The sequence below is a fragment of the Lysinibacillus sp. FSL K6-0075 genome (assembly GCF_038592945.1).
GTDB classification, from domain to species: Bacteria; Bacillota; Bacilli; order Bacillales_A; family Planococcaceae; genus Lysinibacillus; species Lysinibacillus fusiformis_F.
This window is the reverse complement of record NZ_CP151947.1, coordinates 2,938,560-3,399,932: the sequence shown is the minus strand read 5'-3', so window position 1 is coordinate 3,399,932 and position 461,373 is coordinate 2,938,560. Positions and strand designations below refer to the sequence as shown.

Here is a 461,373-nt window from a genome sequence, read left to right as displayed (position 1 = left end):
TCAATATCGGGTAAGCTTTTTCATAATTGCTAAAATAGCCATCATCAAAGGTAATTAATACAGGCTTTTGAGGTAACGGTGTTTGGCCGTTTAAGTAATCATATAATTGCTGGGCAGAAATGGCATGATATCCTTCCATTTTAAGTAATTTCATTTGATTTTCGAAGTTTTCGGGTGAAATAACTGTATTATTGTTTATATTTTCCTCTAAATGATGGTACATAAGAATAGGTATTTCCTGTTCGTGGTACCCATAAATAGAATAAGGCTTAATAAGAAAAAGAATATAAACAAAAACGAAAACAATTATTTTCCTTGTCATGTTCTCACCTTGTTTGCATGTTTATAGTGGTAAGCATCTAGCTCTTTGTTAGTGTGTACGAACAAGTAGGAACTATTCCTTGAATACTGTATAAAAAACAATAAGTAAGGTCACCTTGATAGTATGGGGGTGTGTTTCTATGGAAGAATATTACCATATTATTTTTAGAACTTGTTTTTTATATGTGTTTATCATCATCGTTTTCCGTTTAATGGGCAAACGAGAAGTAGGTGAATTATCAGTCATCGATTTGGTCGTATTTGTATTAATTGCGGAAGTGGCAGCCTTCGCGCTAGACGATTATAAAAATCCTCTCTTTAATGCGATACTACCTATCATTATTTTGCTCTTTATTCAAATATTAAGTGCCTTTTTGTCATTAAAGTTCAAAAAAATACGTGACTTAGTGGATGGTGACCCTGCTTTATTAGTAAAAAACGGTGTTATTTTAGAGAGTGAGATGAGAAAACACCGCTATAATTTAGATGATTTATGTCAGCAATTACGAGAAAACGGAATCGCATCGGTGACAGATGTAGCCTTTGCGTATTTAGAGCCTTCAGGCAATCTTTCTGTCTATAAAAAAGATGAAAAAGCCTTTGTGTACCCATTGATTATCGACGGTGATATCCAAGAAAGACATTTATTTACCATGCATAAAGATGTGGAATGGCTAATGGGTGAGCTAGCAAAAAATAATATTACTGACAGTGAAACGGTATTTTTTTGTATTTGGGAAGACAATAAGTTGCATATCCAATTAAAGGAATCCTAAACTTTCTTCGCCAATTTTTTGATGTAGCGGAAATCCGTAATACGCAACTGATTGGTAAATAATAGAAAAGTAAATAGTAAAAATAATGTGACACCACTATTTAAAATAAATGGTAGTGACAGTATTGGGATGAGGAAATACTGTACGACGCAAACGGCGATAAAGCAACTATAAGGTACGACAAACATTCTAAAGCCTGCACGCAGGTTTTTTCGTTGTCTCACTGTTGCAATATGCAAGAAGGACGTCAGTAAAACACCAAAGCCAATGGCTACAACAGCACCTTTTTCCTGGATACCTGGTTGAGAGGCAAGTACAAACATCACAAATAGTTTACCTAGCCCACCATAGATGGAGTTCATCATGGCTGCTCTTGCCTCACCAATCGCCTGTAAGATGGAATGTAGAGGGCTTTGAATATAATAAAAATAAAAAATAGGTGCTAAAATTTTAACGTACCCACGATTTTCTTCTAAATGGAAAAGCTTCATGGCTAATTCATCTCCGTGCACAAAGAAATACGTAGCAGCAAAGCAACCTACTAAAGAAGATAATCTTAGGGACACTGAAATTCGTTCCTGTAGTAGCGGGATGTGCTGACGAGCGACGGCATCACTCACAGCTGGAATGAGCACAATCGATAAGGCTGTTGATACAAACGCAGGAAATAACAGTAATGGCACCAAAACACCTGAAATGACACCATATAAAATAGTGGCAGCAGATGCAGTTAAACCAGCAACAGTCAAAGCTTTTAAAAAGATAATCGGCTCTAAAAACCAAGTGAAAGAACCAAAAAGCTTACTACCTGCAGAGGGAAGGGCAATACGCAACATTGGTGATGCTGGATACCCTTCAATTTTAGTTTTTCGTGTCAGTAATTTCTTTTTCGAGACGATATAGTGCAGCCATAAATACAGGAATGCTACAACTTCAGCAAGAAGCGTAATGCCCATTGCCGCAGCAGCCGTAACAGCAGCATTATTGTAATTAGCTACATAAGGTAGCATTAAAGTAATGAAGCTAATACGTACAATTTGTTCAATCATTTGTGCCCATGCAGTCGGTGTAATTTTAGCGACACCTTGTAAATAAGCACGTAATAAGCCAGATCCAACTGATACTGGTACAGCAAAGAGTGCAATCCATAGTGTAAATGTTGTCTGTTCATTATGTAATAGCGTTGTAGAAATATATGGTATTGTTAGTGCAATGAGTGGCATAAAAATGATCATGCCAATGAATGACCAAAGAATGGCTGTACGCATGACACCAAAGATGTTCTCACGTTTATTTTTTGCTAGTAATTCAGCCACTATTTTAGCCACAGCGATAGGTAGTCCTAGTTGAATGAGTGAGATGAAGAAAATAAATGCTGGATAGACGGTCATATAAATGCCGACAGCTTCTTCACCAGCAATCCGCATAAATTGCATTCTATAAAAGAAGCCAAAAAGTTTAGATAAAAAAATCACAAACATTAAAAATAATGTACCTCGTACAAAAGAACTCATGCCATCCGTCCCTTCTCAAGCCGCAAAAATTCATTTACACTATTTGTATGCAAGCATGTCTTACGTTACGACTTTGATTGGAGATGATTCAAAATGAGTATGCAGTATGAGCAACTATTTGAAAAGATTCGTCCGGCAATTGATAGTAAGATAGCAGAGTTCCAGCATTATCAATACAATGCTATTACGGCAGAAGAACTTTGGCGCTACTGTATTGAAAAAAAATGGCGTAAAAAGAAAGTTGAACAGCTACGTTTACATGAAGTCATTTCTACCATTTTTTCGGTATCGCCATCTGATATCGTCTCATTTAATCAAGTAGAGTTTTTACAAAGTAATAATTGGTTTGGAGAAGTCAATACAGAAGAGTTACAATTACTGCTTGGTCCAGTCAGAACGTAATCAATGCTGTGTCAAATTTTACAATAATTCAAAGAATCCTATATGTGTTGAATTGACACCAAGCGCAACCTGTTTCATAATAAGTGTGTTGCGCTTTTTTTATTTTGAATAAGTTCTTACTTACATAAGTCTCCTATGCTTTGATTGACATTTGGAAGACTAGTACCTAATAATACAAAGATAAACTTGCGCGTTATGAACGATTGAAATAAGTAAAGCAACCTTTTTGAAGCACAGGTAACACGATTCTAGATGCAAAGGAGGATTAAACGTTTCAAAAGGTATTGCTAGTTACTTGTTTGGCGTGTAAGGACAGCCCTTACACCAATTCGAGGAGGATTTATTGATGAAACTAAAAAGTCGTATAGTTGCATTCTTATTAATTCTAGTGCTCTTTGCAGCAGGAATTAGTACGACTGTAAACGGCGTCTTAAAGGACATCAAGCTTGGTCTTGACTTACAGGGCGGGTTTGAAGTGCTTTACGAGGTAAATGAATTAAAAGAAGGACAAAAAATTACACCAGAAATTGTCACAGCGACATCCACTGCACTTGGTGAACGTGTAAATACGATGGGGGTTAGTGAACCGAGTATTCAGGTTGAGGACAAAAATCGTATTCGCGTGCAATTAGCTGGTGTTGAGGATCAGGAATCGGCACGTAAGTTATTGTCCACTTCTGCGAATTTAACATTCCGTGATGTTGATGATAATTTATTATTGGATGGAGACGATTTGAAAGCAAACGGTGCTAAAGGCTCTTTTGACCAACAAAATCGTCCGATTGTATCCTTAACTTTAAAAGATGCGAAAAAATTTGCTGATATAACAAGTAAAATTGCGGCGAAACCTGCAGGCCAAAATTTACTGGTTGTATGGTTAGACTTTGAAGAGGGTGTTGATTCCTATAAAGCGGAATCACAAAAAGCAAAGCCTCGCTATGCATCTGCAGCAACAGTTAGTCAAACATTAAATACAACAGATGTTATGATTAGCGGTAATTTCTCTGTTGAAGAAACTAAAAATTTAGCTGATATTTTAAATGCTGGGGCATTACCTGTAAAGCTTGATGAAATTTATTCAACTTCTGTTGGTGCTCAATTCGGTGACGCAGCATTGAAAAGCACTATTTTTGCTGGGATAGTCGGCGTAGTCATCATATTCATATTTATGCTATTCTACTATCGTTTACCAGGCTTTATTTCCATCATTACACTGGCTGTGTTCACATTCCTAGTATTGGTGGTCTTTGACTGGATTAATGCGGTATTAACGCTTCCAGGTATTGCGGCCATTGTGCTTGGTATTGGGATGGCTGTAGATGCCAATATTTTAGCGGCAGAACGTATTCGTGAAGAGCTTCGAGTAGGCTATTCTGCTAAACAAGCTTTCCAAATTGGTTCTAAACAATCTTTATCAGCCATTATCGATGCACAGTTGACAACTTTATTAGCTGCAGCAGTATTGTTTCAATGGGGAACAAGCTCTGTTAAAGGATTTGCTACAACATTAATTATTAGTATTTTATTGAGCTTCTTAACAGCAGTTTGGGGTTCACGTGTCCTATTAGGGCTACTTGTTAACAGTGGCTATTTCAATAATCCAGCATGGTATGGTATTGCAAAATCAAAACAACATAGTCTGGATGAAAATATTGGTGCATTAGATTTATCAACGAAATTTGATCGATTTGATTTTGTTCACAACCGTAAGAAATTCTATACATTCTCATTAGCCATTTTAGTGGCTGGTTTAGTAGTTATTGGTATTTTCCGTCTAAACCTAGGAATTGATTTCTCAAGCGGTACTCGTGTCCAAATTGAATCTGACCAAACATTAACGAAAGAAGAAGTATCCAAATATCTAGATAGCATTGATTTTTCATCAGAAGATATCATACTCTCCGGTGAGAAAAGTAATACAGCAGTCATTCGCTATAAAGATGACCTTACACAAGCAGAAATTTTAGAATTTAAAAAAGTAGCTGGCGAAAAATATGGTCATGAACCAGCTGTAAGTACCGTATCGCCTACAGTTGGTAAGGAACTTGTAAAAAATGCGATTAAGGCTTTATCTCTTGCAGCAATAGGGATCATCATTTATGTGGCAATTCGCTTTGAATGGCGCATGGGTATTGGTGCAATTGTTTCATTATTGCATGATGTATTCTTAATCGTGGCTGTCTTTAGCTTCATGCGTTTAGAAGTAGATATTACATTTATTGCGGCTGTGTTAACAATTGTTGGTTATTCCATCAATGATACGATCGTTACCTTTGACCGTATGCGTGAAAACTTAGATCGTTATAATACAATTAACGATCGTGAAGTATTGGCGAATATCGTGAATAAATCGCTACGCCAAACAATGGGACGTTCGGTTAATACAGTATTAACTGTTATTATCGTTGTAATAGCCCTATTAATTTTTGGTGCGCCATCTATTCAAAACTTCTCTATCGCGTTATTGATTGGTTTAATTACAGGTATGTATTCTTCAATCTGTATCGCAGCTCAAATCTGGTATTCATTAAAAATTCGTGAGATGAATAAATCAGATGGACAGCTACGCAAAAAAGAGAAAAAACAATGGGGTACAGACGAACCTACTGTATAATATAGTGAGCAGAGAATGGAAAACGAATGGTTTTCTATTCCCTGCTTTTTTTGCATGCAAAAAATCTGCTAACTTTTATAAAAAGCAGCAGATTTTTCGTATAGTATTTATAATTTAAATTGCTGAATGAAGCCTTGTAGCTGTTGCGCATTTTCACTTAATTCTTCTGCAACAGCATTTACTTGCTGCATTGTTGCAACTTGCTCGTCAACAGATTCTGCAATCATTTGAGAATTAGTTGCTGATTGATTAGAGACATTGGCAATTTCCGTGACAGAGGCTGCAACCTGCTCAGCACTGGCAGAGATTTCTTCAGATGTAGCAGAAATTTCTTCAATTTGCTCTGTGAATGCTGCAACCGCAGAGGTGATGGAGTAGAAAGCATCTCCAGCCTCATGAATTTTGGCTACGCCATCCTGTACAGAAGCTAAACCATTGTCGACAGAGGCTGCAACATTTCGTGTATCTGTTAGGATTTCTTTCGTAATAGCAACGATTTGATTGGCAGATTGATTCGATTCCTCAGCAAGTTTACGTACCTCATCTGCTACTACTGCAAAGCCTTTACCATGTTCTCCAGCTCTCGCTGCTTCAATGGCAGCATTCAGTGCCAGTAAATTTGTTTGCTCTGAGATAGCTGTAATCACTGTTGTAATTTGTCCGATTTCTTCTGATTGCTTACTTAGTTTTTGCGTTAAGGTTGCAATATCAGAAGTTGCTCGTGCAATCATATCCATCTGTTCTTTTGCTGTTGTAATGGTTGCTCCGCCTGTGTGGGCAAGCTGAGTCAGATTTTCTGCATTGTGGTGAAGACTTTGGGTCGCCTCCGCAATACGTTGAACTCCTGATGCTGTTTCATCCATTGCCACAGCACTTTGCTGAGAGGCACTAGCAGAAGAAGTGACATGTGTTACGTTTTCTTGAAGTCTTTGAGCAATATCATCAGAGGTTGTGGTTACTTCTTCTGTACTAGCAGAAAGCTCTTCTGAGACAGCTGATAAATGGGATGCGCTATCTTGAATGTTAGTCATTAGGCAAGTTAGATTTTGTTTTAATGTATTGACTGCAATTGCAAGTGTGCCGATTTCATCTTTTGATTGATGGTCAAGCTCAGTGATCGTTAAATCACCTTGTGCTAATGTATCTGCTGCTCCAATGGCTTTCCGTAGCGGCAGGACAATGGAGTTTTTGACAAAATACATAAAATATAAACCGATTATGATACTAGCAATTAGAAGGCTCATAGCAATGACAATAGCACGAGAAACGGTATGATTAATAGATTGATCCACCTTTTGAAGCTGTTCATCGTGATAAGCTAATAAATCGGTTGTTAACTTGAATATATCCTTATTGTATTTTGTGACATCATGGTTAACGATAGAGAGCGCTAAATCTGTATCGCCACTATTAAACGCTTGCAAAGCTTTCTGTGAATTTGATAGTAACTCTTTTTGCAATTCTGTGATTTGCTGCATAATATTTTTTGTATAATCTGATCGAACAATAGTAGAAAGTTCATTCACTGTTTCAGGTAACAACTTTTCATAGCGCTCTAAATTGGCCTTAGCTGTTTCATCCTGATTATTTAAAATATAGGAGCGTAAAAATAAGCCTTGAGATGCAAGTTGTTGTTGTATTTTATCCGTTAATTGGATTTGCACCATACGATGCTTCAATACTTCTTCTAAATCATTCTGTGTTGTTTTAAATTGAATAAATGATACGATGCTTGAGATAAGAAGTAAACAGGTTAAGGAAATGAATCCTAGATTTAATTTTTTGCGAACGGACATAAACTTCCTACTTTCTTTTATTATATGGAAAAAATTGATGCTCTGAAATTACTATAACTTGATATATTTACATGGTCAATACTCAAGGGATTTTCAATAGTAGGAAATCTTCTTCTCTAATAAATTTTTATAGAAGGATAATATACCTACTTTTGATTGTTCTGATAAAATAGGTATTTAAATTTTTTTCGTCAGAATTGATTGACAATAGTATTGGATTGGCATAGAATTAAGGCTAACTTTTTGTTCGGTCAAGGTAGAAGGTCTCGGGAGCGAGGTCAGCCAAAGAACAGATGAGCTGAGTTTAGATGAGAATAGCTGAGAAATTGTTGAATAAGAGTAGTAGCATAAGTGTGTAATAAAGAGAGTCAGTGGATGGTGTAAACTGATTTACAGTTTATGTGAATGGACTTATGAGAGTCGCTTATAAAAAGCGAACGTGATTCCCCACGTTATAGGGGTGCTTTCAAGGTGTGGTTTAACATACCTATGATGAAAAGCACAAAAGTGAGAGCATATGCTCTAATATGAGGTGGCAACGCGGTCATAATCGTCCTCTGCAATTAGGAATAATCCTTTTTGCAGAGGGCTTTTTTATTTTCATTCAGCATTCGTCTAAACATTAGCTAAAGGAATCTTTGAAAAAAGGAGCAAAATAGCTATGCAAACAACGAGTTCAAGAACAAAAATGAAAACCATCAATGGCGATTCCTTAACACCTATTTTAATTTTCAGGCGTTTACAGGGAAAACATAAATTTTTATTGGAAAGTTCCGCTCAACATGAAGGAGCAGGAAGGTATTCATTTATTGGTGCCAATCCACGAAAAACATATAAAGGAGTGGGCGAAGAAATCCAAGAGGTTTCCTATAAAACAGGGAAAACATATGTGCATAAAGGTGAGCTCTTTGTCCTTCTTAAACGACTCATGCCACGTATCTCCAATACGACACAATTTCCATTTTCAGGTGGTGCCGTTGGATATATAGGTTTTGGCGGCACAACGATGTTCGTAGACAAGAAAATAGAATTGCCTGATGCTCATTTTCATGTGTATGAAACAATCATTGTATTCGATCATCAAACAGATGAAGTGACATTGATTCATACAAATATTGATGCAGAAAAACAACAACCTGATTTGGAAGAATTAGCTCAACAAATAGTAAATGGGCAGATCAGTGACGAAGCATCTTATCGTTATCAACCGCTTGATGCTACAACAAATGAGTCATTTGCAACGGTTTTACAGACAATGCAAGCCAATTTACATGATGACATAACAAGGATAGTTCTGCCGAAGCGTGATGTAGCCAACTTTCAAGGTGATACGTTGGCTTTGTATAGACAGCTGCGCAAAAAAAAGCCTGCAGCTTATCTGTATTATGTAGAATTTGAGGATCATGTTGTGTTAGGTACTTCTCCTGAAAGTCTAATCCGAGTAAAAGGTGAAAGAGTTATTGCGACGCCTACAGAGGGAACATGCCCACGAGGGGAAACAAAAAATGAAGATTTAGAAAATGAACGCCAATTATACAACCATGCGAGCATTAGACAATCGCATGCACTTCTTGTTAGTGCTGTTCAGCAAGAATTACAGTCGGTTTGTTTCCCGGATTCTGTTCAGGTCATGGAGGCTATGCGTATCCAGAGGTCAAAAAAGGCACTGCATATGACATCTAGGATTGAAGGAAAGCTTTTACCAATGCTGCATGCCCTTGATGTTTTAGCAGCAACTATATCACCAAGTTCAGCAACGGATTTTTCGCATACAGCTGGTAATTTTGGTGCTCTTGGCTTTATTGGGTTTAATGGTCATTTGGATTTTGCCTTAACAGGGCAATCTATCGTGATTAATCAGGATACTATGCATATGCAATCAACAATAACTATGACGAAGTATACAAATGTGGAAAACGTTTTACAAAAAGTGCAAGCGGAAGAACAGGCATTTTTACAGTTATTGGTGAACAATGGAGGGCGAAACTAATGGAGCAATTACAACAGAAAGTACTGCAGGGAACACATCTCATATACGAAGAAATGTTGCAGGCAGCCCAATGGTTGTTTCAGGATGACACACCTAAAGAAGAAATGGCCAGCTTTTTAACAGCTTTATCTGCGAAGGGAGAAACTGCACATGAAGTAGCCGCATTAGCAACCATTATGCGATCTTTTGCTCTCGATGTAGCCGTAAAGGAAGATCACTATATGGATAATTGCGGTACAGGGGGAGATGGTCTTCATACCTTTAACATTAGTACAGCTTCTGCTTTCGTGTTAGCTGGAGCAGGTGTCAAAATTGCCAAACATGGGAACCGTAAAATCTCTTCCTCCTCTGGTAGCTCAGATGTGTTAGAAGCACTAGGTATTCATACAGCAATTACCATCCCACAAACAGTCGATTTGCTAGAGAGAGAGGGAATCGCTTTTATTTATGCACCGAATGTCCATCCGAAATTAAAAAGAATTGGTGAAGTTCGCCGTTCATTAGGTAAACCAACGATCTTTAATCTTGTTGGCCCTTTAACAAATCCAGTCCCATTGTCCACACAATTTACGGGCATTAATCGACCGAATTTTGTCATGGAATATGCCTCAGTCTTACAAATGCTTGGACGTGAGCGGGCCATTGTCGTTTCCGGACCACAAGGCTTAGATGAGGCTTCATTAGCAGGGCAAAATACATTGGTTTTAGTAGATAAAGGGGATCTAATTCCCTTTTCCCTAACTGCCGAAGATATCGGTCTTCAAACGGCACCTTTAGAGGCCATCCGTGGTGGCAATGCAGATGAAAATGCAGTGATTATGCAAAAAATATTGGCTGGGGAGCAGAGTCCTTATTTAGATACGGTAGTATTAAATGCTGGTATCGGCTTATTTGGGTATGGTCAAGCAGAAACCATTAAAGAAGGTGTAGCCATGGCAAAGGAAAGTATTTTTAGTGGGCGAGCACGACAAAAATTAGAAGCGGTTGTTACCTATAGCAAGCAAATTAAAGAAGTGGAGGTAGGGTAATGAATATACTCAATAAAATTTTACAGCAAAAGAAGATCGAGGTAGGCGCTTTATTAGAGCAGCCAGATCCTTTAGCAAATTTTACTGAAACGCCACGTCCATCATTAGTTGAGACATTGCGTCAAGCCCATACACTACAAGTCATTGCTGAAATGAAGCGTGCCTCGCCTTCCAAGGGATTAATTGCTGGTGGGGCAGACCCAGTTGCTCAAGCACAAGTCTATGCACAAGCAGGAGCAGCAGCTATTTCAGTCTTAACAGACAAGGAGTTTTTTAAAGGCTCCTTTGAAGATTTAGCAGCAGTTGCTCGTGCAGTCGATACGCCTCTTCTTTGTAAGGATTTTATGATTGATCGGGTGCAAATTCGATTTGCGAAGGCAGCAGGTGCATCCATTATTTTATTAATTGTAGCGGCTTTAACAGACGATGCCTTACGTGATTTATATAGCTATGCAACGGGCTTAGGCCTAGAAGTTTTAGTGGAAGTGCACGATCGTGTGGAGCTTGAACGTGCACTTGCAGTAGATGCAAAGTTAATTGGCGTGAATAATCGAGATTTACGTACCTTTGAAGTAAGCCTAGAGCGCACAAGAGAAATTGCCGATGTGTTTCCATTTGATGAGGAGCGAGTATTAATTAGTGAAAGCGGTATTTGGTCAGAAGAAGATGCGAATCAAGTAGCCTTAATGGGGGCTAGTGGTGTCCTTGTAGGTGAAGCATTAATGCGGAGTGGGGATGCGGGGCAAGCACTACGCCAATTGCAGGTAAGTAAGGAGGGGGCATCAGTATGACAAAGGTCAAAATTTGCGGATTACAGGAACAAGCACATGTTAAAACAGCGATTCATGCTGGTGCAGATGCTGTAGGTTTTGTTTTTGCACCGAGTAAACGTCGTGTATCCATTGAGCAAGCCCAACAGTTAGCGAAACATGTACCACAAGGCGTTTTGAAAATAGGTGTCTTTGTCAATCCAACGCCAGCTGAATTAAAGGAAGCGGTAGAGCGAGTGCCTTTAGATTATGTGCAATATCATGGGGAGGAAACGCCAGCATTTATTCAGGAGCAAGGCTATCCTGCCATCAAGGCATTGTCGATACGAGGACAAGAGGATGTTCAAGCGGCTGCTAACTATCAGGTAGATTATTATTTATTCGACGCGCCTGGTACAGAGTTTAAAGGCGGGAGTGGTCACACTTTTGATTGGACACTGCTTGAGCAAGTAGGTATTCCGAAAGAAAAGTTACTATTAGCGGGTGGTCTCAATGTAGACAATATTGAAGCAGCTATTTCAGATGTAGGTCCTTTTATGGTGGATGTATCGAGTGGTGTGGAAACAGATGGAATCAAGGATTCTACCAAAATACAAGCATTTTTACAGGCAGTAAAGAGGGGGAGCAGATGATGGGAATATCAATAGCAAATAGTGTACCGACAAAGGAAGGACGTTTTGGGCAATTTGGCGGACGGTTTGTGCCAGAAACATTAATGACAGCTCTGCTAGAATTAGAAACTGCCTATGACGAAGCATTAAAAGATCCAGTATTTACAGAGGAGCTGTCCTATTATTTAGAGGAGTATGTTGGACGTGAAACACCGCTCTATTACGCAGAAAATTTAACAAAGGCACTAGATGGAGCAAAGATTTATTTAAAGCGTGAAGATTTAAATCATACAGGTGCACATAAAATTAATAATGCGATTGGGCAAGCACTTCTAGCCAAACGCATGGGCAAAAAGAAAATTGTTGCTGAAACAGGTGCTGGTCAGCATGGTGTAGCAACGGCCACTGCATGTGCATTATTAAATCTTGAATGTGTTGTTTTTATGGGTGCAGAAGATATCAAACGTCAGCAGTTAAATGTCTTTCGTATGGAGCTGCTTGGCACAAAAGTTCAATCGGTGGAAAGTGGTTCTAAAACATTAAAGGATGCTGTGAATGCTGCACTACGCTATTGGGTGACAAATGTTGAGGACACCCATTATATTTTAGGCTCTGCCTTAGGTCCACATCCATTCCCGAAAATTGTCCGAGAATTTCAGCGTGTCATCGGGGTAGAAACAAGAAAGCAAATCATGCAAAAAGAGGGTCGTTTACCAGATGCAGTTGTTGCCTGTATTGGAGGCGGCAGTAATGCAATCGGTATGTTTCATCCATTTGTTGATGATGAATCAGTTGCCTTATACGGTGTGGAGGCGGCAGGAAGTGGTCTTGACACTGGGAAGCATGCAGCGGCCATCGCAGGTGGACAATTAGGTGTATTGCATGGCGCCTACATGTATTTATTACAGGACGAAAACGGCTTTGTCCAAGAAGCTCATTCTATTTCGGCTGGGTTAGATTATCCAGGGAAAGGGCCAGAGCATTGTTACTTACATGATATTGGTCGAGCACAATTTGACTCCATCACAGATGCTGAAGCACTGGAAGCCTTACAATTATTAAGCCGAACTGAGGGGATACTGCCTGCGCTTGAAAGTTCTCATGCCATTGCTTACACAGCAAAACTTGCAAAGACTATGTCAAAAGATCAGATCATTGTGGTGTGCTTATCTGGTCGAGGAGATAAAGATGTCCACACAGTTCGAGCAGCACTAGGAGGGGATGTTAAATGACGACTTTACAGCAAGCGATTGAACAAGCAAAGGTTGCAGGACATAAAGCTTTTATACCTTATATCATGGCAGGTGATGGAGGGCTAGAGACCATTAAGCCGACTATTTTAAAACTGCAGCAATTAGAGGTAACAGCTATTGAAGTAGGGATTCCTTTTACAGATCCTGTCGCAGATGGTCCAACGATTGAACGAGCAGGGGAACGGGCACTAGCAGCCGGTGTGACATTAAGAAACGTATTACAAACACTTGCGTCATTTAAAGATGAAATAACAGTGCCTCTTGTAGTCATGACTTATTTCAATCCAGTGTTAGCGTATGACTTAGAGGCCTTTGCGCAAGCCTGTGTAGCTGGGGGAGTGAAGGGATTAATTGTACCAGATGTCCCATTGGAAGAAAGTGAGTTGTTACGTGAGGCATTAAATCCATATGGCATCGATGTTGTGCAACTCGTCTCATTAACAAGCCCACCTGAGCGAATCGCTCGTATTGCTTCAGCAAGTCAGGGCTTTGTTTATGCAGTGACCGTCAATGGCATTACAGGCGCAAGGTCGCGTTTTGCCGATAATTTAGAACAGCATTTTGCAAGCCTACGTCAAGCAAGTCCAATTCCAGTGCTTGCAGGCTTTGGCATTTCAACACCCGAGCAAGTGAAAAAGATGGGGGCTTTGGGAGATGGCGTGATTGTCGGTAGTGCCATTGTCACAGCATTGCATGAAGGGGATTTGGCAACAGTGGAAGCATTGGTAGCCGCTTCAAAAGGTATGTTAGAGAAGTCTACTCTTTAGAAAGAGTAGGCTTTTTTGTAATGATGTGGATAGAATGCTGTAATTGGCGGATAGATATGGAAAAGGGACGGATAGAAATTAAAAAGTAATGGATAAAACTATCAATCTGACGGATAGTGCGTAACCTATAGAAATTCGGTATAATAGCTTTCGTAAGGAAGTGAGAAGATGATTCTATCGAAAAAAAGATGGCAGGTGGAGCGTCCAGACGCAACACTTGTACAAGCATTACAAAATGACTTACAACTTTCTGCGATTGCAGCAAAAATTTTAGCAGCACGAGGCTGCGAAACAACAGCTGACGCAGAAAGCTTATTAAATATGACTGAGGCAAATATCCATGATCCATTTCTTATGCATGGTATGGCTGAAGCAGTGGCACGAATTGAACAAGCACTAGATAATGGTGAGAAAATTTTAGTGTATGGTGATTATGATGCAGATGGTGTGACAAGCACAACCGTTATGTTACATGTTTTACTAGATCTAGGAGCGGACGTCTCCTTTAAAATTCCGAATCGTTTTATCCATGGTTATGGTCCGCATGAAGCCCTATTTCGGGAGGCCTATGAAGAGGGTGTACAGTTAATCATTACAGTGGATAATGGGATATCTGGTATCGAGCCTATTCGAGTAGCGAAGGAGCTTGGCATGGATGTCATTGTGACAGATCACCATGAGCCAGGTGAGGAGCTACCGCCAGCAGATATTATTCTTCATCCTCGAATACCAGAAGGACAATATCCGTTCGGCGAGTTAGCGGGAGTAGGGGTTGCCTTTAAGCTGGCACATGCTCTATATGGTGAACTACCAAGCCATTTAATTGAATTTGTGGCGATTGGCACTGTAGCAGATTTAGTCCCTTTGGTGGACGAAAATCGTTATCTCGTGAAGCGAGGTATACAGGAAATGCGCCGTTCTCTTAGCCCGTGGGTACAAGCGATGTGTGACATAGCCAGTACAGAGCAGACAAAAATTACGGAAGAAACGATTGGCTTTTATTTTGGGCCGCGATTAAATGCCGTTGGTCGACTTGGTGAAGCGGCTCCTGGCGTGGAATTATTAATGGCAGAGGATAATGCTAAAGCAACCGCATTGGCAAAACTGTTAAATGCCTGCAATACCGAGCGCAAAGATATTGTGAAAAGTATTACGGATGAAGCCATTGCACTGATTGAAGCAGATGAAAAAGTCGGCAATTCCTTAGTTCTTGTTGTTGCTGGCGAGGGCTGGAATGCAGGTGTTGTGGGAATTGTAGCCTCACGTCTCGTTGAACTGTATTATCGTCCAACGATTGTGCTGTCACTCGATCCCGAAAAGGGCACAGCAAAAGGCTCTGCTCGAAGCATTGAAGGATTCCATCTATATAACGAACTAGCTAAAAATCGAGATATTTTACCGCATTTTGGTGGACATCCTATGGCTGCAGGTATGACCTTATCATTAGAGCATGTGGATGAACTACGTACGCGCTTGGATGCGCAGGCCAGAGCCTGCTTAACAGAGGAGCAATTAACACCGATTGTGCATATTGATATTCCGCTCAGCATTGACGAAATTTCAGCAGATGCTATTGAGGAAATTTCAACGTTAGGCCCGTTTGGCACAGATTTCCCGAAGCCTGTTTATGTGCTTGAGGATGTAGAAATCGCCTCCATGCGTAAAATTGGAGCGGCCGAGAATCATATTAAAATGGAAATAACAAACGGCTATGACAAATTGGATAGTGTTGGTTTTAATAAAGGGCATTTACATGATGAATTAACGTATGGCATCAAAGTTTCCTTTATAGGCGATTTGCAAATTAACGAATGGCAGGGCCGTAAAAAAGCCCAATTTATGATCGAGGATGTCCAAACAACAGAATGGCAACTATTTGATATTCGTGGTATCCGCCAAACAGCTCGATGGCTGAATACGGTACCGAAGGACGAGGCACAGTTTATCGCCTTTCGTCCAGAAACGATGACCTATTATCAATCATTAATTGGTGCACCTATTACATTGGTTGACCCAACCCTTTCAAATATTGAACAAAGTGATTACATCGTGCTCTTAGACTTGCCACACCATGTTCAAAAGCTAGAAGACATTTTACAGAAGACAACACCTTCACGTATTTATGCACATTTTTATATGCCTGATTCGCAATACTTTAGTGGTTTACCTACTCGTGAACAATTTGCTTGGTATTATAAATTCTTGAAAAATCGACCAGCCTTTCCGCTTGATATGCATATTGCAGATTTAGCGAAGCATACGGGCTGGCCATTAGAAACATTAAAATTTATGACACAGGTGTTTTTTGAGCTTGATTTTGTTAAAATGGAGAGTGGACTGACGACTGTCAACGTGAATGCCCCAAAACAAGCACTAACAGAGGCACCGTCTTACAAACAACGTTCAGAACAGATTGAAATGGAGCAAAAGCTTGTCTATGCTCCTTATATAGAATTAAAACAATGGTTTGATGAACGATTAACATAAACGGACGTATAACGTTTCGTAGGAGGAGCAAGAACATGGATTTAAAGCAATACGTTACAACGGTTGAAAACTGGCCAAAAGAAGGCATTACTTTTAGAGATATTACGACAATTATGGATAATGGATCTGCTTACAAATATGCAACAGATCAAATTGTAGAATATGCAAAAGAAGTGGGAGCTGAAATTGTGGTTGGCCCTGAAGCTCGTGGGTTTATTATCGGTTGCCCAGTTGCCTATGCACTTGAAATTGGCTTTGCACCTGTTCGTAAACCAGGTAAATTACCACGTGAGGTGATTAGTGCGGACTATGGTCTAGAGTATGGAAAAGATACATTAACAATGCATCACGATGCGATTAAGCCTGGTCAAAAGGTGTTAATCTGTGATGATTTACTAGCTACTGGGGGAACAGTTGAAGCAACAGTACGTTTAGTGGAACAATTAGGTGGTCAAGTAGTCGGCTGCGCATTCCTAATCGAACTTTTAGAATTAAATGGTCGCGAGAAGCTTGGCGATTTAAATATTAAAACACTTATTCAATATTAAGAGCATTGAAAAAGCGCCCTACACTGTGGGCGCTTTTTTTATACTTCGTCATATGCTTGAATAATTTTTTGCATTGTTCGCAAGGTATCGTAGAAATCTGCGTATTTTTCGGTTCCAATATCCTCGATGATTCTATCTTGAATTCCTTGCCAAATAGGTGCGGCTTCATGTAGCTTTTCTAAGCCTTCCTCAGTGAGCGTAATTTTTTTTGTGCGAGCATCATTTGTATCTCGCTTTAATTCAACATAGCCATGTTGCTTTAATAGATTAATATTACGTGTTACAGTGGTTTGATCGAGTTGTAATATTTCACCTAAACGGCTGATTGACACAGCTTGTTGAAGGTCGATATGTGCAAGCATCGAATATTGTGTAACTTTTAAACCAGTAGGCTGTAGTAGCTTATCATATAATTGCGTGACAACCCTTGTTTTCTTTCTAAGGTTTGCACAAACACATATTTGTGTATAATCAATATTTTTAAGTTGATTCTTCATCGACAGTACTCCTTTGAAGGGATTCTACTTATTGTTAGTATACACCCAAAAACTAGAAATTACTTCTTGACAGCTTTATGAACGATTACTATCATTATACATGTATATACATATAAATGAAATGAATAGACTTAAACATGTATATACATGTTTTGCGGTCTATCATAAGAAAAGAAGGTGTTAGGGTGAAGCGTGTTCATTATAGTTGGTTTATTTTGATCGTCACATTTTTCTCGATTATTGTCGCAGGGATTACGATGTCATCATCTGGTGTGTTTATCGATCCCCTTGAAAAAGAATTTCACTGGGATCGTTCAACCATTGCTTTAGCTTTCGCTGTAAGTTTGTTTTTATATGGCATATCTGGACCATTTATGGCTGCACTACTTGAAGTCATTGGCTTAAAGAAAATGATGCTCAGCGCCATGGCCACTTTAGTAGTAGGAATGACTTTAACATTTTTGATGAGTCAATCTTGGCAGTTAATCGTTATTTGGGGAGGCATTATTGGTCTTGGGGCGAGTCTTTTTTTAACGGTGCTTAGTCCATATGTTGCGAATCATTGGTTTGTAAAACGCAGAGGGTTAGCAGTTGGTATTTTAACGGCAAGTACAGCCACAGGTCAGTTAATTTTACTGCCAGTGCTAGCTATCATCATCGAACACTATTCTTGGCGATGGGCTATCGCATTAATGCTACTCCTTAGTACAATAATGTTCTTCATGATTGCTATTTTTATTAAAAATAAGCCCCAGGATATTGGTTTGACACCTTATGGACAAGAAGAGACTATAGAAGAACATCCAATACAGCAAAAAAAGAATCCAATAAGCATGGCTTTTTATGGTTTATTAGAGGCGATTAAGGTTAAAGCGTTTTGGTTACTAGCAGGCAGCTTTTTTATTTGTGGTCTATCGACAAGCGGATTAATTGGTACTCATTTTGTCTCTTATTGTATTAGCTTTGGTGTTCCTTTAGTTACCGCTGCATCACTTCTTTCCTTTATGGGCGTTTTTAATTTATTAGGCACGACTGCCTCTGGCTGGTTATCTGATCGCTTCGATAATCGTTGGTTATTGTTTTGGTATTACATGTTAAGAGGCGCTTCTCTTTTATTACTTCCTTATGCACTCGCGCAAGGGTCTTTTGTTTTACTAACGATTTTCACCATCTTTTATGGACTAGATTGGATTGCTACTGTGCCACCAACCATCAGTATGACACGACAAATTTTTGGTATGCATAAAAGTAGTATTATCTACGGCTGGATATTCGCCTCCCATCAAGCAGGAGCGGCGGTTGCTGCGTATGGTGGAGGGTTGATTTATAAATTTTTTAATTCCTATACGTGGGCTTTTTTCCTTGCAGGGATGTTTTGTGCAATGGCCAGTTTATTCGTCATCATTGTTAAAAAGCAAACACCCCAGCAAGCATAAACAAATAAAAGTTGAACCTCGGTATGATGAGGTTCAACTTTTTTAATAAAGAATCTTTTGACATAATACAAACAAAAGTTTATAATATAAACAAATATAATAAAAGGTGATGCTATGAATGAAAGAGAACAGGCGGTGCTTGCTTTAATTCGCCAGAATCCGTTTATGTCTCAGCAAGAAATGGCAGATACAATGAATCTGTCACGTCCCGTGCTTGCTAATTTAGTGTCTAGTTTAACGAAGCAAGGAAAAATTGTAGGTCGTGCTTATATTTTACCCGAGGAAAATGAAATTATTTGCATCGGTGGAGCTAATTTAGACCGCAAATTCCATGTAAAGGGCAATGTTCAATTTGGAACATCTAACCCTGCCAGTTCTTCCTTTAGTGTAGGTGGCGTTGGTCGAAATATTGCTGAAAACTTAGGCAGATTAAACCACCAAGTGACGTTACTAACAACGGCAGGGAAAGATGCTGATTGGCAAGTGATCCAAGAAGCTTCGGAATCCTTTATGAATCTACGTTATGTAGAGCAGCTAGCAGAGGCTTCTACGGGTTCTTATACTGCCATAATGGATGAACAAGGTGAGCTAGCACTAGCTGTAGCGAATATGGAGGTTTATGACCTTCTGTTACCTAGCTTGTTGAAAAAACATGAAACAATGCTAGTGAACGCGGGATGTTTTATTTTGGATTTAAACTGTCCAAAAGAAACAGTGGCATATATCCAGCAAGTAGCCATTGCTCGTGCTATTCCACTTGTTATTGTGCCGGTATCTTCGCCAAAAATGAATCGACTACCTGAAACATTACAAGGCGTAACTTGGTTTATTTGTAACACAGATGAAGCGGAAACGATTGTTGGACATAAAATTGAAAACGCTACCCATTATGAAAAAGCATTACAACAGCTTCTACAACTAGGTGCTGAACATGTCATTATCACGGCTGGCAGTAAGGGCGTTTATGCAGCATCTACAACGATTGCGCCTCATCAATTTGCTGCCAAAGTGATTGACAAAATTGAAGATGTAACAGGAGCAGGAGATGCCTTTGTCAGCGCTGTCATTCACAGTTGGTTGACTGGACAATCTTTTGAGACATGTATTGATGCTGGATTAACCAATGCAAAAAATACATTGGCATCTCCTTATACAGTAAGACCTGAATTATCAGTAGATTTGTTGAAAAATGAAATGGAGGAATAACAACATGAAAGAATTCATCGTATTATCAGAAGAAGTAAAAGCAGGACAAGCAAAAGGTCTACCAATCGTTGCATTAGAATCAACAATTATTTCACACGGTATGCCATACCCACAAAACGTGCAAACTGCGCGTGAAGTTGAGCAAATTATTCGCGATAATGGTGCAGTCCCTGCAACCATTGCATTAATTGATGGAAAAATTAAAATTGGTCTATCAGATGAAGAACTAGAAATGTTCGGTAATGCTCAAGGTGTTGCGAAAGCTTCACGTCGTGACTTAGGTTACTTACTAGCAACGAAAAAATTAGGTGCTACAACAGTTGCAGCGACAATGATCTGTGCAGAGCTTGCAGGTATTGAAATCTTTGTAACAGGCGGAATTGGTGGTGTACACCGTGGTGCTGAAACAACAATGGATATCTCTGCTGACTTAGAAGAATTAGCACAAACAAATGTTGCCGTTATCTGTGCGGGCGCAAAATCAATTTTAGATATCGGTCTTACACTAGAATATCTTGAAACAAAAGGTGTGCCAGTGGTTGGTTATGGTACGGATGAATTACCAGCATTCTACACACGTCAAAGTGGTTTCGATGTAAACTTCCAATTGGATACACCTGAGGAAATTGCAGCAATGCTATCTGCGAAATGGCAATTAGGCTTGAAAGGCGGCGCAGTCATTGCAAATCCAATTCCTGAGGCGGAAGCATTAGAGCATACATTTATTACAAACATTATTGAAAAAGCTTTAGTTGAAGCGGAAGAGAATGGCATTCAAGGTAAAAACGTTACACCATTCTTACTTGGCAAAGTTAAAGAATTAACTGAAGGTAAAAGTCTTGATGCCAATATTGCATTAGTGAAAAACAATGCAGTAGTCGGCGCGAAAATTGCTGTAGCTTACAATCAATTACATTAATCCATTTGTCGAAACAAGGACTCTTTGTGACGTGAAGTCGCAGAGGGTCTTTTTTATTAAAAAGAAGAATATTTTTTCCATTTTTCGAACTGTTCACGAGATTAACTAAACTAAATGATACAGTCTCTTTACAATAGGCCACAATATTTTATACAATTAAGTTTATATCTAATCTGAAAAATTTGACGAGCAAGGTGGACATGTTATGGCGAAAGAGCAAATTTTGACTCCTGAGGACGTTTTTGAGTTAGTCAAATCCTACATGAATGATGAAAATGTCGCATTCGTGAAAAAAGCATATGAATTAGCAAGGGATGCCCATATTGAGCAATTCCGTAGCTCTGGTGAACCGTATATTATTCACCCAGTACAAGTAGCAGGTATTTTAGCTGAATTACAAATGGACCCAGAAACTGTAGCGGCAGGTTTTTTACATGATGTTGTCGAAGATACGGATTTTACGCGGGATGATTTGGTACGTGAATTTGGCGAAGAGGTAGCTGTGCTTGTTGATGGTGTTACCAAACTAGGGAAAATTAAATATTTATCAAAAGAGGCGCAGCAGGCTGAAAATCATCGGAAAATGTTTGTGGCTATGGCACAGGATATCCGTGTCATCCTCATTAAGCTAGCAGACCGTCTTCATAATATGCGTACGTTAAAGCATTTACCTGCTGAAAAGCAACGACGTATTTCAAAAGAGACGCTAGAGATTTTTGCACCACTTGCACATCGTCTTGGAATATCGACTGTAAAATGGGAGCTTGAAGATACAGCACTGCGCTATTTAAACCCACAGCAATATTATCGTATTGTCAGTCTGATGAAGAAAAAACGTGATGAACGTGAAGCTTATTTAGAAAATGTGATGGCTGAGATGAAATCACAACTGAATGAGGTTGAAATTGACGCAGATGTCTATGGTCGACCAAAACATATTTACAGTATCTATCGAAAAATGGTGCTACAAAAGAAACAGTTTAATGAAATTTATGATTTATTAGCCATTCGTGTTCTTGTCGATAGTATTAAAGATTGCTATGCCGTATTAGGGATTGTGCATACACTCTGGAAACCAATGCCAGGGCGCTTTAAAGACTACATTGCTATGCCAAAACAAAACCTGTACCAGTCCCTGCACACGACCGTTATTGGACCTTATGGTGACCCATTGGAGGTACAGATTCGCACGAAGGAAATGCACAAAATTGCAGAGTACGGGATTGCAGCACACTGGGCGTATAAAGAAGGCAAAAACGTCGATCATCAAAAGCAGAATGTCGATCAAAAATTAACATGGTTCCGCGAAATTTTAGAGTTCCAAAATGAATCTTCCAACGCAGAAGAATTTATGGAATCCTTAAAATTTGATTTATTTTCTGATATGGTTTATGTATTTACACCTGAAGGCGATGTCATTGAATTACCAGCAGGTTCTGTTCCTATTGATTTTGCTTATCGTGTCCATTCAGAAGTCGGAAATCGTACGATTGGGGCGAAAATCAATGGGAAAATGGTACCGCTTGATACACCATTAAAAACAGGTGATATCATTGAAATTTTAACTTCTAAACAATCCTTTGGTCCGAGTCGCGATTGGCTAAAAATAGCACAATCCTCTCAGGCGAAAAATAAGATTAAGCAATTCTTTAAGCGACATCTACGTGAAGAAAATATTATCAAAGGTAAAGAAATGATTGAAAAAGAAATCCGTGCGCAGGATTTCGATTTAAAGGAAACAATGTCTTCTGAAAACCTCAAACGTGTATGCGATAAATTTAACTATACAAATGAAGAAGATTTGTATGCGGCAGTTGGCGTGAGTGGCATTACTGCGCAGCAGATAGTAAATCGTTTAGCAGAAAAACGTCGTAAAGAGCGTGAGCAGGAAGAAGCTTTAGAGAAAATTGAACAAAAAATGAAAAATCCAATTCCACAAAAACGAACGGAATCCGGTGTTATTGTAAAGGGCATTGACAATATGCTTATTCGACTTTCTCGTTGCTGTACACCTGTTCCTGGTGATGATATTGTAGGCTTTATTACGAAGGGTAGAGGTGTTTCTGTCCATCGTGAGGACTGTCCAAATATTCAAATAGAGGATGAGCAGGAGCGCTTAATTGAAGTGGAATGGGAGCATGGTGTCATTCCTGAGAAAAAAGAATATCCAGTCGATATCGAAGTATCAGCCTTTGATCGACCTGGTATATTAAATGAAATTATGCAAATTGTTAGTGAGACAAAAACAAATATTTTGGCAGTCAGTGGTCGTGCTGACCGTGATAAAATGGCAACAATTCATTTAACAATTTCTATTTCAAATATCTCACATTTGCATAAGGTTGTTGAGCGAATTAAACAAACACCTGATATTTATTCAGTGCAGCGTGTCATTAACTAATTGATAGGCAATATAGAATTGGGGTTTTAATACATGAAAGTAGTATTACAGCGCAGTAAAGCTGCCTCTGTAACAGTGGACGGAACTGTTACAGGAGCGATTGATCATGGCTATGTTCTTTTAGTGGGGATTACACATGAAGATACACATGAGGATGTTGCCTATTTAGCAAAAAAAGTAGCCAATTTACGTCTTTGGGAAGATGCAGATGGAAAAATGAATCATTCGATCTTAGAGCATGGAGGCGCTATTTTGTCCGTCTCACAATTTACGTTGTATGGGGATGCAAAAAAAGGGAATCGTCCAAGTTTTATAAATGCAGCTAGACCAGAAGCAGCTGAGCCACTGTGGGAGGCCTTTAATCAAGCATTACGCGAGCAAGGCTTACATGTGGAAACAGGTATTTTTGGTGCAATGATGGATGTAGCACTAATTAACGATGGTCCAGTCACAATTCTTCTAGAGTCAAAATAATGGAACGTTTCCTATAATTCCTTCATATACTAAAGAGTATGGTTAGTTTTATAGGAAGGGGTGTCTATGAACATGACGCAGACGAGAAGTATAACCAACCCATATTTATACGAAACGCTTAACATGATGATTGGTCAGGCAGTAGTTGTGCAAACAGAAAAAAATATTCAAAAAGGTATTTTATTATCCATACTACCTGACCATATGATCCTTGAGATGAATCGTACGCCTTTCTTCATTCGAATGGAGGAAATTGTATGGGTTACATTGGAAACTACAAAAAAATGAGAAAGTATGAACCTTCCAATCATAATAGATGATAGAAGGTTCTTTTTTTATCTGTTTATGGCAAATGAAAATGTCTGAATGACAAATAGTAGTGATCCTGCAAATGTTTTTTTGGAATAATATAAAAGGTGTTTCTACCTCTCCTCCTCATTCATTACCCTCAGCAAACGTATTATTAGCAGTTCAATCCCTTCATTATGAATGCAATGAAAATAAAAGCATTCCATATACAATCGACTTATATTTGCCCGCTAATTGGACAGTTAACATGCTTATTTTAAATTGGGAATTATGGTTAAAAGCGACAACAAACCATCCATATTCAAAATGCTTATCAAACACATTGCTGTCTTCACCACAGACTATACCCATCTCTTGATTGAACAATGTGAAACGAACATCATGTGTATGTTAGATGACAACAATTAGAGTGATAATTTTATTTTAGAAAAATAATGAATTTAACATTAATAATCTGTGGGATGTACATTATTATCCGATTACTCGTGTTTGTGGGGAAGGAGAATCTTTATAGCCAAGGTCAGCCAAGAAGCTTAATAATAAGGTAACTATAAAGTATGCTTGCTAAAATAATAGAAAATTAATACTTTACAATAAATTTAAACTCATGTATATTTATTTTCAATTAGCGACAAATAGCGACAATGTTGTGAAAATGTCTAAATAGAGAAAAAGGAGCGTGGTTTAATGGAAAATGGACAGGGGATAAAGAAGAAAAGCTGGTTGAAAGTACCTCATACATATACGATTATTTTTGCCATTATTTTTTTAGCAGGTATTGCAAGCTACATCATACCAGCAGGTGAGTTTGAACGTGTAGAGGATGAGGAAGGGCGAATGCTCGTTGTAGATGGAAGCTATCATCATATTGAGAGTGAGCCGGTTTCCTTTTTCGAAATGTTTACAGCCGTTCCAATGGGTCTTGAAAAAGGGGCTCAAATCATTTTCTATATTTTTTTAGTCAGTGGTGTGTTTGGCATTATTCGTTCTACAGGTGCGATTGAGGCTGGTGTCTATAAAGGAGTAAAAGCTTTAGAGGGAAGAGAAAAATTACTTATTCCTTTATCGATGATTTTATTCTCTGTTGGTGGTTTTACAATGGGGATGGCGGAAGAAACAATTATTTTCGTGCCGATTGGTGTGGCCATTGCACGTGCAATGGGCTTTGATGCTGTAACAGGAACTGCCATGATCACTCTTGGTGCTGCCAGTGGATTTTTTGGAGGAATGCTTAATCCCTTTACAGTAGGTGTTGCGCAATCATTAGCAGATGTACCATTATTCTCAGGAATTGGCTTCCGTGCAGTAGTCTATGTTTTTGTTTTAGCTTTTGCGATTTTCTATGTATCTCGTTATGCTTTTAAGGTGAAAAAGAATCCACAGGCAAGCGTTATTTATGAGATTGAGCAAAAAGCTAAATCCAATGTATCTGCGATTGACATCCCAACATTAACAGGTAAGCATAAATTTGTATTTATTGTCATGGCTTGTGGGATTGGCTTTAATATTTATGGTGTCTTTAATTGGGGCTGGTTCTTGACGCAGCTAACTGCATCCTTTTTAATTATGGGGTTAATTGCAGGACTAATTGGTGGTTTAAAACCTGCCACTATTTTTGATTCCTTTATTGAAGGAGCGAAGGCTGTAACGTTTGGAGCTTTAATTGTAGGTTTTGCTCGTGCTATTACGGTTGTTTTAGAGCAGGGGAAAATTATCGATACGATCGTTTATGCGGCATCTGAAACAATTGGACATTTGCCACATGCTATCAGTGCAATCGGCATGTTACTTATCCAAGCCCTTTTGAATTTATTTATTTCATCTGGTAGTGGACAGGCAGCTGCAACAATGCCAATTATGATTCCGATTACGGATTTATTAGGATTAGAACGACAAGTGGCTGTTTTAGCCTTCCAATATGGAGATTCCTTAACGAACTCTATTATCCCTACTTCGTCTGCGTTAATGGCGTATTTAGCCGTTGCAGGTATCCCATATGAAAAGTGGATTAAGTTTATCTGGAAGATGATTCTTGGATGGGCAGTGATTGCGTGTCTAGCGTTGATTGCTGCGGTAGCATTAGGAATATCTTAAAATATGAGAAAAGATCAGGACACTAGCAGAAAAAGACCTTTTAGCAAGGCGAGGGGTTGATTTCTGCAAAGTGTCCTTACTTTTTTCATAGTTGCATAGCCCCAATATCTGTATTCTTAGGGGATGGGATTTTTATTTTCAATGTGGAGAAGTGATGCGTGACAATACCCATCTATAAAAAGTAGTGAACACCTTCACTTTATTTGAAAACCTTTGCTAAAAAGTCAGTGGGTTGAAGTGGAAGGCTACTTGACTCCCGTGGGATAGCGAGACAGGCGAAGCCCTGCACGGAGCGGTAGCGGAGGAAGCGATTCGGCGCTCGCCCACAGGAAAGCAAGTAGCCTGCAACGGAAATCCATTTCTACCTTTCAATTGACAGTTTTGTTTTTCAACATTAAGAAAAAGCTGTGGATGCTCATCCACAGCTTTTTGCTTTATTCATCTTGTTCATTAAAGTAGTTGAGAATCCCTTGATAAATACCAAGAGTCGCTTGTTCACGGAATTTCGCCGTTGTGATGACGCGCTCCTCACTTGAATTGCTCAAGAAGCCTAACTCAATGAGGACTGCCTTTTGACGATTTTCTCTTAGGACTAAATAATTCCCTTGTTGTGCACCACGATCTCTCAAATCTATTTTACTTGATAGTCCATCATGAATCGCCTCAGCAAGCCCTTTTTGATTGCTATTCATATAGTAAGACGTGAAGCCGTTAATGGAGCTATCGTCTGTTGCATCGTAATGAAGGCTAATAAAGGCATCTGCCTCATATTGATGGGCAATCGATACACGTTTACGCAATGCCACATATTCATCTGATTCTCTCGTCATGACCACATTTGCGCCAGCAGCACTTAGCTTGGAAGCAAGCAGCGTGGCCGTTTTCAAAGTAATGCCCTTTTCCTCTGTACCACGTTGACCAGTTGTACCATGGTCATTCCCACCATGACCAGCATCAACAACTATCGTTAACCCGCTTAATGTCCCTTTTTTACGGGGCTCTTCTTTTTCTTTCTGTGAATTTGTCGCTTTATTGGAACTTGTTGTGACCACCCAGTTCGCGACAAAAGCTGTTTTTTCGTCGTCTAATTGTATTTCATAAAAATCATTTTTAACGCCTACAATCGGGTAATTTACACCAGCATCTACACGTTCGACCACTTCAGCTGCTGTTGAGGCATCCGTTCGTAGGTTTGTCCCATTATAGATAATGGTAACAGACTCCAGCTCTTTGGAAGTTGACGTTTTTGATGTGCTCTTTACTTTATTGGAAAATGTACCGTAAAAACTATAAACCCAACCCGTTTTTTTATCATTGTACTGAATTTGTACCCAATTATGCTCATGCGCCAGTACTTTAAAGGCTTGACCTTTTGTTGCTGTGCCGATTTTTTTAGCGTTCAAGTCTGGTTTTTTTCGGATATTTAGGACGTCCACTAAAATGGTAAAGGTTGTATCCTTGTTGGCAGGTGTTGCGGTTGTAGTAGTTACTTCAACAGCATCTTCTTTGGGTTCTGTTTCTTTTTTAGGATTATCGTTGATCGTGACATAATCCTTCGAAACCCATCCTGTTAATCCATTCCAATCAATTTTTGCCCATTCTCCATTTTCTTCAATGAGGTTAGCTTGGTTACCCGTAGAAAGTTGACCAAGAACAGCTGAAGAGATGTCTGGTTCTGTTCGAATATTTAAACGGTCAACTTGTGAAATGACGGTTTTATCGATGGCTTGTTTAGCATTTGTAGGTGCTGTCAGCCAAGAGGCAACCCATCCTTCGTAGTTACCTGCTTTGACTTGATACCAATCACCTTCTCGACCGATTGAAGTTAAAGGGTCACCTTCTTCTAAAGTCGTAATAATGGGATAAGACAATCCAGGACCCTCACGCAAATGAAGAATCGTTCCCGCGACTTTTAGATCACTGGTATCAGCGGAAGCTTTTTGAACAAAGTTCTTATTGGGAATCGCCATCGTTACCATTAGTACGAAGATGATTATACTATGTAAAATTTTTGTCCTCATCAGATTCCTCCTATTCCTTGTGCTATTTTACCATGCTTTTATCATAAAATTCGTGGTAAAATGGTAACAGAATTGGTTATTTTCAATATAGACTGATGAAAAATACAAAAATAGTTGACATTGCCTTAGCTAGTGACTAACATAAAGGGTAATCGAAAAATGATTAATCGCTTATGACCAAGCAAGTAGCGTATACCACTATTGGAAAAGAGAGGGAAAGACTTAGGCTGCAATCTTTCCTACAAAAATGTATCACGCGAATAACACTTGAGAGGCTTTTTTCTGAAAGGCAGTGCCTAGTAGGAAAAAACGGAATCGGCCGTTATCCGATTACGAGGAGGACACATGTAATGATTTGTGTCAACTAGGGTGGAACCGCGGAAGCTTATACAGCTCTCGTCCCTTGCAATAGCAAGGTGACGGGGGCTTTTTTTGTTGTCCAAAAAGTAATGCGTTCATTCGAGGATGGTTGTTTTTGCTCAGAGAAGAGGGGAAGGCGCTCCTAAAAAGAGAGAAAGTGCTCCAACTAGAGTGAAAAGTGCTCATCAAAGGTTGCTACCCGCTCCAACCGGACAGAAAACCGCTCAATCGAAGCATGCCTTCGCTCAAAGTGGGACGACAGCTGCTCTAACATAAGCAATCTATATAGGAGGGAATTACATGAGTTTTAAAGTGCCACGAGGGACACAAGATATTTTGCCGGGTCAATCTGAGAAATGGCAAAAGGTTGAAGCGATTATTCGTGATATTTGTCGTGTTTATCGCTATAACGAAATTCGCACACCAATTTTCGAGCAAACGGATCTATTTGCACGTGGTGTTGGGGAAACAACAGATGTTGTGCAAAAGGAAATGTATACATTTGAAGATCGTGGGGGGCGTTCATTAACACTACGTCCAGAAAATACGGCTGGTGTCGTACGTGCCTATGTGGAGCATAAAATGTTTGGTGCTCCAGATCAGCCAGTTAAGCTTTCTTACTTAGGACCAATGTTCCGCTATGAGCGTCAACAAGCTGGTCGTTATCGTCAATTTGTACAGTTTGGAGTAGAAGCAATTGGTTCAGCAGATCCTGCCATTGATGCAGAAGTCATTGCTCTTGCAATGGACGTCTACGAATCAGCGGGTTTAAAGGATTTAAAATTAGTAATTAATTCACTTGGTGATAAAGAAACGCGTGATACGCATCGTACAGCGTTATTACAGCATTTTGAGCCACATATTCATGAGTTTTGCTCAGATTGTCAAAGTCGTTTACAAAAAAATCCATTACGAATTTTAGATTGTAAGGTAGATCGTGAGCACCCATTAATGCAAACGGCTCCTGCGTTAACTGATTTCTTAACAGAAGAATCAGCTGCTTATTTCGCTCAAGTGAAAACATACTTAGATACATTGGGTATTTCTTACGAAGTTGACCCAAATCTTGTGCGAGGACTTGATTATTACAATCACACAACATTTGAAATTATGTCCACAGCATCTGGCTTTGGGGCCATTACAACATTGTGTGGTGGTGGACGCTACAATGGATTAGTGCAAGAAATTGGCGGTCCAGATGTACCAGGTATTGGTTTCGCACTAAGTATTGAGCGTTTGTTGCTGGCACTTGAAGCGGAGGGCGTTGAATTAGATACAGCTTCAGGGCTAGATGTTTACATTATTGCAATGGGCGATGAAGCGAAGCAAAAGGCCGTTGAGCTGACAAGTACTTTCCGCGCGAAGGGCCTTGCGACAGAGATGGATTATTTAGACCGTAAAATGAAAGCCCAAATGAAATCAGCGGATCGTCTAGGTGCAAAATATACCCTTGTTCTAGGTGAAACAGAACTTGAAGAGCAGGCAGCTGCTGTGAAACATATGGAATCTGGTGAACAGCACAAAGTGACATTCTCAGAGCTAGTGAACTATTTAACACAACAAGCATAAAAACAGACAGAGGGCATTTGTAGTGAAATGCTACATAAATTGAAGATATTTTGGAGGAATTTAACAATGGCTACAAGAACACATGCTAGTAACGAGCTTTCAGAAGTGTTACAAGGCGAAAAAGTCGTATTAAAAGGTTGGGTACAGCGCCGTCGTGACCTTGGTGGTTTAATTTTCATTGATTTACGTGATCGTACTGGTATTACGCAAGTCGTTTTTAGTCCAGATGTGGCAGAAGCACATGCATTAGCGGATAAAGTGCGTAGTGAATATGTGATCGAGGTGGAAGGAACAGTCATTCTTCGTACAGAGGATCAAATCAATCCAAATGTGCCAAACGGTAAAATCGAAGTGGAAGCAACAAAATTAGTCGTCATTAATACGGCAAAAACTACGCCATTCCAGATTGAAGATCGCACAGACGTATCAGAAGATTTACGTTTGAAATATCGCTATCTTGACTTACGTCGTCCCGTAATGTTCGATACATTCAAAATGCGTTCTGATGTGACACGTACAATTCGTAACTTCCTACAAAACGAAGGTTTCTTAGAAGTAGAAACACCAATTTTAACAAAATCAACGCCAGAGGGTGCTCGTGACTATTTAGTACCTTCACGTGTTCATGAAGGTGAATTTTACGCATTACCACAATCACCTCAATTATTTAAACAATTATTAATGGTTGCTGGCTTTGAAAAGTATTTCCAAATTGCGCGTTGCTTCCGCGATGAAGACTTACGTGCTGACCGTCAACCAGAGTTTACACAGGTGGACATTGAAACGAGCTTCTTAACACAAGAAGAAGTATTAGAAATGAATGAACGCTTAATCCAAGCGGTAATGAAAGAAGTAAAAGGAATCGACATTCCTGCACCATTCCAACGTATGAAATACCAAGAAGCAATGGATCGCTATGGTTCAGATAAGCCAGATGTACGTTTTGGATTAGAGCTAGTAGCGTTAAATGATATTTTTGAAGGCTGTAATTTCAAAGTATTTGCCGATACTGTTGCACAAGGTAAACAAGTAAAAAGTATCAATATTAAAGGTGCAGCTGACAACTATTCTCGTAAAGACATGGACGAGTTAACGAAATTCGTTGGTATTTACGGAGCAAAAGGTCTTGCTTGGTTAAAGGTTACAGAAGAAGGCCTAAACGGTCCAATCGCGAAATTCTTTGACGAAGCGTTAGCAGCAGCATTAATCGAGCGTATGGGGGCAGAAGTTGGCGATATTCTAGTATTTGTCGCTGATAAAGCAGCTATTGTAGCAGCTTCTTTAGGTGCTCTACGTACGAAATTAGGACAAGATTTAAACCTAATCGATGAATCACAATTTGCTTTCCTTTGGATTACTGACTGGCCATTATTCGAATACTCTGAGGAAGATGGACGTTACTATGCTGCACACCATCCATTCACACGTCCGTTTGATGAAGATATAGCGTTAATGGACACAGACCCTGCAGCAGTACGGGCACAAGCATATGATATCGTTTTAAACGGCTACGAACTTGGTGGTGGTTCATTACGTATTTATGAACGTGAGCTACAAGAAAAAATGTTTGAATTACTTGGCTTCTCAGAAGAAGAAGCACAAGCACAATTCGGCTTCTTATTAGAAGCGTTTGAATATGGCGTACCACCACATGCTGGTCTTGCCTTTGGTCTTGATCGCTTCGTGATGCTATTAGCAGGTCGTACGAATTTACGTGATACAATCGCATTCCCGAAAACAGCTAGTGCTAGTTGCTTGATGACAGAGGCACCAAGCGAAGTATCTCCTGAACAACTAAGTGAATTAAGCCTGGCCATCAAACCTTTTAGAAAATAATAGATAATACAAAATACCTGGATTTTCTAGCAAATACTGTTGGAAATCTAGGTATTTTTTGCGTTTTCTTAAAAAATTATAGATTATTAGAGAAAATCGTTTGAATTATCAGAAAAGTGGTGTTATGATAACTGTAATACGAATCCTGATGTGTTTGTCTAACTGCTAACTCTACTTCACAGTTTTGACCGAACACTATAGAATCGGGAGCCTTCATTTTGTAGTCGCAAACATGCCCCATGCAAAGCGGGACGTTTAAAGCTGCAAAGCGGGCACCCACCTGCAAATTGCGGGTTCAAAACGAATGTTTCTTGGCATTACGGCACAATTGGGATTCGTCCTATACATAGGATTGAAAGGAGCTTAACAATAGCTCCTTTTTTTATGCGTTAAATTAAACAGGAGCAGAATGATGGATTAGGAAAGTAAATACAGTTCAGGGCATAGCTATTTTAAAAAAGAGCTAGTATAGCATTTTAAATAAATAAAAATTTAGAAAATACGAAAGATTACTTTTTATTTCTGTTAGAGAAGCATATAATTGGTATAGACAACTATACCTTCTTTGGAAGAGGCAATGTTATATAAAGGGAGACGACGATTACACAATCCATAACCAAAATTGAAAGCGCTTAAGTCCATGAGGCTAAATTTAAACAGAGCAATATAATGACTGGGTATTTAATGTAGAATATCCAATTGTTTAGAAAATGTGAGCTAATGCTTAGCCAATAGAGAACAGAATGAGTCCATCGATTAAACAATTTGCTAATTAGCAAAAGATGACTATTCATGCTATCTAACAAAAGGCGTTGCTTCAGAAAATGAAGATGAGTTTACGTTACTCGAAGCATTTTTCGTCTATTGGTCACTCAGATGCTACAATAATAGAGGAAAGTCCATTAGGCATAAATCAAGGGACCATTTATATAATCAAATGCGTCCTTTTCATCACTATGATACACATGTCAATAGTGGACATAATTTAGCTTTGCTTAATCAATGCGACATACAAAAAACAATCTGACGAGGTAAAGTTGTATTGAGAAATCATAAAGGCGATAAGGAAGGTGCAAGAATTGTTAGAGAAAAATTCTCATATACCTATTTATATACAAATAGAAGAGATTATTAAACAACGAATTTATTTAGAAGAATACAGAATTGGTGAGACCATCCCATCAGAACGAGAGCTTTCTGCACAATTTGATGTAAGTAGAATGACTGTACGTCAATCCATTACCAATCTAGTAAATAGTGGTCTATTATATCGAGAAAAAGGGAGAGGTACGTACGTTGCGAATCCCAAATTAGAGCAACCGTTACAGGGATTAACGAGTTTTACGGAAGATATGCGAGCAAGAGGGATGGAACCAAGCAGTAAAGTGTTACGATTTGAGAAAATCATACCACCCGTGGATATTGCAAGGGATTTAATGATAGAGCCTGGTGAAGAAGTATTTTTTGTAGTGCGTATTCGAAATGCTGATGCTCAGCCAATGGCAATTGAAAGAACGTACATCCCAGTTAAGATTTATCCGGAGTTGGATGAGAAGCAAATAATGGGCTCACTTTATGCCCTAATCGAAGCAAAGTTCCATCAAAAGATTGGGAATGCCGTACAGCAAATGGAGGCAGCCATCGTATCAAAAGAGGATAGTAAATTTCTACAGATTAATCAAACAGCACCTGTTTTAATTATCAAACGTACAAGTTACTTATCAGATGGTAAACCATTTGAGCTTGTACGTAGTACGTATCGAGCTGATCGTTATAAATTTATAAGTGAAATTAAAAGGTGATTTTATGCATGCATATTTTTCTGAAATCGAAAAGCTCATCCAGGTTGTAAAGGAAAAGGAGACAGCACATATAAGTGAAGCGGCACAAATCATTGTCCAACGCCTCCAAAAAGGTGGGATTATTCAATTATTTGGTTGTGGTCATTCTCAGCTGCTGGCACAGGAGGCATTTTATCGAGCGGGTGGATTAGTACCCGTACGTCCAATATTTATTGAACCTTTAGCCTTACATGCTGGCGCATTAGCTTCTTCAATCAATGAGAAAGATCCGAACATTATTGAACAGCATAAAGAACAGTTTGACTTTCGTGAGAATGATGTTTGCATCGTTATTTCAACCTCAGGGAGAAATGCAGCACCTATTGATGCTGCTTTGCTAGCAAAGGATTCAGATGTATTTGTGGTATCCCTCCAATCGCTCCTCTATCAGGAACAGGCTACACGTCATCACAGTGGGAAACGGCTAGAAGATGTGGTAGATTTTGTGATCAATACACATATCCCTATTGGTGATGGTGTACTGAATATACATGAAATGCAGTATGCACCAGCGTCCACTGTTATTGGTTCATTACTATTAAATGCTTTGTTCAGTGAAATCATTGAAACACTAGCAAAGTCCTCAGTAGAGTTACCGATTTTTGTCAGCAATAATGTGGATTCAGATTGGTCGCATAATGAGAAAATGATTGCCAAATATCAACATCGGATTGATTTTACGTGAAAGAATGGAGGGATTGTGGATAAAAAAATGTATAAAATTTCATCTCCTGAAGGTATTCATGCCAGACCTGCTGCATTACATAGCACTTATCATTGCATTTTTCATATTTGCTAGGAAGAATAAACAATATAATACAGTTGGAAAATTATCAGCAGCACCTGGGATTTTCAATATTAATGAGCCATTACTTTTTGGGTTACCAATTGTATTAAATCCGGTTTTATTCGTACCGTTCATTTTGACACCAATGCTCAATGTAACCATTGCATTCTTTGCAACGAAATGGGGCTGGGTGCCAGCTGCTACCGTTGCACCGCCATGGACAACACCACCGATTATTAATGGATTCTTAGCAACTCAATCTTGGCGTGGTGCTATTTTGAGTATGGCCTTAATTGTCATCGCTGTTTGTATTTATCTTCCATTTATCTCGATGGCGAACCGTAATTGGCTATTTAAAAGAACATTATTATTTGGCAGCCTTACGTTTAGATATGGGATTTTCAGGCCAGGAAGAAGCGTTGATGTCACTTGATGCAAGTAATCTAAAAATAGAATTAAACATTAGTAATGGTACGAAGTATGTAGATAATATTCTCTCTTATCAGCCCAATAAGGAGAACATTATCGGCTGTCATAATTTTTATCCAAGACGCTTTACTGGGCTATCTCGTCAGCATTTTTTACAAACGTCTCAACACTTTAAAACGCACAATGTGAGGACTGCAGCGATGATTTCCTCACAGCATGGTCAATTTGGACCTTGGGAACAAACAGAGCACGGTTTACCTACCTTAGAGGAGCACCGTCATCTCCCAATCACTGTACAGGCGAAAGTTTTATGGTATACAGGGTTAATTGACGATTGTATTATTGGCAATATGTTTGCTTCTGAGGAAGAACTACGTGCATTAGGACAATTAAATCGCAATAAGCTTGAGTTAAGGGTTGACCAGTCTGAAGACACGAGCATTTTAGAGGAGACGATTCTTTATAAAGAGCCTCATTTTAATCGAGGTGATGTGTCTGAATACGTGATTCGGAGCACCCAATCCCGTGTGAAATATAAAAATGGAGATTTTCCTGTGCATGATATACGACCATTAAAAACAGGAGATGTCACGATTGATAATAATTTAGATGTTCGTTATAAGGGAGAGCTACAGATTGTGCTAAAGGACATTCCGAATACGGGATCGAGTAATGTTGTCGCAAGCATTGTGGAGGAAGAACAATTTTTATTAGCACATATTCAACCATGGTCATCATTTGGTTTTACTAAGTAAAGAAGAGTGAGAAAGGGATTGAGTCATCAATCTCTTTTTCATGTTGTTGAAAAAAGATGATGTCAATGGTAGAAAAAGCAACTTTGCAAGGTGAGGGCTTGATTTCCGTTGGGGCGTCCAAAGAGCCGCTAATTGACGCTGGCTAACGAGGTAGAAATTGATTAATTCTACATATTGATGTAGGCAATTTTGATTTTTTCTTTATATTTTTCTCTTGAACAATAACGTGATAAAATGTAAGATAGGTTTTGATTTTATCTTAGTATATAACTAGGTTTACTAATAAAATTTCATAGATGGAGAGTGTCAGGATGTTACATCAATTTTCACGTAACGAGCTCGCTATAGGAACAGAGGGTCTCGAGAAATTAAAAAATACAACGGTCGCTATACTTGGTGTAGGGGGCGTTGGGTCATTTGCTGCTGAGGCGTGTGCAAGAAGCGGAATCGGTCGTATTATTTTAGTCGATAAGGATAATGTAGATATTACAAATGTCAACAGACAACTTGTCGCATACCTATCGACAGTTGGTCAATCAAAATCAGCAATTATGAAAGAGCGTATTGCAGATATTAATCCAGCATGTGAAGTGATTGACATGCATATGTTTTACACGGAAGAAACCTATGAAGAATTTTTCACGCAAGGCATTGATTATGTGATCGATGCAAGCGATACAGTGATGTATAAAATTCATATAATGAAGGAATGTTTGAAACGTAATATTCCTATTATTTCAAGTATGGGTGCAGCAAATAAAATGGACCCTACTCGCTTCCAAATCGCAGATATTTCAAAAACACATACAGACCCATTGGCGAAAATCATTCGTACAAAGCTACGTAAAGAGGGCATTCATAAGGGTGTTACGGTTGTATTTTCAGATGAAAGTCCAATTGTCGTTCGTCCAGATGTTGTCGAACATGTAGGTAAGCCTGATGCAGCAATTCGCAAAGCAAAGATGCCGCCTTCATCCAATGCCTTTGTACCGTCCGTAGCGGGTTTAATTGCTGCCAGCTGGGTAGTCAATACCATCCTAAAAGATGTAAAAATTACGCGCGTACAAGGTTAGTACCATATACAGGTTTGGGTAATTTTCAATAAACAGCATAAATGTTCATTTTCGTAGAAGTAGCTGCCTTAATTGTATTTAGAGGTAGCTACTTTTTCTATGTTACAATTAGACCGTTGTAAAAAAGGAGGCGTATACAAATGGAAAAAATTTATCAAATGGAGTATAGAGGTTTAAATCTTTTGGATGAAATTAGCACAGTAGAGTTAGCTATAGATGAAGAAAAGCAAACTATACATATTTTTGATGTTGGACAAGTTGTCAGCCCCATTTTTAATTTTGATGTATCAGCCTACGAATTGTCAGATGGTTTTTATAAAATGGCTGATGTTCTGCGACATAAAAAAATCTTAACGAAGCAACAAACAGGTAGTGATTTAACATTAAGTGAATGGTTAATTATGAACAATGCTTATTTTTATATACCTCAAAAGCGCATTAAAAAATATGTAAATGGAAGTATTATCGAAATTGTTGATCGAGCAAAGGAACCATGGTTATTTGATGATTATGTACAAAGGTTATAATTTTACCAAAATAGTTCCTCTTATGTACATAAAATGCTATTAATTCACGAAATTGTCTTATTTTTTTCATGTCCACACTACTTCATATGGTTTATTGCTATAATTTGAATCATCCATTAGATAATCGATCAGTTTGTTTGGGATGCTTGGTGCTACGCAGTGAATAGCCAAGAAGTTAAACAGCAAATGACATATGGGAGAGTGGGAAAATGGAAATTCAAGTAATTCGTGATCATTTAGATATTGTTAAACTTCAAGAGAAAATGAATGCCATTGTATTTGACTATTTGGATACATCCAACAATTATCCAAAAGCCATGAGAGAATTAAATCCTTTATATATACAAGTCACAACCTATTATAAGGAATACGTTAATCAGCGAGCAGGGGAATTACCAAAAGCAAATACGTATTGGCATTTATTTATCGATTGTTGTGCAAAATTATGCTACTTTTTAGCTGCATCAACCTATTATTCTTCGAATGCTTTACAAGAGACACCTGAAAAAGTAGAGCGTTTATTAAAAATAGCAGCCTATTCCTTACCGAGTATTGAGCAGGAAGAGAATGAGCTATTATTAACAGATATCTTTGCTCTTTTAACTGAAGTGCTAGATGATGAAGAAAAAGCAACCATCATACGCAACGAAGTGCTGTCACAAAAGGGTGATGTGAAGCAGTGTCTTCAACAGTTTAAATTATTTGTTGATCAAGAACTTTCGGTTTAGACAATAGTAGACTATCTATTTTCAGAAAATAGCCAATACGACAAGAATCTACGCAACTAATTGTAATTAAATCAGCTTTTTCTACAATGTTCGATGTTGAAAAAGACTGATTTACTTGCCTAATTTAGTATCGTGGATTCTTTTTTTATTGTAGGGAAAGTAAAAAGACATATTATCTAGAAAGGTATTTATGTTTTTTTGTCGAATTATAGTTAAAAAATTGGTAATAGATGTGCTCACTCTGCTTAACGCTGTAAGAACTTATTGGAAGGGGGCTAGGCAATGATTGTAAATGGAATAGAAATAGATTTGGCAAATTTGGAAAAACCACTTTTACTAGTTAGTGAGGAAGATGAACTTTTATTTCAACAGCTTATCCAACCGACGATTGAACAGGAGCTTATTCAATGTCAATTAGCGCTCTCAACGAGGAAATCCATTTCATTGATCAAAGATATTTGGTTGGCTATGTATAGAGATCGAGAAAAGCTATACATCAATAGCGGCCATGCCATGCTTTACCCAATTCGTTTACTTCTTTTTGAATTAGTCACACAAGCAGAATATTTCCAACGCTTAGCAAAAAAATCGCGTGGCGATGAATGTCTTTCCCTTATCTATGCAGTCATTCTTTTACAATTTGTCTTGCAGTGGTTAAAAGATCGATTTAGTGGAAATCAAGAGGTGTATGGTGCATTAAAACGGTTATACAGAGTGTCAGATGATGAATTAAGTAAGGAACCTTCCTGTGAGACGAGAGAACAAAAAATTGCACAAGCAATTGCTGTAAAAGCAATTCGCTTTGAGGTAAGAGAAAACAATCAAGAGTTTGCGAGCTTATTGTATCAGTCTTATAATTTGATTGTTTTTTTGCATAGTAAGGTAAATGAAGGAGATGTGAAAGAATCCATTTTGCCATCACTTCGACATGTAGCAGAACCTTTAAATTTGTTTTACCAAGAACGATACACAACAAATAACCCGAGCTTTACAGGATGATTGCTAGAGCAGTCTATCCTGTTGTTTATAAAAAAAGCAAAGTCATGTCAATTACTTGAGATAGTGACTTTGCTTTTATATGATTATTTCTTATCTTGATGGAATGATTTGAGTTTTTCGTAAATGCCTGCCATACGTTTTTCCTCACCAGCAATTACAGGTTTATAGAATTCTGTCCCTACAAGTTCATCTGGTAAGTATTGCTGGTCTACCCAACCACCAAAAGTACCAATCGGTGTGTTATGTGGGTATTGATAGCCAACATGTCCTAAATCTTTTGCCCCCTCGTAATGAGCATCTCGCAGATGATGGGGGATATCGCCTGTTTTACCTTCATGTATAGCCGTAATGGCAGCGTCGATTGCCACAATGGCAGAATTGGATTTTGAGGCAAGGCACATTTCAATGACAGCACTTGCAAGTGGGATACGTGCCTCTGGTAGTCCCAGTCGTTCCGCAGCTTGTATGGCGGCTAACATATGAGGGCCAACTTCGGGATTTGCTAGACCAACATCCTCATAGGCCATAACAAGTAGGCGTCTGCTGACAGCCACTAAATCGCCTGTTTCCAATAAATGTGCTAAATAATACAGAGCGGCATTGGTATCACTGCCACGCACAGATTTTTGCAGGGCAGAGAGTAGATTATAAAAATGTGAACCTTTTTTATCGCCATACACACCAATTCGGCTAATGAGATGCTCAATGACATGATTGGCAGCAATTGTTTGTCCATCCACCTCGTCACTGGCATAATAAATGGATTCTAGCAAAGTTAATGCCTTTCGCGCATCTCCATTCGCTGCGGCTGCAATTTGTTCAATTTGTGATGGTGTTAATGCAAAATGATATTTACCTAGTCCTCGTCTTTCATCAGCCAGTGCTTTTTCAACTAGTTCGATTAAATTTTCCTTAGTTAACCGTTTTAGCTGATAAATTTCACCACAGCGTGAACGAATCGCTGGATTTACATCATGATAAGGATTTTCTGTTGTGGCACCAATTAATACAATCGAGCCATTTTCTACATGTGGTAACAATGTATCCTGCTGTAATTTATTGAAACGATGAATTTCATCCAAAAAAAGTAGTACTTTTCCAGAAATTCTGGCTTCTTGTACAATATCTTCAACATCTTTTTTACCAGCTCGTGTGGCATTAAGTGCAAAGAAAGGGAGCTTGGAACTTCCTGCAATGGCATTGGCAATGGATGTTTTACCGATTCCAGGTTCTCCATATAGCAACATGGAGGGTACATGTTCATTTTGAATCATTTTATAAAGGGCTGTATTGGGACCAATGAAATCCTGATGACCAACAATCTCATCAAGGGTTAAAGGGCGCATTCGAAAAGCGAGTGGTTCATTATGCAACATAATTCCCCCTTTCAGTCGTTGTCATTTTTTGCTTCGTGCATGTTTTTACGCTAAAATAAAGCGCTGATATAGCTTTTGAACGATTTTGAATCGCTTTAATTAGTATATCATATCCTTCTAGGTGTATTTCCGAGTTCATCAAGAGGAGATTATGATATACTGTTGGTAGTATTTTGACTAGACTAATTGAGGGTGATAAAATGAAAATTTCAACAAAGGGCCGATACGGGCTTACGATTATGATTGAATTAGCAAAGCATTATGGGGAAGGACCCATTCCTTTGCGTAAAATTGCTGCGGAAAAGGAGCTTTCTGAAGCATATTTAGAGCAATTAGTATCTCCGCTTCGTAATTCAGGCTTAGTAAAAAGTGTACGTGGTGCTTATGGTGGGTATATGCTAGCCAATCCACCTAGCGAAATTTCAGCAGCCCATGTTATTAGTGTGCTAGAAGGACCTATTCAACCAGTAGAGGGTATTGAAAATGAAGAAGCACCTCAACGAGAGTTATGGCTACGTATTCGCGATGCAGTAAAAAATGTGTTAGATACAACAACAATTGAAGATTTAGCACAATATACAGAAGAGAATGTAGTAGAAGGCTACATGTTCTATATTTAAAAATGTTCAAGCTAAAGCGCTACTCCTACATTCACCTCATTCTTTAGGGCGGTTGTGAGCTATTCACATCTCAATGGCTATTTTTACGATGAGTGATGTGGGTTTTGCGCTTTTGTCTCGATTCAGCGAATGTTTTTTTGTACCGAAAATGAAGCACCAAGTACGGAAGACTCCCTTCTCATAGAGGAGCGAAGAACGCTTGTATTGATTTTGCAAGCATTAACTGAATCAAGCTAAAGCCTCTGGCGGATGTTACAAAGTTTTAAAAGGAGCTTTTCGAGCGAGCTCGAAAAAATCCTGACTCAATTAGGCCGAGGCGTAATTGATGAAAAAAAGGAGTTTTCAACATGAGTTCATATATCTATCTCGATCATGCGGCCACATCTCCGATGAATGGCCAAGTAATAGAAGCGATGACGACTGCTATGCAACAGGTATTTGGCAATGCATCCAGTATTCATAGAGCAGGTCGAGAAGCAAGAAAATATCTAGATGATGCACGTGAGCTATTAGCCAAATCTATTGGTGCCCAAGCTGGGGAAATTATTTTCACAAGTGGTGGCACAGAAGCGGACAATATGGCGATTTTAGGAACTGTCTATGCCCGTGCAAACGAAGGAAAACATATCATTACAACGCAAGTAGAGCATCATGCAGTATTACATACTTGTGAAAAACTTGAACGCGATGGCTTTGAGGTGACTTATTTACCAGTAGATCAAATGGGGCGAGTAGCGGTTGAGGATGTCCAAAAAGCTCTGCGCGAAGATACCATTTTAGTGACAATCATGTACGGAAATAATGAAGTTGGTACGATTCAACCAATTGCTGAAATTGGTGAGCTATTACGTGAGCATCGTGCCGTATTCCATACAGATGCGGTTCAGGCTTATGGTTTAGAGCGCATTGATGTAAAGCAATTACAGGTGGATTTATTGAGTGTATCTGCTCATAAAATCAATGGTCCAAAAGGTGTTGGATTCCTTTATCAAAAGTCGGGCACACCGTTAGCGAGCTATGCTCTTGGGGGCGCACAAGAGAAAAAACGTCGTGCAGGTACTGAAAATATACCTGCCATTATTGGTTTTGCAACTGCAGTGCAAGTTGCAAATGAGTTGCGTGAAGAAAAGCGTTCACTATACAATCACTTTAAGCAAATTATGCTTGATGTTTTTTCGCAAGAAAAGCTAGCATTCCATGTAAATGGTGATGAGGTGCATTCATTGCCACATGTTTTAAATATTAGCTTTGAGGGCATGGAAGTAGAATCATTTTTAGTGAACCTTGATATGGCAGGAATTTATGCATCGAGTGGTTCGGCATGTACTGCTGGGTCGATTGATCCATCGCATGTGTTAGTAGCAATGTTTGGACAAAGTGCAGAAGAGCTACGAAACTCCATCCGATTCAGCTTTGGGCAGGATTTAACGGAAAAGGATATCCGACATGCAGCGGAAAAAACGGCTCAAATTGTGAAAAAACTAGCTAAAAAATAATTTGCGCAATACCAATGTTATGTTTCTATAAATATTGAAGCATGCACTGTAATTAGATAAAAGAAAAGGTGACCACAATGAAAGAAACACGTGACCCCTCACAAATTCGAGTTGTTGTCGGCATGTCAGGTGGGGTAGATTCGTCGGTGGCTGCATACTTGTTAAAACAACAAGGATATGAAGTAATCGGGATCTTTATGAAAAACTGGGATGATACGGACGAAAACGGTGTTTGTACAGCAACAGAAGATTATGACGATGTGATTAAAGTATGTAATCAAATTGGTATCCCATATTATGCTGTCAATTTCGAGAAACAATATTGGGATAAAGTTTTCACATACTTTTTAGAAGAATATAAGGCAGGGCGTACACCAAACCCTGATGTGATGTGCAATAAAGAAATTAAATTTAAAGCATTTTTAGAGCATGCCATGAACCTTGGTGCTGATTACTTAGCGACGGGTCACTATGCACGAATTGATCGTAGTGGTGATGGCGAGGTAAAAATGTTACGTGGTGTTGATGATAACAAAGATCAAACATACTTTTTAAACCAATTATCACAAGAGCAATTGGCGCATGTGATGTTCCCGATTGGCGATATTGAGAAAAAAGAAGTGCGTAAAATTGCAGAGGAAGCTGGTCTTGCTACGGCCAAGAAAAAAGATTCAACGGGCATTTGCTTTATTGGAGAACGTAATTTCAAAGAGTTTTTGAGTCAATATTTACCAGCTCAACCGGGCAAGATGGAAACAATGGATGGCGTTGTAATGGGTCAACACGATGGCTTAATGTACTATACACTTGGGCAACGACATGGTCTTGGTATTGGTGGAGACGGCGAGCCTTGGTTTGTGCTAGGAAAAGATTTAGAACGTAATGTTCTGCTTGTCGGACAAGGCTTTGACAATGAATATTCGTATTCTACATCATTAACAGCTGTGAAAATGAACTATACTTCGACAAAAAAATTGCCTGGGAAATTTTCTTGTACAGCAAAATTCCGTTATCGCCAAACCGATACACCAGTGGAAGTTGAAATTTTACCAGACGGCCGTACACATATTACATTCGCAGAACCTGTACGTGCAATTACACCAGGACAGGCTGTAGTACTATACAATGGAGAAGAATGTATGGGTGGCGGAACGATTGATGAAGTCTTTAAAAGTAATGAAAAACTAACATATGTTGGATAAATTGCGTTAAGACTGCTTTTATGGCCTCTTGGCTCCCTAAAAGCAGTCTTTCGCTACATAGAGGTGAAAAACGAATGAATTATAATGAACAGGGCATCCAAGCATTTCAAGAAAAACGTTATGAGGATGCTGCTCAACTATTTACAAAAGCAATCGAAGCAGAGCCTGAAAATGCTATTGGTTATGTAAATTTCGGCAATTTATTAGCCGTGTTAGAGGATACCGAACGTGCAGAACGTTTCTTCCAAAAGGCCATTACTGTGGATGAAACAGTAGCTACAGCCTATTACGGTCTAGCCAATTTATATTACAATGCTGAACGCTATGCCGAGGCTGTGAAGCTGTATGAACAAGCGCTAAAGCATCATATTGAAGGTGCAGATGTCTATTATATGATGGGGAAATGCTTTGAGCGTATGGATAACTCAAAATTGGCCTTACCTTATTTACAACGTGCGGTAGAACTTGCTCCAGATGATACACAAATTCGTTTAGCCTATGCGATCGTACTATGTGCGTTAGAAATGTTTGATGAAGGGAAGAAGGAACTGGATCTCTTGATTGAACAGGATTGGAATAATGCAGATGCACATTATAATTTAGGTGTACTATATGCTGTATCCACTGAACAAACGGAAGATGCGATGTATCATTTGAAACAAGCCTTTACCTTACAACCGGAATACGACCAAGCCCGTTATCTTTACGATATGATTGCCCAACGATTTAACTGATAGATAATAAGCAGCGAGTTAATCTACTTGCTGCTTTTTTTATTGAAATTGTCTAGTAAAACTGCAAATCAATCGTTTATTTTTTCATAGAATGAACCCGTTTCTCTTTTATTTTTAGTTCAAACTTGGTAATGTATGTCATGCAGGAAAGGAAAAGGTGACAGGATGAATAAAGTATTTATTGCACTATTACTTGTAACAGCACTCGCTGCAATTGAAGGAACAATTGTTAGTACAGCTATTCCAAGTATTACGGCTGATTTATTAGGCGTAGACTTAATAAGCTGGATTTATTCCGCTTATTTACTAGCTTCAGCCATTGCGGCAATTATTTTTGGTAAGCTAGCTGATTTATTTGGGCGCAAACGGATGATTATTACAGGTATTATTATTTTTTTAGTAGGTTCTATGTTATGTGGTTTAGCGCAATCCATGGAGCAATTAATAGTCTTCCGAGCAATTCAAGGTATTGGCGCAGGTTCAATTTTACCCATCACATTAACAATGGTTGGTGAATTGTTTAAGACTGAAAAAGAGCGTGCTAAAGGACAAAGTTATTTAAGTATGGTATGGGGCGTGTCTGGCGTAGTAGGTCCATTATTTGGAGGCTTTATTGTTGACCAAGTATCTTGGCATTTCATTTTCTTCATTAATGTACCATTTGGTTTAGCCTCAATCTATTTAATTGCTAAACATTATAAAGAACAACTAGAAGCAGTGAAGCGTAAAATTGACTATTTAGGTGCAGCATTTTTTACAATTGGCATGGTGGCACTGCTATTTGTTATTATCGAAAACAGCAAAACACAGACTTGGTTATCAGGTCAATCGCTGCTAATGTATGGGGTTGCTCTTGTATTCTTAAGTATTTTTATCTGGGTGGAGTTGCGAGCAGAGGAGCCAATTATTCCGTTAACTCTGTTTAAAAATGGACGACTAATGGTCATTAATGCATTAACTTTAAGTGGCATGTCTATTGTCATTGGTGTGACGGTTTATATTCCGATATTTGCCCAAAGTGTTTTAGGTAAAAATGCAACACAAGCTGGGTTATTATTAACACCGATGTCTATTTTTTGGACGGTGAACTCGATTATGGCAGGTTATTTAATCGGACGTTTAACAAATAAACGCATTATCCAAATGGGTACGATTTTACTTGTTACGGGTACGCTATTGTTGGCAAGATTATCTTCAGGTTCTAGTGATTTCAGCGTTTATTTCGCTTCATCATTAATTGGACTAGGGATGGGCTTTATTATGCCGATGTTGATGATTTCCATACAAAAGGTGGCAGATCCGAAGCAGCTTGGTATATCAATTGGTTTGAACTCCTTTACGAATACATTTAGCCAAGCGATTGGGGCAGCACTATTTGGTATGATTTTCAACCTAGCAACGAGTGAAAAAATGGCTTCATTAGGAAAAGGTGAAATTCAATTAAATGGTGAATTTGCAAAAGGTGGCTTTAATATAGAAGAAGTAAGCTTTTTAAAGGACACCATTGCGAATGGCGTCAGTTTCGTATATGTCGCTACCTTTATTTTTGCCATTTGTGCTCTTATTTTCTCCTTCTTTGTAGCAACGAAATCCAAGGCGCAATAGTGAATAAACAGTAAAATCCACCTCATATTCTGTAAGCATGCAGAGTGTGAGGTGGATTTTTCATTTGATGAACATATCTAAGAATGAATTTATTTTTTGAATAGAGCATTATCAATTATCTTACTGCCAGGAAGATCCGTTAAGTATTTAGCTAGATGGGTTATCGGGGTACTGTCTAGCAATGAAGGCTCTGCTTCATTTTCCTTTAAAATATTGATTTCTTTATTCAGTCGCTCCATTTTTCGATCTAACTCAGCTGCTTGTAGAGCGGCTTCCTTTAATTCAAGTCGAATATGCTCAGGTACTTCTTTGTTATATTTATAATAAATTTTGTGTTCTAAGCTTGCCCAGAAATCCATTGCAATTGTACGAATTTGGATCTCTGTATAGACCTTTTCCATATGGTCTGACATAAAGATAGGGATTTTAATGATGAGATGTAAGCTTTGGTAGCCATTTTCTTTTGGATTGGCTATATAATCTTTCACCTCAACAACTTCTATGTCATGCTGTGCTTGTAACATGGCGCTTACCTTGTAAATATCCTCCACGAAGGAACAGGTGATGCGAGCACCTGCTATATCACGAATATTTCCACGAACAGCCTCCATTGATGGAGGTAGCTCTTTTTTCATCATCTTTGTTAAAATACTTTTCGGTGATTTGACACGTGTAGAAATATGCTCAATTGGATTATATTCATGTATCAACTTAAATTCTTCTTGTAAGATATTAATTTTCGTTTCCACTTCTTGGAGAGCAAATTTGTAGGCTAAAAAGAAGCGTGTTAATTCAGTTTGGAATGATTTTAAAGTGTTTACTTCTAGTTCAGTTTTCATCGTTTGTAAATCCTTTCTTTCTTTGTTCGATTTTTATTTTTTGTAGGGCAGTGATTGCAATGAGATAGCCGATAATTGGTGAAATTCCATAGCCCATAATAGGCATTGGAAAATTACCAAGGAAAGTAACAAGGATTGTCATTAGAAAATATAGGCCTAAAGCCATTGCCAATGTATCTTTTTTCCATGGGATAAAAAATGGATATACTAACAATAGGAGTGCTACCACACCTAATAAAAGGAAAATTCTTCCCATATCAGCCACTAAAAAAATAATTTGCTCTACATATGGGACTGGAGCTAAATGATCAAGAAACATCCATGATGCTAGGACAAATATGGCTAATATAATTAGGGTAATATACTTCCCTTTCGAATTTTCTCTAGCTCGCCATAAAATAATGGTGGATGCACAAGCAAACGCAGTGAGTTGCCCTGCATCTGGTTGCATAATTAATATACCTTCTATGAGGATTATGAATCCTATAGAAAATAATAAATTTTTATTTTTTGAAAGCTTCCATAAATAAATAATTAACATAGGTAAAATAATACTAGCCATATAAAAATGAAATGGACCAAAAGTTATCCATCGATGGACACCCTCTATACCATTAAACCAAAAGGGCATAATGAGTAATATAATTAATACAGATGTGATAGAAAGAGGGCTTTTATCTAAAAGTTTAAGGCTAGTTTTAGTTAAAACAACATAGCAAAAACGAACGCCTACAATCCAGATGAATAGGTTTTGTATCCAAATAGAGAAGCCTACGCCGTAAGAGATCATGGTGATCATCCCTATGAGAAGGGCGGGAAGCATAAAAAAATAAGGTAGGAAATTTTGAGTATGAAGTTTAGCCATGTGAACCCCCTATAGTTCATGCTATACAATATATAACTCACATGACAATGAAAAGGTTTCAGAAATACGAGAAAGGAATAATGCAGAAGAGGTGTGGGGTTAAAACAAAGGGAAGCTAGTTACCCCTTGTTTTAACTAATAATTTCAGCATTTAAGTTATAACGCTTATTAAACTCATCAACGAAAACTTGTAAATCAATATAGGTTCCGATATAAGGTTCTGTTTCTTGATCGCGTAAAAAGCCACATGTTGCCTTTAATGATTTTGAAAATTCCAGTAACATTTGCTCGTTGTCAAGTTGCACTTGAATCGCAAGAGAATCATCTTTTTTATTCACTTTAAAATATTTACCATCTATGATTCTCTCTAAATTTGTTTCTTGAAATGGAAAAACATAATCTTTATAAATAAGCTTCACAAGATCCCGCCTTTTTTACAATATTCTACTACATCTGTATAAGGTAAATCGCCACCAAAAATAGAGAGCGCACTCCCAATGGTTACATGAAGCTTTCCATTGGCTAATTGGTTAAATCTTTCTAAGTCTTCAATTGATCGGACGCCGCCTGCATAGGTAGTAGGGATAGATGTCCAAGCAGCTAAATCCCGTACCAAACTTTCCTGCATGCCACCCTTCTTTCCTTCAACATCGACAGCATGAATTAACAGTTCATCACAAAAACCTTCAATATAAGCAATGGATGTTGCATTGACTTCGAAATGACTAAATGTAGTCCATTTATCTGTCATGACAAACCACTTCCCGTCACGCATCTTACAACTGAGATCGATGACAAGGTGTTCTTTACCAATTAATTGATTTAAATGCTTTAAACGTGCTAAATCTAGCTGACCATCATGAAAAATATAGGATGTGACAATGACATGTGAAGCGCCTGCATCAATATACTTTTGAGCATTGTCAGCTGTGATGCCACCACCAATTTGTAAGCCTTGAGGATAAGCTGTTAAAGCGGATAAGGCAGCATCTTCATTACCTGAACCGAGCATGATAACGTGTCCACCTGTTAAACGATCTTGGGCAAACATTTGTGCATAGTAGCTAGCGTCATGATGAGAAATAAAATTTTCTACAACTGCTTGATTCGTATACCCCAAAGTGCTCCCTACAATTTGTTTTACTTTGCCATCGTGTAAATCGATGCAAGGTCTAAATTCCAATAATTTCACAATCCTTCCGTGCAACTAATTCTTATTTATCATAGCATGGAACGGAGAATAAAGGCAGAGAATTGTCATTTGTCAAAATAATGTAAAATATTGAAGCGATTATATTTTTGGCTGCTATATTTTCATGAGGCTATGGTAAAATAAAAAGATTGAAAACTATAAGAAAGGACGGACCGAAAATGACAGATCACCTAGATTTATTTGAACTTAATAAATTTTTTATACTCGGACGTCCGATCGTCTCTATCTTTCATAATGCACAAAATATGTATTCGATTGTACGAGTGAAAATTCAAGAGACGAATTTGCAATATGAAGATAAAGAAATTATCGTTGTAGGTTATTTTCCACCATTACAAATGGATGAACAATATCGTTTTACTGGGATCTTAAAACAGCATCCTAAATACGGTGCTCAATTTCAAATTGAGACATTTACGAAAGAGGTTCCTGCAACTGAGCAAGGGATTATTCATTATTTATCTAGTGACTTATTCGTAGGGATTGGGAAAAAAACGGCTGAAACGATTGTTGAAAAACTAGGTGCTAATGCACTCCGTGTTATTTTAGAAGATCCTAGTGCACTCGATTCTGTTCCACGTCTATCCGCTGAAAAAAAAGAAGTCATTCATCGCACTATTGAGCAAAACTTAGGCTTAGAACGGGTCATGATTCAACTGAATGAGTGGGGATTTGGTCCCCAGCTTGGCATGAAAATCTATCAAACCTATCGAACAGAAGCCATTGAATTACTGACAGAAAATCCATACCGCTTGATTGAAGATGTTGAAGGGGTTGGTTTCTTTCGAGCTGACGAGCTAGGTGCAAAATTAGGTATAACCGGCAAACATCCTGATCGTGTCAAAGCAGCGATTTTCCATATTTTAAATACAGCTGCTTTATCGGATGGACATGTCTATCTAGATGCCGAACATGTTTTACCCCTCGTCAAGGAAATGCTTGAACAAAGCCAACGACAGGAGATACCATTCGAGGACATTTCTCAAGCCTGTATCGAACTGCGTGAAGAAGGCAAAATTTGTGGTGAAGAGACGAGGTTATATTTACCATCACTTTATTTTTCAGAGGTTGGAATTGCATCGAAAATCGTATCGCTAATTGAGCGAAATAACAAGGCTGAACATTTTAGTAAAGATGAAATTCGAAAAGCCATTGGGGAAACAGAGGAGCTACTCCATGTTACCTATGCAGAAACACAAGCAAATGCCATTGAACAGGCTTTAAATTCAGCTGTGATGATTTTAACGGGTGGCCCTGGTACGGGGAAAACGACTGTTGTACGTGGAGTCGTGGAAGTTTATGCAAAGCTTCATGGTTTATCCTTAAATCCAAAAGAGTATGCTCAAAAAGAAGAGCCTTTTCCGATCATCCTTTGTGCGCCAACTGGGCGTGCTGCTAAACGATTAGCCGAATCAACAGAGCTTCCTGCGATGACCATTCATCGACTGCTTGGCTTTACAGGGCAAGAAAAAGAGGAAGAAACAGAGCGGGAAGTGACAGGGAAGCTGATTATCGTGGATGAAATGTCCATGGTGGATACATGGCTCGCCCATCAATTATTAAAAGCTTTACATGAGGATGTACAGGTTGTCTTTGTAGGAGATCAGGATCAGCTCCCACCAGTGGGTCCAGGACAGGTATTAAAGGATTTATTAGCATCCAAACAGCTGCCAACTGTTGAGCTAACAGATGTTTACCGACAAGCAGAAGGCTCTACGATTATTGAACTAGCCCATCAAATAAAAAAAGGAACGATTCCAAAAGAGTTAACAGTTAAAACGTCTGATCGTTCGTTTATTAAAGCTTCAGCCGATCAAGTTGCCAATGTGGTCACACAGGTTGTCAAAAGTGCTGTCACAAAAGGTCAGGAAATCCGCAATATTCAAGTGCTAGCGCCCATGTATAAAGGACCGGCTGGCATAGATAATTTAAATAAAATGATTCAAGAGCTTATTAATCCAAATGATACAGGAACACGAAAAGAGCTAGTCTTTGGAGATGTCACCTATCGGATAAAAGATAAAGTCCTTCAGTTAGTCAATCAACCTGAAAGCAATGTCTTTAATGGAGATATGGGAGAGGTCATTAGTATTATTAAGGCAAAAGAGACGGTAGAAAAACAAGATTTACTGATCGTATCCTTTGATGGCATTGAAGTGACCTATCAACGAAGTGATCTCAATCAATTGACACTAGCTTATTGTTGTTCTATCCATAAATCGCAAGGCTCTGAGTTTCAAACGGTTATTATGCCTGTTGTTAGAGGGTATTCCAAAATGCTGCGGCGGAATCTTTTATACACAGGGATTACACGAGCTAAAAACTTTTTGATTTTATGTGGTGAACCTGATGTGCTTGCAGATGGCTTACAACGTACAGATGACCTACAGCGTTTCACCTCGTTACGTGCAAGACTTAATCCAATGGAAATCGATGAAGAGCTTGTGAAAGTAGAGGCAGTGCCGGTAGAAGATGAAGGAATGAACGAGCCTGTTTCCATTGAACAAAAGCTAACAGTAGAAACAGCCCCTTATATTCATCCAATGATTGGTATGAATGATGTCTCTCCATATGATTTTTTGGATGATTAAAATAAATACCATCAGCTATATGTACCCGATTAGACTGTCTAATCGGGTTTTTCTAATTGATCGTATCGTCACCTAATATTTGGACATTTCATATACTAGATGAGTACAAAAACATAGGAAATGTATAGGGGTGACAGCATGCCAATAATGACAGGGCAGCAGTATATTGAACGAATTGATGCTTTAAAAACGTATATTTCGATAGATGGGGAAGTCGTGACAGGAAAGGTGTCAGAACATCCTGCCTTTAAAGGAATTATGCAAAGTCAAGCGAAACTTTTTGATTTACAACATCAAGCGGCATTTCTTGAAAAAATGACCTATGAATCGCCAACTAGCAAACAGAGAGTTGGCATGTCCTTTCTTCAAGTATTGACGCCAGAAGATCTTGTGAAAAGGCGCCATGCGGCAAGGGAGTGGGCATTATCTTCTCATGGTTTTATGGGGAGAAGCCCTGATTATATGAATACAACATTAATGGCCTTGGCATCGGCGTCAGACTTTTTAAAAGATAAGCCAAATTGTTTTCCAGAGCATTTGCTGAAGTTTTATGAGTATGCTCGTGAAAATGATATTACGATGACACATACCTTTATCGAACCACAGGTAAATCGCAAGCGCTATTACTATGAGGATGAAGAAGTGACCATTGCTGCTAAAATTATTGGAAAGACAAGTGAAGGCTTAGTCATCAAAGGAGCAAGATTACTCGCAACACAAGGTGGCATAACGGATGAGCTCCTTGTTTTATCAACAAATGGCTATGATGAGGGAAAAGGTTTTGGCTTTTCTATACCGAGTAACACCAAAGGACTAAAGTTTTTATGTCGGCAATCATTTGTAGGAGGAGATTCTACCTTTGATTATCCGTTAAGTGCGCGTTTTGAAGAAATGGATGCAATCGTTGTGTTTGATGATGTAGTTGTCCCATGGGAACGCGTTTTTTACTACGAAAATGTGGAAGTAGCCAATCAATTTATGAATGTCAGCGGCTTCCAAGCTTACAGTTTACATCAAGTGCTTTCTCGTCAAATTGCGAAGACCGAATTTGTACTAGGCGTTGTGCAGTCGATTGTGGACACCATTAATATCGGTGACTACCAACATGTACAACAAAAAGTGGTGGATGTGATTGTGACATTAGAAACGATGAAGGCAATGCTAGTAAAATCAGAAATAGATGCACACAGAGATATGTTTGGCTTTCTTCGACCAGATCTCTCAACATTGCAAGTAGCCATTCAAATTTTCCCGAAAGTTTATCCAACTTTTACGGAAATTATCCAGCAACTTGGGGCAAGTGGATTGATGTCCATACCGACTGAAAAAGCTTTTGCAGCAGATGAGGGTGACCTAGAACATTATTTACAATCATTCCAAGATAAAGGCGAGGAGCGAGTAAAGAAATTCCGTTTAGCATGGGATTTAACGATGAGTAGTTTTGGCACAAGGCAAACATTGTACGAACGCTTTTTCTTTGGTGATCCTGTGCGTTTATCTAGCCTGCTCTATCAATCTTATCAACGGGAGCATTTAGTGCAAAGAGTGGAAGACTTTTTGAAAAATGATTGATTGACAGTCATGAGGCAATCCGCTATGATGTGGAGGAACAAAAAATTAATATCCCTTCGTTAGGTGAGGCTCCTATGCTGGAGATACGCTACTACCCAAAAATGTCGAGAGACGCCAATGGGTCAACAGAAATCATCGAAATAAGGTGTTTTTTAACGTAGCTGGACATATTCCTATGCCGCATAGTGCTAAAACTCAACGTTTGAAGGTAACAAGCATGCAATGTTTTTAATTGCTATTTTTTGATATGTGTATTCAACACGCCTTCATTCGTAGAAGGCGTGTTTTTGTTATGAAAGGAAGGTGATGAGAAATGGATAGTAGTCCTGAACCGAATAAGTTTCATTTAGGCAAACGGAAACAATTAAAAAGTCATCGATTTCTGATCACCGATGCAGACAAAAGGTGATAAAGGATGACCTTTTGTTTCCCTCAATAACAAAACACGAGGTGAAATGCAATGATTAAAATCCACTATTATAATAACAGCAGCAAGACAGTCCAACATGATTTCAATATGATTGATTTACAACTTCCTATCCCTAACGAAGACTTATTATGGGTAGATTTATATGCGTATAGTTATAATGAATTGAATAATATTGCAGATATATTTGGCTTTCATCCACTAGCAGTGGAAGATTGCTTACATGAGGGCTCACGTCCGAAAATGGATAGTTATGGTGATTATAAATTTTTTGTGCTCCATGCACCAATCTATAATGAGAAAAGTAATAATGAAATTACAACAGTGGAGTTAAATATTTTTATGGGACCAAACTATATTGTAACTGTGCATAAACAAAAGTTGCAATGGCTAGGCAACATGGAGAATGTTTGTATCAATAGTCCAAAATATTTGGAAAAGGGTACTGATTTTTTATTGCATACCATTATTGACGGGATTACAGACGAATACTTCCCGGTATTAGAACGAATTCGAGCACGTATAGATGAACTGGAAGAAGAAATTTATGATTATCAACCAAAAGTGGTGACAGAGGAATTTCTTGCACTGAAGCGGACAATTATTTTAATTCGTCAGGCCATTATGCCACAAAGAAGAATTTTTTCAACAATCAATGGCCAGTGGAAATTTGATATTCAAGAAGAAAATATTCCATTCTATAAAGATTTGAATGACCATCTAGAACGAATTGTCGACTCCACAGAGACTTATCGTGATTTAGTTAACAGCACGCTTGATACGTATTTTTCAATAATCAGTGGTAAATCTATTGAAAAGCTGAATTTATTAACGGTCATTTCGACAATTATGTTGCCGCTATCTGTAATTACTAGCTTTTTTGGTATGAATGTACCTTTACCTTATCAAGATTCACCCTATACAACTATTGCGATCAGTGCCTTTTTAGTTATTTTTACGTGGGGTATGTGGGTATATTTCAAAAAAATGATTGCTTAGTTCGTGTTAGTCATACTAGTACTAATTGACAGCGCAATAGATTTTTTTTATAATTTTTGATAGAAAAAGTAAAAACGATGATGGAAAAAGTACGTATTTGTCTGTGTACAAGAAAGGGATTTCTAGGCTGAAAAAATCCTCACAGCAGCAAATGCCGAAAGCTACTCCAGAGTGCAGCTAATCCCTGCCGTTCACTGACGTTACAAGTGCTAAAGAGGTAAGTAAGAATTTTTACTTACAACTAGGGTGGTACCGCGAGACTAATGACAAGTCCTCGTCCCTTTTTTGGGGATGAGGGCTTTTTTTATTTTCTTCGGTAAATCGCAGGATTCGTATCGTGATTTTACAATATTAAATAGGAGGAATTTATCCAATGAAAGCAGTAGATATTCGCCGTATGTATTTGGAATTTTTTAAAGAAAAGGGGCACCATCATGAGCCATCAGCACCACTTGTGCCGATAAATGACCCATCACTCCTTTGGATCAACTCAGGTGTTGCAACATTGAAACCATATTTCGATGGGCGTATCATTCCTGATAATCCACGTATTACAAATGCACAAAAATCAATCCGTACCAACGATATTGAGAATGTTGGGAAAACAGCTCGTCACCATACGTTCTTTGAAATGTTAGGAAACTTCTCTATTGGTGACTACTTCAAAAAAGAAGCGATTCATTACGCTTGGGAGTTTTTAACGGATAAAAAATGGATGGGCTTTGATCCAGCGTTATTATCCATTACGATTCACCCAGAAGATCAGGAAGCATATGATGTTTGGCATCAGGAAATTGGTATTCCAGAAGAACGTTTAATTCGTTTAGAAGGAAATTTCTGGGATATCGGAGAAGGTCCATCTGGTCCTAACTCAGAGATTTTTTATGATCGTGGTGTAGAATACGGCTCAGATGATAATGATCCTGAAATGTATCCAGGTGGGGAAAACGAGCGTTATCTTGAAATTTGGAACCTTGTGTTCTCTCAATTCAACCATAATCCTGATGGCACTTACACGCCACTACCAAAGCAAAATATTGATACAGGTATGGGCTTAGAGCGTATTGTATCAGTCGTTCAAAATGTACCAACGAACTTTGATACAGATTTATTTATGCCAATCATTGAAAAAATCGAGGAATTTGCCAACCGTAAATATAAGCGTCCTGGTGAAGTAGATTTAAATGAAATCTTTGGCTCAGAAGAAGATATTAATACACCATTTAAAGTGATTGCAGACCATATCCGTACAGTAGCATTTGCTATAGGCGATGGTGCCCTGCCATCCAACGAAGGCCGTGGCTATGTATTACGTCGCTTACTACGTCGTGCTGTTCGTTATGCTAAGCAAATTGGTATTGAAAAACCATTTATGTTTGAACTTGTACCAACTGTGGGTAAAATTATGGAAGACTTCTATCCAGAAGTTACGGAGAAATGCGAATTTATTCAACGTGTCATTAAAAATGAAGAAATTCGTTTCCATGAAACATTAGACGGTGGTTTGGCTATCTTTAATGAAGTAGTGGAATCTCAAAAAGCAGCTGGTCATGATTATATTCCAGGAGCAGATGCTTTCCGTTTATATGATACTTATGGATTCCCAATCGAGTTAACGGAAGAATATGCAGAAGAAGTCGGCATGAAAGTAGATCATGAAGGTTTTGAAGCAGCGATGGAAGAACAACGTGAACGTGCGCGTGCTGCTCGTCAAGATGTTGACTCGATGCAAGTACAGAATGAAGTATTAGCAAACTTAACGGTTGCAAGTGAATTTGTTGGCTATGATACGTTAACAGCTAGTACTGAAATCGCTGCAATGATCGTCAATGGTCAAGTAGCAAAAGTCGCTTCAGAAGGTCAAGAAGCATTGGTTATTTTAGCGAAGACACCATTCTACACTGAAATGGGTGGCCAAATTGCCGATAGTGGTACGATTTCAAATGATAGCTTTACGGCTATTGTAAAAGATGTTCAAAAAGCACCGAATGGTCAACCGCTTCATACAGTAGTAGTTGAATCTGGTGAAATGCATGTGGAAGATGCAGTGCAAGCAGTGGTCAATCGTGATGATCGTAATTTAATCATTAAAAACCATACAGCGACACATATTATGCAACGTGCATTAAAAGATGTGCTAGGCGATCATGTGAACCAAGCTGGATCATATGTTGGCCCTGACCGTTTACGCTTTGACTTCTCTCACTTTGGTCAAGTTACAAAAGAAGAATTACAACAAATTGAACGTATTGTAAATGAAAAAGTGTGGGATGATATAGAGGTCGTTATTGAAGAAAAAGGCATTGATGAAGCAAAAGCAATGGGTGCCATGGCCTTGTTCGGTGAAAAATATGGAGATGTTGTACGTGTAGTATCAATTGGAGATTATTCTATTGAGCTATGTGGTGGTATCCATGTTAAACGCTCTTCTGAAATTGGCTTCTTCAAAATTGTTTCAGAAGGTGGTATCGGTGCAGGTACTCGTCGTATTGAAGCTGTTACAGGTAGAGTTGCTTATGAAGCAGTAAAAGAAGAAGAAGCATTATTAAATGATGCAGCAGCATTATTAAAAGCGAATGCTAAAGATATTGTCACAAAAGTACAGGCATTACAAGCCGACTATAAAGAATTGCAACGTGAAAACGAAGCATTATCTCAAAAAATCGCCAATGCACAAGCAGGAGCAATTGTAGATGCCGCTCAAATAATTGGAGATGTGACAGTTCTTTCTACAAAAGTGGAAGCGAAGGATAACAATCAACTTCGTCAAATGATGGATGACTTGAAAGTGAAAATGCCAAAAGCAGTCATTGTTCTTGGAGCAGTTGATGGCGAAAAAGTCATGTTATGTGCTGGTGTTTCAAAAGAATTAGTTGGTGGCAATTACCATGCGGGGAATATTGTGAAAATGGTTGCAGAAGCATGCGGTGGTAAAGGTGGCGGTCGTCCAGATATGGCGATGGCAGGTGCAAAAGATGCATCAAAACTTGATGACGCACTACTTTCTGTGTATGATTATATTAAATCCATTTAATTAATTCACCAAAACATGTTATAATAAAGAGAAATTGGAGATGAGCGTGTTTGCACATCTCCTTATTTCTGAAAGCGAGGTGCTGGTCATGAGTTCATTTGATCAAACGATGAAATTTAATTTTCCAGAAGAATCAATGGAACAGGAAGTCAAGCAGGTAATGTTGAAAGTACATTCTTCATTAGAGGAAAAGGGATATAATCCTATCAATCAGATTGTTGGTTACTTACTTTCTGGTGATCCGGCGTATATTCCTCGCCATCAGGATGCTCGTAATTTAATTCGCAAGCTTGAGCGTGACGAAATTCTAGAGGAGCTTGTTAAATTTTATATCAAAAAGAATAACGAGGACTAGAAATGAGAATTATGGGATTAGACGTTGGGTCGAAAACTGTTGGTGTGGCAGTAAGTGATGCACTGGGGTGGACTGCTCAAGGTATTGAAACCGTAAAAATTGATGAGGCTAACGGAGAGTTCGGCATTGACCGCATCGCCGAGCTAGTAAAGGAATATACTATAACAGAATTTGTTGTAGGATACCCAAAAAACATGAATAATACGGTAGGACCGCGTGGTGAAGCATCCGAGAACTATAAAAAGTTGTTGGAAGAAACATTTTCACTACCGGTTAAGTTATGGGATGAACGTTTAACGACGATGGCTGCAGAACGCATGCTGATTGAAGCGGACGTGAGTCGCAAAAAGCGCAAGCAGGTCATTGATAAAATGGCAGCTGTGATGATTTTACAAGGCTACTTAGATAGCAAAAATTAATTGATGAGGTGACTTAGGCATGACACACGAGCATAACCATGAAGAAGAACTACATGTTCAACACATTACAGTGATTGACGAAAACGGAAACGAGCAGCTTTGTGAAGTGATTCACGTTCATGAATCTCCAGAGTTTGGCAAATCATATGTGTTTTACTCAATGGTAGGTGCAGAGGAAGATGAAGATGGTTCAGTTGAAATCTTTGTATCTTCATTCGTACCATCTGAAAATGGTGAAGATGGTGAATTAACACCAATCGAAACTGAAGCAGAGTGGGATATGGTAGAGGACGTTTTAAATGCATTAGAGGATGAAAACGAAGAATAATCTTCTAACTTCAAAGCTAGGAACAAGGATCGCAGCTTGCAGTCCTTGTTCCTTTTTTATTGACACTCTTCTTTGTACAAGGATTGTTAAATTAAGGAGTGAATGCTCGAAGATATGTGAATTTTGATCCACAAATGATGAGGATTGCTCTTAAAATGAGGCGACCCGCTCAGAAGTAGAGAAGAAGTGCTCCTAAAATGTGAGAATCCGTTCAAAAGTAGGTAAGAAGTGCTCCTAAGGAGGGTGGACCCGCTCAGAAGTAGGGAAGAAGTGCTCCAAAAATAGGAGAACCCGCTCAGAAGTAGGGAAGAAGTGCTCCTAAAATGAGTGGACCCACTCAGAAGTAGAGAAGAAGTGCTCCTAAGGAGGGTGGACCCGCTCAAAAGTAGGTAAGAAGCGCTCCTAAGGTGGGGCGACCCGCTCAAAAGTAGGGAAGAAGCGCTCCTAAGGAGGGTGGACCCGCTCAAAAGTAGGTAAGAAGCGCTCCTAAGATGAGGCGACCCGCTCAAAAATAGAGAAGAAGCGTTCCTAAGATGGGGTGATCCGCTCAAAAATAGAGAAGAAGCGCTCCTAAAATGTGAGAACCCGCTCAGAAGTAGAGAAGAAGCGCTCTTAAGGAGGGTGGACCCGCTCAAAAGAAGAGAAGAAGCGCTCCTAAGATGGGGCGACCCGCTCAAAAGTAAAGAAGAAGCGCTCCTAAGATGGGGCGACCCGCTCAAAAGTAAGTAAGAAGCGCTCCTAAGGTGGGGCGACCCGCTCAGAAGTAGGGAAGAAGTGCTCCTAAGATGGGGCGACCCGCTCAAAAATAGGGAAGAAGTGCTCCTAAAATGAGGGGACCCGCTCAAAAGTAGAGAAGAAGCGCTCCTAAGGAGGGTGGACCCGCTCAAAAGTAGAGAAGAAGCGCTCCTAAGATGGGGCGACCCGCTCAGAAGTAGGTAAGAAGTGCTCCTAAGATGGGGCGACCCGCTCAAAAGTAGGGAAGAAGCGCTCCTAAGGAGGGTGGACCCGCTCAGAAGTAGAGAAGAAGCGCTCCTAAGGAGGGTGGACCCGCTCAAAAGTAAGGAAGAAGCGCTCCTAAGATGGGGCGACCCGCTCAAAAGTAGGTAAGAAGCGCTCCTAAGGAGGGTGGACCCGCTCAAAAGTAGAGAAGCTCCGCTCGAAAATAGAAGAACCTAATCAAAAAGTGCCTTAACCCCACTAAATAAAAAACTTTTTAATAATTGACATCAAATTGTCAAAAAGGAGGAAACCGTATGAATGAAGAAACGCAAGAATTTATGATTATCGGAAAAGATGGAAAGGAACAGCAGTGTCGTGTGGTCTTTACATTTGATGCAGAGGACAAGTCTTATGTGTTATTTTCTCTTGTAGATGAAAAAGGTCAAGAAATCCCAGGGGACCTTTCAGCGATGACTTTTGATTACGATGATAATACAGGTGAGATGACCAATTTACAGCCTGTTGAAACAGATACAGAATGGGAAATGATTAATGAAGTGGTGTTAACACTACTTGATGAATTTGAGGAAGAGCCACAGCTAATTACGGTGACGGACGAAGAAGGGAAAGATCAAGTTTGTGAAGTCATTCATACGTTTTCATCTGAGCAATTCGGTAAATCGTATGTTTTGTATGTACCAGCGACGGATGAACCTATGGGGGAACGAGATATTTTTGCGGCTCAATATCTGTCTGGAAATGACGGTTCTATAGAAGAATTATTACCAATTGAAACTGATGAAGAATGGGCATTTGTTGAAGATGTATTAAACGAATTGTAAAAACTCTGAGTGGCTAACAACCACTCAGAGTTTTTTGTTTATTAATAGAAATTTTCTATCAATGGTCTAAAAATATTCTATCTGTAAATGGAATTTTTGTATTTTTAAATGAATTTAAGGGATTTTCGAGAAAAAACATGTATTTCTCCTCTTCGTTTTCTGAATTTTTTAATAAATAGAATAAAAGAGGCATTGACCAATTCTGAGTAAATAGATAAGATTTGTTTTAAATTAAACCAAGTAAATTTATTTACTAAGGAGGAAATGTGATGAGATTAGGTTTGAAATTGCTTATCGGTGCATTGGTAATAGGCTTGTTGGCTGGTTGCACAAACAAAGGAGAGGCTAGTAAAGAGGACATTGTAACATTAAAAGTAGGAGCTGCCAGTGTTCCTCATGCGGAAGTATTGGAGTATTTAGCAAAAGATCTTGAAACGGATGGAGTGAAACTAGACATTACCATAATAAAAGATGCTGTTCAAACGAACCAACAAACGGCAGATGGCGAGCTGGATTTTAACTATTTTCAACATGTTCCGTTTTTAGAACAGACGAATAAAGAAAGTCATTTAGATTTAGTCAGTGTAAAAGGAATTCATATTGAACCATTTGGTGTGTATTCGAAGAAAATAAAAAAAATTAATGATTTGCCACAAAATGCAAAGGTTGCTGTACCTAATGATGTTGTCAATTTTTCACGAGCGTTATTACTTTTTCAAAATAATGGCTTGATTGAATTAGATAAAACCAAGAAAAGTGATTATACAGTCGAAGATATTACGAAAAATGAGAAGAGTATTCAATTTATAGGTGTTGATTCTCCATTACTTGTTCGTTCATTAGATGATGTCGAAGCATCTGCTATTAATACAAATTATGCCTTAGAAGGGGGCTATAATCCTGTGAAGGATGCCCTCATTATAGAAGATTCTGAATCACCCTATGTCAATATAATAGCATCGACAAATGAAAAAAAGGATGATCCAGCTATACAGACAGTTGTTAAGTGGTTAACAAGTGAAAAGGCGCGTTCTTTCTTTGAAGATCAGTATAAGGGTGCTGTTGTCCCAGCATTTTAAAGCTTTGCAATCAACATAAATGCTAAGGAGGTAGACGTGCATGATTGAGTTTATTGAAACGACAAAAGAATTCCAGGTCGGTACTTCGACTGTAACGGCCCTAAATCATATCAATTTAACGATTCAGAAGGGGGATATTTTTGGTGTTATCGGCTTTAGTGGTGCTGGTAAGAGTACACTGATTCGCACAGTAAATTTACTGGAAGAGCCAACTTCTGGACGAGTACTTGTGAATGGCAAAGAATTAACTACGCTCACTAAAAAGCAGCTTCGAGAGGAGAAGAAAAAAATCGGTATGATTTTTCAACACTTTAATCTCCTTCATTCTAAAACTGTATTTGAAAATGTGGCAATGCCTTTAATCATAAGTGGCGTAAAAAAATCGAATTTGGAAGGTCAAGTTAAAGAGGCTTTAACATTTGTTGGCTTAGCGGACAAAACTGATCGTTATATTGACGAGCTATCAGGCGGGCAAAAACAAAGAGTCGGCATTGCTAGAGCACTAGTGACAAAACCAACTATCCTTTTATGTGATGAAGCAACTTCGGCTCTCGACCCACAAACGACCAAATCGATTTTAGCTTTACTAAAGAAGGTCAATATAGAGTATGGTATTACGATTTTGATGATTACGCATGAAATGGAAGTTATCCGGGATATTTGTAATCGTGTAGCTGTCATGGAAAATGGAAGAATCATTGAAACAGGTAATGTACTTGAAATTTTTTCTACACCAAGAGAAGAGACAACTAAAAATTTTGTCCAATCAGTTGTTCGTGACGAAATCCCATCTTCTGTTTATGAACAGTTAAAAAGTATAGATACCTCTAAAAAAATTTACAATTTAAAATTCATTGGAGTAGACGTCGGACAGCCGATTGTCTCACAGGTAGCTAAGAAATTTGCTGTAGATGTCAATGTTTTATTTGGCAATATCACTGAGTTACAAGGAATTCCATTCGGCCATTTAATCGTGGAGCTCGTTGGTTCTGAAAAAGATATACAAAAAGCATTTCTATTTATTCAGGCTAAAAATATTCAAATAGAGGAGGTTGTTGCACGTGAAAGTGAGCACACAAATTATTATCAACGCGGTTCTAGATACGCTGTACATGGTTAGCCTTTCTTTATTTTTTGGTGCCATTTTAGGCTTTATTTTAGGGATCATCTTAGTTGTGACGAGAAAAGGACATATTCTTGAAAATAAATTAATCTTCTCGATTGTCAATCCGATCGTCAATACATTGCGTTCCATTCCATTCATTATTTTACTTGTTGCAATCATTCCATTCACAAGATTACTCGTTGGCACCGCCATTGGTACAACTGCTGCTATTGTGCCGTTAGTCTTGCATATTGGACCATATATTTCAAGATTAATAGAAAATTCATTATTAGAGGTGGATGAGGGCATTATTGAAGCAGCCAAAGCAATGGGAGCTTCTCCATTTCAAATTATTCGAAAGTTTTTGTTGCCTGAAGCCTTTCCATCCTTAATTTTAAGCGTCACGACTGCAACGATTGGACTTATTGGTGCGACGGCTATGGCAGGAGCTGTTGGAGGCGGTGGTTTAGGTGATGTTGCTATTACTTACGGATATCAACGTTTTGATAATACGACGATATTAGTTACAGTGGTCATTTTAGTTGTACTTGTACAGATTATTCAAAGCATTGGTAATAGTCTTGAACGAAAAATACGTAGGGTGTCTTAAGGGAGAATGTGAACATGAAAAAGCTGAAATATGTAATAGGACTTTTTACATTATTATTTTTACTAGCAGCATGTGCAGAAGCAGATGAAAAAGATACTGTGAAGGTCGGTATCCGTAGCTCAGAATTGAAAACATGGGAGTATGTAAAGGAACAGGCTAGTAAGGAAGGCATTAACCTGGAATTAGTAACATTCTCTGCGCAATATGACCCGAATCAGGCATTGACGGAGGGAGAAGTCGATATTAATGCTTTTCAACATGTTGCGTATTTAAATTTATTTAATACGAACAATAACTCGGATTTACAGGCAATTGGCACAACGATAATGGCACCAATTGGCTTATATTCAAACAAATATAAATCGCTAGATGCTATAAAAGAAGGCGCAAAAATCGCTGTGCCAAATGATCCTTCCAACTGGGGTAGAGCTTTGCTGCTGCTTCAGGAGCATGGACTACTAACCGTAACGGACAATTTTGATGGTAACGGTGGAGAAGATCGAATTAAAGGTAATCCCAAAAACTTAACAATTTTGCCTGTTGATGGTGCAACAACGCCACGTGTGATGGAGGATGCTGATTTTGCCATTATTAATAATGGTGTTGCTGTAGAAGCTGGTCTTTTATTGAAAGATGCCATCATTCATGAGAGTAAAACAGCTAAACCATTTATTAATGTTATCGTGGCAAAGGCAGAAGATAAAAATAATGACACATTGAAGAAAATAGTGGAAATTTATCAGGGCGATGAAACGGGGAAATTTATTAAAGAAGTATCGAATGGCAATTATATTCCAGTGGAGATGCCGCTGGATGAATTAGCAACATGGAAGGATTTCTATTCATATTAGGGAGGAGAAACATAATGACTAAGAAAAAAGAAATAAAACTGGCCTTATATTTAATTGGAGCAGGTATGCATGTGGCTGCATGGAGGCACCCATCTGCCCAAGCCAATGCAAGCATCGATATTCAAGCATTACAAAAAGTAGCGCAGATTGCGGAAAAAGGAAAATTTGATATAGCTTTTGTTGCTGACAGTTTAGCCATTAATCATGAGTCACACCCACATATTTTAAATCGCTTTGATCCATTAATTCAAATTACGGCTTTAGCAGCGGCAACAACTAAAATTGGACTGGGTGCAACTGCTTCAACGACATACAGTGAGCCATATGTGCTAGCAAGACAGTTAATGTCCATCGATCATATAAGCAATGGGAGGGTTGCTTGGAATTTAGTAACCACAGCAGATGCCACAGGAGAAACGGCTTTAAATTTTAGTCGCGATAAGCATTGGGAGCATGACCATCGCTATGAACGTGCAGAGGAATTTATCGATGTTGTTCAATCATTATGGGATTCATGGGAAGACGACGCTTTTCTTTATGACCGAGATAATAATCGATTTTATGATCGTCATAAAGTGCATGAAACATCATTTAAGGGCAACTATTTATCTGTCAAAGGTCCATTAAATATTGCTCGTTCTGTACAGGGGCAGCCTGTAATTGTAGAGGCTGGTGCATCTCGACCAGGCCAACAATTAGCTGCACGTACAGCGGAAGTTGTATTTGTCCATTGGGATGATATTGAAAAATCGAAAGAACACTACCGTCAACTAAAGGCACAGCTTATTCCATTTGGACGTAAGGAGGAGGAGCTTCTTGTTTTACAAGGAATTTCCCCAATAGTGGGTGATACAGAGGAGGAGGCAGTTCGTAAATTTAATGAGTTACAGTCATTGATTGATCCATACGAAAGCTTAAAATTTGTTTCTGGGTACATGGGAAATGTTGACTTTTCAAAGTACTCCCTCGATACACCTGCTATTGAAGTGGAATTCCCAGAAGTTAATAGTATTCAAAGTCACTTTTATGAACACTTAGAGATTATTAAAAAGGAAAATTTAAAAGTTGGCGATTTGTATGCACGCCTTTTTGGACCTGCAAAGCGCGATGCTTTTGTCGGAACACCAACACAAATAGCAGATGAGATGGAGCGTTGGATAGTAGAGCAAGCAGCAGATGGCTTTATGCTACAGTTTCCGTTATTACCACGCGATTTAGAGGATTTTGTTGACAAGGTTGTACCGATTTTGCAGGAGCGAGGTATTTATCGTAAAGATTATACAGGCACAACGTTAAGAGAGCATTTAGGCTTGAAAAAGCCGCTGAATCGTTTTGCTAAAAGTAAGGTGACTCAGGAATGATTGATATTTTTATTCGGAATGAACGAGAGCAAAGGCTTGTTCAATATGCTCAGAATTTAGCGAAACAAATTGAGAATACAGCTAATCAATATGATGAGAGTGGAGAATTTCCATTTGAGCATTTTAAGATTTTAGAAGATGCAGGCTATTTTCGATTAACAGTGCCTTTAAAATACGGTGGAGAAGAAATTTCTCTATACGAAATGTTATTAGTCCAAGAACAATTAGCTAGAGGTGATGCGTCTACTGCATTATCTGTTGGCTGGCACTTATTGACGTTTTTGAATGTTCGTGAGGCGAAAACATGGCCAGAGCCTATCTTTGCAGAATTATGCCGAAAAGCAGTTGAGGAAGGCTCACTTTTGAATATTATTAACAGTGAACGTGGAAAAGGGAATATTTCTCGAGGGAGTTTACCTGGTACAATCGCTAAAAAGGTACCGGGAGGATATTGCATTACTGGTGAAAAGGCATTTGCTTCATTAGCGCCGATTTTAAAACAATTCACCATTATTGCTTATCTGGAAGAAGAAAATCTAACAGCTGAGTTTCTCATTACTAAAAATGAACAAGTAGAAATTGTTGAAACATGGGATGCGATGGGCATGAGGGCAACGGGCAGTCATGATATTATTTTTCATGACACGTTTGTACCAGAAGCAGCGTTACTTTACAGACATCGTCCAAATGAAGTTAATCGTTTTTTAGCTGATGGTCGCGTGTACTCGTTAGAGATTCCAGCCGTTTATTTAGGGGTGGCAGGAGCAGCAAGAGATTATGCCATTGATTTTGCTAAAAATACGTATTCACATAGCTTAGAAAATACAATCGCTCATGCTGGTCATGTTCAGCAAAAAATTGGTGAAATAGAAGTACTTTATCAAACTGCACGAAGAACATTGTATAGTATTGCAACACAGGTTGAACAAAATCCAGTTCTTAAGGAGCAACTATCGGAGTCTGTTAGTATTGCAAAGTATGTTATTTGTAATTACGCCATTGATATTGTAACAAAAGCTATGCAGGTTGTAGGGGGACGAAGTCTATCTAAAGAAAACAAAATCCAGCGTCTATTTAGAGATGTTCAATGTAGCCGTTTTAATCCGCCAGCAGATGATGTGGTTATATCTCAACTTGCGATGGGATTACTTGTCGATAAGAAGCAAGAAACTTTTCAATTATAGTATATATAATGAAGATTCTGAACCGTAAAAGGTTTATAGAGAGGGGATCTGCCAGCAAAAATAGCTGGCAGATTTTTTTACATATACAATTTCTCCTGAATTGTCGATTTCTGTTTGTCGTGAAAGTTGATTTCTAGTATGATATTGAATAGTGATAGGGGGGAAACCCGTGGATAACGGTTCTAAAAAACAAGAAATGTTTTCAAAAATGCAGGAAAGAAAATCTGAGGTAAAAATCGTGAGAAAAATCGTCGCCATTATTGCCATTGTTTTCGTACTTATAATTGGGGGTGCTGGTTTATTTGGGTACAATTATGTGAAGGGTGCACTAAAACCACTAGACCCTAATGCAACGAAGACAATTGCGGTGGAAGTACCAATTGGTTCTAGTTTGTCCTCCATTTCAACACTACTAGAGAAAAAAGGTGTCATAAAAGATGCACGTGTTTTTAAATACTATGCAAAATTTAAAAATGAATCTCAATTTCAAGCGGGAAATTATGATTTAACACAGGCAATGACATTTGATGAACTCATTGAAAGCTTGAAAACAGGGAAGGTATATCGTAAGCCTGTCTTTACGATGACAGTACCAGAAGGCTTAACACTTGAACAAATTGGGAAAGTGATTGAAAAGAAAACACCGTACACACAAAAAGAATTTATGGATCTTGTGACGAGTGACACATTTGTTCAACAAATGATGGCTAATTACCCTGAGCTAGTTACAGAGGCCGTTTTAGCTGACAATATTCGCTATGATTTAGAGGGCTATTTCTATCCAGCTACGTATTCTTATTATGAAGAAAAACCATCTTTACAAGCCATTGTAGAAGAGATGATAGCGGCCATGAATAATGTGGTGAAGAACTATAGTGATGTTTTAGCCGAAAAACAAATGTCAGTGCATCAGCTGTTAACGTTTGCGTCATTATTGGAAGAAGAAGCGACTGCTCAAACAGATCGAGAGACTATCGCGAGTGTCTTCTATAATCGAATCAATGAAGGTATGCCTCTACAAACAGACCCAACCGTGTTATATGCACTGGGTGATCATAAAGATCGTGTTCTATATGAAGATTTAGAAGTGGACAATGCCTATAACACTTACAAAAATAAAGGTTTACCACCTGGTCCAATTGCAGGCGCAGGTAAGACTTCGATTGAGGCATCATTAAATCCAAGTCAAACAGATTATTTCTACTTCTTAGCAGATAAAGAGGGTGTCAACCACTTCTCGAAAACATATGATGAACATTTGCAGAAGGTAGAAAAATATTTACGAAAAGAAGAGTAAACGTATAGGAAGAATAAAAATCATATAGCAAACAGAGGAATAGAAGGAAAGAAAAATAGCTTTCCTTCTATTTTCATGCTATTATAAAGTGTGATTTTTGATCAATCCGTTCATTTATGCGGGACAAATATGCGTGGTGGCAATTGTTTGAGCATATCTAAGCAATTGCTCATTTTTGTATGGCAAAGTACCAAGACATCACGTTTGGTCCTTTTCTTTTTGTTGATAAATGATGAAGTACAGACAACGACAAACGCTCGTTGCCTTTTAAATGAGGGTGGAAACAATGGAATTATCAGATGCATATATACAATCATTTATACAGCCACGTAATGAATTGCTTTTAGAAATGGAAGCCTATGCGGAGGAGAATCATGTACCGATTATGCAACTTGCAGGTATAGATGCATTAAATCAACTGTTGCGTATTCAAAATCCGACAAAAATTTTAGAAATAGGTACGGCAATTGGTTACTCTGCTATTCGTATGGCAGAGGCATTGCCCAATGTCCAAATTGTTACAATTGAACGTGATCAAGATCGTGTAACAAGGGCAAAAGCCTATATTAAACGTTCGACTGTATCAGATCGAATTACGGTCATTGAGGGGGACGCTTTAGAGGTGGACGATAAGGCCATTGATACGACTTTTGATGCTGTCTTTATTGATGCTGCGAAGGGACAATACCAACGCTTTTTTGAAAAATACGCTCCTTTAGTAAAATCAGGTGGGGTATTATATATCGATAATATGTACATGCATGGCTTGTCTGATTTAGAGTTGAAGGATGTTCCACGTCGTAAGCGCACAATGATTCGCAATTTAAAAAACTTCACGGATTGGATTATGCAGCACCCAGATTATACAAGTGCTTTTTTACCAGTCGGTGACGGTTTATTACTATGTTTGAAGAGGTGACTACTATGAAAAAACCAGAATTGCTTGTGACACCACAATCATTAGAACATATAAAAGCACTTTTAGAAGCTGGAGCAGATGCTTTTGTTATAGGTGAACAACAATTTGGTCTACGTCTAGCAGGGGAGTTTTCTGTTGAAGAAGTGGAAGAAGCAACGAAGCTTATTCACGCAGCAGGTAAAAAGGTGTATGTTGCAGTCAATGCCCTTTTCCATAATGAGAAGCTAGAGGCACTTACTGACTATTTAAAAGAAATGCAACGTATCGGGGTGGATCGTTTAATTTATGGTGATCCAGCGGTACTCATTATTCGCCGAGAGCAAGATGTTACGATTCCATTACATTGGAATCCAGAAACGACGGCTACAAACTGGTTTACGGCTAATTACTGGGGGAAACGTGGTGCAACGCGTGCCGTGTTAGCACGTGAGCTTTCTCTTGATGAAGTATTAGAAATTAAAGAAAATACCGAGATGGAGATTGAAGTACAAGTACATGGGATGACATGTATGTTCCAATCTAAACGTCCATTACTCGGCCATTATTTCTTATATCAAGATAAAGTAATGGCTATTGAAAATCGTCAAGATAATCGTAATATGTTCCTACATGATGATGAACGAAATAATAAATATCCAATATATGAAGATGTAAACGGTACACATATTTTCAGTCCAAATGATATGTGTATTATTGATGAGCTTGGTGAATTATTTGAAGGTGGCATCCATGCTCTGAAAATTGAAGGTGTACTTCAAGCTCCAGACTATGTGGTAGCGGTAACCGAAGCTTATCGAAAAGCGATCGATACGTATTTTGACGAGTCAGAAGAAGCGTATGAAGAGATCAAAGATGATTTATTAGCAAAAATTGAAGATATTCAACCAGCCACTAGACCATTAGATACAGGCTTTATCTTCAAGGAAACAGTTTACTAGGAGGGGCAATACCATGGCATTAGCGTTAGAGCAAAATGACAAAATCCGTGAGATTGTCGACGGTAAACGTGTCATTACTAAAAAACCAGAGTTACTTGCCCCAGCAGGTAGCTTAGAGAAATTAAAAGTAGCTGTTCATTACGGAGCAGACGCAGTATTTATCGGTGGGCGAGAGTTTGGCCTACGTTCGAATGCGGATAACTTCTCGATTGAAGAGATGCGTGAAGGTGTAGAATTTGCCAATCGATATGGAGCAAAAATATATGTAACGACAAATATTTTTGCCCACAATGAAAATATGGATGGCTTAGAACGTTACTTAAAGGACATTGAATCAGTCGGGGTAACGGGTATTATTGTAGCAGACCCACTCATTATTGAAACATGTCGCACAGCAGCACCTAAGCTTGAAATTCACCTTTCCACACAGCAATCGCTGTCCAACTGGAAGGCCGTGCAGTACTGGAAAGAAGAAGGTTTACATCGTGTCGTTTTAGCACGTGAAGTAGGCGGAGAAGAAATGAAGCTGATGAAGGAAAAGGTGGATATTGAAATTGAGGCCTTCGTTCATGGCGCAATGTGTATTGCCTACTCTGGTCGTTGCGTTCTATCTAATCATATGACGGCTCGTGACTCAAACCGAGGGGGATGCTGCCAATCATGCCGCTGGGACTATGATCTATATGAACTAGAAGATGGTGAAGAAAAAGCACTTTTCGATGACAATCATGCGCCATTTGCGATGAGTCCGAAAGACTTGAAATTAATTGAAGCGATTCCTCATATGATTGAGCTTGGTATCGACTCGTTAAAAGTCGAAGGTCGTATGAAATCCATTCACTATGTAGCGACAGTCGTTTCTGTGTACCGTAAAGTAATTGATGCCTATTGTGCAGATCCAGAAAACTTTAACATTAAACGTGAATGGCTAGAGGAATTAGACAAATGTGCTAACCGTGATACGGCTGAAGCATTCTTCCATGGTGCACCTGGCGTTGAGGAGCAAATGTTTGGTGTGCATGGACGTAAAACAACCTATGAATTTGCTGGTCTTATTTTAGATCATGATCCAGAAACAAAAATAGTGACAATGCAACAACGTAATTATTTTAAACCTGGTGACGAAGTAGAATTCTTTGGTCCTGAAATTGAGAATTTCCGTTTAACAATGGGCGAAATTTGGGATGAGGATGGCAATAGCCTAGATGCAGCTCGTCACCCACTACAAATTGTTAAATTTAAATGCGACACACTATTGAAACCGCATAACATGATGCGAAAGGAGAATAACTAATGGCAGTGAAGCGTCCTGTTGTCATCGGAATCGCAGGTGGCTCATGCTCAGGAAAAACGAGTGTGACGCGCGCCATTTATGATGTTTTCCGTGAGCATTCTGTTGTGGTAATTGAACAAGATTTTTATTACAAGGATCAAAGTCATTTAACATTTGAAGAACGCTTAGGAACAAACTACGATCATCCGTTAGCTTTCGATAATGATTTATTAATTGAGCACATAAAAAAATTGTTAGTGCGTCAACCAATTGAAAAACCTGTTTATGATTATGTCCAGCATACAAGAGCAGAAGAAGTTATCCATGTTGAACCAGTAGATGTTATTATACTAGAAGGTATTCTAGTGCTAGAGGATGCTGATTTACGTGATTTAATGGATATCAAATTATTCGTGGATACAGATTCAGATTTACGCATTATTCGTCGCATCATGCGTGATATTAAAGAGCGTGGACGTACTACGGATTCAGTGATCGAGCAGTATTTATCGGCAGTTCGACCAATGCATAATTTATTTATTGAACCAACCAAACGTTATGCTGATATCATTATTCCTGAAGGTGGGGATAATGAGGTGGCGATTGATTTAATGGTAACGAAAATTAAAACTATTCTTGAAACCGACAACGTATTGTAATAAGATAGAGTGGTATTGACAATATTTACATGCATATTTTGAAAAAGCATGCATACTATTAGGTCAAAGCGTAATTTGAAAACGTTTAAAAATAATAAAATTCGATTAAATGCATCTTCTACGCATTTAGTCGAGTTTTATGTTTTTATATTGAAGAAACAAGGAGTGAAGGACTTTGGCAAATGAAAAACAGTACCCTATGACAGCTGAGGGGAAACGTAAATTAGAAGAAGAATTAGTAAAATTAGAAACTGAAACACGTAAAGAAATCGTTGAACGTATTAAAATAGCACGTGATTTTGGAGATCTTTCTGAAAACGCTGAGTACGATTCAGCAAAAGAAGAACAAGCCTTTTTAGAAGGTCGTATTTCTACATTAAAATCAATGATTCGTAACGCGGTGATTATTTCTGAGGATGAGACAGATAACAGTGTAGTATCACTAGGGAAAACGGTTACATTTGTAGAAATCATTAATGGTAAGCCATCAACAGATGAAGAATCTTATACAATTGTTGGTTCTGCTGAGGCAGATCCTATGGAATTCCGTATTTCGAATGAATCACCAATTGCAAAAGGTCTACTTGGTCGTGCTGAAGGTGAAGAGGTTGTCGTTCAAACACCTGGTGGCGAAATGAAAGTGAAAATTCTTTCAATTAAATAATTTGTCTATGTACAAGCAGTTAGCCTTTGGCTGACTGCTTGTACCATTTTTAGAGTGAAAGCTATGTAGTAAAATAGTGAGTATAATTATTTTGCAAGTGCTGTCGAACTTGATAGAATATTTGCTAGAGAGGGGGAGACATTATGAGTGAACGACAAACTCGAAGTGGTCGTCATTTGCAGCCATCTCGTAATAAAAAGCTAGATAAACTATTGAATGTTTTAATTGGTGTCGTGGTTGTACTTATTATTATCACAGCAACCTATGTGTTTAAATGGCAAGATGATGCAGATCAAGCAGTGAAAGAGGAACCAACTCAAGAGGAACAGAGCGGCGATGCCGAAAAAGACGTAGAGAAAGAACCGACGAATGAAGAAGAGAAAGATCTTGCTGTAGAAGAAGATAAACCTTCAGAGCAAGAATCAGAACCTGAGACATCTCCGGAAGAACAAGGCACACCAGAAGAATCAACATCAGATAATCCAATTGTTGAAAAGGTCATCACGAATAAAAATTGGCAACCAACACCTACAACACAAACAGGTCAGCATGTGTCTTCATATAATGACAAATCAGTAGACTGGGCTGAAAAGGTAGCAACCGTAGCAACTGTGACAGGTATCGACCAAAGCAATATGATCATCTGGCGTATGCAAAACAATGGTGGTCCTAATTCATCCATTGCTACAGTTTCGAGCAATGATAAATCTCAAATGTATCGTGTAAGCATGGAATGGGTTGATAATGAAGGTTGGATGCCTGTAAAGCTAGAGCAACTAAATACATTAGAAGGCGCCTATTGACGAAAATCACTCTTTTGATTATTTTTAATAGAGTTGATAAAGAAGGGAAGTAACAGTACATGAAAATTGCAGTAATCGGCGCAATGGAAGAGGAAGTAGAGCTTCTAAGAGCAGCATTAAACGATGCACACAGCACAACAATTGCAGGTAGTGAGTATACAACAGGAACTTATGAGGGGAAGGAAGTCGTCTTATTAAAAAGCGGTATCGGTAAAGTAAATGCTGCTATGTCTACGACAATCCTTTTACATGAGTTTAAGCCTGATGTTGTGATTAATACAGGCTCTGCAGGTGGATATGATGAAGCACTTGAGGTAGGCGCTGTTGTCATTTCTGATGAAGTTCGCCACCATGATGTAGATGTCACAATCTTTGGCTATGAAATTGGACAAATGGCTGGTATGCCAGCAGCATATAAATCAGATGAGCAATTGATGAAGGCAGCTGAGGAGGCTGTGAAGGCAGTTGGAGAGCATCAGTATGGCGTTGGTTTAATTTGCTCTGGGGATGCTTTTATGAATGATCCTGAACGTGTAGAGGCTGTTCGTCGTCATTTCCCTCAAATGAAAGCTGTAGAGATGGAAGCGGCTGCAGTTGCACAAGTTTGTTATCAGTTTGCTACACCTTTTGTAGTCATTCGTGCATTATCAGATATTGCGGGTAAAGAATCGAATATTAGCTTCGATGAGTTTTTACCAGTTGCTGCAAAGCATTCAACACAAGTGGTATTAAAAGCAATTGCCTCACTGTAAACTACACAAAATGGTCAAAATGTGTGGTTTATCCTGTGAGAAAAATCACAGTTAATCCAAAAAACAAATGCTACACTGACATTAATAAATCTCTTCATAATAGAATGGGAGGCATTCATGATGTTATTTTTAACAGTAGGTGTAGTCATTATTACAACTTTAATAGGTACGTTGATTTCAGCAGAACTCTCGGAATCAGCACATTAGTATGACGGGAAAGCTCCTTTGCGACATAGTCATGTCGCAGGGGAGCTTTTTATATGCCATGAAATAGGCACATTCTCCGCCATTGATGGATTGAATTTTTCTTATGGCCATTTTACAATATATTACTCGATAGTTTTTTGGTCTCGTTTGTACAGTTGATAGAGTTTAATGAGTGCTCTTTTTTCAATGCGAGATACATAGCTGCGTGAAATATTTAAGCGTGCTGCAATTTCCTTTTGTGTAAGTGCATCCTGTTGATTTAACCCATAACGTAGTGTCACAATTTCGAGCTCACGTTCATCAAGCATATGCAAATAGTGGTATAACTGTGCTACATGCTCTTTATGCTCTAGCTTCTCTGTGGCACTTTCTTCGTCACACTGAAGTAAATCACGAATTTGCAGTGCATTCCCATCTTTATCAGTTCCAATCGGCTCAAATAGTGAAACGTCTTTCTGTACTTTTTTTTGAGTGCGCAAATGCATTAAAATTTCATTTTCAATGCAACGAGCTGCATATGTGGCAAGTCTTGTTTTTTTGTCAGGGGTATAGCTCTCAACGGCTTTCATTAGTCCAATTGTTCCAATGGAAATATAATCATCGAGTTGCTCATGTTTTGGATGGAATTTTTTAACGACATGCGCGACAAGCCTCATATTACGTTCTATTAGGTCAAGACGCGCTTGCTCATCGCCACCTAAAAATCGTTCAATACAAGCAGCTTCCTCTTCTTTTGAAAAGGGTTTATGGAATGTTTGCCCCTTTAAATAGCCAAGCAACGCAGGGATTTCAAGCCATAACTGCAACATTGATGTAAAAATTCCGCTCATTGAATGATTTCATCCTTTCCCCATTTTTCGACAGTATATGTTTAAAAACTGTGGGAAATGAAAAAAGTGCAACAGCAAATGTGCTGTTACACTTTTTTTAGCGTAAATGTACTAATCATGAGTAAAGCTAAAATGGGAAAAAGGAAAAGATAAAATGCCGGATGGAACGTATTAGCTGCGAAATACGTTAAAGTTAAGAACGTACCTGCGGCTGTAATTGGTAAACCTGTGAAATAACCGTTTGCTTCACTAATATTGAAGCGAGCTAAACGCATCGCGCCACAGACGATAAATAATACGGCCATCATCATGCCGACAAAACCAAAATCAACTAGAACAACTTCATACATTAATAATGCAGGCGCCACACCAAATGATATAATATCACTCATAGAATCTAATTGTTTACCTAATTCAGACACTTGTCCGAGCGCTCTCGCTACCTTACCATCGTAGCGATCAAGAAGAGCTGCTAAAAAGATAAACAAGACACTATAGCTATAGTATTCATGTAAAGTGGCCATAATAGCCGCGCCTCCAAAGGACATATTACTAATTGTGATGAAGTTAGCTGCGTGCGATTTCATTTTCTTAACCGTGGTATCCACCAACTTGTGATAAAAAAACAAGGGGGATCACTCCTTTGCACTTAAGATATTGTACCATTATACTTCGAATGCGAAAAAATTGACAGTCTAAATTAATGGATAGGGGTTTTACTGTATGAAAGAAAAACTATATCAACGCTTGATAGAACTAACGAATGGTAAGCAATCTTCCCATCTTTTGCAAGCAATTGCGAAAGCGAAGTGGAGTAAACGTATAATTCCAAGCTACATGAAGTTATACGATATTAACCTTGAAGAAGTTTCAAAAAAACAACAACAATTTTCGTGTTTACATGATTTTTTTACAAGAGAACTGATAGAAGAGGCTCGACCTATTGAACAAAATCCTACCGTTTATGCCAGCCCTGTGGATGCCAAAGTGGAATCCTTTGGACGTATTGAATGGGATATGACATTTCTTGTGAAGGGCAAACCCTATGCATTACAAGATTTACTTGGTAATACAGAACGAGCAGCACAATATGCAGACGGACATTATATCGTATTTTATTTAAGTCCTGCTGATTATCATCGTATCCATAGCCCGATAGATGGAGAAGTATTGCGACAATATACACTTGGTCAGAAATCTTATCCTGTGAATCAGCTAGGTCTTACATACGGTAAAAAACCAATTTCTCATAATTATCGTTTAGTGACAGAGCTAAAAACAGCTAATAATCAGCATGTTGCCTTTATCAAAGTGGGTGCGACCTTTGTGAATTCCATTGTGCTTACCAATACAACAACGAAATGGCGTAAGGGGCGGGAAGTTGGTTATTTCTCATTTGGTTCCACTGTTGTGATGCTGTTTGAAAAGGATACGATTAAATTTACGGATAATGTTGTAAAAGGCAGCCCAATTCGAATGGGTGAAGCCTTTGCAAATATGCTATAATGGTCGAATAATACGTTAAGATTAGGGGTCGCTATTTTGTATAATTTTTTATTACCGAACGAATTTGTGACGAACATTTTTGAAATTACGCCGGAAAAGTTACAGGAATTAGGGATTAGAGGAATCATTACGGATTTAGATAATACGCTTGTTGAATGGGATCGTCCAGATGCAACAGAAGAGCTGATCATTTGGTTACGCATTATGAAAGAATCAGGTATTCGTGTTATTATTGCGTCGAATAACAATGAAGCTCGTGTGAAGCATTTTGCTGAGCCATTAGGTATCCCGTATATTCACAAGGCGAAAAAGCCACTTCGTAATGCTTTTTATAATGCGCTGATTCAACTAGGCTTGCGTCCAAATGAAGTGGTTATGGTAGGAGATCAACTCCTTACAGATGTAATGGGAGCAAACCGCTTAGGCTTACACACAGTGCTTGTGAAGCCTGTTGCACAATCAGATGGGCTTGTAACAAAATTGAATCGTTTCATTGAACGTCGCGTATTTAATGATTTGAAACGAAAAGGAATTATAACTTGGGAGGAACAAGAATGATTGAAATGCCAAATTGTATTGGCTGTGGTACAACAATTCAAACAGAAGATAAAACAGCAGTTGGGTATGCACCCCCATCATCATTAGAAAAGGATGTGGTCATTTGCCAACGTTGCTTCCGTTTGAAGAATTACAATGAAATTCAACCAGTATCATTAACAGATGACGATTTTTTACGTATTTTAAATGGTCTTGGTACACAGCAAGGCTTAATCGTAAAAATTGTTGATATATTTGATTTTAATGGAAGTTGGCTACCAGGACTTCACCGATTTGTAGGGAAGAATCCTGTCCTATTGATTGCCAACAAAGCAGATTTATTACCAAAATCAGTGAAACCGAAAAAAGTTATCAACTGGTTGAAACGAGAAGCAAAGGCTCTTGGACTACAACCTGTCGATGTCCTATTAGTCAGCGCCCATAAAGGCAAAGGGATGGCAGAAGCGATGGAAGCCATCGATGCGTATCGCAAAGGACAAAATGTATATGTTGTTGGCTGTACAAATGTTGGGAAATCTACGTTCATTAACCGAATTATTAAGCAGGCAACAGGGGAGGGTGAAGTTATCACAACCTCACATTTCCCAGGCACTACTTTAGACATGATTGACATTCCATTAGATGATGGTAGTGCATTATATGATACACCAGGTATTATTAATCACCATCAAATGGCTCATCATATTGATTCAAGTGAATTAAAATATATTATGCCGAAAAAAGAAATTAAGCCGAAAGTCTACCAACAAAATGCTGGGCAAACCTTGTTTATTGGTGCATTGGCGAGATTTGATTTTATTCAGGGAGACCGTTCTGCCTTTACAATCCATGTGGCAAATGATTTACCAATTCATCGTACAAAGCTTGAGAAGGCAGATGCGTTATATGAAGAACATAAAGGAGAACTATTGGCACCCCCAACTGCGGAATTTATCGACCAGCTGCCGCCATTGGTTCGTCATGAATTTTCCATCAAAGAAGAGAAAACAGATATTGTATTCTCTGGGCTAGGCTGGATTACTGTTCAGCATGCCAATGTAGTAGTAGCAGCTTATGCACCAAAAGGTGTACAAGTTTCAATTCGTCCTTCACTGATTTAAATGGAAGGACATAGTAGAGAGAGGGACTAGAACATGAAGAAGTGGTTTGCAGTTATGGGTGATCCAATTGAACATTCAAAATCACCTGCCATGCACAATGCTTGGTTCGAGGACATGTCCATTGATGCAACATATATTCCTTTACATGTCACGCCGGCCCAATTAGAATCAGCTATTGCTGGTTTGAAGACATTAGGCGCAAGTGGCTGGAACGTGACAATACCTCATAAAACAGCAATCATTCCATATCTAGATGAGCTAGATGAGCTGGCACAAAAAATGGGCGCAGTGAATACAGTTGTACGAACAACAGAAGGAAAGCTGAAAGGCTATAATACAGATGGTATAGGTTTTGTTCGATCACTCGAAGAAGCCGTTGGAGTATCTCATAAAGACAAGCCTGTATTACTTGTTGGTGCTGGTGGTGCTGCTCGTGGCATTGCCTTTGCTATGCAGCAACAAGGCTATTGTCATTTAACCATTGCCAATCGTACGGTAGCGAATGCACAAACGATTATTGATGAAATGGGTATGGGACGTGCCATTTCATTACAAGAAGCGGAAGAGACGCTAGCTGATTTCAGCATTATTGTGCAAATGACATCGGCTGGCCTTTCCACGGGCAATTTTTCAATGCCATTTTCATTAGATCGGCTGATGAAAGGAGCAATTGTTGCGGATATTGTGTATAATCCATTAATGACGCCTTTTTTACAAGCGGCTGAAGAAAAAGGGGCAACGATCGTCACGGGCTTAGGGATGTTTGTCCATCAAGGAGCCATCGCTTTTGAACACTGGTTAGGAAACTATCCAAATACAAATTCAATGATTGCGCAACTGAAGGCGCAATTAGGAGGAAACTAATTTTTATGTTAACAGGTAAACAGAAACGTTTTTTACGTGCAGAAGCACACCATTTAACACCTATTTTCCAAGTAGGAAAAGGCGGCGTTAATGATGAAATGACAAAGCAAATTCGTGAGGCATTAGAAGTACGTGAGTTAATTAAAGTACGTATTTTAGATAACTGTGAGGAGGATAAACATGAAGTCGCTGAAGCATTAGCAACAGGCGCTCATGCGGAGCTTGTCCAATTAATCGGCCTAACAGTTGTTTTATATAAAGAGTCACGCAATCATAAAAAGATTGTATTACCAAAAGCAACGAAATAAGGTGAGACGATGAAAAGGGTCGGTTTACTAGGAGGTACATTTAATCCACCACATATGGGGCATCTTTTGATGGCAAATGAAGTATTTCATGCGCTAGAACTTGATGAAATTCGCTTTATGCCTAATGCCATACCACCACATAAGCATGCACGTTTTGATGCCAGTAATGTCGAACGACTTGAAATGGTAAAGCGGGCGATTCGTCCATTTCCTTATTTTTCAGTAGAGTCGTATGAGCTTGAGAAGGGTGGCGTATCCTATTCTTATGAGACACTTTCTGCCTTGTGTAGAAGAGAACCGAATGTAAAATTCTACTTTATCATCGGTGGCGATATGATTGATTCGCTACATACATGGCATTGTATCGATGATTTAGTGAAACTAGTTCAGTTTGTCGGAGTAAAGCGTCCAGGGACAGCGGCGACAACCGAGTACCCTATAAGTATGGTGGAAGTGCCTCAAATCGATTTATCGTCCACACTGATTCGTGAACGCCTGGCGACTGGAGGAACGGTGACATTTTTACTACCAGAAGCGGTAGAGACGTTCATACGAGAGGAAGGTCTTTATGGAACGCGAACAGTATTTAGCGGCGATTAAGCCAAGAATGCCTAAAAAACGTTATATTCATACAATCGGTGTGATGGAAACGGCCATCGACCTAGCTCAAAAGTATGGAGAGGACGTGAAAAAAGCTGAAACAGCAGCTATCCTCCACGATATTGCTAAATATGCAGACATTGAGTGGATGGAGAAGATCGTTCGTGATGAAGAATTAGATGCAAGACTCATTGGGTGGGGCAGTGAATTACTACATGGTCCAGTCGGTGCATATATAGCACAAAGTGAGTTTGCCATCACAGACGAAGAACTGTTGAATGCTATTCGTTTCCATACAACTGGGCGCGCGGGTATGAGCCGTTTAGAAAAAATCATTTTTGTCGCAGATATGATTGAACCGAACCGTCAATTTGATGGTGTTGATCGTCTACGCAAAAAAGCGCAAAAAAATTTGGATAAGGCGATGAGTGCATGTGTACGCCATACTTTGGCATTTTTAATTGACACAAAGCAGCCAATTTATCCTTTATCAATAGAATGTTATAACGATATGATGAACAGAGAGGAAAGTGAAGGATGACTTCAACTTTATTACAAGCAGCGTACAAAGCAATTGACGACAAACATGGTGAGGACATTGTCGTTTTAAATATGCAAGGAATTTCCCTTTTAGCGGACTATTTTATCATTGCTCATGGTAACTCAGATCGCCAAGTGCAAGCAATTGCGCGTGAATTACAGGATGTAGCTGAAAAAGATGGCTATGAAATTCGCCGTATCGAAGGTTTCGATGGAGCTCGTTGGGTACTTGTCGACTTAGGAGATGTAGTGGCACATGTATTCCATAAGGATGAGCGTGCTTATTATAATTTAGAGCGTCTTTGGGGCGATGCACCGCAACTAGACATGCCAGAGGCCTAAGTGAGTTACGAACGCTTTGCCCATGTCTATGATGAGCTTCAAACGGATATTCCTTACAATCTCTATGTAGATTGGGTTGTACAACATGCACCAAGCAGCCAGTACCCAAAACTTTTAGATATTGGTTGTGGCACTGGTGTACTTAGCTTGTTATTTGCACAGTCTGGCTATCAAGTCAGTGGAATCGATTTATCAGAAGAGATGCTGTCCATTGCAGCAGAACGCTTTGCTGGTGCAGGCTACCATGCCCCATTATACTGTATGTCTATGGTCGAACTAGACGGGTTTGAGGAAATGGATATTGTCACGATCACAATTGACTCCTTGAATTACGTAGTAGAGGAGCAGTCTGTCTATACCACATTAGAACGTATCTATATGGCTTTGCGTGATGGGGGTCAGCTGTTTTTTGATGTTCACTCATTATTTAAAATGAATGAGATTTTTTTAGATGGTCCGTTCACGTATGATGACGGTGATATTAGCTATATTTGGCATACGGAGCCTGCTGACTTCGAGCATTCGGTTATTCATCAAATGACCTTCTATGTGCGAGAGAAGTCAAGTGAATTATATGAACGCTTTGATGAGGAGCACGTGCAACGTACTTTCACTATCGAGCAGTATATGACTTGGTTACGTGCCATCGGTTTTAGTTATGTGGAAATCACAGCAGACTTTACGGATGAGGCACCTGATGATGAAAGTGAACGCATTTTCATTCGTGCGGTGAAATAAAGAAAAAGAAGCTACACTGTGTAAGAGGCAGTGTGGCTTTTTTGATGGATAGAAAGGGTGAAGTAGCGGATAGAACACTAGAACAGGTGGATAGAAAAGCTAAAGTAGCGGATAGAACTCCTGAACAGGTGGATAGAAAGGCTAAAGTAAGAGGATAGCTCTCTTCAACAGGTAAATAGAAACGCCTGAAATTTTTTTATCATTTTCAACCAACTAACCATAGTGTAAGATATATGTAACTCCATATGATGACCTTTTGCAAGGAAAGGATGGTACTGTGCTCCAATCTTTATGGCAAAAGTACAAAAAAAGTATGTTATTCCCCAGCATACTAGTCGTCAGTGGACTTTGTTACTTCTATTTTTCGAGTTCTGACTCTTCACATCCCCAAGAAGAGCTCATCGAGACAATCCAACCTATTGAAGAAAAGAATTTGAGTGCATCTGCTGAGGAAGCGGTGATGCAGCAGATATTTGTGGATATAAAGGGTGCTGTGATGTATCCAGGCGTTTATGAGCTTCAGCAAGATCAACGTATAAAAGATGTTGTACAGCTTGCTGGTGGCTATACAGAGAATGCTGACACACAGCTTATCAATCATGCCCAAAAAGTACAGGATGAAATGGTGATCTATATTCCTATCAAGGGCGAACAGCTAGAAGAAGGAGCTCCTTCTCTTTTAACGATACCTATGGAAAGTAATAATAAAGAGCAAAAGATTAATATTAATAAAGCTGATGTGGCAACTTTGGCAACATTGCCAGGCATCGGTCCTTCCAAAGCGCAAAGTATCCTTACGTATCGAGAGGAAAATGGTCACTTTCAAACGATAGATGACTTAAAAAATGTGAGTGGTATTGGTGATAAAACATTTGAGAAGCTAAAGGATGCGATTACCGTAAAGTAAAGGCTTTTGCATGCTGTGATATTGACGCCCCTTTTCTAAAAGGGCTACACTATAGTAGAAAAGCAAGAGAAAGATAATTTGTTAGACAATTTTTGGAGGTAGTCATATGGAGCGAATTACTTGGGATCAATTTTTTATGGCACAAAGCCATTTACTCGCATTACGAAGTACATGTACAAGACTAGCTGTAGGAACAACGGTTGTGCGTGATAAACGCATTATTGCAGGTGGCTATAACGGTTCCATTACAGGGGACGAGCATTGTATCGAAAAAGGATGCTATGTGGTTGATAACCATTGCGTGCGTACCGTACATGCTGAAATGAACGCCTTACTGCAATGTGCTAAATATGGAACACCGACAAAAGGGGCTGACTTGTATGTGACACATTTTCCATGCTTACCATGTACAAAGTCCATTATTCAAGCTGGCATAGAACGTGTGTATTACGCTACAGATTATAAAAATAATCCATATGCACAGGAACTATTTGCAAAAGCTGGAGTGGAAGTAGTTCATGTACCCTTTGATGAACGTAAAATCGATTTTTTACGAGATGACAAGCTAGCCTTGTACACAGAAATGTTGCATGAGCTTCGCGAGAGTGGGGTATCGGCTGAAAAATTGCTCCCATATGAACAGAAGGTGAGTGCATTATTTGGCATCGAGCTTTAAAGCATAAATGGATCATGGTAGCACTTGCTGTACTTGTAGCTGCTATTGCGGCACATAAATCAGTATGGCTACTCATTTTTTTACTGCTACTAGCTCTGTGGCTCATCATAAAAGGTGAGTCACGTTTTCTTGCAATTTTTGTGCTAACTAGTGGTCTACTAGCTTATTTTTTCCTTTCTATCAATCAACTGACGGAACCTTCCCCTTTACCGTCAAATTTCCCTTTAACTTGGTCAAATGACTATAAAATAAACGGGCAAAAACTCCGTGGGTTTGCTACAACAACAAATGGCCAAAAGCTTTACGTGGTTTATACGTTTTCTTCGGAACAAGAGAAAAATTTTTATGAACATACCTCATTATCGGGAATGACGTATGTTGCTAAAGGTGAACTTGTGACACCCTCTTCTCCTGCGCATGCTTATGCCTTTTCCATGTCCAATTATTTAACGAGCAAAGGAGCAACAGGCGTTGTTGAAATCGCAAATTGGCGTTATGTAGGAAAACGTGCCTCCTTTTTCACCCTTCTTGCTGAAGTAAGACACGGTATGAAAAAGCATATAGAGAGGACCTTTCCAAAATCCCTTGTAGCAGAGGCACAAGCACTTCTAATAGGGGCACAAGATCAGATGGAGGATGAACTGCAGCGAGCCTATCAAAAGCTCGGTATCACCCATTTATTTGCGATTTCCGGGTTACATGTCGCGCTGGTGTCTTGGCTATTTTTTGAAGGGTTACTTAGAATAAGCGTTCGCAAAGAAATGGCTACTGTAGTGCTATTGATCCTCTTACCCGTTTATGGAGTGATCGCAGGTGGCGCACCTTCCGTATGGCGTGCAGTTTCTGTAGTTGAATTGATGATGTTATTGCGCTTTTTCAAGTGGGTTATATCGATGGATGATGCACTAGCGATTAGCTTTATAGGCTTTGTTTTGCTTGAGCCAGGTGTTATTTTTCAAATTGGTTTCCAACTGTCCTATTTAGCAGCTGCTAGTCTTATTTATTCCAGTATCATTTTCAAGCAGACGAGGAATTGGCTAAGTCGTTCTTTTTTTATCACATTCGTGTGCCAACTGCTCGTTTACCCACTACTACTCCATCATTTTTATGAGTTATCTATTTCCTCGTTTTTTGTCAATATTGTTTTTGTTCCACTGTTTTCCTTTGTTATATTACCCTTTAACATTGTAGCCTTTGTGCTATCCTATCTTTCCTTACCACTTGCCAACGTGCTATTTGCTGGCTATGAACCACTGCGTAATTGGCTGACCGAAATGATCTTTTATATGCAGGCGCTTCCTTGGCAATTATGGTCACCAGGCAAACCATCTAGTTGGCTGAGCTGCGTTGCGATGTTAAGTGTTTTAGCAAGCTTCTACTACTTGGAAATAAGACGTTTCAGGAAAGCTATTATGGTCCTTGTCATCCCCGCTATTTGGGTTCATCTGTCACCTATGTTGTATAACGAAACGAAGATCACCTTTTTAAATGTAGGACAAGGAGACAGTATCGTCATTGAATTGCCATTTAGGCGGGCAGTCTATGTTATAGATGCTGGAGGCGTATTACGCTTTGAGCAGGAGTCATGGAAGAAAACAGATCGTCCTTATGAGGTTGGAAAGCAAGTTGTCGTGCCATTTTTAAAAGGTAAGGGCATACGAACCATTGATATTTTTATAGCCTCGCATGCGGACGCAGATCATATTGAAGGAGCAGAGGAAGTATTACAAGAGATTAACATGAAGGAAATACACGTTACACCTGGTACATTGAATGAGCCTTTAATGAATGATTTATTGCAAGAAGCAAACAAGCGAAATATTCCTATTAAAGAAAAGATAAAGGGGAATGCGTGGCGTGTAGGAGTGACAGATTTTTATTACTTATGGCCTGATGACACCTTTTATGGGGGAAATGATGACTCCCTTGTCCTGTACATGCAACAAAAGGCGTTTACGGCGTTGTTTACAGGGGATTTGGAGCAATATGGCGAACAACAGCTGATCAAGCGCTATGGGCCTTTATTGGCCAATCTCACATTGCTGAAGGCAGGACATCATGGGAGTAAGACATCAAGCATAGAAGCCTTTGTTGAGCTGCTACAGCCCCAATTAACAGTTTTTAGTGCAGGTCTCCATAATCGCTATGGTCATCCACATGAAGAAGTAGTACAACGTTTTGTCAGTCGAAATTTAGCGACATGGACAACAGGATTGGATGGAACAATCGAAATACGTATTTGGGATAATCGCTGGTCAGTCAGTAAATGAAAAAGGCCTTGTCCAATGACCAAGGCCCTTTTCCTGCATAAGTCCAATTACTGTGATACGAATTCTACTATAGTTGCAATAATAAACATAATTGTGAAAACGCCAAATGATACACCGAAACCAACACCAGAATCGATGGCATCGTTACGTCGACATTGTATGTTCTTTCCTTCAAATGGATTCATTGTTATCCCTCCAATTCTGTTATTTATTATAAGACAACATGGTCATAAAAGCTATATCGAAAAGGTGATTTCCCCGTCTGGCAAGGAATGGACACAATTCGGTCAAAGACACAAATGGCTATAAAATCATGTATACTAATAGTATTGCTAGATGGAGGGGAAATTATGATTTCAACGGTTTGGAATACAATAAAAAAAGGTGAGCTTGCGCCAGTATATTTGCTTGTTGGTGAAGAAAGCTATTTTATAGATGAAACCATTAAACGCTTAAAAGAGGCTATGGGTCCAGAAGAAGATCTGGAGATGACCACATTTGACTTAGAGGAAGTGCCAGTAGATGCGGTAATGGATGAAGCAGATACCATTCCTTTTTTCTCAGAACGTAAGCTCATTATTGCTAAAAATGCTTCGTTTTTAAAGGCTACCGAGAAAGGGAAGGAAAAAATCGATCATGATGTGAAACGATTGGAAACATGGCTGTCGAATCCGTCTGATTTCTCCGTAACGGTTTTTATTGCTCCTTATGAAAAATTAGATGAACGCAAAAAAGTGACCAAAATGATGAAGGAGCATGCATTATTTGTACAGGCTGAGACACCAAAAGAGCAGGATTTAGCCGTCTGGATTCAGGGCATTGTCAAGGCAAAGAGTAATAGCATTACACAAGATGCTATTGAACTGCTTGTTTCGATGGTCGGAGCCAACATGCTACAATTACAGATGGAAATTGACAAGCTAACCCTTTATTTAGGTGAAGGTGGCGAAATTACAACTTCGTTAGTGGAGGATTTGGTGGCAAAAACATTGGAGCAAGATGCCTTTAAAATGCTCAATGCTTATCTGGCTAATGATTCTGTCGGAGCCTTGTCCATCTATCATGATTTATTGCGACAAAAACAAGAGCCTATTATGTTAGTGGGCTTGCTCGCATCCAATGTTCGTACCATGTCAAATGTTTTTTATTTGTTGAAGAAAGGATATCATCCACAGCAAATCGCTAAAAATCTAAAAATTCATCCCTATCGCGTCAAACTTATGATTGAGCAACGTCATCGCCCGTCAGAAGAAAATTTGCTGCGAGCATTATATCAATTAGCAGAAGTTGATTTACAGCTAAAATCGACTGGTGGGAATCGAGAGCGCTATTTAGAGCTATTTTTATTGCGCCAACTATAACAAAGAAAGCTGTCCAATAAGGGGCAGCTTTTTAAGTTCTCTATAAAATTAAAAAGATCAGCTACTCCTAATAGAGTACCTGATCCTTTAAACAATTACGCTTTTTTAGCAAGGCGAGACTTTTTACGAGCCGCCGCGTTTTTGTGGATAAGTCCTTTTGAAGCTGCTTTATCTAAAGATTTGAAAGCTGCTTGTAAAAGTTCTTGTTTGTTTTCAGCGTTAGCAGCAACAGCGTTTTCAGCTTTTTTCACTGTAGTACGCATTGCAGATTTAGCTTGAGAATTAGCAATGTTAGCTTTTTCGTTAACTTTTACGCGTTTAATCGCAGATTTAATGTTTGGCATATATTTCACCTCCTAAATTAGGTACGAGATGATATCTTCTCATTGATTTCTTGTGTCAATACAACAAAAATCATTTTAACAAACGCTTGGCCAAATTGCAATAGATAAATGCAAAGAATATTTACTTGACAGTTTGAACAAACTACAGCTTGAGGTGAACTGTATGCAAAATTTTAATTGGCAACGAACAGATTTAATCGATGAATCAGAAGAGGTAGTTGTCCATCAGACGAAAGAGCAAAAAGAAAAGCTTGAACAATCAAGTGGCATTCAAATTGAAGATCGGAATGCTGGTAGAGTAAAAATTACAGATGTTCTTGTAGACGCTGAAGGGGAAAAGCAAATTGGTAAAAAAGAAGGGCAGTATATTACACTTTCTGTCCCGACGCTGACATTAGAAGATCAAGAAGGTTTTACACAACTTGAGCAAGAATTGCTTGTAAATTTCAAAAAAATGCATGCTGATCTTGCTTGGCAAGAAAACGATAAAATTTTAATAGTTGGTTTAGGAAATCGTACCATTACACCGGATGCAATAGGCCCCTATTTAATTGACCATCTGCATAGTTTAGATGTCATTGATGAAAAATTTGTTATGTATGCTCCTGGTGTAACAGGACAAACAGGCTACGAAACAGGAGAGTTTGTGGCTGCTATTGCAGAGCGTCTACAACCGAAATTGATCATTGTAGTGGATGCACTTGCAACAAGAGCGAGTAATCGACTCTGTAAAACGATTCAATTAACTGACACGGGTATACACCCAGGTTCAGGGGTTGGCAATCAACGGCAAGAAATTTCTTATGAGATGCTTGGCATTCCAGTAACAGCGATTGGTATACCGACAGTAGTAGATGCACCCGTATTAATTGCGGATGCGGTAGAAACAATGCTTCGTTCGATCGCTGCTCGTGTGGCTGAACGCGGTAAACCGTCATCGAAGCTTTCCTTATCCTCGTGGCAACCAGATATCAACAAGGAACTGGATATGACGTTAGTACAACCTATTTTTGGAGAATGGGCGACATGGACAAAAGAGGAACGGCAGCAGTTGTTTGAGGAAACCTTCGCTGGCTCCCACACCCAATTAATGGTGACACCAAAAGAAGCAGACTATTGGATTGATCGCTATGCAAAATTAGTGGCTTCTATGCTAATGGATTGGGCAAGTGATTTATAAAAAAATCAAAAAACAATGCTTATAAAAGTCCTTCTAAAACACGCTTATTTATGCGTAAAACAAGAAAATTATTTTCGTTCTAATTAACACCCCCCCTCCATACGATATGGGGAGGAGGGTGTGACTTTGCTAAAAAAACTACAATGGTCATTTGGTATATTATTGTTCTTTTTCGTATTACCTGTCATTGCTGGGCAACTTCCGTTCAACAAGCAAGCATCGACTCCGATCAAACAATCAGAAGATAAGCAAGTCGTGTTTGCCGCTACCAATTTAGCTGAACAAAGTGTACTGGAACAAACGCAAGAGCCTGAACCAGATCAAGCCCTAGACCCGGACCCATTTAAAGTGTTAGTGTTATTTACTCATACGCATGAAGCATACGAACCGATAGTGAAAGCAGTGAGTGGTAAGGTAGCGACTTCTCATGAAACGGTCAATATTATGAGCCTGAAGGATAAGATTGTGAATCATTTTAATGTAAATGGTTTAAAGACGGATGTTCTTGATGTAGATATTATGAAGAAATTACAAGAAGAAGGTAAAGGATATCACGAATCTTATAATGTGATGAGGCCTTACCTAAGTAAGCATTTAGAAACAAATAATTATGATTTAATACTTGATTTACATCGTGACTCATTAAAACATGATCTTACAACGATCTCATATAATGGGGAAAACTATGCGAAAATCGCTATTGTTGTTGGGGCAGAACATGCCAATTATCGCTGGAATACAGCCTATGCTGAAAGTCTATCATCCACATTAAATGCCATCGTACCAAAAATCTCTAAAGGGGTTATTTCTAAAAGTGGTGATGGTGTTGATGGACGATACAATCAAGATTTAGCAAAGCAAATGATGATTATTGAGATTGGCGGAATTGGCAACACAGAGGAAGAGGTTAATCGTACGATTGCTGTCATAGGTAAAGCCATATCAAAAGCTTTTGTAAATGATTCAAAAAAATAAACCAATCATATTAAAAAGTGGGACTCTTGTAGGCTCACTTTTTTAATATTGTATGATAATAAAATTTCCAGAAAAAATTCTCTTTATTTGTCTTTCCATCACTTCATTCTTGTCTTATAATTTTCAAGTTGGCTCTCGATTTTCATGATAAAACGTTAAATGAAGGCATATGCAAGTAAAGCAAGTTTACTTTTGAAGTATATACCATTTTTGGTAATGCCTTTTCAAGTCAATAGCAAACATACATATGAATTTTTTAGAAGACAAAAAGTGATAATGTTTCATTTTTCTCTCAAACTTTTATCGTATTTCAAACGTCAAACATATAAGTGAACAAACAAAAAATAATAGAGAGGGGATGATTTTCAATCAAAAGTTTCTATTACGCGACAATAGGTTTTATCTTGATGCAGAAGGGAATAGCATCAAAAAGCGTTACTTCTTGTGGCATAAGGATGTAACTAACATCATTTATCCAAAGCCTCAGGCGGTTGTCAGAGGTCGTGACGACTTTTAGATTAACTTCTCACTGGACAGCTAGAAAAAACCCAACACCCTTATACCGAAACGAAATTGAGAGATTATTGAAGGAAGGAATAGTATGTCAGGCAAGTCATTAAATCATCGTTATATTCCTGGACTAGACGGGATTCGAGCATTAGCCGTATTAGCAGTTATTGCTTATCATTTTAACTTCAGTTGGGCTAGAGGTGGCTTTTTAGGAGTAGATATCTTTTTTGTATTATCGGGCTATTTAATCACCTCTACCATTTTACCTTTAAAGGGCAATCAATTAACAGTCAGCCTAAAGAAATTTTGGGTCGGACGATTGAGAAGGCTACTTCCAGCAGCCTACGTTATGATTGTTACATCATTTGTTTGGGCAATGCTCTTTCATAAAGAGCTTCTCCATACTTTGCGTGGGGATGCTTTGTCCTCTATTTTTTATTCAAGTAACTGGTGGTTCATTTTTCATAAACTCTCTTATTTTGATAGTTTCGGTTCTCCGTCACCTTTAAAAAATTTATGGTCATTAGCCATTGAAGAACAGTTTTATTTGATTTGGCCATTGCTTTTAATGATTGGGCTTTTTGTTGTTAAAAAACAAAGTAAACTAGCATATATCGTCTTTTGTGGCGCCCTTTGTTCAGCGTTCGTAATGGCGATACTCTATCAGCCAGGTACTGATCCAAGTCGCGTCTATTATGGGACGGACACACGCTGTTTTGAATTGTTAATGGGCTGTTGGCTAGCCCTTGTTTGGCCAATGAAAAGACTATCTTCTCAAAAATTATCAGCAAACCATGTGAAGAAACTAAATACTATGAGCTTCATTGCACTTACTATTTTTTTAGTAAGCATAGTGTATGTTGATGAGTATCAGTCCTTTCTTTATAGAGGGGGGATGTTTTTATTTTGCTTGAATGCTGCTGTTTTGATTGCATGTATTTGTCATCCTGTTAGCATACTAGGAAAAATATTGGCATGGGAGCCACTATGTTGGCTAGGCTCTCGTTCCTACGGCATTTATCTATGGCATTATCCTGTCATGGTTTTAGGGACACCCATTCATGAAATCGGGAACCCCTCCTATTGGCGCATCTTCCTGCAGCTTTTACTAATCTTGCTGATTGCAGAGCTATCCTATCGCTTCATTGAGATGCCCATCCGGAAAGATGGATTCCGAGTCTATTGTCAAAAATATCTGGTTTGTAATAAAAATAAATGGGGAAGCCTTTCTTTTCCACGAAAAATATCAACAGTTATGGTTCCGCTTTTCCTGCTTGTATTTTTCACAGGAATAACAGGCGTAGTAGGCGAAAGTCAGCAAAACCCATCTAAAACGTTTCCAACAACGATAAAAATTAATGGCGATGAGCCTACAGCCGATCTGAACAAGCATGACAAACAAGCTGAAACCTCAACCGACAAGCCTTCTCCAAACAAGGAAGAGGGAGTAGAAGATGTTCAGGAGATTGAAACGCCTAAGCAAGAAGAAAATAACACAATGACAGAGCCTGAAAAGGATGAATTTTATCGTGGCATACTAGCGATTGGCGATTCCTTAATGATTGATATTGCACCGAGCTTACATACTATGTATCCGACGATTACAATCGATGGAAAAATAGGCCGACAAGTTTCGCAAGCTGTCAAACTTGCACCAAATTATGCAAGTTTTAATCAGCCTAATTATGCAGTCATTCTACAATTGGGGACAAATGGTTATTTTACAACTAACCAAATGGATGCACTCCTTGGAGCATTTTCAAATGCCGATATTTATTTAGTGAATACACGTGTGCCGCGTTCATGGGAAGCAAAAGTGAATGAAGCTTTACTGCAAAAAGCACAGGAACATGAGCGAATCACACTAATTGACTGGCATGCAGCTGCAATCAATCACCCTGAATACTTTGCCCCTGACGGAGTACATTTAGAGAAAAAAGGGGTAGAAGTTTTAACAAAGCTCATTCAACAATCCTTAAACAATTAAAATAAAGAAAAAGTCAGTATACACAGTTTTACCTGCGTAGCTGACTTTCTCTATATCTGACATCTTTTCTTGGAGAGTTACGATTTCAAAACAGTTGACCTTCAGACTATTCGCTCTGCCTATATTTATTCTATTGGTTGTCGATCCTGTATAGTAAGCTGGACCAATTGATCTGTTCCTTCAGTACGTGGAAAATAGTACAATGTCCATTCTTTCTTTTTACTATCATAGTTTATGTTTGTAATAATGGGATTGTGTTCAAGTTTTTTTGCTACATGGATGATGATATCTTTTGTAGAAAGCGTGCTTTTCACGGTTGTGGGTAAAACCTCAATCTTCTCTGTCTTTGTTTGACCAGGGTAAGATTCATCAATCGTATCCGCCCATACTTGAACATAATCCCCTATTTCTAACGTTTTGGTTGTTGTTACCCATAGTGCATCTACAAATTGTGTGTTGGAATCATTTGAAGGGACAGGTTCATTGCTTACAACGAGAAAGCTGCTTGCTTGAGCGGCTGTCACATATCCTTCAATTGTGGCCGTCTCTTTACCGTTTACATGGTCTTTTGTCGTGCCACATCCAGTTAAGACAAGAAGCACCAACCAACCTACTATGAATTTTTTCAACGCAATTCCTCCTCTTGTCCAGTAGACGCATTTCCATCTAAACTGTTACACATCGTGTGCTACCACAGTTGATTTCTCTGTATTTATATACTTAATACTGTAAAATTTAAAAACGACATGAAACACTGAAAGTATTGATATTATAGGCTTTCTAGTCTAGTTGCTGTTGTACTTTGCATAACGTTCATAGTATAATTCATTATAGTTTAATTAGGAGTGGAAAAGATGAACCGAGAAGCACGTTTAAAACGACAAGAGAATATAAGAAATTTCTCTATTATTGCACATATTGACCATGGGAAATCAACGCTTGCTGACCGTATTTTAGAGCAAACAAAATCTTTAACTTCCCGTGAGATGAAGGCACAGCTCCTCGACTCAATGGATTTAGAGCGTGAGCGAGGCATCACAATTAAGTTAAATGCAGTTCAATTAAAGTACGAAGCAAAAGACGGCGAAGTGTATACATTCCATTTAATCGACACACCGGGACACGTCGATTTCACATATGAAGTATCACGTAGTTTAGCTGCTTGTGAGGGTGCCATTTTAGTTGTGGACGCAGCTCAAGGTATTGAAGCACAAACACTAGCAAATGTTTACTTAGCACTTGACAATGACTTAGAAATTTTACCTGTAATAAATAAAATTGATTTACCTGCAGCTGACCCTGAGCGTGTACGTCAAGAAGTAGAAGATGTAATCGGATTAGATGCTTCTGAAGCAGTTTTAGCTTCTGCAAAAGCAGGTATTGGTATCGAGGATATTCTAGAGCAAATCGTAGAGAAGGTACCAGCGCCAACAGGTGATCCGGACGCGCCACTACAAGCTTTAATTTTTGACTCGGTTTACGATGCCTATAAAGGTGTTATCATTTCGATTCGTGTCATCAATGGTACTGTCAAGCCTGGCGATAAAATTCGCATGATGGCAACAGGTGCAGAATTCGAGGTTATTGAAGTTGGGGTACATACACCAAAGGTTGTGCCACAGGCTGAATTAACAGTGGGTGATGTAGGTTATTTAACAGCATCTATCAAAAATGTAGGTGACACACGTGTAGGGGACACTGTAACCTATGCGAATCGTCCTGCAACTGAGCCATTAGCTGGTTATCGTCGCTTGAACCCAATGGTTTACTGTGGTTTGTATCCAATTGATACAGCCAAATATAATGATTTACGTGAAGCGTTAGAAAAGCTAGAGTTAAATGACTCTGCTCTACAATATGAGCCAGAGACATCGCAAGCACTTGGCTTCGGTTTCCGCTGTGGATTCTTAGGATTACTACATATGGAAATCATTCAGGAACGTATTGAGCGTGAATTTAATATCGACTTAATTACAACAGCACCTTCCGTAATTTACAAGGTTCATATGACAGATGGTTCTGAACTTAAAGTCGATAATCCATCCTTTATGCCCGACCCGCAAAAAATTGATTGTGTTGAGGAACCCTATGTGAAAGCAACAATCATGGTACCAAATGATTATGTGGGAGCGGTTATGGAACTTTGTCAAATGAAGCGTGGTAATTTCATGACAATGGACTATATTGATACATCACGTGTAAGTATTATATATGAAATGCCATTATCCGAAATTGTCTATGATTTCTTTGACTATTTAAAATCAAATACAAAGGGCTATGCATCATTCGACTATGAACTTATTGGTTACCAGCCATCGAAATTAGTGAAGATGGATATTTTACTAAATGGTGAGCAAGTCGATGCATTAAGCTTCATCGTACACCGTGATTTTGCCTATGATCGTGGCAAAATCATCGTAGAAAAATTAAAAGAATTAATCCCACGTCAACAATTTGAAGTACCAATTCAAGCAGCAGTTGGACAAAAAATCGTGGCACGTTCAACAATTAAAGCCATCCGTAAAAACGTATTAGCGAAATGTTACGGTGGAGATATTTCTCGTAAACGAAAACTTCTTGATAAACAAAAAGAAGGTAAAAAACGTATGAAACAAGTAGGCTCAGTCGAAGTCCCTCAAGAGGCATTCATGGCTGTGCTGAAGATGGATGATTCGAAGTAACATTGATATAACAGCGTTTATAAGGGTTTAAGCAAATAGTTTTGTATCAGTTGGGTGGAGATTGCCACCGATTTGCCACCGCATTTAAATTGTGCTAGCAATTTATAAATCTTTAGCGATGGAATCAAAAATATCGGCAGCATCTCTTGCCATCTTCTGTGTTAAATGGACATAGCGGTCTTCAGTAATTGCGGATCTGCTGTGTCCTAATCTTTTTTTTGAACAGTTTTTATGGGTGTCCACTTTCAATTAGCATAGTTAATAATAATGCCGAGATACTCGTGTTTATTGAGTACCAGGGCATTTTTTGTTTTGGTTACTATCAGCTGCTTTTTTTCAGTTTTCACACACAGAGTCTCGAATCTCCTACTTTTAATTAAGTTATCTTCTCCTTACTTTTTTCTTTTCTTTTCAATTTTTCTAAATAATAAATAAACTATTGTAATTATAATATAAAGTATGACAAAATTTAGTATCAGATTATTTTCACTTTTACTAGCTATATATACGTATAACCCTACTACCACCGCTAAAATTAATGGTTTATATATTGAATTCATAATCAATCCACCTTTTCTCAGTATTAGAAATAATTTTACAATATTCTCTTGAAATATATAGTTTTTATATTAATATCTTAAATGTTAAGATGTAATTAATTAGCATATTAAGAATAAAAAGAAAAAAGGATTTATTATGGTATCAAAGAAGATTTTATCAGCTTTCGTTGTTTCATCTTTAGTAGTTCATTCATTTTCAACAAATCTAGCAAGAACTACACAAGGTTGTATTCGCTGCACAAGTAAATTCTTTGGATGAATTTATAAAAGCTAAGAACGTGCTATTTAAAATCGCTATGGATATTAAAGAGGGTATTCTGACAGTTACAAGCACATTAAGAGCCGTATTCACAAGCGCATATAACAAGGCTGTCGAGCGTTCTAATATGAAGCAAAGTAAATCCCTGTCTATAGAAGAAACTCCTGCTAATGAACGTCCAGTACCTTTCTATAACTGGTTGAATGAACGTGATAGCCATCCACAATTAATAGTGCATGATAAACCTTCGTTAGAAAATTGGCTGGAATGATAGATGGAAATATTTATTAAAATTAATTTTTTATAGGTATTATTAAACTAAAAGAGTTTCATTAAGAAGTATAATATTTGTGAAAATCATAGAGAGGGGAATTAATTTTAAATGAGAAAAGTGTACTTATTATTTGCGATTATCGGCACAGTATTTCCGTATTATTTTTTGGTGAAATTCTTGAAAGAAAACGGATTTGATTTAGGGTTATTAATAGATTTATTATTTACAAACTCGATATCGACCTTCTTCGCTGTTGACTTTTTTATTTCATGCTTTGTTTTTATAATCTTTATGTTCAATGAGTCAAGAAAATATAACATTAAAGAAAAGTGGATATGTCTATTAACTTTGTTTACAGTTGGTTTATCATTGGCATTACCGTTATTTTTGTTTTTCAGACAGCCGTACATAAAGAAAGAAGTGTTGTTAAACTCCAATGAAAGAACGTAAAAATCTTACATTTTCTATGGTGTAGTGTTGATTTTGCGTTACATGGATGGCAAACGGGAGCTTAATAATTCGTAAAAAGACCACTCCATATGAAGCGATCCCTAAAAGTTAGACACGGTTATTTCATTAGGCAGCTTGAGTAAAATGAGTTCGGTATGGTAGTGACCCATTATTTTATGCGTTTTCTTAGATAACGTATAGAAGAATTGTTGATGAAAGAAATGGAAACTTTTCTGCTGTGTACGAACAGAATATTATGTTCCATTCATAATTGCACATGGAAGTGGTAACGAAATAATTCCAAAAGTTTATCATAGTACTATTGATTGCCAGCAACCAACCAAAAAAAGGAATCACTATTTTGAGTGATTCCTTTTTTAGTGTGATCATTCTGTTTGAAACTTATTGAAACAATAGAAAAAACTTAGCCAATAAAAAAATGGGGACTCCTACAATTATTACGCCTGCAAAGAAATAACAAAACAACATAAAAACATCGAAAACCGCACCGGCTAAATCATCAATGAATTTTAACATTTCATTTCCCTCCAAACATAATAAGTATTGGCATTAATAATCTCTTTATTACTTACCAATAAAGATACTGACCCATCGTAATGGTTTATTTAAAATCTATCCTAATGTCTTTTTTTAATAATAATGTTTAAAGTCTCTTCCCACGCGATCAAGAGTCCCATATATTTCATAATGATGATTTTCATAAAATGTTAACGCTTGAAAGCTAATTGTGTCAACTTTAATGAAATCACACTGAGTATCCATTGCAATTTGTTCCATTGTTATCAATAGGTTAGATCCATGCCTTAAACTATAAAGCTTTTCGTCTACCATTAGTGTGTGTATTTCCTAATATCGACCTTATAAATCTTTTGGAAAGTGTTTTACATTGTATGCATAGAGCATGTTATTGACATAAAATCTGTTTACATGTAGTTCTTGTGGAATCTGATAGGACATTTTTTACTCCTTTAGTCGAAATGGCAATGTTCGTTTCCAAATCATATGGTGATTATTTGTTCCCCAATAGTTTTCAAGGACAAAATCTGGCTGGCCAAATTTTTTCTGCCAGATGATTTGGGCTTGTTTATACCCACTATCTAAACAAAAACCAAGAACCCTTCGATTTTTTAACGTCATTAGCATTTTCTCTAATAGCATGGTGCCAATACCACGATTTTGATAATCCGGATGAACAAATATGGTACCGATTTCTGGACATTGGGATAGATCTTCTTTGATCGTTTGTTGGATGATTTCGTTGGCTTCACCATATTCGATAGTGCCTATTATTTCATCGGTTTCTTCGTTCAAAGCTAACCAGAAAAATCTTTTTTCGCCCCGGCTCTCTAAATCCATTGCTACATACTGTTTTTTCGTTTTCCATTCATGCTGTTGATCGTCCACTAGCTCGGCAATGCCTTCTTTTGCAAAAGTATCTTGAATGACAAGAGAAAAGAATTGGTGTAACGCCTGGATGTCCGATTGGTTTGGACGTCTAATAAGTAATTTCATGATTGCTTGCTCCTTATGATGGGTGTCGTCTATGGTTTAGTAGGGATCGAGCTCGTTGCACATCCACATCTAGTAAACCATTTATATCTTGCTGTACTGTGGGCAATCGATCTAGTGCAAGCTGTAACCAATGATTGGAGGCATCATATTTTTCAGCATGCCATAGCAACTCTCCATAGCAAATGGCGGCTCGAATAAATGTGAGATGGTCATCCACCAGATTCGCAAAATGAGTGGCTTGTTTGAGACATTGTTCCCCTTGTGTTACCTTGCCATAATCCAAATAGCGAAGTGCTTTCAAAAATTCCGTGTTGGCTTGCTGTATTGTCTGTTCATTCGTATGTTGTGACATGACAGATCGCTCCCATCCGTTATTTTTGTGCTCGTTATGCATACTACCAGTCTATTTTAATGATTATAACATGTTCCCCTTAATTGGTTAATGATGGAATGTGTTAAAATGCAAAGAAAGACACTTGGCAACTAAAAGGAGGAAATCTCATTGAAAGATTTACAAAAGAAACTCGATGCAGTATTAGAGCAAATGCGTGATTTTATCGAAGAGTTTCAAGAGCGGGAATCAGCCTATCCAATGGTTTTTCATCATCAAGCCGAAGAGGATATTAGCCATTTTATGGATAGTGGATGGTCATTGCCAGCAGAGTATGTTTATTTTTTGAGACATTATGTCGTTGAAAGGGTCACATGGGCTACAGGTGATTATATTAATCTAAAAATCTATGGAGCAAGAGATTTAATACGTGGGCAGGATGGCTATAATTATAATCCAGTGACAGATGAGGCGATTGTGGATTGGCCACATGATTATTTAGTCATCGCAACAGATGAAGGCGATCCCTATTGTCTGGATTTAACAAGAGGTGATACAGCTATTTTTACCGCTACTCATGGGACAGGCAGTTGGCATTTTTCAATGGCTTATGACAATCTAATTTTATTCCTTGAAAGTGTACTGATCCCACCTGGTTTAGAGGATATGCTGCCAGTAGAAAGTTCTGTAGCGTACTATGAACTAACTATTACTGGGGAAGGAAAAGATAAGCTAAAGACATTATTGTTGCTAAAAAAATTATTATCTTATGATTATTCACAAGCGAGAAAGGCTTTAGAGCAGCCCCCATTAGTAATTTATAGGGGAGTTGAAGCAGGTGCCTTAAAGTTAGTGGCCGAGTTACAGCATATCCGTGCAGATTTTCAAAAAAGGAAAATTAGCTTAGCGGAATTTATTGGATGAGGAAAATCCAAAGGAATCACGAACATAGACGTGATTCCTTTGGACAGCTAAAGTTTAAATTGTTGTACTAAGTCATTTAATGTAGTCGCTTGCTCTTTTAATAATTTTGCACTAACCTCCACACTTTCCATGGAACTGCTAGATTGTTCAGTTGTGGCAGTCACTTGTTCAATTCCAGCTGCCGTTTCTTCCGATACAGCGGCAATCGTATCAATTGAAGCGTTAATAACGTGCGTATTCTCCAAAACAGCCGTCATGGAATTCGCCATTGAATCTACTTTGATACTAATGGCTTCAATTATCTCTTTTAGATGATGGAAGGCTCCACCCATTACATCAATTTGGTGCGTACCAAATGTTACTTTTTGATAGCTATCCTCTAATGTTGCGACAACTTGCTTGGACGCTGATTGAATATCTATCACAATAGAGGTAATATTCGTGATGGAGAAATTAACCTGATCTGCTAGCTTCCGTACTTCACCTGCTACAACCGCAAAACCCCGACCGTGTTCACCAGCTCTCGCTGCTTCAATGGCAGCATTTAGAGCGAGTAAATTCGTTTGTTCGGAAATATCCTTAATAACGTTCACAAGCTCCGTAATTTGATTAGCCTTACGATCAAGTCCTTGTACCATTTCTAAAGAATTTTTAATTTGCCTATCAATAATTGTCATCTGTTCAATGGAGGAAGTCATATGTTGGTTTCCCTCATTGGTGATGGTCAACATTTTTTGAGATTGATCTTTAATGTTGTCCCCTTCTGTTGCAACAACATGTATGGTTTTAGAGAACGCACTTATTTGTTCCAGCAATGATGTGGAAGAATGTGCTTGCTCTTCGACACCATTGGAAAGGTCGTTCATTGTAAGAGCGATTTGTCTTGAACCTATTCCAACTTCCTCAGCGGTATATGTCATTTCTTCACTTTGAACGGTCACCTGTTTAGAGACATTTACAATGTTGCTAATCATTGTAGCAAGATTTCCTTTTAGTTGAATTAATGAATTGTTTAATTGACCAATTTCATCCTTTCTGTTGACATTTATAGTGTCAATTTGAAGATTTCCTTCTGCAATCTCACTAAGTTGGCCTGCAATAGTTTTGATGGGTGATGCCAAATGCTTTGAAAATAACAGGGTGATAATGGTACCAATGATTAAGAAAATACCTATTGTCATCAGCATGGTATAAAGTATGGAATCAACAGGTTTATAGAAATCCATTGTATAGGTTGTAGCAACAATGATCCAACCCCAATCAGGTTCCATTTTACTATAAGCAATCTTTTCTTCGATTTTTTCTTCATTTGTTGGGTGCTGCCAATAATATGTTGTAAAGGTGCCCTCCGATTGTGAATGCTGGATGATATTCTGGATGTAAAGCTTACCTTTTGCATCTTCCATATCCCATGTGTTTTCATTTTCAAAAAGAGGACTTGCTACTTCAAGCCCTTGTTTATCTAAAACGAAAAAATAACCATTTTCTCCTAGATCCACAGGGTTTTCAATTTCTCGTGTGCCATCAGACTTTCTTGAACCGATTAAAGCAACTTTTGCTTGCTCTTGTGCTTCTTCAAACGTCATTCTTCCTTTTTCAACTTCCTTATTCAAGCTATCGATCATGCGAATGGTCATTTCTACACTATTTTTCAAGGTAATTTCACCTGAGTTTGTAAGGTGTTCCTTTGATTGGCTATATCCAACGTACCCAATAATAAAAGAAGGTAATGCAAATAAAATCAATGATATACTAATGATTTTTTGTTTGATCGACTTCATAAATAGCTCCCTTTCATACTAAAGATAAAAAATAGACTGTCTAATTTATAGAAGATATATCGGGAAGGGATATTTAAAGTTTAGTTCCTTTTACTTACAAGGTAAACATAGGTAAAAATATTTAAAAAAGAGGTAAAAATACTTATAAATAGTTGTAATATGAAATGAAGAAAGGATGAAAATTAATAGAACATTAGAAACAACACGAGGGAATTGAATTTCCTCCGCGTTTACAACAACCAATGCAAAACGATTCACAGGAAGATGTAGAATTCCTCGTGATTTCGCAACCAAATAGCAGGGGAGACTGAGAGCTGCTTGAATCGTTCTACATTGAATTTCATTCTTTCGCATGAAGCTATTCTTATCAGCTGCTTGTATAGTAGGGAGTGTAAAGGGGTGCTTAAAAATGAAGATTACGAAGGTAAAATTATATGTTCACGATGTGCAAAAAATGGAGCAGTTTTATGTTGATTTGTTAGGCTTTGCTTTGCTAGAAAGAACAGCTGACCATTTTACAATAGCCGTGGGTGAAAGTAGGATAACATTTGAAAAGATTTATTCTTATATTCCAAAGCAGTATCATTTTGCATTAAATATTCCTAGCAACTTATTTCAACAGGCAAAAATTTGGGCAAAGGAGCATGTAGGTTTGCTGGATTCAGAGGGGCAGGATGAAGTCTATTTTGAATTTTTAAAAGCTTATTCATGTTATTTTTACGATCCTGAAGGCAATATAGTGGAGTTTATTGCAAGACAAGAAATAAATTCAAAACATGATGCAGCCTATTTTTCTACTGAGCAAGTGTTACATATTGGGGAAATCAATTTAACGACAGATGACATTCTAGCAATAGCTGAACAGTTAAAAAAATATGCTATAAAGCCTATAGCAAACAAGGAAATCCAACTAGAGGGTCTTAATTTTCTGGGCAACTATGAAGACGGAGCCAATATACTATTAGGGCCGAGTGAACGTCTTTGGTATTTTTCGGATAAGAAAGCGGTAATCAGCCCGATTTGTATTGAACTAAACGAAGCTTTACAATTAAATATGGATGAAAAAGGTCAACTAACCCTTGTCCAACTCTAACATCATAAACTTATTATGGATTAAATATGTGTTATTTTGTATATTTATTCAAAATAAGGAGGGGTATTAGATGTATGTAATCAAAGAAACAAATCCGACGATAGAGTCGTATAAAGCATTGCACCAAACAACGGGCTGGAATGCAAAAGGGCTGTATACGTATGAACAATTATACAAGGCTATTTGCAATAGCTGGTTCAGTACGTCTATTTATGATGACGACAATCTAATTGGATATGGACGTATTATTTCTGATGGTATCTATCAAACCTTTATCTGTGATGTGATGGTGCACCCTGATTATCAGCGAAAAGGAGTTGGCACTATGGTGATGGATGCTCTTTTAGAGCAATGTCAGAAAGAAAATATAAAATGGGTTCAATTATTTTGTGCTGAAGGTAAACAACCTTTCTATCAGAAGCTTGGATTTAAGGAACGTGAAATAAATGCTCCTGGTATGATGTTGTTTTATACGTAATGAATAAAGGAGCTAGAATCGTTGAAAGCAAAATGCTTAAAAATTTATGAATTTGGAAATCCACAAGAGGTGGTAAGGCTAGAGAATAAAACCATTGCACCTCCACAAGGTCAAGAAATTCTTGTTCGCATGCTAGCAAGACCAATCAATCCCTCAGATTTAATACCGATATGGGGGAAATATGCTCATAGAATCACTTTACCAACAGTGCCTGGCTATGAAGGCGTAGGATTTATTGAAGATGTTGGACCACTTGTTTCACCCAAGCTTATTGGCCAGCGCGTATTACCATTACGGGGAGAGGGAACTTGGCAGGAAATAGTGAAAACTCAAGCTGATTTTGCAGTGTCTATTCCTGCTACAATGGATGATTTTACTGCAGCGCAAATGTATATTAATCCGATTACAGCTTTCGTAACTTGTTCAGAGGTTCTCCATTTACAATCAAACGATGTTTTATTAGTAAATGCATGTGGCTCAGCCATTGGACATCTCTATGCTCAACTTGCGAAATTGCTAGGATTTCAACTTATTGCAGTGACACGAAGTAATCAGCATACTGAAGAATTACAGCAACTTGGTGCAACTTTTGTCATCGATACCTATCGAATGCCACTCTATGAAACCGTTATGGCATTAACAAATGGTAAGGGGGCAGATGCAGCAATTGATTCCATTGGAGGAGAGGCTGGCAATCAACTTGCGTTCTGCGTAAAGCCCGGTGGAATTTTTTTAGCCATTGGTCTTTTGTCGGGTATTCAGGTAAATTGGACAAACATTGTGAAGGAAGCAAAGGTACAAGCGAGGATGTTCCATTTGCGTCATTGGCAACATCAGACGTCAATAGAAAAATGGCAACAAACGATGCAACATCTTGTAAATCTTGTACATAACGGTTCACTAAAAATGATGAAAGTACATGCCCATTATCCATTACTGGACATTCATAAGGCAATTGATGCTGTTGAGGGGGCTAAAAAAGGAAAAGTATTTTTAACGAACGTTGACTAAATAACATACTACTGTAGTAGGCCCACTATGGATTGAGCTGCTACTGGTAGTATGTTTTTTTATAAGGAAGTGGATGTTTTCTTTAGTTGTGAAGGAGTAACTGCTCAAAAAGAGAGAGGGCCCGCTCCGAAAGTGAGAATCTGCTTAGAAAGCGAGCCCCCGCTCCAAAAAGTAAGAAAGGCGCTCAAAAGAAGTGAAGCCCGCTCCGAAAAGTAAGAAAGGCGCTCAAAAGAAGTGAAGCCCCGCTCCAAAAAAGGAGTAAGCCGCTCAAAAGAAGTGAAGCCCCGCTCCAAAAAGAGAGAGCCGCTCAAAAGAAGTGAGCCCCCGCTCCCAAAAGTAAGAAAGGCGCTCAAAAGAAGCGAAGCCCCGCTCCAAAAAGAGAGGGAGCCGCTCAAAAGAAGTGAAGCCCCGCTCCAAAAAGTAAGAAAGGCGCTCAAAAGAAGTGAGGCCCCGCTCCAAAAAGAGAGGGAGCCGATCAAAAGAAGTGAATACCCGCTCCGAAAAGTAAGAAAACTGCTCAAAAGAAGTGAAGCCCCGCTCCAAAAAGTAAGAAAGTCGCTCAAAAGAAGTGAAGCCCCGCTCCAAAAAGAGAGAGAGCCGCTCAAAAGAAGTGAAGCCCCGCTCCAAAAAGAGGGGTAGCCGCTCAAAAGAAGTGAATACCCGCTCCAAAAAGTAAGAAAGTCGCTCAAAAGAAGTGAGCCCCCGCTCCAAAAAGTAAGAAAGTCGCTCAAAAGAAGTGAAGCCCCGCTCCAAAAAGTAAGAAAGCCGCTCAAAGTAAGCAATCCCCCGCTCCGACCAAAAAAATCACTTGCAATAGTAGTAATATATAATTTTATAAAATTACTAAATTGGTAATTAGAGGTATTAAAAGGTATGATAAGATTAGCTGTTTTATATAAAGGAGTACAGAATATGGAGAAGATCAACCAATTAAAAAAGTCGATCAAACAATTGAGTGAAGCTGATGCGAAGACGATGCTTCTTTTAACTTTAATAAATGAACAGTCAAGGGACAGCATGTTACAGTTTTTATTACAGCAAGCTGAGGAGCGGGATCTTTCAAAGGTACAAACGGTTCATATTGTATTCGGTCATTCACCTGGGGGGAGCTTGAAAGCAGCCTTTCGTCATACTGACTATGCTAAGACCGAGGAAATCATTGTTATGCCAGGTAATTTTTCTGTTGGTCCTTTGAAAGATGTACATACATGGGGCGGGATTGAAGCTCGTTTTCAATGGTTGAAAGAGCGTTATGTAATGGATGATGACGGATTGATCATTTTTGAGCGAGAGATGAAGGAAGCTGTAGAGAAAATAAAAAATATCCCACCTCATCAGGAAATAATGATTTGGACTTGTCAAAATGCTCATGAACAAATAGGCCTTCGACTAGTTTTGGCGATGCTCGAACAAAAAATAAATGATATCTATGTATTAGACACTTTTCAGTTATTTCATGAGTTGTATACTTTACCACAGTTAGCAGAGGATAATTATCCAAGATCCACTGGAGAGGTCAACACAGAGAATTTACTTTATTTTTATGAACAATCTCAAGGACGGCCATTAAAAAAAGCATTGCGGGAGTCCTTATGCAAAGAAGGTTTAAATTTGTTAATGGATGATTACCATTGTATACACACCTGGCAATATCATGAACTTTGGGGCAATAACAATGAAGATAGAGAGGATGACTTTATTATTGCCTGTGCTAGACGTTTACAGGAAGAGCAAGAGGAAGTCCACTATCAAGTTGCAGCTAGGTTAATTGGAGAGGTACTGGGTCATATGGAAGAATTGAGAGAGGTTGAATGGATTGAATATCGTCTGCGCCAATTAATTCAGCAAGGGATTTTTTCTTATCAAGGCGAGCTACAAGGAATGCTACATTACAAAGTAAAATTAGCAGAAATGCAATGAACTGTAATCCTTCATGATTTTTATGATATAATTTTTTCTGATATAGACGGTTAGAAGGAGTGAGATCATTGTTAAAAACAGAAGTATTTGAACAATTAAAAACGGCAATGAGAGAGAAAGATACTTTAGCGAAGGGTGTATTATCTCTTTTAAAGTCAGCATTAGATTCTGCTGAAAAAGAAAAGGGAGAGACATTAACACCTGAGGAAGAAATGGCCATTATTAATCGTGAGGTCAAACAAACGAATCAGGCTTTAGAAGGTGCACAAACGGCTGGGCGAGCAGACCTGATTGAAAAAGAGGAAGCCAAATTGACACTTTTGAAATCTTTTTTACCAAAGCAATTATCAGAAGAAGAAATTGCAGAGAAATTAGTGGCAGCGGGTGTTGAAAAAGGAATGAACATGGGCGAAGCCATGAAAATTGCTAAACCATTGCTTACAGGTCAAGCTGAAGGTGCCGTTATTTCAAAAGTTGTGAAAAGCATAATTGCCTAATCTTCTACCATTTTGTTAGGAGCTTTTTAAAGTTTTGTAGTATAATTCTATATTTTAAAATCACACAAAGAAATCCGCAATGCCCGATTATGGCATTGCGGATTTGATCATTTTATAACTTGAATTTTTGAATGATATTGCGGAGTTGTTGAGCCATTTCAGCTAAGTTATTAGAAGAAGCAGTTATTTCTTCGATACTTGCGGATTGTTCCTCAGAGGCAGCTGCTACGTTTTGAATGTTGCCCGAAGCTTGTACAGCTACAACGCCAACTTGTTCAACAGAACTAGCGATACTGTTAACACCTTCATTGATATTGGACATCACGTTATTGACATGGTCCATTTCTCTCGTCAGTGCAGTGACTTGGGCATAGATATCAGCAAATGCCTCTCCAGATGCATTGAAAGTTGTTGAGCTTTCGGCAAGATTACTGCTACTGATAGCCATAGATTTGACGGCTTGTGCAGATTCTTCTTTAATCGTTTCAATACGAGTACGAATACTATTTGTTGCCTCTAATGATTGATCAGCTAACTTACGCACTTCCTCTGCTACAACTGCAAAGCCTTTACCGTGTTCGCCTGCACGCGCTGCCTCAATCGAAGCATTTAAAGCAAGTAAATTGGTTTGATCCGTAATTTGCGTAATCAATGTCACAATATCACCAATTTCATTTGTGTACGTGCTTAATCGTTCTACGACAGTTGCTGATTCTTGGATGGCTTGGGATGTCACGGCCATTTTTTCAGTTGCATCTTGGATCGTTGTATTGCCTTTTTCTGATATAGCAGATGCTTGGAATGCCTTATCTGTAACATCAGTTACACTTGTCACAACCTCTGACATTTTGCTTGAAATGGTTGTAATATGATTTTCCACTTCTTCAATCGAAGAGGTTTGCTTCTCTGAACCCGCTGCCACCTCTTGCATAGAAGAGGTAATTTGCTGAATGGAGGCACTTGTTTGTTCGGAGCTTGCTGTTAATTCTTCCGACATTGCGGCTACTTGTTCAGCGTTTTGAGCGATTTGTTTAATTAATGAACGCAAATCTTCCGTCATATTTTCAATGCCTGATGAAAGCTGGGCAATTTCATTGGAACCTTTTATTTGAAGTGGTTCGACAGCTAAATCACCCTGTGCAACTTGACCAACATAGCGCGTCATTTTTTTGATTGGCTTCGTAATGCCCACACTAATAAAGTAAGCAACGATTATACCAAAAATCACAAAGACAATCGTTAAAATAATACAAATCCAAAGTGTTTCCGTTTGTAGCTTAGAAATGAAGGAAGCATCCATATCTAAACCGAAAATAATATCCGTATCTTTAAATGGGATAAAAATGGACTTATGGATACCGTATTCATCCTTGTAAATATCACTCGTTTGAGTGGTGCCAGTGGCTACGGCTTCATGCATTTCTTTACTAAATACATAATCTTGCTGATGATTGTCGGTATTACTTAGAGCGATGATATGCTCTTTACCATTTGCTTTAGAAAGGACATAGGCGTTTTCGACATCATATTTTTTAACCGTTGCATTCAATTGATCTAAAAGTTTTTTATATTTGTCAGGGCTACCGTTATCCGCTGCTTTTACATCATTTTTCTCAATATCTTCAAAAATCGTATTCGATGTAATCTCTAAAGTAGATTCGAATTGTTTAATAACAAAATTGTCAATAATTCGGTAAGAAACTGCAAATAATACAACACTAAAGAGTAAGGAAATAATCGCTATTGGAATAGTGAAACTAGCAATATATTTATAGAGTAAAGAACTCTTAAATTTAGTGACGATACGCAATGTGTGACGCCTCCAGTACTTTAAGCTTTTGCTGTAAAAAATGAATCATATTAGGGATATGGTCTGTCTCCGTATAAGGTGAAATGGAGAAGAATTTTGCCGCTGCAACCGGAACCTGTTGTGTTGTATCACTTGTGCTAACCGTGCAGACACGCGTTGTGTCACCATAGAATACTTCATCTCGACCTTCTCCGATAATTTCAAAGAATGAAGCGTTCATGCCGTTAATGTGTTCAATTTGGTCTTGTGTATAATGACCAGCCTGTTCAGCTTGCCAATTCATGCCGTCTGGATATAAACGAAACGCTGTGACTGGCCCAATATTGGCTTCATTAACTACCTGTAGCATAGGGGTTTTCTCAGTTAATTGTGCACGGAATGCTAAATTCACACGTACATAATTAGCTAGTAGTTGTTGATAGCCTTCTTTACCAAACGCCTGCAATGCAGCAAAAATAGCGATGGAGCTACCCATACGAGAGCACTCTAATGTATAACCAGTATGATAAGAGCCATAACCACGATTGCCGACATACGGCGTATCAAAATCTTCAATATCTAGTAGCTGTAAACTTTTACCTTCCTTAATTAAGAATAGGCTAGTTAAATAAGGTGTTTGTCCAAGCTTTTGGAAGTCAAAGCACAGGCTATCTGCAATGGCTAGATGTTGCATACGTTCATGGATTTGTACTAAACCTTGTAAAACCTCCACCTCGAATTGGAGTGGATTTTTATTAAAATCATAATCATTGAAGAAGGCATAAAAACCACCTAAAGCCGAATCAGCATGAATATGTACTGGTTGTAAGTTGTATTTCTTCTCAAGCGTTGTTGTGACCTTTTTGATGGCTTGTACATCATCAATACCAAATTGATCAGTTGCACCTGTTGTCGCTACTACATAGACGGGAATGCCGCCATTTTCGATGACTTCTGTCATACGTGCACGTAAGTCTTCCACATCCATCGAGTGATCTTTGCCTGCTTTTACACGCACTAAGTGTTTACTACCAATCCCTACTGCTTCGACCGATTTTAAAAGACTGTAATGGGCATTCTCTGAAGCAAAGCAATATAAATTATTAGGAACACCATCTTCTTTTGCTTGAGGGAATTGTTTTGCAATGGCAAGACGAAGTCCACTGAAAACGGCACCTTGTCCACCCCATGTTGTATAGCCAAAGCTTTTTGTATAATCATAGCCTACTAATTTAGACATCATGGCTACTACTTTAACCTCACACTCAGCGGCAGCAGGACCATAAACATCCCATAAATTATTGCCATTCAATAGCGCATTCGTAAACTGGCCTAACACACCAGGAATACTTGCCATTGGTAAAACATTGGTAACAAAGTTACGTGTATGATAAGGATGTCCTTGCATTAAATGTGTCAATTCTTTTACAACTTGTTCTAGCCCAATACCAGTTGTTGGCACTTGATGTTCTTGCATAAGTTCTTGATAAAAATTAGCAGATCGTTCTTTTATTGGGCCAAGAGTTGTCTTATTTGGATTCTTTAATTCATCTAATGAGGAAACAATTTTCTCTAATAGGGATAAAAAATTCTCTCTTTGTTGGATATTTCCATCTTCGCTCTGGAATAATTGTTGGATATTTTGCATATTCATCATCCTTTTGTAGTTCATATTTCCTCTATTTTTACCTAAATAAAAATAGGACATTATACTAAAGGTATAATAGCATATTTTAGCAGAGATGGTGATTATATTTTACTGAAAAAATATTTATAGACATTTCTGAAAAATTAAACATCTAATGACATTATATAACTGTATTGTTTTAATTATGGAGTAGTAGGCTTTATTCGATGTGGGAAGCAAAATTTGAAGAGAATGAGAAAGTTATATAAATTATAATGATAAGACTATATAAAAAGCGGGAAGAACTGCTGCTTTTTATATAGTAAGAATCTGCACAAAAGGAGGTGCAGATTCTTAGCGGCATGTATCATTCGGAATAGTTGAGAAGCTCATCTACCGTGACGAATGTATAGCCCTCATCTGTAAGGGATTGAAGAATTCCTTCTATTGCCTGTAGTTCATTGTCAGTTTGATCATACATAGGGTGCATTAAAATGATGGAGCCTGGTTGAATAGTTTCTTTTACATAATTTATTTTATCCGCTGCCTTTGTAAAGAAGGTATCAGGCTCTAGGTTCCATGTAATGGTCTCGCGTTGATGTTTATTTAAGTAATAGGGAAAGCCAATCAACTTTTTACCATATGGCGGTCTTACAACGGGTGTTTCTTGATAGCCGGTATTGGCAATAAGGGCATCCGTTTTTTCTATTTCATTTTTAATAAAGGAAGGGTTTTTTAAGACCATACGTTTATGCGAATACGTATGATTACCAAGTTGATGTCCTGCCTCCATTATTTTTTTAGCTTCTTCTGGATGTTGCTCAATGTCCTGTCCAATTAGAAAAAACGTGGCTTTTACTTGGTAGTCGTCTAGTAACGATAAAATAGCGCCAGTATTGTCAGTTGGTCCGTCATCAAATGTCAATGCAACGATCTTTTCCTGAGTATCCACCCGAGAGGTAATAGGACCAAACAATTGATAGTCACGAGCATTCATTAATTTATAGGCTGAAAATGCTAAAGTAAAGATCAAGATAAGTCCGATGCCGATATAAGCTAGTTTCCTTTTCATTCACTGTCTCCTCTCTCACCATAAAGGATGTATGGTTTTAATGTATGTTATCTCGAATACAATATCAATGTTGTTACTTCTTGATCGTCATTAGCTGTTTGAACACCAAAAAAATAACCATACTACAGTGGAGGTGAGAACATGTATAAATTATTAACTCATAATGATTTAGACGGAGTAGGGTGTGGAATTTTAGCCAAGCTTGCTTTTAACGATAAGGTGAAGATACGCTACAATTCCATTACAGCACTTGATCGCGAAATCGAATTCTTTTTGGAGAATGATCAACAGAAAACATTTTTGTTTATTACAGATCTTTCTCCAAATGAAGAGAATGAAAAAAGGATTCATGATTATTATCAGGCGACTGGTAATGTGCAATTGTTGGATCATCATAAGACAGCACTCCATTTCAATCAATATGAATGGGGAAAGGTATTAATTGAGGATGAGCAAGGCTTTTTAACGTCAGCTACATCTTTATATTATCAATACCTGGTTATCCATGGACTATTAGAAAAAACAGAAGCCGTTTCTGAATTTGTAGAGTTAGTAAGACAATACGATACATGGGAATGGGAAAAGAACGGCAATTTACAAGCGCAAAGATTAAATGCACTCTTTTTTCTAGTGTCTATTGAAGAATTTGAAGAGAAAATGCTCGAGCGTTTAAAAACAAGTGATCACTTTGACTTCGATGATTTTGAAAAGAAAATTTTAAGCATGGAAGAAGAAAAAACAGAACGTTACATTCGGCGTAAGAAACGGGAGCTTATTCAAACTTCTTTGGGTGAATACTATGCTGGGGTTGTCTATGCAGAATCCTATCTTTCTGAGCTTGGCAATGAATTGGGAAAGGAAAATCAGCATCTTGATTATATTGCGATGATTAATATGGGCAGTAAAAAGATATCCTTTCGAACAATCCATGATCATATTGATGTGTCAGCTATTGCCGCCAAATATGGTGGAGGTGGACATCAAAAGGCTGCTGGCTGCTCATTAACAGAGGAAGCTTACAAGCAGTATGTAGTGGCAACGTTCCATATAGAGCCTATTCCAGAGGATGCAAAAAGAAATCGTTATAATGTAAAAGGGTCTACGTTTGGAACTTTCTATAAAAATCAGCAAGATGAAATGTTTATGCTCTATTCAAACGATGAGGTTGATTGGATAATTGAAAAAAATAACATGCTACTGACACAATCCTTTGCGAGCTTTAATGAAGCGGAGTGGTTTTTAAAGCGAAATAAACAAGCATGGCTAGTAAGAGATGATCTCTTTGTGGACTATTTAATGCGTGAAGTCAATAAAGGTCGTCATCTACATAAAGGGATGTAATATCCTTTTATACATAAATGAATCTTCAACATAGAAGGTTATATAATGCATGATTGAGCACTACAATGAATCATAATGATTTTTATAAAAATGAGGTGTACGGTTGTCCAATGATATGATTCGAGTTGTGGATTTGGATAAGGAAAATCGGAGAAGTAAGAAGTGGCTTATTGTTGTGATCCTTTTATTAATGATTGCTAGTGGATCGACGCTGTATTTGTGGTGGGATCAGGATGTGAATTTTGAAGCCTATAAAACGGATGTAGGGAAAACAGCTAACAATAGCTTAGGACGGTTAACATTAAATGAAGTGATTATAGATGACAATCAAATTTTACTAAATGCAACTTTCGAACCTGGAAAAGAGTTTAAGCCAGACCATCAAGTATTTTTCTTTCCGCAAATTCTTGTCAATGGGCAAGATTATATGGTTCGTAATGGAGGACAGTCCATAGCAAAGTCTGCCAACGTCTATACGATATACAATAGTATTAAAATGGATGATTTTCCGGCTGATGAACAATTAGAATTAGTTATTCGTTATAAAGATTGGAATGTTGAAACACCAATTGAGAAGCCATGGGAATTTCAGGTAGATGCTTCACAAGAGCAATTACAACAAGATCGTGAAATCTTTTCCATTGATAAAAAAGTGAAGCATGTTGATCAGCAGGAAATAACCATTGACAAAGTTGTCTCCACACCTATTTCCACAACGATTTATTTTCATGCTGAGGAAAGTGTTGTCAATGATGCGTTACACTTTAAAATTCAATCAAAATCTGGACAATCATGGGATTTTGCAACACCCTATCCATTAAATAAAGAGGGTACAAGGTGGGGAAGTCGTGTAGATGCACTCTATCTAACAGAAAAAAAATACACTTTAATTCCAATCAATAAAGAGGGTAGTAAAGTAGGTTCTGCAATTAAAATAAAGAGAGATGAATAATGAAGTAAATTTTACAAACTCTTAATCTAAAAAAAACTGCTTTCCGTGTAAGATGAAATAAAAGATATGGAAAGTAGTTGAGAGTTTGCGAAGGCTTTGGGAGATTTTTTTTGTTGCTTTAAAATTGGGCTGTACCTCATTCGGAGGCCCAACCGCTCATCTAGGTTATTTTCAACAGGAATATGTACAGAAACGTAAATGGCTTTCTGCACATGATTATGGTCAACTCGTTATGTTAAGTCAATTTTTGCCTGGTCCTGCATCTAGTCAGGTGGGGATGGGGGTTGGTTTACTTAGAGGAGGAGTAGTAGGAAGCTTTCTATCATTTCTTGGTTTTACCTTACCATCAGTTCTGATACTTATACTTTTTGCCTATTTCTCCAAGTATACAGAGTTTAAGATGGATTGGATTCATGGTTTGAAGTTAGTAGCAGTGGCGATTGTCGCTCATGCTATTTTTGATATGGGCAAAAAACTACTCTCGACAAAATGGCATTGGTTGATTGCTTTATTGACATTGATAACAGTATTGACATGGCTAAATCCATTGGCACAAATCGTAGCAATATTGATCGCTGCTTGTTTAGGCTTTCAACTACTGAAAAAAAGTGACGAGGGTAATACCTCAAAATTAGTTCATATACCCATTTCAAAAACCACGGGCATTGTTTTACTAGTACTTTTTTTCGTGCTACTCCTAGGTTTACCTATATTAGCCGCTTTATGGCATTATGAGTGGATTTCTATGATAGAGAAGTTTTATCTTGCAGGTGCCCTAGTATTTGGTGGCGGACACGTTGTTTTACCTTTACTGGAAACACAATTTGTTCAAAGTGGTCAAATAAGTACCTCAGATTTTTTAGCTGGCTATGGTATGACACAGGCAGTTCCAGGACCTTTATTTACATTTGCTGCATATATCGGTATGGTCATTGCTGGCGTTCCGGGAGCTATTATTGCTACTTTCGCAATATTTTTACCAGCGTTTTTGCTAGTGGTTGGAGCGCTACCATTTTGGATTAGCCTAAGTCGAATTGCACGACTTAGAGGTGCGATGGCAGGCGCAAATGCGGCAGTCGTTGGCATTCTAGCCGCTGCTTTTGTACATCCCATTGTGACACAAACCATCATCAGCACGTTAGATATTTTCATAGTAGCTGTCTTTTTATGGTGTTTAATTCGATGGAAAATACAGCCTTATTTATTGGTGCTGTTAGGAATTGCTGTGGGCGTCATTTTTTATACATGAAAAATCTGCACTTTCGATTGTTAGATTCTAACTAATAATCGGAGGTGCAGTTTGTTTTGTCATTACAGAATCAATATTCATTAAAAGTACCTGTGAGGTTTCATAGCGTTCCTTCTATCGATTCGTTATAATGTAGAAATGGAAAAGACTTAACGCGAAAGAAGGGATTGCTATGGCACGAGGTGTTTACATTCATATTCCTTTCTGTCATCAAATTTGTAATTATTGTGATTTCAATAAATTTTATTTTAAAAATCAACCAGTGGATGAATATATAGAAGCGCTTGGAAAAGAAATGGCTCTGGCAACAGAAAAATATCCTGAAAATTTCCGTAACATCGAGACAATTTTTCTTGGTGGCGGGACACCGACTGCTTTATCACCTGAGCAATTGGACAAGCTACTAACGTATATACAAACGTATATTCCAATGAATAGTGTGACAGAATTTACATCAGAGGCAAATCCAGATGAATTGTCCGCGGCCAAATTGCAGGTGCTGTTTGAGGGTGGCGTCAATCGTTTAAGCATGGGTGTTCAATCCTTTGACCAAGGGCTGCTCCAGAAGATTGGACGCACTCATAGTAATGAACATGTCTATGAAACAATCGCTTTGGCTAGAAAAATTGGCTTCCAAAATATTAGCATTGATTTAATGTATGGTTTGCCTGGACAAACAATGGCTCAATGGAAGGATTCATTAGACAAAGCTTTTGCTCTTGATTTGCCACATTTCTCTGCTTATTCTCTTATTGTAGAGCCCAAAACGATTTTTTATAATCAATACGCAAAAGGGAAACTGTATTTACCGACAGAAGATCTAGAAGCAGATATGTATGAGGTGCTGATGCAACAAATGGCCATACATGGGCTTCAACAATACGAAATTAGCAATTTTGCAAAGCCTGGATTTCATTCAGAGCATAACAAGATTTATTGGGATAATGATGAGTATGCTGGGTTTGGCGCAGGGGCCCATGGGTATCTAGCAGGTATACGCTATTCCAATCATGGTCCATTAAAAAAGTATATGGAAGCTGTTTTTGCGAGTGAGTTACCTATTGTCCATGCACATGAAGTATCACAAGCGGAGAAGAGAGAAGAACAAATGTTTTTAGGGCTACGAAAAACAGAGGGTGTTATGCACACTATATATGAAGAGAAATTTAAAGCACCAATGTCTGCCCATTATGATGCTGTAATAAAAGAATTAGTGTCAACAGGTCTTTTAGAACAAGATGAGGTGGGTGTGCGCTTGACTAGAAAAGGACGTTTTGTGGGCAATGAAGTATTTCAACAATTTTTGCTAGAAGATTGAGCGATATCGTTGACATAAAATGTGGGATTTGATAACTTAATAATAGTATTAGCACTCCTCTTAGTCGAGTGCTAACAGAGGTGATAATCATGCTAACAAATCGGCAGTTACAGATATTGCAAGTCATTGTAGACGACTTTATTGTGTCTGCGCAGCCGGTAGGTTCTCGCCAAATCTCCAAAAAACAAGGGATTACATTTAGTCCAGCCACTATTCGAAACGAAATGGCGGATTTAGAGGAATTAGGCTTTTTAGAAAAAACGCATACCTCCTCTGGTCGAGTGCCTTCGGAAAAGGGTTACAGATTTTATGTAGATCATTTGTTGAGTCCTCAAGGTATTAATTCCAAGGACATCCAACAAATTCAATCAATTTTTAATGATCGACTAGTAGAAGTAGAGCATATTATCCGAAAGTCAGCCAACATTCTATCAGAGCTGACATCGTATACTTCCATACTTTTAGGACCTGATGTCCAAAGGCATCGTGTTAAACGATTTTCGATTGTACCTCTTTCTAGCGACACAGCAGTAGCAATTATCGTGACGAATAATGGGCATGTAGAAAATCGCATGTTTAATTTACCGCCTGATTTTACCGCTTCTGATTTAGAGAAAATGGTGAATATCTTAAATGACCGCCTCATGGGTGTGTCATTAGAAGATCTCCATAAAAGCCTTGAAGCTGAAGTGCTAGCCGTGTTACAGCAACAAGTTCGATCAGCGGATGATTTTATTCGCGCACTTGTATCAGCAACAATGCATAATTCGGAAAGTAAAATTTTCTATGGTGGGAAAACGAATATGTTCAACCAACCAGAATTCCATGACTTAAATAAAGTCCGCATGATTTTGGACTTAATGGAGACGACTAGCCAAGTGCAGTCACTTTTCCATCCGAACGAATCAGGTATTCATATTCGGATAGGCTCAGAAAACAAACAACTAGAAATGGAAAATTGCAGTGTCATTACCACTACCTATTCCATTGGTGATGATCAACAGGGAGCCATTGCTATTATCGGCCCAACACGCATGGACTATAAGCGTGTCGTGGCTTTATTAGACGTAATGCGCTTGGATTTAACACAGGCGTTTACGAAGAATCGTAGTGAATGATAATGAGGAGGATTCAAGTGACGGAAACAACGGAAAACAAAGGTTTAGTACAAGAAGATGTACAAGCTGAAACGACAACAGAGGCAGTAGAGCAAACAGACGTTCAGGAAGAAGTAGAATTATCAATTGAAGAACAGTATGAGGCTAACCTGGCTGAACTACAAGCAAAGCTGGCTGACGAGGAAAATCGTCACCTACGCTTACGTGCTGACTTCGATAATATGCGTCGTCGTAATCAGTTAGATCGCGAGGCTGCTGAAAAGTATCGCGCGCAAAGCTTACTAACTGATCTATTACCAGTCCTTGATAATTTTGAACGTGCGCTCCAAGTTGAGACAACTTCTGAAGAGACAGCATCGATCATTAAAGGAATTGAAATGGTATATCGCTCTTTAATTGAAGCGACAGAAAAAGAAGGTTTGCAAGTGATTAAAGCTGAAGGTGAGCAATTTGATCCAACGATTCACCAAGCTGTCATGCAAGAACAGGATAGTGAAAAAGAGACGGGTATTGTCTTACGCGAGCTACAAAAAGGGTATATCCTAAAGGATCGTGTATTACGCCCAACAATGGTATCTGTGAACGAATAGTCTTTGCGCTATTTAGTCAATTAAAATTAGTTAGAAAACGCATCCCTTGCGTTGACATAATAGGAGGAAATTTTAATGAGCAAAATTATTGGTATTGACTTAGGAACAACAAACTCTTGCGTTTCTGTACTTGAAGGTGGAGAACCAAAAGTAATCCCAAATCCAGAAGGAAACCGTACGACACCATCTGTTGTTGCATTTAAAAATGGAGAACGCCAAGTTGGTGAAGTAGCGAAACGTCAATCAGTAACAAATCCTAACACAATCATTTCTATTAAATCAAAAATGGGTACAGCTGAAAAAGTAACAGTAGAAGATAAAGACTACACACCACAAGAAGTATCTGCTATGATTCTTCAATACTTAAAAGGCTATGCAGAAGACTACTTAGGGGAAAAAGTGACAAAAGCAGTTATTACAGTTCCTGCTTACTTTAATGATGCACAACGTCAAGCGACAAAAGATGCTGGTAAAATCGCAGGTCTAGAAGTAGAGCGTATCATCAACGAACCAACAGCTGCTGCACTTGCTTATGGTTTAGATAAACAAGATCAAGATCAAAAAGTATTAGTATTTGACCTTGGTGGCGGTACGTTTGACGTGTCCATCCTTGAGTTAGGTGACGGTGTCTTTGAAGTATTAGCTACAGCTGGTGATAACAAACTAGGTGGGGATGATTTCGATGACGCAATTATCGAGTATCTAGTAGCTGAATTCAAAAAAGAAAACGGCATTGACTTATCAAAAGATAAAATGGCGATGCAACGTTTAAAAGATGCAGCTGAAAAAGCGAAAAAGGATTTATCTGGTGTAACATCAACACAAATCTCTTTACCATTCATTACAGCTGGCGAAGCAGGTCCATTACACTTAGAAATTTCTTTAACTCGTGCGAAATTTGACGAAATTACTTTACCATTAGTAAATCGTACAGTAGGTCCAGTACGTCAAGCATTATCTGATGCGGGTCTTTCTACTTCTGAAATTGACCAAGTTATTTTAGTTGGTGGTTCTACACGTATTCCAGCAGTACAAGAAGCAGTACGTAAAGAAACAAGTAAAGAGCCTCACCGTGGTGTAAACCCTGACGAAGTTGTTGCAATGGGTGCTGCAGTACAAGGTGGCGTATTAACAGGTGATGTAAAAGACGTTGTATTACTTGACGTAACACCGCTTTCACTTGGTATTGAAACAATGGGTGGCGTGTTCACGAAATTAATTGACCGTAATACGACAATCCCTACTTCAAAATCACAAGTATTCTCTACAGCAGCTGATAACCAACCAGCAGTAGATATTCATGTTCTACAAGGTGAGCGTTCAATGGCAGCTGACAATAAAACATTAGGTCGCTTCCAATTAGCAGATATTCCACCAGCACCACGTGGTGTACCTCAAATCGAAGTAACATTCGATATTGATAAAAACGGTATCGTATCTGTAAAAGCAAAAGATCTTGGTACAAACAAAGAGCAAACAATTGTGATTCAATCTGATTCTGGTTTATCAGAGGCAGAAATTGAACGCATGGTAAAAGACGCAGAATCTAATGCTGAAGCAGACGCTAAACGTAAAGAAGAAGCAGATCTTCGTAACGAAGCTGACCAATTAGTATTCCAAGTGGACAAAACAATTGCTGACCTAGGTGAGCAAATTACAGAAGACGAGAAAAAATCTGTTGAAGATGCTCGTGATGAATTGAAAAAAGCGCTTGAAGCTGGTGAGCTAGAAGGCATTAAAGCAGCTAAAGAAAAATTAGAAGGCGTATTACAGCCACTAGTGATGAAAGTTTACGAACAAGCGGCAGCAGCTGCTCAAGCAGCTCAAGGTGGCGATGCAGGTGCAGACACTGGCGCTGGTAAAAAAGATGACGGTGTTGTAGACGCTGAATTCGAAGAAGTAAAAGACGATAAATAAGAAGTAACACAGTTAAGTGAAAAAGCCAAAGACCGCTTGCGGCTTTGGCTTTTGTCATGATGTGACGTCACTTCACGTAAATGGCACCATTTATGGGGTAGTTGCATACGTTAGCTGCTAGGAAGTGAGAATCTTCATTATTATGGAACATATAGAATGTTTAATCGAAAAAATGAGGCAGTTTTTTTAACTGCATGTTACAATAGATTTTATGCAAACAGAGCGGAGTGTGAATCATGGAGAAACGCGATTATTACGAGGTGCTTGGTTTAACAAAATCGGCTACAAAAGATGAGATTAAAAAAGCATACCGTAAATTATCAAAACAATATCACCCTGACCTTAATAAAGAGCCGGGTGCAGATGAAAAATTCAAAGAAATCGCTGAAGCATATGAAGTATTAAGTGACGACCAGAAAAAAGCACGCTACGACCAATTTGGTCATGAGGATCCGAATGCTGGTTTTGGTGGTGGCTTTGGAGGGGGCGGCTTTGGCGGCTTCGAGGATATTTTCAGTTCATTCTTTGGCGGAGGTGGTCGCCGTCAAGATCCAAATGCTCCACGTAAAGGGGATGATCTGCAATATCGTATGAACATCCAATTTGAGGAAGCAATTTTTGGAAAAGAAACAGAAATAGAAATCCCGAAAGATGAAACGTGTGAAACATGTCACGGTTCAGGAGCAAAACCAGGCACGCAACCAGAAACATGTTCGACATGTAAAGGTGCAGGTCAAATCAATCAAGCAGTGGATACACCATTTGGTCGTATGATGAATCGTCGTACATGCTCAACATGTCATGGAACAGGTAAAATTATTAAAGAAAAATGTACGACTTGTCGTGGAGAAGGAAAAGTCCAAAAACGTAAGAAAATTAAAGTGACGATTCCAGCAGGTGTGGATGATGGACAACAAATTCGTGTATCTGGTCAAGGTGAACCAGGTATAAACGGTGGACCTGCAGGGGATTTATATATTATGTTCCGCGTTCAAGGTCACAAGGATTTTGAACGAGATGGAGACGATATTTACTTCGAGTTGAAATTAACATTCCCTCAAGCAGCACTTGGGGATGAAATTGAAGTACCAACAGTCCATGGGAAAGTAAAATTACGTATTCCAGCTGGAACACAGTCAGGTGCTCAATTCCGTCTAAAAGATAAAGGTGTTAAAAATGTTCATGGTTATGGTATGGGTAATCAATATGTGACAGTAAAAGTGATGACACCAGAAAAATTAACGGAAAGACAAAAACAATTACTACGAGAATTTGCAGAAATTAGTGGCGATATCCCTGAAGAGCAAGGTAGTTCACTATTCGATAAAATTAAGAAAAAATTCCAAGGTGAATAATTAGAGGAGCTGAAGAGCTACGTGAAGTGGTCAGAATTATCCATTCATACAAAAAATGATGCGGTAGAAGCAATTTCGAATATTTTGCATGAAGCAGGTGCAAGTGGTGTTGTCATCGAAGATTCTGCAGAGTTTGCGAAGCCACGTGAAGATCAATACGGTGAAATTTATGCACTAAATGAAGATGATTTCCCGAAAGATGGTGTAATTGTCAAAGCTTATTTATCCGAGTCTAGTTTTTTAAATGAAACAGTCGAAGAAATAAAAGCAGCTATCACAAATTTAACGAACTTTAACATTGATATTGGTGAAAATGTGGTATCCATTGTGGAAGTTAATGAAGAAGATTGGGCAACTGCCTGGAAGCAATACTACCATCCTGTTAAGATTTCTGAACGCTTTACTATCGTACCAACATGGGAGGAATACAAACCCGTTTCAACAGATGAACTAATTATTGAATTAGACCCTGGTATGGCCTTTGGTACAGGCACACACCCAACGACGGTGATGTGTTTACAAGGACTTGAAAAAGTCATTAAAGAAGGGGATACGGTTGTTGATATCGGTACAGGATCAGGCGTACTGTCTATTGGTGCAGCATTACTTGGTGCCAAAAGTGTGCATGCGCTCGATTTAGATGAGGTAGCGGTACGTTCAGCACGAGAAAATGTAGCATTAAATAAAGTGGAAGATAAGGTGGCAGTGTTCCATGGTAACTTATTGGATACTGTAAAAGAACCAGCAGATGTAGTAGTCGCTAATATTTTGGCTGAAATCATCATGTCCTTCACTGACGACGCGTATACAATTGTAAAACCAGGTGGATTATATGTCACTTCGGGCATCATCGGTGCAAAACGTGATGATGTTAAAGTAGCTTTAGAAGCTTCAGGCTTTGTGATCGAAGAAGTATTATTAATGGAAGATTGGGTAGCGATTATTGCCCGTCGTCCACTATAACTTGACTAAGGAAGCGCCAAATCGTGAGCCGTGTGCTTGTGATTTGGCGTTTTCGTTTCTTGCTAGAAAGGACTGTGTGGCATGCAACGTTATTTTATTGAAACAGCAATAGAGAATGCACGTATTAGTGGCGAAGATGCACGGCATATTGAGCGAGTGATGCGTATGAAACAAGGCGACAAAATTGTAGTTGTAGCACAAAACATTGCGCATATATGCACAATTGAAGGATTTGAAGGAGATGAGGTCGTCATTGAAGCGACTGGTCAAATAATCCCTTCATCAGAGCTACCTATTCAAGTAACAGTAGCTTGTGGTTTGCCAAAAGGTGATAAGCTAGAGCTCATTACCCAAAAAGCCACAGAGCTTGGGATGTTTGCTTTATTACCCTTTGAAGCTGAACGCTCCATTGTAAAATGGGACAAGAAAAAAGGAGCAAAAAAGCAAGAAAGATTACAGAAAATTGCCAAGGAAGCTGCGGAACAAGCCCATCGCACGCATATTCCAACAATTTTTGAACCCATATCATTTAAACAGCTGTTACAACAAATAGATCATTTCGACGCCGTGTTTATTGCGGATGAAGAGGATGCAAAGGCAGAAAAACGCACAAGGTTTGCGGAGAAGCTAAAAAACGTGTATGATAAGAAGTCGAAATCAATGCTTATAATATTTGGTCCTGAGGGGGGCATTTCTCGTCAAGAGTCGGAAGCGCTATTACAAGCAGGCGCTCAAACGATGTCATTAGGACCGAGAATTTTACGAGCAGAAACAGCGCCATTATACGCACTGTCTGCCATATCCTATGAATTTGAATGAAAGAGGTGTTCAGCCTTGTCAAAAGTGGCTTTTCACACACTTGGCTGTAAAGTAAATCATTACGAAACAGAAGCAATCTGGCAACTGTTCAAGGAAGAAGGCTATGATCGTACAGAATTTGATCATCAAGCAGACGTATATGTCATTAATACTTGTACAGTTACCAATACTGGAGATAAGAAATCTCGTCAGGTGATTCGTCGTGCAGTGCGACAAAATCCTGATGCCGTTATTTGTGTAACGGGATGCTATGCGCAGACATCCCCAGCAGAAATCATGGCGATTCCTGGCGTTGATATTGTTGTAGGAACACAGGATCGTACGAAATTGTTGGGCTATATTGACCAATATCGTGCAGAACGTCAACCGATTAATGCCGTACGTAATATTATGAAGAATCGTGTATATGAGGAACTAGATGTACCAGCATTTACGGACCGTACACGTGCTTCATTAAAAATACAGGAAGGCTGTAACAACTTCTGTACATTTTGTATTATCCCATGGGCACGTGGCTTAATGCGTTCTCGTGATCCACAAGAAGTTTTACATCAAGCACAGCAACTAGTTGACGCGGGCTATCTAGAAATCGTTTTAACGGGTATTCATACGGGTGGCTATGGACAAGACTTAAAAGATTATAATCTTGCACAGTTACTGCGTGATCTAGAAGCCAATGTAAAAGGCTTAAAGCGCCTTCGTATTTCATCTATTGAGGCTAGTCAATTAACAGATGAAGTCATTGAAGTTCTTCGTGAATCAAAGATTGTTGTTAACCATTTACACATTCCAATTCAATCAGGTTCTGATACGGTTTTAAAACGTATGCGTCGTAAATATACAATGGAATTTTTCGGTGAACGTTTAACGAAATTACATGAAGCATTACCTGATTTAGCTGTCACATCAGATGTCATTGTTGGTTTCCCAGGTGAGACAGAGGAAGAGTTTATGGAAACGTACAACTTTATTCGTGATCATAAGTTCTCTGAACTACACGTCTTCCCGTTCTCTCCACGTACAGGCACACCAGCTGCACGTATGGAGGATCAAATTGATGAAGATATTAAAAATGAGCGTGTACATCGCCTTATTTCTTTAAATGATCAACTGGCAAAAGAATATGCATCTCGTTTTGAAGAGCAAGTATTAGAAGTGATTCCTGAAGAATTTGTCCATGATGGCAGTGAAGAAGAAGGACTTCTAACTGGCTATACAGACAATTACTTAAAAATAGTGTTTGAAGGGCCAGAAAATCTCATTGGGCAGCTTGTAAAAGTAAAAATTACACAAGCAGGCTATCCACACTCACAAGGACAATTTGTTCGCGTTTTAGAAACAGTTAATTAATATGAAAAGGATTGCCAGCATCTATAGGCAATCCTTTTTTGTTCTTGGAAAATGCTAAAATAAATTCTAATATCGATGTCATAGTGCGAATTAAAATCAACCAAATCAATAATATAGAAAGATATTAGACGGCAACATGAAAAAGTGGTATGATTCGAAGAGGTACGTACATCTTGCTTAATGAAGGAGCGTTCAACAATGGAACAAAATTTTGCACGTATGATTGATCATACATTATTAAAGGCTGAGGCAACAAAGGAACAAATTGAAAAATTATGTGCAGAAGCTAAACAATTTAACTTTGCTTCTGTTTGTGTAAATCCAACTTGGGTTAAACGCAGCAGTGAATTATTACAAGGTACAGAAGTTGTAGTTTGTACGGTTATTGGCTTCCCGCTTGGTGCTAATACACCAGCAGTCAAAGCATTTGAAGCAAAAGATGCTATCGCTAACGGTGCAAAAGAAGTGGATATGGTCATTAATATCGGTGCGTTAAAAGATAAAAACGATGAACTTGTACAAGCGGATATCGCAGCAGTTGTAGAAGCGGCTAAAGGTAGCGCACTTGTAAAAGTTATTATTGAAGCATGCTTACTAACAGACGAAGAAAAAGTGAAAGCTTGTGAGTTAGCTGTAGCAGCAGGTGCTGACTATGTGAAAACATCTACTGGTTTTTCTACTGGTGGAGCAACAGCAGAGGATATTGCGCTTATGCGTAAAACAGTAGGTCCTGAGCTTGGTGTAAAAGCTTCAGGTGGCGTTCGTAGCTTAGAGGACATGAAAAAAATGGTGGAAGCTGGTGCAACTCGTATTGGGGCAAGCTCTGGTGTAGCCATTATGAATGGCTTAATCGCTGATTCTAACTATTAATTTTTTCTTTTTTATAGAAGCCATAAGCTCTTGCGTTTATTCGCAGGAGCTTATGGCTTCTTTGTGTCTAATCAGCATATCATTTTTTTATTCACATATACTCCACTGATGAATGTGAATACTGAAAGGAGGATGTCATGTTTACACAGTATAAGTCTTGGAGGCCCTATATTAGCCCATTCGACCCTTGTAAGCCTATAGAAGTAAAGTATTATGCCACACCCCCACAACTGTATATGGGTTTTCAACCACCTGGACTACCCCAATTCCAAACCCCAAGAGAAGCGCTAATGGCAGGTACGCTATGGCCACAGTTATTTAGCCCATACCCATTTCCCCCTAAAAGGAGGGAGGAAGAATGACTAAAAAGATGCCGCCCGAATTTTATAAGCAGTTAGAAGAAATACAAGCAATCGATTTCGTCATTGTTGAATTAAACCTCTATTTAGACACGCATCCACACGATTATGACGCCATTCAGCAATTTAATGAAAATACTGAGAAAAGTATGAAGCTCAAAATTGACTTTGAACAAAAATATGGACCACTCATGAATTTTGGGAGAAGCTATTCGAATTATCCTTTTAACTGGATTGATACACCATGGCCATGGCAAGTCTAATCAAAAGATTAGGAGGAAGAATTTTTGTGGTATTATGAAAAGAAGCTTCAGTATCCAGTAAAAGTTAGTACATGTAATCCAATGCTTGCTAAGTTTTTAATTGAGCAATATGGAGGGGCTGATGGGGAACTGGCTGCAGCTCTTCGCTACATGAATCAGCGCTATACGATTCCAGATAAAGTAGTGGGATTATTAACTGATATCGCAACAGAAGAATTTTCACACTTAGAAATGATTGCCACGATGATTTATAAGCTAACAAAAGATGCGACACCAGAAATGCTTAAAGAGGCTGGTTTAGGTGATCATTATGTGAATCATGATCGGGCTTTATTTTATCAAAATGCCTCGGGGGTACCGTTTACAGCAACCTATATTCAGGCAAAGGGTGATCCTATTGCAGATTTATATGAGGATATAGCAGCTGAAGAAAAAGCACGCGCCACATATCAATGGATTATTGATTTATCCGATGACACGGATTTAAATGATAGCTTGAAGTTTTTACGTGAACGAGAAATTGTTCACTCTCAGCGTTTTAGAGAGGCTGTTGAAATTTTAAAAGATGATCAGGATCAGAAGAAGGTTTTCTAAAAATTTCTGGCTGTATCAAGTGAAACTTGAAACAGCCTTTTAGTTTGTCAAAATTATCATTTTAATTAGTATAAATAATGGATGTATTGCTAGCTAAATGTATAATGGGCAGGTTAACAAAAATAAAACCAAAAATTCACTTGATAATTTCGTATACTTTCTATTGACCATTATTAGACAATACGATATAATTTTTTAGTACACAACAGAAGGTTATTTGCCTAATTGTGTATTGACGTGTGTTCGGAGGGAGGGAAAGAGAGATGTCAAAAACTGTCGTTCGCAAAAACGAATCGCTTGAAGATGCTCTTCGCCGCTTCAAACGTACTGTATCAAAAAGTGGTACAATTCAAGAAGTTAGAAAGCGCGAGTTCTACGAAAAACCTAGCGTAAAACGTAAAAAGAAATCAGAAGCTGCACGTAAACGTAAGTGGTAATTTAATTTCCCATTAAAAATCCCTACGTTCATAACACGCAATTGTATGATTCACTGAGCAGACAAAGTTATACCTGAAATTAATCTCATTTTTGATTAATTTCAGGTATTTTACATTGCTCAACTTTACGTACATATGAAAAAGCCGAATGAAATCACATTGATTCATTCGGCTTTTTTACAACCCTCATGATGTGGGTAATTTTGATTCGAGATCATGATGTATAAATTAATAAATTTTTAAGATTTGTGAAACTTTTCGCATGATTGACCGTATATACAGAGGAGAAGCATGTTAGAAGGGAGGGAAAAAGGTGCGAAAACGGAGAATCCTCAGCTATTTACTAGTGATATGGATGACTTTTTTGTTAGCGTTTCCATTAACTTCGGCTTTTGCCAGTAATAAGGTTTATCATGTTCCGATTCATAATGAAGTAGAGCGAGGACTTCATGCATTTTTAGAACGAGCTTTTAAAGAGGCTGAAGAAAACAAGGCAGAGGCGATTATCTTAGAAATAAATACGCCTGGCGGTTTCGTGAATGCGGCAAGTGATATCGCCATGCTTATGGATGCAACGGACTTAAAAACGATTGCTTATATTAATAAGGATGCACACTCAGCAGGAGCTTTTTTAGCCTTACATGCGGAAAAGATCTACATGGTTCCAAATGGAACAATCGGTGCAGCGGCAGTTATCGATTCAGCAGGGAATGCAGCCGACTTAAAGGCCAATAGTGCTTGGCTTGCTCAAATGAAAGCAGCGGCAGAAACGTCAGGTCGCGACCCTAAGTATGCATTAGCCATGGCAGATACCAACTATGAACTACCAGAATACCGTGCTGGCGGTAAGAATTTATTAACCTTATCAGCCTCAGAGGCATTAAAGGTTAAGTACTCTGAGGGGACGGTTAAGAATTTTCAGGAGCTTTTAGAGGTAACTAACCTAAATGGTAGTGATATAGTTTCCATTGAACCAACCTTCTCTGAAAAATTGGCTCGTTTTATTACAAATCCCATCATTGTACCTATTCTATTATCTATCGCAAGTTTAGGACTTGTAATGGAGCTTTATTCGCCAGGATTCGGCGTTCCAGGTATAATGGGTTTATCAGCACTTGGTTTATTTTTCTTTGGACATATGGTTGCGGGCTTTGCGGGATATGAAACATTGTTGTTATTTATTATTGGTTTAGCCCTTTTAATTGCAGAGTTTTTTGTCCCCGGTGGTATTGTTGGTATTTTAGGTGGTGTATTAATAGTACTAAGTCTGATACTGGCAGGTGCAAATATGATGCAAATGATAGTAGCAATTCTCATTGCGCTTGTGATAGCGATGATAGGAATGGTGATTCTGATGAAATTTTTCGGAAAAAAACTGCATGTCTTAAACAGGCTTGTGTTAATGGATGCAACCACGACAGAAGAAGGGTATGTATCTAATGTGAATCGCACAGAACTGTTAGGGAAAATAGGGAAAACGCTTACGCCATTACGTCCATCTGGAACAATGGTACTGGGTAGTGAACGCATTGATATTGTATCAGAAGGTGGCTATATCGATGCCAACCAACATGTAGAAATTATTAAAGTTGAAGGCTCACGCATTGTTGTGAGACAAACAGATAAAGAGATGGAGGAATAGAAAATGGGTCTTGATTTAGGTTTGATTGGTCCTATTGCCGGACTAGTTATTTTATTCATTGTTCTTGCGGTATTCTTTACCTTTGTACCCGTAGCACTGTGGATTTCTGCATTAGCAGCAGGTGTACGTGTGAGTATTTTCACATTAATTGGGATGCGCTTACGTCGTGTAATCCCTTCACGAATTGTTAATCCGTTGATTAAAGCACATAAAGCAGGTTTACCTGTTACGATAAACCAGTTAGAGAGTCACTATTTAGCAGGTGGTAATGTCGACCGCGTCGTGAATGCCTTAATTGCGGCTCACCGTGCTAATATTGAGTTATCGTTTGAACGTTGTGCAGCAATTGATTTAGCTGGGCGTGATGTGTTAGAAGCTGTTCAAATGTCTGTTAATCCAAAAGTTATTGAAACACCATTCATTTCAGGTGTAGCAATGAACGGGATTGAGGTTAAAGCAAAGGCCCGTATTACTGTGCGTGCCAACATCGAGCGTTTAGTCGGTGGTGCTGGTGAAGAAACGGTAATTGCCCGTGTAGGGGAAGGGATCGTTTCTACAATTGGTTCCGCTACTAGTCATACGGAAGTATTAGAAAATCCGGATATGATTTCGCAAACCGTATTATCTAAAGGTTTAGATTCAGGGACAGCCTTTGAAATCTTATCCATTGATATTGCCGATGTAGATATCGGTAAAAACATCGGGGCCGAATTACAAATTGAACAAGCACAAGCGGATAAAAACATTGCGCAAGCAAAAGCTGAGGAACGTCGTGCAATGGCTGTAGCAAATGAGCAAGAAATGATTGCACGTGTTCAAGAGATGAAGGCGAAAGTAGTAGAAGCAGAGGCAGAAGTACCACAAGCGATGGCTGAAGCCTTACGTTCTGGTAATCTTGGTATTATGGATTATATGAACTATCGTAATATCCAAGCGGATACAGCAATGCGCGACTCGATTTCAAAAGTAAGTAATGATAAGCCTGAAAAAAATGAACCCAATGCTTAATAACGGAAAGGAGCAGAACTAACATATGGAACAGTTAATACTCTTTGCCATAATTGCCATAGTCAGCTCTATTTTCGGAAAATCAAAAAATAAAAAGCCTCAGAAACAGATGCCTCCTTTTAATAAAGACACAGTGGCAGAGCCTCCAGTTATGGAGAAAGCACCACATCGTACAGGGAAAGCACAGAGTTTTGAAGATTTTGCACGAGAATTTATAGGTGACTGGATTCCAGAAAATGAAAAAGTCGAGGAGCCTAAAAAATTTGTCGAAGAACAAGTGAAAAAGGAAATGCCAAGCTATATTGCCCCAACAGTCACTCCAGCAGATGTCCCTCGCCGTACTTCGAATCGAGAAAGTCGAGGACGTTTAGCTGCTGGAAAAAAAGAAGTGCAATCAGTTGGCACTCATTCGACTATACAACTACCTCAATCTAAAAATGATCTTGTGCAAGCAATCGTGATGGCTGAAATATTAGGGCCACCGAAATCAAAAAGAAAATAACTAGCATGTCCTCCTTTTTCGATGCATATATTGCCGAAGAAGGAGGCATTTTTTATGAAAAAATTATTTCAATTAACGCCACTACTTGAGTTGTTAGAATACGAATCATTAAAAATTATTGGACCCTACCGTTTTATTCATGCAGATGCTACGACCTGTTCGTTTGTCTATGCAGATTATCATATTACTGTCAATGCGGATTCAGTGACAATCAATGCGCTCAAAGAAGAGATGCTACATCTATCTGTTGACAATCTACAGGAACTTCATATGAAAATGACAAAGAATATGGGTGTGAGCTAAAATGTGGAATAATCGGCCTATTATTATACGTATAAAGCGCCATGAAAATGTTCATCCTTTTATTCAAGCATTGCACGCTCAACATGTTCCATTAAAGCGTGTAGTCTTTCGTGAGCAGGAAGTTTCCTTTGAAACGACGATGCATTATCTACCAAAAATTCGCCGTGTGCGAAGACGTTTTCGTTTGAAAATGGCTGTTTTTTATGCAGATGAGCTTCAAGTTTTTCGAGCGCAAATTTGGACTTTGTTGGGCTTAGCCTTAATGATTGCTATTCCGATCCTCTGTGCACAAGTCATTTGGCGAGTGGACATCGAAGCAGCGACACCAGAGCTGGAGCAGCGTTTAGGCAAGACCTTTCATGATACCTTTCAACTAGAAACCCCGCTATCCAAAAAAAAATTACCTTCAAATACGGTCATACGACAAAAGCTGTTAGAGCAGCACCGAGAGCTATCATGGGTGCATATTGATAAACACGGCGGACGAGTAATTCTGAGACCACAAGAATCACCGAAACAAACAGAGCAAACAAATGACAAATTAGCCTCCCATATAGTAGCCACGAAAAGTGGTGTCATTACCCACTTTAATATACAACATGGCGAGCGAAAAATTTCAGTAAATGATACAGCCTATGAGGGGGATGTCCTCGTTAGTGGTGTATTAGAAAGTGGTAAAGATCAAGTTTTTGTTGGAGCAAAGGGTGAGGTTTTTGCAGATTATTGGCTTGAATGTTCGTTTAAAATTCCAACAAAAATTACGGTGGAAACGTTGCAACAAAAACAATGGCGGGTATTGGTAAAGGGTATACATCAGGAAAAGGTAGATTATGTACAAAAGAAGGATTTACCGAATTGGCTAACCCACTATGTTTCGATTGTGGAGGAGCAACAGACGAAAACCATGCAAGTGGAGCTGGATGAATCGAAAATTGAGTCATTGTTGATTCCTTTATTGCATGAAAAAGTATTGCGTTCGTTACCTGCAAAAACAATTATTAAGAAAGAAAACCTTTTACAGGCAAAGTGGGGGAATGGTACAGTTGAAGGGAAAGTTCTATTTTTAGTCAATGAAAACATTGCAAGTCCAATACAAGGCCTACAAGGAGAATGATTATGTCAGAACAGTTAACTGTATTACAGGTGGATAATCCAAATGAAGCGGTTATGCTACTCGGTATTTCCGATGCAAATATGAAATTAGTTGAAGAAGCACTCAAAGTTCATATCATTACGCGTGGTGAACAAATTCAACTGGCGGGTGAAGAAAATGCTAAGGAACAGGCAACCTATCTTTTACATGCTTTATTGAAGGTCATTCGCAAAGGAATTAATATTGATCAACGTGATGTCTCAACTGCGATTGAAATGACACAAAAAGGAACGATTGAATATTTTGCAGAACTGTATGATGAAGAAATAGCACGCACGACGAAAGGCAAACCGATTCGTGCAAAAACAATTGGTCAACGAGAATACATACAAGCAATCCGTCATAAAGACGTTGTTTTCGGTATTGGTCCAGCTGGTACTGGGAAAACGTATTTAGCGGTAGTCATGGCAACACAGGCACTTAAAAATGGCCATGTTAAGCGAATAATATTAACTCGCCCTGCTGTTGAAGCAGGAGAGTCTCTAGGCTTCCTTCCAGGGGATTTGAAGGAAAAGGTAGATCCATATCTACGACCTCTCTACGACGCTCTAAATGACATCTACGGGTCCGAACAAACACAACGGCTGATAGAACGGGGAACGATTGAAATCGCTCCTTTAGCCTATATGCGTGGCCGTACATTAGATGATGCCTTCGTTATTTTAGATGAAGCACAAAATACAACCCATCAACAAATGAAAATGTTCCTAACACGTCTAGGCTTCGGTTCTAAAATGGTCATTACAGGGGATAAAACGCAAATCGATTTACCTAAAAATACGGAATCCGGCTTGATTGTAGCGGAACGTACATTAAAGTATGTGAAATCTATCCATTTCCAAGTATTAGAACAAGGCGATGTAGTCCGTCATCCAATCGTTGCCAAAATCATCCAAGCCTACGAAGAACAGCAACTTTAGAATTGCGTAGCAATTCTAAAGTCTGCCCCGAAAGCGAAGCGGCAGGGGCAACGAGGTTTTGAAGTCTGCCGGGAAAGTAAAAGCCTAAATTACGAAATTAATCAAAATATGGAAAAAAATGTGACAGCTATGCGAAAAAGCATAGCTGTTTTTTGCTTTCTTATACATTTTTCGAGAAAAATGTATGTTGAATTGGTATGATAGTAGGTAGATAGAGGAGGTGCCAGATGGAGAAACAACTTCGAAAATTTACAGAGCTTATCGGTTTTCGCTACTTTCTTATCATCATTCTCATTTTAACAGGCGGCCTACAATTTGCATTTATGTATGGCAATGTTAAAGGAGTTACATATGATTTCAAACCATTACAGCTTGCGCCTGAAACCGTACGATCTACTAAAACGATTGAAGACACTTATAAGACACAGCTAGAGAGAGAAAAAGCTGCCAATGCAGTGGATTCGGTCTATCAATTTTCGGAGGATGTCGCCAAGCAAAGAGCAGCGATTGTAACATCATTATTTGATTATGTTTTGGAAGTGAAAAAGGATGTTGCAAATAGTAAGGAACCTATTCCTATTGCCGACCAAGTTGCACAGCTTCGCAAAAAATTTGAATCAATAGACGAAGACCAGATGCCGTTAATTTTTACAGATTCACAGCTGGAAGGTCTATTAGTGCAAAGTGAAGAAGATTTAACAAGAACAAGTACGCAATTATCCAAATTTGTAGAGGAATATTTACAAAAATCCATCCGACCAGAGAACGTTTTTGTTGCTCAAAATGATTTTGAGACCAAGATTCGTGGACAACGAGGGTACCCTGATAAAATATTCAATACAGTCGTGTTAATAGGACGTACAAGCATTATTGAAAATGAAACAATTAACGAAGAACAGACGAAGATTCGAAAACAGCAGGCCAAAGAAAGCGTAGAGCCTACACGCATTTTACAAGGTCAGATTATTGTTCAGGAAGGCCAAATTATTGATAATGAGGCTTTCAGACAATTAGAGCTATTAGGGATGGTTAGTAATAAAGCCTCCTTGAAGCCTATTGCAGGGCTTATTATTTTAACGCTATTGCAAATGATGTTTATGTATATTTTATTTGAGCGTTGGGAGGCTAACGAACGAAAAAAACGTAATGCACTGTTAGTGACAGTGATTGTTTATAGTTTGTCTATCTTGCTGATGGAATTTATTAGCTTAGTTTCTGGTGGCTTTGATGTGACGATTGCCTTCCTATTCCCAACTGCATTAGCTACAATGCTTGTACGATTGTTAGCAGATGAGCGAGCGGCTGTTTTGGTTACAGTCATGACTGCTGCTTCAGCAGGTGTTATTTTCCAAGAAGGCTATTCATCTGTTATGCAAATGGAAATTACGTTGTATATCATATTTGGAGGGTTTGCAAGCCTATTCTTTTTGCGTAGTGTGGAAAAACGCTCACATATTTTACATGCGGTTGGTGTGATTTCTCTTGTCAACATGGCATTTATCGCCTTTTATTTATTAATGACACAATCATCTTATGGCTTACCAGAATTAGTATTTTACTTAATAGCAGCGATGTTGTCTGCCTTGCTTTCAGGGGCATTGACAATGGGTCTTTTACCATTCTTTGAATCAGCATTTAGCTTACTATCGTCTTTACGTTTAATCGAATTATCCAATCCCAATCACCCATTATTAAAAAAATTACTAATGGAAACGCCAGGGACATATCATCATAGTGTGATGGTAGCGAATCTAGCAGAAGCTGCCTGTGAAGAAATCGGTGCGGACGGCTTATTAGCACGTGTTGGCTGTTATTATCATGATATCGGTAAAACTAAACGTCCAGCCTTTTTCATCGAAAATCAGATGTCGGGTATTAATCCGCATGATTCATTACCACCTGAAACAAGTGCAGAGATTATTATCGCCCATACGACAGATGGTGCCAACATGTTAAAACGTTATAAAATGCCTCAAGAAATCATTGATATCGCTTTACAGCATCATGGCACAAGTTTGTTAAAATTCTTCTTATTTAAAGCGAAGGAAGAAGGAAAAAGCATTGATGAAGCAAAGTTCCGATATCCAGGGCCTAAACCACAAACAAAGGAAGCGGCTGTTATAAGTGTTGCGGATAGTGTTGAGGCAGCGGTACGTTCAATGAAAGAGCCAAACGCAGAGAAAATTCAGAAGCTAGTACGAGCGATCATTGATGATCGCGTACAAGATAATCAGTTTGATGAATGCGATATTTCAATAAAAGAGTTAAAATGTATAGAGAGAGTACTTTGCGAAACGTTGAATGGTATTTTCCATTCACGTATTGAATATCCAAAGGCAGATAAGTAGGAGGATCTATGATCTTAACAATTGATTTTACGGATGAAACAAATGAAGTGGGAGCACAACATATGGAGCTTGTTGAAAAGCTATTACAGCATGCTGCAAGTGTAGAAAACATTGAGCCAGAAACAGAGGTTTCGGTGACGTTTGTAACGAACGAGACAATTCAAGATATTAATCGTGAATATCGTGGCAAGGATCAGCCAACTGATGTCATTTCCTTTGCACTAGAGGAGCTAGGGGAAGGGGAAATGGAAGTAACTTTTGAAGGGATGCCACGTGTATTAGGTGATATTATTATTTCGACAGACCGTGCAAAAGAGCAGGCTGAGGAATATAATCATTCCTTTGAGCGAGAATTAGGCTTTTTAGCTGTACATGGTTTTTTACATTTACTTGGTTATGACCATATGGAGCCAGAAGAAGAGAAAGTGATGTTTACAAAGCAAGATGAGATTTTACAAACTTTTGGCTTAGGACGAGACTAGATGGATTTACGCAAATACTTGCGATCTTTTGGCTATGCGTTTGAAGGCATCATAACTGCAAGTAAAGAACAAAATTTAAAATCACATATATTGAGTGCAATCATTGTTATACTGGCTAGTTATTGGACAGGTTTATCTCGTATGGAATGGTATATTGTGCTACTATTAATAGCACTAATGTTTGCGCTGGAAATGATGAATACAGCGATCGAACGGGTTGTCGATTTAGCTTCCCCAGAGATACACCCACTTGCTAAGCAGGCAAAAGATATTGCGGCAGGTGCAGTGCTTGTATTTGCGCTATTCAGTGCTATAATCGGATTACTCATCTTTCTGCCAAAATGGTTTTAATGGAAATGAGTGTCTTCTAAATGAAAATAAACCATAAATGTGAGGGAGAATTAGTATAGATGACAATAGATATGCAAGCATTATTAGAGGAATCAAAAAAAGCGCGTGAAAAAGCCTATGTTCCTTATTCAAAATTTAAAGTAGGGGCAGCTCTATTAACGAAAGATGGAGAGGTTATTCACGGCTGTAATATTGAAAATGCAGGCTATAGTATGACGAATTGTGCTGAGCGTACAGCGTTTTTTAAGGCAGTGTCAGAGGGGACTTACGAATTCGAAGCCATTGCCATTGTAGCTGATACGGACGGGCCATGTGCCCCATGTGGAGCATGTCGTCAGGTGATGATGGAGTTTTGTGCTCCAACTATGCCTGTTTATTTAACGAATTTAAAAGGTGATGTGACGGTAACGTCAGTGGGCGAATTACTACCGTTTGCATTTACGACGGAGGATTTAGAGAATGCAGGAAACTAACAATGGCTATAAATCAGGCTTTATCTCCATCATTGGTCGTCCAAATGTTGGCAAATCGACATTTTTAAATCGTGTCATTGGCCAAAAAATTGCGATCATGAGTGATAAGCCACAAACAACAAGAAATAAAGTACAAGGCGTACTGACAACAGATGATAGCCAAATGATTTTTATAGATACACCAGGTATCCACAAGCCGAAACATAAACTAGGCGATTTCATGCTGAAGGTTTCTAAAAACACATTGCGTGAAGTGGACGTTATTATGTTTATGGTCAATGCTGAGCAAAAAATCGGTAAAGGCGATGAATTCATACTAGAAATGCTAGCAGGAAATCCAACGCCTGTCTTTTTGGTTATCAATAAAATTGATGCCATTCATCCAGATGAACTAATAGGAATTATTGAGAGCTATAAAGAGCGCTATGACTTTGCGGAGATTGTACCGATTTCAGCGCTACAAGGCAATAATGTAGAAAATTTATTAGTGACATTAGGGAAGTATTTACCAGAGGGACCGCAGTATTACCCAGCAGATCAAGTGACAGACCATCCAGAACGATTTATTATTTCAGAACTTATTCGTGAAAAAGTCCTGCATTTAACACGTGAAGAAATTCCTCATTCGATCGCAGTGGTAATTGATAAAATTCGTCGTGATGAAGAAAATGATGATAAAATTCGTGTAGCGGCTACAATTATTGTGGAGCGTGATTCACAAAAAGGGATTGTTATCGGAAAACGTGGAGCCTTGCTAAAAGAAGTAGGGACACGTGCCCGAAAGGATATCGAAATGTTATTAGGGTCTAAAGTATATTTAGAGCTATGGGTAAAGGTGCAAAAGGATTGGCGCAATAAATCTACACATTTACGCGATTTCGGATTCCGTGATGATGAATATTAGGCTTTTTTCCTAATTTGTATCGAAAGCGAAGCGTCAGATACAGAAGACTCCCACTTATTCGGGAGATGAACATATGTTTTTTCAGCAGGTGTTTAGTGCCTGGTGGATCAGGATATAGACTCCAGATTTTGACGTGACAGTTTGGGTTCACTTCTTCTTGTAAGCGCAAAATCTGGCAGTATTTGATCGTTTTATTTTTGAGCTGTCCAAAATTATTTTGGGCAGCTCTCTTTTCATGGATAGTTCTTTTAAGAAAGGAGGGGGATTATGCTTCATAAATGGGAGGGTATTGTATTAAAGGTTCGCGCATATGGTGAATCCAATAAGATAGTTATTTTGCTAACGCGAGAAGCTGGCAAAGTGGCTACGATGGCTCGAGGGGCAAAAAAACCTTCTAGTAGATTGGCTTCCGTCACGCAACCCTTTACCTATGGCATGTTTATGGTACAACATCATACGGGTATGGGGACATTGCAACAGGGAGAGCATTTGAATTCAATGCGCCATATTCGTGAAGATATTATGGCTACTGCTTATGCTAGCTATATTATGGAATTAGTGGAGCGAGTTGTAGAAGAAGGGAAGCCAGAACCATTTGCGTTTGATGTCTTGCTACAAGCATTACAAGCAATTGAGGATGGCTATGATCCTGAAGCCATTACACTGTTTGTTGAATGGAAAATGTTGCCCTATACAGGTGTACAACCTATTTTACATGCCTGTGCTGCGTGTGGCGCTGTAGATGGGGAATTTGCTTTTTCCTTTGCTCAAGGAGGATTTTTATGCCATCGCTGTTATCAACATGATCCCTATATCATTCGCTTAACGCCAACACAGCTGAAACTGATCAGGATGTTCTACACTGTTCCTATCGACCAAATTGGAAAAATAGAGCTGAAAAAAGAAACAAAATATTTCATAAAAAAAATTATTACAACCATCTATGAAGAACAAACGGGGATTCGGTTTAAGACGAGAAAATTTATTGAGCAACTAGAACGTACCCCTGAATTGCAAATACGCTCGAAAGACGAAATGCCAGAAGAACCATAATGTTCATCTGGCATTTTCCGTTATTTAAAATTCTTCCTCATCCTCTGACACTAAAAAGGCCCATTGTCCAGCAATCTTTTTACTTTCAATATAAAGGTAAGCTGTTTCTTCGTTTTTACCTGTTAAATGGAGAATCGCTAGACCTTCAGCTTTTGGCGTAACATGTAGTTGCCCATTAAGAATCGTCGCTTTTACAGGCACTGGCTCAAAACCAAAACTTTCGAGAGCTACATATGCTGGTTCAAAAGGTAATTCTTGCGTCGTCAGTATTAATTCATCTGTTAAATGATATAAATCAATGTTGCGAACAAAATCATAGGAATACACTTCTGCAGCCATCTTTTGTTGTTGAGTCCCATCTGAAAATGTAACAATGAATTGTCCGTTTTGCAAGATGGATAGTGTTTGATCTTGTTGATTAAAGCTGTATAAATTGGGAGCAAGTGCCTGTCCATTCGTATTATGGACCGTCACCTCTGTTGGCACGAAAGGTAAATGGCTCTCCGTTATATCAAGTGGTAAATTTTCTATATAATCTTCTTCCTTTACTTCTTCAAGCGTTGTCTTTAGCTTCCCATTAACATTTTTTACATGTACTAAATAAAAGATTTCAGTAAAGTCCTCTGAATCGTCTGTGAATCCAGTGATTACCAATTTACCCGTTCCTTCTTTTAATGGGGTAATGGTGATAGATTCTGTCATGTCCTCATTTTCATCCCAAGTGAAAATATCCGTTGCTGGCTCTAAACCACCATAAAATGCAAAGATATAATCTTGCTTAAATTGTTTTGCATAGATGGTGGCATTGCCAAGCATCTTTTCAGCACGCACAACAAAAGCAGCCAGTTGAGAGCGCTTCACATTACTTTTTGGACCGAAAGTCGTTGCAGATGTTCCTTTTGTAATACCATTTGCAAACAATGCTTTAATATGAGGCTCAAATTCATTCCCCTTTTTGACATCTGTAAATGGTAATTGTGTGTTACTTGGGCTTGTTAATCCAAAGCCTTTTGCAATCATTTTTGACATTTGCTCGCGTGTAATATTTTGAGTAGGGTAGAAATAACCATTTGCTCCATTAATAATACCAGCATTCGCTAATGCAGCAATGGCGCCGTAGTTTTCATCGCCAGGTTTGATGTCCTTGAATTGAGGATTTTTTACGTGAACTGTATCGAGCTTTAAAATACCTGCTAAAATCTTCGCAGCCTGTGTACGTGTAATAGGGTTTGCAGGTTTAAATGTCCCATCCATATAGCCAGATATGATGCCTCGATCTGCTAACTGAATAATGGCTTTTCCTTCCTCGTTGGATGGGTTGATATCAGGAAAAAATGATGCTGCATGTGCTGGTGGTGCGACAATAATCGCACTTGTTGCTAAAGCAGTTGCTATAGCTAGTTGAAATAAACGTTGAGACTGCAATTGAATTCCTCCAAATAGTACAATAGAAAATTTTATAGTATGAATGTTTCAGGTCAGACCTTCCTATGTATCAGTTCAAACTTCCGGACGATTGAATGTTAAAAGGGGGTGTGTCTTTAGCTTGTTAATTATTCATTATTTAACAGCTAATACTAACTATAATACCTTATTTATACCAAAAAGATGGAACTCCGAATAGAGGAAATTTCATCCTCATCATGACGTAATTGGTAAGCAATTAGGTCTTAGCACAAAAGCATTCAGTTTTTTGAGTTTACATGTTTATAGGTGGAAGCAACTAAATCTGCCACCTCTCTTTCTATATCCAGGACCATAGTAGTGTTATATTCTGCACTTTAGATGGAATGTTAATTAATAAAATTTTAATTTTTACAAAATAAAATTATTGGAAAAATTTAATTTTATCTAATAATTATTTATCGTGAATTGAAAAATATAGAGTCTAATTAACTTATAATTTATTTTTTATCTATATGTATGCATAATTTTATAGGTAAAAAGATTTGTATTTTCGTTTAGTTTTCATTATATAAGTGGTAGAAACTGTTCATTTGAGTCCCATATACTAGTTGAAAAGGCATTTTAACCTATGATATTGTAAATGGTATAGATAATGGTAATTATATTTTTTAAATATAATTTAGTCGTTTAATCCCCATCGAAACTGATGTACGCTAGATCACTTTAGACACGCCTATGAAATATAAAAGCCTCTATCAGCAAAACGTATTGTTATACGTTTATCAGAATAGCGCAGTCCTATGGAAGAAGGAGGGAGTCACATAGTGCTTAGTACATTGCGTATGTGGCAAAATATATGCTACGAAAAGTAACCTTAAGTATTCATGAAGTTGAAGCAAATGATATATTAGCAGAAGATATTTTTTCAGAGTATCGTTTATTGGCTAAAAAAGATTTAGTTTTAACGGAACGAATTATTGCCTTACTTAAACTTCGTAAAGTAGATGAATTATCTGTCTATTTGCCATCTGATTCAGTTCGAGTTGTCCATGATTTAAGTGCTCAACGAACAAGAGAATATGAAGATCTATTTGCCCCATTAATGGAAAAAAGAGATCCAGTGGATGATTATAAAGAGACAGTTAGTCAACTTTTTATGACAACACTGGAGAATGTCGTGCATGAATTACGCTATGGACAAATTCTTAAAAGCATGCAGGATACGGCTTATGTAAGAGGTGTTTTTGAAAAGATTTTGGAAAAAAAATATCGCTATGAGCTACTTATGCGTTTAAAGGAATGGGATGAGTATTCATTTGTCCATTCATTTGATGTATTTGTCTTAGGTACAATCTTTGCCAGATACTTAGGTTTAACAGATATCGAAACATTAGCTAGGGGCTACTTGTTCCATGATATCGGGAAGGTTTTTATACCTCAAGAAATATTAAATTTAAAACGCAAACTCTCTGAAGATGAGTTTGATATTGTCAAGGCACACACCACAAAAGGCTACGAGCTACTTATCGAACATAAAGAGGAAGACATCGCCTATTTGGCACGAGATCATCATGAACGTTTTGCGGGAAAGGGCTACCCAAATCAACTTTGTGCGGATGATATGAGTGATGGTGTACAATTATTACAAATTATTGATGTATATTCAGCAATGACATCCAAGCGGGTCTATCACGTTGGCTACGGTGCTACAGATGCTTTAGCTGTTTTATACAGAGATCGTCATTTATATAATGAGAGCTTTATGCATAAATTTGTAGAATGTTTAGGGATTTACCCAGTTAACTCTGTTGTTATGTTATCAGATAATCGCAGTGCACAAGTGGAACTTGTTTATGATTTATTTCCTACATTACCAAAAGTGAGATTGCTGGATGAGCAGAAATCTATGAACTTACCTTTGAACTATAGTGTGAGAATTACGAAAATGATAGACTATCGAGCCAATAGCTTTGAAGAGATTTTCAATTTATTTGTAGAGCAATTAATCCGCTGTGATGAAAATAATCTGAGAATTCATTTTAATAAATTAATTGACCATTTACATCCTAAAGAAATTGTCTTGAAAATTTTCTTACCAGCCTTTCGTATATTACGTTTATTAACAAGAGAAATCCAAACGGATATGACGAAATATCGAAATTCTATTGGTATCTTAAAAACACTACTAGAAGAGCAATTAAACGTTTTATATATGGATTATCAGCATGAACAAACAACCATTTTAGTTGTGGAAACATCGTTACGCGAAAATTTCTTCATTAAGCTTGTGCAAAGTATTTTGTATATTGATAAAATTGTACCATTCTTCATAAATCCAGGTGATGATCAACGGATTACACAATTGATGGAACATTGTGAGGTCAATGTCGCTTATTTTATTGAAGATGAACAAACGTTTGAGAAACGAGTTCGTCCAATGCGAGAAGGTACATTCCTTTATTACTCACTAGCAGATATTGAGGAGCTATTAGTGAGCTTAATAGGGATGAGTATGAAAAAGTTTTCATTCGAGGAAAAAATGCAAGAGCGCTTATTTTCAACATATAAAGCATAAAAAAGAGGGAGTTGCCAATTGGCTACCCCCTCTTTTTTATTAGAATTGTAGATGTTTTTCAATATATGCTTTTACTTCAGCAATAGGCATACGAACTTGTGTCATAGAGTCACGATGACGTACTGTTACTTGGCCATCCTCTTTTGAATCAAAATCATATGTGATACAGAATGGTGTACCAATTTCATCTTGACGACGGTAACGTTTACCAATTGATTGTGACTCATCAAAATCAACAGGGAATGCTTTACGCAGTTCAGCCCAAACATCTGTAGCTTCATCAGATAATTTTTTAGAAAGTGGTAGCACGGCAGCTTTGAATGGTGCTAAAGCAGGGTGGAAACGTAAAACGGTACGCTTATCGTCACCTTCTAGCTCCTCTTCATCATAGGCATCGCATAGGAAGGCTAATGTTACACGATCAGCTCCTAATGATGGTTCAATACAATAAGGAACATAGCGTTCGTTTGATACAGGATCGATATAAGTGAAATCTTCACCTGAGTGCTCCATATGTTGTTTTAAGTCGAAATCTGTACGATCTGCTACACCCCAAAGCTCTCCCCAGCCGAATGGGAATTTGAATTCGATATCTGTTGTCGCGTTAGAGTAGTGAGAGAGTTCATCATCCTCATGGTCACGAAGACGCATCGAATCTTCCTTCATGCCTAGGTTTAGTAACCAATTTTTACAGAATTCTTTCCAATATGCATGCCATTCAAGGTCTTCGCCCGGTTTGCAGAAGAATTCAAGCTCCATTTGTTCGAATTCACGTGTACGGAATGTGAAGTTACCTGGTGTAATTTCGTTACGGAAAGATTTACCGATTTGTGCAATACCAAATGGTGTACGTTTACGCATAGAACGTTGAACGTTTTTAAAGTTCACGAAAATACCTTGTGCCGTTTCTGGACGTAAATAAATTTCGTTTGTAGAAGATTCCGTTACACCCTGGAATGTTTTAAACATAAGGTTGAATTGGCGAATATCTGTGAAATCAGCTTTTCCACAATCAGGACATACGACGTCATATTTAATCATTGTTTCTTTCATTTGATCGAATGTCATACCATCAACAATGATTTCATCGCCCTTTGCCAATGCAGCGTCTTCGATAATTTTATCTGCACGGTGGCGAGCTTTACATGATTTACAGTCGATCATTGGGTCATTAAAGTTACCAACGTGACCTGAAGCAACCCAAGCTTTTGGGTTCATTAAGATCGCAGCGTCAATACCTACATTATGTTCTGATTCTTGGACGAATTTTTGCCACCAAGCTTTTTTAATATTGTTTTTTAATTCAACGCCTAGTGGACCATAATCCCAAGTATTTGCTAAACCTCCGTAGATTTCAGAACCAGGGAAGACAAAGCCTCGATGTTTTGCTAATGATACGATGGTTTCCATTGATTTGTTAGCCATAAAATAGCCTCCTTCAAAGTTTTTATATTGTTTTTTAGCGGTAAAACGCCAAAGTTTTTTTCATTCAGTGGCAACTAAATGAAAATAGCACCCGTCTCCGGGCACAATGTATGCCCAGGGACGAGTGCTAATACCCGCGGTTCCACCCTGATTGTTTTAAACGAGTAGTTTAAAACCTCTTTTCAAAAAGTTAGCTCAGGGAGTGCCTTTTCTCTGTTACTGTGTAGACTTTCACCATCTTCTACTCGCTTTTGAATGGAACAGATACTTTTTTCCCATCATCGCCTGTATAACGCAATTTGCTCGAAAATACTGATAGAGCAAGCGTATGTGTGAATATTGTAGCATGTAGTTCTTTAATTCGCAATAATTATTAAAATAGTATATAATAATTGAGCATAAGTATAACACTATTAGATTTGAGGCGGTGAGTCCAATCGAACTCAATAAACGTCAGGAAGACATATTACAAATTGTGAAAGAAAACGGCCCTATTACTGGAGAACATATTGCCGAACGTCTCAATCTGACAAGAGCCACTTTAAGACCAGATTTAGCCATCCTAACAATGGCAGGATTTCTAGATGCAAGGCCAAGGGTTGGTTATTTTTATTCAGGTAAGAAGGCATCTGTTGCATTAATAGATAGTATTCACAATTTAAAAGTGAAGGATTTTCATTCAGGCCCTGTAGTTGTCCCTGAAACAATGACGGTTTATGATGCAATTTGCTTTATGTTTTCAGAAGATGTTGGTACACTCTTTGTCGTAGATAAGAATGAGTTTTTGACAGGCGTACTATCTCGCAAAGATTTACTGCGTACAAGTATTGGCACGCAGGATTTAAATAAAATTCCAGTACATATTATTATGACGCGTATGCCAAATATTTCGTACTGTGAAAGATCAGATTCTTTAATTGTTGCAGCGAACAAACTTATTGAACGAGAGGTTGATTCACTACCAGTAGTTGAACCACAAGAGGGTGGTTTAACGATTGTTGGTCGTCTTACAAAAACAACGATTACACGAGCTTTCTTATCTCTTGCACAAAATGTCTAAATTGAAGGAGAGCTGCATGAAAAGACTACGCGTATTTGTTGTATCTGATTCTGTCGGTGAAACTGGTGACCAAGTTGCAAAAGCGGTTATTAGCCAGTTCCGACCGGGTCTTGAAAATACTGTAATTCGTCGATTTCCACATATTCAATCAGAGGAGCTTATCCGTAAAATTGTTTTTCTTGCTTCGCAGCAGCGAGCATTTATAGTCTATACACTTGTTCGTCAAGAAATGCGCAAATTATTACATGATTTATGTGAACAAGAAAAAATCCAGGCTGTGGATATATTAGGTCCAGCCCTACAATCAATGGCAGCTTTTATGGAAGAAAACCCATTGGAAACACCAGGAATTGTTCATATGCTGGATGATGATTATTTCAAAAAAATTGAAGCGATTGAATTCGCGGTGAAGTATGATGATGGTAGAGATCCGCGTGGATTATTACAAGCTGATATCGTACTTGTTGGGGTATCTAGAACATCTAAAACGCCACTATCACAGTATTTAGCTCATAAAAAATATAAGGTGGCGAATGTACCATTAGTGCCAGAGGTAGAACCACCAGAAGAGCTTTTACAGATAGACCCTAAAAAATGCTTTGGTTTAATCATCTCACCTGAAAAGTTAAACTTTATAAGGAAAGAAAGATTAATGTCTCTCGGCTTAAATGATGATGCCATCTATGCGCAGCATGAAAGAATTCTAGATGAAATACAGCATTTTGAAAAAATTGTCGGTAAAATAGGTTGTCAAGTTATTGATGTGACAAATAAAGCTGTTGAAGAGACAGCAAATACGATTATTGAACATATTTTGACCTGTAAATAAGGATAGTATTTTAAACCACCTCGGTTAGCAGAGGCGGTTTTTTTGAGTGGATTTTGAAAATGGTATAGATAAAAACTAATTTTTGTTTTATAATAATAAAATTGTGGTAAAAATATTTATAAGAGAAAAATCCTAATTTTTTGTCGAGAAATAAAGGAATTTTAAAACGAATAGCGAATTGTGTTTCTAGAACGCAAATATTAAAGATGGTGATGGATTTGGCAGGGAAGATTCCAGAAGAAGTAATTGAACAGATTCGCACACAATCGGATATCGTTGATGTTATTAGTGAATACATGCAGCTTACTAAGCGTGGGCGAAATTGGTTTGGTCTCTGTCCATTTCATGGAGAGCAAACACCGTCTTTTTCTGTATCTACAGACAAGCAAATTTTTCATTGCTTTGGTTGTGGTGCAGGGGGCAATGCCATTACTTTTGTAATGGATATTGAAGGCATTTCTTTTCCTGATGCAGTGGTGAAACTTGGGGAACGTGTTGGCATACACTTAGATGTTGAGCCAAGTTTTCCCGGAGGAACGAAAAAGATATCTAAAGCAGAAGAAAGGATGAAAGAAGCACACGCTTTTGCAGCAGATTTTTTTCATCATTTACTGTTGAACACAGAGGATGGTGAAGAACCTTTAAATTATTTGCTAGAAAGAGGATTTACAAGGGAACTTATAGAATCTAATAACATTGGTTGGTCTCTCCCAAGCTTTGATGCATTAACAATATTGCTTGAAAGAAAAGGTTATAACTTACAAGAAATTGCCGAAAGTGGCTTAATCATCAAAAGAGAGGGAGAAGAACGTTATTTTGATCGTTTTAGAGGACGTATCATGTTTCCTATTCGAGATGAGAATGGTAAAATTATTGCCTTCTCAGGACGTATCCTTTCATCCAATGGTGAGGAAGCAAAATATTTAAATAGTCCAGAATCACCAATTTTTCAAAAAAGTGAAGTGCTTTATAACCTAGATAAAGCACGAACTTCTATCAGAAAAAATCGTCAAGTAGTATTGATGGAAGGTTTTGTGGATGTTTTAGCAGCCAATTCTGTAGGTGTAATGAATGTTGTTGCGACAATGGGTACTTCGCTAACAAATCAGCATATCACAAAGCTAAAGCGCTTAGTAGAGCAAATTACGATTTGCTATGATGGTGATAATGCTGGATTTGATGCAGCGAAACGAGCGGCGCAGCTACTGCACACAGAGCGCATGAAAGTCAATATTGCCGTGTTGCCAGAAAAATTAGATCCTGATGAATACATTCGCACTTTAGGTGGACAAGCATTTAAGGAACAAATTTTGGAAAACCCTCATGCGTATATTGCTTTTATGATGATGCATGCTAGACGCAATAAGAACTTTCAATTTGAAAATGATACGCTTCAATATATTCAAGAAGTCCTTGAACAGCTAGTGGGTAGATCCTCACCAGTTGAACGAGATTTGTATATACGGCAGCTATCAAATGAAACAAATATCTCGGAAGAAGCCATTTATGCCCAATTCCGAAAACTGGAGGCTAATCAGGTACGTTCTGCAAAAGCAGAGATGCCTACACAGATACCTTCAATGCCAGTCACGCAACAACAAAAGCCTATGGACGCAGCCGAACGTGCCGAACGTTTATTACTGGCTCATATGCTTCATAATATAGATGTAGTGGACAGGGTATTACGTAGTGAGCAAAAAGAGCCATTTGTACGAGATACTTATATGGCTGTTTTTGTTCGCTTAGTAGGGTTTTATGAGGAGTATGGTCATCCTGATTATCAACGTTTTGTGGAAATTTTGGATGACGCTGAATTACGGAAAATTGTCATGGAAGCAGCTTTAGTCGAGCGAGATCCTGATCAAGCAGAGGCAGAGGTTATGGACTCCATCCGTCAGCTTCAAAAATATAGAATTGAGCAAGAAATTTATCAAAAGATGCATGAGTCAAAGGAAGCGGAGAAGATGCATGAGTATGCACGTGCACTTGAAATCGCCCAACAGATTATTCATTTAAGAAAATCGTTATCGGCGATTTAACCCGATTCGGTTGTTTAGAAGGAGGAAGGTTTATGGCGGACAAGTCAGAACGTTCAAAAGAGATAGAAGTAGAAATTACATTAGATGATGCAAAAAAATTCCTACAAGAAAAAGCGAAAACAGAAGGTGAAATTTCAATGAAAGAAATTTCAGAGAAACTAACACCTTATGAATTGGAAAACGAAGAAATTTTCCATTTCGCTGAGGATCTTGAAAAGCATAAAGATATTCAAATCATTGGAAAAGAAGAATTTGAAGAAGAGAGTCTAATGAAAGAAGAAGCGAACGAAGAAACTTTCGACTTAAATGATTTGAGTGTGCCACCAGGTGTTAAAATCAATGACCCTGTACGTATGTATTTAAAAGAAATTGGCCGAGTAGATTTATTATCTGCTGAGCAGGAAATTGCGCTTGCAGAACGTATAGAGCAAGGAGACGAGGAAGCACGTAAACGTCTTGCAGAAGCAAACTTACGTCTAGTTGTATCGATTGCAAAACGTTATGTTGGTCGTGGAATGTTATTCCTTGATTTAATTCAAGAAGGAAATATGGGTCTTATTAAGGCTGTTGAAAAATTCGATTACCGTAAAGGATTTAAATTCTCGACTTACGCTACATGGTGGATTCGTCAAGCGATAACACGTGCGATTGCTGACCAAGCGCGTACGATTCGTATTCCTGTTCACATGGTCGAAACCATCAATAAATTAATACGTGTACAACGTCAACTTTTACAAGATTTAGGTCGTGAGCCTTCTCCAGAAGAAATTGGAGAAGAAATGGATTTAACACCTGAAAAAGTGCGTGAAATTTTAAAAATTGCACAAGAACCAGTATCTCTTGAAACTCCAATTGGAGAAGAAGATGATTCCCATTTAGGAGACTTTATCGAGGACTCAGAAGCACAATCTCCATCCGACCATGCAGCCTATGAACTGTTAAAAGAACAATTAGAGGATGTACTAGATACGTTAACAGACCGTGAAGAAAACGTACTTCGTTTACGTTTTGGTTTAGACGATGGTCGCACACGTACATTAGAAGAGGTAGGAAAAGTCTTTGGCGTAACACGTGAACGTATTCGTCAAATCGAGGCGAAAGCACTAAGAAAATTACGCCATCCTTCTCGCAGTAAACGTTTAAAAGATTTCTTAGAATAAAATTAAAAATAGCTGGAGCTATCCAAGTAGTGAGAAAATGACTAATTGGTATAGCTCCTTTTTTATAGAAATGAAAAGTGAACAAAAAGAAATTAGCCCTGCTATTCACCTATCGATGTTACGCAATGATAGATAATTAGAATGAGGGAAATGCTAGATTTGCGACTTTATACAGATGTGTTTTCAAATAGTGTGAGATAAAATTGTAATACAACCATTATTAAGCAATGTTTGGAGCTAACACTATGACAAATCCTCGTAAAAAAATAATCCTTAATGAAATTTTGTTTTGGAAGCAAAATAAACTTTTACCTGAGCACTATTGTGACTTTTTAGCAGCTCTTTATACAGAGGGGGCTGATATAGAGGAGTTAGAACCAGTGCAACATCCTAAACAAGCGGTCTTGCCATCAGAAAAAAGAAAAATGATCCTGTTAGTAGTAGGTCTATGTATCGCCATAATGGCTGTTTTGGCACTCTATTTTACAATGCAATCTTTAACATTGATTTTTACAGTAATCGTGGGAGTAGGCGCTTGCATCTTATTTATTGCTGCGTGGCAAATGGCACAAAAAAAACATCTACTAGCCCCTATTTTTCATGTACTAGCGGCTATTCTGTTATTTAGTATGTCGATCCGCATTTGTACTACATATTTTAGTGGAAATAATATGGTTTTATTTTGCTTGATTGCAATGAATTGTGTCATTTGGCTTTGGTCAGGTATCAAAATGAAACTTCTATATTTCACAGTCTCAGGTGCTTTAGGATTAATAGCACTGATTGGGTACTATATCATAAATTTATCTTGATTTAGCGAATGTTTTTTGTATCGATGTGCAGAGGACTCCATCTACCATATTAGAGAAGAAAACTTAATCGAACTTTAGTGTTTTTATAAATACCATAATTTGTGACAATTTATCTATAATAAGAACATCATCATGTTAAAGTTTTAACCTAAGAAGATTCAAAATCTGTACGCTGATTTTAAGCGTGCAGATTTTTACTTTTTGGGTATATGAATGCGTGAAAAGGGTATGATAACAGCATGAATATAATGAAAAAGAAATTGTATAAAAGGATAAATTTGACCAATTTTGGATGTTGGCAAGACATATTTTATCCAATAGATACAGAAATGTCGAATTTGTTACAAACAAAGGAAAACTTAGCGAATAGGGCTTTTCGTTTCTTTGTTAATGAAGTACAATATTAGATGTTGACTGATTCTATATTATAATAGAAGTAGACTTAAAATGAGGAGGGGAAACTTATGAAAAACAATCCAGTCGTTCCTTACATCTTAATTCTGGCATTTGGTATTGGTCTTATTTTCTTCATGTCTTTACAAGGTGCAGATAACAAGAAAGAAATTGCTGCTGAACATGAGGGTGGTGGCGAAACTACTACAGAAACAACAGACGCAGATGCTGATGGTTCAGCACTAGTACAAGCTTGTATTGGTTGTCACGGTGGTGACTTAACTGGTGGTATGGGTCCAAACCTACATGGCTTAGATGAAGCTCATATCGTAGAAGTTTTAACTAAGGGTATCGAAGGTACTCCAATGCAACCAAACATGAAAACTGAAGCGGAAGCAAAAGCAATCGCTGAATACATTTCTACTTTAGAATAGTAAAACTGACAAGTAGCTGTACTGAAATCGTACAGCTACTTTTTAGGTTTAAAGAATCATGAAGATGGGGTTGTCCACATAGAAATGTGAGACAACTCCATTTGTTTTTTTTCACGACATCATCCATACTATTAATGGACTCTATTGAAGATAGGCGGTATAAAAATGAACGCACAAAAACTTTCAAAGCGATTAGAAGCAGTAGCAAAATTTGTTCCCACAGGAGCGATCATGGCGGATATTGGTAGTGACCATGCCTATTTACCATGCTATTTAATTCATAATGGAACAGCCTCTTATGCCATAGCAGGGGAAGTTGTAAAAGGGCCTTATGAATCAGCTGTAGGACAAGTACAGAAGGAAAACTTAACTGAAAAAATGACAGTCCGCCTTGCAGATGGATTAGCAGCAATTGAAGAAGCTGACCATGTGGATACAATCACGATAGCTGGGATGGGTGGACCATTGATTGTTTCCATTCTAGAGAAACACCCAGAGAAGCTTCAAGGTGTCACACGTCTTATTTTACAACCAAATATACATGCTAAAGTCATTCGTGAGTGGGCTTTAGCACATCAGTGGGCGATTCTTGATGAAGAGATTTTAGAGGAAGATGATAAAATCTATGAAATCCTTGTGTTACAAAGAGGGCAAATGGAGCTCTCTACAGCAGAGATTTTGTTTGGGCCTAAACTAAGCCTGCGTAAATCACCGGTATTTACGAAAAAATGGTTGCGCGAAAAAGACAACTGGCAACGTGTACTACAATCCATTGAAGGAGCAGAACAGACACCTGAAATTGAAGAAAAACGTGCAGAGTTAATGGCTCTGATACACTTAGTAGAAGGAGTTTTGTAGATGAAAACGGTAAATGGCCAAGAAGTTATTCAAGTGTTCGAATCATGGTCACCCAAAAAACTAGCTTGTATGGACAATGATCCAATTGGACTAGCCATAGGGACCCTAAACAAACCTGTAAACAAAGTATTGGTGACGTTAGATGTCAATGAAGCCGTTGCAAATGAGGCCATAGAAAAGGGCTGTGAGCTGATTATCGCTCACCATCCACCAATCTTTAGACGTCTAGCGAATATCCGCACAGATCAACCTGCAGGGCGTTTATATGAAAAGCTCATTAAACACGATATTGCTGTATATGCTGCTCATACAAACTTAGATGTAGCTGAAGGTGGAGTCAATGATTTACTAGCAGATGCCCTACAGCTAAAAAATCGTTCAATATTAGAAGAAACGTATGCTGAAAATCTGTTGAAGCTAGCAGTCTTTATACCAACTGCCAATGCAGAAGCATTACGTGAGGCGCTGGCAAAGGCTGGGGCAGGTCGTATTGGGGACTATGAAGCATGCAGTTATACAACGACTGGAGAAGGACGATTCCGTGCATTAGCAGGAGCAAATCCGTTTGTTGGCTCTGTTGGCGAATTACATGTGGAGGAAGAAGTGAAGGTAGAAGTCGTATTTCCTGAATCCATTAAAAGTCGCGTGTTAAAGGCCATGTTGACTAGTCATCCTTATGAGGAGCCTGCCTATGATGTAATACGTCTTGAGCAGCAAACAAATGTGATGGGATTAGGGCGTGTTGGTTACTTAACGCAAGAAATGACGTTGCAACAATTTGCTGAATTCGTAAAGCAACAACTAGATGTCCCGGCAGTTCGTATAGTTGGGGATTTACAATCCACGGTCAGCAAAGTGGCGCTTGTAGGTGGAGACGGCAATAAATATATTTATGCGGCAAAACGTGCAGGAGCAGATGTTTTCTTAACAGGTGATATGTACTTCCATACAGCACAGGACGCACAAGCGATTGACTTGCAAATAGTAGATCCTGGTCATCATGTAGAAAAGGTGATGATTGCGGGAGTAGCAAAAAAAATGGCTGAACTATGTGAGAATAAAAAATATCTGGTTGAATTCGTCCAATCAACCATCCATACAGAACCATTTTTATTTGTATAAGTGAGGGAACAAATATGGCTAATGAAAGACCAGCTGGCAATAAGGCCGGCAAGCTATGGATCATGATTGGTTTATTCATCGTTGTTTTTGGTATTGGTATGACGGTGATGACAAATATGGTCAATAATAAGAAAATCGATGCAATGACACAGCAATGTGAAGATGATGGGAGACAAGCGATAGTATCAAAGGAAAAAAATTTTTTATCCACGAGCTATTCATTTGAATGTAAAAAATGAAATGGAGGCTGAACGCTAGTAGAACTAGTGTTTCAGCCTTTTTTTATGCAAGGAATCTATGGATAGTGATAAGATGAAGATAAAATTTATTAGCAGAAATGGAGAGAGTTATTTTGTTTATCCGTTTATCCAAAGATCAGCAGGAAATGATTCTTGCTGATATTCAACGATTTTTCTATAATCAGCGTGATGAAGACATTAGTGAGTTTGAAGCGGAGCGTGTATTAGATTTTATTAAGGAGCATATTGCTCCCTATATTTATAATGCTGCCTTGTCTGATGCTAAGTATGTAGTGGAAAGACAATACGCCTCTATTGAAGAGGAATTAGAGGCATTGGAGCAGCCCATTCAAATGAAATAATCCTCTTTATCCCTCTAGTTTAAATATTTGACAGGAAATAAAGATTGATGGTACCTTAATCTTGAATTAAAGATAATTTAATTCTAACTATTCGGAGCTAATTAACTGGTGATGAATAAAGGGATATTTTCCTGACCAAAATGGTTACGAGTGGCGAGCACGTACTATGAACCGTGATCGAGTCACAAGAATGGATGATAAGAGGAGGCGTCATATGTTAAAAATCGGTATTATTTTAGGAAGTACGCGAGAAGGTCGTGTAAGCCCACAAGTTGGAACTTGGGTAAAGGAAGTTGCGGAAAAACGTCGTGATGCGGAATATGAAATAATTGATATCGCTGATTTTAAATTACCGTTTTTAGGGGAGCCAGGAGGAGATACTTCTGGTGTAGCTGCATGGTCAGAAAAAGTAGCAGCATGTGACGGCTTTGTCTTTATTGTTGCAGAGTACAATCACTCCATTACAGGTGCATTAAAAAATGCATTAGATTATTTACGAGTGGAATGGAACAATAAAGCTGCTGGTATCGTCTCTTACGGTTCTGTTGGAGGTGCACGTGCAGCAGAGCATTTACGGGGAATTCTTGGAGAATTACTAGTTGCCGATGTTCGAGTGCATCCAGCATTATCATTATTTACTGATTTTGAAAACGGTTCTGTCTTTAAACCAAAAGAGGTGCAAGCAGATTCTGTTCATCAAATGTTAGATCAGCTTGTACCATGGTCAACGGCTTTGAAAACAATTCGATCATAACCTCAAGAATATGATTCAGACGGCCGCTTTCAGAAAGCGGTCGTTTTTTGATGAGATAAAATCCATTAATGTTTGATTTCTTCAATGACTTTTTCTTTTAAATCATTCGCCATAGAAGATAGTTTTACTGTATTTGTGAGGCGCTCTTTTAATTCTTTATCTGTCATAATGCCACGTTCCTCTAAGATTTGTATGAGCAGATTTAATGTCAGCATATTTTTAATATCCGCTGCTTTTGACTCCATATAAAACCCTCCAAAATGATAGAATTACTACCTCTTAAGTGTACTCCTTTTTGAGAAGCATGACACAGAAAGGACAAAACAAAGCAAATTTATTTCGCGTCCCGGAATATGTGGGAAAAAGTAAGCGATACAAGATCTGATAGACCAGTTTGAACACTTGCTGATTTCCTTTATGAAGGAGAGTAGTACTGTATTTGACACTGCGTTTTTTAGTACGAAAAGTATCTGCTATTTCAAGCTAGAAAAGCGAATATTGTAGTAAAAGGGGACATACCTTCCTATCAGGAGGGAGATTCAATGGTTAAACGGTTTGGGCTTGTGATCGGACTGTTAGTAGTCATTATATCTATGTTAATCCTAGTTGATAAATTAGTAGGAGAGAAAAGGTCAGAAGCAAATAAAAAGGCTCACTCGCTTATTACAAATGAAGAGTTGAGTCTATCTCGGTTGAAGGATAAGCTCCTTGAAAAGTATGTCGGCATTGACGTCAAAACGACTGAAGAAAAGGAATTAGTGATTCAAGTTGTAGGCGGGGAAGACTATTTTCAATCAGTCAAAAAAGATATGGAATCCATTGCAAAAAAGGCTATTCAAACGTCTCCATTAAAGGACTATCCCATAGTCTTTGAAAGGTGGGAGTTTACCTCCTTGCTCGATAACAACAAGATGATGGGGGATGATATAAACCTATTGATGGAAGATTTAATCGCAGGTTTAGAAGCTTTTGATGTATACGAATATTTAGTCATTGAAAATCGAACGACCATTACAATTCAAACAACGATAAAGGGTGCCACTCATGAGGCACTTGAGTTAGCGTTGAGGATGGAAGAAGCCATCAAGAAGATTTTACAAGCAAAAGCATCACAAAATGATTCCTATGTCATTAACATATTAAATGTACAGCGAGAAAAAATAAATTAGCCTTGTAGAAAGATGACCCATGATAAAGGCATCGAGAATTAGACGCTCGATGCCTTTGTCATGTTTATAGCTAGACTATGTAGTTATTGCAAAGAGTGCTTGATAAAGGGTTGCGAGGAGTGCAACAAAGTGCATATCGTCCGTATGGAAAAGCTTAAACTGTATACCTGTAAGTACTAGTTCAGTTTCCATAAAGCTTGCACTAGCAATTTTTTCATCATTGCAATATAAATAAGCAGTAGAGGTAAAATCCTTTTCAAAACGAAATTCTAAATCGTCCATCTTGAATGAATAAGAGGATTCTAATAATTGCACTGTTTTCCGTTGAATCGGTATCAAGCTACCATTAGGCATGACAATTTGATGGCTGACTCCTTTTGTTAACAGGGTCGATTGTACTTGAAAAAGTGGTGCACCTAATGTAGTGCGTGTTTCATAACGATAAGGCAATGTTTGCTGTGCCGCTACCAGCAAGACAGCATTCAGTACTTTACCAGTAGAGGATCGTTCCATTTTTTGAAGCACACATACTGTTTCGTTGTGTTCATTCACGATCGGAATATCGGTAAAGCTTTTAAAGCCTTTCGGATAGGTAAGTGTAAATGTTGCCATAAAGAAACCTCCAGTCATTATCTATACGAGTAAGCAGTCGAGTAGGTTTCAAGAAATGAGCTCTACGATCCTTTTTATCAACATGCCTATCTACTATAAATGAATAGGCTGCTGAAATAGCGAATTATTTCGCTTTCAGCAGCCTTTTTCATTTTATGGCATCTGGGTATGCCCTGACAGAGCACGTTTTTCCTGCTCTGTATCAAATTCTTTTTCCATTTTTGACACGACCACTGTTGCCACACCATTCCCAATTAGATTTGTGACAGCACGTGCTTCGGACATAAAGCGGTCTACGCCGATTAAAAGGGCAATCCCCTCTACAGGAATCATCGGGAATGCTGCTAATGTTGCTGCAAGTGTAATAAAGCCAGAGCCTGTTACACCAGCTGCTCCTTTAGAAGTAAGCATTAAGATGGCTAATAACGTAATTTGATGCCAAATATCTAAATCCACACCATAGGCTTGTGCAATAAAGATAGCCGCCATTGATAAGTAAATGGATGTTCCATCTAAGTTAAATGAATAGCCTGTTGGAATAACTAGTCCTACCACTTGCTTCGAACAGCCATAGTTTTCGAGCTTACGCATCATGGAAGGTAGTGCAGATTCGGATGAAGATGTTCCGATAACGATAAAAATCTCATCTTTAATGTACTTAATAAATTTAAAAATACTAAAGCCGAAGTAATGGGTAATCAATCCAATAATCACAACAATAAAAATAAACATTGTAAGATAAACAGATAACATTAAAAATCCTAAGTTTCCAAGTGATTTAAGACCAAAGTTTCCAATTGTATAACTCATGGCACCGAATGCACCAATAGGAGATAGTTTCATCACCATGTTAACGATTTTAAAGAAAATATCTGCCACTTGCTCGAAAAATTTAATAACAGGTTTAGCTGGTTCTCCGATTGCTGCAGCGGCTAATCCAAATAAAACAGCTGAGAATAAGACTGGTAATAATTCACCGTTTGCTAAAGCACCTACTACATTTTCAGGAATTATTTGCATAATAAATGCACCTAAACCATGTTCTGCAGCAGCTGCTTCTGTATATTGTGAAACATCAGCACCACTTGCCGCATCTGTATTAAAACCTTTACCTGGTTGTACAATATTGACAACGATTAAACCAATTGCAAGAGCAAAGGTTGAAACAATTTCAAAATAAATTAAAGCCTTGCCACCAATTTTCCCAACCTTTTTAACATCCCCCATACTACCAATGCCGATTACGACTGTTAAGAAGATAATTGGTGCTATCAACATTTTAATCAGTTTAATAAATATATCCGCCAAGATTTTGAGCTTTGCCCCGAATTCTGGGAATGTTGCTCCGACGATAATCCCTAGTACAATGGCGATCAATACTTGTACTGTTAAGTTTTTTAAATTTATCCGCATATAGTTTTCCCCCTACAACATCTTTGAATATTGTGTGAACGCTTTCATGTGGTTATCATAGCTGAAATTTTCCGACAATAGTGCTTATGACCGTAATGGTTGTATTGTTCATTTTGGTCATTTTCATGGTGGGGGAATTGAAGCTAGTAATATCAAGGGTTTTGAGCTGTTTTATAGTAGATTCGAGTTTATTGAATCTATTATAATACAAAAGAAAAAATCCTTACGTTTTGTAAGGATCTTTCATTAATGAACAAAAGTATTAGGGAGCAACGATTTTTTCAATCTCTGCTAAGATTTGATCGTTTTGAATATGCGCTCGATAAAAATCATAGACAGGGGCGAGTTGTTCCTTAAAGCGCTGTCTCTCTTGTGGACTCATTGTATACACATCAAAATCATCTAGCTGTTTCAGTTTTTCCATATCTTGTTCATTCATCAGCGCAGCCTGCTCAAATTGCCAATCGGTTGTTTCCTTCATAGCATCCAACAACTGATGCTGAATTTTGACAGGTAGAGAATTCCAAAAGGTTTCATTCATTAACACAGCATAGCCCAAAATACCATGCTGGGTGATCGACATATGTTTTTGTACTTTGTAAAAACCCTTTGAATAGATATTAGAAGCGGTATTTTCTTGTGCATCTATCGCATGTTTCTCTAAATCTGAAAAAACCTCACTAAAAGAAATGGGTATAGGTGTTGCTTTGACCACTTCAAATTGCTTTTCTAATGTTTTACTTGGCATCGTACGCACGCGTAAGCCCTGTAAATCTTCAAATGTATGAATAGGGTGATCGACAGAGGTTAGATGCTTAAACCCATTGTACCAAAAGCCAAGTCCTTTAATATGGATTTGCTCTAGCTCATTGACTAATTGTTCACCAATAGAACCTGTTAGGACTTCCTTTACTTCCTCGTTTGTATTAAATAGATAGGGTAAATCAAGCACCTGCCAATTAGGAACATAGGCTGTCATCTTCGAAAAAGTAGGGATGATCATTTCTACGTCACCCTTTTGCAATGCCTGAAATTCATTTTCATCATTAAATAAAGAGGAGTTGGAGTAGACATGTACTTTGACTTTCCCGTGTGTTTTTTCTTCTACTAGCTCAGCAAATTTATTGGCAGCTTGTCCTTTAGGCGTATTTTCAGCGACGACATGACTTAAATGAATCGTTATCTGTGTGTCTAAGCCCTTTTGTTCATCATCATAGGGTAATGGCTTGGCGAATAGTAATCCTTGCTGAACACTGATAGAGACGATTAATACAAACACAGTTATAATCGTTCCAATAATAAATTTTTTCATTGAATACACCCAATTTATTCGTATTTTCTGATGTTTTTGTTATTCTAACATATGGAGTAAGCTAAAATATAGTAGGAGGGAGGCGGTCATATGAAATTTCACAAGTTATCCATGCAGAGAAAAATTATGTCTCTGACTTTTTTTATTCTGATGCTTTCCTTTAGTATTGGTGGTACTTTTTTGTTAGGTTTTGTCATGAATGAGCAAAAGACCAAACTAAGTGATCAGGCATTTCTTGTAGCAAAAACCGTCTCACAGCTCCCTGAAATCAAAACATATATTGCGAGTGAAAATCGCGCTGAGGCTATACAGCATATTAACCCTGTCGTAGAAGAAATCCGTGATATCAATGGGGCAAAATATATTGTTGTTCTTGATATGCAACGACGGAAATATTCTCATCCTAATAGTCAGGAACTTGGTCGAATATCACATTCTGGAGATATAAACGCTGCTTTTTCAGAGCATTACTATACCTCAATTGCACGTGGGGAACATGGTAATATGGTTCGTGCGTTTGTCCCAATTATGAACCATGAAGGACGACAAATAGGTGTCACAGTAGTGGGGTACAGTGTTCTTACAGTAGTGGAGTTACTGCAATCAATGCAAACCGAACTAATGATTACTGTTCTATTATCGTTGATTTTTAGTGCATGGGGAGCACGAACATTGGGGCTGCATATGAAAAAGCAAATGTTTGGGTTAGAGCCGCATGAAATTGCCAAAATGTATGTAGAACGTACAGAAACGTTTAATGCCATGCATGAAGGTATCATTGCTATCGATAATGATTTGACCATTACGATTTTTAATGAAAAAGCCTGTGATATCTTAGGGGTCAATGAAAACCCCTCTACATTGATAGGACAGAAAATCTTTCATGTCCTGCCAGATACACGACTTCCTGAAATTTTAGAGCTGGATCAGCCGTTATTTAATCGTGAGCTGTATATTAATAATCATAGTATTATGAGTAATCGAATTCCGATACAGGTTAATGGCGAAACTGTTGGGGCAGTGGCCATGTTTAAGGACCGTACGGAAGTGAAAAAACTTGCCGAAGAATTAACAGGAGTGAGGGCATTTGTCCAAGCACTTCGCGTGCAAACACATGAGCATAAAAATAAACTGCATACAATAGCAGGTCTTTTACAGCTAGGTCATCATGACCAGGCACTTTCTTACTTAACACAGGTGAAGGAAGAGCATGATGAAATCACTAACTTTTTAAATGAACGAATAAAAAATGAAAATATATCTGGACTACTGCTCAGTAAAATTTCCTATGCGAAAGAACAAGGAATTCGGCTGGAAATTGATCGTGAAAGCCGACTAACATCCTTTCCACCTAATTTGGATCATCATGATTTCGTCATTCTCTTTGGTAATTTAATAGAAAATGCATTTGATGCATTAAAGGATGTACAGGTTGAGGAGAAAGTGATTCATGTTTCTGTGGATGAAGATGATGATGTACTAGCTATTTTAGTAACCGATAACGGTGTTGGCATGACGGAAGAGGTCAAGCAGCACATTTTTGACAATGGTTATTCTACAAAAGAGAAAAACTACCGTGGAATAGGGTTATTTTTAATAAAAGAAATCGTCGAAAAAGGACAGGGTGATATTGAAGTCATCAGTGAGTCAAACAAAGGCACAAGTTTTTTAATCACCTTTTATTATGCATAATGGGATGGAGGGCTAGCAGTGGCACAGATCAAGGTATTATTAATTGAGGATGATCCAATGGTACGAGAGGTAAATCGTCAATTTATTGAAAAGGTAGAACATTTTCAAGTGATTGGACAGGCACCTAATGGCTTAGAAGGCATTACACAAATTCGTCATCTTGAGCCTGATTTAGTTTTTATGGATATTTTTATGCCAGAGCAAGATGGTATTACAAGCTTACGCAAAATACGTGAGCTGGATATACCAGTAGATGTCATTACCGTAACGGCTGCAAATGACATGGAGACAGTGAAACAAGTACTGCATCTAGGTGTTTTTGATTATATAATGAAGCCATTTTCTTTTGAACGTGTCAAAGGGACACTTGACAATTATTTACGCTTTAAAAAGCAAACACAAACAGAACATGAGCTCACACAAGGAGAATTGGATCAGTTATTTCATTATCGTGATGGACAAACCATTTTGGAACAATCCGTTCCATTGAAATCTGAGAAAAATCTCCCAAAAGGTTTTAATCGTACCACACTTGAAAAGGTTGTGCACTTTTTACAATCGGTAGATGGAGCATCAGCAGAAGAAGTAGCAAGTGGAGTAGGTATTGCCCGCGTAACAGCCAGAAGATATTTAGATTATTTAGAGAAACAAGAGGAAATCACAATGGATGTCCATTACGGTGGGATTGGTCGTCCGATAAACTATTATTTTAGTAAATAAAGAAAATCCTGATTGCCATGATGGCAACCAGGATTTTTTTGCTATTCATTAATAGGGCAGGATTTTATCAACAGGTGTTGGTGTCTTAATCTTTGGCAGAATTTTATTAAGTGTCACTGTACGTTTGATCTCGTGTGTAGATGGATCATTTTCATCAAATTGATCAAGGAAGTTAATAACCTCTTTTACAATTGGTGTTGGCGTAGAAGCACCCGCTGTTACTGCTACAATGTTGATCCCTTTTAACCATTCTACTTTTAGCTCTGAAACATCTGCAATTCGATAGGATGGTGTTCCTGCAATTTCTACAGAAACTTGTGTTAAACGGTTCGAGTTATTCGATTTAGGATCACCTACAACAATAAGTAAATCCGCTTCACCTGCTTGCTGAGCAACAGCCTCTTGACGGACTTGTGTAGCTAAACAAATCTCTTTGTGTACCTCAATATGTGGAAATTTTTCCTTTAAACTATCCATTAAATGGGCGACATCCCATTGGCTCATTGTCGTTTGATTTGTGACAAGTAATTTATCATTTGTTAATTGTAAAGCATCAATATCATTAGAAGACTGTACTAAATGGACATGCTCCGGGGCAACGCCAATAGCACCCTCTGGTTCGGGATGTCCTTTTTTACCAATATAAATAATGTCATAGCCTTCTGCAGATTTTTCACGAATTAAATCGTGGGTAACTGTTACATCAGGACATGTAGCATCAATGGACACTAAGCCTTTTCGCTTCGCAATCTCACGAATTTCCGGTGAAACACCATGTGCTGTAAAAATGACAGTACCTGTTTCAACTTGTTCAATAATTTCTAGGCGGTTCTCACCATCTAACGTGATGATACCATCCTCTTCAAACGCATCTGTGACATGTTTATTATGCACAATCATCCCTAAGATGTAGATAGGTCTTGGTAATGTTTTATCAAGTGCGGCGTTACGAGCGATCACCATCGCATCCACAACACCGTAGCAATAGCCACGTGGATTAATTTTTAATACTTGCATGGTGGTTGTGACTCCTTTCAAGCTTACCTATCTACATTATAACGGACAGGGACTGTGAATACAAAGAAACGTTCATTTACATAGGTGGTTGGAAAATACGTGGTTTGGATGGAAGTGGCTCGGGAGGCGTAAATGATGCACTTTGCCTGGATGACCGTCTACTTCCAGCAGCTTTACTGTCGCTTCCTGCTGCTTCAGCTGCTCCACCGCCAGAGGAAGGAAGTCCTTGGAATCCTTTATACAATTTTAAGAGTGATGGAATATTTTTCACCATCGGCATAGCTTGTTGGATATAAGGGGTATAGGTTTTGGCTGTATTGAATAAACTGTTGGCTTGCTGTAAAAATGAACCGACTTTCGAAGCTTCTTGCACAGGTGGAATCGGCATTTGCCCTCCAAATGAACCTATTCCATTAGCCATTGGAAAGCCGCCTGGAATTCGTGGTTGACCAGGGAAGCCTCCAGGCGGGAAAAAGGACTGTGGCGACATCTGTGGAGGTGTTTGCATGGGCATGGGCATTCTCATGCCACCCGGGTACATTGGGTATGGATAAGGTGGTCGAAATACCATAATGATCTCCTTTCTACTTGTTTTTCATTGATGACATACCTGACTATAGCTATGATATGCAAAGGCTAATGGGAGGGTTCAATATATATCAACAATAACCCACGATCCATATGTGGAAATGCACAGAAGTGACCTACTACTTTTTGCTTGTGAGCGTATTATATGTAGATAAAAAAATTGTGCCACAAGTTTACCTTGGAACGCCGAACGACAAAAAACGCCGAGCAACTACTCGACGTTTTTCTTTATCTTGATTCAGCAGAAAACGCCACCTCTATCGGTGGTGAGATGACTGCATAAATTGTTCTCTTTGATTCAGTCGGTGTCCAAACACCGACTGAATCAAGATAAAAGCTCCAGCGGATGTCACAGATTTTGAAGAGGAGCTTTTCGAGCAAGCCTGAAAAAATCTGGACGCAATTAAGCTGAGGCGTAATTGATGCTAGATTATGCTTGAGAATTGACAAGAATTTTAATATGATTACGTTCCTTCATTAAAGCTTCAAAGCCTTCTGTTACTACTTCATCAAGAGCAATTCGTTTTGTAACAAGCTTGTCTGCAGGGAAGTAACCTTGTGTCATAAGCTCCATTACTGCTGGGAAAATATCGCGGTAGGCAATAATTCCTTTGACTGTACGCTCTGATAGAACAATGTTGTTCGGCTGGATAGCTGCTGTAGACTCCCAAATCGACACGATGATTGTTTCGCCTTCAAAAGTTGTTGAGTCAATAGCTTGTTGTAATACTACAGGAACGCCCGTTACTTCAAAGGCAACATCTACGCCACCATTTGTTAATTCATGTAGACGCGCAACGGCATCTTCATCTTTAGGGTTAATGACAGCGGTTGCACCTAGTTCTAAAGCTTTTGCGGCACGCTCTGCCGAAAGCTCTACAGCATAGATTTCTGCAGCGCCTGCTGCACGTAATGCTTCGATAACAAGAAGTCCGATAGGTCCTGTTCCAAAGACAGCAGCTTTGTCACCGGCTTTTAATTTACTTTGACGCACGGCATGTAAAGCGACTGCTGCTGGTTCTACAAGTGCCCCTTGCTCATAAGAAAGACCTTCTGGCATTTTGTGAACTAATTTTTCCTCTACCATTGTATATTCGGAGAATCCTCCGCCACCGCCTGAAAGACCGTGGAAACCTAAATGCTTACAAATATTATATTTACCTTTTTTACAGGCAGCACATTCGCCACATGCAAGGATTGGTTCTACTACTACTGGATCTCCTATTTTAACAGATGTTACACCATCGCCAATTTCAACTACTTCTCCTGAGAATTCATGTCCCATCACAATGGGCGCGATGTCTTTACTTACATAGTGAGGTTGCTCCACTGGAATAAAGATTGGCCCAGCTGCGTATTCATGTAAATCACTTCCACAAATCCCTGTCCAATGTACTTTAATTTTTACTTTTCCAGGTGCGATGACTGGTTCTTCAATGTTTTCTACACGGATGTCTTTTGCTTTATACCATCTTGCTGCTTTCATAATCTATCAACCTCCTATAATGTCTTACAGCCCTATCATAACATGTGGAGAATCTGCTAATCATTAGTTCCCTATAAATTGACATAAAAATTACATATTACAAGCGTTTTCGAACATTGTTGCAGCGCTTTTTTGATTGCATATTCTGCGTATTTCAAGTACCTTTGATAAGGGCTTTGTTACGGTGATAATAAAACATTAAAATTATGTTTATGCTAGTAAGAAATAGGACGTAAATATACCTTAAAGTTCGAATCATGGTACAATGAAAAAGATGTTAGGAGGAACGAATGATGTCAAAATATACTGATTATAATTTTCAGCCATTTTTGCAGGACGCCATTGCAAATCTTGGCTTTACAGAACCGACACCAATTCAAAAAGAAATTATTCCGCTTTTATTAAAAGGGAAGAGTGCTATTGGACAGGCACATACAGGAACAGGGAAAACACATAGTTTTTTAATTCCGATTGTTCAACGTATTGATGCAGAAAAACAGGAAGTACAGGCCGTTATTACTTCTCCTACACGAGAGTTAGCACAACAAATTTTTGATGCATTAAATCAACTAATAGAAGGAACTGCTATTCAAGCAAAACTATTTATTGGGGGTACGGACAAACAACGCTCCATTGATAAATTAAAAACACAGCCACAAATTGTTGTTGGAACACCAGGACGTATTCGTGACCTTGTTTCAGCACAAGCGTTATTTGTGCATACAGCACCAATTTTAGTTGTTGATGAAGCGGATCTAGCTTTTGATATGGGCTTTATTGAAGAGATTGATGGATTTGCTTCTCAGATGCCAGAAAAGCTTGAAATGTATGTTTTTTCTGCAACAATTCCGGAAAAACTTCAGCCGTTTTTAAAGAAATATATGGAAGCGCCAGTGCACGTCCATATGAATGATAAACGACCAGTGGCAGAAGGGATCGATTTTGTCCTTGTGCCAGTGCGCTCAAAATCGCGTAACAAACGTCTACTAGAAGTTATTGAAGGCATTAATCCGTTTTTAGCTGTTATTTTTACCAATACACGTAAAACAGCAGAACACGTTGCTGGTTACTTAAATGAACATGGTATCCGTTGTGGCCAAATCCACGGTGATTTAAGTCCACGTGATCGCAAAAAGATGATGAAGCAAATACGTGATCTTGACTACCAATACATTGTAGCGACTGATTTAGCTGCTCGTGGTATCGATATTCAAGGAATTTCTCATGTAATTAACTACGAAATCCCAGAGGACTTAGAATTCTTTATTCACCGTGTTGGTCGTACAGCTCGTGCAGGCAATAAAGGGACAGCCATTACTTTATTTGAGCCATCAGATGAGGATGCAGTCGTTCGCGTAGAAAAAATGGGCATTCCTTTTGTACAAAAAGATGTCAAAGATGGCGAATGGTCAGAGTTAAAAGAGCGTCATGCTCGTAAAAATCGTGTGAAGCAAGAGAATGAAATTGATGTGAAAGCAAAAGCATTGGTGCGTAAGCCTAAAAAGGTGAAACCTGGCTATAAACGTAATATGAAGTGGGAAATGGAAAAAGTTAAAAAACGTGAACGTCGCTTAAAAGCACGAGGTAAAAAATAAGGAGGCTTTTACATGTTACTTGGCTCACATGTTTCGATGAGTGGGAAAGAAATGCTACTTGGCTCTAGTAAAGAGGCTCTATCATACGGAGCCAATACATTTATGATTTATACAGGAGCACCGCAAAATACGCGTCGTAAAGCCATTGCTGACTTAAACATCATGAATGGCCTCCTGCATATGAAAGAGCATGGTATGACCAATATTGTTGTCCATGCACCTTATATTATTAATATTGGCAATACAGAAAAACCAGAAACATTCCGTCTCGGCGTAGATTTTCTACAATCAGAAATTGAACGTACTGCCGCACTGGAAGCAACGCAAATTGTTTTACACCCTGGGGCCCATGTAGGTGCAGGTGCTGATGCTGGCATTGCTAAAATTATTGAAGGTTTAAATGAGGTATTATCTCAAGACTATCCCGTTCAAATTGCATTAGAGACCATGGCAGGGAAGGGGACAGAATGTGGGCGTTCCTTTGAAGAGCTTGCTAAAATTATTGACGGTGTAACAAATAATGAACGTCTTTCTGTATGCTTTGATACTTGTCACACACATGATGCTGGCTATAATATTGTAGAAGATTTTGATGGTGTATTAAACGAATTTGATAAAATAATCGGTGTGGAACGCATTAAAGTATTGCATATTAATGACTCCAAAAATGTGCGAGGCGCAGGTAAAGATCGCCACGAAAATATTGGCTTTGGTCATATTGGCTTTGATGCCCTCAACTATGTAGTACATCATCCGCAATTAATGGATGTTCCCAAAATTTTAGAAACGCCATTTGTTCCTCTCAATAGTGATGCCAAATCTAAGGTAGCTCCGTATAAAGTGGAAATCGATATGTTACGAAACGGTACATTTAAGCCTGAGCTTATTGAAGCGTTAAAAGGCTAACATTAAATAACCCGAAATCAGGCTGTGATTCTGATTTCGGGCTTTTTTTATTTTGTAAACAAGGCGATGAGTTGACGAGAGCGCTTTCTTCCTAAAACCGCCTCCACTTCAACAAGAATATCTTTAGGAATACCTAAAAATAGCCAAGAAAATGAGAATTGCTCCAAATAAGGTCGAAGTTTTTTTACTTCAGAAGTCGTAATGTTAAAGCCTTCTTCACGAGCAATCGCGACAATTTCCTTATCCGTGCTTTGTGCTAATTGCTGTAAAAATTGAATACTCAAAGTCAATCCTCCTTTATCCCATTTTATTTTCATGAAATCATATACACACTTACATTTAGCCTATTCGAAAAAAGCATCCATCTTCTTTTCTTTACAAAAACTGCACTTTCCTTTATACTTACAATTTGTAAATCGTAATGATTTTGAATTAGAAAGAAGCGATCATGCATGAAAACAACACTTATTGACATTGAAAATGTGTCATTTCAATATGACTATACGCAAGTTCTAAAAAACATTTCTTTTCGTGTAGAAGAGGGTGATTTTTTAGCGCTTCTCGGTCCGAATGGTTCGGGAAAATCAACATTATTAAAAATTATTTTAGGTTTATTAAAACCTTTATCTGGAGAAATAAAATTATTTGGCGAACCAAGTGCAAATTTTAAGCACCGTGAATGGATTGGCTATGTGTCGCAAAAATCCAATGCCTTTAATTCTGGGTTCCCAGCAACCGTGCAAGAGGTCGTGAAAAGTGGATTAACGAAAAAATTAGGGCTTTTTAAAAGACCTGGCCGAGATGCCAAAGGGAAAGTTCAAGAAGCTTTAAAGGCAGTTGGCATGGATGCTTTTATGAATCGTAACATTGGAGAACTATCTGGTGGACAACAACAACGTGTTTTTATTGCAAGAGCTCTAGTCAGTGATCCCAAACTGCTCATTTTAGATGAGCCAACGGTCGGCATTGATCACGAGAATGTGCAGTCATTTTATGATATGCTGGCGAAATTGAATCGGGAACAAGGAATTACCATGATTCTTGTCACACACGATGTTGATACGGTATCAAATCGCATTAGCCATGTGGCATGTTTGAATCAAACCATTCACTTCCATGGCTATAAAAATGAATTTGATAATATTTCTCAGGATGCGCTAGACGCTTGGTATGGCCATTCCGTGAGAAAGATTCATTAGAAGGAGTAGGCACGATGATTGAAGCAATTTTACACTATGAATTTTTACAAAATGCCTTTTTCTCTGGATTATTAATTGGCATACTTGCTCCATTGCTGGGTGTGTTTATTGTTGTACGTAGACTATCCTTGATTGCGGATGCATTGTCGCATGTAACACTCGCAGGAATCGCTGGGAGCTTATACATCAGTCAATCAGTAACAGCATTAGCAATGCTCAATCCTATTTATCTAGGAATACTAGCTTCTGTTAGTGGCTCTATTTTAATTGAGCGTCTAAGACGTTTGTATAAGCACTATGAGGAGCTTGCCATTCCAATCATTATGTCAGGTGGTATTGGGATTAGTGCTATCTTTATCTCACTTGCCAGTGGCTTTAGTACAGATTTAATGAGCTATTTATTTGGCTCAGTATCTGCTGTGTCTCGCCAAGATTTATGGGTAGTGATCGGAATAGCTGCTATTGTTATTGTCTTTTTGTTTTTATTTTTTAAAGAATTATTTGTTTTGTCTTTTGATGAGGAATATGCAAAAGCTAGCGGACTTCCGGCTCGTTGGGTTCATCTTTTATTTATGATTGTGACAGCACTTGTCATTGCGGCAAGCATGCGCATAGTAGGTATTTTACTAGTATCATCGTTGATGACGTTACCTGTCGCAGCTGCAATGCGCTTGGCAAAGGGCTTTAAGCAAACCATTTTTTATGCTATTGTTTTTGGAGAAACAGCTGTATTAATTGGACTAATTAGTGCATTTTATTTGGATTTAGCGCCAGGAGGCACGATTGTTGTCACTTCTATTTTGATTTTGTTACTTGTAATCCTAGGAAAGAAGGTAGCATTTAAAATGGCTGCAAAGCAGGGGGAGGTAGCGCAATGAATATTTCAAGAGCGTGGGAAATATTAAAGGAAAATGGCTATAAAAAAACAGATAAACGGGAGTTAATATTAGATATGTTTGCAGCAACAGATAAATATCTAACAGCTCGTGATTTATTGGATGTTTTAAAAAAAGATTTTCCGGGAATGAGTTTTGATACCATTTATCGTAACCTTGCTACTTTTGTGAAACTTGGGATATTAGATGAAACAGAGCTATCAGGGGAACGTAATTTCCGTATGCACTGTGAATCTGCGCATCATCACCATCATTTTATCTGTATGGATTGTGGCAACGTCAAAGAGCTTAATCTTTGTCCAATGGAAATGTTAGGTGAAAAATTGCCTGACTATGAAATTGAAAATCATAAGTTTGAAATATATGGGAAATGCCCAGATTGTAAGCATGAAACTCTGTCACATTAAATGTTGACAGAGTTTTTTTCTATGTAAGAAGAGGGTGCCTGTATAGGGCTACCCTCTAAATTGATTAAGCTACTGCCACTCGGCGAATCGCAACAATTTTATTGCAATCTACGATTAAAGGAGAAGCAGCTGCTGCACCTGGCTCAAGGAAGTATGCACAGCAAGTTCGTGGATCGAAGGAGATGAAAGTCACACCTAAGAAGCTAATACCTCCAGATAAGAAGATATCTAGTGTAGTAGCAAGCTCTAATTTTCTTAATTGTTGACAAATACAACTTCTACAGTTGCTGCTCATTCTTGGTGTACATTTTTCCTCTTTTTGACAAGGACATTTCTCAACTTTACGTTGACAGCATTTTTCCTCTTTTTTAGGACATTTACAGCCTTGCCAATTCATATGTGACATATATCGTTTATCTTCCATTGTCTAGACCTCCCTTCCTCTAGTTTCGTAAGGGTAACCCTTACAGTAATAATCTATGTTTGGTGCATAGCTAGAGGCTGGCGATATGTCCGATAGGCAGCTTAAAAATCTATATATTTCTCAAAAACTTTGGCATTGTGTAAAGCCCTAAGTTGAAATATTGCTATAAACATCTACACAAGTTAATTTTATGGGGATAGATTTGCTTGTTTCCCTCTACAAATGAGAAAAACGACGAGTCTCTACAGAAATGTAAGGACTCGTCGTTCAAAGATAAGTTTATTGATGTTTTTGTTGGAAATCTACCATGAAATCTCGTAAAGCTTCACAAGCCTCCAGTGGCACTGCATTATAAGTGGAAGCACGACAGCCACCTACAGAACGGTGTCCATTTAGCCCGATAAAACCTGCTGCCTTTGCCTCTACAAGGAATTGCTTTTCAAGCTCCTCATCTGCAACACGGAATGTAATATTCATTAAAGAACGGCTTTCAGGTGTCGCATGGCCTTTGTAGAAACCATTGCTATTGTCAATGGCATCATAAATCACTTTTGCCTTTAATTCATTATGTTTTTCAATTTCTGCTACGCCGCCTTTAGCTTCTACCCATTTTAACACCTCGCCTAGCATATAGATCCCAAATGTCGGTGGTGTATTATAAAGAGAATTACTATCGGCATGTGTTGTATACTTTAGCATCGTTGGGATGTTTTTATTCGCTTTTTCAAGTAAATCTTTGCGAATAATCACGACCGTTACACCTGAAGGGCCAAGGTTTTTTTGAGCACCAGCATAGATGATTCCGAACTTTTCAATATCCACTGGCTTAGACAGAATATCACTTGACATATCCGCTACTAGTGGAACATTTCCTGTGTTAGGGAAGTTTTTCCATTGTGTACCGTATATCGTGTTATTGGAAGTAATGTGAACATAAGCATCATCTTCATTGAATTGAATAGCTTCTAATGCAGGAATATTGCGGTATTGGTTTTCTTTTGTGCTTGCAGCTTCAACAGGTGTTCCAAACAATTTAGCTTCCTTAAAAGCTTTCTCAGACCATGAGCCTGATAATACATAGCTAGCCTTTTGCTCAGTGTTTAAGAAGTTCATAGGCACCATTGTAAACTGAAGGCTTGCTCCACCCTGTAAGAATAGTACCTCATAGTTTTCTGGAATAGCGTAAAGCTTTTTTAATAAAGTAATAGCTTCGTTATGTACATCGTCGAAAATGGCACTACGGTGACTCATTTCCATAATAGACATACCTGAATCACGGAAGTTTACTAATTGTTGTTGAGCATTCTCTAATACTTCTTGTGGTAGAGCAGATGGACCTGCGTTGAAATTGTATGCACGTTGTGTCAAAGTGGTACACTCCTTGTTTGGTTAATAACAGAACTTTACTGGATTATACCCTAATTTTCAAGAGAAAAAATAAAATTCTTAATATTTGAGCAGAATGGCGACAGGCTCGCAACAAAATGTACACATTTAAGCAAGTATTTTGTGTTAAACACGAACGAATAGAGGCTTATTTTTAAACAAAAGTTATATTTTTCGTATATTGAATATATTTTTAGAGTTTGATATTAACAATGTTCGTGTTTTTGTTTACAGATGATTCTGTTTGATAAAGTGTGAAAGAACATGATAAATCAATCTATTATTAGAGAAAATCCTTATTACTTTACGATAGGTAAGCAAATTTTTGTATAATATTATAAAGAGAAGAAAAAGAGGTGTTTAGGATGTTTACAGTAGAGAAAGCTTGTTTAGTAGTTGTAGATGTGCAAGGAAAGTTAGCAACAATTGTGGATGACAGTGAAACGATAATTGATAATGTGGCAAAGCTAGTACAAGCGATGCAAGCACTAGAAGTACCTATTTTATGGCTAGAACAGAATCCAAGTCGTTTAGGCGGAACGGCACTTGATATTGCCCAGCATTTACAAGGGCAACCTATTGCCAAAATGGCCTTTAGTGCGTGCCAAGAAGAGGCATTTGTAGAGGCGATGAAGGAAAATGGACGTTCTCAATTTATTGTCACAGGTATCGAAACACATATTTGTGTGTACCAAACGGCTAGACAACTGAAAGAACAAGGATTTGAAGTCGAGGTTGTTGTTGATGCCGTATCTTCTCGAACAAAGGCAAATAAAGAAATTGGGCTTGCAAAGATGAATGCCCTTGGTATTTATCCAACAAGCACCGAAATGATCTTATATGAGCTACTACAACGTGCAGATCATGAACATTTTAAAACCATTTTGAAGCTTGTTAAGTGACGTGGAGTTAAAATTGAAACAATAGGTCTGTGTCCTTCATACACTGTAATAACAATTTTTGCTTTCGATAGAAATGTATAAAAAAATAATAATTTTATATATAAAATAGGAGATGTTTGATGGGTATATAGACCTTTTTCAAACATCTTTTTTTATTAAATCTGTATAAATTATGACATTACTCATATAAAAACTTAGCCATTCTAATTGTTGTATACTATAATAAAAAACCGGAATTCATTATAGGGAGATAACTATTAATGAGGATGATGACGATGATAAAAAATATTAAATGGTTACTGTTAATAGTTAGTGTAGTTTTTCTTTCGATTAGTTGTACAGGTAAAGAAGTAAATGGACAAAAAGATCCTCTTTCATCAACGGAACATTTTGTTATTCAAGATTTACTGAATGATAAAGGATTATTATGCACAGATTTAACAAACCAAAAAGATCTATTTTTATCAGAGTCAGTAGGGTTATGGTTGGCGTATTTACTAGAAAAAGATGATCAAGCCCGTTTTAATGAACAAATAAATGTTATGAAATCATACTTTTTAACAAATGATTTTATTGTCTGGCGAATCGAGGGGACTAGAAAGGCTTCTGTTAATGCATTGATTGATGATTTGCGAATCATTCGTGTTTTACTGTCAGCCGGTGAAAAATGGCATGATTCAACTTACTTACAATTGGGTAAAAAAATAGGAGAGAACTTGGTTCAGCATGGAATGAATAAAGAATTATTTGTCGATTTTGTTGATGTTGACAGCCATGACAAAGCCAATACGTTAACGATTAGCTATATTATGCCTTCAGCTTTTTATGAGATGGAAAAAAACGGTCTCTTATCCCAACAACAAGTCCAACAGCAGTTAGCTATTATACAAAATGCGCCACAAGCTAACGCAGGGTTTTTTCCGAAATATTATGATATTTCCGCTGAAAAGTATGTATTTGACGAAGAATTACACATGATTGATCAGTTGTACACAGCTTATCATCTGGCTTCTATAGATGGGGACACAGCAGCATTCAAAGACTGGCTATTAAACCTTCTGAAAAGAGACAATCAATTATATGGTCGTTATAATCCTCAAACGAATCAACCAACTGTTGACTATGAATCACCAGCTGTTTATGCCATGGCAGCGAGATACATGCTTGCATTAGACGAACAGCAAATAGCACAGCAGTTTATTGAGAAAATGGAAACCTTAAAGGACCCTACAACAGGTTATGTTGATAAAAAAACAAGGGCAACGCATAGTTTTGATAATTTACTACCACTATTAGCAGAAAGGGAGGTAGAAAATGCGTACAACAATGACTAGAAATAGAGCTATTTTTGTCTATGGAACCATCCTTATTTTACTCTTACAAATACCTACTTATTTTTTATTGCGTCAGGATGCTGAAGGCTTGCTATTATACGTTCTTTTATTGCTATTAATTGTTCTTACACTTTGGAGAGGGATCGTATTTGGACTTATAAGTAGCTTAGTATTAATTTTTATTACAGGTTCAACGTTGCTTTATACAGGAATATCAGGATCATTGACATTTCTAAATCCAGCCTTCTCCATGCAGCTGTCTTTCCTCTATGGCATTATGTTATTGCTACTTATTCTTTGTGCCGGTAGGGTGCATGAATTAATGAAGGATCAGGAAAACTATTTAAAGAAACTGCAAGAAGACGTAAGGAATTATGTAGCGATTGATGTTGAAACGGGTTTTGATAATGAAACACGTATGTATATCAGTGTCAATGAGGAGATGCGAAGAGCGGATCGACAGAAACAAACCTTTGTTTTTATGGTGTTAAAAATTGAGAATTATCGAAAGTTCCAACAGCTTTACGGGGCAAAAGAAATACAACATTTATGGCAACAACTTTCACAAAGGATACAGCAAACTGTCAGACTAACAGATAAAAAATTTCGTTTTCGTGAAGATCATATCGGGTTGCTACTAATCGATACGACTGACAAATATATGGAAGTCATCTATGACAAATTGGACCAAGCTTTGAAAAATCATCAATTGTTAAATGGTAAATGGGTAACCATAAGTTATAAAACAAGCTATTTCACCTATCAGCCACTGCAAGAATCCACGTTTGATGAATTATTAAAAGATCTGGAAAGAGAGATGAAAACAAGTGCGCTCTAACTATCAATTATGGTTCGCCATGGGATTGCTTTGTTTTTATACTTTCATCAATAATGAAATCGCATATGCAGTAGAAGCTGACAAGGACGTGGCATTGATTTATGTCACGAGCAACCAGCAGCCAAATGATGATGTATTCGCTTTGCAAGAGATGCTGCAAACATCTACGTCCGTAGATGTTGTTTATATAGAGGATGTCAATGAACGCAATCTACAACAGTATAAACGCATTGTAATTTTGAACTCCTACCAAACAAAAATCCCTCAAAATGCACTATCTGCATTAAATCAATTTCAAGGACCTGTGTTGCTGATTGGTGAGAATGCACTTCAATTCGCAACTTTTTCCAAGTGGCAGGAAGGACCTGTAGTGGAGCTTCGAGCTATAGGAGAAGAAAGTTTAAACAACCCTGTTCGATGGAAAAGTATACAACCTTCTGCAGATTCGGAAATAGTAAAGTATGCTTCTTCTTTGAATCAGTCCTATCCTTTTATCGTCACAAAGGACAATTGGTCATTTATTGGGGATTTCATCAATCAGGATTTTTTGCACTATCAATGGCCAGCCATAATAGGTGAATTATTACATTTATCCAAGCCGCAGATACATCCTGCCTTTATCGTTTTAACAGATATCAATATGAAAACAGAGGTACAGAAATTAAAAGAAGTGGTGATGGAATTTTCTGAAAAAAGAATCCCGGTAGCTCTTGAAGTCACACCGATTTTGCAGGATGAATATGAAAAAAAAACCTATCAATTGCACGATAACAAAAAATTATTAAGTTATTTACAAAAATTGCAAAAAGAAGGGTATCCATTCGTCCTTTCTTCGTCTACTGCTAGTCAAACTGAAAAAAATCTCGATTATTTAGTGCTTCGTAAAATCTATCCAACAATAATTAGTGGCAGTAGCTCTTTTTTTCAAGGTAGTATTCAACAAGGAAATCAACAGCTCTATCTATCGCAAAACGACAGTCACACCATATATCCGATGACAGTAGGAGCTATTGCCAATACGGACAATAATCCTTTGTATCCTGTTAAACAGAAAATAGAGCTGTTATTAAAAGTTCCGAGTTCTATCATTGGTATTCAATACCCTGCCTATTTTAATGCTTCCTATGTTCAAGATCTTGCCACTTATTTAAGTGAACATCCACAAATTGAACTACTTAATTTCCAGCAAACAAAGCAACGAGTCACATCAGAAAATGTTTCGATTGAGCAAGATGAAAATGGCGAACAAACGATTCAATTATCGTTTACAAAAATAGAACGTTTGAAGATTTTATTTGATGAACGACCATTTGAATTGATTTTATGGGCGCTTGTCTTGATTGTTTCGCTGTTTGTTACATTATTTTTTATAAGTACCTTGCGTTTACGGATTACCTTACGTAAGAGATTATTTGAGGAGAGGAAAACAAATGGCTAATACATTATTTTTTATTTCTCTTTTCCTCATTTGGATCATGCTGCTCTACCATATGTTTTTAATGGAGGGTGGTTATTTACACTTTCGGACATTTGAAAAGCCCATTGATGACTGGGCTAAAAAAATGGACAAGGTTCCCTCTGTTAGTGTCTTTATTCCTGCGCACAATGAAGCGCTCGTTATTGAACAGACACTACGGGCCATGTCACGACTTTATTATCCGAAAGATCAACTCGAGGTGATCGTCATTAATGATAATTCCTCGGATGAAACAGGAGCTATTGCAGCGCGATACGCAGAGAAATTCCCATTTATTCGTGTCATTGAAACGGTAGAGCCAAACAGAGGGAAAGGTAAATCCTCTGCCTTAAATTCTGCCCTAGCTGATTCAACTGGGGATATTGTAGTGGTTTATGATGCTGATAATACACCTGAACGGATGGCCGTTTGGTATTTAGTGATGGGGCTCATGAATGATCCGAAAGCGGCTGCCACTGTTGGGAAATTTCGCGTTATTAATGCGGCAGAAACATGGTTAACGCGTTTTATCAATATAGAAACGATTTGTTTCCAATGGATGGCTCAAGGCGGGCGTTGGAAGTGGTTTAAGGTGGCAACTATACCTGGCACCAATTTCGCAATCCGACGGACGGTTTTGGAGCAATTAGGTGGATGGGATGTGAAAGCATTAGCTGAAGATACGGAGCTGACCATCCGTGTTTATAATTTAGGCTACCATATTCGTTTTTTCCCAAAAGCCATTACGTGGGAGCAAGAACCAGAAACGTTAAAAGTATGGTGGAAGCAGCGCACAAGATGGGCAAGGGGCAATCAATATGTCGTGCTGAAGTTTTTAAGTCAATTTTTCACCCTAAAAAGAAAAAGTATAATATTTGATTTATTTTATTTCTTCTTTACGTATTTTTTATTTTTCTTTGGTGTCATTTTATCCAATGCCCTGTTTATTATTAATTTATTTTATGATATTGGATTGACCGTTGGCGACATTGCCCTTGTTTTATGGGTTTTAGCCTTTTTACTATTTTTAGGTGAAGTGATGATTACCTTAAGTATTGAAAAAACAGAAATGAATCGAAAAAATTTCTTCTATGTCATACTTATGTATTTTACCTATTCACAAATGTGGATTGTACTAGTCGTTTGGTCATTACTATTAGAAATAAAGCGCATGTTTACAGGCCAAGAAGTTCAGTGGTATAAGACAGAGCGTTTTTCCAAGCAATCAGATAAAGGAGCAAAATAATGAGAACCAAATTTTTCTATTTATGTTTATTCTGTATTGGTTTTTTATGTTTTGCTAATGATGCAGTTGCAGCTACCATTACCGTAGATGACAACACCATTGCAATTGAAGGCAATCAACAGCAGAAAAAGCCATTATTAGCACAGCCAATTGAATTACAGGGACCTTCCTCTTCCAGAGATTTTTATTACAATCTAAACGAGGATGTAGCATTCAATAACCAGCACGTTACTTTTCAAATCCAGCATTCTGAGCTACTTATAGCGCCATCCTCCTTCACGGTGAAAGTGGATGATGTAGCCATTAAAACAATCCCATTGAAAGCAGATTTATTAAAACAGACTGTTACCGTCAATCTTCCAAAAGAAGCACTGCTAAAGGGTTCTCATAAAATTTCAGCTAGTTTTTATGGCATTCTTAAAGAAGGGATTTGTGTACCACCTGGCAACGCGGGAAATTGGCTACGTATTGAAATAGGATCGTCTATTTCAGCATTTAGCGAGGAGAGCAATGTTTGGTCATTAAATAGCTATCCTGCTGCATTTTTAGGCTATGAGGGATATGCAACGACGGTTATTGTACCAAAGCAAGCCTCTGAAGCCACATTAAACAGCGGGTATCAGCTTGCAGCCTTTTTATCCGAACATGGTGACACAGATGTACAGATTGAGCGTGAAGATGCTATTAATAAGATAACAGGTCCCATCATCATCGTAGGGGCAAAAAATGAATTTAGTACAAGCCTATTGAAAAAGATGTTAGAAAATATAAGTGTTGAGAAAGATGTCATTACACTTACGATGCAGGAACTAGTGAATACAGACTCTCATCGAAAAGTACCTCTTTTAGCCGTAACCTCTTCAAATGGACAAGTGATTCAGGAACGACTATCTTTTTTAACCGAAGCAAGATTATTCGAGCAATTAATCGGTGATACATTAGCGATTCAAGATATTCCTAAAATAGAGGATTCATCTGATACAACGATTTCATTTAAGCAATTTGGCTTTGAGGATCGACTTTTATCCAGCCAGGCGACAATGACACCTCATTACTATGTGTCCTTGCCACAGTTAGAGGCAAATAAAGAAGCTTTCATGCGTTTGATAGTCAAAAAATCAGCAACTATACCGGGTAGCAAAGAGGATGAGGATCGAAAATTAGAATTGATCGCGTATATCAATAATGTGCCACATGCAGTAGATTTACGAAAATTAGAACAAACAACAACAGATATGTATGAGGCCCTTATACCGATTCAAACCAATGTGCTCAACAAACTATCAATGACCGATATCCAATTTGAAGTAACGGGCTTCCAACTAGAAGATCCATGCGAAACAACCAATGAACGCTATTGGATTTACATTGATAGTGACAGTACATTATCGATTACAAAGGACACTTCTGAACCGACATTTACATTACGTGATTTTCCTAATGCTTTTCATGAAAATACGTTAATCGTTATACCTGATAATGGGGAAATGGACGATACAACAATGGTATCGCTTTATAAATCGCTAATGACGAATGGCAATATGGCGCAAATTTCGCTGATGAAGGATAAGAATGTAACAGAGGAAGCTTTACAAAAGCATGCAGTGATTTTTATGGGCGAAATGGAACAGCTCACATGGCTTTCCAAACAAGCCACAAAAATTCCTCATACATCTGAGCAGCTTCTCACACAAGGGTTTTTACCTGAGGCAATTGGTCAATATGTGTTTATAACAAAAAATTTCTGGCAGCTTAACGAGCCTTTATTATGGATTCATTCAGTAGAACATGCTTCTGTAAAAGGTGACTTTTATGCTCACTTAAAAGAGACAGATTCACAGACAGACGCTGCGATTGAAACAAAAGAAGGACAATTTGTCGTGGCAGTGGAGCAAAAAGCTGATAGTGGTGATGTGAAGGTAGATAAAAAAGGTGAAATATCCTATATTTTAATTGCAGAATTTCTTGGGCTCATCCTTGTCATCGCAGTAATATTGTATATCATCCTTCGTAAACGAAAGAAAAATCAATTGAAACAATAAAAGCAAAGTCGCGATTGTGCGACTTTGCTTTTTTACGCAGGCATGTCCGTTGGTGTTGGTTTTGCATAGCCTTCTTTATATGTGTCATCAATGAACTGACGAATCTCTTTTAAGCTCTTGCCTTCTTTATGCAGTTGTGCTGACTGGACAGCAATCTCTAAGCAAACTAAACAACGTGTCCCATGATCATCCCAGACGATAGAACCATCCTCACGTTTTTCCTGAATAAAGCAGTTTAAATTACTTTGATGGCCAGCAGATTCTCCACAGCCGCAATAGCATGGCATCCATTCGAGAATTTCTGTCGATTGTCCAGCGATTTGATAGACTAAGCGAATATTTTCTTGTTTGTCCTCTAAAAAGGTCGGTAGGACGTCAGCAGAAGCGGTTACTTCTTGGATATCACCCGAAGCCTCCGCATGGCTATGTCCTTCATGTGAGGCGTCATTTGCCTCAGGAGTGGTATCAGCACTGTTTTTATTTTCTCCACAAGCACTTAATAACAGTAACGCCAATACAACAAAAATAGAAATCGATTTCTTCAAAAATAGCGCCTCCTACATGTTTACAATGCTTCCATTATAACATCGTTTTCATAAACATTTACAGGCAGCCTCGTTGAAAATCAATGAAATATATCTAATCCACGTGTTTTGTTCATGAAATGTTCCATTTTCTCGCTCAATAATTTTTTTAGGAAAAAGCCGAACAGGATAAAAGTGAACCAGAAACCTGCTAGGAAAAGAAGGTCCATCCAGACTGTTGACCAGATAATTCCTCCAACAGCTTCACGCATCATTTCAATCGCATACGTAAAAGGTAAGAACGGGTTGATTATTTGGAAAAACCTTGGCAGTAACTCAACTGGATAGGTTCCACCAGAGCCAGCAATTTGTAACACGAGCATCACAATAGCTAATGCTTTCCCTACATTGCCGAAGACGGATACGAGTGTATAGACAACCGTTACAAATACGAGACTAATGAAAAGTCCAAATAAGATAAAGTAGGTAGGTGCTTGAATGGAGCCATCTACTAAGAAAATATCTCCGATAGTAATAATAAGGGTTTGAATAAACGAAAAAGTTGCAAATGTTAAGAGTCGCCCAAAGTAAATTTCTCGAATACTGTAAGGTGTATCTCCATGAAGATTCACAGATAATAATGAAATTAACAGTAAACAGCCTACCCAAATAGATAGTACTGTGTAAAACGGTGTCATGGCTGTTCCATAGTTCGCAATAGGGAATACGCGATGTTCCTTTAGTTTAATGGGTTCCTCAAAGAAGTCACGTTCAGCATTGACATCATTTTTAAGTAATTGCACAATCTCTGCTATATCCGCTTCCTCTTCTAACGTTCGTAGCTTATTCGCTAATTCTTTGATTTTAGAACTTAAAGTCGGAAATTCTGTTTGTATTTTTTGAATAGCGTTATTCGCTGTTCCTAGCGTGTTTTTGGCCTGTGTCAATTTATCTGTTGCCTGAGGTATGAATTGCTTTACATCTGTCAGCATGGCAGAAGCATTGATTAAAGTTTGTTTCGCACTGGTTAGGGTGGATCGAATTTGTGGCTCTAGCCTTTCGTTATAGTAGGATAAGAATTTCTGTAAATTGGCCGTTGCATTTTGTGCGATTTGTTGAATAGCTGTAATATCCTGCTGGATGACATCTTGATCAATTGGTTTTAATTGATTGATTTTATTTAGTATATCGTCATGTAATTTCTGCAATTGCTGTAATGCGGTAAGCGCATTTGACGTTGAATCAATGAAGCTTGGAGGATGCTGTAAGACTTCGCGAATGGCTGTAAGCTGTTCAATAATTGGTTGATTCGCTTCCGCATTACTTTCCTGCAAAGAGCCGATAATGGTTGTTAAGGAGTCCTCTAATTGTTTACGAGTCAAAGCATCTGCTTGAATTAATTTTTGCAGTGCCTCAAGCGTTTGAATACTATTGGTTATATTGTCTTTGGATGTTGACAATTGATTTTTAAGTGCCTCTTTCGTTTGCGTGATAGAGGAAGGGTCAAGGTTTATACTATTGAGCTGATTGATGATATCTGTAAAATGTTGTGCGATATTTTGGACAGTTGCGACATCCTTTTTGATGACGGGAGATAGTTCATTAAACAAAGCATCTGCTTCATTCACTAAATGTAAACCCTTCTGAATGGTTGTTAAACCATCTGTTGTCAATTGTTCCACCTGGGGAACTTGTGTCAGCGCCTGATTAAGTAATTGATTTGCCTCTTTTCCTTGAGTAGAGGCTTGAGTTAAAAATGTATGAATATCAGGTAAATGCTGTTCGATAGTAAAAACATAATTTTCGAATTTGCGGAAATCAGGAATGTCACGTTCTATTTCAATTCCAATTGTATTAAAAATAGAAAAAAGTGTGCCATTGACTGTCGAGACAAATTCACTCGAAACCTGCTGCGTAAGAACGCTCGCTCCTTTACTTGTAATTTTAGGGGCAATAGGATTCTTTTTTTCATTTACATAATAATCAATATGGGCTTTCATTGGTTGGTCGGTTAGAATGGAGGTTAGTTTTTGGGAAAAATCATTTGGAATGACAATGACAGCAAAGTAATCACCATTTTTTAAATGTTCCTTGGCTTTTTTCTCCGTCTCGAGCGTCCAAGTAAAGCTTTTATTGGTACGTAAAGTCTCGATAACCTCATTCCCGACATTGATTGCTTCATCTCTCACAGTGGTTCCCGTATCTTCATTGACAATCGCGATTTTCATATTAGATGTGTGGGCGTATGGGTCCATGGAGGCATAAATATTTAGCCAGGCATAAAGAGAAGGAAGGAAAATTAGTCCACCGATAATGACAGCTACGACCCAGTTCGTGACAATATTACGGATATCTTTTGAATAAATTTGAAAAACATGCTGGAACGAGTTTTTCATCTAATCACCCCACATTCAAATTTTGCATGAACTCTCATTATGTATGTTCCCAAATATACTTAAAATTATGTTATAAATGTGAAATATCTTCATTTAAAGGCGAATTAGTTTACTAGGTTTTCAAAACAATTTATAATCAATCGCGAATGCACTAAAACTAGGGCTTTTAGTGTAAAAAAGGAGGTCACTACTTTAGTGAAAAAATTATTAATTATTGGTTCTGTAATTGTTGTTTTATTTGCAGCAATTATTGTGCTTACCAATGTCTCAAACAAAAGTAAATTAGAAAGCGCAAACAATCCTTATGGCGATAAAAAGCTAAAACAAGAAACAATTGATCAATTGGATGATGCAAACTATCAAAACATTATGTTACCAGACGAACTAGAAGCTAAAATTAAAGCGGGCGAACCGGTTAATGCTTATTTCTTCAGTCCAATCTGTGTACACTGTCAAGCATTTACACCTGAATTAATGCCGATTGCCGATGAGCTAGGTGTGGATATTGCTCAATTGAATGTCTATGAATATGATGATTTATGGGAAAAATATAATATTGAAGCAACGCCAACATTCATTCGTTTCGAAGACGGTAAAGAAGTAAATCGTTTTGTAGGGGCTTTAAAAGAAGAGGATTTACGCACATTCTTAAATACCGTTGTGTTAAATAAATAGAGAAGTGTGAGACTGTATCAAAAGTTATTTTGATACAGTCTCTTTTGTTTTTGTAGTGTATACTAAAAATACTGAATAGTTGTACACTGGAGGAATTATGAATGTCAATGGATGATTATTTTTATAATGGTGAGCTAATGAAATGCTATGAATTAGCGAAGCAGGTGACAAACGAAGAGGACAAAGCACTGGCACAAAAATATATCACTTTATTAGAAGAGTATGAATATGATCGTTATCCAAAGCCAACTCCTCAAATCGAAGTACAGCATGTGGAACGTGCTGATGAAAGCTATCCAGAATCAGATCTAGTTGTAGAAATACGGGCAATAAAAGATGAGGAGGCATTTGCGAAGCGTATTCAGCAATTGGAGGAAGTCGCGAAAACAGGAACACCAGCTGACAAAGCACAGTCTTTTTTTACACAGGGAGAGCTGTTCTTATTCGCACATCATTACAATGAGAGTGTTCACTGCTTTCAACAAGCCGTAAGGGAAAACCCGAATAAGGCTGTCTACTGGGGAATCACAGGGCAGACCATGCACCGTTTTGGCTGGATGCCTTTCGATGCGCTCGGTTATTTAGAGCAAGCGATACATCTAGATCCCACAAACCCTCGTTGGAAATGGAATAAAGCCCTCGTACTTATTCAATTAGCTAAAGATTTGCAAATGGCTCCATTTATGGCGAATGCGGCAATCACTTTAGAGGACGCACTAGCTTCTTGTGGCGAACAGCAGCGGTCATTGAAAGAGGCCATTCAAAATACAATAGATAATATGGATAGCTATGTTTTCTCCTAAGATTTTGGGATGTCTCTAACGCATACGGAGACATCCTTTTCACTTAGAAATCTAGTGAGCGGGGTTCGTTGCCATATTCCACAATCATGGTATGATAAGAAAGAAAATGATTTGTAGATATAAAGGACGGATTTTTTTATGGCACAAGAAGTGGCAAATAAGTTTATTGAAAACGTATGTAATCATTTAGTTCGCAATATGAATATTACAAAAGTGGAAGAGCATTTTAAGGAAACGATTGCCATGCAGCGACAATCAGCCGCAACATCAATGGACTTTTGGGATATGTTGATGATTAATATGCTTTATTTTACAGAAAATGAACAGGCTTGGGAGCAGGAATTTCTAAAAATGCTCCAGGCAAAAAAGTGGCTAAAGCCAGCAGCTCTTGAAGAGGAATTATTAATGCATCAGATGCGAATTCGTCAACAAGTTGCAGAGCAAATGGATGCTGCAAAGGATTTATTCCATCAGCAATATGAGACGGAATACATGACAGAGGAAGCGATTATTTATGATTATGCGTATAGCTCTGCTGGGCATTCCATGCGCATGGATTTATTAACTGTTCTTGTATCAACGCCAGAACAATCCAAAATACTCTTTGACGCAGACCCACAAGAAACGATACGTATTGTTAATGGCTATATTGCCTACCATACAGATGGACTAATTAATAAAACAAAATTATGCTAATTTTGTTACGAAGCTTTACGTGAAAGGAATTTAATTGAATGAATACACCATTTACTTTTAACCATACACAACCAACAAATATGGATCCAACGAAGAAATACCCTGCTATTTTTTTGCTACATGGCATGGGCAGCCATGAGGATGATTTACCAACATTAGTGCAGGATTTCCAAGAGCAATGTCATATTTTTAGCTTACGAGGGCCGATTACACAGAAACCTGGCTATGCTTTTTTCACCATTCAAGAAGTAGGGCAACCAGATCGTGCTATCTTTGATAAAGTGTTGGTGGCATTGCAACGATTTCTATTAGAGGCCATCGATGAATATCAAATCGATCCCCATAAAGTATTTGTTCTAGGCTTTAGCCAAGGGGCGGTATTAGCACAATCACTTGCCTTTGTTATGGGGAATTTAGTGACAGGAATCGTTGCATTAAGTGGCTATACACCAAAATTTGTGACAGAGGAATATGCCATCCGTTCTGTAGAACATTTACAGGCTTTTATTTCGCACGGAGATTATGATTATGTCATTCCTTCTCAATGGGGCATGGAAAGCAAAGAGATCTTTGAACAATTTGGTGCCACGGTGACATTTAAACAATACCCAGATGGACATGGTGTAACACCTGACAATCTTCGTGATTTGGTGGCATTTTTAGCGCAGCAACTGCAGGAAGAAATTCAATAAAAGGAAATCCGAGGCAAAGATTTGTCTCGGTTTTTTTGGCTACTGCAGTATGATCTATCATCCAATTATTTTTCTCCAATAGTGATTGGAAGAATCGAGGCAAGAAGGTTCAAATTCACGTCAGTCGGTGGTATCATAGAAGATGTTGTGAATGAGCGTGCTTTGTTAGATGAAAACATGTACTTTATGTGAACAGAGAGACAGAACAGATCTAAAAGGGGTAAAATAATAATTTGATGTGCTAGATGCAAATTTTGTCGCTTTCTATCGATGGAAGCGTGTAGAAATTATGGAGAAAAGGAATTAAGCTGAATGGAACAAAATCTGAAAACGGAGCATAAACCACAATCCTCCGAAAAAACAAGAGGGAAGTCATCACGTTCTTCTATTTTAGCGCAAACCGTCAAAACAGGGATTATCAAATCCAATTTAATACCTATGTGGGCTGGTTTAACGCTAGGCATGTACAAAAATAAAATGACGTTTGTAGACAATATACCAGAAATCATTTTTTCAACAATCGGTTCTGCCCTTGTCATTGGAGCAGCAGGGGCCTTTAATAATGTCTATGATCGTGACATTGATGCTATTATGCCTCGTACACAAAGCCGACCAACTGTTACAGGTGAAATGTCAGCGAAATCGACTTTATCATTAGCTGTCGTAATGTTAATTATTGGGATAGCTGTGTTAGCACTTGCTTCGCCGCTAGCTGCTGCATTTGGTTTATTAGGTGTATTCCTATATGTAGTCCCTTATACAATGTGGACAAAGCGTCGTACGATTTATAATACAGAAATCGGTAGTATTAGTGGTGCAGTACCGCCATTAATTGGTTGGTCTGCTGTATCGACAGATATTACACACCCAGCGATACTTGGTTTATTTTTTGTTATGGTCATTTGGCAAATGCCGCATTTCTATGCTATTGCCATTCGCAAACGTATAGACTATGAAGCAGCCAGTGTGCCCATGCTACCAGTTGTCAAAGGGATGCGACGTACGTATTATCAAACCAATTTTTATTTAATCTTATTGATTCTATCAAGCTTTTTATTTGGCTCGTTAAGTGTAGGTATTATGCTCGTGGCATTGATCTTAAGCGTTGCTTGGCTAGTGATGAGTATTTACGGCTATCATAGTAATACAGATCAAGTGAAATGGGCTACCAAAATGTTTGTTTTTTCACTATTCCATATGACTATACTATTCTCAACAGTCATTGTGTACTCGTTAGTAGGGGTTATCTTTAAGCTATATTAATTTTCCCCTTTGATGTCTATTTATTTCCGAAATGGCAGGGAAAAAGAAAAATTTACTTAGTGCAGAAGCATTTGCTAAATAAAAACCAACAAGTTTACGCGTTTTTATTAAAAGTTAAGTTTAGAAGCTAAATTTATTTTAAATAGTGAATTCTTATATAATGTCACACATTATATCTATAGAAAGAAAAAGGATAGAAGAGCTTAAGTAAATTTGCTCTTTCTATCCTTTTTCTTTCCACAAATGACCTTAAGTAATTCAAAAGGAGCTTCTATCTATTCAACTAATGGGTCAGTTTAGGTGGATGTGAAAAAAATTACGTATATGAAATCGGGCAATACATTGTTAAGATTTGATAGGTCAAACATCCTATTGGGAAACTTTCGGAATAAAGGGATACTGTGTAAATTTTTATATTTAGGAAGAATAAAAATGAAGTTATATAGTACACAAGGTTTTTTATGATAGTGTTTCTGATTTTTAAATGCGAAATCATGATGTAAGTTGCCCTATACACACTTGATTTCGTGCATGATTATTTTATTTATAAAAGAGGTAAATTATATGACTATAGTATCGTTTGGATTATGATGTATACCAATGGAAGCTATCATACACCTAGGTTATCTAAGTTCACGAAAGAAATGTTGATTCTTATTCAACTAACGGTGCAAGTGAATTGAAAAGAATACCGCTTGATAATGACTATTAAAGGGAGATGGGGAAAATGGCTATAACCTTTGTGAGTTTATGGGTTGGTTTAACAGTGCCAATCGTGTTCTTGGTTGTTTTTACAGTGCTTAAACCAATTGTTTTGGCTGACAATACGGGAATAAGCATGATTCTTATTGGATTATTCGCTGCTTTTGTTGATGGATATGTAGGAATGAAAATATATGAAAAGAAAATTGTGCCTTGGTTTGATAGACGAAAGAAAAAAAGAAAATTTCTGTAGTTTTGGAGATACTCTTCAATTAACGGGATGCTTTATTTGAAAAAGAGACAGCAATCGTTATATGTAATTCCATAAAAAGATGTCTTTTGAGCAAAAATACTTCGCAAACCCTTATTTTACGATAAATAAGAAGAATCCCTTTTGAAAAAAGTTTGATCAAAAGGGATTCTTCTTTAGCAGTTTTAAGTTAGGTTATTATAAAAAATGTTGATTATTTTCTACCTGTGTTGCTCCACAATAGCACCTTTAATGGAATAACTAAAATATGGACTTACTCCTAAAATCGCTTATAGCTCTGAATACGCTATGCAGGGTACTCATTGGTTAATTTTGTATGGAAATAATGTTATACGTCTTGTTCGTAATAAAACTATTATGATAAATACAGGAACTGCTCAAGTTAAAGCGTTTAAATCTAACGGAGCACTACTTGGTACTTATTCTTTTGAGTTAATTGGTATTGTTATTTCTAGCTCTGGAATGTATTGAATCTTCGGGTCTCCGTTTTCATCCAGTTGGTATGATCCCTCATCGTCATAAAGATGAATATACGGTTTGATTGTAATGGCTTTTGGTAAGGTTTCAAATGGATGTACCCGTAGATCCATGATGAGATCGCTATTTCCTTTATTTGTCTCACGTCTACCATTGCCATGAATTAGTTTTAGTTCACGCCCTTGTTCATCAAAAACTGCGATATGAATTCCTTCCCGGAAATCTACAGAAGTTGATTTATCAAGCAAGGCTATTCTTGTCGTAATACTAGTTGTAATGGGCGTTAGCATAATTTGTTCAATAGTAAGCTGATTATTTTTGTATTTTCTACTTATATTAGGTTGTAGGTTTACATAGTTACCAATATCACTCACTGGAATATCCATTTTAAAAGGTTCAGAAACGCCATTTATTGTAGTGGATAATGTCAAATTAAACTGCTTTGGGAAAGGACTTCCACCTTGATTTTTCAAATCTGCAAATTCAAATATTGCGGAATTATTATCCTTACTTGGTTGTCCAAAAACACCACTAAAATTGGTGTGATTCAGTGGTTCACCATTTAGTAAAAATTCAATATTACTAATTTGATCTGATAAACTTTCTTTTGAATTTTCACCTTCTTTTTGATGGCGTTCAATCCCGATTGCAACACGTGTACCGTCATACACTACTTCTGTTACATTTAATGTAAAGCCTTCATGCGTAACGCTTGTATTCAATTTTGTTGAGAGTCCCTTTTCATCTGCGGCGTGTAGACCAAGATCCCTTGTAAATTTAAAAACAGATGATAATAAAGGCACTTCTTTTATCGTCGCAGCCATCGTTGGCGAAATTAAACCCGTAACAATAATCAAACTAAAAATCATTGCTACAGCTGCTGTAACTCCTAAATATCTCTTTACGTGAGATGGCTTTTCTTTACTTATTTTTTTTAATATACGCTTTTCCCATTTCTTTTTCTCGAAGTTTGTAAGGTTTTGTTCTTCATACTGTTCCAAATCAATATTCATATCATTTAAATCTTTATAAATAGACATATTCTCACTCCTCACACTTCATTTTTTGAACTAAAAAACTTTTAAGCTTTTTACGTCCTCTGGAAAGCTTGTTATAAACCCAAGACTCTTTCGCATCAAATTCTTTTGCTATTTCACTTGAAGGGGTTCCTTCTAAATAGTATTTTTCAAAGATTTCCCGTTCACTAGCCGACAATTGCTCAAGGAGTTCCTCAACGCAGTTTTCTTCTGATGGTTGTTTTGCCTTTACCATGGATTCATCAATTTCTGAAACGGAAAATTGCTGATTATGTATGGTAATTTGTCTTCTTTGATAATCAATTGCTTTATACTTTGCAATCGCTGCAATCCATTGTTTGAATGAATTTTTCTTAGGATCAAAGGAATGAACATTATTCCATATCGATAATAAAACATCATCAAGGCATTCTTCATAATCTTGCTGCTGGTAATTTAAATGACGTTTAATGATCGCTGTAAGTAAACCACCATACTGATTAATAATAAAAGGAATTGCTTTTTCATTTTTTTTCTGTATGTGTTGTACAACATTGTTCTCTGTAATTTTCAATTGTTCACCCCGCTCAATGAATATTGGTACCTACTATGTAATACGAAATGAATACGATAAATCTATCACAAAAGAAAAAAAAGAATAACAGAAATGTTAATCTTTTAAAGATTTCCTTTATATAATTTGAAAACCTACAATCCTTCATAATCTTATCCATACTCTAACATAAAAATCCAATTTTCTTTAAAGGTGTTGTTCAAACTTTTTTAAATTATTATTCTAAGTTCTAAAAAACAGTTCATCTTTTTTATAAACGGTACAACTTTCTTACAAACGGTTAAATTTTGTTTTAAAGATACAAGTGGTCTACAAATAAAAAAGTACACCACTATTATTTTAGTGATGTACTGATTTGATTATGGTTTTAGAATACATTCTTCAGAGTATATTTGTTGTTTTTTCATTATCGACTGAAATGATTTGGCGACTTGGCCATTCGAATGCATGTAACTGTCCGCCAAACACAGCCCCACCGTCTATGCCAATAATATTATTTTCTCCGAAATAGACACGATAATCAGTTGGATTGTGGTGTAGGTTATAGGTAGGAGTATGGCCGAAGATAACCGTTTTTTTCCCTTGATAGCCGGCATGAAATTCCTCGCGAATCCAAAGTAAGCGCATGGGGTCAGTTTCGGCTATCGCAACATCTGGTACAACGCCTCCATGGACAAAAATAGCATCCTCTAATTCAATGTATATTTCAAACGTCTCGATTAACTGTAAATGTTCTTCGAGCTTCGGCAATGTTTTAATAAAGCTAGGCAAAGTATTGCTTTGGATCGCTTCCTCAAAGTCTTCTAGCTGGTAGCCATAGCTTGCTAATGTTGCCTCTCCACCACAAAGTCCTACCCAATGGTTCCATGGTTTAGCAAGGCCTGAACGGCATGCATTGAGCATGATCGCCTCATGATTGCCTAGCAAAACGCGTGCACCCTTTGCCTGTAATTCACTCACTAAATTTAACACACCACTAGAAGAGGGCCCTCTATCAATGTAATCACCTAGTAAAAAAAGCTGATCGTTCATTGGGTCGTAGTTTGCTTTTAATAGTAATTCTTCCAGCAGCCCTAATTCTCCATGTATATCACTAATTGCTAGTATTCGCTTCATTTACGAGCATCCTTTCTAATAGTACAGCTTTACCCTTAAGTATAGAGAATTATTCTACAAATTTCGACTTTTCCAGCTTCTCCTGGCTTTTTCCATAGAAATTTTAGAGAAATAATTCTCTTACTACTATTTTTATCATATGATAGGTGATTTTATATCTTTATTCATTTGTCTAGAGAGGATGACTTATGAGAGGAAGGAAAGGGGGGAAACGTAACAGCAGAAGCAAATAGCAATGCTTCTACTGTTCAATAGTAAGATTAGATTTGTAGTTTTTCCCATGCTTGCTTTGCTATTTGCTCATCAAATGTTGAAATTAGGCGAAAATTATGGCTGTCTAAAATGCGGAAATGCTGACTGATGACGTTTTGCTGTAGTCGAAAACCACCGTGCTCCTGAATGTTTTTCCACCATATGTATCCACCCATCGTTTTTTCTTTTGGCTGCAATGTTCCATTATTCGCGATTAAATCCACAACCTCTAATGGATCACCACCAAGCTCGTGCTGTAATATCGTGCTGTCCCGACACAACGTGCAAACAGTGACAGTGGTTGTCCAGCCGGCTAGTATTCGACCTTTTTCAATTTGGACAAGTGTTTTTTTGGATAGTCCTAGTAAATCACTCATTTGATCCTGTGTAAAAGATTTTTCTGTACGGATTAATTTCAGTTTTTCTGAAACGAGTGTGATTAATTGTTCACGATTCATCCTAACACCCCTTATTTTCAGATTGTTAAATTCCATTATACATGAAAGTAAAGATGCGTGTTTTTCTTTCAACATGGGAAGGTGAGGAGATGGACTAAAATTAAAACAGACTGCCCATAATGGACAGTCTATCGGATGTTAAATCTCATATTTTTTCGTATCAGAGATCACCCTGAAGTGGATGCCTTTAATCTGTGCACTTACTTTATGGCGAAGTGTATCAATATCTACAAGCTCCTCTTTATTTTTAACACACACAGCAATCTCTTGTAATAGCTTTGTAAAAGATTCTTTAAATAAGGAGCGCATATTATCGAAATCTAAACTACGAAAACTCCCATCAATATCGAAAGCTTCAACAGAATTTAATTGCTTAGATGCGCCTGCAAAACGATCATCGTAGACTGTGTAATTTTCATCTGTTACCACGATAATAAATAGAACTTCTCCCGTGATTGTTTTTAATTCAATATTTGTTTTGTGTTTTTTTACGTCAGTAATAATGTGAATACCATCTGAATGATATAGCTTAAATAATGTCATGTGTATGGCCCCCTGCAACTAGAATCATTTTTCTCTATTCATTATATAGTGAAATGGCTAATAATGGAATAAGGAATACCTGTTTCATACTATTACGATTGAACCTCTGTTTTGAGAGGGAGATTTTTCCGAAGAGGACGTACCTCAATATAATGAATTTGATGACCTTGTTGCTCATAGATGCTAAAAATGTAGGAGCCTAGCTCAATATTTTTTGATGCTTTAATGCCGTTATTCACGGTTAAGAACCAACCACCTAATGTTTCCACTTCTTCGGCATCCAGCGTAATGTTTAATAGATTTTCCACATCTTCCACAAGCATCTTTGCATTTAATAAATAGTGATGATCTGTAATTTTTCGAATATCCGCAATTTCATCATCATCAAATTCATCTCGAATCTCACCAACAATTTCTTCTAATATATCTTCAACTGTTACTAGACCAGATGTGCCACCATATTCATCCATGAGGATGGCCATATGGATTCGTTCTTTTTGCATACGTACAAGTAATTCTTGGACTGGAATGGTTTCAATTACTCGAATGACAGGGTTAATGAAATCCTCCAAAACTAATGAGTCGTCTGTCAGTTGTTCAAGTAGACCATGCGTTAATAGTTCTTTGGCATTGATGAAACCTAATATATTATCTCGGTCACCATCATAGATCGGGTAACGCGTATATTTTTCAGCCGCAATGTAATGAATAATATTGGTAAATGATTCATTTTGTTCAATTCCAACAATTTCTGTTCGGGGAACCATAATTTCGCGCGCAATACGTTCGTCAAATTCGAAGACGTTATTGACATATTTGAGCTCAGATTTATTGATTTCACCACTTTTAAAGCTTTCAGACAGTAATAATCGCAATTCTTCCTCTGTATGAGAAAGCTCATGTTCGCTAGCAGGTTTCATGCCGAATAAACCAACTAACACGCGTGCAGAGCCGTTCAAGAACCAAATAAATGGATACATGATTTTATAGAAAAACATAATTGGTTTTGCGAAAAGAAGTGTAATGGATTCAGCTTTTTGAATAGCTGCCGTTTTTGGGGCTAGCTCGCCGACCACTACATGTAAAAACGTTGCAATGGCAAAGGCTGTTCCAATTGTAAAGATCGTCATATACTTATCGGAAATGCCGATCATTTCGAATAGCGGGTGAAGCATAAATTCAAATGTTTTTTCACCAACCATCCCGATACCAAGAGCTGTTACAGTAATTCCTAATTGACAGGCTGATAAGTATTCGTCTAAATGTTGAACAACATGCTTAGCAGCAATTGCTTTTTTATTGCCTTCTGCAACCAGTTGATCAAGTCTTGAGGAACGTACTTTTACAATGGCAAATTCTGTTGCCACGAAAAAGCCTGTTAAAGCTAATAAAATGGTAAAAATCGATAGGTTTATTATGGTCTCCAAATAGTCGTTCTGTAAAAACAGAACGTCACCTCCTAATTATGAATGAGTAATAATAAGGATTGCATCAATGCAATACTTTCGGGTGAAACATTTTTCTTAATCGTTTCAATTTTATTATCATCTTGCTTGTTCATTTGTGCTAGCAGAGAAGTGACATCATGCTCTAGATCTTGCATTTTTAAACGAAGCACTTGTACATCGATTTCTTCATAGGGTGTGATGTTTAACTCATGTTGGATTTGTACGAGTGAAAGCCCCTGTTGTTTGCGCTGTTCAATGAATTGAAGCCGTTTAATCATGGCTGGGTCATAGTAGCGATAATTTGTTGCAGAACGTTCTGCATCTAGCAAACCAATATTCGTATAGTAGTCGATTGTTCGTTTAGTAATGCCTGTTTTTTCTGCAAGCTCGCCAATTTTTAATTTCTCTGTCCCAATGCAAACACCTCCAAACCATCACGTGATACTTTGATTATAACGTGATGGTTTTAGTTTATTCAAATGATAGCCTCTAATATTTCGAAATTATAAAATTTCTTTGCAAAAAAAAACGTTTCTACCAGGATTAAATGGTAGAGACGTTACTAGGTTTACGGAAGTAAATAAGTATCATAGAGGTGATGGAGTGCTTCCTCACCATTTTTTTGTAAGAGAACTTCTTCATTATATGTAAGCGTTACGTTCGTGTGCTGGCTATCAATTTTGTCATCAATTATTTTACAGGTAACAGTTACAAAGCCTGATTCAGCAAGCTTTTCTTTCATCTCTTCACTCCATGTCTGATCAGAAAATAGTGGAGACTGCCAAGTACCTCTCACATGTAGCTCATTTTTTTCAAGGTCATAATCCCAGCGTATGTCACGTAAAATAGTTTTAAATAGGTCATTAACCGTAAACGATGTATCTTTATAGTTAATGTCTAGAGCACGTATTGCATGGACATCTCGACTAACTGCACTAGCTGCGGAATTAGCAGCTGAATTGATGCCTGAAGCAGCATCTTTAATTTCTGATAATCGATTACCACAGCCAGAAAGTAGTGCGCAGATGCATGTGATACAAGCTACTTTTGTCATCCATTTCACAAGTAGTCCCTCCAGTCTAGTAAGTTGTTATTACTATCTTAACGAAAAGAAAAATACGAAGAAAGGGCATGAAGGCGGCAGATTGTGACGGTTTTGCAACGATGCGACCTCCACTTGATTGTTCGGCATTTGGGAAGAATAGAAGTCTGAAAATTTAGTAAAATTTCAAGAGAATGGGAGCGGTGTGTGATGAAAATTAATGATGAAATGCTTGATCGATTAGGAACATATTTTGTTTATCATGCTGTTTATGATAATTATGGTATTACGTTTGAAAACTTTGTGGAGCGTTGGCTACGAGGCATACTTGACATATAGTGAGCTGTACTGTAAAAACTCCTGGAAACAGGAGTTTTTATCTATAAAAAAGACATATATCCCTCTAATTTAGATACTTTACTCATAGTAACTAATGCTATAATTAGCTTAATTGGTTACTTCTCTATTACTTTCTATCTAAAGGGGGATGATACATATGAATTTATTGGGGAAAATACTTGCCACTGTCATTGGAACGGTATTTGTCGTATTTGCAGTTATAACAGCTGTGAATATTTATCAAACAAAAAATTTAACGATAGAAACAGCTCAAAAAATGGCACAGGCAGAAACATCTGATAATGCCTATCAGATTCAAATTCAGCTGGATTATGCAATGGATACAGCACGTACGCTTGCAGCCAATTTAACGACAATGGTGGAAGAACAAAAGGCTGATCGTGCTTTAACAGATGCTATGTTCCAACGTATTTTGAATAATAATGAGCAATTTATGGGTGTTTGGTCTGTATGGGAGCCTAATGCCTTTGACGGGCAAGATGAAAAATACGTCAATACAGATAGACATGATACAACAGGACGCTATGTTCCATTCTGGACGCGAGATGGCGATAGGATCGTTCATTCTCCTATTGTAGATTATGATACGTCTGATTTTTATCTTTTACCGAAACAAAAAGGGCAGGAAATGATTTTGGAACCATTTGTTTATCCTGTCGCTGGTAAGGATGTGCTATTAACGTCCATCATTGTGCCTGTTACGATTGACAATGAATTTAAAGGCATCGTGGCTGTGGACATGAGTTTAGAAACATTAGCTCAACTAAGCCAACAAGTAAAATTATTTGATAATGGCTATGGTTCGATTATCTCGAACAATGGCATGTTTGTGACACATCCAAACAATGATTATGTGACCATGCCACTTGCTGAGCAAGAACACTATACATATATAAAAGAGATCCAAACAGCCATTCAGCAGGGCAAGTCTTCCGTTATTCAGGATTTTTCAAGCTATTTACAAGAGGATAGCTATATTGTCACTGCTCCCATTCACATTGGGAAAACCGAGACACCGTGGTCATTGCTGGTCACAGTACCGACTCAAGAAGTATTAGCACAAACAACAAAGCTAACATGGACAATGGTTATCATAGGCGTTGCTGGTATGATTTATCTTTTAATCGTGTTAACATGGCTTATTCGTCGAATTGTTCGACCTATTGTATTGGCAGTGGCACAAGTACAAGCAGTAGCAGATGGGAATTTAGCAGTGGAACCATTAGCAGAGGATAGCAAGGACGAGCTTGGCCATTTAGCAAAGGCTGTCAATATGATGACAAGTAATACACGAACATTGATTCAAGAAGCGACGCAAATTTCAAATCAGGCGAGTGCCTATAGTGATCGACTCATGTCCTCTACAACTAATATGAGTGTTAGTATCGACCAAGTGCTAACAACAACAGGTGAGTTGGCAACAGGAGCAACCTTACAAGCCGAGCAAGCAGCCCTAACATTAGGCGTAACGCAAGAGGTTGAGCAGAAATTGCAAGCTATTCAAGTGGCAATTAAAGAAATGACGCAGCGCTCTCAGCAGACAACACAGGCATCCAAGCAAGGGTTGGTTCATGCGGAACAATCGATTCAAGGGATGGAGGCGATGGCGGAGCAAGTCACATTAACAGCATCTGTTGTCCAGCAGCTCAGTGACCAATCGACTGAAATTAATCGTATTTTACAAGTAATCGATGCCATTGCAGGTCAAACGGATTTATTAGCACTGAATGCGGCGATAGAGGCTGCTCGCGCAGGTGAGCATGGGAAAGGCTTCTCTGTCGTAGCGGAGGAAGTACGCAAACTTGCGGAGGGATCCGCCAAATCGACAAGTCAAATTGCAGCGATTATAGATACAGTTGTGAAAGAGACTGTGAAAGCAAGCGATGCTATGCAAAATGTCGTGGCTGCTGTACAAACCAACACACAGTATCTTGATGCCAATAAACAAGCACTTGATGCCATCTTACAGCATATCGTTGATACAGTAGCGCAAATTGACGAAGTGACAACTGCCTCTCATTTAATTCAAAAGGAGACAGTAGAGGTAGTACGAGCAGTAGAAAATATGACAGCCGTTAGCGAGCAATCCTCAGCAGGAACAGAGGAGCTATTAGCAACGATGGAGCAGCAAAATACCGCGGTTCATGAGCTGCAAAGTATGGCAGAAAGCTTAACAGCCATGACAAACTCCTTACAACAAACACTAGCAAAATTCCATTACTAATGGACAACAGTAGCTGCGTGTCATCTTTTGTACAACGGGATGACATGCGGCTAAATTGTAAGTTGATTTCTATGAGGATTATTTTTCTGAATTTTTAGTTATTTATTGGTGCATAAATGCTATTATTTATTTAGTTGCTATAGGCAGGAGCTGGTACATATGAAATTACTACATAAAATCTTACTGACAACATTATCTACGATGATGATTGTGTTCATCATTATTTTAAGTGTCAATATTGTAAAAACTAATTCATTAGCAGTGGACGATGCACGACAGCTTGCTCAATCGCGTGCGTCTGAAAGTGCATATAAAATGCAGATGGAACTTGATTATGCGATGGATACAGCGAGGACATTAGCCTCTAATCTCCAAACGATGGTAGCCAATCATAAGGGAGATCGTGATTTAGCAAACGACATGTTCAAACAATTACTTGAACAAAATAACACCTTTCTGGGGGTTTGGACGATTTGGGAGCCAAATGCCTTTGATGGACAAGATGCTCACTTTGCCAATATGGAAGGGCATGATGCATCGGGTCGCTTCCTTCCCTATTGGGCACGTAGCAACAATGATGTGACGGTCGCTCCGCTTGAAGACTATGAAACAAGTGATTATTATGTATTACCTAAAACGCTGAAGCAAGAGGTTATTTTAGAGCCGCTTTCTTACCCAATTGATGGTCAAGAGGTATTGATGACTTCTACGGCCATTCCTATTCAAATAGATGGCAAGGTCGTTGGTATTGTTGGGGTTGATATAAGCTTAGAAACATTGGTTGCAATTAATAATGAAATTGTCCTATATGATACAGGGTATAGTGCCATTGTGTCACATAAAGGGATGTTTGTTTCTCATCCCTCTCCTGATTATGTCAATAGGCCAGTAGCTGAAACGGCAAAATATAAAAATTCAGATGAAATTTTGACTGCCGTTGAACAGGGCAAATCCTATATCGTAGAGGATTATTCATCTTATTTACAAAAACCTTCCTTTATTGCGATTTCACCTATTCAAATTGGTCAAACAGCGACACCGTGGGCATTGCAGGTAATTATTCCTTCCGATGAGGTAATGGCAGCCGCAAGTGAAGCGATGTGGCTGTCAATACTACTGGCTATTATTGGTATTATTGTGTTAGTTGTAGCCATTACTTGGATAGCTCAACGGATCGTAAAACCAGTGGTTCAGACAGTGGAACAGGTCAAAACCATTGCTGCAGGAAATTTAGCCGTGGAGCCGTTACAGATTCGTTCGAAGGATGAAATTGGTGAGCTTGCACATGCCATGAATCATATGACAGACAATATGCGCGAGCTGTTACAAGCGGCTACACATATTTCCAATCAGGTGAATGTATACAGCGGTGAATTACGTTCTTCTACCAATGATATGAGCATCAGTATCGAACAGGTGTTGACGACAACAAGTGAGCTGGCGACAGGTGCTACCTTACAAGCCGAACAAGCATCTACCACATTGGGGGTCACACAGGAGGTTGAGCAGAAACTGCAAGCGATTCAAATGGCAATTGAGGAAATGCTACAGGATTCTCAGCTAACAACAGCGTCATCTAAACAAGGGTTGGTTCATGCAGAGCAGTCCATTCAAGGGATGGAGGCAATGTCTGAAAAAGTGTCACTGACAGCTACGGTTGTCCAACAGCTCAGTGACCAATCAACAGAAATTAATCGTATTTTACAAGTCATTAATGCTATCGCAGGTCAAACGGATTTATTAGCACTGAATGCGGCGATAGAAGCGGCTCGTGCAGGTGAGCATGGCAAGGGCTTCTCTATAGTAGCAGAGGAAGTACGAAAGCTTGCAGAAGAATCAGCCAAATCAACAAGCCAAATTGCCTTAATTATTGATATGGTTGTCAGGGAAGCGGCTAAGGCCAGTGATGCTATGCAAAGTGTTGTCTTAGCTGTGCAAACCAACACACAGTATATTGATGCCAATAAACAGGCACTTGATGCGATTTTACGCCATATAGTCGATACAGTAGCGCAAATTGATAATGTGACAGCTGCCTCTAGTGTCATTCAAAGGGAGACGCAGGAAGTTGTGCGTGCAGTGGAAAATATGACGGCTGTCAGCCAGCAATCCTCAGCAGGAACAGAGGAGCTATTGGCAACGATGGAACAGCAAAATTTAGCGGTCCATGACATCAATCGTAAGGCCCAGCAATTGGCAGCTATGACGGACTCTTTACAGGGAGCGCTAGCTAAATTTCAATATTAAATCGAAAGAGCTGTTGACAAGGTGAAGTTTTCATCCAACCTTGCCAACAGCTCTTCTACTTATTTAAAAAATTGTGTAATAAATTGATTCGCTTCCTGCCAGTTATAGACCCTTACAACATTATTAGGAACAGCAAGACGATTATATGGTGTATCAAATAACACAACAGGTATTTTTAATTCCTCTGCCAGCATCACCGCATTATCGTGCTTATCCTCAAAGAAAGCTTCTACATGATGTTTTTTAGCAGCAGCTAGTTTATCATGGCTGCCGAGAAGCTCGATATGATCGTACGGTATAGCTTGCGTATGAAACCAATTGACCGTGATGTCTGCTACATTTTCACCTCGTGCAGAAATATAATACAGCTCAAAATTATTTTTCCAAGCGGTTAAAATATTTCTTGCATCTTTTGCTACCTCAGAGACTTCGTACATATAAGGCTCATTTTCCTTAAACCAAGTATTAAAGGCACTTCGGTCAATAGGGTGTGGAAAGGCAGATAAAAAATCATATTCACAAACATCGTCCAGCGTAATATTTACATTGTATTGTTTATTAATATGTGGAATGAGTGTACTTGGACATGTCACAGTCCCATCAATATCAATACCAAAGCGGGGCTTTTTCATGCTAGCACCTCCTTAGGCATTCGCTTTTTGTGCTTCTTCCGCTGCACGTTTTTCTTCCATTTCTGCTGCTAATTTATCAATTTCTTTCTTCAGTTCTTCCACCATTGTTTCTTCTGGCACTTTACGAACTGTTTTCCCCTTCATAAATAGTAAGCCTTCACCACGAGCACCGGCGATACCGATATCTGCTTCTCGTGCTTCCCCAGGACCGTTTACTGCACAGCCTAGAACAGCTACTTTTAAAGGTACACTTAATTTTGAAATATATTCCTCTACTTCATTTGCGATAGAAATTAAATCAATTTCAATGCGTCCACATGTTGGACAAGAAATCAGTGTGGCCATATTAGAAGCGAGGCCAAATGATTTTAATAGTTCTCGTGCTACTTTGATCTCTTCTACAGGGTCAGCAGAAAGGGAGATACGTAATGTGTTCCCAATGCCTTTTGAGAGGATGGCTCCAAGACCTGCTGCTGATTTAACAGTACCCGCAAATAATGTCCCTGACTCTGTAATTCCTAAATGGAGCGGATAATTAAAGGCTTTAGCCGCTTTTTCATAGGCTTCAATAGCAAGATTAACATCAGATGCCTTCATTGACACGATAATATCGTGGAAGTCCAAGTCTTCCAAAATTTTAATATGGTGCAGTGCAGATTCAACCATACCATCAGCTGTAGGATAGCCGTATTTTTCTAAAATATGACGCTCTAATGAACCGGCATTTACACCAATACGAATGGGTATACCTTTCGCTTTGGCTGCATTGACAACAGCTTCCACTTTTTCTTTACGACCAATATTACCTGGATTAATACGTACTTTATCGATACCATTTTCAATGGCTTTTAATGCTAATCTATAATCAAAATGAATATCAGCTACTAATGGAATATGAATACGTTTTTTGATTTCGGCAATCGCATCCGCTGCACGTTCATCTGGTACAGCAACACGAACAATTTGACAGCCCGCTTCCTCAAGACGCAGAATTTCTGCAACTGTTGCTTCTACATCATGTGTTTTGGTTGTACACATACTTTGAATGAATAATTCATTACTACCACCAATTGTTAAGTTACCGACACGCACAGGACGCGTATTTGAACGGTGACAAATTTCACTCATTAACTTTCTCTCCTTTTCGGGCCACTATTTTCAGCCGTCACTGTCATTTATTTTAGCAGTGTAAGAAAATAAGGACAAGGAAGAAACGCTAACTTTTCATTTTCCGCAATTGTTTTCAAGCTCAAACGAGAGAGGGAGCTTGATATTTTCACCTGGAACTAGTGCTTGTAATTGTAAGTGTGGGTTTAAGTTGTAAAAAAGTTGTAAGCGTTCTGGAAAGGTCATGGGAACTTTTGCAGGGTGTAGGGCAAATAAACTATGGACGGTATCTCCTTCAATCGTTTGTACGGTAATATAATTTGGCTCACGCTGTTTTTCACAAAGTCCATTTTCTGAGTTCTTTGTGGATAAAGCCGCAAGCGGGATGGACCCTTCTGTTAAATCTACTTTGACGACAAAGGCAATTACGATGATGATAGTTGTTAAGATGAATGCGCGCAAAAAATCCCCTCCTTTTCTACACTATATTGAGAAGAGAGGGGATTCATGCACATTATTTTATATTTGGTTGTTTTGGATATTTTGTAAAGGCAACAATTAATAGAGAAATGGTTAAAAATAAAGAGAGTACAGTGATAACAGTACTGTTAACGGGCAAATAGTCTGCTAGCATCGATAATAATGTTGCCCAAGTGATAGCAAAAGTAGTTGTTCTCCAGATGTGGCGATATTCACCTCGACGCTTCATCGCTTTCAAGATAAATAACCCTGCTAAAGCATAAAGGGCAATTTGTGCAAAAATAAGCATTGTTGTTACGACGAAAAGCATTAGGAAGGTGAATGGGTATAAAAGCCATTTAATGCCCTCTATGTAATCTGTTAAACCAGTTAAACTATCCATATCAAATGTATCGACAGACATACCTGCTGCAAAGCGACCTAAAGAGAATACGGACACAATGGTAATAAGTAGAAAAGTATATTGAATAACCTTTCCAATAGGTAATAAACGATAGGCTGCTAGTTTTTTAGGATGTATGAGACTATCAATAAAAAGCTGTGAGTGTTTCATGCTATATCTCCTCCAATCGATATTTTAACATGTTCAAAGAAGACAAGATATGAAAGAAGTATAAATGAGGAGGGTCTTGATGTTAAAATGTTAACATTATGTAAAGAAGTTAAAGGAATTCTTTACTTTTTGTTTGGAATCATTTAATGATTAGAACTAGAGTAGTAGAGATGTAGGAATTGGAGCGAAAACAATTGACAATAGATTGGCAAAGCATACTCTTTCAGTTTTTAGGTGGGTTAGGGGTCTTTTTATTTTCCATTAAATTCATGGGAGACGGGCTTCAAAAATCAGCGGATGATCGGTTGCGTGAATGGTTAAATCGCTTTACCACAAACCCGATTATGGGTGTCCTGGTAGGGATATTTGTAACGATTTGCATACAATCAAGTTCTGCCACAACAGTCATAACTGTAGGGTTAGTGAGTGCTGGTTTTTTAACATTGCGTCAAGCAATTGGTGTCATCATGGGGGCAAATATCGGTACTACCATAACGGCATTTATTATTGGTATTAATATTGGACTCTATTTTTACCCGTTATTGGCAATTGGTGCAGGCTGTTTATTTTTCTTAAAGAAAGCAACATATCAACATATTGGTCAAATTCTGTTTGGCTTTGGCGGTTTGTTTTTAGGACTAGAGTTGATGAGTGCTAGTATGCAGGCGTTACATCAGCTTGCAGATTTTGCATCGTTAACGCTTCACCTAAGTAATCAACCGATATTAGGCATATTTTTAGGAACCATTTTCACCTTACTTGTGCAAAGCTCTACCGCAACGGTTGGGGTGCTGCAAGGTTTATATGCTGAACAGTTAATTGGTTTAAATAGTGCTTTACCGATTTTATTCGGTGAAAATATTGGCACGACGATTACAGCTGTTTTAGCTTCTCTTGGTGCTTCTATTTACGCTAAGCGCGCAGCAGCGGCTCATGTGCTATTTAATGTCATTGGGACGATCATTTTCATGTTATTGTTTACACCGTTTATGCAATATGTACAGTGGATCAGTGGGGTATTTCATTTAGAGCCTCGCATGCAAATTGCCATTGCTCATGGCTCATTCAATGTGTTTAATATGATGATCCAACTACCATTTATTGCTGGACTCGCAGCATTGGTTACGAAGTTACTACCAGGACATGATGGAAATATTAATGTAACAACAAAGCATTTAGATCCTTCATTCATCGATGCCTCTCCTGCCATTGCGCTTGGTCAAGCTAAAGAAGAGGTATTGCGAATGGGTGAACATGCATTGCGTGGGTTGGAAGAAACCTTTTTATATATGAAATCAGGAGAGGCGGAACATATCCCAACGGTGCTACAGCTAGAAGTCGGCCTTAATCATCTAGACAATGAAATTACTGATTATTTAGTAATGGTGTCTAAGCAGCCTCTTTCTCGTGCAGACTCAGTGAGACATCATAGCTTACTAACAAATGTAAGAGACTTTGAGCGAATTGGAGATCACTTTGAAAATATATTAGAGCTTTTACAATACAAGGATCATCATGAGGTAAGCTTAAGTAAATCAGCACGACAAGATTTAATTGGTATGTTTAGTTTAGCCATAGAGGCGGTACGTAAAAGTATAGAAGCATTGGATACGGCAAGCTTAAGTTTAGCTCAAGAAGTAACAGAGCTAGAAAGCTTGATAGATGATATGGAAGATAAACTGCGTCAAAAGCATATTGCACGATTAAATACGAATGAATGTAGTGGAGCGGCAGGAATTGTTTATATGGATATCGTTAGCAATCTAGAGCGTATAGGAGACCATGCAGTCAACATTGCAGATTCTATTTTAGGCATTCGTCATTAATGAAATGAAACTTTTCACTTTGTTAGTCCGTATGAAAGGCAATGCACGTTAAAGGAGAGAAACGTTATGGAAGTTGTTGGCTGGATTTTAGTGATTGCCTGCTTTATGATTTCATTTATTGGTTTAGTATATCCGATAATTCCCGGTGTACTGTTTTTAGTCGGTGGATTTTTGCTCTATGGCTTATTTTTCTCATTCGCAGAGCTAAGCTGGTGGTTTTGGGTCATTGAAATACTATTTGTCGTGTTGTTATTTGGGGCAGATACTGTGGCAAATGCGTTTGGCATTAAAAAGTTTGGTGGTTCCAATGCGGGAATGTGGGGCAGCACCATCGGTTTATTGATTGGTCCATTTGTTATCCCAGTGGCGGGGATTTTAATCGGACCATTTCTAGGGGCTGTGATTGCTGAACTAATCGTTGAGAAACGTACATTTAGTGAGGCGGTAAAAAGTGGTGTGGGTTCTTTAATTGGCTTTTTGACATCTACTGTTGCAAAGGCCGTTATTCAAATTGTGATGATTATTGTATTTTTTATCGCCATTTAATGCCTCCCTTTTAAGGTTTAGTGTGTTGGATGAAAGGGTAAGATAGTAAACGTATCGGTATTTCAGTCAAAAGGCTGAAATCTTCAAATTGAAGTATTTTTCGTTGAATGGTTTGACCAATTTTGATAATCTAAGGATGTACTAATTATTTCTTATTTTAGGGAGGAACTTAACAATGGCTTACGAATTACCACAATTAACTTACGCTTATGACGCATTAGAACCACATATCGATGCAAAAACAATGGAAATTCACCATTCTAAACACCACAATACTTATGTAACAAACTTAAACGCAGCAGTAGAAGGTACTGAATTTGCAGAAAAAGACATTAACGACTTAATCGCAAACCTTGATGCTCTTCCAGCTGACAAACAAACTGCTGTACGCAACAACGGTGGCGGACATGCTAACCATACATTATTCTGGGAAGTAATCGCTCCAGGCGGTTCAAATACACCAGTTGGCGAAGTTGCAAAAGCAATCGATGCTAAATTCGGTTCTTTCGATGCTTTCAAAGAAGAATTTGCAAAAGCTGCTACAACTCGCTTCGGTTCAGGTTGGGCTTGGTTAATCGTTGATGGTGACTCAGTTGCTGTTACGTCTACTCCAAACCAAGACTCTCCAGTAATGGAAGGTAAAACACCAGTTTTAGGCTTAGATGTATGGGAACATGCATACTACCTAAACTACCAAAACCGTCGTCCAGATTACATCGGTGCTTTCTGGAACGTAGTAAACTGGGATGTAGTGGAAGCTAAATTCCAAGCTGCAAAATAAGAATGAATAATCGGCTGTGCCTAAAGTGAGCAATCACGGAGGCATAGCCTTTTTTTATTGGATAAAACAGCAAAAATAAGGGAGAGAATCTAGAAATATACGGATAGAGGAACCTAAATAAATAGAGAGCGTGAAATAGGGCAACCTTTCTACATAAAGTACCGTCAAATAAATGATGTTTTACATAAGAATTCATAAGTGCGTGCTTTTCTGTCATACCTTCGAATGGTATACTAGGTATCGTGTATTGAAATGATCAGAAGATGAGGAGGGGAATGCATATGCGCAAAGCACCAGGGAAAAATCGCGCGGCGAGTGTTAAAGCAAAACATCATTCTAATTTAACATTTCGTATGAATATCCTTTTCTTTGCAATATTTATCGTATTTTCAATGTTAATTTTTAGACTTGGCTATATGCAAATCGTCAAAGGGGAAGATTATGTACGTGATTTAGAGCGGAAAGAAGAGGTACCTGTCAATACAAGTGTGCCGAGGGGACGTATGTATGATCGATACGGACGTATTTTAGTGGATAATCACCCGGAAAATGCCATTACGTATACGAAAATGCAAACGACCACAACAGAGGAGATGCTTGATATCGCGAAAAAGCTGGCGCAATTAATTGAACAGCCAACGAAGCGTGTCACGTTGCGTGATAAACAGGATTTCTGGATCCTACAAAATCATGATGCTGCCTATGAAAAAATCACGAAGGCAGAAGAGGATAAAATTCGAGCACAAGAAAATATTACAACAAGTCAAATCAATGCAGAAATTGATAAATTGGTACGCGAACGTATAACGAATGATGAACTTTTACAATTAACAGAGGCAGATTTAGAAGTATTAGCGATTTATCGTGAGATGGTATCTGGCTATAATTTATCTCCTCAAATTATTAAAAGTGAAAATGTATCAGCGGATGAATTTGCCCGTGTATCTGAGCGTTTAACAGAATTACCAGGCGTGAATACAACAACAGATTGGAAACGCGTCAAATTATCGTCTTTATCTATTCTTGGCCGAACAACGGTCCCAACAAAAGGGATACCGAAAGAAAAGCTTAATTATTATTTAGCACGTGACTACTCACGTAATGACCGTGTGGGAGAAAGTTATATTGAAGCACAATATGAAGAATTACTACAAGGTCAAAAAACCGTTGTTAAAAACATTACCAATAAAAAAGGCCAGGTAGTCGACACCGTGACAACCTATGAAGGGGAGCCAGGTAAAGATTTAATCCTTTCATTGGATAGTGAGTTACAGGCGGAAACGGATAAGATTGTGGAAGAAGAATTGCTTAATTTAAAGGCACTTCCAGGCTCCTATTTATTAGACCGTGCCTTCCTAATCATGATGGATCCAAATACAGGCGACATTTTATCGATGGTTGGTAAAAAAATAGAGAAAGATCCTGAAACAGGAAAAAATATGGTCGTTGACTATGCATATGGATCATTTACAACGGCTTATGAAGCAGGTTCATCGGTTAAAGCAGCGACCGTTCTTACTGGTTACAATCAAGGCGTTATATCCATGGGCACTTCTATGGGGGATGAGCCTATTAAATTAGCTAGCACTGATCCTAAAGCGTCTATTTTTAACCGTTATGGCTATGTACCAATGAATGACCTGTTGGCATTAGAACGTTCTTCCAACTCCTATATGTTTAAGATTGCGTTGCTGCTTAATGGAACACCTTATAGTTATGGTATGCCATTACGCTTAAAGGACGATACGTTCTCAAAAATGCGTAATAATTATGCGCAATTTGGATTAGGTGTGAAAACAGGCATTGATTTACCAAATGAATTTAGTGGGGTGCGTGGTCCATCAGGTCCAACAATGGGTGGTAAAACACTTGACTTGGCTATTGGTCAGTATGATACGTATACACCACTTCAACTTGCGCAATATATTTCAACAGTTGCCAATGGTGGCTATCGTATTCAGCCACATGTTGTGAAACAGGTTCGTGATCCATCTCAAGATGGCAAACAATTAGGCCAATTAGTGACAGAAATAGGACCAACTATTTTGAATCAAATTGATAATCCTAGAGAAGAGATCGATTATGTAAAACAAGGATTACGTCGTGTATACACGGGTAATCAAGGTACAGCACGAGCTCAATTTGCGGATGCTCCCTATTCAGCTGCAGGGAAAACAGGGACAGCAGAGGTAGTTTATTATGGTCCATTACGTGAGCACTACGGTACAAACACGATTAACTTAACACATGTTGGTTTTGCACCATATGAAAATCCTGAAATTGCCTATGCAGTTGTTATTCCATGGGTTAATACAAATTTAGCTCCACACTACTATCAAAATAATGTCATTGCTAGACGTTCATTAGATAAGTATTTTGAATTAAAAGCAAAATATCAAGCTGAAAAAGTGACAGATAGCAATGTAAAACAGCCAATTTTACCAGCGATTACAGAAGAAAAAATTGGTGAGGATGAGCAGGAATAAAGGGCATTTGAGATGCTCTAATATAAAAACGGATTTGGAAAATTTATTTTCCAAATTCGTTTTTATTTTTACTCTTTTCAAGACTAGTCATGAATTTTAAATGATGTTACGCTAATCCTTAAGTAAATATGGAATGTGTAGCTTATGATGGCAATGATAAGTCATTGAATATGAGCTGGCTTATTTCTATTCACTATAAAAACAACAGGGGTGGTTGAGATGCGGGGGAGTATACAGAAAAAGATGACGCTCTATTTTTCTCTAGTAGTGTTCATTATTTCTATATTGATTGCATGGTCGACCTATCGTTCTTCAGTACAGTTAATTGAAGAATCTTTAAGCAACGTAGCGGGAACGATAGCCATGCAATCATTAAGTAAAATCGATATAGATCAATACGAGAAAGAAATTACGTTAGCAGCAGATCAAGATTTAACATACTATTATGATTTACGAGAGACGCTAAATGATTATCGTGAGTCAACAGGCCTTGTCTATTTATATACGATGGGACGTAATCAAACAGCGAATGGATATGATTATTTTTATATGGTAGATGGCTTACCAGTAGGTGATGACAATGAGTCTCTTTTAGGTGAAAAAGAGGACAGCCCAGAAATTTTGCCACGAATTGAAAAAACGTTTGAAACAGGCAGCGCGCAAATTGAAATGACAAATGAAGCGTCATATGGCGCACTGATTTCAGCCTATATCCCCATAAAAGCAAGCTCTGGCGAAGTAATTGGAATTATTGGTGCGGATTTAGATGCTACAGCGATTTATGCAGAAATGGCGACACAAAAAAGAAATTTAATACTCTTTATTGGTGTGGCCTTGCTAGTGAGTATGATTGCGGTTTATAGTTTGAGCTCCTATCTAGTAGCCCCTATAAAAAAACTGGCAGATCAGGTGAAAAAAATTGGAGAAGGCGATTTATCAACAACTATTGAAACAACAAGATCAGATGAAATTGGTACTTTAACAATAGCTTTTCAAAAAATGACCAACCACTTAAGGCAGGTTATTCAAGGCATTCACCAACATTCCTCCAACCTTGCTTCCATGTCTAGCAATCAATTAAGCCATATGGAGGAAATAAAACAGGGGAATGATATTGTAGAAAAAACAATGACGGAGTTAGCATTAGGTTCTGAGGAGCAAGCAATAGCAACCGTTGATATTTCGGAAATGATGAAGGATTTTACTATCCAAATAGACGATGCTAATCAAAAAGGCACAGTGCTACATACAGAGTCTGTAGATGTTCTTGCATTAACAGACCAAGGCTATAAACATATCATAGAGGCAGAAAAGCAAATAACCATTCTTTATAAAAATGTGGAGGACTCGGTGGAGCAAGTAAAGAGGCTGGACCATCAAACAAGGGATATTTCGAGCTTAGTGCAGGTGATTGAAGGAATTGCAGATCAAACGAACTTATTAGCGTTAAATGCAGCCATTGAAGCAGCACGTGCGGGAGAACAAGGTAAAGGTTTTGCAATTGTAGCCGATGAGGTACGAAAGCTGGCGGAAGAGGTAAAGAGCTCCATTGGCGATATTACTGCTATAGTTACAGGTGTGCAAAGAGAATCCGGTGAAGTGACGAAATTGTTAGAACAAGGATATCAGCAAGCAGACAAAGGGACAAACACATTAAGAGAAACAGGTAAAACTTTCACTCATATTTATGAAGCTGTTGAACAAATGCAGCAACAAATTCATGGTATTGCACATGATGTACAAATTATTTCAGAACGTGGTAGTAATATGAATAATTCGCTTGAAAATGTAGCTGCTGTGACAGAAGAGGCACAGGCAGGGGTGGAAAATACATCGGCACTTATTCAAAAATCCACTATAGCGATCGTTGACATTGTGCACAATTCAGAGGAACTTGTCAAAATTGCTGATGAACTCAATCAGTCAGTCGCAAAATTTAAACTAAACTAAGTAGTGAAAGGGACGTTTGCATAGCAAAACGTCCCTTTCATGTTGTTGAAAAAAGCTCATGTCTCTAACAGAAAAAGACCTTTTGGCAAGGCGAGAGGTTGATTTCCGTTCCGCCAGCGTCCTTTCCAGGGGGCGTCCGATGAGCCGCTTCACTCACTAACGTTCGCTCCAGGGTCTCCTCTGTGACGCTAAATCCCCTAGGAGTGACGCTGGCTCCACTCCAATCAACCATTCTGCAAAAGTGTCTCTTCCTTATCTTTCATACTAGAGGTAGCGATCAAAATAGCCCATTATTTGTATGATTAGTGAGAGGATAGGCTCTTATTTTCAATTTGGAGAAGTGATGAGTAACAACTCCCTCCATAAAATGAGTAGTAGAAACCTTTGCTAAAAAGATAATATTTTTATGGGTTGGTGTGGAAGGCTACTTGACCATAGCCGTGTCCTTAAGAAAACATCAGACATCCTATGCCAGATTTTCGTGTGTTTATCTTCTGTTTAAAATGGGTATTACACAAGGAGTGAGGGAAAAATGGCCTCACTAAATAAACTATACAAATTATCCATCCAAATATTGGGTTTACATCGACTTTTAAGAAGTTTTGCGTTTTTTACACTTTAGGCAAAATGACGAAACGTTTCGGGTGAGCGTATCGAAATAGACATATAGCTGTTTTTTCGAATGCCACATACTTTTTAAAAGTCGATTTATTTGTTTCGCAATCAACCGGACCGTCTTTCTTTCACTAATCCTCCGTTTTCTTGTCACCCACAGATCATTTCTCATCATTCCCATGATCATTTCAGTCAATAAAAGCACAATACTTTGAAGATAGAAATGACATAACCATCGTTCAATCTTCACCTTCTTCATCTTATCGACTTCTAAATCTGATTTCCATGTTTTAAATAAGAGCTCGATTTGCCAGCGTAATCGGTAAAGTTCATGAATTTCACTTGCTGGCATATCCTCTGGTACATTTGTTAAATAGATGACCACTCCAGGTATTTGTTCTACTTCATTTTTATGGACTTGCCCTTGTTTCTTTTGACGTCTTCTTTTTTCCCGCTTGTGTAGCTCTTTTTCCTGTTCCTCTGAGAGGCGATAGAGAATACAACGTGCAGGCATTTTTTCGTGTCGTCCTACAAATAATTGGGACCACTCTTTGTATTCGCCACGTACCATTTCTAATGCGATTTCTTCTAAATGAATTTGTTTGTAACGGCGACTTTCAATCAATTTCCCATTTGGATGACGAGGTGGATGACTTACTTCGACAAACAATTGCGTATCTTTTTTCGTTTTTGTGATATAGAAAGCACCTTTTGCGTGCACCTTTTTAAAAAAATCGAATTGAAAATAGCCTAAATCCTGTAGAACCAGTTCTCTCTCCTGAATCAAAGGTAATCGCGTCATTCCTGCTGGATTATCGGCATCACGTCCGTTCATTAAATCAAAATAAAGTAGCTGTTGGGTTAAATAATCAAACTCCACTTGCACTTTAACAGACGAACAATGGACACCCTGAAAATTTCCCTGATAGGCATCTGGCAATTTGATCGTTGTGCTATCTAAAATACGTATTCGAGTAAATGTGTATCCCGTTAGCTTGGGGAAGGCGAGTTGAAGCTGCGTTTTGAATAATCGTCCAAAAATGGTTTCCAAAAAAGTAACAGCCCGTTCATCAAAGCGTTTATTAAGAGCCGATTTCGTCATAAATATATCCTGCTCCGCCAAGTCCGTACAAAGCGTTTCAAGCGAATCACTGATAATCTCACTCTTTTTCAAAAACAGAAAGTGTAAAAATTGTGCCGCACTAAACGAACGCTCGCGTTGAATAAAACCCGATAATCTACCCACCTCTTTTACTTCATTTTTCCCAAGTATCTGAAAAAGTGGCGCAAGTAATTGAATATTTTCTGGTTTCATTTTGCTGGACCTCCTTTATCAAGTGTACTTATCTATACCTTGATAAGAGAAATATGAACCCACGAATAAAGGAAATCACTAAGGACACGGCTATGGCTACTTGACTCCTGAGGGAAGTGAGTCAGGCGAGCCCCTGCACAGAGTGTTAGCGGAGAAAGCCGTTTGACGCTCGGCCACAGAAATCCATTTTTCACCTTTCACAAAAAGTCTATGTATGTTTTTCAACAACATGAAAAGGGCGTTTGCATAGCAAAACGCCCCTTTATGATATTTAGTACCTTTACGCAGATAAGTGCTGAATGGCTAATTCAAATTGCTCTCTTGGCTTTGCTCCATAAAGTTCTATATTGTGATAGAAATAAGAAGCTACCATAAAATCAATCGCCTCTTGAAGTGTGAAGTCCCGATGTTCCATTACTAATGATAAATATGTTTTAAAATAATCGGCATTTTGTACTTTTGCATGTTTCATGACAAAGGTCAAACTCTCCTTATCATTAAAATATTATATTTCCTGACACAATTGCTTATTATAGCACCTTTCCAATGGGAAGCAAGTTTCTTCGATTGTAAATGCATCTTTACAATCGTTTACAAAGCATTACATTCCTTTACATCTCTTTTACGAACCGTTTATACGACTTCAACAATCAGTCATTATAGTAAAGATTGTAAGACAAATAACTATAAAACAGTTCATGACGGAGGCAAATGAGATGAAAAAGTGGAAGTACTTAACGATGACAGCAGTAATGGGTTCTGCATTAATGCTAGGTGCATGTGGTAGCGATTCTGCACAAAATGGAAACAATGCAGAAACGAACGCACCAGCAAGCTCAGGACAAGAAGCTGCTGATGAAAAGCTACAAGGGTCTGTAGCTGGAGATGGCTCATCAACAGTAGCACCAATCATTGAGGCAGTTGTTGAAGAGTATGCAGGTACACAACCAGATGTCAAAGTATCAGTGGGGGTTTCTGGTACTGGTGGTGGTTTTGAAAAATTCATCGCAGGTGAAACAGACTTTTCAAATGCATCTCGTAATATAAAAGATGAAGAGAAAACGAAATTAGAAGAAGCGGGCATTGATTTTACAGAGCTAGCTTTAGCATATGACGGTTTATCAGTAGTGGTGAATCCGGAAAATGATTGGGCGAAGGATTTAACTGTAGAACAATTACAAAAAATTTGGGTTGAAGATGGAAAAGAGAAAAAATGGTCTGATATTGATCCATCTTGGCCAGATGAAAAAATCATTTACTATTCACCAGGTACGGATTCAGGCACATATGATTACTTCGATGAAGTCATTTTAGATGGGGCGGATCTAGTAAGCTCAGCAACATTATCAGAGGATGATAATATGCTAGTGCAAGGTGTGGCTGGTGATAAAAACGCTATCGGTTTCTTCGGTTATGCTTACTACCTTGAAAATAAAGATAAATTAAACATTGTAAAAGTAAATGGAGTAGAGCCAACTAATGAAACAATAGAAGGTGGCGAATATACACCACTTTCACGCCCACTATTCACATACGTAAAAAATAGTGCTATGAAGGACAATGAAGCAGCCTACGACTTCATTAAATTTACACTTGAAAACGCAGGCGATATGGCTGAAGCAGTTGGCTATGTTCGTTTACCTGAAGAAAAATATACTGAAGGCTTAAAAACTTTAGAAGGCTTAAAATAAGAAGACATGCATAGAGGGAAAGAGATGTATGCTCTTTCCCTCACTTATTTGAAAGGAGCTCCCAATGGTTTCTCAAAAGGAAGATAAGACATCATCTGTGCAGCAATTAATTGCAAATTCGCGCAATCAAAAAACAAAGAAAATAGTGGAAAAAGCCATGCCAGCTCTATTATTTTCTGCAGCAATTATTTCGATTTTAACAACATTTGGCATTGTTTTCACCCTTATTTTTGAAACGTTTGAATTCTTTAAACGTGTGTCGATTACGGATTTCCTTTTCGGTACAAAATGGTTACCGTTTTCAGGTAATGAACCATTATTTGGGATTTTGCCATTAATCGCTGGTACATTAAAAGTGACACTTATTGCAGTTGTAGTAGCTGTACCATTTGGAATTGCTTCAGCTATCTATTTAAGTGAATATGCAAGTGAGAAAACAAGACGTACAGTGAAACCTATTTTAGAGGTATTAGCAGGTGTGCCAACAATTGTTTATGGCTTCTTCGCTTTAACATTTGTCACACCAATCCTACAAGAAATTGTACCTGGACTCAAACTATTTAATGCATTAAGTCCTGGTATTGTTGTAGGAATTATGATTTTACCAATGATTACATCTCTTTCAGAAGATGCCATGTCATCAGTACCAAATAGTATGCGTGAAGGAGCTCTAGCTCTAGGTGCGACGAAATTTGAGGTAGCAATCAAAGTAGTACTACCCGCTGCACTTTCTGGGATTGTGGCTTCCGTTGTGTTAGCTATTTCCCGGGCAATAGGTGAAACAATGATTGTATCGCTTGCAGGTGGATCGACACCGAAATTTGATCTCAATGTGACAGATTCTATTCAAACAATGACTGCATACATTGTACAGGTTTCAACGGGTGATGCGGGTTATGGCACAACCATTTATTACTCTATTTATTCAGTAGGATTCACACTCTTTATCTTTACACTAGTAATGAATTTACTTGCTCACTATATTTCGAAACGCTTCAGGGAGGTTTACTAGCATGCGCTATATGGATGACACGGTCGTCATGAAACGAATGACAAAGCGTATTACAGCAAATAAAGTTTGGAAAACCCTATTTTTCTTAGCTACTACGTTTGCACTTGTAACTTTAGCTGTTTTACTGTACCGCATTGTGACACAGGGTATCGATTACTTAAACATCGATTTCTTGATGAATTTTGCATCACGATTTGCGGATAAGGCAGGTATCAAAGCTGCCTTGATCGGTTCGCTTTGGTTAATGGCAGTTGTAGCGCCAGTATCGATTATTTTAGGTGTGGGTACTGCGATTTATTTAGAGGAGTATGCCAAGAAAAATAGAATCAATGATTTTATTCGCATGAATATATCCAATCTAGCAGGTGTTCCTTCCATTGTTTTTGGATTACTTGGATTAACTATTTTCGTACGTATGATGGGTTTAGGAAAAAGTATTTTAGCTGCTGGCTTTACAATGAGTTTGTTAATTTTACCTGTTATCATTGTAGCGGCTCAAGAGGCCATTCGTGCAGTGCCAAATGAACAACGTGAGGCTTCATATGGTATGGGAGCAACGAAATGGCAAACGATTTTGCGTGTTGTATTACCAGCCGCCATCCCAGGTATTTTAACAGGAAGTATTTTAGCCTTGTCTCGTGCCATAGGAGAAACAGCTCCACTAGTTGTTATCGGGATTCCAGTTATCCTGCAGTTTTTACCGAATGGTTTATTGAGTCAATTTACAGCATTGCCGATGCAAATCTATGACTGGGCAAAACGACCACAAGAAGCCTTTCAGTATGTAGCAGCAGCAGGTATTTTAGTGCTGATGACGGTGCTGTTGTTGATGAATTCTATTGCCATCTATATTCGAAATAAATTCCAAAAACGTTATTAATGAGGTGACCTTATGGTACTAGATTTAAAAGAGGAAAAAACAATTGTCAAATTGAATCAAGCAACAACTAAGTCTATGACAGATGTGGTGAAAAACATTGTCTACGATACACGAAATTTAAACTTATGGTATGGTGATCACCATGGCTTAAAAGATGTTAATTTAAGCATCTATGAAAATGAAGTAACGGCTATTATTGGGCCATCTGGCTGTGGTAAATCTACGTATCTAAAAACATTAAATAGAATGGTTGAACTTGTACCAATCGTTCGTACATCAGGGGAAATTTTATATCGTGAGCGTAATATTTTAGATAAAAACTATACGGTAGAGGAATTAAGAACACGTGTAGGAATGGTGTTCCAAAAGCCAAACCCGTTCCCAAAATCTATTTATGATAACATTGCCTATGGACCAAGAATCCATGGCATTAAAAATAAAAAAATTCTAGATGAAATTGTGGAGAAATCACTAAGAGGGGCAGCCATCTGGGATGAGGTAAAAGATCGTTTAAATCAAAATGCCTACGGATTATCAGGTGGTCAGCAACAACGTATTTGTATTGCGCGTTGCTTAGCGATTGAACCTGATGTCATTCTAATGGATGAGCCGACATCTGCTTTAGACCCTATCTCTACATTGAAGGTGGAAGAGCTTGTACAAGAATTGAAAAAAGATTATTCCATTGTTATCGTGACACATAATATGCAGCAAGCAGCACGTATTTCTGATCGTACAGCATTCTTCCTAAGTGGAGAGGTTGTCGAATACGATAAAACGGATGTTATTTTCCAAACACCAGCAGATCAACGGACAGAAGACTATATTTCGGGACGTTTCGGCTAAGGAGGAGCAATTGGATGATCGTACGTGAACGTTTTGAACAAGAGTTAAAAGAGGTACAGGGACAATTTCTTGCAATTGCCAACAGCAGTATCTTTGCATTAAAAACAGCTTTTGAAGCATTAGTAGAGCAGGATTTAGAAAAGGCATTAAAAATTTTGGAAGACGATTTAATTATTAATCGCCTTGAAGAAGAAATTAATGACCATGTAATACTAATGATTGCCAAGCAACAACCAGTAGCAACAGATTTACGCCGCCTCATGGTTCTTGTAAAAGCAGCATCGGATATGGAAAGAGTAGGCGACTATGCGGTCAATATTGCTAAAGAAGCGATTCGAATTGGCAAAGAACCAATGATATTCCCGATAACGAATCTACAAACTATGTGTAATAAAACAGTAGAAATGCTAGAGAGCATCATGAAGGCCTTTACCGAGGAAGATACGGTACGCGCTAAAGAAATCGCTGAATTAGATGATTATGTGGACGATTTATACGGGGCAACGATTACACTTTTACTTCGTGCAGGGGTAGAAAACCCATCCCATATTTCGCAGATTACACACCTCACATTTATTTGCCGCTATTTAGAACGTTCTGCTGATCATGCAACAAATATTGCAGAACATCTATTTTACTTAGTAAAAGGCAAACATTATGAATTAAATAATTAAGAGAGAAGAGCTGCTTTTTAGCTCTTCTTTTCTTTTGCAAAAAAAATCCCTGAAGTAGCAACATTGTTTTTTCTGTAGCGTCTTTATAGCGAGCGTTTTTGTATTGTCAAAAAAATTTTTTGGTTATACTATAGACATTATCCAAAAAATGTGGTGCTTAGGAGGTGCTGCTAAGTGAAAGATGCAATTGAATCCCTCATCAAGCAATTTGACCAGCAGATGACAATCGAACAACTTGACTATTTACGTTTTCTCTACGAAAACCTACATATAGAGGAGTTAAGTGAAGGAGAACAACATTATTTTATCGATTATTTTTTCAAGAGTGAGCCATTACGAAATATGGCAGCATTTGCACTAGAATTGACAGATATCATGCATGAAATCCGAGAAAATATCCCTGCTATTGAGAAAGCTGAACGCTTAACAAACGGCAAAGAGCAACGCCAGTATTATGAACGAAAATGGTTAGAGCTAAGACATCAAAAGCTCAAGCAGCAGACAACGAAAAGCGGAAATATTTACTATGTGCCCTTTCATGACTATCAACAAGACTCTGGTCCGATGATTATATGTTTAGAACAAACGACAGGGATGGCAGCTTACTCTGAGATTTGTAAAAGTATGATTTTAGCATTATTTATGAATGCACATCGGGAAGGCCGTGATTTATATATTGTTCCGTATGATCGTCAAATTCATGTCCACTACCGCTTTGAAAATGGTCATTTAAATTTAGCTGATTTTAAGAGTTTTATCGAATATAAGGCAAAGGGAGAGGCTGCCATTTTTCCTGTTTTACAGTTTGTGAAAGCATTACTACAGGAAAATCAACTAGGCACAGAAGCAGATGTGATTATTTTTACAGAAGGAACACCTATTGATGGGCAACATCTCGTTGGCAAGCAAGCGAAAATCATGCTAGAGGAAATGAAGCAAAAATATCATGCTGAATTTTCAGTGATTGCCATGCATGAACATAATTTTAATAAACAGCAATTTTGGTTTGCTAGTAAGGCTTTTTTTGCAGATGATGCCATACAATAACAAAAAGGGGCTAACCATTACTGAAGGTCAGCTCCTTTTTGCTGGCGATACATAGGTAGTTATAAAGGAGAAATACATGGATTCATTACATTGGTTGTTACCTAAATTTACAGTCCCAACTTGGATAGATGGTTTAATTGCCGTCATTATTTGTTTAGTTGGGTGGCTTATTCAACGTTTCATCATCAAAAAAATTATTCATCGTGCAGTGATATTTTTAAAGGATCGTCAGCGCAACTTCCAAGCAAATGTACTGGCGCAGTTTAGTAAAGCAATTGGCTATGCCTTTATGACGACGGTCATTGTGCTAAGCTTATCTTATTTAATAAAGGTTCCTTTATTTACGCATCCATCAACAAAGAATTTTGTATTGTCTATTATGGTGTTTTTTGCTTTTAAAGGGGTTTATGATGTTTTAAATTTTTATACGAAACAACCATTCGAATTAACGAGCGAAGAGGATCAGAATGTCTTATTACCGTTTTTCCTACGAATTGGTAAAGTACTCATCATGATTTTTGCTATGTTTACGATTGCTTCCTTTTGGGATTTTAATCTCAATGGCTTCTTAACAGGAATTGGTTTAACGGGCGTGGCGATTGCCTTTGGTATTCGTGATACATTAGCGCATGTATTTGGTGGCATGTCCGTAGCATTAGATAATCCATTCCAAATAGGGGATTGGATTGCGACAGAGGATCAAAAAATTGAAGGAACGATTGAGGATATCAATTTAAGAAGTACCTTAATTCAAACAGGAGACAAAGGACTTGTGTATGTGCCGAACTCCTATTTAGTTAATCGTCCACTTTATAATTTATCTAGAAGAGAAAAACGGAAATGTGAGCAATTTTTATATGTCGCTTCCGATAATGACGAGGACGGTATACGCAGCGCTTTAACAGCAATTCATAAAGAAATTTATTTACATGCAAAAACAGAGAAAGACATGATTCATGTATTTATAGATGAATTTCATCACGATTCCTATCGTGTCCTTGTCCGTTTCTTTGTTGCTACAAATGATACCGCTGTTATGCTGGAAGTGCGGCAGGATATTTTATTTGCCATTCGTCAAATAGTGGAGGAGTTATCGATTACGTTGGTTAGCCCTCATGAAGATGAAAGTCTACGAAATAAAAAATAAATTGAATTGTAAGATAGATTGCTTTACAATATTACCAAGAAATCAGCTTTGATGAAGAATAGTAGCTAGTACAATTTGTTATAGAGAGCTAGTGGTTGGTGGAAACTAGTACAAATGTTTGGTGAATGGACTTCGGAGCTCTAATCCTGAAAATAGTACGGATTAGCGGATGCCTACGTTATAAGGCTTAAAGAGGGTCTTCTTAATTAGGAGACCAATGAAGGTGGCACCACGGCTTTTCCGTCCTTTTGTGATGGAAAGGCCTTTTTATATTTATCTTTATACAGCAAATGATTTAGCTGAATGAAGAGAAAGCCTTTGCAGATCAATGCTGCCAAGGATATATGAGGTGTAGAAGAGCAGAGCTTAGAGAAGGAGAGAAGAGTATGACAGTTGAGCTTAGAAAGTATGCTATGAAAGTATTACAGGGGGATATGATGACCCCAATCTCTGTGTATCAATCACTTAGAGGGCAGCATAAAATGTTGTTCGAATCTTCAGCAAAACATGAGGAGAGTGGGCGATACTCCTTTATCGCCATCAATCCAGTGGCTGAACTAAAAGGAAACAACGAAGAATTCGTCTTTTCAAAAGGAATGGAAAATGACAAGGTCAGTGGCAATGTGCTCGATCAATTAAAAGAAGTAATACCCTTTCATGAAGAAAACTATCCTTTCGCTTTCTTTGGAGGAGCCATAGGTTTTTTTGGCTATGAAACAGCGTTCTACACAGAAAAAATCGGAGACTATTTACAGGATGATTTAGCTATGCCTGATGTGCATGTTTTTTTCTATGATACATTTATTGTTTTTGATCATGTAACGCAGGAAATTACATTGGCTTCGATTGATCTGTTTCACGAGGGGCGTTCATTAGAGGAGATGGAGGCAGCTGTAGCGACGATGGAGCAACAGCTTTGTGCAGGCTCAACCTTTGAGGCATTAAAAGTGGATGAGCTACAGTTTAAGCCAATGATTTCAAAGGAGCGATTTGTTACTTTGGTGGAACGTGCTAAGCAGCATATTTTGAGAGGCGATATTTTCCAAATTGTGTTATCACAACGTTTTTCTGCGCCGTTTACGGGTTCGCCATTCTCGCTCTATCGTCAATTGCGCACATCTAACCCGTCACCCTATATGTTCTATATGGATTATGGAGCCTATGTCATTTTAGGAACCTCCCCTGAAAGTCTTGTAAAGGTAAAAAATAGAAAGGTGACAACCAATCCAATAGCAGGTACAAAGCCACGTGGCGCGACAATAGAACAGGACGAAGCCATCGCAAATGCGCTATTAGAAGATAGCAAGGAAATAGCGGAGCACCGTATGTTAGTGGATTTAGGTCGCAATGATCTTGGACGTATTGCCAAAGTCGGTTCTGTCAAACTAACCAAATACATGAGTATTGAGCGCTATAAATATGTGATGCATATGGTGTCTGAGGTTATAGCCGAATTACGAGATGACCTCCATGTACTGGATGTACTTCGTGCTTGTTTACCTGCTGGTACAGTGTCAGGAGCACCTAAGATTCGTGCCATGCAATTGATTAATGAATTAGAACCAGTAAAGCGAGGGGTCTATGCAGGAGCAGTAGGCTATATTTCGACAACAGGTGACATGGACTTGGCCCTCGCGATTCGCACAATGCTCATTAAGGATCAAAAGGCCCATGTACAGGCAGGAGCAGGTATTGTTTACGATTCTATTCCATTGTCAGAATATGAGGAAACGCTGAATAAAGCCCGTGCGCTATTGGAGGTAAAAAAATGATTTTATTAATTGATAATTACGATTCTTTTACCTATAATCTGTTTCAACAAATCAGTATGCTTGGGAAAAGCGTCAAGGTCTTGCGAAACGATGCCATTACTATAGAAGAAATTCAAAAATTGTCGCCAGAAGCCATAATTTTATCACCAGGACCAGGAACGCCAAATGAAGCAGGTATAACGATAGAGGTCATCAAAGAACTCTATCAAAAATTCCCTATTTTGGGTATTTGTCTTGGACACCAATCCATAGGGCAGGCTTTTGGGGCAAAAATTGTGCAGGCCAAAAACATTATGCATGGAAAGCTGTCCCCGCTACAATACGAGAAAACGGGATTATTTGCCCAATTAGATGGAGACATTGAAGTCATGCGTTATCATTCGCTTATTATTGAAGAACAAACATTACACAAGGATTTTAACATACTCGCAACATCGGGTGATGATGGAGAGATTATGGCCATTCAACATAAAGAATATCCTCTTTATGGGCTGCAGTTTCATCCCGAATCAATCGGCACAAAAGAAGGCAGTATGATGATGAAAGCTTTCCTAGAAAGTATAGCGTAATAAAAAAGCTGTCGCCTAATATGAATGGGCGACAGCTTTTAAAGTTATTGTTTCTTGCCAGTAATTAAATTAGCTATTTCTTCTAAAGTCATGGCAGAATGGACCTCATAGGAGCCGATTTGTAAGCTTCTAGCATATTTAGGATTAGCGAGTAGTAACTCCATTTCAACACTATTGGTAATAATACCACCATCTTCAAGCTTTTGTGCCACACTATATGGTGTGATGCCACTATAGATTTGCAGTGACATCGATGTCACTTCCGTATCTGTTTGTTCAACAGCTTGTTCAGATGAATCTGTAGTCAAAGTTTTTTCAGTCGTATTTACTTGCTTTAATTGTTCCTTTAACGAAGCATTTTCTTGATTGGCCTTATTTAATTTATTTTGCAGTTCTTCTACCTGTTGATGATTGGAAAATTCCTTGGTAGGAAGACCAATATTTACATCGAAGCGGCTTGCGAGTGCGAGCAATGCCCCAATAAGAAAAATGGCCATGCCAAATGCACGGATGGCAGACTTATTCATCAATCAACGCCCCCCGTTTGCAATCACTTGCCGAACTTGCTCTTCTGTTAAATTTGAGCGAATACTGATATCTGCTACCGAAAGACCTTGTTTATTTAATTCCAGTACCTGACTAACGATAATTTGATGAATGGGTTTTGCTTGTGCTGTTGTTTGTCCAACTTTTGAAGCCTGCGCAGCCTGTTGAACGGCCTGCATGACTTGTTGTACTTTAGGATTTTGTCCTTTTGGGTGTATACTTGATTTTGATTTCACTTGGAACTCAGGCTCTAATAAAAGTTCTTCCTCAACAATTTTTAGGCGACGTTTTAAATTATTTGTTTCTTGGAAGATGGAGATAGATAATTCTTCGACATCTTGTTCGATTTTTTTCGAGCTATTTTTGAAAAAGAACGAAACGATGATCAGAAAAATCCCGATACTCATTAATACGATGGATAAATCCAATAGTTTCACCTCAATGTAGTATGTAATTATAAGATATTTTACCATATGCAAACTTAATATGAAATGAAGGTAGATTTTTTTTCAGTTTATGTTATAATAGGTTAGTCGTATAAATCATGCTCAAATTTAAATTCTTGATATAGAGTGGGAGGGTTAATGATGCGCGTAAACATTACTTTAGCTTGCACAGATTGCGGCGAACGTAACTACATTTCTAAAAAGAACAAGCGTAACAATCCAGAGCGTCTTGAACTTAAAAAATATTGCTCTCGCGAGAAGAAATACACTCTTCACCGTGAAACTAAGTAATCGCTCATTAAGCCAAAACCACAAGTGGTTTTGGCTTTCTACATTTTATGACATCATTTCGATGTAACGACTCCAAGAGGATATGAAGTTTTACGATAGAGGAGGTAGCCTAGATGGATAAAACAACTTTACGAAACACGGTACGCCAAGCCCTTGCCACTATGACGGATGCAGACTATCAGCGTCAATCATTAGCTGTTTTAAAAAAGGTGCTACAGGAACCATATATAATAGAAGCAAATACAATTGGCATGACCATTTCAAATAAGCCAGAAGTCGACACGATTCTTTTGATTGAGGAGTTATGGGCACTAGGTAAAAAGGTCGCAGTTCCTAAATGCCACCCAAAAACAAGAGAAATGTCATTTTACGCCATTGAATCATTTGCTCAGCTTGAAACTGTATATATGCATTTGCGTGAGCCCATTCCAGCAAGATGTGAGTTTGTTGACGCAAATGAGATGGATATCATTGTAGTACCAGGCGTTGTTTTTGATCGATATGGCTATCGAATCGGCTATGGCGGTGGTTATTATGACCGCTATGTATTAAACTATAATAAGGGGAAGCTGATGTCGCTGCTCTTTGATGAACAAATCATTGATTGCGTTCCTACCGAAGCACATGATTGCCCAGTAGATATCATTGTGACACCCACAAAACGTATTGACTGTCTTGCACAACGAGGAGCGAACGAAAATGGATAAAATGTTAGATATTTATGAACTCTTGAAAACATATGGTACTTATATTTATACACGTGATCCAATTGGCGATTTGATGTTAATGGAGGATGAAATACGTGAACTCTATAAAGCAAATGTACTAGACATAAAAGATTATCAAATGGCCTTGCTACTAATTCGACAAGAAACAACAAGACTTCGTATGGAAGAGCATAAAAAGTAATGTTTGAAATATAATGTAATTGGGTATTGTAAAATTAATGTAACATGTATGTAATATTCTTAAAAACAGTGGGTTTCCGCTGTTTTTATGTTTTTACGAAACTTTTTACATTGCAAAACGTATATATAGATATCTAGTGCATAGAAAGAGCGAGGAGAAAAAATTTTCCATAAGATATGTGTTGATTATCTGTTAAAAAAGGATTAAGATATATTTTGTTTCAGTAACAAAATGTAAAAAATTATTATTTTTTTTGTAAGGAAGTAGGGAGGATGTTAGGAATGAAATCAATAAAGTGGCCTAAACATTCATTTATGATACTAGCAATTATAGCAACTTGGATCAAAACGGTCATTGTTTACCACACAAGCTTTGAAATGAAACTTGAAAATGCAATGCAACAATTTATTTTATTTATTAATCCACTAAGCTTCTTGCTATTTACGTATGGTTTATCACTATTCTTTAAATCAGCAAAAGCTAGAAATCGTTATTTGATTACGGTCAGTGTTATTTTGTCCATAGTCTTATACGGAAATGTAGCGTTCTATCGATTCTACAATGATTTTATTACGCTACCAGTATTATTCCAAACAAGTAACTTTAGTGACTTAGGAACATCAGTAGCAGCGATAGTGGAGCCTTGGGATGTATTATATTTCGTTGATGTCGTTATTTTAATCTTAGCGAATAAATTTTTACCGAAAATGAAAGAAGTATTTAAAGTGAATGTTGAGTTCCGTCGTGCATTCTTTGTGCTAGCGATAGCAATGACATTCTTAAACCTAGGATTAGCAGAAACTGAGCGTCCGCAATTACTAACACGTAGTTTTGACCGCGAATTATTAGTAAAAAACATTGGTACGTACAATTACCACTTGTATGACATTTATATTCAATCTAAATCATCTGCGCAACGTGCGTTAGCCGATGGTAGTGAGCTAGTAGAAGTGAATAACTATATACGCTCTAATCAGGCTGCTGTGAATCCAGAGATGTTTGGGAAATATAAAGGTCGTAACTTAATTGTTGTGTCGATGGAGTCTTTACAAAACTTTGTCATCAATAATGACATGAATGGTCATGAAATCACGCCATTCTTAAACTCTTTAACAAAAGATAAAGATACGTATTATTTCAGTAACTTCTATCACCAAACAGGTCTAGGAAAAACTTCTGACTCTGAGTTTATTGTTGAAAACTCATTGTTTGGATTAGGTCGAGGTGCTGTATTTTTCACGCATGGTGGAAATACGTATAATTCAATGGCTGAACGCCTTGGAGAAAATGGATACTTTACAAATGTCATGCACCCTAATAATAAATCATTCTGGAACCGTGACATGATGTATCAATCGTTAAAAATTAATAAATTCTACGATATAGATTCATATACTGTGGAAGAGGGGCAAGCTGTAAACTGGGGGATGAAAGATGTTCCATTCTTAGAGCAATCAGCTGCTTTAATGAAAGATATGCCACAGCCATTCTACTCTAGACTTATTACATTAACGAACCATTATCCATTTACATTGGACCCAGAAGATATTATGATTCCTGAATATGATTCAAATTCAGGTACATTAAATCGTTACTTCCAAACAGTACGTTACATGGATGAAGCTTTAAAAGACTTCTTCCAACAGTTAAAAGATCAAGGTGTCTATGATAACTCTATTATCGTGATGTATGGGGATCACTATGGTATTTCTGAGAACCATAATAAAGCAATGGCACAATATTTAGGTAAAGATCAAATTACACCAATGGATAATGCCATGCTTCAAGAAGTACCTTTATTCATCCACATCCCAGGAGCTGGCGATGGAAAAGAAATGACAGAGATTTCAGGACAAATGGATTTACGTCCAACGATCTTACACCTTCTTGGCGTTGAAACGTCAAAAGATATGCAAATGGGTGCAGATTTATTCTCTCCAGAGCATGAGGACTTTGTAGTCTTCCGTGATGGACGCTTTATTACAGATAAATACGTCTATGCTGGTGAAGCTTGCTATGACAAAGCAACTGGTGAAGAAATAGAGGGTGAGCCATGTCAGTCTTATGCTGATCGTGCAACAATGGAGCTGGAAAATTCCGATGCTATCATCAATGGAGACTTGCTACGATTCTATGATGAAAAAACAGGTAATTTAAAGCAGGAGTCAGTTAAATAATCAAAGAGAGATCTCGTATAGGGATCTCTCTTTTTATATTGTTTTAAAAAGACCATTGGCTTCTATTTTAAATATGGAGAAGGAATTAGTCACGACAACCATTCATATAATTTGTGAATCTTATGCTAAAGAAAACACCTTTCATAAAATTTAAAGATTTCCTTTGTTTTACATTGCTATGTAAAGTGAAAACACTTTATTTGACCTCTCTTTTTATTGACAAATAGAAAAATACGATTATAATAATTTTAAATATCTGCATAACGAAGATTTGTTTTTCGCATTTCGGAGTATAAGAGTGAAAGGCATGGAAAAGAACGAGTAACTTTAATGGAACTGACAGAGAGTAGCCGGTTGTTGAGAGGCGCAAGGGATATTAAAGTGAAAACATCTTGGAGCTGCGTACCGAAACTTTAGTAGGCTACGACGGGGTTGCATCCGTAATCATTGCAAAAGTATCGCTACGGCTGTACTTGTTGAGGAGGGCTATGTGAATAGCTCTTGAAAAAAGGTGGTAACACGTTTATCTACGTCCTTTAGGAATTTCCTAAAGGCGTTTTTTTTATGCCTTCTAAGCAGAAACGTGTACAAAAGTTATTAAAGCCTTTACAACAGTCGGTAATCCATTAACTCTTATAGAACTTGCAATATTAATATTTAATATTACAAGGAGATGTTTCGTATGTTTTTAACACCAAAGGAGCAAATAGCGATTATCAAGAAGGGTGCTAACAAAATTGTTGATGAGCAAGATTTACTTGAAAAATTAGAGCGATCGTATAAAGATCAGCGACCTTTAACAATTAAGCTAGGGCTCGATCCATCTGCACCAGATATTCATTTAGGTCATGCAGTCGTTCTACGGAAAATCAAGCAAATGCAAGATTTAGGGCATCATGCAGTTATTGTTATCGGTGATTTTACAGGACGAATTGGCGATCCTACAGGTAAAGCAAAGGGGCGAACAGCCTTAAATGATGATACAGTGAAGAAAAACGCCCAAACATATTGTGAGCAAATTTTTAAAGTGCTAGATGAGAACAAGACGACGGTTCGTTTTAATAGTGAATGGTTAGCAAAGCTGTCATTTGAAGAAGTCATTCAGCTGGCAGCCACGACATCTGTTGCTCGACTTTTAGAGCGCGAAGATTTTCAGAAACGTTACCATCAGCAAATCCCAATTGGCATTCATGAGTTTTTCTATCCACTTATGCAAGCATATGATTCGGTAGAGCTAGAGGCTGATATAGAGTTAGGTGGAACAGATCAGACGTTCAATATTCTAATGGGACGCACCTTACAAAAGCATCGAGGATTAGAAAAACAAATTGCTATTTTTATGCCATTACTCGAGGGATTAGATGGTATTGAAAAAATGAGTAAGAGCTTAGGCAATTATATTGGTGTCAATGAAGCACCTGAGATTATGTTTAAAAAGGTGATGGAAATACCAGATACTTTAATTATCAAATATTTTGAATTAGCAACAGATGAACATCCACTACAAGTGCAGGCTATTCAAGATAGACTACAAATGGGAGAGAATCCCCGTGATCTGAAATTTCAATTAGCAGAAATTATTACGAATTTATATCATGGAGCTACAGGTATGGAGGAAGCAAAATCTTATTTTGAAGCAGCATTTCAAAGAAAGGAAATACCAAAAAACATTCCTCTACTGCTCTTAGAAATTGATAAGGAAAGAATCATGAATATCATTCCACAACTAGTGGCAATGGGCTTTATTCAGAGTAAGAGTGAGTTTTTGCGGTTAATCAAGCAAAATGGTGTATCCTTGAATGGAGAAAAAATAGCAATGGATGATCTATCACAAGTATTGATGAATGGTGATGTCCTACAAATTGGCAAGAAACGATTCCTTCAATTTAATAAGTAATGATAAACAAAAAAAGAGCAATCTCCGAGGAGAATGCTCTTTTTTTGTCTGAATTTTAGTGTAATTTTGGTGGGTAACCGCTGTTAACAATCGTCATGATGACGAACCATCCGAATACAGCAGCACTTAATAAGTTGAAAACAACGCTTAATAGGTTCTTTTCTTTAATTGCTTGGAATGTACCAACTACAGCTAAAATCGCTACTAGACCAAAAATAACCATTAATAAGTTCATTAAAAATAGACACTCCTTTCGACATCAGAAAATGAATGTCGCAAACAATATTCCTCCTTAATTGTAAACGTTCTACTTGTTTTTGTCGAGGACTAAAATACTGCAAACTATGAACATTTATCGTCAAATTGTGGCAAAGCCTGTATAATAGGAAGTTGAGGTGATAACTATGATGAACGTACGAAGTTATTCTCTTGGTCCCATCCAAACGAATTGCTATATTGTATCGAATAAAGAAAAAGAATGTATCGTATTTGATCCAGGTGAGGAAGCGGAGCGTCTAATTAAAACAATCCGTAGCAACGGCTTAAAACCTCTTGCTATCTTTTTAACACATGCCCATTTTGATCATATAGGGGCAGTGGATGCTGTGCGTGAGGTATTTGACGTTCCTGTATGGATTCATGAAAAGGAAGTTAGTTGGCTAGCCGATCCAACGAAGAATGGCTCTAGTAAATATGCTGCATTACCAGATTATAGGGTAGCTGCACCAGCACAAGACACAATCATCAAAAAAGAACAGCAATTTGAAATGAGTAATTTTGTTTTTCAAGCTGTTTTTACACCAGGGCATTCACCTGGTAGTATTTCCTATATTTTTGAACAGGATGGTTTTGCCATCGTAGGAGATACATTATTTGAACAAGGTGTAGGACGTACAGATCTATTAGGTGGATCAACCAAAATATTATTGGAATCTATCCATAATAAGCTGTTGTCATTACCTGAGGATACTATTATCTATCCTGGCCACGGTAATTATACAACTGTAGGTGCAGAAATGGAGACAAATCCTTTTTTAAATGGATTTTAAAAAAATGGCGAATTAGCTAAAATTATCACTTAGCACATAAAAAAGCGTATCTCACCAATCGTGAGATACGCGATTTTCTTTGTATTAATGACCGCCACCAGGTACGTGAATGAATGTTGTATAGTACGTGAAGCCAGCGAAGAATACAGTTAAATATGCTCCGAAAATGTACATGTACATACGTTCTGAAAGGTTTAAGAAGCCTAATAATAAGAATAAACCTGTATTACCTAAGAATAATAGCGATACCTCGTTCATACCTCCAAGGTAGAACATAACGGCAAAAATACCTGTCCAGAATGCCATAACTTTATACATATTATCCATGAAATTTCCCCTCCTTTTGCCCACGACACAATAATCTCTTACTCATTATAAATGATATGAAAGGTGTCTGTAAACTGGAACTTCTCCATGTTTGTGACAAACAAATGGATTTTTAATCTAGCGATCGATTTCTGTCACGTTTATTTCATATTTACATAAATCGCAATTATGTATCATACTTTCAATTTGCACAAATTCATTGTTTGTAAACAGTGCATCTAATTGTCCTTTTAAATAGGATTCATGTAATGAACAAACAATTTCAGAATGGGCAGTCAGTTGCTCCTGGAATGGACAATTGAAAATGGAGAAGATCACTTTTTTTCCATGCTCAGTTTGTTGAATTTGTGGAATATAGCCAATTAAAGCGGCATTGTCCGTTAATAGCTGAAGTTTTTCATCGAAGGAAAGAGAATTACTTAATGTCAATTCAGCATTCATATAATTTTTCATTTGCTGGTAGCCGTCTTGGTAGCTAATTTCCTGGCACTTTGTTAATGCAGATGGACCAAAGTCTTCAATTAATTGAATTGTCCATTTTAATAAACGATCTTCATCACGTCTTGGAAATGTGAGTGAAACGCCTTTCTCTGAAGCTTTATAAACACGTCCAGGTCTGCCACCTTTACCTGTTTTTACATAATCAGCAGTAATAATGTTTATTTCTGAAAGCTTCGTTAAATGAAGTCGAGCAACGTTAGGATGGATACCGAATTTATCAGCAATATGTTGTACAGTCACTGTTTTTTTCTCTTGCAATATGTACTCATAAATAGAGTATCTTGTTTCATCGGCTAGTGTACTAGTAATTTTTAATGGATGGATCATGAGCTTCACCTCTTTAATTTATTATAAAAATTATGTTCGTCTACCAAGTGTTAGGAAAATAATCATGTTGATACTATTATATTGTATTATTGAAAAAGATACAGTTCATTTCGGCATAAATATTAAGTTTTTCATGTATTTATATTCTTTTTTAGTGGAAAATTGCACTTTATCCACATTTTTATAGCAAAAAACATTATTGGCAGAAAATTATCTTGCAAATTTTTATTTTCGGAAAAGGGCTTTTCTCGTGGCAAGTTCCTCCTTATACTAGGAAATAACGAATAGAGCGGTCTTATTCGAATGAACTAAAAGAGAGGTGCATATATGCAGAGTTTTGAAACAGTTGTCGAACAAAAATGTGAGCAACTTTTACTAAAGGCCTATCATTTTGGAGCATCCGATTTATTGCTGGTTCCAGGAAACATAAAATATCGGATCTATTTTCGAAAATATGATAAACTTCTCCACGCTGGTGAGCTACCGAATGAACTTGCAGAAAGAATGATCTCTTATTATAAATTTCTTGCAGAATTAGACATCAGTGAGCGGCGTAAACCTCAAAGCGGCGCCTTTCAAAAAGCAATGGAGCAAAGTTCGTATTCGTTTCGAGTGTCCACACTGCCTTCTGTATTTTTAAAAGAAAGCTTAATTATTCGTTTACTTCTCCAAAATCATGCATTTCCACTAACTTCCCTAAGCTTTTCTAAAAGCGCAGCTCACAAACTCATGGAGCTGGTACAAAACCGACAAGGTCTTCTATTTTTTACGGGAGCAACAGGCTCTGGCAAGTCTACTTCACTCTATTCCTTAATCCACTACTGTTCCACAGAATTGAATCGACATGTGATTTCTTTAGAAGATCCTGTAGAAAACAGCCAAGCGAATTTACTTCAAATTCAAGTAAACGAGCGAGCGGGTGTTACATATGCTGCAGGACTAAAAGCCATTTTACGCCATTCACCTGATGTTATCATGATTGGTGAAATTCGGGATAAAGAAACGGCAAATATTGCAATCCAAGCCTCCCTAACAGGGCATTTAGTTGTCTCGACTATTCATGCAAAAGACGCCATTAATTGTCTTTATCGTTTAATGGATTTAGGCGTGTCGATAGAGGAGCTTCACCAAACGGTTATCGGTATTGTTGCGCAAATGCTTGTTCAGACGGCAGCTTTACATGATGAACGTCGTGCAGTCTATGAAATATTACATGATGATCATCTAACAAGAGCCATCACCGCCATCAAGGATAAGGGCAATTACAAACTTCCTTATGATTTAACATTAATGGGGCAAAAAGAATTAGCGGAGAGCCTTTATGCAGTTACAAACACACATCGATAAATTGCTTCTTTTTTACAAGAGGGCTACGAAATGGCGGGTAAAGGAGCAAGCTCAGTTTTTCAATCGATTATGTGTGTTGCTGCAGGAAGGATATTTATTTCCACAAGCTATTTCCATGCTTCTACCTCATCATATCGAGGCACATGAAGACATACAGCAGCAAATTGATGAAAGACTCAGACAAGGAGTAGGTGTTGCAGGGATACTTGAAACATTACAGCTGGGGAAGCACTATTTAATGGCGATTAAGGTGGCAGAAAATAATGGCCATATGATAGAGGCGTTTAAAGGTGTGGCGAAGCAGTTAACGGTAGGTGAAAAGACTAAGAAAAAGCTAATCAAGCTGCTGATCTATCCTGTCACACTGATTATCTTTTTACTATTGTTATTTTTTGTGTTTCGTACATTTTTTTTACCGAATATTGAAAGAATGGTCGTCAGTCGTACCTCTGAAGCAGAGGAGACAAGTATTGCATTGTCCAATATGTTATTACATGTTCCAGATATAGTCATCTCGACCCTGTTCATAGTAATAGGCAGCTTATTCATTTTTCGATTCTATCTCAAACGACAAGCTGTTGCTCATCAACTAACAATTTTATTAAAGATCCCCATTTTGCAACGCTATTTTAGGCTAACATTGACAAGACAATTTGCTGCTTATTTGGGCAGTTTACTACAAAGTGGATTTTCATTACAAGCAAGCCTTCAACTATTAGAAGAACAACAACTCCAACCATATCTCCAAATTCTTTCACAGCGTATAAAAGAAAGAGTCATCTTTGGCGAATCACTGACACAGTCGGTAACGATGATGGCAGTTTTTCAAAAAGATTTTCCAATGTTCGTTGAGCATGGTGAACACAGCGGTTATTTAGGAAAAGAATTAGTATTGTATAGCGAATTATTAATGGAAAAGCAGGAACAGCTTTTGCAAAAAATATTAGCTTTTGTGCAGCCTAGTTTCTTTATCCTGATTGCTGTTTGTATAGTAGCAGCTTATATCAGTTTATTATTACCCATCTATCACATGATTGAATTAGTTTAGGAGGAAGATAATGAAACGTATTAACCAACAAGCTGGTTTCACTTTAATCGAGATGCTAATTGTCTTGTTAATTATATCCATTCTAATTTTAATTACGATCCCAAATGTAACAAAGCATTTCGCCACAATAGATAAGAAAGGCTGTACGGCTTATATTTCCATGGTACAAGGTCAAGTAGAGGCTTATCGTGTAGATTATATGGCGTATCCTACCTTAGATGATTTAGTGGCAAAAGGCTATTTAAAAGAAAATGAAACAACATGCCCCAATAAAGAAGAAATAGTGATTACAAATGAGGGAGAGGTACGTCCAGCCAATGTCAACTTAGAAACAGGTTCTGAGAGCGAATGAATAATGATAAAAATGGTGGTTTTACGATTCTTGAAATGCTGGTCGTCTTATTTCTTGTTATGAGTTTAACTGCGATTGTTGGCAAATTTTCATTCAAAATAGCAGAAGCCAAGGAAGTAGAACGATTTTTCACGCAATTGCAACTCGATATTCAATATATTCAAACCTATAGTATGAGCCAACGGCAATATATAGCCATGAAAATGGAAAGTTCAACGAATCGTTATATTATTCAAAAAGATTTTTATACTACTTTATATGAACGTTCTTTTCCAAAAGGGATTGAATTTTTGCCCGCAGAGAGTTCGATTTACACACTGATCTATAACTACAGCGGCAATGTGATGACAGCTGGTACCATGGCATTTAAAACACCGCAGGGCAAGAAAAAAGTAATCATAACATTAGGACGAGGGAGAGCTAGGATTGAATGAGTCAGGCTATTCTTTTGTAGAAACTATTTTAGGTGTGGGTATTTTGATGATACTTTGTACCTCATTGATACCCATTTCCTATACGATGAAAACAAATCTTGCTAATAAAAAAATGGAGCTAATTGCAGCTGAAACAGCCTACGAAGGTTTAAAAAAGTACCAGGCTATTCAGCAAACAGAGGGCTCTAGAACCATTGAACAAGTTGCTTATCACTGGATAGTTGATGGGCAACAAGTTTGTGTCCGTTTTCAAAATTTACATGAGCCTCGTCAAAAATGTATCCAAGCGACAGGTGAAGTTCATGAATGAAAAGGGCTATACATTACTAGAAGCGATGTTTCAATTAGTCGTTTTTGTGCTTATTTCTCATCTCTTTGTCCTCATGATGTTGTGGTTTGCTGAAATGAGATCCACTATGCTAACCGATGAACAAACCAAGTGGGAACTATTTGTTTCTGATTTAAATCTCTCTCTAAAAGATATTTCCACATTTTCTGTTCGTGAAGATCAAAAAAGAATGACTTTCCACACAGCAAATACACTCCATCATATTGATTGCTACTCGAATATTATTCGTGAGCAGGTAAACGGTGGACATATTCCTATGTTAATAGGAATCAATAAATGTTATTTTAACTATTCCGAAAATATGCTGACGGTAGCTGTCGAAATGACTAGCGGTATTCAAAAGGAGCGAACCTTTTATGTTCCAATTATTGAAAAATGACAGAGGGGCTATTTTTTTGGTCGCAATTGCATTATTATTTTTTGTAACTACTTTTGTTCTTGCGTATTGTATGTCTTATGAAATGCAGTATCGAACATATGATGGGATAGAAAAATTGAATGTTCGAGCTACGATAAATTTATTGGGACAAATTTTGTCAGACAGTGTAGAATCGTAGTTATAAGAAGGTGATTCGAATTGCGAAAAATATATTTTGTTGGTTTTATGGGTAGTGGAAAAAGTGCGTTAGGAAGACGTTTAAGCTATTTATTGAAGATGCCATATTATGATATGGATCATGAGATTGTGCGACAGCAGGGGATGACAATTCCACAAATTTTTGAAAAATACGGCGAGGCCCATTTTCGAGAAATAGAAACAGAATTTTTGAAAAATTTTAGGGACGAGGCTTGTATTATTTCGACTGGTGGTGGCGTTGCCATGAATGCTGAAAATCGAAAAATTATGAGACGTAGTGGATTGGTGTTTTTTTTAGATGCGTCGTTTGAGGATATTTATAAACGAGTTCAGCATGATCCAAATAGACCCATTGTACAGAGCTCTACAAAAGAGGAGCTAGAAAGTCTGTATCACTACAGAAGGAAATTTTACCGTGATGCAGGTCATATTCAGGTACTGACAGAAGGTAGAACGATTCGTCAAATTCTAGAGTATTTAGTATTTCAAGTGAAAAGATTAAAAAACGAACGATGAAACAAATTCAATGTATTAATGTTCGTCTTTTATTATCTTTTAAAAAATGATTGCCTTTTCAATGCATTTAATGTTAGGATATAGACAAATAAGTAACTAAATGTTCATTGAATACTAAATAGTACCAAGATTTATCTTGGGCGGATGATTGTGCGGGGAGAGAGCGTGTAGACGCCACCGAAGGAGCAAGTAGCAATGGGCTATGAATCTCTCAGGTAAAAGGACTCGTACAAGACGCAACTCTGGAGAGAGCTGTAGTATAACAATAGCAGCCACCAAAGGGGAAAGCCGACTGATTGGCAATAGTAAGCGTGCGAGCCAGTCTGGTGTAACTTTCAGGTGCAAGGACAGAGAATCCCGAAAAGGGGTTCGTCTGTCTTTTTTTATGTCTATAGCGTGTTTTATGCGGTTGACTGCATGCATTGGCTGTAGGAATACAAAAAGCAGACGAACTACTACCAGTAAAAATGTAACTAACAATAAGGGGGCAAAAAAGAATGGCGAATGAATTAAAACGTACACCTCTATTTGAAGAATACGCGAAATATGGTGCAAAAACAGTTGACTTTGGTGGATGGGAATTACCTGTTCAATTCTCTTCTATTAAAGAAGAACACGATGCAGTTCGTAATCGTGCAGGCTTATTTGATGTATCACATATGGGAGAGATTTTAGTAACTGGTCCCGATGCATTAGGATTTTTACAAAATCTTTTATCAAATGATGTCTCAAAAATTGTTGATGGCCAAGCGCAGTACACAGCAATGTGCTATGAAGATGGTGGCGTTGTTGATGATTTATTAACATATAAATTAGCTGACAATCACTATTTACTATGTGTCAATGCAGCCAACATCGAAAAAGACTTTGATTGGATGATGGAAAATCAACATCAGTATGATGTGACGATTGATAACCAATCTGATGCCTATGCACAAATTGCTCTTCAAGGACCATTAGCAGAAGAAGTTCTTCAATCTCTTACTTCGACTGATGTAAGTGCCATTAAATTTTTCCGCTTCCAAGAGAATGTTGAGGTTGCAGGTCATAAAGTATTAGTTTCTCGTAGTGGCTACACAGGTGAAGATGGCTTTGAATTATATGGCGCTCCAGAAGATATTAAAGCGCTTTGGGGTAAAATTTTAGATGCTGGTCAAGAAAAAGGTGTAGTTCCAGCTGGACTAGGTTGTCGCGATACACTTCGTTTTGAAGCAGGGCTACCATTATATGGTCAAGAGCTATCAGCAACAATTTCTCCACTAGAGGCTGGTATTGGCTTTGCTGTGAAATTAAGTAAAGAAGACTTTATTGGTCATGAAGCATTAGTAGCACAAAAAGAAAATGGACTACCACGAAAACTTGTAGGAATTGAAATGATTGATAAAGGCATCCCACGCCATGGCTACAAAGTGTTTAAAGATGGTCAAGAAATCGGTGAAGTGACAACGGGTACACAACTTCCTTCATCTAAACGTAACGTTGGTCACGCAATAATTGACAGTCAATTCACAACAATCGGAACTGAGCTAGAAATCGAAATTCGCGGTAAGCACTTAAAGGTAATAACAGTAGAAACACCGTTTTACAAGCGTTCAAAATAATAGTTGAAAAGAGGGACCTACATTTATGAAACATCGTTATTTACCTATGACGGAGCAAGATCAAAAAGAAATGTTAGACGTAATCGGTGTATCCTCAGTCGATGAATTATTCGAGGATATTCCTGAGAAAGTCCGTTTTAAAGGCCTTTATGATATTAAGGAAGCAAAATCAGAATCTGCTTTATTAAAAGAGTTAACGGCCCTTGCTGCAAAAAATAAGGACACAAATGCCAATGTATCATTTTTAGGCGCAGGCGTTTACAACCACTATAAACCAGTGATCGTAGACCATGTTATTTCTCGTTCAGAGTTTTATACAGCTTATACGCCATATCAACCAGAGATTTCACAAGGTGAGCTACAAGCGATCTTTGAATTCCAAACGATGATTGCCGAGCTAACAGGTATGGATCTTGCGAACTCTTCTATGTATGACGGTGGTACAGCATTAGCAGAGGCAGGTATGCTGGCAGCTGGTCATACGCGTCGTAAGAAAATTTTAGTATCTGAAGCAGTGCACCCAGAATATCGTGATGTAGTTGCTACATATGCCTATGGTCAATCCATTGAGATTGTGACAATTCCACAAAAAGACGGTGTGACAGATGTGGAAGCATTAAAAGAGTTAATCGATGACAACACAGCAGCTGTTATTGCACAATATCCAAACTTCTTTGGTCAAGTGGAAGACATTCAAGTGATCGGGGATATTGCACATGCTGCAAAAAGCTTACTTGTTGTATCTTCTAATCCACTTGCATTAGGCATTTTAACGCCTCCTGGTAAGCTAGGTGCTGATATTTGTGTAGGTGATGCGCAAGTATTCGGTATCTCTGAAGCTTTCGGTGGCCCACACTGTGGTTTCTTTGCGGTGACAACGAAATTAATGCGTAAGGTGCCAGGGCGTCTTGTTGGTGAAACAGTGGATGGTGAAGGCCGTCGTGGGTACGTATTAACACTGCAAGCACGTGAACAACATATCCGTCGTGATAAAGCCACTTCAAATATTTGCTCGAACCAAGCCCTCCTCGCACTTGCAGCTTCTGTAGCGATGACTGCTCTAGGAAAACAAGGTATTCGTGAAATGGCTACTCAAAATATTGCAAAAACACGTTATGCAAAAAATGCTTTTGAAGCAGCAGGCTTTACAGTCGCATTCCAAGGCGCACACTTTAACGAAATCGTTGTGAAAACGAATAAATGTGTGAAGGAAATCAATAAAGGTTTAATCGAAAAAGGTATTATCGGTGGATATCCTTTAGGTCAAAATTATGACTCTCTTAAAAATCATATGCTAATCGCAGTGACTGAATTACGCACAAAAGAAGAAATTGATGCACTTGTTGCAGAAATGGGGGCTCTTCATGCATAACGAAAATCAAACACTCATTTTTGAAATTTCAAAAGAAGGTCGCGTTGGCTATAATTTAGAAGCACTAGATGTACCTGAGGTAGACCTAGCAGATTTATTACCTGCAAACTTAGTACGTACAGAGGCAGCAGAACTACCTGAAGTGTCTGAGCTTGATATTATGCGTCATTATACAGCACTTTCTCGTAGAAACCATGGAGTAGACTCTGGCTTCTATCCGCTTGGCTCTTGTACGATGAAATATAATCCGAAAATTAACGAAGCAGTTGCACGTCTTTCAGGCTTTGCCAATGTTCACCCATTACAGGATGAATCAACAGCACAAGGGGCAATGGAGCTTCTTTATGATCTTCAAACTTCTTTAGTAGAAATTACAGGGATGGATGAAGTGACATTACAACCAGCTGCAGGTGCTCATGGTGAATGGACAGCGTTAATGATGATTCGTGCATTCCATGAAGCAAATGGCGAAGGTCACCGTAACAAAGTCATCGTTCCTGACTCGGCTCACGGTACAAACCCAGCATCAGCGACAGTAGCAGGCTTTGAAACAATCACTGTTAAATCGGATGAAAATGGCTTAGTTGATATCGAAGACCTTCGCAAAGTAGTAGGTTCTGATACAGCTGCGCTAATGTTAACTAACCCGAATACACTAGGCTTATTTGAAGAAAACATTATCGAAATGGCAGAGCTTATTCACTCCGTAGGCGGTAAAGTGTACTATGATGGTGCGAACCTCAATGCCGTTATGAGTAAAGCACGTCCTGGCGATATGGGCTTTGACTGTGTACATTTAAATCTGCACAAAACATTTACAGGTCCACATGGTGGCGGTGGTCCAGGTTCTGGTCCAGTAGGCGTAAAAGCAGATTTAATTCCATTCCTACCAAAACCAGTTCTAGTGAGAACAGAAGAAGGAACATACCACTTCGATTACGATCGTCCACAATCTATCGGACGCGTAAAACCTTACTATGGTAACTTTGGTATCAATGTTCGTGCTTATACGTACATTCGTACAATGGGGCCGGATGGTTTAAAAGCTGTTACAGAATATGCTGTATTAAACGCAAACTACATGATGCGTCGCTTAGAGCCATTCTACGAACTGCCATATAACCGTCACTGTAAACACGAATTTGTCTTATCAGGTCGTCGTCAGAAGAAACTAGGCGTTCGTACATTAGATATCGCAAAACGTCTGTTAGACTTTGGCTATCATCCACCAACAACATACTTCCCATTAAATGTGGAAGAGGCATTAATGATTGAGCCAACAGAAACAGAATCAAAAGAAACATTAGATGCATTCTGTGATGTGATGATTCAAATTGCCAAAGAAGCAGAAGAAAATCCATCAATCGTTCAAGAAGCACCTCATACAACAGTCGTATCTCGTCTAGACGAAACACGCGCTGCACGTACACCAGTGCTACGCTATCAAAAAGCATAATGAGCAGAAGTAACCGTTCAATGAGTATGATTATACTTATTGAACGGTTTTTTTATGTGTTAGTGAAAGTAAATATGTTTTTGTAAGAAGATATTGAGGTATTACTATTGTAAGAACGTGGGTAAATTGAACGTATTTAATTTTATAGGATGGAAGGGTGAATTTACCAACTTAGTAAATTTCACACTTCCACTAACAGACTTCGTTGTATTATGTTTGACTTGGAAAGGAGAAGTGAGATCTTATGGTAGGTTCAAAGATGAGGGAGCGAGTATTTGCTACTTTATATGGTGGGATTGTCGGAGATCTAATGGGCGTACCTGTTGAATTTAAGAAAAGAGGAACTTTCCATGTGCAAGATGTAATAGGATACGGTACGTACAATCAACCACCTGGCACTTGGTCTGATGATACTTCTTTAACACTTTGCTTAGTCAAAAACATCATTGAAAAAGGCAATACAACTCATTTAATGGATAAGTTTGTACGATACATGGAAGAAGGCTATCTCACACCATTTGGAGAAATGTTTGATATCGGCATCACGACTGCTGAAGCCGTTTCAAACTATAAAAAAGGTGTTTTGCCTGAGCATTGCGGAAAAACGGGCGAGTTCGATAATGGCAATGGGACGCTTATGAGGATAGCACCTTTAGTATTTGTGGTAATGAATGAGTTTGATTTTAGTAAAAGAAAAGCATTGATTCAACAATATACAGAGATTACACATGCCCACCCACGTTCAATCGTGGGGTCTATCATTTATATTGAGCTATTATTAAGCTTATATCGAAATAATTCGCTAGAAGCTGCCTTAGTTGAAATATTTTCATTGCTTGAAAATCATTTGCAGGACGAACTGAAAGCAGAATTAAACACATACGCAAGAATATTTCACGACAACTTTTTTAGTATTCCTGAAGATGACATTCACTCAAGTGGCTATATTGTCCATTCTCTAGAAGCTGCGATATGGTGTGTTGGTAATGCACGAACGTTTAACGAAGCGATTCTAAAAGCTGTTAATTTAGGAGAAGATACAGATACAATTGCCGCAATTACAGGTGCCATAGCGGGTATGAGTAGTTGGTTGAATGAGATTCCAGATGAATGGTTGAATCAAATTATTAAAAAACAGGAGATTGATGATTTAATCACGGCATTTTATGAATTTTGTACAGCACAGGTGTGAAAAAAATTTATTAGAAAGGACGGTGACGGAATGTTACCTATACATAATAGCTATACGACATATCCACCAGCAACAGATCACCAAATTTTACACATAGAAAATAGGTTGATTTGTCAACTTCCGAGTGCGTATAGACATGTATTAAAGGAAAGTAACGGTTTATCGTTTACGAATGGTGTGTTCATTTATGGTACAGAGGACATTTTAGAAAGAAATGAGACTTGGGAAGTGGCGGAATATGCAAAAGGCTATATTGCCATTGGTGATGATAGTGGAGGAATGGTCTTTTTAATGGCGATAAAGGCAGAGAATTATCGTGTTTTTGCAGTAGATGGTGGTGATATGAATCCGCAACATGCTACATTGGTTACTTCTGATTTATGCAAGTGGCGACAAGAAGGGTGTCAGTATTAGCGAGAGAGACAAATGAAAAGCTTTTTCCTACTATAAGGAAGGAGCTTTTTTTATTTGTCTATTTTTGGAGAAAAACAATTGAAAATAAAGCAAAATTATTACGTATTCTATTATTTTTTGAATTTTTTAGAAAATTATGTTGAATTATTGGAGAGAGATAGTATAATGAAAATATAGTTACATATATGGTTAATAATTCCTTTATATAAGGATTTATTGGTATAAAATAGTGACTATAATCTTATAAAATGAAGAAATGAGGCGATTTTAATGATTAACATGATTCAATATTTAGAGCAAAATCCGACGCTGGTGACATTGTTAAAAGAAAAAAAAGCTTCTCTCATTGGTGTAACAGCATTAGAACAAAAGGCAATTTTGGATTCGTTTGATGAAGATGTATGTTTAGAAAATGGAATTTGGTATTGACATTAATTAAAGAGAAATGGTTTTGGCTTGCTGTAGGTATTTATTTAACTCTAGGCTTTTATGTCCTTTATGTTACCTACAGCACGCCTTTTGTAAGCATAAAAATACAGGAAGAAAATGGACAATGGATTATTAAAGAACCATATTATAAAGAATGGGCAACTGATCAAAAAATATATGTTGGAGATATTGTTATAAATGTCGATGGAGTCAAAGTCGATGAAGTTTCAAATATTACATATGATTCCAAAATTCGAGCAGCAAATACATTAGAGATTTTAAAGCAAAATGGTGAAATTCTCTATGTTCAAATAAATCACTTAGATATTCCCCAACAATTTTATTATCTCTTTTTTTTTCCTGCATGTTTCTTTTTCCTTACGTTATTGATTACTTTTTATTTAAAAATAACCCAAAAAGGAACATCACTTTTAAATTTACTAATGTATTTTATGTTAGTTATTTCAATAGCTTATGTAAGTAGCGGTGCATCTGGACGACTAGATAATCTAAGTATGATTATTAATCGTGGGAGTATGTTACTTTGTTTAGTAATATTAATTCATTTTTTAAAAAAATATTTTTCTTTTTTAAATTTAAAATGGATTTTTATTAAAAATATTTCCATTCTTTACATATTACCTTTAATAGCAATCTTTATAAGTATCATTAGCATAATTTTCCCGAAAATTAACCCATTATTTTCTACTGTTATATTATGGACATTTTTTATATTATTAATTTCCAATCTAAGTATTTTAATTGTAGGATACCATAGATATAAATCCTCTCAATTGAAACTATTGTTAATAAGTGTTATTACACCGTTTTTACCATTTCTCTTTTTATATGCAGTACCTGTAATTTTGTTTAATCAGTATGTAATTTCTGCAGATATATGTTCTTTATTTTTAATGCTTATCCCATATAGCTTCATTTTCACACAACTAACTGAACGTATTTTCGATATGGAGTATTTCATTTCTCGATTACGTTATTATTTCAATTTCTCATTTGGCTTTACCATATGGCTGTTAATCGGTCTCTATTTATTTGCGGATCTATCCATTTCACGAATGACGGAGATTTTCTTTTTTGCCTTTCTATCGTTAATGGCGTTGTTTTACATAAAAGAGCGGATTGATTACCGTAAACGGAAAATTTTATTTTCTACAAAAGGAGACTACATTCATCGCTTGTATACGACCGTTGAAAGTATTGGTAGAGTGGTGAAGATTGAGGATTTATTGGAGAGATTTGTACAGGAAGTGGTGGTCCAGCTTGAGATGGAAAGTGTGTATGTGCTCACTTACGATTTTCAAACACATCAAGTTACCTTAACAAATAAATCCAAAGAATACACGCAGCATCAAATAGACGAGGTACTAGTTGAACGATTAGGCTTAGGGGATATTAAAAAAACAGATCATTTCTATATCGCCTTTATTCATCAAGATGTGAACTATAAACGAATCCTTGTTGTGGACCATAATAAAACGATTTATCTCAAGGATGAGGAATTACTATGGTTAGAATTGTTATTGCTCTATTTAAATAATTTTATTGAAAACACGAAAATGGTTGAGGAGCTTTTGAATCAGTTAAAGCATATGAAAGAGGCTGATAATCGACAGCTACCATGGCTCAATAAATTACTTTGGTTACGTTTCGAGGAGGAAAAATATCAGTTAGCACAGGAACTTCATGATACGATTTTACAAGAACAACTGCACATCGCAAGGGAAATGGATGTCCTCATGCATGCAAAAGAAAAAGAGGAGATCCCATCTAAACTTATAAAACTTCATGAACATATGATTATCTCACTGAATGATTTAAGAGGTTATTGTGAAAATTTAAAGCCACCTCTGCTAGATACATTAGGCTTAAATGCAGCACTCGAAAAATTAATCCAAAAAATCCATAAACGTGCTAAATTTGTTTTGATTTATACGATTGACCGTCTCTATTTAGAGGATGAACGTTTAAATTTAATGATTTATCGCCTGTTCCAAGAATTATTAAATAATGCTTTAAAACATTCCTATGCCAATACTGTTGAAATACATTTACTAGGCACTGAAGAAGGCTTTCAAATTTTGTATAGTGATGATGGTGTAGGTTGTAATATAGATGATATTCTACTTGCCGATTCCATGGGCATACAAGGTATGCAGGAGCGAGTTCAAGCTTTTAATGGGAAATTCGCCTTAGACAGCAAAGTAGGAGAAGGGATGACGATTCATATTCGAGTAAGTGAAACCCAACATACGAATCCCTATGCCTATAGGACCCTGACCCGACCAACTTATATGATACGAGGATAACCAGATGAAGCGGAAGCATAAGTGCATACATTTTTTTAACACCTTTTAATCTCATCGTAGATGCTACGAATGCAGGTTAGAAGGCTTTTGTTTGAAGTTGTGTTTATTTAAATGCATTAATAAATCAAAAATAATAAAATGATATCAAAAAAATATTATTTTGCAAAATGAGAATCAGGAGAAAATACACTTTTTACAATACTTACCGTAGAATCAAGGAAATTATGGACATATGACCGATATAATTCATTAGAAGGATTGAGGAGGTCAATAGATTTGAATAAAAAATTATTTTTAACAGCAGCAGCTATTCCTGTAGCACTTATTGTTCCAACTGTAGCAGGTGCAACTGAACTAGTTTCAGTCAGTGGGAAAAATATTGTCAATGAAACATTGAAAGTGGATAAATTACCAAATGAAGCTATCGTCAATGCTTATCAATGGTATTACCTAGAGGAAATTACTGGTGAAGAGGGTTCAACAAATAAGCCGATTCCTGGTGCTACGTCCATCTCCTTAAAAGTGCCCATCGAAGCAGCTGGAAAAACCATTTTTGTGGAAGCAACTACGACAGAAAATAAAAAATTTCAAAGTGAACCACGCAAAATTCAGCCATTAGATCTTGAAATCACCATTCCAACGTTAGAAGGTCAATCTTCTGGTTTTGCAGCACCTGGGGAAACAGTGAAAGTTGCTGGTATTACTGTCACTGATAAGAATGGTGCAGAATTGCAAAGTGGTCAAATTACATATAGTTATCAATGGTTTTATAAACTGGGTGATAACTCCTTTACTATCATAGAGGGAGCTACAGGTAGTACCTATACGATCCCAAAGGATGCTATTGAAAAGGATATTAAGAATATTGCTGTTACAGTCAAAGCAAAAGTGGGTCTTTCTTTTGCAGAATCTAAACTATCGGATACCATTACAGTATCAAAAGAATCTACTGATACTTTAACTACCGAAATTGAAGCTTTACTGGTCAATGACAATAAATACAATGTATCAAGCTTAGAAGCATTCAGTGCTAAAGTTGCGGAACTAGAAAAAAACTATCAATCTTTATCAGCAGCAGCTAAAGGGAATGTGTCCAATTACGATGTTTTAAAGCGAGCGCTTGCTGATGTTGAATTAATAAATAAGTTAAATGAAAAATGGAGCAAAATAGAGACTAGTAATGAAAAAGAAATTAAGGAAATAGAAGAGGCTTATAATAAACTAGATCTGTTACAGCGTAGCTTAGATGTAAATGAGACCTTATATAAGAGCATTAAAAATCTATTAAATGAGCCAAATGATCTTGAAGAGATAAAAGCAGTGAGAAGTCTCAATCAAGCCATTATTAATATACTAACTTATGAGAATTCACTTGTGAAATATGTAGCTGCTGATGTTGATTCCTTACAGGAGATTGTGAAGACGCTTGAAGCAGATATTGAGAAACTATCACAAAGCTACCGAGCTGCTGTTCAAAACCAAGCCATTTTGACTGAGGCTAAATCGGATATTAAAAAGGTCGAGCAATTTATTAAATCATTTGATAAATTAGCTACAAATATTACACCGAGTAAACAAGTGACGACGGCTAAATCCATTCGAACAGCCTATGAAAAATTAACGTATAAACAATTAAAATTAGTGCCAGATGCGTATGTGCAACGTTTGACTACAGCAGAACGTGCTGAAGAAAGCCAAATTACAAAACTAAATCATGATATAGATAGCTATATTGGTGATGATGTCTATCCGTTCGATCCGTCTGCTGGTTCATGGCAAAGTCATGTCAATAATGTCAATCAAATGATCAAAGAATACAAGAGCTTAACGAAAGCCTCAGCAGCACAAATTATTGGCTATGATAGTCTTGTTACCTTACAGAAAGATTTAAAAGCAGCCGAAAAAGTAAATAAAGATATGGATGCGTATCAAAAGTTATCTGCAACCACTGGTGTTACGGAAAGTAAACTTAATTCAAGCTATACAAGTACTTTAAAAGCTTATAATAATCTTACGAATTTACAGCAGTCACTTGTATATAATGCTGAAGATTTTTTACTAAACACGCCAAAGATTTCTGTTGATGGCAATGGTAAAGTGCCTGCTGATAAAGCAGCAGCAGAGGCGTTAAAGACAGATATCGCCAAATTTGCGGATGTGACGAAATATTCATTCAATCAATTAGAAACGGCTGTTGATACAGCTACCGAATCCTATAAAAAATTGTCTTCAGCTGCAAGAAAATATGTGACAAATTATTATTTATTAACGGCGGCAAAGAAGGATATTACGGGTGTGAAATCATTCTATAAAAAAATACAGACTGCTAGAGAAGAAACAGATGCTGCGAAAAAAGCTAAAAAAATTGAAACAGTGCAAAAAGCTTATGCAAAATTACCAGCGAATCAGCAGCATTTAGCAAAAGAACAATATGAAGCTTTATTAAAAAATCAAAATATCGATGAAAATGCATCGAAGCTCACACAGCTAAATAATGACATTGCTACAATCGTTGCCAATAATCTCTATGTCGTAACGATTGAAACAATTAAAAATCTTTCTACGCAGTATAGTAGTCTTAGTTCAAGTGATAAAAAGTTGATTACGAATTATGATATTTTAAAAACAGCGCTTGCAGATGTGAAAAAAGTGGAAAGCTTTATGAAGACCTATGAGAAATCCTTTGCGACTAATCCAAGCACCGTTATCAAGGCATTTGAAAAGCTTACATCTAAACAAGTGAGCCTGATTGATGCAGGGACTCGACAATTGATTATTGATCAGCAAAAAGGACAACAGCAAACGAATGAAAATGCGTTGTCGCTAATTGAATCGATCAATTTACTTCTTGAAAAAGGTGAATATATTGATGGTTTGCAGGAGAAAGTAAGTGATATCCGTAAAGCCTATGATGCATTGAGTGATGCTGATAAGAAGGTTGTTAAAAATTATTCGAAGCTCACACAAGCAGAGGGTGATTTGAAAAAGGTTGACGAGGTGCATACTAAATACGAACCAGCAGGGGGCGATGAAACAGCGCGCAAAGCATGGAAAACTGCCTATGGTAAGCTTTCTAAAAGATTAGAATTACTTTATACAAAAATGTATCCAACTGAGCAATAATAGTTACTTCTAGATGGCCTCGAACAGTTTTCGAGGCTTTTCTTTATACATAAGATTTGTCTAGTAATTTGATTGTCCGCTATACTAGGTACAACAAAGGAAGAAATAGTTTACATAAAGATGGTAGTTTCACAAAGAAGGTAGGAACAAAAGATGTATAAAATAGGTGTTGTTGGTCCCATTCAATCCGTTGAAAGAATCATTGGATTAGCGCGAGAAATCGAACAGGATATGGAATTTATTCCGTATATATATAAAGTGGCGACAGAAACAAAGCATCTTGTGGAGACACATAATCAGGCTGTAGATTTCTGGCTATTTTCTGGCTACATTCCCTATAAAATTGCCAGTCAAACGAATGTTTCCAAAGATAAATTGACCCATATTATTTTTTCGGAAGCGGCCATTTATCGAGGTTTTTTAGAGCAGTCCTATCAACAAAAAAAGTTTATTGAAAATGTCAGTATTGACATTATCCCCTCGCCTTCTGAAATGGCTTCAGAAAGTCTTGCGGAGATTCAGAATAATGTTCATCACATGTATCTAAAGGAATTTGATGTGGCTATTGATCCACAAGAGTTATTTGATTTCCACTATAGTCTTTGGCAGGCGAAAAAGATTGATTTTGCGATTACTTGTTATCCTTCTGTTGATGAAGAGCTGAAGAAACGTGGTGTTCCGTCTTATTGGGTTTCTCCGACAAAAACAGAAATTTATCATACGGTTCAGCTTTTTACAGAAAAGATCAAAACGTCCTATTATAAAGAAACGCAAATTGGTGCGGTCATGCTTGAAATAAAGGACTTCGATTCATTAAAAGAGCGCATGAAGCAAGGCTATCGTATTCAATATTTAGAGTTGCGTACGAAGGAAAATCTACTACAGCTTTGTGAACAGATTGATGGTTCTCTTATTGAAGAGGGGAACGGTAAATATACGATCTTTAGTACAAGAGGAGCCATTGAAGGGCAAATACGTTTTTTACAAGAAAAAATGTATCAGTTATCGATTGAAATGGAGGCAAAGGTGACAGCAGGTATTGGTTTTGCTCAAACAGTGTTCAATGCCGAGTTACATGCTCACCGAGGACTAAGACAGACAAAGGAAAATGAAGCTATTGATATCGTGATGATACAGGATGATGGCACCATTATTGAATCGGTAGGAAATGTAGAAGAGCTATCTTATTCCTACCGAGCAGAAGACCCTTATATTTTAGAAAAACTAAAAAAAGGGAATATTAGTATTAAAACCTATATGAAAATACATGCACTCGTACAGAAAATGCGCTGGAAGCATTTTACGACAAAGGATTTAGCGACACAGTTGCAAATGAGCGAAAGAAATGCCCAACGAATCGTGGCAGATTTATGTAATGTCGATTTAGCGAGAATTTGTGGAGAAGAATTGCAGCATACTCGAGGTAGACCTATAAAAATGTATCAACTTGTCTAAAAATTTATAATAATGTCCCATGCTAATAAATGGTGTGGGACATTTTTTTGTGCTTTTTTTAGAAGAAGCTCTTAATACAGATGAATCAACGAATTCAGCGACTTTTTAGGTAAATAATAAGGGGATGCGAAGACGATTATCTATTAGAAATTTTCAAAAAAATATTGTTTTTTCATTGAACTTTGATTATTATACGAATATATAGCGAAATTGTCGGTATATAAGAGGGGATTTATTGACAGGGGGCAATGATAATCAAGAACCGTCAGGGCAATAAAGAGAAGATGTCTATATATGGGAGGGATATGAATGACAACAAATGAAGTAACGAAAAAATCTAGAAATGTCATCCTTGCACTATTATTTTTAGGCTGGTCCTTAGGGAATTTGGATCGCTACATTATGAACTATGCAGTCGTTTCGATTACAGGGGATTTGCAATTGGATGCATCTTCTACGGGTATTATTTTAAGCGCTTTCTTTTTAGGCTATGCCATTATGCAAATACCGGGTGGCTGGCTTGCGGATAAATTTGGTGCAAAACGAGTTTTATTGATGGCGGTTATTATGTGGTCTATTTTCACGGGCCTAACGGCGATTGCTTGGTCTTTAACAGCGATGATTGTGATTCGCTTTTTATTTGGCATTGGCGAAGGGGGATTTCAGCCATCAAGCTCTAAGATTATAGCTACGATCTTCCCGAAAGAAGAAAGAGGCAGAGCAATGTCCATCATGCTTACTTCTGGTGGGATTGTCTCACTCATCGTGCCGCTGCTAGCCGCCTATTTATTAGGAACGATTGGCTGGCGCATGATGTTTATTATCATTGGGGCCATTGGCGCAATAGTTGCCTTTTTATATTGGAAATATATTAAACTTCCGCAAGACGAAACAGCTACAGCTGAAACAGAAAATCCTGCGAATAAAGTGAATTTTAAAGAGTTATTGAAAACACCACTAATGTGGAATTTAATTATTGCTTATTTTTGTATTTATGCAGTGAACTGGGGATTAGTTTCTTGGATTCCAACATATCTTCAAAAAAATCGAGGCTTGGATTTAATGTCCATTGGTTGGGCACAAACAATACCTGCCATTACAACGATTATAGGTGTATATGGTAGCGGATATATCATTGATAAGTTACCAAAAGGGATGGATAAAGTGTTAGGCTCTATCTCCTGCGCAGTTATTGGTCTTTTATTGTATTTAATGTTTACTGCCGAAACAGTAACGTTATTTATTGGCTACCAAACGGTCGTGTCAATCTTTATTGCATTTGTCATTACATTACTACCTGTTATTGTACTGAAGAAATTACCTTCTTCTATCACAGGTTCTGCAATGGGGATTGCCAATACAGGGGGGCAATTAGCTGGGTTTGTCACACCAATGGCGATTGGCTTTATGGTTGATGCCTTTAATGGCTCCTTTGATGCAGCCTTTTGGATGTTAATTGGCTTTGCGCTTATCTGTATCGTGTCGCTTGTCACGCTAAACGACCAAAAAGGAACACTGTTAAAAGCATAATGAAAGTGGAGGAATGAAAATGAGTTATCATGAAAAAATTTCGGCATTAATTGAAGCAAAACAGCAAGCTACGGTAGCATTAAGCGATGCAATTTGGGCTGTGCCTGAGCTTCATTTTCAAGAAAAAAAATCGATGCAATATATGAAAGAGGCACTAGAAAAAGAGGGCTTTCAAACAGACGTTGGTGTTGCTGGTCTTGAAACGGCGCTTGTTGGAACTTATGGTTCTGGAAAGCCTGTCATTGCCTTTCTAGGTGAATATGATGCGCTTCCCGGCTTGAGTCAAAAAGGTGGGGCAACACAACATGAACCTCTTGTGGAGGGTGGAAGCGGACATGGTTGTGGTCATAACTTATTAGGTACAGGCGCATTCGCAGCTGCTGTAGCTGTGAAGGATTATTTAGCGCAAAATCATCAATCAGCAACAATCCGTTTTTACGGTTGCCCTGCAGAGGAGAATGGATCTGGTAAAGCTTATATGGCAAAAGCTGGTCTTTTCGATGATGTTGACATCGCGATTTCTTGGCATCCAGGTACTTTTTCGACCGTGATGACGTGTAGTTCTCTAGCAAACTATGCCGCAACCTTTAAGTTTACGGGCAAAAGTGCGCATGCGGCGGCTGCACCACATCTTGGGCGAAGTGCTTTAGATGCTGTTGAGCTTATGAATGTTGGGGTAAACTACTTACGAGAACACATCATTCCTGAAGCGCGTGTGCATTATGCCATTACGAATTCAGGTGGAACTTCGCCAAATGTAGTTCAACCATATGCAGAGGTAACGTATCTTGTTAGAGCACCTAAAAAGCAGCAAGTGCAGGAAATTTATCAGCGCGTAGAACATATTGCAAAGGGTGCCACAATGATGACAGGGACGTCAGTGGACATTGAGTTTGAAGGAGCTGCTTCGGATTTGATTACAAATAAAACGCTTTATGATGTAATGTATCAACAAATACTTGAAATTGGCATGCCAGACTATACAATAGAGGATGAACAGTACGCGCAGGCTATTTTCAATACATTTACGCCAGAAGTACAGGCTGCTTCATTAGTAGGCTTGCGTAAAGAAGATGCCAAGCAATTACAAGGAAAAGTGATTGCTGATCATGTTCCAGGCATGCTACCTGAATTTATTATGGGTGGCTCTACCGATGTTGGAGATGTCAGCTGGAACGTACCAACTGTGCAGTGTACAACGGTATGTATGGCATTAGGGACACCGTTGCACACATGGCAGGTGGTGTCTCAGGGAGTTATGCCAATTGCACATAAAGGTATGCTACAGGCTGCTAAAATTATGGCTTGTACAGCTTTAGCGTTGCTGGAAAATCCCGTATACATTGAAGAAGCGAAAAAGGAATGGCAAGAACGTCTTGATGGAGAAACATATCAATCATTAATTCCAGAGGGCACACAGCCACCTAAGCGCTAACAGGATAGAGTCTTCATAGGAGAACTATGAAGGCTCTGTTTTTGCCTCATTTGAAAGGAGAACGTGACATGTCAACACAACCCAATCATCAGCATCATCTTGTAGCACAGTGGGTATCACAGTATCGTGCAGCTGCCAACGAAGGGCAATGTGCTAGTTATATCCCTGCTTTAGCCCAAAAAGATCCCAACCAGTTAGCTGTGGCGATTATTGGAACTGAAGGCCACGAAATCAAAGCAGGAGATACCGAAGAACTATTTACCCTTCAAAGCGTTTCCAAGGTCATCACATTTATATTAGCCTGTATGGATCGAGGCTTGCCATATGTTTTAGAAAGAGTAGATGTTGAACCAACAGGAGATACCTTTAACTCAATTATTCGCTTAGAAAGCCATCAGCCAGGTAAACCCTTTAACCCGATGATTAATGCTGGGGCTATTACGGTGTCCTCCATGTTGGCTGGTCATTCTCCACAAGAGAAGGTCACAAAGATTCTACAATTTTTAGAGCAAATCATCGGCAAGCAATTAAGTATCAATGAAGAAGTGTTTGAGTCAGAGTGGCAAACGGCTAATCGTAATCGAGCATTGGCCTACTACTTAATGGATTCTGGCTTTCTAGATTGTTCAGTAGATGCGGCCCTTGAGGTTTATTTGAAGCAATGTGCAATTGAAGTCAATGTATCAGATTTAGCTATGATTGGTTTAGTTATTGCCAATGATGGCTATCACCCATTGTTAAAGAAACAGCTATTCCCTAAACAAGTGGCGAAATTAGCGAAGGCTTTGATGGTGACATGCGGTATGTACAATGCCTCAGGGAAGTTTGCGGCATTCATTGGCCTCCCTGCCAAAAGTGGCGTATCAGGTGCGATTCTTGCGGCTGTCCCAGGACATGCAAGCCTGAACTCCCCGTTTCCTACTGGCTGTGGTATCGGAATTTACGGACCAGCGATTGATCCAATAGGAAACAGTGTGGCAGGTGTACAGTTGCTGAAACATCTAGCAACAGAATGGGATATGACAATATTTTAATAAGTGAAGATGATTTCAGCGCTTTGTCTGAAGTCATCTTTTTTTCATTTTGTAAATAATAAATAAAGCGATAAACCAAATCGGTGTTAACAGCAGTGCTGTACGCGTAGCCTCAGAAATAAACATCACAATTAATAGAAAGGCAAAGAACGCAAGCACGACATAGTTGATAAAAGGTGTCAGCGGTGCTTTAAAGGTTGAAGCTTCATGTAAGGCACGTTTTTTTCGTTTGTAGATGATGTGCGATATGATGATAATGCTCCACACCCATATAAAACAAATTGCACTAATCGTCGTCACAATACTAAAGGCATTCTCTGGCATCAACTTACTTAATAGAGCGCCAACTGATACAACAATAGCAGATATAACGAGTGCATTACTTGGCACACTATTTCTGTTGAGCTTTGCAAATGCTGGAGATGCCTGTTTGTTGTTGCCAAGAGTATAGAGCATCCGACTTGTGGAAAATAAACCACTGTTACCTGCTGAAGCGGCTGAAGTAAGGACAACAAAGTTTATAATACCAGCAGCAATCGGGATACCAGCTAATGTAAATACTTGGACAAATGGACTGCTTGAGGCAGACATTTCATACCATGGGTTAATACATAGAATGACAAATAATGCTCCTACATAAAAGAGCAAAATACGAAATGGAATTTTATTAATGGCGGATGGAATATTTTTTTGAGGATCTGCTGTCTCAGCTGCTGAAACTCCCACTAATTCCACACCAACAAATGCAAAGACAACCATTTGGAAGGCCATTAAAAAGCCATATATACCATTTGGGAACATACCCCCATGTGCCCACAGATTTTCAACTGATACTGTTCCCGAGCTAGTTTGAAAGCCTGTCCCTAACATAATAAGACCAATGATGATAAGTGCCACAATCGTAATAACTTTAATAATAGCGAACCAAAACTCTAACTCACCAAAAAGCTTAACCGTTAATAGATTGAGTAGTAACAACAATACGAGACAACCAATAGCGGGCACCCATTGTGGGATATCAAACCAATATTGTGTATAAACCCCCACTGCAATAATGTCTGCCATCGCCGTCATTATCCAACAGAACCAATATGTCCAGCCTGTCACATAACCCGCCCAAGGCCCTATGTATTCGGATGCAAAATCCGTAAATGATGAATAGCCTGCATTGGATAGTAACAATTCACCTAAGGCACGCATCACAAAAAATAGCGCAGTACCTACAATTAAGTAGGCTAGGATGATCGAAGGTCCTGCTAAGGCAATGGCTTTCCCAGAACCTAAAAATAAACCAGTCCCAATTGTTCCACCAATGGCAATAAGCTGCACATGGCGATTTTTTAAATCACGTTTTAATTGTTGCTGTTCCACGTTAATCCCCCTCAAGATGCATAAAAAACTATGACTGGAAAAATAAAAAGAGACTAGTTGTGACACTAGTCTCGGAAAAACGTCAGAATAACAAATACCATTTACTTGCAGATGTCTACATGAAATAGGTTGAATATTACATGTAGCATCGCTTATAAAAGCTGCTATTACTCCTCTGTCCTTTTGCCTGAGATAGTGAACCCTTCGGCGACGCAATGTGCGCTCTCTCCAGAACTGCTCCTGCTATAGTTTGATCCATAGCATTCATAGCTTATTAATTTCATAATCAAATATTATTGTAAGATACTATACATCCTATCAGTGCTTCCAAAATTATTCAACAATAAATTTTGACTATTTTCAGAAAAATAGAAGAATAGGGTTCGTAACTGGTATATCTCTAACGAAAAATAGGATTTTTGGTCATACAAAGTGTTTGATGATGGGGTGTTTAAAATGTGAGGTGTAGAGGCTGATTCTATGGAAGCTAATATAGTGATAATGAGCAATATTCTGAGGGGACTACTTTAAATGGAGTAGAAAGTGATGAATTTTATTAGGTATGCTCTGGAGAGAAGCGAAGTGCTCATACTTATTGGAAGATCGCTCATAGTAAGTGTCCAAGCGCTCCTCCTTATGAGGAAGCCGCTCCAAAAGTGTGTCGAAGCGCTCATCCTTATGAGGAAGCCGACCCAAAAGTGTGTCGAAGCGCTCATCCTTATGAGGAAGCCGACCCAAAAGTGTGTCGAAGCGCTCATACATATGAGAAAGCTGCTCCAAAAAGGTGTGAAAGTGCTCATACTTATGAGGAAACAGCTTCAAAAGAGTATCAAAGTGCTCATCTTTATAAGAAACCCGCTTTCAAAGAGTATCAAAGCGCTCAAACATATGAGAAAGCTACTCCAAAAAGGTGTGAAAGCGCTCAAACATATGAGGAAGCCGCTCCAAAAGAGTATCAAAGCGCTCCTCCTTATGAGGAAGCCGCTCCAAAAGAGTATCAAGGTGCTCATACTTATAAGGACCCCGCTCAAAAAAGGTGCCAAAGCGCTCATACTTATGTGAAAATCCGCTCAAAGACTTGGTATCAAAAAGTGAATTAAATTGCTTCTTGTTACTTTATCTTTTTCTGTCCAATGTATGATTAGGGACTTAGTATACACGAAGCTGGCACATCATCATTTGCAATAGATATAATATAGTAGAAACTCTGAATTTTTTAAAAAAGAAGCCGTCTCATAGTTCTTTGAGACGACTTCTTTACATGAGAGCATTAATATTTTTTTGCTTTTATTTTACCTGTCCAAGTTTTGAAACCACCTTGAAGTTGGTAAATTTGGTTGTACCCACGTTTTTTAAGAAATAATGCAGCACGTGAGCTACGGCCTGTATTTTGACAGTATAGATATACTGGTAAATCTGGGCGGATTTCTTTATAACGTTGACGTAGTGTTGTCGAAGGAACGTTTCGTGCACCAAGAATGTGACCAGCATCAAATTCTTTTTGCTCACGAACATCGATCAGCTGGGCTTTACGATAGCCTTCTATGAATTGCTCTTGCGTTAGGTTGGTTACGGCTTTTTTGAGTCGTAGTGCATTAATACCGATATATGCAATTGTGACTACTAAAACGACACCGATTGTGATAAGTATGTCCAAGATTTTCTTACCCCTTTCTATCTTCCCTATTATTATAAAAGATGCGCTAGCGATAGTCCAATGAGTTTGATAAAATTAACTAGGTTGTGGCGAATTCGTCTATCTCGTTACACAAGCAATCGTTCGCAACTTGAACTGTAGAATATTATTCGTTAAAGTTGAACCACAGGTGGGGCCTGATGGATCATTTTATATTTGTAGGAGATGAACATATGACAACTTGGTATTTTTTAAATTCAGGGAAATGTAGTCCTTCTTTTAACATGGCACTAGATGAAGCATTACTTGATTGGCATAGTGAGGGGTTAATTCCACCGGTGATTCGTTTCTATGAGTGGGAACCTGCAACATTGTCGATTGGTTATTTTCAACAAGCCAAAAGAGATATTAATTTAGATGCTGTACGGGAACAAGGCTTAGGTTTTGTACGACGTCCTACTGGTGGACGAGCTGTCCTGCATGAACATGAGTTAACTTATAGCGTTATTGTGACGGAAAGCTATCCGAATATGCCAGAGTCTGTGACAGAGGCCTATCGTGTGTTAAGTGAGGGAATCTTGCAAGGTTTCCATAACCTAGGTATGGATGCCTATTTTAGTGTACCTGATACAGAGGAGAAAAGAGCTGACTTGAAGAGTCCGAAGAGTGCTGTTTGCTTTGATGCACCAAGTTGGTATGAACTTGTCGTGGAAGGAAAAAAAATAGCGGGTAGTGCCCAAACACGTCAAAAGGGTGTTATTTTACAGCATGGCGCCATTTTATTAGATTTGGACCAGGAGAAATTATTATCCGTATTTAATTTCTCAAGTGAAGAATCGAAGAATCGTATGCGCAGAAAGCTACCAGAAAAGGCTGTTGCCATTAATAGTCTTGTAAAAGAGCCTGTGACAGTTGAGCAGTGTGTGACAGCTTTTCGAGACGGCTTTGCAAAATCGTTGCAAATTGAATTAAAACCATTTACACTTTCTGAGGAGCAATTTGAATATGTCCGAGCTTTAGAAGAAAAAAAATATGCTTCTGATGAGTGGAACTTTAAAAAGTAAAAAATGGTATGGAAAAAATATTTTTTAATGTTTAACCCTAGTCATAACAAGTAGTTCGGAATCTATTAAAAAAAGCAAGAGTTGAATTAAAAAACTATATATAGTATCTTTTTTAAAGACATATACACAATATGTAGTGTTTAACGACACGAGATATTGTGTATTTATTTTGTAATGAAGAAAACAAGGGAGGCAAAACGATGGTACTCACAAATCATCAACCCGAAGTAAACAATCAATTTGAACAGTTAAACAAAGATATCGAACAATTCCCACAGGTACACCCCGTAACGTCTGATATGCATATTACACACAAAGGTGTATCAAGACTCGTCATGATCGATCGCTATTCGTTTAAAGACACAGAAAAGAAAACATTGAAAGCCGGCGACTTTGTTGTATTAACGGTAAAAGCTGACCCAAAATTTCCTGCACGTGGCTTAGGGACAATTCAAAAGCTGGACATGTCTACAAAAACAGCAGATATTTTGATTGAGGAAGATTATCGTAGCGCATTAGACGATCCGCAAGAGCAAGAAACGGGAGTGATTACGCGTTCAATTGACGTGCTAGAAAAGCCTCTTGAGATTTTTTATGAACAAATCGCAAAACGAAATGCAACAGGCCTTGCTGCTGTTGAAAAAACACCCGAAAAACGCCAAGAATGGTTTGAGAAATTTTATAAGCAATTAGTATCTTTAAAATTCATTCCTGCAGGACGAGTGATTTATGGAGCTGGATCTGAAACAGATGTAACTTTCTTTAACTGTTACGTGATGCCATTTGTAGCTGACTCTCGTGAAGGGATTAGTGATCACCGTAAGCAAGTAATGGAAATTATGAGTCGTGGTGGTGGTGTAGGAACAAATGGTTCAACATTACGTCCACGCAACACGTTAGCACGTGGTGTAAATGGTAAATCATCTGGCTCTGTCTCATGGTTAGATGATATTGCGAAGCTGACTCATCTTGTCGAACAAGGTGGTAGCCGCAGAGGTAAGCATAATCTAAGTGCTTCTGCGTAAACAAACCTCGTGAATTGCTGGAAACTCTTTAACGGAAATATTGTCACTTTAATCGAGGTGGGAAATATGGATGTTTATGATGCGATACAACCACAAACTTGTTTAATATGTGATTTTACAATAAATCATAATAAACAAGGATGGTTTACGTCTCATTTGAAAAATGAGCATAATTTAACATTAGATAATTATTTAATATCTTATTTTTATCCAATAGAAATGGTGATCTGTCAATATAGTTTATGTAATAAAAAGGTTAAACTGAGGCGAGGTATTCCTAATCAATTTTGTAGTAGAAGCTGTCGAGGAAAAGGTGAGCCTTTAACTTGTGTAATTTGTGGGAAACTATTCGATGAAAAACATCGGCAGACTAAAACTTGTAGTAAAGAGTGTGCGAGTAGACTTCGATCCCAAAATACAGGTAAGTGGCATAATGACATGCCAAATGAACAAAAAAAGGTTCATTTTAATAATATCATTTCAAAAACAGCTAAAACTAGAAAAATAAATGGAACGCCTTCATGGAATAGCGGTAAGACAGGGGTTTATAGTAAAGAAACCATTGAAAAGATTCGACAAGCTGCATTAAAGCAAATAGAGAGGGAAACGTTTAGAAAAACTAGTATTGAAAAAGCTTTAGAGAATTTCTTAGTTGAACAATCAATCACCTACAAATATTCCTTTATATTTGAAGGTGCACAATTTGATTTCTTACTAGTTGGGACAAATATTCTAATTGAATGTGATGGTGATTTTTGGCATGGGAATCCAAAATTTTATTCCTCTTTTTATGAAGTACAAAAGAGAATAAAAGCTAGGGATCTCGAAAAAAATCAAATTGCAGCAGCTAATGGTTACACTTTACTCCGTTTTTGGGAAGATGAGATAAAAAATGATTTTGAAAATGTTAAAAAACGCATTTTAAATGCACTGCTAGCTACAACGTAATCGGAAACGGTAAACGTGAATGCTTGAAAATAGTAGTGGGATAAAGACAATCAGCAGCCAAGCTCCTTTTAAAGGGGAAGGTTCAACGACCATCGAAAACACGCTAAGTTAGCGGAAGTGAGTAGAGTAGGAGTGAAGCCACTCCGAAGTGCGAGGGCATCTAATTGGATGTAAGATATGGTCTCAACTTCTATGGTGACATAGAGAGTGGGTGTAGCGAACCCGCGTAAGAAATCGGCACAAATGATTATGCTAGCAGATTGGCATCCAGATATTGTGGAGTTTATTATTTCCAAAATGCAAAATCCACGTATTCTGCGTTACCTGATCGAAAATACAACGGATGAAACAATCATCCGTCTAGCCAAAGAAAAATTAAACTTCAAGCCACTTTCTATGCAAGAAGAAGCGATGTATCAAGGCATCGTGAACTACAAAAACATTGAAGGCTTAGGTGGATTCGATACAGCGATCATTCGTGATGCTGAAAATAAATTACGTGATGGTGGCACATACACAGTTCATAACCCAGAGTTTTTAACAGGTGCCAACATTTCTGTGACATTAACAAAAGAATTTATGGAAGCAGTTGAAAAAGACGCTGACTTCGAGCTTCGTTTCCCAGCCGTTGAAGAATATACAAAGGAAGAAATGAGCGTTTATAACACGAAATGGCATGAAGTTGGTGACGTTCGTGAATGGGAGAAAATGGGCTATAAAGTCCGCACATACCGTACAATTAAAGCAAAAGAGTTATGGAATTTAATTAATGTATGTGCAACATACTCGGCAGAGCCAGGTATTTTCTTCATTGACAACGCGAATGACATGACAAATGCAAAGGCATATGGTCAAAGTGTTGTAGCGACTAACCCGTGTGGTGGACTTCGCCTCACGTTAAAAATTGCGGGATAAAGCGGGAAGGCTGAGATGCTAATCCGAACCGAAGGCTAATGGTAAAGCTTTAGTCAGGGGCAACGCATACCCGGTGATCCTACTTTGTAGACTATAATCCGGGCACGAGACCGCAACATTACACATTCATTAAAATTCAAAATTGCCTAATGTAAGAAAGGCTGTGATAGAAATGAATAGAGGTTATGCAGGCTTTTATAAATCACATTATTTAAGAAGCTCTTATGAGTATGCATACGCCAAATTTCTAGATTATCATTGTATTTCTTGGGGCTATGAGGATAGAGTATTTAATATAGGATACAAATTTTATAAACCTGATTTTTTCTTTTATAACGATGCCGGCAATCTTATAAAGATTGTAGAGATTAAGTCTCGCGATAACGAGGCAAAAGAGAAAGCTCTAAAGGCTCTAAATGTTATTAAAACAACTTATGGTATTGATTGCGAATTGATTTCCTATGAAGAGTTGCTCGATATGTATAAACTTGTTCCATTTTCACTCACATCAACGATTACAGAATGGATAGAGTCGAATAATACAACAATAAACAAAGCTGTATATGGTAAATACAATGGACATTTCAATCAAAAACATACTGACCAAACAAAAAGAAAAATCGGTCAGCACACTAAGAAGTTGTGGGAATCCAATAGTCCAGCAAAAGCTAGAATGATTGAAGGTTTAAGAAAATCTGGCTTGGTACAAAAAGGTAAGCAGAAGAAGCCCCGAGAGCAAAGAATTTGCAAAAGTTGTGGGCGCGAATTTGAAGTAATTATTACTTCATCCAAATTGTTTTGTACTCAAGTGTGCGCTGGAAATTCGAATATAAAAATCGCCACACAAGTTTATGTTGAAAATCGAGCAAGTATACATCAAGAAATCAAACAAACTGTCATACAATGGGCAATCGAACATACTGAAATAATAACTGTAACACCCTTGAATAAAATAAAATCAACACTTAATCCATTAATTGAGCAAATTTATCAAGAATTTGGTGTTAAAGATTTTAGAGTAATTTCAAAAGCAGTCTTTGGTGAAGATAGAGGAAGAAAAGAATTACTAAGGTTTATGAAAAAAGTGTGTAATGAAAATGTATGCTGAACTTGCAGGAATTGAACTGTAAGAACTAAAGGATAAAAAGCCTTTAGGATAACAATTATTGGAACAACCACTTGCACCATATTCTGTCTGTAACTTAGCTGCTGTGAATTTAGCACAGTTTGCGAATAAAGAAAATCAATCAGTTGACTACGAAGCATTACGTGAAACAGTTCGTGTTGGTGTTCGTATGCAGGATAACGTTATTGATGCAACACCGTACTTCTTAGAAGAAAACCGTGTACAAGCCCTTGGCGAGCGTCGTGTTGGTTTAGGGGTTATGGGCTTAGCTGATTTACTTATTTACTGTGAAAAAGAATATGGTTCTGAAGCAGGTAATGCGTTAGTCGATGAAATCTTTAAAACAATTGCTGAAACTGCGTATGAGGCATCTACAGAGCTTGCGAAAGAGCGAGGTAGCTTCCCATTCTTAGTTGGTGCTACAAACGAAGAAACAGCTCGTTTACGTAAAGCCTTCACAGAGACAGGCTTTATGCAAAAAATGCCTGCTCACATCAAAGCGCAAATTTTAGCGACTGGTATCCGTAACTCGCATTTATTAACAGTTGCACCAACGGGATCAACAGGAACAATGGTAGGGGTAGCAACAGGTCTTGAGCCATACTTCTCCTTCACGTATTACCGTTCTGGTCGTCTAGGCAAATTCATTGAAGTAAAAGCCGAAATTGTCCAAGAATATTTAAACCGTCATCCAGAAGTAAATGAGCAAGAGCTTCCAGAGTGGTTTGTCACAGCAATGGAGTTGAAACCAGAAGCACATGCTGATGTGCAATGTATTATTCAAAAATGGATTGATTCGTCCATCTCTAAAACAGTAAATGCACCAAAAGGCTATACAGTACAGCAAGTAGAAAAAGTATATGAGCGACTTTACAAGGGTGGCGCTAAAGGTGGTACGGTCTATGTCGATGGTAGCCGTGATTCACAGGTACTTACACTAAAAGCTGAAGAAAATGATATGGATCAATTGTCATTTGAAGAAGAATTGGTAGAAGAACATACAAAACGTCCAGTTGTATTAGTGGACACAATCCAAGCGTTAGAGTCAACAACCGTTATCGGCTCAGACGTAGGGAACACATGTCCAGTATGCCGTAAGGGAACGGTTGAAGAAATGGGCGGCTGTAATACATGTACAAACTGTGGCGCACAGTTGAAATGCGGTCTGTAAATAATATTTTCAATCAAGTTGTGTAGAATTGTAGAATTGAAATAAAGTCGTACCGTTTATAAAAAAGATGTACCGTTTAAAATAAAGTTATACTGTTTGTAAAAAAGTTGCACCGTTTTACCCCTTTAGATTATAGTTGTGATATGCTCCCCAATAAGTAGACAGATTAAAAAATAAAATCTGTTTGCCTATTGGGGAGATTTTTTTATGAGAAAATACAGCTTTTCAAAAGAAGAAAAATTAGAAATTCTAAATTTCTATGAAAATAGCCATTTCACTCTTAATGAGGTGGCCGAGTTGTATAAAGTTGATTCTAGAACAATCAAAGATTGGCAAAATAATTACTTGTTTTTTGGTGAGGAAAGTCTTAATAGAAGTGAAAATCATAATACATATCCGAAAGAAATAAAGCTAGCAGCTGTTCAAGACTATATTTCAGGAAGTTATTCATTAAGAGAAACTGTTAGAAAATATAGACTTTCTGGCACATCCGTTTTGCGAAATTGGATTAAAAAGTATACTAGTCATAGTGAATTAAAAGATTCGAGTAAAGGAATGAGCCAAACTATGACTAAAGGAAGAAAAACAACAGTACAGGAGCGCATTGAAATAGTACAAGCTTGTATTGCCAACGAAAAGAATTATCAAGTAACAGCTGAACAATATGCGATTTCTTACCAACAAGTATATCAATGGGTAAAAAAATTCGAAAAATCCGGGGAATTAGGTTTACAAGATCGCCGTGGCCGTACAAAGTTAGAAGAAGAGTTAAGCACTGAAGACAAGTTTCGTTTAGAAATCCAACGTATGGAACGCGAAAATGAACGATTACGTGCAGAAAATCTCTTCTTAAAAAAGTTAGAGGAAATCGAAAGGAGGCGACGTTAAGTAAAAGTCGTATACATAACCGTTATATTGTCATTCAAGAACTAGCGGCGAAGGAAGCATTGCCAATCATTTTATTATGTGAAATTGCCGGTGTTACACGTGCTGCTTATTATAAGTGGTTGAACCGTCATCCATCAGCACGAGAAATCGAGAATGAACAGCTTCTAGAATCAATTCAGTACCTTTATGCACAAGTAGATGGGATTTATGGATATCGACGCATCACACTTACAATCAATCGCCATCGGGAAAAAGTAGATTTACCGATGGTAAATAAAAAACGTATTTATCGTTTGATGAAAATGTGTCGATTAAAATCGGTGATCCGTAGAAAACGAAAAAAATATCGTAAATCGAATCTAGATTATGTAGCAGAAAACATACTCAGTCGCGAGTTCAAAGCAGATCAACCTAATCAAAAATGGTGTACAGATGTCACGGAGCTTAAATATGGAAATGGCAAAAAGGCTTATTTAAGCGCCATTATTGATTTATACGATAATTCGATTGTAAGTTATGTATTAGGACATTCGAATAACAACAAACTTGTTTTTCAAACGATGATACCAGCTATACAAAAATTAAAAGAGGATGAGCATCCACTTATTCATAGCGATCGTGGTTATCAATATACTTCAAAATTTTTCAAACGGATGATAGATGATGCCGAGATGGTACATAGTATGTCTAGAGTGGGACGTTGTATCGATAATGGACCAATTGAGGCTTTTTGGGGTACGCTCAAATGCGAAAAATACTATTTAAATAAATATGATACATATGAAGCGCTTAAAAAAGCAATTGTAGGATACATTTCGTTTTATAATTCAGAGCGCTATCAAGAAAAATTAAACGGCTTGAGCCCCTTGGAATTCAGGGATCAAGCCGCATAAAGTATTTTTATTATTTCCACTGTCTACTTGACGGGGAGCACTTCATTTTTATGTCAAAAAGAACGAGAACATCTAAAGTTGAAAAGTGGATTAAGGAAGGTCGAGGTTCGGGTATTGGAGAAGACTATAAGCCATGGCTAAACATTCAGGACGTCTCCTCATTAGGAAGATCCACCCGTCTTAGAGGAATTAAAACAAAACGACAGCATGAATTTTTATCAGATTTGGAACGAAACTACTTTTATTTAACTGAATATTCGGATTTTGTTGTTGATATTCGAGAACAATTTCCCTTATTGCCGTTGGAAGAAACGATTGTCATTGCAGATGAATTAGGTCTTAAACATCCTATAGACCCTAAAACGAATGAGTCAGTTGTGATGACAACGGATTTTTTATTAACAGTGGATAAAGGAGAAGGGTTAGTAGAGCTTGCTCGGACTATAAAAATGAAGGACGAGCTTTTAAAAGAGCGAGTTATTGAGAAGTTTGAAGTTGAGCGAGTGTATTGGGAGCGACGCAACATTGATTGGGGTATTGTGACAGAACTTGAGATTCCTAAAGAGATGGCTAGAAACATTAGTTATATTCATGACTATTACGATATTCAACAATATGATGCCTTCCAAAAATTAAGTTCTCAGCATATGGAGGATTTAGCAATGGCATTGTTACAGAGAATATTAAGTAAAGGTGAAAGCATTCGAGAAGTGACAAATCTATTTGATAAAGAAACACATATGCCATTAGGGAGTGGTATGACGCTATTTTATTACTTATTGGCGCAGAAAATTATTCGGGTAGATATGCTAGAGCCATTAAATGTGGAACAACCTATTGTTATCCAGTCAATTGATGAAAGCAAATTGAAGAAGGTGAATTATGGATGATTTATATTAATCAAGTGCTTCAATCTGTAAAAGATTCAAAACGTATTCGTATTATTGAAATTGAGGAATCTTATGTCTATATCGTCAATATTGATTCCAATACATCTATGCCTAAAAAAGAACTCTATTCATCGTTAGTAATGGATATAGAGCAAAAAGAATGCCTTATAATTGCTGATCCGTTTGCACGTGCTGTCGCTGAAGATGAATTGAGTGAGGTCCAGATTCAGAAGAGAGATGCAGATTGGGAAATCATTCAAACATATTGTCTAGAGCATATGAACAGTTTATTGAAGAAGAACGGTAGAGAAATACAAATAAAAGAGATAGCTGAAGCATTGAATGTTACCCCAACAAAGGTCAAAAAATTACTTAGTCGCTATTGGCAACGTGGGATGAACAAAAATGCTATGTTACCCGATTATGCAAATTCAGGTGGTCGTGGAAAGACGAAAACACTAAGAGATGATAAAGTAGGTCGTCCACGTAGAGTAACAGTAAATGGTGAATATCGAAGTGGCATCAATATAACCGATGAAGTTAAGACACAATTTGAACATGCAATTAATAAATACTACCGAAAGACAAATAACTATTCACTAAAAGATGTCTATCACTTTATTCTTCGAGATTTTTACTCAGATCGTTATAAAGAAAATGGAAAGGTTCAATATCGTATATGGGAATCAAATCGTATTCCCTCTTACCATCAGTTTTATTACTGGTTCAAGAAATTAGAGGACCCAAAGAAGGATATTGAATTCCGTAAAAGTGCGAAAGAATATGAATTAAAGCATCGCCCAATTTTAAGTAACTCAAAAGTAGAAACGAACGGACCTGGAACACGCTTTCAAGTTGATGCGACAATCGCAGATATTTATTTAGTCAGCTCTTTTGATGTGAATCTAATTTTTGGTAGACCTGTCATTTATGCAATTGTTGATGTGTATTCACGTATCGTTACAGGGATTTATGTAGGCTTAGAAGGTCCTTCATGGCTCGGGGCGATGATGGCTTTAGATAATATGGTTGCCAATAAAGTTGAATTTTGTAAGGAATATGATATCGACATTACAGAAGAACAATGGCCGACACATCATTTGCCTGAGATCATTATCGCAGACCGAGGCGAGTTTGAAGGCTATGCAGTAGAAGGACTTATTAATAATTTAAATATCAAGATTGAAAATACAACAGCGTACCGAGGCGATTTAAAAGGTATTGTAGAGCGTAAATTCCGCACAATTAATGGCAAAGTAAAGCAAAAAGCCCCTGGAGCCATTCAAAAAGAATATCGAGAGCGTGGGGACAGAGATTACAGGCTAGATGCAACACTTAATTTAAAAGAATTTACAGCATTAATTCTTACAATGGTGCTACATCATAATAATAAAATCATTGATAAATATCCAATGGAAAAAGAAATGATTGCAGAAAGTGTAATACCAACACCTATTAATCTATGGAACTGGGGTATTCAAAATCGCAAAGGTCGCCTGCGCACAGTAGATAGAAATATCTTTCGTTTAAATGTGTTACCACGTGGCAAAGCGACGATTTCAAGAGCAGGCATTATATTCGAAAATTTACCGTATGGCTCAAAGCGAGCGATTGAAGAACAATGGTATGCCAAGCTGAAAAATAAAAGTATTGACATCGTTTATGATCCTCGCCATGTAGATAAAATTTATATCCCAAATGATAACGGGACTGATTTTGAATCGTGTATTTTGTTAGAGTCAAGTCAGCAATACAAAATGGACTTTTTAGAAGAAGTTATTTTTCTACATCAACTAAGAAAAGAGTTAGAGGAAGAAGAACGTTCAAAGCAAGTACAATTTATGATTAATACAGATACGATGATGGATCAAATTATTAAGGCAGCAGAGCAAAAAAAGAAAAACGCAATACATCAACCAACGAGCAAAAAGGAAAAATTAGCTGCAATTAGAGAAAATAAAGCGAATGAAAAACAAATGAATCGCGAGAAAGAGAAGTTTGATTTATCACCTTCTATAACTGAACAAGACACAGAGATTATAGATTTTACATCTAAAAAAAAATCAGAAGAACAACCAGAAAAAAAATCGTCTTCAAGCCTTATGGAAAAATTAAAGCAAAAGCGAGATGAGAAATATGGTAAAAACAAATGATGAGATTGTTCTAAAAGGAGAAATAGAGCAAGCAGTTTATAAAACACAACCTCTTGTTGAGTATGAAAATAATCCATTTATTGAAGCCTTGCCCCCCATTTTTACCGAAGATGATATATTAGAGCATTTTATGCTTACTCCTAGAATTAGCCAGCAAGATAAAGAAAGTGAAGCGAATATTCGTTATCATGTCTTGAAACGAATAAAAAACTTTATTCAGCCATTACCCTTACATTTTGAGCTTGAACGTCGATTATCAACTTTGATTAGAAGAGGTTATTTGGCTCGTAATCCCTTAGATAAAACATTTTTTCAACGAATACGATTACTTCATGAATTGAGAGAAGATGAGAAACAAGCTCATAAATATATAGATGACCGTTTAAATTATATTCGTTCAACAGCTGACAGCCTTTCAATCATTGGAATATCTGGAATTGGAAAAACGACTGCAATAGAAAGATTGTTACTAATGTATCCTCAAGTAATAAAACATGAATCTTATAAAGCACAAATGTTTAACCGGACTCAAATTACATGGCTTAAAATAGATTGTCCCTATGATGGTAGTTTATCAACATTGTGTAAAAGTTTTTTTAAAGCTATTGATGATTTGTTAGGCACACATTATTTAGAGAAATTTGGATATTTCAATAGGATTACATCTACAATGCTATTGTATATGACTTCTTTGGCAAGTTTATACGGGATTGGTATTTTAGTAATTGATGAAATTCAGCACCTTGCAAATTCTAAAAATGAACATGAAGAAATGTTAAACTTTTTTGTTACTTTATCAAACACAGTAGGGATACCTACCGTATTGATAGGAACATCAAAAGCCCAACAACTTTTTAAGGGGAATTTTAGACAAGCACGTAGAGCAGCTAGTGATGGTTCAATTTTTTGGGATCGAATGGCTGAAGATAGTGAAGAGTGGGAGTTTTTCTTGGAGACACTTTGGAATATACAGTGTTTTAAAAGAGTATACAGAATTAACTGATGAACTTAAAAAGATATTTTATGAGGAATGTCAAGGTATTACGGCAGTAGCAGTAAATTTATTTATACTTACCCAAGAACGTATTTTATTCGATGATGATAATTCACAGGAAAAAATTACTTCTAAAGTTTTGAAACAAACTGCGAAAGAAGATTTAAAAATAATTCAACCAATGTTAACAGCAATACGTAAGAATGACTTTAAAGCTATGTACAAGTATGAAGATTTAATGATTAATCTTGATGATCTTATGATAAATCATAAGAAAGGAGCTGAATATGAAGGAAATATCAAAAGTGCAATGAGAGACCGCTTAAATTCCATAGAATATTTGCGTAAAGACAAAATTGAAAGTATAAGAATCGAATTAACGGCATTAGGAATATTTAATGCACTAAATATCAAAGAGATTAAAAAAATTGTTGAAGATGTAGTAAATGAAAATCCTATTGACTTAATTGAAAGTGAATTAAAAAGAATTGCAATACAAAAAGCTATGGACATGAATCAAATAAGACTTAATAAAGAAGAGGTAAAGGGGAAAAATGTAAGTGATATGTCGTTAGTAAATATTCGATTAAAGGCGTTAAAAAATAAAATTCATCCTTATGAAGAATTAAAAAAGAACGCATTTATCTGTAGTCCTTTGAATGAATTTTATTGATTGTTGATAAAGGAGAGGGAAATATTGCTACCATTTTTTACAGATCCATATCCTAATGAATTGTTGTATTCTGCAATTGGACGGTATCATTTTTATAGTGGAAATATAAGTTTTAATGAAACTCTCACAGAATTATTTGGTGATAGAATTTTACTTCCAAGCATTGGATTTGGGAGTAATATGGAATGCCTAGTAAAAATCTTAGGGAATAAATACTCGGTGGAAAAATTAATATTAGAAAATACAATATTTCCATTTTTTTCTCCATTTATTACAAAAGAAAAACAAATGAAGGCATATGAAGATATGAATGGGAACGGTAGAGGATTACATGGTAGATTGGGAATCGTTTCAAGTAAAATAGGAGTGAAAAGTGAAGTGTTTTTCTGCTCAGATTGTGTAGAAGATGATATTGAAAGGTACGGAGAGCCATATATTCATAGAGAACATCAATTACCTGGCATTAATTATTGTCCTCATCACGAAAACATTTTGATGAAATATCCTATTGACTATAAAACATATAGTCGCCATGGTTATATCAGATTCGACAAAAGGGAATTGGATATATTTGTTCCGAAATCTATTGAAGTTGACTCTAATGAATTTAAAGAAATTGAAGTAAAACTTTCCCAAATGGCTTATAAGTTATTTTCTATACCTATCGGTTCTATTGCATTAGATGATGTATTTAAACGCTATAGAACACTCCTAAGACAAGATAATTGGATAGTTAATAATACAAATGTTAGAAGTAAAGATTTTTTAAAGGCTTTTAATTCAAAGTTTCCTAAAGGGTTTTTAGAAAAATTTAATTCATATTCTAAAGGTAATCAAGTTAATTACTGGTTACAAGCTATAACTATTGATCCAAATCGTAAGGAAGTTCATCCATTTAGACATTTGTTATTTCTATATTTTTTTGATCAAGATATAGACACTCTTATAAAGTTGAAAGAAGATGTTGGTCCTTTTGGAAATGGCCCTTGGCCATGTCTAAATGTTGCAGCAAGCCATTATAAAGAATTAGTTGTTACAGATTTAGAAGTTGCTAAAAGAAAAAGCACGGGTGCTTTGGTAGGAAAATTTAAATGTTTATGTGGCTTTATTTATACTAGAACTGGTCCGGAAAAAGATGAAAGTGAGAAATGGATAAGGGATCGAGTTAATGCTTATGGAGAAGAATGGGAATCAAAATTTGATGAATTACGAAACATGAATTTAAGCTCAGAAGAAATTTCGGGGATTTTGAAAATTGCTGAGTCTACTGTTAGACAGAAATTGCTGATTAAAGAAAAATCTACTGAAAGAACTCAATCTTATAGGGAAACATTGCTCTTGTGGAAGGATGAAAATCCTCAATATGGAAGAAAAGAGTTTAGATCTGCCCATCGTAAAGTTTTGATTTATCTGTATCACAATGATAGAGAGTGGCTCGAAGCAAACTTACCAATGAAAAGAGAAAATTTATTAATCAGTCATGAAGAAAAAATAAAAAAATATAGATCAATTATTTTAAAAGTAATAAATAAAAATTCGGATGTATCTAGATCATTTCTATGGGAAAAATATGATGTGGCTTGTAAGTATCTTTATGAAAATGATTTGGAATGGTATAACCTGAATTTCCCAGAAGTTATTAAGTATACGCCTAAAACTTCCTTTGTAGATTGGGAGAGTAGGGATATCGAATATCATGATAAAGTAAAAGAAATCTACCCGCAGTTATTAAAAGAGGAAAAACCTATTAGAATTACAAGAGGCTTATTTAGCAAACGTTTAAATATTTTTATATTATCTACAAAAAGAGAAATGGATAAATTACCCAAAACAGACGCGCTATTAAATGAAATTACAGAGACTATTAGAGAGTTTCAAGTGCGAAGATGTTGTCTTAAAATTGAAGAAATGATAGAAAGGGAAGAGAAAGTAGGATTTGAAAAATTAAGAGAAGCTTGTGCAGTAAATCTTAGAGATTTTAAAATAATTAAGCCAACATTAGAAGATTATATTAATCGAAAGTATGTAAATCAGCGCACCTGATGGAACGCACGACGAATGGTTAGATTTCTGACGTTTTTCAGAAAGCTGGCTTTTGGTCGTACTGTTAGGTGCGCTATTTTTATATTTCGAGCAAGAAGTTTATTATTAATATAAAAAATTATAAAAATTCAAAAATAATACATAAAAAAACGATGTATTTTTTTATAATACATATAAAATATTGTTAATGATAATTCTGGATATAGCTTTATGATTTAATTAGGGTGTTGAGTAAGTTTAATTTTAAAATATATTTACAGAAAGGTAGAAAGGAGGATTTTCGATAGTAGCTATAATCATTTATATTGATACGAAAGATTGATTGGGAGGTAAGAAATATGACGATTACTAGTCAACATTTAAATGAACGGTATAAAGTATTTGAAAATAAAATTAGCGATGCCACATACAAAGCTTTAGAGTGTTTAAATGACATTATTTCAGGTGAAAAGCAAAGGTCAGTTCAAGTATTTTTTTTAGGAAATTCAATTGAATACAATCAAACGCCTGAAAGTAAAATGAAAATAGCCTTATATTACACGAGATTATGCACCATAATTGAAAACTTACTTTTAGAATATAAAAATTATGATGAGGAACAAGTAAAGGTTATTATTGATTATTATATTGAATCGAATGCTATGAAAGAAATGAATTTAATAGGCCTGGGTTATTATTATAATGTGAAATTTAAAAAAGATAGAACAACTTTATATAGCGTTAGTTATGGTAGTGAAAGTAATTGGCATACATGGCTTTTAGAAAATAATGTGGAAGAAAATCATTTGAAGGAAAATGGAGTTCAATTAATATTTAAAGCATGTAAGGAACATATCAATCGTGGGGGCAATATCAACCTAAAATCTTTATCTAAAGGTTTCGGTATAGATTTATTTAAATACATGAGACTGGATGAAAGTTCTAGTGCGCATTTATATATTATTAAAGATGCACCTATCAATTTTATTGAGATAAATAGTAATCAGATATCTTTACAAGAGTATTTGCAATCTGAAAATGTTTTTAGTTTGGATAATACACCTCATTTTTGTATAGATTTTAGCCATCCGAGAAACAAAAAACCTAGTAACTACAATAAATGGTCAAAGAAGTTTCTGAAAGATGAAGTATATATTTCCCAAGCTGAATTTGAAAAAAGGAAAGAATCATATAGTATGCCAGATGACTTCTACGACATAATTATTTTGAATTGGATAAAACAAGAGCGCAAACAAGATGGCGAGGCAGCAATTTCATCAAGGGTAAGTCCAGTAGCAGATAAAGAAATAATTGTTAGTGATATCTTATGGGAAATTGAAGATTATGATATAGGCTTGAATGAAGAAATGATTGAACAAGAGAAATGCTATCATTTTGTATTTGATAAAATTGAATATTATCACCTTATTTACAATTATTTTAAAATATATGCTGAAAAGAAAAAGAATTATAGGTTTATCGAAAATTATGATAAACGTATGAAAAGAGAAATAGATTTTATAACGCAAGAGCTAAATAAATTAAATAAAGAACAGGAAATGTTTGAAAGCTTAAATAAAAATGAAATTGAAGTTGAGGAATTTATTCAAAAGGAAAAAAATTATAAAGACAACAAGTTATTAATTGAAATTTATATTGTTTATGGAGAATTCTTGAAATCTATTTTTATAGATAATATTTCCCCTAAAATACAGTTAGCACTATCATTTATAGATTGGCAAACAGAAGAATTGGAACGAGAATGGTCATTAGAAAATATATATAATTCGAGAAATATTAGTAGGGAGAATGTATTGTTAAATTTATACAAAATTATTTGCAAAGATGCAGCGATGAAAGGAGCAAAGTATGGAGAATAATAAAATGGTTTCATTTAATGTGATAATGAATGACTATTTTAAACGATACGATGTCTATATCCCACTGATTCAACGAAATTATAAATGGGATGCCACGACAGCTTCAAGGTTGGCGAAAGATTTATGGAGCGCATATAAACGAAAACGTTTAAATTATACTTTAGGTATGATTACTTTATATAAGGTAGAAGACACATATCAAATGCAATTAATAGATGGACAACAGCGAATGATAACTTTGCTGATGTTGTTAAAGTATATACAACCAAAGATGGATCATTTTACTTTTAGGTTTGAACGTGATGAAGGCTTAGATAAAAAAAGACAAACGTATTTAAGTAATATTACAAGCGAAAATAAATGGGCAAAAAATGATATGTATACGGATGTAGCGCGATTTGAAGACAATTATTGTGCAATAAAGAAAGCATTAGAAGATGTAGGGTATACAGAGAAATGTGGAGAAGGTTTTTTTAATTATATAATTAGCAATGTACATGTTTTATTGCATATTACTGGAAATGAACCATTTGATGAGTTTGTTAATTTAAATAAAAATAAAACACGATTTGTTATTTCAGATCGTATAAAAGCACATTTAATTATAGATTCTAAAAAAGATGAAAAAGATGAAAAAGATGAAAAAGCAGCTGTCTTGCACCTTTTTCAAGATTTGTCAAAATTAGTATTTAATAAGAGAGATGTTTGGGAGCTAGTACAACAAAGATATATCGAGGAAAATATACCTGAAAGTGATCAAAAAAGATATAAGAATAAACATTATCCAGATGAAAATCGATTAAAGCTTTTATGCTGTGAGCGTTACGGAAGTGATGAGTTTGATGGTAATAGCATATTAGAATATGATTACAACGTTGAGTTAACACATTTAAAACAATATAAAAAAATATTATTGACATTATCGAATGATTTAGAAATGGAAAATTGGAATAGTTATAATGCCTATAATTGTTTATTTGAATTGAATAAGAAACTACGCTTTTTTAGTATGCTAAATAATAATTTAGATTATAAGTTAGAAGAAGTATTATTAAAAGAATGTGAAGATTTGGGTAAACCATTTCAAAAGGCATGTTTTATCGAATCGCAATTGCAAGAAGGTAAAAAGTCTATTAAATATATTGAAGAACATAAAAATATTGAAAATGAATTTGATGAGGTTAATGGAAATCAAAAATTTTGGATTTATAATGGTGCGGCAGAATTTGAAATGTTTAAATCAATATACTTGAATTATATTAAGGGGAAATATAAAAGCGACATAGAGGTGATGTAATGGTAATAGCAGTTCATCAAAATCAAGTATCATTGAGAGATGTTCTTCAAGCATATAATCAAATTATTATTCCAGATGTTCAACGAGATTACGTAATGGGGAGCGGGAAAGAAAAACTTTTAAAACTTTTACATGCAATTGCAGAGAGAAATGAAAAAATAGAGAACTTTAATTTTAGTTGTCTTGTTGGTTATAAAGATAAAAACAATAATTTGTATATTTATGATGGTCAGCAGCGTTTAGCAACTTTAGTTGTTCTTTGTTCATATTTGTTGGATAAAACAAATGCAGAAAACAAAAAAATGCTGGAGAAATTTTCTTTTACAAATAGAGAAACGGCTAATAAATGGTTACGTGATCCCACAATGATTAATGAGTTGGATGCAGTTGACTTCACTACATACTCATTAGCGCAATTAATTAAAGTTTTTAACAGCCAGTCCTTTTATCAAAATAATAAGTATATCAAATTGTCCGAAAAAATAAATTTTGATTTTTTATTTAATAAGGTAATGTTTAATATAATTCTTGTTAATGAAATAAATGATGCAGAGCAATTCTTTTTAGATATAAATGATGGATTAGATCTTAAATCTTACGAATTATATAAAGCAGAATTATATCACCATGCTTCTACAATAATTTGGAAGAGTGATAAAGATAAAGAATTTGAAAAATTTGCATTGAAGCTAGAAAATAAATGGTTGAAATTTTTTATGAATTATAAGTATGAAAAAAATAAAGAAATTCATTGTGAAGAGGAAATGTTGATTTATTTTTTGAAATATTGTTTTCGTATGATGTGGATTGAAGAAAATGAGAACGAAGAAATGAACGATTTCAATACTATCTCCTGGTTAACAAGAGAGCATCTACAACGTGTCGAAAAAATTATTGATAGTATTATTGATGAAATTGATGGCAAAAATGTAGAAGATATTACTTGTATTGATTATTCAACATCTAGACACTTTTTTACTACAAGAGGTCAACATTGGTCTATTAGTGATTCGAATTATAATGCGATGCTGAAAACTTTTTTGTCAAATGTTCATAATGAAGATACACATAAAGACGTGATTATCTGGTCTTACATTTCTAATTTATCGACTGCTGGACAAAATAAAGATACTTTATATAAGTATCTAAGATTTTTGAAGAAATTATTAAATAATAATAGAGCAGAAAATCTGTATGCGAAAATATTGTTTTGCGACTGGGGAGTTGACAGTAAAGAAATTATTTATTCTAGATATTATGTGAAAGGTATTCCTGAATATTACACTGGACATAAAGTGGCCTGTGATGAGGGAACCTTAAATTTTATTAATTCATTAATAGTTTTAAATTATAAGTACATGTGTAGTCCAGATAAAAAGTTTTTAAATATATATCTTCAAGAATCAAAATCAAGTTTTTTAAATGACATTTTAAAGAGAGAACAGAAAAAACATAATTCTGTACAAAAAGAATTGATAGAAAAATACGAAAACTTAAAATTCTTGAATGGGTTAGTAGACAATATTTTAATTTATAGTGAAGAAAGCTGTTATTTAAAGAGTTTATTTAACGAAAACTTTTACAACGAGGTTATAAATAATGGAATTTGGAAAATAAATCTTCAATATAAAGCCATATTATATTTTATTTCAATGAGTAATATTAATCTTATTATTTTTGAAGATGTTACTATATTGTGGAATAATTACAATCCGAATGGGGCTGTACATAAGTCTGAAGGCTCACTGATTCCACATAACTGGTGTGATTTGTTCACATCTGAACAAGGTTTAGAAAAAAGCTTAGAGTATAAATATTTGGACAGTTTTAAACGTTTACCTGATGGATGGATAAGTGAACGAAAAGTTTTTCAACCTAAGGATAATATATATACTGAAAATGAAAAACGTGGGTTTGCAGCTCGCGGTTATATGCATCGCGTTGGAGATATGGAGAATTTTATGGGGAATTTTTAAAATTCAAAATTTGTTGATGGGAATGGAGTACGTAGAGCTTTAGACTGATACTATTTGAAAAATAAAAAACAGCTTGTGATTTTATTTCACAAGCTGCTTTTTAATTTGTTTTAAACCGACCGAAGATCTCATTAGCGATATTTAATAACATTCGAATATCATCTTCATTCTTATCCTCAAGTGTATTAAATAAAATGTTTAAAAGTTCTTCTCTAATATTTTCAGGCTTTTCATTAGTTCTGCTTTCAGGAATTAATACACTTCCTGGATCTACTTCAAGCGCATCTAATATTTTATTTAAAGTTTGTAACGTAATATTTCTCTCTCCGCGTTCAACATCCGACAGATAAGGGGATTGAAAGTCACATTTTTCAGCTAGTTCATCGATTGTTAATTTCTGTGCCTTTCTAATTGCTCTGATGTTCATTCCTACTCTTTTATTTAAGTCCATTTTGTATCACCCCATTTAAGCGTATGTGAGGTGAAACAAGCATTACATACCATTAAATCATAAAAAAAATAACTTATAAGTTTATTTTAATTGATTTATATTATCTTTTGGTATTAAAATGATATAGATTAAATGTAAAGGAGAAAAAATATGAGTAATAATTTACCTTCAAATATAGCGATTGAGAATGTAATTCAATCTAAAATGCGTGGTCGAGTAGCTTATCAAGGTTTTGTGTCTTCGCAAGTTGCAGTTAATTTTTCATATTCAAAGTTATATAATGACTCGTCAGGGAAAGGATATCAGCGGCTGATCAACCGTAAGCGTTGTGAAGATTTTGCAGATTATTTATCTCAAGGAGAGGATTCCTTATATACACCGATTTTATTAAATGCAGCTGGTAACTGGGAGTTTCATGCGTATGATAAGCATCGACCAAATGTTGGGCGTCTTATTTGTAAAAAGAAAGGTACTTTAATGGATGGTCAACATCGTCTTGGGGGAATTGAAAAGTATATTAATGATACAGCGAGTACGTTAATCATCCCATTTTTAGCATTTCATTATTTGGATGAAGATGAGGAAATTAAGCTTTTTGATGTGATTAATACAAAGGCTAAGGGCATTGGAACATCATTAAGTCGATATTTAAATCGAAATAATGATGATTTAAGTTGGGTCGCAACGAATTTAATCTTGAAACCAGAAAGTCCATTTTTTAGTAAAGGAACATTAACTGGAAATCGTAGTAAAGAAAAGAATATTACGCTCCAAAATCTATATAACATGGTGAAATTGTTAACTAAGAAATCAAATCTTGAGAAACTTCCTAAGGAGAAGAAATTAAACCTGTGCCTATTTTATTTCAATACAATTAAGGAACTATTTCCAGAGCAGTGGGCGGATAACAAATTGTATCGAATGACTCATATAACTGGCTTAAATGCTTTAGCTATAGCTGGAAAACAAGTCATTAATGAAAATTATCTTACAAAATCACAACAGCCAGACTCTTCAAAAATTGCTAAAACATTATTGAATCTAAAAGAGATTGACTGGTTAGCTAGTGGAGATTTGAAATATTTGAAGGGAGCTGCTGGATCGAAAATTTCGGCAAAAGACATTATAAACTGCTTAAAAAGTTAAGGTAAGTAGCATATACCAATTAAATTTTAATAAATTCCTTGTGAAATGGGAGGGGGGATAGTGTTACCGTTTTTTACGGATCCATATCCAAATGAATTGCTGTATTCAGCCATTAGCCGGTATCATTTTTATAATGGCAATGTTAGTTTTGTAGATACTCTTGAAGAATTATTTGGTAGTAGAACAGTTGTACCAATCATTGAATTTGGTAGTCATTTATCTAACTTTGTGCAAAATTTAGGTTCAGGATATTCCGTAGAAAAAATTCTTTCAAAAAATACTATATATCCCTTCTTTGCACCCTTTATAACCAAAGCAAAGCAACGGAAAGTTTCTGAAGACGTTGAGAATGATGCAAGAGGATTGCGAGGGAGACTAGGTACTCTTCCAACTAAAATCGATAGTAAAAAAGAGATTTTCTTCTGTAAGGAATGCGTCAGCGAAGATATTGCTCGCTACGGAGAGCCTTATATACATCGAGAACACCATCTCCCCGCAATTTATTATTGCCCGCATCATGAGCAGCGTTTAATAAAATATCCTGTTGATTATAAAAATCATAGTAGATACGGATATATACGACTAGATAAGCGTGTACTAGACACACTAAAATTTCAAGATACCGTCGATGAGATAAAAGAGCATAGAGAAGTTGAAATAAAGCTTTCACAAATGGCTTTTAAGCTATTAAATACATCTATTCAAAACATATCTTTTGAAGTGACATTTAATAAATATCGAGCCTTACTTAGAGAAAATAATTGGATTATGAAAAATTCAGCAGTAAAACAAGCTGAGTTATTAAAAGCATTTAATGCTAAATTTCCAAAGGGTTTTTTAGAAAGATTTAATTCGCACCTAAGAGGAATGGGAACCAACAATTGGTTGCAAAGTACGGTGACTAATTATAAAAGACAAGGGATTCATCCATTTCGTCATCTTTTATTGCTATATTTTTTTAATCAAGATATAGATTCATTCTTGAAAGTAAAAGAGGATGAGGGACCTTTTGGAAAAGGACCATGGCCGTGTTTAAATATTGCGGCAAGCCATTACAAAGAGCTTGTTATTCCTAAAGTATCTATTACTAAAAGAGAGAAAACAGACGTTATAATTGGCAAATTTAAGTGTTGCTGCGGTTTTGAATACACAAGAACTGGTCCAGAGAAGGCAGAAAGTGAAAAGTGGATTAGAAGTCGTATAACAGCGTATGGAGACGTATGGGAAGCAAAATTCAATGAATTAGTAAATTTAAATATGCGTCCCGAAGATATTGCGTTAGCCCTTGGGATAAGTGAAAGTACGGTTAGAAATAAACTATCAGTTAATAATAAGTCACCTGAACGGACTGAAGCATATCGTGCCAAGTTATCAGAATGGTTGGATAAAAATCCTACTGGTAGTAGAAAGCAGTTTCAAACAGAATTTAAAAAATTATTTACGTACCTTTATAAAAATGATACTGACTGGTTAGATAGAAACTTACCTTCAAAACGAGATGACCTTTCACGGAACATAGAAGAACGTCTTGCACAATATCGAACACAAATTTTAAAAGAAATAGAGAGTAGACCAACGATTACAAGGACTGACTTGTGGAAGCAATTTCACCGAGCCTGTAAATGGTTGCATGAAAATGATCTTGAATGGTTTGAGACTAATATGCCAAGCCCTGTTCAAAATAACAAGAATGTTCCGGCTGTTGATTGGGAAGCTCGGGACGAAGAATATTATAATAGAATCCAACAAATTTATCCTAAGCTACTAAAGCTAGAAAAGCCGGTTAGAATTACAAAGAAATTATTTAGCAAGCATTTAGAAATTGAAGCACTTTCAAATAATAGGCATACTGCTAAGCTACCCAAAACAACCGCTTTATTAAGCGAAATTACTGAATCAGTACAGGATTTTAGGATTAGACGCTGCTGTTTAATAATTGACAAAATGTTAGAGAAAAACGGGATTGTTTATTTTGAAAAGGTTAGAGAGGTATGTGCAATAGAAAGTAAAAATTTCAAAAAATAAGATATTACTTAGAAGAATATATAAGTAAAAAGTAAAAGAACATTTAAAATGTGTTAACTAGGGTTCAATGGATTTCCTCACTAAATATTTAATTCTTAAGCGATAAAGGATAGTAGTGAATTTGAAGGATTTCTTATAGGAATATATGTCCGTAAGATTTATATAGTTTTTTTATTGGTGACGTATCCTGTTATAATTACTTAGATAATTTGGATATATTTAGTTTTATAATAGGGAGGAATAATCTATGAATGAGACGCAAGCAAAATACCATCACCTTGTTCCCCAAACGTATATGTCAGCATGGGCGCATGGAAATGGGACACTCAACATAGAATTTCTAAGGTCACCTGGTGAAATTGTTGAACGTAATAAAGAGAGAATAGCGGGAATAACAGATTTTCATTCAATCAAAGCTGGAATGCCTATATGCACAGAAAGTGATGCGAATATAATTTTTGAGCCAATTTTGTCGTATATTGTTGAATATGAAGATAATGTGCTTGAATCCCCTCTCAATATGAATAAATACTACTATGATTTCGAAAATTGGGTAGTTAAGCGAGTAGATGGTAGCATAGTAAGTAAAAAAAGTATTAAGAGAGAAATTGAAAAAATAAAAATTAAAGATATTGAGAGTAATTGGTCTACTAAGTATGAGAATAATTGGGCTTTACAAGTTGCGAAGATCGAATCAACTTTGTTAAATGCTTCTAATGATAGTATTGCTATGTTTGACCGAGAATATCTAATGAAATTTTTTATTGCTTTGGATTGGAGAGGTTTTAGTTCAAATCAGTTTTTTGAAAAAATGTATAAAAATTTAACAAGTAATTTGTTAGGCAATATTGAAATACCACTAAATGAAAGGATATTGCCATCATTAGAAACTGCACTCGATGAAATTCGACATTTTTTATTATTAAATTTTTATAGGCAGTATTTAAACGATACAGGTGTGATTTTTAAAGAGATGATTGCTAATTTAAAACATACAAATTTTCATTTTTTCATAGCTGATGGTCCTACGAAATTTATTACGAGCGACAGTCCAGCATTCACGTATATGAGGGAAGATAAGAATTTAGTTGGTCTACTTCCAATAACTCCTAGAATTTTAATGGCAAAGGGTAAGTGTAAAAAAGATGATAATATATACTATGTCACGCATATCACCGATAAAGCCGTAAAAAATTATAACGATATTATTCGTTCTAATGCACAGGAATTTATAATTCATAGTTGAATGAGAATTTTAATGATAGTTCACAATGTAAATTTTAACAACTAGGTTATAGAAACAAATATATTATTGAATAAATAAAGTAAAAGAAATAAGGATTTTGGGAATTTTAAATCCTCTTTAAAAGGAACTTGTGAAATACTGATTCACAAGTTCCTTTTCTTATAAACTTAGGTATATAATAATCGATTTATTTAAAGTATGTATCGTGTATTTATAAAACTTAAGTAAATAAAAATAACCAAATAACTATCATAACAGTATTTAATCATACATCAATAAATGGTATATTATAGTAAAAAATACATTGAATTCGAGGAGTAGCGTATGAATCCTAATTTAATTTCTCTAAAACAGGCTTATGATGAAGATAAAATCGTACCCTTTATTGGTGCTGGATTATCAATACCTTTTGAAATTCCATCTTGGAATGATTTGATAAAAGAAATTTGTGCTACATATTCTACTGGAAATTTAGAAATCTTATTACCTACTGCGGTCCAATGGCATCTTAACGAAAATGATTATTGGGGAGCTATTGATGAAATAAAAAAATATACGTTTTTAACAGATCAAGATTTACAAAAACAAATTGTTAGGCTAATTAATGAAAGAAAGAAACATTTATCTGATGATACAGAACATAATTATAGTGATTTGGCGAAACTTAAGTGTAAATTATTTTTAACAACAAATTATGAAAATTTACTTTATGAACATCTTGATTGTGATACGGTACCAATTCTACTTAAAGAGCTAGATTTTAGTTCACAAGACATATTTGATACTAGACGTATTTGTCATTTACACGGCTATACTTCAAATCCAGGTTCGATTGTAATAAGTAAAAGTAGTTACGATTCACTTTATACTGACGAAAAGTATGGCGATATTTTAAAAGTAATAACGAGTAACAAACATGTATTATTTTTAGGCTTTTCTTTTGATGATAAATTTGTAAGTAATTTAATTTTAGATTATAAAAAACATTTACAAGGTATTCACTATATTTTGTTAAATAATCCTAGTCAAGAGCGTATACGCGAACTTCGAGAAAAATATGGATTAATAACAATTCCATATGATTCAACAAGTTCATCACATACTACTGAAATCAGAAAAATATTAGATGTTTTAACCAATAATGAACCGAGTTTAAAAATTGAATTTCCAAAGGGAACAGAAAAATCTACAGCAAAAGAAACAACATTTCTTGGAGCGGGATTATCTGACCTGAAAGAAAACTTATCAGATCATTTATTTTACAAAAAATTGAAATTGGAGAGTATTGATGAAGATAATATTGAATTAAGTACTCTTTTCTATATTGCTTCTGAAAAATATATACGATTTTTAAGGAATGAGGGAATTTCTTTAGATGTTATAGATATGTTATTAGGAAAAGTATTTATAAAATATAGAGAGAAATATGTTGTAGTTTATAAAAAATATGGTAATAGTGAGGAGTTTTTAAATGTTGTACATGAAAGTCTAGAGGCATTAGATTTAGGTAGATACACCGACCTCTTAAAAGATAAAGAGTCAGATGAAAATGAAAGTAGAGGATTAATACACCTTTTAGCAGAAGATGATTCTCTAGATGTTTGGTGGGGAAAGGGGCGTTTTAATGAGCAGATTAGTAAATGATTTCAGTATTATTCCGCCATCAATAGAGTTATTATTTAATAATGAAAAATTAGACACAATCAAATTTTTATGTTTACTTTATGCTTTTTCATTAATAACCAAACGTCATGTTAAGATTGCTGAACTTTTATTTTATTATGGTATAGTAAATTTCAATTTATATAAATTATTTGATGAAAACATTCAGAATTCTAATAGCGTATCCGATCCATCAATTAATCTTTATTTTAGATTTCAAAGCAAGCTTCCTAAGATAATAATTAATCTAACCAATTTAAATTTAATAGATTTTAAAGGAGATTTTTCCAAGAAAAAAGAGGAACTTACTTTAAAAATTTCATCTGAAGGACAAGTACTTATTAAAGAAATGGACTCTGAATTTTTTTTAGAATTAATCGATAAATATAATTATGTAATTAATTCTATTAAATATACAACACATAATTTGAAAATTCTTACCGAAGGGAAAGAATAAAATGATAATAAATAAGCTAGTAATACAAGGCGTTGATTATAAGAGGACTCTTAATTTTAATAAAGGTCTCACTATAATTAGTGGTGATAAAACTTCTGGAAAATCTTTAGTATTAAGTTTAATAGATTACGTTCTTGGTAAGGGGGCTAAGATTGATTTAAAAGTTCAAAAGGAATTGAATGCTCATTGTGATAATGTATTTTTAGAAATCAATATAAATGGTACTATATTCACTTTTAATAGACATCTTAAAACAAAGACTAGCAATATTAAAATTTATTATTGCCATTATGACGCAATTGAGGGCTATACACCCAAGACTTTGAGTATTGATGAAACTATGAAATTTCTAATGAATGAATTAAATATTAATGAATATAAAATTATTAAACATAAAAATCATAGTACTCAAAAAACATTGGAAACAGTATCATTTAGAGATATTTTTAGATATGTATATACAAATCAACATGCTCTAGGTACACATGATTTTTTAGGCAATAAAACTCCATTTAAAAAGAATAAAAATCCTCATGCATTTAAGATAATGTTTAATTTAGTAGAACAAGATGCCACAGCTTTAAAACAAGAAATAGTAGAAACTCAAAATGCTCTTTTAGAAGATCAAAAAATGATTTTTGGCCTTGGTGCATATCTAAAAGATAAAAATGCAGAAGATTTTAACTACCTAAGCTCTAGAGCAAAAAGTATTACAAAAGATATCACAAAGCAAAAGAAATCAAAAGAAACTATAATCAAAAATAATAAATCAAATAATGATAATGAAAATAAGATGTACATAAAATTAAAAAAAGATTTAGAAGGAATTGCTAATGCTCTTTCTGATTTTCGAAATAGTAGAAGAAAACTTGAAGTTTCAATAAAGTCTAAACAAATTTTAATAGAAGAATATCAAGCAGAAATTATTGAGATAAATGCAACTTTAGAAGTGAATTATAAACTAATTATCCCAGAACAAAGTTTAGAATGTCCATTATGCAGTTCGCTTGTAAATCTTGAATCAGAACGTAAGCAACCTGAACAAAACGCTGAAAAAACTTTGTTAAAAATAAGAAAAGATTTAGAGTCAAAAATAAAAATCGTAACAAATTTAATCGATAAGGATATGCAGCAAATTCAAGAAATTGACTATAATATGAATCGATTAACTCAAAAGGAAAGCATATTGAAAAATGCAATCGCTGAATTTGCTAAAGATACTGATGTTCCTTTTCTTTCAGAATTAAACAGTATCAATATTTTAATCAATCAAATGACTAAGGAACTTGAAACAATTAAAGAGAGTATGAGAATTCATAGAAAAATCGATGAGAAGCATAAGAATATCGAAAAATTAACTGCAAAAATTGAAAGGTTAGAGGGTGAATTAAAAAAACTAAATGTGAATGAAGACATTAAAAAAGCTATTTTTGATTATTTAGATAAAGAATATAAAAAATTTATGAAACGATTTAAGTACTCTACAAAAAATGACACATTTATACATCGAGACTCTTTTATCCCATATTATGATGGTTCTGGTGTATATTCTCATGAAAGTGGCGGTTTATTAGAGTGTATGCAACTTTCGTATTTAGCTGCAATTTTAAAAAGTAAAGAAAAGGGATACGCTGAAGGGCATCCAGGACTACTGTTATTAGATTCATTAAGTAAATATGTAGGTACTCTAAGAGTTGATTTAAATCCATCAGATAATGATCCACAACTTGATATAGATAATAACAGTGAAGAAAGGATAAATGATCCGGAAGTTTATGATGAATTCTATAAAATATTGATTGAGCTAAGTTCATCACATCAAATTATTCTTGTCGAAAATACCCCTCCACAGATATCGAAGGATTATGTAAAGTATACATTTTTATTTGGTGAAAAAGGTCTAATAAATTTGGAAGTAAATGAATTTGCCGACCAATAAAAATTAAGTGTAATAGTAACACTTTTGCACAACTTTTTTTGACTTTTAAAGTAGAATGTGCGGACATGGAGCCACTATGAATGTGATGACTTATTGTGTCAAAAAGCCACTTAGAGTCATAATGAATACTTTTATAAATATCTTTGGAGTAACGTTAAATTTAAATAGAATAATTCTAAGGAGATGAATGAATGAGTAGAATTGAAAGACCGAATTTAGAAGAATTATTGAAAGTATGGAAACATATGTGTAACCGCATAAATCCGTTACTATTTAAATCACTTGAAATTACAGAACTAGAGGTTGAAAAACCAGGATGGGATTGGTATGAAAATGAATATATAGATTGGTGGTCAAATGAAGAACTAATTTCAAAAAAGAAAATAATAGAAGAACAAAGTATACAAGGATATTATAAGTTAAATAAAACCAAAGTAGGAACTCGCACTACAGCGGAATTACTATGGGAACTTAGAAATGATCCAGAAGGGATGGCATTAGTTTGGATAGGAGCATCAATGTGGGATAAATTAAATTCATTGCCTAGACATTGGCGTGGTGAAATATTTGGAAGAGTAAATACTTTGTATACAGAGGTGACAAGTCAGCTAGAAGATAAAAACTTATATACCTGGCATCACTCTTCAAAAGATGCTTTACCAATAACATTACATGACAATGTATATACATATGAAGCATTGACTCCTTCGAGTTATGAACATCTTGTGGGAATTTCAGCAATAGAGAGTATGTTAACTTATTCAAACTGGAATATAGTTCGTTTGATTTCTAAGAAATAAATTATTTAGTATATATTTTGAACAAACATCTATGAATAAAGATATTCAACAGTTTGGTGCTTTTCTTGAAAATAAGGAAAGCGTTTAATTGTATTGGTTCCATATTGTTATTATTCCTTAATATAAGAGGGATACTAAAAGATGCTTTGGCTGCATTCTTTATTCAATTAACTGGCAAAATATTTTTAATATCCCATCTCTTTTAACGACAAAGGGTTATTTTCGTATTCAGATAAGATATTATTCGTGGAGGGGGTTTCATACAGATTCAATTTGAAATTCGTGATAAGAAATTACCTTTATAAAGTTTTATGTTATAAATTAAGATTTTGGAACCAAAAAGGCACTAACGATATCAATTCGTTTAGTGCCTTCATTGCTATTTTATTGAAGCCGATAGTGCAGTAAATGTTTTTCAGAATTACTGTTAGTCGACTGCAAAACTTGTTTAACTGATGACCGTACGTTGGATAGAAATAGCTTTTGGACATACAAAAAAGACAGTTAATATGTTAAGGTAGCTAACAATGGACTAGGCGTCTTATAATCAAAGATTTATAAGAGATGTTTGATATATAATTAATCTAACATTACTATGATTTATTTAAGGGGGGAGTATACTTGATTTGTGAAGAAATCCATGAGATAGCTTTTTTTGCAGATAAAGCATTTGAAGAAAAAGATGAAAAGACTCTAAGAGATATTTCTAGAGATTGTTTAGAATGGTCACGAAGCGATAAATATACTCTCTTAGAAAAAGGTATCTTATCATATCATGGTGCAACGGCGACCAGTGATTATATTGAATTGAAATCTATACGGATAGAGATTTATGAAGAGAATGAGAAAGATATTGAATTTTGTTTGTTATTATTTAGAAACTGTATCAATTTTTTCGAAGATTTTAAAAAAGATTTTATAGAAACTTGCTCTAAACAAGAATATTTTTATCTTGCAGAATATGAAAATAGAGCAATAACTAATTATTCAATTCTTTTAAACAGAATAGGAAGATTTATTAAATCTATTCATTCTATCGAAGAATTATTAGATAAAAACTTTTCAATGGCTAAAGGTAACCATGCTACAACAATAATTAACTATGGCTTATATGATTATGATGACGGACATACAGATTATTTTCATCATTATGCATATAAACAATTAAAAAGTTTAACTAAAGACCTTGAAAATGAACAAGCGTTTTATTTTTGGCAAGGCATTTTAGAAAATATCGAAAAAAGGTATGATAAAAGTTTTCTATTAGAAGACTATGACTTTGGAGAGATTGATTTAGGTGGCGATTTGGAAGAACTCTATCGAAGGTGGTGTTTAGAAAGAAAACTGTTTCTTAATACCATGAATGACGTAACTCTGCATCCAGTAGCAGCCTATGATATTTTACATTTGCCGGATATAGTAACGGGTATTAATGAAGGACCTAAATATCATGGCCTATTCAATCAAATTAAACAAGAATATGTATCAGCAAGGTATATGTTATTCGAAGGAATTAACCAAAATGATCCACATTTTTCAGATAAGGAAGTTCATTTAGTAAATACATTAGACTATCCTGTATACGGCTTGGGGATTGAAAAAATAAAATTTGCATATAGAAGTTTATATTCAATTTTTGACAGAATAGCCTTCTTAATAAATGAGTATTTTGAGTTAGGTATAGAAGAAAAGGATGTATCCTATAAGTCCATTTGGAGAAACAGACAGGGACGTGGAAAAAAATCTTATGAAACAAGAATTCATTTAAAAGCGAACATGGTAAATCTTCAAACTTATAACCAACCGTTATTAGGTTTATATTGGTTGTGCAAAGATATTAGTAAACAAAAAGTAGAGCATCATTATCTAGATCCTAACATAGAAATGCTAGCAACAATTCGTAATCATTTAGAACATAAATATTTAAAAATTCATGACAGTTGGTTATTTCCTTTAGCTAGTGATAGAAAAGAAAAATATGATCCTATCGCATTTTCGATTAGTTATGAAGAGTTTGTTGAGGCTGCAATGATTTTAATTTCTTATGTAAGGGAAGCCATAATTTTAACCTCTTTAGCAATACATCAAGAAGAAGTGAGAGAAAGAAAAGATGCTAAAACTTTGCCAATGTTTTTAGATAGTTATAGAGATGAGTGGAAATATTAAGTTTTAGAAGAATAAATCATACAAAAATTTTAAAGGAAGGAGATTGAATGTTTTGATTAATTGGAGAAGCATACGTGTACACAATCAGTCACAAAATAATGCATTTGAAGAATTGGTGTGTCAATTTGCTAGACATAATCCTCCTCCTAATAATAAACAGTTTTATAGGCTAGGTACACCAGATGGGGGAGTTGAATGTTATTGGAGCTTAAATAATGGCAAAGAAGTAGGATGGCAAGCTAAATATGTTTTTAACGTGGAAGACCTAATTTCCCAAATAGATAAATCTATTAAGACGGCAATTAAAAACCATCCAGATATAGATAAATATATTGTTGCTGCACCATTTAATCTTCCTGATCCACAATATACTAATAAAGCTGGAAGACCAATTAAGAGTGCAAAGACAAAGTGGGAAGAGAAAGTAGCATATTGGAAAGAAGAATTATCAACTGAAGGGAATACAGTCGAAATAGAATTGTGGGACGAATCATATCTTAACGATTTACTAATTAAGCCGATAAATGAGGGTTTAAGATATTATTGGTTTAATGGAAGTGAATTTACAATTGATAGGTTTAAAGATAATCTAGAAGCTACTATAGCGGATTTAGGTCCACGTTATACACCGGAATTAAATGTCGAATTGAATGTTTCTTTCTTTTTTGATTGTCTGTTACGCAATGATCGTACTCTCAAAATGATTCAAAAATATCATTTTGATTTGAAATCTTGTGTAAAAAATGTGGTTGAATTATTTGAACATACACAACGTATTACAGATTTAGCTTTAGAGCGTAGTGAGTTTTTTAAAATATTAGCAGAAATTTATGGGATATTAAAAGTACCCGGCTATTCTGAAACGCAGGAAATTAAATTCCCTGAACTACTAGTACATTTAAAGGCTTTTGAGAAGAATATTTCTTCAATATGGGACAAACTTAATAACTCAGAGAAATTGAAATTTAAGAATTCATCTCATGAACAGACGCTTAACCAGATATTTGAATTGATTTATGAAGGCAAAGACCTTTTTTATCAACAGGGTGAGCTTATAAATAATCCATTTATGATTTTGCACGGTGAGCCGGGTATAGGTAAATCACATTTATTAGCTGATATTTGTCTTAAACAAGTTCAAAGAGGAATACCATCTTTATTATTTCTTGGGGATCAATTTTCAAAGTCATTCGATCCCCGAGAGAGTATTAAACAAAGACTACAATATGCAGGTAGTTTTAATTCATTATTACAGCTACTCGATTCTATAGGACAAATACATAACCAACGGATACTTATAGCTATTGATGCTCTTAATGAAGGGGAAGGTACAGATATTTGGTTTAAATATTTGGCTGGATTAGAAACGGATATTAAAAGATATCGTTGGATTGCATTAGTAGTAAGTGTAAGAAAGGACTATATTGAAGATATCGTCCCTGAAAAATGTCGTGAGCGAATGAATTTAATTGAACATCAAGGATTTGACGAAGCTTATGATTTTGCATGTGAACATTTTTTTGAACATTTTGGTTTAGATATTCGAGTACCTATATTTAATAATGAATTTAATAATCCCTTATTTCTAAAATTATTTTGTGAATCTTGTCAAAATATAAGATTTACAGGTGAACTCCCTTCATTACCAAAAATTTTTGAAGAATATATGAATTATATAAATGAAAAACTATATCGGAAGTTTAAATATGAAAAATCTTTAGGATTAATAAAAGTTGCTGTGAATCAATTAGCTGAAGAACTAGTTTTGTCAGAGAACTTTTCTATTCCTTACAATGAATTACAAGCGAAATTTGTAACTACTATAAATATCAGTTTAGGTAATATTTCCCCACCCGAATATTTTGGTTTTGTAGATGCTCTTATTAAAGAAGGGATTTTTAGAACATTTACTCAATATAGTAGTAAGCAGAAAAGGATTGGTTTTGCATACGATAAAATGAAGGATTATAGCACGTTGCTTTATAGATTAAACCAGAAACCTTTAGAGGTCGATATTAATATGTATATTAAATCCTCATCTTATTTCGTAAAATTACTAGAGGGTAATACATATGGAAATAATACAATGCTTGAACTACTAGCAATAATGTTGCCTGAAAAATATAAAACAGAGTTGTTTGAATGTACTCCTAATGGAAAAATCACTAAAGTAATATTAACTGCTTTTTTTAAAAGTTTACAGTGGAGAACTACAATCTATAATGCTAAAAAAATTGGTGAATGGTTAGTAAATATTTCAAACAATGATGTTGAATTAAAGAAAAATATAATTGATAATTTACTTCCTATTGCTGCAGTTTCAAAGCATCCTTTTAATATTGAATTTATTTCTTCAAACTTTTTAAGTAATTTAAGTATGTCAGAATTAGACACTTGGTGGACGCCACATATAAACAATAAGTATGAGAGCTATGAAAATAATATATATATACGTATCGTGAAATGGTGTTGGAGGATAGATAGGAAACAGCCAATTGATGCTGACACTAGGTTTTTATTTGGATTAACTTTGAGTTGGCTATGCTCTTCTTCGAATAGAGCATTAAGAGACAGTGCAACTAAAGGTTTAACCTGTATATATTTAAATCATGTTGATCAATTTAAGACGCTCTTTTCTGCCTTAGAAGATGTAAATGACATATATATTAAAGAAAGAATATATGCGGCAGCTTATGGAGCAATAGTTCATACTAAGGAAAATGATAAGGTAAAAGCTATCAGTGACTATATTGTAGATGCTTTTTTTAATGCAACACAGATTTATCCGAATATTTTAATAAGAGATTATGCAAGAGGAATTGTTGAATATAGTATTTATTGTGGAAATTACAATGAAAAGGAATTAGCTTATATTAAAGCTAAGATTAGACCACCTTATGGAAGTAGATTACCAAAGATTTTTCCTTCTAATGAAGATATTCAAACCTTGAAAGAAGCATATACTGGTACCTTTGGACTTTCAAGTATAATTAATTCAATGAAGACAGGACAAAATTATGGGGATTTTGGTAGGTATACATTCGCATCAACTTTAGAAAACTTTATAGATGTTGATATTAATAAGTTTGAGAAATGGTGTGTAGCTCGAATAATAGAACTGGGCTATAATCCAAATCTTCATGACAAAGTAAGTCCTCGTTATGATAATAGAGGAAACACACGGGTTGAAAGAATAGGGAAAAAATATCAGTGGATTGTATTTCATGAAATACTTGCCTTAATCGCTGATAACTATGAATTAAAGGGAGATAATTGGTGGGAAGACAAAGCAAGTATGTCATATAACGGTCCTTGGTATCCGAATATAAGAGACATAGACCCTACATTATTAATAGCGGAAACGAAAGGGTTGAAATATAATCAACCTCCAAAATCATGGTTTAGCAATTTTAATTATTTGCCTATTGATAATGATGGAATTGACTGGATTAAAGAAGAATTAGAAATTGGTAATAGTCTTATATCAATGATTGATCCTGAGGGTGTTGAATGGATAACACTATGCTACTATCCTTTTTGGAATGAATATCCTGCTGATTTTAACGTAAATGATAAATCAGAGAAGAAGTCTATGCGTGCTTATATTTTTTCCTATATTACTGACTATAAAACGCCCCATGAATTTGACGTATCTAAAATTAATGAATGGAATTGGACTAATATTTATGCTAGTGAATATTATTGGTCCCCAGCATATAAAAAAAGTAAGAAAGATTATGGTGATACACCAAATTGGGAAAAAGTAAAACTGAGTAATGGTAAAACAATAGATATTATGCAAACAACACAGCGTTATATTTGGGAGAAAGAAACGGATTTTTCGAAAAGTGATGTTCTAGCTTTCGATATTCCAACTGAGTTTTTATTCAAAAGTATGGGATTAAAGAGTTATTCTAAACCAGGTTATTATTATTTAGATGACAAGCTTGTTTGTATAAATCCGAGTATTGACTATGAAGCCAATCACCAATTACTGATTAGAAAAGATGTCTTGTATAATTGGCTGGAAGAAAAAAAATTAAAAATATATTGGCGTATAAAAATAGAGAAATATTTATCTGAAGCACATACTAATAATACTAAAAAATGGTCTGATTATGAAGGGTGGTACTCTCTTGAAAATCAAAGGACTATGGGGAAAACAAAGCGGATTAGTGGCAGTGATTATTAAATATTAATGGATTATTATTTATTTCTAATATATAACTTTTGTATTATGTTTAGTTGGACATAAGGTATAAGGGGCAATTCTTAGTCCTATCAATTAAGAAGATTTTTACTTGGAGCGCAATGGGCATGTTGACCTCGTTTGGCTAAGCCAGCCTGATATAGCTGGCTTTCTGGCACAGTGGGTCAAAAGCCCATAGAGGCTCCATGTCAAGCAACTTGTTCGTTCCTAATGCGCTTAAGAGTATCCTTATAAAAGTTGTCAAAAATCTTGCCATACCAGTTTTGAGGCAATGGTATTAATAATTTTTACATAATATGAATAGCAAATATGTAAGTAATAAAGGTGATAAAGCCCAAAATTGATGATATTTTTGATTTCTAAAGCTTAAATTAAAAGTGGTTAAAAATGAAAAAAGTGGTGATTTATTGGATAAGGAATTACTTGATTACTATATTGAACGATTCATGCCTAACTGTAAGGAAGCAGAATTAAAAAAGGGACAAGAGAATAGACTAAAGCCCTTGATAAAAAAATTAACAGATAAACAGAGTGTATTTAAAGACTTTCCTTATGAATTGTTAGATACGAAGCAAAAAGCTGAACTGCTGAATTTTTGGCTAAATATTTCACCAGAAAGGCAAATTATCTCTAACATAGGGAAAGATGATGTTGATAGGGAATTTGATAATTTTCTTTTTAATGATAATGTAACTGAAAGATTCACTAAAGAATTTATGAGTGAACATCCTAATTACGAACCTTGGGATTTGTCATCGGAACGAGTAAAGAATCGGAAAATCATAAGAGATCATTCATTTTCAACTCGAAATGTCTTAAAAGAACTAAGTAGATTAAATGAAGTGATTATAAGAACAATTTTTGATGAAGTAAATCAATTTAAAGTATTGGGAATAGGCTACAGAAATCTCGGCTATGTAAGGGATTATATTGATTATATATCTGATGGAGTCCTTCAATTTTTGGTGTATCGAGTTATAGTAAATGAGAATATTAGAGATAAACAAAAAATCATTAATAGTCTATCTGAAAAACTGAAGATGTTGCTTTCTCTAATGAATAAACAATTGGAAAGAAAAAGGACAGAACAGCAAAATCAAAATAGACTGACATCCAATATACTTACAGAGTATTTTACAGCATATAGAACTCACTACAATAGATATTTCAAGGAGTTACATATACTAAATACTTTGAAGTTAGAAATAGAGGAAGATACTGATTTATTCAGCCCGTTAAATGAAAAGTATAAAGCAGAAAAGATTCTTTTATCAGAGGAAGAAATAAAATCTTCAAAAAGTATTATCACTGAAGGACATCCAATATACGATTATGAAAAGAAATTAGAAGAAACTCGTAAAATCATAAAGATTATGTGTTTTTATGGTGGAAGACAATGCTCCCCAAATTGTTTGCAGGATATCAAGGTATATTTCCGAGAGATTTATATGAGTAAGGTAAAATATAAGGAAAAGGAAAAAGATAAAGGAAAGCAGACATTAGCAATTGTGCGGGATTATCTAAAACTTATTGAAAGTGGAGGTATTCAACCATTTGAAAAAACTGCTCAATACATGTTTTTTAGAGAGAAAATTAGTAGAGGCTATTTCATAGAAATGGGATTGTTAGACCTTTATGTTGCTAAAGCAGACATTCATGAGAAATTATATAATCTTCTCCTTAAACTCTACTTGTTCTACGATTTCTTGGATAGTGTAGAGTTTATTTATTCAGTAAATCATCAAATTATCCAAACATTAAAGGATGAGATGGACTAAGAGAATGATATTGAGGAAATTTCTAAAACTGTTTCCAAGATAAGCGACTTAACCTTCCGTATATTAAGAGTATGAGCTATCTCATATAAAATATTTGAAGGAGTTGTCGTTATGTTAGCAACATGTTTAGATGTATGGTATGAAGAAGGAGATTTTTACCTAAGTCAACGAGTCAAAAGTGGAACAAGAACCACCTACAAAAATGGATACACACACTCACCGAGGGGGTGGGGGTGGGGTAATAATTATAAACCATCTCGGCTTATCCTGTATATTGAGATAAATGGGTATAAGGGATACTCTTGGATTGACGGCTATTTCAAGGATGCAGTGGGGCGTTTGACAGAAAAACGCAGAAAAAAAATAATCTCTACGATGCCTACAAATGTAGAAGTTGAGGAGTATTATAATTCAAAAGGTGAGAAGTACTATGTGGTTTCTGATGCGGACATGGATAATTGGTTAGGGAGAACAGGTTTCTAAGAGGAATGATTTTTATGAAAGGTAAAGTTTTTTTAGAGGCTTAAGAGAAATGGTATGGCAACACTTTTGGACAACTTTTATAAGGGCGCTCTTAATGCATAAGGAGCCTCTATGGGGAAGACACGTTGCTCCAGAAAGCCAGTTACACAATCAGGTTGGCTTAACAAAAATGGAGCCTATCCAGATTAAATTAGAAGATTGAAGTGCTAAGTACAATTTAAAAAATTATTTGCACTAAGAGTTATCCTATTGCATTGTATCTAGTTTTGATTAAACTTTTTTACAAACAAATGTGAAGTATTTCACAAACTTAAACCCGTTTTGATTAAACTTTTTTCAAAACGGGTTTTAAATATGCCTAATAAAATTGGGCTTTGTGGCATCATTTTGATCAAACTTTATTTCAAACCTACAAGTTGTGTAGAATTGAAATAAAGTTGCGATGTTTATAAAATGGATACGATGTTTAAAATAAAGTCGCGACGATTATAAAAAAGTTACGATTAATAATCCTGGGTATTGGCTCAGTGGGCCACGTCCGGACGATGCCAGGTACGTGCTTTCCTTGTAGGTCGCCGTTTACATGCTTCAGGATGAGTTTGGAACGGTATCCGTAACCTTATTCCCGCAAGTTTTTCATCTCTTGTTCAAGAGCTGTTACTAGAAGATGAATTGCTTTACATTGAGAGAACGCTTGAAAAGCGCTTTGGTAGACCTCAAGTGAAAATAAAATATGCACAAACGACGAAAAGAATATGAAATTGAAGGAAATTTTAGAAACTGCATAAATTTTTATGCAGTTTTTTCTTTACTTTCAAATAATTATTTTGTAAGATAAAGCCAACTTCAAAAGTGGCCAGACCACTTTTGAATTCATTCACTAAGAGACGCCATCATCTGAAGGTGGTGGATTTTGTTTCTTTTTAGTAGGTATCCAAACACCTACTGAATGAAGATAAAGCCTTTGGATGCATTGTTTACCTGCGCGAAAGGAAAGCGACAGCAATAATTATTCCAAGGCGAATAGATTGACCGAGGAGTTGATCGTATGGATAAAAAAACCGAACAAAAGAAAGTGTTTTTAGATATCGTCCAACAATTACGACAACTTATTAAAATAGAAAAAATACAGGCTGGTGAAAAGTTACCTTCCGAAAGAGTCCTTTCAGAACGTCTAGGTGTCGGGCGATCCTCTGTGAGAGAGGCATTGCGAAGTTTAGAGTTATTAGGTCTTATTGAAACGAGACATGGGGAAGGTACGTTTCTAGCTTCTACAAAAGCAGCAGCTCGTAGAAATATTGTCGATGTTTATATTAGAAGATGAAAAATCAAAAAGGATGTCGAATTAACGCGACAAATTCATGAAAAGGAAGCCATTCGCGTTATAAGTTGTACAGAGACTCTGCGAACACTACCAGTGTGGGGCAGTTTTTTTGTAAAGCTAGAGATAGAAAGTACGATTAATTGTCGGGATGTTTTACGAGAAATAATCATCACGTCAGGAAATCGTCTTTCACTAAAGGTCTGGTTTCAGTTAGCAGTTTATGCCGGTGACCGTTTAAATCGAAACTCAACAGAAGAAGAAAAATTAATCACTCAAACTATGTTGAAATCGATGCAGCTTGGTTATGAAAAAGAAGCATTAAAAGCTTACGAACAGTGGATGAATGCTGAACAAGGCATTTAGACAACAAAGGGGGAGTAAATCATGGTAATACGTAGCTTATTTAGTAAAAAGAAAGAGGATGGACAGGAAAAGGGATTTCCAGAAGGACTTATGACCAAATGTCCAGAATGTCGTCACATTCAGTTAACAAAGGAATTAGAAAAAAATCATAAAGTGTGTACAAAATGTGACCATCATTTCAAAATGACTGCACAGGAGCGCGTAGCATATTTCTTAGATGAAGGTTCATTTGTTTCAATGGATGATCATTTACAAACAAGTAATCCACTTAATTTCCCTGATTATGTAGAAAAAATTTCAGTGGCTAAACAACAAACGGGATTAAGCGAAGCTGTACTGACTGGATTAGGTACTCTTGATGGAGAAGAAATTGTTGTAGCCATTATGGATTCTCATTTCCGTATGGGCTCAATGGGCTCCGTTGTAGGAGAAAAAATCACACGTGCCGTTGAAAAAGCTATTGAATTACGTGTACCGGTTATTATTTTTACTGCTAGTGGTGGAGCGCGCATGCAAGAAGGTATTCTATCATTAATGCAAATGGTAAAAACGAGTGTGGCATTAAAACGTCATAGTGAAGAAGGACTACTATTTATTTCGATCATGACGCATCCTAAATACGGTGGCGTTTCAGCAAGCTTTGCCTCTGTTGGAGATATTAATATTGCTGAACCACAAGCATTGATTGGCTTTGCTGGTCGCCGTGTCATTGAAGAAACATTAAGAGAAAAATTACCAAATGATTTCCAAAAGTCAGAGTTTTTACTAGAGCATGGTCAGCTTGATGCAGTTTTCCATCGGAAGGATTTACGAAATCAAGTAGTAATGCTTGTAAAAATGCATACAAAAGGCGGTGTGCAACATGTCTAAAAATTTAGCTTTTGAAGAACCAGTAGTACAATTACGAGAAAAAATTGATGAATTAAAAACGATTGCTACAGAGGCAGATGTAGATTTGACAAGCGAAATCGAAAAGCTTGAAACACGTCTAACACAGCTAGAACAATCTATTTATGCCAATATGAAGCCATGGGATCGTGTACAGGTTGCTAGACATCCAGAACGACCAACTACTTTACAATATATAGAAGCTATGTGTGAAAACTTTATTGAGTTACATGGAGATCGTACATTTGGTGATGATGCAGCTATTCTTGGAGGAATTGCTCTCTTTGAAGAACAGCCCGTAACAATTGTTGGACATCAACGCGGAAAATCAACTAAAGAAAATATTCGACGAAATTTTGGTATGCCACACCCTGAAGGATATCGTAAGGCATTACGCTTAATGAAGCAAGCTGAGAAATTTAAGCGCCCAATTATTTGTTTTATTGATACAAAAGGAGCCTATCCGGGTAAGGCAGCCGAGGAACGCGGCCCAAGTGAAGCCATTGCTAGAACTCTCTCTGAAATGGCGATTCTAACAGTACCAGTTATTAGTATTGTTATTGGGGAAGGCGGAAGTGGGGGTGCCATTGCATTAGGGGTAGCTAATCGCGTCTTTATGTTAGAGAACTCAACGTATTCGGTTATCTCACCTGAAGGGGCTGCATCGATCTTATGGCGAGATGGTAGCCTAGGGAAGCAAGCTGCAGAAGCAATGCGTATAACAGCACCTGACTTAAAAGAGCTCGACGTTATTGATGGAATAATCCCTGAAATAACTGGTGGAGCACACCGCAATGTTGCAAAGCAAGCATCTTATATAAAAGAATGTATAAGCGTCACACTAAAAGTATTGAATTCTCTAAATGGCGAACAATTAATTGAAGATCGCTATGAGAAATTCAGAAAGATTGGACATTATACAGAAGTTTAAAGTCATTTTTTGGTTATTGGACATGTGAATTTGTTCGTAAAGAGATAAAAAATGTTTCTTAAATAAATTAATATCCTAATGATGGAAGAAAAAAGAGTTGTAGTTTGTAAAAAAGATTGATCATTTATAATATAGTTTGATAAAAATAACTTCGCATTTAAATAAAACCCACGCATCATTTTGAAAAAAGTTTGATCAAAATGATGCGTGGGTTTCTTCTATTATAAAATCAACGATTGCAGCAAACTTTTAATCAAACTTTATTCCAAACCAACAAGTTGTTGTGGCTTTGAAATAAAGTCGTACTGTTGATAAAAAAGATGTACCATTTCAAATAAAGTTATGGTGTTTATAAAAAATTCTCAACGCCTTTCCCCTTTGGAGTATAGTAATCTAAAGAGGTATTTTTATGTCCAAAAGAACCAGAACATGCAGGTTGATAAATGGATTAAAGAAGGTTGTGGCTCTGGAATGAGTTCGGATTATAAGCCATGGCTAAAGATTCAGGATGTCTCATCGTTAGGAAGGTCACCACGTTTAAAAGGTATTAAAACAAATACACATCCTGATTTTCTATCAGAATTATAACAAAACTACTTTTATTTATGGTGTTATTTTCGTAGGCAAAATGATTGGAAGTGTGTGCAACGACAACTATTTTGGGTATGAAAATACCAACAATATATTCCCTTATAACTAGAGGTGTGAATAGTGATAATATGTATTGGAGATCTTTGAAAAAACTCAGATATATTTTATTTTGAATATGAGATTTTTCCCGATGACATAGAATTGTTATCGTTATTTGAGATTAATCCAGATTTTTAGATACTTTGGAAATACCCTTTTAAAGGAGAACTATCATAATAGTGGTTATTAAAACAGGAATTAAAGGTTATATATGAAAATTTCAAACTATCTAGTAAAAAGATTCTATTTATTTTTTATTAGAGCGATTCTATTTATAATAGGCTTATGGGTAATTGGAATAATATTCGGTCCCCCAAAACATTATCTAATTCCTACTATTTCATTGCTTATTATTTATTTATTCAATGAAGTGTATATTTACAAAAAGAAAAAATAAACATAGTACTTTAAAGTATTAAGATTTAATCAAAATCACCAACTTGTGAAGTGACTTCTAAAAGTAGACCAGGTTATTTCATTAGGCAGCGGTTTGGGCATGAGTTCGATAGTGTATCGGTCTCATGCTTTTTATTTGCAAATAGTTATAAGCAGTGTGAAAAATTTTCATGAAGGCGCTTTTCGCTGATTATCGTGAAGATACATTAACCAATTTTATGTTAATTGTAGCCACAGTTGTTACAAGAAGACTCGCAGTAAAGTAGTTTACAGAACCGAAAATGTTTGTATAGGGTGTAAGCATTTTTTGAAGATTAATTCAGAGAAAGTAATCAAACTTTTTTATAAAAATTAAACAATATATCACCGAGGAAGTATCCATTTTATTAATCCTTTTTCAAAACTTGTTCCTTTATAATAAAGATGTTTTTTTGTTGGAAATTTATATTAACAAAGTGTACTTAAACTATTGAAGCAGTTTAGTGGAAAAGGAATGTCTTTTAATAGTGGTGAATTATTATCTAACTAGACGATTTTAAGGATGGTGTTACATAGATGTGGAAGGACTATATAAGTTCGGTATCAAAAGATTACTCTTTCAAACCACCAGCATCGAATGCTGAAATAATTCAAATATCAGAGGAATTAAATGTGAAATTACCAAATAAGTTGTTTGATTTATATAATGAAACAAATGGAGTGTTTGATAGATTCGGCTGTCCTTTAATATGGTCAACTTCACAAATAGTAAAGGATAATTTATTTTTTAGAAATTTTAGTGACTATAAAGATATTTATATGCCATTTGACCACTTGTTATTTTTTTCAGATAATGGTTGCGGTGACCTATACGGCTATCAAATATTAAATGGTAGCATTCAAACAGAAGATATTTATGTATGGAACCACGAAGATGACAGCAGAACGTGGGTTGCTTCTTCATTGGAAGTATTTATTAAAAGTTTGATTACTGGTGAAATTACTACTTAGATAAAGATATCGAGGGCTTTAGTGGGCTAGGGCAAATTAAAAAAATCAAACTTTATTATAAATCAACAAGCGCAGTATGTTTTCTTTAAGGTAAGAATAACATTGATAGAGGGGGATATAAGTATATGGATGTTTCACAAGTTGTCGAAAGCATTAATGAGCTTTTCAATGTAACAAATAAGGAAATCTATGCTAGTGAATCTGGGATTACATACCATGCAGATAAAAAAGTTAAGAAAATAGGATACTGTGTGAACCTAACGCTTGAAACGATAGAGGAAGCAAGAATTCATGGGGTTGATATGATGATAACACACCATGATGCATGGGATGAAATATATGGATTAAAAGAGGCGTGTACTAAAAAACTAGCAGCGTATGGTATAAGCCATTACTATAATCATTTACCACTTGATGACTGTAACTTTGGAACAAATGATAGCTTATTAAAAAAATTGAATTTAGAGGCTGTTAAAAGAACTCATGAATGGGAAGGGTTATTTTTTGGTAGAATCGCAGAATATGAGGAAGAAATTGAATTTAATGAATTCGTATCAAATATTGAAAAATTACTTGAAGAACCTGTTAGATTTTGGCAGTTTAATGACAAAATGGTAAAGCGAGTGGGCTTAGTCTGTGGTAATGGAGGAACAACCGCTTGCCTGAAGGAAGCGGTTGAACATAAGTGTGATGTATACATTACAGGTGAATGTAATTTGTATACGATCCAATATGCACAGTTTAAAGGAATAAATCTTATCATTGGGAGTCATACCTTCACAGAATTCTTTGGAATTCAAAGTTTAGCATTAAAATTGAAGGAGAATATAAAAGAACTTGAAGTAGTGAGTATTAATGAAGAGCATTATGAGGCGAATATAAAATAGGCCATAATAATAGAGAAAGTTTAATGACTATTAAACTTGTTTAGTAGCAAATTTTGAAGGAGTATACTTGTAGATTTAATGTACTCCACAAAAGTTAATTTTTGAATTATCTATTGACGTGACAGTCATTTCTCTATTTGGATATAGTATTTGTAGTTTCAAGTTAAAGAAATAAGTGTTTCAGCGTGTGTTTTTTATTTTAGCGTTACACTATCTGTAGATTTGCAATGAGATGGTGATTTTTGATATAAAAGATTAATTATTTGCAATAAAGCTTGATTAAAATCATCTCGCTAAATTGTTGGAGCGAAATGATTTTAGTTGGATATTTATGTTAATTTTACTATAATGATTGTGGAGCAGAATATTTTGAGTTTCATTTATTAAAGCTTAAGGAGACAAACATATGACGTTATATTCCGTACTTGTAGCGAACAGTTCTTTACAAACAGTTGATTGTACAGGAATTGCTGAGATAACAATAAGGGAAATGAAAAAATTATATCCCATTACAGAGAGTACACCAACACAGCCGTGGCATTTGATGGATGATGATGCACGAGTTTTACATGCAGCAGATGAATCGGCTTTTGGGAATTTGAATATATTTGAATGGGATAATCCGCCATATGATTTAGGGGTTTATAATGAAAAACCTTTTGTATACGGCATTGAGGGAAATTGGGGTCCTCAATTTTTAGAGGATTTTTTAATATATTTGAAGGAACATATAAAACCAGAGCAAGGCGCTGAATTAATAAGGTTTTGGGCAGGGGATTGTGACAAAAAACTAAAAAGTCGTCGTCTCACGATGGAAGACGTTGAATTGCATCACCTTGAAAGCTTAAAGAACGAGGAATACATACGTGTCGTTTTTGTATAGCTATCTCTGAATGATGAAACGACATATCAAATGATTACGTTCTTTTATCTAAACTGACATCTACTACTGTTGGTGTTATTATCTTAACAATAGGTGACTTAAAAGAATTGGATATATGGCTCAAATAAATAGTTAGGATGAATATAGTGAAGGATAAAAAAGAACGTTTAAAAATGTTGCTAGATAAGCAAAAACAAAAAGCAATAGATGAAGAGGTAAAAAGAGAATATGAAACTGTTTTAGAGGAAGTTCAAGTGTTATTTCCAAATGCTGAAGATGAGGTAGAAATTTTATCAAAAGAAGAATCTAATAAAATCAAAGATGAATTATTTGCAGAATTTCCGTTTCATGCTTATGGAATTGATTGGACACTTGTGTTTTATAAAACGATATTTTCTAACTTTATTGACTATGAAAGCACATTAGTAGAGCTAGTCAATAAAAATCATAAAATACATAACGAAATAGGCTATATTATTGATCTTCACTATCAACATGTTATGAAGACAAAATTAATTAGCATCCTACACAGAGTTGAAGAAGTTAGAAAGTGGGATAGATATATTTATTCGCCTCAAATTAAACTAGTTATTGAATTCCCCTCCAATGATATAGCAGTAGGTTGGAAGGAATAGATACTTAATAGAAAGCTGTCATTTTGATTTATAATGGCAGCTTTTTATATAAATTATAATCAATCCTATTCATATTTGGGCATTACAACAGGGAGGTCTTTTTATTTTTATGATAGATTTTGGGAGGAGTATTCTTCAAAATGTGGAATTAAATTAAAGTTTGATACCTTTGATACTCAGTTTTAGCGGTATGAATCATAACTTTATTAATCATTACATGTTAGGAAACAGAATGAACAATAAAAGGAGAGAAAAACATGAGTATAGAAATTTTTAACGGAGAACGATCTGTAGAGAGTGTTCAATTTGAAAAGTTGTTATTTTCACAAAGTAATAAAAAGAGCTTTTCTAGTATTGAAAATACTCAACAGTTTATTAAACAAAGAGGAACAGAAAATATTAACCCTTATATGATTGGGGAGGATGTCAATCTTGTAAGCGATTTGAAGGAGCAAACTTTCGAGGATATGCAGGTTTTCATTTTAAATGACCAAAAGTCTTCGTCACAAAAGGTGATTCTTTATATACATGGTGGCGCTTGGACGAATCAACCTTTAAATTTACACTGGTTGTTCATGGATAAAATGGCACAATCTTTAAATGCAAAAGTTATTGCGCCTATTTATCCGAAAGTACCTCATTTTAACTATCAAGATACGTACCCAAAAATGCTCAGCTTCTATAAAGAGATTCTAGAATCTGTTGAAAGCTCCAATCAATTAACCATTATAGGGGATTCAGCAGGCGGAAATATAGCACTTGGTTTGATTCAGCTTTTGAAGCTGGACCATTTGCCTCAACCGCAAGATATTATTTTATTGTCGGCATGCGTTGATATAAGTTTAGAAAATCCTCTTATACATGACTATGAAGAAAACGACCCCATGTTAGCTAGTGAAGGAATGGAAGTTATTACTAAAATATGGGCAGCTGATAAAGATTTAAAGGATCCAATGATTAGTCCAATTTATGGTGATTTTCAAGGAACTAGCAAGATTACTCATTTTATTGGAACACACGAAAGCTTATATCCAGATGCAATCCAATTTGATGAACAACTAACAGAACAAGGCGTTGCGATCACTACCTTTGTTTATCCTAAGATGAATCATGTGTTTGTTGTGATGCCGATTCCTGAAGCAATAGATGCTCAACAGAAAATTATAAATATCCTAAGTAAATAATTCACAGAAAACGTGTTTTGACCAATTCAAAACACGTTTTTCTATGTACTTTTTTAGCAAGGTTTATTTAAAATTGTAAAGTGAACTTGACATCCTAAATAATGTAAAGTAAACTTTACTTATAAATAAATGTACAGTTTACTTTACATTTAATGAGGAGGCATTATGAAAAACAAAATTCGTGAATTGCGGAAATCGAAGAAGATTACGCAGGAGGATTTGTCAAAATTAGTTGGTGTCTCAAGACAATCAATCATTGCAATTGAATCGGGAAAATTTAATCCATCACTAGAGCTTGCCTACAATATTTCAAAAGCGTTCAACTGCAAGATTGAGGAAGTATTTATTTTCGAAGAGGAGGGAATGGCATAATGGAATTTTCTATCGGGGGTATTTTTGGACTGTATGGTGGGATGATTTGTGGGATTCTTGGTTGGTGGTTCGGAAGGCAAAAAGCGAAGAAAAATAGAGGCTTAGATGAACTATACGACCATATTTGGCAAAAGGCAAAATCTTATGCATGGTATATGACATTAGCAGCAATTTATATTTTCTTTTCATTAATGGTGTTTGGAATTGAATTAAACATTGCCATGGTTTTAGGTATTCTTTTATTAGTACATATAGGGAGTTGGGGGATCATAGGGATCATTTTGACTGTCAACATGTACGGCCCAGTACCATTTAAGTCTTCTTATGTGAAGATAGGTATCAGCATCAATGTCGCATCCCTTATTATTTTTACTATTATCTCCTTCATAACAAATAATTGGCGGTTTTTATTAATCAGTATTATACCGAATATGGTGGGTATTTTTACAGCCCTTATAGTAAGCAAAAAACAGTCTAAGTAAGCTAAGTTGTACGTTTCACCCCTTTGGATAGTCCTATCTAGAGGGGTGTTTTTTATCGTTCAAAAAAATCTTTTAGATTGACCACTTATTCCTTGATAACGACCAGTTGTCGAAAGTTCATTTACAACGTGTATGGAAAAATTTATAGTGAGGCGTAGAAAGGACAGTGATCATATGAAGGTGGAAATATCGATTGACCCTACATATAAAGAAACCAAAGTAATCATTCTCACAGATAAAATGACGGATGATATTGAGCATCTTATGCAAAGTATTACTGCGGCAGCGGAAAGCACGTTAATCGCTTTCTCTCATAAAGGCGTTGAATTGATCGATAGTAAGGAGATCGTTCGTATTTATACAGAGCAAAAAAAGGTTTTTGTGCAAACCATTAAGGGTGTTTATACGGTACGTTTGCGTCTTTATGAGCTGGAGGAGAAGCTCAACTCTCAAATGTTTATCCGTATTTCGAATGCCGAAATAGTCAATCGCTACATGATCAAGCATATGGACATTAGTAGAACCGGTACAATCGGAGTTGAATTGAAGAATGGCACGAAAACATACGCATCGAGGCGTTATGTAAGCAAAATTAAGAAACATTTAGGGATTTGAGGTGAAAAACATGCGAAAAGACATTTTAACACGTATTATTGGAGGTTTTGTGATAGGTATGATACTGGGACAAATTGTGCAATTCTTTGTATCAATGGGCATAGGGCAAGGGCAATATGTTTGGGTTGTTCCTGAATTTCGTACTTACTTTACAAATGAAATGAGTGCAATTATTAGCCAAAATCTATTAACAGGGGTCATCGGTATTACCTTTGCACTTGCTGCACTTATTTTTGATATGGCTAGATGGGGCATGTTGAAACAATATTTGGTCCACTTTTTCATAACGGCAATGATTTGGATACCAATTGTAACGCTACTATGGATGCCAAAAACGATGGCTAATGTTGGTTCTCTCGTAGCCAGCTTTCTCGGAACTTATATTGTGACATGGGTTTTACAATATAGATTTTCACAACGTGACATAGAAAAAATTAATGCCATACTTTCCAATCGAGGTGAAGAGCTTGACGATTAACATAAAAGGTTTAACAAAGCGTTATAAGGAGCGCTTAGTCGTTAATCAATTGAATTTACAAATATATCAAGGTGAACTTTTTGCTCTTTTAGGACAAAATGGGGCTGGCAAAACAACCACAATCAAAATGTTGTGTGGCCTCCTTCCACCTACAGAGGGAGATGCCACAATAGGCGGGAAAAGTATTGTACAAAATACACAGGCTGTTAAACAAATGATAAATATTTCTCCTCAAGAAACGGCCGTTGCACCTAATTTAACGGTATATGAAAATTTACTATTAATTGGCCAAATTTATGGCTACGAAAAAGCACAGGCACAACAACAAGTACAAACACAATTAGAATTATTCGGACTGACGCCACGTCAGCATGACAAAGCTAAGACACTATCTGGTGGCTACCAGCGCCGTTTAAGTGTAGCGATGGCCTTGATGTCAAATCCCAAAGTATTGTTCCTTGATGAACCGACTTTAGGGATGGATATACGGGCAAGGAATGATGTATGGAACATATTGAACCACTTAAAAGGACATGTCACGATTATTTTGACTTCACATTATTTAGAAGAAGTAGAGGCTTTGGCTGATCGTGTAGGCATTATGCATCATGGACAATTATGTGCACTAGGTACGATACAACAACTGATCAGTGAAACGGGCAAGCAATCTTTAGAAGAAGTATTCTTGGAAAAAACGGAGGAGGTGTTCTTGTGAGGGTGGCCGTATTTGCAACAAGGAATCATAAAGAGATTGTCCGTGATCCAGTCACTTTATTATTTGGTATGGGCTTACCAATCCTTTTGTTAGCATTGTTTTCTGTTATGCAAAAAAATATGCCATTTGCTTTATATGAAATGAATAGTCTAACACCAGGTATCATTGTATTTAGTTTTTCTTTTCTCACATTGTTTTCAGGAATGTTACTGGGAAAAGATAAAAGTTCATCCTTTTTAATGCGAATTTTCGTTTCTCCTATGTCTGCTGCTGATTACATTTTAGGTTATATGCTACCTTTAATACCAATAGCTCTGCTACAAATCATTGTCTGTTTAGTTACCGCCATGTTTTTAGGGTTGTCGTTTAATAAGTCCATTCTCTTCATGATCCTTGTACTTCTGATTATCTCACCACTCTATATTAGTTTTGGTTTATTGTTTGGGACATTATTTACAGATAAACAGGTAGGAGGAATTTTTGCCATCTTTGTTAATATCACAACTTGGTTAAGTGGAACATGGTTCGAATTAGATATGATTGGTGGAACATTTCAAACGATTGCGCAGTATTTACCTTTCGTTCATGCAGTCAATGCAGCGAAGGCTATTTTACATGCAGAGTATACTAATATGTTTCATTCACTCATCGTTGTCATCGGTTATACAGTAATTATTACGATTCTCGCTATTTTTATATTTAAGCAGAAAATGCAAGGCTATGGTTCAAAATGAAAAAAGGCAGCTCCAACGTTCATGTTGGGCTGCCTTTTTTTGTTAATCATGATTTAATGTCGCAGCAATTTCAGGTTGCTGTTCTACTTGGCGTAGCATATTAAAGGAAGCAATCGCTACTTCCACTTGATCGTCCTTTGGTTCACGAGTTGTTAGTAATTGAAGCCATAAGCCAGGGTAGCCAAGGAAGCGTAACACTGGAATATTACGGCAAGCATTTGTCGCTTGTAAGACTTCAAATGAGATACCAAGAACAACAGGAATTAATAGAATACGATCTAAAATACGAAGCCACAGTGGATCTGTAGGCACAAAGAAATATAAAAACATACCGACGAACACTGTAAATAGAATAAAGCTACTGCCGCAACGATAGTGCAGACGTGATTGAGCTTGGACATTTTTTACGGTAATGTCCAAACCTGCTTCATAGCAGTTAATGACTTTATGCTCTGCACCGTGATACTGAAATACCCGTTTAATCAGAGGTGTCAACGAGATAAAGTATAAATAGGTAAGCAGTAAAAGGAGCTTAATGCCACTTTCTAGTAAAATCTGTCCCGTTTTTCCTTCAATCCATTTTGAGAAAAAATCAGCTATAAAAACAGGAATTAATGTAAAGGCAAATTTTCCAAATAAAAAGGAAAGAATACCTACTACAGCAACGCCAAGTATCATTTGAAGTTTAGAGCCTTCTTCTTTATGATCTTCCTCTTCGCCAGGTACTACATCATAACGATCCCCAGCAAATTGCATATGACGAGAACCTAAGCCAGCGGATTCAATCAGCGCAACAACGCCTCGTACAAATGGAATTTTCTTCAGCTTTTGTAACATCGGTTTTTGTACTTTTTTGAAATGATAATAATCAATGGAATCATCGTTACGACGAATGGCTGTAACAGTATGTTCCTTTCCTCCGAACATCACACCCTCTAATTGTGCTTGTCCCCCGTATACAGGTGAATTGCTCAAGGCTAACACCACTCTCTTTATATATTTCAACTGTACCATTGTACTAAATTTAGTGAAAAACCTCTACCTTTACGCATAGCAAATTTTCTATATGGCTACACTAATCGTACATTTTAGGAAATGATTAGTGTGCATAAAGGAGGTATATGGTGAAGGTAGCGACGATTACAGCACTTGTCAACGCGCTTGTTTTAGCGCTGTGCTTAAAGGGTTTACATTATTTCCATCTCATTAAATGGCATCCGATTGGGTTTTATAAGAAATGGAATTGGTTTGAAGAAAGCTCCAAATTATTTCAGTGGACCTTTTTTATTTTTCTTCTATTTATTATTGGCTTATTTTTATACATGACAATGCGCTATGTATATATCATCCCAGCTGTCTTTTCTTCCCTTTTACTAGGTCTTTTGGTGACCATCACATTAGAATGGATGGCTTTAGATTTACCATTACAACTTACGTCTTTTAAAAAACTGTCGATTCCATTTATGGTGACCGTCATTTGTTTATTACGATTCTTGCTGGAAACCGCCAATTTCCATCAGAAGGAACATACGACACAAAAACAAAGTTAGTGGGGCAAAATATCCCCTTCGTTTGAGGGGGTATTTATGGAACCACTAGTTGAAATTAGTTGCTGAATGCACGGTGTATGATAAAATAAATGGCAAGTACATAGAAAGAGGCGAATAGAAGCGTGAAGTTATTATGTTTGAATGGACCTAACTTAAATCGACTTGGTAAACGAGAGCCACATATTTATGGACATGAAACATTGGATAATGTTCGAGAAAATGTTCAAAATCTTGCGGCTTCTTTAGGTGCTACAGTTGAATTTCGTCAATCCAATCATGAAGGGGTACTAGTCGATTGGGTGCATGAAGCAGAGGACGAAAACTATGATGGTATTATCTTTAATCCTGGTGCATATACCCATACAAGCATCGCGTTACATGATGCGATTGCAGGTATTTCTGTGCCAGTTATCGAAGTACATATTTCCAATATCCACAAACGTGAGGCTTTCCGACATCATTCCTATCTTGCTCCGGCCTGCCTTGGTCAAATTTGTGGACTAGGTACGAAAGGCTATGAACTGGCACTACGTACATTTATCGAGAGGGAGAATTGATTATGTTGAAATTACAAAAGCTACGTAAAGCACTTCAAGAACAAAGCATCGATGGCATTCTAATTACTAATGGGTACAACCGTCACTATATGACAGGTTTTACAGGGACAGCGGGCGTAGCAATTGTGTCTCAAAATGATGCTGTATTTATTACAGATTTCCGTTATACAGAGCAGGCTGCTGCACAAATTCAGGACTTCCGAATTGTCAAGCATGAAGCGACAATTATTGAAGAAATCGCTACTCAAGTAAACAATATGGGCATCAAATTATTGGGCTTTGAGAAAGATACTGTAAGCTATGGCACATATGAACTGTATAAATCGAACATTCAAGCAGATTTAGTGCCGATTTCTGGGCTAATTGAAAAAATTCGCTTGATTAAGACGGAACAAGAGATTAATATTATTAAGGCTGCGTGTGAAATTGCAGATCACGCATTTACACATATTTTAGGCTTCATCAAGCCTGGTAAAACCGAGCTTGAGGTTTCGAATGAATTAGAATTTTTCATGCGTAAACAAGGAGCAACTCAGTCTTCGTTTGACACAATTGTTGCGTCTGGTCTTCGTTCAGCATTACCACATGGCGTTGCAACGAATAAAGTGATTGAAAAAGGCGACTTTGTTACTTTAGACTTTGGTGCGCTATATAATGGCTATATTTCGGATATCACACGTACTGTGGCTGTTGGAGAACCATCTGAAAAATTAGTAGATATGTACAATGCAGTCCTTGCTTCTCAACTGTTAGCACTTGAAAAAGTGGGCCCTGGCTTAACAGGCATTCAAGCGGACGCGATTGCACGTGACTATTTAAAAGAAAAAGGATATGGCGAAGCATTTGGTCATTCTTTAGGACATGGTATTGGTCTTGAAGTACATGAAGGCCCTGGCTTATCGATGCGTTCTGATACAGTGCTAGAGCCAGGTATGGCCGTGACGATTGAACCAGGTGTTTACTTACCAGGAATCGGTGGTGTCCGTATCGAGGATGATATTTTAATCACAGAAAAGGGTAATGAACTCCTAACACATTCGTCAAAAGAACTCATTATTTTATAAACTTTGGAGGAACACAAATGATTTCAGTAAACGATTTTCGTACAGGTCTAACAATTGTTGTTGATGGCCAATTATATCGCGTGTTAGATTTCCAACACGTTAAACCAGGTAAAGGTGCTGCATTCGTACGTTCTAAATTACGTAACCTACGTAACGGCTCCGTGAATGAAAAAACATTCCGTGCTGGTGAAAAAGTAGAGAAGGCACAAATCGATAACCGTAAAATGCAATACCTATATGCCCAAGGTGACGATCATGTATTCATGGACTTAGAATCATATGAGCAAACTGAACTAGCTTCAGCAGCTATCGAGTATGAACTAAAATTCCTTAAAGAAAACATGGAAGTGCATATTCAATCTTACCAAGGTGAAATGCTAGGTGTTGAATTACCAAACACTGTACAATTAGAAGTAACTGAAACAGAACCAGGAATTAAAGGTGATACAGCTTCAGGCGGTACAAAACCTGCTACTCTTCAAACAGGTCTTATTGTACAAGTACCATTCTTCGTAAACCAAGGTGATGTTCTAATCATTAACACTGAAGAAGGCTCTTACGTTTCTCGTGCATAATGATCAATAATAGCCAGCCTACTCTTTTGGATGAAAGAGTAGGTTTTTATTTTTTTCTTATACATATCCTGTCAAATCGTTCATTTAATGTGATAATAGATAGAAGCACTATCTAATTTTTATTGAGGAACTAGCAAGTTTCTATCAACAGATAGATGGTCATTACTAGAAGAATTGTTTACAATCATAGTAAGGAGTGAAAGGTATGCTACAAACAACATTTGATTTTCAATATCCAATTATTCAAGCACCAATGGCAGGCGTAACATCCCCTAAATTTGTGGCGGCTTGTGCTGAGGCAGGGCTATTAGGCTCAATTGGTGCGGGTTACTTAGATGGTGAACAAACAAAGCAGTTTATCCAGGAAGTGAAGAAATTAACGACAAAGCCCTTTGCAGTCAATTTATTTGTGCAAGAGGAACCTAAAATTGATGTCGAGGTTTTACAACAAGCACGAATGGCACTGCAACCTTTTTATGATGAATTAGGCTTATCGCCTGTACAGAGTGTAGTATCAAAAGAAGTTTTTGCAGGACAGGTTCAAGCGGTGATTGATGAGAAGGTGGCAATTTGCTCATTTACATTTGGACTGCCATCTCCAGCGATTCTCAAGGAATTAAAAGATCACGGTATCTATACGATTGGCACAGCTACGACAGTAGAAGAAGCTATATTAGTGGAACAGGCAGGAATGGATGCGGTTGTATTACAAGGGGGAGAGGCTGGCGGTCATCGAGGTTCTTTTACTGCTCCTCTGCAATTAATTCCGTTAAACGACTTACTACAACAAGTAGTGGGAAAAGTTACGATTCCTATTATCGCTGCGGGTGGCCTTGTAACCAAAGAGGATATTCAAAAGGCACTTGAGAGTGGGGCACAGGCAGTTCAAATTGGTACCGCTTTACTAGTGGCAGATGAATGCGAAATTTCACCACTCTATAAAAATGCTGTGTTAGCATCGAAAGAACAACAAACGACGATTACGCTTGCATTTACTGGTAAGCCAGCACGAGGTTTAGCGAATGATTTCACAAAACGTATGGAGGATGCGACAGTAGCACCTTATCCTCTACAAAACTATTTAACGACTACCATTCGTAAAGAAAGTGCTGAGCAAGGCAATGCTGAATATTTATCTATGTGGATGGGCGAAAATAGTCATCTCGTTCAGCAAGCAGGCACTGTTAAAAGCATCTTGAAAAAGCTACTCTAAATTTTTTTATTGAAGATCTCTATACATCCGTATAGAGGTCTTTTTTTTTGTAGAGCGACATATATTGCTGTACACGAGGGGGCGTAGGAATGGAATTACAAGACGTATTAAGAGTTGCTGGAGTGGGACTAGTCGTTGCGCTTCTTCATGTTTTCTTTGATCAAACAGGGAAGAAGGAATTTTCATTTTTCCTCTTTTTCATTGCCTACTTATATATGACAGCAGAATTACTTCGATTTTTACGTCTATTCTTTAATGAGATTTTAACATTCTTCCAATGGCTTACCTCTTCGGGGTAACGTAAATGGAAATTGTGATCGTCGCTGTTGTCATGCTGCTTTTATTATTGCTGATAAAAGAAGTTATACAGCCACTCCATGCGCTAATCAGTGTGATGTTTTCTTTTTTGCTTTTTGGCATGTTGTTCTCGACACTTTTATTGCCTTTCGCCAAACAACTGTTAGAAACACTTGCGTTTTTACCTTATGCGAAGGCTATTTTAATCAGTGCAAGTATGTTCTATGTCGGGCAGTGGGTGGCATTGCTTCTGGCAGAACAGAATTATAAAGTGCTCGGGAACATCGTTTTTGCTGCTGTGAAAATTGTGATTTTGCTGTATTGGTTCAAAGAATTTTTGGCTGTTCTACAGGAGGTGTCGGCCATTTTAAAAAGGCTAAACTAAGGAGCGAAGCCATTGCAGGAGCAAATATTATCGTTTTTAATCGATCCATTCTTTCTCTTGCTCAAGATGACGCTCATGCTTTGCAGTTACGTCATCATTATTTTGATTGTGAACATGGTAATACCAGAATTTGAAAAAGGGACAAGGATACTTTTTTTTCTTATCGTTTTAGCAACAATCGGTCCTGTTGTTGTCAAATCCTTTACATTAATTGATGAAATTGCACAAGGACTAGCCCATCTATTTACGGCATTTTATCCAATTCTTACATCAAGCTTTCTCCTATCCAGTAGTATTACCGCGATTGCTTCCTGGCAACCTTTTTTACTGTTTTTTGTACAAGTCCTCACCATTATCAGTAGTAAGTGGCTTATTCCAGGCGTGCTATTGGCCATTGTCTTTGATGTGTGCAGTGTTATTGTCAAGGAAATATCCTTTACGCGGATAGCTGATTTGATTCGTTTTACGATTATGAGTATCGTGTCTGCCTCTGTCATTTGCTATATTCTGCTGATGACTGCAAGCGGCGTAGCAGCATTTAGTGTCAATGCGGCTGTAGCGGAGCCCGTCAAAAAATTAATTGAAGAAAATATTCCAGTTGTTGGTTCTTTTATTGTGGATAGTTTTTCGATGTTTCAGCATATGACACAATTTACATCTTCCCTTACAAGTATTAGTGCCTTTATCGCCGTCATTACGGTGTCATTTATCCCAACAGTGCAGCTCGTAGTCAGTGCGTATTCATTGAAAATGCTTGCCGCCATTTTAGAACCGATTGCCTTTGATGATATTTGTAGACTACTAGATCAAGTTAGCAAATCGCTATTTACTTTATGTGCTGTATCATTTTTAATTGCTTTTTCATTTATGTTTTCTTGTTTTTTCCTCATTGTGTTCGTACAAGTCATGGCAGGGGGGAGATAGATTGATTCTTTTATTGGCATTGCTCTTTGTCTGTCAGATTTTTGTGTTTCTAACGGATGATAAGGAAATAATTTCACTGACAAAGTTGGTCATCACGTTAGTATTTTTGCAATTGCTATTAAAGATTCCATTTATCAATTCATAGGAAGAAACAAGCGTACATACACTTGAAAAAGAGAAGATGAAAGGAGGCAATGTACAAGTGAAGTGGAAAAGACACGAAAAAAAACAACGTCATTGATGCTTTTAATTTTGATAGCTGCCTCCGTGGGAATATTCATCATTTTACCTATGTATCAAACGAATTCAACAAGCGACAAAGGTTCACCGCTCACGAATGAAGAAAAACTTGAGCAAACACTGAAGGCAATGCAAGGTGTTGGGGAGGTTAAAGTCTACTTTTATTATGGAGAGATGACAGATGATCAGGATGCCAATAAACTATTCAGCCAATATTTTCGAGGGACTGAGCAAGGCGCGAAAAACGTAACAGGAATGCTCGTTGTTTCAGAAGGTGCTTCCGATATCTTTGTAAAAAATGAAATTCGTGCTGTCGTCAGTCAAGTGATGCAATTACCGATTCATCGAATTATTATCGTTCCAATGGAAAATAAGGAGGAAAAGTAAATGCGCGTACGTAGAAGAACAGTTTGGTTTATGACATTATTAAGTTTAGTAGCAGTCATTTCAGTGTATTATTTGGTTGATCCAGCAAAACAATTCAATGGTCTTACTATTTTTACGGATGATACACTGCAACAAACAGCTGTCACAGGTGTTACAGATCAGGAAGCAACAAATGATATAACACAAGAAGTATCTTCACCAAGTCACTTATTCGAAGAAATGCGTATGCAGGTTAGTGATGAGAGAAGCCAACTTCGTGAACAGTTAACACAAAAAATTGCTTCTGAGGAAGCTTCTGCTGAAGAAAAAAATGAGGCATTTAATGAAATGGATGGGCTGATTAAACGTGAATCAGCGGAAGCTATGCTTGAAATGCTCGTTAAATCATTAGGTTATTCGGATGCGTTTGTTCGCGCTGAGGGAGAAAAAGTTTCAGTTACAGTGATGGCAGAGGAGTTGTCAAAAGCACAAGCAAACGAAATTATTTATCTGGTAAAAACAGAGATGGAAGGCGCAAATGATGTGCAAGTAAAGTTCAGTGCAAATAATTATTAAAAAATAGAGAAAAAAATAAATATTTAGTTAATTCATAAAAGGGTGTTATATATCAGCTTAATGAAAAGGCTTTCGCTTAGTAAAGGAAAGCCTTTTATTTTGTTCATATTTACTTAATTTTCATTTAACTATTTCAAATTGATACGAAAAAATATAGAATAGTTATTGTAGTAGATTTTAATTCATAAGGAGAGTTAGAAATGTTCAAAATTCAAGAAATTCGTGAAATCATTAAATTAGTGGATTCATCTTCAATTGACGAGTTTGTGTATGAAGTAGATGGCGCAAAAGTAAAACTTAAAAAGAATAATGTTGTTGTTACAGAAACTGTAGCACCTAAAAAAGAAGTAGTAGCCCCTGTTGTACAACAATCTGCACCAGCAGAAGCTCCAGCAGTAACACCTGCACCAGCTAAAGTGGAAGAAGCTCCAGCTGCAGCTACACCAGCAATTAACGACCCTTCGTTACATAAAATTGTATCTCCGATGGTCGGTACTTTCTATCAAGCACCAAACCCAGATTCACCAGCTTACGTAAAACCAGGTGACAAAGTAGGAAATGAAACAATCGTATGTATCGTAGAAGCAATGAAATTATTCAACGAAATCGAAGCAGAAGTGCAAGGGGAAATCGTTGAAATTCTAGTTAAAGATGGCGACTTAGTAGAGTACGGCCAACCACTATTCCTTGTAAAAGCTGAGTAAGGAGTGCAAAACAAATGAAAAAAGTTTTAATTGCAAACCGCGGCGAAATCGCTGTGCGTATCATTCGTGCTTGTAAAGAGTTAGGCATTCAATCGGTTGCTGTCTACTCTGAAGCAGATGCGGACGCATTACATGTGAAATTAGCAGATGAAGCTTATTGTATCGGACCAAAGCTATCAAAAGATTCTTATCTTAGCTTCCCAGCGTTACTTAGTGTAGCTGAAAAAACAGGTGCAGATGGTATCCACCCAGGATATGGTTTCGTATCGGAAAACGCTGATTTTGCTGAAGCTTGTGAAAACGCTGGCATTAAATTTATCGGTCCATCATCTGATTCTATTAAAATTATGGGCATCAAGGACGTTGCACGTACAACGATGGAAGCGGCAGGTGTTCCCCTTGTTCCAGGTACTGGTATTGTACCAGATATTGAAACAGGTAAAGAATGGGCTGCTAAAATTGGTTACCCTGTCATCATCAAAGCAACTGCTGGTGGTGGCGGTAAAGGGATCCGTGTAGCACGTACAGAAGAAGATCTTGTAAAAGGTATTGAAATTACGCAAAAAGAGGCTGCTGCAGCATTCGGTAACCCAGGCGTATATTTAGAGAAATTCATCGAGTACTTCCGTCACTGTGAAATCCAGGTTTTAGCAGATGGCTACGGTAACGTGGTGCATTTAGGCGAACGTGACTGTACGGTTCAACGTCGTATGCAGAAGTTAGTAGAGGAAGCTCCATCTCCAGCTTTATCTTCTGAGCGTCGTGCTGAAATGGGTGCAGCTGCAGTCAAAGCGGCACAAGCATGTGACTATGAAGGCGCTGGTACAATCGAGTTTATCTATGATTATCGAGAGGACAAGTTCTACTTCATGGAAATGAATACTCGTATTCAGGTTGAGCACCCAGTAACAGAAATGATTTCTGGTGTAGATCTTGTACAACAACAATTAAAAATCGCATCTGGTGAGAAGCTTCCGTTTACACAAGATGATATAAAATTAAATGGTTGGGCTATTGAATGCCGTATTAACGCAGAAAATGCCTACAAAAACTTCATGCCATCAGCAGGAACTGTTGATACGTATATAACGCCAGGTGGCTACGGTGTACGTATTGATTCTGCTGTCTATGCAGGCTATACAATCCCACCATATTACGATTCAATGGTAGCGAAACTAATTGTTCATGCGGATACACGTGAAGAAGCGATTGCAAAAATGAACCGCGCCCTAAGTGAATTCGAAGTATCTGGTCCTGGGATTAATACAACCATCCCATTCCACCAAGCACTAATGAACAATGACGTGTTCAAATCAGCACAATTCAATACGAAGTTCCTTGAAGAGAATGATGTATTAGGTGTAGCAGAAAAAGTGAAGTAAGCGTTCGCAAATAGTTTAATTGTCTCGGCTTATAGTCGGGATGATAGAAGTAAGATAAAACAGATTATCCAATTTTTAGACCCTTTAACGAAACTGATTCGTTAGGGGGTCTTTTTTGTAGCAGAGTTGAAGGGAAATTTGTGATATAAAGAATAAAACGGATATACTATTGAAGGAAAATGAGGTATATCAACAGCTAACTGATAAAAAACAAATTAGATAATCAGGAAGAAGGTAGTACTGTGAAAACAACAGGAAATTTTACAGACAAGGCCGATATCTATGCGAAATATCGCCCTAGTTACCCAAATGAGTATATTGATTATTTGTTATCAGCTAACGAACTAAATGGGGATCGAATTGTAGCTGATATTGGTTCAGGTACGGGAATATTTAGCCGTCAGCTGCTTGAAAGAGGTTTACATGTTATTGGAGTTGAGCCAAATGATGATATGAGACAGAAGGCTGAGCAATCCTTAAAAATACATTTACGTTTTAAATCAATAAAAGCAACTGCTGAAAATACGACTTTAACAGGGAATAGTGTGGATTTAGTAACTGTAGCACAGGCATTTCATTGGTTTGATAAAAATGCATTTAAAATAGAGTGTCAGCGGATTTTAAAACAAAAGGGAAAAGTTGCTCTTGTTTGGAATAGCAGAGATTTAACGAACCCAATGATTAAAGAGAATGCAGAAATTTGTCAAAAGACTTGTTCAAATTTCAAAGGATTTAGCGGTGGAATTGAAGAAACGCCAGAAGTATTAAACAGCTTTTTCAAGGATGGAAAGTATGAGTTTAAAAAGTATCAAAATGATTTGTTTTTTGATTATGAAGGTTTTTTAGGAAGGAATTTGTCAGCTTCCTATGCTCCGAAAAAAGATGACGAGGAGTATAAAAATTTTGTTTTTCTCCTATCAGAGTTATTCGAAAAATACAGTAAGAATGGAAAAGTAGTTCTCCAAAACATAACGCGAAGCTATCTAGGTAATGTCTAAACAGCCGGACATAAATAGGCTTTAATCGAGTTTGCATTTATTGGCATGCAATAAGGGTACTTTTTAAAGATAAATAGTACCCTTATGTTGTTGAAAAAAGATCATGTCACTAGCAGAAAAAGACCTTTTAGCAAGGTGAGGGGTTGATTTCCGTTCCGCCAGCGTCCTTTCCAGGGGGCGTCCGATGAGCCGCTTCACTCACTTGCGTTCGCTCCAGGGTCTCCTCTGTGACGCTAAATCCCCTAGGAGTGACGCTGGCTCCACTCCAATCAACCATGCTGCAAAGTGTCTTTACTTTTTTCATAGCAGCATAGCGATTAAATCGCCCATTATTTGTATTCTTAGAGGAGATAAACTCTTATTTTCAATGTGGAGAAGTGATGCGTGACAACACCTTCACTTTATTTGAAAACCGTTGCTAAAAAGGTAACACTTTTGTGGATTGGAGTGGAAGGCTACTTGACTCCCGTGGGATAGCGAGACAGGCGAGCCCCTGCACGGAGCGGTAGCAGAGGAAGCGGCTCGGCGCTCGCCCACAGGAAAGCAAGTAGCCTGCAACGGAAATTCATTTTCACTGTTCACAAAAATTCTATTGATGGTTTTGTTTTTCAACACTATGAGGGTACTATTTAAAGATAAATAGTACCCTACAGTCTGAGTCCATTTTAAATTAAAACGGCTTTCGACAGCCAAACCTTCCTTTTTATAGTATAATAAATGTAAGTACAGCACTTGTTTGTGATGTGTAAGGGAAAGGATGATATTTGTATGGCAGAGAAAGTAGGACAATCTTTCGTACAACCAACACCTTCTGGGAAAGAAGAGCTTGGAAAAATTGAGGTAGCGGCAGAGGTGATCGAAGTTGTGGCTGGGATTGCTGTAAATGAGGTTGAAGGCATTGCTGCAACTCGTGGAAATATTGCGACGGGTGTCGTGGAACGTTTCGGTAAAAAGGTACACAATAAAGGCATTAAATCAGGTGTAACGGAAACTGGTGAAATTGCCATTGATGTATTTTGCTCTGTTAAATATGGATATGCCATTCCTAAGGTAGCAAAAGAAGTTCAAACGCAAATCCGTCAGGCTATTTTTAATATGACAGCACTAGAAACAGCAGAAGTGAATGTGCATATTACAGGTATTCACTTTGAAAAAGAAGAAGCAGTAGTACATGAATAAAAAGAAAAGGATTGCCCGACGATGATTCGTTCATCAAGGGCAGTCCTTTTTATATGGATTTCTCTAGGGTTCATGTGAATGTGTATCGCTATTTTTATAATTCTATATGCTTTGGCTTTCTCCAGAATAACGCAAGAATGACGCCAAGCACCAATACGATTGTGGCAAAGTAGTATGGATAGTTCAGGTTGATATCGAACAATATACCACCTAGAATAGGACCAAAAATATTACCAAGACTTGTAAACATAGAGTTCATCCCACCAACAAATCCTTGTTCATTTCCAGCGATTTTTGATAAATATGAAGTAACAGCAGGGCGAATTAAATCGAAACCTACGAAAATAAAGAATGTAACAAATAAAATGGCAAAATAATGACTCACGATCGTCATGGCGAATGTTAATACTGCTGAAAGGATTAACGAATAACGAATAACATTAATCTCGCCCATTTTCTTTGTCAGCCAGTCAAATAGTATTAATTGAGCTAGGGCACCGACAATACCACTTCCTGTAATAATAATAGCAATATCAGATGGTGTAAACGCAAATTTGTGATCAACGAATAAGCTAAACAACGATTCAAATGCAGCGAGGCCAAATGACAACACGAAAATAAGGATGAATGGAATGAAGTAGAGCGGGCTAAACACTCGCTTGACACTACCTAACATGGATGGTGCTGCTTCTTCATTGTCTGTAGCACGTGACGGCTCTTTTAAAAACATGAATGACAGGATAGCTGCGAACAGACCAAGTACCCCCGCTGCATAAAATGGGACACGTGTACCAATTTCAGCTAAAAATCCACCGATCCCAGGACCGATAATAAAACCTGTGCTAATGGCTGCACTCATATAGCCAAGTGCCTTAGGACGCTGTGCCAATGTCGTAATATCTGCTATATAAGCAGTTACTGCGGGCATAATGAAAGCTGCACTTACGCCACCTAGCATACGGGAGACAAAGAGGATTTCAACAGAACGACCGAATCCAAATAAAAACTCAGAAAGTCCAAAAATAAAAAGACCTGCAACAATCATAACTTTGCGGCCAATAGTATCAACAAGCTTACCTGCAATTGGTGATGCGATTAGTTGTGTAATGGCAAAGGCTGCCACCATATAACCAACAACAGAGCCAGAAATATGTAGCTCATTCATGATGGTTGGTAAAACAGGGATGACTAAACCAATCCCTAAAAAGGCAATGAAAAGATTAGATAATAAAATAGCTAAGGTTACATTTTGCTTCTTGCTCATAAACTTCTCCTTCTAATTGTTCGCGATACATGTTTTCAATCTACTAGAATATTTCCATGTAATACGATAAACCCTATAGTAACTATAGGGTCAAAAGATTTGTTTTTATTTTTTAAAGTTTTTATTAGTTTGGGAATTCTTGTAGAGAGTTATACGAGTGCACAGTTACTTTTTCGGAGGAATTTTGTGTCTCTTGTTTTTGCCTAATCTTTAATTCTACTATAAATTTCTTTTCTTGCTCCATAGTGAGCGTTGCTGGCATGTATAGTTCATACACCTGCGACTCAAATAGTTCCTGCTGAGCCAATACATGATTTCTCAATTTTTCATAGAATGAAAAATAAGTATCAGGATCGTAAATAAAGGCAATGCATACATATTTACCACCAGGAATAATGGTTTGTTGTATGTTTGGTGAGAGCTTCGAAAATGTGCGCTCCGTTAATAGGGGAGTGAAAATAGCATCATAAATAATATCATTGACATCTTTATAAGGCTCTAATGGATAAATACAGCCATAACGACTGTTTAAGACACTGCCTTCCTTTTCTATAATTTTAATTAAAGTGGCATAGTATGTACTGGTGCTTGATGTTGGTGTTAATTCAGTAGTGGTTACTTGAAGAACGGGCATGGCTTCTTCTATCTGCACATAGACCTCACCGAAGACTGGAATATCAATTTGCTCTTGTAATTGCTTTTTAGTTTTCAGTAAAGTATTTTTTGCTTCGTTTAAACGTAAAATTTTTTCATTGATGCGTAGTTCCTGCTGAGCTAAAAAATCAAGCAATTCTTCAGAGGTTAGTCTAAGTGCTTTTTTTATATCATCCAGTGAAACGCCGATATATTTAAGAGACTTTATAATATCTAAATAGAATAGCTGATTGCCTTTATAATACCGATAATTGGTGTAGGTATCGATATAAGCAGGCTTAAATAAATCAATTTGATCATAATAACGTAATGTCTGAACCGATAAGTTTGAAAGTTTGGCAACCTCACCTATCGTATAATAATGTTCTTTCATAAATGGCCTCCACTAGTAATAGCTAAAGAAGTTTCGAATGGCATCAAAACGAATTTTATGCTTGCAAGCCTCGCAGTAAAATAGGTGAGATTTATGTTTCTTTATTTGTTTATATTGTTCTTCACCTTCAACCAATTTAAATGTTTTTTACTACTAGGGCATGTAGCTTCATATTGCATTGTGAACACCTCTAAAGATCTTTTCATTTTCTTTATTATACCATTATGAACAGGAAACAATCATTTTTGAATATCACTATTCGATAAGAAGTGAGCTTAAGCAAAAAGTTTCTTGAAAAAGGTTTCAGATTATTGAAAACTTGCTTGAAATCGTGTTTCTCGTGTGATTTTATGCTATTATAAACCTTAATGCCACTTAAGAAGGAGAGCTTTACATGAAACGACATGAAGCACGCGAAAAAGCGTTGCAAGTTTTGTTTCAGCTAGACAATACGGATCTAACAGTTGAAGAAGCAATGGGTCATATTAAGGGTCAACCTACCAATGCCTTCTATGAAAAGATCGTGAATGGAACAGCTGAACATTTGGAGGAAATCGATGCTACATTAGAACAGCATCTTGAAAAGTGGTCACTTGCCCGTCTACCCAAAATTGAAAGAACGGTTTTACGCCTAGCTGTATATGAATTGTTATACATGCCAGAAACACCAAAAAGAGTAGTACTAAACGAAGCAATCGAGTTATGTAAAACATTTGGCGATGATAGTTCATCTAAATTCGTCAATGGTGTACTTTCTAAATTTACAGAACAAGAATAATGTGTTGAATTGGAAGGAGTAACGAAGGTTTATGTCAAGTGCAATTATTAATGGTAAAGAGATTGGTCAAGAAATTCGTAATGCTGTAGCAGAGCGTGTCATTCGTTTAAAAGAGCGAGGGTTAACACCTGGTTTAGCGGTTGTGTTAGTTGGAGACAACCAAGCATCAGCTACATATGTGAGAAATAAACAGAAATCTTGTGAAGCAATTGGTATGTTTTCAGAACTCATTAAATTACCAGAAGAAACAACGCAAGAGGAATTACTAGCACAAATTGAGCTTTTAAATCAACGTGAGGATATTCATGGTATTTTAGTTCAATTACCACTCCCAAAACATATTGATGAGGATACAGTCATTGCAACGATTGCGGTCGAGAAGGATGTCGATGGATTCTCACCTGTAAGTGTTGGGAAAATGATGCTTGGCCAAGAAACATTTTTACCTTGTACACCGTTTGGCGTGATGAAGCTTCTTGAGTATTCAGGAATTGAAATCGCTGGAAAACATGCTGTGATTGTAGGTCGTAGTCATATCGTTGGTAAACCAATGGGACAACTACTTTTACAAAAAGATGCAACGGTTACCTATACACACTCTAAAACGCCAGATTTACCTTCATTTACAAAACAAGCGGATATTTTAATTGCCGCTGTTGGACGTGCAAACTTTATTACGAAAGAGCATGTGAAAGAAGGGGCTGTTGTCATTGATGTAGGGATTAATCGCGATGACAACAATAAATTATGCGGCGACGTAAACTTTGCAGAAGTGGATGGAATTGCGTCTCATATTACGCCTGTACCAGGTGGCGTAGGTCCAATGACCATCACAATGTTACTATTCAACACAGTGCAAGCAGCTGAAAATACGCTTGCAAAATAAAAATCCTTTGAAAAAAAGTCATCTCAACATTGCTGTGAGATGACTTTTTTTGTTGCGTAAAATCAGAACTTTTCTGCTATTTGGACGTCTAATGTAACGTTTGGGACATACATACTTAGAAGGAGGTCTTTATGGAAAATATTGCTATTATGTTAATTGTTAAGCATATCATTATTGGACTTGTCCAAGGCTTTACAGAGCCAATTCCTGTATCGTCGAGTGGGCATGTGATGATTGCCAGCGAAATACTGGGACTAGGTGAACAAGGTTTTACTTTTGCCATCTTAACAAATACAGCTTCGTTACTAGCTATTATGTATATTTATCGTGAGGATATTGTTCGTCTGATCAGCCATTTTTTTCTTTACTTGAAAACGGGAGAAAAGCGTTATAATGCGGATTTTCGCTTTGCTCTCTATATTATAATTGGTTCAATCCCTGCTGGCGTTTTAGGGGTGTTATTAAGTGACGTTATTGCGGATAATGTAAGTATGACGACGATTGCGCTTATGCTATTTGTGACAGGGACCGCATTGTGGCTAATACGTAATATGCGTGGCAAGAAGAAAGATGCGGATTTACGTGCAAAAGATGCTATCATTGTAGGATTAGGGCAAGCAGTCGCTTTAACGCCAGGCATTAGCCGTTCAGGAGCTACGATTATTTCAGCCATAGCAGTAGGGATGAAGCAGGATACAGCCTTACGTTTTTCCTTTATGCTTTATATTCCTGTGAGTTTGGGTGGGGTAGTCCTCGGTATTACAGATTTTTTAGACGAGCCGAATAAAGGTGCCTTAGCACTTCCCTACGCCGCCACTTTCTTGGCGACACTTATTATGACTTATTTTGCGATGCGTTGGTTTATGGGCATTATGAAAAGTGGCAAACTTAGCTATTTTACGTATTATTGTTTTATTGTAGGAACTCTTTTATTACTATTCTATTAAAATATAAAGTCTCATAACGTATGAAGTTATGGGGCTTTGTTTGTTATTTGTCATAATAGACGGTTTCTAATAGTGAGAACGTGTAGGAATGTGTTATAGTTGTTTTTCGATAGAAGAAAGACAGTCATTTTTTCTAGCGAAACTGCATTTTGGCACGTCAACGACTGTAAAAAATGTTATGATAGGTGTAGTTTTGTGAAAAACTTGATTTTAGTAAAGGAGCCGAAAACATGTCCTCTGCTTCTTATTTAACAGTAAAAGCGTTAACAAAATATATTAAACGAAAATTTGATGCAGATCCACATTTGCGTGAAGTCTATGTAAAAGGTGAATTATCGAATGTGAAAATTCATCAATCTGGTCATATTTACTTTACCTTAAAAGACGATGGTGCCCGAATAGCTGCTACGATGTTTAAAACAGCGGCTACCAAATTAGCATTTGAGCCGAAGGAAGGTATGCAAGTATTTATCCGTGGTGATGTAAACGTTTACGAAGGCTATGGAACTTATCAGCTCTATGTACAGGAAATGCAACCAGATGGCATTGGTAGCTTATTTGTTGCCTTCAATCAATTAAAAGAGCAATTACAAAAAGAAGGGCTTTTTAAACCAGAGTGGAAACAGCCGATTCCAAAGTTTCCTGAAAAAATTGGTGTGCTCACTTCAACTACTGGTGCAGCTATCCGGGATATTTGTACAACCTTAAAGAGGCGTTACCCACTTGCGGAAATTTTGATTTATCCAACACTTGTGCAAGGGGCTCAGGCAGCACCGAATATTGTGCAAAATATTCAACGTGCTAATCAAGAGGCGAGCTGTGACGTGTTGATTGTCGGGCGAGGGGGCGGCTCAATCGAGGACTTATGGGCATTTAATGAAGAGATCGTGGCACGAGCTATTTTTGAAAGCCGAATCCCCATTATAAGTGCGGTTGGTCACGAAACAGACACGACGATTGCCGATTATGTAGCAGATTTACGTGCACCTACTCCAACAGCTGCTGCTGAGATGGCTGTGCCAGATCAAGCGGAGCTCTACCAACGTGTTCTGACGCAAAAATCACAGCTTCATCAAATGGTTAGGTCGCAACTTATGGCTGAGCGACAACGTCTAAATAAGCTCCAGCAGTCTTATCCGTTATCAATGCCAGAAAGACTTTATCGACCTTTTACGGAAAGATTGGCACAGCTTGAGTCTGGATTGCAGACAGCGATGCAAGTGAGCTTGATGAAAAAAGCCGCCCAACTTCAACAATTACATAGTACGGTGGAGCAACATTCACCCAAAAAGGCACTTGCTTTTCATCAGAGAGAGCTTGAAGCGCGTGTCCAACAATTATCACGTGCTACAGCGTATTATGTGGCGAAGCAACAACAAAAATTTGAGTCAACCGTTAGAACATTAGAAGCTTTAAATCCACTATCTATTCTAACAAGAGGCTTTACAGTAGCATATAAAGAGCAGCAAATGATCAAATCATCCACTGAGGTACAAAAGCAGGATCAACTGACACTGACCTTCCATGATGGAAAGGTTGTGGCTGAAGTGACGAATATCTTGCCAAAGAATGAGGGGGAATTGTTGTGACAGAAAAACAACAAACATTTGCAGAAGCCATGACGGCACTAGAAGAAATCGTTCGCCAATTAGAACAAGGTGATGTGCCATTGGAAAATGCGATTGATTTATACAAGCAAGGAATGGAGCTATCAAAGTTTTGCCATAGTAAGCTGCAACATGCTGAGGAGCAGCTTGTATCAATTGTCCAAGAGACTGGTGAAACAACAGCATTTGATCCACTAAAGGGAGAGAATTAGGAAATGAATGAGCCATTAAAGTACTTTATCGAAAGCAATACACCACAAATTGAAGAGACCATGTTTGCACTTGTTGAACAAATTGATGCACCAGCAGATTTAAAGGAATCCATGCTGTATTCATTAAAGGCGGGCGGTAAACGAATTCGTCCACTTTTTGTGTTAGCAGTACTGGAGCTTTACCGTGAAAATCTACAGGACGGTTTGATTGTCGGTTCAGTGATTGAAATTATTCATACGTATTCTTTAATCCATGATGATCTACCAAGCATGGATAATGATGATTTCAGAAGAGGTAAGCCAACAAATCACAAAGTTTATGGAGAAGCGCTGGCTACGCTTGCTGGTGATGCGTTAAACACACTGGCATTTGGTATTTTAGCACGTATGGAAATCTCTGCTGAAAAGCGTATTGAACTTGTCCAATTGCTAAGCGTTGCAGCTGGTGCAGAAGGCATGGTTGGTGGTCAAGTACTAGATATGGAAGGGGAACAACGTCAGCTTAATTTAGCTGAATTGGAACAAGTCCATGTCAATAAAACAGGTGCTTTATTGCGCTTTAGTATTGAAGCGGGAGCCGTACTTGCAGATGTGTCAGAACAAGACCGTGCTACATTGAAGGAGTATGCGCATCACATTGGTTTAGCTTTCCAAATTCAAGACGATATTTTAGATATTGAGGGAACAACAGAAGAACTAGGAAAAACAGCTGGGAAAGATGTCGCTAGTGATAAAAGTACCTACCCAGCACTGTTAACATTAGAGGGAGCAAAAGAAAAGCTTGCTGAGCATTATCAACATGCCATTAACGCACTCGATCAATTACCAATAGATGTCAGCCTATTACGTGACTTTGCGGCTTATATTGTACATCGTAAAAACTAAGAGAAAATCAAGGCGTTGAAGGAAAAGAATATGCTAGAATAGGTGGGAACGTTTGCAATATGCAAACAATGAAGTGCTCGTACTTTTAGCATATTGATAACACTGCTATAATGGTGGAAACACAATTGCGGTGAATATTTTATTGAAAAGGTGTGTGAGAAAGGTGGATTTAAATAAAATAACTAGTCCATCCTTTTTAAAAAACTTAAATAAGAAGGAGCTTGAGCAGCTTGCCCAAGAAATTCGTACCTTCTTAATCGAAAAATGTTCTGTCACAGGTGGGCATATCGGGCCGAATTTAGGCGTAGTTGAGTTAACGATGATGCTGCATAAAATGTTTGACAGTCCAAAAGATAAGTTTTTGTGGGATGTTGGCCACCAAGCTTACGTGCATAAAATTTTAACAGGTCGTGCGAGTCAATTTGACACACTACGTCAGTTCAAAGGGCTTTGTGGGTTTCCAAAGCGCGTGGAGAGTGAACATGATGAGTGGGAAACAGGTCATAGCTCGACTTCCTTGTCAGCAGCCATGGGTATGGCAGCAGCACGTGATATAAAAAAAGAAAACAACTTTGTTATCCCTATTATTGGAGATGGCGCTTTAACAGGTGGTATGGCACTTGAGGCATTAAATCATATTGGCCATGCGAAAACGAATATGATTGTTATATTAAATGATAATGAAATGTCGATTGCACCGAATGTTGGCGCGTTACACAATGTTTTAGGTCGTCTACGTACAGCGAAGGAGTACTCAAAAGCCAAGGAAGAGCTCGAGTCACTTATTAATAAGATTCCAGTATTAGGTGGAAAGCTTGCGTCTACTGTAGAACGCGTGAAGGACAGCTTGAAATATTTAGTAGTATCGGGTGTGTTTTTTGAGGAGCTAGGTTTTAAATATCTTGGTCCGATTGATGGACATGATTTTGAAGCGCTTGAAATGACTTTATCACACGCGAAAAAAGTGAAAGGGCCAGTCCTTGTTCATGTCATTACGAAAAAAGGAAAAGGCTATAAACCAGCCGAGGATGATACAATTGGGAATTGGCATGGAACAGGTCCTTATAAAATTGAAAATGGTGCCTTTGTAAAGTCTGAGGCAACTGGACCAGCATGGAGTAGTTTAATTGCTGAGACAGTTCGTAAAATTGCCCATGAAAATGAGCGAGTGGTAACGATTACGCCTGCCATGCCTGTAGGTTCAAAGCTACAAGGTATTCAACAGGACTTCCCAAATCGTTTCTTCGACGTGGGTATTGCTGAGCAACATGCGGCAACGATGGCTGCAGGATTAGCTACGCAAAATATGAAACCATTTTTAGCGATTTATTCTACATTCCTGCAACGTGCATATGACCAAGTATTACATGATATTGCTCGCCCAAATTTAAATGTCTTTATCGGTATTGATCGTGCTGGTTTAGTGGGAGCAGATGGAGAAACACATCAAGGTGTATTTGATATTGCTTTCCTTCGTCATATTCCAAACATGGCCATCATGATGCCAAAGGATGAAAATGAAGGGCAACATATGGTAAAAACAGCGATTGATTATGATGGTGGTCCAATTGCACTTCGTTATCCGCGAGGTAATGGGATTGGTGTGCCATTAGATGATGAGCTTGTCGCTTTACCGATTGGTAGCTGGGAAGTTTTACGTGAGGGGAAAGACGCATCGATTCTGACATTTGGTACAACGATTCCAATGGCAATGGCAGCTGCTGAAATGCTAGCGCAACAAGGTATCGATATCGAAGTGGTCAATGCTCGCTTTATCAAACCGATGGATGAGGATATGCTACACCGTATATTATCTAGTCAAAAACCAATTTTAACAATTGAAGAAGCTGTTTTACAAGGTGGTTTTGGTAGTGGTGTATTAGAGTTTGCTCATGACCACGGCTATTTAAATGCGCTTGTTGATCGAATGGGCATCCCAGATCAATATATTGAGCATGGCAACGTAGATCAGCTACTCGCAGAAATTCATATGACAGCAGAGGATACGGTTGCACGTATGCACGTATTACTTCAACAAAAACAGCAAGTGGGTTTGAATAAATAATGACAAAACAACCAAAAGAACGAGTAGATATTTTACTTGTAGAGCGTGGGCTATGTGAAACAAGAGAAAAAGCAAAACGTTCCATTATGGCGGGAATTGTCTTTTCAAATGAAATACGTATTGATAAGGCAGGCGAGAAAATTGCCGTCGATGCACCGCTACAAGTAAAGGGCTCAGATTTAAAATATGTGAGTCGTGGTGGCCTTAAATTAGAAAAGGCGCTACAAATTTTTGATATGTCTGTAGAAGGGAAGCTAATGCTTGACATTGGCTCCTCTACAGGTGGCTTTACAGATTGCGCTTTACAGCATGGAGCAAGACATTGTTATGCACTAGATGTTGGTTCTAACCAATTAGCTTGGAAAATTCGCTCAGATGAACGTGTCACGGTAATGGAGAAAACGAATTTTCGCTATACAACGGCAACCGATTTATCAGAAGGTTTACCTGATTTTGCAACAATCGATGTCAGCTTTATTTCGTTATCACTGATTTTACCAGTATTAAAAACATTATTGATGCCAGGTGGGGATGTTATGGCATTGGTGAAACCTCAGTTTGAAGCAGGTAAAGATAAAGTAGGCAAAAAGGGAATTGTTCGTGATAAAAAAGTACATCTAGAAGTATTGGAAAAAACGGCTGCAATGGCAACAGAGATTGGTTTTGTAGTGAAAGATGCTTCGTTCTCGCCCATCACAGGTGGAGAAGGAAATATTGAATTTTTATTCCATTTAGTGAATCCTATTGGACAAGAAATTCTACCTGCATATACAGCTTTTAATGCACTCGTTGAAGAAGCGCATAATTCTTTAAAATAACACGTGCTCGCTTATAGAGCCGTGTTTTTTCTTGTGCTTTTTTGTTGAAAATGGTAGTGTGATTATACACATAAACAATTATTTATAAGAGGTGATTTCGTTGAATAAAGGACAACGACATATACGGATTCGGGATATTATCGCCAATCACGAGATTGAAACGCAAGATGATTTAGTCGATTTTTTAAAAGAAGCAGGCTATAATGTCACACAAGCTACGGTATCACGAGATATAAAAGAGCTTCATTTAGTGAAAGTACCGCTGCAGGATGGTCGTTATAAATATAGCTTGCCCGCAGATCAACGTTTCAACCCAGTCCAAAAATTACATCGTGCATTAGCGGATGCTTTTGTAAGTATTGATGGGGCATCACATTTTTTAGTCATGAAAGCTCTTCCGGGGAATGCGAATGCCATTGCATCCTTACTTGATCATTTAGATTGGCCAGAAATTTTAGGTACAATTTCTGGAGATGATACCATTTTAATTATTTGTCGAAATGAAAATGAGCGTGAAAATACAAAAAATCGCTTATTAGACATGCTTTAAAAAATGGTTAAATTGATTTAGAGGTGACATTTTGTGTTAAGAGAGCTTAGTATTCGAAACTTTGCCATCATTGAGGATTTGACTGTCAGCTTTTTAGAAGGCTTAACAGTTCTCACAGGGGAAACAGGTGCCGGAAAATCCATTATCATTGATGCGGTGCATTTACTTGCTGGTGGACGAGGCAACACTGAATTTATTCGACATGGCGCAAGAAAAGCAGAATTGGGTGGCTTATTTCAAATTTCGAGTTCAGTTCATCCTGTTCTGAAAAAGTTAGAAGAAGCAGGCATTGAAATAGAAGAAGATACGATTATTTTACGTCGTGATTTAAATGATACTGGTAAAAGTATTTGCCGTGTGAATGGAAAGCTTGTGCCATTATCGGTACTAAGAGACATTGGGGCTAGCCTTATTGATATTCATGGCCAACATGAAAATCAAGAGCTAATGGATGAAAAGCAGCACATCAATTTGCTCGACCAGTTTGCAGAAGAAGAGCTATTGCCCATTCAAAAAACGTATCGTGCTCAGTACGATGAATACCGTTTACTCAAAAAAGACTTAGCTTCCATATCCATTGATGAGCAATTGATGGCACAACGTATCGATTTGTATCAATTTCAAATCAAAGAGTTGGACGAAGCAAATTTAAAATTAGGTGAGGAAGACGAGCTTCTAGACGAACGCCGTCGTCTGATGAATTTTAATAAAATTTTTGAACGCTCTAGTGCAGCCTATGAAGCCATTCAAGGCGAAACAAAAGGGCTTGATTGGATCGGTACGGCAATGGGTGCTTTAGAAGACGCTGCAACGGTTGATGAGCAATTTAAAGAATCGTCTGAGGCAGTTACAACTGCGTTTTATGCATTACAGGATGCAGCCTATCAGGTCAAAAATGTGTTAGATGAATTAGAATTTGATCCAGCTCGTTTAAACGAGGTGGAGCAACGTTTAGCATTATTGCAAAATTTAAAACGCAAGTATGGTACAACAGTAGAAGAAATCTTGGCTTATTATGAAAAAATTAAAACTGAGTTAAATGAGCTGTTGAATCGCGATGAAATTTTGCAGGTGAAAGAACGACGCGTGTTAGAAATGGAAGCTGTACTCAATGAGTTGGCTAGTGAACTTTCAACAGTACGTAAAGCTGCAGCCCAACAATTAAGTGAAGCGATTATGGCAGAACTACGTGAATTACATATGGAAAAGGCAAAATTTATTGTCAATTTTGATGAATTATCCTATTTCGATGCTAATGGGAAAGATCAAATTATTTTCTACATCTCCACAAACGTTGGAGAGCCTCCAAAGTCTTTACCAAAAATTGCATCTGGCGGAGAATTATCACGAATGATGCTGGCATTGAAAACCATTTTCTCTTCTTCCAATGGAATTACCTCCATTATTTTTGATGAGGTTGATACCGGTGTCAGTGGTCGTGTGGCGCAAGCGATTGCAGAAAAAATTGCCGCGATTTCTGTAAATTCTCAAGTTTTATGTATTTCACATTTACCACAAGTTGCTGCGATGGCTGATCATCATTACTTCATCAAAAAAGAAGTGGAGCACGATCGAACATTTACTTCATTATCAGAGATTGATCAAGACGCTCGCATAGAGGAAGTAAGCCGTATGATGTCTGGAACCGAAATTACAGCGTTAACATTACAGCATGCAACGGAGCTTTTAAAAATGGCAGATGAAAGAAAAAAACAAATGCGTTAACCTTTATTCCAGAAACAGTTTCAGCTGTTTCTGGCTTTTTTCATTTTGCGCAAATATTTACCGCTTATAAGAACGTCACAACAACACATAGTAAAAAGACAAAAATGAAAAGGAGGTGTCGTATGAATCGTCATTGGCGTCAATTAGTCATTTTGCCTATGCTCATCTTTTTATTAGTGATGCCTATACAAGCTTTAGCCGCCAAAAAGCTTATACCGATGGGCGAAGCAATTGGAATCCAACTTCAATTATCACATGTATTTGTAGCACACGATGTACTGTTAGCTTCCAATCAGTGGATGAAAGGAGGCGCTGTTATTGAAAAAATAAATAATATACCAGTAAAATCACTTGCTGATGCCAAGCAAGCTGTGGCAAAGGATGGCCAACAGAAATGGACGATCAATAGTGGTGGCCAACAAATTACATTGGAATTACAAAACCAAGAAGCAGAGCATGTCATTTCCTTTTTAAAAGATGAAACAGATGGAGTAGGAACACTGACTTATATTGATCCAGAGACAAAAAATTACGGTGCACTAGGTCATCAAATTGTCGATTCAACCCTACAAGAAGCCCCTGTTTTTAGAGCTGGCTCCATTTTTTTAGCTTCTATTCAGCAAATCCGAAAAAGCACACCGGGCCAACCAGGCTATAAAATTTCCTCCATTGAAAAGCATCAAGAACGGCTAGGCAGTATAGATAAAAATACTATTTATGGTATTTTTGGCCGTTGGGAAGACGGTTATCAACAAAGATTACCCAAAGCGATAGAAATTATGCATGAAAAAGATATAAAAACGGGGAAAGCAGAAATCTATACAGCCATTGAAGGCAGTAAGGTGGAAACCTTTTCAATTGAAATTACCAAAGTGGAAAATGAACGCCTTGAATTTATAGTATCTGACGAGAAGCTCATTGAAAAAACAGGTGGTATTTTGCAGGGAATGAGTGGCAGCCCTATTATTCAAGATGGTCGTTTTGTCGGTGCGGTGACACATATGTTTGTGGAGGAGCCGAAAAAAGGTGCAGCGCTAACGGTAGCGGAAATGTTAAGAAGATCTTCATAAAAAGGGATGAAAGGTAAAAATCCGTTTAATTTTCCGCAGGCAGGACAAATGCCGCAGGAAACTACACGGATTTTTTACCTTTATTTCATCGAATCCAACATGTATTTCTGATAATTTCCTGAAGGAGTCATGATATTTAAAAAAACTGTAGTTTTATCTACTAAATTTATCTAAAATAAGTGATAAGAGCATTCAACAGGTCGCAGCCATTTAGCGTAACTTGTCGATATTAAAAGAAAGTATCGGACTACATACTCATTTTTGGAAATAGAAAAGGTTTTTAAAACAAAAATGTCGAAAATTCCACAGTGTGCCAAAAACGGCATTTAGGGGTTTAGGTTATCGCTTTGAGGTGTTCAAAGCAAGTCCAGAAGGAGGAATTGAAATGACAAAGGTAAAAGTAGCGATTGCAGATGATAATCGTGAGTTATTAAAAACAATGGAGCAGTATTTTCAAGGACATGCCGAAATAGAAATTATTGCAACTGCTTCAAATGGAAAAGTATGTCTACAAATGCTTGAGGAATTTACACCAGATATTTTACTTCTAGATATAATAATGCCTCATCTTGACGGTTTAGCTGTATTAGAATCCATGTATCAAAATGAAAAAATGTCATCAATTCAAGTCATTATGCTAACAGCTTTTGGCCAAGAAGATGTCATGAAACAGGCGGTAGATTTAGGAGCTTCCTACTTCATGCTAAAGCCCTTTGAATTCGATCAATTGGTACAAAAGATTTTGCATTGTGCTGGACAGAAGGCGACACTTCCGAAAAAGACAAGCGTGTTACAACCGACAGTACCTCAAAAATTAAATCAGCATCAATTGGACAGTACGATTACAGCCATCATTAAAGAAATCGGTGTACCTGCCCATATTAAAGGCTATTCTTATTTGCGTGAAGCCATTCAAATGGTCTTTGAAGATATTGAATTATTAGGATCTGTGACAAAAATTTTATATCCAGAAATCGCCAAAAAGTTTAATACGACACCATCTCGTGTGGAACGTGCGATTCGCCATGCCATCGAGGTTGCATGGAATCGAGGCAATTATGAATCCATTTCGTCGATGTTTGGCTACACAGTCCATCACTTAAAATCTAAGCCAACAAATAGCGAATTCATTGCCATGATCGCAGACAAAATCCGCATCGATATGATGGCTAGCTAGTTCCGACATATATATAATAAACATATACAGCAATTATACTTCGCATAGTATAGCGCCCTTTTAGATTTTACTGTTTAAAAGGGCGCTTTTTTTGTTACTTGAACAAATGCTGTGGAAATATCTGTGGCTGTCCTTTAATATTGAAACCGTTAAAAGAAAGTCTAAATCAGATAAAAATGCACGATATATGCATGAATAATGGATTTAAAGTCATATCCTAAAGATGAATAGTGAGAAGGGTAATAAATCGTTTGATACCTCACATCGTTTCGTTATACTTATAGTAGGTGATTAAAATAAAAAGTGTAAATTTTCAACTAGATCGAATGAATTCGCTCGAAATCACACAGATAGAGGAAGATCTATTTGAGGTACGTTTAGCATTCGATGGTAAATTAAGTATGCATTATATGAGTCGACAGCAATTGCTACAACTAGGTTCTACTTTCCAAATTGAAAGTAATATCAATGAATTCATAGTTAAAAAGAACTAATATAAATGATGGTTTAGCGAGAAGCAACCAAGATATCTGTCCTTGGAAGATCATTTGTTCAAAATAGCCTAATGGAATTACTTTGAATTTATCGGTAATTTTAATAAAAAAACTCAAAAACAAGAAATTTAGTAGCGTTAAATACCTACTTTTCTTTATGAATAATAAAATATCGTCTCATGTTTTAATGATTAAGTGGTACTATTTTCTTTCTCGGTAGTGACAATGGTCTCTAAACAAAAGTAAGTGGATTGTATATACTTACATATAGAGGGAAGGAGGAGGTAGCTTGATTCTAGTTCGAAATGAAAACTTCGAAATTTCTGAGGAAAATGGCAAGGTATATATGCTTACTTTTAGCGCTGGTTTCCCATTAAAAGAATTTGATAGCATCCTACGTAGTCATCCACGACTGAAATTATCTAATTTTTCAATTTTAAAAAATGTGTTATCAACCCAGAATACCAATCCTGTTGAAATTGGACGCTGGCTTCCGAACATTGAAGCAGAAGTGGCACGTGATAAGATGTCAGCCTCTGTTTTTATATATGAAACGCTTGAATATATTCAAAATAATAAAGAGAAATTAACACAACAAATCCGAGAAACATTGAATGAAAATGGAATTGTGCACGGAATATTGGATTTTGATATATTGAAGGCTGAACCAGGAAAAGCATTTTTAATTGCTCAAGGAGAGCAACCTATAGCGGGAATAGATGCACAAATTACATACTTACCTAAACCAGAGAGAAAGCCGGTCATTCGTGAAGACGGTAAAGCGGATTACTATGATATGAATTTTATTTCGGAAATTTCAGAAGGCTCTTGGCTAGGTGAAAAGATTCCTGCTACATTAGGTAAACCGGGGAAAAATGTGCTAGGTCAAGTAGTTGCTGCTGTACCTGGACGAGATTATCCTATCAAATATGATACAAAATCGGCCTATGAAGTGGAAGAAGACGGAAAAGTAGTCATTCGCTCGAAAATCGCTGGCGTTTTAGATGATGTCAAAGGCATGATTGGTGTAAACAGACACCTTCCTATAAATGGTGATGTTGGAGTGGAAACAGGTAACCTTGAATTTAATGGTTCACTCAGTATTAAAGGTACAGTAACAAATGGCTATACGGTTATTGCGACTGGTGATATTTCCATTGAGGGAGCGGAGGGTGTAAGCGGTGCCAAGCTTATTAAATCCATTGAAGGTGATGTCTATATTCGTGGTGGAATCTTTGGGCTTGGTTCAACAGTGGTAGAAGCAGGTGGCAATATATTTGTTAAACATGTGAATGAAGCAAATTTATTTGCTGCTAATAGTATTCATATTGGTTTTTATGCACTAGGATCACAGCTTTCTGCTCATTCTATTTATGTGGACGAACGAAAAGGTAAAATTATTGGGGGGCGTGCAGTAGCTAAAAATACGATTGTTACGGCCATTTCAGGGAACCGATTAGAGCGTCGAACAGATTTGATAATAGAAAGTATTAATAAGCAGGAGAATAACTCCGTGATGCAAGAAAAAGCAGTACAGTTAAAACAATTGCAGACAGAGATTTCAGCACATGAGAATAGCATGAAAAATTTATTGCCTTTCCTCAATCAAATGTCGAAAGAACAATCAGCCTCATTTGAAGTAACAAAGCAAGCCTTAACTAAATTAAAGGCCGAAGCGATTACATTAGATCGTGAAATTAAATTATTAATGGATGAAATGCGTCATGTAGGGAAAGAAGAGATTGTTGTGACAAAAGAGGCCCATCCTGGAACTTATATTCAAATTGGTAGAAAATCATCTTTATTAAGCAAGATGACGAATGGCAAATTCCTGCTAGAATTCGGTGAGTTAAATGTCTAAGGTAGCTTTTATTCCTGTTTTTGCACATCGAGGAGCTTCTGCTTATGCATTAGAGAATACCTTTAAAGCTTTTGAAAAGGCATTAGAGCTAGGGGCCGATGGGATTGAACTAGATATTCAATTCTCAAAAGATGGATTACCTGTAGTGTATCATGATCCACAGTTATCGAGGTTAGTAGGCACGAATAAATTGGTAAGTGATTGTACGATGGAGGAGCTTCTGCGCTTTAAACTTGGCAAGCCTTGGAGACGTCTATTTTCGTCGTATAAAATGCCAGCGTTTGAGGCAGTTTTAGCATGGGCAAATACACAGCAGATGCCATTGAATATTGAATTAAAATCAACGATCCTGGATAATAAGAGTGGGCTCATTCATTTCCTAAGAGGCTTAGCGCCGCCAGAGGGTAGTCATTTTTCATCCTTTCACTATGAGCTTTTAGAGATCGTAAAAAAGCAGAGACCTGAATTTGAAACGGCCCTTATTGCCACGAAAAAAATAAAATGGGATCTTCTAGCTGATTATAAAGCCGCTGATAGTGTGCATATGCATAAAAGGTACTACAAGCCAAGATACTTGGAGGCCTGTGTTACAAGTGAAAAAGCATGTCGTTTTTATGCCATTGATGGCTCAGAATCATTTTTAACCAACCCGCATCCTTCTGTCATTGGTTGGATTACGGATTATCCTGATAAAGTCATCACAACACAGCAACGAGTATAAAAATAGCTATCCAGTAAGTCTTGCGTGACTTATATGGATAGCTATTTTTATTTTTTTTGGAAGCGTGGTGCTACTTTTCCATTTTTTCGATCGCGATGCAGTAAAAATCCAGCGAAAAACCCAAAGCCTATTACGAAGAAAATGACACCAACTACAAATTGTAGCCATAAAAATGGGAATGGTGAAATGAGCTTACCAAATAATGTATCACGCATAAATTTAATGCCACCTGCAGCCATAAGACCTGGAATAAGCATTACAATAAATGCAGCTAAACGGGCCATGCATACCCCTCCTTATTCCTATGATTAATTGTACCTGTGGATGGTGGAATGTCAAGGAAGGGTATAAATCAATATAATATTTTTGCCTAAAAACGAGGCAGGACAGAAAGTAGTGATTGTAACAGAATGTTTAGAAAATTCTTACTTAAATAAGAATATGTAATAATAGTTGCGAAATTGTGAATTTGTCAGTATTGTAAAAATAAGTGGAGCAATATTATCCATTACTAAACAATTTCTTCTTCAAGTATTAGGGTCTAAACACCTACTGAATAAGAGGAGCTCAGGATTTGCTGAGTGAGGACGCTATGAAGAAGTGATTGTTAGATAAAACTTGATTGGATGGGCATTTGGGGATGCACTTTCCAAAGCAAAGGGGCGAGTTTCATGGAAATCTTCAAGTATATGGAAAAGTATGATTACGAACAATTGGTATTTTGCCAAGATGAAGCATCAGGGTTAAAAGCGGTTATCGCTATCCATGATACAACACTTGGACCAGCACTAGGTGGAGCACGTATGTGGACATATGCGTCAGAAGAAAATGCAATTGAAGATGCATTACGTTTAGCACGAGGAATGACTTACAAAAATGCTGCAGCTGGTTTAAACCTTGGCGGTGGAAAAACGGTCATTATTGGTGACCCATTTAAAGATAAAAATGAAGAGATGTTCCGTGCGTTAGGTCGTTTCATCCATGGATTGAATGGCCGCTATATCACAGCTGAAGACGTAGGTACAACGGTATCGGATATGGATTTAATCCATGAGGAAACAGATTATGTAACAGGAATTTCTCCTGCATTCGGTTCTTCAGGTAATCCATCTCCAGTAACAGCTTATGGTGTTTACCGTGGTATGAAAGCAGCTGCAAAAGAAGCATTCGGTTCTGACTCACTAGAAGGATTAAAAATTTCTGTACAGGGTCTTGGAAATGTAGCCTACAAGCTTTGCGAGTATTTACATAATGAAGGAGCAAAACTTGTTGTAACAGATATCAATCAGGCAGCCATTGATCGAGTTGTGAATGACTTCGATGCAATTGCAGTGGCACCAGATGAAATCTATGCGCAAGAAGTTGATATTTTCTCACCTTGTGCACTAGGTGCAATTTTAAATGATGAAACAATTCCGCAATTAAAAGCGAAAGTGATTGCTGGATCTGCTAATAACCAATTAAAAGATTCACGTCATGGTGACTACCTACATGAATTAGGTATCGTCTATGCACCAGATTATGTAATCAATGCTGGTGGCGTGATTAACGTTGCAGATGAATTATATGGCTATAATCGAGAACGTGCAATGAAACGCGTTGATGGCATTTACGATAGTATTGAAAAAATCTTTGCTATTTCAAAACGAGATGGCATTCCAACATATGTGGCAGCGAACCGCTTAGCTGAGGAACGTATCGCTCGCGTAGCGAAATCGCGCAGCCAATTCTTAAAAAATGAAAAAAATATTTTACACGGTCGCTAATTTACACGGTTGATACATGATGAGAAGTCGCATTGTCGACTTCTTCTATTTTCAACAAGAAATAGGGCATTAATGAAGTAAAGCTAAAGATATTCTAGGACACGGACTGACTGCTAAAAATGGCTTGGTAATTGTTTAATAGAATCTTTAGCACTTTTCTCAATAGGGGGAATAAACATGGCTCGAAATTATGATGTTGTCATTTTAGGTGGAGGTACAGGTGGGTATGTTGCAGCCATCCGAGCTGCTCAGTTAGGCTTGAAAACAGCCATTGTAGAGCGTGAACGTTTAGGTGGTACTTGCTTGCATAAAGGCTGTATTCCAAGTAAAGCCTTACTTCGAAGTGCAGAAGTATATCGTATGGCGAATAAAACAGCTAGCGAATATGGTGTCGATATTGAAGGTGTGACATTACAATTTGACAAAGTTCAAGCGAGAAAACAAGCAATCGTTGAGCAATTAAGTCAGGGTGTGAATACACTGATGAAAAAAGGCAAAATAGATGTTTATCATGGTACAGGGCGAATTTTGGGTCCATCTATTTTCTCACCTATGCCGGGTACGATATCTGTAGAAATGTCAAATGGCGATGAAAATGAAATGCTTGTTCCAACAAATGTTGTCATTGCAACGGGTTCAAAGCCTCGTGGTATGGCAGGGTTAACGGTAGATGGGCAATATGTGCTAAATTCCGATCATGCTTTAGCGTTAGAAAATTTACCAAAGTCATTGCTAATCGTTGGTGGCGGTGTTATCGGAATTGAGTGGGCATCTATGCTATGCGATTTTGGTGTATATGTAACAGTTGTAGAATATGGGCCATCCATTTTACCAGCGGAAGATGCGGACATTGTTAAAGAAGTGACGAAACAACTTGAAAAACGAGGAGTTCGTATTGTTACGAATGCTCGCTTAGATACAAATACATTCAAAATTGAAAATGATAACGTTTTCATTTCAGCGAAAGTGAATGATAAAGAAGAAATCTTTGAGGCTGATAAATTATTACTTTGTGTAGGCCGTGAGGCGAATACGCAGGATATTGGTTTAGAAAATACAGAGATTGAAGTGGAAAACGGCTTTATTAAAGTGATTGATTCCTATCAAACGAAAGAGTCTCATATGTATGCCATAGGAGATGTGATTGGTGGCTTACAATTAGCACATGTTGCTTCTCATGAAGGGCTTTCAGCTATTGAGCATATAGCAACAGGGAAAACAGAGAAATTGGATGATTTGAAAGTACCAAAATGTGTTTATTCCTATCCAGAGGTTGCCAGCATTGGCTTAACAGAGAGTGCTGCTAAAGAACGAGGATTTTCATTAAAGATTGGTAAATTCCCGTTTAAAGCCATTGGTAAAGCATTAGTAAATGGAGAGACAGAAGGCTTTGTCAAAATTATTGCTGATGAAGAAACCGATGATATTTTGGGTATTCATATGGTAGGGCCACATGTGACAGATTTAATTGGAGAAGCATCCTTAGCGAAAGTGTTAGATGCAACACCATGGGAAATAAGTCAGGCTATTCATCCACATCCATCCTTAAATGAGGTGTTAGTGGAATCTGCTCTTGCAGTGGATGATCGTGCTATCCATTTTTAATTTTCTGAATTTCATAACTAACATATCCAAATGTGGGGATATAGGATAAGATAGTTATTTCTCTATAATACGAAAGGGGTGTTCGTATGCAAGATGTTCAAATCAAACATGAAGATTTAGGTTTGTCAAATGAAGATGTACTTGCTATGTTCGAAACAATGTTAATGGCCAGAAGATTAGATGAGCGTATGTGGTTACTAAACCGTTCTGGTAAAATTCCGTTTGTAATTTCTTGTCAAGGCCAGGAGGCAGCACAAGTTGGAGCAGCCTTTGCACTTGATAAAAATAAGGATTATATTGCACCATATTATCGTGATATGGGTGTTGTTTTACATTTTGGTATGACACCGAGAGAATTGATGTTATCTGCGTTTGCCAAAGCAGAAGATCCAAACTCTGGTGGTCGTCAAATGCCTGGTCACTTTGGGCAAAAGAAAAACCGTATTATAACAGGATCATCTCCTGTTACAACGCAAGTTCCACATGCTGTTGGTGTTGCACTTGCTGGACGACTACAAAAAGAAGATTTTGTTTCATTCGTTACACTTGGTGAAGGTTCATCCAACCAAGGGGACTTCCATGAAGGAGCAAACTTTGCAGGTGTTCATAAGCTACCAGTCATTATTATGGTAGAAAACAATCAATATGCTATTTCTGTGCCAGTGGAACGTCAACTAGGCTGTGCAAAAGTATCTGATCGTGGGATTGGCTACGGGATGCCAGGTGTGACAGTTGATGGGAAAAATCCGTTACAAGTGTATAAAGTGGTGAAAGAGGCCGCAGACCGTGCACGTAATGGGGAAGGTCCAAGCTTAATCGAAACAGTAACATATCGTTTAACAGCCCATTCATCAGATGATGATGACCGTCAATACCGTACGGCTGAAGATATTGCAGAAGGTAAAGCAAAGGATCCAATTGTCTTATTTGAAAAGTATTTAATGGATGCTGGCGTGATGACAGACGCAATACGTACTGAAATCGAAGAGCGTATCATGGCAGAAGTAAATGAAGCAACTGATTATGCAGAAGCGGCTCCATATGCACAACCAGAGCATGCACTTAAATATGTTTATGCACCAGTGGACGGAGGTGACATGTAATGGCAGTAATGTCTTATATTGATGCGATTACATTAGCAATGAAAGAAGAAATGGAACGTGACGAACGAGTTTTCATTTTAGGAGAGGACGTTGGTCGTAAGGGCGGTGTATTTAAAGCTACTACTGGACTATACGATCAATTCGGTGAATACCGCGTGCTTGATACACCTCTTGCAGAAAGTGCGATCGCTGGTGTAGGAATCGGTGCTGCGATGTACGGTATGCGCCCGATTGCTGAAATGCAATTTGCTGATTTTATTATGCCAGCTGTCAACCAAATCGTCTCAGAGGCAGCTAAAATTCGTTACCGTTCTAATAATGACTGGACTTGTCCAATGGTTATCCGTGCACCTTTTGGCGGAGGTATTCACGGGGCACTATACCATTCACAATCCGTTGAAGCACTTTTTGCCGGTACGCCTGGTTTGAAAATTGTCATTCCATCAACACCATATGATGCAAAAGGTTTGCTGAAAGCTGCTATTCGTGATGAAGATCCAGTATTATTTTTCGAACATAAACGTGCCTATCGTTTAATTAAAGGGGAAGTACCACTTGATGATTACACGTTGCCGATTGGTAAAGCAGATGTAAAACGTGAAGGAGATGACGTGACAGTCATTACCTATGGTTTAGCTGTCCACTTTGCTCTACAAGCGGCAGAGCGCCTAGCTGCAGATGGTATTTCTGCTCATATCCTTGACTTGCGTACAGTTTACCCTCTCGATAAAGAAGCAATCATTGAGGCTGCAAGTAAGACAGGTAAAGTATTGCTTGTCACAGAGGATAATAAAGAAGGTAGTATCATGAGTGAGGTTGCAGCAATTATTGCAGAGCATTGTTTATTTGAGCTTGATGCACCAATTCAACGTCTAGCAGGACCTGATGTGCCAGCCATGCCATATGCACCAACGATGGAGAAATATTTCATGATTAATCCTGATAAAGTGGAACGTGCTATGCGAGAACTTGCTGCGTTCTAATAGATCACAACAAGGCTGAATGAAAAAAGAGAAAGCCTCAGACGGAACAACAGATTTTGACTTTGAACACAAGAAAGTCAAAATCTGTCTAATTGCCTATCTACGTTTAATGTTTTTAGCGCTGCATCAGGTACAATGACGCCTAGGCTTAATTGATGGGAGGAATAAAGGATGTCGGTTCAAAATATTACAATGCCACAGCTCGGCGAAAGTGTAACAGAAGGTACAATTGAAAAATGGCTTGTAAAGCCTGGAGATACAGTAAAAAAATATGATCCATTAGCAGAAGTTGTTACAGATAAAGTAAATGCTGAAATCCCCTCATCATTTGAAGGGGTTATTACGGAGCTTCTTGCACAAGAAGGTCAGACATTACCAGTTGGGGCAGTCGTATGCTCGATTGAAATAGCAGGAGAAGGCGAATTACCAGCACCGCCACCTGAAAAAAAATCGGCAGTAAGTACGGCTATTTTAAATGCAGGTGTTCAAAAGAAACAGGAGGCACCACAGCAGGTGGCACCTCCAGTAGCTGCACCAAAAGAGGCACGTACGAGTAAAGTGCGTTACTCACCAGCTGTTCTTCGACTTGCACAGGAGCACGATATTGCATTAGACCTTGTAACAGGAACTGGCGAGGGTGGTCGTATTACAAGAAAAGACCTGTTAAAGCTAATTGAAACGGGTAATATCCCAACGGCAAACGATGTGGCACCAGCACCAACAGCTGTTCAAACAGCATCAGCGCCTACATCAGCGCCTCAGCAACAAGTGGAAAAAGCAGCTGCACCTGTACCACCGGTTCATCCAGGAGATATCGAAATTCCAGTGACGAAGATCCGTCGTGCCATTGCGAATAATATGGTGAAAAGTGTTCATGAAGCACCGCATGCTTGGATGATGATGGAAGTCGATGTAACAGATTTAGTCACTTATCGTGATAGCTTAAAGAATGAATTTAAGCAAAAAGAAGGCTTTAATCTTACATATTTCGCCTTCTTTGTAAAAGCGGTTGCTCAAGCTTTAAAGGAATTCCCGATGCTGAATTCTATGTGGGCAGAAGATAAAATTATTCAAAAACATGACATCAATATTTCGATTGCAGTAGCAACGGATGATGCCTTATTTGTACCTGTTATAAAACACGCAGATGAAAAATCCATTAAAGGAATTGCTAAAGAAATCCATGAACTGGCTATCAAAGTCCGTACAGGGAAATTAGCAATGGATGACATCACTGGTGGTACATTTACAGTGAATAATACAGGTGCATTTGGCTCTGTTCAATCAATGGGCATCATTAATTACCCACAAGCAGCAATCCTTCAAGTGGAAAGTATTGTAAAAAAACCGGTTGTTTTACCAGGTGGAATGTTTGCTGCACGTGATATTGTGAATTTATGTTTATCTTTAGATCATCGTGTGCTTGATGGACTTGTCTGTGGTAAATTCCTAAATAGAGTGAAAGAAATACTCGAAAATACAAATAAATCTTCAACGTCAGTCTACTGATGACTCGTCGGAAACCTGCTGTATAAGGGTTTCCGATTTTTTTTATGCTTTTCGAGTCGCAATTTGTCATGTAGAATAACAAATAGAAACTACTAAGGGGGGAAGCTGATTAAGCGTCCGCATGTCAAACAACATGAAAAATATTGAATTTGAAATACCAGCCTATTCAGACTGGCAAGATGCAGCAATCAAAGCTTTAAAAGGGAAACCATTTGAGTCACTATTCACAAAAACAAATGAAGGTGTTACACTACAGCCGCTTTACACGCAAGAAAGTTTAGTAGCTAAGCTTGGAGAAGAGCTTGATTTACAAGTTGCCACAATCCGTTCCCTACAAAATGGTCCAGTGTTTCAGGTGGCACAGCAAATTCACGCTGATTCAAGCGAAGCTTTTTTTGCACAGCTTGAAGATAGTTTAGCTCGAGGCAATGAAGTTATTACGATTGATAGCCGAGTGAGCTTTGCTTGGACAGAAGAAGTATTGGTCAAATTAGCATCATATTTCTCAGAATATTCGTTTAAAATTACTATCGAGGATTCAAAAGACCCATTATTAGCAGTATTCGACAACATTGCAGTAGATCAACAAGAAGCCATTGAAGGTTACATTATTTCGAAAGACCCTATCACTTTGACTGCATTTCCGAACGTGCGCTCAGTCAGTGCAGACACAACGGTTTACCATAATGAAGGGGCCAACGCTGTACAAGAATTAGCCTATGCACTTGCATTAGCAGCCAAATTTGCACAACAGGAAGAAAGCTTTGCAGCATTTTCGAAGAAGTTTTTTGTATCCTTTGCTATTGATACACAATTCTTTACGGAGATTGCGAAATTGCGTGCTTTTAAAGTACTTTGGAAAGCGTTCTCATCCGCTTATGGCGTCACAGATGATGTGAAAATCCCGACGGTTGCTGAAACATCATTAAGAAGCTTTTCTAAATTAGATGTGTATGTGAACTTATTACGTTCTTCAAATGAAGCGCTTTCTGGTTTAATCGGTGGTGCCGATCTCTTTACGGTTCATCCACATGATGTGTTAACGAAGCCTACGGATCAATCGATTCGTATTGCTCGTAATGTGTCATTAATATTAAAAGAAGAAACAAATGTCTTGAAAGTAACAGATCCAGCAGGGGGCTCTTACTTTATCGAGTCGTTAACAGCAGATTTTGTGAAAGAAGCTTGGGCATTATTTTTAGACATTGAGACAGCTGGCGGTATTGATGAATACACGGCTTCTGGCAAGCTTGCAGAAGAAGTGGAAGCATCCTATCAAAAGCGTATCAAAGCTGCACAAACACGGAAGCAATCATTAATTGGAACGAATATTTATGCAAATCCAGCAGATGTACTTGAACATGACACAAATCCATTGTTTGCTGACATTAAGCGTATTGCTGCTCCATTTGAGGAATTACGTGCAGACATGACAGCCGCTGATGTGAAAACAGGTATTTTGGCATTAGGATCATTAAAAAGCTCTAAACCACGTGCCGATTTTGTAGCGGGCTTCTTAAATACAGTCGGTCTTGTACCAGAAAAAAGTGAGCCAGTGACGACTGTGGAAGAGGCACTAGCTTGGTTGAAGGCTACAGAGGCTAAGTATGTAGTGATTGCGGGCAGTGATGATGATACAAAAGCACTTGTATCAGCCATTTTAGCTGATAAACCAGCGAATGTGCTTGTAGATGTAGCGGGTAAATTTAAAGACGAAGAAGAAGCGTGGTTAGCAGATGGCTTAAACGGCTTTATTTTCGCAGGACAAAACATCATCGAAAAATTACAGTCCGTGTTTGCGAGCATGAAGGAGGTCCAACGATGAGCAAGCCAAATTTTAATGCAGTAGAAATAGAAAAAGTTTTAACAGCTGAAACACCTCAAGCGTCTGACGACAAGTTCATGACAAATGAAGGAATTGAAATTAAAGATATTTACACAAAAGAAGATATCAAAGAGGCTAAACACTTAAACGATGTGGCAGGAATTGCGCCCAATACACGTGGGCCATACCCTACTATGTATGTAGCACGTCCATGGACGGTTCGCCAATATGCCGGTTTCTCAACTGCTGAAGAGTCCAATGCCTTTTATAAACGAAATTTGGCAATGGGGCAAAAAGGTCTTTCTGTAGCGTTTGACTTAGCAACACACCGAGGCTATGACTCTGATCATCCACGTGTAACTGGGGATGTAGGGAAAGCAGGGGTTGCCATTGACTCTGTTGAGGATATGAAAATCCTTTTCGATCAAATCCCGTTAGACCAAATGTCAGTTTCGATGACGATGAACGGTGCAGTATTACCAGTTCTTGCATTCTATATTGTGGCAGCAGAAGAACAAGGGGTAACGCCAGATAAATTAGCAGGTACCATTCAAAATGATATTTTAAAAGAATATATGGTGCGTAATACATATATTTACCCACCAGCTATGTCAATGAAAATCATTGCAGATATTTTTGAATATACAGCGAAATATATGCCAAAATTTAACTCTATTTCGATTTCTGGTTACCATATTCAAGAAGCAGGCGCAACAAATGATATTGAGCTTGCCTATACGTTAGCAGATGGCTTGGAATATGTACGAACAGGATTAAAAGCAGGTATTGATATCGATGCATTTGCACCTCGTTTATCATTCTTCTGGGCAATTGGTATGAACTATTACATGGAAGTTGCTAAAATGCGCGCAGCACGCCGTATTTGGGCCCAAATGATGTCAACGTTTAATCCAAAAAATCCGAAAACATTAGCTTTGCGTACCCATTCGCAAACATCTGGTTGGTCTTTAACTGAGCAAGATCCATTTAACAATGTGGCACGTACATTAATCGAAGCAAATGCGTCTTCCATGGGACACACGCAATCCCTTCATACCAATGCGCTAGATGAAGCGATTGCACTTCCAACTGATTTCTCTGCACGTATCGCACGTAATACACAGCTATTTTTACAAGAGGAAACAGCGATGACAAAAGTCATTGATCCATGGGGTGGTTCATATTACGTGGAGAAATTAACAGAAGAAATTACGAAGTCTGCTTGGGCGTTAATCGAAGAGATAGAAGCACTTGGGGGCATGGCCAAAGCAATTGAAACGGGCCTTCCAAAAATGAAGGTTGAAGAAGCCGCAGCCAAACGTCAAGCGAAAATCGATTCTAAAACAGAAACGATTGTGGGCGTGAACAAGTATCGCTTAACAAAAGAAGAGCCAATTGATATTTTGGATATCGATAATACAATTGTTCGTCAAAAACAAATCGAACGTTTAGAGGCGATGAAGGCAGCTCGTGATGAAGCGGAAGTTCAGAAACATTTAGCTCGCTTAACGAAAGCTGCTCAAGATGGAGAAGAAAACTTACTAGCCGTGGCAGTGGATGCAGCGCGCGCTCGTGCTTCTTTAGGTGAAATCTCTGATGCTATCGAAGTAATTTCTGGTCGTCATAAGGCCGTGATTCGTTCGATTTCAGGTGTTTACTCTGCGAACTTCTCGGATGAGGAGCAAATTGCAGAAGTGAAACAAATGACAGAAGAATTCCTTGAAAACGAGGGGCGTCGTCCACGTATTTTAGTTGCCAAAATGGGACAAGATGGACATGACCGTGGCGCGAAGGTAGTCGCAACAGGCTATGCGGACCTAGGCTTTGACGTAGATATTTCACCATTATTTATGACGCCTGCTGAGGCAGCTCAAATGGCTGTTGAAAATGATGTCCATGTTATCGGGGTATCTTCACTAGCTGCAGGTCATAAAACATTAGTGCCTGAATTGATTGCAGAGCTTGAAAAACTAGGTCGTGGGGATATTATCATTATTGTGGGTGGGGTTATACCAGCACAAGATTATGATTTCCTTTATAATGCAGGCGCAGTAGCCATTTTCGGTCCAGGTACAGTGATCCCTGTTTCTGCACTAAAAATTATTGAAGAAATCTACAAACGTTTAGGCTACGAGGAAGTGTCTGAATAATGGACAAAAATAAAGGAATCGAAGACAGTGCGCTATTTGTCATGGACGGAGTAGAGGCAACTCACGACGGGATGCAATATGGTACACCCAAAAAATTCCGAAAGAAAAAGGCAGACAGTCTAAATGTAGGAGAGCTTGCACAACAAGTACGTGCGGGCTCTCGCACACATTTATCAAAAGCCATTACCCTCATTGAAAGTTCCAATGCTACACATAAAGTGCAAGCACAAGAACTATTGCAGGAGCTTCTTCCACATACAGGTAATAGTATCCGAATTGGCATAACGGGTGTGCCAGGAGCAGGGAAAAGCTCATTCATTGAGGCTTTCGGCACAAAGCTTTGTGACATGGGAAAACGAGTTGCTGTCCTAGCCATTGATCCGAGTTCTTCTCTATCAGGGGGGAGTATACTTGGCGATAAAACCCGAATGGAGGAGCTCGTCAAAAAACCTACTGCATTTGTGCGTCCATCCCCATCGGCAGGTACCCTAGGGGGTGTTCACAAAAAGACGCGGGAAACGATGTTAGTTTGTGAGGCTGCAGGCTATGATGTGATTTTAATTGAAACAGTTGGTGTCGGACAAAGTGAAACCTATGTCCGTGGTATGGTTGATTTCTTCCTTCTTCTTGTTTTAACAGGAGCGGGGGACGAATTGCAGGGCATGAAAAAAGGCATCATGGAATTAGCAGATGCGATTGTTGTGCATAAGGCGGATGGTGATAATATTCGTCTTGCCAAAAAAACGGTTGCAGAGTATAAACAAATTTTGCATTTTTTACAGCCAGCTACACCTGGTTGGATGTCAACTGCCATGCCTGTTAGTTCATTAGAAAAAAGGGGTCTTGATAAGGTTTGGGATACAATTGGAGAATTCAAGCAAATTGTAGAAGCAAATCACTATTGGGCTACCCGGCGCCAACAACAAACAAAAGAGTGGTTCCAATCGATGATTACCGATCATTTAATTGATCTATTTTATGGGAATCCGCAGCGTAAAGCACAAGTACAACAGCTTGAACGTCAAATTTTAAGTGGACAATTGACTGTCACACAAGGTGTTGATCGTTTATTTAGCGTAGAGCAGGAAGACAAGTAAACGAGTCTTATTGTCATCTAAGTAAATTCAACTGAATTGTGATGAGCAAGTAGGTGCACAAATTCGTTGCAAACTGCTATGATAAGAGATGGATAAGCGTCAAAAACCTACTATATGAAATATCACTATATTGGCGCGAACTTGAAAGGAGCTATCGCTATATGAATATGGATTACGATTTATTTATGCAGGAAATTTTAAAAACAGCACGTGCTGAAATTGAGGCAGCTGGTTATGAACAACTACAAACACCAGAAGCTGTAGAAGAGGCGTTTGCTCGTCCAGGTACAACATTAGTAATGGTGAACTCAGTATGTGGTTGTGCGGGGGGGATCGCTCGTCCAGCAGCGGCACAATGCGTTCATTATGATAAACGTCCAGACCATTTAGTCACAGTGTTTGCAGGGCAAGATAAAGAAGCGACTGCAGCGGCACGTTATCATTTTGGAGAAGATCATTTACCTTCATCACCATCATTCGTTCTATTAAAAGATGGACAAGTAGTCGCAGAAGTGGGACGCTATGAAATTGAAGGGCATGACCCAATGTCGGTTGTGACAAACCTACAAGCAAACTTTGAAGAATATTGTGACGAGCTTTAAGTCCTTTCTTGCATAAGAAAAATCATTCAAATGAAGTAGAAAAGCCTCATAGATCATGTTGTCTATGTAGGCTTCCTACTATTCATCATGAGTAGATAGTTTCATTATCGTTAAAATTTTCGTAATATTGGCTAAATAATTAGCTAAATGAGTGAAGAGTACTAAAGGATGGGAGGCAGTCGGCCTGAAGACGTTTTCAATCGGCTATCGAACGTTAAAAACAGCAATTGGTGCGGCCATTGCTATTGCCATTGCGCAGTATTTTGATTTAGCCTCATATGCATCTGCTGGTATTCTGACCATATTATGTGTGCAGCCAACAAAAAAGAAATCCATTTATGCAGCCTATACACGACTAGTCGCAAGTATTGTGGCAATGCTTTTTGCCTTCGTAAGCTTTGAGTTATTTGCTTATCATCCGCTTACATTAGCGGGCATGCTTATACTGTTCATACCAACCATTGTGTCTTTAAAGGTTGCGGACGGATTTATCTCCAGTGTCGTCATTATTATGCATATTTACGCTGCTGAAGGTTACTCATTGACACTTGTTTATAATGAATTAGCGTTGATGGCTATCGGTTATGGAACAGGGATTGCCATTAATATGTATATGCCAGACATTCAAAAGGAATTAAATTACTACAGAGTTAAAATTGAGGAGTTATATAGTAAGATTTTTTTAGAAATTGCCAGCTATTTACGGCAAGGAGATACGCTGTGGAACGGGCACGAAATCATAGAAGCAATCAGGGCACTTGAAGAGGCAAAATCATTGGCCTTTAAAGATGTTGAAAACCATTTTATGAGACGTAAAAATGATTACTATGTTTATTTCGATATGCGTGAGCAACAGCTAGAAATTATCGAAAGAGTACTGCCCAAAGTGACAACATTACCTGTTATAGTACAAGAGGCTGAAATTGTGGCAGATTTTTTACAAGACCTTGGAGAGCATGTTCATTCGGGAAATACGGCTAGTCATTATCGTGAAAAGCTCGACAATGTTAAGCGTGATTTTTCTCAACTTCCTTTACCACAAAGCCATGAGCAATTTATCGCCCAGGCAGCACTCTATCAGTTTATAGAGGAAATGGACAGGTATTTAGAAATAAAGCAGTCATTTAAAGGGTTAAAGGTTAAAAAAGAGCGCCCACAGTAGTGTGGACGCCTCATGCTTGTCTTAAACTATCATAGATAATCCGAATGCTAGAGATGAGATTAGCATAATTGCGATCATACTATAAACAACGATTTTTTGAAATTTTTTATTACTCATATGCTCGTTCGCTCCTTCTTTTCTTATAAATAGTTTAGCAAATCTGAAAAATTTCTCAAGTAGTAGAGTTTTGACAAAAAAGTCTGTAAAATAGAGTATGTACCATAACAGAAGGAGATGTCACCATGGAGAGAGTAGACCATATTGGGATTGCGGTGCGCGATCTTGATGAACGCATTACATATTATACAGAAATTTTAGGCTTAAAGTTGATGAAAGTGGAAGAAGTAGAATCTCAGCAGGTTCGTGTGGCATTTATCGACGCAGGTAACGTGAAAATTGAGTTATTAGAACCGATGAGTGATAAAAGTGCCATTCATGGTTTTATTGAAAAACGTGGAGAAGGAATTCACCATGTTGCGTTCGGTGTAACAGGAATTCGTGAGCGAATGGCAGAGCTTCGTGAAAAAGGTGTACGTCTATTATCCGAAGAGCCAGGACCAGGTGCTGGAGGGGCAGAGGTTGCATTTATGCATCCTAAATCCTCATTTGGGGTGTTATATGAATTATGTGATAAAAGTGGAAAAGGGGATAAGTGATCAGTATGGATATGTTCGACAAAATCAATGACTTGTATGATCGTAAGACGGTAATTGAACTTGGTGGTGGCTATGATCGCATCGATAAACAGCATGAAAAGGGGAAACTTACTGCTCGTGAGCGCATAGACTTATTGCTAGACGAAGGTACATTTTTTGAAATCAACCCATTTATTACACACCGTACAGTAGACTTCGGAATGGATAAGTTGGAGGGACCTGGTGATGGTGTGGTAACTGGATTCGGTAAAATTAAAGGACGTCCAGTTTACTTATTCTCTCAAGATTTCACAGTGTTTGGTGGAGCGCTTGGTGAAATGCACGCGAAAAAAATGGCAACAGTGATGGATCTAGCTGCCAAAAACGGTACACCATTTATCGGCATCAATGACTCAGGTGGCGCACGTATTCAAGAGGGTGTTCTTTCACTAGATGGCTACGGTCATATTTTCTACCGCAATGCCATTTATTCTGGTGTGATCCCGCAAATCTCTGTTATTATGGGACCTTGTGCTGGTGGAGCTGTTTATTCTCCAGCCATTACAGACTTTATCCTAATGGTGGATAAAACATCTCAAATGTTTATTACAGGACCTAAAGTAATTGAAACGGTAACGGGAGAAAAAATCTCTGCTGAAGATTTAGGTGGCTCGAAAGTAAATAATGCGGTAAGTGGGAATGCTCATTTCCGCGCTCCATCTGAAGAAGCAGCGATTGATGAAATTAAGAAACTATTAAGCTATTTACCACAAAATAATAAAGAAAAGGCACCTCGCCAAGCACGACCTGAAGGGGATGACTACCGCCCAGAAATCGTAGATACAGTGCCAATCGAAACAACACGTCCATATGATGTACGTAAAGTTGTAGAGCAAGTAGTAGATGAAGGTTCATTTATGGAAGTTCACGCAGAGTTTGCGAAAAACGTAGTAGTTGGTTTTGCACGTATTGCTGGTGAATCAGTTGGACTTGTTTGTAACCAACCAAAAGTACTTGCTGGTGGTTTAGATATTGATTCTTCTGATAAAGCAGCTCGTTTCATCCGTACTTGTGATGCATACAATATCCCAATCATCACATTTGAAGACGTTTCTGGCTTCTTCCCAGGCGTTAAACAAGAACATGGTGGCATTATTCGTCATGGTGCGAAAATTCTTTATGCGTATTCAGAAGCAACTGTACCAAAAATTACAGTGATTTTACGTAAAGCTTATGGAGGCGCTTACGTTGCCTTAAACTCTAAATCAATCGGTGCTGACCTTGTATTTGCATGGCCAAACGCTGAGATTGCTGTTATGGGTGCTGCTGGAGCAGCGAACATCATCTTTGCCCGTGAAATCGCGAAATCAGATGATCCAGAAGCAACTCGTGCAGCAAAAATTGAAGAATATAAAGAAAAATTTGCGAACCCATATGTTGCTGCATCTCGCGGTATGGTAGATGACGTCATCGATCCACGAGATACACGTATCAAGCTGATTCAAGGACTTGATATGCTGTCAAACAAACATGAAACACGTCCAGAGAAAAAACACGGTAATATTCCTCTATAAATAGTAGTACAAGCCTAGCAGCTCATAAGTTGCTAGGTTTTTCATTGCCAAAAAGTGAAACATTTTTGTTTGTCATCCGTACTGATAGATAAGAGGAGTTGAGATGAATGGAATGGCAGCAATTACAAACAGCGCAAGAAAAGATTCATGCACAACTTAGAAAAGCATCTAGATTAAACGAACAAAATCAGTTAATTGATGGACAGATTAAACATACACAACAGGAAATAGACAACCATACGGCAGCACTCCATCAAATTCGATCCAAGCTTGACAAATTAGATGGTTTTTCATTTATGAATATGATTCGTACGTGGACAGGGCAACAGGATGAACTGAGGGCAGAAAAAATTGATAAGGCGGCAGTACTTGAATTAAAGCTCAATGAAGCAATGAAAATGCAAACAGATTTAACAGAAGACAGCGTACAAGTGATGAATCAGTTAGCCCAAATTGATGAAAGAGCGTTACAGCAATCACTGCAAAAGATTTATCTTCAAAAGAAGGCGTATTTACAAATTCATGACGCTGCCCAAGCTGAGAGACTAGAGCAGTTAGCACATGAGGAAATGCTGACAAAACAACTCATCACTGAAATTCAAGAGGCAGAGGAAGCGGGAGAAGTAGCCCTAACGAGGCTAGGGCAAGCAGCAGCTTCACTCCATTCAGCCAGTGGATATTCTACATGGGATACATTTTTTGGTGGAGGGCTCATCGCAACTCACTTAAAGCATGATGCACTGGATCAGTCAGAAAACTATTTACACAGTGCACAAATTGCGTTACAACGTTTTCATAATGAGTTAGTGGATGTTCAAGAAATGTCTACGAAATCGCTACATGTTGAAACAGATGGCTTTGTTAAGTTTGCTGACTACTTTTTTGATGATATTTTTTCAGCATGGTCTGTTCATTCTAAAATCTCAACAGCAAGAGAACAGGTATCACGTGTTCAGGATGATGTACATAATACGATTTGGCGCTTACAAGATAAGCATCATAAAGCAGTAGACTACCTACAATCATTAGAGAAAGAAAAAGAGCGTATTTTCAATCACTAAGGAAAGTCTGAGAATTTTTCTCAGACTTTTTATTTTGGTAGGATTGTTCAATGATTTCAACTCTTCTGACGTTGTGCTAAAATAATATGTATACTATAACGTGGAAAAACACGTAAACTAAGGGAGTTTTACAACATGACAAGTCGTTTAGTAGAAGAGTTTTTTGAGCTCGTACAAATTGATTCAGAAACAAAACATGAACAGCTAATTGCACCCATTCTTGTAGATAAGTTAACTGCACTCGGATTTTCAGTTATCCAAGACGATGCACATACACGTAATGGACATGGGGCAGGTAATATTATTGCTACATTAAAAGGCACATTGGATGTGGAGCCAATCTACTTCACTTCTCATATGGATACCGTTGTTCCAGGAAAAGGCATCAAACCTTCTCTACGTGAAGATGGCTATATCGTATCCGACGGTACAACGATTTTAGGTGCTGATGATAAGGCAGGACTAGCAGCATTATTTGAGATGGTCAAACGTTTAAAAGAGCAAAATATTGCACACGGAGATATTGAATTTATCATTACAGCTGGTGAAGAAAGCGGCCTTGTTGGCGCTAAAGAGTTAGATCCAGCTAACATTAAAGCAAAATATGGCTTTGCAGTGGATAGTGATGGCAAAGTTGGCGGCATCGTGACAGCGGCGCCATTCCAAGCGAAAATTTTCACGAAAATTATCGGTAAAACGGCACATGCGGGAGTAGCTCCAGAAAAAGGAATTTCTGCTATTACAGTCGCATCAAAATGCATTGCTCAAATGAAACTAGGCCGCTTAGATGAAGAAACGACAGCGAATATTGGACGTTTTGAAGGTGGACAAGCGACAAATATTGTTTGTGACGAAGTGACAATCCTTGCAGAAGCACGCTCAATAGACAAAGCTAAATTGGATGCGCAAACAAAGCATATGCAGGAAACATTTGAACAAGTATCAGCGTCATTAGGTGCACGTGCTGAAGTAGAAGTGAAGCTGATGTACCCAGGATTCCGTGTAACAGAAACGGATAAAGTAGTTCAAGTAGCCATGACTGCTGCACGCAATATTGACCGTACACCGACACTAGGCATTTCAGGTGGTGGATCAGACGCAAACGTGATTGCAGGTTTTGGCATTCCGACAGTTAATCTATCTGTTGGATACGAGGATATCCATACAACGAATGAAAAAATACCAGTAGAAGAGCTTGAAAAATTAGCAGATTTACTAGTAGAAATCGTCAAAGAATCGGCGAAAAACTAACAGTCGAATAAGGATGTGACCCTATGGAAAGTGTCAAAGCAGTCGTTTTTGCTTGTGGGACAGAGGAGTATGCTGTGCCGGTGGAGCAAGCGATTTCAATTGAAAAATTAGAGCATGTAACACCTATTCCTCATTTACCTAATTATCTTCTAGGCTTTACAAGAATTCGTGGTGAGCTTGTACCTGTTCTTGATTTTGAACGCATACTGTACAACCGCTCATCGAATCCAGCAACTTCTCGTATCATTGTGTTGAATACAGATGTGGTCAATTATGGATTACTTGTCACAGAAGCCCGTGAAATTCTTGATTTCGATGAATCAGTACTTCAGCAATTGGGTCTAGTCAATTATAGTAAAACACGCTACTTTACTGCTGTAGCTAATCTCGAAAATCGAATGATTACGTATGTTGATCCAAAAATACTAGTTAATTCATTAGACGGCATTCGTGAGATCATCAATTATTTACACAAAATGCTTGAAAATGAAAAAGAAAACGTAGAGTCTTAGGCACTCTACGTTTTTCATATTTGTGAAAAACTCTTTCATTTTTTCTAAAAATTATGCATAATAAAAAGCCCTTCCAGCGTAACTGGAAGGGCTTTTCGCATGTCATTAAGACAAACGACCACTGTAGTCTTCAAATTTAAACTCACGGATAACCTTAATGCCTTCTTCATCGTTATACGAAACGATAGATGGTAAGTTGACACCGTTAAACATATGGTTTTTCACCATTGAATAATGAGCCATATCTGTGAATACAAGACGATCACCTGGTTTTAATGGCTGTTCAAACGAATAATCGCCAATCACATCACCAGCTAGACATGTTAGTCCACCTAAGCGATATGTGTGTGCTAATTCATTTGCTTGGCCAGAACCAATAATCATTGGACGGTAAGGCATTTCAAGTACATCAGGCATGTGACATGTTGCTGATGTATCTAAAATAGCAAGATCCATTCCATTTTCTTGAATATCAAGCACCGTTGCTACTAAATAACCTGTATTTAGGGCTACTGCCTCACCTGGCTCTAGATAAACAAGCAGGTTGTATTTATCTTGAATATAATTAATGATGTTTACAAGTTTCTCTACATCATAATCATCACGCGTAATATGGTGACCGCCACCGAAGTTTAACCATTTCATTTGGTGTAAAACATCACCAAATTTTTCCTCAACCACTTCAATAATACGCTCTAATGTATCAGAATTTTGTTCACACATCGCATGGAAGTGTAAGCCATCAATACCGTCAAGCTGTGATTTATCAAAGTTAGCCAAAGTCGTTCCAAGACGGGAATTCGTATAGCAAGGATCGTAAAGAGCTGTTTCAATTTCAGAGTACTCAGGATTTACACGAATACCACATTCAATTGTTTTACCAGTAGATTTTACTTTATCCTTGAACTGAGCCCATTGGTTAAATGAGTTAAATACGACGTGATCCACATAGCCTAGAAGCTCGTCCATTTCATGCTCAATATAAGCAGGTGCATAAACGTGTACTTCCTTGCCCATTTTTTCATAGCCAAGTCGTGCTTCATGCAGTGAGCTTGCTGTAATACCTGCTAAATATTCCCCTACTAGCGGGAAAGTTGAATGCATTGAGAAGCCTTTAAGGGCTAATAAAATACGGCAGCCTGTACGATCTTGAATTGATTTTAAAAGCTCAAGATTTTTTGTTAATAATCGCTCATCCACTACATAAGAAGGGGATGGAACTTTTGAAAAATCAATTGGTTTCATCGGCTTAATTCCTTTGCATCTAAATCAAGGTCAAGTAATTCTGGGTTATGGCTTTCTTGCCATGGTAGACCCCATTTATTTAATGCATCCATGAATGGATCTGGATTGAAATCTTCCACATTCCAAACACCTGGTTTACGCCATTCACCGTTCATCACAAGCATTGCACCGATCATAGCTGGTACGCCAGTTGTGTAAGAAATCGCTTGTGAACCAACCTCGTTGTAGCACTCTTCGTGGTCACATACGTTGTACACATAATACGTTTTTTCTTTGCCATCTTTTAGACCGCGAATGATACAACCGATGTTTGTTTTACCTTTTGTACGTGGTCCAAGTGAAGCTGGATCAGGTAATACCGCTTTAAGGAAGTGGATTGGTTGAATCATTTGTCCTTCGAATTCGATTGGCTCAATTGATGTCATACCTACGTTTTCTAATACTTTTAAGTGTGTTAAGTATTTTTCAGAGAACGTCATCCAGAAGCGGATTTGTTTTAAACCTTTGATATTTTTTGCAAGTGATTCCAGTTCTTCATGGTATAGAAGGTAAATATCTTTTGGTCCGATTTCCGGTAGGTTATACACTTCTTTTTTCTCAAGTGGTGCTGTTTCAACCCACTCGCCTTCTTTCCAGTAACGACCATTCGCTGTAATTTCGCGAATGTTAATTTCTGGGTTGAAGTTTGTTGCGAAATGATAACCGTGATCTCCCGCATTGGCATCCACGATATCGATATAGTGGATTTCATCAAATTCATGTTTTTGTGCATGAGCTGTGAAAACGCCTGTTACACCTGGGTCAAAACCGCTACCAAGTAGTGCAGTTAAGCCAGCTTTTTCAAACTTCTCTTTATAAGCCCATTGCCATTTATATTCAAATTTTGCCGTTTCAGGTGGCTCGTAGTTTGCAGTATCCACATAGTGCACACCTGTCGCTAAGCAAGCATCCATAATCGTTAAGTCCTGATAAGGTAAGGCCACGTTAATCACAACATCTGGTCCGAAAGCTTTAATAAGCTCAATAACCTCTTCTGTATTGTCTGCGTCTACCTGTGCAGTATGAATTTTTGTTTTTCCGCCGTCAAGTTTTTCTTTTAGAGCGTCACATTTTGAAACAGTTCTACTTGCGATACAAATTTCCTCAAATACGTCCGAATTTTGAACACACTTGTGTACCACAACACTGGCAACTCCGCCAGCTCCGATAATCAATGCTTTACCCAATTGTCTACCCCCAAGTTCATATAAAGTATTGTCAAACAAGCTGATTATACAGAAAATTGATATACTACTCAATCATTGTTTTAAAATTTTCTACAAAAAATTTTATTTTTCTACAACAATTAGACGTATACGGAGGGGAATACCTCGGAAAAGGAGGGAATTGTGAATAAATCTAAGAAGCCATTTTAGTAAAAATAGATGGAAATAGCTGTTTTATAGACCCGAATAATTGGTGAGGTTTAATCTCAATTCCACGACATCAAATAATTAATTTTCTAAATGAATGGTATGACATAGTATCTCTTCTGACTTACTTTTTGATTCACGCGACTAAATCTTTACATAAAAAAATCCCTTTGCATATAGAAAGGGAAGGAATCAACCACATTAAACGTGCTACTGACAAATGATACATATTATTTCAAAAAACGATTGGATACTTGTTGCTTTTCTTCTCCCCATATATAGAAGAAAACCACCAGTAATGTACTTAAAAAACCCATCACAAGAGCATACGTGCTGAGGGCTACATCCACTTGACTTTGCAAGGCATAAATAAAAATAGCTCCTATTGTTAACAAGTTTCCTGTAACAATCGATATAAAATGAAAGCGTTTATTCATAGCAAGCCCTCCTATTAGATGAATTGGTAATGCTCATGATGATTTACTTCAATTATCGCACAATTCAGAACTTTTATCCAATGTTTTTATCTTACTAGAATAATTAAAGATGCTTTTTTAATACATCTTTTTGTAGTATGATGAAAAACAAAAGGGAATATTCATAGATTATTACAAGAAAGGGGAGAGGATGAATCGTGAAATTACGTAATTCATTAACTTTTCAACTTGGAACGATTATCGCTGGTATTTTAGTGGTGATGCTAGGGATTACTTCGTTCGCTACATACATAACTGCTTACAATAAATTATATGATGCTGCTGGTGTAGAGGCCTATGGCTGTGCCAATATTACGACAGGTTTGATCAATCCAGAACAATTGGACAAGGCCATTCAAGGCGATCGAGCTGTACAGGAACGCATCGGGAATGATTTAAACTGGACAACAGGCCATAAAGATATTTTCCAAACACAATATATTCTAGCATTGGATGGTACATTATTAGCGCTTGATGATCATTTGGCTGAAAAAGGCTTTGCTCCTGGTGATCAATTTCATTTAGACAAAGAAGCGATTGATATGTTGCTTACACATAAGCATCCGACATACTCACAGCCTTATACCTTTGCAGGGATGGACCGTTTATCTGGCTATGCCCCTATTTTTAAAGACCATGATTCTAGTAAAGAGATTATTGCCATTAGTGTCATCGACTTTGATGCCAATATCGTAAAGGAGCGAACGTGGGATGTTGTACGTAATGGAATATTAATTAGTATTTTCCCTATGCTAATCGCTTCCATCATTACAGGCTTTTTAATCCGTCGTAAAGTAAGACCGATTAGTGTGCTCATTCAGCAGGCGAAAGAAATTGCGAATGGGAATTTAGCTGTACCTGAAACAAAAATTAACAGTAAAGATGAAGTAGCGGATTTAGCGAATACATTAAATCGAATGACGGCTAATTTACAAAATATGATTATGACGATGCGTTCCACTTCCAATACGTTGACGAACAACGCGGATGAAACCGCTTCCACCTTGAACGATATGAGCAATACTATTCAAGGTGTTGCCAATAATATCGAAGAAGTGACAAGTGCTGTGACGGCAGGGATGCACCATGCTGAAAATGCGACAGATGTTCTTACTTCCTTAGCAGGGGACCTTCAAATGATTCAAAGCAATGCCAATAACAGTGCTGATAATGCCCGACAAACGATGGAATTAGCAACAGAGGGTGAGCGACTAGCGAAAGATATAAGCAATGATATGGCATTGATTCATAGTGGATCAGGTGAGGTGCGACAAACAGTAGAAAACTTAGTCACGTCTGCAACGAAAATTCAAACGATTACAACGTCTATTGCGAACATCGCATCACAAACAAATTTGCTAGCTCTGAATGCTTCCATTGAGGCGGCTAGAGCAGGGGAGCATGGTAAAGGCTTTGCGATTGTTGCTGAGGAAGTTCGCAAGCTTGCTGAGCAATCTAATCAAGAGGTATTACAAGTTGAACAGCTTATTCAGGATATAATGAAGCATGTTCAGCAGGTTATGTCATCTACGAATGATAATACGCAATATATTGAAAAAGGGACGGAGACGGTGCGTCTAACAGCACAATCTTTAGGGAATATTTCGACAGCAGTGGCCACAACAGTAGAAGAAATGATTACTATTTCTACTGCCATGACTGCTGAAAATGAAAAATCAGCACGCATTGTGCAAATGATTCAACAATTAACGGAATCCATTCGAGATATAGAAGAAACAATGAATATGATTACCATCGCGGCACAGCAAACAACTGCAAGCATTGATGAGGTAGCACAAGGTTCTAATGAAACAAATCATATGGCACACACACTTGAACAGCATGTAAAAGCGTTTAAATTAAAAGAATAATAGAAAGATTAGGACATGCTGTCTTTTGCTTCTACTGCTTAGATGGTAAACTAGCATTAAGATTTTTCTTTTGCGAAGGTGAGGATTTTAATGGTGGTAAAACAAATGAACGAACAAGTTCAACAAATCAATGACTTGTTTTTGAGTGGTCAAGTAAAGGAAAGTTATCAACTAGCTAAAGAAATATTGGGCAATCATGCAGCTGTCGAAGAAGAGGCCAATCAAATCATCCAGCAGCATGTGGCAATGCTAGAGGCAAATGGGTATGCAAACATGCCTCAGCCTACTGATGATAAGGTGAAGCAAAGTGTGGAACGTACAGATGGCTCGTATCCAGAACGAGATGTTCTCGCAGCTTATATAGGTAGTCAGGATGATGAGCAATTTGGCAAAGTGATCGATGAATTATTAGCAGGGTCTATAGAAGCGCAAGCTAACGCCTTTTATACAATGGCGGAATACTATGTCCTCGCTAAGGAACAGGACAAGGCATCTGTGCAATATGCGGAGGCAATCAAATTACAGCCCAATAAGGCATTGTATTGGGGAGCTTTTGCACAGTTTTTGAATCGTCACGAAGGTAGCCCTTATTTGGCTTTACGACTGATTGAAGACGCTATACTATTGGATGGGATGAATCCTCGTTGGCACTATATACAAGGGAATATTTTTTTCCAGCTCGTAGCAGCGACAAAAAATTTAAGCTATTTACCTGCCTTGGAAGAAGCATGGGAAAAAGCTAAAAAACGTTGTACAGCCAAGCAAGTTACACTGAAAATGGATTTGGCAAAGTCGAACGATGTGTTAGCACAATGGAAAAAGCAAATGCTATAACAGTTAAAAAGTCGTATAAAATATTAATAATTATTTCCTTTTGAGTATAATTATGCTATAGTGAAACCATAAACGGACGTATGAAGCTTATCGATGACATGAAAGAAGTGTTTTTTTGAGTTTATATGTAGCGTATGTATTGGTAGGACTTGCCATTGCCATGCCTGTAGGAGCTATTACAGTAGAAATGACAAAGCAAGGACTCAAAAATGGTTTTATGCACGGCTGGGCTGTAGGGCTTGGTGGCATGACCATTGATATTGTATTGGTTTTTGCTTTGTATATGGGACTAGCCTCTATCTTGGCTATGCCTTTGATTCAACTACCTATGTGGATTATTGGAGCGGGCTTTTTATTCTTGTTAGGCTATGATTCTATCAAGAACGCTGACCATGATATTACATTGGCAGGAGAAAAAGTAACCAAATCGTTTTTTGCCTCTTATTTTAACGGCTTACTGGTGGCTATTTCGCCTGGGAATCTCGTTTTTTGGGTCAATGTATTTGGTGTGGTGCTAGCAAAATCTTATGGACAAGGGCAGCCAACGAACTTTTTAATTATTGCAGCTGGTGTTTTAAGTGGAATCTTACTCCACGATATCGGTTTGCTGACCATTGTTTCGGTTACCCGTAAAGCTATGAATCGTAAGATGATTAGGACATTTACAATTGTCGCAGGATTCTTATTGATTGGTTTTGCTTGTTATTTTATATATGAATTTATACAAGGAATTAAGATTTATATATGAAAAGTGCGATCCCTAAAGATCGCACTTTTTTTATGGTGCAATGGCCTCTGTTTGCTCCTTGATACAAGCTAAAATTTCTTCTGCTACTTCATGGGCTAACGACAGTTCTGAAGTGAAGCCCACACAAGAACAATTCATTTCACCTAAAATATAGCAATCTTCTCCAGCTTCATTGGTATCTAGCATAAAATCAGCTGTCCAGATTAACGGTAAATCATAATTGCCTAGTAAGTTTGTTACTTGAGGGAGCTGCGTTAAAAAGTTTTGCACCAGCTCTTGCCAGTCTTCAGGCTTGTCATAGCGGTATTGAGCGCCAGAGAATAGCGTTGCGCTAAAGGCATCCTCGGTAGCGGCTGGTTTTTTATGTACGACGTGTACGGGATGATCGCGCAACATGAATAAGCGGATTTCGCCTTCTGTAATCCTTGGAAGAAAGCGCATATCGATTAACATACCATTCGTCCCCGTAATATACTGCTCACAATATGTCATAAAGTCGCCAAGCTGCCAAAATTCTACATGATTATCTTTTGCTTCTGTACATTTGATTTGTGCATCAAGTGGCACTTCTGTGATACCCTCAGCTAGTGGTTCCACCAATTTTACACGCCAAATGCCTTCACCAGTTGAACCACGATTTTGCTTCAAAACGCGCTCTGTCAGTGCTAAGGAAGTAGGGAATTGTGTTTTGAATGCTTCGATTGTGTAGTAGGCAAATGTATCATCAGGTACTAAATTTGTTGTCGTAAGCTTTGATAACACATCTTTTGAGCCGTAGCTAATCATTGCATCTGGATGTGGCATCCCTATAACGCCAGCTTGGCATAGCTCACGTAGCATGGCAAAATACTCTTCCTCATGCTGTAAGTTCCCTGGATTTATACGAGATACATAGGCAACACCATGTTCCTTCACATAGTTAAAGATTTGTTGCTTTTTTGTGATATCAAAGAATAGTACCTCAGCATCTTGCCCACGTTGTTTTAGCGCTTCCACCATTGGCATGGTATCTGGACGATAGCCATTTGGCCCTTTATCTGTGCCACCTTCAACCTCGAAAAAAATAACTTTTTTATCCATAAAATACCTCCTTTTATCTGTTGTTAGGTTCAGTATAGTAGATAAATAAGGAGAAAAGATATATGAAATATGTAAATTTTATGTATAAATTCATATATTACTATATCGACTCTAGGAGGTATTAACTATTAATATTTATAATAATCTAAACTTTCTGTATTCAATACTGTTTCTTCTGAAATACTGTGAGATATAAAATCATGAGAAGAATTAGTAAAGTCCCTATAAACTGATAGCCGCCAAAGGCAATTTTTAACCACCATACACTTGTGATGACAGCCATTAATGGCTCAAGACTACCTAATAAGCTTGACTCCTTTGGTGAAAGATAGTGCAAACTCGCAATATAAAACCAAAAAGCGAGCATTGTACCAAAAATAATGATAAAGAGAAAATAAGCAACGGTAGAAAATGTCCAACCTGATAGATCAATAGCCCAGGGTGGGTGGAAAATACTCATCACCAAACCACCGATAATCATCGACCAGCCGACAACTAGTAATGAATGGAATTGCTGTAAAAGTGGGACGGCATAAATGGTGTAAAATGCAACAGAAAGTCCAGATAAGGTACCCCACAACACAGCCATAAAAGGAACGGACAATGTCGAAAAGGAGCCGTTTGTTAATAATAAAAAGGTCCCCACAAGTGTCAGTGACACAGCAAGAGCATCCTGTTTTGTCAATGGACTTTGCTTCGTTACAAAGTAATAAGCCATGATAAATAGCGGTGCTAAATATTGCAATAATGTGGCTACAGCTGAATTACCAATGGCGATTGACATCATATATGTATATTGGACAGCAAGCATGCCGAGTAAGCTAAATAGAATTTGTCTAAATGCATGTTGCTTCGTGTGCCACATGACGAAAATGGATTCATGACGATGGGTCATTTTATAAATAGCTATCAGTAATAGACCGGCTAAAAGTAAACGACTAGAAACAAGCCAGCCGACTTCTATATGGTCCTGTTGAAACAGCCTTTGGGCAACAGTCCCTCCAATTCCCCAGAAGCTTGCTCCGAGAATAACTAGTAGCAAGCCAAGAGTACGTTTATTTTGGATTAGTTGATTCATCTGTTTACACCTCCCAAACTATCAATATAAGATGAGTATAAAGTGATTAAATGCAAATAAATATCGATTTAATCTAAAAAAATATCAATATATTGAGGTGATATAGATGCCTTTAACACATATCAAAGTAGCAAAGGATTTACAGGAATTAACCTTGCATGGAACAAAGGAATTTCCAGTTGCCTTGTATGAAACGGTTATGCGATTAGAAAGTATGGATTTTCTACCTCTCCATTGGCATAAAGAAATACAATTTGTTTTTATAAAAAATGGATGTGCACAGTATCGAGTAGGGACGGACGTTTTTGTATTGAAGCAAGGCGAGGGGCTCTTTATCAATGCTTCAGGATTACATGAAGCAAAACCTTATCAAATGGAACAAGCTGTGGTTTATTGTGTAAATGTGGATCCAATAGTAATGGGGGGACATGATGGCAGTATCTTTTTTACGAAATATGTCCAACCGTATATCACAAAAAATCGATTACCTTTTGTCAAACTAACAGGAGAGTTAGCACAGAAAGTAGCGACGATTGCGGAATTAATGCGAGAGCAAGCCGCATTTTTCGAGCTAAAGGTACGGAGAGAGCTTCTATTCATTTGGGAATCCATGCTGACCCAATCCTTGTTGACAGAACAAATGATGGACTCTTTCACTATTGTGCAGCATGAACGAGCAAAAGCTATGCTAGATTTTTTACATGCACATTATCAGCAGAAAATAGCATTAGAAGATTTAGCTAGCCATGTGTATATAAGTCGCGCTGAATGCAGTCGCTTTTTTAAGAAAATAGTGGGCATGACACCGTTTACCTATTTACGCCAATATCGATTGCGCAAAAGCATAGAATTATTGAGAGGCGATGAGCTATCTATAACAGAAATAGCGGTGGATACAGGCTTTAGTACGGTCAGTTATTATATTGAAAAGTTTAAAGAATACACTGGCTACCCACCACATGTTTATCGTAAGAAGTTTTTAAGTGTGAAAAATAATTGAACGTGAATAGAAAAAGGATAATCTTTTATACTCAAATGATATACAAGATTAACCATTTGGCATAAAGTAAAATTAATAGTTGAGAGGGGGCGTAGAGAATGATGGTCTTAAAAAGTAAGCAAAATATATGGCTCGCCTTATTATTAGTGGTATTAGCGAGTAATTATACACTCTATAACACTGGGTTTGGCACATCTATTTTACCCATCGAAACAAATGGTGTTGTCATGGGGTCATTGATTGACTTTATTTTGGTAATACCCGTGTTATATATGCTTTATAAAGGTAAATTTTCGTTAAAGCAGGCCATTCTATTAGCTGCAGCTGGCTGTATTGCTGCACGTTTTATCATCCCAATGGAACATCTTCAGCCTTATGTGGCAGTGACATGGGCTGGATTTGCGATTGAAGGGTCTATTATTCTATTAGAAATTGTTCTAGTGGCAACGCTTGTACGATACCTGCCAAAAATCCTAGGGGAAGTGCGTGGAAGCTCTTTGCCAGATCTCTTTTCATTTTCAAAGGCTGTAGAAAAACATGCACCCAAGCACCCTGTTATTCAGATGATTTGTGCGGATTTATTAGTGCTTTATTATGGTTTCGCGAGTTGGAGAAGACAAGAACGTCAAGGTTTAACATTGCATAAAAATTCGAGCTATATCGCTTTTCAGCTTATGATTATTCATGGGATTGCTATTGAAACGATTGGTATTCACTGGTGGCTACATGAAAAGTCAATGGTACTTTCCATTGTGTTGCTTATTATTAATATTTATTCAGTAATCTTCTTGCTTGCGGATATGCAGGCTATTCGTCTAAATCCTGTTTACGTAACAAATGATATATTGTACTTATCGCTTGGATTAATGAAACGCACTGAAATCCGTTTTGAGCATATTGCCGCAATCATTGAAGACAGGGAGCAATTAGAGGGGAAGTTATCAAAAGATACGATAGACTTTATAGCACGTGATTTTGGTGAGGCCTATCCACATTTCATTTTGAAAATGAAAGAGCCTGTGGAAGTAACGTTTATGTTAGGAATAAAGAAACGCTATAGTCAAGTAGCCATTAAAGCAGATCAGGCCCAAGAATTTAGACAAATGCTTGCACAAGGAATGGCAATGAGCCAACATCATTGAAAGCACTTATGATTGTCCTCTATATAAATAGCCAATGTTTTGTAAAAAGTATGATCAAAACGTTGGCTATTTTTTATTGATTGACTAGAAGAATTTACATAAAGAGACATTAATTTTGTTTGATGATTGTTAGGACTGCCTTTCTCCATAAATATATAACCATTATCATGGTGAAAATAGTTGGACTTTTAGTTCTTTTATTAGATTTTAATATAAATATCCAATTCAGATAGCGTGCAACTTTTATTAGTTAACAAAGGTCATAGTTCTTCATAATAAAATGAATATTTTCTCATGTATTTATAAAAGTAATGAATACTATTTAACCTAATTTTAACCTTCGAATTTTATAGTTTTATTGTACTAAAATAGGAGGAGTGTTAATTTTGAAGGTAGTTCCAACAAAAATTGCTGATTTACAGGAGGGTTTTGTTTTAGGGAAAGATTTATATGTTGAAAATCGTATGCTCATGAAAAAGGGAAGTGTATTAACAGCACGTATTCTTACATTATTAAAAAACCGCAATGTTCAACATGTATATATTGAAGTGCCAATAGACGAAGGGATCAATCAAATACAGTCTATTACAGAGCAACAGCAACAAAATCCTTTAGTATGTAGTGAATGGATTGAAATGCCTAAATTCCTGCAAGCACTCGCAGAGTTGAGCACAGAAAGACGATATGGCCATGCTTTAAAAAATATGGATGATATCGTATTTGTGCGTGATTTATTTGAAACGTATATGCAGAATCTAAACTATCGAAGGCTACTACAGACACTTAAAACATATGATGAATATACCTTTATGCATGCGATTGATGTATTTACACTCGCTACCTTATTTGCGAAAAAAGAAGGTATTTCCCATTTAAAGCACTATGCATTAGGCTTTTTATTTCATGATATTGGTAAATTAAATATTCCCTATGAAATTTTATCGAAAGAGGAGAAGCTAACTGTAGAAGAATTTGCTACGATGCAGAAGCATACACAGTTTGGCTATGATATATTAAAGGAAATTGGACTTGAATCCATTGCCTTTTTGGCAAAGTTACATCATGAACGAATTGATGGCTCGGGATATCCAGAAGGATTAGCAGAAAATGAGATTCCAAAGGAAGTGTTACTACTACAGCTGATTGATATCTACTCGGCCGTCACGATGAATCGTCCCTATAAACAGGAAATAGGTGCTGCCGAAGCAATGGCGACGATCTATAAAGAAAAGCATTTATTGGACGAAAAGCTTTTGGCTAAATTTGTTGATTTTATTGGTATTTATCCAGAAAAGTCCATTGTCCTTTTGTCAGATGGAACGCATGCTTTAGTAGAGCATGTCAATAATATGTTCCCACTTCTTCCTACGGTTAGGAGATTAGATACGAATACGATTTTTGATTTACCAGTAAATTTTCAACTTAAGATTGAGAAGCTTATTACATATTATGTGGAAACACCAGATCAATTGTTCCGAAAATTTTCTGAGTATTTAATAAAAGGCGAAGCGCATTTAATGGAGAAATATTATCATAAGCTAATTGAACTCCATACAACTTCCGAATGCATCACAAAAATTTATATTCCCGTATACCAAATTTTTGATGTACTTAAAGAACAAGTAATGTTAGAAAATGTACGAGTAAAGTTAAGAGGATTATTAAACAAGGCTATCCTTCAATTACGTAAAGGTTCGAAAACAAAGACCTCTGCCATCTTTCTAGTTGATCAAAATCTGCGAGCAAGTATTCCTTTCCTGTTACTAGAAGGTGTTTTCTATGTAAAGGAAATCTGTCCTATTATAATAGACACTACAACAAGTAAAGAGGAATTATTGAGAATTGCAGACTATTGTAAAGCGTCTGCTATCTGTTCATTCGAAGAGGAATATAACCCACTGATTGGTACAAACCGAAAACTGGAACTCTATCATATTACAACAAAGAAGTTAGATAGCCTGGTTTTTAGCTTCGCTGGATTATCAGTTAAACAAATGAATCTAAAGAAAGCATTGCAAAAATATAAAGCGGTTACAAAGATGATAAACAACTAGCAAAGAAGAGGAGAGATTGTGTGTGAATGATTGTATTCTTTTACTGTCTAGTCAAGATTGGCATCTACAGAGAATGTATATGAAGAAATTTAACAATCTGGTACTGGTAAAAAGTGTTCATCCTAATTCAGCAGAGACAAGAGCCAAACTGCAATATGAGTTTTCCTTGTTTTCGAATGAGCAAAATCCTTGGCTATTAAAGCCGATTGCCATGGATTATATAGATGATCAATATGCGATCATCTATGAAAACTTTAATGGAGTCCCCTTAAAGCAATTCAGTAACAACTTGATTTCTTTGCATCAATTTCTACAGATTGCCATTGACCTTGTCAATATTTGTATGAAAATGCAACAAAGTGATTTACTCTACCTAAACCTACATCCTAATCAAATCTTAATCAATCCTAATTCTTTAAAAATAAAGCTACTAAGCTCTGAATTTAGTACAAAATATGATGTAGAATCTCCAGTTGTGATTGAAAATCCCTATGAACGACTAGAGCAGCTTCCCTATTATGCACCAGAGCAAACGGGCAGACTTCATTTAGAGGTGGACTATCGGACTGATTTATATGCACTGGGGATCATATTTTATGAAATATTGGGTGGTCAATTACCTTTTCAAGCAAAGGATGCTGTGGATTTGATTTATGAAATCATCACAAAAAAACCAGAAGCATTGGTGAGTAGAGACAGTCATTATCATTCTTTAATTTGGGGAATTATTGAAAAGCTATTGGCTAAAAATCCAGCCGACCGTTATCAAAGTGCCATTGGTTTGAGAGAGGATTTGCTACATATCCAACAGAAACTTTTAGTAAACGAACCACTTGAAGATTTCCTGCTTGGTGAACAGGATTTGCATCTGAATATGGGACTGTCTACAAAGCTTTATGGGAGAGAATCGCAATTCGCAGAACTTTTTTCTATTTTTCGTCAAATTGCAAAAGGTGACAAAAAGATGGTTACTATTTCAGGACAAGCAGGATATGGAAAATCCAAGTTAGTTCAAGAACTAAAGGGTGAAATTGCGGCTGCAAAGGGCTATTTTATTACAACTAAGTATGAGCAGCTGCAATTAGAAAATGACTATACCATTGTAATCCATCCTTTAAGGAGTTTATTGAAATATATTTATATGGAAGGTGAAAAGTCTGTCCATTTATGGAAAAAATTATTTCAAGAGGTTAAATTAGTTGTGACAGATGAACTTATCCATCTATTACCTGAACTCAAATGGTTTGTGAAGGAGGAAGTACGCTTCCAAAAAGAAGTTCGCCAAAATACAAAACAGCTCCATTCCTATACGTTTATATCGATTCAAAAAATTTTATTAACATTTGCTATGCAAAAGAAACCCGTTATATGGTTTGTAGATGATTTGCATTGGGCCAATCAAAGTACGATTGACATTATGACTCAAATTTTTGAGCAACACCGAGCAGGATACTTTATGATGATTGGTACATTTCGAGTGAATGAGGACAGTACAGAGGAGGAAAATCAGCAAAGAACCACTAATTTTTTTAATGGTCATCAAATCCATTTATCCTTGCTTCAGGAACAACATGTTCAACAATGGTTGGAGGCGTCTTTCAATGCAGAGCCTCATACCATACAGGTCATTGCCAAGCAATTATTTAATTTGACCAAAGGGAATCCGTTATTTGTGAAAGAAGCGTTTCGTTCACTCCAGCAAGATAACACGATTTATTTTAGTGCAACAACAAAAGAATGGGAGTTTAATCGTAAGAAATTTAATTTATCCCGCTTAAATAACGAGCTACTTGCCTTTATTGAAACGAGAATGGCTAATTTAACAACAGAAGCCCATGAGATTTTACGAATTGTAGCATGTTTCGGTCAGCGCTTTGAATTTACAGATGTCTTAAAGCTTGTGTCCTTATCAGCCCAAGCGCTATTAAAACACCTGGAAACGCTTGTCGAAAATGGCTTTATTATTCCGTTAGATGCCCATTATAAATGGGCGAGTACGTTAGAGCATGAAGGGATTTTACATACATTTTCGACGAAATTCCAATTTGTCCACGATCGTATTCAACAAGTAGCTTACCACGATTTACCAGGTCAATTGCGTGCAAAATTGCATTATCAAATTGGCCAGCTTTTAACAGAGGGCTCTCAAATGGTTGCAGATCATGATCGCTTAAGCGAAATCGTCATGCATTTCAATTACAGTCGACACTTATTGACTGGGGAAGAAAAGCAAAAGTTGGCTATATGGAATTATCAACTTGGTATTGAAGCTAAAAGAATAGGGCTATTTGATAATGCGCTAAAATTTTTTACAACCAGTAAAGAACTATTGATGCCTGATCATTGGGGGACTAGGAGAGAACAGTCCGTTAAATTATATGCTAATTTAGGTGAATGTGAATATATAACTGGCCACTATGAACAATCGGAAACGCATTTAACAGAAGCTTTGCAGCATTCGGAGACTGTGTTAGAAAAGCTAATGATTAACAATTTAAAAACGGTATTATACATCGAGTCTGATAATCCAACTATCGGCCTAGAAGCAGGCTTGGCAGGTTTACAAGTTGCAAATGTGAAAATTTCCGCATATCCGAAAAAGTCACAGCTTCTAAAAGAGTATCTATTGTTGAAATTTGCATTGCGACATATGTCTGACCAAGATTTGTTGCAGCATCCCCCAACGAATAGTAAAGAAATTGATATTTTGATTCATTTAATTGTTAATATGACGGCAAGTGCTTTCCTATTAAATCCTAACTTGACAGGCATTCTTTTGATGAAAGGGCTGCGTCTACAGTTGAAGTATGGTGCTACATCGAAAAGCGGTATGGTATTGATTAATTATGCCCTGCTTTTAAATGCGGGTTTTGCCAATATAAAAGAAGCCACTCGCTTTGGAAAACTTGCCATCATTGTTGCAGATACGCAAGAAAGTATGTATATCAAGGGACATACCTATTATGTGTATGGGGTGTTTATCAGTCATTGGACAGAGCCCTATGAAGCCAGTATTCAATACATCAACGAAGCTCAAGCAAAAAGCCAAGAGCTCGGCTTATATCATTTAGTATCCTCAGCATCCTGCTTTGTAGTCGCTATACGACTTATTCAAGGTGTTTCCCTAGAGGATTTACAGCAGGAAATTAGACGACAACAAGAGGAATTTTCTGTTCATGCAAGTACCTTATCGATTGACTTTTTAGCCGAAATGGGGAGATGGGTGAATATCCTCCGCTCGCCACACCATCCTGTACAATGGGCTTATCCCATCACAATACAGAATCAGCCTGCTATTAAAATGATGCATTATTCAGTACGTTTACAAATGTCATTTTTATTAGGGGATGAAGAGCAAGGGAAAGCGATTCTGACAGAATTAAAGGAGCTAAGTAAGGAAACCTATACATTACCAATCACCACAGTTTATTATTTTTATCGTGCCATGTGGCAATTTCATTTTCTGCATCGCCAAAATGGTCAGGTACAAGAGCAGAGGTTGTTTTTAGCTGACATACGTCAAAGCCTAAAGAAATTTAAGAAATGGGCGATGTATTCTTCAGAGAATTATGAGCACCTCTATGCTTTATTAATGGCGGAGAATTGCCGTTTCAACAACAACGACAAAGACGCTGAGCTCTATTATGACCGAGCAATACAATTAGCAAGAATGAACGGTTTTGTCCAGGATACAGCACTAGCATATGAGCGAGCGGCAAATTATTATCTCAGAAAACAGCAAGAGAAAACGGCAAGACATTATATACTAAGTGGTATTCAAAATATTGAAACATGGGGAGCCGAAACAGTTGCTAGAAGATGGGCAAGAGATTATCAAGTGCATCGTCAACTGGAAAGTCAGAGTAGAGAATCACTCACGTTTGATATGATGACGGTTTTTGAGACGACGCAATCTTTTGCAACAGCCATTCGTATGGAAGATTTACTGCATAAAATATTGTTTTCTCTGTTAAAGCATGTAGGAGCAGATAGTGGCTATTTTATTCATAAACAGCAGCAGCAATTATTGGTGTTAGCAAAGGCGGAAGCTGCGGAAAAAACATTTACTATGTATGATCAACAAAGAATGGAGAATTTTAATGCTAATATGCAATCGATTATACGCTATGTTTTTAATAGTAAAGAGCATGTGATTATCGACAATGCACAAAAAACGCAGCATCCTCATTGTTCCTATTCAACGGCTAAATCTATTCTTTGTCTACCGATTATCCATCAAAATGAAATTATTTCGATATTGTATTTTGAGCATACATTAATGACGAATGCCTTCCATCCATCTCATGTTCAGTTATTGAAAGTGATCGCTGCTCAAATTGCCGTTTCTTTTGAGAATGCGCAAATATATGGAGATTTAGAAAAACGTGTTCAGTTACGTACTAAGGAGTTAGATGAGACGAATCGGCATTTGACAAAAATGAATGAACGTTTAGAAAAAAATGAACTGGAACGTAAAAAACTCTTGCATAGTATCTCCCATGAATTACGCTCCCCGTTAACCTCGACATTAGGGTATATAGAATTAATGCTAGAGGGTGTGATCGTAGATGCAGTGGCCAGAGAGAAATATTTAATAAGAAGTAAAGAACGGCTACTAGCATTAAATAGCTTAATACAAGATTTGTTTGATTTAGCGAATCTAGAAGCTGGTAGAGCAGAATTTTCTTTTACAGAGGTACAGGCGAAGGAATTATTTCTGCAAATGGCATCCCGTTATGAGGATGAAGTGAAACAATCAGGATTAACCTACAGTGCGCACTTTTATGGTCAGGAAGAAGCTCAGCTACTGATTGATAAAACGCGAATCAATCAAGTGATTGAAAATATCATGACCAATGCAATGAAATATACATCAAGTGGTGGCATTCAATTGTCCATACATGTAGAGGACAAGCATTTGATATGTTCGATAGCTGATAGTGGCATAGGTATTGCTGAGAGTGATCTTCCCTTTATTTTCGACAGCTATTATCGAGCAACTAACATCCATGAAGCACATTCACACGGCATTGGCTTAGCTATCTGTAAACAAATTGTTCACCAGCACAATGGCGAGATTTTTGTTGAAAGTCTTGAAAATGAAGGAAGCATATTTAGCTTTACATTACCACTAGTTAAGGTATTGGTGAAAAATTAACAAGGGGGTGGTGAGCGTTTTCTTCCTACTCACCACTCTCTTTTTTATAGACGAATTGGTAGCCAAAACCTCTCACTGTTTGAATCCATTTCGGTTTTGAGGGGATATCTTCAATTTTACGACGAAGAGTACTTATATGGACAGATACGGTTTTCAAATCAGTGACACCATCATAGCCCCAAACATGATCAATGAGTTGATCAACACTAATCACTTGATTTGCGTGCTCAATTAGAAAAAAGAGGAGCAGCTTCTCCTTCGTAAATAAATTTACAAGCTGTCCATCCTTATAAACATTTTTCTCATCTAAATGGATGGACAAATTATCAATATGTACAATGTTACTTTTCTTTGATGGGTTTCTTCTTTTTAAATTTGCTTGGACACGGGCCAATAATTCTTTTGGAATAAATGGCTTTGTCATATAATCATCTGCACCAACCTCAAAGCCCTCAAGCTTCTGTTCGATTAGATGATTGACGGTCACAAAAATGATAATGGCATCCGACACATCACGGATTTTTTTGGCTAACTCGAAGCCTGTACCATCTGGTAAATTAACATCTAACAAGATTAAATCAGGTTGTTGCGTGACAGCGAGATGCCAGCCACTGGATAGAGTGGATGCCTTTACTACGCTATAGTTAGCATTAGCTAGCGTAAGCGATAAAACCTCCATAATATCTATATCATCTTCCACTATTAAAATTTTCTCGTTCGACATATCTATCAATCACCTTCCTCTTTTAAATATACCAACTTTTGTCTAGGATGGGAAAGAGAAGGCTTAGGACTTGCGTGATTTTAAAATCTGCAATCACCCGTAGGTCAAAGTAATCATGTGGGTTTGCTATAAATGAACAAAGACTTCAATTTCCCACTAGAAAATGAAGTCTCCAAGAAATTAATCGAGGTGTGCGATAGCATTGAGTAGATCATCACGGATGGCCGCCCAAAATTGCTGTTGAACAGTATCACTGTAAGTATAAAGCTCTTTATGCTGAATATGATCATAGATAGCAGCAATATCTTCTTGATGAAAAGAGAGCCGATGGTTTAATACCTCTCGTTCTTCTTCAATACAAAATAGTTTATAAATATCGGAGAGGCGCTCAAACTTTGCTAATTTTTGTGTCATCGTTTCATATTGTATTTGATGAAAACGTCCTACCGCAGAAGTCATGGAAATTTTTGCTCGATGCTCTGCTTGTAATGTGCGAAACTCCTCCTGAAGAATGGCCACACGATACCAAAATTCATAACGATGCGGTAATTCTCTTAGTTCATAGGTAAGTAATGCTTTTAAAATTGAATGTACTTGTTCATATGTATCGATGATCTTTTCTGGTTCTTTAAAAATGCCAAACATACTACCACCCCCATGTAGTTTAATACTACGAGTGAAGTTTAAAATCCTTTAAAATCTTCATAATAATCGATAGGGAGAACTGACTAATTATTGAAACCTTGCCTAAGTAGTTACGTAAAGATTTACAAGGGGGTGAGTCAATGTATGAATATAAATTTGTACAAACACATTTAGGTAGCTTTTTTCAGGAAGCTACACATCAGCAAACAATCGAAGAATACGCTAAGCAAGGTTGGCGTTTAGTGCAAGTATTGCCGATTGCCTATAATGGACATGGAAAACCAACAGACTATGAAATCATTTTTGAGAGATTAATAGAATGACTATTAAGGAACGCTAGATTCTTGCCATAAATGGTGGGAGTTTAGTGTTTTCTTATTTTAATACATAATTTGCTGTTTTTATTAAGAAAAATAGTGTATTCAGAAAAATATAGAAATAGCATTTACAAAACAAAAATATATGTGTTAACTTAAATAGTGTTAATGGTTAACTTAAAAAGGGGGAGGTTAACAATGCAACATTTTTGGGTTGTCGGTACAGATACGGATGTTGGGAAAACAATTGTCACCACAATGTTGATGTGTCATTTACAAAAACAAGGTTTGAAAGTTTCACCATACAAGCCTGTGCAAACAGGAGAGCTATACGAAAATGGTTGTGGCTATTATCACGATACAGCCATGTATGAAAAGTATTCCTTACAAAAGCTTCAACAAGAGCACCTCAATAGCTATTCATTTAGAGAAGCTGCATCACCACATTTTGCTGCGCAACTGGAGGGGCAGCAAATTGATGTCAAAGAGCTATTATTGCGTATTCAATTATTACAAGCATCCTATGATGTCGTGATATGTGAGGGAGCGGGTGGACTCTTTGTTCCATTTACTGCTCCAAATGGTATGACATTGCTTGATGTCATCGTTAGTAGCAAGCTGTCAGTAGTGCTTGTCACAAGGACTTCTCTTGGGACGATCAATCACACATTGTTAACAATGGAGGCTTTGCGCTCTCGTCAAATCGACATTCTTGGCATGGTGTTTAATGGAGACACGGGCAGCAGCATGGAACAAGATAATATAAAAACAATTTTACAGTACCATCCTGTGCCCTATGCGATTATTCCACAGCTACAGGATCTATCACAGCTAATGGATTATGCCATGACACATACCACACTGTTTGAAAGGCTTTTTAACTATGAAACAAGCATTAACTGATTTACAGGTAAGAGATTTACGTCATGTTTGGCATCCATGCTCGCAAATGAAGGACTATGAAGCATTTCCACCAATCGTCATAAAAAAGGGGCAGGGCGTATGGCTTTATGATGAGCATGATCAGCGTTATTTGGATGCTGTATCATCTTGGTGGGTTAATTTATTTGGCCATGCCAATCCGCGCATTAGCCAAGCTTTAAGTGAGCAAGCATTTACATTAGAGCATACGATCTTTGCTAATTTTACACATGAACCAGCCATACAGTTAGCTGAAAAATTAACAGCGCTAGCACCCAAGGGATTACATAAAGTCTTTTTTGCCGATAATGGCTCATCTGCCATTGAAGTGGCTTTGAAAATGAGCTTTCAATACCATATGCAGACAGGGAAACCAGCGAAAAAGCGCTTCCTCGCCCTGACAGATGCCTATCATGGAGAAACCATTGGTGCTTTATCGGTAGGAGGGGTAGGCCTTTACAATGAAGTATACCAGCCTCTGTTATTAGATACGGTTCGTGCCGAAGGGCCAGATTGTTTCCGCTGCCCATTTCAGGAAGACCCAGCAAGCTGTAATGCGCCATGTAGTCAATTTATCGAGGAACAGCTGCAAGCTCATCATGAGGAAATTACAGCAGTTATTATCGAACCATTAATTCAGGCTGCTGCAGGTATGAAAATGTATCCACCTGTCTATTTACAGCGCTTACGAGCATTGTGCTCACACTATGATGTGCACTTTATTGCAGATGAAATTGCTGTAGGTTTTGGTCGGACTGGTACATTGTTTGCCTGTGAACAAGCGGACATCACGCCAGATTTTATGTGCTTATCCAAGGGGCTAACAGGTGGTTATTTACCATTATCTGTTGTCTTAACAACGGAGCAAATCTATCAAGCTTTTTATGATGATTACGGAACAATGAAGGCTTTTTTACATTCGCATAGCTATTCAGGCAATACATTAGCCTGTCGTGTGGCACTTGAAGTGTTAACGATGTTTGAAGAGGAACAAGTGATGGAGATGATTCAGCACAAGGGACAACAAATGCGAGCGTTAGCCATGGAAGCTTTTCGTAATATGCCTTATGTGGGTGAATACCGGCAAGTTGGTTTAGTGGGAGCGATTGAACTTGTAGCGAATCAATGGACAAAGGAAGCGTTCGCCAGTGAGGAACGTATCGGTTATCAAATTTATCAACGGGCTTTAACAAAAGGCTTACTAATCAGACCGCTCGGCAATGTTTTGTATTTTATGCCACCTTATATTATTTCTGAAGAGGAAATGTCATTTATGATTCAGACAACGAAAGAGACAATCGAACAATTTTTCCAGGACAGGGGGGCTCAGGTTGGTTAAGCGTCATCAGACATTAGCACTTGTCATGATCGCCATGTTTGCTGCTCTAACAGCGATCGGAGCGTTTATTAAAATCCCATTGCCTATCGTACCTTTTACATTACAAATTGTTTTTGTATTTTTAGCAGGATGTTTGTTGGGTAGTCGGAATGGTTTTTATAGTCAACTTGTCTATATCGGTGTGGGCTTAATAGGGTTGCCCGTTTTTACACAGGGTGGTGGTATCACGTATGTCTTACAGCCAACATTTGGTTATCTGATTGGCTTTGCCATAGCAGCCTATGTAATTGGATTCATCATTGAAAGGATAGAGACACCAACGAAAAAGCATTTTATTGCGGTAACGATTATAGGGCTGGTCATTATTTATGCTGTGGCCGTTCCTTATTTATATGTAGCATTGAATTTCTGGTTAGATATGAAATCAAGCTGGTCACATGTTTTTGTTGTCGGCTTTTTAAGTAGTATTGTCGCTGATTTTTGCTTAGCTATCACATCAGCGCTATTAGCTGAGCGATTGTATAAAGTATTTCAGTCGGCAAGAAATGTGAAATTTTCACGCGTAGAGGGGGAGAATGTAATATGAATTATTACCAACTAGCTCAAGAAGTAATTGCTGGCAAAATCATTAGCAATGAAGAGGCACTTGCCATATTAAATAGCGAGGATGATGCGCTATTACAGCTTATGGATGGTGCTTTTACGATTCGTCGGCATTATTATGGGAAAAAAGTAAAATTGAATATGATTATGAACGCCAAAAGCGGTTATTGCCCGGAGGATTGTGGCTATTGCTCCCAATCCTCTAAATCAACGGCTCCTATTGAAAAATATCCCTTTATTACAAAAGAGGAAATTTTAGCAGGTGCCAAACGAGCGTTTGACAATAAGATTGGGACGTATTGTATTGTAGCCAGTGGTCGTGGGCCAACACGTAAGGATGTCAATGTCGTGAGTGAGGCAGTTACTGAAATTAAAGAAAAATATGGCTTGAAGGTTTGTGCCTGTCTTGGCTTATTAAAAGAAGAACAGGCACAGCAATTAAAGGAAGCGGGGGTGGATCGTTACAATCATAATTTAAATACATCTGAACGTCATCATTCCTTCATCACGACCTCACATACATATGAGGATCGTGTCAATACGGTGGAGATCGTGAAAAAGCATGGAATTTCACCTTGCTCTGGTGCCATTATTGGGATGAAGGAAACGAAGGAGGATGTTGTCAATATAGCGCGCGCCCTCCATCAATTAGACGCGGATTCTATTCCTGTAAACTTTTTAAATGCAATTGATGGGACAAAGCTAGAAGGAACAAAGGACTTAAACCCACGCTATTGTTTAAAGGTTTTAGCGTTATTCCGCTACCTCAATCCTACAAAGGAAATCCGTATTTCGGGTGGTCGTGAAATCAATTTAGGCTCGCTTCAGCCACTTGGTCTCTATGCTGCTAATAGTATTTTTGTAGGCGATTATTTAACAACAGCAGGACAAGAAGCGAATAGTGACTATCGCATGTTGGAGGATTTAGGTTTCGAGATTGAATTAACGCAAAAGCAAGAAGAAGTATTATGTTAAGCTTATGAAATAAAAATCTACTACTACAGCAAAACCGTACTTTTGTACGGTTTTTTGCTGTAAGTGGATAGAAATTGAAAAGTGGTGGTTAGACAGTGAAAAATAGTGGATAAAAATTAAAAAGTAACGGATAGACCTGGCATCACTGGCTGTTTATATACCTATAAAATCAAGGTTTTCACAAATTGTTCAATGAAAGCGTTTTGAAATTGAACAGTTTGTGAAGACCTTCACATAAAGCTTTCTTTTTGAAAAAATCAGCGTAAAATAAGTATCAAGTAAGGAATTGTTATAAAACAGTTGACGAGACGTAGCATAAATTTTGGTGGTTGTTATATTACAAAAATAATGAATGAAGGGAGCTTTTCATATGTGGGTTATTACAGTTTTTGATAAGAAGGATGTTCGAATTTTTGAGTATACGAACAAAAATGAGGCAACAGAAGCTTTAGCAAAATTCAAGAAAAATGCCGTTTTAACGTATACAAAATAAGTTGCTGAAGAAACAGCCCTCTATCGACAGAGGGCTGTTTTTTTAATGCACAACAATCGAAACAGCACTGTACAGTAATAAAAGTGCCATGATGATGTTAAACGGTTGTCGATATTGCTGTAGAACCTTTTGAAAAACGGAGCCACATAACGCCCAACTAAATGTACTGATTACACCTACTAGAGCTAAAAATAAAGAGAAAAGGAGATAGCTTATGTAGGATGAGTAGTAGGGTAGGATGTAAGTTGCGACAACAGTAAGACCAAATAAAATACCTTTTGGGTTAATAAATTGAACGAACGCGCCTACAAAAAATAGGTTTCGTTTTTCTTCTTCGTTGTCGTGATCCTCTAATTCTTTGCTTGTTAAAATTTTATAAGCCAGGTACAGCATATAGCCTACACCAAATATGGTTAAGGGTAATTTAATGGCAGGCAAGATGTTTAACATGACCGTGTTAAAAAAGCTACTTAGACCAATAATGATGAAAAAACCAATCCCTACGCCTAAACAGAATGGAATCGTTTTCGATAAGCCATATTGTTTAGCAAAAACCATCGCCATAAAATTATTAGGGCCAGGTGTAAAACTTGTAATGATGATAAATAGTAAAAAGGAAAATACAGGCAAATCAATCACCTCTTTCAAGTTGTATGATATAATGTCCGAAATAGACAGTATAACGTCGGTCATTTTATTATACGAAATGTGCGCTATATTGTACATACAAGGAGGGCTTTTGGATGGAAGAAATTCATCTAGTCTTTGCAAGAAATTTAAAGGCAATTCGAGAAAGGGAAAAGTTAAGCTTAGAGAAGGTTTCGCAGCTTAGTGGCGTGAGTAAAACGATGATTGGTCAAATTGAAAGGGGAGAATCCAGTCCAACTTTGACAACGATTTGGAAAATTGCAAATGGATTAAAGGTTTCATTTACAGAGCTTATTCATCATCCCCAACCTGAGACGGAGGTTATTCGCAGTAAAGATATTCAAGTATTGAAGGAGGATCATGGCCGGTATATTGTTTACCCTCATTTTCCATTCCAAAAGGATAGTCGCTTTGAAATTTATACAATCGAAATCAAACAAAATGGGACGTTAGATGCTGAGGCACATCGAGAAGGAACGGAGGAATATCTAACCGTTTTCGAGGGAGAATTACTCATTCGTATACAGGATCAGGATTATCGATTGACAAGTGGGGATGCCATCCGATTTAAGGCAGACCGTCCACACACATATAGCAATTCAGGTAGTACAGTAACACGGCTTAGTATGTCTATTTACTACCCACGTTAAAAAACCGTATAAGCGCTTTTATAAAGCGTTTATACGGCTTAGTGTTGAAAAACAAAACAGTCAATTGAAAGATAGAAATGGATTTCCGTTGCAGGCTACTTGCTTTCCTGTGGGCGAGCGCCGAATCGCTTCCTCCGCTACCGCTCCGTGCAGGGCTTCGCCTGTCTCGCGATCCCACGGGAGTCAAGTAGCCTTCCACTTCAACCCACTGACTTTTTAGCAAAGGTTTTCAAATAAAGTGAAGGTGCTCACTACTCTTTATGAAGAGGTGTTGTCACGCATCACTTCTCCACACTGAAAATAAGAGCTTATCCCCGTTAAGAATACAGATAATGGGCGATTTGATCGCTATGCTACTATGAAAAAAGTAAAGACACTTTGCAGCATGGTTGATTGGAGAGGAGCCAGCTTCACTCCTAGGGGATTTAGCGTCACAGAGGAGACCCTGGAGCGAACGGAAGTGAGTGAAGCGGCTCATCGGACGCCCCCTGGAAAGGTCGCTGGCGGAACGGAAATCAACCCCTCACTTGCAAAGTTGCTTTTTCTGCCGTTGACATCATCTTTTTTCAACAACATGCCGTATAAGCGCTTCTATAAAGCGTTTATACGGCTGCTATTTTTATAAAATACTAGCTAAACGTTTAATCCCCTCGCGGATCACTTCAGGTGTAGCATTTGTATAGTTTAGGCGCATTGTATTCACATTCGTTTTTGATGTATAGAATGGGTCACCAGGCACAAAGGCAACCTTTTGTTCCATTGCTTTATGGAAAAGATCAAGGGCTGGTGTACCGTCCTTCATTGTTGCCCATATGAACATTCCACCTTCAGGTCGTGTATATTCAACATGGGCAGGGAAAAACTCTTGCATCGCATTTAGCATCGCATCTGATTGATTTTTATATAAAGCGATAATTTTCTTTACATGTTCCGCGTAATCATTACTTGCTAAATAATCGTAGATGACATATTGCGAAAAAATATTTGTATGAAGATCTGACGCTTGCTTCGCTGTTTCAATATGCTGTAAAAGCTCTTTGTTTTTCGTGATGATAAAGCCAAGACGCATACCAGGTGTGACCGTTTTAGAGAAAGAACCTAGTAAAATACTATTTTCTAATTTACCAGCACCGATATATGGAAGCGGCTCTCCTTGGAAACGTAGCTCTCCATATGGATCATCCTCAATTAAAGCAACATCGTATTTTGCCACTATTTCATAAATTTGTTCACGCTTTTCTTTCGAATATGTGAGCCCTGTTGGATTTTGGAAGTTTGGCACTGTATAAATGAATTTTACATTTGGTTGTTGTAGGGCACGCTCTAACTCTTCTAGATTAAGACCATCGTTTTCAAGTGTAACCCCATGGAAAGTTGGCTCCGCTAAAGTAAAGGCTTGAATGGCTCCTAGGTAACCTGGCTCTTCGATGATAATGCCATCGCCTTTATTGATAAGTACTTTACCAATAAGTTCAAGTGCTTGCTGTGAACCTGTTGTAATAAAGACATCATCAGCATGTACATCAAGTCCATGCACACGTTGATATTTCGCGGCAATATATTCACGCAATGGTGCATAACCCTGTGTTGACGAATATTGAAATAGTTTGCTGCCATTTACCGTAATGGCATGGTCTACGGATGCTCTCAATGCATCAATAGGGAAAGAGATGGGGTTTGGAAGCCCACCTGCAAAGGAAATAACGTCCTCCGCATCTGTTACTTTCAAAATATTTCGAATAAATGAGGATGGTGTTTTTAAGATTCTTTCAGAATATTGCATAATAATCGGTCCTTTTTTTCTGATTTTTTAAAAATTATATCATTGTCATCGTGTGCATACAATATTATCATTGTATGCAAGACAATTAAACTATTGTATGCAAATTAAGAGAAAGAAGGGCCTAGTGAATGCCTATTAATTCATTTGACGAGTATCCAATGAGTTGGAAGCCGGATATTAGCAATATTTCTGCTCCATTATATATAGCCATTGCACATCAGCTTGAGCAAGATATCAAGGATGGAAAGCTAGTACCTGGCACAAAATTGCCACCCCAACGAGAATTAGCTGATTTTTTAGATGTGAATTTGAGTACGATTACGCGAGCCTTTAAGCTTTGTGGTCAAAAAGGATTAATCTATGCCTCGATTGGCAGCGGTACATTTGTTTCAACAGATGCGGCTAGCAATAAAATGTTACTACCAACTAACCATGCCACACCTATCATTGAAATGGGCTCGGTTCTACCAGATAATTTTGTGAATGAAGACATTACACGCTTTATGAAAAAGATGATGAACGAACCTAGTTTTAGCATGCTATTTCAATATGGCAGACCTGAGGCCAATGCATGGCAAAATGAAGCCGTGATGAAGCTTCTCGAATTGGTGAATTTTCAAACAGATCAGCCTATTCTTCTAGGAGCAGGTGGACAAAATGCCATTGTGGGAACCCTCGCTGCTTTATTTCAGCCAGGCGACCGCATTGGTACAGATCCGATTACCTATGCCGGCATTAAAACAGCTGCAAATATGCTCGGTATCCAGCTTGTAGCTATCCAGCAATGTCAGGGTGAAATGACAAAAGAAGGGTTACTATATGCTTGTAAAAATGAGCATATCAAAGGAATTTATGTGATCCCTGATTTTCATAACCCAACGACTCATACGATGTCAGTGGAAACAAGAAAAATGATTGCAGACGTGGCAAGACAGAAGGATTTGCTGGTGATTGAAGATGCTATCTATAGCTTTCTCAAGGAGCAGCCGCTTGCTCCGATTGCTTCTTATGCACCTGATAAGGTAATTTACATTGCTAGCCTATCTAAAACGCTTTCACCTGGTTTACGATTATCCTTCCTTGTGACACCTCCTGCGCTTCGGAAAAAAATAATGGAGACGCTCTATAATATTAATATTTCCGTTTCTCCTATCATGCTGGAGCTTGCAGCAAGGTTAATCCATGAAGGAGTGGCCCAAACGATATTAGAAAAGCACCGAGCATATGCCAAGCAGCAAAATGCGCTTGTCGATCAGTATTTAGGGGATTATCACATTTTAGGGGATGAGGAATGTATTTTTAGGTGGCTACAATTGCCAGACAAGTTTACGGGTGTTCAATTTGAATTGTTGGCTTCGAAAGTTGGTGTACAAGTTTATGCGGCAGAACGCTTTGCTGTAGGGAATACGAAGCCTGTCAATGCCGTTCGTTTAGCCATTGCGGCGCCAGAATCTCAACTTGAACAAGCTTTAATGATTTTAAAGGACCTTCTCGAAAGTAATGGTGATTACGCATTTGTTGATTAAAGGGGATGAAAGGTATAATAAAGCTAAGATAGGATAGAGGTGATGTACATGACACATAAAGGGCGCGTTATTTTACATGTGGATATGAATAGTTTCTATGCTTCGGTGGAGCAAGCGCATGATCCAAGTTTAAAGGGTAAGCCAATCGCGATTGCAGGGAACCCAAAGGAGCGGCGTGGCATTTTAGTAACTTGTTCATATGAAGCAAGGGCGCTAGGCATTTATACAACTATGACTGTTCATGAAGCGAAGCGAAAATGTCCTGAGCTATTGTTATTACCTCCAGATTTTCAAAAGTATCGTCAAGCATCTAAAGAAATGTTCACCATTCTTCGAAGCTATACACCATTAGTAGAGCCTGTTTCGATTGATGAGGGCTACTTGGATGTGACTGAGTTAAGCAAGGAACGACATGCCTTAAGTATTGCCCAGGAAATACAAGCGCGCATTTTAGCTGAGCTGGATTTACCTTGTTCCATCGGTATTGCACCGAATAAATTTTTAGCAAAAACAGCGTCTGATATGAAGAAACCGATGGGGATTACTGTACTAAGAATACGGGATATTGAACAGCAGTTGTGGCATCGTGAGGTTGTCAGTATGCATGGGATTGGAGCAAGTACAGCTAAAAAATTAAATGCACAAGGCATATTTACGATAGGTGATTTAGCTAAGACAGAAGAATTTAAAATGAAGCAAATCTTAGGAAAGAATGGGGTACGACTTCGAGCAAGGGCCAATGGTGTGGATCAGCGCATGGTCGATCCAGAGGCAATCTTTGATACGAAAAGCGTTGGGAATTCAACAACATTACCAGAAGATGTAACAGATGTTCGTACACTTCATAAAACGATTGAAGGTCTATGTAAGAAAGTGGTGGAGCGTCTTGATGCCAAGCGCTTAGCGGGTTCCACTGTCAGCATCCAAATTCGTGATGCTGATTGGCATAATCATACGCGTTCAAAAACAATGTCCAATGTCCTTTATCGTTATGAAGAAATTTACGACATTGCTTGTACATTATTTGATAAGCATTGGGATGAATCTCCTGTAAGATTACTAGGTGTAACAGTTTCCAATGTGGTGGATAGAAAAGATTATTCACAGCAATTATCGATTTTTGATTTTCAAGAGCATGCGAAAGATGAACCGATTCTCAAGCTTGTCGATGAAATGGAGGGGCGGTTTGGCAAGGGGATTATCAAACGTGGTGTAGATTTAGGGAAACGTTCGTCCTATCAATCACAAACAAGCTTTAGTAAAGATTTCTTAGATGACCATGAGATGGAATGAAAGTGGGGGTATCTATGCAATACAAGGAGTATGGGGATGCTCATCATCCTTTAATGATGTTTATTCATGGAGGGGGCGTTGGAGGCTGGATGTGGGATCAACAAATTCAGCATTTTGCCCATTTCCATTGTGTTATACCAGAGCTAATGTCAGACGATCCATTTTCCATTGAACATAGTGCTAAAGAGCTTCTGCTGCTTATTGAGGAAAAAGCCAATGAGAAGCCTGTTATCGTGATTGGTTTCTCATTAGGAGCGCAGATCGCTATTCAAATGCTAAGTCTAAAACCGAGTTTAATCGATTATACCATCATCAATAGTGCGCTTGTGATACCCTCTCCTACTGTAGAAAGGATGCTTCAACCGTTTATTCGGCTGTCCTTTCCGCTTATAAAAAATAAAGCATTTGCGAAACTTCAAGCGAAAACCCTCTACATTCATGAGGATTATTTTGAACGTTACTATCAAGAGAGTGCCACGATGAAGGTAGATACATTGATTCAAATTTTGCGAGAAAATATGTTATTTTCCATTCCACCTGATTTTCACAAAGCCCAAGGAAAGATTTTAATAACAGTGGGAGACAAAGAGAAAAACAACATGAAAAAATCCGCTAAAGCACTTGTGCGAAATCATCCACATAGCAAGGGTGTGCTATTGAAGAACATCGGTCATGGCGTATCATTAGCCCAGCCTGCATTTTTTAATCGCTTTGTAGAGAATTGGATTAAGGATGGTCAATTACCTGAGGGGACAGTTATTGAGTAGGGAAACTCCATTACGAATCGTCATCCATAATGGAGTTGATGTATTGATTATTGAAAATAGTGAGGATATAAATCTTGATGCTGCAATACCCATTCCTTCATCTCGATGATCATGTCTTCGTAGCTAGGGACAACAAATGAGAAGTCATTTCTTGTATTTATTAATGTTTTATTGACATTGACGAGCTGATGAGGAAGAATTTTTATTCTGTTGTTGAGGAAGTGTTTATTCAATAAATGAAGCAGATCATGTTTAGAAATAGTTGTCGTATTTACGAGATGATAGAGTCCTGTTAAATCTTCTTGGGCAGCGCGTTCAATGGCTTTAGCTAATGTAAGTGTTGTTACTCCCGTCCAAATAGCACCCGAATAGCCATATACGGAGCTTTTTTGTTGCATAAACCAATTGAAGAGTCCGATGCCATCCTTTTTTAAATCAGGGCCAATGATCGAGTTACGAAATGTTATGTGCTTGTTGTCATTCACTTCTCCCAATCCTTTTGTGCGGTCATAAAAGGTTTCCCCGTCCCGTACACTTTCTTCATAGTAGGGAGCATTTTTACCAGAAAATACGCAATCGGTACTTAGATGAATGAGTTTTGTTTGTCGATTTTCTAGGAGAGATACAATGGCATGCGGTAAATAACTATTCAGTAAAATGCTTTGGGCTGGATGAGCCTCACAAGCATTGTTTAAAACACCAATACAATTAATGACGACATCTACATCATTGTCTAGTAGTAGCGACCTTAAGAAATGGGCGTCCGTCACATCACCGGTTCTATTATTGCCATAGGGAAAAGGGGTTCTAGAGTAAGTTGTTACATCATGCCCTTGTTCACATAAATAGGTGGCAATGGTGTGGCCAGCCATACCTGTAGCACCGAGTACTAAAAATTTCATGGCTTTCCTCCTGTCCAATGAAGGAGCTCTTCTTGTATAAGAGGCAATGTTAAGAGCTTTTCTTTGATGTCAGCCACACTTAATTGTTGTGTATTGTTCGAGTTATATTCATCCGTTAATGTAATTTTTGGAGAGCCCTCATCGAGGTATTTTCCATAATTTAAATCCCGATTATCCGCTGGGATTCGATAGAAATGACCCATATCAATAGCTTTTGCCGCTTCTTCCTTTGTACATAATACTTCATACATTTTTTCCCCATGTCGTGTTCCGATAATTTGCATGGCATTGTTCGCTTGAAAGATCTCAAGTAAAGCCTGTGCTAAATTTTCTATCGTGGCAGCAGGTGATTTTTGCACCATAATATCCCCATTCTGAGCATGTGAGAATGCGTACAATACTAATTCTACCGCTTCCTCAAGGCTCATCATAAAACGTGTCATATGAGGGTCCGTAATCGTTAAAGATTTCCCAGCCTTTATTTGCTCGATGAATAATGGGATGACCGAGCCTCGTGAAGCCATGACATTGCCGTATCTAGTGCCACAAATCAGGGTTTGGTGAGGATCAACCATTCGCGACTTCGCAATAAACGTTTTTTCCATCATCGCCTTGGATATGCCCATCGCATTGACAGGGTAGGCAGCCTTATCTGTTGAAAGGCAAATGATTTTCTTGACGCCAGCTTGAATGGCGGCTGTTAGGACATGATCTGTTCCTAAAATATTGGTTTTCACAGCTTCTAAGGGGAAAAATTCGCAGGAGGGAACTTGCTTGAGAGCGGCGGCATGGAATACATAGTCAACATGATACATAGCATTATGAATGCTTTGAATGTCACGGACATCCCCGATATGAAATTTGATTTTACTATGCTGATAGCGTTTCCGCATATCATCTTGCTTTTTTTCATCCCTTGAAAAAATACGAATTTCCTTGATATCCGTATTTAAAAATCGCTTTAATACGGCATTCCCGAAAGAGCCAGTGCCGCCAGTAATCAATAATATTTTATCTGTAAACATGGTATGTTTCGTTACACCTCCTGCACGCTATTATTTCAATCCTCTTTGATGTAGATCACATTCCGAGTTTTCTCTCGGGTAGTTGTACCAGTAAGCAAATTCATTAGTATATTTACTTGTCGGATTTTTATCCATCAGGGCGCAATTAAAATCCCAATCTCCTGCAATATCTTTGCGTATTGTAAATTTCGCATCTCCAATTAAACTTTTCCGGATAATTTTAAATTGTCCAGGTAAGGAGTAGCGGTTGGATTCGTCTTTAATAAAAGCAAAGCCATTCTTAATAATCATGTTGTAATAGTAAATATCAAATGTACCATCCACTTGTGCTAGTACATTGCGAATGGCGGGTAAATAGTGGTCATCACTATCGATGATGGCTATATAATCTCCTGTCGCTTCTGCAATGCATCGATTATAGGCAACACTCGCACCTAAATTCGTTGGGTGAACGATGATTTTTAAAGCTGCACAGTTTGTCTGATAGTCCTGTAAAATGGCTAACGTATTGTCTGTAGAGCCATCATCCACCACGATAATTTCATAGGCATATTCTTTAGGAATACTATCAAGCATCGTTAAAATCCATTCTTCGCTATTAAATGCAGGTGATAAAAAACTAATCTTCATCTGATCCCTCCATTCTATGTGCATTAGTAGAGTTGTTCTATGTGACTGAGTAGATTCTTTAATACAATATGCGTAGACGTAGTGCTACTGTAGGCAATTGCTTGTTTTAGGAAGTTTTTAAGAGAGTTGTTTTTAGATAGAATTTTTATGTTACTAGAGAAATGGCATAAGAGAGACAAAAATTTACTAAGATAAGCACGTTTAGCAGGCAAGGTCATAAACTAGTCAGAGCGCTTTTTTAGAAAGAGGGATACGATGACAAAAAGAATCGCATTTATTTGTAGCGTGGAATCTTATAAACTTTCAGATGCCCATATTTTCAAAGATTTGTGTCTAGTGCCTATTTTATTGGGGGAACATTTAGGCTATGACGTGACTATTGTAACCACAGAAATGAATGATGCTCTTCTTCAACAAATCTTTCCTACTGTAAAATTTGAGTCCGTACTATTTGAAGATGATTATGTGGCGAATATGAATGCCTATTTAGCCAAGCATGCAAAGGATATCGACATTGCCTTTGCCATAGGACCGTATCCATCCTATTTAGCCATTCTGAAAACCTATAAGCACTTCAATCCGAATGGAAAAATTTATATGAAATTAGATGTCAATCGATTTTGGTTAAATCGATTAAAAACCTATCCCTATTTTTTAGAGTTGTTGCAGCTATGTGATCTCCTCACCTCCGAATGTGCATCCATTCAAACGTCAATCCAAGAATTTTCGCAATTGGAAATTAAACATATACCCAATGGCTTTTTTGAGCATTTTCCCACAGAGCCAGTGCCGTTTCATGAGAAAGAAAATAGAATTTTAACAGTTGGGCGCTTAGATGCACCGGAGAAGCAAACTATGTTGACGGTTAAAGCATTTTTAGCGGCACAACTGCCAGATTGGGAGCTTTGTTTAGTAGGGCCGATGTCAGCCACATTTCAAGAGGAGCTGAGACTGTTACTGGATGATCATCCGCTTGCCGCTCAAGTGACGATGGTAGGACCGATTATTGATAAGGCTCAGCTAGAAGAGGAGTATCGCAAGGCTAAAATTTTTTGCTTAACATCTTTAGTTGAATGCTATGCTCATGTCTTTGCAGAGGCAGCTAAAAATGGTTGCTATATCGTGACAACGGATGTGGACGGTGCTGCTGATATTACGCAACAACAGCGTTTTGGTACAATCCATCCTCCCCATGATTGGGAGGCGGTAGGGCGGACATTGCAACAAGTTGCAGCACAGGAATCATTGCTGGCCGATACTTGTGTACAGCTCCAAGCATTTGCCCGCAAGGAATTAAACTGGAGGCAGATCGTCCAGAAGGTTGCTAATTATTTAGGTGAATAAAAGTGAATCTTTTCTCGATTTAGAGGAGTATTCTTTTCTTTATACCATTATTTCCTATATAATAAAAACTAGATTTATAAAGCAAGACAATCATGGGTAGACACAAGGGGAGACTAGAATGGAAATACTGCAAGCAACAATGAATGAACTAGAGGATTTATCAAAACTGTTTGATGAATATCGTCAATTTTATGGAATTGAGTCAGATATAAGCAGTGCCAAGGCATTTTTACAATTACGATTGGCCTTGAAAGAATCCGTCATTTTTATAGCGCTGGTAGATGACAAGGTGATCGGATTTACGCAATTATATCCAACATTTTCGTCCATCGCTTTACAACGTGCCTATATTTTAAATGATATTTATGTAACAGAGGATGCTAGAGGCCTAGGGGTGGGCAAGGCATTGATGGAAAAGGTATTTCGCTATTGTGAGCAACAATCTGCTCGCTATGTCACACTGCAAACGGCGGCTGACAATGTAAATGCACGCAAGCTTTATGAAAAGCTACAAATGAAGCAAGATGAATATTGTAATTATGTTAAATATTTTATGTAAGCTGAACTTGTAAGCATCTCATCTTAGATGAAAATGTTTCTTTTATAGTGTTGAAAAACAAAACCATCAATAGAATTTTTATGAAAAGTGAAAATGTATTTCCGTTGCAGGCTACTTGCTTTCCTGTGGGCGAGCGTCGAATCGCTTCCTCCGCTACCGCTCCGTTTAGAGTTTTGCCTGTCTCGCTATCCCACGGGAGTCAAGTAGTCTTCCACTTCAATCCACTGACTTTTTAGCAAAGGTTTTCACTACACTCTATGAAGAGGTGTTGTCACGCATCACTACTCCACACTGAAAATAAGAGTTTATCCCACCTAAGAATACAGATATTGGGTTATTTGATTTCTATACTAGTATGAAAAAAGTAAAGACACTTTGCAGAATGGTTGATTGGAGTGGAGCGAGCGTCACAGAGGAGACCCTGGAGCGAACGGAAGTGAGTGAAGCGGCTCATCGGACGCCCCCTGGAAAGGACGCTGGCGAAACGGAAATCAACCCCTCACCTTGCTAAAAAGTCTTTTTCTGCTAGTGACATGATCTTTTTTCAACAACATGAAATCCCCTAAATCGTGATGATCTAGGGGATTTTGTTTGATTTCATTTATTTTATTTCAAGCGTATAGGGTTGTGTGCTAGCTTTGCCATCAAACTCACTTACTTCAATATAGTATTTGCCTGCATCTAGCTCCACCGTGCCAACTTCGGCATCACCAACTCCGTAAAGATCGAAAGTTTTGACGGTTTTTCCGTTTGCATCCATCACTCGAATAACACCATCCAATGCTTTTTCTGTTTGAAGTGAGAAGAAGACTTCACGCTTCTGGTCGTTGTTCCATTCAAAATAGTCTTTATCACCAAATGGAATACCTGCATTTAAATATTGCGTTGCAACCCATTTCTCATCTTTTTTCACAAGGACAGATGGTTTGCTAGGTATACCATTGACTAATTTTGAATCACTGTCTTCATCCACATGCTTATGATCAAACAATGTTAATGTATAGGGCTGAATCGAAACCTGGCCAAGCCCCATGCTGTTGACAAGAATAAAATAACCTCGATCCTTCTTCGCCTTAAACGATGTATTTACATCGTTTGTACCCATCATTCCAAGTAACATTTCAAGAATATTATCACCTAGTCCAAATGGAATTTCTGTTTCCATTTCTTTAGCATCAATTTTCATATTGCCGTTCGTATCTTCGATGATAGCTCCTGCAAATTTTAAGTCTTTTTGTAGTTCTTTAGGTAGTTGAGCTAATTGTTCATTTGTAAAGGGAACTGAAGAAAGAAGCAGACTCATGACCTCATCATTGCCTTGTTGCTTATAATAGTAATAATCTACATCATCTTGATAAATCAGGTGATCTTTATAAGTAGTACCTGGTTGGATTTTTAGCGCTTTTGCTTCCTCATGATTGTTTGGATTGTACTCTGCTGGAATATCGCCTATTTTCTTTGTTTTCAATGTATAAGGCTCGGCAGATCGTTCTCCAGCATTGACAACGGCTACCACGTAGGTTTTGTCCTTTTTCAATGGAATAACCTTTGCATCGTCCTCATTACCAGCTGTACCAAGTAGTAGTGCCAGTATGCCAAGGCTATTTGTTAAGGAAGAAACGGGGATTAACTCCTTTGCTTCTTCGTCATACTCAAATACTGTACCCGTCGGCATTTGGTTCAATCCTTTCAAAAAGCTGAAGCTATAAAGGGCGTCTTCCTTCGCTTTAAACAAGAAATAATCCTCATCATAGTCTGTTTGGAAATAAGCTTTTTGATCTTCGCCTATTTCAAAACGGATCGCCTGCTTAATGATAGGATCAACATTTTCTAGGTTGCCTGAACCCGTAGGATTCATTAACATACTCATCAAGCTGTCAATTTCATTACGTTTTTTTATGTTATTCTCTGTAAGTGGTAATTGGTCCTCAAGAACATTTTCTTCGAACATGACTTCATCTACAGGTAGTCCATCCTCATCAGGAGGAAGGGTAACCACTTCACCTTTTAATGTGTAAGGGATCATCGATTCACTGATTGTTTCTTCTTTTTCAATGCCGCCACTAAAGAACATCTCCATAGAAAACTCACTATTACTCTCATTAGAGACACTTAAAACGTACTCTTGATCGGGAACAGCGTCGATAATCATACGGACCGGTTCACCTTTTGCTGTACCATAAGCGGTCTGCATTGGATAGGCTTCCACTTCTTCATCTTCATCATTTTCAGCTTGATCGATTTCTTCTGGTGGTACAGGAAGAAAGTCGTCTTTTAGATAGAGCTCCATAGAGGCAGTGACACCTGGAATACCCGATAGATCAAACTGTAATGTCGTCGGTTTTTTGACAGAGAACGTGAAGTAATCTTGATCTTGTTGTTGATCTTTTGACAGTAATGTATAGTTTTTACCTGCTGTACTATATGGGAACTTTTTGATAGGCTCCATTGAAGACTTGTCTACTGTATCGATTGGCAAGTCTTTCGTTGTTTGTGCTGTAAAAATATAAGTAGATTTGCCTTTTAAGCTATAGCTACCATTGTGATCTTTGACACCAATTACAAGCGTTCCCTTTTGATCTGCTTTAAATAGATAACCTTCTTTTTTTCCGACACGTATATCATTAACATGGATCGGCTCTACATCACCAATCCCGCTATTTGGGTAGAAATATAAATCAAAGGCATAGTCGTATTTGTCAGCGCCTTTTAATGTCAATTGAGCATATTCATTTTCTTCTAAATCGACTTTATACCATTTCTTTTCGTCTTGCTGTTCAAAAGCACCCTGTTCTGTATTTAGCTTATTTTTAGCAAGGACCTTGGCGTTTTGAATACGATCTTCCTTTGTCTCTGCATAATGCTTAGGCAGTTTGTTTAAATCAAACTGTAATGCTTTTACAGGATCGACAAGTCCATGACCATAAGTAAAATCATAACCTTTTTCGCCCAAATCTTGTGCTGTCATTTCTAGAATCGCTTCTATTTGATGCGGTTTTAAAGATGGATCTTTTGATTTAAGAAGAGAAGCGATACCTGCCACGACTGGAGAGGCCATGGATGTGCCACTAAATTTGACAAAGGATGATCCTTTTTTCGCATCATGGACGGTACTATAAATGTCTTCACCTGGTGCAACAATATCAACGGACGGGCCGTAATTGGAGTAGCTTGATAGTTTGTTGCGTTCATTCGTTGAACCCACACTAATGACACCTTCGAAAGAAGCGGGGAAGGAGTATTCATCTGTCGATTCATTTCCTGCAGCTGCCACAATCGTAATACCACTATCAATGGCTTTCTGAACGGCTTCCTTCATCAGTGGAGATTCACCATAGCCTCCTAGACTCATATTAATGATGTCAACGCCCTGCTCAATTGCATATAGAATACCCTGTGCAATGATGAAATCATTAGCACCTTCTTTGCCGTTAAATACATCAATTGGCAGTAACTTCGCTTTCGGATTAATCCCATGCCCACCTACGCCATTATCTTTTGCTGCGGCGATAATACCTGCCACATGTGTTCCGTGATCGCCTGAATAAGTAGTATTAGCAGGTGCTGCTGCATTATAGGGTGGGAGTACTTGTGACTTTAGATCGGGGTGTTTAAAATCCACACCAGAATCAATGACAGCAACTGTGACATCATGGTTGCCTGCTAATTCCAGTGCCTTATCCATTTGCAGTAGGTTTAAATGATACATCTCTTGTTTCTTGGGATCAGCTTCTTTATTGAAAGAATGATAGACGTAGCTAGGAGATACACTTGATATCCCGTTTTGCTTTAAATAGTAAGAGACGGCTTTTTCTATCGATACGCCTTTATTTAGTTGCACGACATCATAACCTAATGAAGGAATAGAACGGATGACTTTGGAGCCAATTTTTTTATGTACGTTTTTATCAAGACCTGAATGCTTGATAACAATTGTATCCTTACTCATCCATTTTTCTTCATTTTTCTCTGTTTGTTTCGCACTGTTTGCCAGCACATTCTTTGCTTTATGCTGGGGTGCCTCAGCAAATGCAGAAGCAGCAGGAACCATGAGTGCAGCGGATGCTACAACAGCGACTGATTTTTTATACCAACTTTTCAATTGTTATCTCTCCTTGGTGTTATAAATTAAATCTTGACTATACTAATACGGATAAAGATTAGAAAAGTTTCGTAATGGAGGAAAATTTTTCTTCGCTACTTTAACTTTTGGTGGGTATAACGAAAAAACGGACAGTTAAACATTGTCCGTTTTTCTTAGTGTTGAAAAACAAAACTGTCAATTGAAAGGTAGAAATGGATTTCCGTTGCAGGCTACTTGCTTTCCTGTGGGCGAGCGCCGAATCGCTTCCTCCGCTACCGCTCCGTGCAGGGCTTCGCCTGTCTCGCGATCCCACGGGAGTCAAGTAGCCTTCCACTTCAACCCACTGACATTTTAGCAAAGGTTTTCAAATAAAGTGAAGGTGTTCACGACTCTTTATGAAGAGGTGTTGTCACGCATCACTTCTCCACATTGAAAATAAGAGCTTATCCTCTCTAAGAATACAGATAATGGGCGATTTGATCGCTATGCTACTATGAAAAAAAGTAAAGACACTTTGCAGCATGGTTGATTGGAGTGGAGCCAGCGTCACAGAGGAGACCCTGGAGCGAACGGAAGTGAGGGAAGCGGCTCCTCGGACGCCCTCTGGAAAGGACGCTGGCGGAACAGAAATCAACCCCTCACCTTGCCAAGTTGCTTTTTCTGCCGTTGACATCATCTTTTTCAACAACGTGAAAAACGGACAGTTAAGCACTGTCCGTTTTTCGGATACCTCGCTTTGTGAAAAGCTTTAGATCTGTTCGATTAATTGTTGTAATTCATTTTTAGAGCGGGGGATTGTGATGTTTTCCTGCAATAGCTTCTTTTTTTGTAAGGCCATGACCATCTCAAAAATCCATGGCCGTTCAAGATGTGCGCGTTTTAATAATTCTTCTTCATAAAACAAGGCAATTGGATCGCCGTTATAAATAATTTTTCCTGCTTCCATGACGATCATTAAATCTGCCCATTCATAGGCGAGAGGAATGTCATGAGTTGCTAGTAAAATGGTTCTCTCACCATCTTCTAATTTGGCTAAGTATTGTAATACTTGTGTAGCATAATAATTATCAAGACCTGCCGTTGGTTCGTCTAATAAAAGGACAGAGGGCTCCATCGCTAAAACACCTGCCATCGCCACACGCTTTTTCTGACCTACGCTTAGAAAATGAATGGGTTTATCGAGCAAATCTTCCACTTCGGTTTGCGCAACGGCCCATGCTATTTTTTCTTCCATTTTTTCAGTAGACCAGCCGAGGTTCAATGGTCCAAATGCTATATCTTGCTTGACGGTCCCTGAAAAAAGCTGATGATCTGCATTCTGAAAGACAATGCCTACCTGCTGACGTAGAACTTTTAAAGCTTTTCGACTATATTCTAGTCCGTTGCCTTCGAATAAAATCGTCCCAGCTGTAGGTTTCAAAATACCATTAAGATGCTGAAACAAAGTCGATTTTCCTGCGCCATTATGCCCGAGTATGGCGATTTTTTTCCCTTTTGGAATGTCTAATGTAATATCTGACAACGCTTTCGTACCATCTGCATAGGCATATGATAATTGGTTGAGTTCAAAATAAAATGCTGTCATGTGAAATACCCTCCATATACGATGAGGACTAGTAATATTGCTGCCATACCTAGCCAATTTTTCTTGCTATAGGAGCCCATCTCTTGCCAGTAGACGGCCTCGCCACCACGTGATTGCATGGCATTGTTTAGTTCCCGACTACGTTGAAACATTTCCACAAATAATGCCACAATGAGCATGGAGACAGAGCGTAGCCATTGCATCGGTGAATGGTAGCCGAGACGTGCTTGCTGGGCTAGATGAATATTTTGCATACTTTCTAAAAACATAAAAATAAAACGATAGGTTAGTTCGACGAGCTCAACCAATAAAGAGGGGAGTCGCCATTGTCGTAGCACATAACATATTCCTTGTACAGAAGTGGTTAGAATTAAAAAGTATAAACAACTAATACTGCCCAGAACGACAAAGAACAGCTGCTGCGCTAATAGCACACTTGCGTTCCCAATGAAAACAGTCCAATTCGTCCATGTATAAGACCAAATATGGGCAGGTAGTGCATTGGTTGACGGTGTAATGGAAAGTAAAATAGATACGAGACTTGTGAATAAGAAAAAACTAGGTAGCAATAATAACTTGGCATAGTATGTAAGCGGAATTTTTGCACCTAAAATGATAAAAGCACTCATTACAAAAAATGTAATGAGTGAAAGTCGTTCATCTCTCAAGATGAGCGTTATGAGAAGTAGTCCAAGTGAAAATATCATTTTTTCTAGCGGATGAACAGACGCTAGCTTATTAAGATAGGCATACTTATCAATGAGTAACATAATGGTTAACCTTCTTTATGTTTGCCACGCATATAGCCGATGAAGTAGCCAATAAAGCCAGCTCCAATAGCTGCCTGTAGCACGAATAATAAGCTTTCGATTTCACCGCTTGGTGGCTCCCATAGGCTTTCGAACCATGGTTCATATTCCGCATTGATTTCACCAATGGCTGCTTCTGCCTCTCCATCAGCACCACCAAATTCAGCACCTTTTTGTATGAACAATGGAATGATGGCTAACAACACAACAATTGCTAATAACAATAAATTTTTTTTCATCTGTTAATGTGCCTCCTTTGTTGAGAAAACACGTAAAGTTTTTAATTCGCTAATATTGTATTTTTTCAAGAAATTCATCACAATGACCGTTAAAATCCCTTCACTCACCGCTAAAGGAATTTGAGTTAAGGCAAAAATACCTGCAAACTTTGTAAAGGATGCCATAAAGCCTCCAACTTCTGAAGGGAAGGCTAGTGCTAGTTGTACAGAAGTCACAACATATGTACCTAAATCACCAAGCATAGCTGCGAAAAATACGGCTAGTGAAAATGACAAACCTACTTTTTGTGCTCCTTTAAAGACAAAGTAAGCAATAAAAGGACCTACAATAGCCATCGAAAAGGCGTTCGCCCCTAAAGTCGTGATTCCTCCATGTGCTAATAATAAAGATTGGAATAATAAAACGATTGTTCCAATTACACTCATGGCTAGAGGGCCAAAGAGAACTGTCCCAAGTCCAACACCAGTTGGGTGAGAGCAGCTACCTGTAACAGAAGGGATTTTTAAGGCAGATAGCACAAAAGCAAAGGCTCCTGAAAGCCCTAAAAGCATCTTTGTTTCAGGATTTTCTTCAATTGTTTTGCGAATAGAACGCAATCCTAGAACGATAAAAGGAATAGAAATAACCCACCAAAAAATCGCCCATTCGATTGGTAAAAAACCTTCCATGATATGCATCGCAAAGGCACGTTTTGGCACAATTAAAAAGGCCAATAAAAAATAACTAAGTTTCCACCATGAAAATTTCAAAAAGCTTTCCTCCTAACTAATTAATAGATTTTTAGAATGTAGCGTGCGTAAATAAAAAAGCACTTCTCCGTTGGTGGAAAAGTGCATAGCTAAAAAAGCAAATAACATTCTCATCTGCTAAGCCGCACACCTATCCTCGTAGGCTGAAACGATCACCTATTTTTCGGCAGGTCTCCTGGCTCTAGTTCAATACTTTATAGGTCTTCCCATCCGTTGGACAGTGACATATTCTATAAAGCTCCCTATTACAGTGGCGGGACCGCGCCGGACTCAAACCGGCTTCCCTTTTAAGCAAAATGCCAAGCATTTTACACCGAAAAACATTCAATTGTGAGATTTCACGACAAAGTGTAACATGATTTTCCATAAATATGCTATACCTTTTTATAAAATTTTTTTAATTAAAGGTCAACGGCGAATATTCTGATAATATTCATTGTGCTAATGATGGATATTGTATAAATTTTATACCCCAGTTCACTTCAAAATTGATAAATTTGTCATAAATTTTTAAAGAAATATTGAAATTTTAAAATAATAAGATATGATTAAGACAGTTTTCTATTTAAAATACTAATAAAAATTTCATATAAAACGTCAATAAGTGCTCGAATAGCTCGAGATAATAGGGAAATTGGTGAAAATCCAATACAGCCCCCGCTACTGTAATAGCTGATGAAATCGCAAAGCCACTGGTGCAAACTTGGGAAGGTGCGACTGTAAAATGAAGCTTAAGTCAGGAAACCTGCTTATTTGATTGTGCATGCAAACTTTTCGGAGGGAGAAGTTGAAGCGGAAGCGAGTACCTTTATTTCATGCTATTCGTTTTTATTTGGCTTCTACAAAACCTTTACTCTTCGTTTTAGAGTAAAGGTTTTTCTTTTCCAGAAAGCAAATGAGGGGAGACAGAAGATGACAACATGGAATTTAGAGGGGATGAAAACACATCTCTTTATTTGCAATGGCAGTAGTTGCATGAATAAGGATGGTGAGGAAATTACCTTAGCCATTCGAGATGAAATACAGCGACAAGCACTCGATCAAGAAATACATACGACAAGAACGCGCTGTAATGGACGATGCAAGGATGCCTGTGTGGTAATCGCCTACCCTCAAGGGAATTGGTATCGTGTGCCATCAACAGAGCATGCTAGGACACTAGTACAAGATTTACATCATGAATCCTTATACAACGAACATGTCTTTACACTTCGTGAAGGTACATTACAGCGTACTGCTCAAACAACAGCCATTAAAGGGATCGAAAAGGTGAAAGAGGGGTAACAACATGGCGCAAAAAGGAAAAATTTTCGTAGTAGGCTTTGGACCTGGAGATTTTAAGCATATTACGACACGTGCAGTAGAAGCTTTACAACAAAGTGATATGATTATAGGCTATAAAACCTATGTAGAGCTGATTCAAGATTTAGTTAGTGCGAAATCGATTGTTAGCACAGGCATGACAGAAGAGGTGTCCCGTGCACAGGAAGCCGTTCGTCAAGCAGAGGCAGGGAGCATTGTCTCGGTGATTTCGAGTGGTGATGCAGGCGTTTATGGCATGGCGGGATTAGTGTATGAGGTGTTAATCGAGCTAGGTTGGACAGAAGCAACAGGAATTGAAGTAGAAATTGTTCCTGGTATTTCTGCGATTAATTCATGTGCGAGCATACTTGGTGCACCCATTATGCATGATGCTTGTACAATCAGTTTAAGTGACCATCTAACACCTTGGAATTTGATTGCAAAGCGTGTCGAGGCAGCTGCTATGGCAGATTTTGTCATCGCATTATACAATCCTAAAAGTGGTCGCCGTACAAGACAAATTGTCGAAGCTCAGCGAATTCTCTTAGAATATCGTTCGCCAGACACACCAGTAGGGCTTGTGAAAAGTGCGTATCGAGAACGTCAAGAAGTGACCATGACAACGCTAGCAGAAATGCTAGAACATGATATTGGTATGCTGACAACTGTCATTATCGGGAATTCATCAACATTTTTCTATGACAATAAGATGATTACGCCACGCGGTTACCAACGTAAATATACCCTTGGGGAAGAAAAACAACCATTACGTCCACATCAACGTTTGCGTGAAGAAAATGAACCTTGGGCAATGAATCAAGAGACAGGAACAGCAAGAAATGACTTTACAGCTGATCCTAATGCAGGGCGCTTTAATAAACCCAGTATAGCCGCTACGCCAAAGCCGAAAAAAACAGCACTTGAAATGGCTACAGCGGCACTCGCAATGGTGAAAGGGACAAACGCAGTCAACGTAACACCGAAGCTTGTACAGCAAAAAATAGAATCTATTTTTGAATTAGCAGTGAGCCCAGGTGTGGCCAATAAGTTTTTTACTCCTCAGCAAATGCTGACGTTAGCAGAGGTCGTTGGGGAAGAGGGGACGATGGAATATACACCAGATCATCAAATTCATTTAAAAATACCAACGACTGCCCCTGAACAGATCACAGAGAAATTGCAGGAAGTAGGCTTTTTATTAGCACCGATTGGTGATGTGCTATCTCTAAAAGCTTGTGATTTTTGCTATGGTGAAAAGGCTGATTCGATACCATACGCCGAAGAAATACAAGAAAAACTTGGTGGCATGTCTTTACCGAAAACATTAAATATTGGCTTTAATGGCTGTGGTATGGCTTGTTATCGAGCTGTATTTGATGATATTGGCATCGTCTACCGTAAAAGTAAATTTGATGTCTTTATTGGAGCGAAGCCAGTTGGTCGTACGGCTCACGCAGCACAGCCTGTTGTAGAAGGGTTGGAGCCTGATCAGCTGATTCCACTCATTACAGATATTATTGAAGAATACCAAGCAAATGCTCATCCAAATGAACGCTTGTTTAAATATTTTAAACGTGTGAAAAAGATACTGCATTTTACGTATCAAGATATGTCTTCCAAAATAAAAGTAGAGCCAGCTCCGTGCGGCGACTAGTAAGGGGTAAAGAGATGAAAGCTATTTTATTTGTCGGCCATGGGAGCCGTTTAGCAGCAGGAAATGATGAGGTTCGTACATTTATCGAACAAATGACACCGCGTATTGACGAACAATTTTTAGTGGAAACTTGTTTCCTTGAATTTGCTTCACCTAACATCGAAGAAGGTATTACAAACTGTGTGAAAAAGGGAGCTACAGAGGTTCATGTGATTCCAATCATTTTACTTCATGCAGGCCATTCAAAACTGCATATTCCAGCAGAAATCGAGCATGCGCGTGAGCATTATCCAACGATTACATTCACATATGGTCAAACAATTGGCATCCATGATGAAATCTTTGCCATTTTACAAGATCGCTTAGCTGAAATTGGCTTTAATTCAGAACAAGAGCAGCAAGACACGGCTATTTTATTGATTGCACGAGGAGGCAGTGATCCATCTGCTAATGGCGATTTTTATAAAATTACACGACTTTTATGGGAAAAACTACCTGTGAAATACGTGGAAAGTGCTTTTATGGGTGTCACAGATCCACGAGTTGAAGAAGGAATTGAACGTTGTGTCAAACTAGGTGCAAAAAAAATCATCATGTTACCTTACTTTTTATTCACAGGCATTTTGATGGAACGTATGAATGGCATGTGTGAGAAGTTTAATGAACTTTATCCAGAGTGTGATATTCAAATTGCTAACTATTTTGGCTACCATGAACGTTTACAAAATGTTCTATTAGAGCGTATTGAACAGGCGGTCAACGGTACATCAACAGGTATGCAAGATCTAGAAGACTATCGTGCCTATACGGCAGTACATGGACATGCACATCATCACCACCACCATGATCATGATCATGACCATCACCACCATCACGACCACGACCATCATCATGAAGAGGAGCCGGTAAAATGATTTTCATGTTAGCGGGGACGAGTGATGCAAGGGATTTAGCCCTTGCATTACAAAGCGCAGGTCATGCGGTGACAGCTACGGTCGTCACCGAATCGGCAGCCTCAAGTCTTGCTGACGTTGGCCTGCCACATTTAATTGGTCGACTGACGGCTGAGGAAATGGCGACCATTATGACAGAGCAAGGCTATCAATTGGTGGTAGATGCCTCTCACCCATTTGCGGAGGAGGCATCTAAAAATGCGATGGCAGCGGCGAAACAGGCACAAATTCCTTATATTCGCTATGAGCGAGCTCATGAACATTATGCCCATCCTTTAATTACTGTTGTAAAGGATTATGAGGAGGCAGCTCAGTTAGCTGCAGAAAAACGCGGTGTCATTATGCTAACGACGGGAAGTAAAACACTCGCTACATTTATAAAGGTGTTACAGGGCTTAGAAAACACAAGAGTAATCGCTCGTATGCTTCCACGACTGGACAATATGGAAAAATGTGAGGCGCTAGGAGTGGCACAGCGAGATATTGTGGCGATTCAAGGTCCATTTTCAAAGGAATTAAATGAAGCTCTCTTTCGTCAATACGGAGTGACGCTGATGATCACCAAAGAAAGCGGTAAAGTTGGCTCAGTGGATGAGAAGCTAGAGGCAGCTCTTGCATGTCAGATTGAAACAATTCTTATTGCTAGACCAAATATTCAATACGGCCAACAATATTCAACATTTGAAGAAGTATTAAAGGCTGTTGAACAGACAATTTAGGAGGCATTTTCCATGGATTTTAAAACAGATTTCAAACCATTAACGGTAGACCCAGATAAAATTTACGATTACAGTTTCGCCATTATTGCAGAGGAAATGGGCGAGCATGACTTCTCAGATGATGAATGGAAAGTTGTACGTCGTATTATCCATGCATCGGCTGATTTCGAGCTAGGACGTAGTGTCATCATTACACCAGGGGCAATTGAAGCGGGTATCAAGTCTATTCTTGCAGGACGTCATGTGATTGCAGATGTGCAAATGATTGAAAGTGGCTCTGGTAAAAAGCGTTTCCAAAAACATGGTGGCGATTTGCATTGCTATATTGCGGATGAAGATGTATCAATCGAAGCGAAAAAACAAAATACAACTCGTGCCATCATTTCGATGCAAAAGGCTTCAACATTACATGAAGGTGGTATTTATGCCATTGGTAATGCACCAACCGCATTGCTGGAATTGATTCGTTTAATTAAAGAAGGACTAGCAAAACCAGATTTAATTATCGGTATGCCTGTTGGTTTCGTGTCAGCAGCCGAGTCAAAAGAAGAGCTGCTTAAACTAGAAGGGATTCCGTACATTACCAATGTTGGTCGTAAAGGCGGTAGTACAGTGACGGTTGCCGCATTAAATGCCATCTCACTTTTAGCGGACGAACAGGCGAAAAAATAATGGAGCGGAAGCCAAAAAAGGATCCCAAGGACATGCGTCACGGTTATACGACGGGAGCCTGTGCAACTGCGGTATCAAAGGCTGCATTGCTTGCCCTTATTACCAAGGAGGAGCAAGAAACAAGCACGATTCATTTACCTATTGGTCGAGATGCAACCTTTACAATTGAAAAATGCATATTTGAAGAAAATGCTGTTAGCTGTGAAACGATTAAAGATGCTGGTGATGATCCTGATGCGACCCATCAGGCACTCATCGTTGGCACAGTGAGTTGGGCAGATACACCTGGTATTCATTTAGATGGAGGAATTGGCGTCGGGCGTGTCACAAAGCCTGGCTTGCCAGTGCCTGTTGGAGAGGCGGCCATTAATCCTGTACCACGTAAAATGATTTATAGCACGGTCCAAGGTGTATTGGACGAATTTCACATTACACGAGGCGTGAACGTGGTAATTTCCGTACCGAAAGGAGAGGAGATTGCTAAAAAAACGTTAAATGGGCGACTCGGTATACTTGGAGGCATCTCAATCTTAGGCACAAGGGGAACCGTCGTGCCTTTTTCGAGTTCTGCGTATATGGCCAGTATTGTCCAAGCCATTAGTGTAGCGAAAGAGGCTGGCTGTGAGCACTTAGTGGTGACAACAGGTGGTCGTAGTGAAAAATTTGCGATGAAACAATACCCACATCTAGCAGAAGAAGCGTTTATTGAAATGGGTGACTTTGTTGGTTTTACATTAAAACATTGTAAGCGCCTCGGCATCAAACAAGTATCACTTGTTGGTATGATGGGGAAATTTTCAAAAGTGGCGCAAGGTGTCATGATGGTGCATTCCAAAAGTGCGCCAATCGACTTTAATTTTTTAGCACAACTGGCAGAGGATATAGGAGCCGATGGAGAAACCATAGCACAAGTTCTGGAGGCAAATACAGCGTCACAAGTAGGTGAAATTATGATGGAGAAGGGCTATGCCGCGTTCTTCCATCATTTATGTGAGGCGTGCTGCTATTCCTCCATCCGTCATATTAGGGGCGGTTTAACGCTTTCCACATCGATCTATTCGATGCAGGGACAATTATTAGGAAGGGCTGATGACATTGCATCGATCGATGAAATTGATTGGGATCGGGGATAACGGATTAGCAAGCTTATTACCACAATACCTTCAGTGGATTGAAGACTGTGAGGTACTTGTTGGTGGTGAGCGCGTACTGGATTTCTTCCCAAACTTTATGGGTGAAAAAATCCTTATTAAAGGAGGTCTTTCAGCACTTGTTGAAAGATTGTCTGAAGAGACAAGAAATACGGTGATCCTTGCATCTGGAGATCCATTATTTTATGGCATCGGAGGCTATTTAGCTAAAAAGCTACAAATAGAGGTTTATCCCTATATGAGCTCTGTCCAGCTTGCCTTTGCGAAAATGGGAGAAAGCTGGCAGGACGCTTACGTAACGAGCATACATGGACGACCAATGAAGGGCTTGGCACAGCGAATCGATGGCAAAAAGAAAGTAGCACTTTTAACAGATGCTGAGAATAGTCCGAATGCTCTCGCTCGTTATTTAAAGCATTTTGGTATGACAGAATACCGTGCGTTTGTAGCCGAAAATTTACAGGGTGTAAACGAAAAAAGTGGCTGGTACTCGCTTGATGAAATGGAAAGTACTCATTTCTCGCCTTTAAATGTCTTGATTTTAAAACAAACCATAGCACCGAAACGCTACACACTTGGGATTGATGATGAAGAATTTTCACAACGCAAGCCAGATAAAGGACTTATTACAAAGAAAGAAATTCGAGTTTTAAGTTTGCAAGCCATGCAGCTTCAACAGGATAGCATTATTTGGGATATTGGCACATGTACGGGATCTATGGCAATTGAGGCAGGTAAGCTTGCGCCAGAAGGACAAGTATTTGCTGTTGAGAAAAATGCCCCTGATTTAGAAAATTGTCTCCAAAATCAGCAAAAATTCCGTGTTGATATGACTGCAATTCATAGCAAAGCACCAGCAGGATTAGACAGTTTCCCAGATCCTGATGCTATTTTCATCGGTGGTACAGGGGGCGAAATGATCGAGTTACTGCAATTATGCTGCCAACGTTTGAAGTCTAATGGTCGCATTGTCTTAAATGCAGCGACAATTGAGAATTTATATAAAGCCGTCGAGGCGTTTAAAGCTTGTGGTTTTGCGGTTGATATTTTGCAGGCACAGCTTGCGCGCAGTAAACCTATTTTAGATATGACACGCTTTGTACCATTAAATCCAATATACATTATTTCGGCTTATCGAAAGGAAGAAAATCATGAGTAATTTAGGTGTTTTATACGGCTTGGGCGTTGGTCCTGGCGATCCAGAATTAATTACAGTAAAGGCATTTCGAGTGATTCAGGAATCCCCTGTTATTGCTTACCCTAAAAAGCTAAAAGGCAGTAAAAGCTATGCTCATCGTATTGTAGATGTTTATATTAATCCAGACGAAAAAGATATGCTTGGTCTTGTATTTCCAATGACGAAAGATGAGGCTGTTCTAGAACGTGAATGGACAAAGTCAGTAGAACTTGTCTACGAAAAATTACAAGCGGGCAAAGATGTGGCGTTTGTCACAGAGGGCGATCCATTATTGTATAGTACGTTTATCCATATGATGAAATTAATGCAGGAAATGCATCCAGATGTAGAAATCCGTACGGTTCCTGGGATTTCGTCGTTCAATGGCTCTGCATCTCGCTTAGGGATTGCGTTAGCGGATGGCGATGATCGTGTTGCGATTATCCCTGCTCATGATGATTATGACTCCATGCGTGAAGCAATCGAAAGCCATGATGCCGTTGTCTTTATTAAAGTGGCAAAAGTGATTGATTTAATGCTTGAGGTGCTACGCGATTTAGATTTATTAGATAAAGCATCCGTGGTGACAAAGGTAACATCTGATGAAGAAATCATTTGGGATGTGCGTGAGTTGGATGGTGTTGATTTAGAATATTTAACGTTAATGGTGGTGCGTAAATAATGAAGAAAATCTATATTGTTGGCGCTGGTCCTGGTGATCCAGATTTAATTACAGTCAAAGGTTTACATATGTTACAAACTGCGGACGTTGTCATGTACACAGATTCTTTAGTGAGTGAGGACCTCATTGCGAAAGCCAAACCAGATGCAGAGGTCATACGCACAGCTGGCATGCATTTAGAGGAAATGGTTGCTGTGATGGTGGACCGTGTCAATGCTGGGAAAACAGTGGCACGTATGCATACAGGTGACCCAGCGATGTATGGTGCCATCATGGAGCAAGTAGCTCTCTTGAAAAAGGAGGGCATTGGGTATGAAGTCATTCCAGGAGTTAGCTCTGTATTTGCTTCGGCAGCGGCTATCGGAGCTGAGTTAACAATTCCTGATTTAACACAAACCCTTATTTTAACACGCGCTGAAGGGCGCACACCTGTACCAGAATTTGAAAAGCTGCGTGATTTAGCGAGCCATCATTGTACAATTGCATTATTCCTTAGTGCAACGCTGACTAAGAAAATTGTCAAAGAACTACAAAGTGCTGGTTGGGCTGATGATACGCCTGTAGCAGTTATTCAACGTGCTTCATGGCCAGATCAAAAAATCGTACGGACAACCTTAATCGAACTAGATGAAGCGATGCGTGTGAACGGTATTCGTAAGCATGCAATGATTTTAGCGGGTTGGGCGTTAGATCCGACTATTCATGATAAGGATCAATATCGCTCGAAGTTGTATGATGCAAGCTTTACACATGGCTTTAGAAAAGGTGTGAAGACAAGTGATTGAGTTACAAGAAGGTATTTTACCAGAGGTTGATCAACGCAATCCTTATGCTGTGGTTGCCATTACGAAGCATGGGGTTCAAATTGGGCGCCGGCTACAGCAAACCTTTGCAGCAAGTGATTTATATTATATGAGTAAATTTGAGCAAGGCGATGAAGCAGAAAAGCATATTCAACTATTTACCGGAACAGTGCGCCTGTTATTGCCAACGCTATTTAAACAATATAAAGGCTTGATCTTAATTATTTCACTAGGGGCAGTCGTAAGAATGATTGCGCCGATTTTAAAGGATAAAAAGACAGACCCGGGCGTTGTCGTGATTGATGATCGAGGCGAAAATGTCATTAGCGTATTATCAGGCCATCTTGGTGGGGCCAATGAGTTAACGCATGAGGTGGCAGCAGCACTTGGTGCTAATCCAATTATTACAACGGCTTCTGATGTGCAAAAGACGATTCCTGTTGATTTATTTGGGGCACGCTTTGGCTGGGTATGGGATAGTGCCGATAAATTAACACCTGTTAGTGCTTCTGTTGTAAATGAGGAGCATGTAGCCATTGTGCAGGAAACGGGTGAACGCGACTGGTGGATGCGTGATACACCGATGCCTGAACAAATCAAAATTTATCCATCCACACAGGTGGCTATTGGGGCTAACCCCCATGCTACATTATTAATAACCGATCGAATCATTGAACCTGAAGAGGAGATTCTTCTAGAAAACGGTGTTATTTATCGACCAAAATCCATTGTGCTAGGAGTGGGCTGTAACCGTGGTACATCGTTAGAGGAAATTGAACAGGTAATCGATGAAACCTTGGCAGAGCTAAAGCTTTCGAAAAAAAGTGTAAAAGCCTTATGCACGATTGATTTAAAGAAAGATGAGCAATGTTTTTTAGATATTACGAAGAAATATGATTGGGAGTTCGTTACGTATACACCGGCTGAATTAAATGAAATCGAATTTCCATCACCCTCTGAAACGGTCTTTAAATATACGGGTGCATATGGTGTGAGTGAACCAGCGGCTATGCGTTATGCACAGGTGCAGACACTCCTATTAGAGAAGAAAAAATCGGGTAATGCTACGATTTCAGTTGCTAGATACCTATTTTAAGGAGGAAGTCCATGCAAACAAATCGTTTTGTACTAGCTGGTACGGGCAGTGGGGTAGGTAAAACTACTTTTACCATTGGACTGATGAAGGCATTACAAAATAAAGGAAACGTGGTGCAAGGCTTTAAATGTGGTCCTGATTATATCGATCCAACCTATCATACGGCTGTAACAGGCAGAGTATCACGCAATATTGATAGCTGGATGTTCTCACATGAAGCGGTACGTGATATTGTGGCACGCGCAAGTATGGATGCAGATGTGTCCATTATTGAAGGTGTGATGGGCTTTTATGACGGTAAAAGCCCTTTATCGGACGCTGGTTCTGCTGCTGATATTAGCGTAGTGACTGAGAGCCCTGTTATTTTAATTGTCAATTGTGCTAGCATGGCACGCAGTGTAGCAGCGGTTGTTAAGGGTTTTCAACTACTATCAGATAAACCGAATATCGTTGGTGTTATTGCGAACCAGGTTGGTAGTGTCGGTCATTACGAAATTGCCAAGGCAGCTATTGAACAAGAATGCGGCATACCTGTGATTGGCTACTTAAAGCGTGAGGAAGGGATCGATATCCCGAGTCGTCATTTAGGATTAGTGCCTGCTATTGAAAGAGGAGAGCTAGATTCATTTTTTGATAAACTAGGGAACCTAATGGCAGAAACGATTGATTTGGACCAATTACTACATTTAACAAAGGCTCCTATCTTACAAGAATCAGGTCATTTATTTATGGAGGAGCCTTCACAAAATATTTGTATAGCAGTTGCAAGAGATGCGGCATTTAATTTTTATTATGAAGAAAACCTGGCTTTGTTACGAGCGAAAGGGGCAACACTACAATTTTTCTCACCGCTTGCTAATGAGCCTGTACCAGCAGAAGCAAATGGCTTATATATTGGTGGGGGCTTTCCTGAGGAATTTGCAGAGTCACTTGCGACCAATACAGTCGTTAAAGACTCTATTCGTGAAGCCATTGCCAAAGGTCTTCCAACATTAGCTGAATGTGGGGGCTTTATGTATTTAACAGAGGCGATCACAAATAGCCATGGCGAACGCTATGACATGGTAGGGGTAATTCCTGGAGAAGTGGCGATGCAAACAAAACTAGCAGCACTTGGTTATCGTGAAATTTTTGGCACAGCCGATAATTTCTTAATTGGTGCTGAGGAGCAAGCGAAGGGCCATGAGTTCCATTATTCCAAATATAGTGGTTCTCACAACACAGCAGCCTACGAAACGATTGGTCGTTTTGGCAAAAAGAAAGAAGGCTATCAAGAAGGAAATTTAGTGGCTGGCTATACACATTTCCATTTTGTATCAAACCCAAAGCTAGTTGACAATTGGTTAACAGCTTGTAAGAAGGTGAAAAGTAATGACTAATTATTTTCCTATTCATATCAATCTAGAATATAAAACGGTAGTAATTGTAGGTGGCGGTCACGTGGCAACGCAGAAGGTAGCATCCCTGTTACCGGCAAAGGCAAACATCGTGATTGTCAGCCCAACCTTACATGACACATTACAGCCACTTGCTGAGTCAGGGCAAATTACTTGGAAGCAAAAGCAATTTGAACCGCGTGATTTAGATGATGCCATTCTCATTATCGCTGCAACGAATGTGACAGCAGTGAACGAAGCAGTTCAAGAGGCGGCCCAGCATTGGCAATTAATCAACCGAACAGATAAACAAAGTGAAAGTGATTTTATTACGCCTGCTACTGTTCGCCGTGGTCCATTGGTGTTAACTGTTTCGACATCGGGAGCAAGTCCAGGTCTAGCACGCAAGATCAAAGCAGATTTAGAAGATCAATTCGATGATGCTTATGATGACTATGTATGCTTTTTACAGCAAGCTCGATTAATGATTGCTGCTAAGTATGATAAAGGTCCACAAAGACGTGCAGCATTACAAGCGTTGCTAGAGCCAAACATCCTTGAATGGACACGTCATGGCGAGATTGATCGACGTGAAGCATATTTACAACAACTATTGATGGGAGCAGCGCAATGAAGGATGGAATTGTATATATCGTTGGAGCAGGTCCTGGCGATCCGAAGCTCATTACTGTGTATGGACTGGAATGTATTCAAAAGGCTGATGTAATTGCCTATGATCGTCTTGTAAATCCTAAATTGCTTGATTTTGCAAAAAAGGATGCGGAGCTTGTTTATTGTGGCAAATTACCTGGGAAGCATCATCTTATTCAAGATGAAATTAATTCATTACTTGTGGAAAAAGCCCAAGAAGGTAAAGTTGTTACACGTCTTAAAGGTGGCGATCCTTTTGTCTTTGGACGTGGTGCTGAGGAAGCAGAGATATTAAAAAATCATGACATTGCTTATGAAATCGTTCCTGGGATAACAGCAGGTATAGCGGCTCCTGCTTATGCAGGGATTCCCGTTACACATAGAGACTTCGCGACAAGCTTTGCCCTTGTGACTGGGCATGGACGTGAAGAAAAAGGACAAGATTTTTTGAATTGGCCAGCATTGGCTACAGGCATTGATACTGTTGCTTTTTATATGAGTGTTGGGAATATTGCCTACATCGCTCGAAAATTAATCGAAAACGGACGGAAGGCTACAACACCAGTAGCGGTTATTGAGTGGGGAACAACTGCTCAACAACGCACGATTACAGGGCCGTTAGATGAGATAGCCAGCATTATTGAGCGTGAAGGGTATCATAACCCTTCTATGATTGTAGTGGGCGAGGTTGTCAATGTACGTGAAAAAATTCAATGGTTTGAAGAGCAGGGACTTACCTTTTCATAATCATCTTTTGAAAGAGCACAAGGAGGAAGCAATATGACTGTCATTGAAGCATTAAAAAAACGTCGAGCAATTCGTAATTACACAACACAATCGGTAGAGAAAGAAAAGATTGAGCAAATTTTACAGGCAGCAACCTATGCACCGAATGACCGTATGCGAGAGCCTTGGCATTTTTATGTCATACAAGATGAAGCCATGAAGCGTTATGAAGAAATGGCTAGTGCTTATTTACAAGAACGTTTCCCCACGAAGCCAAACTTAGTGGAAAGTTCATTGAAGGTTGTACAAACAACGCCTGTAGCCATTGTTGTGACAGCAGACATTGTAGAGGGTGATGCAGATGCGACAGAAGATAATGTTTTTGCCGTATGTAGTGCCATTATGTCCATGTGGTTGACAGCAGAGGAGCTAGGTCTTGGTTTTGTTTGGCGTACACGTGGTGTTGGCCTGGTGCATGATCCTCGTATGCATACGTTCCTTGGTGCAAGTGCCTCTCAAAAAGTAGTCGGCACGATATTTATTGGCTACCCACAGGAGCAAGAGCAAAGCGACAAGAAACGTACACCGTTTGCAGAAAAGACAACATGGCTGTAAGGAGGCTAACAGCATGGCAAGAAAAGGCTTGTTTTTAGTATATACAGGTGAAGGAAAGGGCAAAACGACAGCATCCCTAGGTGTTACATTGCGTGCGGTGGGCCGTGGGTTAAATGTGCGCTATATGCAGTTTATCAAATCACCTGAACGCACTTATGGAGAGCAAATTGCCCTTCGTAAGCTAGGCGTAGAAATGGAACAAATGGGCATAGGTTTTACATGGACAAAGACACCTGAGGAGCATCGTGCTGCATTAGCCAAGGCTTGGAAAAAAACGAAGGCAGCTCTGCAGGATGATAGCATTGATTTATTGGTGCTTGATGAGCTAAATAATGCCCTAGCGATCACCAAGTTTCCAATTGATGATGTCCTTCCACTAGCAGAAGTCATCGAGGCAATCCAACAACGCCCCTCAACGATGCACCTGGTTGTCACAGGCCGAAGCGCGAACCCTGCGCTACTGGCAATGGCTGATTTAGTGTCAACCATTGATGCAACAAAGCATTACTATGATGAAGGAATTTCAGCAGTGAAAGGGCTTGAATTTTAAAGCCCCTCACTATTGCGGATGAAAAATTCCCACGCGTCGCCATGGAATACCCGCGGAGCGAAGGGAAATACTCGCGCTTCGCCATGAAATACCCGCGGAGCGAAGGGAAATACCCGCGCGTCGCGATAAAATACCCGCGGAGCGAAGGGAAATACTCGCGTGTCGCGATAAAATACCCGCGGAGTGAAGGCAAATATTACAGAGGAGAGTGACTATGCCAGCAAAATCAATCATGATTCAAGGAACGGCTTCCGATGTTGGAAAAAGTATGATTTGTACCGCACTATGTCGTATATTTTCAGATGATGGACTAAAAGTAGTACCATTTAAATCGCAAAATATGGCTCTTAATTCATTTGTTACGAAGGATGGCGGTGAAATCGGCCGCGCACAAGGGGTGCAGGCAGAGGCGGCTCGTGTTGTTGCAACGACTGATATGAATCCTATCCTGCTGAAACCGAAGCAAGATATGATGTCAGAGGTTATCGTTCATGGTAAGCATTTTTTAAATATGGATGCCAAAAGCTACCGCAATAATTTTGTGCAAGAAGCGATGCCAATCGTGGAAAAATCAGTACGTACACTACAAAATACATATGATGTCATAGTCCTAGAGGGCGCTGGTAGCCCTGCAGAGATTAACTTAAAGGATCGCGATATTGCCAATATGCGAATGGCTCATTTAGCAGATGCAGCGGTTGTCCTCGTTGCTGATATTGATCGTGGTGGGGTCTTTGCCTCGATTGTTGGTACACTGGCATTGTTAGATGAGAAAGAACGAGCACGTGTAAAAGGATTAATTATCAATAAATTTAGAGGCATGCGTGAATTACTGGATGATGGTTTGGCATGGGTGGAGCGTGAAACGGGCATTCCGGTACTTGGCGTGATTCCTTATGTCGATGTCAATATTGAAGCGGAGGATTCTCTCGCACTATCGTCACTACGCTTTAAAAAACCAAAGCCAGGCGAATTTGCTGTAGATGTAGCCATGATTCGTTTACCACGTATTTCAAACTTCACCGATATTGATCCATTTTTCGATGAGCCAGAGGTGGGTGTGCGTTTAATTGGTAATGTCAACGAGCTAGGTACACCAGATATACTCATTCTGCCAGGAACAAAAAGTACAATGGATGATTTAGCTTGGCTAAAAGCACAGGGCTTTGATCAAGCCATCACACATTTACGTAATAACGGCACAAAAATTATTGGCATTTGCGGTGGTTTCCAAATGCTTGGTGAAACATTACTAGATCCTGAGGCAGTGGAGGGGAATGGCGAATCTGCTCATGGTCTTGGGCTATTACCGATGGAAACCATTTTTGTAGGCAATAAAAAAACGGTGCAAATGACAGGCGTAAGAAGGCAGGACACATTGACAGGCTACGAAATTCATCTAGGACGTACAAAAATTTTACGTGATGAAGTATCACCGTTTTTACAGTTAGAAGATGGAAGAAAAGATGGTGCGGTTAGTCATGATGAGCAAGTGATTGGCACGTATTTCCACGGCTTGTTCCATAATCGTACCTTTACTCGTCAACTCGTCAATGAAATACGAGAGAAAAAAGGGTTAGCTGCTTTACCAAGTGATGTGAAAAGTGACGCAGAACGAAGAGAAGATGCCTATAATATGTTAGCCGACCATGTACGAGCAAATCTTGATATGAAAAAAATATATGAAATTTTATCTATAGAGGTATCTGTATGACGAGAAAAGGACCGTTAGCCATTAACTATGAGGCATTATGGCAGGAAGGCATGAAGGATTGGCATGGCCATATGCCTGAACGAATGGTGAATGATCAGCTAGAGGAGCAATTTTGGGCGCAATCCGTAGCACGTAAAAAAATGGGGCAAACTGATCCTTATGCTACACGGATTTTTCAGGAGCTTCAAAAAAAGATTGAACCTCAATATTCTGTATTAGAAATTGGCCCTGGATGGGGCAATTATACATTTCCATTAGCTGATAAAGTGAGCAAGCTCACATGTGTGGATAGCTCAGAAAGCATTTTGCATTACTTACAACAGTGCATGCCCGAGAAGGAGCACGTTTCCTATATTCATGCGAAGTGGGAAAGTTTAGAGCGTGATGAGATAGAACCACATGATATCGTCTTAGGCGTGAATTGTTTTTACCGTATGTATGAAATTAAAGCAGCTTTATATCATATGAATCGGCTGGCGAAGAAGCGTGCCATTATTGGGATGACGACAGGGCCAATCCAGCCACACTATGAACGATTATATGAAAAATATGGTTATGACATAAAATTTCCTCGCAGAGATTATATCGAGTTTTTGAATCTACTATATGAAATGGATATTTATGCCGATTGTCAAATTATCCCACTCGAACGTATTTATGAATATGAAAGTTATGAGCAACTTGTGACAACGCAAAGTAAAAAAATATTAACGCCAAACTTCCAGCGAGCCCATGTGGAAGAATCACTTCTACCTTTTATTGAAGAAAAAGATGGACGTTATTATTATCGTCATGATTTTCATGCAGCACTTGTTTCATGGCAACCAAAATAATCAAGAAACCTTTGGAGAAACTGTACACCAAAGGTTTTTCTTATGGGAATGGATAAGGTACAATAAAACGATATAAACAAGAAGTGAGGTGGCATATGTGCAGCTACATTTTTTAGGAACAGGCGCAGGCATGCCTTCAAAAGAACGAAATACAAGTGCTCTGATGGTAAAGCTATTAGATGAAGTGAGTGAAATGTGGCTATTTGACTGTGGAGAGGCGACACAGCATCAAATCCTCCATACATCATTAAAGCCGCGGAAGGTTACGAAAATTTTTATTACACATTTACATGGTGATCATATTTTTGGACTGCCAGGCTTTTTAAGCTCGCGTTCCTTTCAAGGTGGGGATGAGACGCTAACGATCTTCGGGCCACCTGGTTTACAGCAGTGGATTGAACAAACATTGGCGCTATCGAAAACCCATTTAACGTATCCTTTACGCTTTGTAGAAGTACAGGAAGGGATTATTTTTGAGGATGCTCATTTTACAATTCATGCTAAGGAATTGCGCCATGTTGTACCTTGCTATGGTTATCGAATTGAGCAAAAGGATTTACCAGGCGAATTATTAATTGATAAAGCACAGGCACTTGGCGTTCCAAAAGGACCTTTGCTCGGGCAATTAAAAAATGGCCATGATATCGTGCTTGAAAATGGCGATGTGATACACGCAAAAGACGTTGTGGCACCTGCCAAAAAGGGCTTTACTCTGTCGATTTTAGGCGATACGAAATATTGTGAAGAAGCCATCCAACTATCAATGGGTGCTGATATCATTGTGCATGAAGCGACTTTTGATGGTACAACAACGGATTTGGCAGCAAGCTATGGTCATGCGACAAATGTAGAGGCAGCAAAAGTCGCACAGCAAGCAGGTGCACACTATTTATTATTAAATCATTTAAGTGCTCGTTTTCTACCATATGACTTACCTCAGTTTTTGGCTGATGCACAGGATATTTTCCCGAATACGCTCCTAACATCTGATCAAGCGGTCTATACGTGGCAACACAATAAATTATTTTGATATAATTATTAGATAAAAAACATCTATTAGTGGAGGATTCTTCTAATGGATGTTTTTTATTTGCAGTTCTAAAGATGTACTTAAATATTACTAATTAACCCTCAGAAATATGATTTATTTCTTTCTTTAACTAGTCTGAAATATACAGGCTATTCCTCTTGTAGATTTTATTTTGCAATTTTTACAAATTAATGACAATTTAAACTTCTTCAAAACTTATTATTTTATATTTAATAAATAGTTAATGAAATATATGGAAGTGATATTGTATGATGAAGTGGAAATAATCGTAATTTTTAGGGGGATCTCATCATGAGAAAGTCAATGAAATGGAAAATGCTTCTGGAGATTATGGGCATTGTAGTGTTCATTATAGCGGCATTTTCTATTTATATTTATCAAGCTACATATAAAAGTGAAAAAAGCAATGGAGAAGCCATCGCCAACTCCATTGTCATGGGGATGGAAGGGGCGATTCAATCTAGAGAAAAAGCGGAAGAAATCATGGAAAAGGAAATGATTGCTGAATCTGTGATGGCTGCTTACATAATTGATAAAGGCGCAACGTATGAGGATTTAAAGGCTATTGCTGAACGTGGTGGCATCGATGAGATTTGGAGTACAGATGATAAAGGAAATACAACGGTGACATCTGTAGCTCCATCTGTTGATTTCAACTTTGGCGCTGATCCAAACGGACAAGCTGCTGAATATATGCAACTCCTAGATGGTAGAGCGAAAGAGGTCGTGCAAAAAGCACAAATCCGCGATGTCGATGATCAATTTTTCAAATTTGTCGGGGTAGGTAGCTGGAATCCAGCAACACCACAAATTGTACAGGTGGCTCGTCATGGACAGCAGCTACTAGATTTAGAAGCAAGTATTGGCAGCGCATCCTATATCGATCAATTGGACAACTATTTATCCTCAACTGTATTATTCGCCGCTATTGTAGATGAAAAAGGCCAAGCTATTGCCGCTACAGCAGAAAAAGATTTAGCGGATATTGGTTTTGAGCCAGCCCAATTTTCAGCACAAAAGTCGACTGAATTTTCAGGGCGCTATGATGGCACGCGTGTCACGCAATATATAAAGCCATTATCAAACGGTACATACTTAGCAATTATTGTATCCAATGCCGTCCTATCACAAATTTTAGTGGGTACAATTGTGGCTTCATTGATCGTTGTCTGTGTGATTTTCTTCATTACGGGCCTATCTATTTCCAAACAAGTATCTCGTATTTTAAGTGTGCGAAATTCCTTAGAGGAAATTAGCAAAGGTGAAGCAGATTTAACCAAGCGCATTCCGATCCATGCGAAGGATGAAATTGGCCAATTAGTGACATCATTTAATGGGATGATGGATAATTTCCAACAAATCATGTGTGAATTAAAGCAAGGGGCCAATCAAATAAAAGAAGCTACCTACACGATTCAAGAAAACGCCCATGAAACACTAGATTCAGCCGCAATGATCCAAGGAGAATCCAGTCAGGTAGCTCAGGCCTCCTTTGCACAACAGAATAATACAGCAGACAGTGCGCACTCAATGGAGGAATTGGCACGCAGCATTCAATATATTTCGGAGTCCATAGCAGAAATTTCTAGTATTTCTCGTAATACCGAGGAAAATGCCGATAATGGATTACAAATTATGCAGTCCTTACAAAAGCAATTAGTGACTATTCATGAGAAAACGAATTTTGCGGTGATTGGTACACAGGAACTTGAAAAATTGTCTACCATGATTGGGGAATTTACCAATGTCATTACGGGAATCTCTGATCAAACGAATTTATTGGCATTAAATGCATCCATTGAAGCAGCACGTGCTGGTGAAGCGGGTAAAGGCTTTGCCGTTGTAGCAGAAGAAGTGCGTAAATTAGCTGAAGATTCTAAGCGTGCAGCGGATAGAATCACACAGGTGGTGATGAATGTCCAAAAGGAAACGGCCAATATTGTAGTGACCATCCAAGCGACAGCGGATGTATTACATGCAGGACGTGCGATCGTACAAGAAGCACAACAATCATTTGAAGGAATTCATAATGATGTACAGGTGTTAGCAACACAAGTAGATTTAGTATCTAGCTCAACCGAGGAAATTGCTGCAAGTACTGAGGAAGTAACAGCTACTATGGAAGATGTTTCGCTACTTGCCAAGCAAACATCGCAAAGTGTTGATGCCGTTGCCCAAAAGGCTAAACATCAAGTGGAAAATATGGAGAGCATGACCGCATTTATCGATCAATTGAATACAACAGCGGAAAACCTCCAACTATCAGCAGGCAAATATAAAGTATAAAAGGAAAAATATAGTACGATAAATCACTAGATTCCCGTATAATTGAAAAAAGGGGTGTGGTTTAAGTGAATCAACAAAAGATGCCGCCAGCATTATTGCGATTAATCGTCATTTTTCCAAATGTGCTGAGCTATTTACTATTATTCGGTCTAATTATTTTTGTCATGACAAATTATGAAACATTAAAAGCGACAAATAATTTAACTGTGTGGATTATTTTTATTGTCGTATTAGCACCCGCTGCTGCCTATACGACTTTCAGCATCGTGAAAAAAATTCGGGCAGGGCATATGTAAGAATATTAACGACTTCCTATTCAACGTAATAGGAAGTCGTTTTGCTTAAAAGAGAATAAAAAACATATAGAGAGAAAAACTATCGTAAACAGTGATGAAATGAAGAGGTGTGGTATCATATGGATCCAATAAATTGTGATTTTTCACCAATGAAAGAAACATTAAAAGATGAGCTTCTCCAAGTGATCCTGTCCTTACAGCAGAGTGTGCAGAAAATGGATACAGATGCAAATTGTCTCCTCGGTAATTTTGAGAAAATTAAAGAGAAGTTTATGACAATTGAAATGAAAGCTGCAACGTTCTATTTAAATTGTTATCTTTCCCCGTTTACTGAAAAGTATCCAGAGCTATCACATAGTGTACAAAATATGTCTTTAAGAAGACATGGTGGTTTAATTGTCATCCAACGTCAAGATACTTTAGAGAATCTGATTCAGCCTGGTATTCATATTGGGGCAGATTTAACCCACTCTTTATTAGAATCTATTTTCTTCCCTGGTAATCCGCTCCACGATGGTGCTGTACTTGTCAATCAAAATCAAATTGAGTCAGCAGCAAATGTACTGCCATTGTCAGAGCGTTATACAGGGGAAAAGAAATTAGGAACAAGACATCGTGCAGCGCTGGGATTGAGTGAGGTTAGTGATGCACTGGTAATGGTTGTATCAGAAGAAACAGGGAGAATTTCTTTTGCTCTTAAAGGCAATTTATATCCTGTGACAACACCTGGCATTATATAGGGAGTCTCCCTATGTTAAAAAATATCTTGAATTCGAGATAATTCTCTTGCAGAAGTATCACTTGCGTGGTAAAGTGATAGCTGAAGGGAGGATGAAGTGATGAGAAATCATACATTAGGTACCTTAACGTGGATTCGTATGATGCGTTTTACAACGCAAAGTAATCAGTTATCGAATGAATTTTTAAAACGTTTTGATTTAACGACAGCTCAATTTGATGTGTTAATCCAAATCAAAACATATGCCCCGCTTACACAGTGTCAATTAGCAGAAAAAGTAACTGTAACGCAAGGTGGCATGTCTCGCATGCTTGCACGACTGGAAAAAGAGGGGCTAATCGAGCGTAAACAAAATTGGAAGACGAAAACCATCTCATTGACATCAAAAGGGGAGCAAATGATTGATGCAGCAACACCTAGTCAACTTCACTTCCAGTCCTCATTTTTTGAAGAAGTATTAACAGCTGAGGAAATAAAATCTTTATATATTGCGATGACAAAGCTTGAAAAACATAGCCGAGAAAAAAAATTGCCGCCCGTGTAATTTTTTTTGTGAAATCACTTGCTTAGTCAAGTGAAAATGATGAGGAGGAACAATTATGATGAACAAATTAAGCGGACACCATCATATCTCTATGCTAACGAAAAATGGTAAACAGAATAATCATTTCTACACAACTATTTTAGGGTTACGACGTGTAAAAAAAACGGTGAATCAAGACGCACCTTCTATGTATCACTTATTTTATGGAGACTTAACAGGAGCAGCGGGTACAGAATTAACATTTTTTGAAATGCCTGTTGCAGGACGTACAGTACGTGGGACGAATGCTATTACTCGCATTGGCTTACTTGTACCTAGCTACGAAAGTTTACTTTATTGGAAAGAACGTTTTCAACAGCTGGAGGTAAAACATAGTGACATTACGACATATGCAGGGAAAGATGCCTTATTTTTTGAAGATCATGAAGGTTTACGGATGGTATTGTTAAACCATCAAGGACAAGAAACGCCTGCGCAATGGCAACCATGGGATGGAAATGATATACCGAAGGAACACCATATTTTAGGTATGGGTACTGTTGAAATCACTGTGCGTTATTTACAAAGAACGGTCAATTTATTACAAGATTTATTTCACTATACCGTTGTTGCAGAAAAGGACAAAGAAACAGTTCTACAATCGATAGAAGGGGAAGTGCTTGGAGAGATTGTTGTCAAAGAATTAGAAGGGCCAAGCGAGAAACCTGGTAAAGGCAGTATTCACCATCTTGCGTTACGCGTTGCAACTGTCGAGGAATTACAGCAATGGGATAGCAAAATTAAGGAACTAGGATTGGATAGTACAGGTGTTGTTGATCGTTATTATTTCCAAAGCCTTTATTTTAGAGATCGCAACGGTATTTTATTTGAAATGGCGACAGACGGCCCAGGATTTACTGTGGATTCAGCAGTCGAAGAACTTGGCAAAGAGCTAGACCTCCCGCCATTTTTAGAAGAGAGACGTTCAGAAATTGAAGCCATTTTAGAACCGCTAGAATAAGGAGAGATAACACATGATGGAAAAATATCGTATTGATCAAACACAAGGACTCGAATTCGGACTGTACTCTTTAGGTGATCATATCCCTAATCCACTAACGGGCGAGCGTATTTCTGCGCAACAACGACTAAAAGAGCTAGTCGAGGCAAGTCAATTAGCAGAGCAAGCTGGAATTGATGTATTTGGCATAGGTGAAAGTCATCAGTCTTATTTTACAACACAGGCACATACGGTCGTGTTAGGTGCTATTGCCCAAGCCACTTCGACCATTAAATTGTCTAGCTCCGCAACCGTATTAAGTGTTTCAGACCCTGTACGAGTATATGAGGATTTTGCCACAATTGATTTATTATCAGATGGTCGTGCAGAAATTGTAGCGGGACGTGGTTCACGTGTAGGTGCCTATCACTTACTAGGTGTTGATTTACAAGATTATGAAGAAATCTTTGAGGAAAAATTAGAGCTTCTTATGAAAATCAATGACGAGGAGCTTGTGACGTGGGAAGGGCAATTCAGAGCCCCCCTCCATCATGCACAAATTTTACCGCAGCCAAAAAACGGCTCGTTGCCAATATGGCGTGCGGTTGGTGGACCACCTGCCAGCGCTATTAAAGCAGGCTATATGGGCATTCCGATGATGCTTACAACATTAGGTGGACCTGCTATCAACTTTAAACCATCTGTGGATGCCTATCGAGAAGCGGCAGAGCGCAAAGGCTTTGACCCAAATGAATTGCCTATTGCCACAACAAGCTTGTTTTATGTAGCAGACACAACAAAAGAGGCATTGCAAGGCATGTACCCACATTTAAACGGTGGTTTCCAAGCGATTCGTGGTGGGGGCTATCCAAAGCAACAATTTGCACAAGCGCCTGATACACGTGATGCTTTAATGGTGGGCAGTAAAGAGCAAATTATTGAAAAACTACTTTATCAGTACGAACTATATGGCATGCAACGCTTTATGGCACAAATCGATTTTGGTGGCGTACCATTCGAAAAAGTGATGAAAAACATAGAAATCATTGGCAATGATATTATGCCAGCGATAAAAAAACACACAGCAAAATAAGGAGTGGTGCATCATGAAAATTGTCGCACTTGCGGGTTCTATTGTCGGGTCAAAAACAAGAACTGCTACACAAAAAATAGTCGAGATGTTACAAGAAAAATACCCAGAGCATGAAGTAACATTACTAGATCTTGCTAACTATCAGCTAGTTTTTAGCGATGGCCGTAATTACTTTGACTATGAGGGCGATACAAAATATGTGACAGAAACCATTATGGCTGCAGATGCAATTGTGATTGGGACACCAACATTCCAAGCATCTATTCCAGCTACATTAAAAAATATTTTTGACCTTTTACCTTTCAATGCCTTCCGCGATAAAGTAGTCAGTGTCATTGTTACAGCGGGTACATCCAAGCATTATTTAATGGTGGAACAGCAACTAAAGCCGATTCTTGCTTATATGAAAGCCCACATCGTTCCGACCTATGTATTTATAGAAGAAAAGGATTTTTTACGCAAAGAAATTGTTAACGATGATGTCCTTTTCCGACTAGAACGGTTAGCAGAGGATACAGTGATGGTTACAGATGCTTTTGCAGAAATTCGTGCCAAAAAAGATGCTGAATATGATTTTTAAAGATTAATAGATGAAACGCTGTGTAAGTAGTCTGACACAGCGTTTCTTTTTGCGTCAAGGCTAGCTATAAGTTCGTGACAATCATGATAAAAAATAAAACGTTACTACCAAATCACTTTGAGTTTTTAATAAGGGTGGTTAAGGGTAAATAGAGGATAGAACTGGTTCTTCTGTAGCTAACGAAGCCGTATACTTCCACAAGGAGAAATGTATATAGGAACTTCTATTAGTTCCCAACGTTTTAAAATTAAAGAGAACATGTAGGAAATTTGAGATATAAGTGTGACATTTAGAATGTGGTGAAAAAAGTATGGAGATAGTACCTCCTAATCTTTAACGGGGGTTAGTTAAAGAAACTGAATATTGTTAAGGGCGATATAGAATTCCTACTAAAGTAATTAGATAGTGTAGTTTTCTTCAATGCAAATGATGGGAGAGATGGAAATGGAAAACGACTGGGACAAAGCTATAGGTTCTCTTTCTAAAATAAACGTTTTTTCAAATTCAAATAATGAGCCGGTATCCATAAGTGGTGAAGCTGATGATTTGAAGTGTATAGGTGTTGGGACAGATGCGGCTGTTTTTCAATCTCTTTCCGCCCCAGCGTATGCATTTAAACTATATGCCAAAGACAAAGTGCACAAAGTAAAAGTTGAAGCAAATGTTTATCAAATATTAGGAGATTCACCTTTCTTTTCAACATGCTTTGCTTCACATGACGAATACCTTGTTTTAAGTTACGAAGAAGGAAAAACGCTCTTTGATTGCATTCTACAAGGTATTCACATTCCAAAACAGGTTATAAATGAAGTGGAGGATGCAAGAGAATATGTTCGGAAGAAGGGCCTTAACCCTCGTGATATTCATTTAAAAAATATTTTGCTCCAAAATGGAAGGGCAAAAATAATTGATGTCTCTGAGTACACACTACAGGGCAATGATTATCGATGGGAGCATTTAAAAAAAGGATATGAGCAATACTATCATTTAATAGATGGAAATTCTGTGCCGTTTTGGTTAGTAGAAACAATACGAAAGTGGTATAACCAGCGTGGAAAGAATACTTCATATGAAGAGTTTACAAAAAATATCCTAAAATTTTTGTTAAAAAATAATTGAATTTACGGGAGCTACCTTTTACGAGATGATTTCATTTTGGTCAGTTTAATAGAAATAAAGAAAACAGACAACATAATTTCATTGACTGTTTTAAAAACTACTTATTCGCTTATAATAGTGGGTTCATCGAATGAGACAATATCAATAATATGGTCTAAACAAACAATCTGATAATGGAATAGCTCCTTGTAGGAATAGATATTGAGAGCTATAGTTCCTTTACTTATGAAATCTAAATAAGTTGATTTTGTAAAAAGACGTACTGAGTTACCCAAGAAATCATCTTCTTGATTTACAAAATGAAATGATTCGTCAAAAACAGTATAGGCTACATATGAATCGAATTCTATATGTATGACCGGTAATGTCTTATCAATTTCAATAGGATAGACATCATTTATTGTATATTCCTTAAAACTTATATCCTCGCTTTCGGAGCTAACGGAAGCTCTAGAAATAGAAACTCTCAAAGAGTTTGTCCCTGGCTCTACTATATTATCTAAAAACAAATAACCTTTCCATTGCATTAAATCTTCATAGTTCATACAAATCACCCTTCCAAATTATCACTAGAGATAATGGTCATTTTATAGTTAGAATTTCAAAATGTCAATTTGGGATTGGTTGAATTGGAATAAAAATTTATTGTTTATCAATAAAAAACAATTGACTTAGAATATATTCTGGATTTATGATTGTTATAGCAAGTTGTAGAAAGATGCAGTGGAGGAATTAAACATAAAAATATTTAGGAGAGAGGAAATAAGTTATGAAAAAATATATTTTTGCATTAATGCCAATCATATTAGGCGTACTTAGTTTTTTAATCTTTATGGTGAAAGGGAGTAATGTAGCACCTGATGGTACATTAGAAGAACCATTCTTTCTTATTCCAATAGGATTTTTATTGTTATTTATTGGATTTATATGTGTTGTAGGGGTGGCGTTAAATTCGGTTATTAAAAAGACACAATACGTTAAATAATAGATAAAACAACCAGGTCATACATAAGAGACTTGGTTGTTTTTAATATTGACATAATAAAAGCGCTACATTTGTGTGGGAGTTTATGTTTACACGATTTATGGATCAGACTGATGATTTGATTGAACAACATAAATAGCTATTTTAGTTGATTGCAGAATAGTACTTGAAGGTTTTGAATGATAAGTTTGTGACTGCCTTTTTTCAAGGCAGTCATTTTTGTTTAATGGTTGTACATTAATTTCATAAGAAAAACTTATGTTATTGAGCATAAAGATTAATAGTATTTTATGAAAATTTTTTTGCTTAACGATACAATTTTCATGAAGTTTATCGAATTGTGGTATGATCGTTTTTAGAGAGTAGGGGGTCAATAAATATGGTATTTTCTCTTTTTAAAAAAAAGAAGGAACCACAGCAACTAAAAAATAGAGTGGAGTTTTGCATCACTAATTTATCACTTGGGGCAGCAGATGCGTATGATGTATTACTAGAACGTGATGATATTGAGATAGAGGAATCTGGTTGTACGTCCCACTGTGAAATCTGTGAGCAAGGTATTTTTGCCATAGTCAATGGAGAAGTAGTAACAGCTGAAGATGCAGCGTCATTGGTGCAGGCTATTGATGAAGAATTAAAACAAAATCCACTTTTCTAATTGAAAAACAGCTTGCTAGATAACAAGCTGTTTTTTGATGAAATTGATTTACCAGCCACGCACGTATTGTACGGGAGGTTGCACGTCTTCTCCTAGTTCTTTAGCTGCCTGTAGTGCCCAATAAGGGTCTCGTAATAAAACACGCGCTAAAAATATTAAATCTGCACGATTATTTTGAAGAATCTCTTCGGCTTGAATGGCTGTTGTAATAAGACCAACTGCGCCCGTAGGAATATCAGCCCCATGCTTAATCGCTTCTGCATGTGTTACTTGATAGCCTGGAAAGACATTGATGGCTGCTGGTACAACACCGCCTGTTGACACATCGACTAAATCAACACCTTGAGATTTCATCCAGCGGCTAAAAATAATAAAATCATCCATTGTTGTGCCATCTTCCGCGTAATCTTCCGCAGAGACACGTACCAATAATGGTCCATTCCATACACTGCGAACCGCATCGATGACTTGACGCAGAATACGATAACGATTTTCCTGTGAACCACCGTATTGATCTTGACGTTTATTCGTAGCAGGTGATAAAAACTCGCTAATTAAATAGCCATGTGCGCCATGAATTTCGAGTACATCAAAGCCAGCCTTAGCGGCACGAACCGCTGCTTGTTGAAATGCCTCGATGACATAGTGAATGTCCTCTTCTGTCATTTCTGTTGGCGTTTTATAGTCTGAACTAAAGGCAATAGCTGATGGGGCAAAAATTTCGCCATCCACTGTTGCTTTACGACCAGCATGTGCAAGCTGGATGCCTGTTTTAGCACCGTAAGCTTTCATTCCTTCAACTAATTGGCTTAATCCTTCAATATGTGCATCATCCCAAATCCCTAAATCCTTATTTGAGATACGACCTTCTGGCACAACACCCGTAGCTTCTAAAATAATTAAGCCTACTTGACCAGCTGCGCGTGTCGCATAATGGACGAAATGAAAGGGTGTCACCATACCATCGTCTTGTGCTGAGTACATGCACATAGGGGCCATAACAACACGGTTTTTTAAGGAGATAGATTGTAATGTATAGGGTTCGAATAATTTACTCAAAATAAAGCCTCCTAATTCCTAGTGATACACTCTATTTTGCACATAATGTTACCCATTTGCAAGTGAACGAGATCGTGCCTCTGCTTCTTTAATACATGCTTCAATGGCTTCATTAAATTGATATTGCTCTAACGCTTGAATTCCAGCCTCTGTTGTACCACCTGGACTTGTCACCTTCTTGCGTAAGACATCTGGTTCATCTACTGATTGCTTGAGCATCTCCGCTGTTCCTGCAAGTGTTTGAGTCATCAGTAAGCGCACCGTATCTTTCGATAAACCTACCTTCGTCCCTACTCGTTCAAAAGCTTCCATTAAATAATAGATATAAGCAGGGCCACTACCTGAAAGGGCTGTGACAGCATGTAGCTGATCCTCATCGACTTCAATAACGGAGCCAACTGCTTCTAATAATTGGAGGAAAAGGATACGCTGCTCTGCAGATACCTCGTGATTGAATGCAATGCCACTTGCTGACATGCCGATTGTAGCAGAAGTGTTCGGCATGACTCTTGCTACAGGGCGACTCCCTAAAAATTCTGTAATCGTATCAATCGCAATGCCTGCTAAAATGGACAATACAGCAGTGTGCGCTGTAAGTTTAGGCTTTAGATCACACATGGCAGCAATGGCATCTTTCGGCTTCATCGCTAAAATGATAAGGTCTGCCTGTTGATAAATTGCATGATCAAACACGCAATGGACACCATATGTTTCATGTAAGAAATGTAAACGTTCTTTGTCAGAGCGATTGGTGACGTATATTTCCTGAGGTGTGAACACCTTTTGTTTAATCCAGCCTTGCATCAATGCTTCCGCCATTGAGCCTGCACCGATAAATAATATTTTTTTCATGAACAAAACCTCCAGTTCAAAATAAAAAAGCGCTCTCGTCCTTATTTAGAAGGACGAAAACGCTCTCGTTTCCGCGGTACCACCTTTGTTTGCCAATTGTTGGCACAACTCTTAGCCCTCTTATCGCAAGGGAAACGGTTATGTTTGCATAACTGCTCAGAAGTAGGTTCGGTAATGGGAGCGGGTGATGTTACTCTCAGCAAATGTAACACTCTCTAACACCTTCACCAGTTACGTACTCGTCTTCCTCAACGCACATAAATAATTAGATTATTCAAAATTATAGTGAGGAAAAGGCAACCTGTCAACAGGAGGATGACGAAAACAGAAAAAACTTGTAAAATAGAATGAATCAGTATTCACAAGTGCGTGAAAAGGGGGAGACAACTTTGTCTATAGTCAAAATAGAAATACCAACACCCTATGCAGTAGGAGATGTCAATGCATTTATTGTAAAAGGCGATGCACTTAGCATTTTTGATGTTGGACCAAAAACAATGGAAGCCTATGATGCTTTGAAATGGGGGATTCGAGCAGCCGGCTTTGACATGCAAGAGATTGAACAGGTTGTGTTAACCCACCACCATCCAGATCATGCAGGATGGGTCGATGCTTTTCCACATGCAGAAATTTTAGGGCATGCCTATAATGACAAATGGCTTCGTCATGATGAAGATTTTTTACGTTATCACGAGCAATTTTACAGTGAGCGTTTGTTGGAGCATGGTGTACCACAAGAATATATTTCAAAAAGTGTCCATGTTCGTCGTGAACTGGAGCTTGTGGGTGAACGACCATTAACACAAATTTTGGCGGATGGAGATGAAGTGCCTGGGCATCCAGGATTAAAGGCAATCGAAACATTAGGTCACGCACAAAGCCACTTCATTTTTTGGAATGAAAAAAACCATCATGTGATTGGTGGAGATTTATTACTCGAAAAAATAACGCCCAATCCATTAATAGAGCCACCATTGGATCGTACAGTAGGACGTACAAAATCTTTACTGCAATACAATGCATCCCTTGAAATTCTACGCCAATTACCGGTCAAAAGGATGTATACAGGGCATGGAGCAGAGCTAGAGGATATTCCTGTGTTAATTGATAAACGATTAGAGCGTCAGCACCAGCAATCGATGAAGGTTCTTGAATTGTTAGGCGATGATCAATTAACCGTTGTCCAAGTAACAAAACGCCTGTATCCGGCCATCTTCCAGCATCAGCTTGGTTTAACTTTATCCAAAACACTTGGTCATTTAGATTATTTAGAGGCCAATGAGTATATTACGTCAACGAAGACAGAAGCAGGTATCTATTTATTTCAAAGGAAGTAGGTTTATACATGAATCATCCTAACAAAACGATCTTTGTGACAGGTGCGACAAGTGGGGTTGGCCTAAAAATAACGGAATTATTAGTAGCTCAAGGGCATACCGTTTATGCAACGGGTCGCAATGCCGTTGCACTAAAGGTCCTAGAGCGTTTAGGTGCTCAAGTGATCCAAGCGGATTTAACCAATCTCCATACACTTGATGATGTTTGCGCCCAGCTACCACCGCTTGATGTAGCGATTCTTTCAGCAGGTGTAGGAAAATTCGCTGTAGCCCCTGCTTTACAGGATGAGGAGATTGCGCAAATGATCGAATTAAATGTTAGTGTACCAATCTATCTTACGAAACGATTAGCCGCTAAGATGATGGAACGCAAACAGGGCCATTTAATATTCATTGGTTCACAGGCTGGGAAGGTAGCCACACCAAAAGCAAGTGTCTATGCTGCTACGAAACACGCGATTGTTGGCTTTACCAATGGACTGCGTATGGAATTGGCTCCGTATAATGTCAACGTGACAGCCGTCCATCCAGGTCCAATTGATACACCATTTTTAGATAAAGCCAATGATGCAAGTGGCTACCGAGAGTCCTTAGGTCGATTTTTATTATCAGCAGAAGAAGTGGCACAAGCGACGGTGAAAACAATTGATCGTCCAGTTCGTGAGATGAATCTACCACGAATTATGGGATTATCCAGTAAATTATATGCATTAGCCCCTGCGACCATAGAATGGTTGGGCAAATCATTTTTCCATAAGAAATAACAACATTTGAAACTGTAAACATGCTTCACATGCATGTCTACGGTTTTTTCATATTTACATATAATTGTAGCTATAGTAGTGAAGAGGAAGAGCTGAAAAGGAGACTTAAATGTATACAATTGGTCAAGTTGCAAAATTTTTAGGAGTTTCTAGGGACACCTTAAAATATTACGAAGAAAAGGGATTAGTAAAGCCCCAGCAAAATAGTCAGAATGGGTATAGAACATACAATCACTTTGATATATACGATGTCACAACCGTCAATTTTTATAGAGAAATTGATGTTGAAATTAAAAAGATTCAGGAATTAAGAAAAGGCAAGAGTATAGATGGCATCCAATCATTGTTAGTAGAAAAAGAACAGGAAGTGTTAGAGGAGATAGCTTATAAAAAGCTACAATTAAAAAAGCTCCAGCTTGTAAAAGAGGATTGTCAAAAAATTAGTCAATTTTTAGGAACGTATACTATAAAGGAAATGAAACCATTGGAAATAATGGGCGTAATAGATCATTATACGGCCTATGATGAATATGACTCGTTAAAAGAAAATGCAGACAGTATAAAGAAAGCGGTAATTCTTACATCTTTAAGAAGAGTTATTCGATTCAATGATAGCGGTATGCTAGAAAATAAATTTATGATTGTCAGGAAAGTGGAAAATAGCAATCAACCAACAGAAGGTGAAATTTTATCGCATCCTAAATGTCTTTATACGGTTATAGAAGATGGGCGCTGGTCTACAGGTGGCAAAAATACAGACGATAAAGTAGAGGCTAGCATAAGAAAAGTAGCTAAGGAAAATGGCTATGAGCTTTTAGGGCTTGTTTATATCAACTTATTGCTTACCACTTATGAAGAGGGGCTTGAACGTATTTTTTTAGAAATGTATGTACCGGTAAAATAATGGCATAATGGGTTTGACCTGTGAGCAACCCCCAGGTTTATGCTGAAGATATTCAGATGAAATGGGGGATCTACTTGCGTAGAAAAAAGAAATTAAAAAAACCAGTAGCAAGCTTTATTGTTTTAACCAATATCATTTTTTGGCCACTTTTCTGTGTTGTTGGAGCCGTCAAGCTATTAGGCTATCCGACTTGGCTATTTGATATCGTACGCTGTCTATCGGCTTGGTCATCCACCTTTGCCTTTGTTCTACTTTTTCCAAGAATCTATCCTGGGCAGCGTTTTATCCACTTTGTCAAACAAAAATTTAAAAGTAAATTGTCATTGTCGGTGATTGTTTCAATAGTGATGATACAAACGGTTATCTTTATCATTATTTTGTTTCTTATCATGAATAATTATGAAGCAACCTCTATTTTTACGCTGTCTTCATTGGGCATGCTGAGTTTTTATTTTGTTAAAACGCTTTTGTCAGGACCACTAGGAGAAGAATTAGGATGGAGGGGCTTTGCGCTGCTTGAGCTTCAAAAGAAGTATTCCCCTTTAATTGCCTCTATTATCATAGGCTTTTGGTGGGGGATGTGGCATTTACCTATATGGCTTACAACAGGGTTTATTGGGATGGATTTAATCAAATACAGTTTATTCTTTATGCTATCCATCATAGCAACGACCATTATCATGACAGTATTTTATAACATCAATCAGAATTTAATTATTCCTATTATTATTCATCAGCTCTTTAATTTTTTTATCGGCTCCATAAATGGAAACCTAATTGATTTAATCATGTATAATGCCATTTTATATTCGGCGGCAGCCGTTCTACTTATTTGGATTAAACCTAATAAAGTTTTGTATGGGATTCAATCAGAAAAGTAGCTAGAAAAGAATCCAGTTTGTATAATGGATTCTTTTTTGTCGTTCATTGCTAAACTTATATAGTATACATTTCTATATATAGTAAAAAAACGTTTTTTCGAGTTAATATCCATAGATTTCTTCGCGACCTTTTGTCAGGAACGACTTACTTTTGACAATAAAAATAAAAGTCTATTAATTTATAAAAATACACTTGTATTTATTTTTATAACATGATACTATTCGTGTATAAACTTTTAAATGAATGTATAAACATACATATCGATAGAGCAATGGAGGCGCATTTTTAATGGCAAATAAAAAAGTTGTGTTAGCTTATTCAGGAGGACTTGATACTTCGGTAGCAATTCCATGGTTAAAAGAACAAGGGTGGGACGTCATTGCAGTATGTCTTGACGTTGGCGAAGGGAAAGATCTTGAATTCGTAAAAAATAAAGCTCTTCAAGTAGGGGCGATTGAATCTTATATGGTGGATGCGAAAGATGAATTTGCTGAAGGATATGCATTAATTTCTTTACAAGCACATACTTGGTATGAGCAAAAGTATCCATTAGTATCAGCACTTTCCCGTCCACTCATCTCGAAAAAACTAGTAGAGATTGCTAATCAAGTAGGCGCTGACGCTGTTGCGCATGGTTGCACAGGTAAAGGGAATGACCAAGTTCGTTTTGAAGTATCCATTAAAGCATTAAATCCAGATTTAGAGGTATTAGCACCAGTACGTGAGTGGGGCTGGAGCCGCGATGAGGAAATCGAATATGCAATGAAGCATAATGTACCGATTCCTGCAACATTGGATTCACCTTTCTCAATCGACCAAAACTTATGGGGCCGTGCAAATGAGGCAGGCATCATGGAAGATCCATGGGTGTCGCCACCAGAAGAAGCTTATGGCTTAACAGTTTCTGTTGAAAATGCACCGAATGAAGCCGAATATGTGGAAATCGAGTTTGTAGCTGGTAAACCAGTAGCATTAAATGGAAAAGAAATGAAGCTTGCTGATTTAATTCAAGAATTAAATGCAGTAGCAGGTGCTCATGGTGTAGGACGTATCGACCACGTAGAAAATCGTCTAGTTGGTATTAAATCTCGTGAGGTTTATGAAATTCCAGGTGCAAAAGTGCTGTTAACAGCGCATAAAGAGCTTGAAGATTTAACGCTTGTAAAAGAATTAGCACACTTCAAGCCAGTAATTGAGAAAAAACTTTCTGAATTAATTTACGACGGTCTATGGTTCTCACCATTACGTGATGCTCTTGAAGCATTCCTTGCACAAACACAACAATATGTGAATGGTACAGTACGTGTGAAACTATTTAAAGGACATGCGATTGTAGAAGGACGTAAATCACCAAATTCATTATACAGTGAAAAGCTAGCAACATACTCGAAGGAAGATCAATTCAATCACGCTTCCGCTGTAGGCTTTATCGAGTTATGGGGTCTACCAACTGTAGTGAACTCATCTGTGAATAAAAAGTAATGTTGAACAAGCAAGGTGTGGTGAGGCATTTGTGCTTATACTACACCTTTTAATAAGTAATCGAGGAAAAGGTGAGCTGACATGACAAAACTTTGGGGTGGACGTTTCCAAAAATCAGCAGAAGCATGGGTAGACGAGTTTGGCGCATCGATTGGCTTTGACCAGCAACTTGTGCTAGAGGACCTTGAAGGTAGTGTTGCACATGTCACAATGCTTGGTGCAACAGGAATTTTACCTGCAGCTGACGTAGAGGCCATACTAGGTGGTCTTGCCCAATTAAAAGAAAAGGCAATCGCAGGTGAGCTTGAATTTAGCGTTGCCAATGAAGATATACACTTAAATTTAGAAAAGATGTTAATTGATTTAATTGGTCCTGTCGGTGGCAAACTACATACAGGACGTAGCCGAAATGACCAAGTAGCAACGGATATGCATCTCTTTTTGAAAAAGCGTGTGCAGGAAGCAATTGATTTAATTGTGACGTTCCAACAAACGCTATTAGACAAAGCACAAGAGCATATTGAAACGATTGCACCAGGTTATACGCATTTACAACGTGCACAGCCAATTTCCTTTGCACATCATTTAATGGCCTATTTTTGGATGCTAGAGCGTGATAAACAACGTTTTACAGAATCCATAAAACGTATTGATATTTTGCCTTTAGGTGCTGGGGCAATGGCAGGGACAACTTTCCCGATTGACCGTTTAAAATCAGCAGAGTTATTAGGGTTTAGCGAGGTTTATGCAAACTCCATGGATGCTGTGAGTGATCGTGATTTTATAGTGGAGTTTTTAAGTCATTCTTCCTTACTTATGGCACATCTATCACGCTTTGCTGAGGAAATTATTATCTGGTCTACAGATGAATTTAAATTTATCGAATTGGATGATGCCTTTTCAACAGGTTCTTCGATTATGCCACAAAAGAAAAACCCGGATATGGCAGAGCTTATTCGTGGTAAAACAGGGCGTGTTTATGGGAATCTAATGGGCTTATTAACGGTGTTAAAGGGCATACCATTAACGTATAACAAAGATATGCAGGAGGACAAAGAGGGCATGTTCGATACCGTTCATACGATTCTTGGTTCACTTAAAATCTTTGAAGGCATGGTTCGTACAATGACTGTCAACACGGAACGTTTACATCAGGCTGTTCACTCTGATTTTTCAAATGCAACAGAGCTGGCAGATTACCTTGCGACAAAGGGGATGCCATTCCGTGAGGCACATGAGGTGACAGGTAAGCTTGTCTTTACATGTATTCAAAAGGGCATTTATTTATTAGATTTACCATTGGAAGAAATGCAGCAAGAAAGTGCGTTAATTGAAGCGGATATTTATGATGTACTAGCGCCAGAAGCGGCTGTTCGCCGCCGTCATTCCTTAGGTGGTACTGGCTTTGAACAAGTAAAAATCCAAATTGAGAAAGCTAAAGCCTGTCTTGTAGTTATTTAATTTTTGCGTGCATGTCCTTGAGACTTTTGCATAGATATTCATTAAAGATGTCCTGTGAGGCACTATGAAAACCTTTATCCTTTTTCAACTGAACCAGAGGGTGACGTGAAAAAGAGAACCTTACATATGTGAAGGACAATCCCCAATTCTGGAGACGCGGAATTGGGGTTTTTGTATAAGTAATTGGTGGGAGGGATAAAGAAATGAATGAACGTTTTACAAAGGGGCTCGAAACAATTAAACAATATGTGACAGAGGAAGAAGCAACACGGATGATCGAATCCGATGCATTAGCCGATGTAGCACCCGATTTACGCAAAATGATTATTGAGTTTGCTTATGGTGATGTCTATTCAAGATCTGGGCTAGATGCAAAAAGTCGAGCACTCGTCGTGATAACAGCAGTTGTTGCACAAGGTGCTGCACCACAAACCAAAACTCATATTCAGCGAGGATTACATGCAGGCTTAACACAGACAGAAGTGGTTGAGGCACTTTTACAATTAGTACCCTACATCGGTTTTCCAAGAGTGCAAAATGCTCTTACGATAGCACAACAAGTCTTTGCAGAAAAAAGTTAAAGCATGTATAAAAAACAAGGGATGGCTCATAATAAGAGAGGAACCACTTATTAATCTAATCTGATGGGGAGGATGCAGAATGAGTAGTAATAGTCAAACACCCAAAGACCAAGAATCTCAGGAAAGTCCGCCACAACTGTTCAAGGTTGAAGCTTCTTAAATCTTAAGCCAAAAGGTGGAGCAGAAATAATCTGTTTTGCTGTAGTTTAAGATGAAGTGTCAACCAGCCAGTTAAAAATCAAATAGAAGCAATAAGTGTCCATGGATCCAGAATTATTCTGGGTCCTTTTCTTATTTTTAGGTTTCCTATTTGAGGTCAAAAGTGCTCATGCTAACATAGAACCCGCTCAAGTTGAGACTGAAAGCGCTCCTAAGGGAAGAGAATCCGATCTAATGAGAGTCAGAAGCGCTCCTAAGGGAGGAGAACCCGCTCTAAATGATGGACAAAGCGCTCACCCAAGGAAGGAACCCGCTCTAATGAGAGTCAGAAGCGCTCCTAAGGGAGGAGACCCCGCTCGAATTGATGGACAAAGCGCTCATCTAAGGAAGGAATCCGCTCTAATGAGAGTCAAAAGCGCTCCTAAGGGAGGAGAACCCGCTCGAATTGTTGTCAAAAGCGCTCACCTAAGGAAGGAATCCGCTCAATTAGGAGTCAGAAGCGCTCCTAAGGGAGGAGAACCCGCTCGAATTGATGGACAAAGCGCTCACCCAAGGAAGAAACCCGCTCCAATAGGCATCAAAAGCGCTCCCCAAGGAAGGCTCCCGCCCCTATTGATGACAAACCCTCTCCAAAAATGTAACCACCACACTAAAAAAGTCTTCTCCACAAAAAATTCCTTCATTTGACATTATAGAAAATCTGTATTACTCTATACATAACAGATTTCTGTTTGGTTATTAGCAATACAGAATGGAGGAGTTTTATGCAAATACATTTAGATCCAAGCAGTGAATTGCAGCTTTATAAACAGTTAGCTAATCAATTAATTGAAAGCATTGCGAAAGGGGAGCTGAAAAACGGTGATACTTTACCGTCTGTGCGTGCGATGGCTACGGATTTAGGTATCAATGTCAGCACGGTCAGTAAGAGTTATCATGAACTCGAAGAGAAGGGCTTAATTGAATTAAAGCCGAAAGCGAAAGCGGTCATTATTGGTGGCCAAAAGAGAGAGCTGGAAGAAAAGGAGGTTGAAAAAGTCGAAAATGCCTTGAAGCCTATTATGGCAGAAGCTTTTGCACGGGGTTTGGAAAAAGAGCAAATGACAAGTTTGTTCCAGCGAATTTTAAAACAATGGAAGTAGGGGTAGTATGCTTATAATCGTAAGCATCTTTATCATTGTCGGGATTTTAGAAACGCTGACACCACATTTAACAAGAAAATCGATTGTCTTTGGTGTTTCTATACCTGAACCTTATGTTAAACATCCACAATTACAGCTGTGGAAGAAGCATTATAGCCAAATCATCGGAGGGATTGCCGGTTTATTTTTACTAGGTCAAATCGGGCTTTATCTTTCGCCTATGCAAGAGGAGAAGGCGTCCTTAATTTCCTTTATCCTGTTGTATATCATGCTCCTTGTATCATCTGGTCTTTACATGAGTTATCATGTCAAAACGAAAAAATTGAAGGTGCAGGAGCAGTGGGAAGCGCAAATAAAAACAGTATATGTGACAGATTTGTCTATCCGCCAAAATGAAGAAACCTTGTCATCTATATTTTTTAGCGTACCCATGATCATCACACTGGCATTAATCGCTTTTACGTATATGAACTATGAGACAATCCCAGCGGTTTTTGCGACACATTGGAATGGAGCGGGGGAGGTCGATGGTTGGACTGATAAATCATGGCTGTCAGTCGTCAGTATGCCACTTATATTATTAGCGATACAAATCAGTTTTTTCATCATGAACCAAGGCATGAAAAGCGCCAAAATCCAATTGAGCGCACAGGCCAAAGAAGCGTCCATCCATCGCGAGCTAGCTCAGCGTAAATATGGGAGTTGGTACTTGGCAGCCATTAATTTTAGTATGACTATTCTATTTGTTGTTTTACACTATACAACCGTTATTTTACACGACCAAACGGTTCCTTACTTTTTCCCCCTTTTTCTTATCTTTAATGTCGTCACGCTGGGTGGTTTACTAGTGTTCATTTGGAAGCTTAGTAAAAGTAACGAACGCTTTGATGAGGTACATACAAATGAAACAGCTGCGACAGATGATCAATATTGGAAATGGGGTGTTTTTTATTGCAACAAAAATGATCCCTCTTTATTAGTGCCCAAAAAATTCGGGATTGGTTGGACTGTCAATTTTGCGAATAAATGGTGCTACATCTTGATCGGTATAACTTTATTGCCAATTTTATTGGTGATCTTCATATAGAAAGGAAGATTAGATGAAAAAATGGTTATTGTTTTGCTGTACAATTTTACTTTTAGCTGCTTGTGGGCAAAAAGAGGTCACTGCTCAACATCAAGGAACAAAGGGGACAAATGCAATGAATGAACAGTTTATTGGAAAATGGGAAGGAAGTATTGAAACACCAAATGGACCACTACCAATTATCGTGGATTTACAGAAGGATAGTGGCACATTATCTGTTCCAGCACAAGGGTTATCTAATTTTCCATTTCAAAGTGTGACGTATACAGGTGATAAAGTAAAAGTGTCCATTAATTTAAACGGCTCAGCTATTGCCATTAATGGCACAATCAAAAATGAACAAATAGAGGCTACATTTCAACAAAATGGGGGAAAATATCCTTTAACACTAAAGGCTTATAAAGAGCAACCCGTTACCTATGATACATTAAAGATTCCCGTTCAAAACGGCAATTTAACAGTAGCCTTACAAAAGGCTTCTCCATCTCCATCACCAGTGGCACTGATAATAGCAGGCTCGGGACCAACTGATAAAGACGGTAATTCCGCTTTAGCTGGAAAAAATAATAGCTTAAAAATGTTGGCGGAAGGTTTAGCACAACAGGGCATTGCGACGGTGCGTTATGATAAGCGAGGACTTGGAGATAATCAAGCGCTCTTAACAAAGGAAGAGGATGGAACGTTTGATCAATACGTGGATGATGCTGTTCAAATCATCCAAACATTGATGGCTGATAAAGCCTATACAAGCGTCCATGTGATTGGACATAGCGAAGGTTCACTCATTGGTTTACTAGCAGCTCAACAAACAGGCGTAGAATCCTTTGTCTCCATTGCAGGTGCAGGTAGACCGTTGGATGAAGTGCTTTTAGAGCAATTAAAGGGTCAATTAGCACCAAAGCTTTTCAATGAATCCACGAATATTTTGACAGCTTTAAAGCAAGGGGAGCAAGTGAAAAATATTTCACCAGAGCTACAAGCACTTTTCCGTCCATCTGTACAGCCTTTCCTGATTTCTTTGCTAAAGTATCAACCTGCTAATGAGCTAGCCAAGGTAAAAGGACGTGTATTACTGCTACAAGGAACAACGGATTTACAAGTGAAGGAAGCCGATGCCGAAGCATTGAAGAAAGGCAAACAAGAGGCAAAATTGCTTTATTTAGAGGGCATGAACCATGTATTGAAAAAGGCACCAGCAGATCGTGCAGAAAACTTAGCAACCTATGCAGATCCTTCACTGCCACTTCATGAAGAATTACTACCAGCAATTCAGCAATTTATTAAAAATGAAAAGTAGGATGATGGACTTTGGGTGTTATTGTCTATTTAATTATCATGCTGCCGTTTCTCATCTTCGCCATTGTTTTATCGCAAGGTAAAGGAGCTTTTCTACTTGCAGGCTTTAATACGATGGCACAGGAAGAGAAAGAACGATCTGATGAAAGAGCACTGGCAAAATTTATGGGAAAAATGATGTATGGTTACTGTTTTTGTGTTCTTTTATGGATTCTAAACGAAATACTCCATACACAGTGGTTATTTAATGTTGGTCTTGTACTTTTTGTCGCACTTACGATATTTTTATTGATCTATGTGAACACAGGCAATCGTTTCAAAAAATAACAGAGATGAAAAATGGACTTAGTCAATGCGATGACAAGTCCATTTTTTGTCTCATATTTTATGTATGAGAATCGTTATCAACTAGTAGAATTTCTGTTAAACTATAGACATGTTAATGGTTTATTAGAAGGAGTGTTTGACCCCGATGAAATTAAGTGATCATATACTTTTATGGAATCACGCATACATCAAAATAATGGATGTACGATTGACGATAATGGAGCAGGGTGAAGATTTTGGCCCCTATCGATTACCAACCAATGCCTTTCTTTATACAAAAAGAGGTAGTGCCCAAATATGGCTGGATAAAAATAGACATATGGTACACCCGTTTTATGTCCTGCATGCAGGGAAAGGGGTCTATGTAGAGATTGTAGCGGAAAAAGAGCTCGAATACTTCCTGATTTTTTATAAAGCGATTGTCCCGTTACCTAACCGCCAAGAAATAGTCGCCTTATTGGAAAACAATCATCCTTTCCACTATCAATATGCTTTTGCGCCTGCTCATCCACTTGCGTTACTTGATAAAGCAGAGCAGATGAACATGATTTGGCTGCAAAATGATGACAAAGAGCTGAAACATTTACATATAAAATCAGTGTTTTATCAATATGTCTATGAATTATTACGACAAATGCATGTGCAGGAAATTCAACCTGTAAAGCCAGATATTGTAGCGGAGGCAGTTCGCTATATGGAGGAACATGCTCATCAACCTCTGACACTGGATATCATAGCGCAAGAGCTGGGCTGTAGCATCGGTTATTTATCTAAACGCTTTAAAGAAAAAATGCATACGAGTCCTATTCACTACTTGGGTGAAATGCGTGTAAACAAAGCAGCGACTTTACTCGTACAAACAGATGCTACATTGCAGGAAATTGCTGAACATGTCGGCTACCCCGATGGTCATTCCTTGAGCCGAAGTTTTAAACGATATAAGGGCGTATCTCCCGCTCAATTTAAAGTAACATGGAGACAAAAACGGCAAATGGAAGATGAAGAATTGCCACTTTGGAAAAGAAGATATGCTATTCTCCCAAAACAATTCGAGTGGTATATTGATGATGAAATTGAAAATCATTATCAACGAAAGGGAGTAAATGAAATGTCGAAGTACAAAAGTATGAAAGTAAAGGCGATGACGTTGTTTATGTGTCTATCATTGCTGCTAGCAGCATGCTCAAATACAGCGAATACAAATGGTGCCTCATCATCCGCGACAAAGCAAGTGGAAACGCAAGCGAATAGTGGACAAGAAGCTGTGCAGGAAGGAAAGACAAGAATAGTTTCTACACCAAGAGGTGATGTAGAAATTCCGGCACAACCACAGCGTGTAGCGGCCGATCAGTACATGGGACAGCTTTTAAAACTAGGAATTATTCCAGTTGGTGTCCGCGAAGGGATGTTAGCGGAAGGATGGATTGAAAAAGCAGGGATTCCGCAAGAAACATTAGCTAAAATTGAAAATTTAGGTGGCTTTCCAATGAACCCTGAAAAACTCATTATGCTAGAGCCAGATTTAATCATTGGATCGATTGAGAAAAATATTGAACAATATGAAAAAATAGGCACGACTGTTTTTATTCCTTATTGGGAAGAGCTTTCGACAGCTGGACCATTAGAAAAATTCAAAAGGATTGCTGAAGTATTTGGCAAAGAAAAGGAAGCTGACCAATGGATCGAAGAATATGAACTCAAGGTTGAAGACGCTCGAAAACAAATAGACGGCATCATTAAAGAAGGTGAAACGGTGTCAGTCGTGCAATTAAGCCCTACAGGATTATTTGTATTAGCTGCAGAAGGAGGGAATTATGGTAGTAATACCATTTATCAGATGTTGAAATTACCTCCGACAGAACAGGCATTAAATATGAAAGAGGGGTTTGAAAATATATCTTTAGAGGTATTGCCAGAATATTTAGGCGATCATGTATTTGTCTATGTAAACTCGCAAGAAGATGCAGAGGAAATTTTGAACAGTCCAATTTGGCAGGAAGCACCTGCTGTTAAAAATGGCAATGTTTATATGTATGGCGAGTTTGGGGATGAATTTGTGATGGAAGATCCATACTCGTTAGATCTTCAACTTGAGAAAATTGTTAACGTTTTATTGGAAAAAAAATAGCGCGCAAAACGAAGTAGAGCCATTTTAAAATGGTTCTATTTTTTTATGAAAGCGCTTTATGAAAATTCTTTAAAATCTAAATATTTGGATAATCGTAATTTTAGTGTCACGAATATGCTCGTTCATGCATTATTTTTCTTCTTTTCTGTAAAAATAGAATTTTAAGAATAATTAGTATTATCATAGATGACATTAAAAAATTACTAAGTTAGGAGAATTCTTTGATATGTCGCAAATGTTAGCACTGACGATAGTACTTGCTATTCTTTACATCGGAGATATCGTAGCAACAAGAACGAAGGCGTGGATTCCATCTGTGTTCGTCTGTGCGGTATTATTTTTAATCGGCTATTGGACGTTCTTCCCGAAAGATATTGTGAGTATTGCCGGGATTGGTCCAGTCGTTGCCACGATGTTAATGTATTTATTAATTACCAATATGGGTACACTTCTGTCCCTTAAGGAATTGAAAAACCAGTGGAAAGCCATCGTTATTTCTTTAGCTGGTATTGTAGGCATCATCGCCATATTATTTACAATTGGTGCCATGATTTTTGATTTAAAAACGATGATTGTTGCGGTTCCGCCATTAGTAGGTGGCGTTGTGGCTGCCCTAGTCATGTCAGAAGGTGCTTCTGCAGCTGGCTTAGAGGATTTAGCGGTCTTTGCCATTGTGATTTACGTAATTCAAGGTTTTGCAGGATACCCCATCACGTCCATTGTATTGAAGCGTGAAGCAAAACGTTTATTAAAAGAACACCACCAAGGGAATTTACAATCGGTGACACAAGAACAGGAAGAGGTTGAACAGTCCTCTGAACAACCTAAATTATTTAGAAAAATCCCTTCTAAATACAATACAGAATACTTTAAATTTTTCCGTTTAGCGTTTGTTGGATTATTAGCTTATGGTACATCAACCGCATTAGCACCTATTGTAACAGTCAATGCATTAGTGCTGTGCTTAGTATTTGGTGTACTTGCATCCACATTTGGGTTTTTAGAAAGACAACCATTGCAAAAAGCAAATGGTTTCGGTTTTGCTATTATGGGTTTAATGCTCTTTATATTTGATGGCTTAAAACAGGCATCCCCTGAAATGCTGATGCGTATTATTGTGCCATTAGTTGTGTCAATTATTTTAGCGGTCATTGGTATGTATATTTTCTCTTTCATCGCAGGGAAAGTTTTAAAAGTCAGCCCGAATTTAGCGTTTGCTGTATCCTTAACAGCGCTCTATGGGTTCCCAGCGGATTATATTTTAACAAATGAAGTAGTGAAATCGTCCACAACCGATGAAAAAGAACGTGATATGCTATTAAGCCATATGTTGCCTCCGATGCTTGTTGGTGGCTTCATCAGTGTAACGATAACATCCGTTATTTTAGCAGGTATTTTTGTCAATTGGCTATAAAAGAAGGAGAGAGTGAGCATGAATAAAATGAAACAAACTATTGCGGAATTAAATAGTGAGCTTGTGGCGATTCGTCAAAAATTGCATAGTGAGCCAGAGCTTTCTTGGGAAGAATATGAAACAACGAATTATGTAGCAGCGTATTTAGATAACCTTGGTATTCCATATAGACGAACAGAGCCAACAGGCATTATCGCTGAGTTAAAAGGAGGCAAGGAAGGAAAAACTGTTGCCTTGCGTGCGGATATGGATGCATTGTCAGTTTATGAAATAACAGAAGATATTCCGTATCGTTCTAAAACGGATGGTAAGATGCATGCCTGTGGTCATGATGCGCATACAGCTATGTTGCTGATTGCAGCTAAGACATTACATACGGTACAAGATGAAATCGAAGGAACAGTTCGTTTTATTTTCCAACCAGCTGAAGAAGTAGCTACAGGCGCAAAAGCGATGGTTGAGCAAGGAGCAATGAAAGGTGTAGATAACGCCTTTGGTATTCATATTTGGTCACAGATTGACACAGGAAAAATCCAGTGCAATAAAGGACCTGCCTTTGCCTCTGCTGATATTTTCAAAGTACGCTTTAAAGGGCAGGGCGGACATGCGGCGGTACCACATGATGCCATTGATGCCGTAATGATTGCTTCAACGTTTGCTTTGAATGTCCAAACGGTTGTGTCACGTACAGTCAACCCACTTCGACCTGCTGTTCTTACGATTGGGAAAATGGAAGTAGGCACACGCTTTAATGTAATTGCAGAAGATGCCATTTTAGAAGGGACTGTGCGATGCTTCGATAAAGAGGTTCGTTCACATATCGAAGCGCAAATTCGTCATTATGCTGAGCAGGTTGCGTCACTTTATGGTGGCACAGCAGAGGTTGTTTATGAATATGGTACACAAGCCGTCAACAATGATGTGGCAAGTGCCAACTTGGTTGAGCGCCTCACAGCTGAACATTTTGGCGCAGAAGCTTATCATATTGATGATCCAACAATGGGTGGAGAAGACTTTAGCTTTTACTTAGATGAAGTACCTGGCTGCTTTGCCCTCGTAGGCTCAGGCAATACAGAAAAGGATACACGCTGGGCACACCATAATGGCCATTTTGATATTGATGAAGATGGTTTGCGCGTTGGAGCCGAATTATATGTACAATATGCGCTAACTTGGTTAAGAGAAAATAAATAATAAGAAGTAAACAAGCTTGTTTTGATTAGTATAAATTCACCTTAGCTGGTCATAATAAAGAAGATTTCACTTATGAAATCTATAATGATGAGGAGGATGAAAAATGAGTAGGTTCGAACAACTAGACCCCAAATCTCAAAAAATCCACCGCAACTGGTCAAGGATTAAGCGATCCAAATCGCAAGTAAATGGTGAAACGGAGATTACTCTCCATAACCGTCTCTTGCGAAGTGAAGCAAAGGCCCGTCAGTTTTAATCATGCTAGAAAAGTAAGTGTCATCAAGCCCAGAAAAAAATTCTGGGTTTTTCTTTATGCGTAAAATGAGAAAGATGTATAATATTGTAAGGAAGTAATTTTTAACAGAAAAAGGAGAGGGACACGATGACCATTCCTATTCCAACTTATTTACAGCCATTTGCAGGAAACGTACAATTTGTTGATGGCGTTGAATCACAGTTTCACCTTCAATCTAGCGCAGGCAATGAACAATTTGAAATTTGGTATCATGGTGATTTGCTAATGATTGAAGGAGAGGAAATGCCTTTTATTACAGGCTCAGCTACTAGAATCGTTGCTAAAGATCCTTTAACAGCAGAGGAAATATTGCTGTTTGATGCTACGCTGCATGGTTATAATGCGCTATTTTGTGAGGAGTATACCGACGAGCACCGTGACAACCGACCATTGGAGAAATATATTTTGCCTGTAACAGAAGTCGTACTATCATTTTTCTATAATATCGACTATGACGAAGAAATAGACGACTATGAGGTAGATGAACAAGAAAATGTACGGCTTATAAATGGAGAAGCGGCTAACTGGGAAACGATTAAAAGAAATGGCTATGATGCATTTGCTTTTTATTTCAAAAAAGAAGATGGGACACTTTTAGCATTTGCTGAAGAAGAACTAGCCTAATAGGAAAGGATTTTCGCGCAATGCAAATCATACAATTTACACAAGATTTAGCAAATCCAATTCATCAATACCAATCCATCGATACATTCTATAGAAAAATCACGAAAACGGAAGTGCCTACGACGATCGGTTTCATCTATATTGAGCCAGGTGGCGTAGTTGGGATGCATGAAGCTCCCGTTCCACAGCTATTTATTGTTATCAATGGCGAAGGATGGATTAGTAGTGAAGAGGGTGAAAAAATCACGATAAAAACAGGACAGGGCGTGCTATGGCAACAAGGCCAAGCGCATGAATCCGGCAGTATAACTGGGTTAACAGCACTTGTTATCCAAGCCGAGCAAATTCATCTTACATAATTAAAAGTGTAACGGTAGTTGCAAGAACCGTTACACTTTTTCTTGTTGTTTAACCAATTTAATAGTTTTGAGTAAATGCCCATCAAATTCTTCAATTGTTACAAATTCCTTTGCTTGATAAAAATGCAGACCAAGCTTATTTTCTTTCTCTACATAAACAAATAAAGCCGATAGATTTCGGAGCATGCGCAGACCTTCCAGTAAAAGTACAGTACCAATGCCCTTACCATGCATATCAGGATGTAAATAATGCGTCTCACCTTGGGTCACGTTTGAAAAACTAGCAATTCATCAAAAATTGCAACGAGAAACGGACTATTGATAAGACGTTCGATTAATCATTGTCGACTATAAGCTAGCTGTAAAAGCGATCTTGAATGTCACGAGGAATGGCAGCTTATTCTAGCAATTTCTTGTACAAAAGTAATGTCATTTTCTTGCATCTGTCGTATAATAAGTGTCAACACTTTTCACCTGCTATTCCAATTTTTTTCTTTATTGTAACATTCAATCATTCAAAGGGGGTCACTTTCATGCAAGTAGTTGAAAAAGCATTTGGCTATATTACGAGAGAGCATGAGGATCGATTACAGGTACTCGTATTTGAACAGAATTCAGTTGGGGCAGGTATTCAAGTGCCCAAAGGTACGGTAGAGGAAGGTGAAACACCTTTAGACGCTGTGAAACGTGAAATGCTAGAAGAGACAGGTCTAACCACACTTGTCGTTCAGGCGTTAATAGCACAGGACTATTTTAATCATCCATCAGGTATTTTACAGAAACGGTATTTCTATCATCTAACATCCGTTGAAACAAGAGATGCATGGCAGCATCATCCAACTGGCTTAAACGAAGGGGATTTAATCTTTTCGTTTTATTGGATTTTAGCTGAGCAAGATGCTCTGCTGGCAAAGGGGCATGGTGATTATCTATATCGCTTGTTAGCAAAGGTGAAAAATTGAACCTATAATAATTAAACCGCGTCAACTAGACGCGGTTTTTATGTTGATTCAATTAAGCCTTGGCGGCAATTTCTAGGGCTTGTGCAAAATCAGCAATTAAGTCATCCACATGCTCAAGTCCTACAGAAAAACGTAGCAGACCATCAGTGATGCCTCGTTTAGCACGCTCCTCAGGCTCCATAGCAGCATGACTCATTTTTGCAGGGTAAGAAAGAATAGATTCTACTCCTCCAAGAGAGACCGCAAAAACAGGAATTGTCATCGCCTCGACCAATGCCTTTGCTGCAGCATAGCTTGGTAGTCGGAAGGATAAAACAGCCCCAGGACTCGTGCTTTGACGCTGATGAATAGCATACCCTGGATGTGAAGCAAGCCCTGGATAGTAGACTTGCTCAACTAGCGGATTGCTAGCCAAATAGGCTGCAATTTTTTGAGCAGATTCAGCAGAACGACTAAAACGTACATCTGTTGTTTTGATGTTTTGTAGTAGTGTGAAAGAATCCTGCACACCTAAAATATTACCGAATGAATTTTGGATAAAGTAAAGATCCTGTCCAAGCTTTTCATCGGCAGTAATCGTTAAACCAGCAATAATATCAGAATGTCCAGATAAGAACTTCGTCGCACTATGAATGACGACATCCACACCAAGCTCGAGTGGGCGTTGGTGTAACGGTGTCATAAAGGTATTATCCAAGAATGTAAGGCAGTGGTGTTGCTTGGCAAGCGCCACTACACCGCAGATATCTGTAATACCTAATGTTGGATTCGATGGTGTTTCCATATAAAGTAGTTTTGTAGCTGGCATGATTGCCGCTTCTACAGCTGCTAGATCAGTAAAATCTACAAATGTATGGGAAATTCCAAAGCGAGGCAACACCTTTGTCACAAAACGATAGGTTCCACCATAAACATCCTCGGTCATGACGATATGATCGCCCTGTGATAACAGCATTAACGCTGCTGAAACGGCAGCGATACCAGATGAAAATGCATGTGCACGAACGCCACCTTCAAGCTCTGCTACAGCTTTTTCTAACGCATCTCTTGTAGGATTGCCAGAACGAGCATAATCATATTCTCCAAATTCATCAATACTTTCTTGGTGGAAAGTAGAGGACAAATACATTGGGACATTGACAGCCCCTTTTTTATTACCATAGCCATCACGAACACCTGCGTGAATGAGGCTTGTTTCAATACGTTGCTTCATAATTATGCCTCTTTTCTAAGGATATCAAATACTTGTCGTAAGTCTGCAATTAAATCTTCTGCTTCCTCAATGCCGACAGAGAAGCGTAATAAACGATCACAAACGCCACGCTCCACACGCTCTTCATAAGGCATATCTGCATGTGTTTGTGTAGCAGGATACGTAATAAAGCTTTCGACACCGCCAAGACTTTCAGCAAAAGTAATTAATTTTAAATTACGAAGGAATGGGTCAATCCACTCAGGTTTTTGTAGGCGGAATGACAGCATTCCACCTTTTCCAGTATAAAGAACATCTGTCACTAACGCTTCTTCCTCTAAGTAAGCAGCAATCGCCTTCGCATTTGTATCATGTTGTTTTAAACGAAGATGCATTGTTTTTAGACCACGAATAAGTAACCATGAATCCATAGCTCCTAGCACCATGCCACTGCCATTATGAATAAAGCCAATGCGTTCGGCTAATTCTGCACCTTTAGCAACCACCAGTCCAGCTAAAACATCATTATGACCACCAATATACTTCGTTGCAGAATGAAGCACAATATCTGCGCCTAATTCAATAGGACGTTGGAAGTATGGCGTATAAAATGTGTTATCCACAATTAGCCATGCCCCATGCTTATGTGCTAACTCCGCATACACTTGTAAATCAAATTCCTGCATAAGTGGATTTGTTGGTGTTTCAATGAATATTGCACGTGTATTTTCATTCATTAATGCTTCCACCTGTTCAACCGATTCGAATTTTGAATAAACAGGCTTGATATTATAAGTATCTTGGAAGAAGTTAAATAGTCTATATGTACCGCCATATAAATCATCTGGCACGACTAATTCATCGCCTGGTTTAAATAGGGATAACACCAATTGAATGGCAGCCATCCCGGAACTACAGGCAAAGCCCATATCGCCACCCTCTAAATCAGCAATTCCTGCTTCTAAAAGCGCACGTGTTGGATTTTTTGTCCGTGTATAGTCAAAACCAGTAGATTCACCAATCCCAGTATGTTTGTAAGCAGTCGATAAATGAATAGGCGGACTCACAGCTCCTGTTATTGGGTCACTTAAATTGCCTAGTTGTACAAGCTTTGTTTCAATACTTCTGTTTAATGTCATGACGTCACTCTTTTCTTCAATATTATTAAAAGCAACAACTTTCGCTTTCAATTTAATAGTATTCTCAATAATTGTTACCAATTTAACATGGATACTAAAGAAGAACAAGGTGATTTCTGAAAATTAGCTAGATTATTTATAGTTAATCACCTAGGAATAGTAGGAGATTAATTGTGAATTTATGCGAATTTTTCCCTGTTAGCTTCGAATGGAATGAAATTTTAACAGAGTGAACGGTTTATACATCAAATTGAGCGGATTCTAAGTAAAGAAGAGCGCTTTAGGTTTCAGAAAGAGCGGATTCTAAGTAAAGAAGAGCGCTTTAGGTTTCAGAAAGAGCGGATTCTAAATAAAGATGATCGGTTTAGGTTCCAGAAAGAGCGGATTCTAAGTAAAGAAGAGCGCTTTAGGTTTCAGAAAGAGCGGATTCTAAATAAAGATGATCGGTTTGATTCAAAAAGGTGGGTTTCTAAAAAAGAATGATCGTTCGCCTTCAAAAAAGCAGTTTCCAGCAGAAGGAATCGCTCTAAACTTCAAAGTAAGCGTTTCTATCTAGAATGGAACTGCTTCAATTTACGTAAAACTATCTTCCAGAATATAGATTGAGCAGAGAAAGTAAAGGATACTTATTAAATTGATGGATAGAGAAAGGAAAGTAGCGGATAAAACGTTCAAAGTATCGGATAGAACGTTCAAAGTGGTGGATAGGAAGGAAAAAGTAAAGGATACCCATTAAGTTAGTGGATACAAGATAAAAAGTAGTGGATAGGACATGCAAAGTATCGGATAGAACGTGTAAAGTGGTGGATAGAAGAGAAAAAGTAAAGGATACGCATTAAATAGTAGGAGAACACCCGAAGTGAAGGATACAAAACAAAAGCATCTGCCTCATTCAAATGAGCGACAGATGCTTTTACACCGTATGTTAGGCTTGTTCTTTTTTTAGCAAATCGCGAATTTCTTTGAGAAGTTCTTCTTTGGCATCGAGTTCAGGAGCTGGTTCTTCAACGACTGCTTCTTCTTTTTTACGTGTGAGCTTCGTCATAATTCGTAAGGCCATAAAAATGGCAAACGCTATAATTAAAAAATCAATGATGGATTGTAGAAATACACCAAAATTGATTTGGGCTTCACCTGAGCCAAAAACAAAACTCTTTGTTAAATCGATTCCACCTGTTAAAATACCGACCAATGGCATGATGATATTTTCAACTAAGGAGGTAACAATTTTACCGAAAGCACCACCAATGACTACTGCTACTGCTAGATCGACAATATTGCCTTTCATTGCAAATTCTTTAAAGTCTTTCCACAAGATAAATTCCTCCCTATTATTATCCAATAAAATGAATCAATCTGTATTTTACTATATTTTTACCAAACCTTTCAACTGCTTTCATGGTGGAAATGATGTACTTCATATATGTGGAAGACTTCATTTTTCAAAATCAAAAGATATACTACACATTACGGAAAATTTGGTAATATAGAAAAAGAATACTAGATTAGGTGTGACGTATGGCAAAGAAAAAGAATAACAAACCCATGTTATCATCTGCCACAAAATTGGGTATGATAGCATTATTGATTCCAATTGCAATAACTGTGTATGTCCTCACATTTTTTGCATGGAAAGAGCTTCAAACATTACCGATTTTCGAAAAGCTTGCCCAGCAAAAAGCAATAGAGGAGATTCAACAACATTTTGATATGAATATTCCTGAGCAATACATTCCCGTTTATGTAGCTGCAGAAGAAAAATATGGTGTACCATGGACATTACTTGCTGCGCATCATCGGATTGAAACACGATTTTCTACGGTAAAATCAATGGTATCATCTGCTGGGGCAGAGGGGCATATGCAATTTATGCCTTGCACCTTCGTTGGCTGGCAGCATCCCACATGCTCAGGTTTAGGAAAAGGAAACATCACAAAAACTGAATTAATGAATCCAGAGATAATTGCTAAATATGGAGGATATGGCGTAGATGCAAATGGGGATGGGATAGCCGATCCCTATGATATTGAGGATGCCGTATTTAGTGCAGCGAACTACTTATCCAAATACGGTGCTGGTACAGGGAATATTAAGAAAGCTGTTTATCAATACAACCATAGCGAGAAATATGTAAATGATGTGTTATATTACTACCAGTTGTATAATGATTTTCACGATGAACTCCAAGCAGCCGTTCTTTTAAATGAAGAAAAATAAAGAGCCACCACAATGGATGGCTCTTCATTACATATTTAAGTTGCTTTGCGCATACCTTTTAAAATAAGGCTGACGATAAAGATCAACACGACGGCACCAATTAGTGCTGGGAACACATAGAAATCACTTACTCTCCAGCCCCAGTTCCCTAAAACCATACTACCAATCCAAGAACCGACAATCCCTGCAATAATATTCCCGATGATGCCGCCAGGTACATCTTTACCTAAAATGACACCAGCTAACCATCCAAGAATTCCTCCGATAATTAAATACCAAATGAAACTAATCATTACTTTCATCTCCTTAAATTTAAGATATAATGGCGATTACTTAGTTATACCCTGAATGGAGTAGATTAAACACTGTGATCTTGTTTAGTAATTATTACATGTTGTCAATGAGGCTGTAGATAAGTGAATACAGCTCCTTTGCTATGCTCACTTTATAGCTAATCCAACTGCATAAATTACTGTGAAAATGTCCACATTAACTACAATTACTTCTATATTGTACATACACCGATTATCGCTTACTTCTATAGTATGTTCATGCATTCAATTCGTACCAGAAATGCTTGCAACGCTCAATCCCATTAACAATAAAAAAATCAGCCATTTGACTAAATTATTTGCTACTACAACCTTTTCATGCATAAAAAAATACATTATTTGTTGAAGCAGAATGTCCATTCTCCGTACAGTCACATATTTCTTGGGTAAAATTTTTATTTGAGAAAAAGAAAAATGGGTAAATTTCCACTTTTTAATAGTTTGAAAATTCTGTATAAAGGGATTATAATGTAGAAAAGGAGCGTGGTCATATGAATATGGCTGTTATGAAACGTTTAAATCGTCAAGGCTTTTTAATTGCTGGTTTGCATTTACTAGTGATGCTAAATCTTGCAGCTGATTTCTTATACGCATCGTAACCAATTAAATAGAAAGGTGAATGAAATGTTTATCCCATATTAAAACAACCGTGTAGTCTTATTGAATAACAGGCTCACGGTTGTTTTATTTTGCCTAATTGTTTAAAAAAAGGAATTATTCCGTCAAATGTCAAATACATAGTACATACAAGGGAGTGATGAAATGACGACAAGATTGGATCAAGCGTTTTGTGATTTAGAAAGGCCATTTGCATGGTTGGACTTAGATGCACTAGATAAAAATATACAAATGGTGCAAGAGGCTTGTGGTGGAAAACAAATTCGTATTGCGACAAAATCGATTCGTTCTATTGAGGTCCTTCGTTATATACAGAAAAAACTTGTGAATGTTGTCGGCTTTATGACATTCACGGCAGCAGAGACCCTTTTTTTATTAGAACAGGGGTTTGATGATTTATTGCTTGGCTATCCAGTAATGGAGGAAGCAACGATTCGTCGATTGTTGCATTTTGTGAAAGAAGGAAAAATCGTCACGTTTATGGTAGATCGGCCAGAACATATCGAACTATTGGCGAAATTAGGACAAGAGATTGGAGTACGTGTACAGGTTTGTATTGATATTAATGTTTCGAATGATTTTAAAGTATTGTATTTTGGAACAAAACGTTCATCATTGTATTCTCTTGAAACATTGACACCTTTTTTACAAACCATTCAAAAGACCCCTTCGATTGAAGTGGTAGGAGCGATGGGCTATGAGGCTCAAATTGCGGGCGTTGGCAATCGCCCAGCGAATGCTTTAAAAGGTAGAGTCATAGAAGCCATGCAAGTACAGGCCAAAAAGCAAGTAACGCAATTTCGTCGATTAGCAATCGCTCATATCAAGGCCTATTTTCCGAATCTGCGCTTTGTTAATGGCGGAGGATCAGGAAGTATGACATATACCAATCAACAAAAGGAGGTAACGGAAATTACAGTTGGCTCAGCTTTTTATGCGCCTGCATTGTTCGATCAATTTACACATTTACAGCTAGAAAAGGCTGCTGGATTTGCCTTGCGTGTCACAAGAATGCCTGAAAAAAATATCGTTGTTTGTCATGGTGGAGGCTATACGGCTTCTGGAGCAATAGCGATGGATCGCTTGCCTGTATTCTATGACCCTAGCACTTTTGCATATCTTAGCCTAGAAGGCGCAGGGGAGGTGCAAACACCAATTAAGGTCAAAGGAAAAAGCATCAATATTGGCGATACCGTTTATTTTCGACATGCAAAGGCTGGAGAGCTTTGTGAGCGTTTTCAGGTCCTGCATGCTATTCGTGGGGACAAGTATGCAGGACCTTACACAACATACAGGGGGGATGGACAATGTTTTCTATAGAAAAATGGCGGAATGGTGAAAAGTGGACAAATTGGGCTGGGAATGTTATTTCCTATCCGAGCGAAATGTATTTACCACACTCTATTGATGAAGTTTCAGCCATTGTGAAGCATGCGTGTCAAGCAGGAAAGACAATACGTGTCACAGGTGCTGCACATTCTTTTAGTGCTGTGGCTATGCCTGAGCATATCGCTATTTCCTTACATAATCTGCGTGGATTAATCGCTGTGAATGAGGAAAGACAGGAGGCAACACTATGGGCGGGGACCTACTTATATGAAATTGGGCCGATGCTAGCGAAACACGGCTTTGCGTTAATCAATATGGGAGATATTCAGGAGCAAACCATTGCAGGTGCAGTGTCGACTGGCACACATGGCACAGGGGTTACACTTGGTTCTTTATCGTCAGCTGTCGAGGCATGGGGATTTGTAGATGGCACTGGGACTTATCAGGAACATAGGAGAGGGATGGATGATTTATCTGAAGCGCTTCATGTATCTCTTGGAATGCTTGGTGTCCTTGTCAAAGTAACGATCAAGGTCATGCCACTTTATGGTTTGCATTATGTTGGGGCAAGAGAAACATTGACAAATGGTCTCTCGTTATTTGCCGAGGATATTCGTCAACATCGCCATGTGGAGTGGTTTTATTTTCCTGGTAGTGAAACCATTCAAGTAAAACGGATGAATGCGGTCGCGCCTGTTTTTCAAAGTGAATGGAATAAAAGAATAGAAACGTTAAAGCTTCAAATAGTAGAAAATGGTGCTTTCTATGCGATGTCAGAGCTATGTAAATGGAGACCAAAATTAAGTGGTGCTATGAGCAAGATAGCGGCTGCCAATGTTGTAGAAAGTGAAAAAGTAGGGATAAGCTATGAAATTTATCCTTCACCTCGTAGTGTGAAGTTCCAAGAGAGTGAATATGCCATCCCTTTATCACAATTTGAAGCTTGTCTGGAAGAAATTCATGCAACCTTTAAAAAAAGCATTTTTCATGTTCATTTTCCATTAGAGTGTCGAACAACTGCTGGTGAAGCAGGTTTTTTAAGTCCCACACAAGGTCGTGAGTCAGCTTTTATAGCCTTTCATATGTATAAAGGGATGGCGGAAGAACCTTATTTTAAATGGGTGCATATATTGATGCAAAAATATGAGGGTCGTCCTCACTGGGGAAAACAACATCATTTAACAGCGCAAACGGTCTATGCGTTGTATCCAGAGATTGAAAAGTTTTTAAAAATTCGACACCAATATGATCCCGAACAAGTATTTTTTACAGGATACTTAAAAAAATTGTTTCTATTGTAAGCGTTATCTCTATGATTGGGTGATTTAGCTTATTGAAATATATGGGAATTATTTATTTACTTATTTTTTGTTTATTGTTAAAAAATTAAAATTTGAACGAAATGTCAAAATTTTTATCAAAGCGAGATAAAACTGATGCTTAATCAGCATGTAAACGATTTCAATTTTGACAGATTTTTTGAATTGTTTAAACAATTCAAAAAATACTGTTGACGAGACCTTTTTTTCGTACTATGATAACAACAATTTAACACGTTCGTTACAGCAGTCATCGTCTAAGAGACTGTTACTCTATAAACAAAATTTAAAAAGACAGAACATTTTGTCTATAGAAACGAACATAGTATGGAAAGCAATGAGGGGCGTTTAAAATGAGAAGTGACATGATTAAAGTAGGCGTAGATCGAGCGCCGCATCGAAGTCTTTTATATGCAACAGGCAAAGTAAAAGCAAAAGATCTAGGCAAACCATTTATTGGGGTTTGTAACTCTTATATCGACATAATACCAGGTCACGTTCATTTACGTACGTTCGCTGATGTAGTGAAAGAAGCTATTATTGAAGCGGGTGGTATTCCATTCGAATTTAATACAATCGGAGTCGATGATGGTATTGCAATGGGGCATATTGGTATGCGTTATTCCTTACCAAGTCGTGAAATTATAGCAGACTCAGCTGAGACAGTTATCAATGCACATTGGTTTGATGGCGTATTTTATATTCCAAACTGTGACAAAATTACACCTGGAATGCTTATGGCAGCAGTTCGTACGAATGTACCATCTATCTTTGTTTCGGGTGGTCCAATGGAGGCAGGTACTTCTGCAGCAGGGAAACAGCTTTCCTTAACATCTGTTTTTGAAGGTGTAGGGGCCCATAAATCAGGAAAAATGTCTGCTGAAGAGCTGTTGGATATTGAAAATAATGCATGTCCAACATGTGGTTCTTGCTCAGGAATGTTTACAGCAAATTCGATGAATTGCTTAATGGAAATGCTTGGTGTAGCTTTACCTGGGAATGGTACAATCGTTGCCACTTCTGAAGAGCGTCACAAGCTGATTAAAGAAGCAGCGAAACAATTAATTCGCATGGTTAAGGAAGACATTAAGCCACGCGATATTATTACAAAAGAAGCAATTGATGATGCTTTTGCGCTTGATATGGCAATGGGGGGCTCTACAAATACAGTGCTTCATACATTAGCAATTGCCAATGAAGCAGAAATAGATTACAACATTGAAGATATTAATAAAGTAGCAGAAAGAGTGCCTTATTTGGCAAAAATTATGCCTGCTTCAGATATTTCAATGGATGATATCAATAAAGCGGGTGGTGTTAGTGCCATTATTAATGAATTAACCTCTATTCCAGGTGCTATTCACCCGAACCGTCCAACCGTTGCAGGCGTCACAATGGGTGAGCTTGTCAAAGATTATCACATCACGAATGATCAAGTCATTCGAACAAAAGACAATCCCTATAGTGCTGTAGGTGGATTATCGGTCTTATTCGGTAACATCGCACCAGACGGCTCTGTTATTAAAGTAGGCGCAGTTGATCCTTCCATCAAAGTATTCAAGGGTGAGGCAATTGTCTTTGATTCACAGGAAGCAGCGCAGGAAAACATTGATAATGGAACGGTCAAAGAGGGCCATGTAGTCGTCATTCGCTATGAAGGACCTAAGGGTGGCCCAGGGATGCCAGAAATGCTCGCACCAACATCTGCAATTCAAGGTCGTGGCCTTGGCACAAAGGTTGCATTAATTACAGATGGTCGTTTCTCAGGGGCATCTCGTGGTATTTCAATTGGCCATATTTCACCAGAAGCTGCTGAAGGCGGTCCAATCGCTTTAGTAGAAAACGGAGATATTATCGAAATTGATCTACCGAATCGTACGATTAATGTACAAGTTTCAGATGAAGTTTTAGCTGAACGTCGTGCAAAATTACCAGTCTTTGAGCCAAAAATTAAACGTGGTTGGTTAGCAAGATATTCAAAATTAGTGACAAGCGCTTCCACTGGTGGCGTAATGAAAATTTAACAATTAGATAGATAAAAACGTTGATGAGGTTAAAGGTTCTAGAGCCTTGTATCTACCAGAGAGCCGGTCGTGCTGGAAGCCGGCGATACAACTAGATCCGACATCCCCTCGGAGTGGGCTATTAAACGTGTTTACACCATTAGATAGCTCCGGGCATAGTCGAAAGTGCTCGTTATTAATGAATAAATGTTTTATGACACTATATTGGATGCGAAGTCTTTCGCATTGGTGCATAAATGCAGTCATTTATTCGCGAGGTAGCAATTATTTGCTATAAAAAAGGGTGGTACCATGGAAAGTCTTTTTCATCCCTACGTAAGGTAGTTCTTTGCGTGTGGAGAAAAAGGCTTTTTATTATTTTCACGATGCAATTGAACAGTCTCTCAACTGAAAAGGAAGAGCGGAATAGTCAATCCAGCTATTGACACTTCACTAATCTACAACACTGATGTGTGAGTTTGAAAGAAATGAAGGAGGCATAATTTGATGAGTGCAAATGTTTCAATCAATGAACAAGAACAATTAGCTACAACAGCAACAGCTGAACAAACCTATCAAGCGAAGGACGGTGCAGATGTATTAGTGCAGGCATTGCACGATCAAGGCGTTGAAATCGTCTTTGGCTATCCAGGAGGAGCCGTATTACAAATCTATGATGCGATGTATAAAAATCCAATTCGCCATATTTTAACAAGACATGAACAGGGTGCGATTCATGCAGCGGAAGGCTATGCTCGTATCTCAGGTAAAACAGGCGTTGTCATTGCCACAAGTGGCCCTGGTGCAACAAACCTTGTAACAGGTATTGCGGATGCCATGATCGATTCCATCCCATTAGTTGTTTTTACAGGACAGGTTGCGACATCAGTGATCGGAACAGATGCTTTCCAAGAAGCCGATATTATGGGGATTACAACACCGATTACAAAGCACAATTACCAGGTGCAGGATGTTAATGATATCCCACGCATTGTGAAGGAAGCTTTCCATATCGCTAGCACAGGTCGTAAGGGACCGGTTGTCGTGGATTTCCCAAAAAACGTTTCACAAATGTTGTTTGATGTAGAGAATCCGCCACAAGCACCTGAGGAAATTTATTTACCAGGCTATCAACCAACGTATAAACCAAACTATTTACAAGTTCAAAAGGCGATTCAAGCCATTTCATTGGCAAAAAATCCAATCATTTTAGCTGGTGCAGGCGTTCTTTTTGCTGATGCACGGGAAGAATTAACGACCTTCGCAGAAAAATATCGTATTCCAGTAACGAACACATTACTAGGATTAGGCTCCATTCATGGTGAACATGATTTATTCCTTGGAATGGCGGGGATGCACGGTACGGCTACAGCGAATACAGCAATTACGAAATCGGATTTATTACTCAATATTGGAGCACGATTTGATGATCGTTTAACAGGTAATTTAGCCACATTTGCACCGAATGCAACGATTATCCATATCGATATTGATCCTGCTGAAATTGGCAAAAATGTACCGACAGATATTCCGATTGTAGCCGATGCAAAAGAGGCTTTAAAAGCACTGTTGAAAAAGGATTTCCAAGGTCCTGATACAGCTGATTGGCTAGCTTATTTAAGAAATCATTCCATTGAATACCCATTGTGGTATTGCAAGGATACAAATACACAAGAAATCTTACCACAAGAGGCATTGCAATTAGTGCACAAGATTACAGAGGGTGATGCCATTGTGACGACAGATGTTGGGCAGCATCAAATGTGGGCAGCACAATACTACCATTTAAATAATGATCATGCATGGGTAACGTCTGGTGGACTTGGTACGATGGGCTTCGGCTTCCCGGCCGCAATTGGCGCCCAATTTGCGAAGCCAGACAAAAAAGTTATTTCGATTGTAGGAGATGCAGGATTCCAAATGACGGCACAGGAGCTGTCCATTCTACAGGAATTTAACTTACCAGTAAAAATAGTGATTTTGAATAATAGCTGTCTTGGCATGGTGCGTCAATGGCAACAAACATTCTATGAAGAGCGCTATTCATCATCACTTATGCCGATCCAACCAGATTTTGTTAAGTTAGCTGATGCCTATAACATTAAAGGCTATCGTATTAACACAATCGATGAAGCAGAGGCTATTTTCCGTGAGGCACTGCTTTCTGATGAGCCAGTATTAATTGATTGTCGAGTGAAACAGCTTGAATGTGTTTACCCAATGGTAGCACCTGGCAAAGGCTTACATGAAATGATTGGGGTGAAAAAGAATTGAAACGAGTAATTACCGTAACTGTGATTAACCAAAGTGGTGTATTAAACCGTTTGACAGGTTTATTGATGAAGCGTCAGTTCAATATTGAATCGATTACAGTAGGTCATACGGAGCAACCAAATTTTTCAAAGATGACCTTCGTTGTCAACGTAGAGGATGAACGTAAAATCGAGCAACTAGTGAAACAGTTATCCAAGCAAATTGATGTGTTAAAAGTCAATGACATTACTGATAAATCGATTGTTCTGCGAGAGCTAGCACTAGTAAAGGTGATTTCACCACCAAATTTACGCTTAGAAATGAATTCGATTGTTGAACCGTTCCGCGCACAAATTATTGATACAGCCAAAAATGTTGTGACGTATCAAGTAGTGGGACATCCAGAAAAAATTGATGCCTTTATCGAACTCATTCGACCATATGGCATTAAAGAACTTACACGTACAGGAGCAACTGCCTCCGTTCGTGAAACACAAAAAATCTCAAACCCGCAGCTCTCTATTTTAAAATAGTTTGCATATAAAAATGAATAGCTTTATAGACAAAGCAAGTATCTAAAGCTATAAAAAACAAAACAAATTCTAGGAGGAAATTAACTATGGCTACAATGTACTATGAACAAAATATCAACGAGGACGTATTAAAAGGAAAGAAAATCGCAATTATCGGTTACGGATCACAAGGTCATGCACACGCTTTAAACCTTAAAGAATCAGGCTTTGACGTAGTAGTAGGAGTTCGCCCAGGTGGATCTTTCGATGCGGCAAAAGCAGATGGTATTGACGTAAAAACAGTTGCGGAAGCAGCTCAAGAAGCAGATGTAATCCAAATTTTACTACCAGATGAGCGTCAAAAAGCAGTTTATGAAGCAGAAATTGCACCACATTTACAAGCTGGTAAAGCATTGATGTTTGCACACGGCTTCAATATCCATTTCGGTCAAATTACACCACCAGCAGATGTTGACGTATTTTTAGTAGCACCAAAAGGACCGGGACATCTAGTTCGTCGTCAATTCCAAGAAGGTGCTGGTGTACCAGGACTATTCGCTATTCACCAAGATGCTACAGGTCAAGCAAAAGATTTAGCACTTGCTTATGGTAAAGGAATCGGTGCTGCTCGTGGTGGACTTCTTGAAACAACATTTAAAGAAGAAACAGAAACAGATCTATTCGGTGAACAAGCGGTACTTTGTGGTGGTGCAACACAGCTTGTAAGAGCAGGATTTGAAACATTAGTAGAAGCTGGTTATCAACCAGAATTAGCCTACTTTGAAACACTACATGAGCTTAAATTAATTGTTGACCTAATGTTTGAGGGCGGTATGGCAACAATGCGTTACTCAGTTTCAGATACAGCGGAGTGGGGAGATTATGTGGCAGGACCACGCATCATCGATGAGTCTGTAAAAGCTCGTATGAAAGACGTATTAACAGATATCCAAGATGGTACATTTGCTCGTCGTTGGATTCAAGAAAATGAAAATGGTCGTCCAGAATATACAAAATTCAAAGAAGCTGGTGCGAACCATCAAATCGAAGAAGTGGGCGCAAAACTACGTGCTATGATGCCATTCATCAACGAAGGTAAAGAAAAAGTTGTGAGAGAAGTGGCGACAAGTGCGAAAAATTGATATTTTCGATACTACGCTTCGCGATGGTGAACAATCTGCTGGGATCAACTTAAACACGGCCGAGAAGATTGAAATTGCCAAACAGTTAGAGCGCCTTGGTGTGACAATTATAGAAGCAGGATTTCCTGCTTCGTCACCCGGTGACTTTGATGCGGTCCATCGCATTGCAGGTACAGTAAAAAATTCCATTGTGACGGGGCTAGCTCGCTGTATCCAAAAGGATATTGATGCTACATGGGAAGCGATTAAAGTAGCACAACAGCCACATATTCATATTTTTCTAGCCACTTCACCTATTCATATGGAATACAAGCTAAAAAAATCACCTGATCAAGTGGTGGAGCAAGCGGTGGAGGCTGTTAAATATGCTAAAAAATTCTTCCCACTTGTGCAATGGTCTGCTGAGGATGCATTCCGTTCTGATCGAGAATTCTTAGTAAGAATTATGAATGAAGTGGTTGCTGCTGGTGCTACAACGATTAATGTTCCAGACACTGTAGGCTATGCCTCCCCACAAGAATATGGTGCATTATTTAAGTTTCTACTGGAGAATGTCAAAGGTGCTGACAAAGTGAAATTCTCCGCCCATTGTCATGATGATTTAGGGATGGCAACAGCTAACACGATTGCTGCGATAGAAAATGGCGCTACACAAGTAGAGGGGACGATAAATGGCATTGGAGAACGTGCAGGAAATGTGGCGCTAGAAGAAATTGCCGTGGCACTTCATATTCGCAAGGACATTTATCAGGTGGAAACGAACATTCAGTTGCAAGAGATTAAACGTACATCTCAATTAGTCAGTAAATTGACAAATGTAGTGATTCAACCAAATAAAGCGATTGTTGGGAAAAATGCATTTGCACACGAATCAGGCATTCATCAAGACGGTGTCTTAAAAAATCCGGAAACCTATGAAATTATTTCACCTGCTTTAATCGGTGAGGGAGAAATACCATTAGTTCTTGGGAAACATTCTGGTCGTGCAGCCTTCCGTGATCGTGCAGAAACAATGGGCTTCCATCTTTCTGATGAAAAGTTGAACAAAGCATTTGTGGAATTTAAAAAATTGGCTGATCGTAAAAAAGAGATTACAGAGGAAGATTTACTAACCCTTCTGACGGAACAACAAGTTCAATTAGAGGATGTATCACTCTTTGATTTGAAAATGGTGCAAGTACAATATGGTACTGAAAATATTCCTACAGCCACAGCCATTGTGCTTACACCAGAGGGGCTAGAAAAAACAGTTGTGGCTACTGGCTCTGGTTCAGTAGAAGCTATATTTAATACACTCGAGCAACTTGTACCCGGAGCTGTGCATGTCATTGATTATCGTGTGACATCGGTTGGCAAAGGACGAGATGCACTGGGTGAAGCAGTTATTAATATTCGCTATGATGATGTATCGACTACAGGCCGCAACTCCTCTCAAGATGTTTTAGAAGCATCGGCAAAAGCGTATTTAAATGCCATTAACCGTCATTTAATACAAGCAAGCCTTCGCGCACATCCTGTATAAGTTTCAGAGGAAGTGAATTGTATGACGTACCATTCACAAGTCGGATGCAATGATGTCATGGCGTATTGTATCAATTAACAACAAATTACGCTTAGACGTAATGACTACGCTCACCTCGATAAAAGGTAGGTGAGTGTCTTTACTAAATTAGCGAATACGCTATACAAAGAAGGGTGTTTTGACAATGGAGAGAAAAATTACAGTACTTCCTGGTGATGGAATTGGGCCAGAGGTTGTTGCTTCTGCTGTACGTGTATTACAAGTGATTGGTAAACGATTTAATCATACATTTCATTTAGGGTATGCAACAATTGGAGGTGCTGCAATCGACCAGCACAATAATCCATTACCAGATGAAACAATCGAGATGTGTGAAAATAGTGATGCGATTTTATTAGGAGCTGTAGGTGGTCCAAAGTGGGATCAGAATCCGCCTGAATTACGCCCGGAGAAAGGGTTATTGCGAATCCGTAAACACTTCGATTTATTTGCAAATCTACGTCCAGTAAAGGCGTTCCCGAGTTTACTAGATGCTTCACCATTAAAGCGTGAAGTAGCAGAGAACGTTGATTTAATGATTGTACGTGAACTAACAGGCGGCGTATACTTCGGGGAACCACGTATGCGTACTGAAAATGGCGCAATTGATACAACGGTTTACTCTAAAGCAGAGGTGGAGCGTATTGTTGAAAATGCCTTTGAACTAGCACGTTTACGTGGCGGCAAATTATGCTCTGTTGATAAAGCAAATGTGCTTGAAACAAGTCGTTTATGGCGTGAAGTCGTAGAAGCAAAGAAAAAAGAGTATCCAGATGTAATCGTAGAACATAACCTAGTAGACTCTGTCGCAATGAAACTTATTACAAATCCAGGACACTATGATGTAGTTGTTACTGAAAATATGTTTGGTGATATTTTAAGTGATGAAGCATCTGTTATTACTGGCTCTTTAGGTGTATTACCATCTGCATCCATTCGTGGTGATAATTTTGGCTTATATGAACCAGTACATGGCTCAGCACCAGAAATCGCAGGGCAAGGCGTAGCAAACCCGGCAGCAACCATTTTATCTGTGGCGATGATGCTGCAATATTCATTTGGCTTAAAAGAAGAAGCAGCAGAAATAGAGCGGGCTGTTAGTGCAGTATTTGATGATGGCTATTTTACAGCAGATCTTGCTCGTGACGGCAGTCGCATTTTATCGACTAATGAATGGACAGATAAAGTGATTAATGAAATTGATACTAGCTTTGTATCGCAAAGTATAATGACAACATATATTTAAAGAAATAGGTGAAGACAATGGGTAAAAATATAATTGAAAAGATTTGGGATAAACATGTTGTTTATCAGGAAGAGGGCAAACCGGACCTGTTATATATTGATCTTCATTTAATTCATGAAGTAACATCTCCGCAAGCTTTTGAAGGGCTACGCATGAACGGACGTAAGGTGCGCCGTCCTGATTTAAGCTTTGCGACAATGGATCATAACGTACCAACAAAAAATTTACCGACTATTCATGATCCCATTGCACGCAATCAAATCGAAACATTAGCTAAAAATGCTGAGGAATTTGGCGTTGAGTTAGCAGGAATGGGTCACCCTGACCAAGGGATTGTACACGTTATTGGGCCAGAGCTCGGTTTAACACAGCCTGGTAAAACCATTGTTTGTGGCGACTCTCATACATCGACACACGGTGCCTTTGGTGCCATTGCATTTGGTATTGGTACATCAGAGGTGGAGCATGTATTATCGACACAAACTTTATGGCAAAATAAGCCAAAGACGATGGAAATTCGTGTCGAAGGGGAGCTATCAGTTGGGGTAGCAGCAAAGGATATTATTTTAGCTATCATTGCGAAGTTCGGCATTGGTGTTGGTACAGGACATATTGTGGAGTTCACTGGAGAGGCTATCCACAAACTATCTATGGAAGAACGTATGACGATTTGTAATATGTCAATTGAGGCAGGTGCAAAAGCAGGGCTTATCTCACCTGATCAAACAACAGTTGATTATATTCGTGGTCGCAAATATGCACCACAGGGAGAAAAATTGGAAGAAGCAGCCACTTACTGGTTAAGCCTTGCTTCGGACGAGGATGCCACGTACGATACAATTCGTATTATAAAAGCGGAAGAAATTGAACCAATCATTACATGGGGAACAAACCCATCGATGGGTACAGGTGTTTCTGGGCATGTTCCAACACAAGCAGATTATGCAGATGAATCTGACAAGGCCGCACTTCAAAAAGCACTTGCCTATATGGGCTTAGAGGAAGGGCAGCCATTAACATCCATTGACATCCAGCATGTCTTCATTGGCTCCTGCACAAACTCACGCATTAGTGATTTGCGTGCAGCTGCTGATGTCATCAAAGGGCGTAAGGTGCATGAAAAGGTCACAGCCATCGTTGTACCAGGCTCACATACGACGAAAAAACAAGCAGAGGCAGAAGGTTTAGATAAAATCTTTATGGATGCAGGCTTTGAATGGCGAGAGTCTGGTTGCTCGATGTGTCTTGCGATGAATGATGACGTCGTACCAGCTGGAGAACGCTGTGCCTCTACTTCCAACCGCAACTTTGAAGGACGTCAAGGCGCTGGATCGCGTACACATTTAGTTTCACCACCAATGGCAGCAGCCGCTGCCATTGCAGGTCACTTTGTAGATGTACGTGAATTTGTGAAGGAAACAGTGTAAGTCTTGCTTTACTCGGAAGGGATGATTGAAAAATGGAACCAATTAATATCGTCAATAGTGTCATCACACCACTTGATCGAAAAAATGTTGATACAGATCAAATAATTTCAAAAGAATTTTTAAAACGTATTGAGCGCACGGGCTTTGGACAGTATTTATTTTACCATTGGCGTTTCGATGCACAAGGCAATGAAGTAGCTGACTTCGTATTAAATAAACCTGAATTTAAAGAATCGAAAATTCTAGTGGCACAAGATAATTTCGGCTGTGGCTCCTCTCGTGAACACGCACCATGGGCCATTTTAGATTACGGTTTTAATGTTGTGATTGCACCTTCTTTTGCAGATATTTTCCATAATAACTGCTTTAAAAACGGTATCTTACCGATTAAGCTAACAGAAGCGGAATGTGATGACATTCTGGCGAAAGGCTTAGCAAAGCCATATAAAATGGAAGTAAATCTTGCAGAGCAAACCGTAACAGGAGAAGATGGTACAGTCTATCATTTTACAATTGATCCGTACTATAAAGAAACGTTACTTAACGGTTGGGATGAAATCGCCTTAACTTTTAAATATGACGACCACATTGCCGCATATGAGGCGAAGCGAGTAGCCTATTAATTGAAATGACTGAAGACAAACTGGATGTTGTCTTCAGTTTTTTTATGTTTGGCGTGCATTTCCCATACGAAATTCCTTATAATGAAGGAAATACAAATACAGAGGTGGCACGATGTTAACTAAGCAAGTGCAGCCTTTTTGGGTCATTCATCTGTTCATGACTATAAAAAAGAATTGAACTTGATAGGCATTTAGGAGATTTCTTAGTTTATATGAGATTTATAATGATAAGTTAGCTACTGAAATGATGGTGCTCATTTCAGTTGTTTTTTTGTTTTATCAAAAGAAGAAAGGTAGGGATTTCTGTGATTACAGTTATAGGCAGTTTAAATATGGATTTAGTTGTACAAATGAATGCTTTTCCAAAGCAAGGAGAAACCATTCTAGGCAATTCGTTTCAAACAGTTCCAGGTGGCAAAGGGGCAAATCAAGCAGTTGCCGCTGCTCGTCTTGGCAGTGAGGTGGCGATGGTTGGTTGTTTAGGGGATGATCATTTTGGCGAGACATTACATGCCGTTTTACAGCAAGAGCAGATTCAGACAGATACCCTTGTAAAAAGTAACTCTGCTC

Annotated in this window: 426 protein-coding genes, 1 other RNA gene, 9 pseudogenes, 5 riboswitches and 5 other annotated features (2 of these 446 running past the window's edge); of the genes and pseudogenes, 346 read left to right on the top strand and 90 right to left on the bottom strand. The window is 37.8% G+C overall.

The genetic code is table 11. From position 1 onward, the window contains the following. On the bottom strand, positions 1-322 hold the 5' end (the start) of the coding sequence (locus MHB65_RS16650; RefSeq protein ID WP_342441088.1) for a polysaccharide deacetylase family protein. Its footprint begins 530 nt before the window's first position; 322 of the gene's 852 nt are visible here — the first part of the coding sequence; the start codon lies at positions 320-322; its stop codon lies off the left edge, out of view. A gap of 139 nt (positions 323-461) precedes the next feature. On the opposite strand from MHB65_RS16650, the gene MHB65_RS16645 reads away from it, so the two are divergent. Next, on the top strand, positions 462-1,097 hold the full coding sequence (locus MHB65_RS16645) for a DUF421 domain-containing protein (RefSeq protein WP_205444636.1): 636 nt from the start codon (positions 462-464) through the stop codon (positions 1,095-1,097). Here MHB65_RS16645 and MHB65_RS16640 read toward each other — a convergent pair. Further along, positions 1,094-2,611 (bottom strand): oligosaccharide flippase family protein, encoded by a 1,518-nt coding sequence (locus MHB65_RS16640; protein WP_205444635.1) that lies wholly within the window; start codon positions 2,609-2,611, stop codon positions 1,094-1,096. The genes MHB65_RS16645 and MHB65_RS16640 overlap by 4 nt on opposite strands. Positions 2,612-2,704: 93 nt before the next feature. On the opposite strand from MHB65_RS16640, the gene MHB65_RS16635 reads away from it, so the two are divergent. Next, entirely contained in the window at positions 2,705-3,013 is a 309-nt protein-coding gene (locus tag MHB65_RS16635) for a post-transcriptional regulator (protein ID WP_205444633.1), read from the top strand. A gap of 346 nt (positions 3,014-3,359) precedes the next feature. Next, positions 3,360-5,627, top strand: a complete 2,268-nt coding sequence (secDF, locus tag MHB65_RS16630; protein ID WP_342441087.1) for a protein translocase subunit SecDF — start codon at positions 3,360-3,362, stop codon at positions 5,625-5,627. A 107-nt stretch (positions 5,628-5,734) separates the two neighbouring features. Here secDF and MHB65_RS16625 read toward each other — a convergent pair whose 3' ends face one another. Beyond that, positions 5,735-7,423 (bottom strand): methyl-accepting chemotaxis protein, encoded by a 1,689-nt coding sequence (locus MHB65_RS16625; RefSeq protein WP_342441086.1) that lies wholly within the window; start codon positions 7,421-7,423, stop codon positions 5,735-5,737. Between the two features lie 320 nt (positions 7,424-7,743). Beyond that, positions 7,744-7,984, top strand: a binding site (T-box leader). Positions 7,985-8,084: 100 nt separating this feature from the next. Between MHB65_RS16625 and MHB65_RS16620 the strand changes: the two genes are divergently transcribed. From MHB65_RS16620 to MHB65_RS16585, 8 genes are all read left to right on the top strand, one after another. After that, positions 8,085-9,413, top strand: coding sequence for a chorismate-binding protein (locus tag MHB65_RS16620; RefSeq protein WP_342441085.1), 1,329 nt, complete (start codon positions 8,085-8,087; stop codon positions 9,411-9,413). Continuing rightward, positions 9,413-10,441, top strand: a complete 1,029-nt coding sequence (gene trpD / locus MHB65_RS16615; protein WP_342441084.1) for an anthranilate phosphoribosyltransferase — start codon at positions 9,413-9,415, stop codon at positions 10,439-10,441. Before MHB65_RS16620 ends, trpD begins: the two co-directional genes overlap by 1 nt. Beyond that, positions 10,441-11,232, top strand: a complete 792-nt coding sequence (gene trpC / locus MHB65_RS16610) for an indole-3-glycerol phosphate synthase TrpC (RefSeq protein WP_342441083.1) — start codon at positions 10,441-10,443, stop codon at positions 11,230-11,232. Before trpD ends, trpC begins: the two co-directional genes overlap by 1 nt. Next, positions 11,229-11,843, top strand: a complete 615-nt coding sequence (locus MHB65_RS16605) for a phosphoribosylanthranilate isomerase (protein ID WP_342441082.1) — start codon at positions 11,229-11,231, stop codon at positions 11,841-11,843. The genes trpC and MHB65_RS16605 overlap by 4 nt, the downstream gene beginning before the upstream one ends. Further along, positions 11,843-13,054: a tryptophan synthase subunit beta gene (gene trpB / locus MHB65_RS16600; RefSeq protein ID WP_342443758.1), complete on the top strand. Its 1,212-nt coding sequence runs from the start codon at positions 11,843-11,845 to the stop codon at positions 13,052-13,054. Before MHB65_RS16605 ends, trpB begins: the two co-directional genes overlap by 1 nt. Beyond that, positions 13,051-13,842, top strand: a complete 792-nt coding sequence (gene trpA / locus MHB65_RS16595; protein WP_342441081.1) for a tryptophan synthase subunit alpha — start codon at positions 13,051-13,053, stop codon at positions 13,840-13,842. The genes trpB and trpA overlap by 4 nt, the downstream gene beginning before the upstream one ends. 168 nt (positions 13,843-14,010) lie before the next feature. Further along, the gene (gene recJ / locus MHB65_RS16590; protein WP_342441080.1) at positions 14,011-16,329 is read left to right on the top strand and encodes a single-stranded-DNA-specific exonuclease RecJ; all 2,319 of its coding nucleotides are present in this window, start codon (positions 14,011-14,013) and stop codon (positions 16,327-16,329) included. Between the two features lie 35 nt (positions 16,330-16,364). Next, positions 16,365-16,877, top strand: a complete 513-nt coding sequence (locus tag MHB65_RS16585; RefSeq protein WP_205444616.1) for an adenine phosphoribosyltransferase — start codon at positions 16,365-16,367, stop codon at positions 16,875-16,877. Positions 16,878-16,915: 38 nt separating this feature from the next. Here the strand turns inward: MHB65_RS16585 and MHB65_RS16580 are convergent, their stop codons facing one another. Then, positions 16,916-17,374, bottom strand: coding sequence for a MarR family winged helix-turn-helix transcriptional regulator (locus tag MHB65_RS16580; protein WP_205444614.1), 459 nt, complete (start codon positions 17,372-17,374; stop codon positions 16,916-16,918). 185 nt (positions 17,375-17,559) lie between these two features. Between MHB65_RS16580 and MHB65_RS16575 the strand changes: the two genes are divergently transcribed. From MHB65_RS16575 to MHB65_RS16545, 7 genes are all read left to right on the top strand, one after another. Then, the gene (locus MHB65_RS16575) at positions 17,560-18,810 is read left to right on the top strand and encodes an MFS transporter (RefSeq protein WP_342441079.1); all 1,251 of its coding nucleotides are present in this window, start codon (positions 17,560-17,562) and stop codon (positions 18,808-18,810) included. Positions 18,811-18,924: 114 nt separating this feature from the next. Beyond that, positions 18,925-20,016, top strand: coding sequence for a carbohydrate kinase (locus MHB65_RS16570; RefSeq protein WP_205444610.1), 1,092 nt, complete (start codon positions 18,925-18,927; stop codon positions 20,014-20,016). 4 nt (positions 20,017-20,020) lie between these two features. Next, positions 20,021-20,935: a pseudouridine-5'-phosphate glycosidase gene (locus MHB65_RS16565; protein ID WP_312506747.1), complete on the top strand. Its 915-nt coding sequence runs from the start codon at positions 20,021-20,023 to the stop codon at positions 20,933-20,935. Positions 20,936-21,140: 205 nt separating this feature from the next. Next, positions 21,141-23,336, top strand: a complete 2,196-nt coding sequence (locus tag MHB65_RS16560; protein WP_342441078.1) for a bifunctional (p)ppGpp synthetase/guanosine-3',5'-bis(diphosphate) 3'-pyrophosphohydrolase — start codon at positions 21,141-21,143, stop codon at positions 23,334-23,336. 33 nt (positions 23,337-23,369) lie between these two features. Next, the gene (gene dtd / locus MHB65_RS16555; protein ID WP_342441077.1) at positions 23,370-23,810 is read left to right on the top strand and encodes a D-aminoacyl-tRNA deacylase; all 441 of its coding nucleotides are present in this window, start codon (positions 23,370-23,372) and stop codon (positions 23,808-23,810) included. Positions 23,811-23,882: 72 nt separating this feature from the next. Then, positions 23,883-24,098, top strand: a complete 216-nt coding sequence (locus MHB65_RS16550; protein ID WP_342441076.1) for a DUF2642 domain-containing protein — start codon at positions 23,883-23,885, stop codon at positions 24,096-24,098. A gap of 708 nt (positions 24,099-24,806) precedes the next feature. Next, positions 24,807-26,213 carry an AbgT family transporter gene (locus MHB65_RS16545; RefSeq protein ID WP_342441075.1) on the top strand — a complete coding sequence of 469 codons (1,407 nt, stop codon included), beginning with the start codon at positions 24,807-24,809 and terminating at the stop codon, positions 26,211-26,213. Between the two features lie 434 nt (positions 26,214-26,647). Here the strand turns inward: MHB65_RS16545 and MHB65_RS16540 are convergent, their stop codons facing one another. Then, positions 26,648-28,234 (bottom strand): SH3 domain-containing protein, encoded by a 1,587-nt coding sequence (locus MHB65_RS16540; RefSeq protein ID WP_342441074.1) that lies wholly within the window; start codon positions 28,232-28,234, stop codon positions 26,648-26,650. Between the two features lie 164 nt (positions 28,235-28,398). After that, positions 28,399-28,641 (top strand) — a binding site (T-box leader). Between the two features lie 253 nt (positions 28,642-28,894). Here MHB65_RS16540 and hisS point away from each other — a divergent pair. The 11 genes and pseudogenes from hisS (at position 28,895) to MHB65_RS16485 (ending at position 39,138) form a co-directional block, all read left to right on the top strand. Further along, positions 28,895-30,163, top strand: a complete 1,269-nt coding sequence (gene hisS, locus MHB65_RS16535) for a histidine--tRNA ligase (protein ID WP_205444599.1) — start codon at positions 28,895-28,897, stop codon at positions 30,161-30,163. A gap of 66 nt (positions 30,164-30,229) precedes the next feature. Beyond that, the gene (gene aspS / locus MHB65_RS16530) at positions 30,230-31,999 is read left to right on the top strand and encodes an aspartate--tRNA ligase (RefSeq protein WP_205444597.1); all 1,770 of its coding nucleotides are present in this window, start codon (positions 30,230-30,232) and stop codon (positions 31,997-31,999) included. Between the two features lie 139 nt (positions 32,000-32,138). Then, positions 32,139-32,338, top strand: a non-coding RNA gene (gene ssrS / locus MHB65_RS16525) — 6S RNA. A 740-nt stretch (positions 32,339-33,078) separates the two neighbouring features. Next, a complete protein-coding gene (locus tag MHB65_RS16520; RefSeq protein WP_205444596.1) occupies positions 33,079-33,801 on the top strand; it encodes a GntR family transcriptional regulator in 723 nt (240 codons plus the stop codon). A gap of 4 nt (positions 33,802-33,805) precedes the next feature. Continuing rightward, the gene (locus MHB65_RS16515) at positions 33,806-34,525 is read left to right on the top strand and encodes an SIS domain-containing protein (protein WP_342441073.1); all 720 of its coding nucleotides are present in this window, start codon (positions 33,806-33,808) and stop codon (positions 34,523-34,525) included. An 85-nt stretch (positions 34,526-34,610) separates the two neighbouring features. Beyond that, positions 34,611-35,060, top strand: a pseudogene (locus MHB65_RS16510) (PTS transporter subunit EIIC); the annotation flags it as partial. Further along, positions 34,999-35,811, top strand: a pseudogene (locus tag MHB65_RS16505) (MupG family TIM beta-alpha barrel fold protein); the annotation flags it as partial. The pseudogenes MHB65_RS16510 and MHB65_RS16505, both read left to right, overlap by 62 nt. A gap of 311 nt (positions 35,812-36,122) precedes the next feature. Then, positions 36,123-36,884 carry a tRNA threonylcarbamoyladenosine dehydratase gene (locus tag MHB65_RS16500; RefSeq protein ID WP_342441072.1) on the top strand — a complete coding sequence of 254 codons (762 nt, stop codon included), beginning with the start codon at positions 36,123-36,125 and terminating at the stop codon, positions 36,882-36,884. Positions 36,885-37,024: 140 nt separating this feature from the next. Then, on the top strand, positions 37,025-37,411 hold the full coding sequence (locus MHB65_RS16495; protein ID WP_342441071.1) for a hypothetical protein: 387 nt from the start codon (positions 37,025-37,027) through the stop codon (positions 37,409-37,411). Between the two features lie 209 nt (positions 37,412-37,620). Continuing rightward, a complete protein-coding gene (locus MHB65_RS16490) occupies positions 37,621-38,139 on the top strand; it encodes a hypothetical protein (protein ID WP_205444584.1) in 519 nt (172 codons plus the stop codon). A gap of 282 nt (positions 38,140-38,421) precedes the next feature. Next, positions 38,422-39,138, top strand: a complete 717-nt coding sequence (locus MHB65_RS16485; protein WP_205444583.1) for a hypothetical protein — start codon at positions 38,422-38,424, stop codon at positions 39,136-39,138. A gap of 83 nt (positions 39,139-39,221) precedes the next feature. Here MHB65_RS16485 and MHB65_RS16480 read toward each other — a convergent pair whose 3' ends face one another. Then, the gene (locus tag MHB65_RS16480; protein WP_205444581.1) at positions 39,222-40,511 is read right to left on the bottom strand and encodes a replication-associated recombination protein A; all 1,290 of its coding nucleotides are present in this window, start codon (positions 40,509-40,511) and stop codon (positions 39,222-39,224) included. Positions 40,512-40,714: 203 nt separating this feature from the next. Between MHB65_RS16480 and MHB65_RS16475 the strand changes: the two genes are divergently transcribed. The 5 genes from MHB65_RS16475 (at position 40,715) to MHB65_RS16455 (ending at position 46,171) form a co-directional block, all read left to right on the top strand. Beyond that, positions 40,715-41,134, top strand: a complete 420-nt coding sequence (locus MHB65_RS16475; RefSeq protein WP_004226809.1) for an Rrf2 family transcriptional regulator — start codon at positions 40,715-40,717, stop codon at positions 41,132-41,134. 347 nt (positions 41,135-41,481) lie between these two features. Continuing rightward, on the top strand, positions 41,482-42,630 hold the full coding sequence (locus MHB65_RS16470) for a cysteine desulfurase family protein (RefSeq protein ID WP_342441070.1): 1,149 nt from the start codon (positions 41,482-41,484) through the stop codon (positions 42,628-42,630). Between the two features lie 77 nt (positions 42,631-42,707). Then, positions 42,708-43,832, top strand: a complete 1,125-nt coding sequence (gene mnmA, locus MHB65_RS16465) for a tRNA 2-thiouridine(34) synthase MnmA (RefSeq protein WP_342441069.1) — start codon at positions 42,708-42,710, stop codon at positions 43,830-43,832. A 74-nt stretch (positions 43,833-43,906) separates the two neighbouring features. Beyond that, on the top strand, positions 43,907-44,566 hold the full coding sequence (locus MHB65_RS16460) for a tetratricopeptide repeat protein (RefSeq protein ID WP_342441068.1): 660 nt from the start codon (positions 43,907-43,909) through the stop codon (positions 44,564-44,566). 165 nt (positions 44,567-44,731) lie between these two features. Next, complete coding sequence (locus tag MHB65_RS16455; protein WP_342441067.1) at positions 44,732-46,171, top strand: MDR family MFS transporter; 1,440 nt, start codon at positions 44,732-44,734, stop codon at positions 46,169-46,171. An 89-nt stretch (positions 46,172-46,260) separates the two neighbouring features. Here the strand turns inward: MHB65_RS16455 and MHB65_RS16450 are convergent, their stop codons facing one another. The 4 genes from MHB65_RS16450 to hisA form a co-directional block, all read right to left on the bottom strand. Beyond that, complete coding sequence (locus MHB65_RS16450) at positions 46,261-47,010, bottom strand: GTP pyrophosphokinase family protein (RefSeq protein ID WP_342441066.1); 750 nt, start codon at positions 47,008-47,010, stop codon at positions 46,261-46,263. Further along, the gene (locus MHB65_RS16445) at positions 47,000-47,875 is read right to left on the bottom strand and encodes a hypothetical protein (RefSeq protein ID WP_342441065.1); all 876 of its coding nucleotides are present in this window, start codon (positions 47,873-47,875) and stop codon (positions 47,000-47,002) included. Before MHB65_RS16445 ends, MHB65_RS16450 begins: the two co-directional genes overlap by 11 nt. 131 nt (positions 47,876-48,006) lie before the next feature. Beyond that, a complete protein-coding gene (locus tag MHB65_RS16440; RefSeq protein WP_205444573.1) occupies positions 48,007-48,294 on the bottom strand; it encodes a hypothetical protein in 288 nt (95 codons plus the stop codon). After that, the gene (gene hisA, locus MHB65_RS16435) at positions 48,291-49,058 is read right to left on the bottom strand and encodes a phosphoribosylformimino-5-aminoimidazole carboxamide ribotide isomerase (RefSeq protein WP_342441064.1); all 768 of its coding nucleotides are present in this window, start codon (positions 49,056-49,058) and stop codon (positions 48,291-48,293) included. The genes MHB65_RS16440 and hisA overlap by 4 nt, the downstream gene beginning before the upstream one ends. A gap of 188 nt (positions 49,059-49,246) precedes the next feature. On the opposite strand from hisA, the gene MHB65_RS16430 reads away from it, so the two are divergent. The 22 genes from MHB65_RS16430 to mtnN all read left to right on the top strand — a co-directional run bounded on the left by MHB65_RS16430 (position 49,247) and on the right by mtnN (position 74,089). Then, the gene (locus MHB65_RS16430; protein ID WP_342441063.1) at positions 49,247-51,679 is read left to right on the top strand and encodes an ATP-dependent RecD-like DNA helicase; all 2,433 of its coding nucleotides are present in this window, start codon (positions 49,247-49,249) and stop codon (positions 51,677-51,679) included. Positions 51,680-51,817: 138 nt separating this feature from the next. Then, a complete protein-coding gene (hpaB, locus tag MHB65_RS16425) occupies positions 51,818-53,251 on the top strand; it encodes a 4-hydroxyphenylacetate 3-monooxygenase, oxygenase component (protein WP_205444568.1) in 1,434 nt (477 codons plus the stop codon). Positions 53,252-53,299: 48 nt separating this feature from the next. Then, a riboswitch (M-box (ykoK) riboswitch) is annotated at positions 53,300-53,465 on the top strand. A 246-nt stretch (positions 53,466-53,711) separates the two neighbouring features. Beyond that, positions 53,712-54,677, top strand: a complete 966-nt coding sequence (gene corA / locus MHB65_RS16420) for a magnesium/cobalt transporter CorA (protein WP_342441062.1) — start codon at positions 53,712-53,714, stop codon at positions 54,675-54,677. Between the two features lie 68 nt (positions 54,678-54,745). After that, positions 54,746-54,962, top strand: a binding site (T-box leader). 88 nt (positions 54,963-55,050) lie between these two features. Further along, a complete protein-coding gene (alaS, locus tag MHB65_RS16415; protein WP_342441061.1) occupies positions 55,051-57,711 on the top strand; it encodes an alanine--tRNA ligase in 2,661 nt (886 codons plus the stop codon). An 88-nt stretch (positions 57,712-57,799) separates the two neighbouring features. After that, entirely contained in the window at positions 57,800-58,066 is a 267-nt protein-coding gene (locus MHB65_RS16410; RefSeq protein WP_004226839.1) for an IreB family regulatory phosphoprotein, read from the top strand. Positions 58,067-58,068: 2 nt separating this feature from the next. Continuing rightward, entirely contained in the window at positions 58,069-58,485 is a 417-nt protein-coding gene (gene ruvX / locus MHB65_RS16405; RefSeq protein ID WP_016994166.1) for a Holliday junction resolvase RuvX, read from the top strand. A gap of 19 nt (positions 58,486-58,504) precedes the next feature. Further along, the gene (locus MHB65_RS16400; protein ID WP_036124332.1) at positions 58,505-58,813 is read left to right on the top strand and encodes a DUF1292 domain-containing protein; all 309 of its coding nucleotides are present in this window, start codon (positions 58,505-58,507) and stop codon (positions 58,811-58,813) included. 1,253 nt (positions 58,814-60,066) lie between these two features. Then, positions 60,067-60,594: a DUF1292 domain-containing protein gene (locus MHB65_RS16395; protein WP_342441060.1), complete on the top strand. Its 528-nt coding sequence runs from the start codon at positions 60,067-60,069 to the stop codon at positions 60,592-60,594. Between the two features lie 269 nt (positions 60,595-60,863). Beyond that, positions 60,864-61,673, top strand: a complete 810-nt coding sequence (locus MHB65_RS16390) for a MetQ/NlpA family ABC transporter substrate-binding protein (RefSeq protein ID WP_342441059.1) — start codon at positions 60,864-60,866, stop codon at positions 61,671-61,673. A 40-nt stretch (positions 61,674-61,713) separates the two neighbouring features. Further along, complete coding sequence (locus tag MHB65_RS16385; RefSeq protein ID WP_342441058.1) at positions 61,714-62,793, top strand: methionine ABC transporter ATP-binding protein; 1,080 nt, start codon at positions 61,714-61,716, stop codon at positions 62,791-62,793. Next, the gene (locus MHB65_RS16380) at positions 62,786-63,388 is read left to right on the top strand and encodes a methionine ABC transporter permease (protein ID WP_243456395.1); all 603 of its coding nucleotides are present in this window, start codon (positions 62,786-62,788) and stop codon (positions 63,386-63,388) included. Before MHB65_RS16385 ends, MHB65_RS16380 begins: the two co-directional genes overlap by 8 nt. Positions 63,389-63,402: 14 nt before the next feature. Next, positions 63,403-64,239: a MetQ/NlpA family ABC transporter substrate-binding protein gene (locus MHB65_RS16375; RefSeq protein WP_342441057.1), complete on the top strand. Its 837-nt coding sequence runs from the start codon at positions 63,403-63,405 to the stop codon at positions 64,237-64,239. A 14-nt stretch (positions 64,240-64,253) separates the two neighbouring features. Further along, the gene (locus tag MHB65_RS16370) at positions 64,254-65,600 is read left to right on the top strand and encodes an LLM class flavin-dependent oxidoreductase (RefSeq protein ID WP_342441056.1); all 1,347 of its coding nucleotides are present in this window, start codon (positions 64,254-64,256) and stop codon (positions 65,598-65,600) included. Then, the gene (locus MHB65_RS16365) at positions 65,597-66,784 is read left to right on the top strand and encodes an acyl-CoA dehydrogenase family protein (RefSeq protein WP_342441055.1); all 1,188 of its coding nucleotides are present in this window, start codon (positions 65,597-65,599) and stop codon (positions 66,782-66,784) included. The genes MHB65_RS16370 and MHB65_RS16365 overlap by 4 nt, the downstream gene beginning before the upstream one ends. A gap of 169 nt (positions 66,785-66,953) precedes the next feature. After that, the gene (mltG, locus tag MHB65_RS16360) at positions 66,954-68,081 is read left to right on the top strand and encodes an endolytic transglycosylase MltG (protein WP_205444550.1); all 1,128 of its coding nucleotides are present in this window, start codon (positions 66,954-66,956) and stop codon (positions 68,079-68,081) included. A gap of 286 nt (positions 68,082-68,367) precedes the next feature. Further along, on the top strand, positions 68,368-69,000 hold the full coding sequence (locus tag MHB65_RS16355; protein WP_342441054.1) for an O-methyltransferase: 633 nt from the start codon (positions 68,368-68,370) through the stop codon (positions 68,998-69,000). A gap of 5 nt (positions 69,001-69,005) precedes the next feature. Further along, entirely contained in the window at positions 69,006-69,938 is a 933-nt protein-coding gene (locus MHB65_RS16350) for a peptidase U32 family protein (protein ID WP_342441053.1), read from the top strand. 13 nt (positions 69,939-69,951) lie between these two features. Next, a complete protein-coding gene (locus MHB65_RS16345) occupies positions 69,952-71,232 on the top strand; it encodes a U32 family peptidase (protein WP_342441052.1) in 1,281 nt (426 codons plus the stop codon). After that, positions 71,232-71,870: a uridine kinase gene (gene udk / locus MHB65_RS16340; protein WP_004226858.1), complete on the top strand. Its 639-nt coding sequence runs from the start codon at positions 71,232-71,234 to the stop codon at positions 71,868-71,870. Before MHB65_RS16345 ends, udk begins: the two co-directional genes overlap by 1 nt. 175 nt (positions 71,871-72,045) lie before the next feature. Then, entirely contained in the window at positions 72,046-72,534 is a 489-nt protein-coding gene (greA, locus tag MHB65_RS16335) for a transcription elongation factor GreA (RefSeq protein ID WP_004226860.1), read from the top strand. Positions 72,535-72,677: 143 nt separating this feature from the next. Continuing rightward, positions 72,678-73,337 (top strand): YrrS family protein, encoded by a 660-nt coding sequence (locus MHB65_RS16330; protein WP_342441051.1) that lies wholly within the window; start codon positions 72,678-72,680, stop codon positions 73,335-73,337. A 59-nt stretch (positions 73,338-73,396) separates the two neighbouring features. Beyond that, positions 73,397-74,089 (top strand): 5'-methylthioadenosine/S-adenosylhomocysteine nucleosidase, encoded by a 693-nt coding sequence (mtnN, locus tag MHB65_RS16325; RefSeq protein WP_342441050.1) that lies wholly within the window; start codon positions 73,397-73,399, stop codon positions 74,087-74,089. A 329-nt stretch (positions 74,090-74,418) separates the two neighbouring features. Here mtnN and sigK read toward each other — a convergent pair whose 3' ends face one another. Together sigK and pssA are read right to left on the bottom strand one after the other, a co-directional pair. Beyond that, positions 74,419-75,126 carry an RNA polymerase sporulation sigma factor SigK gene (sigK, locus tag MHB65_RS16320; protein ID WP_004226867.1) on the bottom strand — a complete coding sequence of 236 codons (708 nt, stop codon included), beginning with the start codon at positions 75,124-75,126 and terminating at the stop codon, positions 74,419-74,421. A gap of 86 nt (positions 75,127-75,212) precedes the next feature. Then, positions 75,213-75,713 carry a CDP-diacylglycerol--serine O-phosphatidyltransferase gene (pssA, locus tag MHB65_RS16315; protein ID WP_205447010.1) on the bottom strand — a complete coding sequence of 167 codons (501 nt, stop codon included), beginning with the start codon at positions 75,711-75,713 and terminating at the stop codon, positions 75,213-75,215. 136 nt (positions 75,714-75,849) lie between these two features. On the opposite strand from pssA, the gene MHB65_RS16310 reads away from it, so the two are divergent. The 12 genes from MHB65_RS16310 (at position 75,850) to MHB65_RS16255 (ending at position 85,535) form a co-directional block, all read left to right on the top strand. Then, positions 75,850-76,632: a phosphatidylserine decarboxylase gene (locus MHB65_RS16310; RefSeq protein WP_342441049.1), complete on the top strand. Its 783-nt coding sequence runs from the start codon at positions 75,850-75,852 to the stop codon at positions 76,630-76,632. Between the two features lie 36 nt (positions 76,633-76,668). Further along, a complete protein-coding gene (locus tag MHB65_RS16305; RefSeq protein WP_058844216.1) occupies positions 76,669-77,190 on the top strand; it encodes a YqeG family HAD IIIA-type phosphatase in 522 nt (173 codons plus the stop codon). Beyond that, positions 77,187-78,290, top strand: a complete 1,104-nt coding sequence (gene yqeH, locus MHB65_RS16300; RefSeq protein ID WP_342441048.1) for a ribosome biogenesis GTPase YqeH — start codon at positions 77,187-77,189, stop codon at positions 78,288-78,290. Before MHB65_RS16305 ends, yqeH begins: the two co-directional genes overlap by 4 nt. A 33-nt stretch (positions 78,291-78,323) precedes the next feature. Beyond that, the gene (aroE, locus tag MHB65_RS16295) at positions 78,324-79,154 is read left to right on the top strand and encodes a shikimate dehydrogenase (RefSeq protein WP_342441047.1); all 831 of its coding nucleotides are present in this window, start codon (positions 78,324-78,326) and stop codon (positions 79,152-79,154) included. 5 nt (positions 79,155-79,159) lie between these two features. After that, positions 79,160-79,462: a ribosome assembly RNA-binding protein YhbY gene (gene yhbY / locus MHB65_RS16290; RefSeq protein ID WP_205444536.1), complete on the top strand. Its 303-nt coding sequence runs from the start codon at positions 79,160-79,162 to the stop codon at positions 79,460-79,462. Between the two features lie 9 nt (positions 79,463-79,471). Continuing rightward, the gene (locus tag MHB65_RS16285; protein WP_342441046.1) at positions 79,472-80,062 is read left to right on the top strand and encodes a nicotinate-nucleotide adenylyltransferase; all 591 of its coding nucleotides are present in this window, start codon (positions 79,472-79,474) and stop codon (positions 80,060-80,062) included. After that, positions 80,031-80,603, top strand: coding sequence for a bis(5'-nucleosyl)-tetraphosphatase (symmetrical) YqeK (gene yqeK, locus MHB65_RS16280; protein ID WP_342441045.1), 573 nt, complete (start codon positions 80,031-80,033; stop codon positions 80,601-80,603). Before MHB65_RS16285 ends, yqeK begins: the two co-directional genes overlap by 32 nt. Continuing rightward, a complete protein-coding gene (gene rsfS, locus MHB65_RS16275) occupies positions 80,600-80,944 on the top strand; it encodes a ribosome silencing factor (protein ID WP_342441044.1) in 345 nt (114 codons plus the stop codon). Before yqeK ends, rsfS begins: the two co-directional genes overlap by 4 nt. Continuing rightward, entirely contained in the window at positions 80,945-81,682 is a 738-nt protein-coding gene (locus MHB65_RS16270) for a class I SAM-dependent methyltransferase (protein ID WP_342441043.1), read from the top strand. It begins immediately after the preceding gene. A gap of 277 nt (positions 81,683-81,959) precedes the next feature. Beyond that, positions 81,960-82,589, top strand: a complete 630-nt coding sequence (locus MHB65_RS16265; RefSeq protein ID WP_205444529.1) for a helix-hairpin-helix domain-containing protein — start codon at positions 81,960-81,962, stop codon at positions 82,587-82,589. A gap of 106 nt (positions 82,590-82,695) precedes the next feature. Beyond that, a complete protein-coding gene (locus tag MHB65_RS16260; RefSeq protein WP_205444527.1) occupies positions 82,696-83,265 on the top strand; it encodes a ComE operon protein 2 in 570 nt (189 codons plus the stop codon). 14 nt (positions 83,266-83,279) lie between these two features. Further along, a complete protein-coding gene (locus tag MHB65_RS16255; protein ID WP_342441042.1) occupies positions 83,280-85,535 on the top strand; it encodes a DNA internalization-related competence protein ComEC/Rec2 in 2,256 nt (751 codons plus the stop codon). Between the two features lie 47 nt (positions 85,536-85,582). Here the strand turns inward: MHB65_RS16255 and MHB65_RS16250 are convergent, their stop codons facing one another. Next, the gene (locus MHB65_RS16250) at positions 85,583-85,720 is read right to left on the bottom strand and encodes a YqzM family protein (RefSeq protein WP_036121877.1); all 138 of its coding nucleotides are present in this window, start codon (positions 85,718-85,720) and stop codon (positions 85,583-85,585) included. A gap of 165 nt (positions 85,721-85,885) precedes the next feature. Between MHB65_RS16250 and holA the strand changes: the two genes are divergently transcribed. Further along, a complete protein-coding gene (gene holA / locus MHB65_RS16245; RefSeq protein WP_342441041.1) occupies positions 85,886-86,896 on the top strand; it encodes a DNA polymerase III subunit delta in 1,011 nt (336 codons plus the stop codon). A gap of 95 nt (positions 86,897-86,991) precedes the next feature. Here the strand turns inward: holA and rpsT are convergent, their stop codons facing one another. Next, complete coding sequence (rpsT, locus tag MHB65_RS16240; RefSeq protein WP_004226906.1) at positions 86,992-87,240, bottom strand: 30S ribosomal protein S20; 249 nt, start codon at positions 87,238-87,240, stop codon at positions 86,992-86,994. A gap of 163 nt (positions 87,241-87,403) precedes the next feature. On the opposite strand from rpsT, the gene gpr reads away from it, so the two are divergent. The 3 genes from gpr to MHB65_RS16225 all read left to right on the top strand — a co-directional run bounded on the left by gpr (position 87,404) and on the right by MHB65_RS16225 (position 91,892). Further along, positions 87,404-88,420: a GPR endopeptidase gene (gene gpr / locus MHB65_RS16235; RefSeq protein WP_342441040.1), complete on the top strand. Its 1,017-nt coding sequence runs from the start codon at positions 87,404-87,406 to the stop codon at positions 88,418-88,420. 120 nt (positions 88,421-88,540) lie between these two features. After that, entirely contained in the window at positions 88,541-89,395 is an 855-nt protein-coding gene (spoIIP, locus tag MHB65_RS16230) for a stage II sporulation protein P (protein WP_243456267.1), read from the top strand. A gap of 601 nt (positions 89,396-89,996) precedes the next feature. Continuing rightward, positions 89,997-91,892: an acyltransferase family protein gene (locus MHB65_RS16225; RefSeq protein WP_342441039.1), complete on the top strand. Its 1,896-nt coding sequence runs from the start codon at positions 89,997-89,999 to the stop codon at positions 91,890-91,892. Positions 91,893-92,017: 125 nt separating this feature from the next. On the opposite strand, the gene MHB65_RS16220 is transcribed toward MHB65_RS16225, so the two are convergent. Further along, a complete protein-coding gene (locus MHB65_RS16220; RefSeq protein ID WP_342441038.1) occupies positions 92,018-92,521 on the bottom strand; it encodes a DUF3221 domain-containing protein in 504 nt (167 codons plus the stop codon). A gap of 225 nt (positions 92,522-92,746) precedes the next feature. On the opposite strand from MHB65_RS16220, the gene lepA reads away from it, so the two are divergent. From lepA to MHB65_RS16205, 3 genes are all read left to right on the top strand, one after another. Beyond that, entirely contained in the window at positions 92,747-94,573 is a 1,827-nt protein-coding gene (gene lepA / locus MHB65_RS16215) for a translation elongation factor 4 (RefSeq protein WP_342441037.1), read from the top strand. 811 nt (positions 94,574-95,384) lie between these two features. Further along, positions 95,385-95,663, top strand: coding sequence for a hypothetical protein (locus tag MHB65_RS16210; protein ID WP_342441036.1), 279 nt, complete (start codon positions 95,385-95,387; stop codon positions 95,661-95,663). Positions 95,664-95,774: 111 nt separating this feature from the next. Further along, positions 95,775-96,116 carry a DUF2834 domain-containing protein gene (locus tag MHB65_RS16205; protein WP_205444515.1) on the top strand — a complete coding sequence of 114 codons (342 nt, stop codon included), beginning with the start codon at positions 95,775-95,777 and terminating at the stop codon, positions 96,114-96,116. 402 nt (positions 96,117-96,518) lie between these two features. On the opposite strand, the gene MHB65_RS16200 is transcribed toward MHB65_RS16205, so the two are convergent. The 4 genes and pseudogenes from MHB65_RS16200 to MHB65_RS16185 all read right to left on the bottom strand — a co-directional run bounded on the left by MHB65_RS16200 (position 96,519) and on the right by MHB65_RS16185 (position 98,001). Beyond that, positions 96,519-96,653 (bottom strand): hypothetical protein, encoded by a 135-nt coding sequence (locus tag MHB65_RS16200; protein WP_016992482.1) that lies wholly within the window; start codon positions 96,651-96,653, stop codon positions 96,519-96,521. A 114-nt stretch (positions 96,654-96,767) separates the two neighbouring features. Then, positions 96,768-97,094 (bottom strand): annotated as a pseudogene (locus tag MHB65_RS16195) (GNAT family N-acetyltransferase). Between the two features lie 3 nt (positions 97,095-97,097). Continuing rightward, on the bottom strand, positions 97,098-97,652 hold the full coding sequence (locus tag MHB65_RS16190) for a GNAT family N-acetyltransferase (RefSeq protein WP_342443757.1): 555 nt from the start codon (positions 97,650-97,652) through the stop codon (positions 97,098-97,100). A 10-nt stretch (positions 97,653-97,662) separates the two neighbouring features. Next, positions 97,663-98,001 carry a hypothetical protein gene (locus MHB65_RS16185; protein WP_342441035.1) on the bottom strand — a complete coding sequence of 113 codons (339 nt, stop codon included), beginning with the start codon at positions 97,999-98,001 and terminating at the stop codon, positions 97,663-97,665. A 150-nt stretch (positions 98,002-98,151) separates the two neighbouring features. Between MHB65_RS16185 and MHB65_RS16180 the strand changes: the two genes are divergently transcribed. After that, positions 98,152-98,904, top strand: a complete 753-nt coding sequence (locus tag MHB65_RS16180; protein WP_342441034.1) for an SMI1/KNR4 family protein — start codon at positions 98,152-98,154, stop codon at positions 98,902-98,904. A gap of 47 nt (positions 98,905-98,951) precedes the next feature. On the opposite strand, the gene MHB65_RS16175 is transcribed toward MHB65_RS16180, so the two are convergent. After that, positions 98,952-100,685 (bottom strand): cache domain-containing protein, encoded by a 1,734-nt coding sequence (locus MHB65_RS16175; protein WP_342441033.1) that lies wholly within the window; start codon positions 100,683-100,685, stop codon positions 98,952-98,954. 203 nt (positions 100,686-100,888) lie between these two features. Here MHB65_RS16175 and MHB65_RS16170 point away from each other — a divergent pair. The 4 genes and pseudogenes from MHB65_RS16170 to MHB65_RS16155 form a co-directional block, all read left to right on the top strand. Next, positions 100,889-100,996: pseudogene (locus MHB65_RS16170) on the top strand (cupin domain-containing protein); the annotation flags it as partial. Between the two features lie 98 nt (positions 100,997-101,094). After that, positions 101,095-101,778: a VOC family protein gene (locus MHB65_RS16165; protein WP_342441032.1), complete on the top strand. Its 684-nt coding sequence runs from the start codon at positions 101,095-101,097 to the stop codon at positions 101,776-101,778. Positions 101,779-101,848: 70 nt separating this feature from the next. Then, a complete protein-coding gene (locus tag MHB65_RS16160) occupies positions 101,849-102,256 on the top strand; it encodes a GNAT family N-acetyltransferase (protein WP_342441031.1) in 408 nt (135 codons plus the stop codon). 21 nt (positions 102,257-102,277) lie between these two features. Then, positions 102,278-103,267 carry a zinc-dependent alcohol dehydrogenase family protein gene (locus tag MHB65_RS16155; RefSeq protein ID WP_342441030.1) on the top strand — a complete coding sequence of 330 codons (990 nt, stop codon included), beginning with the start codon at positions 102,278-102,280 and terminating at the stop codon, positions 103,265-103,267. Positions 103,268-103,534: 267 nt separating this feature from the next. On the opposite strand, the gene MHB65_RS16150 is transcribed toward MHB65_RS16155, so the two are convergent. Further along, entirely contained in the window at positions 103,535-104,020 is a 486-nt protein-coding gene (locus tag MHB65_RS16150) for a hypothetical protein (RefSeq protein ID WP_342441029.1), read from the bottom strand. A gap of 159 nt (positions 104,021-104,179) precedes the next feature. Between MHB65_RS16150 and MHB65_RS16145 the strand changes: the two genes are divergently transcribed. Next, on the top strand, positions 104,180-105,187 hold the full coding sequence (locus MHB65_RS16145; RefSeq protein WP_342441028.1) for a DUF1835 domain-containing protein: 1,008 nt from the start codon (positions 104,180-104,182) through the stop codon (positions 105,185-105,187). Between the two features lie 68 nt (positions 105,188-105,255). After that, the gene (locus tag MHB65_RS16140) at positions 105,256-105,684 is read left to right on the top strand and encodes a GatB/YqeY domain-containing protein (protein WP_205444501.1); all 429 of its coding nucleotides are present in this window, start codon (positions 105,256-105,258) and stop codon (positions 105,682-105,684) included. Positions 105,685-105,796: 112 nt separating this feature from the next. On the opposite strand, the gene MHB65_RS16135 is transcribed toward MHB65_RS16140, so the two are convergent. The 3 genes from MHB65_RS16135 to MHB65_RS16125 form a co-directional block, all read right to left on the bottom strand. Next, complete coding sequence (locus tag MHB65_RS16135) at positions 105,797-107,494, bottom strand: methyl-accepting chemotaxis protein (RefSeq protein WP_342441027.1); 1,698 nt, start codon at positions 107,492-107,494, stop codon at positions 105,797-105,799. Further along, entirely contained in the window at positions 107,478-109,121 is a 1,644-nt protein-coding gene (locus MHB65_RS16130; RefSeq protein ID WP_342441026.1) for a pyridoxal-dependent decarboxylase, read from the bottom strand. The genes MHB65_RS16135 and MHB65_RS16130 overlap by 17 nt, the downstream gene beginning before the upstream one ends. Before the next feature lie 346 nt (positions 109,122-109,467). Next, entirely contained in the window at positions 109,468-110,172 is a 705-nt protein-coding gene (locus MHB65_RS16125; protein WP_342441025.1) for a polysaccharide deacetylase family protein, read from the bottom strand. Positions 110,173-110,313: 141 nt separating this feature from the next. Here MHB65_RS16125 and MHB65_RS16120 point away from each other — a divergent pair, with 141 nt between their 5' ends. From MHB65_RS16120 to recO, 28 genes are all read left to right on the top strand, one after another. Further along, entirely contained in the window at positions 110,314-111,513 is a 1,200-nt protein-coding gene (locus MHB65_RS16120; RefSeq protein ID WP_342441024.1) for an oligoribonuclease, read from the top strand. Positions 111,514-111,616: 103 nt separating this feature from the next. Further along, positions 111,617-112,465 carry a DUF4179 domain-containing protein gene (locus tag MHB65_RS16115; protein WP_342441023.1) on the top strand — a complete coding sequence of 283 codons (849 nt, stop codon included), beginning with the start codon at positions 111,617-111,619 and terminating at the stop codon, positions 112,463-112,465. An 85-nt stretch (positions 112,466-112,550) separates the two neighbouring features. After that, positions 112,551-113,714 (top strand): chromate efflux transporter, encoded by a 1,164-nt coding sequence (gene chrA, locus MHB65_RS16110; RefSeq protein WP_342441022.1) that lies wholly within the window; start codon positions 112,551-112,553, stop codon positions 113,712-113,714. A gap of 172 nt (positions 113,715-113,886) precedes the next feature. Then, positions 113,887-115,032: a radical SAM family heme chaperone HemW gene (hemW, locus tag MHB65_RS16105; protein WP_342441021.1), complete on the top strand. Its 1,146-nt coding sequence runs from the start codon at positions 113,887-113,889 to the stop codon at positions 115,030-115,032. Between the two features lie 89 nt (positions 115,033-115,121). Beyond that, a complete protein-coding gene (gene hrcA, locus MHB65_RS16100; protein ID WP_205444489.1) occupies positions 115,122-116,150 on the top strand; it encodes a heat-inducible transcriptional repressor HrcA in 1,029 nt (342 codons plus the stop codon). Positions 116,151-116,167: 17 nt separating this feature from the next. Continuing rightward, complete coding sequence (gene grpE, locus MHB65_RS16095; RefSeq protein ID WP_342441020.1) at positions 116,168-116,740, top strand: nucleotide exchange factor GrpE; 573 nt, start codon at positions 116,168-116,170, stop codon at positions 116,738-116,740. Between the two features lie 75 nt (positions 116,741-116,815). Then, positions 116,816-118,657, top strand: a complete 1,842-nt coding sequence (gene dnaK, locus MHB65_RS16090) for a molecular chaperone DnaK (protein WP_342441019.1) — start codon at positions 116,816-116,818, stop codon at positions 118,655-118,657. 236 nt (positions 118,658-118,893) lie between these two features. Continuing rightward, positions 118,894-120,012 carry a molecular chaperone DnaJ gene (gene dnaJ, locus MHB65_RS16085; protein WP_016995416.1) on the top strand — a complete coding sequence of 373 codons (1,119 nt, stop codon included), beginning with the start codon at positions 118,894-118,896 and terminating at the stop codon, positions 120,010-120,012. 21 nt (positions 120,013-120,033) lie between these two features. Next, entirely contained in the window at positions 120,034-120,975 is a 942-nt protein-coding gene (gene prmA / locus MHB65_RS16080) for a 50S ribosomal protein L11 methyltransferase (RefSeq protein WP_342441018.1), read from the top strand. Between the two features lie 81 nt (positions 120,976-121,056). Then, entirely contained in the window at positions 121,057-121,794 is a 738-nt protein-coding gene (locus MHB65_RS16075; RefSeq protein WP_342441017.1) for a 16S rRNA (uracil(1498)-N(3))-methyltransferase, read from the top strand. Positions 121,795-121,809: 15 nt separating this feature from the next. After that, positions 121,810-123,144 (top strand): tRNA (N(6)-L-threonylcarbamoyladenosine(37)-C(2))-methylthiotransferase MtaB, encoded by a 1,335-nt coding sequence (gene mtaB, locus MHB65_RS16070; protein WP_342441016.1) that lies wholly within the window; start codon positions 121,810-121,812, stop codon positions 123,142-123,144. A gap of 198 nt (positions 123,145-123,342) precedes the next feature. Beyond that, positions 123,343-124,014 (top strand): deoxyribose-phosphate aldolase, encoded by a 672-nt coding sequence (gene deoC / locus MHB65_RS16065; RefSeq protein ID WP_205444479.1) that lies wholly within the window; start codon positions 123,343-123,345, stop codon positions 124,012-124,014. Between the two features lie 137 nt (positions 124,015-124,151). Further along, the gene (locus tag MHB65_RS16060; RefSeq protein ID WP_342441015.1) at positions 124,152-124,376 is read left to right on the top strand and encodes a spore coat associated protein CotJA; all 225 of its coding nucleotides are present in this window, start codon (positions 124,152-124,154) and stop codon (positions 124,374-124,376) included. Continuing rightward, positions 124,373-124,636 carry a spore coat protein CotJB gene (locus tag MHB65_RS16055; protein ID WP_016994107.1) on the top strand — a complete coding sequence of 88 codons (264 nt, stop codon included), beginning with the start codon at positions 124,373-124,375 and terminating at the stop codon, positions 124,634-124,636. Before MHB65_RS16060 ends, MHB65_RS16055 begins: the two co-directional genes overlap by 4 nt. Positions 124,637-124,660: 24 nt before the next feature. Continuing rightward, positions 124,661-125,230, top strand: a complete 570-nt coding sequence (locus MHB65_RS16050; protein WP_342441014.1) for a manganese catalase family protein — start codon at positions 124,661-124,663, stop codon at positions 125,228-125,230. 263 nt (positions 125,231-125,493) lie between these two features. Next, positions 125,494-125,667: a 30S ribosomal protein S21 gene (rpsU, locus tag MHB65_RS16045; RefSeq protein WP_004227078.1), complete on the top strand. Its 174-nt coding sequence runs from the start codon at positions 125,494-125,496 to the stop codon at positions 125,665-125,667. 313 nt (positions 125,668-125,980) lie between these two features. Continuing rightward, complete coding sequence (locus tag MHB65_RS16040) at positions 125,981-127,309, top strand: nodulation protein NfeD (RefSeq protein WP_342441013.1); 1,329 nt, start codon at positions 125,981-125,983, stop codon at positions 127,307-127,309. 3 nt (positions 127,310-127,312) lie between these two features. Beyond that, positions 127,313-128,317, top strand: coding sequence for a flotillin-like protein FloA (gene floA / locus MHB65_RS16035; protein WP_342441012.1), 1,005 nt, complete (start codon positions 127,313-127,315; stop codon positions 128,315-128,317). A 25-nt stretch (positions 128,318-128,342) separates the two neighbouring features. Further along, the gene (locus MHB65_RS16030; protein WP_342441011.1) at positions 128,343-128,819 is read left to right on the top strand and encodes a hypothetical protein; all 477 of its coding nucleotides are present in this window, start codon (positions 128,343-128,345) and stop codon (positions 128,817-128,819) included. Positions 128,820-128,873: 54 nt separating this feature from the next. Beyond that, positions 128,874-129,122 (top strand): hypothetical protein, encoded by a 249-nt coding sequence (locus tag MHB65_RS16025; protein WP_205444468.1) that lies wholly within the window; start codon positions 128,874-128,876, stop codon positions 129,120-129,122. Between the two features lies 1 nt (position 129,123). Further along, positions 129,124-130,236 (top strand): sporulation protein YqfD, encoded by a 1,113-nt coding sequence (locus tag MHB65_RS16020; protein ID WP_342441010.1) that lies wholly within the window; start codon positions 129,124-129,126, stop codon positions 130,234-130,236. A 2-nt stretch (positions 130,237-130,238) separates the two neighbouring features. After that, complete coding sequence (locus MHB65_RS16015; protein WP_205444466.1) at positions 130,239-131,195, top strand: PhoH family protein; 957 nt, start codon at positions 130,239-130,241, stop codon at positions 131,193-131,195. 227 nt (positions 131,196-131,422) lie between these two features. After that, positions 131,423-133,543, top strand: coding sequence for an HD family phosphohydrolase (locus MHB65_RS16010; RefSeq protein ID WP_205444465.1), 2,121 nt, complete (start codon positions 131,423-131,425; stop codon positions 133,541-133,543). Between the two features lie 8 nt (positions 133,544-133,551). Then, positions 133,552-134,025 carry an rRNA maturation RNase YbeY gene (gene ybeY, locus MHB65_RS16005; RefSeq protein ID WP_205444463.1) on the top strand — a complete coding sequence of 158 codons (474 nt, stop codon included), beginning with the start codon at positions 133,552-133,554 and terminating at the stop codon, positions 134,023-134,025. Further along, entirely contained in the window at positions 134,026-134,376 is a 351-nt protein-coding gene (locus MHB65_RS16000; protein ID WP_205444462.1) for a diacylglycerol kinase family protein, read from the top strand. It begins immediately after the preceding gene. 59 nt (positions 134,377-134,435) lie between these two features. Beyond that, complete coding sequence (locus tag MHB65_RS15995; RefSeq protein WP_205444461.1) at positions 134,436-134,849, top strand: cytidine deaminase; 414 nt, start codon at positions 134,436-134,438, stop codon at positions 134,847-134,849. After that, a complete protein-coding gene (era, locus tag MHB65_RS15990) occupies positions 134,836-135,753 on the top strand; it encodes a GTPase Era (RefSeq protein ID WP_205444459.1) in 918 nt (305 codons plus the stop codon). Before MHB65_RS15995 ends, era begins: the two co-directional genes overlap by 14 nt. 267 nt (positions 135,754-136,020) lie before the next feature. Further along, complete coding sequence (recO, locus tag MHB65_RS15985; protein ID WP_205444457.1) at positions 136,021-136,806, top strand: DNA repair protein RecO; 786 nt, start codon at positions 136,021-136,023, stop codon at positions 136,804-136,806. Positions 136,807-136,830: 24 nt separating this feature from the next. On the opposite strand, the gene MHB65_RS15980 is transcribed toward recO, so the two are convergent. Then, positions 136,831-138,231, bottom strand: coding sequence for an S-layer homology domain-containing protein (locus MHB65_RS15980; protein WP_342441009.1), 1,401 nt, complete (start codon positions 138,229-138,231; stop codon positions 136,831-136,833). Between the two features lie 838 nt (positions 138,232-139,069). Between MHB65_RS15980 and MHB65_RS15975 the strand changes: the two genes are divergently transcribed. Beyond that, positions 139,070-140,788, top strand: a complete 1,719-nt coding sequence (locus MHB65_RS15975; protein WP_342441008.1) for an HD domain-containing phosphohydrolase — start codon at positions 139,070-139,072, stop codon at positions 140,786-140,788. A gap of 39 nt (positions 140,789-140,827) precedes the next feature. On the opposite strand, the gene MHB65_RS15970 is transcribed toward MHB65_RS15975, so the two are convergent. Continuing rightward, positions 140,828-142,213 (bottom strand): glycine--tRNA ligase, encoded by a 1,386-nt coding sequence (locus tag MHB65_RS15970; protein ID WP_342441007.1) that lies wholly within the window; start codon positions 142,211-142,213, stop codon positions 140,828-140,830. Positions 142,214-142,640: 427 nt separating this feature from the next. Here MHB65_RS15970 and MHB65_RS15965 point away from each other — a divergent pair, with 427 nt between their 5' ends. From MHB65_RS15965 to MHB65_RS15915, 11 genes are all read left to right on the top strand, one after another. After that, complete coding sequence (locus MHB65_RS15965) at positions 142,641-143,273, top strand: helix-turn-helix transcriptional regulator (protein ID WP_205444449.1); 633 nt, start codon at positions 142,641-142,643, stop codon at positions 143,271-143,273. Between the two features lie 16 nt (positions 143,274-143,289). Next, positions 143,290-144,102 (top strand): pyruvate, water dikinase regulatory protein, encoded by an 813-nt coding sequence (locus MHB65_RS15960; RefSeq protein ID WP_205444447.1) that lies wholly within the window; start codon positions 143,290-143,292, stop codon positions 144,100-144,102. A 206-nt stretch (positions 144,103-144,308) separates the two neighbouring features. Next, the gene (gene dnaG, locus MHB65_RS15955) at positions 144,309-146,141 is read left to right on the top strand and encodes a DNA primase (RefSeq protein ID WP_205446999.1); all 1,833 of its coding nucleotides are present in this window, start codon (positions 144,309-144,311) and stop codon (positions 146,139-146,141) included. 32 nt (positions 146,142-146,173) lie between these two features. After that, complete coding sequence (gene rpoD, locus MHB65_RS15950; RefSeq protein ID WP_004227165.1) at positions 146,174-147,301, top strand: RNA polymerase sigma factor RpoD; 1,128 nt, start codon at positions 146,174-146,176, stop codon at positions 147,299-147,301. A 245-nt stretch (positions 147,302-147,546) separates the two neighbouring features. Continuing rightward, a complete protein-coding gene (locus tag MHB65_RS15945; protein ID WP_342441006.1) occupies positions 147,547-148,113 on the top strand; it encodes a hypothetical protein in 567 nt (188 codons plus the stop codon). Between the two features lie 464 nt (positions 148,114-148,577). Then, positions 148,578-148,940 (top strand): cytochrome c550, encoded by a 363-nt coding sequence (gene cccA / locus MHB65_RS15940; RefSeq protein WP_205444443.1) that lies wholly within the window; start codon positions 148,578-148,580, stop codon positions 148,938-148,940. Between the two features lie 165 nt (positions 148,941-149,105). Beyond that, a complete protein-coding gene (locus MHB65_RS15935; RefSeq protein WP_205444441.1) occupies positions 149,106-149,798 on the top strand; it encodes a tRNA (adenine(22)-N(1))-methyltransferase TrmK in 693 nt (230 codons plus the stop codon). Next, the gene (locus MHB65_RS15930; protein WP_342441005.1) at positions 149,799-150,920 is read left to right on the top strand and encodes a Nif3-like dinuclear metal center hexameric protein; all 1,122 of its coding nucleotides are present in this window, start codon (positions 149,799-149,801) and stop codon (positions 150,918-150,920) included. 14 nt (positions 150,921-150,934) lie between these two features. After that, positions 150,935-151,159 (top strand): hypothetical protein, encoded by a 225-nt coding sequence (locus tag MHB65_RS15925; protein ID WP_342441004.1) that lies wholly within the window; start codon positions 150,935-150,937, stop codon positions 151,157-151,159. Between the two features lie 113 nt (positions 151,160-151,272). After that, the gene (locus MHB65_RS15920) at positions 151,273-151,521 is read left to right on the top strand and encodes a DUF2164 domain-containing protein (RefSeq protein WP_342441003.1); all 249 of its coding nucleotides are present in this window, start codon (positions 151,273-151,275) and stop codon (positions 151,519-151,521) included. Between the two features lie 214 nt (positions 151,522-151,735). Continuing rightward, the gene (locus MHB65_RS15915; RefSeq protein ID WP_205444434.1) at positions 151,736-152,275 is read left to right on the top strand and encodes an NADPH-dependent FMN reductase; all 540 of its coding nucleotides are present in this window, start codon (positions 151,736-151,738) and stop codon (positions 152,273-152,275) included. 65 nt (positions 152,276-152,340) lie between these two features. Here the strand turns inward: MHB65_RS15915 and MHB65_RS15910 are convergent, their stop codons facing one another. Continuing rightward, complete coding sequence (locus MHB65_RS15910; protein WP_205444432.1) at positions 152,341-152,520, bottom strand: hypothetical protein; 180 nt, start codon at positions 152,518-152,520, stop codon at positions 152,341-152,343. Between the two features lie 297 nt (positions 152,521-152,817). On the opposite strand from MHB65_RS15910, the gene MHB65_RS15905 reads away from it, so the two are divergent. Beyond that, entirely contained in the window at positions 152,818-153,444 is a 627-nt protein-coding gene (locus MHB65_RS15905) for a hypothetical protein (RefSeq protein WP_342441002.1), read from the top strand. Between the two features lie 75 nt (positions 153,445-153,519). On the opposite strand, the gene MHB65_RS15900 is transcribed toward MHB65_RS15905, so the two are convergent. The 3 genes from MHB65_RS15900 to MHB65_RS15890 all read right to left on the bottom strand — a co-directional run bounded on the left by MHB65_RS15900 (position 153,520) and on the right by MHB65_RS15890 (position 156,781). Continuing rightward, positions 153,520-154,056: a hypothetical protein gene (locus MHB65_RS15900; protein WP_342441001.1), complete on the bottom strand. Its 537-nt coding sequence runs from the start codon at positions 154,054-154,056 to the stop codon at positions 153,520-153,522. Between the two features lie 153 nt (positions 154,057-154,209). Further along, positions 154,210-155,469, bottom strand: coding sequence for a dicarboxylate/amino acid:cation symporter (locus MHB65_RS15895; RefSeq protein WP_205444427.1), 1,260 nt, complete (start codon positions 155,467-155,469; stop codon positions 154,210-154,212). Between the two features lie 262 nt (positions 155,470-155,731). Then, the gene (locus tag MHB65_RS15890; RefSeq protein WP_342441000.1) at positions 155,732-156,781 is read right to left on the bottom strand and encodes a TRAP transporter substrate-binding protein; all 1,050 of its coding nucleotides are present in this window, start codon (positions 156,779-156,781) and stop codon (positions 155,732-155,734) included. A 90-nt stretch (positions 156,782-156,871) separates the two neighbouring features. On the opposite strand from MHB65_RS15890, the gene MHB65_RS15885 reads away from it, so the two are divergent. Both MHB65_RS15885 and MHB65_RS15880 read left to right on the top strand, forming a co-directional pair. Continuing rightward, on the top strand, positions 156,872-158,473 hold the full coding sequence (locus tag MHB65_RS15885; protein WP_342440999.1) for a sensor histidine kinase: 1,602 nt from the start codon (positions 156,872-156,874) through the stop codon (positions 158,471-158,473). Positions 158,474-158,491: 18 nt separating this feature from the next. Then, positions 158,492-159,193, top strand: a complete 702-nt coding sequence (locus MHB65_RS15880; protein WP_342440998.1) for a response regulator — start codon at positions 158,492-158,494, stop codon at positions 159,191-159,193. Positions 159,194-159,241: 48 nt separating this feature from the next. On the opposite strand, the gene MHB65_RS15875 is transcribed toward MHB65_RS15880, so the two are convergent. From MHB65_RS15875 to MHB65_RS15865, 3 genes are all read right to left on the bottom strand, one after another. Continuing rightward, positions 159,242-160,210 carry a 4-hydroxy-3-methylbut-2-enyl diphosphate reductase gene (locus MHB65_RS15875; RefSeq protein WP_342440997.1) on the bottom strand — a complete coding sequence of 323 codons (969 nt, stop codon included), beginning with the start codon at positions 160,208-160,210 and terminating at the stop codon, positions 159,242-159,244. A gap of 76 nt (positions 160,211-160,286) precedes the next feature. Beyond that, entirely contained in the window at positions 160,287-160,781 is a 495-nt protein-coding gene (gene vrrA / locus MHB65_RS15870; RefSeq protein ID WP_342440996.1) for a VrrA/YqfQ family protein, read from the bottom strand. A gap of 447 nt (positions 160,782-161,228) precedes the next feature. Next, positions 161,229-162,284 carry a 2,3-butanediol dehydrogenase gene (locus MHB65_RS15865; protein WP_342440995.1) on the bottom strand — a complete coding sequence of 352 codons (1,056 nt, stop codon included), beginning with the start codon at positions 162,282-162,284 and terminating at the stop codon, positions 161,229-161,231. 293 nt (positions 162,285-162,577) lie between these two features. Between MHB65_RS15865 and MHB65_RS15860 the strand changes: the two genes are divergently transcribed. Continuing rightward, positions 162,578-163,879 (top strand): DEAD/DEAH box helicase, encoded by a 1,302-nt coding sequence (locus tag MHB65_RS15860; protein ID WP_342443756.1) that lies wholly within the window; start codon positions 162,578-162,580, stop codon positions 163,877-163,879. A 12-nt stretch (positions 163,880-163,891) separates the two neighbouring features. Continuing rightward, positions 163,892-164,785, top strand: coding sequence for a deoxyribonuclease IV (locus MHB65_RS15855; protein WP_205444413.1), 894 nt, complete (start codon positions 163,892-163,894; stop codon positions 164,783-164,785). Between the two features lie 47 nt (positions 164,786-164,832). Here the strand turns inward: MHB65_RS15855 and MHB65_RS15850 are convergent, their stop codons facing one another. Beyond that, positions 164,833-165,069, bottom strand: a complete 237-nt coding sequence (locus MHB65_RS15850) for a Nif11 family protein (protein WP_155591608.1) — start codon at positions 165,067-165,069, stop codon at positions 164,833-164,835. A 168-nt stretch (positions 165,070-165,237) separates the two neighbouring features. On the opposite strand from MHB65_RS15850, the gene MHB65_RS15845 reads away from it, so the two are divergent. The 3 genes from MHB65_RS15845 to MHB65_RS15835 are packed head-to-tail and all read left to right on the top strand — an operon-like array spanning position 165,238 to position 167,287. After that, the gene (locus MHB65_RS15845) at positions 165,238-165,984 is read left to right on the top strand and encodes an ABC transporter ATP-binding protein (RefSeq protein ID WP_205444412.1); all 747 of its coding nucleotides are present in this window, start codon (positions 165,238-165,240) and stop codon (positions 165,982-165,984) included. Positions 165,985-165,998: 14 nt separating this feature from the next. After that, entirely contained in the window at positions 165,999-166,862 is an 864-nt protein-coding gene (locus tag MHB65_RS15840) for a metal ABC transporter permease (protein ID WP_205444411.1), read from the top strand. Further along, entirely contained in the window at positions 166,859-167,287 is a 429-nt protein-coding gene (locus MHB65_RS15835) for a Fur family transcriptional regulator (RefSeq protein WP_342440994.1), read from the top strand. The genes MHB65_RS15840 and MHB65_RS15835 overlap by 4 nt, the downstream gene beginning before the upstream one ends. Before the next feature lie 64 nt (positions 167,288-167,351). On the opposite strand, the gene MHB65_RS15830 is transcribed toward MHB65_RS15835, so the two are convergent. Then, complete coding sequence (locus tag MHB65_RS15830) at positions 167,352-167,711, bottom strand: hypothetical protein (protein ID WP_205444410.1); 360 nt, start codon at positions 167,709-167,711, stop codon at positions 167,352-167,354. A gap of 279 nt (positions 167,712-167,990) precedes the next feature. Then, complete coding sequence (gene serC / locus MHB65_RS15825) at positions 167,991-169,079, bottom strand: 3-phosphoserine/phosphohydroxythreonine transaminase (protein ID WP_342440993.1); 1,089 nt, start codon at positions 169,077-169,079, stop codon at positions 167,991-167,993. A 383-nt stretch (positions 169,080-169,462) separates the two neighbouring features. On the opposite strand from serC, the gene MHB65_RS15820 reads away from it, so the two are divergent. The 6 genes from MHB65_RS15820 (at position 169,463) to MHB65_RS15795 (ending at position 176,915) form a co-directional block, all read left to right on the top strand. After that, a complete protein-coding gene (locus tag MHB65_RS15820) occupies positions 169,463-169,999 on the top strand; it encodes a hydrolase (RefSeq protein WP_342440992.1) in 537 nt (178 codons plus the stop codon). Between the two features lie 275 nt (positions 170,000-170,274). Further along, entirely contained in the window at positions 170,275-171,333 is a 1,059-nt protein-coding gene (locus MHB65_RS15815; protein WP_342440991.1) for a hypothetical protein, read from the top strand. After that, positions 171,314-172,171 (top strand): diguanylate cyclase, encoded by an 858-nt coding sequence (locus MHB65_RS15810; protein WP_342440990.1) that lies wholly within the window; start codon positions 171,314-171,316, stop codon positions 172,169-172,171. The genes MHB65_RS15815 and MHB65_RS15810 overlap by 20 nt, the downstream gene beginning before the upstream one ends. Beyond that, entirely contained in the window at positions 172,161-173,609 is a 1,449-nt protein-coding gene (locus tag MHB65_RS15805; protein ID WP_342440989.1) for a DUF2334 domain-containing protein, read from the top strand. Before MHB65_RS15810 ends, MHB65_RS15805 begins: the two co-directional genes overlap by 11 nt. After that, the gene (locus MHB65_RS15800) at positions 173,602-174,873 is read left to right on the top strand and encodes a glycosyltransferase (RefSeq protein ID WP_342440988.1); all 1,272 of its coding nucleotides are present in this window, start codon (positions 173,602-173,604) and stop codon (positions 174,871-174,873) included. Before MHB65_RS15805 ends, MHB65_RS15800 begins: the two co-directional genes overlap by 8 nt. Then, positions 174,873-176,915 (top strand): cellulose biosynthesis cyclic di-GMP-binding regulatory protein BcsB, encoded by a 2,043-nt coding sequence (locus MHB65_RS15795; RefSeq protein ID WP_342440987.1) that lies wholly within the window; start codon positions 174,873-174,875, stop codon positions 176,913-176,915. The genes MHB65_RS15800 and MHB65_RS15795 overlap by 1 nt, the downstream gene beginning before the upstream one ends. A gap of 32 nt (positions 176,916-176,947) precedes the next feature. Here MHB65_RS15795 and MHB65_RS15790 read toward each other — a convergent pair whose 3' ends face one another. Beyond that, a complete protein-coding gene (locus tag MHB65_RS15790) occupies positions 176,948-177,460 on the bottom strand; it encodes a PCYCGC motif-containing (lipo)protein (protein ID WP_342440986.1) in 513 nt (170 codons plus the stop codon). An 80-nt stretch (positions 177,461-177,540) separates the two neighbouring features. Next, on the bottom strand, positions 177,541-179,835 hold the full coding sequence (locus MHB65_RS15785; protein ID WP_342440985.1) for a YhgE/Pip domain-containing protein: 2,295 nt from the start codon (positions 179,833-179,835) through the stop codon (positions 177,541-177,543). Positions 179,836-180,030: 195 nt separating this feature from the next. Between MHB65_RS15785 and MHB65_RS15780 the strand changes: the two genes are divergently transcribed. The 6 genes from MHB65_RS15780 (at position 180,031) to MHB65_RS15755 (ending at position 184,919) form a co-directional block, all read left to right on the top strand. Beyond that, positions 180,031-180,510: a thioredoxin family protein gene (locus MHB65_RS15780; protein WP_205444401.1), complete on the top strand. Its 480-nt coding sequence runs from the start codon at positions 180,031-180,033 to the stop codon at positions 180,508-180,510. Positions 180,511-180,611: 101 nt separating this feature from the next. Next, positions 180,612-181,313, top strand: coding sequence for an O-linked GlcNAc transferase (locus MHB65_RS15775; protein WP_342440984.1), 702 nt, complete (start codon positions 180,612-180,614; stop codon positions 181,311-181,313). 138 nt (positions 181,314-181,451) lie between these two features. After that, positions 181,452-182,009, top strand: a complete 558-nt coding sequence (locus tag MHB65_RS15770) for a hypothetical protein (protein ID WP_342440983.1) — start codon at positions 181,452-181,454, stop codon at positions 182,007-182,009. A 38-nt stretch (positions 182,010-182,047) separates the two neighbouring features. Beyond that, positions 182,048-182,701, top strand: coding sequence for an esterase (locus MHB65_RS15765; protein WP_342440982.1), 654 nt, complete (start codon positions 182,048-182,050; stop codon positions 182,699-182,701). 312 nt (positions 182,702-183,013) lie between these two features. Next, complete coding sequence (gene cyoE / locus MHB65_RS15760) at positions 183,014-183,964, top strand: heme o synthase (RefSeq protein WP_205444397.1); 951 nt, start codon at positions 183,014-183,016, stop codon at positions 183,962-183,964. Positions 183,965-184,691: 727 nt separating this feature from the next. Continuing rightward, positions 184,692-184,919, top strand: coding sequence for a hypothetical protein (locus tag MHB65_RS15755; protein WP_342440981.1), 228 nt, complete (start codon positions 184,692-184,694; stop codon positions 184,917-184,919). A 437-nt stretch (positions 184,920-185,356) separates the two neighbouring features. Here the strand turns inward: MHB65_RS15755 and MHB65_RS15750 are convergent, their stop codons facing one another. The 8 genes from MHB65_RS15750 to MHB65_RS15715 form a co-directional block, all read right to left on the bottom strand. Beyond that, positions 185,357-186,454, bottom strand: a complete 1,098-nt coding sequence (locus tag MHB65_RS15750) for a DUF4179 domain-containing protein (RefSeq protein ID WP_342440980.1) — start codon at positions 186,452-186,454, stop codon at positions 185,357-185,359. 4 nt (positions 186,455-186,458) lie between these two features. Continuing rightward, positions 186,459-187,004: a sigma-70 family RNA polymerase sigma factor gene (locus MHB65_RS15745; RefSeq protein ID WP_342440979.1), complete on the bottom strand. Its 546-nt coding sequence runs from the start codon at positions 187,002-187,004 to the stop codon at positions 186,459-186,461. Between the two features lie 381 nt (positions 187,005-187,385). Continuing rightward, a complete protein-coding gene (locus tag MHB65_RS15740) occupies positions 187,386-188,120 on the bottom strand; it encodes a metallophosphoesterase (RefSeq protein WP_205444393.1) in 735 nt (244 codons plus the stop codon). Positions 188,121-188,380: 260 nt separating this feature from the next. Next, positions 188,381-188,830, bottom strand: a complete 450-nt coding sequence (locus MHB65_RS15735) for a helix-turn-helix domain-containing protein (protein ID WP_205444392.1) — start codon at positions 188,828-188,830, stop codon at positions 188,381-188,383. A gap of 138 nt (positions 188,831-188,968) precedes the next feature. Next, positions 188,969-189,373, bottom strand: coding sequence for a hypothetical protein (locus tag MHB65_RS15730; RefSeq protein WP_004227282.1), 405 nt, complete (start codon positions 189,371-189,373; stop codon positions 188,969-188,971). A 92-nt stretch (positions 189,374-189,465) separates the two neighbouring features. Next, on the bottom strand, positions 189,466-190,800 hold the full coding sequence (locus tag MHB65_RS15725; protein ID WP_342440978.1) for a hemolysin family protein: 1,335 nt from the start codon (positions 190,798-190,800) through the stop codon (positions 189,466-189,468). A 32-nt stretch (positions 190,801-190,832) separates the two neighbouring features. Next, positions 190,833-191,216 carry a MerR family transcriptional regulator gene (locus MHB65_RS15720; protein ID WP_205446984.1) on the bottom strand — a complete coding sequence of 128 codons (384 nt, stop codon included), beginning with the start codon at positions 191,214-191,216 and terminating at the stop codon, positions 190,833-190,835. Positions 191,217-191,389: 173 nt separating this feature from the next. Further along, positions 191,390-191,875 (bottom strand): hypothetical protein, encoded by a 486-nt coding sequence (locus tag MHB65_RS15715; RefSeq protein WP_342443755.1) that lies wholly within the window; start codon positions 191,873-191,875, stop codon positions 191,390-191,392. Positions 191,876-192,073: 198 nt separating this feature from the next. Here MHB65_RS15715 and MHB65_RS15710 point away from each other — a divergent pair, with 198 nt between their 5' ends. The 3 genes from MHB65_RS15710 (at position 192,074) to MHB65_RS15700 (ending at position 196,694) form a co-directional block, all read left to right on the top strand. Continuing rightward, positions 192,074-192,202, top strand: coding sequence for a hypothetical protein (locus MHB65_RS15710; protein ID WP_004227289.1), 129 nt, complete (start codon positions 192,074-192,076; stop codon positions 192,200-192,202). A 157-nt stretch (positions 192,203-192,359) separates the two neighbouring features. After that, positions 192,360-194,447 carry a methyl-accepting chemotaxis protein gene (locus MHB65_RS15705; protein ID WP_342440977.1) on the top strand — a complete coding sequence of 696 codons (2,088 nt, stop codon included), beginning with the start codon at positions 192,360-192,362 and terminating at the stop codon, positions 194,445-194,447. Between the two features lie 159 nt (positions 194,448-194,606). Continuing rightward, positions 194,607-196,694, top strand: coding sequence for a methyl-accepting chemotaxis protein (locus MHB65_RS15700; RefSeq protein WP_342440976.1), 2,088 nt, complete (start codon positions 194,607-194,609; stop codon positions 196,692-196,694). Positions 196,695-196,753: 59 nt separating this feature from the next. On the opposite strand, the gene MHB65_RS15695 is transcribed toward MHB65_RS15700, so the two are convergent. The 4 genes from MHB65_RS15695 to MHB65_RS15680 form a co-directional block, all read right to left on the bottom strand. Next, positions 196,754-197,326, bottom strand: a complete 573-nt coding sequence (locus MHB65_RS15695) for a hypothetical protein (RefSeq protein ID WP_205444384.1) — start codon at positions 197,324-197,326, stop codon at positions 196,754-196,756. 12 nt (positions 197,327-197,338) lie between these two features. Then, a complete protein-coding gene (ispG, locus tag MHB65_RS15690) occupies positions 197,339-198,454 on the bottom strand; it encodes a flavodoxin-dependent (E)-4-hydroxy-3-methylbut-2-enyl-diphosphate synthase (RefSeq protein ID WP_155591574.1) in 1,116 nt (371 codons plus the stop codon). Positions 198,455-198,550: 96 nt separating this feature from the next. After that, entirely contained in the window at positions 198,551-198,895 is a 345-nt protein-coding gene (locus MHB65_RS15685; protein WP_342440975.1) for a hypothetical protein, read from the bottom strand. A 52-nt stretch (positions 198,896-198,947) separates the two neighbouring features. After that, a complete protein-coding gene (locus MHB65_RS15680; RefSeq protein WP_205444381.1) occupies positions 198,948-199,466 on the bottom strand; it encodes a DUF1189 family protein in 519 nt (172 codons plus the stop codon). A 194-nt stretch (positions 199,467-199,660) separates the two neighbouring features. On the opposite strand from MHB65_RS15680, the gene MHB65_RS15675 reads away from it, so the two are divergent. The 5 genes from MHB65_RS15675 to MHB65_RS15655 all read left to right on the top strand — a co-directional run bounded on the left by MHB65_RS15675 (position 199,661) and on the right by MHB65_RS15655 (position 207,055). Continuing rightward, on the top strand, positions 199,661-201,292 hold the full coding sequence (locus tag MHB65_RS15675) for a Na/Pi cotransporter family protein (RefSeq protein WP_205444379.1): 1,632 nt from the start codon (positions 199,661-199,663) through the stop codon (positions 201,290-201,292). Between the two features lie 66 nt (positions 201,293-201,358). After that, positions 201,359-201,838 carry a DUF456 domain-containing protein gene (locus MHB65_RS15670; protein ID WP_205444378.1) on the top strand — a complete coding sequence of 160 codons (480 nt, stop codon included), beginning with the start codon at positions 201,359-201,361 and terminating at the stop codon, positions 201,836-201,838. 175 nt (positions 201,839-202,013) lie between these two features. Further along, positions 202,014-202,619 (top strand): superoxide dismutase, encoded by a 606-nt coding sequence (locus MHB65_RS15665; protein WP_016995356.1) that lies wholly within the window; start codon positions 202,014-202,016, stop codon positions 202,617-202,619. 281 nt (positions 202,620-202,900) lie between these two features. Further along, on the top strand, positions 202,901-205,105 hold the full coding sequence (locus MHB65_RS15660; RefSeq protein ID WP_205444376.1) for a penicillin-binding protein 2: 2,205 nt from the start codon (positions 202,901-202,903) through the stop codon (positions 205,103-205,105). A 219-nt stretch (positions 205,106-205,324) separates the two neighbouring features. Beyond that, a complete protein-coding gene (locus MHB65_RS15655; RefSeq protein ID WP_342440974.1) occupies positions 205,325-207,055 on the top strand; it encodes a methyl-accepting chemotaxis protein in 1,731 nt (576 codons plus the stop codon). A gap of 592 nt (positions 207,056-207,647) precedes the next feature. On the opposite strand, the gene MHB65_RS15650 is transcribed toward MHB65_RS15655, so the two are convergent. Then, complete coding sequence (locus tag MHB65_RS15650; RefSeq protein ID WP_342440973.1) at positions 207,648-208,985, bottom strand: IS4 family transposase; 1,338 nt, start codon at positions 208,983-208,985, stop codon at positions 207,648-207,650. A gap of 280 nt (positions 208,986-209,265) precedes the next feature. After that, positions 209,266-209,457: a hypothetical protein gene (locus tag MHB65_RS15645; protein WP_342440972.1), complete on the bottom strand. Its 192-nt coding sequence runs from the start codon at positions 209,455-209,457 to the stop codon at positions 209,266-209,268. Positions 209,458-209,701: 244 nt separating this feature from the next. On the opposite strand from MHB65_RS15645, the gene MHB65_RS15640 reads away from it, so the two are divergent. From MHB65_RS15640 to MHB65_RS15600, 9 genes are all read left to right on the top strand, one after another. After that, positions 209,702-210,676: a PstS family phosphate ABC transporter substrate-binding protein gene (locus MHB65_RS15640; protein ID WP_205444371.1), complete on the top strand. Its 975-nt coding sequence runs from the start codon at positions 209,702-209,704 to the stop codon at positions 210,674-210,676. Positions 210,677-210,740: 64 nt separating this feature from the next. Beyond that, complete coding sequence (gene pstC / locus MHB65_RS15635) at positions 210,741-211,688, top strand: phosphate ABC transporter permease subunit PstC (RefSeq protein ID WP_205444369.1); 948 nt, start codon at positions 210,741-210,743, stop codon at positions 211,686-211,688. Position 211,689: 1 nt separating this feature from the next. After that, positions 211,690-212,568 (top strand): phosphate ABC transporter permease PstA, encoded by an 879-nt coding sequence (gene pstA / locus MHB65_RS15630; protein ID WP_205444368.1) that lies wholly within the window; start codon positions 211,690-211,692, stop codon positions 212,566-212,568. A gap of 75 nt (positions 212,569-212,643) precedes the next feature. Next, positions 212,644-213,414 carry a phosphate ABC transporter ATP-binding protein PstB gene (pstB, locus tag MHB65_RS15625; RefSeq protein WP_342443754.1) on the top strand — a complete coding sequence of 257 codons (771 nt, stop codon included), beginning with the start codon at positions 212,644-212,646 and terminating at the stop codon, positions 213,412-213,414. Between the two features lie 14 nt (positions 213,415-213,428). Beyond that, positions 213,429-214,088 carry a phosphate signaling complex protein PhoU gene (gene phoU, locus MHB65_RS15620; protein WP_205444364.1) on the top strand — a complete coding sequence of 220 codons (660 nt, stop codon included), beginning with the start codon at positions 213,429-213,431 and terminating at the stop codon, positions 214,086-214,088. Positions 214,089-214,262: 174 nt separating this feature from the next. Further along, positions 214,263-215,135: a hypothetical protein gene (locus MHB65_RS15615; RefSeq protein ID WP_342440971.1), complete on the top strand. Its 873-nt coding sequence runs from the start codon at positions 214,263-214,265 to the stop codon at positions 215,133-215,135. A gap of 76 nt (positions 215,136-215,211) precedes the next feature. Further along, positions 215,212-216,282, top strand: coding sequence for a mechanosensitive ion channel domain-containing protein (locus MHB65_RS15610; protein WP_342440970.1), 1,071 nt, complete (start codon positions 215,212-215,214; stop codon positions 216,280-216,282). 39 nt (positions 216,283-216,321) lie between these two features. Further along, positions 216,322-216,533 (top strand) — a binding site (T-box leader). 135 nt (positions 216,534-216,668) lie between these two features. Next, the gene (gene trpE / locus MHB65_RS15605; RefSeq protein WP_342440969.1) at positions 216,669-218,054 is read left to right on the top strand and encodes an anthranilate synthase component I; all 1,386 of its coding nucleotides are present in this window, start codon (positions 216,669-216,671) and stop codon (positions 218,052-218,054) included. After that, a complete protein-coding gene (locus MHB65_RS15600) occupies positions 218,051-218,623 on the top strand; it encodes an aminodeoxychorismate/anthranilate synthase component II (protein WP_205444355.1) in 573 nt (190 codons plus the stop codon). Before trpE ends, MHB65_RS15600 begins: the two co-directional genes overlap by 4 nt. Positions 218,624-218,667: 44 nt before the next feature. On the opposite strand, the gene MHB65_RS15595 is transcribed toward MHB65_RS15600, so the two are convergent. Both MHB65_RS15595 and MHB65_RS15590 read right to left on the bottom strand, forming a co-directional pair. After that, the gene (locus MHB65_RS15595; RefSeq protein ID WP_342443753.1) at positions 218,668-219,150 is read right to left on the bottom strand and encodes a hypothetical protein; all 483 of its coding nucleotides are present in this window, start codon (positions 219,148-219,150) and stop codon (positions 218,668-218,670) included. A 3-nt stretch (positions 219,151-219,153) separates the two neighbouring features. Beyond that, the gene (locus tag MHB65_RS15590) at positions 219,154-219,606 is read right to left on the bottom strand and encodes a hypothetical protein (RefSeq protein WP_243456441.1); all 453 of its coding nucleotides are present in this window, start codon (positions 219,604-219,606) and stop codon (positions 219,154-219,156) included. A 150-nt stretch (positions 219,607-219,756) separates the two neighbouring features. Between MHB65_RS15590 and rpmG the strand changes: the two genes are divergently transcribed. The 5 genes from rpmG (at position 219,757) to tyrS (ending at position 224,889) form a co-directional block, all read left to right on the top strand. After that, a complete protein-coding gene (gene rpmG / locus MHB65_RS15585) occupies positions 219,757-219,906 on the top strand; it encodes a 50S ribosomal protein L33 (RefSeq protein ID WP_008408521.1) in 150 nt (49 codons plus the stop codon). A 113-nt stretch (positions 219,907-220,019) separates the two neighbouring features. Further along, a complete protein-coding gene (locus tag MHB65_RS15580) occupies positions 220,020-220,613 on the top strand; it encodes a 5-formyltetrahydrofolate cyclo-ligase (protein WP_342440968.1) in 594 nt (197 codons plus the stop codon). After that, positions 220,606-220,815, top strand: a complete 210-nt coding sequence (locus MHB65_RS15575; RefSeq protein WP_004231021.1) for a YqgQ family protein — start codon at positions 220,606-220,608, stop codon at positions 220,813-220,815. Before MHB65_RS15580 ends, MHB65_RS15575 begins: the two co-directional genes overlap by 8 nt. Before the next feature lie 281 nt (positions 220,816-221,096). Next, on the top strand, positions 221,097-222,992 hold the full coding sequence (locus MHB65_RS15570) for an LTA synthase family protein (protein ID WP_205444348.1): 1,896 nt from the start codon (positions 221,097-221,099) through the stop codon (positions 222,990-222,992). 299 nt (positions 222,993-223,291) lie between these two features. Next, positions 223,292-223,532 (top strand) — a binding site (T-box leader). Positions 223,533-223,674: 142 nt separating this feature from the next. Continuing rightward, positions 223,675-224,889: a tyrosine--tRNA ligase gene (tyrS, locus tag MHB65_RS15565; RefSeq protein WP_342440967.1), complete on the top strand. Its 1,215-nt coding sequence runs from the start codon at positions 223,675-223,677 to the stop codon at positions 224,887-224,889. Positions 224,890-224,944: 55 nt separating this feature from the next. On the opposite strand, the gene MHB65_RS15560 is transcribed toward tyrS, so the two are convergent. Continuing rightward, entirely contained in the window at positions 224,945-225,124 is a 180-nt protein-coding gene (locus MHB65_RS15560) for a DUF2759 domain-containing protein (protein ID WP_205444344.1), read from the bottom strand. 169 nt (positions 225,125-225,293) lie between these two features. Between MHB65_RS15560 and MHB65_RS15555 the strand changes: the two genes are divergently transcribed. Next, positions 225,294-225,938 carry an MBL fold metallo-hydrolase gene (locus tag MHB65_RS15555; protein WP_342440966.1) on the top strand — a complete coding sequence of 215 codons (645 nt, stop codon included), beginning with the start codon at positions 225,294-225,296 and terminating at the stop codon, positions 225,936-225,938. Between the two features lie 84 nt (positions 225,939-226,022). On the opposite strand, the gene MHB65_RS15550 is transcribed toward MHB65_RS15555, so the two are convergent. Together MHB65_RS15550 and MHB65_RS15545 are read right to left on the bottom strand one after the other, a co-directional pair. Next, the gene (locus MHB65_RS15550) at positions 226,023-226,265 is read right to left on the bottom strand and encodes a DUF2626 family protein (protein WP_004231035.1); all 243 of its coding nucleotides are present in this window, start codon (positions 226,263-226,265) and stop codon (positions 226,023-226,025) included. Positions 226,266-226,382: 117 nt separating this feature from the next. Then, positions 226,383-227,093: a helix-turn-helix domain-containing protein gene (locus MHB65_RS15545; protein ID WP_342440965.1), complete on the bottom strand. Its 711-nt coding sequence runs from the start codon at positions 227,091-227,093 to the stop codon at positions 226,383-226,385. Positions 227,094-227,420: 327 nt separating this feature from the next. Here MHB65_RS15545 and comGA point away from each other — a divergent pair, with 327 nt between their 5' ends. The 19 genes from comGA (at position 227,421) to MHB65_RS15450 (ending at position 249,084) form a co-directional block, all read left to right on the top strand. Beyond that, positions 227,421-228,440, top strand: a complete 1,020-nt coding sequence (gene comGA, locus MHB65_RS15540; RefSeq protein ID WP_342440964.1) for a competence type IV pilus ATPase ComGA — start codon at positions 227,421-227,423, stop codon at positions 228,438-228,440. Further along, positions 228,415-229,488: a competence type IV pilus assembly protein ComGB gene (comGB, locus tag MHB65_RS15535; RefSeq protein ID WP_342440963.1), complete on the top strand. Its 1,074-nt coding sequence runs from the start codon at positions 228,415-228,417 to the stop codon at positions 229,486-229,488. Before comGA ends, comGB begins: the two co-directional genes overlap by 26 nt. A gap of 10 nt (positions 229,489-229,498) precedes the next feature. Next, positions 229,499-229,840 (top strand): competence type IV pilus major pilin ComGC, encoded by a 342-nt coding sequence (gene comGC, locus MHB65_RS15530; protein ID WP_342440962.1) that lies wholly within the window; start codon positions 229,499-229,501, stop codon positions 229,838-229,840. Beyond that, positions 229,837-230,274, top strand: a complete 438-nt coding sequence (gene comGD, locus MHB65_RS15525; protein ID WP_342440961.1) for a competence type IV pilus minor pilin ComGD — start codon at positions 229,837-229,839, stop codon at positions 230,272-230,274. Before comGC ends, comGD begins: the two co-directional genes overlap by 4 nt. Then, complete coding sequence (locus MHB65_RS15520) at positions 230,267-230,584, top strand: hypothetical protein (RefSeq protein WP_342440960.1); 318 nt, start codon at positions 230,267-230,269, stop codon at positions 230,582-230,584. The genes comGD and MHB65_RS15520 overlap by 8 nt, the downstream gene beginning before the upstream one ends. After that, positions 230,577-231,002 carry a competence type IV pilus minor pilin ComGF gene (comGF, locus tag MHB65_RS15515; protein ID WP_342440959.1) on the top strand — a complete coding sequence of 142 codons (426 nt, stop codon included), beginning with the start codon at positions 230,577-230,579 and terminating at the stop codon, positions 231,000-231,002. Before MHB65_RS15520 ends, comGF begins: the two co-directional genes overlap by 8 nt. Positions 231,003-231,200: 198 nt before the next feature. Continuing rightward, positions 231,201-231,716, top strand: coding sequence for a shikimate kinase (locus tag MHB65_RS15510; protein WP_205444312.1), 516 nt, complete (start codon positions 231,201-231,203; stop codon positions 231,714-231,716). Positions 231,717-231,860: 144 nt separating this feature from the next. Then, positions 231,861-231,953, top strand: a riboswitch (glycine riboswitch). Positions 231,954-232,213: 260 nt separating this feature from the next. Then, positions 232,214-233,317: a glycine cleavage system aminomethyltransferase GcvT gene (gene gcvT / locus MHB65_RS15505; protein ID WP_342440958.1), complete on the top strand. Its 1,104-nt coding sequence runs from the start codon at positions 232,214-232,216 to the stop codon at positions 233,315-233,317. 25 nt (positions 233,318-233,342) lie between these two features. Next, positions 233,343-234,689, top strand: coding sequence for an aminomethyl-transferring glycine dehydrogenase subunit GcvPA (gene gcvPA, locus MHB65_RS15500; RefSeq protein WP_342440957.1), 1,347 nt, complete (start codon positions 233,343-233,345; stop codon positions 234,687-234,689). Next, positions 234,682-236,145 (top strand): aminomethyl-transferring glycine dehydrogenase subunit GcvPB, encoded by a 1,464-nt coding sequence (gcvPB, locus tag MHB65_RS15495; protein WP_342440956.1) that lies wholly within the window; start codon positions 234,682-234,684, stop codon positions 236,143-236,145. The genes gcvPA and gcvPB overlap by 8 nt, the downstream gene beginning before the upstream one ends. Positions 236,146-236,389: 244 nt before the next feature. Then, entirely contained in the window at positions 236,390-237,337 is a 948-nt protein-coding gene (locus MHB65_RS15490) for an ADP-ribosylglycohydrolase family protein (protein ID WP_342440955.1), read from the top strand. A 30-nt stretch (positions 237,338-237,367) separates the two neighbouring features. After that, positions 237,368-237,751 (top strand): SMI1/KNR4 family protein, encoded by a 384-nt coding sequence (locus tag MHB65_RS15485; protein WP_342440954.1) that lies wholly within the window; start codon positions 237,368-237,370, stop codon positions 237,749-237,751. 270 nt (positions 237,752-238,021) lie between these two features. Further along, positions 238,022-238,180 (top strand): competence pheromone ComX, encoded by a 159-nt coding sequence (gene comX, locus MHB65_RS15480; protein ID WP_205444302.1) that lies wholly within the window; start codon positions 238,022-238,024, stop codon positions 238,178-238,180. Then, entirely contained in the window at positions 238,177-240,507 is a 2,331-nt protein-coding gene (locus MHB65_RS15475) for an ATP-binding protein (RefSeq protein ID WP_342440953.1), read from the top strand. The genes comX and MHB65_RS15475 overlap by 4 nt, the downstream gene beginning before the upstream one ends. Before the next feature lie 276 nt (positions 240,508-240,783). Beyond that, positions 240,784-243,630 (top strand): hypothetical protein, encoded by a 2,847-nt coding sequence (locus tag MHB65_RS15470; RefSeq protein WP_342440952.1) that lies wholly within the window; start codon positions 240,784-240,786, stop codon positions 243,628-243,630. 153 nt (positions 243,631-243,783) lie between these two features. After that, positions 243,784-245,085: a hypothetical protein gene (locus MHB65_RS15465; protein ID WP_342440951.1), complete on the top strand. Its 1,302-nt coding sequence runs from the start codon at positions 243,784-243,786 to the stop codon at positions 245,083-245,085. Between the two features lie 309 nt (positions 245,086-245,394). Next, positions 245,395-246,615 carry an MFS transporter gene (locus MHB65_RS15460; protein WP_205444297.1) on the top strand — a complete coding sequence of 407 codons (1,221 nt, stop codon included), beginning with the start codon at positions 245,395-245,397 and terminating at the stop codon, positions 246,613-246,615. A 19-nt stretch (positions 246,616-246,634) separates the two neighbouring features. Continuing rightward, a complete protein-coding gene (locus MHB65_RS15455) occupies positions 246,635-248,050 on the top strand; it encodes a M20 family metallopeptidase (RefSeq protein ID WP_342440950.1) in 1,416 nt (471 codons plus the stop codon). 68 nt (positions 248,051-248,118) lie between these two features. Then, the gene (locus MHB65_RS15450; protein WP_342440949.1) at positions 248,119-249,084 is read left to right on the top strand and encodes a glutaminase; all 966 of its coding nucleotides are present in this window, start codon (positions 248,119-248,121) and stop codon (positions 249,082-249,084) included. A gap of 33 nt (positions 249,085-249,117) precedes the next feature. Here MHB65_RS15450 and MHB65_RS15445 read toward each other — a convergent pair whose 3' ends face one another. Beyond that, a complete protein-coding gene (locus tag MHB65_RS15445) occupies positions 249,118-250,455 on the bottom strand; it encodes an amino acid permease (RefSeq protein WP_342440948.1) in 1,338 nt (445 codons plus the stop codon). Between the two features lie 165 nt (positions 250,456-250,620). After that, positions 250,621-250,697, bottom strand: a riboswitch (glycine riboswitch). A gap of 304 nt (positions 250,698-251,001) precedes the next feature. Here MHB65_RS15445 and MHB65_RS15440 point away from each other — a divergent pair. Then, positions 251,002-251,517 (top strand): hypothetical protein, encoded by a 516-nt coding sequence (locus MHB65_RS15440; RefSeq protein WP_342440947.1) that lies wholly within the window; start codon positions 251,002-251,004, stop codon positions 251,515-251,517. Between the two features lie 208 nt (positions 251,518-251,725). Here MHB65_RS15440 and MHB65_RS15435 read toward each other — a convergent pair whose 3' ends face one another. After that, entirely contained in the window at positions 251,726-252,112 is a 387-nt protein-coding gene (locus MHB65_RS15435) for a rhodanese-like domain-containing protein (RefSeq protein ID WP_004231073.1), read from the bottom strand. 263 nt (positions 252,113-252,375) lie between these two features. Between MHB65_RS15435 and MHB65_RS15430 the strand changes: the two genes are divergently transcribed. The 14 genes and pseudogenes from MHB65_RS15430 to MHB65_RS15365 all read left to right on the top strand — a co-directional run bounded on the left by MHB65_RS15430 (position 252,376) and on the right by MHB65_RS15365 (position 272,006). Further along, positions 252,376-253,155 carry a biotin/lipoate A/B protein ligase family protein gene (locus MHB65_RS15430; RefSeq protein WP_342443752.1) on the top strand — a complete coding sequence of 260 codons (780 nt, stop codon included), beginning with the start codon at positions 252,376-252,378 and terminating at the stop codon, positions 253,153-253,155. Between the two features lie 200 nt (positions 253,156-253,355). Further along, positions 253,356-254,153: pseudogene (locus MHB65_RS15425) on the top strand (ribonucleotide reductase N-terminal alpha domain-containing protein); the annotation flags it as partial. Between the two features lie 93 nt (positions 254,154-254,246). Further along, positions 254,247-255,128, top strand: a complete 882-nt coding sequence (locus MHB65_RS15420; RefSeq protein ID WP_342440946.1) for a DUF559 domain-containing protein — start codon at positions 254,247-254,249, stop codon at positions 255,126-255,128. 228 nt (positions 255,129-255,356) lie between these two features. Next, positions 255,357-256,010: pseudogene (locus MHB65_RS15415) on the top strand (ribonucleoside-diphosphate reductase); the annotation flags it as partial. Positions 256,011-256,215: 205 nt separating this feature from the next. Next, entirely contained in the window at positions 256,216-257,151 is a 936-nt protein-coding gene (locus tag MHB65_RS15410; RefSeq protein ID WP_342440945.1) for a restriction endonuclease, read from the top strand. Positions 257,152-257,212: 61 nt separating this feature from the next. Further along, positions 257,213-258,340, top strand: a pseudogene (locus tag MHB65_RS15405) (ribonucleoside-diphosphate reductase); the annotation flags it as partial. 207 nt (positions 258,341-258,547) lie between these two features. Further along, positions 258,548-260,121, top strand: a protein-coding gene (locus MHB65_RS15400; RefSeq protein ID WP_342440944.1) for an IS3 family transposase whose coding sequence is annotated in 2 segments (ribosomal slippage) — positions 258,548-259,190 and positions 259,190-260,121 — 1,575 coding nt in all. Because the reading frame shifts where the segments join, the coding sequence is not laid out codon by codon here. Between the two features lie 50 nt (positions 260,122-260,171). Continuing rightward, positions 260,172-261,011: a TnsA endonuclease N-terminal domain-containing protein gene (locus MHB65_RS15395; RefSeq protein ID WP_342440943.1), complete on the top strand. Its 840-nt coding sequence runs from the start codon at positions 260,172-260,174 to the stop codon at positions 261,009-261,011. Next, positions 261,008-263,164: a Mu transposase C-terminal domain-containing protein gene (locus MHB65_RS15390; RefSeq protein ID WP_342440942.1), complete on the top strand. Its 2,157-nt coding sequence runs from the start codon at positions 261,008-261,010 to the stop codon at positions 263,162-263,164. Before MHB65_RS15395 ends, MHB65_RS15390 begins: the two co-directional genes overlap by 4 nt. After that, positions 263,139-264,831 (top strand): annotated as a pseudogene (locus MHB65_RS15385) (ATP-binding protein). The gene MHB65_RS15390 and the pseudogene MHB65_RS15385 overlap by 26 nt, the downstream one beginning before the upstream one ends. 24 nt (positions 264,832-264,855) lie before the next feature. After that, on the top strand, positions 264,856-266,874 hold the full coding sequence (locus MHB65_RS15380) for a TnsD family Tn7-like transposition protein (protein WP_342440941.1): 2,019 nt from the start codon (positions 264,856-264,858) through the stop codon (positions 266,872-266,874). Positions 266,875-267,212: 338 nt separating this feature from the next. Then, a complete protein-coding gene (locus MHB65_RS15375; RefSeq protein ID WP_342440940.1) occupies positions 267,213-268,733 on the top strand; it encodes a hypothetical protein in 1,521 nt (506 codons plus the stop codon). After that, positions 268,723-270,030 (top strand): DUF262 domain-containing protein, encoded by a 1,308-nt coding sequence (locus MHB65_RS15370; RefSeq protein WP_342440939.1) that lies wholly within the window; start codon positions 268,723-268,725, stop codon positions 270,028-270,030. The genes MHB65_RS15375 and MHB65_RS15370 overlap by 11 nt, the downstream gene beginning before the upstream one ends. Continuing rightward, positions 270,030-272,006: a DUF262 domain-containing protein gene (locus tag MHB65_RS15365; protein ID WP_342440938.1), complete on the top strand. Its 1,977-nt coding sequence runs from the start codon at positions 270,030-270,032 to the stop codon at positions 272,004-272,006. Before MHB65_RS15370 ends, MHB65_RS15365 begins: the two co-directional genes overlap by 1 nt. Before the next feature lie 100 nt (positions 272,007-272,106). Here MHB65_RS15365 and MHB65_RS15360 read toward each other — a convergent pair whose 3' ends face one another. After that, positions 272,107-272,457 carry a helix-turn-helix transcriptional regulator gene (locus tag MHB65_RS15360; protein WP_333719900.1) on the bottom strand — a complete coding sequence of 117 codons (351 nt, stop codon included), beginning with the start codon at positions 272,455-272,457 and terminating at the stop codon, positions 272,107-272,109. Positions 272,458-272,607: 150 nt separating this feature from the next. Between MHB65_RS15360 and MHB65_RS15355 the strand changes: the two genes are divergently transcribed. From MHB65_RS15355 to MHB65_RS15230, 26 genes and pseudogenes are all read left to right on the top strand, one after another. Further along, complete coding sequence (locus tag MHB65_RS15355; RefSeq protein WP_333719899.1) at positions 272,608-273,603, top strand: DGQHR domain-containing protein; 996 nt, start codon at positions 272,608-272,610, stop codon at positions 273,601-273,603. Between the two features lie 60 nt (positions 273,604-273,663). Beyond that, the gene (locus MHB65_RS15350) at positions 273,664-275,628 is read left to right on the top strand and encodes a TnsD family Tn7-like transposition protein (RefSeq protein ID WP_333719898.1); all 1,965 of its coding nucleotides are present in this window, start codon (positions 273,664-273,666) and stop codon (positions 275,626-275,628) included. A gap of 247 nt (positions 275,629-275,875) precedes the next feature. Continuing rightward, positions 275,876-276,874 (top strand): DUF4238 domain-containing protein, encoded by a 999-nt coding sequence (locus MHB65_RS15345; protein ID WP_342440937.1) that lies wholly within the window; start codon positions 275,876-275,878, stop codon positions 276,872-276,874. A gap of 324 nt (positions 276,875-277,198) precedes the next feature. Further along, positions 277,199-278,518 carry an SIR2 family protein gene (locus MHB65_RS15340; protein ID WP_333719961.1) on the top strand — a complete coding sequence of 440 codons (1,320 nt, stop codon included), beginning with the start codon at positions 277,199-277,201 and terminating at the stop codon, positions 278,516-278,518. Next, the gene (locus MHB65_RS15335; RefSeq protein ID WP_333719962.1) at positions 278,499-278,993 is read left to right on the top strand and encodes a hypothetical protein; all 495 of its coding nucleotides are present in this window, start codon (positions 278,499-278,501) and stop codon (positions 278,991-278,993) included. Before MHB65_RS15340 ends, MHB65_RS15335 begins: the two co-directional genes overlap by 20 nt. A gap of 1 nt (position 278,994) precedes the next feature. Beyond that, entirely contained in the window at positions 278,995-280,932 is a 1,938-nt protein-coding gene (locus MHB65_RS15330; RefSeq protein WP_342440936.1) for a hypothetical protein, read from the top strand. A gap of 191 nt (positions 280,933-281,123) precedes the next feature. Then, the gene (locus MHB65_RS15325; RefSeq protein ID WP_229387042.1) at positions 281,124-281,732 is read left to right on the top strand and encodes a hypothetical protein; all 609 of its coding nucleotides are present in this window, start codon (positions 281,124-281,126) and stop codon (positions 281,730-281,732) included. A 621-nt stretch (positions 281,733-282,353) separates the two neighbouring features. Beyond that, entirely contained in the window at positions 282,354-283,898 is a 1,545-nt protein-coding gene (locus MHB65_RS15320; protein WP_342440935.1) for an LA2681 family HEPN domain-containing protein, read from the top strand. A gap of 43 nt (positions 283,899-283,941) precedes the next feature. Beyond that, entirely contained in the window at positions 283,942-288,090 is a 4,149-nt protein-coding gene (locus tag MHB65_RS15315; protein WP_342440934.1) for a hypothetical protein, read from the top strand. 425 nt (positions 288,091-288,515) lie between these two features. Next, positions 288,516-289,886, top strand: a complete 1,371-nt coding sequence (locus MHB65_RS15310) for a hypothetical protein (protein ID WP_342440933.1) — start codon at positions 288,516-288,518, stop codon at positions 289,884-289,886. A gap of 111 nt (positions 289,887-289,997) precedes the next feature. Then, entirely contained in the window at positions 289,998-290,369 is a 372-nt protein-coding gene (locus MHB65_RS15305) for a hypothetical protein (RefSeq protein ID WP_342440932.1), read from the top strand. Positions 290,370-291,417: 1,048 nt separating this feature from the next. Continuing rightward, positions 291,418-292,056: pseudogene (locus MHB65_RS15300) on the top strand (GntR family transcriptional regulator). Positions 292,057-292,077: 21 nt separating this feature from the next. Beyond that, on the top strand, positions 292,078-292,926 hold the full coding sequence (gene accD / locus MHB65_RS15295) for an acetyl-CoA carboxylase, carboxyltransferase subunit beta (protein ID WP_342440931.1): 849 nt from the start codon (positions 292,078-292,080) through the stop codon (positions 292,924-292,926). Then, a complete protein-coding gene (locus MHB65_RS15290) occupies positions 292,919-293,875 on the top strand; it encodes an acetyl-CoA carboxylase carboxyltransferase subunit alpha (protein ID WP_342440930.1) in 957 nt (318 codons plus the stop codon). The genes accD and MHB65_RS15290 overlap by 8 nt, the downstream gene beginning before the upstream one ends. Positions 293,876-294,304: 429 nt before the next feature. After that, a complete protein-coding gene (locus MHB65_RS15285) occupies positions 294,305-294,463 on the top strand; it encodes a hypothetical protein (protein WP_342440929.1) in 159 nt (52 codons plus the stop codon). Between the two features lie 1,053 nt (positions 294,464-295,516). Further along, entirely contained in the window at positions 295,517-295,951 is a 435-nt protein-coding gene (locus MHB65_RS15280; protein ID WP_342440928.1) for an SMI1/KNR4 family protein, read from the top strand. 125 nt (positions 295,952-296,076) lie between these two features. Next, positions 296,077-296,838 carry a Nif3-like dinuclear metal center hexameric protein gene (locus MHB65_RS15275; RefSeq protein WP_342440927.1) on the top strand — a complete coding sequence of 254 codons (762 nt, stop codon included), beginning with the start codon at positions 296,077-296,079 and terminating at the stop codon, positions 296,836-296,838. Positions 296,839-297,244: 406 nt separating this feature from the next. After that, positions 297,245-297,721 (top strand): hypothetical protein, encoded by a 477-nt coding sequence (locus MHB65_RS15270; RefSeq protein WP_333719951.1) that lies wholly within the window; start codon positions 297,245-297,247, stop codon positions 297,719-297,721. A gap of 146 nt (positions 297,722-297,867) precedes the next feature. Then, on the top strand, positions 297,868-298,356 hold the full coding sequence (locus tag MHB65_RS15265; RefSeq protein WP_342440926.1) for a hypothetical protein: 489 nt from the start codon (positions 297,868-297,870) through the stop codon (positions 298,354-298,356). Between the two features lie 257 nt (positions 298,357-298,613). Next, a complete protein-coding gene (locus MHB65_RS15260) occupies positions 298,614-299,540 on the top strand; it encodes an alpha/beta hydrolase (protein WP_342440925.1) in 927 nt (308 codons plus the stop codon). A gap of 165 nt (positions 299,541-299,705) precedes the next feature. Then, the gene (locus MHB65_RS15255) at positions 299,706-299,912 is read left to right on the top strand and encodes a helix-turn-helix transcriptional regulator (protein WP_342440924.1); all 207 of its coding nucleotides are present in this window, start codon (positions 299,706-299,708) and stop codon (positions 299,910-299,912) included. After that, positions 299,912-300,394, top strand: a complete 483-nt coding sequence (locus MHB65_RS15250; RefSeq protein WP_342440923.1) for a hypothetical protein — start codon at positions 299,912-299,914, stop codon at positions 300,392-300,394. The genes MHB65_RS15255 and MHB65_RS15250 overlap by 1 nt, the downstream gene beginning before the upstream one ends. 174 nt (positions 300,395-300,568) lie before the next feature. Then, positions 300,569-301,009 carry a LytTR family DNA-binding domain-containing protein gene (locus MHB65_RS15245; RefSeq protein WP_342440922.1) on the top strand — a complete coding sequence of 147 codons (441 nt, stop codon included), beginning with the start codon at positions 300,569-300,571 and terminating at the stop codon, positions 301,007-301,009. Positions 301,010-301,019: 10 nt separating this feature from the next. Further along, positions 301,020-301,487, top strand: coding sequence for a DUF3021 domain-containing protein (locus MHB65_RS15240; RefSeq protein ID WP_342440921.1), 468 nt, complete (start codon positions 301,020-301,022; stop codon positions 301,485-301,487). Beyond that, positions 301,477-302,202: an ABC transporter A family member gene (locus MHB65_RS15235; protein ID WP_342440920.1), complete on the top strand. Its 726-nt coding sequence runs from the start codon at positions 301,477-301,479 to the stop codon at positions 302,200-302,202. The genes MHB65_RS15240 and MHB65_RS15235 overlap by 11 nt, the downstream gene beginning before the upstream one ends. Beyond that, positions 302,199-302,936, top strand: a complete 738-nt coding sequence (locus tag MHB65_RS15230) for an ABC transporter permease (protein ID WP_342440919.1) — start codon at positions 302,199-302,201, stop codon at positions 302,934-302,936. The genes MHB65_RS15235 and MHB65_RS15230 overlap by 4 nt, the downstream gene beginning before the upstream one ends. Before the next feature lie 42 nt (positions 302,937-302,978). Here MHB65_RS15230 and MHB65_RS15225 read toward each other — a convergent pair whose 3' ends face one another. After that, entirely contained in the window at positions 302,979-303,911 is a 933-nt protein-coding gene (locus MHB65_RS15225; RefSeq protein ID WP_243456247.1) for a DUF1385 domain-containing protein, read from the bottom strand. 146 nt (positions 303,912-304,057) lie between these two features. On the opposite strand from MHB65_RS15225, the gene MHB65_RS15220 reads away from it, so the two are divergent. The 15 genes from MHB65_RS15220 (at position 304,058) to MHB65_RS15150 (ending at position 314,946) form a co-directional block, all read left to right on the top strand. Continuing rightward, positions 304,058-304,486, top strand: a complete 429-nt coding sequence (locus tag MHB65_RS15220) for a hypothetical protein (protein ID WP_205444269.1) — start codon at positions 304,058-304,060, stop codon at positions 304,484-304,486. A 122-nt stretch (positions 304,487-304,608) separates the two neighbouring features. Then, positions 304,609-305,043, top strand: a complete 435-nt coding sequence (gene aroQ / locus MHB65_RS15215) for a type II 3-dehydroquinate dehydratase (RefSeq protein WP_342440918.1) — start codon at positions 304,609-304,611, stop codon at positions 305,041-305,043. A gap of 2 nt (positions 305,044-305,045) precedes the next feature. Then, positions 305,046-306,107, top strand: a complete 1,062-nt coding sequence (locus tag MHB65_RS15210; protein ID WP_342440917.1) for a Xaa-Pro peptidase family protein — start codon at positions 305,046-305,048, stop codon at positions 306,105-306,107. 17 nt (positions 306,108-306,124) lie between these two features. Next, the gene (gene efp, locus MHB65_RS15205) at positions 306,125-306,682 is read left to right on the top strand and encodes an elongation factor P (protein WP_008179859.1); all 558 of its coding nucleotides are present in this window, start codon (positions 306,125-306,127) and stop codon (positions 306,680-306,682) included. Positions 306,683-306,887: 205 nt separating this feature from the next. Next, complete coding sequence (locus MHB65_RS15200; protein WP_342440916.1) at positions 306,888-307,895, top strand: nitronate monooxygenase; 1,008 nt, start codon at positions 306,888-306,890, stop codon at positions 307,893-307,895. A gap of 89 nt (positions 307,896-307,984) precedes the next feature. Next, complete coding sequence (locus tag MHB65_RS15195) at positions 307,985-308,194, top strand: hypothetical protein (protein WP_012295089.1); 210 nt, start codon at positions 307,985-307,987, stop codon at positions 308,192-308,194. Between the two features lie 5 nt (positions 308,195-308,199). After that, a complete protein-coding gene (locus tag MHB65_RS15190; protein WP_205444264.1) occupies positions 308,200-308,577 on the top strand; it encodes a hypothetical protein in 378 nt (125 codons plus the stop codon). Between the two features lie 12 nt (positions 308,578-308,589). After that, the gene (locus tag MHB65_RS15185; RefSeq protein ID WP_205444263.1) at positions 308,590-309,501 is read left to right on the top strand and encodes a stage III sporulation protein AE; all 912 of its coding nucleotides are present in this window, start codon (positions 308,590-308,592) and stop codon (positions 309,499-309,501) included. Position 309,502: 1 nt separating this feature from the next. After that, a complete protein-coding gene (locus tag MHB65_RS15180; protein WP_004231124.1) occupies positions 309,503-309,646 on the top strand; it encodes a hypothetical protein in 144 nt (47 codons plus the stop codon). A 62-nt stretch (positions 309,647-309,708) separates the two neighbouring features. Beyond that, the gene (locus tag MHB65_RS15175) at positions 309,709-310,128 is read left to right on the top strand and encodes a hypothetical protein (RefSeq protein ID WP_205444262.1); all 420 of its coding nucleotides are present in this window, start codon (positions 309,709-309,711) and stop codon (positions 310,126-310,128) included. Continuing rightward, the gene (locus tag MHB65_RS15170; protein ID WP_205444261.1) at positions 310,129-310,683 is read left to right on the top strand and encodes a SpoIIIAH-like family protein; all 555 of its coding nucleotides are present in this window, start codon (positions 310,129-310,131) and stop codon (positions 310,681-310,683) included. 200 nt (positions 310,684-310,883) lie between these two features. Continuing rightward, positions 310,884-311,387 carry an acetyl-CoA carboxylase biotin carboxyl carrier protein gene (accB, locus tag MHB65_RS15165; RefSeq protein ID WP_205444260.1) on the top strand — a complete coding sequence of 168 codons (504 nt, stop codon included), beginning with the start codon at positions 310,884-310,886 and terminating at the stop codon, positions 311,385-311,387. 14 nt (positions 311,388-311,401) lie between these two features. After that, positions 311,402-312,769 (top strand): acetyl-CoA carboxylase biotin carboxylase subunit, encoded by a 1,368-nt coding sequence (accC, locus tag MHB65_RS15160; RefSeq protein ID WP_205444259.1) that lies wholly within the window; start codon positions 311,402-311,404, stop codon positions 312,767-312,769. A gap of 242 nt (positions 312,770-313,011) precedes the next feature. Beyond that, the gene (locus tag MHB65_RS15155; RefSeq protein ID WP_342440915.1) at positions 313,012-313,767 is read left to right on the top strand and encodes a class I SAM-dependent methyltransferase; all 756 of its coding nucleotides are present in this window, start codon (positions 313,012-313,014) and stop codon (positions 313,765-313,767) included. A gap of 768 nt (positions 313,768-314,535) precedes the next feature. After that, on the top strand, positions 314,536-314,946 hold the full coding sequence (locus tag MHB65_RS15150) for an Asp23/Gls24 family envelope stress response protein (RefSeq protein WP_205444257.1): 411 nt from the start codon (positions 314,536-314,538) through the stop codon (positions 314,944-314,946). Positions 314,947-315,040: 94 nt separating this feature from the next. Here MHB65_RS15150 and MHB65_RS15145 read toward each other — a convergent pair whose 3' ends face one another. Further along, a complete protein-coding gene (locus MHB65_RS15145; protein WP_342440914.1) occupies positions 315,041-316,210 on the bottom strand; it encodes an MFS transporter in 1,170 nt (389 codons plus the stop codon). Positions 316,211-316,334: 124 nt separating this feature from the next. Then, on the bottom strand, positions 316,335-317,237 hold the full coding sequence (locus MHB65_RS15140) for a MerR family transcriptional regulator (RefSeq protein WP_342440913.1): 903 nt from the start codon (positions 317,235-317,237) through the stop codon (positions 316,335-316,337). Between the two features lie 394 nt (positions 317,238-317,631). Here MHB65_RS15140 and nusB point away from each other — a divergent pair, with 394 nt between their 5' ends. The 14 genes from nusB to MHB65_RS15070 all read left to right on the top strand — a co-directional run bounded on the left by nusB (position 317,632) and on the right by MHB65_RS15070 (position 333,033). Then, positions 317,632-318,015 (top strand): transcription antitermination factor NusB, encoded by a 384-nt coding sequence (nusB, locus tag MHB65_RS15135; protein WP_004231146.1) that lies wholly within the window; start codon positions 317,632-317,634, stop codon positions 318,013-318,015. Between the two features lie 31 nt (positions 318,016-318,046). Continuing rightward, the gene (gene folD, locus MHB65_RS15130; protein WP_054549163.1) at positions 318,047-318,901 is read left to right on the top strand and encodes a bifunctional methylenetetrahydrofolate dehydrogenase/methenyltetrahydrofolate cyclohydrolase FolD; all 855 of its coding nucleotides are present in this window, start codon (positions 318,047-318,049) and stop codon (positions 318,899-318,901) included. A gap of 131 nt (positions 318,902-319,032) precedes the next feature. Beyond that, positions 319,033-319,848 carry an undecaprenyl-diphosphate phosphatase gene (locus MHB65_RS15125; protein ID WP_342440912.1) on the top strand — a complete coding sequence of 272 codons (816 nt, stop codon included), beginning with the start codon at positions 319,033-319,035 and terminating at the stop codon, positions 319,846-319,848. Positions 319,849-320,078: 230 nt separating this feature from the next. After that, on the top strand, positions 320,079-321,437 hold the full coding sequence (xseA, locus tag MHB65_RS15120) for an exodeoxyribonuclease VII large subunit (RefSeq protein WP_342440911.1): 1,359 nt from the start codon (positions 320,079-320,081) through the stop codon (positions 321,435-321,437). Then, entirely contained in the window at positions 321,434-321,667 is a 234-nt protein-coding gene (xseB, locus tag MHB65_RS15115; RefSeq protein ID WP_008179899.1) for an exodeoxyribonuclease VII small subunit, read from the top strand. The genes xseA and xseB overlap by 4 nt, the downstream gene beginning before the upstream one ends. Positions 321,668-321,670: 3 nt before the next feature. Next, the gene (locus MHB65_RS15110) at positions 321,671-322,552 is read left to right on the top strand and encodes a polyprenyl synthetase family protein (RefSeq protein WP_205444249.1); all 882 of its coding nucleotides are present in this window, start codon (positions 321,671-321,673) and stop codon (positions 322,550-322,552) included. Positions 322,553-322,715: 163 nt separating this feature from the next. Continuing rightward, positions 322,716-324,617, top strand: coding sequence for a 1-deoxy-D-xylulose-5-phosphate synthase (dxs, locus tag MHB65_RS15105; protein WP_342440910.1), 1,902 nt, complete (start codon positions 322,716-322,718; stop codon positions 324,615-324,617). Beyond that, positions 324,617-325,435, top strand: coding sequence for a TlyA family RNA methyltransferase (locus MHB65_RS15100; protein WP_342440909.1), 819 nt, complete (start codon positions 324,617-324,619; stop codon positions 325,433-325,435). Before dxs ends, MHB65_RS15100 begins: the two co-directional genes overlap by 1 nt. Before the next feature lie 100 nt (positions 325,436-325,535). Beyond that, positions 325,536-325,985: a transcriptional regulator ArgR gene (argR, locus tag MHB65_RS15095; RefSeq protein ID WP_004231170.1), complete on the top strand. Its 450-nt coding sequence runs from the start codon at positions 325,536-325,538 to the stop codon at positions 325,983-325,985. A 33-nt stretch (positions 325,986-326,018) separates the two neighbouring features. Continuing rightward, positions 326,019-327,710, top strand: coding sequence for a DNA repair protein RecN (gene recN, locus MHB65_RS15090; RefSeq protein ID WP_205444246.1), 1,692 nt, complete (start codon positions 326,019-326,021; stop codon positions 327,708-327,710). A 122-nt stretch (positions 327,711-327,832) separates the two neighbouring features. Then, complete coding sequence (locus MHB65_RS15085; RefSeq protein ID WP_205444245.1) at positions 327,833-328,780, top strand: SpoIVB peptidase S55 domain-containing protein; 948 nt, start codon at positions 327,833-327,835, stop codon at positions 328,778-328,780. Positions 328,781-329,165: 385 nt separating this feature from the next. Next, entirely contained in the window at positions 329,166-329,957 is a 792-nt protein-coding gene (spo0A, locus tag MHB65_RS15080) for a sporulation transcription factor Spo0A (protein WP_016993890.1), read from the top strand. Positions 329,958-330,740: 783 nt separating this feature from the next. Next, positions 330,741-332,312, top strand: coding sequence for a FapA family protein (locus tag MHB65_RS15075; protein ID WP_342440908.1), 1,572 nt, complete (start codon positions 330,741-330,743; stop codon positions 332,310-332,312). Continuing rightward, a complete protein-coding gene (locus MHB65_RS15070; protein WP_342440907.1) occupies positions 332,305-333,033 on the top strand; it encodes a glycerophosphodiester phosphodiesterase in 729 nt (242 codons plus the stop codon). Before MHB65_RS15075 ends, MHB65_RS15070 begins: the two co-directional genes overlap by 8 nt. 47 nt (positions 333,034-333,080) lie before the next feature. Here the strand turns inward: MHB65_RS15070 and MHB65_RS15065 are convergent, their stop codons facing one another. Continuing rightward, positions 333,081-333,317: a DUF2627 domain-containing protein gene (locus MHB65_RS15065; protein WP_004231186.1), complete on the bottom strand. Its 237-nt coding sequence runs from the start codon at positions 333,315-333,317 to the stop codon at positions 333,081-333,083. Between the two features lie 387 nt (positions 333,318-333,704). Between MHB65_RS15065 and MHB65_RS15060 the strand changes: the two genes are divergently transcribed. The 10 genes from MHB65_RS15060 (at position 333,705) to MHB65_RS15015 (ending at position 346,835) form a co-directional block, all read left to right on the top strand. Continuing rightward, positions 333,705-334,799 carry a Glu/Leu/Phe/Val dehydrogenase gene (locus tag MHB65_RS15060; RefSeq protein WP_205444240.1) on the top strand — a complete coding sequence of 365 codons (1,095 nt, stop codon included), beginning with the start codon at positions 333,705-333,707 and terminating at the stop codon, positions 334,797-334,799. 177 nt (positions 334,800-334,976) lie between these two features. Next, entirely contained in the window at positions 334,977-336,404 is a 1,428-nt protein-coding gene (gene lpdA, locus MHB65_RS15055) for a dihydrolipoyl dehydrogenase (protein ID WP_342440906.1), read from the top strand. A gap of 86 nt (positions 336,405-336,490) precedes the next feature. Then, positions 336,491-337,507: a thiamine pyrophosphate-dependent dehydrogenase E1 component subunit alpha gene (locus tag MHB65_RS15050; RefSeq protein WP_205444237.1), complete on the top strand. Its 1,017-nt coding sequence runs from the start codon at positions 336,491-336,493 to the stop codon at positions 337,505-337,507. Then, positions 337,507-338,490 (top strand): alpha-ketoacid dehydrogenase subunit beta, encoded by a 984-nt coding sequence (locus tag MHB65_RS15045; protein ID WP_016993882.1) that lies wholly within the window; start codon positions 337,507-337,509, stop codon positions 338,488-338,490. The genes MHB65_RS15050 and MHB65_RS15045 overlap by 1 nt, the downstream gene beginning before the upstream one ends. A gap of 171 nt (positions 338,491-338,661) precedes the next feature. Then, entirely contained in the window at positions 338,662-339,999 is a 1,338-nt protein-coding gene (locus MHB65_RS15040) for a dihydrolipoamide acetyltransferase family protein (protein WP_342440905.1), read from the top strand. A gap of 121 nt (positions 340,000-340,120) precedes the next feature. Beyond that, positions 340,121-341,824, top strand: a complete 1,704-nt coding sequence (locus MHB65_RS15035; protein WP_342440904.1) for a methylmalonyl-CoA mutase family protein — start codon at positions 340,121-340,123, stop codon at positions 341,822-341,824. Next, a complete protein-coding gene (scpA, locus tag MHB65_RS15030; RefSeq protein WP_342440903.1) occupies positions 341,821-343,974 on the top strand; it encodes a methylmalonyl-CoA mutase in 2,154 nt (717 codons plus the stop codon). Before MHB65_RS15035 ends, scpA begins: the two co-directional genes overlap by 4 nt. Continuing rightward, on the top strand, positions 343,974-345,071 hold the full coding sequence (gene meaB, locus MHB65_RS15025) for a methylmalonyl Co-A mutase-associated GTPase MeaB (RefSeq protein ID WP_205444232.1): 1,098 nt from the start codon (positions 343,974-343,976) through the stop codon (positions 345,069-345,071). The genes scpA and meaB overlap by 1 nt, the downstream gene beginning before the upstream one ends. Before the next feature lie 161 nt (positions 345,072-345,232). Next, positions 345,233-345,673: a BrxA/BrxB family bacilliredoxin gene (locus MHB65_RS15020; protein ID WP_205444231.1), complete on the top strand. Its 441-nt coding sequence runs from the start codon at positions 345,233-345,235 to the stop codon at positions 345,671-345,673. Positions 345,674-345,824: 151 nt separating this feature from the next. Next, positions 345,825-346,835 carry an aromatic acid exporter family protein gene (locus tag MHB65_RS15015; protein ID WP_342440902.1) on the top strand — a complete coding sequence of 337 codons (1,011 nt, stop codon included), beginning with the start codon at positions 345,825-345,827 and terminating at the stop codon, positions 346,833-346,835. Positions 346,836-346,856: 21 nt separating this feature from the next. Here the strand turns inward: MHB65_RS15015 and prli42 are convergent, their stop codons facing one another. Beyond that, positions 346,857-346,952, bottom strand: coding sequence for a stressosome-associated protein Prli42 (prli42, locus tag MHB65_RS15010; protein ID WP_205444229.1), 96 nt, complete (start codon positions 346,950-346,952; stop codon positions 346,857-346,859). A 125-nt stretch (positions 346,953-347,077) separates the two neighbouring features. On the opposite strand from prli42, the gene mce reads away from it, so the two are divergent. From mce to MHB65_RS14985, 5 genes are all read left to right on the top strand, one after another. Next, the gene (gene mce, locus MHB65_RS15005) at positions 347,078-347,491 is read left to right on the top strand and encodes a methylmalonyl-CoA epimerase (RefSeq protein WP_342440901.1); all 414 of its coding nucleotides are present in this window, start codon (positions 347,078-347,080) and stop codon (positions 347,489-347,491) included. Between the two features lie 5 nt (positions 347,492-347,496). Then, a complete protein-coding gene (locus MHB65_RS15000; protein ID WP_205444227.1) occupies positions 347,497-349,044 on the top strand; it encodes an acyl-CoA carboxylase subunit beta in 1,548 nt (515 codons plus the stop codon). A 107-nt stretch (positions 349,045-349,151) separates the two neighbouring features. Continuing rightward, positions 349,152-350,105, top strand: coding sequence for a hypothetical protein (locus MHB65_RS14995; RefSeq protein ID WP_342440900.1), 954 nt, complete (start codon positions 349,152-349,154; stop codon positions 350,103-350,105). Between the two features lie 135 nt (positions 350,106-350,240). Continuing rightward, entirely contained in the window at positions 350,241-351,356 is a 1,116-nt protein-coding gene (locus MHB65_RS14990; RefSeq protein WP_342440899.1) for a M20/M25/M40 family metallo-hydrolase, read from the top strand. A gap of 23 nt (positions 351,357-351,379) precedes the next feature. Then, positions 351,380-351,868: a chemotaxis protein CheW gene (locus tag MHB65_RS14985; protein ID WP_342440898.1), complete on the top strand. Its 489-nt coding sequence runs from the start codon at positions 351,380-351,382 to the stop codon at positions 351,866-351,868. 105 nt (positions 351,869-351,973) lie between these two features. Here the strand turns inward: MHB65_RS14985 and nspC are convergent, their stop codons facing one another. The 3 genes from nspC to MHB65_RS14970 form a co-directional block, all read right to left on the bottom strand. Then, the gene (gene nspC, locus MHB65_RS14980) at positions 351,974-353,113 is read right to left on the bottom strand and encodes a carboxynorspermidine decarboxylase (RefSeq protein WP_342440897.1); all 1,140 of its coding nucleotides are present in this window, start codon (positions 353,111-353,113) and stop codon (positions 351,974-351,976) included. After that, entirely contained in the window at positions 353,110-354,339 is a 1,230-nt protein-coding gene (locus tag MHB65_RS14975) for a saccharopine dehydrogenase family protein (RefSeq protein WP_155591447.1), read from the bottom strand. Before MHB65_RS14975 ends, nspC begins: the two co-directional genes overlap by 4 nt. Before the next feature lie 416 nt (positions 354,340-354,755). Next, the gene (locus tag MHB65_RS14970) at positions 354,756-354,962 is read right to left on the bottom strand and encodes a hypothetical protein (protein WP_205444218.1); all 207 of its coding nucleotides are present in this window, start codon (positions 354,960-354,962) and stop codon (positions 354,756-354,758) included. 197 nt (positions 354,963-355,159) lie between these two features. Here MHB65_RS14970 and MHB65_RS14965 point away from each other — a divergent pair, with 197 nt between their 5' ends. From MHB65_RS14965 to MHB65_RS14955, 3 genes are all read left to right on the top strand, one after another. Then, complete coding sequence (locus MHB65_RS14965) at positions 355,160-356,872, top strand: methyl-accepting chemotaxis protein (RefSeq protein WP_342440896.1); 1,713 nt, start codon at positions 355,160-355,162, stop codon at positions 356,870-356,872. Between the two features lie 105 nt (positions 356,873-356,977). Continuing rightward, on the top strand, positions 356,978-357,706 hold the full coding sequence (locus tag MHB65_RS14960) for a hypothetical protein (RefSeq protein ID WP_342440895.1): 729 nt from the start codon (positions 356,978-356,980) through the stop codon (positions 357,704-357,706). 115 nt (positions 357,707-357,821) lie between these two features. Continuing rightward, positions 357,822-358,454 (top strand): LysE family transporter, encoded by a 633-nt coding sequence (locus MHB65_RS14955; RefSeq protein WP_205444214.1) that lies wholly within the window; start codon positions 357,822-357,824, stop codon positions 358,452-358,454. Positions 358,455-358,484: 30 nt separating this feature from the next. Here MHB65_RS14955 and MHB65_RS14950 read toward each other — a convergent pair whose 3' ends face one another. Both MHB65_RS14950 and MHB65_RS14945 read right to left on the bottom strand, forming a co-directional pair. Then, the gene (locus MHB65_RS14950; RefSeq protein ID WP_205444213.1) at positions 358,485-359,534 is read right to left on the bottom strand and encodes a Cj0069 family protein; all 1,050 of its coding nucleotides are present in this window, start codon (positions 359,532-359,534) and stop codon (positions 358,485-358,487) included. A gap of 160 nt (positions 359,535-359,694) precedes the next feature. Beyond that, entirely contained in the window at positions 359,695-360,612 is a 918-nt protein-coding gene (locus tag MHB65_RS14945) for a DMT family transporter (protein ID WP_342440894.1), read from the bottom strand. Between the two features lie 106 nt (positions 360,613-360,718). Here MHB65_RS14945 and MHB65_RS14940 point away from each other — a divergent pair, with 106 nt between their 5' ends. The 4 genes from MHB65_RS14940 (at position 360,719) to MHB65_RS14925 (ending at position 369,966) form a co-directional block, all read left to right on the top strand. Beyond that, positions 360,719-361,612, top strand: coding sequence for a helix-turn-helix domain-containing protein (locus tag MHB65_RS14940; RefSeq protein ID WP_342440893.1), 894 nt, complete (start codon positions 360,719-360,721; stop codon positions 361,610-361,612). 98 nt (positions 361,613-361,710) lie between these two features. Next, on the top strand, positions 361,711-362,754 hold the full coding sequence (locus MHB65_RS14935) for a beta-carotene 15,15'-monooxygenase (protein ID WP_342440892.1): 1,044 nt from the start codon (positions 361,711-361,713) through the stop codon (positions 362,752-362,754). 386 nt (positions 362,755-363,140) lie between these two features. Then, positions 363,141-364,808 carry an HD domain-containing phosphohydrolase gene (locus tag MHB65_RS14930; protein ID WP_342440891.1) on the top strand — a complete coding sequence of 556 codons (1,668 nt, stop codon included), beginning with the start codon at positions 363,141-363,143 and terminating at the stop codon, positions 364,806-364,808. A 22-nt stretch (positions 364,809-364,830) separates the two neighbouring features. After that, on the top strand, positions 364,831-369,966 hold the full coding sequence (locus MHB65_RS14925; protein WP_342440890.1) for an ATP-binding protein: 5,136 nt from the start codon (positions 364,831-364,833) through the stop codon (positions 369,964-369,966). A 25-nt stretch (positions 369,967-369,991) separates the two neighbouring features. Here the strand turns inward: MHB65_RS14925 and MHB65_RS14920 are convergent, their stop codons facing one another. Beyond that, positions 369,992-370,690: a response regulator transcription factor gene (locus MHB65_RS14920; protein WP_342440889.1), complete on the bottom strand. Its 699-nt coding sequence runs from the start codon at positions 370,688-370,690 to the stop codon at positions 369,992-369,994. Positions 370,691-370,870: 180 nt separating this feature from the next. Further along, a complete protein-coding gene (locus tag MHB65_RS14915; protein WP_342440888.1) occupies positions 370,871-371,335 on the bottom strand; it encodes a hypothetical protein in 465 nt (154 codons plus the stop codon). A 140-nt stretch (positions 371,336-371,475) separates the two neighbouring features. Here MHB65_RS14915 and MHB65_RS14910 point away from each other — a divergent pair, with 140 nt between their 5' ends. The 6 genes from MHB65_RS14910 (at position 371,476) to MHB65_RS14885 (ending at position 375,983) form a co-directional block, all read left to right on the top strand. Beyond that, positions 371,476-371,658 carry a DUF4177 domain-containing protein gene (locus MHB65_RS14910; RefSeq protein ID WP_205444204.1) on the top strand — a complete coding sequence of 61 codons (183 nt, stop codon included), beginning with the start codon at positions 371,476-371,478 and terminating at the stop codon, positions 371,656-371,658. A 192-nt stretch (positions 371,659-371,850) separates the two neighbouring features. Then, complete coding sequence (bioD, locus tag MHB65_RS14905) at positions 371,851-372,555, top strand: dethiobiotin synthase (RefSeq protein WP_342440887.1); 705 nt, start codon at positions 371,851-371,853, stop codon at positions 372,553-372,555. After that, complete coding sequence (gene bioA, locus MHB65_RS14900; RefSeq protein WP_342440886.1) at positions 372,536-373,912, top strand: adenosylmethionine--8-amino-7-oxononanoate transaminase; 1,377 nt, start codon at positions 372,536-372,538, stop codon at positions 373,910-373,912. The genes bioD and bioA overlap by 20 nt, the downstream gene beginning before the upstream one ends. After that, complete coding sequence (locus tag MHB65_RS14895; protein ID WP_342440885.1) at positions 373,905-374,498, top strand: biotin transporter BioY; 594 nt, start codon at positions 373,905-373,907, stop codon at positions 374,496-374,498. Before bioA ends, MHB65_RS14895 begins: the two co-directional genes overlap by 8 nt. Then, a complete protein-coding gene (bioB, locus tag MHB65_RS14890; RefSeq protein ID WP_205444198.1) occupies positions 374,495-375,490 on the top strand; it encodes a biotin synthase BioB in 996 nt (331 codons plus the stop codon). The genes MHB65_RS14895 and bioB overlap by 4 nt, the downstream gene beginning before the upstream one ends. A 370-nt stretch (positions 375,491-375,860) precedes the next feature. After that, complete coding sequence (locus MHB65_RS14885) at positions 375,861-375,983, top strand: hypothetical protein (protein WP_255358819.1); 123 nt, start codon at positions 375,861-375,863, stop codon at positions 375,981-375,983. Between the two features lie 42 nt (positions 375,984-376,025). On the opposite strand, the gene MHB65_RS14880 is transcribed toward MHB65_RS14885, so the two are convergent. Then, positions 376,026-376,613: a LysE family transporter gene (locus MHB65_RS14880; protein WP_342440884.1), complete on the bottom strand. Its 588-nt coding sequence runs from the start codon at positions 376,611-376,613 to the stop codon at positions 376,026-376,028. Between the two features lie 113 nt (positions 376,614-376,726). Between MHB65_RS14880 and MHB65_RS14875 the strand changes: the two genes are divergently transcribed. Then, positions 376,727-377,281 (top strand): helix-turn-helix domain-containing protein, encoded by a 555-nt coding sequence (locus MHB65_RS14875; RefSeq protein WP_342440883.1) that lies wholly within the window; start codon positions 376,727-376,729, stop codon positions 377,279-377,281. A gap of 619 nt (positions 377,282-377,900) precedes the next feature. On the opposite strand, the gene MHB65_RS14870 is transcribed toward MHB65_RS14875, so the two are convergent. Next, on the bottom strand, positions 377,901-379,064 hold the full coding sequence (locus MHB65_RS14870; RefSeq protein ID WP_205444195.1) for a PLP-dependent aminotransferase family protein: 1,164 nt from the start codon (positions 379,062-379,064) through the stop codon (positions 377,901-377,903). A gap of 128 nt (positions 379,065-379,192) precedes the next feature. Between MHB65_RS14870 and MHB65_RS14865 the strand changes: the two genes are divergently transcribed. Genes MHB65_RS14865 through MHB65_RS14855 form a run of 3 tightly spaced genes read left to right on the top strand, consistent with a single transcriptional unit; the run spans position 379,193 to position 382,650 of the window. Beyond that, positions 379,193-380,590 (top strand): PLP-dependent aminotransferase family protein, encoded by a 1,398-nt coding sequence (locus MHB65_RS14865; protein ID WP_342440882.1) that lies wholly within the window; start codon positions 379,193-379,195, stop codon positions 380,588-380,590. A gap of 48 nt (positions 380,591-380,638) precedes the next feature. After that, positions 380,639-381,883: a DNA polymerase IV gene (locus MHB65_RS14860; protein ID WP_342440881.1), complete on the top strand. Its 1,245-nt coding sequence runs from the start codon at positions 380,639-380,641 to the stop codon at positions 381,881-381,883. Between the two features lie 14 nt (positions 381,884-381,897). Next, on the top strand, positions 381,898-382,650 hold the full coding sequence (locus tag MHB65_RS14855; RefSeq protein ID WP_342440880.1) for an alpha/beta hydrolase: 753 nt from the start codon (positions 381,898-381,900) through the stop codon (positions 382,648-382,650). Between the two features lie 47 nt (positions 382,651-382,697). Here the strand turns inward: MHB65_RS14855 and MHB65_RS14850 are convergent, their stop codons facing one another. The 3 genes from MHB65_RS14850 to MHB65_RS14840 are packed head-to-tail and all read right to left on the bottom strand — an operon-like array spanning position 382,698 to position 385,207. After that, positions 382,698-383,552 (bottom strand): sugar nucleotide-binding protein, encoded by an 855-nt coding sequence (locus MHB65_RS14850; protein ID WP_342440879.1) that lies wholly within the window; start codon positions 383,550-383,552, stop codon positions 382,698-382,700. Continuing rightward, on the bottom strand, positions 383,549-384,577 hold the full coding sequence (locus MHB65_RS14845) for a polysaccharide biosynthesis protein (RefSeq protein ID WP_342440878.1): 1,029 nt from the start codon (positions 384,575-384,577) through the stop codon (positions 383,549-383,551). The genes MHB65_RS14850 and MHB65_RS14845 overlap by 4 nt, the downstream gene beginning before the upstream one ends. 30 nt (positions 384,578-384,607) lie before the next feature. Continuing rightward, entirely contained in the window at positions 384,608-385,207 is a 600-nt protein-coding gene (locus tag MHB65_RS14840; RefSeq protein WP_342440877.1) for a glycosyltransferase family 2 protein, read from the bottom strand. Positions 385,208-385,462: 255 nt separating this feature from the next. On the opposite strand from MHB65_RS14840, the gene MHB65_RS14835 reads away from it, so the two are divergent. Together MHB65_RS14835 and MHB65_RS14830 are read left to right on the top strand one after the other, a co-directional pair. Continuing rightward, the gene (locus MHB65_RS14835) at positions 385,463-386,551 is read left to right on the top strand and encodes a glycosyltransferase family 4 protein (protein ID WP_342440876.1); all 1,089 of its coding nucleotides are present in this window, start codon (positions 385,463-385,465) and stop codon (positions 386,549-386,551) included. 118 nt (positions 386,552-386,669) lie between these two features. Continuing rightward, the gene (locus MHB65_RS14830) at positions 386,670-387,110 is read left to right on the top strand and encodes a GNAT family N-acetyltransferase (protein ID WP_342440875.1); all 441 of its coding nucleotides are present in this window, start codon (positions 386,670-386,672) and stop codon (positions 387,108-387,110) included. A 601-nt stretch (positions 387,111-387,711) separates the two neighbouring features. Here the strand turns inward: MHB65_RS14830 and MHB65_RS14825 are convergent. From MHB65_RS14825 to MHB65_RS14805, 5 genes are all read right to left on the bottom strand, one after another. Further along, the gene (locus MHB65_RS14825; protein WP_342440874.1) at positions 387,712-391,212 is read right to left on the bottom strand and encodes a S8 family serine peptidase; all 3,501 of its coding nucleotides are present in this window, start codon (positions 391,210-391,212) and stop codon (positions 387,712-387,714) included. A gap of 730 nt (positions 391,213-391,942) precedes the next feature. Then, complete coding sequence (locus MHB65_RS14820) at positions 391,943-392,779, bottom strand: ATP-binding cassette domain-containing protein (RefSeq protein ID WP_205444183.1); 837 nt, start codon at positions 392,777-392,779, stop codon at positions 391,943-391,945. Continuing rightward, entirely contained in the window at positions 392,776-393,549 is a 774-nt protein-coding gene (gene cbiQ / locus MHB65_RS14815; protein WP_342440873.1) for a cobalt ECF transporter T component CbiQ, read from the bottom strand. The genes MHB65_RS14820 and cbiQ overlap by 4 nt, the downstream gene beginning before the upstream one ends. Positions 393,550-393,554: 5 nt before the next feature. Then, on the bottom strand, positions 393,555-393,827 hold the full coding sequence (locus MHB65_RS14810) for an energy-coupling factor ABC transporter substrate-binding protein (RefSeq protein ID WP_009370241.1): 273 nt from the start codon (positions 393,825-393,827) through the stop codon (positions 393,555-393,557). 3 nt (positions 393,828-393,830) lie between these two features. After that, positions 393,831-394,577 carry an energy-coupling factor ABC transporter permease gene (locus MHB65_RS14805; RefSeq protein WP_342440872.1) on the bottom strand — a complete coding sequence of 249 codons (747 nt, stop codon included), beginning with the start codon at positions 394,575-394,577 and terminating at the stop codon, positions 393,831-393,833. A 147-nt stretch (positions 394,578-394,724) separates the two neighbouring features. Then, positions 394,725-394,910: riboswitch (cobalamin riboswitch) on the bottom strand. Positions 394,911-395,162: 252 nt separating this feature from the next. Next, positions 395,163-395,345, top strand: a riboswitch (cobalamin riboswitch). A 144-nt stretch (positions 395,346-395,489) separates the two neighbouring features. Here MHB65_RS14805 and MHB65_RS14800 point away from each other — a divergent pair. The 26 genes from MHB65_RS14800 (at position 395,490) to MHB65_RS14675 (ending at position 419,938) form a co-directional block, all read left to right on the top strand. Further along, entirely contained in the window at positions 395,490-395,861 is a 372-nt protein-coding gene (locus tag MHB65_RS14800) for a (2Fe-2S) ferredoxin domain-containing protein (protein WP_205444180.1), read from the top strand. A 4-nt stretch (positions 395,862-395,865) separates the two neighbouring features. Continuing rightward, positions 395,866-397,533 (top strand): precorrin-3B C(17)-methyltransferase, encoded by a 1,668-nt coding sequence (gene cobJ / locus MHB65_RS14795; RefSeq protein ID WP_205444179.1) that lies wholly within the window; start codon positions 395,866-395,868, stop codon positions 397,531-397,533. 14 nt (positions 397,534-397,547) lie between these two features. Then, entirely contained in the window at positions 397,548-398,447 is a 900-nt protein-coding gene (locus MHB65_RS14790; protein ID WP_342440871.1) for a sirohydrochlorin chelatase, read from the top strand. Beyond that, a complete protein-coding gene (cobK, locus tag MHB65_RS14785; RefSeq protein WP_342440870.1) occupies positions 398,444-399,205 on the top strand; it encodes a precorrin-6A reductase in 762 nt (253 codons plus the stop codon). Before MHB65_RS14790 ends, cobK begins: the two co-directional genes overlap by 4 nt. Before the next feature lie 12 nt (positions 399,206-399,217). Continuing rightward, positions 399,218-399,877, top strand: coding sequence for a precorrin-8X methylmutase (locus MHB65_RS14780; protein WP_342440869.1), 660 nt, complete (start codon positions 399,218-399,220; stop codon positions 399,875-399,877). Beyond that, positions 399,877-401,010 (top strand): cobalt-precorrin-5B (C(1))-methyltransferase, encoded by a 1,134-nt coding sequence (locus MHB65_RS14775; protein ID WP_342440868.1) that lies wholly within the window; start codon positions 399,877-399,879, stop codon positions 401,008-401,010. Before MHB65_RS14780 ends, MHB65_RS14775 begins: the two co-directional genes overlap by 1 nt. Then, positions 400,967-402,187 (top strand): precorrin-6y C5,15-methyltransferase (decarboxylating) subunit CbiE, encoded by a 1,221-nt coding sequence (cbiE, locus tag MHB65_RS14770; RefSeq protein WP_342440867.1) that lies wholly within the window; start codon positions 400,967-400,969, stop codon positions 402,185-402,187. Before MHB65_RS14775 ends, cbiE begins: the two co-directional genes overlap by 44 nt. Continuing rightward, positions 402,180-402,887, top strand: coding sequence for a precorrin-2 C(20)-methyltransferase (gene cobI, locus MHB65_RS14765; RefSeq protein ID WP_205444170.1), 708 nt, complete (start codon positions 402,180-402,182; stop codon positions 402,885-402,887). Before cbiE ends, cobI begins: the two co-directional genes overlap by 8 nt. Then, entirely contained in the window at positions 402,887-403,672 is a 786-nt protein-coding gene (gene cobM / locus MHB65_RS14760) for a precorrin-4 C(11)-methyltransferase (RefSeq protein ID WP_342440866.1), read from the top strand. Before cobI ends, cobM begins: the two co-directional genes overlap by 1 nt. Continuing rightward, positions 403,665-404,786, top strand: coding sequence for a cobalamin biosynthesis protein (locus tag MHB65_RS14755; protein ID WP_342440865.1), 1,122 nt, complete (start codon positions 403,665-403,667; stop codon positions 404,784-404,786). Before cobM ends, MHB65_RS14755 begins: the two co-directional genes overlap by 8 nt. Before the next feature lie 11 nt (positions 404,787-404,797). Beyond that, positions 404,798-406,165 carry a cobyrinate a,c-diamide synthase gene (locus MHB65_RS14750; RefSeq protein ID WP_342440864.1) on the top strand — a complete coding sequence of 456 codons (1,368 nt, stop codon included), beginning with the start codon at positions 404,798-404,800 and terminating at the stop codon, positions 406,163-406,165. Then, positions 406,158-406,796, top strand: coding sequence for an NAD(P)-dependent oxidoreductase (locus tag MHB65_RS14745; RefSeq protein WP_342440863.1), 639 nt, complete (start codon positions 406,158-406,160; stop codon positions 406,794-406,796). The genes MHB65_RS14750 and MHB65_RS14745 overlap by 8 nt, the downstream gene beginning before the upstream one ends. After that, positions 406,793-407,560 carry a uroporphyrinogen-III C-methyltransferase gene (gene cobA, locus MHB65_RS14740; RefSeq protein WP_342440862.1) on the top strand — a complete coding sequence of 256 codons (768 nt, stop codon included), beginning with the start codon at positions 406,793-406,795 and terminating at the stop codon, positions 407,558-407,560. The genes MHB65_RS14745 and cobA overlap by 4 nt, the downstream gene beginning before the upstream one ends. Before the next feature lie 33 nt (positions 407,561-407,593). Further along, positions 407,594-408,154, top strand: coding sequence for a nitroreductase (locus MHB65_RS14735; RefSeq protein WP_342440861.1), 561 nt, complete (start codon positions 407,594-407,596; stop codon positions 408,152-408,154). 13 nt (positions 408,155-408,167) lie between these two features. Next, entirely contained in the window at positions 408,168-408,704 is a 537-nt protein-coding gene (locus tag MHB65_RS14730; RefSeq protein WP_342440860.1) for a cob(I)yrinic acid a,c-diamide adenosyltransferase, read from the top strand. A 214-nt stretch (positions 408,705-408,918) separates the two neighbouring features. Further along, positions 408,919-410,418, top strand: coding sequence for a cobyric acid synthase (locus MHB65_RS14725; RefSeq protein WP_342440859.1), 1,500 nt, complete (start codon positions 408,919-408,921; stop codon positions 410,416-410,418). Further along, positions 410,415-411,251, top strand: a complete 837-nt coding sequence (locus MHB65_RS14720; protein ID WP_342440858.1) for a methyltransferase domain-containing protein — start codon at positions 410,415-410,417, stop codon at positions 411,249-411,251. Before MHB65_RS14725 ends, MHB65_RS14720 begins: the two co-directional genes overlap by 4 nt. Before the next feature lie 97 nt (positions 411,252-411,348). Beyond that, on the top strand, positions 411,349-412,281 hold the full coding sequence (gene rnz, locus MHB65_RS14715; RefSeq protein ID WP_342440857.1) for a ribonuclease Z: 933 nt from the start codon (positions 411,349-411,351) through the stop codon (positions 412,279-412,281). Between the two features lie 312 nt (positions 412,282-412,593). Further along, the gene (locus tag MHB65_RS14710; RefSeq protein WP_342440856.1) at positions 412,594-414,588 is read left to right on the top strand and encodes a methyl-accepting chemotaxis protein; all 1,995 of its coding nucleotides are present in this window, start codon (positions 412,594-412,596) and stop codon (positions 414,586-414,588) included. Between the two features lie 65 nt (positions 414,589-414,653). Then, a complete protein-coding gene (locus MHB65_RS14705) occupies positions 414,654-414,884 on the top strand; it encodes a hypothetical protein (RefSeq protein WP_009370265.1) in 231 nt (76 codons plus the stop codon). A gap of 119 nt (positions 414,885-415,003) precedes the next feature. Beyond that, complete coding sequence (cdaS, locus tag MHB65_RS14700) at positions 415,004-415,624, top strand: sporulation-specific diadenylate cyclase CdaS (RefSeq protein ID WP_342440855.1); 621 nt, start codon at positions 415,004-415,006, stop codon at positions 415,622-415,624. A 99-nt stretch (positions 415,625-415,723) separates the two neighbouring features. Then, positions 415,724-416,167: a MarR family transcriptional regulator gene (locus tag MHB65_RS14695; protein ID WP_205444153.1), complete on the top strand. Its 444-nt coding sequence runs from the start codon at positions 415,724-415,726 to the stop codon at positions 416,165-416,167. Between the two features lie 58 nt (positions 416,168-416,225). Further along, a complete protein-coding gene (locus tag MHB65_RS14690) occupies positions 416,226-417,167 on the top strand; it encodes a ring-cleaving dioxygenase (protein WP_342443751.1) in 942 nt (313 codons plus the stop codon). A 16-nt stretch (positions 417,168-417,183) separates the two neighbouring features. Further along, entirely contained in the window at positions 417,184-418,239 is a 1,056-nt protein-coding gene (locus MHB65_RS14685) for an LLM class flavin-dependent oxidoreductase (protein WP_342443750.1), read from the top strand. Between the two features lie 13 nt (positions 418,240-418,252). Continuing rightward, on the top strand, positions 418,253-418,819 hold the full coding sequence (locus MHB65_RS14680; RefSeq protein WP_342440854.1) for an NADPH-dependent FMN reductase: 567 nt from the start codon (positions 418,253-418,255) through the stop codon (positions 418,817-418,819). A gap of 444 nt (positions 418,820-419,263) precedes the next feature. Beyond that, positions 419,264-419,938, top strand: a complete 675-nt coding sequence (locus tag MHB65_RS14675) for a serine/threonine protein kinase (protein ID WP_342440853.1) — start codon at positions 419,264-419,266, stop codon at positions 419,936-419,938. 101 nt (positions 419,939-420,039) lie between these two features. Here the strand turns inward: MHB65_RS14675 and MHB65_RS14670 are convergent, their stop codons facing one another. After that, complete coding sequence (locus MHB65_RS14670) at positions 420,040-420,483, bottom strand: hypothetical protein (protein ID WP_342440852.1); 444 nt, start codon at positions 420,481-420,483, stop codon at positions 420,040-420,042. Between the two features lie 224 nt (positions 420,484-420,707). On the opposite strand from MHB65_RS14670, the gene MHB65_RS14665 reads away from it, so the two are divergent. Continuing rightward, positions 420,708-420,923, top strand: a complete 216-nt coding sequence (locus tag MHB65_RS14665; protein WP_205444145.1) for a DUF3955 domain-containing protein — start codon at positions 420,708-420,710, stop codon at positions 420,921-420,923. A 379-nt stretch (positions 420,924-421,302) separates the two neighbouring features. Continuing rightward, positions 421,303-421,581 (top strand): DUF1450 domain-containing protein, encoded by a 279-nt coding sequence (locus MHB65_RS14660; RefSeq protein WP_205444144.1) that lies wholly within the window; start codon positions 421,303-421,305, stop codon positions 421,579-421,581. A 48-nt stretch (positions 421,582-421,629) separates the two neighbouring features. Here the strand turns inward: MHB65_RS14660 and namA are convergent, their stop codons facing one another. Beyond that, a complete protein-coding gene (gene namA / locus MHB65_RS14655; protein WP_342440851.1) occupies positions 421,630-422,640 on the bottom strand; it encodes an NADPH dehydrogenase NamA in 1,011 nt (336 codons plus the stop codon). Between the two features lie 48 nt (positions 422,641-422,688). Further along, positions 422,689-423,492: a pyrroline-5-carboxylate reductase gene (proC, locus tag MHB65_RS14650; protein ID WP_205444141.1), complete on the bottom strand. Its 804-nt coding sequence runs from the start codon at positions 423,490-423,492 to the stop codon at positions 422,689-422,691. A gap of 347 nt (positions 423,493-423,839) precedes the next feature. Here proC and MHB65_RS14645 point away from each other — a divergent pair, with 347 nt between their 5' ends. From MHB65_RS14645 to MHB65_RS14565, 17 genes are all read left to right on the top strand, one after another. Further along, positions 423,840-424,829 carry an MBL fold metallo-hydrolase gene (locus tag MHB65_RS14645; RefSeq protein ID WP_342440850.1) on the top strand — a complete coding sequence of 330 codons (990 nt, stop codon included), beginning with the start codon at positions 423,840-423,842 and terminating at the stop codon, positions 424,827-424,829. An 8-nt stretch (positions 424,830-424,837) separates the two neighbouring features. Continuing rightward, positions 424,838-425,593 carry an SDR family NAD(P)-dependent oxidoreductase gene (locus MHB65_RS14640; RefSeq protein WP_342440849.1) on the top strand — a complete coding sequence of 252 codons (756 nt, stop codon included), beginning with the start codon at positions 424,838-424,840 and terminating at the stop codon, positions 425,591-425,593. Positions 425,594-425,702: 109 nt separating this feature from the next. Continuing rightward, entirely contained in the window at positions 425,703-426,497 is a 795-nt protein-coding gene (locus MHB65_RS14635) for a MerR family transcriptional regulator (RefSeq protein ID WP_342440848.1), read from the top strand. Between the two features lie 74 nt (positions 426,498-426,571). Beyond that, positions 426,572-427,378 carry a type II CAAX endopeptidase family protein gene (locus tag MHB65_RS14630; RefSeq protein ID WP_342440847.1) on the top strand — a complete coding sequence of 269 codons (807 nt, stop codon included), beginning with the start codon at positions 426,572-426,574 and terminating at the stop codon, positions 427,376-427,378. Between the two features lie 289 nt (positions 427,379-427,667). Further along, positions 427,668-428,861 (top strand): argininosuccinate synthase, encoded by a 1,194-nt coding sequence (locus MHB65_RS14625; protein ID WP_004231366.1) that lies wholly within the window; start codon positions 427,668-427,670, stop codon positions 428,859-428,861. 81 nt (positions 428,862-428,942) lie between these two features. Next, positions 428,943-430,322, top strand: a complete 1,380-nt coding sequence (argH, locus tag MHB65_RS14620; protein WP_342440846.1) for an argininosuccinate lyase — start codon at positions 428,943-428,945, stop codon at positions 430,320-430,322. 203 nt (positions 430,323-430,525) lie between these two features. Continuing rightward, the gene (locus MHB65_RS14615; protein ID WP_342440845.1) at positions 430,526-430,903 is read left to right on the top strand and encodes a carboxymuconolactone decarboxylase family protein; all 378 of its coding nucleotides are present in this window, start codon (positions 430,526-430,528) and stop codon (positions 430,901-430,903) included. A 923-nt stretch (positions 430,904-431,826) separates the two neighbouring features. Beyond that, complete coding sequence (locus MHB65_RS14610) at positions 431,827-432,204, top strand: GntR family transcriptional regulator (RefSeq protein WP_342440844.1); 378 nt, start codon at positions 431,827-431,829, stop codon at positions 432,202-432,204. Between the two features lie 7 nt (positions 432,205-432,211). Continuing rightward, the gene (locus MHB65_RS14605) at positions 432,212-433,291 is read left to right on the top strand and encodes a DUF5808 domain-containing protein (RefSeq protein WP_342440843.1); all 1,080 of its coding nucleotides are present in this window, start codon (positions 432,212-432,214) and stop codon (positions 433,289-433,291) included. Positions 433,292-433,304: 13 nt separating this feature from the next. Continuing rightward, complete coding sequence (locus MHB65_RS14600; protein ID WP_342440842.1) at positions 433,305-434,588, top strand: alpha/beta fold hydrolase; 1,284 nt, start codon at positions 433,305-433,307, stop codon at positions 434,586-434,588. 11 nt (positions 434,589-434,599) lie between these two features. After that, positions 434,600-434,914, top strand: coding sequence for a DUF3784 domain-containing protein (locus tag MHB65_RS14595; protein ID WP_342440841.1), 315 nt, complete (start codon positions 434,600-434,602; stop codon positions 434,912-434,914). A gap of 145 nt (positions 434,915-435,059) precedes the next feature. Further along, positions 435,060-437,042 (top strand): AraC family transcriptional regulator, encoded by a 1,983-nt coding sequence (locus tag MHB65_RS14590; RefSeq protein WP_342440840.1) that lies wholly within the window; start codon positions 435,060-435,062, stop codon positions 437,040-437,042. Positions 437,043-437,268: 226 nt separating this feature from the next. Beyond that, the gene (locus MHB65_RS14585) at positions 437,269-438,456 is read left to right on the top strand and encodes a hypothetical protein (protein ID WP_205444126.1); all 1,188 of its coding nucleotides are present in this window, start codon (positions 437,269-437,271) and stop codon (positions 438,454-438,456) included. 18 nt (positions 438,457-438,474) lie between these two features. After that, a complete protein-coding gene (locus MHB65_RS14580) occupies positions 438,475-439,650 on the top strand; it encodes an amidohydrolase (RefSeq protein WP_205444125.1) in 1,176 nt (391 codons plus the stop codon). 103 nt (positions 439,651-439,753) lie between these two features. Continuing rightward, positions 439,754-439,906, top strand: a complete 153-nt coding sequence (locus tag MHB65_RS14575) for a YpzG family protein (RefSeq protein ID WP_004231380.1) — start codon at positions 439,754-439,756, stop codon at positions 439,904-439,906. 126 nt (positions 439,907-440,032) lie between these two features. Then, positions 440,033-440,569: a hypothetical protein gene (locus MHB65_RS14570; protein WP_205444123.1), complete on the top strand. Its 537-nt coding sequence runs from the start codon at positions 440,033-440,035 to the stop codon at positions 440,567-440,569. Between the two features lie 20 nt (positions 440,570-440,589). After that, complete coding sequence (locus tag MHB65_RS14565) at positions 440,590-440,928, top strand: cupin domain-containing protein (protein ID WP_342440839.1); 339 nt, start codon at positions 440,590-440,592, stop codon at positions 440,926-440,928. 30 nt (positions 440,929-440,958) lie between these two features. Here the strand turns inward: MHB65_RS14565 and MHB65_RS14560 are convergent, their stop codons facing one another. Further along, complete coding sequence (locus tag MHB65_RS14560) at positions 440,959-441,198, bottom strand: GNAT family N-acetyltransferase (RefSeq protein ID WP_342440838.1); 240 nt, start codon at positions 441,196-441,198, stop codon at positions 440,959-440,961. A 263-nt stretch (positions 441,199-441,461) separates the two neighbouring features. On the opposite strand from MHB65_RS14560, the gene MHB65_RS14555 reads away from it, so the two are divergent. Then, entirely contained in the window at positions 441,462-441,890 is a 429-nt protein-coding gene (locus tag MHB65_RS14555) for an NUDIX domain-containing protein (RefSeq protein ID WP_342440837.1), read from the top strand. A gap of 52 nt (positions 441,891-441,942) precedes the next feature. Here the strand turns inward: MHB65_RS14555 and MHB65_RS14550 are convergent, their stop codons facing one another. From MHB65_RS14550 to mscL, 3 genes are all read right to left on the bottom strand, one after another. Then, on the bottom strand, positions 441,943-443,103 hold the full coding sequence (locus MHB65_RS14550) for an aminotransferase class I/II-fold pyridoxal phosphate-dependent enzyme (protein WP_342440836.1): 1,161 nt from the start codon (positions 443,101-443,103) through the stop codon (positions 441,943-441,945). A gap of 2 nt (positions 443,104-443,105) precedes the next feature. Beyond that, a complete protein-coding gene (locus MHB65_RS14545; RefSeq protein ID WP_342440835.1) occupies positions 443,106-444,221 on the bottom strand; it encodes a methionine biosynthesis PLP-dependent protein in 1,116 nt (371 codons plus the stop codon). A gap of 925 nt (positions 444,222-445,146) precedes the next feature. After that, on the bottom strand, positions 445,147-445,536 hold the full coding sequence (mscL, locus tag MHB65_RS14540; RefSeq protein WP_004231397.1) for a large conductance mechanosensitive channel protein MscL: 390 nt from the start codon (positions 445,534-445,536) through the stop codon (positions 445,147-445,149). A gap of 203 nt (positions 445,537-445,739) precedes the next feature. Here mscL and MHB65_RS14535 point away from each other — a divergent pair, with 203 nt between their 5' ends. Beyond that, on the top strand, positions 445,740-446,438 hold the full coding sequence (locus tag MHB65_RS14535; RefSeq protein ID WP_205444118.1) for a lytic transglycosylase domain-containing protein: 699 nt from the start codon (positions 445,740-445,742) through the stop codon (positions 446,436-446,438). 35 nt (positions 446,439-446,473) lie between these two features. Here the strand turns inward: MHB65_RS14535 and MHB65_RS14530 are convergent, their stop codons facing one another. Next, positions 446,474-446,731, bottom strand: coding sequence for a GlsB/YeaQ/YmgE family stress response membrane protein (locus MHB65_RS14530; RefSeq protein ID WP_036123271.1), 258 nt, complete (start codon positions 446,729-446,731; stop codon positions 446,474-446,476). An 801-nt stretch (positions 446,732-447,532) separates the two neighbouring features. On the opposite strand from MHB65_RS14530, the gene MHB65_RS14525 reads away from it, so the two are divergent. The 11 genes from MHB65_RS14525 to rbsK form a co-directional block, all read left to right on the top strand. Then, entirely contained in the window at positions 447,533-448,708 is a 1,176-nt protein-coding gene (locus MHB65_RS14525; protein ID WP_342440834.1) for an amino acid deaminase/aldolase, read from the top strand. Further along, a complete protein-coding gene (locus tag MHB65_RS14520) occupies positions 448,696-450,018 on the top strand; it encodes a D-arabinono-1,4-lactone oxidase (protein WP_342440833.1) in 1,323 nt (440 codons plus the stop codon). Before MHB65_RS14525 ends, MHB65_RS14520 begins: the two co-directional genes overlap by 13 nt. A gap of 371 nt (positions 450,019-450,389) precedes the next feature. Beyond that, a complete protein-coding gene (ilvD, locus tag MHB65_RS14515) occupies positions 450,390-452,060 on the top strand; it encodes a dihydroxy-acid dehydratase (protein WP_342440832.1) in 1,671 nt (556 codons plus the stop codon). A gap of 486 nt (positions 452,061-452,546) precedes the next feature. Then, the gene (gene ilvB / locus MHB65_RS14510) at positions 452,547-454,313 is read left to right on the top strand and encodes a biosynthetic-type acetolactate synthase large subunit (RefSeq protein WP_342440831.1); all 1,767 of its coding nucleotides are present in this window, start codon (positions 452,547-452,549) and stop codon (positions 454,311-454,313) included. Beyond that, the gene (gene ilvN / locus MHB65_RS14505; protein ID WP_036123293.1) at positions 454,310-454,825 is read left to right on the top strand and encodes an acetolactate synthase small subunit; all 516 of its coding nucleotides are present in this window, start codon (positions 454,310-454,312) and stop codon (positions 454,823-454,825) included. Before ilvB ends, ilvN begins: the two co-directional genes overlap by 4 nt. An 86-nt stretch (positions 454,826-454,911) precedes the next feature. Next, positions 454,912-455,946, top strand: a complete 1,035-nt coding sequence (gene ilvC, locus MHB65_RS14500) for a ketol-acid reductoisomerase (RefSeq protein ID WP_016991908.1) — start codon at positions 454,912-454,914, stop codon at positions 455,944-455,946. Then, positions 455,933-457,468, top strand: a complete 1,536-nt coding sequence (locus tag MHB65_RS14495) for a 2-isopropylmalate synthase (protein ID WP_342440830.1) — start codon at positions 455,933-455,935, stop codon at positions 457,466-457,468. The genes ilvC and MHB65_RS14495 overlap by 14 nt, the downstream gene beginning before the upstream one ends. A 184-nt stretch (positions 457,469-457,652) precedes the next feature. Then, positions 457,653-458,753 (top strand): 3-isopropylmalate dehydrogenase, encoded by a 1,101-nt coding sequence (gene leuB / locus MHB65_RS14490; RefSeq protein ID WP_004231422.1) that lies wholly within the window; start codon positions 457,653-457,655, stop codon positions 458,751-458,753. 17 nt (positions 458,754-458,770) lie between these two features. Next, positions 458,771-460,180: a 3-isopropylmalate dehydratase large subunit gene (gene leuC / locus MHB65_RS14485; RefSeq protein ID WP_342440829.1), complete on the top strand. Its 1,410-nt coding sequence runs from the start codon at positions 458,771-458,773 to the stop codon at positions 460,178-460,180. Positions 460,181-460,212: 32 nt separating this feature from the next. Continuing rightward, a complete protein-coding gene (gene leuD / locus MHB65_RS14480) occupies positions 460,213-460,803 on the top strand; it encodes a 3-isopropylmalate dehydratase small subunit (protein WP_205444107.1) in 591 nt (196 codons plus the stop codon). 305 nt (positions 460,804-461,108) lie between these two features. Next, positions 461,109-461,373, top strand: partial view of a ribokinase gene (rbsK, locus tag MHB65_RS14475; RefSeq protein ID WP_342440828.1) — the beginning only. The gene runs 617 nt beyond the window's last position; only the first 265 of its 882 coding nucleotides appear in the window; the start codon lies at positions 461,109-461,111; its stop codon lies off the right edge, out of view.

Bases quoted from the DNA above. Each gene is read 5' to 3' on its own strand.
- MHB65_RS16645 (WP_205444636.1), top strand. From the start codon at position 462: ATGGAAGAATATTACCATATTATTTTTAGAACTTGTTTTTTATATGTG.
- MHB65_RS16640 (WP_205444635.1), bottom strand. From the start codon at position 2,611: ATGAGTTCTTTTGTACGAGGTACATTATTTTTAATGTTTGTGATTTTT.
- MHB65_RS16635 (WP_205444633.1), top strand. From the start codon at position 2,705: ATGAGTATGCAGTATGAGCAACTATTTGAAAAGATTCGTCCGGCAATT.
- secDF (WP_342441087.1), top strand. From the start codon at position 3,360: ATGAAACTAAAAAGTCGTATAGTTGCATTCTTATTAATTCTAGTGCTC.
- MHB65_RS16625 (WP_342441086.1), bottom strand. From the start codon at position 7,423: ATGTCCGTTCGCAAAAAATTAAATCTAGGATTCATTTCCTTAACCTGT.
- MHB65_RS16620 (WP_342441085.1), top strand. From the start codon at position 8,085: ATGCAAACAACGAGTTCAAGAACAAAAATGAAAACCATCAATGGCGAT.
- trpD (WP_342441084.1), top strand. From the start codon at position 9,413: ATGGAGCAATTACAACAGAAAGTACTGCAGGGAACACATCTCATATAC.
- trpC (WP_342441083.1), top strand. From the start codon at position 10,441: ATGAATATACTCAATAAAATTTTACAGCAAAAGAAGATCGAGGTAGGC.
- MHB65_RS16605 (WP_342441082.1), top strand. From the start codon at position 11,229: ATGACAAAGGTCAAAATTTGCGGATTACAGGAACAAGCACATGTTAAA.
- trpB (WP_342443758.1), top strand. From the start codon at position 11,843: ATGGGAATATCAATAGCAAATAGTGTACCGACAAAGGAAGGACGTTTT.
- trpA (WP_342441081.1), top strand. From the start codon at position 13,051: ATGACGACTTTACAGCAAGCGATTGAACAAGCAAAGGTTGCAGGACAT.
- recJ (WP_342441080.1), top strand. From the start codon at position 14,011: ATGATTCTATCGAAAAAAAGATGGCAGGTGGAGCGTCCAGACGCAACA.
- MHB65_RS16585 (WP_205444616.1), top strand. From the start codon at position 16,365: ATGGATTTAAAGCAATACGTTACAACGGTTGAAAACTGGCCAAAAGAA.
- MHB65_RS16580 (WP_205444614.1), bottom strand. From the start codon at position 17,374: ATGAAGAATCAACTTAAAAATATTGATTATACACAAATATGTGTTTGT.
- MHB65_RS16570 (WP_205444610.1), top strand. From the start codon at position 18,925: ATGAATGAAAGAGAACAGGCGGTGCTTGCTTTAATTCGCCAGAATCCG.
- MHB65_RS16565 (WP_312506747.1), top strand. From the start codon at position 20,021: ATGAAAGAATTCATCGTATTATCAGAAGAAGTAAAAGCAGGACAAGCA.
- MHB65_RS16560 (WP_342441078.1), top strand. From the start codon at position 21,141: ATGGCGAAAGAGCAAATTTTGACTCCTGAGGACGTTTTTGAGTTAGTC.
- dtd (WP_342441077.1), top strand. From the start codon at position 23,370: ATGAAAGTAGTATTACAGCGCAGTAAAGCTGCCTCTGTAACAGTGGAC.
- MHB65_RS16550 (WP_342441076.1), top strand. From the start codon at position 23,883: ATGACGCAGACGAGAAGTATAACCAACCCATATTTATACGAAACGCTT.
- MHB65_RS16545 (WP_342441075.1), top strand. From the start codon at position 24,807: ATGGAAAATGGACAGGGGATAAAGAAGAAAAGCTGGTTGAAAGTACCT.
- MHB65_RS16540 (WP_342441074.1), bottom strand. From the start codon at position 28,234: ATGAGGACAAAAATTTTACATAGTATAATCATCTTCGTACTAATGGTA.
- hisS (WP_205444599.1), top strand. From the start codon at position 28,895: ATGAGTTTTAAAGTGCCACGAGGGACACAAGATATTTTGCCGGGTCAA.
- aspS (WP_205444597.1), top strand. From the start codon at position 30,230: ATGGCTACAAGAACACATGCTAGTAACGAGCTTTCAGAAGTGTTACAA.
- MHB65_RS16515 (WP_342441073.1), top strand. From the start codon at position 33,806: ATGCATGCATATTTTTCTGAAATCGAAAAGCTCATCCAGGTTGTAAAG.
- MHB65_RS16500 (WP_342441072.1), top strand. From the start codon at position 36,123: ATGTTACATCAATTTTCACGTAACGAGCTCGCTATAGGAACAGAGGGT.
- MHB65_RS16495 (WP_342441071.1), top strand. From the start codon at position 37,025: ATGGAAAAAATTTATCAAATGGAGTATAGAGGTTTAAATCTTTTGGAT.
- MHB65_RS16490 (WP_205444584.1), top strand. From the start codon at position 37,621: ATGGAAATTCAAGTAATTCGTGATCATTTAGATATTGTTAAACTTCAA.
- MHB65_RS16485 (WP_205444583.1), top strand. From the start codon at position 38,422: ATGATTGTAAATGGAATAGAAATAGATTTGGCAAATTTGGAAAAACCA.
- MHB65_RS16475 (WP_004226809.1), top strand. From the start codon at position 40,715: ATGAAAATTTCAACAAAGGGCCGATACGGGCTTACGATTATGATTGAA.
- MHB65_RS16470 (WP_342441070.1), top strand. From the start codon at position 41,482: ATGAGTTCATATATCTATCTCGATCATGCGGCCACATCTCCGATGAAT.
- mnmA (WP_342441069.1), top strand. From the start codon at position 42,708: ATGAAAGAAACACGTGACCCCTCACAAATTCGAGTTGTTGTCGGCATG.
- MHB65_RS16460 (WP_342441068.1), top strand. From the start codon at position 43,907: ATGAATTATAATGAACAGGGCATCCAAGCATTTCAAGAAAAACGTTAT.
- MHB65_RS16455 (WP_342441067.1), top strand. From the start codon at position 44,732: ATGAATAAAGTATTTATTGCACTATTACTTGTAACAGCACTCGCTGCA.
- MHB65_RS16450 (WP_342441066.1), bottom strand. From the start codon at position 47,010: ATGAAAACTGAACTAGAAGTAAACACTTTAAAATCATTCCAAACTGAA.
- MHB65_RS16445 (WP_342441065.1), bottom strand. From the start codon at position 47,875: ATGGCTAAACTTCATACTCAAAATTTCCTACCTTATTTTTTTATGCTT.
- MHB65_RS16430 (WP_342441063.1), top strand. From the start codon at position 49,247: ATGACAGATCACCTAGATTTATTTGAACTTAATAAATTTTTTATACTC.
- hpaB (WP_205444568.1), top strand. From the start codon at position 51,818: ATGCCAATAATGACAGGGCAGCAGTATATTGAACGAATTGATGCTTTA.
- corA (WP_342441062.1), top strand. From the start codon at position 53,712: ATGATTAAAATCCACTATTATAATAACAGCAGCAAGACAGTCCAACAT.
- alaS (WP_342441061.1), top strand. From the start codon at position 55,051: ATGAAAGCAGTAGATATTCGCCGTATGTATTTGGAATTTTTTAAAGAA.
- MHB65_RS16410 (WP_004226839.1), top strand. From the start codon at position 57,800: ATGAGTTCATTTGATCAAACGATGAAATTTAATTTTCCAGAAGAATCA.
- ruvX (WP_016994166.1), top strand. From the start codon at position 58,069: ATGAGAATTATGGGATTAGACGTTGGGTCGAAAACTGTTGGTGTGGCA.
- MHB65_RS16400 (WP_036124332.1), top strand. From the start codon at position 58,505: ATGACACACGAGCATAACCATGAAGAAGAACTACATGTTCAACACATT.
- MHB65_RS16395 (WP_342441060.1), top strand. From the start codon at position 60,067: ATGAATGAAGAAACGCAAGAATTTATGATTATCGGAAAAGATGGAAAG.
- MHB65_RS16390 (WP_342441059.1), top strand. From the start codon at position 60,864: ATGAGATTAGGTTTGAAATTGCTTATCGGTGCATTGGTAATAGGCTTG.
- MHB65_RS16385 (WP_342441058.1), top strand. From the start codon at position 61,714: ATGATTGAGTTTATTGAAACGACAAAAGAATTCCAGGTCGGTACTTCG.
- MHB65_RS16380 (WP_243456395.1), top strand. From the start codon at position 62,786: ATGGTTAGCCTTTCTTTATTTTTTGGTGCCATTTTAGGCTTTATTTTA.
- MHB65_RS16375 (WP_342441057.1), top strand. From the start codon at position 63,403: ATGAAAAAGCTGAAATATGTAATAGGACTTTTTACATTATTATTTTTA.
- MHB65_RS16370 (WP_342441056.1), top strand. From the start codon at position 64,254: ATGACTAAGAAAAAAGAAATAAAACTGGCCTTATATTTAATTGGAGCA.
- MHB65_RS16365 (WP_342441055.1), top strand. From the start codon at position 65,597: ATGATTGATATTTTTATTCGGAATGAACGAGAGCAAAGGCTTGTTCAA.
- MHB65_RS16355 (WP_342441054.1), top strand. From the start codon at position 68,368: ATGGAATTATCAGATGCATATATACAATCATTTATACAGCCACGTAAT.
- MHB65_RS16350 (WP_342441053.1), top strand. From the start codon at position 69,006: ATGAAAAAACCAGAATTGCTTGTGACACCACAATCATTAGAACATATA.
- MHB65_RS16345 (WP_342441052.1), top strand. From the start codon at position 69,952: ATGGCATTAGCGTTAGAGCAAAATGACAAAATCCGTGAGATTGTCGAC.
- udk (WP_004226858.1), top strand. From the start codon at position 71,232: ATGGCAGTGAAGCGTCCTGTTGTCATCGGAATCGCAGGTGGCTCATGC.
- MHB65_RS16330 (WP_342441051.1), top strand. From the start codon at position 72,678: ATGAGTGAACGACAAACTCGAAGTGGTCGTCATTTGCAGCCATCTCGT.
- mtnN (WP_342441050.1), top strand. From the start codon at position 73,397: ATGAAAATTGCAGTAATCGGCGCAATGGAAGAGGAAGTAGAGCTTCTA.
- sigK (WP_004226867.1), bottom strand. From the start codon at position 75,126: ATGAGCGGAATTTTTACATCAATGTTGCAGTTATGGCTTGAAATCCCT.
- pssA (WP_205447010.1), bottom strand. From the start codon at position 75,713: ATGAAATCGCACGCAGCTAACTTCATCACAATTAGTAATATGTCCTTT.
- MHB65_RS16310 (WP_342441049.1), top strand. From the start codon at position 75,850: ATGAAAGAAAAACTATATCAACGCTTGATAGAACTAACGAATGGTAAG.
- yqeH (WP_342441048.1), top strand. From the start codon at position 77,187: ATGATTGAAATGCCAAATTGTATTGGCTGTGGTACAACAATTCAAACA.
- aroE (WP_342441047.1), top strand. From the start codon at position 78,324: ATGAAGAAGTGGTTTGCAGTTATGGGTGATCCAATTGAACATTCAAAA.
- yhbY (WP_205444536.1), top strand. From the start codon at position 79,160: ATGTTAACAGGTAAACAGAAACGTTTTTTACGTGCAGAAGCACACCAT.
- MHB65_RS16285 (WP_342441046.1), top strand. From the start codon at position 79,472: ATGAAAAGGGTCGGTTTACTAGGAGGTACATTTAATCCACCACATATG.
- yqeK (WP_342441045.1), top strand. From the start codon at position 80,031: ATGGAACGCGAACAGTATTTAGCGGCGATTAAGCCAAGAATGCCTAAA.
- rsfS (WP_342441044.1), top strand. From the start codon at position 80,600: ATGACTTCAACTTTATTACAAGCAGCGTACAAAGCAATTGACGACAAA.
- MHB65_RS16260 (WP_205444527.1), top strand. From the start codon at position 82,696: ATGGAGCGAATTACTTGGGATCAATTTTTTATGGCACAAAGCCATTTA.
- MHB65_RS16255 (WP_342441042.1), top strand. From the start codon at position 83,280: ATGGTAGCACTTGCTGTACTTGTAGCTGCTATTGCGGCACATAAATCA.
- MHB65_RS16250 (WP_036121877.1), bottom strand. From the start codon at position 85,720: ATGAATCCATTTGAAGGAAAGAACATACAATGTCGACGTAACGATGCC.
- holA (WP_342441041.1), top strand. From the start codon at position 85,886: ATGATTTCAACGGTTTGGAATACAATAAAAAAAGGTGAGCTTGCGCCA.
- rpsT (WP_004226906.1), bottom strand. From the start codon at position 87,240: ATGCCAAACATTAAATCTGCGATTAAACGCGTAAAAGTTAACGAAAAA.
- gpr (WP_342441040.1), top strand. From the start codon at position 87,404: ATGCAAAATTTTAATTGGCAACGAACAGATTTAATCGATGAATCAGAA.
- MHB65_RS16225 (WP_342441039.1), top strand. From the start codon at position 89,997: ATGTCAGGCAAGTCATTAAATCATCGTTATATTCCTGGACTAGACGGG.
- lepA (WP_342441037.1), top strand. From the start codon at position 92,747: ATGAACCGAGAAGCACGTTTAAAACGACAAGAGAATATAAGAAATTTC.
- MHB65_RS16205 (WP_205444515.1), top strand. From the start codon at position 95,775: ATGAGAAAAGTGTACTTATTATTTGCGATTATCGGCACAGTATTTCCG.
- MHB65_RS16200 (WP_016992482.1), bottom strand. From the start codon at position 96,653: ATGTTAAAATTCATTGATGATTTAGCCGGTGCGGTTTTCGATGTTTTT.
- MHB65_RS16185 (WP_342441035.1), bottom strand. From the start codon at position 98,001: ATGTCACAACATACGAATGAACAGACAATACAGCAAGCCAACACGGAA.
- MHB65_RS16175 (WP_342441033.1), bottom strand. From the start codon at position 100,685: ATGAAGTCGATCAAACAAAAAATCATTAGTATATCATTGATTTTATTT.
- MHB65_RS16165 (WP_342441032.1), top strand. From the start codon at position 101,095: ATGAAGATTACGAAGGTAAAATTATATGTTCACGATGTGCAAAAAATG.
- MHB65_RS16160 (WP_342441031.1), top strand. From the start codon at position 101,849: ATGTATGTAATCAAAGAAACAAATCCGACGATAGAGTCGTATAAAGCA.
- MHB65_RS16145 (WP_342441028.1), top strand. From the start codon at position 104,180: ATGGAGAAGATCAACCAATTAAAAAAGTCGATCAAACAATTGAGTGAA.
- MHB65_RS16130 (WP_342441026.1), bottom strand. From the start codon at position 109,121: ATGCAAAATATCCAACAATTATTCCAGAGCGAAGATGGAAATATCCAA.
- MHB65_RS16125 (WP_342441025.1), bottom strand. From the start codon at position 110,172: ATGAAAAGGAAACTAGCTTATATCGGCATCGGACTTATCTTGATCTTT.
- MHB65_RS16120 (WP_342441024.1), top strand. From the start codon at position 110,314: ATGTATAAATTATTAACTCATAATGATTTAGACGGAGTAGGGTGTGGA.
- hemW (WP_342441021.1), top strand. From the start codon at position 113,887: ATGGCACGAGGTGTTTACATTCATATTCCTTTCTGTCATCAAATTTGT.
- hrcA (WP_205444489.1), top strand. From the start codon at position 115,122: ATGCTAACAAATCGGCAGTTACAGATATTGCAAGTCATTGTAGACGAC.
- dnaK (WP_342441019.1), top strand. From the start codon at position 116,816: ATGAGCAAAATTATTGGTATTGACTTAGGAACAACAAACTCTTGCGTT.
- dnaJ (WP_016995416.1), top strand. From the start codon at position 118,894: ATGGAGAAACGCGATTATTACGAGGTGCTTGGTTTAACAAAATCGGCT.
- MHB65_RS16075 (WP_342441017.1), top strand. From the start codon at position 121,057: ATGCAACGTTATTTTATTGAAACAGCAATAGAGAATGCACGTATTAGT.
- deoC (WP_205444479.1), top strand. From the start codon at position 123,343: ATGGAACAAAATTTTGCACGTATGATTGATCATACATTATTAAAGGCT.
- MHB65_RS16060 (WP_342441015.1), top strand. From the start codon at position 124,152: ATGTTTACACAGTATAAGTCTTGGAGGCCCTATATTAGCCCATTCGAC.
- MHB65_RS16055 (WP_016994107.1), top strand. From the start codon at position 124,373: ATGACTAAAAAGATGCCGCCCGAATTTTATAAGCAGTTAGAAGAAATA.
- rpsU (WP_004227078.1), top strand. From the start codon at position 125,494: ATGTCAAAAACTGTCGTTCGCAAAAACGAATCGCTTGAAGATGCTCTT.
- floA (WP_342441012.1), top strand. From the start codon at position 127,313: ATGGGTCTTGATTTAGGTTTGATTGGTCCTATTGCCGGACTAGTTATT.
- MHB65_RS16030 (WP_342441011.1), top strand. From the start codon at position 128,343: ATGGAACAGTTAATACTCTTTGCCATAATTGCCATAGTCAGCTCTATT.
- MHB65_RS16025 (WP_205444468.1), top strand. From the start codon at position 128,874: ATGAAAAAATTATTTCAATTAACGCCACTACTTGAGTTGTTAGAATAC.
- MHB65_RS16020 (WP_342441010.1), top strand. From the start codon at position 129,124: ATGTGGAATAATCGGCCTATTATTATACGTATAAAGCGCCATGAAAAT.
- MHB65_RS16015 (WP_205444466.1), top strand. From the start codon at position 130,239: ATGTCAGAACAGTTAACTGTATTACAGGTGGATAATCCAAATGAAGCG.
- MHB65_RS16010 (WP_205444465.1), top strand. From the start codon at position 131,423: ATGGAGAAACAACTTCGAAAATTTACAGAGCTTATCGGTTTTCGCTAC.
- ybeY (WP_205444463.1), top strand. From the start codon at position 133,552: ATGATCTTAACAATTGATTTTACGGATGAAACAAATGAAGTGGGAGCA.
- MHB65_RS16000 (WP_205444462.1), top strand. From the start codon at position 134,026: ATGGATTTACGCAAATACTTGCGATCTTTTGGCTATGCGTTTGAAGGC.
- MHB65_RS15995 (WP_205444461.1), top strand. From the start codon at position 134,436: ATGACAATAGATATGCAAGCATTATTAGAGGAATCAAAAAAAGCGCGT.
- era (WP_205444459.1), top strand. From the start codon at position 134,836: ATGCAGGAAACTAACAATGGCTATAAATCAGGCTTTATCTCCATCATT.
- recO (WP_205444457.1), top strand. From the start codon at position 136,021: ATGCTTCATAAATGGGAGGGTATTGTATTAAAGGTTCGCGCATATGGT.
- MHB65_RS15975 (WP_342441008.1), top strand. From the start codon at position 139,070: ATGCTACGAAAAGTAACCTTAAGTATTCATGAAGTTGAAGCAAATGAT.
- MHB65_RS15970 (WP_342441007.1), bottom strand. From the start codon at position 142,213: ATGGCTAACAAATCAATGGAAACCATCGTATCATTAGCAAAACATCGA.
- MHB65_RS15960 (WP_205444447.1), top strand. From the start codon at position 143,290: ATGAAAAGACTACGCGTATTTGTTGTATCTGATTCTGTCGGTGAAACT.
- dnaG (WP_205446999.1), top strand. From the start codon at position 144,309: ATGGTGATGGATTTGGCAGGGAAGATTCCAGAAGAAGTAATTGAACAG.
- rpoD (WP_004227165.1), top strand. From the start codon at position 146,174: ATGGCGGACAAGTCAGAACGTTCAAAAGAGATAGAAGTAGAAATTACA.
- MHB65_RS15945 (WP_342441006.1), top strand. From the start codon at position 147,547: ATGACAAATCCTCGTAAAAAAATAATCCTTAATGAAATTTTGTTTTGG.
- cccA (WP_205444443.1), top strand. From the start codon at position 148,578: ATGAAAAACAATCCAGTCGTTCCTTACATCTTAATTCTGGCATTTGGT.
- MHB65_RS15935 (WP_205444441.1), top strand. From the start codon at position 149,106: ATGAACGCACAAAAACTTTCAAAGCGATTAGAAGCAGTAGCAAAATTT.
- MHB65_RS15930 (WP_342441005.1), top strand. From the start codon at position 149,799: ATGAAAACGGTAAATGGCCAAGAAGTTATTCAAGTGTTCGAATCATGG.
- MHB65_RS15925 (WP_342441004.1), top strand. From the start codon at position 150,935: ATGGCTAATGAAAGACCAGCTGGCAATAAGGCCGGCAAGCTATGGATC.
- MHB65_RS15915 (WP_205444434.1), top strand. From the start codon at position 151,736: ATGTTAAAAATCGGTATTATTTTAGGAAGTACGCGAGAAGGTCGTGTA.
- MHB65_RS15910 (WP_205444432.1), bottom strand. From the start codon at position 152,520: ATGGAGTCAAAAGCAGCGGATATTAAAAATATGCTGACATTAAATCTG.
- MHB65_RS15905 (WP_342441002.1), top strand. From the start codon at position 152,818: ATGGTTAAACGGTTTGGGCTTGTGATCGGACTGTTAGTAGTCATTATA.
- MHB65_RS15900 (WP_342441001.1), bottom strand. From the start codon at position 154,056: ATGGCAACATTTACACTTACCTATCCGAAAGGCTTTAAAAGCTTTACC.
- MHB65_RS15895 (WP_205444427.1), bottom strand. From the start codon at position 155,469: ATGCGGATAAATTTAAAAAACTTAACAGTACAAGTATTGATCGCCATT.
- MHB65_RS15890 (WP_342441000.1), bottom strand. From the start codon at position 156,781: ATGAAAAAATTTATTATTGGAACGATTATAACTGTGTTTGTATTAATC.
- MHB65_RS15885 (WP_342440999.1), top strand. From the start codon at position 156,872: ATGAAATTTCACAAGTTATCCATGCAGAGAAAAATTATGTCTCTGACT.
- MHB65_RS15875 (WP_342440997.1), bottom strand. From the start codon at position 160,210: ATGCAAGTATTAAAAATTAATCCACGTGGCTATTGCTACGGTGTTGTG.
- vrrA (WP_342440996.1), bottom strand. From the start codon at position 160,781: ATGGTATTTCGACCACCTTATCCATACCCAATGTACCCGGGTGGCATG.
- MHB65_RS15865 (WP_342440995.1), bottom strand. From the start codon at position 162,284: ATGAAAGCAGCAAGATGGTATAAAGCAAAAGACATCCGTGTAGAAAAC.
- MHB65_RS15860 (WP_342443756.1), top strand. From the start codon at position 162,578: ATGTCAAAATATACTGATTATAATTTTCAGCCATTTTTGCAGGACGCC.
- MHB65_RS15855 (WP_205444413.1), top strand. From the start codon at position 163,892: ATGTTACTTGGCTCACATGTTTCGATGAGTGGGAAAGAAATGCTACTT.
- MHB65_RS15845 (WP_205444412.1), top strand. From the start codon at position 165,238: ATGAAAACAACACTTATTGACATTGAAAATGTGTCATTTCAATATGAC.
- MHB65_RS15840 (WP_205444411.1), top strand. From the start codon at position 165,999: ATGATTGAAGCAATTTTACACTATGAATTTTTACAAAATGCCTTTTTC.
- MHB65_RS15835 (WP_342440994.1), top strand. From the start codon at position 166,859: ATGAATATTTCAAGAGCGTGGGAAATATTAAAGGAAAATGGCTATAAA.
- MHB65_RS15830 (WP_205444410.1), bottom strand. From the start codon at position 167,711: ATGGAAGATAAACGATATATGTCACATATGAATTGGCAAGGCTGTAAA.
- MHB65_RS15820 (WP_342440992.1), top strand. From the start codon at position 169,463: ATGTTTACAGTAGAGAAAGCTTGTTTAGTAGTTGTAGATGTGCAAGGA.
- MHB65_RS15815 (WP_342440991.1), top strand. From the start codon at position 170,275: ATGATAAAAAATATTAAATGGTTACTGTTAATAGTTAGTGTAGTTTTT.
- MHB65_RS15810 (WP_342440990.1), top strand. From the start codon at position 171,314: ATGCGTACAACAATGACTAGAAATAGAGCTATTTTTGTCTATGGAACC.
- MHB65_RS15800 (WP_342440988.1), top strand. From the start codon at position 173,602: ATGGCTAATACATTATTTTTTATTTCTCTTTTCCTCATTTGGATCATG.
- MHB65_RS15795 (WP_342440987.1), top strand. From the start codon at position 174,873: ATGAGAACCAAATTTTTCTATTTATGTTTATTCTGTATTGGTTTTTTA.
- MHB65_RS15785 (WP_342440985.1), bottom strand. From the start codon at position 179,835: ATGAAAAACTCGTTCCAGCATGTTTTTCAAATTTATTCAAAAGATATC.
- MHB65_RS15775 (WP_342440984.1), top strand. From the start codon at position 180,612: ATGTCAATGGATGATTATTTTTATAATGGTGAGCTAATGAAATGCTAT.
- MHB65_RS15770 (WP_342440983.1), top strand. From the start codon at position 181,452: ATGGCACAAGAAGTGGCAAATAAGTTTATTGAAAACGTATGTAATCAT.
- MHB65_RS15765 (WP_342440982.1), top strand. From the start codon at position 182,048: ATGAATACACCATTTACTTTTAACCATACACAACCAACAAATATGGAT.
- cyoE (WP_205444397.1), top strand. From the start codon at position 183,014: ATGGAACAAAATCTGAAAACGGAGCATAAACCACAATCCTCCGAAAAA.
- MHB65_RS15755 (WP_342440981.1), top strand. From the start codon at position 184,692: ATGGCTATAACCTTTGTGAGTTTATGGGTTGGTTTAACAGTGCCAATC.
- MHB65_RS15750 (WP_342440980.1), bottom strand. From the start codon at position 186,454: ATGTCTATTTATAAAGATTTAAATGATATGAATATTGATTTGGAACAG.
- MHB65_RS15740 (WP_205444393.1), bottom strand. From the start codon at position 188,120: ATGAAGCGAATACTAGCAATTAGTGATATACATGGAGAATTAGGGCTG.
- MHB65_RS15735 (WP_205444392.1), bottom strand. From the start codon at position 188,830: ATGAATCGTGAACAATTAATCACACTCGTTTCAGAAAAACTGAAATTA.
- MHB65_RS15730 (WP_004227282.1), bottom strand. From the start codon at position 189,373: ATGACATTATTTAAGCTATATCATTCAGATGGTATTCACATTATTACT.
- MHB65_RS15715 (WP_342443755.1), bottom strand. From the start codon at position 191,875: ATGACAAAAGTAGCTTGTATCACATGCATCTGCGCACTACTTTCTGGC.
- MHB65_RS15710 (WP_004227289.1), top strand. From the start codon at position 192,074: ATGAAAATTAATGATGAAATGCTTGATCGATTAGGAACATATTTTGTT.
- MHB65_RS15705 (WP_342440977.1), top strand. From the start codon at position 192,360: ATGAATTTATTGGGGAAAATACTTGCCACTGTCATTGGAACGGTATTT.
- MHB65_RS15700 (WP_342440976.1), top strand. From the start codon at position 194,607: ATGAAATTACTACATAAAATCTTACTGACAACATTATCTACGATGATG.
- MHB65_RS15695 (WP_205444384.1), bottom strand. From the start codon at position 197,326: ATGAAAAAGCCCCGCTTTGGTATTGATATTGATGGGACTGTGACATGT.
- ispG (WP_155591574.1), bottom strand. From the start codon at position 198,454: ATGAGTGAAATTTGTCACCGTTCAAATACGCGTCCTGTGCGTGTCGGT.
- MHB65_RS15680 (WP_205444381.1), bottom strand. From the start codon at position 199,466: ATGAAACACTCACAGCTTTTTATTGATAGTCTCATACATCCTAAAAAA.
- MHB65_RS15670 (WP_205444378.1), top strand. From the start codon at position 201,359: ATGGAAGTTGTTGGCTGGATTTTAGTGATTGCCTGCTTTATGATTTCA.
- MHB65_RS15665 (WP_016995356.1), top strand. From the start codon at position 202,014: ATGGCTTACGAATTACCACAATTAACTTACGCTTATGACGCATTAGAA.
- MHB65_RS15660 (WP_205444376.1), top strand. From the start codon at position 202,901: ATGCGCAAAGCACCAGGGAAAAATCGCGCGGCGAGTGTTAAAGCAAAA.
- MHB65_RS15655 (WP_342440974.1), top strand. From the start codon at position 205,325: ATGCGGGGGAGTATACAGAAAAAGATGACGCTCTATTTTTCTCTAGTA.
- MHB65_RS15650 (WP_342440973.1), bottom strand. From the start codon at position 208,985: ATGAAACCAGAAAATATTCAATTACTTGCGCCACTTTTTCAGATACTT.
- MHB65_RS15645 (WP_342440972.1), bottom strand. From the start codon at position 209,457: ATGAAACATGCAAAAGTACAAAATGCCGATTATTTTAAAACATATTTA.
- MHB65_RS15640 (WP_205444371.1), top strand. From the start codon at position 209,702: ATGAAAAAGTGGAAGTACTTAACGATGACAGCAGTAATGGGTTCTGCA.
- pstC (WP_205444369.1), top strand. From the start codon at position 210,741: ATGGTTTCTCAAAAGGAAGATAAGACATCATCTGTGCAGCAATTAATT.
- pstA (WP_205444368.1), top strand. From the start codon at position 211,690: ATGCGCTATATGGATGACACGGTCGTCATGAAACGAATGACAAAGCGT.
- pstB (WP_342443754.1), top strand. From the start codon at position 212,644: ATGACAGATGTGGTGAAAAACATTGTCTACGATACACGAAATTTAAAC.
- phoU (WP_205444364.1), top strand. From the start codon at position 213,429: ATGATCGTACGTGAACGTTTTGAACAAGAGTTAAAAGAGGTACAGGGA.
- MHB65_RS15610 (WP_342440970.1), top strand. From the start codon at position 215,212: ATGGATTCATTACATTGGTTGTTACCTAAATTTACAGTCCCAACTTGG.
- trpE (WP_342440969.1), top strand. From the start codon at position 216,669: ATGACAGTTGAGCTTAGAAAGTATGCTATGAAAGTATTACAGGGGGAT.
- MHB65_RS15600 (WP_205444355.1), top strand. From the start codon at position 218,051: ATGATTTTATTAATTGATAATTACGATTCTTTTACCTATAATCTGTTT.
- MHB65_RS15595 (WP_342443753.1), bottom strand. From the start codon at position 219,150: ATGAATAAGTCTGCCATCCGTGCATTTGGCATGGCCATTTTTCTTATT.
- rpmG (WP_008408521.1), top strand. From the start codon at position 219,757: ATGCGCGTAAACATTACTTTAGCTTGCACAGATTGCGGCGAACGTAAC.
- MHB65_RS15580 (WP_342440968.1), top strand. From the start codon at position 220,020: ATGGATAAAACAACTTTACGAAACACGGTACGCCAAGCCCTTGCCACT.
- MHB65_RS15575 (WP_004231021.1), top strand. From the start codon at position 220,606: ATGGATAAAATGTTAGATATTTATGAACTCTTGAAAACATATGGTACT.
- MHB65_RS15570 (WP_205444348.1), top strand. From the start codon at position 221,097: ATGAAATCAATAAAGTGGCCTAAACATTCATTTATGATACTAGCAATT.
- tyrS (WP_342440967.1), top strand. From the start codon at position 223,675: ATGTTTTTAACACCAAAGGAGCAAATAGCGATTATCAAGAAGGGTGCT.
- MHB65_RS15560 (WP_205444344.1), bottom strand. From the start codon at position 225,124: ATGAACTTATTAATGGTTATTTTTGGTCTAGTAGCGATTTTAGCTGTA.
- MHB65_RS15555 (WP_342440966.1), top strand. From the start codon at position 225,294: ATGATGAACGTACGAAGTTATTCTCTTGGTCCCATCCAAACGAATTGC.
- MHB65_RS15550 (WP_004231035.1), bottom strand. From the start codon at position 226,265: ATGGATAATATGTATAAAGTTATGGCATTCTGGACAGGTATTTTTGCC.
- MHB65_RS15545 (WP_342440965.1), bottom strand. From the start codon at position 227,093: ATGATCCATCCATTAAAAATTACTAGTACACTAGCCGATGAAACAAGA.
- comGA (WP_342440964.1), top strand. From the start codon at position 227,421: ATGCAGAGTTTTGAAACAGTTGTCGAACAAAAATGTGAGCAACTTTTA.
- comGB (WP_342440963.1), top strand. From the start codon at position 228,415: ATGCAGTTACAAACACACATCGATAAATTGCTTCTTTTTTACAAGAGG.
- comGC (WP_342440962.1), top strand. From the start codon at position 229,499: ATGAAACGTATTAACCAACAAGCTGGTTTCACTTTAATCGAGATGCTA.
- comGD (WP_342440961.1), top strand. From the start codon at position 229,837: ATGAATAATGATAAAAATGGTGGTTTTACGATTCTTGAAATGCTGGTC.
- comGF (WP_342440959.1), top strand. From the start codon at position 230,577: ATGAATGAAAAGGGCTATACATTACTAGAAGCGATGTTTCAATTAGTC.
- gcvT (WP_342440958.1), top strand. From the start codon at position 232,214: ATGGCGAATGAATTAAAACGTACACCTCTATTTGAAGAATACGCGAAA.
- gcvPA (WP_342440957.1), top strand. From the start codon at position 233,343: ATGAAACATCGTTATTTACCTATGACGGAGCAAGATCAAAAAGAAATG.
- gcvPB (WP_342440956.1), top strand. From the start codon at position 234,682: ATGCATAACGAAAATCAAACACTCATTTTTGAAATTTCAAAAGAAGGT.
- MHB65_RS15490 (WP_342440955.1), top strand. From the start codon at position 236,390: ATGGTAGGTTCAAAGATGAGGGAGCGAGTATTTGCTACTTTATATGGT.
- MHB65_RS15485 (WP_342440954.1), top strand. From the start codon at position 237,368: ATGTTACCTATACATAATAGCTATACGACATATCCACCAGCAACAGAT.
- comX (WP_205444302.1), top strand. From the start codon at position 238,022: ATGATTAACATGATTCAATATTTAGAGCAAAATCCGACGCTGGTGACA.
- MHB65_RS15465 (WP_342440951.1), top strand. From the start codon at position 243,784: ATGTATAAAATAGGTGTTGTTGGTCCCATTCAATCCGTTGAAAGAATC.
- MHB65_RS15460 (WP_205444297.1), top strand. From the start codon at position 245,395: ATGACAACAAATGAAGTAACGAAAAAATCTAGAAATGTCATCCTTGCA.
- MHB65_RS15455 (WP_342440950.1), top strand. From the start codon at position 246,635: ATGAGTTATCATGAAAAAATTTCGGCATTAATTGAAGCAAAACAGCAA.
- MHB65_RS15450 (WP_342440949.1), top strand. From the start codon at position 248,119: ATGTCAACACAACCCAATCATCAGCATCATCTTGTAGCACAGTGGGTA.
- MHB65_RS15440 (WP_342440947.1), top strand. From the start codon at position 251,002: ATGAATTTTATTAGGTATGCTCTGGAGAGAAGCGAAGTGCTCATACTT.
- MHB65_RS15430 (WP_342443752.1), top strand. From the start codon at position 252,376: ATGGCACTAGATGAAGCATTACTTGATTGGCATAGTGAGGGGTTAATT.
- MHB65_RS15420 (WP_342440946.1), top strand. From the start codon at position 254,247: ATGGATGTTTATGATGCGATACAACCACAAACTTGTTTAATATGTGAT.
- MHB65_RS15410 (WP_342440945.1), top strand. From the start codon at position 256,216: ATGAATAGAGGTTATGCAGGCTTTTATAAATCACATTATTTAAGAAGC.
- MHB65_RS15395 (WP_342440943.1), top strand. From the start codon at position 260,172: ATGTCAAAAAGAACGAGAACATCTAAAGTTGAAAAGTGGATTAAGGAA.
- MHB65_RS15390 (WP_342440942.1), top strand. From the start codon at position 261,008: ATGATTTATATTAATCAAGTGCTTCAATCTGTAAAAGATTCAAAACGT.
- MHB65_RS15375 (WP_342440940.1), top strand. From the start codon at position 267,213: ATGACGATTACTAGTCAACATTTAAATGAACGGTATAAAGTATTTGAA.
- MHB65_RS15370 (WP_342440939.1), top strand. From the start codon at position 268,723: ATGGAGAATAATAAAATGGTTTCATTTAATGTGATAATGAATGACTAT.
- MHB65_RS15365 (WP_342440938.1), top strand. From the start codon at position 270,030: ATGGTAATAGCAGTTCATCAAAATCAAGTATCATTGAGAGATGTTCTT.
- MHB65_RS15360 (WP_333719900.1), bottom strand. From the start codon at position 272,457: ATGGACTTAAATAAAAGAGTAGGAATGAACATCAGAGCAATTAGAAAG.
- MHB65_RS15355 (WP_333719899.1), top strand. From the start codon at position 272,608: ATGAGTAATAATTTACCTTCAAATATAGCGATTGAGAATGTAATTCAA.
- MHB65_RS15345 (WP_342440937.1), top strand. From the start codon at position 275,876: ATGAATGAGACGCAAGCAAAATACCATCACCTTGTTCCCCAAACGTAT.
- MHB65_RS15340 (WP_333719961.1), top strand. From the start codon at position 277,199: ATGAATCCTAATTTAATTTCTCTAAAACAGGCTTATGATGAAGATAAA.
- MHB65_RS15335 (WP_333719962.1), top strand. From the start codon at position 278,499: ATGAGCAGATTAGTAAATGATTTCAGTATTATTCCGCCATCAATAGAG.
- MHB65_RS15330 (WP_342440936.1), top strand. From the start codon at position 278,995: ATGATAATAAATAAGCTAGTAATACAAGGCGTTGATTATAAGAGGACT.
- MHB65_RS15325 (WP_229387042.1), top strand. From the start codon at position 281,124: ATGAGTAGAATTGAAAGACCGAATTTAGAAGAATTATTGAAAGTATGG.
- MHB65_RS15305 (WP_342440932.1), top strand. From the start codon at position 289,998: ATGTTAGCAACATGTTTAGATGTATGGTATGAAGAAGGAGATTTTTAC.
- accD (WP_342440931.1), top strand. From the start codon at position 292,078: ATGGTAATACGTAGCTTATTTAGTAAAAAGAAAGAGGATGGACAGGAA.
- MHB65_RS15290 (WP_342440930.1), top strand. From the start codon at position 292,919: ATGTCTAAAAATTTAGCTTTTGAAGAACCAGTAGTACAATTACGAGAA.
- MHB65_RS15285 (WP_342440929.1), top strand. From the start codon at position 294,305: ATGCAGGTTGATAAATGGATTAAAGAAGGTTGTGGCTCTGGAATGAGT.
- MHB65_RS15280 (WP_342440928.1), top strand. From the start codon at position 295,517: ATGTGGAAGGACTATATAAGTTCGGTATCAAAAGATTACTCTTTCAAA.
- MHB65_RS15275 (WP_342440927.1), top strand. From the start codon at position 296,077: ATGGATGTTTCACAAGTTGTCGAAAGCATTAATGAGCTTTTCAATGTA.
- MHB65_RS15270 (WP_333719951.1), top strand. From the start codon at position 297,245: ATGACGTTATATTCCGTACTTGTAGCGAACAGTTCTTTACAAACAGTT.
- MHB65_RS15260 (WP_342440925.1), top strand. From the start codon at position 298,614: ATGAGTATAGAAATTTTTAACGGAGAACGATCTGTAGAGAGTGTTCAA.
- MHB65_RS15255 (WP_342440924.1), top strand. From the start codon at position 299,706: ATGAAAAACAAAATTCGTGAATTGCGGAAATCGAAGAAGATTACGCAG.
- MHB65_RS15250 (WP_342440923.1), top strand. From the start codon at position 299,912: ATGGAATTTTCTATCGGGGGTATTTTTGGACTGTATGGTGGGATGATT.
- MHB65_RS15245 (WP_342440922.1), top strand. From the start codon at position 300,569: ATGAAGGTGGAAATATCGATTGACCCTACATATAAAGAAACCAAAGTA.
- MHB65_RS15240 (WP_342440921.1), top strand. From the start codon at position 301,020: ATGCGAAAAGACATTTTAACACGTATTATTGGAGGTTTTGTGATAGGT.
- MHB65_RS15220 (WP_205444269.1), top strand. From the start codon at position 304,058: ATGGTGAAGGTAGCGACGATTACAGCACTTGTCAACGCGCTTGTTTTA.
- MHB65_RS15210 (WP_342440917.1), top strand. From the start codon at position 305,046: ATGTTGAAATTACAAAAGCTACGTAAAGCACTTCAAGAACAAAGCATC.
- efp (WP_008179859.1), top strand. From the start codon at position 306,125: ATGATTTCAGTAAACGATTTTCGTACAGGTCTAACAATTGTTGTTGAT.
- MHB65_RS15200 (WP_342440916.1), top strand. From the start codon at position 306,888: ATGCTACAAACAACATTTGATTTTCAATATCCAATTATTCAAGCACCA.
- MHB65_RS15195 (WP_012295089.1), top strand. From the start codon at position 307,985: ATGGAATTACAAGACGTATTAAGAGTTGCTGGAGTGGGACTAGTCGTT.
- MHB65_RS15190 (WP_205444264.1), top strand. From the start codon at position 308,200: ATGGAAATTGTGATCGTCGCTGTTGTCATGCTGCTTTTATTATTGCTG.
- MHB65_RS15170 (WP_205444261.1), top strand. From the start codon at position 310,129: ATGCGCGTACGTAGAAGAACAGTTTGGTTTATGACATTATTAAGTTTA.
- accB (WP_205444260.1), top strand. From the start codon at position 310,884: ATGTTCAAAATTCAAGAAATTCGTGAAATCATTAAATTAGTGGATTCA.
- accC (WP_205444259.1), top strand. From the start codon at position 311,402: ATGAAAAAAGTTTTAATTGCAAACCGCGGCGAAATCGCTGTGCGTATC.
- MHB65_RS15150 (WP_205444257.1), top strand. From the start codon at position 314,536: ATGGCAGAGAAAGTAGGACAATCTTTCGTACAACCAACACCTTCTGGG.
- MHB65_RS15145 (WP_342440914.1), bottom strand. From the start codon at position 316,210: ATGAGCAAGAAGCAAAATGTAACCTTAGCTATTTTATTATCTAATCTT.
- MHB65_RS15140 (WP_342440913.1), bottom strand. From the start codon at position 317,237: ATGAAAGAACATTATTATACGATAGGTGAGGTTGCCAAACTTTCAAAC.
- nusB (WP_004231146.1), top strand. From the start codon at position 317,632: ATGAAACGACATGAAGCACGCGAAAAAGCGTTGCAAGTTTTGTTTCAG.
- folD (WP_054549163.1), top strand. From the start codon at position 318,047: ATGTCAAGTGCAATTATTAATGGTAAAGAGATTGGTCAAGAAATTCGT.
- MHB65_RS15125 (WP_342440912.1), top strand. From the start codon at position 319,033: ATGGAAAATATTGCTATTATGTTAATTGTTAAGCATATCATTATTGGA.
- xseA (WP_342440911.1), top strand. From the start codon at position 320,079: ATGTCCTCTGCTTCTTATTTAACAGTAAAAGCGTTAACAAAATATATT.
- MHB65_RS15110 (WP_205444249.1), top strand. From the start codon at position 321,671: ATGAATGAGCCATTAAAGTACTTTATCGAAAGCAATACACCACAAATT.
- MHB65_RS15100 (WP_342440909.1), top strand. From the start codon at position 324,617: ATGACAAAACAACCAAAAGAACGAGTAGATATTTTACTTGTAGAGCGT.
- MHB65_RS15085 (WP_205444245.1), top strand. From the start codon at position 327,833: ATGAATCGTCATTGGCGTCAATTAGTCATTTTGCCTATGCTCATCTTT.
- spo0A (WP_016993890.1), top strand. From the start codon at position 329,166: ATGACAAAGGTAAAAGTAGCGATTGCAGATGATAATCGTGAGTTATTA.
- MHB65_RS15070 (WP_342440907.1), top strand. From the start codon at position 332,305: ATGTCTAAGGTAGCTTTTATTCCTGTTTTTGCACATCGAGGAGCTTCT.
- MHB65_RS15065 (WP_004231186.1), bottom strand. From the start codon at position 333,317: ATGGCCCGTTTAGCTGCATTTATTGTAATGCTTATTCCAGGTCTTATG.
- MHB65_RS15060 (WP_205444240.1), top strand. From the start codon at position 333,705: ATGGAAATCTTCAAGTATATGGAAAAGTATGATTACGAACAATTGGTA.
- lpdA (WP_342440906.1), top strand. From the start codon at position 334,977: ATGGCTCGAAATTATGATGTTGTCATTTTAGGTGGAGGTACAGGTGGG.
- MHB65_RS15050 (WP_205444237.1), top strand. From the start codon at position 336,491: ATGCAAGATGTTCAAATCAAACATGAAGATTTAGGTTTGTCAAATGAA.
- MHB65_RS15045 (WP_016993882.1), top strand. From the start codon at position 337,507: ATGGCAGTAATGTCTTATATTGATGCGATTACATTAGCAATGAAAGAA.
- MHB65_RS15040 (WP_342440905.1), top strand. From the start codon at position 338,662: ATGTCGGTTCAAAATATTACAATGCCACAGCTCGGCGAAAGTGTAACA.
- MHB65_RS15035 (WP_342440904.1), top strand. From the start codon at position 340,121: ATGTCAAACAACATGAAAAATATTGAATTTGAAATACCAGCCTATTCA.
- scpA (WP_342440903.1), top strand. From the start codon at position 341,821: ATGAGCAAGCCAAATTTTAATGCAGTAGAAATAGAAAAAGTTTTAACA.
- meaB (WP_205444232.1), top strand. From the start codon at position 343,974: ATGGACAAAAATAAAGGAATCGAAGACAGTGCGCTATTTGTCATGGAC.
- MHB65_RS15020 (WP_205444231.1), top strand. From the start codon at position 345,233: ATGAATATGGATTACGATTTATTTATGCAGGAAATTTTAAAAACAGCA.
- prli42 (WP_205444229.1), bottom strand. From the start codon at position 346,952: ATGAGTAATAAAAAATTTCAAAAAATCGTTGTTTATAGTATGATCGCA.
- mce (WP_342440901.1), top strand. From the start codon at position 347,078: ATGGAGAGAGTAGACCATATTGGGATTGCGGTGCGCGATCTTGATGAA.
- MHB65_RS15000 (WP_205444227.1), top strand. From the start codon at position 347,497: ATGGATATGTTCGACAAAATCAATGACTTGTATGATCGTAAGACGGTA.
- MHB65_RS14995 (WP_342440900.1), top strand. From the start codon at position 349,152: ATGGAATGGCAGCAATTACAAACAGCGCAAGAAAAGATTCATGCACAA.
- MHB65_RS14990 (WP_342440899.1), top strand. From the start codon at position 350,241: ATGACAAGTCGTTTAGTAGAAGAGTTTTTTGAGCTCGTACAAATTGAT.
- MHB65_RS14985 (WP_342440898.1), top strand. From the start codon at position 351,380: ATGGAAAGTGTCAAAGCAGTCGTTTTTGCTTGTGGGACAGAGGAGTAT.
- nspC (WP_342440897.1), bottom strand. From the start codon at position 353,113: ATGAAACCAATTGATTTTTCAAAAGTTCCATCCCCTTCTTATGTAGTG.
- MHB65_RS14970 (WP_205444218.1), bottom strand. From the start codon at position 354,962: ATGAATAAACGCTTTCATTTTATATCGATTGTTACAGGAAACTTGTTA.
- MHB65_RS14960 (WP_342440895.1), top strand. From the start codon at position 356,978: ATGAACGAACAAGTTCAACAAATCAATGACTTGTTTTTGAGTGGTCAA.
- MHB65_RS14950 (WP_205444213.1), bottom strand. From the start codon at position 359,534: ATGGATAAAAAAGTTATTTTTTTCGAGGTTGAAGGTGGCACAGATAAA.
- MHB65_RS14945 (WP_342440894.1), bottom strand. From the start codon at position 360,612: ATGAATCAACTAATCCAAAATAAACGTACTCTTGGCTTGCTACTAGTT.
- MHB65_RS14940 (WP_342440893.1), top strand. From the start codon at position 360,719: ATGCCTTTAACACATATCAAAGTAGCAAAGGATTTACAGGAATTAACC.
- MHB65_RS14935 (WP_342440892.1), top strand. From the start codon at position 361,711: ATGATGGTCTTAAAAAGTAAGCAAAATATATGGCTCGCCTTATTATTA.
- MHB65_RS14920 (WP_342440889.1), bottom strand. From the start codon at position 370,690: ATGTCGAACGAGAAAATTTTAATAGTGGAAGATGATATAGATATTATG.
- MHB65_RS14915 (WP_342440888.1), bottom strand. From the start codon at position 371,335: ATGTTTGGCATTTTTAAAGAACCAGAAAAGATCATCGATACATATGAA.
- MHB65_RS14910 (WP_205444204.1), top strand. From the start codon at position 371,476: ATGTATGAATATAAATTTGTACAAACACATTTAGGTAGCTTTTTTCAG.
- bioD (WP_342440887.1), top strand. From the start codon at position 371,851: ATGCAACATTTTTGGGTTGTCGGTACAGATACGGATGTTGGGAAAACA.
- bioA (WP_342440886.1), top strand. From the start codon at position 372,536: ATGAAACAAGCATTAACTGATTTACAGGTAAGAGATTTACGTCATGTT.
- bioB (WP_205444198.1), top strand. From the start codon at position 374,495: ATGAATTATTACCAACTAGCTCAAGAAGTAATTGCTGGCAAAATCATT.
- MHB65_RS14885 (WP_255358819.1), top strand. From the start codon at position 375,861: ATGTGGGTTATTACAGTTTTTGATAAGAAGGATGTTCGAATTTTTGAG.
- MHB65_RS14875 (WP_342440883.1), top strand. From the start codon at position 376,727: ATGGAAGAAATTCATCTAGTCTTTGCAAGAAATTTAAAGGCAATTCGA.
- MHB65_RS14870 (WP_205444195.1), bottom strand. From the start codon at position 379,064: ATGCAATATTCTGAAAGAATCTTAAAAACACCATCCTCATTTATTCGA.
- MHB65_RS14865 (WP_342440882.1), top strand. From the start codon at position 379,193: ATGCCTATTAATTCATTTGACGAGTATCCAATGAGTTGGAAGCCGGAT.
- MHB65_RS14860 (WP_342440881.1), top strand. From the start codon at position 380,639: ATGACACATAAAGGGCGCGTTATTTTACATGTGGATATGAATAGTTTC.
- MHB65_RS14855 (WP_342440880.1), top strand. From the start codon at position 381,898: ATGCAATACAAGGAGTATGGGGATGCTCATCATCCTTTAATGATGTTT.
- MHB65_RS14850 (WP_342440879.1), bottom strand. From the start codon at position 383,552: ATGAAATTTTTAGTACTCGGTGCTACAGGTATGGCTGGCCACACCATT.
- MHB65_RS14845 (WP_342440878.1), bottom strand. From the start codon at position 384,577: ATGTTTACAGATAAAATATTATTGATTACTGGCGGCACTGGCTCTTTC.
- MHB65_RS14840 (WP_342440877.1), bottom strand. From the start codon at position 385,207: ATGAAGATTAGTTTTTTATCACCTGCATTTAATAGCGAAGAATGGATT.
- MHB65_RS14835 (WP_342440876.1), top strand. From the start codon at position 385,463: ATGACAAAAAGAATCGCATTTATTTGTAGCGTGGAATCTTATAAACTT.
- MHB65_RS14830 (WP_342440875.1), top strand. From the start codon at position 386,670: ATGGAAATACTGCAAGCAACAATGAATGAACTAGAGGATTTATCAAAA.
- MHB65_RS14820 (WP_205444183.1), bottom strand. From the start codon at position 392,779: ATGACAGCATTTTATTTTGAACTCAACCAATTATCATATGCCTATGCA.
- cbiQ (WP_342440873.1), bottom strand. From the start codon at position 393,549: ATGTTACTCATTGATAAGTATGCCTATCTTAATAAGCTAGCGTCTGTT.
- MHB65_RS14810 (WP_009370241.1), bottom strand. From the start codon at position 393,827: ATGAAAAAAAATTTATTGTTATTAGCAATTGTTGTGTTGTTAGCCATC.
- MHB65_RS14800 (WP_205444180.1), top strand. From the start codon at position 395,490: ATGACAACATGGAATTTAGAGGGGATGAAAACACATCTCTTTATTTGC.
- cobJ (WP_205444179.1), top strand. From the start codon at position 395,866: ATGGCGCAAAAAGGAAAAATTTTCGTAGTAGGCTTTGGACCTGGAGAT.
- MHB65_RS14790 (WP_342440871.1), top strand. From the start codon at position 397,548: ATGAAAGCTATTTTATTTGTCGGCCATGGGAGCCGTTTAGCAGCAGGA.
- cobK (WP_342440870.1), top strand. From the start codon at position 398,444: ATGATTTTCATGTTAGCGGGGACGAGTGATGCAAGGGATTTAGCCCTT.
- MHB65_RS14780 (WP_342440869.1), top strand. From the start codon at position 399,218: ATGGATTTTAAAACAGATTTCAAACCATTAACGGTAGACCCAGATAAA.
- MHB65_RS14775 (WP_342440868.1), top strand. From the start codon at position 399,877: ATGGAGCGGAAGCCAAAAAAGGATCCCAAGGACATGCGTCACGGTTAT.
- cbiE (WP_342440867.1), top strand. From the start codon at position 400,967: ATGACATTGCATCGATCGATGAAATTGATTGGGATCGGGGATAACGGA.
- cobI (WP_205444170.1), top strand. From the start codon at position 402,180: ATGAGTAATTTAGGTGTTTTATACGGCTTGGGCGTTGGTCCTGGCGAT.
- cobM (WP_342440866.1), top strand. From the start codon at position 402,887: ATGAAGAAAATCTATATTGTTGGCGCTGGTCCTGGTGATCCAGATTTA.
- MHB65_RS14750 (WP_342440864.1), top strand. From the start codon at position 404,798: ATGCAAACAAATCGTTTTGTACTAGCTGGTACGGGCAGTGGGGTAGGT.
- MHB65_RS14745 (WP_342440863.1), top strand. From the start codon at position 406,158: ATGACTAATTATTTTCCTATTCATATCAATCTAGAATATAAAACGGTA.
- cobA (WP_342440862.1), top strand. From the start codon at position 406,793: ATGAAGGATGGAATTGTATATATCGTTGGAGCAGGTCCTGGCGATCCG.
- MHB65_RS14735 (WP_342440861.1), top strand. From the start codon at position 407,594: ATGACTGTCATTGAAGCATTAAAAAAACGTCGAGCAATTCGTAATTAC.
- MHB65_RS14730 (WP_342440860.1), top strand. From the start codon at position 408,168: ATGGCAAGAAAAGGCTTGTTTTTAGTATATACAGGTGAAGGAAAGGGC.
- MHB65_RS14725 (WP_342440859.1), top strand. From the start codon at position 408,919: ATGCCAGCAAAATCAATCATGATTCAAGGAACGGCTTCCGATGTTGGA.
- MHB65_RS14720 (WP_342440858.1), top strand. From the start codon at position 410,415: ATGACGAGAAAAGGACCGTTAGCCATTAACTATGAGGCATTATGGCAG.
- MHB65_RS14710 (WP_342440856.1), top strand. From the start codon at position 412,594: ATGAGAAAGTCAATGAAATGGAAAATGCTTCTGGAGATTATGGGCATT.
- cdaS (WP_342440855.1), top strand. From the start codon at position 415,004: ATGGATCCAATAAATTGTGATTTTTCACCAATGAAAGAAACATTAAAA.
- MHB65_RS14695 (WP_205444153.1), top strand. From the start codon at position 415,724: ATGAGAAATCATACATTAGGTACCTTAACGTGGATTCGTATGATGCGT.
- MHB65_RS14690 (WP_342443751.1), top strand. From the start codon at position 416,226: ATGAACAAATTAAGCGGACACCATCATATCTCTATGCTAACGAAAAAT.
- MHB65_RS14685 (WP_342443750.1), top strand. From the start codon at position 417,184: ATGGAAAAATATCGTATTGATCAAACACAAGGACTCGAATTCGGACTG.
- MHB65_RS14680 (WP_342440854.1), top strand. From the start codon at position 418,253: ATGAAAATTGTCGCACTTGCGGGTTCTATTGTCGGGTCAAAAACAAGA.
- MHB65_RS14675 (WP_342440853.1), top strand. From the start codon at position 419,264: ATGGAAAACGACTGGGACAAAGCTATAGGTTCTCTTTCTAAAATAAAC.
- MHB65_RS14670 (WP_342440852.1), bottom strand. From the start codon at position 420,483: ATGAACTATGAAGATTTAATGCAATGGAAAGGTTATTTGTTTTTAGAT.
- MHB65_RS14665 (WP_205444145.1), top strand. From the start codon at position 420,708: ATGAAAAAATATATTTTTGCATTAATGCCAATCATATTAGGCGTACTT.
- MHB65_RS14660 (WP_205444144.1), top strand. From the start codon at position 421,303: ATGGTATTTTCTCTTTTTAAAAAAAAGAAGGAACCACAGCAACTAAAA.
- proC (WP_205444141.1), bottom strand. From the start codon at position 423,492: ATGAAAAAAATATTATTTATCGGTGCAGGCTCAATGGCGGAAGCATTG.
- MHB65_RS14645 (WP_342440850.1), top strand. From the start codon at position 423,840: ATGAATCAGTATTCACAAGTGCGTGAAAAGGGGGAGACAACTTTGTCT.
- MHB65_RS14640 (WP_342440849.1), top strand. From the start codon at position 424,838: ATGAATCATCCTAACAAAACGATCTTTGTGACAGGTGCGACAAGTGGG.
- MHB65_RS14635 (WP_342440848.1), top strand. From the start codon at position 425,703: ATGTATACAATTGGTCAAGTTGCAAAATTTTTAGGAGTTTCTAGGGAC.
- MHB65_RS14625 (WP_004231366.1), top strand. From the start codon at position 427,668: ATGGCAAATAAAAAAGTTGTGTTAGCTTATTCAGGAGGACTTGATACT.
- argH (WP_342440846.1), top strand. From the start codon at position 428,943: ATGACAAAACTTTGGGGTGGACGTTTCCAAAAATCAGCAGAAGCATGG.
- MHB65_RS14615 (WP_342440845.1), top strand. From the start codon at position 430,526: ATGAATGAACGTTTTACAAAGGGGCTCGAAACAATTAAACAATATGTG.
- MHB65_RS14610 (WP_342440844.1), top strand. From the start codon at position 431,827: ATGCAAATACATTTAGATCCAAGCAGTGAATTGCAGCTTTATAAACAG.
- MHB65_RS14605 (WP_342440843.1), top strand. From the start codon at position 432,212: ATGCTTATAATCGTAAGCATCTTTATCATTGTCGGGATTTTAGAAACG.
- MHB65_RS14600 (WP_342440842.1), top strand. From the start codon at position 433,305: ATGAAAAAATGGTTATTGTTTTGCTGTACAATTTTACTTTTAGCTGCT.
- MHB65_RS14590 (WP_342440840.1), top strand. From the start codon at position 435,060: ATGAAATTAAGTGATCATATACTTTTATGGAATCACGCATACATCAAA.
- MHB65_RS14585 (WP_205444126.1), top strand. From the start codon at position 437,269: ATGTCGCAAATGTTAGCACTGACGATAGTACTTGCTATTCTTTACATC.
- MHB65_RS14580 (WP_205444125.1), top strand. From the start codon at position 438,475: ATGAATAAAATGAAACAAACTATTGCGGAATTAAATAGTGAGCTTGTG.
- MHB65_RS14575 (WP_004231380.1), top strand. From the start codon at position 439,754: ATGAGTAGGTTCGAACAACTAGACCCCAAATCTCAAAAAATCCACCGC.
- MHB65_RS14570 (WP_205444123.1), top strand. From the start codon at position 440,033: ATGACCATTCCTATTCCAACTTATTTACAGCCATTTGCAGGAAACGTA.
- MHB65_RS14565 (WP_342440839.1), top strand. From the start codon at position 440,590: ATGCAAATCATACAATTTACACAAGATTTAGCAAATCCAATTCATCAA.
- MHB65_RS14555 (WP_342440837.1), top strand. From the start codon at position 441,462: ATGCAAGTAGTTGAAAAAGCATTTGGCTATATTACGAGAGAGCATGAG.
- MHB65_RS14550 (WP_342440836.1), bottom strand. From the start codon at position 443,103: ATGAAGCAACGTATTGAAACAAGCCTCATTCACGCAGGTGTTCGTGAT.
- MHB65_RS14545 (WP_342440835.1), bottom strand. From the start codon at position 444,221: ATGACATTAAACAGAAGTATTGAAACAAAGCTTGTACAACTAGGCAAT.
- MHB65_RS14535 (WP_205444118.1), top strand. From the start codon at position 445,740: ATGGCAAAGAAAAAGAATAACAAACCCATGTTATCATCTGCCACAAAA.
- MHB65_RS14530 (WP_036123271.1), bottom strand. From the start codon at position 446,731: ATGATTAGTTTCATTTGGTATTTAATTATCGGAGGAATTCTTGGATGG.
- MHB65_RS14525 (WP_342440834.1), top strand. From the start codon at position 447,533: ATGACGACAAGATTGGATCAAGCGTTTTGTGATTTAGAAAGGCCATTT.
- MHB65_RS14520 (WP_342440833.1), top strand. From the start codon at position 448,696: ATGTTTTCTATAGAAAAATGGCGGAATGGTGAAAAGTGGACAAATTGG.
- ilvD (WP_342440832.1), top strand. From the start codon at position 450,390: ATGAGAAGTGACATGATTAAAGTAGGCGTAGATCGAGCGCCGCATCGA.
- ilvB (WP_342440831.1), top strand. From the start codon at position 452,547: ATGAGTGCAAATGTTTCAATCAATGAACAAGAACAATTAGCTACAACA.
- ilvC (WP_016991908.1), top strand. From the start codon at position 454,912: ATGGCTACAATGTACTATGAACAAAATATCAACGAGGACGTATTAAAA.
- leuB (WP_004231422.1), top strand. From the start codon at position 457,653: ATGGAGAGAAAAATTACAGTACTTCCTGGTGATGGAATTGGGCCAGAG.
- leuC (WP_342440829.1), top strand. From the start codon at position 458,771: ATGGGTAAAAATATAATTGAAAAGATTTGGGATAAACATGTTGTTTAT.
- leuD (WP_205444107.1), top strand. From the start codon at position 460,213: ATGGAACCAATTAATATCGTCAATAGTGTCATCACACCACTTGATCGA.